Genomic DNA, 454,597 nt, shown 5'->3' with positions numbered 1-454,597 from the left:
GCATGCTCGAAGGGGCCGACGTCACCAGGCGGCCGTGGTTTGCCGGCGCGCGCGAAGGGCGCCACGTGCACGACGTGCACGACGCCAAGCTGCTCGCCAGGCTGCTGCCCCAGGAGGATGGCGCGCCGCACCGTTTCGTCGATGTGGCGTTCCCGGTGCAGGGTACGGATGGGCGGATGGCCGGGGTGGTGGCCGCGCACCTGAACTGGCGCTGGGCCGAGTTGATGCGCCAGCAGATCGATGCGGCCGGCGGTGGCGATGGCGAAACGCTGATCGTTGCGCTCGACGGCAAGGTGCTGGCCGGCCCGGCTTCGGTGACGGGCGCCGTCGTGCAGCCGGCCATGCTCGACGCGCTGCGCAGCGGTACGCGACGCTATGCGGAACAGCGCTGGCCCGACGGGCGCGACTACCTGGTCGGCGGCGCCGTCACCCGCGGCCACGGCAGCTACCCCGGCCTCGGCTGGCTCGTGCTGACCCGGCAGGACACGCGCTCGGCCTATGCCGAGGTAAGGTCGCTGCAGATGCGCGTGTTCATGGTCGGCGTGGCCGTGGCGCTGGCATTCTCGCTGGTCGGCTGGCGCGTTTCGCGCCGCATTACGCGGCCGCTGCAAAAGGCCGCCCTGCTGGCCGCCGACATCGAAAAGGGCGGACACCATTCAATCGAGGTGCCGCAGGGCAGCTTCGCGGAACTGGCGGCCCTGACGGGCGCCGTGAACACCAGCCTGTCGCGGCTGAAGGACAAGGAGCGCCAGCTGACCCAGGTGAACGCCGAGCTCGAGGAAAGGGTGGCGCAGCGCACGCGCGACGTGGCGCAGTCGCTGCAGTCCGTGCGCCACAACGAGGCGCGCACCCGCGCGATCCTGGAAACGGCGCACGATGCCTTCATCGGCATGGGCAGCGACGGCTGCATCACGGACTGGAACCCCCGTGCCGAACAGCTGTTCGGCTGGGCGCGCGCCGAGGTCGCGGGCTTGCCGCTGCACGAGGTGATCGTGCCGGTGGCGCTGCGCGCCGCGCACCAGGCCGGGCTGGCACGCTTCCTGGCCGGCGGTGCCAGCACCGTGCTGGGCCGGCGCATCGAGCTGATGGCGCTGCGCCGCGACGGCAGCGAGGTGCCGGTGGAGATGACGATCGGCCTGATCGAGGTCGACGGCACGCGCTCGTTCGGCGCCTTCCTGGACGACATCACCGAACGGCGCCGCATCGAGCGCGAGCTGGCCGACAGCGAACGCTTCCTGCGCACGATCGCCGACAACAGTCCCGCGCTGATCGCCTACCTCGACCGGGAGCAGGTGTACCGTTTTGCCAACCGCCGTTTCGAGACGCTGCTGGGCATGCCGCCGGAATGCATGCTGGGGCGCCGCCTGGGCGACCTGGTCGGCCCCGCCATGTACGACAGGCTGCGCAGCCATATCGATACGGTGCTGGCCGGGCAGGCCGTCGATTTCGAAGCCGAGTTCGATGTGGCGGGCTGGCCGCGCCACATGATGGCTTCCTATATTCCCAGCATCGGCGCCGATGGCGCCGTGCAGGGCTTCCACGTGATGGCCATGGACATCACCGACCGCAAGATGGCCGAGCTGGCCCAGGCGCGCAACGAGCGCCTGGCCCAGGCCGCCAGCCGAGCGAAGAGCGAATTCGTGGCCAATGTGAGCCACGAGATCCGCACGCCCATGAACGCGGTGCTGGGCCTGGCCCACCTGCTGGAGCAATCCGGGCTGGCGCCGCAGCAGCGCGAGTACGTAAAAATGATCCAGTCGTGCGGCAAGACCCTCGTCGGCATCATCGACGACGTGCTGGACTTTTCCAAGATCGAGGCGGGCCGTGTCGACATCGCCGCGCTGCCGTTCGAACTGGACGAGATCGTGGAAGCCGTGGCCACCGCCATGCGCGCCAGCGGCAAGCCGCTCGAACTGGTCGTGGACGTGGAGCCGGACCTGCCGACCGCCTTCATCGGCGACGCGACGCGCCTGCAGCAGGTGTTGCTGAACCTGGTCGGTAATGCGCTCAAGTTTACGGAGCGCGGCCAGGTGGTGTTCTCCGTGGCGCCCCTGGCGCGGCACGGCAATACCGTGACCTTGCGCTTCGCCGTGCGCGATACCGGCATCGGCATCGGCCCGGAACAACGCTCGCGCCTGTTCACGCCGTTCGAGCAGGCCGATGCCGGCATCTCGCGCCGCTACGGCGGCACCGGCCTGGGGCTGACGATCGCGCGCCAGCTGGCCGAGCTGATGGGTGGCCAGATCGGCGTGACGAGCGTGGCGGGGGAGGGCAGCGAATTTGTCGTCACCCTGCCGCTGACGTGCGCGCCCCCGCCCTTGGCGCAGCCGGGGCCGGCGCCGCTGCGCCTCTTGATCGTGGAACCCCAGCGCGTCAGCCGCGCCAGCCTGGCGCGGGCCGTCGAAACGCTGGGCTGGACGGCCGGCTGGGCCGATTCGGCGGCCCAGGCGCTGGCGGCCGTGGAAATGCCGGTGGACGCCGTGCTGGTCGGCGGCGATGCGGCCACGGTGGCGCAACTGCGCGACGGCCTGGCCGCACGCTGGCCGGGGCATCCGGTCGCGTTCATGCAGCTGGCGGGCGGTGCCGCGCCGGCCAGCCCGGTGCCCGATACGGTGCCGCTGGTGCGCCCGGTCACCGCGCACAGCCTGCGCACGGCATTGGCCGGTGTCGCGGCGGCGGCCCCGCAAGCCTTGCCCGAGCCCGCCGAAGCCGCGCCGGCGCCGCTGGCCGAGCTCGCCGGAGTGCGTGTGCTGCTGGTCGAAGATAACGCGCTCAACCAATTGGTGGCGAAAGGTATACTGGAACCGGCCGGCGCCGTCGTGACGACGGCGGCGGACGGCCAGCAGGCGGTCGACCTGATGACGGCGCAGCAGGGGCAGAACCGCTGCGATTTCGATATCGTGCTGATGGATGTGCAGATGCCGGTGATGGACGGGTACACGGCCACGCGCATCCTGCGCACGCGGCTCGGCTTGCGGCTGCCGATCCTGGCGATGAGTGCCGGCGTGAGCGCGGCCGAGCGCGAGCAATGCCTGGCCGCGGGCATGAACGACTTCATTCCAAAGCCGATCGATGTGGAGCAGATGATGGTGCGTATGCAGGAACACCTGCGGCGGCAGCCGGCCGCCGTGCAACCCGAGGCGCCGCCGGCGCGCCGTTTCGATGTGGACCGCCTGGCGGCGCTGTCGGCGCGCAACCCGGCGCAATTGCAGTCGCTGGTCGCGCTCGTGGCGCGCATGGCGGGCGAGGCGCCCGCCGAACTGGCGCGGGCGCGGCACGCCTGGCAGGGCGGCGACCCGGCGGCGGCGGGCAAGGTGCTGCATGCGCTGCGCGGTTCGGTCGGCAGCCTGGGCGCGCGTACCTTCGCCGGCGTGACCGTGGAACTGGAAGCGGCATTGCGCGACGGCCGTGAGGGCGATGCGGCGCGGCTGTTCGACACCGCAGGCCGCGAGCTGGAGGCCACGACCGAAGCGGCGCGGCGCTGGCTGGCCGGGCAGCGACAGCCCGAAGTGCCGGAGGCCGCGCCGGAGGATGTGCGCCGGTGGATCGCGCTGCTGCGCGAGCGCGACCTCGATGCGGCCACGGTCTACGAGACGCTGCGCGGTTCGCTGGCCGCGCGGCTCGACAAGGAGCAGCAGGCGGCCGTGGCGGCCGGGATGGCGGCGCTCGATTTCGACGGCGTGCTCGCCGTGCTGCCGGCCGCGATGAAGGAGGGTGGATGACCGCGCCCGCGCCGAAGAGCACCATCCTGATCATCGACGACAATGCCGATACGATCCGCCTGCTGTCGGCCATGGTGCGCGAGCAGGGCCGCGTACTGTTCGCCACCAGCGGCGCGGCCGGGCTGGAACTGGCGCGCCTGCAGCGTCCGCAGCTGATCCTGCTCGACGTGGAAATGCAGGGCATGGACGGTTTCGCCGTCAACGAGCAGATCCGCCGCGACCCGGACCTGCGCAGCAGCGCGGTGATCTTCGTAACGGCGCAATCGTCGCCGGAAGCGGAAATCGCCTGCCTCGACGCCGGTGCCGTCGACTTCATCCCGAAGCCGCTGAACGCGCCGGTCGTGCAGGCGCGCGTGCGCACCCACCTGCGCCTGCAGGCGGCCCTGGCAACGCTGGACGATCTGGCGAACCAGGACGGCTTGACGGGCCTGTACAACCGCCGCTACTTCGATCGCCAGCTGGCCACCGAGTTCGCGCGGCATCGCCGCCACCAGCTGCCGCTGGGGGTGGTGCTGATCGACGTCGACGATTTCAAGCTGTTCAACGACCGCTACGGCCACCAGCGCGGCGACGCCTGCCTGCAGGAAGTGGCCGAGGCCCTGATCGACGGTTCACGCCGGCCGGGCGAGCTGGCGGGGCGCTACGGTGGCGAGGAATTCGTGGTGCTGCTGCCCAATACCACGCCGGAAGCGCTGGCGCGCTACGGCGAGTGGCTGTGCCGGCGCATCGCCGCCCTCGGCATCCCGCACCCCGGCGCCTCGGCCGCGCCGCACGTCACCGCCAGCATCGGCCTGTGCTCGCTGATCCCGGCCGATGGCGACACGCCGCAAGCGATGCTGCATGCCGCCGACATGGCCCTGTACCGCGCCAAGCGCGCCGGCCGCAACCGCAGCGTGCTGGCCGACGGCGCGGAGCCCGGCGAGCAGGTGGCCTAGTGTGGAGACCACACTAGCAGCCACCGGTTTTCCCGTAACCGGGCTCAGGCCGCTACTCCCTCCGCATTGCGCTGCTTCGCCCAATACCCTACACACAGCGCCAGCACCCATGCCGGGATCAGGTACACCGAAAGCCTCAACCCCGGCGTCAGATACATCACCACCAGCACGCCGCCCAGGAACGCCAGGCACAGCCAGTTAGCCAGCGGCGCCAGCGGGCTGGGGAAGACGGTCTTCACGCCTTGGGCGCGCTTCGCGGCGCGAAAGCGCAGGTGGATCCAGCTGATCATCGCCCAGTTGATGATGAGCGCCGACACCACGAGGCCCATCAGGAAGCCCAATGCCTTCTCCGGCATGAAGTAGTTCACGCTCACGCAGATGGCGGTGGCGATCGCCGACACGCCCAGCGCCGCCAGCGGCACGCCGCGGCGGTTCACCTTCAGCAGCGAGCGCGGCGCGTTGCCCTGCATGGCCAGGCCGTACAGCATGCGGCTGTTGCAGTACACGCAGCTGTTGTAGACCGACAGCGCGGCCGTCAGCACGACGATGTTGAGCACGTGCGCGACCGCATTGGCGTTCAGGGCATGGAAGATCAGCACGAAGGGCGAACCGCCTTCCACCACTTTCTGCCAGGGGTACAGCGACAGCAGCACGCCCAGCGCGCCGATGTAGAAGATGAGGATGCGGTAGATCGCCTGGTTGGTCGCTTTCGGGATCGTGCGCGACGGATCGTCGGCCTCGGCCGCCGTGATGCCCACCAGTTCCAGGCCGCCGAACGAGAACATGATGACGGCCATGGCCATCACCAGGCCCGTCACGCCGTTCGGGAAGAAGCCGCCGTGCTGCCACAGGTTGGCCACCGTCGCCTCCGGCCCGGCCGTGCCGGACGCGAGCAGCCACACGCCGAAACCGATCATGCCCACGATGGCCAGCACCTTGACGATCGCGAACCAGAATTCCATCTCGCCGAACGCCTTCACGTTCGTCAGGCTGATCGCATTGATGACCACGAAGAAGGCCAGCGCCGACACCCAGGTGGGAATGGCCGGCCACCAGTACTGCACGTAGATGCCGACGGCGGACAGTTCGGCCATGCTGACCAGCACGTACAGCACCCAGTAGTTCCAGCCCGACAGGAAGCCGGCCAGCGGGCCGCAGTACTTGTCGGCGAAGAAGCTGAACGAACCGGCCACCGGCTCGTCGACCACCATCTCGCCCAGCTGGCGCATGATCAGGAAGGCGACCACGCCGGCGATCGCATAGCCCAGCAGTACCGACGGGCCGGCCATGCGGATGGTCTGTGCGATGCCGAGGAACAGGCCGGTACCGATCGCGCCGCCCAGCGCGATCAGCTGGATATGCCGGCTCTTCAGGCCACGCTTGAGGCCTTCCTGCGTGCCATCCTGCCTGCCTTCGTGCTTGTAAACGTCTGTCATGGTTCCTGCCGGTCGTGTTCAAAGAGCACGATTCTATAGCATGGAGTAACGCAGCAGGAGAAAGCGGCATGTCGCCGCCGGGGCGCTTCCCTAATGCAGCAGCGCGGCACGCCAGCGCGACGGCGGCATGCCCACCAGCCGTGTGAAGGCGCGCGTAAACGCGGCTTCCGATTCGTAGCCGACCTCGAAGGCGATGGCGGCCACCGGCGCCTGGCCCTCGCGCAGCAGCGTGGCGGCAACCTCCATGCGCCAGCGCGCCAGGTAGCGCGCGGGCGACACGGCCAGCAGGGCCGAGAAGCGCTCGCAGAAGGCCGAGCGCGACAGCGCGGCAGCGCGCGCCAGCTCGGCCACGCTCCAGGGGTGGCGCGGATTGGCGTGGATCAGCGCCAGCGCGCGGCCTACCTGGCGGTCGCGCACGGCGGCCAGCCAGCCCGTCGCGTGCTCGGGCAGCCGGCTGGCATGGCGGCGCACGGCGTCGATGAACATGGTTTCGCTGATGCGCTCGGCCAGCGCGCCACTGCCGGGCCCGCCGCCCTCGGCGCTGGCGCCGCAGGCCGCCTGCAGCATCGCCTGGCGCAACCATTGGCCGGCGCCGTCGGCCGGCACGTGCAGCAGCCTCGGCAGAGCGGCCAGCAGCGGATTGAACGGGCCATGGTCGCAGCCGAGGAAGCCGCAGACGATGTCGCTGCGCCCGTCGGGACGGCGCGCCGCGTCCCCCCATGCCAGCGTCGCGCCGTCGATGGCCAGCGGCAGGGGCTTCGGCAGGGCATGCGTCGCGTGCATCCAGTCCATCGAGAACGGCAGCGGCGGTACGCCGGGGGCGCTGGCCATCACGTGCGCGTCGCCCTGCGGGAACATGACGATATCGCCGGGAGCGAGGCGCACGGGAGCTTCGCCCGGCAGCGACGCCCACGCCGTGCCTTCGAGCACGACATGGTAGGCGATCACCCGGCCGGCCCCCGGCACGACCATCGCGGCGACCTCGGCCGAGGCGGGCGCCTCGACCGCCCATTCCGGTCCCACGGTGACGGCATAGAAGACGGCACCCCGCAGGCGCACGGTGCGCAGGACCTCGGACAGCGTATCGATGGGCATGGGCCGCCTCCGTGCCGGGACCTATCCCGGACGTTTGGTCAAGGATGGACGACGGCGGAGCAAGCGTCAAGCGCGGGAGGGCCGCAATAATGGCTGGCCATGCGGGAGACAACGCATGTCCACCCAATACTGAAGGAGATCAGCATGACGGAAATGGCAGAGATGAACCAGGTACCCGATTTCACGGCCATCAAGGCGCGCCAGCAGGCGACCTGGGCCAGCGGCGATTTCGCGATTGTCGGCACCACGCTGCAGATCGTGGGCGAGCTGCTGGCCGAGGCGGCGGACGTGCGCGCCGACGATCGCGTGCTCGACGTGGCAGCCGGCAATGGCAACGCCACGCTCGCCGCGGCGCGGCGCTTCGCGCGCGTGACCTCGACAGACTACGTGCCGGCCCTGCTCGACAAGGGCCGGGCCCGCGCGGCGGCCGAGGGCCTCGACGTCGCGTTCCAGGAAGCGGACGCGGAAGCGCTGCCGTTCGCGGACGGTGCCTTCGATTGCGTGCTGTCCACGTTCGGCTCGATGTTCGCGCCGGATCACCGGCGCACCGCCGCCGAGATGCTGCGCGTGACGCGGCCGGGCGGGCGCATCGGGGTGGCGAGCTGGACCCCGGATGGCTTCATCGGGCGCATGTTCAAGGTGGTGGGCGGCTACGTGCCGCCGCCGGCCGGCGTAGCCGGGCCGCCGCTGTGGGGTACCGAGGCGCACCTGCGCGAAATCTTCGGCGCCGGCTTGGAAATCCGCTGCACGCGGCGTGAGTTCAACTTCCGCTACCGCTCGCCGGCGCACATGGTGCAGGTGTTCCGCGACTATTACGGACCCGTGCTGAAGGCGTTCGCGGCGCTCGATATGGATCGGCAGGATGCGTTGCGGCGCGACCTGGAGGCTTTGGCGGCCGAGTTCGACATATCCGGCGGCGCCTCGCTGGTGGCGCCTGCAGCCTATCTGGAAGCGGTCATCCACAAGCGCTGAGTATTCCACCCGGGAGGCGGCCGGGCTATAGTGCTGTTTTTGTACAACAGTCCTCTCGATGCCCGAGTCCGCCGCCGACTGGCGTGCGCGCGCCGTTCCCTGGCTCGTCGCCGCCGCCTTCTTCATGGAAAACCTGGATGCGACGGCGATCACCACGTCGCTGCCGCAAATGGCGGCCAGCTTCGGTACCGGGCCGGAACATCTGTCGGTTGGATTGTCAGCCTACCTGGTGGCGCTGGCCGCGTTCATTCCGGCCAGCGGCTGGCTGGCAGACCGGTTCGGCCCGCGCCGCGTGTTCGGGGCCGCCATCGCCGTCTTCACGCTGGCCTCGGTGCTGTGCGCGCTGTCCGGGTCCCTGGCCGCATTCACGGCCGCGCGCATCCTGCAAGGGATGGGCGGCGCGCTGATGGTGCCGGTCGGCCGGCTCGTCGTGCTGCGCGGCACGCCGAAGGAGGGGCTGGTGCGGGCCATCGCCACCATTACCTGGCCGGGCCTGGCGGCGCCCATCATCGGCCCCGCGCTGGGCGGCCTCATCACGGCCACGTGGAGCTGGCACTGGATCTTCCTCGTCAACGTGCCGCTCGGAGTGCTGCTGCTGGCGGCGGCTTTTATCGTGATTCCCGCCGAGGGGGCTGCACCGCGGCCGTTCGACCTGCCGGGGTTCATCGCCAGCGCGCTGGCGTGCACGCTGCTGATGGTCGGCGTGGAGCTTCCGGGCCACGGCCGGTGGGGCGCGGCCGCCGCGGCCTTGCTGGCGGGCGGCGCGCTGCTGTGGTGGTGCGCGCGGCATTTTCGCCGCAGCGCGGCGCCGCTGATGGACTTGCGGCCGCTCGCGATTCGTACCTTCGCGGTGACCGTGCGCGGTGGTTCGCTGTCGCGCATCGCCATCGGCAGCGCGCCCTTCCTGTTGCCGCTGATGCTGCAGCTCGCGTTCGGCCTGCCTGGCACGACGGCCGGCCTGCTGCTGCTCGCGCTGTTCGCCGGCAACCTCGCCATGAAGCCGGGCACCGGCTGGGTGATGCGCCGCTTCGGCTTGCGCGCGGTGCTCGTGTGGAATGGCGTGCTGCTGGCGGCCGGCTTCGGCGCCTGCGCCCTGCTGCGCGCCGACACGCCGTTGCCGCTCGTCGCGGCCGTGCTGTTCTTTTGCGGCCTGTGCCGCTCGATGCAGTTCACCGCCCTCAATACGCTGGCGTTCGCGAACGTGCCATCGGCGCAGATGAGCGGGGCGTCGACGCTGTTTTCCGTGCTGGCGCAGGTCAACGCGGGACTGGGCATCGCGGCGGCGGCGCTGCTGCTGAAGCTGGGGGAATTGGCAGGGTGGGGCGGTGGCAGCCCGCTCACGTTCCGCGTCGCGTTGCTGGCGATGGGCGCCGTGGCGCTGGCGGGCGTGGCGGACAGCCTGCGCCTGCCGGCCGATGCCGGGGCGCAGGTGAGTGGTCAGGCGGCGACCAGGTGATACGCGGGTGATGCTTCCGCGAGGGCTCAGGCCTGCGCGCCGGATGGCTTGCGAGGCAGGAGCTTCATGGCGGCGAAGGCCGCGCCGGCCACGCCCAGTACCATCGCGGCGGTGCTGCCGGAGAAGCCGATGGCGGTGTCCTTGGCGATCTTGCCGGCCTGCGGCGTGACGAGCTGCATGCGGCGGCGGGTCATCTCGGCCCCCAGCTCGCTCAGGCGGTCGCGGCTCAACTTGCGTTCCGCGTCCGGCAGCAGCACGGTTTCCTCGTCGGCCACGTGGTGCATCACGTCGCGCATCAGTTCGTGCACGAGCTCGTCGTGCTTCGCATCCGTCGGCCGGGTGGCACGCAGTTGCGCAATCAGCCGGCGCATCTCGTTGTGCTCCGGTTCCGCCTTCAGCATCGTGGGGTCGGCGCCCTCGAGCTGGCGCATCACCGGATAGAAGATCTCTTCTTCCAGCGTGGCGTGGATTTCCAGGGCGGTGCAGATGGTCTCCGCGAGCGCCTTCTTCACTTTCGGCTTCTGCGTCGTCGTGTACTGGTGGAACGTCACCAGGGTGTGCGAGTGGTCGAAGCGGATCATGTCGGTAATCGTCGGGCTAAGCTTGTTCAGTGAAAACATCTTCTTCTCCTTGAAGTTCCGGCAACACCTCATCTTAGGCGACGGCGCCGGCGCCTTGCGTAGGAATAGCCCTCAAGCGCGTGTCGGCGTACTGCGCACAAAGCGGACGCGGCGGGTTATAGTTCACTGCAATATCGCCGCCAGGAGCCGATGATGAGATTCCAGCACCGAGCCCCGACGCGCAGCACGCTCCCCATGCAGGGGCGGGGGTGGCGCAGCCGGCGCCCGCTGACGCGCTTCGACGACCTGTTCCAGGACCATCCGCAGCCGATGTGGATCTACGACCTCGTGTCGCTGCGCTTCCTGCGCGTGAATGCCGCCGCGTGCCGCCACTACGGCTATTCCGAGGCGGAATTTTTGCGCATGACGATCCGCGACATCCGGCCGCCGTCGGAACATGCCCGGCTGGCCGCGGACCTTGCCGCCACCGCGCACCTGCACGCGCTGCCGCAGTCCTCGGGAGTGTGGACGCACATGAAGCGCGACGGCCGCCCGATCTCCGTGCGCATTTCGTCGCATGCGCTGATCTACGAAGGGCGCCGCGCCCGCCTCGTGTTCGCGTTCGACGTCACGCAGCAGGTGGCCGCGGAGCGAGCCCTGTACAAGTCCGAGCAGCTGTACCGCCGGCTGATCGACACGATGCCGCTGCAGGTGTTCTGGAAGGACCTCGAGCTGCGCTACGTGGGTTGCAATCTGCTGTTCGCGCGCGCTTCCGGCCTGGGCGATCCGGCCGGTGTGATCGGCAAGCGCGACCGCGATTTTCCCTGGCAGCTCAGCCCCGCCGAGCGCCAGGCCGAGGAGATCGAGGATCGCGGCGTGATCGAGACCGGCCGGCCCGTGCGCGGCCGCGAACAGACGCTGACGGGGCCCGACGGACGGCCGCGCCGCCACCTCGTCAACAAGCTGCCGCTGCACGGCCAGAACGGCGAGATCGCCGGCCTCCTGTGCACCATCGAGGACATCACGGCCAGCCGCGAAGCCGGCGAGAAGCTGCGCCTGCAAAGCCGCGCCCTCGATGCCAGCGTGAACGCGATCTTGATCACGCGGCGCGCCGGCAACGACGACGTGATCGAATACGCCAACCCCGCCTTCGCGCGCATCTCCGGCTACGAGCTGGCCGAGGTGATCGGGCGGGATTGCCGTTTCCTGCAGGGCAGCGACCGCGAACAGGAAGGCATCTATGCGCTGCGCGACGCGCTGGGCGCCTTCCGCGAGGTGACGGTGGTGCTGCGCAATTACCGCAAGGATGGCACGCTGTTCTGGAACCAGCTGCACGTGGCGCCCGTGCTGGACCAGCACGGCGCCACCACGCACTGGGTCGGCGTCATCAACGACATCACGGCGGCCATGCGCTACCAGCAGGAACTGGAACACCAGTCCACGCACGATGCGCTCACCGGCCTGCCGAACCGCAACCTGTTCCAGGACCGGCTGGAGCAGGCCATCGCCTACGCGGCGCGCTACGGGCACCAGCTGTGGGTGGTGGTGCTGGACCTCGACAACTTCAAGCTGATCAACGATACGCTGGGCCACGCGGTGGGCGACAGCCTGCTGCAGACGGTGGCCGGGCGGCTGCGCAGCGCGCTGCGCGATTCGGACACCGTGGCGCGGCTTGGCGGCGACGAGTTCATCCTGCTGCTGCCCGATCAGCCGGGACAGACCGACGGCACGCTGTCGCCGCGCACCGTGCAGGCGGTGCTCGATGCCGTCAGCGCGCCGATGCGCCTGGGCGCGCACGACCTGGCGCTCACCTGCAGCATGGGCGTTTCGGTGTATCCGCGGGACGGCGATACCGCTCCTTCCCTTTTCAAGCACGCCGATATCGCGCTGTACCGCGCCAAGGATGGCGGGCGCAACCAGCTGCAGTTCTACACGAGCGAGATGAATGCCCGCGTGACGGAGCGCACGCTGATCGAAGGGCACCTGCGCAATGCGCTGACGCGCCACGAATTCCTGCTGTACTTCCAGCCGCGCGTGGATTGCGCCACCGGCCGCGTGGCCGGCCTGGAAGCGCTGCTGCGCTGGCGGCAACCGGAACTGGGCCTGGTCCCGCCGGACCGCTTCATCGGCGTTGCCGAGGAGACCGGGCGCATCCTGGAGATCGGCGGGTGGGTGCTGTACGAAGCGTGCCGGCAGGCCAGGGTCTGGCAGGTGGCCGGGCTGCCGAAGGTGCCCGTGGCCGTCAACGTGTCGGTCCGCCAGTTCCGGCAGGCCGGCTTCGTGCAGGAGGTGCTGGGCGCGCTCGAGGCGGCGGGTCTGGCGCCGGAATACCTGGAGCTCGAACTGACGGAGTCGCTGATGATGCAGAACATCGAGAGCGTGATCGTGGCGATGCGCCAGCTGAAGGAGCTGGGGGTGCGGTTGTCGATCGACGATTTCGGCACCGGCTACTCGAGCCTCTCGTACCTGCGCCGCTTCCCGCTCGATTACCTGAAGATCGACCGCAGCTTCGTGCGCGACATGCTGAACGACGCGCCTGGTTCGGCGATCGTGCGCTCGATGATCACGCTGGGCCACAGCCTGGGTTGCCGCATCATCGCCGAAGGCGTCGAAACGCGGGATCAGCTGGGCTACCTGACGCAGGAAGGCTGCGACGAGATCCAGGGCTACCTGTGCAGCCGGCCGGTGCCGGTGGAGCTGGCGGCGGAGTTGCTGCACGCCGAAGCGTGAGGCCCCGTGCGCGGCGCCAGCCGACCCGTGCGCTTGGCTGGAAAGGCGCCCTGGCGCCCGCGTGACGGATCATCGCCGGGCACGTCGAAACGCGGCGCCGGCCGGGCCGGCTGATGCGCGCCGGCCGCGGCAGGCTCCATGGAGACCGGTGCGGCTTGCCGGTGACGGCGGCACGGCCGCCGCTGCCCGTATGGACGTGCCGCTCGCGATCGATCCCTGCACGCCGTTGCGGCCACCGCGCTTGACGGCGTACAGCTGCGCATCGGCGATCGCGATCAAGGCTTCGCACGTGGCAGGCACGTCGGCGTGGCGCGCCGGCACCGCCGCGATGCCGAAGCTGGCGGTGGCGAATACCTTCGTACCGTCATCCATGCTCGCTGCCTGGCCGGCGAAGGCGCGGCGGATGCGTTCGGCGAGGGCCCGGGCCCCGTCCAGCTCCGTGCCGGGCAGCACCACCAGGAATTCCTCGCCGCCGTAGCGGACCACGCTGTCGGCGCCGTCGCGCGTCATCGCGCGCAGCAGGCCGGCAAAGTCGGCCAATATCCTGTCGCCGGCGGCATGGCCGTGTTCGTCGTTGATGCGCTTGAAGTGATCGATGTCGCACAGGATCACGGCCACGGCGGTGCCATGGCGGCGGCTGCGTGCCAGCTCCGCTTCCAGCAAGCCTTTCTGCAGCACGCGGCGGTTGTAGCAGCCCGTCAGGGGGTCGCGATCGGCCAGCTGGTGCAGCAGATACGAGGAACGGAACTGCTCGCGCTGCGCAACCTGGCAGCGGCTGGCGGCGATGCAGCCGAGGGCGTTGCCCATCACGAGCAGCAGGGCCAGGGTCAGCAGGTCGTCCGGCTTCAGCAGGCCCTGCACCCAAAGCATGGCGCTGAACGCCGCGCTCGATCCGATGCCGATCGCCACTGCGTACAGGAAGCGGTTCGGGAAGGTCACGTAAACGGCCATGACGATGAGGGCCAGCGACATGACATTCCATGCCAGCGTGCCCGGCTGGAACCAGCACACCACCATGAACACGCCCATCGCCACGACGAGCAGGCCGGACGAGGCGAGGATCGAGACGGGGACGGAGTCGGGATGGCGGTCGACGGCGCAATAGCCGCCGAGGGCAACCAGCGCCACCAGCACGCGCAGTGCGATGAGGACCCAGGCGATGGCCGTGAACCCCAGCGTGGTGATATCGGTTACGCCGAAAACAATATAGAAGCCGGCTGCGAACAGCAGGCTTCCCTTGAGCTGGGCGTTGCGCAGCGGCAGGAAATGGCGAATGAAACGGTCTTCGAATGCCGGATCGGCGAATTCCGCGCGGCGGCGGTCGATGGCGAACGAGATAGAGGAGTCGGACGGGGACACGATAGGTTTCCGGCAGGGGCGGGATCGCGCGTCCGGGCCTTGCGGCCATGGCGGAGGCATCCCGACAGGTTTCGTTATCGGCGTCGTCCGCCGAGTGCCGGAGATTCTAACCCAAATGCAAACGGATATTTCCCAAAAGAATCTTATTTGCAATGGTTTTTTTCAGGCGAGGCTGGCGGGACACATCGCTCCATAGCGCCGGGACAAAACTCGCCGGGACAAAACAAAGCGGCGGGCCAGGCCCGCCGCTTCGATCACTGCATTATCGAACGATCAACTCCTGATCTCGAGCGCCCGGTTGACCGACAGCGCGGCGAGCGAGCCCACGGCACCGGACAGCAGGTAAAGGCTAACGTAGCCGAGGCCGAAATGGGCGGACAGGCCCAGTGCCACGACCGGCGCGAAGGCGGCGCCGACCAGCCAGGCCATGTCGGACGTGAGCGCGGCGCCCGTGTAGCGGTGGCGCGGCGCGAAGTTCGCCGTCACGGCGCCGGCGGCCTGGCCGTACGACAGGCCCAGCAGGGCGAAGCCGACGAGGATGAAGATGTTCTGCCCCGTTTCGCCGCCCTGCAACAGGGTGGGCACGAAGCCGGAGAACACGGCGATCAGCGCTGCCAGCGTGCCGAGCGTGGTGCGGCGGCCGAAGCGGTCGGCGATCAGGCCCGAGGCAATGGTGGCCAGCAGGCCGAGGCCGGCGCCCCAGAACTGCAGCCACAGGAACGAGTCCAGCGGGCGGGTCGAGTACAGCTGCACCCACGACAGCGGGAATACGGTCACCAGGTGGAACAGCGCATAGCTAGCCAGTGCAGCGAGGGCGCCGATGATCACGTTGCGGCCCTGCGTGTGCGACAGCTCGGACAGGCTCACGGGTTCCAGTTCGCGTTCGTCGAGCAGGCGGGTGTATTCCGGCGTGGAGACGAGGCGCAGGCGGGCGAACAGGGCCACCACGTTGATGGCGAAGGCCACGAAGAACGGGAAGCGCCAGCCCCAGTCGAGGAAGTCGAGCGCCGACAGGTTGGCGACCATGTAGGCGAACATGCCGGCGGCGATCATGAAGCCGGCCGGCGCGCCCAGCTGGCCCAGCATCGCATACCAGCCGCGCTTGTTCTGGGGCGCGTTCAGGGCCAGCAGGGACGGCAGGCCGTCCCACGAGCCGCCCTGGCCGACGCCCTGGGCGATGCGGAACAGGGCCAGCAGCACGATGGCCGTGGTGCCGGCGCTGGCGAACGAGGGCAGGAAGGCAATGCCGACCGTGGAAGTGCCGAGCAGGAAGAGGGCGCCGGTCAGCTTGGCTTCGCGCGAGAAGCGCCGCTGGATCCACATGAAGATCACCGTGCCGAACGGCCGCGCGATGAAGGCGAACGAGAAGATGACAAAGGAATACAGCGTGGCGGTCAGCCGGTCGTCGAACGGGAAGAACAGGGAAGGGAATACGAGCACCGAGGCGATCGCATAGACGAAAAAGTCGAAATATTCGGACGCTCGGCCGATCACCACGCCCACGGCGATTTCGCCGGGGTGTATTTCGCCATCGCGAGCATTAATGTTGCGTGCGCCGCTGCTGGTGGGACTTGGCTGATAATCCGCCGGGATGTTACTTCCGTCATAGGTAGTCGTTGCCATATTCGTCTCTCATGGTTTGTACACAAGTTCTTGCGAACCGAATCACACACGATGAAACCTTACCTCGACTGTTTGGCGCCGACTGTGCGGTCAAGTACAAAACGCCGCAATGGATAAAAAAACAAATCCATTAAAACAGAACCTGCCAGCGGGGTGAGACAAAGTGTCCAATTCCATTTCGCACGCCTGTGACGGTACAGTAGCATGTTCTCAATCCTCTGTAGCGCACATAACTTAATGAAATCCTCAATTGTTCGCAGTGGACTGGGTCTTCTCTCCCTGTTGTGGCTCACCGGCTGCAATACGGTAGTGTTGAATCCGTCCGGTGATATCGCGGCGCAGCAGGCTCATCTGGTGATCGTATCGTTCCTCCTGATGTGTCTGATCGTCGTTCCCGTCATTGTCCTCACCCTGTGGTTCGCCTTCCGTTACCGGAAGAGCAATACCTCCGCCAAATACGATCCCGACTGGGATCACTCGACCAAGCTGGAACTGGTGATCTGGGGCGTGCCCCTGCTGCTGATCATCGTGCTGGGCTTGATCACCTGGATCAGCACCCACCTGCTCGATCCTTACCGTCCGCTGCAGCGCCTGGACGAGAAGCGTCCGCTGCCGGCCGACGTGCGTCCGCTGGAAGTGCAGGTCGTGGCGCTGGACTGGAAATGGCTGTTCATCTACCCGGAGCAGGGCATCGCCACCGTCAATGAACTGGCGACCCCGATCGACCGCCCGATCAAGTTCCGCATGACCGCATCGACCGTCATGAACGCGTTCTACATCCCGGCGATGGCAGGCATGATCTACACGATGCCGGCCATGGAAACCCAGCTGAACGCGGTGATGAACAAGGTGGGCACGTACGACGGCTTCTCGTCGAACTACAGCGGCTCCGGCTTCACCCACATGCGCTTCAAGTACCACGCCATGAACAATGCCGACTTCGACGCCTACGTGGCGAAGGTGAAGGCCGAAGGCGGTGCCCTGCAGCGCGCGGACTACCTGCAGCTGGCCAAGCCGAGCGAAAAGGATCCGGTGCGCCGCTGGGCCTCCGTCGATGGCACGCTGTACAACGCGATCCTCAATATGTGCGTCGAGCCGGGCAAGCCCTGCATGGCGCAGCAGATGCATGAAGACGCGAACCGCAACGCCAAGCACGCCGCCCACCAGGAGGCGCGCCGCCGCGGCGCCAACGAGGTCGCGCGCCTGGCGCGGGCCGACGCGGAAATCTGCACGGCGCCCGCGGACAAGACCACCCTTTCCATGAAGAGCAACAATGCAAGCGTATCCAACTGAAAACGATCCGTTCTTCGGCAGGCTGAGCTGGGAAGCGATTCCCTTCCATGAGCCGATCCTGATCGCCACCTTCGCCGGTGTCGCGCTGGGCGGTATCGCCCTGCTGGCTGCCCTGACGTATTTCCGCGTCTGGGGTTACCTGTGGAAGAACTGGATCACCAGTATCGACCACAAGAAGATCGGCATCATGTACATGATCCTCGGTCTGATCATGCTGCTGCGCGGCTTCGCCGACGCGCTGATGATGCGCGCCCAGCAAGCCATCGCGCTGGGCGACAACGCCGGCTTCCTGCCGCCGCACCACTACGACCAGGTCTTCACCGCCCACGGCGTGATCATGATCTTCTTCGTGGCGATGCCGCTGGTGACAGGCCTGATGAACTACGTGGTGCCGCTGCAGATCGGCGCGCGCGACGTGGCCTTCCCGTTCCTGAACAACTTCTCGTTCTGGATGACCGCGATGGGCGCCGCCCTGGTGATGGCTTCGCTGTTCGTCGGCGAGTTCGCCCGTACCGGCTGGCTGGCCTATCCGCCGCTGTCCGGCATCCTCGCCTCGCCTGACGTCGGGGTGGATTACTACATCTGGTCATTGCAGATAGCGGGCGTCGGTACATTGCTGTCCGGCGTGAACCTGATCGTCACCATCGTCAAGATGCGCGCCCCGGGCATGGACCTGATGAAGATGCCGGTGTTCACGTGGACCGCGCTGTGCACCAACATCCTGATCGTGGCCGCCTTCCCGGTGCTGACCGCCGTGCTGGCGATGCTGGGCATGGACCGCCTGCTGGGCACGCACTTCTTCACGAACGAACTGGGCGGCAACGCCATGATGTACGTGAACCTGATCTGGATCTGGGGCCACCCGGAGGTGTACATCCTGATCCTGCCTTGCTTCGGCATCTTCTCGGAAGTCGTGTCGACGTTCTGCTCCAAGCGCCTGTTCGGCTATACCTCGATGGTGTACGCGACCTGCGTGATCATGATCCTGTCCTACCTCGTGTGGCTGCACCACTTCTTCACGATGGGTTCGGGCGCCTCGGTGAACGCCTTCTTCGGCATCACCACGATGATCATCTCGATCCCGACCGGCGCGAAGCTGTTCAACTGGCTGTTCACGATGTACCGCGGCCGTATCCGCTATGAACTGCCGATGATGTGGACCGTTGCCTTCATGGTCACGTTCACGATCGGCGGCATGACCGGCGTGATGCTGGCGATCCCGCCGGCCGACTTCGTGCTGCACAACTCGCTGTTCCTGATCGCCCACTTCCACAACGTGATCATCGGCGGCGTGCTGTTCGGCCTGTTCGCGGGCATCAACTACTGGTTCCCGAAGGCGTTCGGCTTCAAGCTCGACGTGTTCTGGGGCAAGGTATCGTTCTGGCTGTGGGTGATCGGCTTCTATGTCGCCTGGATGCCGGTGTACGCGCTGGGCTTCATGGGCGTGACGCGTCGCCTGAACATGATCGAAGACCCGGCCCTGCAGCCGTACTTCGTGGCCGCCTTCATCGGCGTGCTCATGATCGCCGGCGGTATCGGCGCGATGCTGATGCAGTTCTTCGTGTCGTTCATGCGCCGCAAGCAGCTGAAGGACGTGACGGGCGACCCGTGGGATGGCCGTACGCTGGAGTGGTCGACGTCGTCGCCGCCGCCTGACTACAACTTCGCGTTCACCCCGGTCGTGCACGACAACGACAGCTGGGCCGACATGAAGAAGAACGGCTACCAGCGTCCGCTGAAGGATTTCGTGAAGATCCACATGCCGGCCAACACCGGCGCGGGCTTCATCATCGCGGCACTGTCGGCCGTGGTGGGCTTCGGCATCATCTGGCACATGTGGCCGCTGGTCATCGCCGCCTTCATCGCCATGATGGTCGCGATCATCGTCCACACGTTCAACTACAAGCGCGATTTCTACATTTCGGCGGAAGAAGTGGCCCGTACCGAAGAGCGCCACACCGCATTGCTGGGAAGCCATGGCTGATACTTACGTAACCTCCGCCGGCGCCGTGGGCGCCGACAATAGCTCGCGCTACCTGGTGCGCGAGCACCACTCGGAAAACGGCACCATGCTCGGTTTCTGGATCTACCTGATGAGCGACTGCCTGATCTTCGCCTGCCTGTTCGCGACCTATGCCGTACTGGGTCGCAACTACGCCGGCGGCCCGGGCGGCGCCGAGCTGTTCGACCTGAAGCTGATCGCCCTGAACACGGCGTTCCTGCTGTTCTCGTCGATCACCTACGGCTTCGCGATGCTGCAGGCCAAGGTGAAGAACAAGGGCGGCACGCTGCTCTGGCTGGGCATCACCGGCATCTTTGGCCTGGCGTTCCTGGCGGTGGAAATCTATGAATTCCACCACCTGATCCACCTGGGCGCGGGCCCGCAGCGCAGCGGTTTCCTGACGGCGTTCTTCGCGCTGGTCGGTACCCACGGCCTGCACGTGACGTTCGGCGCGATCTGGCTCGTGACCCTGATGGTCCAGATCAGCAAGCACGGCCTGATTCCGGAAAACCTGCGCCGCCTGAACTGCCTGTCGCTGTTCTGGCACTTCCTGGACGTGATCTGGATCGGCGTGTTCACCTTTGTCTACCTGATGGGAGTCCTGCCATGAGCGACCATAAACATCACGGTCATGATGATCATGGCCACGGCGATCACCACGACGATCACCATGACGCGCATCACGATGGCTCCGCGGTCCACGGCTCGATGCGCGACTACGTGATCGGCTTCGTGCTGTCCGTGATCCTCACCGCCATTCCGTTCTGGCTGGTGATGAACAAGGTGATCACGGATTCGGCCACCACCGGCTTCGTGATCCTGGGCATCGGCGCCGTGCAGATGATCGTGCACATGGTCTACTTCCTGCACATGAACGCCAAGTCGGAAGGCGGCTGGAACATGCTGGCGCTGATCTTCACCGTCATCATCGTTGTCATCACGCTGGCCGGTTCGCTGTGGGTCATGTACCACATGAACAAGAACATGATGCCGAACATGCCTCATGTCATGACGCCGCAGCAGGCGCACGACATGCCATGACCGACGCGCCACATCGTGGCGCAGGAACGGAAGCGTCACCGGCCGGTGACGTCTCCACGCCGCAGCCGACAGCGCGGGCACGGCTTCCCTCCACGGGGAAGCGCATTGCCCTCGCCGCCGCTGCGGCGTTTTTCTTTTGCGCCTTCGCTTCCCTCGGTATCTGGCAGGTCAAGCGCCTGCAATGGAAACAGGACCTGATCGCCCGCGTGGATGCCCGCGTGCACGCCGCGCCCGTACCGCTGCCGCGCGCCGGCGAGTGGCCGCGCATCACGGCCGACACGCACGAATACCTGCGCGTGAAGGTGCGCGGCACCTTCCTTTACGATTACACGACCCGCGTGCAGACCACCACGGCGCTGGGCATCGGCTTCTGGCTGATGACACCGATGTGCACGGAGGAGGGCATCTTGCTCGTGAACCGGGGCTTCGTGCCCATGCAGTCGGGTGACCTGAAGTTGCCGCCGCCGCCGCGGGCCGGGGCCAACCCATGCGCCGTGGCGGCTGATCCGGTCGAGATCGCGGGCTTGCTGCGCCTGCCCGAGCCAAAAGGCCGCGTGCTGCGCGAAAACGACCCGGTCAACGACCGCTGGTACACGCGCGACGTGGCGCCGATCGCGATCGCCCGCGGCATGCCGCAGGCGGCACCGTTCTTCGTCGATGCCCCGGCAGGGCAGGAGTATCCGCGCGACGCCAGCGAAAAGCCGACCGGCGGCCTGACCGTGATTTCCTTCCCCAACAACCACCTCGTGTATGCGCTGACGTGGTTCGGGCTGGCCGCGATGGTCGCGGGCGGCTATTATCTCGTGCTGCGCTACGATAAGCGGCGCGCCACGAGAGAAACGGATGAAGACAGCGACTGAAGAGCGCCGCGCCGGCGAATGGCGCAAGCCCGACGGCCGGCGCGAGAGCGTGGCGGCCGCCGGCGTGGAGTACGCGGCCGGCCACAAGAACATGATGCAACTGATCCAGCTGCGCTGGATCGCCGTGTTCGGCCAGGTGGCGACCATCACGGCCGCCACCTACATCTACGGCATCGTGCTGCCGCTGGTGCCCATGCTGCAGGTGCTGGCCTGCCTGATCGCCTTCAACGTGGCCAGCCACCTGCGCTGGCACGAGGTGCGCTACGTGCGCAACACCGAGCTGTTCATGGCGCTGCTGGTGGACGTAGCCATCCTCACGTCGCAACTGTACCTGTCCGGCGGCGCCACCAACCCCTTCGCCTTCCTCTACCTGCTGCAGGTGATCCTGTCGGCCGTGCTGCTCGCGCCGCCGTATGCGTGGACCTTCGTGCTGGTCACGGCCGCCTGCCTGGCCGGGCTGTCGCGCAACTACCTGCCGCTGCCGCTGGACGTGGAGCATGCGGGCGGCGTGCTCTCGCTGTACGTGCAGGGCATGCTGATCTGCTTCATGCTCAACGCCGCGCTGCTGGTCTTCTTCATCACCCGCATTACCGCCAACCTGCGCGCCGGGGATGCCCAGCTGGCGCATCTGCGCCAGCGTGCGGCCGAGGAAGAACACGTGGTACGCATGGGCTTGCTGGCGAGCGGGGCCGCGCACGAGCTGGGCACGCCGCTGGCCACGCTGTCCGTCATCCTCGGCGACTGGAAGCGCATGCCCGAGTTCTCCCGCAATCCCGACTTGCTCGAAGAGATCGGCGAAATGGAAACCCAGCTGAAACGCTGCAAGGCCATCGTATCCGGCATCCTGCTGTCGGCTGGCGAGGCGCGCGGCGAATCCTCGGTCAAGACCACACTGGCGACTTTCCTGGACGAGCTGGCCCAGGAATGGCGCGCCACGCGGCCCGTGCAGCACTTCTTCTATTTCAACCGCATCGGCGAAGACCTGCCCGTGGTATTCGACGAGGCGTTGAAGCAAATGATCTGCAATGTCCTCGACAATGCCGTGGAAGCGTCCCCGGCCCGGGTGGAACTGGCCGCCACGCGCGAGGATGGCCACCTGATCCTGTGCGTGACGGACGCGGGGCCCGGTTTCGACCCGGCGGTGCTGGCGCAGATCGGCAAACCGTATAATTCGACGAAGGGCAAGCCCGGCTCCGGCCTGGGCCTGTTCCTCGTGGTGAACGTGGCGCGCAAGCTGGGCGGTACCGTGGGCGCGCGCAACCGCGACGGGGGCGGGGCCGAGGTGGTGATCCGGCTGCCGCTGTCCTCGATCGCCCTGGAAGCCGAAGCCGCCGCGCCCCTGAAATAGAAGCCCGACCAATCAAGCCGGAACAACGAGCTGGAACAATGACGGAAGAACAACGCTGCCTGCTGATCGTCGAAGACGACGAAGCCTTCGCCCGCACGCTGGGCCGCTCCTTCGAACGGCGCGGCTACCGCGTGCTGCACGCCGCCAACGTGGACGAAGCATCCGGCCTGCTGGCCGACCATGCGCCCGGCTATGCCGTGGTGGACCTGAAGCTGAAGGGCAATTCCTCGGGCCTGGCATGCGTGCAGATGCTGCACCAGCACGACCCCGGGATGCTGATCGTGGTGCTGACCGGTTATGCGAGCATCAACACGGCCGTCGAGGCAGTAAAGCTGGGCGCCTGCCAGTACCTCGCCAAGCCGTCCAACACGGACGATATCGAGGCGGCGTTCGCCCATGTGGCGGGCAGCGGGGAAGTGGAACTGACGGGTCGCGCCACGTCGGTGAAGACGCTGGAATGGGAACATATCCATGCCGTGCTGGCCGAAACCGAGTTCAACATCTCGGAAGCGGCGCGCCGGCTGGGCATGCACCGCCGCACGCTGGCCAGGAAGCTGGAAAAGCAACGGGTGAAGTGATGCGCGGCGCGCACTGATGCGCGAGCGCGACAGAAGTACCGCGCACGCCATGCGGGCGCGGCAGGATATCGGCAACCCCTGTACAATAGGTATTGCCGTGTGTTAATGAATTGCACACATGCCTGTACGGTGCCCAAGCCACGCATCGCCGATCAAGCGCCTTCTGGCGCGCAATGCCGACTTGACCGTTCACCGACCGATGATTTGCCACCCCGAAGCGGCGCGCCTGGACGCGCTGCGCAAGCTCGACCTTCTCGATACCCCGCCTTCGGAAGCCTTCGACCGCATCACCCGCATGGCCGCGCAGGTATTCGGCCTGCCCATTGCTGCCGTCTCGCTGACGGATACGGACCGGCAGTGGTTCAAGTCGCGTGTCGGCGTGGAGCACTGGTCGATCCCGCGCGAGCGCGCGCCGTGCGCGACGGTGGCCGAATCGGCATCGTTCCTGGTGATCCCCGACCTGGCCGAGGATCCCGAATTTCGCGACAGCCACCTGGCCCGTTGCGGGATACGCTTCTATGCCGGCGCGCCGCTGACGACGCGCGAAGGCCACGCGTTGGGCGCGATGTGCGTGCTGGGCACGGCGCCGCGGCAGATCACGGACGCGGAGCGCAGCCTGCTCGCGGACCTGGCCGCCATGGTGATGGCGCAGATCGAGCTGCAGCATGCGATGGGTCGGCTCGACCCGATCAGCGGTTTGCCGAACCGTAATCAATACATCGACGATTTCAGCGACCTCGCCAAGGATCGCCCGCGCGGCGAGACCGGCCTGGCCCTGTTCGTGCAATTGGCCGGCCCCGAGCAGCTGGCCAGCGCCGCGCGGGTGATGAATTCATCCTATGTCGACGCTCTGGTCGCCGAAGCCGTGCGATCGTTTCGCGCCGAGTTCGGGTCCGCAAACAAGATGTACCATGTGGCGGCCACCCAGTTCGTGGTGCTGGCGGCGCCCGGCATCACCCAGGACGAATGGCGCGGGCGGCTGCGCGGGTGGCTGCAGGGACATCACGCCTGGTCCACGTCGCGCTTCGTGACGACGCCTGCGGCCGGCATCGCGCCGTTCGCGGTCGGCGCGAGCGATGCGCTGGACGTACTGCGCATCGCCCAGGGCGCGGCGCAGGATGCCTACGCAAGTGGCGCCCTGGTGGCCGTGCACTCGTCGGTGCAGGATGCCGCCTACCGGCGCCGCTTCACGCTGCTGGCCGAATTCGGCAATGCGCTCGAGGCCAGCAACCAGCTGCGCCTGGTGTACCAGCCGCGCATCGACCTGGCGACCGGTGACTGCGTGGGCGCCGAGGCGCTGCTGCGCTGGTGCCACCCCGGACTGGGCGCCGTCCCGCCCGGGGAGTTCATGCCGATCGTCGAGCAGACGTCGATGGCGCGCCCGGCCACCGCATGGGTGATCGATGCCGCCCTGCGCCAGCTGCGCGCCTGGCTCGATGCGGGTATCGACATGACGCTGTCCGTCAACGTGGCTGCCCCGAACCTGCTGGAGGCCGACTTTGCCGCCACGCTGGGCGAGCGCCTGTGCGCGCACGGCGTGGCGCCGCACCGGCTGGAGCTGGAAATCACGGAAAGCGCGGCCATGGGCAACCAGGCCGCGGCGGACGGCACGCTGGCCGCGCTGCATGCGGTGGGCGTGCGCATCGCGATCGACGACTTCGGCACCGGCTACAGCAGCCTGTCCTACCTGCAGAGCATTCCCGCCCACGTCGTCAAGATCGACCAGAGCTTCGTGCGCGGCATCGAGGCGGACGAGCGCAAGCGCGCACTGGTGGGCGCCATGGTCTCGCTGTCGCACGACCTCGGCTACCGCGTCGTCGCCGAGGGCGTGGAAACGGAAGCGGCGGCAGCTGCCGTGCGCGCCGCCGGCTGCGACGAGGCGCAGGGCTGGCTGTACGCCCGGGCGCTGGAGCCGGCCGATTTCGCCGGCTGGCATGCGGCGCGCACGGCAGGGCTGGCGGCGCTGGCGCTGTAGCATCTTCTGGACGATACTGGCGCCAACGCGGCGGCAGCCGCACACCGGAGGGACTATCGCATGAAGACGATCAGGACGATGGCGGCCCTGGTCCTGGCTTGCGCATTGCAGCAGGGGTGGGCCCAGGAAGAGCTCAAGACCGGCGGCAGCGGTTCCGTGACCTATGTCAGCGGCGGTGTCGGCACCGAGGCGCGCGACGCGCTGGCCGCGCGGCGCGGCGAATTCAATCTTTACGTGACGTTCGCCCGGTCAGGCGGCGGGGAATTGATGGCCGGCGTCAGCCTGTCGATCACCGACCGCAAGCGCAACCCGGTGCTCGCGGCCGACGGCGTGGGCCCGCTCGTCTACGTGAAACTGCCGCCCGGCACCTATTGGGTCAACGCCACGGCGGACGGCCAGGAGCAGAGCCGCAGCGTGACCGTCGGCGCCGGTGGCGCACGCGAGGTGACGTTCCACTGGGCGCCGACGGACCAGGCGAACGTCCGATGAGCGCCGCGCCGCTGCGGCTGGCCATGTTTTCCGCCCAGCCCTACGACCGCCGCTTCTTCGAGGAAGCCAGGGCGGCACGCTCGGCCGAGGTGCTGATCGACTACCACGACACGGCGCTCGACATCGGCACGGCGGTACTGGCCCAGGACTGTGCTGGCGTGTGCGTGTTCGTCAACGACGTGCTCGATGCCGCCGTGCTGGAGCGGCTGCACGGCGGGCGTGCGTGCCATCCTGCTGCGCTGCGCCGGCTTCAACAACGTGGACCTGGCGGCGCTGCATCGCCTGGGCATGTTCGCCGCGCGTGTTCCAGCGTATTCGCCGGAAGCGGTTGCCGAGCATGCGCTGGCCATGAAAGCAGCGGACCTTGGTTTTCTGCAAGGAACAGCGGGAGCGACTATGATGGGGCTTCGAACGAACCCTGGAGTAGAGATGACCGATCAATCGCTGCGCGCCGACCTGCGCGACCTGGCACGCAGTGCCCGCCACCTGCACAAGGCCATGCTGGACGTGGAAACCCAGTACTTCGGCGCCGTCGGCGGCGTGCTCGAACACTTGCAACTGGTGACGAACCATCCGCATTTCGCCTGGCTTTTGAAGCTCTCCGGATTGATGGCCGAACTCGACGAGCGCCTCGACGGCGAGGAGGCGCTCGAGGCCTTCGAGGCGACGCAATTTCGCACCGCGTTCGAGGAACTCGTCGGCCCACGCCCGCCGATCGACGAGGAGTTCCGCAAGCGCTATCTGGCGCTGCTGCACGACGCGCCCGAGGTGGCCATGGCGCACGGCGTGCTGCGGCAGGCATTGGGCAAGGTGCCGCAGGCACGGTAAGCCGGCTGGGAGCAAAGGACAGGACCCCATGAAAAAGGCCGGGCAAGCCCGGCCTTCAGGTGCTGCGATGTGGAGCGGCTTACCAGCCGAGATCCTTCAGCAGCGGCAGCGTCAGGTCCTTCGGCGGTTCCAGTTCGTGCGTCAGGTCGCCGTTGATCGACGGTTCCATCAGCTGGTTCGGCGAGGCGGCGGTCGTGTAGTGCGAGACCGAGGAGCCCGGCTGGAACGTGGTCGGCGTGTACATCAGGATGCGGTTGCGGTCGTCGGTGCCAGCCAGCCGGCTCGGGTCGGCGCCCAGCTTGGCGATCACGCCGGAGCTGGTGCGGCTGCGGCGCGCCAGCGCGGCCTTCAGCGCGTCGCCCGCGGCCTGGCTGATGCGTACCGACGGGATCGTGATATCCGGATTGTCGCCGCTCATGCCGGCCGGGTCGCCCGGCTGGTTGTCGGCCACGATCATCGCGATCGCGCCCGCCGCCTGCACGTTCGCGGCCTTGATGACGAAGCTGCAGGTACCGCGGTCGACCAGGGCGATATTGCCCCGCACGGCCTTGGCGTTGGCGCCCGTCAGCGGCGCGCAGGCCAGGCCGGTGTTCGTGGCGCGGTTCTCGACGACCGGCAAGACCTGGCCGGTCACGCCGGCCTCGGTGATGCGCGGACCGAAGCTCGCTTCGCCGAACGCCAGTTCGCCTGCCGCGCCGCCGGCGGCCGGGCCGCTGATCGTGACCACGCCGCGCGGGCCCAGCACGTCGGGCACGGCGGCGTTCACGTGCGGGCCATCCCACGACAGCCCGTCGCCGCTGACGGCATTCGCCACGCGCTCTTCCTCGGACAGCTGGGTCCACTTCCGCTCGGTACGGTTATCCGTCATGAAATGGTCCCAGATCGCCGGCACACCGGCCAGGTATTCGCCGGTTTCCTCGTCCGTGAAGCTCTGGAAGCCCAGGCCGTGGCCCATCTCGTGCAGGAGCACGGCGACGAAGTCGGTGGCGCTGCCGTGGTTGCCGTCCAGGCCCAGGTAGAACGGGGAGCCGGGCAGGCAGTCGTCGGCCAGGCCGAGGCGCGAGTTGAAGCGCGCGCGGATATCGGGCACGTCGGGGCTCTGGTCGACGCCGGACAGCTTGTTGGCCAGCGCGGTCGGGTACCACGTGTCGGCCTTCGGCGCGCCCGGGAAGTCGGAGAACACTTCCAGAGTGCCGGCCGAGCCCAGCGTGGCGCTGTTCGCCGTGCAGTTCAGCGGTTCGAAACTGGCCTGGATGCGGATCGGCTGGGGGCTCTCCAGCTTCGCGCCCCACAGGTTGGCGGCGTACGTAAACGCGATCAGGCGTTGTTCGCCCAGCGTCTTGCCGGTGTTGCCGCCGACCGGTTCGGCCGGCGTCGGGTCGTTGAAGCCCACGCCCGGCGCGTTGCCATTGACGATGACGATTTCGGCCGCCTGCGCGGCGCCGGCCGTGCCAAACCCGGTGCCGAATGCAACGGCCAGGACGGCGGCGATCCGTTTCACGCTGTGCTTCATCTCATTGCGCTTCATAACGTGGTTCCTTTGCTTGCGCGACGCGCGTGTTGTTGACCAGGGCGTTCGCGGCATCCTCGCCGGTGACGCAGGCTTCGGTGACGGTGCCGTCGGCATTGCGGGTCACGACCGAATACACGGCCTTGTCCGCCACGCTCATGGACTTGGCGCCGTTCTTGGCCACCTTCACTTGCGGTGCCGCGGTCACGCCGCGGGCGAAGCTCTTCTGCTTCACGGCGGCCGGCACGAGCTTGCGGTATTCCTCGGCGGTGGGAGCGCGCAGCACGCCGGTCTCGGCATCGCGCACGACGACCAGGCCCTGGTCTTTCTGCACCGGCTGGGCGGTCTCGTGGGCCATCGCGCCCTGCGACATGCCCATGGCGGCCAGTGCCAGGCCGGCACCCGCGGCGGCGCGCCGGCTGCGGCGGGCCATGTAGCCGACGGCGCCCAGGCCCAGGCCCAGCATCAGCCACGTCGACGGTTCAGGAACGGCGGAGATCGCCACGCTGTCGATGCCGATATAGCTTGCCGTTGCATACCCGCCCAGATAGTGGAAGGCGATGCGGCCGGTGCCGGTGGCCGTGAAGTCCGCCGTATAGCGGGTCCAGCCGTCCGGATACGACACGCCGGTAACGGTGACCAGCTGGTCCGTGAATTCCGACGTGTCGGTGCCGGCGCCGGAGCCGAACAGTACGTGCAGCGTATCGGTGAAACCTTCCTCGCCGCTGTCGCGCGTGTAGAACGACAGGCGGGTTTGCCCCGTCAGCGTGAATTCTGGCGTGATCAGCCAGCTGTCGACCGTGTAGCCGCCCGCCACATCGAAGTTGGAGGCGATGTACGACGATGCGGCGCCGGACTGGGCGCCGAAGATGCCGGGATTGCCCTGGAACCAGCCCGTGCCGGGCGACAGTTCCCAGCCGCTCAGCGACGAGATGTCGTCGAACCCTTCGGTCAGGGACGTCGGCGGGGTTTCCGCATGGGCGGCCGCCGATAGTGTCAGCGCCGCTGATGCAAAGAGAGTGAGGAAGGTTTTCATTGATTCACTTTCATTGACTTGTGGAAGAAGGTGCAAAATGTTTTGCAAATTGCAACCTGAGTATAGGACTAACAACTGTCGAGTTGCGCAGTGGGCGATTACAATTTGAGACGTTTTCTTGATTCGTATCGAAATCGCAACGGTGTCAGTATTGAAAGAGCGCAACCCCGAGCATTCATGCGGGTTTGCGGGCAGTGCCGTGAACCGCGCCCGAACGGCCGGCGATGCTCGCTTGACCGCGCGGCCATGATGTGCGTGGCGGCGGGTGCCGAATAAAGTCGCTGCACCGGCAGCGGCCGGCTGCATTTCGCAGGGGCATCGATCGCGGGTACAATGCTGCCTTTATCCTTCGCCCTGCCGTCACGTGTCGAGCCGCCAACTGTATTCCCGCCTGCTGTCGCAGTTCACTCCCTACACCGGCGCCCTGATCGCGACCCTGCTGGCGGTCGGCGTGGCATCGCTGACCGACGTGCTGCTCATTGCCCAGTTACAGAACGTGGTCGACGCGCTGGGCGCACAAGGCACGTCGCAGGCGGCGGCAGCGGGCAGCGGCGTGCTGGCGACCGTGCGGGGCTGGATCAACCACCTGCTGCCGCTGACGACCGAGCAGGCCGGGTTGTGGGCCATTCCCGCGATCATCCTGGCGCTGGCCTTCCTGCGCATGGTGAGCAGTTTCGCCGGCGACTACGGCTCGGCGTGGCTCAGCAACCGGGTGCAGGCCGACCTGCGCGAGAAGATGTTCGCCCGCATCCTGCGCCTGCCGAACGGTTACTTCGACCAGTCCTCGACGGGTACCACGCTGTCGCGCGTGACGTACGACGCCAACCAGGTATCGCAGGCCGGCCTGAATGTCGTGAACGTGGCCGTGCGCGATTCCGTCGCCACCGTCGGATACCTGATCTCGCTGTTCATCCACGACTGGCAGCTGGCGATCTTCTGCCTTGGCCTGCTGCCGCTGGTGGCGGCCGTCGTCACCTTCGCCGGCCGGCGCATGCGGCGGCTGTCGGAAAGCGCGCAGCAGGCGATGGGCGAACTGACCCGCGTGCTCGACGAGAGCATCGGCGGCCAGCGCGTCGTGAAGATCTTCGGCGGCCAGCGCTATGAACAGCGCCGCTTCGACGAGGTCGTGAAACTGAACCGCCAGCTGGCCGTCAAGCACGCCGCCACCGCGGCCATGAACTCGGGCATCATCATGATGCTGATCGGCGCCACGTTGTCGTCCGTCATCTATTTCGCCATGCTGCGTGCGCAGGCCAATGCGCTCACGGCGGGCGACTTCGTGTCGTTCATGGGGGCGCTGCTGGCAATGCAGTCGCCGATCAAGAATCTCACCAAGATCAACGAACCGCTGCAGCGCGGCCTGGCCGCGGCGAAGTCCGTGTTCGGCCTGATCGACGCGCCGGCCGAGATGGACGACGGCACCCGGCCGCTGGCGCGGGCCGCCGGCCACATCGAACTGGCCGCCGTGAGCTTCAAGTACCACGCTGGCGACGCCGAGGCGGCGCCGGCGCTGGCCGATGTGTCGCTCGATATCCCGGCCGGCGAGACGGTCGCGCTGGTGGGCGGGTCGGGCAGCGGCAAGACGACGCTGGCCAGCCTGCTGCCGCGCTTCTACGACGTGACGGGCGGGCGGATCCTGCTCGACGGCGTCGACCTGCGCGACTACCGGCTGGCCGACCTGCGCCGGCAGATCGCGCTGGTGAGCCAGGACGTCGTGCTGTTCAACGACACGCTGGCCGCCAATATCGCCTATGGCGACCCGGCGCCGGACCCGGCGCGCATCGAAGCCGCGGCGAAGGCGGCGTATGCCCATGAATTCATCGTGCGCCAGCCGCAGGGCTATGCCACCGAGGTGGGGGAGAACGGCCTGCGCCTGTCCGGCGGCCAGCGCCAGCGCCTGGCGATCGCCCGCGCGCTGTACAAGGATGCGCCGATCCTGATCCTCGACGAAGCGACGAGCGCGCTGGACACCGAATCCGAGCGCCAGGTGCAGGCTGCGCTGGAACGCCTGATGGAAGGCCGTACCACGGTCGTCATCGCGCACCGGCTCTCAACCATCGAGAACGCCGACCGGATCGTCGTCATGAATGCGGGCACGATCGCCGAGGCAGGCACGCACGACGCGCTGCTGGCCAGGGGCGGCCTGTACGCGCGGCTGTACCAGACGCAGAAGCAGCTGGCGCATTAGTACACGACCGGCCTGGTGACGGACACCAGCGCCGGTGAAGGGCCCGGTGTCGGACACCAGCGCAGATGAAGGGCTCGGTGTCGGACATTTTTTCCGGTCGCCTTTCCGGAAAAAGTGTGCGACACCGGTTTTCCCTCGAGGTCGCGAATGCCTCGTGCGACAACCGGTGTCGCACACCTTTTCCCTGGCGGGAAAAGATGTCCGACACCAGGGGCGAAAGCCTCAATCGTCGTGCTTTTCCGACGGCGTGCGCACCGGGTCCTTCAGCACATCCTGCACGTACAGCATCGACACCAGCACCGCCAGCACGGCGGTCAGCGGCGTGGCCAGCGCCACGCCGGCCATGCCGAACAGGGCGCCGAACAGCAGCTGCATCACGATGGTCAGCGCGGGCGGCAGCGACACCGTGCGTTTTTCGATGAGCGGCGACAGCAGGTAGCCTTCGGCGAGCTGGATCGCGCCGAACAGCAGCACCACGTACAGCGCTTGCTGGGGGCTGTCGGAGAAGGCGATCAACATGGCCGGCACGCCGGCCAGCAGCGGGCCGAGGTAGGGGATGAAATCGAGCAGGCCCGCGATCAGGCCGAGGATCAGGGCCAGCGGCACGCCGAGCAGCGCCAGGCCGCCGGCCGACAGGATCGTCACCAGCAGCATCGAGGCCGCCTTGCCCAGCAGCCAGCGCGACAGCGTGCGGCCCAGTTCATCCATCACCTCGCGGGCGCGCTGGCGCCGGGCGGGCGGGACGAGCGTGATCAGGCCGTTGATATAGACATGCGGCTGGGCGGCGAAATACACGCCGACGAACAGGATGATGACGACGTTGCCGAGCGCGCCCAGCAGCCCGGAGAAGAACAGCCCGGCGTTCGGCACCAGTTTCGCGAGCTGCTTCTGCATCTCCTCGGGTGACGGCACGCTGCCCATCAGGCGCTTGAGGAGCGGTTGCTGCTCCATTGCCTCGCGCAGGCGCTGCAGCGCCTCGGGCACGGCGGCGCCCAGCTTGTCGGCCTGTTCGCCGATCTGCGGAGCCATCAGCCAGCCGCCGGTGCCCAGCACGAGCAGCAGGGCCGTTACCACCAGGGCCAGCGCGGCGTTGCGGCCGACGTGCAGGCGCCGGTGCACGATGCCTGCCAGTTCGTACAGCAGGATCGCGAACAGGATGCAGGCGAACACCAGCAGCAGGGCATCGTAGGCATACCAGATCGCCGCCAGCGCCAGCACGGTGAGGATGCCGATGCCGTTGACGAGCGCCACGCGGCGCGTGAAGCGCCGTTCCCTCGATGGCCCGGCATCGGTCGCCGGCTGGTCCCTGTATTGTTCCAATCGCTACTCCTCCGTCAATAAGTAGGCCGCCATGTCGCGCGCATCGGCCGGCGTGACGCCGAGCGTGGGCATGGTGGTCTGCGGGTCGATCTCGTGCGGCACGCGGATCCAGCGCGCCAGGTTCTCGGCCGTGTTGGGCAGCATGCCGGCCACGTACTTGCGTTGCGCCAGCCCGGCGAGGGGCGGGCCGACGTAGGTGTCCGGTCCCGTCACGCCCGGAATGCGGTGGCACGACTGGCAGGCATACTGGGACAGCGCCATGCGGCCACGCTCGGGGTCCGCGTGCGCGGGAGCGTCGGGCGGGGCGGGCGGCGCGGCGGGAGCCGGGGTCCGCAGCAAGGCCTGGTAGCTGCCGCGCGTCTGCGTCGGGAACTGCCCGAGGAAGGCCACCAGGTCCCACAGCTCGTCCTCGCGCAGGTGGAAGTCCCAGGCCGGCATGCCGGCCATGCGAATGCCGTGCTTCGTGATCCAGTACAGTTCGCGCGGGTGCCAGCGGCGTGCCGCATCCACCAACGGGCCGGGCACCGGCTGCATGCTCTTGCCGACCGGCCCCTGCGCCACGCCGGGCCCGCCGTGGCACTGCACGCAGAACTGGTCGTACAAGCGGGCGCCGCGCAGTATCCGCGCATCGTCATCCAATGGCGGCGGCACGATATCGCGCGCGTGGAAGCGCACCGATTCGCGCATGCCCCGCTCGAGCAGCGTGTGCACCGGCTGGAAGTGCTGCTGCGTGGCGGCCACGTTGTACCAGCCGGCTTCCAGCACGATCCAGCCGCCCAGCGCGCCGGCGGCCGCCAGCGACAGGGTCGTGGCGAGCGCGGTCTTGACGATCAGGCGGAGCCGGTTGGATGGCATGGTCAGGGCGCGGCGCGGGGTGCGCACCGTTGAAAAAAATCCATGATGTGTTTGCTTTATTATATGGATTCCCCCGGTTTCTGCAGGAACAGTGCGTGCGCGAATCGAACCGATCCCACCTCTCCATGGCGGCGATACTCCTCTTTGCGGCCGGCCCGATGGCGGGCTGCGATGGCGAAACGATGCGCGCGCAGCGCGTGGCCGCCGGCGACCCGGCGCGCGGCAAGCAGTTGCTGATGCAGTTCCAGTGCGGCGCCTGTCATTCGATTCCCGGTGTGGAAGCGGCGCGCAGCACGGCCGGCCCGCCGCTCGACACGTTCGGCCGGCAAAGCTACGTGGCCGGCCGGTTGCCGAACCTGCCCGAGCCGCTGGTGCGCTGGATCGTCGATCCGCCCGCCGTCAAGCCCGGCACCCTGATGCCGAACCTGGGCGTATCGCCCGAGGATGCGCGCCACATGGCGGCTTACCTGTACACCTTGCGATGACCGCGGTGGCGACGACCGCGATGGGCGCGGCGCCGTTGCCGCGGCAATCCGCGCTCGCGCCGGCCGGTCCCGACGCGGCCATCATCGACCAGCTGGGCTGGACGATGACCATCGGCTCCCTCGTCATCCTCGCCGGCGTGATGGTGCTCGTGGCGCGCGCGCTGAGTGCCCGCCGCACTCTCCCCACGCGCGCCTGGATCGTCGGCGGCGGCCTGCTGTTCCCGCTCGCCGTGCTGACCGCGCTGCTGGCCTGGAGCCTGGCCAGCACGCGGGCACTGTCGCGCCCCTCGTCGCTGACGGAGCTGCGCGTGGCCGTCACGGCGAAGATGTGGTGGTGGGAAGTGCGCTACACCGATCCGGCCACCGGGCGCGACGTGGTGCTCGCCAACGAGATCCGCTTGCCGGTCGGCCGGCCCGTCTACCTGGCGCTCACCACGAGCGACGTGATCCATTCCTTCTGGGTGCCCGCGCTGGCCGGCAAGGTCGACATGGTGCCGGGGCGGGTGCATGGGCTGACGCTGCTGGCCGATCGCGCCGGTACCTGGCGCGGCCAGTGCGCCGAATTCTGCGGCACGCAGCACGCGAAGATGGCGCTGCACGTGGTGGCCCAGCCGCAGGCCGAGTTCGATGCATGGCTGGCCGCGCAGGCGCGCCAGGCCGCCGCGCCGGCCACCGCCGAGCTCGCGCGCGGCCGCCAGGCTTTCCTGGACCGCAAGTGCGCCGCCTGCCACACGGTGCGCGGCGTGGCCGAAGCGGGCAGCGAAGCGGCAACGGACGGCCCGGACCTCACGCACGTGGGCAGCCGCCTGTACCTCGCGGCCGGCACCCTGCCGACCCGGCAGGGCACGCTCGCGGGCTGGATCGCCGACCCGCACGCGATCAAGCCGGGCGTGCGCATGCCGGCCGCGACGGGACTGGAAGGCGCCGAGCTGCGCGCGCTGGCCGCCTGGCTGGAGTCGCTGAAATGACGCTGCCCAATTCCCTGCCGCGCCCGCCGGACGAATTGCAGCGGCTGGAAGACGTGTGGCGCACGCCGCGCGGCTGGCGCCTCCTCAGCTCCGTCAACAACACGACCATCGGCTTGCTGTACATCGGCACGTCGCTGCTGTTCTTCGTGCTGGCGGGCGTGCTGGGGCTGTTGATCCGCATGCAGCTGGCGGTGCCGGAAAACGACCTGCTGGGGCCGGGCACGTATAACCAGGTCTTCACGATGCATGGCACGGTGATGATGTTCCTGTTCGCGATTCCCGTGGTCGAAGCGGTGGCCGTGTACCTGCTGCCGGGCATGCTGGGCGCGCGCGACCTGCCATTCCCGCGGTTGTCCGCCTATGCCTACTGGGCCTATGCGTTCGGCGGGCTGGGATTCTTCTGCACGCTGTTCGTGGGCCTGGCGCCCGATGGCGGCTGGTTCATGTACCCGCCGCTGACCGGCAAGGCGTATTCGCCGGGCCTGAATGCCGATTTCTGGCTGCTGGGGATCGGCTTCATCGAGATTTCCGCCATCGCCGGCGCGATCGAGCTGATCGTCGGCATCCTGTTCACGCGGGCGCCGGGCATGACGCTGGCGCGCATGCCGGTCTACGCCTGGGCGATGCTGGTGGTGGGTATGATGATCGTGTTCGCCTTCCCGGCCGTCATTGCCGGCACCGCGCTGCTCGAGCTGGAGCGTGCCTGGGACTGGCCGTTCTTCATCGCCGAGCGGGGCGGCGACCCGATCCTGTGGCAGCACCTGTTCTGGTTCTTCGGCCACCCGGAGGTCTACATCATCTTCCTGCCGGCGGCCGGCATGGTGTCGACCATGATCCCCACGATCGCCGGCACGGCGCTGGTGGGCCGCCGCGCCGTCATCGCGGCGATGGTGGCGGTGGGTTTCTTCAGCTTCGGGCTGTGGGCGCACCATATGTTCACCACCGGCCTGGGGCACCTGGAAGCGGGCTTCGCGTCGGCCGCCAGCATGGCCGTGGCCGTGCCGACGGCGATCCAGGTATTCGCCTGGATCGGCACACTGTGGAAAGGCACATCGGAAAGGGGGAGGCTGAAGATCACGCCGCCCGCCCTGTTCATCCTGGGGTTCCTGTTCATCTTCGTGCTGGGCGGGCTGACGGGCGTCATGGTCGCCGTGGTGCCGTACGACTGGCAGGTCCACGACAGCTATTTCATCGTGGCGCATTTCCATTACGTGCTGATCGGCGGCATGGTGTTCCCGCTGTTCGCCGCCCTGTGCTACTGGCAGCCGCTCGTCAACGGCCACGCCGTGTCGGCGCGGGTGGCGCGCTGGTCGTTCGGCCTGATGTTCGGCGGCTTCAACGTCGCGTTCTTCCCCATGCATGTCAGCGGCCTGCTCGGCATGCCGCGCCGCGTGTACACGTATCCTTCCGGCCTGGGCTGGGAAACGCTGAACCTCGTGTCGACGCTGGGCGCCTTCGTGTTCGCCGCCGGCGTCGTGCTGTTCTTCGCCGCCATGGCGCGCGCGCTGACGAAGCCGGAGAAGGACCCCGGCAACCCCTGGAACGCCGGCACGCTGGAATGGCTGCCGTCCGAATGCTATGCCACCCGCAGTATCCCGCAGGTCGATTCGGCCGACCCGCTGTGGACCAACCCGGCGCTGATGCGCGAGGTGGAGGAGGGCGGCCACTGGTTGCCGGGCAGCGCGACGGGCAAGCGCGAAACGATCGTCACCACGCCGGTCAGCGCGCGGCTGCGCTATCTGCTCGTGCTGCCGACGGACGGCTGGATGCCGTTCCTGTCGGCGGCGGGCACGGCGGGCTTCTTCCTGCTGCTGACCGCCAAGCAGACGATGATCGCATGGGCCTGCGGCGTGCTGGCCATCGTCACGCTGCTTGCGTGGCTGTGGGAGCAGGATCGCCCGGCGCCATGCCGCACGGCGGCGGTGGGCGATGCGGTGGCGCTGCCGGTGGGCGCGACCGGCACGGCCAGCCACTCGTGGTGGGCCACCATCATCATGCTGGTCGTCGACGCGGGCGTGTTCCTGTCCTTCCTGTTCACCTACGTGCACGTGTCGATGCGGCTGGACGTTTGCCCGCCGCCCGGCGCGCGGCTGCCCGACGGATGGCTGCCGCTGCTCGCCGTCATCCTGCCTGCCGCCGGCGGCGGGCTGGTGGCCCTGGCCCGACGCCTGCCGTTGGAGCGTGCCCAGCGCCCCCTGCGCTGGCTGTTCGGCGCGGCCATGGTGCTGGCGGCGGGCGGCTTCGGCATGGAGCTGGCGGGCCAGCTGGCCAGCGGCCTGAATCCCAGGGCGCACGCGTGGAGCGCGGCGGTGGCCGCCATGGTGGCTTACCAGGGGATGCACGTGCTGCTGTGCCTGGCCAGCGGCCTCTACGTGATCGCCCGCTCATGGTGCCGGCACCTGACGCCGCGCAGCCGCGGCACGCTCGATAACACGGCGTTGATCTGGTACTACACGGTGGCGCAAGGCGCCGTCATGGCGCTGGCGGTGCATGTCTGGCCGCGGATGATGGGGTGAACATGGGCGACCGCTTCTGGAGCAGATCGTGGCAGGGCAGCGCGCCACTGGTGCTGTGGGCGGCGCATTTCTTCTTTTGCTACCTGGTCGCGGCGGCCGGCTGCCGCCCGTGGACGTGGGCCGTGCTGCTGGGCGCGACGGTCGTGGCGTCGGTGTTGGCCGGCTGGCTTGCGTGGACGGCATGCCACGGCAATGGGGCCCAGGGTGGCCTGCTCGGCGTGGCGCGGCGGTGGGGAGCGGTGCTGGCGTTCATCGCCATCGTCTGGGGTGGCTTGCCGCTGGTGGTGTTCGGGGCGTGCGCGTAGCAGACCAGCCTTCGTTTTGTCGCGCGTCGGCGGCGGATGCACTAACCCAAGTGCAAAGGCCGGGGTCGGACCCGTTGTGTCCGACCCCGGCCTTTGCACTTGGGTTTCGCTCGACGAGCCGGCGCTTTAGAACGAATACACCAGCGTCAGCGACGTCTGCGTATCCGTATTCTTCTTCTCGACCGGCACATTCGAATCGTTGCGCGCGCTGAACGCCGCCTTCATCTGCATCGTGCCGTTGATCTTGGTCGACAGTGCCGTTTCGGCCACGGAGTGCGTATTCGAGGTGCCGCGCTCCACGGCCAGCGTCTGCGTGAACAGGGCGCCGTCGCTGATCTGCCAGCGCATGTTGGCGGCGCCGCGCAGCGTCGGGCCGTTCTCTTCCTCGCCGGTCGCGCGCACGCCGGAGAAGTAGCCCGGGCCCAGCTCGACCTCGACGATCTTGTCCGGCGCCTGGAGCACGCGCTTGGCGCGGCCCACCGATAATGACGAGTAGCGCGAGTAGGCGCCGAAGCGGTCATCCACGTGCGAGCCCAGCACGAACAGGCGTTCGCCTTCATCCATCAGCTTGTAGGCGGCGCGGGCGGACAGGGCGAAGCGCTCGGCCGAGCGCACGTATTTCTTGTTGCCGTCGTTCGTCTGGGCCTGGTCTTCCTTGAAGAAGCCGGACAGGACGTACTGGTTGCTCCAGTCTTCCAGCTCCTGCCGGGCGTCGATCTTGCCGGTGACGGAGGTACCGTTGGTATTGCCGGAGGTGGTGATCGCGCCCAGTTCGGCGGATGTGTTCCAGGTGCGTTCTTCAATCGTATCGGCGCCGAACGCTGCGCCATGCCCGAAGGCCATCGCAAGGATGAGTACAGAGCGTAATGTCATTGGCTGTCTGTGGCTCGATAGGGTGGGTCGATAAGCGGTGGACCCGCATTGTACCCCACATCGCGGCGGGGCTCGACATGTGCAATTGTATTAATGCCATGGATGTTGCCCACCGTACGGAACGCGCCAGGCGAGGCTGCGACACTGGCCACTCCTTGAGGAGCCGTGATGAAACCCGAAGAACTCGTTACCGATCCCCCGCAGGCGGCGCGCGCGGCGGGGCTGCGCTATGTCAGCGACAGCAAGCCCGGCCTGGCCCGCATCGCTGCCGACGGCGGTTTCCGCTATGTCGACGCGGCCGGCGCTCCGGTCGACGACGAGGCAACGCTGGCCCGCATCAAGGCGCTGGCGATTCCGCCGGCATGGACCGATGTGTGGATCTGCCCGCAGCCGAATGGACACCTGCAGGCCACCGGTCGCGATGCGCGCGGGCGCAAGCAATACCGCTACCACGCGCGCTGGCGCAGCGTGCGCGACGAGGTGAAGTACGAGCGCATGATCGCCTTCGGCCAGGCCCTGCCCGGCATCCGCGCGGCGGTGGAGGCGGCCCTGAAACTGCCCGGGTTGCCGCGCGAGAAGGTGCTGGCCACGATCGTCTTCCTGCTCGAGCATACGATGATGCGCATCGGGAACGAGGAATATGCCAAGGAAAACAAGTCGTTCGGTTTGACGACATTGCGCAACCGCCACGTGCGCGTGGATGGCCGCGAGGTGGAATTCCGCTTCCGGGGCAAGAGCGGCGTATTTCACGACGTGAAGGTGGAAGACCGCCGGCTGGCGCGCATCATCGAGCGCATGCGCGACCTGCCGGGCCAGGAACTGTTCCAGTACGTGGACGACGACGGCACCACCCATGCGATCGGCTCGGCCGACGTGAACGAGTACCTGCGCACGATCACGGGCGAGGATTACACGGCGAAGGATTTCCGTACCTGGTCGGGCACCGTGCTCGCGGCGCTGGCGCTGCAGGAGTTCGAGAAATTCGATTCCGAGACGCAGGCCAAGAAAAACGTGGTACGGGCGATCGAGTCGGTCGCCAAGAAGCTGGGCAATACACCATCGGTGTGCCGCAAGTGCTACGTGCACCCGGCAGTGCTGGACGCGTACATGGACGGCGCCGAGCTGGCCGCGCTGCGCGCCCGTGCCGAGGAAGAGTTCACGAAGGACCTGCATGCGCTGCAGCCCGAAGAGGCGGCCGTGCTGGCCCTGCTGCAGGAACGGCTGGCCAAGGCCGAGCAGGCGGTGCGGGCGCCGAAGGGCAAGGGGCGGCGCGGGCCCGCGGGCAAGGGTGCGCGGGTGCTGGCGGCCGCGGCCTGAGCGGCGCCCGCGTCGGCATCACTCGGCCGCGGCGAACGCGCGTTTCAAGCCTTCGACGGCGAACTTGCGGGCATCGACGGCTTTCGGCACCACGGCGCCCATGCCGAAGAATTCGTGCGTCACGCCGTCGAACTGCCGGTAGTCGACCTTCACGCCATCCTTCTTCAGGCGCTCGGCATAGGCCTCGCCCTCGCTGGCCAGCGGATCGATCTCGGCCGTGATCACCGTGGCTGACGGCAAGCCCTGCAAGGTTTGCGCCTTTGCAGGCAGGGCGTACGGGTTCTGCGCGGCGCCGCCGTAGTGCTGGAAGAACCACTGCATCATCGCCTTGTTCAGCGGCTTTGCGTTGGCATTGCGCTGGTACGAAGGCGTGTTCGTGTCATTGTTGACGACCGGGTAGAGCAACAGCTGGTGCACGGGCGCCGGCACGTCCTTGTCGCGCGCCATCAGGGCGACCACCGCGGCCAGGTTGCCGCCGGCGCTTTCGCCGGCCACGGCCACGCGCTCCGCGTCGCCTTGCAGTTCGCCGGCATGTTCCAGCACCCAGCGGTAGGTGGCGAACGCATCCTCCGGCGCCGCCGGGAACCGGTGCTCGGGCGCCCGGCGGTAGTCCGGCGAGACGACCACCGCGCCCGCGCCGGCGGCGAGCGCCCGGATCGACGCTTCATAGGTCTTCGTATCGGCAAGCACGAAGCCGCCGCCATGGAAGTACACGACAACGGGGAACGGTCCCTTGCCGGGTGGCGTATAGACGAAGGCGGGGATGGCGCCCTGGGCGCCGGGCACCTTCACTTCCTTCACCGTCACGCCGTCCTTCGGCACGGCAATTTCCTCATCCTTGGCCAGCCGCGCGACCGCGTCGGCCGCCGTGGGTTGCCTGCGGGCCTCGGCGACGCCGAGCGTCTCGATCGGCTTGCCGTCCAGCGCCGCCAGGGCATCGAGCACCCGCTGCATGCGCGGCTCGGCTTTCGGCGGTTCGGCACTGTCGATGGCCAGGGCGGCGGTGGTGGCGATCAGGCTGGCGCAGGCCAGTGACACACTGTGCAACTTCATCGGTATCCCCCCGTTGTTGTGTTGGCCCGAGGTTCGCACATGCCGCCACGAGCGGTGCGTGCGGCACCTCACCGTGGCGGCGCGGCCGGCCGGGGCGCGTAACATTGTGCGTTCGGTATCTCACAAAGGAGAAGACCATGAACTCATCCTGTGGTGCCGCTTCGTAAGGTGACCCCGCCAAGCTGCGTGCCGCGAATGGGCAAGGACGGTTCCGACCCGCCCGTGCGGCGTACTCCTACGGTCCCGCACGCGCTCGCGTGACACAATCGGCGGACCAGTCATGAAAGGAGAACAGCATGAAGAGGAATCGGATGATGCACGGCGCCCTCGTGGCAGCGGCAATGCTGGCAGCCACGGCCGCGACCGCGCAGACCGTCACCACGCCGGCCGCCCCGGCTGCGGGCGGGCAGGTGAACACGGGCGTTAACACGGGCGTCAATACCGGCGTGAATACGGGTATCAACCCGGGCGCGAATCGCGGTACCGCGGGCGCCACAACGGGCGCCACAACGGGCGCGAACCGGGCGATGGCCCCCGCGCCTGTCAACGGGACGGTGGCGCCCGCGACCGGTACGGTCGGCACGCCCGGCGTCACCACGCCGCTGGGTACGATGAACAACGCGACCAGCGGTGCCACGCAATCGCAGGGGACCAACGGCTCGTCGGCGGCGACGACCGGCGCGCCCGGCACCCTCGGTACCGGCGTGGGCGCAACGGGCTCCGCCACCGGCACGACCGGCACCTATAACAGCGCCGCGCCGGCCGGCACGAACCGTTCCGCCACCACGCGCGGCGCCGCGGGCTCGCAGGCCGGCGGGACCACGTCAGGCGCGTCCGCCAGCGGTGCCACGGGCAGCGGCATGACGTCCGGCACGGGCCTGGGCACGAGCGCGACTGGCACCGGCCGCAGCGGCACGACGAGCGGCACGAGCGGTACCGCGACCGGCACCAGCGGCACGACCACCGGCACGAGCGGCACGAGCGGCACGACCACCGGCACGAGCGGCACCGCGACCGGCACTTCCGGCACTTCCGGCACTTCCGGCGCCAGCGGTACCGGCACGTCGGGTACCGCGACCACCAGCGGCACGACCCGGTGAGCGGTTCACGCGCCTGCGAAGTCCTGGTGATCGGCGGCGGGCCCGGCGGGCTGACGGCCGCCGTCTACCTGCGCCGCTTCCGGCGCGACGTCATGGTGGCCGACAAGGGTCACAGCCGGCTGTCGCTGATTCCGATCAGCCACAACTACCCGGGCTTCCCCGGCGGGGTGCCCGGCCGGGAACTGCTCGGACGCCTGCGCGCGCAGCTCGAGTGCTATGGCGGCGCGGTGGACGACCTCGAGATCACGGCGCTGGACAAGGAGGACGACGTCTTCGTTGCCCGCCACGAGGGCGGGGAAATTCGTACGCCCGTCGTGCTGCTCGCCACCGGAGTCGCCGATGCCGGCCTGCCCGTGGAGGGATGGGTCGATGCCGTGGCCGCCGGGGCGGTGCGCCTGTGCCCGGTGTGCGATGGCTACGACATCCTCGACAAACGGGTCGCCGTCGCCTCGCAGCCGCACAACCGCACCGGCCATGCGCTGTTCATGCGCACGTTTTCCTGCGACGTCACCCTGTTCGAGCGCGAAGCGGACAATCCGCTGACGGACGAGGAAGCGGAAAAGCTGCGCATTGCCGGCGTGCGCTACGTGGGCTCGCCATTGAAAGGGGTCACGCTGACGAACGCCATGGAACCGGTGCTGCACACCGAGGACGGCGAAGACCACTGCTTCGACGTGTTCTACCCGATGCTGGGAGAAAAGGCGCGCTCGGGCCTGGCGCAGGGGCTGGGCGCCAAATGCGGAGAGTGCGACAAGCTGATCGTGGACGACCACCAGCGCACGACGGTGCCCGGCCTGTATGCGATCGGCGACGTGGTGCTGGGCCTGAACCAGATCAGCGTGGCGATCGGGCAGGCGGCCGTGGCGGCGACCGCGATTCATAATGCGTTGCCGTGGCAGTTCAGGAAGCGCTCGTGATCTGAGCGGACAAACCCGGTAGTTGGCATGTGAACATTGGTGTCGCACACCTTTTTTTCAGGGAAAAAAAGGTGTGCGACACCGGTTCTCTCATGCGAGCCTGAAAAAAAACGGCGGCCTCGGCCGCCGTTTCACCGCACGGAACCGCGAACGGTTCCCGCTCCCACTTACTCTGCCTTCGCAGCCGGCTGGGCCGCTGCCGCGGCGACCGCGGGCGCCACCTGGTAGGCGGCGGCGCCGCCAATCACGCTTCCCACCTTCGGCGCGCTCGCCGTGATGGCGGTCGTGCGCAGCGGGTTCACGTTGGGCGCGGTCGGTGGCGTCGCGTCGTATGACATCTGCGAAGCCGTCAGCCGTTCGAACTTGCGGGCCGGCGTGGTGGACTCGATCAGGTCGCGCATGCGAGCGGCCGTGTTTTCCCACGAGGTCTTGGCGACCACGTCGCGCATCTTGCGCACCATCTCGGCGGTCTGCGCCTCGTCCTGGGCCAGCGCTGCTTCCACGTGGGCGACGAATTCCTCGGCCGTGTGGCCGATCGCCACCACGTGCGAGTAGGGCTGTTCCACGTCGCGGATCGGCGTCGAGACGATCGGCAGTTCGGCGGCCATGTATTCGAGCACCTTGGTCGGGCTGATGAACTTCGTGGCCTCGTTGATGGCGAACGGCATCAGGCAGACATCCCAGCCGGCCAGGAATTTCGGCAGGTCGTCGTAGCCGCGCTGGCCCATGTAATGGATGTTCGGGCGCTGCGGCAGGTGTGCCGGGTCGATCTTGACCACCGGGCCCACGAGCACGATCTGCCAGTCGGGATTGGCATCGGCGATCTTGGCCGTCAGTTCGGTATCGAAGCGCTCGTCGATCACGCCGTAGAAGCCCAGGCGCGGATGCGGGATATGGGCCTGGTCCGGGTGGCTGTCCTCGCGCTGCAAGGCGTGCGCGAAGTGCTGCGCGTCGACCGAGCTGGAGAAGCAGTGAGCGTTCGAATGACGGTTCTTCTTCGCCTCGTACAGGCTCGGGCCGCCGGTGAACACGAGGTCGGCGATATTGAGCAGGGCGGTTTCGCGCTGCAGCAGCTGGCGCGGCGGGTTCTTGAACGCCGACAGTTCATCCATGCAGTCGTACACGACGAGGCTGGCGTGCAGCTGCGGCAGCAGCGGCAGGGCCATCGGCGTGTAGAACCACACGATCGGATCCTCGCCTTCCGGCACCAGCTTGGCGACCATCGGCTGCACCAGGGGAATCTGGTCGTCGTGGAAGCCATGCTGCTGCACCGGCGTGTGCGGCTGGCACACGGTGATGTTGGGGGCGGGCTGCCAGGTCTTCATGAAACTCTCACCCTGGTGGTGAATCGGCTCTTCCACCAGCACGATCTTGTAATGTTTGGCCAGGCGGGTCAGCAGGTGCTGGGGACGCTGAAACACGAAGTCCCAACGCAGATGGCAGAACACGATAATGGTCGACATGGTTTCTCCCTTGCCCGTAACGGGTCGTTAATTGTGAGTCGTAAGTACAAAGCTTCAATGCGGCGCTTGCTGCTCGCCCGTCCCGGCGGGGACGGGGCCGCATAATTCAAACTGGTTCAGGCGGATCCTGCGCAACGAGTTGGACACTGCGCGTCGCCGCGCTGATCTTCTCGAACGGAATCTTCGGCGTGCGGTCCGCGTTCAGCAGGCCGTTCGCTTCCTGGTACGTGTCGGCGAACTGCGTGTAGCAGAAGCCGGAAAACATTTGAGTCTCGTTCACGACCTTCAGCAGAGCCGTGTAGTGCTCGTAGAAGGACTCGGCCGTCGTGGCCCGTGAGTAACCCCACGTGTCGATCTCCGGCGCGGACGTGTCGAAGGCGATGCCGCCGAACTCCGTCAACACGATCGGCTGCCCGCGGTGCGGGAACCCATCCAGCGTCAGGATGCGGCCGCCGGGGCGCCGCTGATCGAACAGCGTGCGGGCCGGGTCGCTGACCTCGTAGCGCGCCTTCAGGCGCTGCGGGTCACTGTCGTAATCGTGGATGCCGAGGATGTCGGTTGCGGAGGCTTCCCATCCATCGTTGCCGATCACGGGCCGCGTCGAGTCCATCATCCGCGTCATGTGATACAGCGCTTCCACGGCGTTCCGGTGCGCCTGCATCGACGTCAGATTCGGCACACCCCACGACTCGTTGAACGGCACCCAGACGATCACGCATGGGTGGCTGTAATCGCGCTCGATCGCTTCCTGCCATTCCTTGATCAGGCGCGTCATCGACTTCGGGCTGAACGAGTACGCGGACGGCATTTCTTCCCACACCATCAGCCCGAGCTTGTCCGCCCAGTAAAGATAGCGCGGATCCTCGATCTTCTGGTGCTTGCGCACGCCGTTGAAGCCCATCAGCTTGGCCAGCTCCACGTCGCGCTTCAAAGCCTCGTCGTTGGGAGCGGTAATGCCGCTGTCGGGCCAGTAGCCCTGGTCGAGCACCAGGCGCAGCGGGTAGGGGCGGCCATTCAGCATGAACCGGTCCCGGTTGATCGCCACCGAACGCAGTGCTGTGTATGATCGTACCGTTTCCAGCTCGATCCCGTCGCACCGCAGGGTGAGTTCCACGTCCAGCAGCGTGGGCCGTTCCGGGCTCCACAGCAATTCGTTGCGCGAATCGTCGATGCCGGGGTCGGAAATGGCGATCTTGCGATGCGCTTCCTGACCCATCAGCTTGTATTCGTCGTCGGCCAGCAGCACGTCGCCGTGCCACAGCTTCACTTCCACCGTCAGCTTCTCGCGGCGGTCGCCGGCGGCCTGGATGTCGCAGCCGATCTCGAAACCGTCGAAGTGCGGCGTCCATTTCACCTGCTTGAGGTAGGTGGCGGGCACCTGCTCGAGCCAGACGGTCTGCCAGATACCGGTGGTGCGCGGATACCAGATCGAGTGCGGCTCCAGCTGCCAGTCCTGCTTGCCGCGCGGCTTGGCCAGGTCATGCGGATCGTCCTCGGCGCGCAGCACGATCACCTGGCGCTCGCCTTCGACGAGGGCGTCGGTGATGTCCGCGTAGAACGATGTGTGGCCACCCTGGTGCGTGCACACCAGGCGGTCGTTGACCCATACCCTGGCTTCGTAGTCGACCGCGCCGAAATGCAGGATCGTGCGCTCGCCGCGGTTCTTCATGTCGAATTCCAGGCGGTACCAGACCACGGTATGGAAGCCGGTGTCGTGGATGCCGGACAGTTTCGTCTCGGGAGCGTACGGCACCTGGATCTGGTGCGTCCACTCGATGCCCTGGTCGGGGCGGCAGTAACGCCGCTCGTCGTCGTACGCGAACTGCCAGGTACCGTTCAGGTTCTGCCAGTTGTCCCGTACGAGCTGGGGTCGCGGATATTCGAAGTCACTCATCGGATCCTCTTTTCTTATGGTCTTGTGGCGGGGTGGATGCGGGAATGAGCAGCGTCGCGGCGGCGCCGGCCGCGTTGACCCTGGTGACAGCGCGCCGTCCCGCGGCAGCGGCCGTGCCGGTGCGGCACAGCGCCACGCAGGCCCCGCCGAAGCCGGCGCCCGTCAGGCGGGCGCCGGCTTCGGCGGGGTCCTTGCGCAGCAGTTCGGTCAATTCATCCAGCGCCGGGATCGACACTTCGTGGTCGTCGCGCAGGCTGGCGTGGGAATCGTTCATGGGCGCGCCGAAGCGGGCGGCGTCGATGTCGCCGCAGGCTTCCAGTACGCGGTTGTTTTCGGTGATCACGTGGCACGCGCGCTCCCGCAGGGGCACGGGCAGGGCCTCGGCGGCACGGAAGAATGCCTCGGGCGGGCGTGGATCGGTGGGGTAGTGGGACGACGCCGGCAGGCTCATGCTGCCTCCCGCAAGGCGGTGGACGCACCGCCCACGGGAACGGCGTTCCAGCGGCAAGTTTCTTGGCGGCGATCGTCCGGTGTGGTCATGTGACAGGTCTTCGTTCTCGTGGATCTCGAGTGGTAATCCTATCAAGTATTGACCTCGTTATAACGCAATTCCGCGCGGCAATAAACGAAATTTCCGACTCAGCAGTTCGTAACTTCTGGTCACTCTCCGGGGCAAGCCCGCGCCGCTATGAGGCGACACCGACCAGCGGTTACATTCGTGTAGGAGTAGTCCGGCACATGGCCTAGTGAGTAGCTGACATTACGAAAGCAATTTTTCGCAATGCCAGCCCCATGTGTCGGCAGGGTCAGGCGCCCAGCCAGGTGTACTTGAAGAGGAAGACGAGGGCGATGATCCACACGACCAGCTTGACTTCGCGCACGCGGCCCGTGAGCAGTTTCAGTGCGGCATAGGTGATGAAGCCGAAGGCGATACCGTGGGCGATCGAATAGGTGAACGGGATCATCAGCGCCGTGACGGCGGCGGGGATGCTCTCCGTCGTCTCGCCCCATTCCACGTCGGCAAGGTCGCGCAGCATCAGGCAGGACACGAACAGCAGCGCGGGCGCCGTGGCATACGCCGGCACCACGCCGGCCAGCGGCGAAATGAACAGGGCGGCCAGGAACAGCAGCGCCACCACGACGGCGGTCAGGCCTGTGCGGCCGCCGGCCTGCACGCCCGCCGCGCTCTCGACATAGGCCGTGGTGCTCGAGGTGCCCATCACGGAGCCGACCACGATGGCCGTGCTGTCGGCCATCAGGGCCTTGTTCAGGCGCTCCATCTTCCCTTCGACCAGGAGGCCGGCGCGCGCCGCCACGCCCATCAGCGTGCCGGTGGCGTCGAACAGCTCGACGAGGAAGAACACCAGCACCACGTTGAGGATGCCGGTGCCGAGCGCGCCGCCGATATCGAGCTGGCCGAAGGTGGGCGCCAGCGACGGCGGAGCCGAGAAGATGCCCTGGAAGGTGTTGCCGCCGAAGAAGAACGACAGCACGGTGACGACCACGATGCCGATCAGGATCGCGCCCTTCACGCGCAGCCGGTCCAGCGCCACGATCAGCAGGAAGCCGACGATGGCCATCAGCGCCGGCGCCTTGTGCAGGTCGCCCACGCTGACCATGGTGTCCTTGTTGCCGGTCACGATGCCCGCGCTCTTGAGCGCGATCAGGCCCAGGAACAGGCCGAGGCCCACCGTGATCGCCGTGCGCAGCGAGGCCGGAATGCCTTTCACGATCAATTCGCGCAGGCCGAAGATCGAAATGAGCAGGAACAGGCAGCCCGAAATGAACACGGCGCCCAGCGCGGTCTGCCAGGGCACGCCCATGCCGAGCACGACGGCGTAGGCGAAATACGCATTCAAGCCCATGCCGGGGGCCATGCCGATCGGGTAGTTGGCGTACAGGCCCATGATGAGCGTGCCGAGCGCGGCCGCCAGGCAGGTGGCGACGAACACGGCATCCTTCGGCACGCCGGCATCGCCCAGGATCGCCGGGTTGACGAAGATGATGTAGGCCATCGTCAGGAAGGTCGTCACCCCGGCGACGACCTCGGTGCGCACGTCCGTGCCGGCTTCCCTCAGTTTGAATAGTTTCTCGGCAATCGACACGGCCGTCCCTCCCCAGGTGTTGTGTTCATTGTTGTGCTATCCGCAGGAAGCATACCATTCGCTTCCAATCGTGAAGTCATTTACGAAACGTTATAGCAATAAGTGTTGCGGGAGTATAATCGATCGCGTTTTTGGTGATCTATTTCAACTTCACGCACCCGGCGGCGCTGGCGCGGGTTGAGCGTAGCACGCCGGGCCGTTCTGGCGAGCCCGGCGTGTACCCGCTCTAGTCGAGCCCGAGCGCGCGGGCAATGTCCTCCCACGCCACGAGCTTGAAGTTCTGCGGGCCATCGGGCATGCGCTTGTAGCCATCCTGCACGACCAGCATGCCGCGCGCATAGGGCCCGCCCAGGTCGGCCGACGTCACTTCCAGGCCGTCGGTCTCGGACGCGCCATCGATGCCGGCCGCCGTGTCGACACCGATCCGGAACGCGCCGCGCACGCGGTGGGGCGGGGCGGCGTCGAGCACCACGTAGCTGTCGTCACCCTGGCTGGAGACGACCACATAGCTGCGTGCTGCGCCACGGTACACGGCGACACCCTCGACATCGGCCTTCAGCACGCCGCCGACGGGCAGCGCCATGGCCAGGCGCGGTTCGGCGGCCGCGTCGGTGCTCGTCACCCACAGGCCGCGCTTTTCCTCGCCGACGAACAGTTGGCCGCTGGCTTCGTCCGCCACGCAGCCTTCCGGCTGGCTGGCGGTGCGGAAGCGGCGCACGACCTGCGCCGTGAACTTGCCGCCGGCACGGCCGATGCGGTAGTGCAGGTAGCGGCCATCCTTGTCGTTGACGAAGGCATCGAGGCCGCCGCCCGCCGGCCGGTGGACACACGCGCCGTAGATCTCGGCCAGTTCGGTCGGCAGGCGCGCGGCCTCGGCCACCGTGCCGTCGGGGGCGATGGTGAACAGTACCATCGCGTTCTCGTCGCGCTGCGTGGCCAGCGCCAGGTCGAACCGTTCCGCACCGAACGCCACATCCTGGCGCACATCGACGTTATTCAGGCGGCCAGCCTCCAGCAATTGCTGCTGCCGTCCCCGCAGGTCGTACACCAGCAAGCCCTGCTTCTTGTTCGTGCCCAGTACCCGGGAGGCCGTCGGATCGGTCGGGTGCAGCCAGATGGCCGGGTCATCGGCGGCATCCCCGGCGCGCGCCACCGGTTCGGTCTGGGCACGCGGCACCACGATGGGCAGCGGCGCGGCGCGCGCCGGCGCCTTGAGGGCGAGGGAGACGACGCGCCAGTCCTTGCCGCCGCGCGCCAGCAACCGGCCGCTGCCGTCGGTGGCCAGCTGCCCGACCCCCTCCGCGGCGACCGCGACGGCGCGCCACGTGTCGCCCGACAGGCGCCACGCGTGCAGCGTGTCCTTGCCATCGGCAGCCGCGACGCCGCCCGGCACGACAGCCAGCGCGCCGGCGCCGCCGGACAACTTGCCGAACGGCGGCGCCAGCGCGACCGCCCGGCGTGCCGGCGCGCCTTCGGCATCGGCCCGGTAGGCCCACACACCCATGCCTTCCTCGGCCACGTACAAGGTGCCGGCGGCATCGTCGACGCGGCAGGCTTCCACATGCGGCGGCAAGGCCAGCCGGCGTACGCGGCGCGGCGCCTCGCCGTCGAGCAGCCATTGCTCGGCCTGGCCGTCCTTGCCGACCAGGAAAGCGTAGGTCAGCCGCTGTGCATCGCGATACAGGCAGGCGGCCTCGATGCCGTAGCCCGTGTCCGGCAGCGGGGGCAGGGCGGCGAGGGTGCCGGCGCGGGCATCCACGCGCAGCGGGATCACCCGCTCGGCATTGGCGTCGGTGACGATGGCGAGCGCGCCCGCTTCCGCACCGGCGCGCGCGTCGAGCTGGCGGCCCCGCACGGCCAGCCGCGCCCGTTCGGTACCGGCGGCGTCGACGAGGCGCACGGCGTCCTTGTCCATTGCCAGCCAGCCGTCCGGCAGGGCGGCCAGGCCGCGGGCCTGCGCCAGCGCCGGCGGGAGGGGCTGGGCATGCGCCGCCAGCACGGCGGCCAGCAGCGGAATCGACATCAGGGTCTTCATCGGAACAGGCTCGCTTTCAGGCCGATCTTGTAGGTGCGGCCGTATTGTTCGTACTGGACGTTGTGCGCCTTCACGCCCTGGTACACATAGTATTTTTCGTTATTCAGGTTGCTGGCCTCGAACGACAGCTGCCAGCGGCGGTCGATCTGCCACGACAGCGAGAAGTCGACCTGCGTCTGGCTGTCGACGATGCGGTCGCCGCGTGCGTCGAGCACGTCGTCGCCCAGCTCGAGCAGGTAGGGCGACTTGTGGTTGACGGCCAGGCGCGTGCTGACCGGCCCCACCTCGTAGCCGATCATCGCATTGGCCATGCGGCTCGACTGGCCCGGCAGGCGGATCGAGCGGCCCCGGCGGCTGCCGGCCTCCTCGTCGAAGCTGTCGATCGCGGCGCGCGAGTGCGTGAAGGCCGCGTTGACGCCGACCAGCAGGCCGTTGAACGGCGCGGGCAGCATGCGCAAGGGCTGCTGCCAGGCCAGCTCGATGCCCCGCACCCTGGCCGAATCGCCGTTGGCATACGAGGTCGCGGTCGTATAGCCGGCCCAGCGGCCGCTGCCCGCCAGGTTGGTCGCGTACGTGAAATTGGCGATGTCCTTGTAGAACAGGTAGGCCGACATCGTGCCGTCGCTGCCCAGCACGCGCTCGATGCCCAGGTCGAGGTTATGCGATTTCAGCGGCGCCAGCTCCGGGTTGCCGATGGTGGCCTCGGTGGCGCTGTCCAGGCTGATGCCGGGTGCCAGCTGGCTGAAGTTGGCGCGCACCACCGAATTGGTCCACGCGGCCCGCACGCTGGTGGCGCGATCGAGGTCGTAGCGGGCCTGCAGCGTCGGCAGCCAGTTCGTGTAGGCACGCCCGGCGCGGCGCGCGGTGATCGATTCGCCGTCGTCTTCCAGTACTTCGATCTGCCGGCCGGCCGCCTCGAAGCGGGTGCGCTCGGCGCGCACGCCGGCCAGCAGCGACCAGGCGCCCCGGGCGAGCGTGCCCTGCACGTAGGCGGCGTCGATATCCTCGCTCATCGCGAAATCGTCGAGCGCCGATTCCGCCGCCAGTTGCGCGCCGGCCCGCGGCAGGCCCGCGACCCGCGCGCGCACCAGGGCCGGGTCGAGTGCCGCGCCGATCGACCCGAACGCGTAATCGATCTGCCCAGCGCCGACGAAGGCGTTCATCGACCGCGACCCTGCACCCCACCAGTTGGCGCTGGTGGCACGGTTGCTGTCGTAGGTCCACTGGTTGGTGTCGTTGTCCTTGTCGCGGCGGCTCGCCTTGGCGCCGAATTTCACGGCATAGCCATCGTCGAACTGGCGCGTCAGGTCCAGCCGCAGGGCCTTGGCGCGATCTTCCGCATGACTTTGCTGCAGCGTGATGGCGTTCAGGTTGTAGCTGGCAGGGTCGAATGCGGCTGCCGGTGCGACGAGCCGCGGCGCCATCGTGTTCGTGAAACCGACGCCGGCGAAGCTGGCGCGAAAGCGCGCATCGTTGATCGACTCGGGCGCGTCGTCGGTGGCGCGGCTGGCCGTCGCCTCGGCCTGGACGCGCCACTCGCCCAGCCGCCGGTCGGCGCTGGCCGTCAGCGAGCGGATCTCCTGCGTGTATTTGCGCTGGCGCAGGCGCCGTTCCAGCCGCGCCCTGTCGGTCTCGCCCTCTGCCAGGTCGTCGCCGTCGATATTGCCGACGGTGAGGCGGTCGCGCACTTCGTCATCGGAGAAGCGGCTCACGAAAGCGCGCAGCGCGTAGCTGGAAGAGGCATCGGGCCGCCAGTCCAGGTTGAGGGCGGCCGCACGGCGTTCGCGCACCGGCAGGTAATCGCGCAGCTCGAACCCCTCCAGGCGGTCGCCGCTCCAGGCACCTCCCGTTTCCACATTGTCGGAGCCGAACTTGCGCTTTTCGCCGGACAGGCCGGCCGCCACGCCCAGCGTGCCGCCGGCAATGCGCTGCGCCCACAGCAGATTGCCGTTCGGGCTGTTGCGGCCGGTGTTCGTATCGTGGCTGGCGCCGACGCCGAGCGTGAGCATCGACCCGGGCAGGTCGAAGGCGGACAGCGTCTTGACCGTTACGGTGCCGCCCAGCGAGTTCGCGTCCTGGTCCGGCGTCAGCGTCTTCGAGACTTCCAGCGTGCGGATCAGCCCGGCCGGCAGCACGTCGAGCGCCACGGCGCGCGTGCCCGACTCGGGCGAGGGCACCTGCGCCCCGTTGATCGTCACGGCATTCAATTCCGGGCCCAGGCCGCGCACCGCCACATAGCGGCCTTCGCCCTGGTCGCGCTGCACGGCCACGCCGGGCAGGCGGGCCAGGGCTTCGGCCGCGTTCTTGTCGGGCAGGCCGCCGATGCCATCGCTGGAGACGACGCTGACGATATTGTCGGCCCTTTCCTGCGCCGCGATGGCGTTGGCGAGGCTGACGCGCTGGCCGGCGATGACGACCGTGGGGTCGCCAGCGGCCTGGACTCCCGTGGCGGCCAGCAGGCCGAGGGCGGGGATGGCAAGGTGTCGCATGCTTGTTCTTCGGTTGGTTGACGATGGGGGCGGATTCTAGGCAGCCCATATGACCGATCGGTGACAGCTTTCGCGCCCCGGCGGCGGCGGCATGCCCGATGAGCCGAAATGACCCCTTGCCGCCCCGTGTCGCTCGCAGGACGCCATGGCGACGCGGCCGCATCGCGCCGGAATCGGCACGGCCCGTGAGCCGATCGCACCCCTGGCGATGGCGCCACAAGCGCTCCCCAAGGTCACGGCCCTGTCACAAACCGCCACTAAGCTGGCCGGTCATGAACACGATCCAACGCCACGCCATTGCCGCCGCCTGCCTCGCCTGCGCGGTCCTCGCCCTGCTGTATGCCACCGCCGGCGCCGTCAAGCCGACGGGTACCTGGAAATGGTTCGACATCGCCAGCGAGGGCGGCACGGCCCTGGTGGCGCTCGCCTGGTGCATGATCGTGCTGGCCAGCCGGCCGGACGGCCGCGTGACCCGCCTGCTGTCCCTGGGCCTGGCCGCGATCGGCGCGGGCTCGTGGGCCGACTGCCTGGACGAGATGTTCAGCGTCGACAAGGCCGCGCTGTGGGACAACGCGCTGGAAGCGCTGGTCCCCCTCGGCATGGTCGTGCTGACCGCCGGCATGGTGTACTGGCGCCAGGAACAGGCCACGTTGACGGAACACCTGAAAAAGCGCGAGCGGCTGTTCCGCGACCACCGCGCATTCGACCGCGTGACGCAGCTGGCGGACGCCGGCTACCTGCGCGCCCAGCTGGCGCGCCAGCGGGGCGGCTGCGCGCTGGTGCTGCTCGACATCGACGGCTTCCACCGCATCAATCGGGAACATGGCCAGGCCGAGGGCGACCGGGTGCTGCAGGCCGTGAGCCACATGCTGCTGCTTAACCTGCGCTGCGACGACCTGCTGTGCCGCTATGCGGGCGACCGGTTCGCCGTGCTCATGCCGGGGCTCACGGACGCGGCCGCGCATGACGCGGCCCGCCACCTGTGCGTGATGGTGGCGATGATGCGCCACCATGCGGGCGGCACGCCGGTGCCGCTGACGCTGCGCCACAGCGTGGCCCTGACCGACGGCGCGGCCGCCCGTTCGCCGGACACCGTGCTGGCGGACCTGTGCCGCCAGGTGGACGCGGCGTGATCGCCTGGCGGGGCGCTGCCGAGGCGACGATCCCGGCCCACCAGCAGCCGGCGCTCGTGCTGGCATTCGCCCGGTCGCGCGATGCCGACGCCGGCGCGCTGCTGCGGGGCACCGGGCTCGATGCCGCGCCGGGCGCGCCCGGCCTGGTGGCGCCGGCGCAGTATCTCCAGCTGCTCGCCAATGCGCTGCGCACGCTGGACAGTCCGGACACGAGCTTCATGCTGGGCCAGCAACTGCTGCCGGGCCACGACGGCGCACCCAGCAACGCCCTGGTGCAGGCACCGACCCTGCGCGAGGCGCTGGCGATCCTGTGCCGCTGGCACGCCCGGCTGACGCCCCTGCTGCGCCCCCGCCTGGAAACCTGGGAAGGCATGGCGGCACTGTACTGGATCGACAGCCACGGCGCCCCGGCGCTGAAGGGGGCGCTGGTAGAGATGCACATGACGGCCGTCGTCGCCCTGTGCCGCTGGCTGGGCGGCGAACGCCTGCCGTGGCGCTTCTGCTTCAACCGCGCCGCGCCCCGCCACATCGAGCAGCACCACGTGCACCTGGGCAGCGCACTGCGCTTCGACTGCCATTTCGACGCGATGCTGATCGAGGACGGATGGCTGGACCGCCCTTGGCCGCGCGGCAGCGCGCTGGCCGCCGCCCTGGCGCTGCGCGCCGCCGAGGGCGAGCCGGAGCGCTCGCCAGGCCTGCTGGCGGCGCTGTACGACTATCTGCTGGAACGGGTGCGCACGGCGCCCGCGCTGGAGCGGGCCGCCGCCGACTTCGGCGTCAGCCCGGCCACGTTCAAGCGCCACCTGGCGCGGCACGGCACGCACTACCAGGCCGAGCTGGACCAGGTGCGTACCCATGTCGCGCTGTGGATGTTCCACGCGCAGGGGGCCGATAACGAGGCCGTGGCGGGGTATCTCGGGTTCCACGATGCCGCCAATTTCCGTCGGTCGTTCAAAAGGTGGACCGGGGTGACGCCGTGGTTGTTAAAGATGGGCCTGGCCGGCTGACTTACACGCGACCTCGGAAGCAAACCGGTGTCAGACACCCGTTCTCATCCGCCGCGGACGAGCGGGTAGCGTTGCCACCGGTTTGAGATCACGCGACCTCGGAGGCAAACCGGTGTCAGACACCATTTTCCGCAGGAAAATGGTGTCTGACACTGGTGTTCTTACGCCGCGGACGAGAAATTCGCGCCGCCATCACTTCGATACCTGAGGCTCACGCCCCCGCCAGCGCCGCCTGCTCCGCAATCCTGCGCGCACTATCGGGATCGCTCTCCCGCAGCGCTTCCACGACCTCGCCCAGCGACGACCCGCAGGCAAACACCATCACATCGCCCGGTCGGCACAGCGACAGGCCATGCCGCAGCGCCTCCTGGCCGTTCAGCCGGCTGTGGATGGCCTCGTCCGGCCGCCCGCTGGTGGCGGCGCCGGCGAGCATCAGCCGCGCGCACTCGCCGGGCGCGCGGCCCCGGTTGTTCGATTCGTAGACCACGATCTCGTCGAAGCCGTTCGCGCACGTCGCGCCCACGGCCTGCAGGTCCTGGTCGCGGCGGTCGCCCGGCGCCGTGACCACGCCGACCACCTTGCCCTTCGACAGGCCGCGCGCCATGCCCGAGAGCGCCGTGTAGGCAGCCGGATTGTGCGCGTAGTCGACCACGACGGTCACGCCGCGCACGTCGAACACATTGCTGCGCAGCGGATTGCTGCGCCCGTCGGAAACGAAGCTCGCGAGGCCGGCGGCGATGCGCTCCGGCGTCAGGCCTGAAGCGAGCAGGGCAGCGGCGGCGGCCAGGCCGTTGGCGATGTTGTAGCGCGCATGGCCGCCCAGCGCGGACGGCATCTCGGCGGCGCGCAGCAGCACCATGTGCCGGGTGCCGTCGGCAATGACCAGTTCGCCATCCTGCAGGTAGGCGCCGCGGCCGCCGTTGGCCAGGTGCTTGAGCAGCACGGGATTGTCCGGGTCCAGCGCGAAGTACAGCACCTCGACCTGCTCGCGCAGCCGGGCGCCCATGCGCACGCAGTGGCGGTCCTCGGCATTGAGCACCACGCAGCGCGACGCGGCGCTGGCCACCACGCCTTTCACCCGGGCGAGGTCCTCGACGGTGTTAACGCCGTCCAGGCCCAGGTGGTCGGCGCTGATGTTCAGTACCACCGCGACATCGCAACGGTCGAACGCCAGCCCGCGCTTGAGAATGCCGCCGCGCGCCGTTTCCAGCACCGCGAAGTCCACGGTGGGGTCGGTCAGCACGGTGCGCGCCGACCAGTAGCCGCTGCAATCGCCGCTGACGATGCGGCGCCCGTCGATGTACACACCCTCGGTCGTCGTCACGCCCGTCCGGAAACCGGCCATGCGCACGCAGTGCGCGGCCATCAGCGTGGTCGTGGTCTTGCCGTTCGTTCCGGTGATCGCGATGACGGGGATGCGGCCATTATCGTCGCCATACATCGCCTGCACGATGGCGTCGCCCGCGTCGCGCGGGGTGCCGGCGGCAGGGTACTGGTGCATGCGGATGCCCGGCGCCGCGTTGACCTCGATGATCGCGCCGCCCTGTTCGTCGAGCGGGCGGGCGATGTCGCGGCAGACCAGGTCGATGCCCGCCACGTCGAGCCCGATCTTCTGCGCGGCGCGCACGCAGGTGGCGCGCGTTTCCTCGGGCAGCAGCGCCGTCACGTCCTCGGCCGTGCCGCCCGTGGACAGGTTGGCGTTGCCGCGCAGCGTGACGGGGACGCCCACCGGCGGCACGCTGTCGAAGCCGTAGCCCTGCTTTTGCAGGGCCTGCAGCGCATGCTCGTCCAGCGGGATCTGGGTGAGGATGTTCGTGTGGCCCTTGCCGCGCGCCGGATTGCCGTTCTCGATCTCGACCAGTTCGCGGACCGTGCGGCGGCCGTCGCCAGTCACCGCGGGAGGGCGCCGCAGCGATGCCGCCGCCACCACGTCGCCGGTGACGAGCACGCGGTAGTCATGGCCCTCGATGTAGCGTTCCACGATCACGCTGCGCGAGAATTTACGTGCCGCTTCAAAGGCGGCCGCCACTTCCTCGGGCGTGTTGCACTGTGTGGTCACGCCCTTGCCCTGGTTGGCGTCCAGCGGCTTCACGGTGACCGTGCCGCGCAGCCTGCGGGCGGCGCGCAGCGCCTCGTCGGCGCTCGCCACGACGCTGCCGCCGGGCACCGGCACGCCTGCCTCCTTCAGCAGCGCCTTGGTCAGTTGCTTGTCGCTGGCGATGCGGCAGGCGATGTTGCTGGCGTCACCGGTCATCGTGGCCTGCAGGCGCTTCTGCTTGCTGCCCCAGCCCAGCTGGAACAGGTTGGTGTTCTCCGTCACGCGGAAGTACGGGATGCGCCGGCGGCGCGCCGCCTTCAGTACCGCCGCGGTGCTGGTGCCCACGGCATTGCGCTCGGCCGTGCGGCGCAGCGCCGCGAGCGGCTCTTCCAGGTCGAAGCGCTCGCCCTTGGCCAGCGCGGCCACGATGGCCAAGGCCAGGTCGAAGGCGTCCACGGCCACTTCCTCGACCTTGTAGGCGCACACCACGCGGTAGGCGCCCGGCTGGCCGCGCACGCGGCGCGTGCGGCCGAAGCCGGCCGGGGTGCCGGCCAGGCATTGCAGTTCGAGCGTGAGGTGCTCGATGATGTGGCCCATGTAGGTGCCGTCGCGCAGGCGTTCGGCGAAGCCGCCATAGTGGCCCGGCGAGCAGCGGTGTGCCATCAGGCTCGGCATCAGCGCCAGCAACGCGTCGGTGAAGCCCGGCACGTCGCTGGAGCCGACTTCGTGCAGCTCTTCGAGGTCCAGCACCGTCAGCAGGCACGGGCGCGCGGCATACAGGTTGGGGCCGCGCAGCACGCGTTGATCCAGGATCTTCATGACAGGGGATTCCTCTTGGTGACGTTGCGGACGAAATCGGTAAGCGCGGCCGGCGTGTCGCGGGTTGCATCGGGCCGCAGCTGGTGGGGATGGTGGATCTCTTCCGGCAGGGCGAAGCTGCTGCCGGCCGGCAGCAGGTGCAGGCGTACGTCGATCAGCTGGGGCGTGCCGCCGGACGGGATGTCGGCCACGTTCGAGATCATCGTGCGGCCGTCGACGACGGTCACGCTGCCGGCACCGATCACCTCGATGCCCACGCCACGCTCGACCACGAGCGCCGTGTCCTCGTCGATGCCGATGCCCAGCAGGTAGGGGTTCTGCGCCACCACGGTCAGCAGGCGCGCCAGCCGGTGCCGTTCCGAGAAGTGCTGGTCGATCACCACGCGCTGCACGAAGCCCAGGCCCGCGCCCAGGTTCACCGAGCCCTTCTCGGGCAGCAGGTCGGCCTTGCCGTCGGCCAGCATGTGGCCGCACATGGCCGAGGCGCCGGCACTGGTGCCACCGATGCAGGCGCCCGACTCCTTCAGGGCGCCGTGCATTGCCTCGTCGAGGAGCGTGCCGCCGATCATGGCCAGCAGGCGCTTCTGGTCGCCGCCCGTCATCCAGATGCCGTCGCAGCGGCGCACGCGCGCGGCCAGCTCGGCATCGTTGCCGGTGGCGCGGTCCGGCAGGTCGACGCGGATCACTTCGTGCACGCCGATCTCGCGGAACACGGTGTCGTAGCGCCGCCACATCTCGTCCGGCACGCGGCTGGCCGCGGTGATGACGGCGATCGTTGCCGACTTTCCGCCCGAGAGCTGCACGAAGCGCGACAGGATTTCCTTGCTGTTCTCGCGGTCCTCATGGCCGCCGACGATCACGAGGTGGCCATGCTGGCTGCGGTCGAAGTGTTCAGTCATGCAACACCTGCGCGCAAGGCATTTCCCGGTTGCTGTCCATCGCCGCTTCCGTGCGGTTGACGGCGATCACGCCCACGTCGATTTCCTTCGGCAGCAATGCCACGCCGCGGCGCACGGCTTCCTCGACCGGCATGCCGCCGGCGATCCAGCCGTAGACGGTATAGGCCAGCAGGTGGCGCACGATGTGTTCGCCAATGCCGGTAACGGCCACGGCCCCCTCGGCGCCGGCATAGAAGCCGCTGCCGATGATCGGCGTGTCGCCCACGCGGCCCAGCAGGGAGGGGGCGGAGCCGCCGGTGGAGCAGGCCACCGCGAAATTGCCGGCGGCGTCGCGCGCCACCGCACCCACCGTGTCGCAGGGGGTAAACTCGCGTGGCGTGTCGTAGTTCCAGTAGTCGGCGAACGCGCGGTTGGCCACGCCCGGCGTGGCGGGCTCCTTGCCGCCCAGCGTGGCCATCAGCTTCAGGTGCTTGGCGCGCTGGCGTTCGCTGATCTCGTGGTACAGCGGGAAGCCGGCCGTGCGGGCGAAGCGTTCCGCGCCTTCGCCCGCCAGCAGCCAGTGCGGCGTGCGCGAGACGGCCTGCGCGACCAGCACGGGATTCTTCACCCGCTGGATGCAGGCAACGGCGCCCAGCGTGCCCTGGGAATCCATCACGGCGGCATCCATCTCGACAGTGCGACCGTCCAGGCACAGCACCGAGCCGCTGCCGGCGTTGTAGCGGCCATCGTCTTCCAGCGCCACGCAGGCGGCCACGGCGCCGTCCAGCGCACTGCCGCCGCCGGCCACGCGGTCCAGGCCCGTGCGGGCCGCGAACTGGCAGCCGTCGTCCTGGTCGCGGCTGCCGCCGGCACCGCCGTGCGTGACGACGGTGGCTTTCATTTCTTGGGTCATGGTGTCTTTCAATGCAGGGGTTTCGATGCTTTCAGCCACACGGCCGCGATGCGGTCCGCCTCGGCGTACGCCGGGGTATCGAGTTCTTCGCCGAACACGTCCGGATCGAGCTCCTCGTAGTGCCAGTTCATGCCCGCCTGCGTGAGCATCGGCTCGACGCGGCGCAGGAACGGGTCTTCGTTGCGCACCATCGCCACGCCCGTGTACAGCAGCAGGCTGCCGCCCGGCGCCAGGCGGCCGATGGCCTGTTTCGTGAGCGCGATCGACAGGCCGGCGCCGAGCTCGCCGCCGCCGTGCCGGTAGGCGCGTTCGGACTTGTCCAGCAGGTAGGGCGGGTTCGATACGATCAGGTCGAAGTCGCCCGGCACGTCCTGCAGCAGGTTGCTGTGGCGCACGGCCACGTTCGGCAACTCGGCCAATTGTGCGTTCACGCGGCACAGGTGCATGGCGCGGCCGTTGATGTCCAGGGCCAGCACTTCCGCGCCCGGCTGGCTGCGCGCGATCGTCAGCGCGCCGGGGCCGGCACCGGCTCCCACGTCGGCGGCCCGTTTCACCGGCCGGCCGCCGGCCTCGATCACGGCCAGCTCGGCCCGTAGCGCGCGGGCGAAACGGTAGGTGTCCGGGCCGAAGAACACGGCATCGCTCTCGCTGGTGGGGTAGGCCGAGTGGAAGTACAGCGCGTCGCCCAGCGAAGAGACACGCAGTGTGGAGCGCCAGCCGTCGCGATGCGGCTGGGCGATGCCCGCGCGGATCATCAGCGCGAGCAGCTCGGGGGCAAGGGCGTCGGCGCGGAACGGGCGGCTCCAGCCGAAGACGTCGGCCAGGTCGCGTGCCCACACGTGGTCGCTGCGTCCCTTGACGCGGCTGTGCGTGGCCGGCGTGACGGTGGTGAAGCGGTAGCGGGCCTTGCGCAGGGCGCGGCCCAGCTCCACCAGCGCCGCCGCGTCGGGCAGCGGCAGCGTGCGTGGCGTGGTGGAGGCGGTGGCAGGTGCGGAAAGATCGGCAGGAGCCGCCGCAGCGGCCCCCAGGTCGGCCGGGCCGCCGCTTGCGGTGACATTCATCATCGTATCCCCTCGAGTCGTTATGGTGTAGTGGTTTGCCGCGCCGCCAGTGGTCGCGCTACCGTGCCGGCGGCACGGCGGTGCTTCACTGGTACAAACGGTTGAACACGCGCGTGGCCATCAGGCCGGCGGAGGTGTGGTGCTGGCTCGGCGCCATCAGCCCGATCAACATGGTCATCGCCTCGTCCTTGCTCGACGTGGCGGCCAGCTGGGCTTCGAGCAGGCGCAGTTCGCAGCCGATCGTCTGCCAGGCGTGCTCGTCGGCGGGGAAGGTATGGCGGATGACGCCGCGCGGGGCCGTGTTGCGCGCCGGCGCCTGGTCGAGCGTGTCGAGGCTGCGGCGCAAGGCGCGGTGGCTCGGCACGCGTGCAATGGCCGGCTCGGAGCCGTCGCGCGGGGTCACGATCCAGTCCTGCAGCAGTTGCTGTTCGTAGGGGCTGAACACGCCGAACATCTCGGCCCGCTCGCCGTTGATCAGTTTCCAGAAGCGGCTGTTTTCGGCCGGCTCGCCGCGACGGATCCAGCCCTGCTGCTCGAGCTTTTCGAGAAAAGTCGGGATCTGGCCCGGCTCGGCCAGCCAATCGTTCACGGTGCGGCCGGCAACGCGGCAGTAATCCGAGTGCATGTTCTTGCCGACCACGGCCTTCGAGGCCAGCATGGCCACGGTTTCCCGTTCCAGGTCGAACGAGGCGATGGCCTCGACGGTGCCGATGCCCAGGTCGTTGAGCCGGAAGCCGGCCGCGACGCGGCGCAGGAATGCCGCGCGGTCGCCCACGCGCGGCAGCAGGCGCTTCACGGCCTCCAGGGCGGTATGCGCGTGGCCGGTGTCGGCATTGTCGACGGTGACGTGCAGCGTGAAGTAATAGGGATCGATGCCCAGCTCGTTCAACTCGTACGAGGTGATCAGCAGGTGCAGGGGCAGCTGTTCGTAGCCGAGGTTGTACCCGATCAGTTCCGGCAGGAAATCATCAGCACCCGCGGCCAGGGCCAGCTGAATCGCGCCCTGCACATAGTGCCGGTCCGGCAGGCCCTGCCAGTTCTCGCAGCCGTGCTGTTCCAGCAGCTTCCGGTAGATCGTTACGTGGTTCTTGTCCGGCACGCCGTTACCCAGCTCTTCCAGGTAGATGCGGATGAGCGGGAGGTAATCGGGATCTTGCCAGCGATCAAGCACGCCATACAGCCAGGCGCCATCCACGAGCTTGGTGGGGGCCACGGCCTTCAGGAAATACAGCGCCTGCGAACGGGTCTTGAAGAAGCGGCGCGGTGCGCCGCCCTTGCGCGCGGCAAGATAGGCGCGGTACTCGGCACCGACCGCGTCCGTATGCCGCGTGATCCACGCGGCCATCTCGTCGATCGTGCCGGGCAGGTCGCACGGCAGGGCCGCCGCTTCGGCCAGCCGGGCTTCGAGGTACGCGGCGGCGACGCCGGGATCGGCGCCATCATGCAAGGCGTCGTACACGGCCTTGGCGCTGCCGGTATCGACGGTGGACTGGGGAAGTTGGGCGAGGGCGGTAGTGGGCATTCTTGTCTCTTTATCCAGGCGGCTGTGAAGGTCTCTTAGGCGTTGACTCTTATTAAGAGCGTTGTCATCTGTATAACGAGTATGCTGTGCCATAGCCGGGCTGAGTAGCAGCAGGCATCCCGTGCCCGTGTAAGAGAGGGATTACAGGAACGGGGCGACGCCCCTCGTCATCGTTTGCGCGCGGCGGTTGACGAAGCCTGTCCGGCCAGCTGTGGCAGATGAGAGGGCAGGCAAGCAAAGGGAGGGCGAGGTGAATGCCGGCCCGCTGGTCATAAGTCCCAGGTAGGGATCGTTTCTCGGTGACAATGCGGTGCCGCCGCAGTTCGGGGTGCCCTCAACCTGGGAGGGATCTTTTAAAAGCATAAGCTATTAGTGAGAAACGAGGCTGCCCCGGCAGTCCACGATAGTACGGATTTGCGAGATCTCGGCCGTTGGCCAGAGCATAGTAATCTGCCGAACCGCAAAAAACACAGACTGGCACAACCGGCCGCTTTGCCCAAAGCCAATGTTTGATCCTCGGCATGTATGGGGCAGGAGAACCGTAGGTGGGACAGGAGTCCCCTTCGTGGGGGCGGACTAAACCAGTCCAAAATAGACTGCCGTTCTCTAAGAGCGCCTAACAAAACCCGCTGCTTGTCCTGGTGGCAACAAGCACGTACACTTTGGCAATGCGACCGGCCGCTTTCGGCCAGAAGCGGACGTTCGTTTCAACTCTAGGGTCTATTCAGGATATGCTTCCATCAATCGCCCTTGCGCATGGCATTGAAATGCTTCGAGACGGTGGGTCACTATGTGCCTCGTTTCAGGGAGCAAACGGTTCGTACTACTGGCTTCTCCTTCCAGTTGTCCTAGAGGGAAGCAACGCCATTGCCTACGAAAAGCCTGTTATTGTCGAACGTCCCTACGCTGTTAACCCGATTCAAATCTCATGCGCTCATGCGAAGACTATTCTGCATCAAGTAGACGTTTTACTTCCCGATACGAAGGATCGCAAGTACGTAGAGCGCATGTATGAAGCTATCCGGAACGAGGGACGCATTGTCTAGCTGCTCTCTCATGCCATCATTGTGAAGGTCCGCTTTGGGGCGGTAGCTGCCTGTCGCGACAGGCCGTGACTTTCTGCTTCGGCGACATGCTATCCTGTCGCGAACGGCCGAGTTCGGCCAAGAACTGCCAACAGCGGACCTAGCGCACACCAGAACATCCAAGAATGCAGTCAATCACTCTAAATTTGCCTTATGGCCTTTCTGAGTCCGACTGGGCCAAGGTCACGACCGTATATCGTTCAATGGATGGGTGGCTTGAAGAGCATTCGACCTGGTTCGGGCCGTGGGGCAGCGAGTTTTTCATTGGGGCTTCCGTCGAGCCAAGCGGGTTGCTGGTCGCTGGAAATACCGATCCTCTGCTTTTTAGGGGATGGATCACCAAATTGTGTGCCAAGCTCACTGCAGCGCTCGAGAAAGAAGTCTACGACGCTGAGGTGTGATCGTACACAATGGTCGGTTGCCGCCGTACAATGAACGGCCGAGATGGGCAGTAGCGGACGGTCGTGGACTGCCAGTTAGCCTCGTTTTTTCAAATAGTCGATGCTTCTAAAAGATTCCTCCCAAGTGGAAAAAGAGTTTCGAGCTTTCCTCCGCTCTCGGTCGCTGAAGCTTTCAGCCCTAACTCTGCCAATCGCGTTCGACGCCATGGAAGAGTTTTGGACCACCATCCGGTTTTCTGACGTCCTTGCTGAGAATGGCGATGGGATCGCATGCTATGAGGACGTGACTGACTACGGGCGCGGAACTCGCCTGGAAATTGGCTTGGTCAGACTTCTCCGGCTTCCATCTGGCGACAGTGACTTGCCCTCCCCAGTTCATAGACTACGGCTGCGTCTCTGCTATAGGTGGGACATGGACGTTATTACGCATGTGCTGCCCGCTGGGACTTGGTCGTTCGCCTGCTGGGATTTTCGAGAGTTCGAGTCCTTCAAGCGATCGGTTTGCGGCACCGCCGGCTATTCCGCAATGCAGGACAAAAAGCCTGCCGAGGCAAACGCCTCATTCGACACAGTTTCGTCGGTGGCGGACGATCTCGTGCCAGCCGTCGCGACCCGGCAGATGTGGTGGGGTGTAATTTAGTCCGCATGCCAACGGCAGCTTTGGGGCGGAAGCGGACGCACATGGCCGCAGTTCTGAGCATAAGATGACGGCCGTTTTCACCGGCGGACTGCTGCCATGGCCCAAGCACTTCTCCCCGACGACCTTTGGTCGCTTATAGAAGCTCATCTTCCTGCTTACAGTCGCTCGCCGAAAGGTGGACGACCGCGGATCAACGATCGTGCAGCCCTGACGGGCATTCTGTTTGTTCTCAAAACTGGAATACCTTGGGAATACCTGCCGCGTGAGCTTGGGTGCGGCAGCGGCATGACGTGCTGGCGTCGCCTTCACCAATGGATGCAAGCCGGTGTTTGGCAGCGCGTCCATGAGGCAGTCCTGCGGCGCCTTCGAGGGTATGACCAGATCATGTGGGATCGAGCTTGCATTGATGCAGCGAGCGTACCGGCACCGGCTGGTGGCGTGCATACCGGCCGGAATCCGACCGATCGCGGCAAGCTCGGCTGCAAACACCATTTACTAGTCGATCAGCGTGGCCTGCCTCTGGTAGCTCAAATCACTGGCGCTCAGGTCCATGACTCGCGCCTACTCATCCCTCTCGTAGAATCGATCCCAGCTGTTAAAGGGCTGTCCGGCCGGGCGAGGAAACGGCCAGGTAAGCTACATGCTGATCGAGCGTACGCTTCGAGGGCGCATCGGGCCTGGCTGCGCCGGCGAGGAATCTCAGCTCGGATTGCACGTTACGGCGTCGAGTCACGCGAAAGGCTAGGCCGATGGCGTTGGGTCGTTGAACGCACACTTGGATGGCTGCACCGTTTTCGCAGACTGCGCATCCGTTATGAACGGAGGGCCGACATTCACCAGGCCTTTCTTTCGCTCGCGTGCTCACTCATCTGTTGGAGATACGTTGAGAGGTTTTGTTAGGCGCTCTAAGCCTGGCCAAAATCGCCCGTCTAGAAACTGATTCGGTCATTTTGCCCGCAAAAGTCATGGACTGGTCTAATGCCGGTCACCCGGCAATTTGCTTATGGATCGCGTTAGACGGGATCAGTCTGCGCAGATCTGCCGTTGCGGTGCTCATCGATACGGGCGCGGCAGTCACAGGCGCGTACCCACTGCTCCTTGCCGTGAAATCGCAGCCACACGAAGCGCCAGGCGTTACGCCCGTCGCCGTGGCGATTGGCAAACTGCGACGGTGTCAAGACGAGGCCATCGTGCGAAACGATTCGGTCGCCGCACACCTTGGCAAGCTCGACGGTGTCCCGATATCGGGTCTGCAGATTGGTACCGTCCGGTATAAACAGGTTTTTCCACTGAAAAGCCCGCAAGGCGGGGCCGCTCTTCCGCAAGGCAAGCCGCTCGCTCTCTATCGTAAGCCAACGCTTACCAGTTCTGCGACGAAAACCTCGGGATTGACACCGGGGCGTGTATCCGTCAAATAAAATTCTAGTTCCAGAAAATCGGTGACGGGCAGATTCACCGGCTGGATTGCTTCCTAGTGCATGGTCGGCTCCTCCTCTAAAGGTATCTAAAAGGTTGGGCCGTGGAGTGGAGATAAGGTTGTTTTAGACTTCCATTCATTTGAAATAGAGCAAACGAGATCACGTCGCGATATCGCTAGAGCATATTGGGGAAGTGGTCCTTCTATTTGGATTGAAATAGCACGCTTTTGCTCATTCTAGTAGGTTCTGGACGGTGTGCTTCGGTACGCGAGCTTTCCTCATCATGATTGGGTAGACCGCCGCTAGATGGATGGTCGGTTGCTCACGTGAATGTCCCCTATCGCCTCATTGCGGACGTTCAGTTGCTGGAGAAAGCCTCTATTCTTTCTTCGATAAATGAGCCATGAGACTCCAGACCGTTTTGCCCGCGATTGCACGACTTCACGCCAGGCGGCGCTTTGGCGCTAGGTGATGTTACCGTGCCAGGCCGAGCGTTCGAGGCGCCACCACTGCTTTTCGTCGGCATGGGTACGCACGAATCCGCAGGCTTCGGCCAGCCGGGCGACGGCGTCATTCTCGAATGCCGTGTCGGCCACGAGCGCCGACAGCTGCAAGGTATCGAATGCCCAGTTGATAAGCGCCTCCGAAACCTCTTGCGCATAGCGAAAGCGGCCCCAATAAGACCGTGCCAATTCGATGCCGAACACCGCTTCCCCCTCGGCGCAGCGCTCCTGGCGGATGCCGCAGCTTCCAATCAGGTTGGCAGGACGCTCAAGAGCTGCGATCGCCAGCTGGTAATTGTCGCGCGGCCGCTCGAGCTGCCAGTCGAGGAACAGGCGAAAGACGCGGCGGGCATGGTCTTCTCCTCGCTCGCTGGCGAGGTGAAACATCGCAAAGTCGGGCGCGGTTTGGTAGGCCACGAATAGGTCGGCATCGGGCGGTTCGAATTCGCGCAGGACGAAGCGGCGGGTGGTTGTGATGACATTCATATTATAATGATGATATGCGGACCTTACGATGTTGCCACTGGAACAGCACGAAAGAAGCTTGGTCGGGTGCGCTTGGCCCGGGGCTGTGTAAAGAAGTCCTTATTCAATTGTTTGCCCACGCCCCAGCACCTCCGAAGGATGTCGAGGTAAGCCTGCAGAGCGTTACGAGAAGACCGGATTTGGCCGATTCCGGCCGGTCGAGCTAGCATACCATGTTGCCAAACTGAAAAACTTTGGAGCTGATACGATAGGCGGCTCCCGCCCCAAAGCGGACTTAGCTCAGCGCAGCGGGTTGCCCTTCCTGCCGCTGAGGAACATTTTTACTAATACGTCTCGATGTTCGAAAAACCGCATGTTCTTCATCCCACAGACACCGCCACATCTGGTACATGTGCACGTTTTTGCTTTAGTGAAGGTGTTTTCCTCACTAACTGCCTCGCACAAATCGAAACGCCAAATCCACGGAAATTTTTCAGGTAGAGATGCGGAGCAGAGGGCAATAAATTGCTGAGCGACTATCCGAATGCATTCTTCCGGATCTCCCAGAGCAAGTATCCTGTTAAATTGAATACGCTCGGGATTAGTTCTCCATGCTTCAAGGTCGTCTACAAGATCGATCCAGATCGAATGAATGTATGGTTCGTTGTGATCGTCGGAAATGGTTAGCATTTCTTGCACGCACTCCCACGGCAACATTTCACCTTTAAGCATTTTTGCGCAGATGCTACCAGAATAAGCACACAGAGCGCTGTACCAGTCACTCGGTAGTTCGAGCCCCAGTTCGCATATGCAGGACTGGAATAGCCGTTCCACTTGGTCTGGATCGGCGTCGACGTCCCAACGGCATGAAGCAAGTTCCCAAACGCTCGGTGCGTCGCAACCGCCTTCAAGCAAATCATTTGCCCAATCAATATAGTCGTGGGTTTTAATCCACGACGCATCAATTCGCTTACAAGCAAGTTCTGCAAAATTCAATTGACTTCCTTGCAAGGCCGCACTTTTTGGATACAACTTGTATGACCACTCTTGGCCGAAAGCAGCTGTTGGTATTGCCAAAGTGTACGTGGTTGTTGCCAGTAGGACAAGCACAAGGTTTTGTCAGCCGTTCTTAAGTCGATATAATGACAACGCCGCCCCGCGCGGGCGCTTGGACTCCTACACATGGCACACATACACCTGGCATGGGAAATGGGGGGCGGGATGGGGCACGCCGGCCGGCTGAAGGCACTGGCGCGCGTGCTGCTGGCGCGGGGCCATCGCGTGAGCCTGTCGCTGCGCGACCTGGGCCATACGCAGCGCGTGCTGGCGGACCTGCCCGTGCCGCGCCTGCAGGCGCCCGTCTGGCTGCATCGCACGGAAGGGATGCCAGCCAACGAGGCCAGCCTTGCCGAAATCCTGCTGGCGAAGGGCTACCTGGAGGTACCCGGCCTGGCGGGCCTGGTCGCGGGCTGGCGCGCCCTGTTTGACGCCCTGGAGCCCGACCTCGTGGTGGCCGACTACGCACCCACCGCGCTGCTGGCGGCGCGCACCTTACACCTGCCCACCAGTTCCGTCGGTACCGGGTTTACCAGCCCGCCGGCCGACCGCGCGCTGCCCTGCCTGCGCGACTGGGAAGAGGTGGGGCACCAGCGCCTGGCCCGGGCGGAAGCGCATGTGCTCAATGTCGTCAATGCAGTGCTGGAGATGCACGGTGCGCCGGAACTGCTGCATGCGGCCCGCCTGCTGCTGGGCGACGCGCCGCTGCTGTGCACGTGGCCCGAATTCGACCATTACGGCCGCGCCGCGGGCGAGGCGGAATGGCTGGGCCCCGTCGGCATGCCTCTCGGCGGAGGCGCGCCGGCCTGGCCGCCGGGCAGCGGGCCCCGCGTATTTGCCTACCTGAAGCATGATTATCCACAGCATCGGGCCGTGCTGGAGGCTCTCGCGGACGAAGGTTGCCGCGTGCTGTGCTACCTGCCGGAGGTGGCGGCGGGGCGGCCGGCGCCCGTGAGCTCCGCGCGGATCGCCTATTCGTCCCAGCCGGTGGCGCTGGAAGCCGCCCTGCACGGCGCCGTGCTGTGCGTCTGCCATGCCAGCGAGGCGACCACGGTGCAGGCGCTGTTGTGCGGGGTGCCAGTACTGATGTTGCCGATGCGGCTCGAACACTTCCTCGTCGCCCGGCGGGTCGAGAGCTGGGGCGGCGGCATCAATGGCGCCCGCGTGAAGCCGGATGGCGACTGGCGCGGCCTCGTGCGGCTGCTGCTCGACGACGAGCGCTTTCGCAGCGCCGCCGCCGCATTCGCCCACCGGCGCGGCGACCGCACGGCGCTGGAGCGAGCCGAGCGCGTCGTGGACGCGTTCGAGGACCAGATGCGCCAGGCGTAACCCCAAGTTGCCCGGAAAATGGGGACAGACCCCATTTTCCGGGCAACTTCGGCTGCCGCATCGATCAACCAGGCTGCCCTGGCGCGGTCACTTCGGTCGTGGCCGCCGCAACCGGGCATCCGGCGGCACCAGCTTCCCAGCGCGGATCTGCCGCACCGCCTCGGCCACGGCGCGGGCGCTGTTGCGCACTTCTTCCTGCAAGGCTTCGTCGCGGTCGAGCGTTGCGTGGCTGTCCGCATACGACTCGTAGTAGCCGATATAGCGGTCCATCACGGCCTGGTGGCCGGCGCCGATCAGGCCCATCCAGTCCAGCCAGTCGGCGAGGTTGCGCCGCTGGCTTTCCACACCGGCCACGTCGCCGTGCACGAACACGCCATAGGCGCGGCCCGCGAGGTGTTTCGGATACTGCCAGTCCCTTTCCAGCGCCTTCGCTTCCTCCGCTTCCTTGCCATGCGTGCTCGACGGGTCGGGGTTGCCCCCGTCGGCGCACACGAGCCGGTCGATCATCAGTTTCAGCGGCGAGGGCGACTGGTACCAGTAGGTAGGGGCCACGATCAGCACGCCGTGCGCGAGCACCCAGCGCTCGTAGATTTCGTTCATCCAGTCGTTCACCTGGTTCAGGCTGTGGTTCGGGTAGCAGCTGCACGGCCAGTGGCACAGCGGCATGGCGGTCGACACGCAGCCCTTGCATGGATGGATGTGGTGGCTGTAGGTCGACGTGACGAGCGACAGGTCGAGCAGGTCGGCCTCGATGCCTTCCGTCTCCAGCGCCCTGCAAGCCCACTCCACCATGCGGAAGGTCTTCGACATCTCGCCCGGGCAGGTGCCGTCGTTGCGCGAGGCGCCGCAGATCACCAGCACGCGCGACGGCGTTGCCGGGTCCTTCTGGCGCCGCTCGGCGGCCTGCAGTTTGTCGTGGGCTTCCTTCCATTCCACCGCGAGATCGTACTCCGGGTCCGCATGGCCCGGCCCGGCCTTGACGGTGACAGGCGCCTTGCGGCTGTCGCAGTAATTGCGCCACGCCACTTCCTCCAGCTTGGCGATTTCGCCACGCAGCGGGTCGAAGCGCGGGTCGTAAAACGACTGGGTGAACTTGCGGTGGAACTGGTCCCGGTCCAGCTTGCCCGGCGCCTGGCCCTTGGGTACTTCCGTCATCGTCTCCTCCATTGGTCGGGGCAAGCTTGCCGGCACGGGGGAAACCGGTCTGTACGGTGCCGAACGTCCAGGACAGCCAGCCGTGGCTGTCATGTTTTTTGATAAACCGCAAATCGTTTTTTGCGCAAGCACAATTCTTGCATTTTGATAGCCACGGGGCGTTCATTGCAGCGCAATGCTCATCCATGTACACTCGGCATTAATATTGCAAGCAAAAGCCCACCCGTGTACTCACCAACGCACATCGATCCCGTCGTCAGTTTCTACAATACCCAGGGCGAAGCGGTTCGCGCCACGATCGTCAACCTGCAGCGCCGCTCGCTCGTGATGGAGGTGTATAACCCCTGGTCGATCGTCCAGGTCAGCGAGGTGCTGAGCGAGCTGACGGTGCGCATGGGCGCGCGCAATGTCTACGTGGGCAAGGCGGTCGTGATCAGCATGGTCAACACGGGCCTGACGGCCATGGTTTCCGTCAGCCTCACCGACGAATGGCGCGAGCTCACCGAAGTGGCGCTGGAACCGGGGGTGATCGGCCGCAAGGCGCAAGCCTTCGTGGCCGAGTGGAGCGAACGTTTCCGCATCCGCCGCGACTACCAGATCGTCGTCAACGAAACCCGCGCCTTCCTGGCCGACGCGTCGCGCTGGCTGGAACAGGTGGACCTGGCGGACACGGCCACGGGCGGGCACGCCGCGTCGCGGCTGCCGGACGAGTATTTCCATGAGCTGGCACTGCCGCTGATGGCCAAGATGAAGCTGTGCTTCGACCAGTTCAACCACGAGGCTTCGCTGGTGGACGAGGAGCTGGCGCCGGCCCACCGCGCCTTTGCCCAGGCCGCGCTGCACCCGCTGATCCTGCGCGCGCCGTTCGTGTTCCGCACCTATACCAAGCCGCTGGGCTATGCCGGCGACTACCAGATGGTGAACCAGATCGTGGGCGATCCGCGCGAAGGGCCGAGCACCTACTTCCAGGTGGTCAATACCGCCTTCCTGCAGACGGCGGTCGCCGCCGCGCACCGGCACCGCATCGACATGCTGGTGAAGTACCTCATCGGCCTGGCGCAGCAGGCGCGCGCGGCGGGCCGGCCGTTCCGGGTGCTGAACGTGGGCTGCGGCCCGGCCGAGGAAATCGCGCGGTTCCTGCTCAAGTTCGACCAGCCCGAGCTGCTGTCATTCGAACTGATGGACTTTTCCGGCGAAACGCTGACCTGGACCCGCGAGCGCCTCGAGGCGGTGCAGCGCGCCACCGGTCGCCGCACGTCGATCGAGTACGTGCAAGACTCGGTGCACCAGCTGCTCAAACGGCGCGAGGCCGACGATGCCGGCCGGGGCGAGTTCGACGCCGTGTACTGCGCCGGCCTGTTCGACTACCTGTCGGACAAGGTGTGCGCGCGGCTGAACAATTACTTCGCCTCGCGCACCCGGCCCGGCGGCCGGCTGCTGGTCACCAATGTGCACAGCGCCAATCCCGAGCGGTTCAGCATGGAGCACATCCTCGAGTGGTACCTGATCTATCGCGACGAGGCGAAAATGCAGGCGATCCTCCCGGCCCGGCGCGGCGAGGCCCACGTGTACACCGACCCCACCGGGGTCAACGTGTTCGCCGAAACCACGGTCGCGCCCTGATGGAAGCGGCCGCCACGCCGGTGCGCGGCAGCTACGCCAGGGAGCTCGCCGGATTCCACCTGATGCAAAGCCGGGCGTGCGCCATCACGGTGATCGTGCTGGTGCTGCTGGGCTTCGTGCTCGACTTCGCCGTGTACCCGGAGCAGATGGCGCGCTTCGCCGTGGTGCGGCTCGTCACCAGCGTCGGCGTGCTGGCTGGGCTGGGCGTGCTGTACACGGCGTTCGGCAAGCGCCACGTGCACGCCGTCACCTTCGTGTGGCTGACCTTCCCGCAGGTGATGATCGCCTGGATGATCCACGTGACCCAGGGCGAGGCGTCGCTGTTCTATGCCGGCATCATCCTCACGATCTTCGCGGTCGGCACGCTGTTCCCGGTCGGCTACATGTACACGCTGGGCTTCGGCGTGCTGACGATATTCGCCTACTGGGTCGCCTGCGTGACGCGGCCGGAAGGCGTGATCGACCATGCGCAATTCCTGTTCCACACCACGATCATCCTGTTCTCGGTGGCGGCCAGCACGGTGTACACGTTCTATAACGAGCGCGGGCGCCGGCAGCTGTTCGAACTGAAGGAAGAACTGGCCCAGAAAAACGAGGAACTCGAACGCACCAACCGCAGCCTTGCCGAGATCAAGGGCCAGATGCTGCAACAGGAAAAAATGGCGGCGCTGGGCACCCTGTCGGCCGGCCTGCTGCACGAGGTAAACAACCCGGTCAACTTTTGCATGATGGCGATCGACGTGGCGCTCGAAGACCCGGTCGCGCAGAACAGCCCGATGCTGCGCGAATGCCTCGATGACGCCAAGCAGGGCATGCAGCGCGTGCAGTACATCGTGTCGGACCTGAAGACCTTCGCGTACCGCAAGGAAGACGTGGAGGGCGGCGCCTTCCTGCTGGAACGGGCGGTGGACGCGGCGGTGCGGCTGGTCGGCCATGAAACGAAGGGCATCGCGATCCGGCGCGAGATCGGCGGCGAAACGCTGGTGCGGGGCGACGAGGCGGCCATCGTCGGCGTGCTGATCAACCTGCTCAGCAATGCGGCGCTGGCGCTGCGCAAGGGCCCGACCCCGTCGCCCGAAATCGTGATCGGCGCGCGCGACGACGGTGGCCGCCTGCGCATCAGCGTGTGCGACAACGGCCCCGGCATCGCGCCGGAGAACCTGCGGCGCGTCTTCGACCCGTTCTTCACCACGCGCGAGGTGGGGCAGGGCCTGGGGCTCGGACTGTCGATCTGCTACAGCGTGATCGAGCGCCACGGCGGCCACCTGACGGCCGAGAGCAAGCCTGGAGAATGGACCAGATTCACATTCGACCTGCCGCGGGCGGGCGAGGAGCATTGATGGAGAATATCGCGGAGCGGGCCACGCCGACCGTGCTGTACGTGGACGACGAGGACATGGCGCGCAAGTACTTTGGCCGTGCCTTCGGCAATGAATACCGGGTGCTGACGGCGCCCGGCGTCGATGCGGCGCTGGCGCTTCTCGGCGACCACGAAGTGGATGTGCTGATCACGGACTACCGCATGCCGGGCCGCGTCGGCAGCGAGCTGCTGCGCGAGGTGGAGCGGGCCTGGCCCGGCCTGGTGCGCATCCTCGTCACCGCCTATGCGGACAAGGACGTGCTGCTGGAAACGGTTAACGGCGGCGACGTGTTCCGCGTGCTGGAAAAGCCGATCCGGCAGGAGACACTGCGCGAGGTGCTGCGCCAGGCCAGCGCGGAAGCCATGCGCCGCGCCCGCGACCGCGCCGCGCGCGACCATGGCCTGCTGGCGGTGGAGGAAACGGTGGCCTTCCTGGCGCATGAACTGGGCACGCCGCTGGCATCGATCGCCGACTTCGCGCGCGCGCTGGCGCGGCGGGTGCGCGACGACGACCCGGCCGGCGACCCGGCGGCGCTGCCGCTGAAGGCGCAGATCGGCAACGCGGTGGCCCACATGAACGACAATGCCCGCTATTGCCAGTCGGTACTCGATTCCTTCGTCGCATCGGTCAAGCGCGCGTCGCTGGCGCCGGCGGCGCGGGTGGCCGGCGGCAGTGCGCAGCGGATGGTGGCCGCATTGCTCGACTCCTATCCGATGAGCGCGGGCGAGCGCGCCGCGATCACCGTCGACGTGCAGCGCGATTTCGCGATCCGCGCGTCGCCGAACTGCGTGGCGCTGGTATTGTCGTCGCTGCTCGCCAATGCGCTGCAGGCGCTGCGTGGCCAGCCCGCGCCGCGCCTGTCCATCACGGTGGGGGCGGGCGGCCGGGCCGCGATCGCCGTCGCAGACAACGGGCCCGGCATCGCGCCGGAAATCGTGCATCGCCTGCTGCTCGACCCCGTGCCCATGCACACCGACGGGGGCAGCGGCTGGAGCCTGATCTTCTGCAACCGCGTGATGCAGTCGTTCGGCGGGCACCTGCGCGTGCAATCGCGGCAAACTCCCGCGCGGACCGCGGCACGTGAGCCGGCTCCGGTGCCGGATCAGGTGCCGGATCAGGTGCCGGAACCCGAGCCGGCGCGCGGGCCGGAACAACAGCGGGGAACGACCGTAACAATGAACTTTCCCGAAACGCAAAAGGAACTAGCATGATCGACGCTGCCAAACCATTGCCAGCCATCCTCTACGTCGACGACGAGCCGACAGCCCTGAAGTATTTCCAGCGCGCGCTGGCCGCGCAAGCGAACGTGCTGACGGCGGAATCGGTCGAGGAAGGCAAGCGCATGCTGGACCAGCATGCCGATACCATTTCGGTGCTGGTGTCCGACCAGCGCATGCCCGGCGCGTACGGCAACGAGCTGCTGTTCTACGCGTGGGATCGCTACCCGCACATCGTGCGCATCCTGACCACTGCCTACTCGGAGATCGCCCACACCGTCGAGGCGGTAAACCAGGGCCAGATCCACCGCTACATCCAGAAGCCCTGGGACATCGCCGCGCTGCGCATGGAGATGAAGCAGGCCGTGGACCTGGCGCGCCTGCGGCGCGAGCATGCGCAGCTGCTGCGTGAAAAGCTGCTGATCCGGCAGAAGCAGGCAGTGGCCAACCGTATCGGCACGCTGTACGCGCTGTGCGCGGGCGTGGCGGGCGGCAACGAGGCGGTGCCGATCGACGCTTACCTGTCCGCCGCCCTGTGCGCAGGCCTCACGCCGCCGGAACCGGACTGGCTGATGATGGATTATTCGGACCTGATCGGTTCGGAGGCGTTCCGCGCCGCCGCGTTCGGGCGCGCCGTGCGCTCGCAGCTCGACCGGCTGGCCCTTCGCGCCGCCTTGCCGGGCGACGTGTTCGGGCTGCTGGCCGAGGCCTTCGGCGACGGCTTCGACCGCACGCCCGATGGCGGCACCATCGTGCATACGTCCCGCCTCACGGAATTCCTCGAGACGCCGACGGGCAGCAGCGTGTCGGAACTGCACGCGTTCTGGCTGGCGACCCTCCTGTGGCTGGCCCGGCACGGGCAGACGCTGCAGATGTCCGGCGGGCCGGACGGCGTGCGCATGCGCCTGGTACCGGGCGACGGGGGGCCGACCGCCTCGCAACTGGCCGGCTGGATCGAACAGTTCTGAGCGCGCCGCCCCGCGGCTGACCGTGCGCCGTGGCCTCGGCGGTTTCGCTACCATGGGTCGAAACATCGATCATGGAGGACTATCATGCCACGAGGTGCCAGCCCGAAACGGGAACGCGAATACGAGAAGCTCGAGAAAGAGTTCGAGAAGGAAGGCCGCTACAAGGGCCGCGAGGAGGAAGTGGCCGCGCGCATCGTCAACAAGCAGCGCAAGCAGTTCGGCGAAACGAGGGCCGCGAAGGCGAAGGACAGCGCCGGCGCGTCGCCCGACCGGAGCGTGCCGATCGCGAATTACGAGCACCTCACGGTGCCGCAGGTGAAAAGCGCGCTAGCCGAACTGACGGCCGCACAGCGGCGCAAGGTGCGCACCTACGAGGTCAAGCACAAGAACCGCAAGGGCGTGCTAGCGGCGCTGGATCGCTTGCATTGAGCGGGTCCTTTGTTCGGGGGACAGGCAGTTCGGCATGTAGCACCCAGGTGCAAGCCCTGAGGGAAGGACGGAGCAGGGGCTTGCAAGCCCCTGCCGCTACGCCGGCGAGGAGCTTTGCTTCTTGAAGGCTGCGCCTCGACGGGTCTGACCCCGGCCTCTGCCGTTCGGTGTAAACCTGCCCCCGACGCGCTTGCTCCCATTGAAGAGCGGCCGTTAGAATGCGTCTCCCGCATTCATGCTGACAGCCGCTACCCCGATGTTCATCCGCCCGCTTCAAGCCGCCGCACTCGCGGCGGTACTCCTCGCCCCCGCCGTTCACGCTTCCGAATCCTGCCCCCAGCATTACGTGGAAGGCCAGGCACCGCGCATCCTCAACGACAAGATGGCGCGCGCCACGCGCGAGCTGTGCTACAAGGTGTTCGGGGTCATGCATTCCGGCGTGACGCGCACGCCGCTGTGGTCGGCCGAGCACCTGACCGCGCGCCGCATCGCGCAGGCCGAGGACATGTCGCGCGATAACGCATTCCACGCCGAGCCGCGCCTGCCGAAGGCGCAGCGCGCCGAACTGGCCGACTATGCGCGCAGCGGCTTCGACCGCGGCCACATGGCGCCGAGCGGCAATATGCCGGACGAGACGAGCCAGTACCAGAGCTTCACGCTGGCGAACATGGTGCCGCAGGATGCCGACAACAACCGCCACATCTGGGCCGGCATCGAGAACGCGGTGCGCAAGATGGTCAAGAAGGAGGGCGACCTGTACGTGATCACCGGGCCGGCCTTCCTGGGCGCCGACCTGCGCAAGGTCGGCAATGTGCTGGTGCCCAGCCACCTGTACAAGGTGGTGTACAGCCCGCGCCAGGGGGCCGGCGGGGCATGGTTCGTGGCCAACGAGGCCGATGCGAAGCCGGAGACGATGACGATCGCGCAACTGGAAAGCAGGATCGGCATCGATCTGATACCTTCGCTCACGAAGCGGCAGAAAGAGGTGATGCTGAAGCTGCCGAAGACCACCAAACGTAAAGGCTGACGGCAAGATTAACGGAGGACGACGCACATGAGCAAAAAATTCATCCCCTATGCGAACGAGGCCGACGTGCTGCGGATCGGCGGCCTGACGATCGAGAACCGCCTGGACCGGATCACGATCGACGGCGACATCGACCTGACGATGGATAAAAAGGGTCTGGAAGACACCCGCGCCCTGCACCAGCTGCTGGGCGCCGCCCTGGCCAGGCTGGAAGGCCAGAAGGATTTGCCGGCGGCCTTGCCGGCGCCCGACGTCAAGAAGGTCGCCAACCCGTTCGATTGAGTTCGAGCCGTCAGCCGCGCAGCGACACCACGCCCTCGGCGACGGCAATCAGTTCCGCGACACGGCCGTGCCCCAGCGCGCGGCCGATCCGGTCTTCCGCCTCGGCGCTCGTGCGCGCCATGCCCAGCAGCCGGCACACCGCGCGGGCCAGCCCGGCCTGGGTGGTGCCGCCTTGCTGGCCCAGCACGTACAGCGCGATATTGCCCAGCTCTTCCAGCGCGATCTCGTCGATGGCGCGCCGCGCTTCCGCTTCCCCGCCCGGCAGGCGGAAGCCCGTCCACGCCGCCGGGTCGAGGTGCTCGGGCCAGTAGAACACGCCGCCTTCGGTGGTCATGCGCTGGTTCGCAGGGAGCAGCGCCGCCAGGTGCTTTTCGATGCGCGAGCCGGTGCGCGCCAGGCCCCAGGCGCGGATGATCCGGCGCAGCAGCACGGCCTGCGCGACCGGCCCTTCCTCATGGATGACGCGGCCCAGCTGGTGCCGCTGTTCGGCACTGGACGCCGGTTCGTAAAAACGCTCGGGGTCGCCCTTCGGCAGCGCGACCGGTATGTAGAGGTTCGCATCGTCCGGCCGCGCCGGCGCGGCTTCGGCCCCGGCCCCGGCGTCTGCGGGCATCGGCTCGGCCGGCAGCGCCGTCGGCGCTTCCTCCAGCGTTTCCCCGGCAGGGGGCGGCTCGACCACGGATTCCTCCTGACTCACCAGCGCGTCGAGCCGGGCCAGCAGGCGCCCGAGCGGCTCATCGGGATCGAGCCACCAGTCGGTCGACCAGACGCGGAACAGATTCCAGCCCAGCCCCTCCAGCACGTGCTGGCGCAGGCGGTCGCGGTCGCGCGCCGTGGCGCCGGAGTGGTACGACGGGCCGTCGCACTCGATGCCCAGCAGGTAGCGGCCGGCCGCGCGCGGGTCCACCACGCCCAGGTCCAGCCGATAGCCGGACACGCCGACCTGCTCGTGCACCGTCCAGCCCCGTTCCCGTAGCGCCGCGGCGATCTGGCGCTCGCAGCCGCCGGCGATTTCCCGGGCGGCGCCTTGCGCTTGCCGCGCCAGCGCCGGCGCCCCGCGCAGCGCGAATTCGAGGTAGTTGCGCAGGTCGCGCACCCCGGCGGCGCGCACCCGCGCCAGGTCGATCTGTTCGGGCAACAGCGTGCTGAAGATGACGACGGCTTGCCGCGCGCGGGAAATCGCCACGTTCAGGCGGCGCTGGCCGCCCTCCAGGTTCAGCGGGCCGAAATTCAGGCTCACCTTGCCCTGCGCATCCGGGCCGTAGGTGACGGAGAACAGGATGACGTCCCGCTCGTCGCCCTGCACGTTTTCCAGGTTCTTGACGAACAGGGCTTCCTGTGCCGGCGCGGCGATCGCCGCGTCGAGCGCCGCGTTGGCGCGCCGCCGTTCCTCCAGCAAGCGTTCGATCAGGGCCTGCTGCGCGCTGTTGAAGGTCACCACGCCCAGCGTCTGCCGGCTGCGGGCGGCATCGAGGTAATGCTGCTCGATGGCGGCCACGATCGCTTCGGCCTCGGCGCGGTTCGTCTTCGTGCCGCCCCGGTCGTACACGCCTGGCACGTGCCGGAAGCGCACCGCCGTGTCCTCGGTCACGGGCGAGGGGAACGTCACCAGCTCGTTGCCGTAATAGGTGGCGTTGCTGAACGCGATCAGGCTTTCGTGGCGGCTCCGGTAGTGCCAGTTCAAGGTCAATTCCGGCAGGCCGATGCCGAGACATTCGTCCAGGATGCTTTCCAGGTCCTGCACCTCGGTTTCCCCGGCGCCTTCCTCGCCCTCGTCGGCCCGGTGGAAGAAGCTCGTTGGCGGCAGCTGCTTCGGGTCGCCCACGCAGACGAGCTGCCGGCCGCGGGCGATCGCACCCACCGCGTCCCACACGGGGATCTGCGACGCCTCGTCGAAGATCACGACGTCGAACTGGGCATGGCCAGCGTCGAGATACTGCGCCACGGACAGCGGCGACATCAGCAGGCAGGGCTTCAGGCGCGGCAGCAGGGTCGGCAGGCCGGCGATCAGCTGCCGTATCGGCATGTGCCGGCGCTGCTTCTGCAATTCGCGACGCACGCGGCCCAGCTCCGAGTCCGACCCGGTGGCCAGCGTCGCGGCAGCTGGAATGCGTGCCGCCAGCGCCGCGGCCACGTATTGCTGCGTCAGCTGCTGGAAACGCTCGTCCGCCAGGCGGAATTCGCGGATCTTGCGTTCATGGTCGGCGCTGGAAAACGCGCACAGGACCGGTTCCCTGTCGATGGCCTTGCGGACCCACCAGTTGCGGTAACTGTATTCGAAGAAGTCCGGCACGCGGGCGAGCGGCACTTCGCCCGTTTCCAGCGCCACGACGATGCCTTGCAGGCCGCTGTTCACGGCGCGGGCGCGGGCGCCTTGCCACAGGCACCATGGCCGCAACTGCCGCGCGTTCTGCTGCCAGCCCTGCACGATGGCCGCGACCTGCGCCAGCGCGTCGGCAGCCGCCGCGTGCAGACCGAGGTTGTCGCCACATCCTCCGAGATTCGAGGTCTGCCGCAGCTGCGTGGAAAACTCGCGCCACGCCTCCCGATACCGGGCCAGTTCGTTTGCAACCGGCATGCCCGGCGCCAGCAGCATGCGGTTTTCCGTAACGCAGGGGAGCAGGTTCGCGCGCACCGACCCCGCCAGTTGCGGGTCGCCGCCCGCCAGGCGCGCAATGGCGCCGGCAAAGTCCCTGGCCCAGCGCTCCGCGCGCGCGACGGCCTCCCAGTCCGTGCGGTGGGCCGTGAACTCCGCTTGCAACAAAACAATGGCTTCGGCACCCATCGCGGCCAGCGCCGCATCGTGTTCGTTGATCTGCGCCAGCGCTTCGAGCAGCGCCGCCACGTCGGCGTCGCCGGGCCGCTGGCCATCGGTACGGTAGGTTTGCAGGCGCTTTTGCAAGGCGCGCCCGGCGAGCCAGCTCTTCGGCCACCAGGCTGCCTGGGCGGCCACCCACTCGCGGCGCAGTTCGGCGGCGGACAGGCCGGTGACGGCTTCCGCATAGCACCCGGCCAGGGTCTCCCAAGCCCGGTTGCGCGCCACGCCGTGCTCGCGCAATGCCGCGAGCCGGGCCAGCGCCGCGTCGTCGTGCGCCGCCTTCGCGACCCCGGCCGGAATGCGCGGTGCGGCCAGCAGGAGATCGGCCAGCCGGTCCAGCACCGCCAGGTCGTCCAGCGACAGGCCATCCGCGCCCGCACCCAGCAGCCGCAGCGGGGCCGCGGCGGCGTCGGCCAGTGCCGCGACCCGCGCGGCCAGCGCGCCGGCGCTTTCCAGCAAGTCCTGTTCCCAGGAGGGCGACCAGGCGGCGGTGCCGATCCGGCCCAGAGGATGGTTCGCGAGCGTGGGCAACTGGCTGGCCAGCGCGCCGATCTGGCGGGTCGTCTCGCGCCAGATTTCCAGGTCGGTACGGGTATGTGCGTCGGGATCGGTCCACGCGAAGGGAGCGGCACGCTCGCCGGCGTGCTCGATGCAGGTGCCGATCGCCGCGTGGATCGTCAGGTCGTTCGGGTGCACGCGGTGCAGCGCCACGGCCACGTCGTTGAGATCGGCGCGCAGGGCGGCCAGGCGGGCCGCTTCCAGCTCCCAGTCCTTCACGGTGCGCGCGCCGGCCGCGTCGAGCGCGACGCCGAGCTGGCGGATCACGTCGGCCTTCTTGGCCTTCGACGAATGCAGTTCCAGGCTGAACGGGCCCAGGCCGACGGCGTTCAGCCGGCGGTGCACGACTTCCAGCGCGGCCATCTTTTCCGAGACGAACAGCACCGACTTGCCGGTCGCCAGCAGGTGGGCGATCAGGTTCGTGATCGTCTGGCTCTTGCCGGTGCCGGGCGGGCCTTCGATGACGAGGTTGGTGCCGCCGCCCGCCACGCAGATCGCCCGCAGCTGCGAGGAGTCCGACAGCAGCGGGGCATACAGCTCGTCGGGCCGGTGGCTGGCATCGAGGGTGCGCGGCGCGAAGCCCAGGTCGGCGCTCGCGAACGCTTCGCCGGGATGGTCGATCAGCTGCGCGACCACCGGGTTCGCCCGCAGTTGCGCGTGCCGGTCCTGCAAGTCCTTCCACATCAGGTACTTGGTGAACGAGAAGATGCCCAGGTGGACCTGCTCGTGCACCTCCCACCCTTTCAGTTCGGCCACGTGCAGGCGGAACGCCTGCAGGATGCCGGCCACGTCGATGCCCTTGTCGTCCGTGGGCAGCACGTCGAAGGCGGGCAGCTTCAGCTCGAAATCCTGCGCCAGCTTCTGCACCAGGGTGGGATTGACGAGCGCTTCGTCGTCGTGCCGGGCCAGCCGGAAGCCGCTCCTCACCGACTGGCGCGCGAGCGTGACGGGCACCATCAGGATCGGCGCCAGGTGCGAGCTTTCCGCCCCCGGTTCTTCCTTCCATTCCAGCAGGCCGAACACGAGGAACAGCGTGTTGGCGCCGCCTTCCTCCAGGCTCGTGGCGGCGGCGCGATGGATTTCCAGCAGGCGCGCATTGAGCTGCTCTTCCGGTATGTCGACCAGGATTTCCTGGCGGCCGAGCGCGTCCTCCGCCAGCACGTCGAGCGGTGCCTGGCCGGTGCGTGCCGTGAAGGCGGGCGCCTCGCGCGGATCGGCGCCGGTCATCAGGGGCGGGGCGGCGCGCAGGCGGAAATCCTTGCCTTCGGCCAGCGTGTCCTCGAGGGCGCCGGGGACGGGGCAGATCACGCGCAGGGTCGTCTTCGACGGCTTAAAGTTGAGCAGCCGGTTGCGCAGCGTCAGGTCGAGCAGGCGGCTCTTCCAGCGCGCCAGCCGTCCTTCCGGCGTGTCCACGGCGGTCTCGCCCGTCGGCAGCAGCGCCGGGTCGAGCGGCGGCAGCGCCGGCATGAGCTCGATGGCAGGCGTGTTTTGCTCCACCTCCTGCTCCACCTCCTGCTCCACCTGCGGCGCCGTCGCGGCCAACGGCGCATGCGAAGGCAACGGACGGATATGCAGCTCGCGCGCGCGGCGGATGTCGATCGCACACAGGAATCCGGCATCGTCGGCGAGATGTTCCTCGCCGGCGCGGCAGGCCAGGCGCAGCGATTGCCCGCCGCCCGCCACGCCGGTCGTTTCGAACACCATCAGTTCTCCCGAGCTCACGCGCTTGCGCACCGACTGGGCGTCGTCCACCAGCGCGGTGGGGAAGCAGGTGTCGATCAGCCACACGCCGATCCACGCGTGGCCATCCTTGAGCAGCACGACCGGATGCAGGCCGGCCTGCTCCAGGCAGGAGGCGAACAGCATCACCAGGTCGAGGCAAGTCGCCACCTTGGTATCGAGGATGCGTTCCGGCGTGCGGATCTTCTGGCCGTCCGTGCCGAACGAGGCCGGCGGATTGGCGTAGTGCAGGTCTTGCGCGAGCACCGCGCCGTACATCGCCGACACCTGCTGCCAGACGCGCTCACGATTGCGCGATTGATAACCATCCATCGCCGGACTGCCCGGTACCTCGCGCAGCAGGGTCGAGGCGGCGGCGATCAGGCGATCCACGACACGCGCGTTGGGCATGCAGAACGCCGCCAGCAGTTCGGGCAGCGCGCGCGTGCCGGCCCACTGGTCGTAGGCCAGCACCTCGATCGGGTGCGCCGCTTCGAACGATGCGTGGCCATCGGCTGTCGCGGTGAGCACGATGGCGGCGCGCTCCGCTTCGTCCAGGCTCGCCGGCCAGGCATGGTCGGGCTTCAGCGCGACCGGCGCGATGCTGCGGGTTTCGCCCGCTCCGAGCCGCTCGAAACGCAGCTGCAAGCTGCCCGCGAAAGCGGGCCGGCAGCCGAGCGTCACCTCGACGTTCGTCAGCGCGGTGGTGCCGGCGTTTGTCAATGCAATGCTGCGCACCGCGGGAACGTCGTTCTGCATGGCCGCGTAACCGGTGACCGGGTCGGCGGTGAATATTGCCGTGAGCGGGGCCGGCAAGGGCAGGGGGGCGGCTACGGTGGCGGGAGCGACGGCGTTGTCTGGTGTCATTGGCGGAGGAAGGGGCAGGGACTGGCTGATTTGCCAATGTTATCAGGAAGGGTGTCCCCGCGGAAAGGACGGCAGTGCCCGAATCAGCGCATGCGCGTGACGGCGGCTTCGGGCAACGGACTCCAGCCCAGCCGCGCTTCGATCAGGCGGCGGTAGCGTGTATCGATGTGCGGCGGCGTGCGGCGCACGTAGAACTCGGCAGCCTTGCGCGTGTCGCCTTGCAGGCTGGCGAGGAAATCCACGGCTTCGCTCCCGGAAGGCATGCGCCCGCCGATGCCGTCGAACTTGGGCGGCAATGCCGTCCAGATGGCGGCGTCGATCCGGCTTTCGGCAAGCCAGGCGGCGATGCCGGGCAGCGTGGGAGCGCTATCGACAGCGGCGACGCTGCCGACGAATTCCGGGTGGCCGGCGGCGATCTTTTCCCTTGCGGCGAGCATGGCGCGCGCCGTGGCGAGGTCGGCGGCGTCCACATACGCCCAATAGGTCGGGATGAGCGGCACGCCGGGGCACAGCACCAGCGCGAGCTCGTCGCTGTCGTCGCTGTCGCGGGCGAATTCCAGGGGCAGGTGCGGTCCGCCCGGGTGCCAGCCGGAGGTCAGTTTCAGGGGGCCGGGGTTCCACAGTAGTGAACCCCAGGCAATGCAGGCGATGTTCATGATGGTAATTGTCGTGGACAGGGCTGCATTGTAGGTGGGCCGGTATAAATACAGAGCACGGCAGGACAGAGCACGGCAGGACAGAGCACGGCAGGGCGGAGCACGGCAGTAACGGCCGTGCGCGCTCAGCGGTGTATCACGACCAGCAGTGCCCTGGCCTCCGCCTTGCCGATATTGCGCAGCGCGTGCTGCTGGTCGGCCGGGTAGCGTGCCGTGCCGCCTTGCTTGACCTTTTTCTTGTGCGTCCCCACTTCGACTTCGATGGCGCCGTGCAGCAGCGTGACGTGTTCGGTGGTACCCGGGTCGTGCGCCTGCGACACGAGCTCTCCACCGGGCGCCAGGGTCAATTCATACCATTCGTATTTGCCGGCCAGTTCCATCGGGCCGAGGATGCGCAGCACGTAGCCGGCATGGTTGCCGGGCAGCGTGGGGGTCTCGTGGGCGTCCAGCACGCGGATCGTGTCTGCCGGGCGCTGCTCGTCCGCCAGCAGCTCGCCGATCGGCACACCCAACGCGTTGGCAAGGCGCCAGGTGATGGCGATGGTGGGATTGGCCTTTTCGCGTTCGATCTGGGAGAGCATCGATTTCGACACGCCGGCAATGCGCGACAGGTCTTCCAGCGTGAGGCCGCGAGCGAGGCGCAGGCGTTGCAGGGCGGCGCCCACCTCGGGTGGGGCATTGGACGGCACGGGTGATTTCATCATTGGCGGTTGCAAAGTTCAATATGCTTATGTAGTATTCAGTATATTGAACTGAAGTTCAAGATAGTGAAAACCGGAGAAAATACTGGAATCAGGGGCAAGTTCGATACCCTGTTCTCCGCGATGCACGGTACAACAGGGCTAACATGCGGTCAAGGCGCGGCCCCGCCCACAGACAAACCGAGGAAAACCATGAGCGAACAAGCGAATTTCTATGCCGGCCTGCGGCACAACCTGGAGCAACTGCGCGAGCAGGGGCTGTACAAGCCCGAGCGGGTGCTGGCTTCCCGCCAGGGCGCGGAAGTGACGGGCGACGATGGACGGACGCTGATCAATATGTGCGCCAATAATTACCTCGGCCTGTCCGGCCAGGAATGGGTGGCCCAGGCCTCGATCGCCGCCACCGAGCAGTACGGCTACGGCCTGTCGTCGGTGCGTTTCATCTGCGGCACGCAGACGATCCACAAGCAGCTCGAGCGCGCGATTTCCGATTTCCTGGGCACCGAAGACACCATCCTGTACGCAGCGGCGTTCGACGCCAACGGCGGCGTGTTCGAACCGCTGTTCGACGAGAACGACGCGATCATTTCCGACGCACTGAACCATGCGTCGATCATCGACGGCATCCGGCTGTGCAAGGCCGCGCGCTTGCGCTACGCGCACAACGACATGGCCGACCTGGAAACGCAGCTGAAGGCCGCGGCGGGCAAGCGCCACAAGATCATCGTGACCGACGGCGTGTTCTCGATGGACGGCACGATCGCCCAGCTGGACAGGATCGTGGCACTGGCCGAACAGTACGGTGCGCTGGTGATGATCGACGAATGCCATGCCTCCGGCTTCATGGGCAAGACGGGCCGCGGCACGCACGAACACCATGGGGTGATGGGCAGGATCGACATCATCACGGGCACGCTGGGCAAGGCGCTGGGCGGCGCCATGGGCGGGTTTACCTCCGGTCGCAAGGAAGTGATCGACACGCTGCGCCAGAAATCGCGCCCCTACCTGTTCTCGAACACGCTGGCGCCATCGATCGCCGGCGCCTCGCTGGCGGTACTGAAAAAACTCTCGGAATCGACCGAACTGCGCGACCGCCTGCACGAAAACACCGCTTACTTCCGCCGCGAGATCGAACGGATCGGCTTCACGATCAAGCCGGGCACGCACCCGGTGGTGCCGGTGATGCTGTTCGAGGCGCCGGTGGCGCAGAAATTCGCCGCGCGCATGTATGAACTGGGCGTGCTGCTGTCCGGCTTCTTCTACCCGGTGGTGCCGATGGGGCAGGCGCGCGTGCGCGTGCAGCTCTCCGCCGCCCATACCCGTGAACAGCTGGACAAGGTGCTGGCCGCGTTCGAGCAGGCCGGCAAGGAACTCGGCATCCTGAAAAACTGATTGGAACAATGATGGAACGGATTCTCGTAATCGGCGCCAACGGCCAGATCGGCAGCGAACTGGTCGAAGCGTTGTCGAACAAATATGGCGTGAACAATGTGTTCGCCACCGATATCTCGCCGAAGAACCTGTACGGCGCCGCGCAGTACCAGGTGTTGAACGTGCTCGACGAGGAAGCGCTGGCGCAGCTGATTTCCTCGCAGGACATCACCCAGGTCTACCAGCTTGCCGCCATGCTGTCGGCCACCGGCGAACAGGCGCCGCTGAAAGCATGGAAGCTGAACATGGACGGCTTGCTGAACATCCTGGAAATCGCTCGCGAGCGCAAGGAGCTGGGCAAGCCGCTGAAGGTGTTCTGGCCGTCTTCGATCGCCGCGTTCGGGCCTAACACGCCGCAGGAGGCCACGCCCCAGCTGACGGTGATGGACCCGACGTCGATCTACGGCATCAGCAAGCTGGCCGGCGAGCGGCTGTGCGAGTACTACCACCTGAAATACGGCGTGGACGTGCGCAGCATCCGCTATCCGGGCATCATCAGCTACAAGTCGCCACCGGGCGGAGGCACGACCGACTACGCGATCGCCATCTTCCACGCGGCGCTGCGCGGCGAGCGCTACGAGTGCTTCCTGGGGCCGAAGACCACGCTGCCGATGATCTACATGCCCGATGCGATCCGCGCGACGCTGGAGCTGATGGACGCGCCGGCCGAACAGGTCAAGGTGCGCTCCTCGTACAACGTCGCCGGAGTGTCGTTTTCGCCGGAGGAACTGGCTGCCGCCATCAAGGCGCGCGTGCCGCACTTCGCGATTGCCTACAAGCCGGACAGCCGCCAGGGCATCGCCGACACGTGGCCGAAAAGCCTCGACGATTCGGCCGCCCGTGCCGACTGGGGCTGGCAGGCGCGCATCGGCGTGGACGCGATCGTGGCCGACATGCTGGCCAATATCGACGCCCGCGTCAGCGAAGCGGCCTGACTGCCCGCGCCATCTTCATTACTACTATAAAGAGAGACAAAGATGGACATGAGCGTGTTCGATCTGTTCAAGATCGGCATCGGCCCTTCCAGTTCGCACACGGTCGGGCCGATGGTGGCCGCGCGCCGCTTCCTGCTGGAGCATGGGCCGCTGGATGACGTGACGGGCGTGACGGCCGAGCTGTACGGCTCGCTGGCGCTGACGGGCGTGGGCCACGGCACCGACAAGGCCGTGATCCTCGGCCTGATGGGCGAGACGCCGCAAGGCGTCGACCCCGACCGCGTGGATGCGATGCTGGCCGAGGCGCAGCTGCGCGGCGAGCTGGCACTGCTGGGCGAGAAGACGGTGCCGTTCGTGCGGGCCCGGCACCTCGTCTTCCACAAGACGGAGAACCTGCCCGAGCACCCGAACGGCATGCGCTTCATCCTGCACCGGCCCGGCAGTGACACGAGCCGCGTGTACTACTCGGTCGGCGGGGGCTTTATCCGCGCCGAAGGCGAAAACGCCGCGACCGACGGCGCGCCGGCGGCGCCGGTGCCGTACCCGTTCGACACGATGGCCGACCTGCTCGTGCATGGCCAGCGCACCGGCCTGGCGATTCCACGGATGCTGCGCGCCAACGAGCTGGCGCGGATGGCGCCCGGCGAGCTCGATGCGGGCCTGGACCGGATCTGGCACGTGATGCGCTCCTGCATCGCCCACGGCCTCGAAACCTCGGGCCAGCTGCCGGGTGGCCTGAACGTGAAGCGCCGCGCCGCCAAGCTGTGGCAGCAGCAGCTCGGCGCGGACCGCGCCAACGACTTGCCGCACGACGCGATGAATGGCGTGTCGCTGTATGCCATGGCGGTCAACGAGGAAAACGCGGCCGGCGGCCGCGTCGTCACGGCGCCGACCAACGGGGCGGCAGGCATCATCCCCGCCGTGCTGAAATACTATGCCGAGGATTGCAGGCCGGTCGACCCCGTGAAAGGCGTGCGCGAGTTCCTGCTGACGGCAGCGGCCATCGGCATGCTGTGCAAGCGCAACGCGTCGATTTCCGGAGCGGAGATCGGCTGCCAGGGCGAGGTGGGCGTGGCCTGCGCGATGGCCGCCGCCGGGCTGGTGGCGGCACTGGGCGGCTCGAATGCGCAGATCGAGAACGCCGCGGAGATCGGCATCGAGCACCACCTGGGCATGACGTGCGATCCGATCGGCGGCCTGGTGCAGATTCCCTGCATCGAGCGCAATGGCATGGGCGCCGTGAAGGCGATCACCGCCGCCTCGCTGGCGCTGAAGGGCGACGGCACCCATTTCGTCAGCCTGGACGATGTGATCGAGACGATGCGCCAGACCGGCGCCGACATGCAAGCCAAGTACAAGGAAACCTCGCTGGGCGGGCTGGCCGTGCATGTGGTGACGGTGAACCACGCCGCGTGCTGATGCCGCCGCGCGGCGGCATCATGGAAGGATGCCCCGCCGGTCAGGGCTTCAGCGTTACCTTGTAGATCGCGGTGTCGGTATTGTTCGGGGTGCTGTCCTTGTCTCCCGCGGCATCGCTGGTCGCCATCCACAGGTTGCCGTCGATCGTCGGCTCCACCGTGCGCAGCCGGTCGTAGGTGCCGACCAGGAACTGCCGCGTGTTGACGAGGCTGCTGCCGCTGATCTCGCTGCGATACAGGCGCTTGCCGGCCAGGCAGGCAATGTACAGCGATTGGCGGATGATGGCGATGCCGCTGCACGACGCTTCCGTATTGCGATAGGTGGCTTTCGGCGCGATATAGCCTGTCGTCGAGCAGCCGGTCCCGGACCGGTTGATGACACCTTCGCAGTTGGGCCAGCCATAGTTGCCGCCCTTGACGATCAGGTTCGTTTCGTCCTGGGAGTCGCCGAATTCCTGCGACCACAGGCGGCCGAGCGCGTCGAATGCCAGGCCCTGGGGATTGCGGTGGCCATAGCTCCACACATAATTACCGAATGGATTGTCGGGCGGCGGCGTGCCGTTGGCATTGAGCCGCAGGATCTTGCCGGAGAGATGGCGCACGTCCTGCGCACGGTAGCCGCTCTGGGCATCGCCGGTCGTGGCGTACAGCTTGCCGTCCGGCCCGAAGCGCAGGCGCCCGCCGTTGTGGAACTTGTTGCGCCCAATGCCGGACAGCAGCACCTCGAGCGACGCGGTGTCCAGCATGCCGCCCTGGTAGCGCACGCGCACGATGCGGTTGTCCGTCTGGCTCGTATGATAGATGTACAGCCAGGGATTGCTGCTCGGGAAGCCGGGCGGTATGGCCAGGCCGAGCAGGCCGCCCTCGCCATCGGTGCCTCGCACGTTCGGGATCGTACCGACAGTCCTTTTCGCGCCGGTCGCCGGATTGAGCAGGATGATGTCGTGCGCGTCGCGGCGGCTGTAGAGCACCGTGCCGTCCGGCAGGGCCACCAGGCCCCAGGGGATATCGGTCTCGTCCGCCACCTTCGCCGTCGCGCAGATCACGTCGCTGCATGCGCTGCCCGAGGTCAGCGACAAGACCGCGCTGCGCGGCGAGACATTGCCTTGTGCGTCGCGCGCGGCGAGCGTGTACTGGTACGTGGTGTTGGCGGCGAGCCCCGAGTCGGTGAACCCGAGCGTGGTCGCCGTGCCGACGTGGGCGTTGTTGCGATAGATGACATAGGCCGCGACGCCGACATTGTCGGTGGCGGCATTCCAGTTCAGGCTCACCGTGGTGCCGGCGACAGATCCCCGCAAGTTGGTGGGGACGGAAGGAGGCTGGGTGTCCGCCTCGCACTGCGGCACGTCGACGTGCAGCGAGGTACTCGCCTGCGACACGTTGCCTGCCGCGTCCCGCGCGTTGACGTACAGGCCCCAGCTCGCGCCCGGCGTCAACGTGATCCTGGCCGAGAGCACGCTGCCGTTGACGGTGCCGAGCGCCTGCCCGTCGCGGTAGATATCGTAATAGGCGACACCGACATCGTCGGTCGATGCCTCCCACGCGAGCGTGGCCGAACGGCACGCCAGGGCGCTGATCCGCAGCCCGCCCGGCGCCGTCGGCGCCTGCGTATCGTCCCCAGGCGGCGCTTCACCCCTGGACCATTGCTGGTGCAGGGTACCCTCGCAGTACCAGGTATCGATGCCGGTAGCGTTGTCGGTTTCGCCGCCTCTCACGGTCAGGCAAAGACCCGACGCCGGATTGATGATCGTGCCGTCCGCCCTCGGCGTCCATTTCTGGTTGGCTCCACCATGGCAGGGATAGGATTGCACGATCGCTCGCGGCAGGGTGCTGCCGCCGCGGATGTCGAGGCAGCGCGCGCCGCCGAACGTGCGCAGTTCACCGGCGGCGGAAAATTCCCACTGCTGGTTGGCCAGGCCGTGGCAATCGTAGATGATGGCGGGAGTAGCCGGCACCTGGCTTGCCCTGGTGATGTCCAGGCAGCGGCCCGAATCGGCGCTCACGAGGGTCGACGAGTCGGCCGCCTGGACTGCGCCGGTGCCGAGTGAACCCATGCCGGCGATCGCAAGTACCGCGGCAAGGCGTGCAGGCCGGCGGCCGGCAAGGCGGCGGCGCTGCACAAGATGGGAAAGCCTGGGCGCGCAAGGCGAAAGCAGGCCATTGGGAAGGAATTTCACGCGACTCTCCTGTGGACAGCGAGTACGACATGCCCGGGGATATCGGCGCAGAGCAGGACATAAAGCAGGTCAGAGAGCCGCAGCGGGGCCATTGACCATGCTACCGCGGGCGCTGTTTCCGTGGCGCCCGCTTGTACAACATAAAATTCGAAAAGCTGGCAAATTTCGCAAAGAAACTGCGGCCGCACTATAATAGGGATCCCTCTTCTGTGCACAACCGGATTACCAGAACCATGCAATATGTGTCCACCCGCGCCGCCACCTCGGCCGCCGCAGCGTCTTCCCAGGCAGCTCCCGCACACTTTTCCGACATTCTCCTGGGCGGCCTGGCCCCCGACGGCGGCTTGTACCTGCCCACCGAATATCCGCGGGTGACGCTCTCCGAGCTCGATGCGTGGCGCAAGCTGTCGTATGCCGACCTGGCCTTCGAGATCCTGAAGAAATTCGCGACGGATATTCCGGAAGCCGATCTGAAGGCGCTCACGCAAAAGACCTACACGGCCGACGTATACCGCAATGCGCGCGCGGGCGAAAACGCGGCGGACATCACGCCGCTGCGCGTGCTGGAAGAGCAGGGCGGCAAGAAGCTGATCCTGCAGGCGCTGTCGAACGGCCCCACGCTGGCGTTCAAGGACATGGCGATGCAATTGCTGGGCAACCTGTTCGAATACGCGCTGGCCAGGCAGGATGCACAGCTGAACATCTTCGGGGCCACGTCGGGCGACACCGGCAGCGCCGCCGAATACGCGATGCGCGGCAAGCGCGGCATCCGCGTGTTCATGCTGTCGCCGCACAAGAAGATGAGCGCTTTCCAGACCGCGCAGATGTTCAGCCTGCAGGACCCGAACATCCTGAACATCGCCGTCGAAGGCGTGTTCGACGATTGCCAGGACATGGTGAAGGCCGTGTCGAACGACCTGGAATTCAAGGCGCGCCACAAGATCGGCACCGTCAACTCCATCAACTGGGCCCGTGTCGTGGCGCAGGTGGTGTACTACTTCCGCGGCTATCTGGCCGCTACCACGTCGAACGACCAGAAGGTGTCGTTCACGGTACCGTCCGGGAACTTCGGCAATATCTGCGCGGGCCACATCGCTCGCATGATGGGCCTGCCCATCGACAAGCTGGTGGTCGCCACCAACGAGAACGACGTGCTGGATGAATTCTTCCGCACCGGTATCTACCGCGTGCGCAAGTCCGCCGAAACCTATCACACGAGCAGCCCGTCGATGGACATCAGCAAGGCCTCGAACTTCGAACGCTTCGTGTACGACCTGGTTGGCCGCGACCCGGCCCGCGTGAAAGCGCTGTTCACGAAGGTGGAGAGCGACGGCGGTTTCGACCTGTCCGGCGGCGATGGCAGCGACGGCGACGAATTCGGCAAGGTTTCCCAGTACGGCTTCCTGTCCGGCAAATCCACGCATGCCGACCGGCTGCAGACGATCCGCGACGTGGCCGACGATTACGGCATCGTCATCGACACGCACACGGCCGACGGCATCAAGGTCGCCAAGGAACACCTGGAAGAAGGCGTGCCGATGATCGTGCTCGAAACGGCGCTGGCCGCCAAGTTCAACGAAACGATCCTGGAAGCGCTGGGCGAGGATGCGGAGCGCCCGGCGGGCTTCGAGGATATCGAATCGCTGCCGCAGAAATACACGGTGATGCCGCCGGACGTCGACAAGATGAAGGCGTACATCGCGGCGAACACGGGGCTGTAAATGACGCTCGCGCGCAAGCCGATGCTGTCGCGGCAGGAAGCACTGGACTTCCTGCTGGCCGCGTGCCGCCCCGTGACGGACATCGAACTGGTGCCCACTTTGGCGTCGAACGGCCGCGTGCTGGGCGCCGACTGCGTGTCCGACATCGACGTGCCGGCGCAGGACAATACGCAGATGGATGGCTATGCCGTGCGTGCCGCCGAGTGCACGAGTGGCGCGGCGACTCTGCCAGTCTCGCAGCGCATTCCGGCCGGCCACGTGGGCGAGCCGTTGCAGCCCGGCACCGCCGCGCGCATCTTCACCGGCGCCTTCATCCCCGAAGGCGCCGACGCGGTGGTGATGCAGGAGCAATGCGAGGCCGATGGCGACGCCGTCACGATCCGGCATGGGCCCAAGCCCGGCGAGTGGGTGCGCCGCGCCGGCGAAGATATCCGGAGCGGCAACGTGATCCTGCCCGCCGGCACCCGCCTGCGCAGCCAGGAACTCGGCCTGGCTGCCTCGATCGGCCTGGCCAGCCTGCCGCTCTTGCGCCGCGTGCGCGTGGCCGTGTTCTTCACCGGCGACGAGCTGACGATGCCGGGCGAACCGCTGGAGCCGGGCGGCATCTACAACTCGAACCGTTTTGCCTTGCGTGCGCTGCTGGAAAACCTCGGCTGCGAAGTGGCCGACTTCGGCATCGTGCCGGACAGCCTGGCGGCGACCCGCGCGGTGCTGCGCCAGGCGGCCGAGGGCAGTGACCTGATCATCACGTCCGGCGGGGTATCCGTCGGCGAGGAAGACCACGTGAAGCCGGCCGTGGAAGCCGAAGGCAAGCTCGATATGTGGCAGATCGCCATCAAGCCGGGCAAGCCGCTGGCCTTCGGCGAAGTGGGCAAGGCGTTCTTCATCGGCCTGCCGGGCAACCCCGTGTCGAGCTTCGTGACGTTCCTGCTGTTCGTGCGCCCGTTCCTGCTGAAGTTGCAGGGCGCGTCCACCATACGCGAGCCGCTGGCTTTCCCGCTGCGCGCCGACTTCGACTGGAAGGGCGACCGCCGCAACGAATTTTTACGCGCGCGGATGAACGCGAACGGCGGGCTCGATCTGTTCCCGAATCAGGGTTCGGGGGTGCTGACGTCCACCGTGTGGGGCGACGGGCTGATCGACAATCCCGCGAACCAGCCGATCCGCGCCGGCGACACCGTGCGCTTCATTCCATTCACCGAACTGCTGTACTGATATGCGAATCAACCTGAAATTCTTTGCCAGCGTGCGTGAAAAGCTGGGCACGTCCGGCGAAAGCCTCGACGTCCCGGCCGACGTGCCCACGGTGGGTGCCTTGCGCACACTGCTGGTGGCGCGCGGCGGCGCCTGGGCCGAAGCGCTGGGCGAAGGCCGCGCGCTGCGCATGGCCTGCAATCAGCAGATGTGCGATGCCTCGGCACCGCTTGCCGAGAACGCCGAAGTGGCGTTCTTTCCTCCCGTGACAGGCGGCTGAGCTTTATCGTTTCTTGCCGGGCGTCCGTTTCGGTAACGCCGCGTCGCAGGCGGGGCAGGCGAGGGCCTTGCGATAGCGGTTCCACGCCGCGCCCGTGAAGATCGCCGCGGCCACCGCGGCCCAGATGGCGGCGCTGCCAATGTCGGCCGGCGCCGTCGTGCCTTTCGCCCACTCGACGGCGACCAGGATGGCGAACAGCGGCACGGCCGCGAGCAGGTAGCGTTTGATCCAGAAGAGCGTGCCCATCGTTTCCTCCAGCATGGATTTTCTGCCAGTATGCCGGGGCGCGGCGCGTTTTGCACTACAATCTCGCTCCTCATGATGACCCCAGCTTCTTCCCCCGTCGCCCGCCCGCGCGTCGCGATCGTCGGCGGCGGCCCGGCCGGCCTGATGGCCGCCGAAACGCTCGCCCGCGCCGGCGCCTTCGACATCCACCTGTACGATGCGATGCCTTCGGTCGGCCGCAAGTTCCTGCTGGCCGGCCGCGGCGGCATGAACATCACGCACGCCGAACCCTACGAACAGTTCGTCACGCGCTACGGCTCCCGCGCCGCCGCGCTGCGGCCCATGCTCGACGCATTCGGCCCGGACGCCGTGCGCGCCTGGGTCCACGGGCTGGGTATCGACACGTTCGTCGGCACTTCCGGCCGGGTGTTCCCGACCGAAATGAAGGCCGCGCCGCTGCTGCGCGCCTGGCTGCACCGGCTGCGCGAAGCCGGCGTGCATTTCCACCAGCGGCACCGCTGGACCGGATGGACCGGCGATACCCTGCGGTTCGCGACACCTGAGGGTGAAGTGCTCGTGGAAGCCGAAGCGACCGTCCTTGCCCTGGGCGGCGCGAGCTGGGCACGGCTGGGTTCCGATGGCGCGTGGGTGCCGCTGCTGGCCGGGCGGGGCATCCCGGTGGCGCCGCTCCAGCCGTCCAATTGCGGCTTTGACGTGGCCTGGAGTGCGCTGTTCGCGGGGCGGTACGCGGGGCAACCGCTGACGACCGCGGCCGCGACGTGGATCGACGGCGCGGGCCAGCGGGTACGGCGGCAGGGGCAGTTCGTGGTGACGGCGACCGGGGTCGAGGGCAGCCTGATCTATGCCTTGTCCGCACCGGTGCGCGACCAGATCGCCGCGCACGGCAGCGCCGTCATCGAAATCGACCTGCTGCCCGACCTGACCGCCGAGCGTGTGCTGGCCGAAGTGACACGGCCGCGCGGCTCGCGCTCGCTGTCGAGCCACCTGCAAGGGCGTCTCGGAATCAGGGGCGTGAAAGCAGGGCTGCTGCACGAATGCCTGAGCAAGGAACAGTATGCCGATCCGGCCACGCTGGCCCGTGCCTTGAAGGCTCTGCCGCTGACCTTGCGGGCGCCGCGGCCGATCGACGAAGCGATCAGCAGCGCCGGCGGGGTAATGTTCGAGGCGCTCGAGGGCGCGATGTTGCGTGCCGTGCCCGGCGTGTTCGTGGCGGGCGAGATGGTCGACTGGGAGGCGCCGACCGGCGGATATCTGTTGACGGCTTGCATGGCAAGCGGGGTGATCGCCGGGCGGGACGTCCTGTCCTGGCTTTCCCGGCAACAGGCTACGTGAGGGCAGCACTCGACCAGGAACGGTGAGGCCCCATTCTCCCCCTGCCACAGGGGTGTTCGCCCCGTGCGCGGGCGCGTCCGCCTGCCGGCCCGTCCATGGTACGGTAGCGTGCAGGATGATACGTACCATGGACCGCGTGCTAGACTCCGTCCAACGACCGGGCACGCCATGAAAAGAATCCATCCATTCGGTACGCTCAAGGCGCGGATGACAGTCATTGTCTGCGCGCTGGTATTCTCGTCCGGCATCCTGCTGTCCATCTATGCCGTCAACATCGTCGAGCGCGACATGACCCGGCTGGTCGGCGACCGTGAATATGCGCTGTTGTCCAGCGCGGCAGCACAAATGGAACAGGACCTGCAATCGAAGCGTGCGGTACTGCGCGTGACGGCCGAAGGCATGCGCGCCGCCCAGGTGTTTCGTCCCGAGGCGGTACGCCGCCACCTGGAACAGATGCCGTCGCTGGACCAGCAGTTCTTCAATACCGTGGCGATCGATGCCAAGGGCACGCTGATGACCAGTCTGTCCGGCGGGGCAGCCGCCGGACAGACCACCTTGGCGGCCCGCGAATACTTCCAGCAAACCGTGGCCACGCGCAGGGGATTGTTGTCGCGGCCACTGCGCAGTGCGCTGTCGGGGAAGCCTGTCGTGCTGCTGACTGAGCCCGTCTTCAATGCGGCGGGGACCCTCCAGTGCGTGCTGGCCGCTTCCATCGACCTGTCGCAGGCCGAGTTCTTCCGCCACCTGGACCGCCTCACGCCGGGCCGGCACGGCTACATGTTCGTGGTGACGACGGAGGGTATCATCCTCCACCATCCGAACGCCCGCCGCCTGTTGCGCAATGTCGCCGAGGAAGATGGCGGCATCGTGCCGTCAACCCGGCAGGCGCTCGCGGGAATGAGTGGCTGGGTCATCGCGAAGAACAAGGCAGGCGTGAATTCGCTGATCGGCTACCGCCGGCTGGCCACCGCCGACTGGATCGTCGGCATCGTCTACCCGACAGCGGAAGCATTCGCGCCACTGGTGGCAATGCGGCAGCGCGCGCTGCTGCGCACCGGCATCGCCGCGGCCGTCGCCGGACTGTTGGGACTGCTCGCGATCGTGGTCTTGCTGCATCCCCTGGAGACCTTGCGCCGCCAGGTCGCGAGCATCCGGCGCGGCGATGCCGGCATCGACAGTATCGACCTGACCCGCCGGGACGAGGTGGGCGCCCTGAGCCGGGCCATCCACGCACTGACGGAAGAGCGGGCCAAGGCGGAAGCCGAATCGGCACGACTGGCCAGCACCGACTCGCTGACCGGCCTGTGCAACCGTCGCATGATGGAATGCGAGTTGGACAAGGCGTTGATGCGCCAGGTCCGGTCCCGTACCGGGATAGGGGTGGCGTTTCTCGACATCGACCATTTCAAGCAGATCAACGACACCCACGGCCATGGCGTCGGCGATGCCGTACTGGTCGAATTCGCCAGGAGGCTCAAGCTCGCCGTCCGGGCCACCGACCTGGTGGCGCGTTATGCGGGCGATGAGTTCGTGGTGGTCTTCGAGAGCCTGTATGCCGTGGATGAATTGCCGGCGCTGGGTGGAAAGATCGTCGATGCCATGCATCCGCCATTCGATATCATACCTGGCGGGTTGCGGCTCACCACCAGCGTGGGCCTGGCCTTCGGCAGTGCCGGCAGCACCCGCGAAAGCCTGCTGAAATGCGCAGACCAGGCCCTGTATGTCGCCAAGGCCGCAGGCAGGAATGGCTTTGCCGTCGATGGAATCGTCGCGAAGGCGTGCGGCGTCGATCACTAGGGCGTTAGCGCGATGTGGGACGGTGATGCCCGGTTCCTGGGGCTCTTTCGCACATTGGGCGAGCGACCTTCGTCAATCGGCTTAAGCCGCACTGTGCTGTTGCCCAATCTGACGCAACAGCGCGGCAAGTTCGCCGGCGTCCACCGGCTTGACGAAATAGTAGTCGAATCCGGCGGATCGCGCGGCAGCGCGGTCCGTGTCCTGTCCATACCCGGACATGGCGATGAGGGTGGTATCGCGCGTCAACGGGTCCTTGCGCAGCATGCCCGCCAATGTCAGGCCATCGATGTGGGGCAATCCTATATCGAGCAGGCACACCTGTGGCTCGAAAGCATGCGCCTGTTCCATTGCTTCCGTCGAGTGCGGCGTGCTGGCCACCTCATGGCCCATGGAGGTCAGAAGCATCTCCAGCACATCCAGGGCGTCAATATTATCGTCCACCATGAGCACCCGGAGTCCAACGGCATCTGGCTGCCGGTAGATCGTTTTCGCCTCTCGGACCGGCGAATGGTCGGCTTCAAGCCTGGGCAGGCAGACTGTAAAGCGGGCTCCTTGGTCCGCGCCGTCACTTTCGGCGAAGACGACACCGTCGTGCAGCTCAACAAGACTGCGCACCAATGCCAAGCCGATGCCGAGCCCACCTTGCGAGCGATCGGAAGTACGTTCGGCCTGCGTGAATAGCTCGAATGCCTTGTCGATCAGGCTGCGGGACATTCCCACGCCGTTGTCCTGCACTGTCACGCGCACGTGTTGGCGGTCGATCGCCAGCTCAACCCGGATGATTCCACCTTCCGGGGTAAACTTGGCTGCGTTATTGAGAAGATTGGCGATCACCTGCACCAGCCGCTTCTGGTCCCCTCTGACAAACGCGGACAGTGGCGGCTGGCTGACCTGCAGGGTATGGTTGCGACTTTCGATAATGGGCCGTACTTGCTCCAATGCCTCCGCGACGACTTGCTTGGCGTCGAGCACAGTCTTGTCGAGCTTGATCAAACCTCGGGTTACACGGGCGACATCCAGCAATTCGTCGATCAACGCCGTCATATGCTGCACCTGGCGCCTGATGACGGAACTCGATCGTTTCACGTGATCGATATTGGTCCCATCAAGTGCCAACAGAGCGGCAGCGGAACCGATCGGTGCCAATGGATTGCGTAACTCATGAGCGAGCATCGCCAGGAACTCGTCCTTGCGTTGATCTGCCTCCTTGAGGGCCTGCTCCGCCCGCACGCGCTGCGCGATATCCACCGATACCGCCACGGCGCCCAGGACATCGGTGCCATCGCCGATGGGCGCGGCCGATACCATCATCATCCGCCGCGGTGCTTCCGGGAGAAATGCCTCCACTTCCAGCATACAACGGTCGACGGTTTCGCCGCCACAAGCGCGGTGCAATGGCCACTCATGCGCCATGAGTTTGCAACCCGCCCGATCCCCATCGATAAACCAGCCGTTCCAGCGCTCGAAGTCGATTTTGCCAGATGACCGCGGTATTGCCTCGCCGAACAGTTTCATGTGCGCGGAATTGCGGTGTCGCACGGTCATGGTCTTATCGACAACGATCACACCCATGGGCGCGGCTTGCAACACGCCGGCAAGATACGCCCGTTCCGCCTCTGCGCTGTGCGCATGGCGCACCGCTTCCTCGCGGCTCACCCGCAGCGCCTTTTCTGCCAGCACTTGGGCCGTGATATCGATCGTCGTATGGGAAATGCACAGCAGACCGCCTTCCCTGTCGTACACCGGGGTATTCGTTGCACTCCAGTACATGTCTTCAAACCAGCTTTGGCCGTCCTTGTGCATCTTGATGGGATAGCGCTGCACGGGCATCTTCTGCGACTGCCCAGTTGCGATGGCGGTCCGGATCGAGCGATCGAGGTCACGCACCCCCGTGTTGTCCGGGTCATCCGGATCGCTGCCAAACGCTTCGAACAGCGGGGTGCCTAGCACCTCTTCGCGCCGCCGCGATACTGCATGCAAGAAGGCATCGTTCACCGCCAAGATCTCCAACTTGTCGGTCGGCGCCAGCAGATATTGTCCAATCGGGGACGCGTGGAATGCGGCATTGAATGAAATATCGGGAATCATGATCGCCAGCGCTGAGAAATGTGCATTCTTGATGATTTCGCGACGCTCCGTCGCACAGACGGGAGAGCCGGCCCGGTATCATCGTCGCATTGGCGGCTTCCATCACGGCTCACCATTGGTCGTGCCGCAGCAACGGCAACTTGGGCACGGATGACTGAAGTAACTGAGGAACAAGAGCCCGGCGAGCCTGGGTGCGTTAGCGACAAGTCGCCCTGGTATCGTCCAGGAGACTTTCCTGCATCGCTTCGATGAGATTGACGAAATCATGTGTGCTCGAGCGAGCACTGACGCGGCCAGCGTACACCACGGCTGTTGCCAGGCATGCCGGCCGGAACCCGACTGCTCGGCACGGCGGCTGTTCGAAGGTTGCCTTGATTGGCACGCTCGTGCCCCCGTGCCGTACCGCTGCCTCACTCGAAACTCACATCCCCCGACCCCGTCCGGCTCACGCTGCGCTGATCCGGATTCCCATACACCGTCACATCGCCGCTGCCCGCCACGGCAATGGACGCCGATTCGCGCGCAAACACGTCGGTGGTGCCGGAACCCTTCACGGCCACCGATACGGCATCGGATGCCATGTGCTGCGCGTCGATGGTTCCGGACCCCGTCAATTCGGTGTCCAGTGCCTTGCAGGTGCCGGACGCGTCGATCGACCCCGAGCCGTACAGGGCCAGTTGCACGTCCTCGCCGCTGCCCGATTTGAGATCGAGCCCGCCGCTGCCGTGCACGGCGGCCTTCACGTGCCGGTAGCGGCCGGAGAACGACAGCTCGCCGGAGCCGTTCAGCGTGATCGCCAGGCGTTCGCCGGAAAAGCCGGAAATCGTGCTGTCGCCACTGCCGCGGATCTCCACCGTTTGCAGCGAGGGCAGCACGGCTTCCACCTGCAGCGGGCGCTTGTGGTGGAACAGCATGCCGGTGGTGGCGATCCGCAGCGTGCCGTCTTCCTGCGTCGTTTCCACATTGCCGAGCAGGCGCTGTTCGCCGCGCACCTTCAGCGATGGCGTGTCGCCTTGCCGCAGCGTCAGGTCGATCGGCCCTTGCAGGTCGATGGCCGTGATGCCGTGGCCGATCTCGCGCACTTCGGTGCGCGTGACGCGGCCGGCAGTCGTCGATGGATTGGCCACGCCCTGCGCGCGCAGCATGCTGTACGACACGCCGATCAGCGCCAGCGCCAGGACGAACAGCGACAGGGCGACCTTGACGAGGGTGCGGATACGCATCAGTGCCCCCTCAGCAGGGCGGCATTCATCTGCACGTAGCGGCGCAGGCCGATGGCCGTGTAACGCGTGATCACGAGCGAAAGCAGGAACAGGGCGATGCCGCCCAGGACCAGGCCGAAGCCAATGAGGGTTTGCGTGGCGCGCGAGGCTCCCTCGGGGCCGACGCTGATGCGCACGCGGCCGTCGGCCATCGCCTCGGCATTGTCCAGCAGGCGGCCGGAGCGGCTCGATTCCTCGTCCAGCTCTTCCTGCAGGTCGGCGGGGCGCTGCTGGGTCACTTCGATGCCGCGCTCGCCGATCGACACGCGCGTTTGCAGGCGTTCGCCGCGCGCTTCGTCGTCCCCATCCATCACGTGGTGCAGGGGCCCCGGCAGGATCATTTCGTTGGCGCCGGCCAGCCCGCTGGCCGTTACGGCGATGCCGCTCACGTAGAATGTGAACGAGCACAGGTAGACGGCCAACAGCAGTGCCGCGAATACGGCCGCGGGGACCACCATGAACAGATTGAACACGGCCAGGCCTGCGAACGACAGCAGCATGCGGCCGAAGCTGGCCGGGGTTTTCCTTTGCTCGAACGATTGCAGGTGCACGTTGGCGCGCAGCGTCATCGCGATCTTGCGCGGGTCGTCGAGCTCGGCGGCGATTTCCGCCTCGCCGCGGCCGGCCACCAGCCCGTCGATGAAGCGCTGCTCGTAATAGGCCAGGGTCTTGGCCGCCGTTTCGGGCGGCAGGCCGGTCATGGCCTTCTTCAGCGCGTCCAGGTATTCCTGCTTGCCCATTGGTGTTCCTAGTGCATCGCCAGCTGCAGCGCGACGGGGTGGCCGTCCGCCTCGATCTGAACGATCGCCGCCGCGCTTAGCAGCACGATCGCCAGAACGGCGATGGTTGTCAAAGTGATCTTCATGTCCTGTCCTCCGATGCTGCCACTGTACGGCGTCGGCAAGGAACATGCCAACGTGCTGCGACAGGCTGCAAAAAAGAAGGAGCAGGCGGTAGCCAAGGGAGATGGGTGTCAGCGCAGCAGGGCCGCCGCGGCCATGCCGCTGCGCACCGCCATCTCCAGCGTGGCCGGATATTCGCCGGCCGTGTAGTCGCCGGCCAGCACGAGGCCGGGCAGCGGGGTGGCATTGCCCGGCCGCGCCAGCCCGGCCGTGCAGGCATAGGTGGCGCGTTTCTCCGTGACGACCTTGGCCCATGCCGGTGCGCCCAGGTCGGCGCGGCTGAATGCGTGCGCCAGCTGGGCGGCGATCGCCTGCGCCAGCTCCGGTTGGGGCAGGGCCGCAGCGTCACCCGACGCGCTGGTGATCACGGCCAGCAAGCCCGCCTGCGCCGGGTCGAGCTGACCACGGTCGAACACGAACTGGCCCCATCGGCCGGCAGAGGGCTCATCTTCCAATGCGTAGAACGGCTGCCCCAGGCGCACGCCCTGATCGTACTGGAGGTAGCAGGTGGTGATCGGCTCATAAGTGAGCCCGGCCAGCTGCGCCACGATCGCCGCGGCTTCGGGAAGCGGCGCCAGCAGCGCGGCGGTGGCAACCGGCGACGCCGCCAGCACCAGGGCATCGAAGGCTTCGCCGTCGAGTGTCCAGCCCGCGCCGCGCTGCTCGAGCCGGCTGATTTTTGCACCTAACCGAACGTTTCCGCCCCGGCCCTGCAACCACTGCGCGGCGGCCTCGGGGAACAGGGCCGACAGGTCGTGCCGCGGCAGCAGCATGTCGGAGGCCTTGCGCCGCGCGCCCAGGCTGTCGCGCAGCACGGCCAGGAACACCTGCGCCGAGGCGGTTTCCAGCGGGGTGTTCAGGGCGGCCAGGCACAGCGGGCGCCACATCAGCTTGACGAGCCGCGGCGTCTGGTCGAAGCGCTCCAGCAGCTCGGCCACCGAGCAGTCGTTGTCCAGGCGCCAGCCCATCCAGCGGGCCGTCGTCGAGAACCGTGCCATGGCCAGCTTGTCTTCCCGGTCCAGTCCCGTGGCCCGGAGGAGGGCGAAGGCCAGGTGCAGCGGCGCGGGAAGCCGCGGCGCGACGAAGGCCATGCCGCCGGGCGGGTAGCGCATCTGCAGCGGCACGGACAGCACGGCGTCCTGCGCCGCGATGCCGACGATCCGCATCAGCTTCAGCGTGGAGGCATAGGCGCCCAGCATGATGTGCTGGCCGTTGTCGAGGGTGCGGCCGCCCGCCTCGATGCGGCGGGCCCGGCCCCCGAGCGTGCGAGCGGCTTCGAATAGCGTGACGGTGGCGCCGCGGCGCGCCAGCTCGACGGCGGCCGCGCACCCGGCCCAGCCGCCGCCGACGACTGCAACGCTGCTACGCATGCGTGTCAGCCACGGACCCACGTCTTCCAGGCCAGCCACAGCTTGCGGATCGGCGTCAGCGAGATGCGCTGCGTGAGCACGTGGAAGCCGTCGCGCTCGATCTCGTCGAGCAGCGTGCGATAGATGGCGGCCATGATCAGCCCGGGGCGCTGGGCGCGGCGGTCCGCCTTCGGCAGCAGCGCGAACGCTTCGTCGTAGGCCTTTTGCGCGCGATCGGTCTGGAAAGCCATCAGCTTCGTGAAATTATCCGTATGGCGGGCGTTCAGCAGGTCCGCCGCCGTCACGCCGAACTGCTGCAGTTCGTTGATCGGCAGGTAGATGCGCCCCTTGCGGGCATCCTCGCCCACGTCGCGGATGATGTTCGTGAGCTGGAATGCGTGGCCCAGCTTTTCGGCGTAGCGCAGCGTCTGCGCATCGGTGGCGCCGAAGATGCTGGCGGACAGGATGCCGACCACGCCGGCCACGTGCCAGCAGTACTTGGACAGGCCGGCGTAATCGAGATAGCGGGTCTGGTTCAGGTCCATCTCCATGCCGTCGATGATCGCCTGCATGTGCTCCTGTTCCAGCGCATACGGCGCGACGTGGGGTTGCAGGGCCTTGGTGACGGGGTGCGTCGGCTTGCCCGCGTACATGGCGCCGACTTCGTTGCGCCACCAGGCCAGCTTGATGCGCGCCAGCGATTCGTCGGTACATTCGTCCACCGTGTCGTCCACTTCGCGGCAGAACGCATACAACGCCGTGATCGCGCGGCGGCGTTCCGGAGGCAGGAACAGGAAACTGTAATAAAAACTCGAGCCGCTGGCGGCGGCCTTCTGCTGGCAGTAATCGTCGGGAGACATGTAGTTATTTTGCAATATTGCGCGATCGAAGGCGCTATTCTAACGGCGCGGGCCGCAGAGCGCGCCAGAAAATCTTCAGCCAGTCGGCCCGCCGCAGCACCGGTCGGCGCCGGAACACGTCGTAGTCGACTTCCTCGATCGCTTCGAGAATGCGCAGGCCGCCGTGTACGACGAGGCGCAGTTCCAGGCCGATGCGGCCCGGCAGGCGCCACGCCAGCGGCGCGCCGGACAGCATCAGGGCGCGCGTGCGCTCCACCTCGAAGCGCATCAGCGCGCGCCACTTGCCGTGGCCGGCCGGGTCGTGCAGGTGCGCCGGCGAGACCAGGAACCGCGCCAGGTCTTCCATCGGAATGTAGATGCGCTCCTTGTTCTGGTCGATCGCCACGTCCTGCCAGAAGTTGATCAGCTGGAGCGCGGTGCAGATCGCGTCCGAGTCGCGCACGTTCTCCGGCGTCGCGGCGCCGTACAGGTGCAGCATCAGCACGCCCACCGGGTTCGCCGAGCGCCGGCAATAGTCGAGCAGTTCGTCGTAGGTCGCGTAGCGCGTTACCGTCACGTCCTGCCGGAAGGCCGAGAGCAGGTCGTGGAAGGGGCGCAGCGGCAGCTGGTGCGCGGCGATCGCCGCAGCCAGGCGCTGGAATACCGGATCGGCCGGCGGCGCGCCCAGTTCGATGTGCACCAGCGCGGCCTCGTATTCGCTCAGCGCGGCCAGGCGCTGTTCGGGTGTCGCGTCGCCCTCGTCGGCAACGTCGTCGGCGCCGCGCGCGAACGCATAGATGGCCTGCACGGCGGGTACCAGCCGGCGTGGTAGCAGCAGCGACGCGACGGGAAAGTTTTCATAGTGATCGACTGCCATAGGAGTGCGCGTGGCTAACTGACGCGAAAGTCATTTTCAAAGCGGAGCGCCACGTCTATAATTTTCAGCTTATTCGAATATTAATAATTATCGGAAAGTCATTCCAATTCGCCCGCAATCATAGTGGCTTGGCGTAACCGCCGCAATTGCAGCCGAACCAGAGTAAAGGAATATATCGTGCAAGTCCTGAAGCCTTACCTGATCGCGGCGGCCGCCGTGCTGCTGGCCGCCTGCTCCAAGCCGCCGGAAAAGACGGAGGATATCCGCCCCGTGCGCGCGATCGTGCTGCAAAGTTCCGACGTGGACGTGAACGCGGAGTTTTCCGGCGAGGTGCGGGCCCGATACCAGTCGCAGCTGGGTTTTCGCGTGCCGGGCAAGATCGTGACCCGCAAGGTCGATGTCGGCACGGTGGTACGCAAGGGCCAGGCCCTGATGCAGCTGGACCCGCAGGACCTGAGGCTGGGCCAGGCCCAGGCCCTGGCCACGCTGCGCGCGGCCGAGACGACGCGCGACCTGGCGGCGGCGGACGTGAAGCGCTACCGTGAACTGCGCGCGCAGAACTTCGTCGCCCAGGCCGTGCTGGACGAGAAGGAGTCGAGCCTGCGCGCCGCCCAGGCCCAGGTCGATGCCGCCCAGGCGGGCTATCGCGAACAGTCGAACCAGGCGGGCTACGCGACGCTGGTGTCGGACGTCGATGGCGTCGTTACGCAGGTGGCGGCCGAAGCAGGGCAGGTGGTGGCTGCCGGCGCGCCGGTCGTTACGGTGGCGCGCACGGACGAGAAGGAAGTCGTATTCGGCGTGCCCGAAGACCGGGTCGACGCGCTGCGCAAGGTCAGCGACGTGCACGTCAAGCTGTGGGCGGCGCCGGACGAGGCGGTGCCCGCGAAAATCCGCGAGGTGTCCCCGGTGGCCGACCCCGCCACCCGCACCTATGCGTTCAAAGTAACGCTGCCGCCGACGCTGACCCAGGCCAAGCTGGGCATGACGGCGGTGGTGCAATTCGCATCGAAGGGGGAGCCGAAGATCAAGGTGCCGCTCTCCGCCCTGTTCCATGAACGTAATGCCACCTCCGTGTGGGTGGTGGAAAAGGGCGTCGTGCGGCTGGTGCCCGTGACCGTGGCGGCCGCCGACGGCAACGACCTGGTCCTGGACAGCGGCGTGGCGCCCGGGCAGACGGTCGTGACGGCAGGCGTGCACCTGCTCAAGCCGGGCCAGAAGGTGCGCATCCTGGGAGATGACGTTCCCAAGGCCGCGGCACCCGCCAAGGGGGCATGATGAGGGGCTTCAACCTGTCGCGGTGGGCGCTCGAACACATCCCGCTGACGCGCTACCTGATCGCCGTGATGCTGATCGGCGGCATGCTCAGCTACAAGAACCTGGGGCAGGACGAAGATCCCCCCTTCACGTTCCGGGTGATGGTCGTGCAGGCGTTCTGGCCGGGCGCCACGGCGCTGCAGATGGCGAACCAGGTCACCGACAAGCTGGAAAAGAAGCTGCAGGAAACGCCGTACATCGACGAGATCAGCAGCTATTCGAAGCCGGGCCAGACGCTGATCCTCCTGTCGCTGCGCGAATCGACGCCGCCGAAGGAAACCAGCAATGCCTGGTACCAGGTGCGCAAGAAGGTGGGCGATATCGCCGGCACGTTGCCGCAGGGCGTGATCGGCCCGACCTTCAACGATGAATTCGGCGATACGTACGGCTCCATCTTCGCGCTCTCCGGCGACGGCTTCACCTATGCCGAGATGAAGGATTACGCGGACTTCGTGCGCCAGCAACTGCTGCGCGTGGGCAAGGTATCGAAGGTCGAGCTGTTCGGCGTGCAGGACGAGAAGATCGACATCGAATTCTCGCACCAGAAGTTCGCCCAGCTGGGCATACCGTTCGAGCAGATCGTCAACCAGATCGCCACGCAGAACACCATCGAGGCGACCGGCACGCTGGTCACGCCCACCGACAACCTGCAGGTGCGCGTGACCGGCGCGCTGACGACGGTCGAGGACCTGGAAAACCTGGAACTGCGCGCCAACGGCACCACGTTCCGCCTGGGCGACTTCGCCACCGTGAAGCGCGGCTACCAGGACCCGCCGCGCGACAAGATGCGCTTCAACGGCAAGGAAGTGATCGGCCTGGGCGTGTCCATGGAAAAGGGCGGCAACATCATCGAAATGGGCAAGGCGCTCGAACAGACGGTGTCCGACCTGAAGGGCAAGCTCCCCGTCGGCATCGAGCTGGAACGGGTGTCGGACCAGCCGCAGGCCGTTACCGCGTCCGTGGGCGAATTCGTGCACACGCTGATCGAGGCCGTGCTGATCGTGCTGGCCGTCAGCTTCGTGTCGCTGGGCCTGCACACCAAGCCGAAGCTGCGGCTGGACGTGCGGCCCGGCCTCGTGGTGGCGCTGACCATTCCGCTGGTACTGGCCGTGACGTTCCTGTTCATGCGCATGCTGAACATCGACCTGCACAAGATCTCGCTGGGCGCGCTGATCATCGCCCTGGGTCTCCTGGTCGACGACGCGATCATCGCCGTCGAGATGATGGTGCGGAAGATGGAGGAAGGGCTGTCGCGGCTGGAGGCGGCCACCTACGCGTACACATCCACCGCATTCCCGATGCTGACGGGCACCCTGATCACGGTTGCCGGCTTCCTGCCGATCGGGCTGGCCAAGTCCGCGGCCGGCGAGTACACGTTCTCGCTGTTCTCGGTGAACGCCATTGCGCTGATCACTTCATGGGTGGCGGCCGTCGTCTTCACGCCCTACATCGGCTATGTGCTGCTGAAGGTGCGGCCGCACGCGGAAGGCGAGCATGGCCACGATGTGTTCGACACGCCGGGTTACCGGAAATTCCGCCGCGTGGTGACCTGGTGCGTGGAATGGCGCAAGACGACGATCGGCGCCACCCTGCTGGTCTTCGCGTTGGGCGTGTACGGCTTCAATTTCATCGAGAAGCAGTTCTTCCCGGACTCGTCGCGCCCGGAACTGATGGTGGAAATGTGGTCGCCGGAAGGCACGGCGTTCGCCGCCAACGAGGCGCAGGTCAAGAAGTTCGAAGCCTTCATCCGCCAGCAGCCGGGCGTGGTGTCGGTGACGAGCTATGTCGGTACCGGCAGCCCGCGCTTCTACCTGCCGCTCGACCAGATATTCCCGCAATCGAACGTGTCGCAGATCGTCGTGCTGCCCAAGGACCTGGCGGCGCGCGCCGAGCTGCAAAAGAAGATCACGCAGGTGTTTCATGAGGACTTTCCCGAGGTCCGGGGGCGCGTGAAACTGCTGCCGAACGGACCGCCGGTGCCGTACCCGGTGCAGTTCCGCGTGACCGGCACCGAGGTCGAGAAAGTGCGTGCCATCGCCGACCAGGTGAAGGACATCGTGCGCGCCAACCCGAACACGGTCGGCGTCAACGACAACTGGAACGAGTCGGTGAAAGTACTGCGGCTGGACCTGGACCAGGATCGCATGCGCGCCCTGGGGGTGACGACGCAGACCGTGATGCGGGTCGCGAACACGGTCCTGTCCGGCACCGTCGTCGGCCAGTTCCGCGAGGGCATTCGCCTGATCGATATCCAGGTGCGGCAGCCCCTGGCGGAGCGCCAGACCATCGAGATCCTGAACAACACCAACGTCCCCACGGCAGGCGGCAGGTCGGTGCCGATCTCGCAGCTGGCGCGCGTGCACTTCGTGTGGGAGCCGGGCGTCGTCTGGCGCCTGGGCCGCGAATGGGCCATCACCGTGCAAGCCGACGTCGTGGAAGGCATCCAGGGGCCGACCGTATCGGGCCAGATCAACCCCGATCTGGCCGACCTGCGCTCCCGGCTGCCGGCCGGCTACAAGATCGAGGAGAAGGGCGCCGCGTCGGATTCGGGCGAAGCCGAGCAATCGATCGCCGTGAACCTGCCGTTGGCGCTGTTCCTGATCTTCACGCTGCTGATGCTGCAACTGCACAGCTTTTCGCGTTCGCTGCTGGTGTTCCTTACCGGCCCGCTGGGCGTCGCCGGCGCCGCCTTCGCGCTGCTGCTGCTGGGCCGGCCGCTGGGTTTCGTGGCCAACCTCGGCATCATCGCGCTGTTCGGCATGATCATCCGCAACTCGGTGATCCTCGTCGACCAGATCGAGCAGGACATCCAGGCGGGCGCGGCGCCGTGGGACGCGATCGTGGAATCGGCCGTGCGGCGCTGCCGGCCGATCCTGCTGACGGCCGCCGCCGCGGCGCTGGCGATGATCCCGCTGTCACGCTCGGTGTTCTGGGGGCCGATGGCGGTGGCGATCATGGGTGGATTGGTGCTGGCGACGGCGCTGACCTTGCTGTTCCTGCCGGCGCTGTACGCGGCGTGGTTCCGCGTCCGGAAACCCGTCCGCTGAAAATGAAATGGGGGGTGGGTCGATCTGCAAGCCGGCTTATTAATGGATCAGTTCCAGTTGAGTTGGCTAAAGGTCAAAATTCCATCCCCATTTTTTGGAAAACCCAGTAAAATGCCGTGTTGAAGTTGAAAGCCCCTGTGATCCGCAGGGTAGGGCGACCCGTTTTCACTTAATGGTCGCCCTTTGCTTTTGTGCAAATTGGGGCCTCCGAAAGACGCCGCGCCACGCGCGGCGGTCTTCCGAGGGTCCCAGGCAAGCATCAAGTAGGCATCAATTCATGCGCGAGGATGGCGAAATTGGTAGACGCACCAGGTTTAGGTCCTGACGCCAGCAATGGTGTGGGGGTTCGAGTCCCCCTCCTCGCACCACAGTATTCATAATTTTTTGGACGATTTTTACATGGCAACTGCTGTCGAAAACTTGGGCAAACTCGAACGCCGTATCACGATTTCCTTCCCGCTGTCGGACGTCCGTTCCGAAGTGGAAAAGCGCCTGAAGGTGCAGGCCAAGTCCGCGCGCGCTCCCGGCTTCCGCCCGGGCAAGGTGCCGATGAAGATGGTGGCAGCCCAGTACGGCTACCAGATCGAGACCGAAGTCCTGAACGACAAGGTGGGCCGCGCCTTCAACGACGCCGCCAATGAAAACAACCTGCGCGTTGCCGGCTTCCCGAAGATCGAGCCGAAGGAAGGCTCGCCGGAAGGCCAGCTGACTTTCGATGCCACCTTCGAGGTATACCCGGAAGTGGAAATCGGCGATCTGTCCCAGGTCGAGATCGAGACCGTGAAATCGTCCGTCACCGACGTCGAGATCGACAAGACGATCGACATCCTGCGCAAGCAGCGCGTGCACTTCCACACCAAGGGTGAGGCAGGCGAGCATGGCGACGGCGGCGAAGCCGTGGCCGCCAACGGCGACCGCGTGACCGTGGACTTCGTGGGCAAGATCGACGGTGAAGAGTTCGCTGGCGGCAAGGCCGAAGACTACGTGTTCGTGCTGGGCGAAGGCCGCATGCTGCCGGAATTCGAAGCAGCGACCGTGGGCCTGAAAGTGGGCGAGGCCAAAACCTTCCCGCTGGCCTTCCCCGAGGATTACCACGGCAAGGACGTGGCCGGCAAGACCGCCGAGTTCACCATCACGCTGAAGAAGCTGGAATGGGCACACCTGCCGGAAGTCGACGCCGAATTCGCCAAGTCGCTGGGCGTGGCCGATGGCGACCTGGCCAAGATGCGCGAAGACATCAAGGTCAACCTGGAACGCGAAGTGAACGGCCGCGTCAAGGCGCGCAACAAGGAAGCCGTGATGGACGCCCTGGTGGCGACCGCCAAGCTGGACGTGCCCCAGGCGCTGATCGACCAGGATACCGAACGCCTGGCCGAGATGACCCGCCAGGACATGGCGGCCCGCGGCATGAACGTAAAAGATGTACCATTCCCACCGGAGCTGTTCAAGGACAAGGCCGAGCGCCGCGTGCGCCTGGGCCTGATCCTGTCGAAGCTGGTCGGCGACAACGAACTGCAAGCCACGCCTGACCAGGTGAAGGCGCAGATCGAAGACTTCGCACAAAGCTACGAAGATCCGCGCGAAGTGCTGAAGTACTACTACAGCGACCGCCGCCGCCTGGCTGAAGTGGAAGCCCTTGTATTGGAAGAAAACGTCGTCACTTACGTCCTGGGCCTGTCGAAGACGTCGACCAAGGAAGTCCCGTTCGACGAACTGATGGGAAGCGCAGCACAGGGCTAAGTCGCTAGAGCGCCTGACCAAACCTCCAGGGCGAGCCATGAAGGTTTTGTCGGGTGCGTAGTCCCCTGCTAACATCCGGCACCGGCCGGCTGGCTTTATCCAAGGAGTCAGCCGGCCGGTGCGCTTCACAAGGAAAAGGAATGATCGGAATGAACCGCAATCCGGCACTGGACACGGAAATGCTCGGCCTGGTGCCGATGGTTATCGAACAGAGCGGCCGTGGCGAGCGCTCGTATGACATCTACTCGCGCCTGTTGAAAGAGCGCGTGATTTTCATGGTCGGCCCCGTCAACGACCAGATGGCCAACCTGATCGTGGCACAGCTGCTGTTCCTGGAAAGCGAAAATCCCGACAAGGATATTTCGCTGTACATCAATTCGCCCGGTGGCTCCGTTTCGGCCGGCCTGGCGATCTTCGATACGATGCAGTTCATCAAACCCGACGTATCGACGCTGTGCACCGGCATGGCCGCGTCGATGGGCGCGTTCCTGCTGGCCGCCGGCGCCAAGGGCAAGCGTTTCTCGCTGCCGAATTCGCGCATCATGATCCACCAGCCGTCCGGCGGTTCCCAGGGCCAGGCTTCGGACATCGAAATCCAGGCCAAGGAAATCCTGTACCTGCGCCATCGCCTGAACAGTATCCTGGCCGAGCGCACCGGCCAGACGATCGATCAGATTGCCAAGGATACCGATCGCGACCGTTTCATGTCCGGTGACGAGGCGGCGGAATATGGCTTGATCGACAAGGTGTTGACGACCCGCGCTTGATCGAGCGCAAGCGGGGCTGCTCCGTGGCGAGCGCGTCGCAGCGAAAACGCGAAATATACGCCCGGACGCCACACCGTTCCGGGCGTTTTATTTTTATTTCGGGTAGCATGTGGTTGTGTGCAGGACTTCTTGCCTCATCACATGCGCACCGGTTCGCGCATCGTGTGTCGTAACATCGCTTGCCATAACAGCGGTTCAGTTAGCAACTTGTACTGCAACACCCATTCTTGTAACTAAAGAAAACGTCCCATGTCCGACAAAAAATCTTCCAGCGGCGAAAAACTTCTGTACTGCTCCTTCTGCGGCAAGAGCCAGCACGAGGTCAAGAAGCTGATCGCCGGGCCCTCCGTCTTCATCTGCGACGAGTGCATTGATTTGTGCAATGACATCATCCGCGACGAGACGTCCAGCATCGAATCCGTCACGGGCGCCAAGTCGGACCTGCCGACGCCGCACGAGATCGCCGAGTTGCTGAACCAGTATGTGATCGGCCAGCAGACGGCCAAGCGCATCCTGTCGGTGGCGGTGTACAACCACTACAAACGCCTGAAGCACCTGGGCAAGAAGGACGACGTCGAGCTGGCCAAGAGCAATATCCTGCTCGTGGGCCCGACCGGTTCCGGCAAGACGCTGCTGGCGCAGACGCTCGCGCGCATGCTGAACGTGCCGTTCGTGATCGCCGATGCCACCACGCTGACCGAAGCCGGCTACGTGGGTGAAGACGTCGAGAACATCATCCAGAAGTTGCTGCAGAGCTGCAATTACGATGTGGAGAAGGCCCAGCGCGGCATCGTCTACATCGACGAGATCGACAAGATCTCGCGCAAGTCCGATAACCCGTCGATCACGCGCGACGTATCCGGTGAAGGCGTGCAGCAGGCCCTCCTGAAGCTGATCGAAGGCACGATGGCTTCCGTGCCTCCGCAAGGTGGCCGCAAGCACCCGAACCAGGACTTCGTGCAGATCGACACCACGAACATCATGTTCATCTGCGGCGGCGCCTTCGACGGCCTGGCCAAGATCATCTCGAACCGTTCGGAAAAGAGCGGCATCGGCTTCTCGGCCACGGTGAAGAGCAAGGAACAGCGTTCCAACAGCGACATCCTGATGGAAGCGGAGCCGGAAGACCTGATCAAGTTCGGCCTGATCCCGGAACTGGTGGGCCGCCTGCCGGTGGTCGCCACGCTGTCCGAACTGACGGAAGAGGCGCTGATCCAGATCCTGGTCGAGCCGAAGAACGCGCTGGTCAAGCAGTACAGCAAGCTGCTGGAAATGGAAGGCGCCGAACTGGAAATCCGCCCAGCCGCGCTGCACGCCATTGCCCGCAAGGCGCTGGCCCGCAAGACCGGCGCCCGCGGCCTGCGCTCGATCCTGGAGCACGCGCTGCTCGATATCATGTACGACCTGCCGAATCAGCAGAATGTCACCAAGGTGGTCATCGATGAAAATACGATTACCCAGGGTGCAAAGCCATTGTTGATTTATCAGGAAACGCCAAAAGCCTCCGGCGAGAATTGATTTATCAAGGAATTAAGCACTGCACACCGGGCGAAAAAAGCGTTTTGCATCCTTAGAGCAACGCAGTACAATCGAAACCAATAAGAGAAGCAGGCTTCACTCGGAAAGCCACTCGCGGCGCTCGTCGCGCGTGGCTTTTTTTATTAGCTGCTGTCTTTTAGAGCAACGCTGCCAATATTTTCAACAATGTTGAGAAGAATTATTTCCGGCGGCGGGTCTTGTGATTCGGCTGCGAGTGCCTACATCATAAACATGCTTTTACATAAGGTACGCCATGACAACTTCCAAATTAACTGAGCAGACCCAACTGCCGTTGTTGCCTTTACGGGATGTCGTCGTTTTCCCGCATATGGTGATACCCCTGTTCGTGGGGCGTCCAAAATCGATCAAGGCGCTGGAAGCGGCAATGGAGCAGGGCAAGAGCATCATGCTTGCCGCACAAAAGGCTGCCGCCAAGGACGAACCTTCCCCCTCCGATATTTATGAGATCGGCTGCGTCGCCAATATCCTGCAAATGCTGAAGCTGCCCGACGGGACCGTGAAGGTGCTGGTCGAGGGCGCGCAGCGCGCGCGCATCCGCAAGATTTCCGACACGCCCACGCACTTCGTGGCCGAGCTGCAGCCGCTGGAATCGGAGATCGGCGACGATTCCGAGATCGAAGCGATGCGCCGCGCGATCGTGCAGCAGTTCGACCAGTACGTCAAACTGAACAAGAAAATCCCGCCCGAGATCCTGGCGTCGCTGTCGGGCATCGACGATGCCGGCCGCCTGGCCGACACGGTGGCCGCCCACCTGCCGCTGAAACTCGAGCAGAAGCAGGTGATCCTGGAGATCTTCAACGTCGCCAAGCGCCTCGAGCACCTGCTCGGCCAGCTGGAAGGCGAGCTGGACATTCTCCAGGTGGAAAAGCGCATCCGCGGCCGCGTCAAGCGCCAGATGGAAAAGTCGCAGCGCGAGTACTACCTGAATGAACAGGTGAAAGCCATCCAGAAGGAACTGGGCGAGGGCGAAGAGGGCGCCGATTTCGACGAACTCGAGAAGAAGGTGCAGGCCGCCAAGATGCCGAAGGAGGCACTGGATAAGGCCAACGCCGAGCTGAAGAAGCTCAAGCTGATGTCGCCGATGTCGGCCGAAGCCACCGTCGTGCGCAATTACATCGACACGCTCGTGTCGCTGCCCTGGAAGAAGAAATCCAAGGTCAACAGCGACCTGTCCAATGCCGAGAAGGTGCTGGAAACGGATCACTACGGCCTCGAGAAGGTCAAGGAACGCATCCTGGAATACCTCGCGGTGCAGCAGCGCGTGGACAAGCTGAAGGCGCCGATCCTGTGCTTCGTCGGTCCTCCGGGCGTGGGTAAAACCTCGCTGGGCCAGTCGATCGCCCGCGCCACCAACCGCAAGTATGTGCGGATGGCCCTGGGCGGCGTGCGCGACGAAGCCGAGATCCGCGGCCACCGCCGTACCTATATCGGTTCCATGCCGGGCAAGGTGCTGCAGTCGCTGGCCAAGGTCGGCGTGCGTAACCCGCTGTTCCTGCTCGACGAGATCGACAAGATGGGCGCGGACTTCCGCGGCGACCCGTCGTCGGCCCTGCTCGAGGTGCTGGACCCGGAACAGAACCATACGTTCTCGGACCACTACATCGAGGTGGACTTCGACCTGTCGGACGTGATGTTCGTGGCGACGTCGAACTCGTACAACATCCCGCCGGCGCTGCTGGACCGGATGGAAGTGATCCGCCTGTCGGGCTACACCGAGGATGAGAAGACGAGCATCGCGCTGCGTTACCTGCTGCCGAAGCAGATCAAGAACAACGGCCTGAAGGAAGGCGAGATCTCGGTCTCCGAGGCGGCGATCCGCGACGTGATCCGCTACTACACCCGTGAAGCCGGCGTGCGTTCGCTGGAACGCGAGGTGTCGAAGATCGCCCGCAAGGTCGTCAAGATGCTGCTCCTGAAGAAGTCCGAGAAGAAAGTGATCGTGACGCCGAAGAACCTGGACAAGTTCCTGGGCGTGCGCCGCTACGACTTCGGCGTGGCCGAGAAGGAAAACCAGGTCGGCCAGGTCGTGGGTCTTGCGTGGACCGAGGTGGGCGGCGACCTGCTGACCATCGAATCGGTCATCATGCCGGGCAAGGGCGGCGTGATCCGCACCGGTACGCTGGGCGACGTGATGAAGGAATCGATCGAGGCGGCCCGCACCGTGGTGCGCAGCCGGGCGCAGCGCCTGGGCATCAAGCCGGAAGCGTTCGAGAAGCAGGATATCCACATCCACGTGCCGGAAGGCGCGACGCCGAAGGACGGTCCGTCCGCCGGTATCGCGATGACGACGGCCATGGTGTCGGTGTTCACCGGCATCCCCGTCCGCGCGGACGTGGCGATGACGGGCGAGATCACGCTGCGCGGCGAAGTGCTGCCGATCGGCGGCCTGAAGGAGAAGCTGCTGGCGGCCCATCGCGGCGGCATCAAGACGGTGCTGATCCCCGAGCAGAACGTGAAGGACTTGGCCGAGATCCCGGACAACGTCAAGAACAAGCTCGAGATCGTGCCCGTGCGCTGGATCGACAAGGTGCTGGAAATCGCCCTGGAACGCCAGCCGGAACCGCTCGCCGACGTGCCGGCGGTGGAACCGGTGGCCGCGGCTGCCCAGAAGCCGGACGGCCAGACGGACGTGGTCAAGCACTGACCTGTTTTTCATGGCCGCACAAAACGGACGCCTTCGGGCGTCCGTTTTGCTTTTCAGGGGGTGTTTTTTACAAATTGAAGTCTTGACACAACGCAAGTGTGGCTTGTCTAATACGGCCTGAGATTTTTCTCTGCCTTAACAAGTACCGTGCCGCGTCGCCAATAAACGATGCATACGGTATAAACGATTTAAACCTTTGTGACGGGGAACAAGCTGTGAACAAGACTGAACTGATCGACCATATCGCCACTTCCGCCGACATCTCCAAGGCGGCCGCGGCGCGCGCCCTGGACGCGATGATCGATGGCGTAACCACCACTCTGGCCAAGAACGACAGCGTTACCCTGGTCGGCTTCGGCACCTTCATGGTGAGCGAGCGCGCTGCCCGTACCGGCCGCAACCCGCGCACGAAGGAAGAGATCACGATCGATGCAGCGAAAGTGCCGAAATTTAAGGCTGGTAAAGCGCTGAAGGATGCAGTAAACTAATTGCCTTCGGTGAGCGGCTCTGCCGTTCACCGACCTGGTCGCAAGGCCGGCAATGAAGGTAATAACGGGAATGCAAAAACGGGAAGGCAACAAAGCGGGCGCTTAGCTCAGTTGGTAGAGCGGATCCCTTACAAGGATTAGGTCGGGAGTTCGACCCTCTCAGCGCCCACCAGTTTCCGGACCTGCCAAACCGTGAAATGCAGCAAACAGTATCGAGCGTTATTCTGGAGCGGTAGTTCAGTTGGTTAGAATACCGGCCTGTCACGCCGGGGGTCGCGGGTTCGAGCCCCGTCCGCTCCGCCAGAATTCAGGCTTCGCCAGCAAGCGCGATATACACTACCGGGAGCGGTAGTTCAGTTGGTTAGAATACCGGCCTGTCACGCCGGGGGTCGCGGGTTCGAGCCCCGTCCGCTCCGCCAGAGTCAGAGAAAAAGCCTGCGAAAGCAGGCTTTTTTCGTTTCTGATTCTGCCGCCGTGGAGGGCTGCCCCTGCGGGCAGCCCGGCGGGCCTCGAAGGGATTCGCCTACCAGTGAGTCCGTGGGCCGCAGGACGGGTCTGCCCCCGCTTTTGCCCTTGGGTTCAGCATGCGTTCCGGCGCCTTCGCCTCGCACCGCGTCCACCACAGCCCTTCTTGCCGATATTTCAACCGCTCACCTTGCCACCTCGGAACACCACCCCTATAATCGCGAGAGCAGCGAAAGGGGCGAACGCTATTGTTCGCCTTTTTTTTATGTAGTGCATAACCGATAAATAGGCCATGTTTGAATTCATACGTACGCATCAGAAACTGATGCAGATTTTGCTGGCGATCCTGATCATTCCATCGTTCGTGTTCGTCGGCGTGCAGGGTTACGAAAGCATGGGCGACAGCGCGAACACGCTCGCCAAGGTCGATGGCAAGCCGGTGACCCAGCAGGAGTTCGATAACGCCCTGCGCCGCCAGCTGGACCAGTACCGCCAGCGCTTCGGCGAGCAGTTCGACCAGAAGCTGTTCGACACGCCCGAGTTCAGGCAGGGCGTGCTGGACAACCTGATCGCCCAGCGCGCCGTCGGCGCGGAGCTGGTGCGCAGCCACCTGACCGTGCCGGATGCCACCATCAACCGCACCCTCGGCGAGATCGCCCAGGAAGTCCCCGGCGCCGTGAAGGCTGACGGCAAGCTGGACCAGGAGCGCTTCGCGGCCTACATCGCCAACAATACCGGCCTGACCCCCGAAGGCTTCGTGCAAACGCTGCGTAACGACCTGGCGACCAAGCAGCTCGTCAGCGGCATCCAGGCCAGCGCCTTCGCGCCGCGCACGGTGACGAAGCTGGTGACGGACCTGACCGAGCAGGAGCGCGACGTGCAGGAACTGGCCATGCCGGTCCAGCAATTCATCGCGAACGTGAAGGTCACCGACGAGATGGTGAAGGCGTACTACGACAAGAACGCCAAGCAGTTCGCGATCCCCGAGCAGGCCCGCATCGAATACGTGGTGCTGGACGCGAAGGCGATCGAGAACCAGGTCAGCGTGACCGACGAGGAAGTCGCCGCCTTCTACAAGGCCAACCAGGCCCGCTACACGGCGCCCGAAGAGCGCCGCGCCAGCCATATCCTGGTCGCCGTGAACAAGGACGCGAAGCCGGCCGACAAAGCTGCCGCCAAGGCCAAGGCCGAGGCAATCGTAGCGGACCTGAAGAAGGCTCCCGGCACGTTCGCGCAGGTGGCGAAGGCGAAATCGGAAGACCCGGGTTCGGCCGAGCAGGGCGGTGACCTGGGCGTGATCGAGAAGGGCTCGCTGGTGCCTTCCGTGGAACAGGCGATCTTCGCGCTGAAGCAGGGCGAGATCAGCAATGTCGTCGAATCCGAATTCGGCTACCACGTGATCACCGTGACCTCGCTGAAGAGCGCCGCCGTGAAACCGCTGGACGAAGTGAAGACGGAACTGGCCGCCGACCTGAAGAAGCAGAAGGCCGGCAAGAAATACTCGGAAGTGGTGGAAACCTTCACCAACACCGTCTATGAACAGTCCGACAGCCTGAAGCCGGCAGCCGACAAGCTGGGCCTGAAGATCGAGACCGCCGAAGGCGTCACGCGTACTCCGGGCCAGGCTCCGGCACCGTACAACAACGCGAAGTTCCTGACCGCGCTGTTCTCGGATGACGTGGTGAAGAACAAGCGCAATACGGAAGCCATCGAAGTGGCGCCGAGCACGCTGGTATCGGGCCGCATCGTTGAATTCAAGCCGGCGGCGCAAAAACCGCTGGCCGACGTGGCCGCGGAGATCCGCCAGCGCGTGACGGTGGAGGAGGCGGTGAAGGCCGCCAAGGCCGCCGGCGAAGCCAAGCTGGCCGCGCTGAAGAAAGCCGACGATGTCGCGGGCTTCAGCCCCGTGAAGACCGTGTCGCGCGCCAATGCCCAGAGCCTGCCACCGCCGGTCGCACGCGCCGTGCTGCGCGCCGACGTGTCGAAGCTGCCGGCCTACGTGGGCGTGGAGCTGCCGGGCATGGGCTATGGCATCTACCGCATCGGCAAGGTGCACCAGCCGGCCACCGCTGACGAAGCGCGCCTGGCATCGGCCCGCGAACAGATCGGCAACATCGTCGCCCAGCAAGACATGGTGAACTATGTCGAAGTGCTGAAGGAAAAAGCGAAAGTGAAGATCGTGCACAAGCCGTCCGACGCGAAGGCGCAGGGCGAGCAGTAATTCCGCCAGCCCGGGCGGCCAAGGAAAAAGCCACCCTCGGGTGGCTTTTTCGTTTGGTCGACCGCCATGCGCGGCCGGGCCGCGTCAGGCCTCGTGCAGGGCTCGCGCCGCGGCCAGGAACGCAGCGGGCGAGATGTCGGGCAGTTCGATCGCGCGCGCCTGGTCATACTGGGTGAAATTGCGGTGGATCGAGCGCGTGTACGCCGGGTCGTAATGGTCGACCAGCAGCTCGTCGACCAGCTCCGGCATCTTGCCTTCCAGGGCCATCTGCTGCCACTTGCCGATCTTTTCCTTGCCGTGCAGGTCCGTCAGGTAGGACAACTGCGTGTTCAGCGCCGGCGCATTGCAGGCGAAGTGCTGGTAGTCCTCGATCAGCAGCTGCACACGGTGCTCGCGCCGCACCTGCAAGGCGATGCAGGGCGAGGCGCGCATCCGTTCCATCAGCGCGGCAGGCACGCGCAGCGCGCCGACTTTCTTGCTTTCCGATTCCACGAAGACGGGCAATGCGGGATCGAAGCGGCGCAGCCGGTCCCAGATCGAGGTCTCGAACGCCTTTTGCGTGGGTTGCGGCTGGCACGGCAGGTTGCCCAGCACAGAACCGCGGTGGGCCGCCAGCTGTTCCAGGTCCAGTACCTGCGCGCCGATCGCCTCCAGCGTGTCCAGCAGGCGCGTCTTGCCGCTGCCCGTGGTGCCGCAGATCACGCGGAAATCGAGCTCCGGCGCCTGTTCCAGGTCGGCGTTGACGCGCGTGCGGAAGGCCTTGTAGCCGCCTTCGAGCTGCACCACCGGCCAGCCGATCTTCGCCAGGATGTGCGCCATCGAGCCGCTGCGGTTGCCGCCACGCCAGCAATAGACGAGCGGTTTCCATTCGCGCGGCTTGTCGTGCCACAGCGTGTCGATGTGGTGGGCGATGTTGGCGGCCACCATCGGCGCGCCCACCTTCTTCGCTTCGAACGGGCCGGTCTGCTTGTACAGCGTGCCGACCACCACGCGCTGCTCGTCGTCGAGCACCGGGCAGTTGATCGCATTGGGCAGGTGGTCGAGCGCGAATTCGCCCGGCGTGCGGGCATCGATGATCGTGTCGAACTCGTCCAGGCGGGCCAGCACGTCGTCGATGGAGAGGATTTCGGGATACTTCATTTCGTCCTTATGATGGGCAGCAGGTGCGGCCAGATATTGTTCAGGATGGTCGGATGCGCGCTGGCCAGCGGGTGGATGCGGTCGGCCTGGAACATTTCCATTTTCTCGGCCACGCCATCGAGCATGAAGGGCGCCAGCGCCACTTTTTCATCGCGGCTGATGGCGCCGTACATGGCGAAGAATTTTTCCGAATAATCGCGGCCGTAATTGGGCGGGATGCGGATGCCGACCAGCAGCACGCGCGCGCCGGCCTCGCGCGCCTGCTTCACCATCGCGCGCAGGTTGCTGTCCGCGGCCGGGACAGGCAGGCCGCGCAAGCCGTCGTTGGCGCCCAGCTCGAGCACCACGTAATCGGGCTTGTGCTTCTTCAAGAGGCCGGGCAGCCGCGTGCGGCCGCCGCTGGTGGTTTCGCCGCTGACGCTGGCGTTGACGATGCGGATATCGAATTTCTGCGCTTGCAGCTTGCGCTCGAGCAGCGCCACCCAGCCGGCACCGCGCGCCAGGCCGTATTCCGCAGACAGACTGTCGCCCACCACGAGCAGGGTTTTTGGGGCAGAATAGGCGCTCGTTGCGCCGCCCCAGAGCAGCAGCGTGGCGCCCAGCATCAACCAGAATCGCGAACCGAACCCGGAATCGAACCCCGAATTTAACCCCGAATTTAACCCCGAATTGAACCCTTTAACCAAGCGAAGCAGACCTCGAACCATGCCAGATTTTCCTCACGCGAGCAGCAATTTCATTCCGGACTCGCCTGCATCGCACCATGACGGTGTGCATGCGGCCGGCGCCGCCGGCGCCACCGCGATCGCGGTAACGGGCCTGTCCAAGCGCGTGGCCGATGCGAGTGGCGAGCTGACCATTTTGCACAGCGTGGATTTTACCGTGCAAAAGGGGCAGACGCTGGCAATCGTTGGCGCCTCGGGTTCCGGCAAGTCGACCTTGCTGGGTCTTCTCGCCGGCCTCGATACGCCGAGCGAGGGAAAAGTGCTGATCGACGGTGTCGACATCTTCGCGCTGGACGAGGACGGCCGCGCCGCGCTGCGCAAGGCCAAGCTGGGCTTCGTGTTCCAGTCGTTCCAGCTGCTGCCGCACCTGACGGCCGTCGAGAACGTGATGCTGCCGCTGGAGCTGGCCGGAGATGACGATGCACGGCCGAAGGCCGAGGCGATGCTGGGCCGCGTCGGACTGTCGAGCCGGCTGAAGCATTACCCGAAATACCTGTCCGGCGGCGAACAGCAGCGCGTGGCGCTGGCGCGCGCCTTCGTCACGCAGCCGCCGCTGCTGCTGGCCGACGAACCCACCGGTAGCCTCGATGCGGCGACCGGCGAAGCCGTGATCGCCCTGATGTTCGAGCTGAACCGTGAACACGGCTCGACTCTCGTGCTGGTGACGCACGACCCGGCCATGGCGGCGCGCTGCGCCCGCACGATCACCATCGCGGCAGGGCGCCTCGTGTAAGCTCAGCGGGCGCGCAGCCCCGCGGCCTGGCTCTGCCAGGCCGCGTGCGCCTGCTGCGCCACCAGGCGGTTCAGTGCCACCCGCACGGTGGCAATCAATTCCCCCGCGGTCAGCCCGATGGGGCCCGTGCCCTCGGCCACCAGCACGTCGGCAGCGATGCCGTGCAGCCAGACTGCCGCCAGCGCGCCTTCCCAGACGGGCCAGCCTTGCGCCAGCAGCGCGCCGGCCAGTCCCGCCAGCACGTCGCCGGTGCCGGCCGTGGCCAGGCCCGCGTTCCCGGTGGGGTTGATGGCAAGCCGGCCGTCCGGCGCGGCGATCACGGTGCCCGATCCTTTCAGCACCACGCAGGCACCAAGCCGCGCCGCCAGCTCGCGGGCGGCGGCGAGGCGGTCGGCCTGCACCGCTCCGATCGACGATTCCAGCATGCGCGCCGCTTCCAGCGGGTGCGGGGTGAGCATGGTGCCCGCAGTGCGGGCGGCCACGGCGTCGCGCAATGCCGCGTCGCCGGCCAGCAGGTTCAAGGCATCGGCATCGAGCACCAGCGGCTGTGGCGCCGCGATGGCGGCGCCCAGCAGCCGCGCCGCTTCCGGGCCATTGCCCAGGCCCGGCCCCGCAACGGTGACGGCCGACGCGAAATCCACCTCCTGCGCGGCGCGGCACATCAGTTCGGGCTGGCCTGCGTCCACCGGCAACGGCGGGCCGGCGAAGCACAGGTATACGCGGCCGGCGCCCGCATGCAGCGCGGCGCGGCCGGCCAGCACCGGCGCGCCCGCCATGCCCGGCGCGCCGCCCAGCACGTACACATTGCCGTAGCTGCCCTTGTGGCTGTTGTGCCGCCGCGCGCGCGCGTGGCGCGCGAAAAATGCCGGGTCGTTCAGGTGCATCGCGGCGGGCGGAAACGCCGCCGCTTCCAGCTCCAGGGCGGCGACGATGATGTTGCCGGCATGGTCGCGGCCATCGCAGGTGTGCAGGCCGGGCTTGTCGCCGATGAAGGTCACCGTGTGCGTGGCCCGCACGGCCAGGCCGCCAGGACCGCCGACGATGCAGCCCGTATCGGCATCAAGGCCGCTCGGCACGTCGAGCGCCAGCACCTGGCAGGCGAGGGTGTTCAAGGCGGCCACCAGCGCGGCGGGAGCTCCGTCGAGCGGGCGCCGCAAGCCGATGCCGAACAGGCCGTCGACCACGAGGTTCCAGTCGCCGCCGGCCACTTCCTGCGCCGTCAGGTCGACGAATTGCGCGGCGCTGGCCTGTGCGCGGTGCAGGGCGCGGTCGCGTTCCGGCGCGGTGGCCCCGGTTGGCGCGACGTGCAGGACCGAGACCTGCACACCCGCATGCGCCAGGTGCGCGGCCACTTCGAAGGCATCGCCGCCGTTGTTGCCGGGCCCGGCCAGCACCAGCACCCTGGCCCGCGGCGTCGTGAAGGGCAGCAGGTCGAGCGCCGCGTTGACGGCGGCCTGGCCCGCCCGCTCCATCAGCGTGCCCGCCGGGAGCAGTGCGGCGGCCTGTTGTTCAATGGCGCGGATCTGGGCAACGCTGTAGAGGGGATTCATGGCCGCTGCGTGCAAGATGGACAAGCCGATAGAATAGCGGTTTTCTCGAATGGCGGGAGGCGGCATGGACTGGCAGTTCTGGATCGATCGCGGCGGCACGTTCACGGACATCGTCGCGCGGCGGCCCGACGGCACGCTGGCCACGCACAAGCTGCTGTCCGAACATCCCGGCAGATACCGGGACGCCGCCCTGGCCGGTATCCGCCACCTGCTGGGCCTTGGCGGCGAGGACGCCGTGCCGCCGGGGCTCGTCGGTGCCGTCAAGATGGGGACGACGGTGGCGACCAACGCCCTGCTCGAACGCAAGGGCGAGCCGACCGCGCTGGCGATCACACGAGGCTTCGGCGACGCGCTGCGCATCGCCTACCAGAACCGCCCGCGCCTGTTCGACCGCCACATCGTGCTGCCCGAGCTGCTGCACGGCCACGTGGTCGAAATCGACGAGCGCATGGGCGCCCACGGCGACGTGGTCGCTCCGCTGGACGAAGCGCAGGCGCGCGCCGGCCTGCGGGCGGCATACGACCGGGGCTACCGGGCGCTGGCGATCGTCTTCATGCACGGCTACCGGTTCTCCGCGCACGAACAGGCCGTCGCCCGCATCGCGCGCGAGATCGGCTTTGCGCAGGTCTCGGTGTCCCACGAAGCCACCCCCCTGATGAAGCTCGTGGCGCGCGGCGATACCACGGTCGTGGATGCCTACCTGTCGCCGATCCTGCGCCGCTATGTCGACCAGGTGGCGGCCGAGCTGCCCGGCGTGAACCTGCAATTCATGCAGTCGAACGGCGGCTTGACGGACGCGCGCGCATTCCAGGGCAAGGACAGCATCCTGTCCGGCCCGGCGGGCGGCATCGTCGGCATGGTGCGCGCCAGCCGGCTGGCCGGCTTCGACAAGGTGATCGGCTTCGACATGGGCGGCACCTCCACCGACGTGTCGCATTACGCGGGCGAATTCGAACGCGTGTTCGAGACGCAGGTGGCCGGCGTGCGCATGCGCGCCCCGATGATGAGCATCCACACGGTGGCGGCCGGAGGCGGCTCGATCCTGCACTTCGACGGCAGCCGGCTGCGCGTGGGGCCGGACAGCGCCGGCGCCGATCCGGGACCGGCGAGCTACCGGCGCGGCGGGCCGCTCGCGGTCACCGATTGCAACGTCATGCTCGGCAAGATCCAGCCGGCCGAGTTTCCCCATGTGTTCGGCCCCGACGGCACGCAGGCGCTCGATGCGGACGCGGTGCGCGAGCGCTTCGTCGCACTGGCCGCGGAGATCGCCCGGGCCAGCGGCGCCGCCACCACGCCGGAGAGCGTGGCCGCCGGTTTCATCGAGATCGCCGTCGGCAATATGGCCAATGCCATCAAGCAGATTTCCGTACAGCGCGGCCATGACGTGACCGAATACGCGCTGACGAGCTTTGGCGGCGCGGGCGGCCAGCATGCCTGCCTGGTCGCCGATGCGCTCGGCATGAAGACCGTGTTCATCCACTCGCTCGCCGGCGTGCTGTCGGCGTACGGCATGGGCCTGGCCGACCAGGCCGTGATGCGCGAGCAGGCCGTCGAAAAACGGCTCGATGCCGGCGCCTTGCCGGTGCTGCGCGCGGCCCTCGATGCGCTGGCTGGCGATGCCCGCGGCGAACTGCGCCGCCAGGGTGTCGACGAGGACCTTATCGTGCTCGTACACCGCGTGCATCTGCGCTACGAAGGCACGGATTCCCCCCTCATTGTGCTGCTCGACGACGAGGCCGGGATGCGCCGGCAGTTCGAAGGGGCGTACAGGAAACGGTTCTCCTTCCTGATGCCGGAGCGCGCGCTGGTCGTCGAAGCGGTGTCCGTCGAGGCGATCGGCCGGTCGGGCGCGCCGGCGGAGACGGTGCCGCAACAGGCGCCCCGGCAGGGCCCGCCGCAGGCGCACCGCTCGGTGCCGATGTACAGCGGCGGCCAATGGCGCGATACGGCGCTGTACCGTCGCGGCGGTTTGCGCATCGGCGACGTGCTGGCCGGGCCGGCCATCATCGCCGAGGTGAATGCCACCACGGTCGTGGAGGCGGGCTGGCAGGCGCGCGTGACGCCGCAGGATCACCTGGTGCTCACACGCGTCGAAGCGTTGCCGGAACGCCGCGCAATCGGCACCACGGCCGATCCAGTGATGCTGGAAATCTTCAACAACCTGTTCATGTCCATCGCCGAGCAGATGGGGCTGCGCCTGCAGAACACTGCCCATTCCGTGAACATCAAGGAGCGCCTGGACTTTTCCTGCGCGATCTTCGATGGCGAAGGCAACCTCATTGCCAACGCGCCGCACATGCCGGTGCACCTCGGCTCGATGGGGGAAAGCATCAAGCGGGTGATGCATGCCAACGCGGGCACGATGCGCCCCGGCGACGTGTACATGCTGAACGACCCGTACAACGGCGGCACGCACCTGCCGGACGTCACGGTCATCACGCCGGTGTTCGACGCGGCCGGCGCGCGCATCCTGTTCTACGTCGGCTCGCGCGGCCACCATGCCGACATCGGCGGCACCACCCCCGGCTCGATGCCGCCGGATTCGCGCACGATCGGGGAAGAGGGGGTGTTGATCGATAACTTCAAGCTGGTCGACCGTGGCACGCTTCGCGAGGCCGAAACGCGCGCGCTGCTCGCGGGAGGTCCGTGGCCTGCGCGCAACCCGGACCAGAACCTGGCCGACCTGCGCGCCCAGGTCGCCGCGAACCAGAAGGGCGTGGAAGAGCTGCACCGCATGGTCGCGCACTTCGGCCTCGACGTGGTGCGCGCCTACATGGGCCATGTGCAGGACAATGCCGAGGAAGCCGTGCGCCGCGTGATCAGCGCGCTGCGCGATGGCGCGTTCCCCGTCGATCTCGACAACGGCGCGCGCATCAGCGTGGCGGTGACGGTCGATGCGGCCTCGCGCAGCGCCACGATCGATTTCACCGGCACGTCGCCTCAGCTGGACAACAATTTCAATGCGCCGTCGGCGGTGTGCATGGCAGCCGTGCTGTACGTGTTCCGCACGCTCGTCGACGACGACATTCCACTGAACGCCGGCTGCCTGAAGCCCCTGCGCGTCATCATTCCGCCGGGTTCGATGCTCAATCCGCAGGCCCCGGCTTCGGTCGTCTCGGGCAACGTGGAGACATCCACCTGCATCACCAACGCGCTGTATGGGGCGCTGGGCGTGATGGCGGCCGCGCAGGGCACGATGAACAACTTCACCTTCGGCAGCAGCCGGCACCAGTACTATGAAACGATCAGCGGCGGCTCCGGCGCCGGCGACGGTTTCGACGGCACCGACGTGGTGCAGACCAATATGACGAACTCGCGCCTGACCGACCCCGAGGTGCTGGAATTCCGCTTCCCGGTGCGCCTCGACAGCTATGCGATCCGCCACGGTTCCGGCGGCGCGGGACGCTGGCGCGGCGGAAATGGCGGCATCCGGCGCATTCGCTTCCTGGAGCCGATGACGGCCGCGATCCTGTCCAACAACCGCATCCATGCGCCGTTCGGCATGGCTGGCGGCAGCCCCGGCGCGGTCGGCCGCAACTACGTGGAACGGGTCGACGGCAGCGTCGAGATCCTCGGGCACATCGGCAAGACCGCCATGCAGCCGGGCGACGTGTTCGTCATCGAAACCCCGGGCGGCGGTGGCTACGGCAAGGCCGGGTAGGGTTGGATCCGTGCAGGCCATGGGCGCGACGACGACGGCGCGGGTGCTCGCCACATCGGCCAGCTACCAGGACGTGAACCAGCGCTACCCGCGGCTGGGGCGCTTTATCAGCGAGCCGGACGACGCACGGGCGCGCCGCGTGGCCGTGATCGACGAAGACCTCTTGGCCGAGCTGCACCTGCCGGCCAACCCGCTCGGCAAATTCCTGTTCCATGGCGGCGAATGGTTCAAGATCGTCGGTGTGCTGGAAAAACAGGGCGCCGTGTTCGGCATGTCGCAGGATAACCAGCTGATCATTCTCTTCAACACGGGGCGCAGCATTCTCGGCAACCATCGCCGGCCCAACTTGTCCATCACCGTCGCGGTCAACGATATGGCGACCTGGAGCGTACTACGGCGCAACTGGCAGCCGTGATGCGATCCCATCGAGGCGCTGCGCTACGGGTAAGAACGCCCAACAAAACCCCCATGGCCGAGTTGCAGCGTCTCGCCGTACAGGCGTACTGTCTTCGACGCCGCGCCTTGCCCTGGGCGTTTTGTCAGGCGTTCCAAGCCCCCGGGCTGCCCCTGTGAAGCAGGCATTGAACAAGGTATAATGCCGGCAATTCCATCAGCCCAGTCAGCGCTGAAGCAATATCGTGATGCCCGTTTCGTGATGCCCGCTGTGATACCCGATTCCTTCTCAGTTTCCTTTTCTATAATCCGCAGCCCCGCTGCACCGACTCGCTCCCAACCATGTTGATACTCCCGGGCTCCAACGCCCTGTCCGCATTCCGTAGCCAGCGTCTTCTCTCCCAACTGCAAGCCGTGGTGCCCGCCGTGACGGCGGTGCAAGCCCGGTACGTCCACTTCGTCGATACCCAGTCCGAACTGTCGGCCGACGACCGTGCGCGCCTGGACGGCCTGCTGACCTATGGCGACCCGGCCGCGGCGGACGTGAACGATGGCGCGGTCGAGTCCTTCGTGGTGATCCCGCGCTTCGGCACGATTTCGCCGTGGGCGTCGAAGGCGACCGATATCGTGCACAACTGCGGCATGACGCATATCCACCGCGTGGAACGGGGCGTGGCGTATCGCGTGGTGCTCAAGGGTGGCATCCTGGGCACCAGCCTGGGGGCGACGAAGGGTTTGAATGCAGAGCAGGTGCAGGCCGTGGCCGCACTGCTGCACGACCGCATGACGGAATCGGTGCTGCGCGACGCCAGCCAGGCCGCCGGCCTGTTCAGCAGCCTGGAAGGCAAGGCGCTGGAGACGGTGGACGTGCTGGGCCATGGCCGCGACGCGCTGGTGCGCGCCAACACGGAACTGGGCCTGGCGATGTCCGATGACGAAATCGACTACCTGAATGACGCGTTCACCGCGGCCAAGCGCAACCCGACCGACGTGGAACTGATGATGTTCGCGCAGGCGAACTCGGAGCACTGCCGCCACAAGATCTTCAACGCCGACTGGACCATCGACGGCGTGGCGCAGGACCGCTCGCTATTTAAGATGATCAAGAACACGCACGAGAAGCAGCCGAAAGGCACGATCGTCGCGTATTCGGACAACTCGTCGATCATGGAAGGCGCCACCGTGACGCGCTTCTATCCGCGCGGCGAAGGCCATGAGTACGGCGCGTCGACGGAACTGATCCATACCCTGATGAAGGTGGAGACGCACAACCACCCGACGGCCATCTCGCCGTTCCCGGGCGCCTCCACCGGCGCCGGCGGCGAGATCCGCGACGAGGGCGCGACCGGCCGCGGCGCGAAGCCGAAGGCCGGCCTGTGCGGTTTCACGGTATCGAACCTGATGCTGCCGGACGCCGTGCGGCCCTGGGAAAACGCGTCGAACGTTATCGCCAGGGATGGCGCTACCGAGGCCGCCTACGGCAAGCCCGAGCGCATCGCCTCGCCGCTGCAGATCATGATCGAAGGTCCGCTCGGCGGCGCCGCGTTCTCGAACGAGTTCGGCCGGCCGGTGCTGGGCGGCTACTTCCGCACCTATGAGCAGAACGTGGGCCACGCCGTGTACGGCTACCACAAGCCGATCATGATCGCCGGCGGCATCGGCAATATCTCGGCGCAGCACACGCACAAGAACGATATCCCGGTCGGCAGCCTGCTGATCCAGCTGGGCGGCCCGGGCATGCGCATCGGCATGGGTGGCTCGGCCGCCTCGTCGATGGCGACCGGGACCAACACGGCCGACCTGGACTTCGACTCCGTCCAGCGCGGCAACCCGGAAATGGAACGCCGCGCCCAGGAAGTGATCAACGGCTGCTGGCAGCTCGGTGAAGCGAACCCGATCATCTCGATCCACGACGTGGGCGCCGGCGGCTTGTCGAACGCCTTCCCGGAAATCACCAACGATGCCAAGCGGGGCGCCATCTTCGACCTGCGCAAGGTGCCGCTGGAGGAGTCCGGCATGGCGCCGAAGGAAATCTGGTCGAACGAATCGCAGGAGCGCTACGTGCTCGCGATCGCGCCGGAGGACCTGGAAACGTTCCGCGCCCTGTGCGAGCGGGAGCGCTGCCCGTTCGCCGTGGTCGGCACGGCCACGGAGGAACGGCAACTGAAGCTGATCGATCCGGAAAACGGCAACAACCCCGTGGACATGCCGATGGACGTCCTGCTGGGCAAGCCGCCGAAGATGCACCGCGACGTGCAGCACGTCGAGCGCGACTACCCGGCCCTGGACCTGACGGGCGTGGAGCTGGAAGAGGCCGCTCAACGCGTGCTGCTGCAGCCGACCGTGGGCGACAAGAGCTTCCTGATCACCATCGGCGACCGCACCGTGGGCGGCATGTCCGTGCGCGACCAGATGGTCGGCCCATGGCAGGTGCCGGTGGCCGATTGCGCCGTCACCACGCTTTCCTATGAAGGCTATGTGGGGGAGGCGATGGCGATGGGCGAGCGCACGCCGCTGGCCGTCGTGGGCGCACCCGCTTCCGGCCGCATGGCCGTGGGCGAGACGATCACCAACCTGGCCGCCGCGCCGATCGAGAACATCGACACCATCAAGCTGTCCGCCAACTGGATGGCCGCCTGCGGCCAGCCGGGCCAGGATGCGGCGCTGTTCGACACCGTGAAGGCCGTCGGCATGGAGCTGTGCCCGGCACTGGGCATTTCGATCCCGGTCGGCAAGGATTCGCTGTCGATGCGCACCACGTGGTCGGATAATGGCGAGCAGAAGGCCGTGGTTTCCCCGGTCTCGCTGATCGTCTCCGGTTTCGCACCCGTGTACGACGTGCGCAAATCGCTGACGCCGCAGATCCGCACGGACCAGGGCGAGACGGCGATCATCGTCATCGACCTGGGCCGCGGCAAGAACCGCATGGGCGCCTCGATCCTGGCGCAGGTGCTTGGCCAGCTGGGCAATGAAGTGCCGGACGTCGACAGTGCCGAGGACCTCAAATCGTTCTTCGCCGCCATCCAGCAGCTGAACAGGGAAGGCAAGCTGCTGGCCTACCACGACCGTTCCGACGGCGGCCTGTACGCGACCCTCGTCGAGATGGCGTTCGCCGGCCGCGCCGGCCTGTCGATCAACCTCGACATGCTGACCCTGGAAGGCGAGCACGCCGCGGACTGGGGCGATGCGAAGAACTGGGCCAGCCAGGTCGGTGAGCGCCGCAACGAACTGACGTTGCGCGCGCTGTTCTCCGAAGAGCTGGGCGCCGTGATCCAGGTGCGCGCGGAAGAAAAGTCGGCCGTGATGGACGTGCTGCGTTCGTTCAACCTCGGCGCCTGCAGCCACATCATCGGCAAGCCGAACGACCGCGGCGTGATCGAGTTCACCCGCGACGCCAAGCTGATCTACTCGAAGCCGCGCGCCGAGCTGCATCGCCTGTGGAGCGAAACGAGCTGGCGCATCTCGCGCATGCGCGAGAACCCGGCCACGGCGGACCAGGAATACGACCGCCTGCTGGACGAGCAGGATCCGGGCATGACGCCGAAGATCACCTTCGACCCGGCCGAGAATGTGGCCGCTCCGTTCCTGGCGACGGGCGTGCGCCCGCGCGTGGCCATCCTGCGCGAGCAGGGCGTCAACTCGCATATCGAAACCGCCTGGGTGATGCACCAGGCAGGCTTCGCCGCGATCGACGTGCACATGAGCGACCTGATCGCAGGGCGAGTGAAACTGGCGGATTTCCAGGGCGTGATCGCCGTGGGCGGCTTCTCGTACGGCGACGTGCTGGGTGCCGGCGAAGGCTGGGCCAAGTCGATCCTGTTCAATCCGGCGCTGTCGGACCAGTTCGCGCAGTTCTTCGCCCGCACCGACACCTTCGGCCTGGGCATCTGCAACGGCTGCCAGATGATGAGCAACCTGAAGTCCATCATTCCCGGCGCCCATGCGTGGCCGAAGTTCACGACCAACAAGTCGGAGAAATTCGAAGCCCGCTTCGCGCTGGTGGAAGTGCTGGATTCGCCGTCGATCTTCTTCCAGGGCATGGCCGGAACGCAGACGCCGATCGCGATCGCGCACGGCGAGGGTTACGCGGACTTCAGCCAGACCGGCAACGTCGATGAAGCCATCGCCGCGATGCGCTACGTGGACAACCGCGGCAACGCGACGGAAGCCTACCCGTTCAACCCCAACGGCTCGCCGCGCGGCATCACGTCGGTGACGACGCCCGACGGCCGGTTCACGGTGCTGATGCCGCACGCCGAGCGCGTGTTCCGCACCGTGCAGCATTCGTGGGCACCGGACGGCTGGGCCGAGGACTCGCCGTGGATGCGCATGTTCCGCAACGCGCGCAAGTTCGTCGGCTGATCCACGCTGTCGATACTCGAAAAGCCGGGCTTGCCCGGCTTTTTTCGCTTCCGCGGTGTGTACTGTGCGTCGGCAACAGTGTTAGGATTGCAACGATTGAGCAGCCGCAACGGTGCGGCATTCACCAAGGGAGCAGATAGATGCAGATTTCGATCCGACAAACCATCGTCCTCGCGGCCTTCGCCTTTGCCGCGCAAGCGCAAGCGGCCGAAGTAACAGTGCCCATGCACGCCGTCGACGCCTCCGGTACCGGCAAGGCACTGGGCACGGTGACGATCTCGGAAACGGCCGGCGGCCTGACGTTCACGCCGTCGCTGACTGGCCTGCCACCGGGCGCGCGCGGCTTCCACGTGCATGCGAAGGGCGACTGCGGCACTGCCGAGCAGGATGGCAAGAAGGTCCCGGCCGGTGCCGCGGGCGGCCACCTGGACCCGCACGACACCAAGGCGCACCACGGGCCGGGCAAAGCGGAGAAGGAAGGCCATGCCGGCGACCTGCCGCGCCTGGAAGTGGCGGCCGACGGCTCGGCGAAGACGCCCGTGCAGGCTCCGCAACTGAAGTCGCTGGCGGACGTGAAGGGCCGCGCGCTGATGATCCACGCGGGCGGCGACAACTATGCCGACCAGCCGGCACCGCTGGGCGGTGGCGGGGCGCGCATCGCCTGCGGCGTAATCGGGGGCTGATCCGCCATCGATGCAAAGGCCGGGGTAACCCGGCTTTTTTGTGCTTGCCGCGCGGCTGACGGCTGACGGCTGAGCTAAGCTGGGCGCTCTCATTCGCCTGGAGCCGCCAGGCCCCGTTTCCCCATGCTGGTTGCCGCACTGATCTTTCCACTCCGGCGCTTGCCGGCGCCGCCTGTGTCACGCCCGACCAGCCATCGACGAGCAAGGTTTCGTGCCCGTCAACGGGGTCGAGCACTGGTTGACCATCAAGGGTGAACGGTGCGGCAATCCCGCGGTGAAGACTATTCGTTCATCCATTTCGTCGGCTGGACGGGTGACGGCATGCTGTCCCGTTTCGACCTGTACCACCTGGGCACGCGCTTCGGTTTGCCGATTTACTTCGTGCACGGCGAGGAAGACCTGCTGGGGCCCATCGACGTCGCGCGCCGCTATTACGACGCGATCAGCGCGCCGTCGAAAACGTTCGTGGCCGTGCCGCGCACCGGCCACGACCCGAACGAGGCCATGCTGGGCGCGCAGTACCGCCTGCTGCGGCAGGCCGCCGGCCGCTGACCGGAACGGGCCTCACCGCAGGCGGCAAGCCATGTCCGCGAACATGCGCAGCAGCGTGGCGCGCATGGCTTGCAGCCAGGCGCCTTGCCGTTCAGGCTCTCCCGGCCTGGCGCGGCAGGTTGGGGCAGCGGGCAACTCGTCGATCTGCGTATCCATGGTTTCTTTCCTCTTGTTGTTGGCAGTGGCGAGGTATATTCTCGGCCTGCCGTCCGGTATGGACAAACGAGTAATTTTGTAGGAAAGGCCAAGAAAATCTTATGCAGCAGGGGATGACGAACAAGACGCTGCGCACCCTGTCCGGCCTCATCGATTTCGATTGCGCGGCCCGCTGGGGCAGTTTCACGCTGGCCGCGCAGGAACTGCACAAGACGCCGGCCGCGATCAGCCTGCAGGTGAAGCAGCTCGAGGAAGCCGTGGGCTTCACGCTGTTCGTGCGCCATCCCCGGCACATCACGCTTACGCCGAAGGGCCAGGAACTGGCCGCGACGGTGGCGAAGGTGCTGAGGGAGTTGCGCACGAAGGTCGACGCGCTGCGCGGCGGCGACGAGGAAAACGTGGTGCGCATCTCCACGACGCACACGTTCGCGATCAAGTTCCTGGCGCCGCGGCTGGGCCGTTTCACGCAGTTGCACCCCGAGCTCGACATCCGCCTGGATTCGACCGACCGCAACGTCGACGTCGAACACGAGGACGTCGACCTGGCGATCCGCCATGGCCGCGTCGAGAGTCATCCGACCGCGCTGCACCGCGACGTGCTGGTGGCGGTGTACAGCCCTGCATTGCTGGCCACCGGCGAGGCGGAGTTGGCGCCGGCGGACCTGGGCCGTTTTCCGCTGCTGTACGACGAGACGACCGATTTCTGGATCGAACTGATCCGCACCCATGGCGTGCCGGAAGGGCGCTTCGATTTTTCGCGCGGCTTCACCAATATCGCCGTGGCCGCGCAGGCGGCGATCGTGGGGCACGGTATCGCGCTGGTGCCGTATTCGCTCGTCTGCGACGATATCGACCGCGGCCTGCTGCGCCTGATGCGGGGCGCCAGCGTGCCCTATCCGTACGGGTATTACTGGGTGGTCGCACCGCGCAAGGCGTCGCTGCCCAAGGTGGTGCGCTTCCGCGAGTGGGTTGCGGGAGAGGTGACGCAGATGCAGGCGACGCTGTGTGCGCGCATCGGGCCCTGCACGACCGCGGCGGCCGGGCCGCCAGCCTGACGCCCATCGCGATAAGGCTTGCCAACGGCCTCATGCTTGGGCATGATGGCAGGAATGACAACGCATTCGTTCACCATTGCCCCGCTTCGGGAGGGCGTCGAGCACGCCGGCAGGCGCGCCAAGGCTGTCGCGCCGACGCACCCGTGCGCGTTGTCCTCGCGTGTGTCCCCCACCTCCATTATTCGAATTAGCAAGGGTCGCTGAGCTGCGGCGTGGCCGGTGCTCGGCGCCCCGGAACGCCGCGCGACGCCCGTCGCTCCACCCCGTTCGATATTGGAGATCACCATGCAGTCATCATCCTTCCCCGCGTTTCCCACGCTCCCGCAAATCCGCGCCACCGCCGAGCAGCTTGCCGGCAAGATCGTCAACACGCCCGTATGGCGCTGGGACGGCGGCATCATCGACAAGACGTTCAACGGCGAAGGCGAGGTCTGGCTGAAGCTGGAGCTGCTGCAAAAGACCGGCACGTTCAAGCTGCGCGGTGCGCTCACCTGTATCGAAGCGCTGGGCGACGCGGAACGCGCGCGCGGGGTCGTTGCCGTGAGTGCCGGCAATCATGCGATCGCGGTCGCCTGGACGGCGCGCCTGGCCGGCTGCAGCGCCAAGGTGGTGATGCCCCGACATGCGAGTCCCGCCCGCGTGGCGGCGTGCCGCGACCTGGGCGCCGAGGTGATCCTGGTGCCGGACGTGCACCAGGCCTTCGCGCGCGGGCTCGAGATCGAGCGGGACGAGGGGCGCACCATGCTGCACCCGTTCGAGGGGCCGCTGACCGCCCTGGGCACGGCGACCATCGGGCTGGAACTGATGACCCAGCTGCCGGCGCTGGATGCCGTGGTCGTGCCGATCGGCGGCGGTGGCCTGTGTGCCGGCATCGCGGCGGCCGTCAAGCAGATCGCTCCGGCCTGCGCCGTCTACGGCGTGGAACCTTTCGGTGCCGATGCCATGTTCCGCAGTTTCCGTTCCGGGCGCACCGAGCGGCTGGACCGGGTGGACACCGTTGCCGACAGCCTGGGCGCGCCGCTGACCATGCCCTACAGCATGGCGGTATGCCGCCACTTCGTGGACGAGGTGGTGCGCGTGACGGACGATGAAATGTGCCAGGCCATGGTGCACCTGTTCAGCGATGCGAAGCTCGCCACGGAACCCGCGACGGCGGCGGCGACGGCGGCGCTGCTGGGACCGCTGAGGGAAAGGCTGGCAGGAAAGAGGACGGCGCTGATCGCCTGTGGGGCCAATATCGATCCCGCGCGCTTCGGCGAACTGCTCGCGCGCGGCATGCGCGGCATGGAAGTGGCCGAGGGCGGCGCGCGCGCAGCATAGGCGAAAAAAGGCGCTCCGCGGAGCGCCTTTTCGTGGCTTACGTGTCGATCCGTCTTACTGGACCTTGGCCTTCTTCACCAGCTCGTCGCGGTAGGCGGCGATCTTGCGCTGGGTGAGGCCCTGCTCGATCTGGCCCTTCACTTCTTCCAGCGTGGGGAACTTGGCGGCACGGGAGCCTTCCAGCTTGATCACGTGGTAGCCGTACTGCGATTGGACGGGCTTCTCGGTGATCTGGCCATCCTTCAGGGCCACCATCGCATCGGAGAACGGCTTGACGAAGTTGGCCGGGCTTGCCCAGTCCAGGTCGCCGCCATTGGCCGCGGAACCGGTGTCCTTCGACTGCTTGGCCAGTTCCTCGAACTTGGCGCCGCCTTTCAGCTTGGCGATGATGTCGGTGGCTTCCTTCTCGGTCGCGACCAGGATGTGGCGGGCGTGGTATTCCTTGTCGCCGTTGGCGGCCTTGGCCTTGTCGTACTCGGCCTTGATCTCGGCATCCTTGACCGGGTTCTTCTTCACGTAGTCCGCCAGCATCGCGTTGATGACGATGCTCTGGCGCGTATTCTCCAGGGCTTGCTTGACGTCAGGCTTGTTGCTGTAGCCTTGCTTGTCCGCTTCCTGCACCATCACTTCGCGCGCGATCAGGTCCTTCTTGATGGCGTCGCGCAGCTGGGGGCTGTCCGGCTGCTTGCTCTGTGCGGTCACCTGCTTGACCACGGCATCCAGGCGGGAGGCCGGGATCGCCTTGCCATTCACGGTGGCCACGTTCTGGGCGAACGCGGGCGCGGCGGCAATGGCGATCAGTACGGTCAACAGGCGGGCTGGCTTCGAAATCATTATCACGTCCTATAAAAAAACTCGAGGTTGCCCCACCGTGGGGGCTGCTTGAACGGATGCCGCGTCGCGCGCGGCATCGGCGCAATTTACTGGATCTTGGCCTTCTTGACCAGCTCTTCCTGGTAAGCCTGCAGCTTGCGCTGGGTCAGCGCTTCTTCGATCTGCGGCTTCACTTCGTCCAGCGTCGGCAGCTTGGCCTGGCGGATATCGTCCACCTTGATCACGTGGAAGCCGTTCGGCGTCTGCACCGGCTTTTCCGTGACCTGGCCCTTCTGCAGGCCGACGAAGGCCTTCGAGAATACTTCCGGGAATGCCGACGGGGTAGCCCAGTCCAGGTCGCCGCCATTGTTGGCGCTGCCGGTATCCTTCGATTGCTTGGCCAGGTCCTCGAACTTGGCGCCGCCCTTCAGCTTGGCGATGACGTCGTTGGCGGCCGCTTCCGTGTCGAGCAGGATGTGGCGCACGTGGTATTCCTTGTCGCCCGTTTCCTTCACAAAGCGGTCATACTCGGCCTTGACGTCGGCTTCCTTGACCGGGTTCTTCTTGACATAGTCGGCCACCAGCGCCTGGACCACGATGGCCTGGCGGGCATTTTCCATCTGCTGCCTCACGTCGGCGCTTTTCGCGTAACCCTGCTTCTCCGCTTCCTGCATCAGCACTTCGCGGCTGATCAGCTCCTTCTTGATCGCTTCGCGCAGCTCGGGCGAATCCTTCTGCTGGCCCTGGGCCGCCGCCTGCTTGACGATGGCATCGACGCGCGCGGTGGGAATGCCCTTGCCGTTCACCACGGCGATGTTCTGTGCAAAAACGGGAGCCGACGCAACGGCGATCGATGCGACCAGAATACGGACTGCTGGCTTGAGAGTCATTATTATTTCCTACGGGGAAAAGTTCTTGTCAATCGCGGGAGGAGAAGGGACTTAACGCAAAGAGCTATTCATTCCTACCAAACCGCACATTCAAAGTTCCGACGGCGCCACTGCAGTAATGGCCAATGCATGAATTTCTTTATGCATCATATCGTGCACGGCATCATACACCAGCCGATGACGCGTGACGAGGTTCAAGCCGGCGAATTTCGCTGAGGTGATCCTTAAGCGGTAATGGCCACCGCCGGAGGCCGCGCCGGCATGGCCGGCATGCAGCGCGGATTCGTCTTCCAGCGCGATCTCGGCCGGGCCAAGGTGGGCCAGCAGCCGGTCGCGGATTTTATCGAGGCGCGGGTCGTTCATGCTTCATCCTTGATGTGCTTGGAGAGATAGAAGCCTTGCGCGATGAAGAACACGAGCATCAGGCCGGTCACGCCGAACGCCTTGAAACTGACCCAGGCGCCGGTATCGGTCTTGAACAGCACGAAGGCCACGAACAGGTTCAACAGTCCCAGCGCGATCCAGAACAGGACCCACGCGGTATTCAGGCGCTGCCATACCTCATCCGGCAGGGCGATCTGTTTTTCCATCGCCATGCGGATCAGGTTCTTGCCGAAGAAACGCGAAGCGATCACCATGGCAATGGCGAAGCTCCAGTAAATGATCGTGGGCTTCCACTTGATGAAGTCGTCGTCGTGGAAATAGATCGTCAAGCCGCCGAAGAACAGGAATACCACCATCGACACCCACAGGGCGCCATCGACCTTGCGCCCGCGCAGCAGCAGATAGCCGATCTGGGCCGCGGTGGCGATGATGCCGGTGATCGTGGCGAGGATGATCGGCGCCTGGCTGGCCGTGATAGCGCCGCCGGAAATGATGCCCGACAGGTTGCCGTTGATCAGTTGCTGCGCTACCTCCTCGTTGCTGCCGGCCCATTTATAGCTGCCGAAGAAAACCAGCAACGGGAAGATATCGAACAGGAATTTCATCATGGTAATTACGCTTCCGGAGTAAAACGGAGCGCCGCGGAATTGATGCAATAACGCAGGCCAGTCGGCGGCGGACCGTCCGGAAATACATGACCCAGGTGCGCATCGCAGACGGCGCAAATGATTTCGGTGCGCAGCATACCATGGGAGCGGTCGACTTTCTCGATTACATTCTTCGGGTCGAGCGCTTCGAAATAACTCGGCCAGCCGCAGCCCGAGTCGAATTTGGCATCCGAGCGGAACAACGGGGTATTACAGCACACGCAGGTATAAATGCCGTGCTCGTGGTGATCCCAGTATTTGCCGGTAAAGGCGCGCTCGGTCGCCGCATGGCGCGTGACCTGGTATTGCATCGGGTCGAGTTGGGCCCGCCATTCGGCGTCCGATTTCACTATCTTTTTCGTTTGATCGCTCATGGTTTCGCTCAGTTTCCGTATTTCGACTTATCAGGATGAACAACTCACTTCCAATCCGGTCGCCCAGTCCGGAGGCAGGGCGGCATAGCTTTCGTGCTCGGGCTGTTCGTCGAACGGCCGTTGCAGCACAGTCAAGAGGCGTTGCACTTCTGAAAAGTCCTTGTGCTGCGCTTTCTCGATCGCCACCTGGGCAAGGTAATTACGCAAGACATACTTGGGGTTGACGGCGTTCATGGCTACCTGCCGCGCCGCGTCGTCGCTGTGCTCGGCGCGCAGCCGCTCGCGGTACCTGACGGCCCAGGCGTCGAACGCGGGGCGGTCGATGAACAGGTCGCGCAGCGGTTCGTCGCCCGCGGCCGAGTCCGCGCGCACGCCGGCGAGGCGCCGGAAGAACAGCGTGAAGTCGGCATGGTTCGCCTGCAGGACGCCGAACATCTCGTCGAGCAATCCGCGGTCGTCCTCGCGCTTTTCCCGCAGGCCCAGCTTGGCGTGCAGCAGGTCGTCCACGGTCGCGCCGAACACCCCCTGGTACACGTCGAGCGCCGCCTGCGTCTGTTCGACCGAGCCGATCAGGGGAACCAGCGCCTGCGCCAGCGCATAGCAGTTCCAGTGGCCGATCTGCGGCTGCATGGCATACGAATAGCGTCCGCCCTGGTCCGTGTGATTGCAGATGTGCCGGGCGTCGAACGCTTCCATGAAGCCGAACGGGCCGTAGTCGAGCGTCTGGCCCAGGATCGACATATTGTCGGTATTCATCACGCCATGCATGAAGCCGACCGATTGCCACTGCGCGATCAGCCGCGCGGTGCGCCGCGTGACTTCTTCCAGCAGGGCCGCGTACGGGTTTTCCTCGTCGCGCAGGTCTGGATAGAAGCGCTCGATCACATAGTCGGCCAGGACACGCAGCCGCGCTTCGTCATTACGGTAGAACCAGTGCTCGAAAGAGCCGAAGCGCACGAAGGTGGGCGCCATGCGCACGACCACGGCGGCCGTCTCGATGGTTTCGCGGATCACGCCCTGGTCCGACCCCACCACCGACAACGCGCGCGTGGTGGGAATCCCGAGCGCGTGCATCGCCTCGGAGCACAGGAATTCCCGGATCGACGAGCGCAGCACCGCGCGCCCGTCGCCCATCCGCGAATACGGCGTCAGGCCGGCGCCTTTCAGTTGCAGTTCGATCGGGCCTTCGGCGGTCGGCACGTCGCCGAGCAGGATCGCCCGGCCATCGCCGAGCTGACCGGCCCAGACGCCGAACTGGTGGCCGGAATAGACGGCCGACAGGGGCTTGGCGCGTTCGGGCACGCGATTGCCGATGAGGACATCGAGGGCATCGGCGTCCAGCGCCGCGGGATCGAGGCCGATCAGTCGCGCGGCACTGTCGCTCACGCCGACCAGGTAGGGGGCGGGCAATGGCGTGGGCATCAACCGCGTATAAAACTCGGGTGGCAACGTGGCGAACGAGTTTTCCAGGGGGAGGGTTAGGGCAGCGATGGCGGTTCCTGACGGATAAAGAGGCACATGGAGGAGGTCACTTGGGCGGATTTTACCCCAGGCGGCAAAATCGCAGCGGACAGGGCACCGGCAAATAGCACGGTCGGACGTTTGCGGGTATAGTTGCCGCACCCTACCACCAGAAGAGGAACCGAGACATGAGTGCGGAATACGCCCTGCACGGCAACGTGGCCGTCATCACGTTCAACAACCCTCCCGTGAACGGGCTTGGCCTGGCCACCCGTACCGCGGCCGTCGACGGCCTGCGCCGCGCGCAGGAAGATCCACGGGTCGAGGCGATCGTGATCACCGGCGCGGGCAAGGCGTTCTCCGGCGGCGCCGACATTCGCGAGTTCAATTCGCCGAAGGCGCTGACCGAACCCACGCTGCACACCCTGATCCGCACTGCCGAGGAAGCCGTGAAACCGGTGGTCGCGGCGATCCACAGCGTGTGCATGGGCGGCGGGCTGGAACTGGCGCTGGGTTGCCACTACCGCGTGGCCCTGCCGGGCGCCCAGGTGGCGCTGCCGGAAGTGAAGCTCGGCCTGTTGCCGGGCGCCGGGGGCACGCAGCGCCTGCCGCGCGCGATCGGGCTGGAACCGGCGTTGAACATGATCGTCTCGGGCAACCCGGTGGCGTCGGAAAAGCTGCCCGCGCTGTTCGACGAGGTGTTCGCCGCCGGCACGGACCTGGTGGCCGCGGCGGTGGCGTTCGCCGGGCGCATCGCGCAGGTGCGGCCGCTGCCGAAGGTGCGCGACCGCCAGGCGGCGCATGCCGATCCCGCTGCCTTCCTGGAGGCCGCGCGCGCCCGCGTCGCGGCCGCCGCCGGCCCGTTCCCCGCGCCGCGCGAGTGCGTGGAGACGGTGGCCGCCGCGGTCACGATGCCGTTCGAGCAGGGCCTGGCCTTCGAGCGCGAACGTTTCATGCACCTGATCGGCACCACGGAATCGAAGGCGCTGCGGCACGCGTTCTTCGCCGAACGGGAAGCGGCCAAGGTGCCCGACCTGCCGGCCGGCACGCCGTCGCGCCCGATTGCGCGCGCGGCCGTCGTCGGCGCCGGCACGATGGGTGCCGGGATCGCCATGGCCTTCGCCAACGCCGGCATTCCCGTGACCGTGCTGGAAGCGTCGCAGGAGGCGCTGGACAAGGGGCTCGCCGGGGTCCGCGCGTATTACGAAGGCGCGGCGTCCAAGGGCAAGCTGGCGCCCGAGGCGTTGGCGCAACGCATGGCCCTGATCTCCGGGGCCCTGCAATACCAGGCGATCGCCGATGCCGATATCGTCGTGGAAGCGGTCTTCGAAGACCTGGCGGTCAAGGAAGCCGTGTTCCGGCAGCTCGACGAGGTGATGAAACCCGGGGCGATCCTGGCCACCAACACGTCGACCCTGGACATCGACCGCATCGCGGCGGCGACGAGCCGCCCGCTGGATGTGATCGGCACCCATTTCTTCAGCCCGGCCCATGTGATGAAGCTGCTGGAAATCGTGCGCGGCCGGGCGACGGCGAACGACGTGCTCGCCACCGTGCTGGGGCTGGCAAAGCGGTTGAAGAAGACCGGCGTGGTGGCGCGCGTGTGCGACGGTTTCATCGGCAACCGCATGATCGAGCAATACCTGCGCCAGGCCGGTTTCCTGCTGGAGGAGGGCTGCACGCCGGCCCAGGTTGACGGCGCGCTGGAGCGCTTTGGTTTCGCGATGGGACCGTTCCGCATGAGCGACCTGGCCGGCAACGACATCGGCTGGGCGATCCGCAAGCGGCGCGCGGCCGAGGGCAGGGCGATCACCTATTCGAAGCTGCCCGACCTGCTGTGCGAGATGGGAAGGTTCGGCCAGAAGGCGGGCGCGGGCTGGTACGACTACCGGCCCGGCGAACGTACCGCGTTGCCGAGCGCCCAGGTCGAAGCGATGATCGTCGATCATGCGCGGGAACTGGGCGTGGCCCGGCGCGCCATCGGCGACGACGAGATCGTGGAACGGCTGGTGTACGCGCTGGTGAACGAGGGCGCGCGCATCCTGGAAGAGGGCATCGCGCTGCGCGCCTCGGATATCGACATGGTGTACCTGACCGGCTACGGCTTCCCGTTGTACCGCGGCGGCCCGATGTTCTACGCCGACACGGTCGGCCTGCCGGCAGTGCTGGCGGCAATACGCCGTTTCGCCGCGGGCCGGCATGGGGACGCATGGCAGCCGGCGGCCAGGCTGGAGCAGTTGGCCGCCGAGGGCAAGGGCTTCAACGACCGGTGAAGTCGCCGCTTCAGGCGATCCGCTTGCGCATGCGCGCGAGCGGAACCTTGACGCCGCCGGGAAGGTCGAGCTCGAACTCCTCGACCGTTTCGTAGCCGGCCGACCGGTACAGCGGCACGCCGGGCATCGTGGCCGCCATTTCCAGCGCGTGGAACCCCGCGCGGGCCGCCTCGGCCTCGCAATGGCGGATCAGCATCGTGCCCAGGCCCTGCCGGGGCACGGCAGGATCGACGAAGAAGGCGCGGATGCGGCCGGCCTGCGTGGCCGGGTCGAGCAGCGGGTCCGCCGCCGCTTTCATGCGGTCGGCGCCGAACAGCGTGGCGCGCCTGCTCCAGCCGCCGCAGGCCAGCGGCTGGCCATCCCGCTCGATGACGAAGTACGTGCCATCCTTCACGAGCTGGCTGTCCACGCCGAACACATGGCGCGTGACGGCCTCGGCCTGCGCCTCCGTATAAAAACCCTTGCTGAGCGCGATGCCGGAGCGGGCGATCAGCGCCTCCAGCGCGGGGATGTCCGCGGCGGTGGCGGGGCGCAGGGTGACGTTCATCGGCCCGGCTTCACCGGCGCTGCGGCGTGAGGATCGTCGGCAGGGCCTTCGGCAGCGTTTCCGGATAGTCGCGCGAATAATGCAGCCCGCGGCTCTCGCGCCGCTGCAGCGCGCTGTTGACGATCAGGGCCGCCACGTCGACGAGGTTGCGCAACTCCAGCAGGTCCGCCGTGATGCGAAAGTTGCGGTAGTACTCGTCGATTTCCTCCTTCAGCAGCGCGATGCGGTGCTGGGCGCGTTCCAGTCGCTTGGTGGTGCGCACGATGCCGACATAGTTCCACATGAAGCGGCGCAGTTCGTCCCAGTTGTGCGCGATGACGACTTCCTCGTCGGCGTCCGTGACGCGGCTCTCGTCCCAGTCCGGCAGGTACGGCGTGCCGTTCTTCTCCTGCGCCAGGATGTCCTGGGCGCAGGCGCGTCCGATCACCACGCATTCCAGCAGCGAATTGCTGGCCAGGCGGTTCGCGCCGTGCAGGCCGGTATAGGCGGTCTCGCCCACGGCATACAGCCCGCGCAGGTCGGTGCGGCCCAGCATGTCGGTCACCACGCCGCCGCAGGTGTAATGGGCGGCCGGTACGACGGGGATTGGCTGCTTCGTGATGTCGATGCCCAGCTCCAGGCAGCGCGCGTAAATGGTGGGGAAGTGCTCGATGAGGAAATGCGCCGGCTTGTGCGTCATGTCCAGGTGGACGTAGTCGAGGCCGCGCTTCTTGATCTCGAAGTCGATCGCGCGCGCCACCACGTCGCGCGGGGCCAGTTCGGCGCGCGGATCGTGCGCCAGCATGAAGCGCTGGCCCGCCGCCGCTCCGGCCTCGGGCGGCAGCTTCAGCAGGCCGCCTTCGCCGCGCATGGCTTCGGTGATGAGGAACGATTTCGCGTACGGGTGGTACAGGCAGGTCGGGTGGAACTGGATGAATTCCATGTTGGCGACGCGGCAGCCGGCGCGCCACGCCATCGCGATGCCGTCGCCGCTGGCCGTGTCGGGATTCGTGGTGTACAGGTACACCTTGCCGGCGCCGCCGGTGCACATCACCGTGTGTTCCGCCGCCACCGTATGCACCTCGCCGTTGCGCACGTCCTGCACGTACAGGCCGTGGCACTTCGGCTGGGCGTTGCCGTGCGCCGGCCGCGGGCCCAGCTTGTCGGAGGTGATCAGGTCGATCGCGCAGTGGTGTTCGAACAGGCTGATGTTCGGGTGGGCGCGTACCTTCGATTCCAGCGTGACCTGCACGGCATGGCCTGTCGCGTCGGCCGCGTGGATGATGCGCCGCTGGCTATGGCCGCCTTCGCGCGTGAGGTGGAAGCCCAGTTCCGCCGACGTGTCGCGCGTGAATGGCACGCCCTGGGCGATCAGCCATTCGATCGCCTCGCGGCCGTGTTCGACGATGTAGCGCGTGGCGCCTTCGTCGCATAGGCCGGCCCCGGCGACGAGCGTGTCGGCGATGTGCTCGGCGTGGCTGTCGCCGGAATCGAGCACCGCGGCGATGCCGCCCTGGGCCCAGTTGCTCGCGCCGTCCAGCAGCTCGCGTTTGGAAATGATGGCAACCCGGCGCGTTTCGGCCAGGTGCAAGGCAACCGACAGGCCGGCCAGCCCGCTGCCGACGATGGCTACGTCAAATTTCATGGTGAGGAAGGTCTCGATTTGTTTTTTTGCGGTAAAGATATATGACTATAGACCATTTGGAAACACCCGTCATGCCTCGGGCCGTTTTGCGCCGTCTCAACGCCGCCGAGGCACCAGTCCGGCATCATGGCTGAGCCATCCTCGGCGCGATGGCGGTTGCGCCCACCGGACGGGCGAGGGAGTTTTCATCGTGATCCGGATCTTCAACCACTACGTCTCGCGAACCGGCTTTATCCTGCTGCTGTTCGAAATGCTGGTCCTGCACGCCGCCGCCAGCGCGACGGCGTTGCTGTGGAGCGGCGCGCCGCGCGGCGCCTCCGATGCCTACCTGGCCGGCATGCTGTTCGCCGTGATCAATGTATTCGCCATGAGCGCGCTCGGGCTCTACCAGCAGCTGTTCCGCGAAGACCTGCGCGGCGCGCTGGCCCGCGTGCCGCCCGCCTTCATCGTCGGCTTCGTGCTGTTCTCGGCGCTGATGGAAGTGCTGCCGGCGATGGACCTGGGGCGCGCGGCCGGCCTCGCGTTCGTCCTCGGCGGCGCATGCGTGCTGATGACGCGCGTGCTGCTGTTCACGTCGGCGCAATCCGATATGCTCGTGGAGCGCCTGATCCTGATCGGCGCCGGCGCGCTGGCGCGCGAGTGCCTCGAACTGGCGGCCAAGCGCGGCGGGCCGCGCCGCTTCGAAGTCGTCGGCTGCGTACCGATGCCTGGAGAAGAGCGGTGCGTGCCGGTGGCCAAGGTGTTGAAGCCGGGCGAATCGCTGTTGACGCTGGCGCGACGGCACGGCGCGAGCGAGCTGGTGATCTCCGTCAGCGACCGGCGCAACGGCGCCTATCCGATCCGCGAACTGCTCGATTGCGCCCTGGGCGGCGTGCGCGTGACCGATGCCGCGGCATTCTTCGAGCGCGAGGCGAGCCAGATCCGCGTCGACTCCCTGCAACCGAGTTACCTGATCCATGGCGGCGGTTTCGACCAGAGTTTCCTGCGCGCGTTCGTGAAGCGCTCGTTCGACCTCGTGGCCAGCGCCGCGATCTGCGCGGCCACGCTGCCGGTCATGCTGCTGGCGGCCATCTGCATCGTCATCGAGGATGGCGGGCCGGTGATTTTCCGGCAGGAGCGGGTCGGCAAGAACGGCAGGCCGTTCCAGGTCCTGAAGTTCCGCAGCATGGGCCTTGACGCGGAACGCGACGGCAAGCCGCGCTGGGCCACTGCCGGCGACCCGCGCGTGACCCGGGTCGGTTACTGGCTGCGCAAGCTGCGCATCGACGAGCTGCCGCAGATGTTCAACGTGTTCCGCGGTGAGATGAGTTTTGTCGGCCCGCGCCCGGAACGGGCCTATTTCGTCGAGCAACTCGGTCGGGACATCGCCTATTACGATGTGCGCCACAGCATCAAGCCAGGCATCACGGGCCTGGCCCAGGTGCGTTACCACTACGGCGCGTCGGTCGAAGACGCCGTGCGCAAGCTGCAGTACGACCTGTACTACGTCAAGAACAACAGCCTGTTCCTCGACCTGCTGATCCTGATCGACACGGTGCAGGTGGTCCTCTCCGGCAAGGGCGCGCGGTGATGGAGAACGCGGTGCTGGTGGCATCGACCAGTCATGGCCTCGGCGCCGCGGCGTTCGCGATCCTTGCCCTGCTGCTGTTGATGGGCCGGCGCGTGCGGGGCCAGCACCGCCTGCTCGTCGGCGCCTGCGCCGCCACCGCCCTGTGGTCGGCGGCCACCGCGCTGCACGGCTGGCAGGTGTTCGGCATGGACATCGCGCAGGCCGCACGGGTGCTGGAAACCTTGCGGACGGCGGCCTGGCTGCTGTTCCTGCTGCGGCTGTTGGCGTCCGCCGGCCTGCCGGCAAAGCGCACCCTGGTCGTCGTGGCATTGCTGACAATGGTGCAACTGGCCGCCGGCGAACTGGCCCCCGTATCCGTCGTGCAGGCCAACCCCGCGCAACCGCAACCGGCCCATGCCGCCCTCATCGCCACCATCGGATCGAGCCTGCTGCTCGCCGTCGCGGGCATCTTGCTGATCGAACAGCTGTTTCGCAGCACGCCGGCGCGCGAACGCTGGGGCATCAAGTTCGCCTGCCTGGGGCTGGGCATGCTGTTCGTCTACGACTTTTACCTGTATAGCGATGCACTGCTGTTCCGGCGCGTGCAACCCGACATCTGGGCAGCGCGCGGTTTGGTGGACGCGCTATGCGTACCGCTGCTTGCCGTCTCGGCGGCCCGCAATCCCACCTGGCAACTGGGGCTTGCGCTGTCGCGAAAGATCATGTTGCGCTCTGCGGCGCTGGTCGGCTGTGCCCTGTATTTGCTTGCGATGGCCGCGGGCGGCTGGTATCTGCGCAGCGTGGGAGGCGCCTGGGGGCCGGTCATGCAGCTGATCTGCCTGTGCGGCGCCGGCCTGCTGCTGGCGGGGATCCTGTTCTCCGGGTCCGCGCGCGCCTGGTTGCGGGTCTTCATCAGCAAGCACTTCTACCAGGCGCATTTCGATTACCGCGACGAGTGGCAACGGTTCACCCAGGCCTTGTCGGAAGGTGGAGCTGTGCCGGGCGAGCGCGCGATCCAGGCTGTCGCCGCGCTGGTCGAGAGCCCGGCCGGCGCGCTGTGGATCCGACGCGATGGGTTGTTCCAGCCCGCCGCCTGCTGGAACGTGCCGGCGCAGTACGCCGCCGAACCCGCGGACAGCGCCTTCTCCCGCCTGCTCGAAGAACGGCACTGGATCGTGGAGGTCGCGCGCCGCGTGCCGGGCGAACCACGGGGATTGCTGCCGCAGTGGCTGCATGGCGTCCCGGGTTTGTGGCTGGTCGTTCCATTGATGCTGCACGGCGAGCTGTTCGGGTTCGTCACGCTGTCCACGCCGCGTTCGCCGGTAACGCTCAACTGGGAGATCTTCGACCTGCTGCGCCTCGCGGGCAGCCAGGCCGCGAGCTGCCTGGCGCACAGCGAGCTGGCGCAGCGCCTGGCGGTGGCGCGCCAGTTCGAATCGTTCAACCGCATGTCGACTTTCGTCGTCCATGACCTGAAAAACCTGCTGTCGCAGCACTCGCTGCTGCTCGCCAATGCGGAGCGGCACAAGTCGAACCCGGATTTTCAGGAAGACATGCTGGCGACACTGGCGCACTCCGTCCAGAAGATGACAGCGCTGCTCCAGCGCCTGACGCGGGGCGACCACGCCCTCGACCGCGCGCCGCACGCGCTGGCCGATGTGCTGCGCAACGCGGCCCACGGCTACCAGGCGGCACAGCCCCGGCCCGTCCTGGACATCGCCGACGAGTCACTGCTCGCGCTCGTCGATGGCCAGCGGCTGGAGCGAACCATCGCCCATCTGCTGCAGAACGCGATCGACGCGACGCCACCGGACGGCCGGATCGCTCTGGGTCTGAAACGAGTGGACGAAGCCTGGGCCGCGATCGAAGTGCGCGACACGGGAAGCGGCATGAGCGCGTCGTTCGTGCGCGACCGCCTGTTCCGCCCGTTCGAGACCACGAAGGCGGCGGGGATGGGAATCGGCGTCTATGAAAGCCGTGAGTACATCCGCGAACTCGGCGGGCGGCTCGAAGTGGAAAGTCGTCCGGGTGACGGCAGCACGTTTCGCATCGTGCTCCCGCTTCACCCGGTACTGGGCGATATGCCCGTAACGGCCTGAGCGAGGGGAGATGACATGCCAAGGCGGAAGATTCTGGTGGTGGAGGATGACGCGGGCCTGCAGCGGCAGCTGCGCTGGAGCCTGGACGAATACGACGTGGCGGTGGCCGGCGACCGGGAGAGCGCCTTGTCGCTGCTGCGGCGGCATCAGGCGGCGGTGGTGACGATGGACCTGGGGCTGCCGCCGGACGCGGACGGGGCGAGCGAGGGGCTGGCGCTGCTCCAGCAGATCCTGGCCGTCGCGCCGGACACCAAGGTCGTCGTGCTGTCAGGGAACCGGGACCGGTCCAACGTGCTGAAGGCGATCGCAATGGGCGCCTACGACTTTCACCAGAAGCCGCTCGACGCGGACCTGCTGCGTCTGGTGATCGAGCGCGCATTCTTCCTGCACAGCGTGCAGCAGGACAATCGCCGCATGCTGCAGATCGAAGCCGATTCGCCGCTGGCGGGGATCGTCAGCCGCGATCCGGGCATGCTGAAGGTGTGCCGCAGCGTGGAAAAAGTGGCGCCATCGTCGGCCACGGTCCTGCTGCTGGGCGCGTCGGGCAGCGGCAAGGAGCTGATTGCACGCGGCCTGCATCGGCTGTCGGCGCGGCACGACAAGCGCTTCGTGGCCATCAATTGCGCGGCCATTCCCGAGCACTTGCTGGAAAGCGAGCTGTTCGGCCATGAGAAAGGCGCGTTCACCGGCGCGGTGCGCCAGACGCCCGGCAAGATCGAGCTGGCCCAGGGCGGCACCTTCTTCCTGGACGAGATCGGCGACATGGCATTGGCGCTGCAGGCGAAGCTGTTGCGCTTCCTGCAGGAACGCGTGATCGAGCGGGTCGGCGGGCGCAGCGAGATCGCCGTGGACGTGCGCATCGTCTGCGCCACGCACCGCAACCTCAAGACGCTGGTGGACGAGGGAACGTTTCGCGAGGACCTGTTTTATCGCCTGAGCGAGATCGTGCTGGTGATCCCGCCGCTGCGCGAGCGCGTGGGCGATGCGGTGCTGCTGGCGCAGCATTTCAAGAACCGCTTCTGTGGCAGCGAAGGCAGGTCGACGATGCATTTCAGCCCGGACGCCATCGCGGCCATCGAGGCCTATGCATGGCCGGGCAATGTACGGGAGATGGAGAACTGCATCAAGCGCGCCGTCATCATGGCCGAGGGTTCGCAGATCACGACGGCGGACCTGGGCCTGCCAGAGGCGGGCGCGGCGGACGACAGCATCGACCTGCGCGCCGCGCGCGACGCCGCGGAGTACCGCGTGATGGTCAAGGCGCTGGCCCGCTCGGGCGGCAATATCGCCCGTGCCGCGGAAATGCTCGGGGTCAGCCGCCCGACGCTGTACGACCTGATGGCGCATCACGGCATCAAGTGAGCCGCCCGTCGCGCGCGGGGCAAGGGTTCAATCCCGCCACTGCCCCGCGGCGGCCAGCTTGTTCTTCAGGCCGGGAAGCGGCACCCCCAGCTCATAAGCCAGCCTGGCTGCTTCGCGCGCCTTGTCGAAATCCTTCTTGCGCACGTAGACCAGGCCCAGGTTGTACTGGTTCATCCCGTTGCGCGGCTCCAGCCGCGCCGCTTCCTCGAGCTGGGTAAGCGCGGCATCCTCGTGGCCGAGTGCCAGCAGGTAGCCGCCCAGGATGGCGCGCACCCGCGCGTCATCCGGCCGGAAGCGGATGGCCCGGTCGAAATAGCATTCGATGGAATACTTCGCGCCTTTCGGACGCGACGATTTTTCGCGCAGGGCGAGGCGCGCCAGCGAGGCGAGTGCACGATGGTGGTTGGCGAAATGGTCCAGCGTATAGCCGATGTCGTCGCCGAGATAGCCGGACTGCCCGCGTTCCAGGCGCTCGACCTGCGGCGTGAAATGGAAGCGCTCGACGACATCGAGCTTCTGCCGGTGTTCGGGATTCGTGTAATCGCCGCCGGTGATCGTATTGTTGAAAGGCGGGCAATCGCTGCGTGCGTGGGCGGCGCCGTGCAGCAGGGGAAGGGCAAGCAGCAGGGCGAAGATCAGGGGCGACCGGGGTGGCATAGGGATTCCTGTCGTGGCGCGTGTTCCAGCGCATCGGTGTCGAAACGCAGCTGCGGGATTGACCCCGCGCTGAATGAAACGTGGAAGTAGGGGGCCTGTGTCGCGAACATGCATTGCCAGCGCCCGAGCGTGACGGACGTGGCGCTGCCCAGCCTGACGGCGCCCAGCCGGGCATGCGAGCGCAGGGAGTCGGGGTTGAACGCGGAGATCCGGCTGCAGGTCCAGCGCACGCCGCGTGCGTGCAGCCGGAAGTGCGCCTCTTCCCAGAGCTTGGCGAATGTGGGGCCGAGGCGCAGGTGCGGCTGCACGAAGACGTCGTAGTCCCATGCGGAGTGGGGCGATGCAAGGCAGTACCGCACGCGCACTTCGTCTTCGCGATAAGCGCCGAACTGGTACCACAGGAAGCCCGCCAGTTCGTCGCCGCGCCAGGCGGCAAGGCTGTGGCCGCCCTGGCGAAAGCGCTCGGCCAGCACGTCGCGGGGGCGTGGATAGCCCCATGGGATGTCGGCAAGGACCGAGACGGCGCGCACCCGGATCGCGCGGCCCCAGCCGGCGCGTGAAGGGGTGCTCGCCACGCGCTGCGCGACGAAGTAATAGCGGTGCAGGCGAAGCGGGCTGTTCCGGCAAATGCGCGCCACGCCATACAACACGGCATCGAACCAGCCAAGGTCCGTGACCGTTTTCAGGAAGCGATTGTTCATCGCTTCATTTAACCTCCGGGCCTGCGCTCTTTCCTTGTCGAGACTCAACAGTAGGGCCGAGTCGTGACGCGCGTTGATGCGCGTGCGCGGCGGCCGCCGGCGATACGGCAAGATGTTGCGCGACGACCGCGCGGGTGGCCATCACGGCCACCATCAGGTAGTACGGTACGTCCCAGTACAGCAGGCTGAGGAAAGCCCCGCCGACGGCGAAGCCGATCAGGCTTGCCTGGATCATGGCGGCCAGCGAGGCGGCCCATTGCAGGTCCGCACGGCCACGGCAGTGCCGCACGATCCAGGCCGCGTAGCGCCAGGTCAGGAAGCCAAGCATCAGGTACAGGCCGAGCCCGATCCAGCCATGTTCGCCCAGCGCCTGGAAGTAGATGCTGTGGGCGGCATGCACCGCCGAGGGATCGGGGGCATACATCGCGAATGTCATCGGCTCGTACATCGAGAAGCCGCCGCCGAAGAACCGGTCGCACGCCAGGTTGTACGCGGTCTGCCATGCGTTGATGCGGCCCATCGCCGAGTGATCGGCCTCGTATTCGGAGATGGTGTCCATGCGCGCCGCCCACTGCTCGGGCATGAACAGCAGGGCGAGCGGTACCAGCAGCACCAGCAGCGCGGCGCCGGCCAGCTTGTGGCGGCTCTTCTTCCACATGAACGCCAGCATGGCGATGATCGCGAGGAAGCCGCCGCGCGAGTAACTCCCCAGCGCCGCGAGCGCGCACAAGCCCATGGCGACGAACATGAGTCTGCGCATCCACTGTTTCGGCAGTTCCTGCATCAGGTAGTACATCAGCGGAATGGTCATGATCAGCGCCAGCGCGAGCGCATTGTTGTCGCCGATGAAAGTGCCGATCGGCCCCCACACGCGCTGGTTGCCGCCGCTGCGGACCGTGAAGATGCCGCCCTTGACGCCGTAGTAACCCAGCGATATCACGAGCACCCAGATCAGGTGGCGCACATGTTCGCGCTTCCGGATGACCATCATCACGACGAAGGTCATCAGCATGATCTTCATCACCTTGTTCCACTGGCCCCAGGCGGCATTGGGAATGATCGCGAAGAGGGTCGTGATGTTCATCCACACGACGAACAGGATCAGGGTGATCGTGATCGGCGTCATCGGCAGCCTGTTCTTTTCGCGCGACTTCAGCAGGCTGAGGAGAGTGACGCCGGCGATCAGTTGGGCGAATGGGAACGTGGTGGCGAAGCCCCAGCCCTGCGTATGGGGATTCATGACGCTGATCCACACCCACATCAGGCCGCCGATCACGGGACGTTGCAGGGCAAACGGCAGGCCACCAAGGACCAGGAGGGTGACGAAAATATCGCGCATGGCTTTCTTCTTGACGGACCTCAACGGATCCAAAAGGCCCGCCAGTACACTGGTTCAGCCCGGCAGTCCATCATACGTCGCAGGAGGAGCGCCCTTGTTGACCGTTCTCATGGCAACCTTCAATGGGGCGGCCACGCTGCCGAAGGTCCTGGAAGCCTATTCCCGCCTGATCGCGCCGCCGCGTGGCTGGCGGCTCCTGATCGCCGACAACGGCAGCACCGATGGAACGCGTGCGCTGGTGGACCAGTATGCCGGTCGGCTGCCGCTGCTTTATCTCTGGGTGCCGCGCCGGGGCAAGAACGTGGCGCTCAATGCGGCGCTTGCCGTCGCGCTCCAGGCCCGCGAGCCCGGCGGACTGTTTGTCTTCACGGATGACGATGTCACGCCGGAGGAAGACTGGCTCGTGCGGCTTGCCGAGGCGGCGCACGAGCAGCCGGCCTATGACATCTTTGGCGGGCGCATCGTCGCGGACTGGGGCGCCACGCCGCCGGAGTGGATCGAGCGTCTCGTGCCGCTCGGCCTGACGTTCGGCATCACGCCACCCGAGATCGAGGATGGTCCCGTTTTTCCCGGCCTCGTGTGGGGTGCCAATTTGGCGATCCGGCGCCACCTGTTCGAGCAGGGGCTCCGTTTCGATGAAACGATCGGACCGGCCGCCGGGGCCTACGCGATGGGCAGCGAAACGCAGCTGACGCGCCGCCTCGGCGATGCCGGACACGGTGCATGGTTCTGCCCGCGCGCGCGGGTCGCGCACTATATCCGGCCTCAGCAGATGACCCCGCAGTGGGTGATCGAACGCGCCCGCCGCTTCGGCCGCGGCAAGTACCGGCAGGAGTGCGAAGGGCGGTTCAAGGAATGGTTCGGCGTACCCCGCTGGATGTTCAGCCGGTTCGGGCTGGAACTCCTCGGACTGGCCAAGGCCTGGATTCGCCGCGATGCGGACAGCGCCTTCCGGCACCGCTGGGAAATGGCCTACCTGGACGGCTACATGCGCGAAGCATGGCGGGCCGGCCGTTCGACCGGCCGGGGCCGCATCCTGATCACGAGCTATTCGGGAGAATTGGGCGGCATGGAGTTGCGCATGGCGCAGGAGGCGCAGTTCCTGCGCGCGGGAGGATACGACGGGGTCATCGGCATTCGGCCGTTCCCGCGCAGTGCCGTATGGGCGGGCACCCTCGTCGATCGCCGCGTTCCTGTGCGGCACTTCGCACCACCGCCCGTGCTCGAGCAATGGCGCTGGCGGCGCGTCAACAAGATCCGGGCGCTGCTGGGCAGCGTACGCGCCCTGCGCCGCATCAGGGCCGACCTCGTGCATGTCGCCTTTTGCTGGAATACCTATGGGGCCACGGCCCTGTGGATTGCCGGCAGGTGTGGCCTGCCGGCCGTGATCAGCGTGCACAACACCTTCCCGCCATGCGAGTTCGGCCGCTGGCATCGGCCGTTGTTGCAGGAAGCGTTTGCCGCGGTGCGCGGAATCTATGGCGCGACGGAGGCCGCGCTCCAGCACTTTCTGGCGTTGTACCGGCCCTTCATCCGCGACGACATCCGGCTGGCGGTCATTCCGAACTGCGTCGACACCCAGCGCTTTCGTCCTTCGCCCGAGCTGCGCGCCGCCACGCGCCGGCGATGGCAACTGCCGGCCGATGCCCTCGTGATCGGTTCCGTGGCGCGCCTCTCGCCGCAGAAGCGGCCCGAGGCCCTGGTGGCGCTGCTCGGCGCACTGCGCGCGGCGTTTCCGACCCTGCACCTCGTCCTGGCCGGTACCGGTCCCCTGGAAGCGCAGGTAAGAAGCCTGGTTGCCGCGCGGGGCCTGGAACCGTTCGTGATCTTCACTGGCTACCAGGACCGGATCGAGGAGATCATGCCGGCATTCGACGTGCATCTGCTGCTCAGCAGGCGCGAGGGATTCGGCATCGCCACCATCGAAGCCATGGCGTGCGGCGTTCCGGCCGTCGCCAGCGATGTGCCCGGCAATTCCGATGTGCTGTCAGGCAGCGGGGGCGGCATGCTGGTCCCGCTCGACGACGAGGAAACCGTGGCGCGTGCCGTCGCCGGCCTGCTCGCCGACCCGGACAGGCGTGCACGGATGGGCGCCGAAGGCAGGGACGACGCGGTGCGCCGGTTCAGCACCGCGCGCGTGCAGGCAATGGTTCACGCGTTCTACGAAGGGCTGTTGTAGCATGCCCTCCGCCCGGCGGTCCTTGCTGGTTTCGTTCTCGGAACGCTACACCTTGCTGTTGCTCGGGGTGATCGGCACGATGATCATCGCGCGGCTGCTGCCGCCGGCGGAAATCGGCATTTATGCGATCGGTGCCGTCCTCGTCGGACTGGCGCAGGTCTTGCGGGATTTCGGCGTCGGACAGTATATCGTCACTTCGCCGACCCTGGGCCCCAAGCAGTTGCGGGCGGCATTCGGCGTTTCCACGCTCTCGGCCTGGACCTTGGCCCTGGTGGTGTTGGCGCTGAGCGGCCCCATGTCCGAGTTCTATGACCAGCCGCGGCTGCGGGACGTGATGCGGCTGCTGGCAATTAACTTCGTGCTCGTGCCGTTCACGTCCCTGACGCTGTCCTATCTGCGCCGGCAACTGCGCCTCTTTGCCATCTACGTCATCAACGCCACGCACGGCCTGACGCAATTGCTGTGCACCATCTGGCTGGCCCTCGGGGGGTACGGCTGCCTCAGCCTTGCCTGGGGCACCGTGGCCGCCGCCGCCGGTGCAATCCTGGTCAGCCTGTTCTTTCGTCCCACCGAATTGCCGTGGCTGCCGCGCCTGAAAGGTGCGCGCGAGGTGCTCGCCTTCGGCTTCTACGCGACCGGAGGGAACATTGTCGACGAGGCTGGCGTGGCCGCGCCCGACCTGATCATCGGCAAGTTGCTGGGGTCCGAGGCCGTGGCCGTGTTCGGCAAGGCGCAAGCCCTGCTCAATCTGTTCAGCCAGGCCGTCACCAGCGCCGTGTCCCCCGTCCTGCTCCCCATGTTCGCGGGGCAGGCCAGGGACGGGCGCGATCCCCGGGAAGGCTATCTGCTCACAGTCAGTTGCATGACGGCCGTCGCATGGCCGTTCTTCCTGCTCCTCGGTACGTTCGCGTTGCCGATTGTTAACATCGTCTATGGCACGCAGTGGGACGCGGCTGCCCCGTTGATCCGCGTCATGTGTTGCTCGTCGGCCCTGTATAGCATGTTCAGCATGGCTCGATATTTGTTCGTCGCAACGGGACATGTGCGCGAACAGGCACGGCTGGACACCTTGGCGGTGCTCGTGCGCGTGGCGCTGTTGTTTCCGGCCGGCCTCGCGGGCTTGTACTGGGTCGCCTGCGCGGTCGTCGGCGGCGCCTTGTTCCGCTCGTGGCTGACCTGGCGTTACTTGAACAAGCTCAGCGGCATTCGTTTGCCCCAGCTCCTGCGCGCGGTGAGCCGCAGTGCCGCGGTAACGCTCCTGTCCGCCCTGGGACCGATCGCCGCCGTGTTGCTGGCGCCGGCCGGGAATGTACAACTGGTCGTCGCGTCCATCCTCGTGGTACCGCTCTGGCTTGCGGGACTTGCGCTCTTCCGGCACCCGCTCGCTGCCGAACTGGAGCTCGCATGGCGCAAGGCCCGACGTCGTGATGCTGTTTGAAGGAGTAGTGATCATGCGAGTAGGTATATTGTCGTATCCGATGCTGTTCCAGCGTGACGGCGGCCTGCAGGTGCAAGTCCGCGAGACGATCGCAGCCCTGAACCGGCTTGGCGCGGACAGCGCGCATCCGCTTCAGGCGCAGCTCGTCGATCCGAACCGTGAACGTCTGGACACCTTCGACCTCATCCACGTCTTTTCAGCCATCAACGGCAATTATCGCGTTGTCGAAGCCGCCAGCGAGATGGGTGTGCCCGTCGTGTTGTCCCCGCTGTTGTCGCCAGGCTGGAACCGCGCGTCGGGATTCCGGGCGCGCGTGGCGGACCGGCTCGCCGGCCGCCTCACTGCCTGGAATGTGCAAACCAGTTATGCGCAAACGAAGCGGGCGTTGCAGCTTGCAAAGCTGGTCATCGCGCTGGGCGAGCCGGAGCGGGAAGCCATCATCTCGGGTTTCCTTGTCGAGCCGGGAAAAATCCGGGTTTTCCCGAACGGCATCAGCCGGCACTTCTTCACCTCGCGTCCCGAGCTGTTCCGTCACCGCACCGGGATCACGGGACCGTTCGTCCTGATGGTCGGAGCGATCAGCCCTTACAAGAACCAGCTCGGCCTGGTGCAGGCATTGGCCGACATGCAGGTGCCGGTCGTGCTGATTGGCCGGGCTGCCCGGCAGGACCAGGTCTACCTCGATACGGTGCTGCGCTCGCCGTGGGTGCGCTGGCTGGGCGCCCTCGATCACGCCGATCCATTGCTGGCCAGCGCCTACTGTGCGGCCTCCGTCGTCGCGCTGCCCAGCCACGGCGAAGTATTTCCGCTGGCCGTGCTGGAATCGTTGGCCGCCGGCACCCCGGTCGTGATGACGGATGAAAATGCGCTCGACCTGCCCGAGAGCGCCTTCGCGCTTCGCAAGGTGCCGTGGCACGACGCCGCCGCGCAGCGCACCGCCATCCACAACTTCATCCATGCTCCACCGGCGCGCGAGAGCGTGCGTGCCCTGGTCGAGCAGTATACCTGGCAGCGCGTCGCCTCGGAAATCGCCAGTTGCTATTTCGATCTGGCTGCCAGCTTGCACGGTGATCAGACTCGCGGCCACGCGGGGGCGGTGACAGAACGTTCGTCCGATGCCGCGCAGCCCAAGGCCATCGGAACGCCCGAGGGAACGCTGTCCTAGAAAAGCCGCGCGATCGGCGTCCCCCGCGTCAGTTGGACGATACCGGCGTCCAGGGCCACGGCAAAACACCGCGGGCCCTCCGACCTGTCAGCTCGCCGAAGTTCACTCGATTTCGTGGGACAACGCGCCGCTGGGCGCGCAGGGCTGCGGCTGGCCAGAAAGGCCGGCCGGGCGTTGGAAGCAATGTGCTCGTTCAGCAACGAGAGGGCGGCAACGTGGCCGATGTCACTTCAGGTGGGCCGCAGCGCGGTGCGGAAAGGTCGCCTTCGGCGCGGCAGTCCCGCAGCACGTCGTGCCGGTCCGTCATCGATCGCGGCGGGAGTTTTCGGCGATCTTGCGGGAGCTCAGGCCCGAGGCCGATAGCGCAGGACGGCCGCGCCCTTTTCGCAGCGCAGTTCGCGCTGCTCGATCTCCGGATGCTCATCGGCCCAGCGGCGCAGGATCTGCTGTTCGTCGGGCCGCCGTGCATCATCGAGGAAGACGGCGGCGCCGGCCGAGAGCCGGCCGAACAGGGCGGGACCGGCCGGGTAGCGCGCCAGGGACCGCGTTGCCTGTGGCGGGCCATCGATGACGAGCATGTCGATCTCGAGCTCGCGCGGCAGTCCGTCCGTTGCATACCAGGGCCAGATGGCGCCGGAGAATTCCTGTGGCGCGAGCGGTGCATCCAGCACTTCCGCCCAGGCACTCAGGCCGTGGCGTTCCAGCTGCTGCCGCGTCTGCCGCGCGTAGGCTGCGTCATGCTCCAGGCTGTATACCTTGCCGCTGCCGTTGATCTGCATGCAGCGTGCCAGCACCAGCGTGGAGGTACCGCTGCTGCACTCGACGATGGTGCGGGGTTTCTCGGCCTGGGCATGCCGGGTCAGCTCCAGCAAGAAATCGGGCGACGCCGCCCAGCCCCGCGTGTCGGGCAGGCTGTGCGACAAGCCAAGGTCCGTGTAGAGACCCTGCAGGGCTTCCAGCTGGCGGAACAGGCCGGCATTGTCGCGGTGCGACTGGTCGCGCACATCATGCAGCATCAGGTGAATCAAGCGCACCTTGTGCAGCGTGTAAGCGCACAGCAGCAAGGTCGCGGCAATGAACAGCAAGGACGTCAACGGAAACATGGTTACCCCTGGTCGTAGTACGCGTAGTGGTGGTCGCTGCAACTGAAGGGCTTGCTCTTGTTGTAGACGAGATTGACGTGCCGGCAGGACTCGACAAGCCGCAGCGCTTCGCGCACCGAGCTGTGCGTGGTGCGCTCGGCTTCGACGACCACGACGACCTGTCCCATCTGGGATGCGAGCACGCTTGCCTCGGAGGTGATCAGCAGCGGCGGCGAATCGAAGATGACGATGCGGTCGGGATAGCGATTGGCGATATCGTCCAGCAAGCGGGACATGTTCCGGCTCGCCAGCAGTTCGGTCGCATGCTTGTTGCGTCGCCCGGAAGGCAACAGGCTCAGCGCGGGCACATTGGTCTTCAGGATCACCTCGGACAGGTCCCGCTCATCGTCGAGCAACACGTCCATCAGGCCGGGGCCCGGCTCCAGACCGAGCACATTGAGCACCGCGGGGCGGGCGACATCGGCGTCCACGAGCAGGACCGTGGTGTCGCGCTCCATCGCCATGCTCATCGCCAGATTGATGGCGCAGTAGGTCTTGCCTTCGCCGGGCAGTGCGCTCGTCACGATGATCAGGTTGCCGTGCTGGATGGGCTGGCTGTCGAGACCGCGCGCGCCGCGCAGCAATGGCCGCTTGATGATGCGAAAGTCTTCGGCGACACCGGTGCGCCCGCCCTCGTGCGTCACCATGCCCAGCTGCTGGAGCCTTGCGAGATTGATGTCGGCATGCCTGGCGTCGGGACAGACGAGGAAGGGCTCGGCACGGGAGCCGGGAATCTGGGGAATCATCGTGGGCTCCTGCTAAATCTGAAGCATGGAAAATGCCATGACGCCGCCGTAGGATGCGAGCAGGCAGCCAATGCCGGCGCCGAAGCCGATCTGCCCGCGGCGCCGTTTCTTGCGCTCGGGTTCCGTCCAGTTCATTGCAACGGACCCCAGCACCCGCAGGCCGGTCGCCTCGCGCAGCTCGGCCGAACTCAGGTAGGTTGGACGCACCTGGCTGACCAGCAGGGCGACCGCGGCGCCGGCGAGGACCGCGACGCCCAGCACGACCGTATAGAGGAGGGGACGGTTCGGCCCGGCGGGACGCAGGGGGACCGTTGGCGGGTCGATGATCTTGAAGCTCAGCATGTCGGTGTTGGAGCTGAGGTCGCCCGACAGCTTGGCCGCTTCGCGGCGTTCGATCAGCTTCTCGTAGTTTTCCTTGTTGACCTGGTAGTCACGGTTCAGCTGGGCCAGCTGCGACTCGACTTCCGGCACGGCCTTGCTCTGTTCGACCAGCGATTCGTGCCGTTGCTGCATTTCCGCGACCCTTGCGCGGATCGAGGCCACGCGCGCATCGGCTTCGGCGAGCGCGACCTTCAATTGCTGGAGCATGGGGCTATAGCCCTTGCCCGGATCGGTGGGTGCCACGCGCGTCCTGGCTTCCTGTACCTTGCGCTCTTCGAGCTGGGCGATCAGGCGGCGCGTGGAGATGATGTCCGGATGGGCTTCGGTGTACTGCAACAGCAAGGCGTCGAGCGACTTGGTCAGCGCGGAGATTCGTCCATCGATTTCGGGATTGTCGATCGCCGCCGCGCTGGGCTCGGCGCCGAGAATCGGCTCGTCTCCCTGGATCTGGGAATTGATGGCGGCCCGGGCCTGTTCGGCCTCGACCAGTTCCAGCTTCGCATTGTTCAGCGCGTCGGACGACATGAGGATTTGCGACCCATAGTCGACGCCCTGGCGCGGCAGCAGGAAGTTGTGCTTGAGCTTGAAGTCCTTCACGGAGTTTTCCGCCGCCAGCAACTTGTCCTCATAAGCGCGGATCTGGTCGTCGATGAACCGTACCGCCTTGTCCGATTCGCCTTTCTTGCCTTTGAACCCGCCCTCGACGAAGATCGTCAGCAGGGACTGCACGACGTCGCGCACCAGGCGCGGGTCGCTGTTGCTGTAGCTGATCGTGTAGATATCGTAGGTGCTCGTGCCGCCGATGCGGATTTTCTGCATCAGTTCCTCGACCTGCTTCTCGTGTTCGCGCGGCGTGGAAGCCTTGACATCGAGATCGACCATGCGGATCACCCGCTCGACATTCGGTCTGCTGAGCAGCGTGCGGCTCATGATCGCCACCTGCTGGTTGACGTTCGGCATGGACGTCATGCCCGACAGCAGTGGCTTGAGGATGCTCTGCGTGTCGACGAACACGCGGGCGGTCGTCTGATAGTCGTCCGGCATCAGGTAGACCTTGCTCCAGCCGCCGGTCGCCACGAGCCAGGCCACGATCACTGCGCACCAGCGATATTTCCAGATTCCCTTCAATCCGGATTGCAGCTGGGCGATGATTTCTTCCATGACTGTTTTCTCCGAGTGCACCTTGTCCGAACGATTATATGGCTGGGGTTGCAGCCCCCGATCCGTACCTGCTGAGCTCTTGCGTGGCGTCAAAAAAAAGCGTACCGCCGGGATCTCCGGCGGTACGCGCAGGCGGCGGGCAGGTCCGGCTCAGGACTTGCGCCGGCGGCTGACCAGCGACATGCTGAGCAGGCCACCGGCGAGGATTGCCAGCGTTGCCGGTTCCGGCACTTCTTCCTGCAGCACGTTGGCCAGCGTGTTGTGCTGGATCGTCAGCTGGTACAGCGTACCCGCGGTCAGCGTGCCGGTCGTGGAGTCGGTGTCGAGCGTGGACGTATAGGTGAAGTTGTAGGGCGTGGTGCCCGGATTCTGGTCCGTCGCGCTGCGCAGCGAATTGCTGTTCAACTCTTCCGGCGCGAACGAGTACACGACGGCACCGGTGGTGGTGTCCACGATGTTCACGGACCAGGACAACCGTGCGTTCGCGTTCGAGATCGGGCCACCGTCGATCACTCGTGCATCCGAGTAAGCGTTGGCAGTGAAGTCGAACGTGATGGTGCCGCCGCTTCCCAGCGCGAACTGGAAGGACGTCGAGGTGCCGACGTCCGAGTTGGCGGCGCCGATGCTGTTGTTCGAGATCGATGCCGTGTCCGCGCGGGTCTGCGCCGTCGCGCCGCCACCGATGATCGAGCCGGCCAGGGTCTGGTTGGCATAGGCGAAGTCCGCCGCGATGACGCCGGTCGGAGTGAAGGATGCGCCCACTGCCGCGCACCCGGCGGCGCTACCTGCGCATGACGGACCGGCAATGGCGGGGGCCGGGACCGGCTGGGAAGCGTTGTGTGCGTCCACAAAGCCATTGAACGTCGCAGTCGTATGCGCATCGTTGGTCCCGGTCAGCACCGTGAAATCGGCCGCCGTCAACGCCACGCCGCCCCTCGTCAGCTGCAGGTTGTTAACGGACAGGATCGACGTTGCATACGTATCGGCGTAGGCGCTGCCCATCCCCCCGATGCCCAGCGTCACGGCTGCCGCCGTGGCCAGGAGACCTTTCTTGAACATGTTCATGACGTGCTACTCCTTGTAAGTGATTGCGGCCGCAACGTGCAGTGCCGACGACCAGCTACTCAGCAGCAATCGTGCCACTTCAAAGTGTTCCTTGAAATCAAAGGCTTAGCCAATCCTGCCAGCGTTCGACGGGCAACTTGAAAAAAAGTCCGACGCTTTGCGGAACTCGCGGCCGTGACAGCAGTCTGATGTGCATGGACCTTTCCAGAGCAACCGGGGGCACAATGCAACACGACGATCCAATTATTTCCTTCGAAGCCGCGGCCAAGCTGCGCGACCTGGTCATCCGCGAGCAGGAAGCGAGCATCGCCCATACCCATGCCATCGATATGCAGGTGTTTCATATTCGCATGGCAAGTACCGCCGGTCACCGCGAGGCGGCCAACCTGTTGCTACGAAAGATGTATGGCTGGCGCGGCTATGATGTCGACGCCGGCACGCAGCATGCCCCGAACCGTATCACCCTCTATGCGGAAACGGGCGGCGCCACGGTCGGCACGATGTCGCTGTGTCTCGACGACCCGAAGATCGGTTTGCCGGCGGATGAAAACTTTCGCGACAAGCTCGATGAACTCAGGGCCGCGGGCCGGCGGCTGTGCGAGCCTTCGCGGCTCGCCATCGACAAGAACGTGACGAAACGCGTGTTCGCGTCGCTGATCCACATCTCCTACATCTATGCGCACAATATCCACGGCTATACCGACTATGTCATCGAAGTGAATCCACGCCACGTCATGTTCTACAAGCGCATGCTCGGTTTCCGTGATTTCGGCGGCGAGCGGCCATGCACCCGGGTCGGCGCGCCGGCCGTGCTGCTGCGGCTCGAGCTGGAATACATGGGCGAGCAGATTGGCGCGTTCGCCGGGATGATGGAACAGGCGCCAGGCGAGCGCTCGTTCTACCCGTATTTCTTCCCGCTGCGTGACGAGTCTGGCATCACCTCGCGCCTCATCCAGGGGCGCGACTGATGGCGGCTTCCGGAGACGCGCTGGCGGCGTGGCGCCGCCAGCTGGGCCACGAGCGCGTGCTCGACGACCCCGTGACGCTGGACCGGTATGCCGCCAGTACCTCTTCCTGGAGTACGCGGCCACTCGCGATCCTCCGCCCCCACGATACCGCCGAGGTGGCCCAGCTGGTGCATGTCGCCCGAGCCCATCGGGTGCCGCTCTATCCGATCAGCACGGGCCGCAACTGGGGGTATGGCGACGCCTGCGCGCTGGCCGACGGCCACGCGATCGTGGACCTGTCCGCAATGAACCGCATCCTGGAGGCCAATGCCGAGCTGGCGTACGTGGTGATCGAGCCCGGCGTCACGCAGCGGCAACTGTCGCAATACCTGCGGGAACACGAGCTGCCGCTGTGGATGGACTGTACCGGTGCCGGGCCCGATACGAGCCTGATGGGCAATATCCTCGAACGCGGCTTTGGCCATTCGCCTTACGGCAACCGTTTCCAGAGCGTGGCGGGCATGGAGCTGGTGCTGGCCGACGGGGAGATCGTGCATACCGGCTTCGGTCACTATCCTTCGTCGGTCAACCGGCGCGTGTATCCGTACGGCGTGGGCCCGTACGTCGACGGCCTGTTCACCCAATCGAACATGGGCATCGTCACGAGCCTGGGCCTGTGGCTGATGCCCAGGACGCAGGCACTGAACCACTTCCTGTGCATGGTGCGGGAACACGAGGACATCGCGCCCGTGATCGATGCGCTCCGGCCGCTCCGGCTCGACGGCACCTTGCGCAGCATTCTTCACATCGGCAACGACCTGCGCGTGATCTCCGGCGGCACCACGTTCCCGCGCGAGCTCGCCGGCGGCAGGGTACCGTTGCCGGAAGAGGTCCGCCAGCAATTGCGCACCGCGTCGGGCGTGGGCGCGTGGACCGTCTCGGGCGCGCTGTATGGCAGCGACGCCCAGGTGGCCGCCGCCCGCCGCGCCGTGCGGCGCGCGCTCGCGCCCACCCGTGCGCACGTCCAGCTTCTCGACGAGCGCAAGCTGGACCTGGCGGCCGCGGCCGCCCGCCTGCTGAAGGGTACCGGTTTCGGCAAGCGCCTGGCCGCCAAGGTGGCGCTGGGGCGTTCCCTGTTCGAGATGAACCGCGGGATTCCGAACGGACGGTTCCTGGCCGGGGCCTACTGGCGCAGGCGTGGCGGCTTGCCGCCGGGTTTTCCAGCCGACGCCAATCCGGCGCTGGACCGTTGCGGCATGCTGTGGGTGTCGCCGGTGCCGCCCATGCGCGGCGAGGACCTGCTGCGCGTCCACGCGCTGGCCGAGCCGATCTTCCGCCGGCATGGGTTCGACCTGTTCGTTACCTTCAGCATGATCAACGAGCGTGCGCTCGGCGGGGTGCTGACGGTCGCGTACGACGCGGAAGATGCGGCCGAAGTGCAGCGGGCGCGCACGTGCTACCGCGAGATTTTCGACACGATGATGGCGACCGGGTATATACCGTACCGCGTCGGCCTCCAGTCGATGGCCGACCTGGACAGCGGCAATGACGGCTACTGGCGCATGGTCGGCAAGATCAAGGCGGCGCTCGATCCCGCCAACATCATCGCGCCCGGGCGGTATTCGGCGCGGCAGCATCCTTGCGCGTGATCCGGCGCGCCGAACGCCGGGGAGGAGGGCCGCTGCCCGCGATAGCTCGCCCGTGGCGGGCGCAGGTGCCTACAGCTTCGCCATCAGTGCGCGCACCTCGTCGTGCCGCTGGAAGTCGGTGGCCGCCATCAAGCGTTCGCACTGGGCCCTGGCCCCCTTGCGATCCCCGGCGAGGAGCAGCGCCCGTGCGAGCCGCAGGCGGATATCGTGTGCCGCCGGCGCCTGCTCCGTCGCCGTCTTCAGTAGCGGCAAGGCCCGCGCCGCGTCGCCTTTGTCGAGCAGGACGGCGGCGAGCGTATCCGCGATGGCCGGGCTGTTCGGCGCGAGCTTGTGCGCCTTCTCCGCATATTGCAGTGCCCGTCCATCCTTCAGTTGCAACAGCGCCCAGGCATAGTCGTTGAGCATGACGGGATTCTCCGGCGCCTTGCGCAGAATTTGCTCGTATTGCTGGCTCGCGGCCTTGTGGTTGCCTTCTCCCGCGAGCGTGCTGGCGTAATAGGTGCGCGTTGGCACGTCGGCCGGCTGCTTGTCGAGCCACTGCCGCAGTTGCGCACCGGCTTCCTGCTGCCGGCCCGCCGCCGTCAATGCCTGGTGGAGCGCAATCGCCATCGGGCCCGACGGTGCGACCTGGAGGGCGCGCTCGTAGCGTTGCGCGGCGTCGGCCGGTTTTTGCTGGGCCATCAACGTGTCGCCTTCCAGCTTGAAGCCGAGTGGCCAGTCCGCATGCCGGGCTTGCAGGGATTGTGCCGCGGTCACGGCGTCGCGGAAAGCCTTCTTGTCGATCAGCAGCGCATGCTGGAGCAGCAGGGCTTCCACGCTGTCGGGCGCGATGTTGAGTGCCTTGCGGACCGCCCGCAGGGCTTCGTCGGTGCGTCTGGCTGCCCAGTGCAGGCTGGCGATCCGCACCTGCACGGAAGGCGATTGCGGAAGCAGGCCGGCCAGCCGCTCATAACTTTCCAGCGCGGCTTCATCCTGCCCGTCGAGGGCCTGGGCCTGAGCGAGCAGGCCCAGCGCCGCCGGGTCGGCGGTATCGCTGGCCTGCAGCTTCTGGGCCAGCGTCAAGGCCTTTTTCCTGTCGCCGACCTGCAGATAGTAGGCTGCCAGCTGGCTGGCGGCAGCCTTGTCATCGGGATTTTCCCGGCTGGCCTGTTCGAGCCAGCGCACCGCTTCGGCCTGCTTGCCCAGGCGGGCTTCCAGCCGGGCGAGGGAGGTCATCAGCGCGGCATTCTTCTTGTCCTTCGCGAGTGCGGCTTCATAGCGCTTGCGCGCCTCGTCCGGCTTTTTCTCCGCGATGTCGAGGTTGGCAAGATTGTCCAGCGCGAACAGATAGGCCGGGTCGAGCGCAAGCGCCTTCAGGTAGGCGGCACGCGCGCCGTCGACGTCGCTGCGCGCCAGCAGCACGCTCGCCCGCAGGTTCTGCAGAGTCGGGTTTTATGGGTGAAGTTGAAAAACTGCTGAGGAATCAGGCGCTTAGGCTGCGGCGCTGGGCTCGTCTCTATACTGTATATTTGGCGACTGCCAAATATCAGCATCTATCTTCAGTTGTCGGCTCGCCCCATGGCAGCCGCGCGTCCAGTGCGGAAGCGGTCGGCACCACGCGCTTGATGTAGATCCGGGTGGTCTTCTCGGAAGTGTGGGCAAGCCGCTTTTGAATCTCCGCGCGCTCCTCGCCGTCGGCTGCCGCATCGGTGGCGCCCAGCGCGCGGAGGTCGCGGAACTGGATGAGCGGGCCGAAGTCCTGGCCAGCCGCCGCTGCCGTTGCAATAGCCTTCTCGCGCGCCCGGAGCCACATCTGCACCAGGCTGAACGCCGCATACGGCTTACCGGCATTCCCGTGGCCAGTGGCCGCGAACACGTAGCTGCTCACAACGCCGCGGCGCCGCTTCTCTGCGCGTGCACGCTCGATCACGGCGGCGATGGCTGGCGTGATGGAAATCTCGACCGAAAGGCCACTGGTCTTCATGGTCTTGCTGGGCTTGAACGCCACCTTGCCGCCGACCAGACCGTCCGGACCGGGCCGAACCTGCGATTCCTGCAGCAGCCGGATATCCTGCGCACGTTGCCAGCACAGGTAGGCCATGTCGATGATGCACACGAACATGGCGCCGTTCGGCGTGCGTTTCCCGTTCTCGCTCACGAGCGCCGCTTCGCGGATCGCCGCCACCTGGTCGTGGCTCGCCAGCACGGTGCGCACCTTGGTGCGGTACTTCGACATATCGAGCTGATCGATCGGATTGTCCTGACGCAGCCCCAAGTCGCCGATGATGAAGCGGAACAGTTTGGCGGCGAGCGCGGTCATCTTCTGCGCGGTGTTCGCCTTGTCGGCATACTTCGCCCGAAGGAAGTCCGCCCAATCCTTCGTCGTGACCTGGGCGGCGTGGAATTCCGAGAACACGTCGGCGATTACGTCAAGGTGGCGGCTGTACTCGGTGACCGTCTTCGGCGTGTAGGCGCCCAGCATTCGCGCCTTGAACTCGGCACAGCACCACGGCATCATGCCTTCGGCGTTCACCGGGTTGCCCAGCACTGCAGCCAGGGCCTGGAGCATTGCGGGCTCGCCGTCATCGACGGCGCACAGCTTGATCCACTTCTTCGGCCCGGCCTTCGGGTTGCGCGGGTCGATCGTCGCCTCGGTGGGCACGAAGAAGTAGGCGCCATGGTTCACGTACACGCGGCGCGGCAGGCCGCGGTTCGTCTTGCGTTTCCGGTTCATTTACAGTTTCAGCTTCGGTCGGATCGTAGGGGAGGGCGCTGCCGGCGCAACCAGGTGCATGCGCAGCACGCGCACGGTGTTGTCGCGCATGCGGCGCGCCGGCACGCCCAGCTTGGCCAGCTCGCGCAGTTGCTCGGCAGGGCGCCGGTAGCGGGTAAGCTCAAAAAGCTCGGCGTCAGATAGAATCTCGTGCATTTTGCGCGGCCTTTCTCCGCTCCTGATTCGCTCGCGCCAGTGCTCGAGCCCCGCCTGCGCGTTTGGGGAAAATAGTTTGCGTCATGTTAGGATTTCTCATTTTTGAAGCGTATCTCATGGTTCTGGGATGGTTTGACGCACATAGCGGCTTAGCGGCCTGGGTCGGCAGTATCGGCACGCTAATCGCGGTGGCGGCCGGTGCTTTGACGGTCTACTGGCAACTAAGGCACACCAAAAAGGTTGAAGCAGCGAAGCAAAAAGAGAGTCATGCAACGGTGCTTCTGTCGTGTTGTTATCTTGCTCGCGAGCTGAATCGGATGATGGTGCTGTCGATGTATCAGATCGACTCTTCTGACAGTCCGATTTTCTATCCTTCGATAGCCGACGAATTTGCCGCGATCACAAAATTGTTCGATCAGTTGCCGGTTGAAACCCTTTCGCTGCTGGGTTGCATCGACGAGTGGCTGATGCTTAGGCGGATCGCGATCGAGATGCGATATATCTTCACACCGGAACCGCAGGTAGGTGATGGCTTCATTCGACGTGTGCGAAATCGAGTCCATGAGCTTGAGGCGATGGCTTTGCAATCCTCTCTGGCCATTCTCGAAAAATTGCAACGCCTCGCTCCGGAACTTTACGCGGAGCATGAGACACGCATTAACCGACGGTGAGGCCTTTTCGGGATCACGACGCCGGGCAACTGTCAAGTTCACAGCTTGACCGCAATAGCCCGAGGCGACTAAGGTAGTACGCGTGGGCTTGCTCATGCCGCCACGCCCGTGAGCTGCTGCTCGTGTGCGAAGTTTGCGCGGATCAGCGCTTCAGACAGCGGCGGGCACACGCTGTTGCCGCACATGCGCACTTGGGCTGACTTTGTCAGCGGCACCCTTGGCAGCGCGAGCACGTCGCCGTCCACCTGAACACCATCGGCGAACAGCCGCGCCGGGTCAGGGATTTCCTTGATCACGTAGTGCTCCGGGAAGCCCTGCGCGCGGTACAGCTCGTGGGGCGCGAGCATGCGCAAGCCGATGTCCACGATCTGGTAGTCCTGGCCCTGAATGGTGACCAGACCGTAACGATCCTTCGTCGTCACCGTGTGCAGCGGCTCGGCCAATTGCGGATCCTGATCGGTCCCGTAGTACTTGAGCAGGAACGCCCGCACTTCCGCGTGGTGCTGGCCGCCGGCGCTGACGGTGTGCAGCGGCTCGTCAACCGCGGCGGTGCTGCTGGTGCCGCGCAGCTTCACCAGTGTGCTTGCAACCACTGCCGACTTGCCACCGCCGCCAGCAGTCACCGTGGCGAGCGGCGCGGCGGCGGCGTGGCCAACGCTCTTGCCCATGTCGCGCTGCACGTGGGCGACCACCAAGCTGTGGTGGTCGCAGCTTGTCACCGTGCCGATCGGGTCCACCAAATCGGAACCGACGACGCCGGTGTAGTGCTTCGCGAGGAAGGCCGTGGCCACGGCCCCGTCGGCCTTTGCCGTGATCGTGGCGAATGGCTCGCCCGAGCTGCGCGGCCGGCTCTGTCCGGCTCGGCCACCGACGCCGGTCAGCACTGCAGAGACCAGACTGAAGTGCCCACCCTTCACCTGGGCGCAGATCGTGCGCAGCGGCTCGTCCGCCGGCATGACGCGCTGGTTCGTTGCGTTGGCGTGCTCATTCAGGAACGCTGTCACGAGCGCATGCTTGCCAGAGCCGACGATTGTCCCGACCGGCGAGCCGATGTCCAGGGCGCGCGGCGCCTGGCCAGCGCGCTCGCCGTAGCCGACCTGCACGAGGGTGGCCGATGCGAGCGCCTTCTCGCCGCGCTGGGCGCCAGTCACCGTGCGCAGCGGCTCATCGATCGATTCAATTCGGTCGGAGCCCTGGTGCGTGACGGGCACGATGAATGGCCGGTCCGCGTCGACTACGTAGCGCATGATGCCCTTGGCAATGCGCCGCATCGTTGCCGGTGCAAGCTCTCGGGTGCGTTCGAATATGCTGGGGCAGGGGAGGGACCAGTCGATGCATTCGGCGGCCGTGCGGTACGGCAGCAGCTTCCCGGCCTTCACGCCCGCCGTGTCCGGGGCGCCGTGCGTCGGTGTCGGCCAGCGGATCGGCAGGCCGTCGCGGCGCCCTACCAGGAAGAAGCGCTTGCGAATCGTCGGCGTTCCGAAGTCGCAGGCACGCAGCTCGCGATAGTCGACGGTGTAGCCGTGGCCTTCCAGCTGGCGAACGAAGCTCTTGAACGTCTTGCCGCGGCGCGCTGGGTCCGGCTTTGCCGTGCCGTCAGCGCTGACCAGCAGCGGGCCCCATGTTTGGAACTCCTCGACATTCTCCAGCATGATTACGCGCGGCTTGCACTTTGCCGCCCAACGCAGCGCGACCCAGGCCAAGCCCCGGATGCGCTTCTCTACGGGCTTGCCGCCCTTCGCTTTGCTGAAATGTTTGCAGTCGGGCGATAGCCAGACCAGGCCCACCGGTTGGTTCTTCGTGACCTCGATTGGGTCCACGTCCCACACGCTCTCGCACAGGTGTTTCGTGTGCGGGTGGTTCATGGCATGCATCGCCAGCGCTTCGGGGTCATGGTTGATCGCGAAGTCTACCGGGCGGCCGAATGCAGCTTCCAGGCCTGTGCTCGTGCCGCCGCCGCCGGCGAAGTTGTCGATGATCAGCTCGTTACCCAGGTCGAGTGCCATTGTGAAAAGGTCGCGCTTCAATTTTGTTCTCCAATCAAATCCATCTGTCGCGGGTCTACTGCCGTGGCCACGTAGATGACGACCTCGCCGAATTGGTCGAGTGAGTCGCAATCTCGGAGGCCGCGCTTCACTGCCTCGATTCCCGCCACGTGGCACACGCGGGCCGGCTGGCGGTGGAACAGGCATCCATGGCAGTTCAGGCCCCGGTTATCGTCGTCGTCCAGCAGCTTGCGTTCCAGCTGCGCGAACAGAATCCGGGTCGGGTCCATCATCGCTATGCCGGCTCCAGGGCAGTGCGGGCTTCCGCTGACAGCCGCACCTCGTGCATCGCCGCGAAGGCCAGCGCGTACTCGATCAGGCTCGCGCTGCGCTTCTTCGACATTAGAGCGGTGCTCTCGCGCAGGTTCACGAACTCGCCCTCCAGGCCAGGCACCATTTCGCTGCCTTCGTTCGTCGCCGCAGCGTGCCCAGATACCAGCAGCACTTTCCATTGCGCCGCGGTGCGCGGCTTGCCGCCCCACTTCAGCCCGGACTTGGCGATATCGCTGACGATCGCGTGGAACTTGGCGTTCTGGTCGAGGTTGCGGGTGGGCTCGGAAACTGTGACAACCCAGCCTTCCGGCGCAGCCGTGCAGAACTGCGCGGCGCGCTGGCGGGCCTGCTCGTGGGCGAGGATGAAGGTTCGTTTCATCATGCTGGTTGCCCCTGGCGCACGTGGTCGATGTGGTCGATCAGCGCGGCACATATCGCCGGGAAGTCGGCGTCGTGATACAGCACGGCGGCCTTGTCGCGGCCCGCCGGCTCGAAGCCCAGCGTGCGCAGGAAGTCGGCCGTCAGGTTGAAGCCCAGGCGCGTACCGATCTGGCCCAGGCGCAGGGCGGGCGGCGTGCCGCTCGCTGCGGCCGGCGCTGGGCGCGGGGTCGGGGCAGGGGATGCCACCGGCGGCGTCGCGACCGCCGCCTCGGTCGGCTGCACCTGGGGTGCCGGTGCTTCCTGCTGCGTGCGGGCCGCCGCTTCCTGCCGTGCCTGCTCGGCGGCAGCTTCGCGCACCTTCGCTGCCTCCTGGTCCTGGCGCGCACGCTCGGCCGCCTCGGCCTGGATTCGATTGTGGTTGTCGATGCGCGAGGCCACCAGCAGCTTGAAATCCTCGTCTACCTTCTGGATGATGTTTTGCAGATCGGCGAACAGGAACTCGTGTTCGGCAGCTTGTTCGCGGAACCAGGCCAGCCGGCCGCGCACGGCGGCGGCGATCGCGTCGACGGCGATCTTGCCGTTCGCAAGCTCGGTGTCGACGGCGTTCTGCAGCGTGGCCAGCGTGCGCTTGTTCTTCATGGCGCCGGCAAAGTCGCGGGCTTGGAAGGCCAGTCGAAGCGGGGCGATTTCACGCTCGAGCGCGGCCACGTGCTGCTGGAAGGCGCTCTTCGCCTGAGCCAGGATCGTGGCCTTGATCAGTTCCTTTTTGTCCTTCACGGTGCGGGCCAGCGTCAGGCGCTTCGAGCGCAATTGCTCGCTGATGTGGTCGATCGTGCGCATCAGCTCGGCGATGTCGGCGGTCTGCTCCAGCGCGGCGCGCTTCGCCTGCTCCAGGTCGTCTTCCGCCTGCTCGCAGAATTTCACCGTGGCTTCCGCGTTGGCGAAATCCTCGTCCGTCAGCAGATCGGTCTTGATGCTGGCGATGAACTGCTCGGCCTGCGCCTGGAATGCCGGCAGGTTGCTGGTGGCCACCTCGCCGCGGATCTGGATCACCAGGGCGGGCAGGGCCATGATTGCTGCCGCTGCGGGCTTCGGCGCGTATTCGCGCGGCACGTACACGGCCAGGTCGGCGGCGAACTGCTCCCAGCCAGCGCGGATGCGCTCTTGCCATTCCACGTCGGGCCGCACATCCATGGATTCGAAGCGGTCGGGCGTACCGTCCGAGCAGACGAACACCACGCGGTCGGCGCCGGTCACCATCATGATCTGCTGGCACTGCGGCATGTATTCATCCGGCAGGAAGCCTTCGCTGATCGACGTGGCCAGCGCCTCGTTCCATTGCTTGTGCTCGAAGGCGATGTTCTCACCCATGGTCAGGCCGTCGCACGAGGCGGACAGGCGGCCATCGGAGCACGTGACCGGGTACAGCTCTTCGCCGATCATGTCTTCGACCAGCGGCCGGGCCAGGGCTTCCACTTCGTGGCCGTGGTCGAGGATGTTCTCCTGCACCCAGTTGCTGAACTCCTGGGCGGTGCCGGTATGCTTCATGTGCAGCAGCTCGTTGCGCGTCACGCGGGTGGACAGGCCCAGCATGGCCGCCGCCTCACTGGCGCCGAAGTGTTCCTGGCGGAAGGCGGCCCACTCGGGACTGCCCTGAACGAGGTCATGGATTTGCATGTATTCTTCCTTGGTGAGGGTAGGTAGGCCCCGCCAGCGCGGGGCTGCTGGATCAGTCGTTCTCGTGCGCCCACGAATCGATCGTGAGCTTCTGTTCTTCGGTGAGCCGTTGGCGGGTTTCGATCATGGCCACCAGTTGGGCGACGGTCTTCTTGCCGCTGATGACCTGCTCGCGCCAGCCCGCCTTGCTGGCGTCGAACTTCTCGGGCGTGCACAGCGGCAGCTCCGGCCGGGCCTGCGACGCCGTGCCGGCGCTGCTGCTGGCGGCCGCTTCGTCCGTGCCGGCACCGGCTTGCTCGTCGTCGCGTTCGTCGATCGTCACCATGTCCTGGTCGATGGTGAAGTTCTTGCCGGCGTCCACTGCCTGGGCCACGTCAACGGCGCGCTGCACCTCGATCGATTTCGGCATGTACTTCAACACTTGGAGCAGCACGACCTTGCGTGCGTACATTTCCATGTTCTGGCCGTCCTTCTCCAGGGCGTAATGCCGGGCCCCGACCTTGTTGAATTTGTTCAGGTGGCGTACCACGCGATCCATCGTCCACACTTCGATCACCGGGTATTCGCTGCCGTTGACGCGGCCCACGGCGTACACGTGGGAGATATCGCGCCAGGTGTCGCCGCCGTCGCCTGGGCGGTGTTTGATAAACGGGCGGTCGCCCAGCGCCCAATCGAAGTCATCGCCTCGGTAGACGGCGCCGGTCCACACGGTGGCGCGGCCGGCGCGTGACACCAGATCGACCAGACCTTGCCAGCCCGGCACGAACGTCGCCTTCCCGCCGTACGGCACGAGGTAGCCCTGGCCGCCGACTCCGATTTCCAAACCCAACTGGGCGGCCACGACGACGGAGCCGAAGATGCTGTGCAGGTCGCAGTTTTGCAGCGCCTTGTTCTGGCTGAACGCCGTCATCGTCAGGCGCACCATGCGGTCGGCGCTGATGTGCTTCGGCAAGGCATTGGCGATCTGGCCCTTGTAGCGGTCCAGGAAGGTGCTCAGCGTCTTGGCTGGGCTGGTGGCGACTTGATTCATGGGGTGTTTCCTCTGGTGTTAGAAGCCGTTGAAGAAGCTGTGCACGGTGCGGCGGATGGCATGCCGCGGCGTCAGGCCGGCGCGCAGGTACAGCCGGTACTGCGTGCGGAAGAAGCGCAGCGCGCTCATGCGAGGCCTCGCTCGATCGCCATTCGCTTCGCCGCCAGCTGGACCGTCAGCCGATGCATGCGCACGATGTCCTTCGGGATGGCCTCGTGCATCGCCTGGAGATCAGTGATGTGATCCTCGGCGTGCTGCGTCTGCACCTCCAGCCAGTACAGGCGAGCGGGCTTTGCCAGGCGGCGCCCGATGCGGCGCGCCGCGCGCAGGATCGTGATGGGAATTGCCGCCACGGCCTTCATGCCAATCGAGTTCATCGTTGTGCTCCCTGTGTTGGGCCGGCGCCGCCGGCGGATGTTGGTGTTGGGTGCCGTCTGTTCCGGCTGCCAGGGCATTCGAGCTCCCACTCCCTCTATTTCCTCACCCGAGTTCAGGGCAATCCGCGCGTTGTATGTCGGGGCGCGGCGCTCCGCTACTTCTTCCTGATGGACCGCCCGAGAGCGGCCCTGGTCCTTCATGCAAACTGGCGTTCCCAGGTGGCGCGGTCGCGGCGGGCTTCCTCGTCAGCAGAGCGGCCTTCGCGCTCCCGGCGTGCCATTTCGGCTTCTGCGCGGCGCTCGGCCTCGGCCCAAGCCAGATCGTTGATCACTTGCTGCAGGGGATTGCCGCCGCGTGCCGTTTCGACCAGCAGTTGTTCCAGCGCGTTGTCGTCGGCGACGTATTCGCCCAGGGCGTTGAAGATCAGCTTCGTGATGTTCGGCGCGCCGGCTTTCAGCGAAGCCATGATTACGGCGTGCTGGCCGCGTGCTTCGGCGGTGATGGCTTGCTCGTGCTGCTCGGTGGTGTCGGTGCGGGACATTTCGGCCTCCAGTCGGTGCGCTGCGGTGCGCGTTTCGATAGAGTCAAGTATCGGTGTTCCGATACGCATTGTCAATAGGGATACCGATATTTGTTTGCGAATATTGGCGATGGGCTATCGGCGTAAAAAAGCCCCGACTGGCGGGGCTTTCACTGGGCTAGGGTGTTTATTTGGCCGCTGGCGGGGCAGGCTGCTTCTGGTACTGCGTCCACGGGCCTTCTTGGCTCGCCGGTGTCGCAGTGCTTTGCGTGGCTGCTGGTGCGGGGTCGGCGGGCTTGATGAAATCCTTAAGCAGCGGCAGTAGCTGCGCAAGAAAGATGGCGACAACCACCCACATGATGATCTTGGCCTGGCTGTCTGCTATCGCGACCTTTAACTCGGCAATGTCGGTCTTCGTTGTGGACTTCAGTTCAGCGATGTCGGCTTTCGTTGCAGCCTTCAGTTCAGCGATATCGCTCTTCGCTGCTCCATTGGCCTTGATCACCGCCACATCGAGTTTGATGGCGGTGAGGTCTGCTTCCAGTTTGGCCACGCGAGCTTCCATGTCCGGATCATGCGGCCCGCCGCCTCCGCTGTCAACAGGGCGCCGAAGTTGCGCGAACCTCTCGCCTAAATGATGAACGTCACCCATCGCTTTTCACAATCTTTTCCATGAGGTCAGCAGCTTCATTCATACGGTTGAACGCCTTATCCAAGTCGATATCGATCCGCTTCCGCGCTTCATCATTCGGTATCGCATCTCGTAACTCTGCAATGGCGTCCATAACGTGAATGATGCCCTGACTTATCGCAATGATCACATCGCGCTCGTCGGGAGTTAACCTGCTGTTGGCCATATGCCTCCAATGAGAAAATCTATGGAATTCGTGCGTCGGTCACGGGTCAATTGCGCTCCGACTTGAGGAAGGCAAGCAATTCTCTCGCCAGGCTTGCGTGAACTTAGGCAGGCTCCCATCGTCTACAAGCAGGGTACGGCCGTTAGTGATGAAACGCTTGAAGCCCGTGTAGCCGCCGAAGCTGTTCTTCCCGTTCACCTCGCCGCAATGCATGCCGGCCCGCGCCGTGAACTCGTTGCGGAACTGCAGGCTGTCCGGATCCTTGCTGTTGGCGCGCACGCGGGCCCTCGCTTCCGTCGAAATCTCGTGACGCGGGTAAGTCGGTGCCGCTGCTGCGGCGGCGGCCTCGACCGCTGCAGGGGAGGGGCGCTCGGCGAAAACCGTCATGCCGACGCCTATTGCGCCGAAGCCGATGATCGCGAGTTTGAGCCGGGACATCGGCTTTTTCGGCGGCTCGCCGCAGTTCGGGCAAGCCTTCGCATTGGCGCTCACGCCATTGCCACACGCTGCGCATTTCTGCAATTCCATGGGGCTACCCTTCCGTTACACGCAAGTGGAGTTGAGCTCCGCCGAAGTCATGCGCGCGAGCGGGATGGCGTTCTTGGCATCGCAATTGTGGGCGACGTGGCCGCTCGATGAGCAGGCTGATAACAACAGCAGCGCGGCCGCTACACATGGGGACTTTTTCATTGTCATTCTCGTAGGTTCGCTCGACTCATCGACGTATTGCGTGCGAGTATAGCCCGTTGGCCTCAGGAAAAATCTCACACATTGTCACGACGCCAAATTTGCATCACAGCTCATCATTTAGCAGTTGCTAAAGATCACTGTATGGATGTACAGTAGTAACACTGTATAAGTTGTTCAACAGGTATGGATATGGAGCCAAGGAAAGAACTCAACATGATGTTTGACGCAATCGACGAGGACAGCAGGCGCTACGTTCTAGCCGTGCTGCGCAACGAGTTCGATCGCGCGCAGAAGTCATCGCGTCCGCGACTTCGGCTTGTGCATCAGGCCGCTCCGGATCTCTCGAATCACAAAGTCGATCCGCTCTCGGTCGGTGGGGCTGGCTGATCGATACGTTTCGACAATCTCAGATATTTTCTGCCAGACGCCATCCTCCGCTTGGGCTATCTGAGTCGCAATCTTCTCCGACATAAGGTCGCCCAGGCCAGTCGCCTGCGAGGGCGGGGCTGGCGGGCGCTCCTCAATACCCTCAGTTAGGAGCATCGCGCCCTTGCCGGTCTCCAGCCACAGCGCGTTGACGCCCAGCGCAGACGCAAACGACGCCACCATAGTCGTACCCTGCGACTCGCCAGTTTCAAGTTCCGACAGGGATGCCTGGGCCATCCCCACTTTTTGAGCAAGCTCCTTCTGGGTCAGCTTCGCCGCTCGGCGCGCTTCCCTAATTCTTGATCCTATAGACATACCTATATTGTCTGCGCTCACAGGATAGGTATTCCGATTGACTTTATAAATCGGAGTTCCTATACTTGGTGGTATGGACATCAAATACACCCTTTCCGAGCTCCAGCGAGCTGGGCTCACCCAGTCCCAAATTGGTGACGCGATTGGCGTGAAGCAGCCGACCGTCAGCGATATGGCCGCCGGCAAAGCCGGAACCAAGCGCCCCTCATTCCAAGTGATCACCGGCCTTACACGCCTTGCAAAAAAGCACCGCGTGCAAACGGAACCACCCGGCTAAGCGGCTGCGACCTGATTTCCCAAACCCCGAAGTCCTGAAGCACCGAACCACAAGGAGAACCACATGAAATCCCCTCGCAACATCGCAGTAAAAGCCCTGTTGAGCGCAGACGAGTTCGTCGAGTTTGAAAAAGAGCGCGCTGCGGCCGACGTCAAGGTCAGCCCGCTGCTCCGCGACTACCTCAAGCGCTGGACCAATGAGCAGAAGCATAAGCGCGCGCAGGCCACGAGGGAATGGCCAGCGTATGGCCAGAACATGGCCATGTTACTTCCGAGCCGTATCGCACGCCCGCCGATGCGCATGCGTCTTTGAGGAGGGTCAGCCATGGCAGATCGAAGCACCGACGTAATCACAAGGACCACACATGGAGCACGAACAGAAATGGGTAACGCCAGCCACGCCGGCCGAGAAGATCGTTCACCACGTGGTGAACGTCTGGCGGCCTGCCGACAAGGAGGCGGTCGCCGACAAGCAGGACCCGCAAAAGCAGCGCACCTGCTACCGCGCCATCCAGAAGCTGCGCGCGCTGGCGGACGAAGCTGGAAAGGAGCGCTGATGGAACAGATCGTCTCCCGCGAAGTCATGTTCAACCGCGGCGCCGAAGCAGCGCGCCACGGCTTGTCGCGTGATGGCCACAACATGAACTGGTTCTCGCCGGCCATCCCCGACTGGCAGGCAGGCCACGACTACGTGACGAAGGCTCGCCAGCAGCATGCGCGCGGCCAGGCGCGGAGGGCCGAGCCATGACGAAGTCCAAGAAGACTCGCAACAAGAAGTACACCCCCAAGCCGGTCGCCCAGCACGGCGGCCTGGTCGCCATCGCCATGTGTCACGCCCGCGGCGAGAACGCATCGACCCTCACTTCCGACCAGACGACCGATCTCGGCGTGGCCTACTGGCTCTCGTTCGAGAACCTGCGCGCCGGTGACGCGAACGAAGAATCGTGGTCGTGCGTCGCCTGCGCGCTCAACATCAGCATGGTGCTGTGCGAGCAGGGCATCGGCGCCGAATTCGAGCCCCTGATCGTCCGCGCCCTGGACGGCACCTTCCGCGCCAAGGTCCGCAGCAAGCGCTCCGGCAATTTCCGCCTGGACGGCGAGGCGCTGCGCGATATCGAAGAAGCGCTGCAGGTGCACGACCAGCAGATGTCGATCGCCAAGCGCTGGGAGGTCAAGCGCGCGCTTCTGATCGTGCGCGCTCGTGAGGCGGCCGGCAACGTGTATCAGGAAGCGGCATAGCCATGGCACGCGCACGCAACATCAAACCGGGCTTCTTCACCAACGAAGAGTTGGTGGAGCTGCCTTTCTCCACGCGCCTGCTGTTCATCGGCCTGTGGACCGTGGCCGATAGGGAAGGCCGCCTGGAGGACAAGCCGAAGCGGATCAAAATGCACCTGTTCCCGGCTGACGACATTGACGTCGACGCGGCACTGTGCCAACTCGAGGCTTCGGGCTTCCTTGCACGGTATGAAGTCAATGGTGCACGGTATATCCAGGTGCTCGCATTCAGGAAACACCAGAATCCACACAGGGATGAAAAGGCTAGCCTCATCCCTGCACCAGTGGGGCACGGTGCAAGCACGGTGCAAGCACCCGACTCCAATGATGGCAATCGGGCTGATTCTCCGATTCCTGATTCCCTCAACCTGATACCGGAAACCACCACCGGCGCGAGCGCACCGGCGGAAGGCGGCGAAGGTGGTCTGGCTTCGCCCGAAGTCGAGAGCCCGAAAGCAGCCCCGCTTCCTGCCCGCCAAGAACTCCCCGAGATCGCCAACCCGGCGCTGGCCCTGACCGTTGCACTGCGCCCGCTCGGCGTTTCGGCTCTGTCGACGCATCCGACCGTGATCGCCTGGGCGCAAAAAGGCGTGTCGCTCGACGTGCTGACCGAAGCCGTGCGCATCGCTCGGGAGCACAAGGGCGAGGCGACCATCGCGCCGAACTACCTCGCCCCGATCGTTGATCGCCTGCTTAACCCGCCTCTCGGGGCGAAGCCCGGCGTCCGCGCGGCGCCTGCCCACTCGCAAAAGTTCAACTTCGCCGACGTGGACCGCACGGGCGACCGCGCAGCGATGGAAGCGAGCATGGCCCGCCACGGCATCGCGGCCGGCGATATCGACGACGACGAACCCCTGTGACGGAGACCACCATGGAACACATCGAGAACATCATGCCCGGCCTGGCTGGCCGTCTGGCGATGCTGGCGGGCGAGTGCGCGCAGCATGGCGCCGCGGAAATCCTGGCCCGCGCCGGCGCTGCATGGCACTGCCCGCGCTGTCTGGAAGCGCAGTTGCTGGCCGAGCGCACCACCGGTTGGATGGCCGAACGTGCCGTCGCGCTGCTGTCGGGCGCCACGATCCCGGCCAAATACGTCGACCAGCAGTTCGTCGCGAGCACGCCGGAGCAGAAGGAAGCCCGCCGCACCGTACGCATGTTCCGCGACTTCATCCTCAAGGAACAGGCCTGGGCGTCGCTCGTCATGATCGGCACCACCGGCACCGGCAAGACGCTACTGGCGTGCGAGATGGCGCAATCGCTCATTAAGAACGCCTCGCGTTCGGTCCGCTACATCACCGCCACCGGCATGATTGGCGAAATTCAGGCCAGCTATGGCCGCGAAGGGAAAAGCGAGGAAGGGGAAATTCTGCGCTTCGTGCAGTACGACGTACTGATCCTCGACGAGATCGACGCGATCCGCGCGACCGGCAACGCGGCGCTGCTGCTGACGGAGATCGTCAACCGCCGCTACAACGAGAACAAGCCGATGATCGCGATCAGCAACCAGCCGTTCGCCGACCTGGCGCGCTTCGTTGGCGACCGCGTGTATAGCCGGCTGCACGAAAACGCCTTCGTGGCCGCATTCAACTGGGCGGACGCTCGGCGCGGCGGCATCCAGCAGAGCGCGGACGTGCACCACCTGGCCGATGCGTGGCGCGCATGAATGCCCCGGCTCATAACGGCGCTGCCAGCCCGGCCGCCACGCCCGTAGGCGTCGACAACAAGGAGTGGGCGCGGAAGATCCTGGCGCGGCACGAGCGCGGCGACAGGCGCCTGCTGCCCATCCAGCTGAAGTTCGCCCGGGAAGCGCTGGACGTGAAAGCGGAGGTGGCGGCGTGATCGACCCGTTCATCATCACCGATCGCACGGCGATCAGCCTTTCCGGCGGCCGCACGAGCGCCTACATGCTGCATCGCGTGTTGGAGGCGAATGGCGGCTTGCCGGACGACGTGATCGTCATGTTCGCCAACACAGGGAAAGAGGACGAGGCAACGTTGCGCTTTGTCCGCGATATCGGCCAGCACTGGCACGTTCCGATTACGTGGGTCGAATACCGGGCCGACGCGCCAGGCTACGCCCTGGTCGACTTCGATATGGCTAGCCGCAATGGCGAGCCATTCGAGGCCCTCATTGGCAAGCGGCAATACCTGCCGAACCCTGTAACGCGCTTCTGCACCGTCGAGCTGAAGATCCGCGCCATGCACAAGCACCTGACCGCACTGGGCTGGAAGGCTGACGGCGAAGGCTGGGACCAGATGGTCGGCATCCGTGCCGATGAGCCGCGCCGCGTGGCCAAGATCCGCGCCAGGCCGTCGCCAGAGACGGTACACGAAACGATGGTGATGCCCCTGAACAGTGCGGGCGTGACGAAAGCAGACGTCGGCGCCTTCTGGCGCGCGCAGCCGTTCGACCTAGAGCTGCCGAACCACAACGGCGTGACCTATGAGGGGAATTGCGACCTGTGCTTCCTGAAGGGCCGGAACATTGTCCAGACCCTAATCGTCAAGAAACCTGGCCGGGCTATCTGGTGGGCAGCCCAAGAGGGGCGCTCCCTGAATAGCAAGGAGAGCGGAGCGCGCTTTCGCAACGACAGGCCGAGCTACCAAACCATGCTTGAGCGCGCCGATCGGCAGCAGGAGCTGTTCCCAGGCGCCGATCTCGATGCGGACGAGACGATCGATTGCCTTTGTGGCGACGACGCATGACCACCACCCACCACGAAAGGAACCCCATGACCGACCACCAGACCGCCCAGCAAGTAGACCCCGAGCGCGTCAGCGAGCTCGTCGCCAGCCTGACGTACGAGACCGCCCGCGTGCCGAACACCAGCAGCACGATCGCCACGGCCAGGCTGCCGAATGGCTTCGTGGTTGCGATCGGCCATTCCTCGTGCGTGAGCCCGGCCGCCTATCACGCCGAGACGCAGCGGAAGCTGGCCATCGGCGCCGCGGCCGGGAAGGCGCGCGACGCGCTGTTCGAGTTCGAGGCGTACCGCCTGGCGCACGACTTGGCGAACGGAGTGGCCAACCCATGACGCTAACCACGCGCAAGGTAGCGCGCCACCAAACAGTCAGCGGTTCAGGCGTCGTCCCCAGCCACCTTGTCGATTTCTGCACGCGCGAATCTGATCGCTTCGTTCTTAGCGTCAGCACGGGTCTCCAGGGGCAGAGCAGTCATCATGCCCAGCGTTGCCTTGCCATCCTTCCGCGCGCGGAAATTGCCAAAGAACCTTTGTGGATTGTCGCCATCAGGTTCTGTCGCCCAGTCGATCAGATAGCCCTTGTACTCCTCGTACTCCGTGGTATAGGCCAGTTCGCTGTAACCCGCGGAATTGTGCATTGAGTGTCTCCTTGATAAGAAAAGTGAATCGTAGCATGCCACTGTCAACGCTAAATCGCAGCAAGCCGATGCGCCGGACGGGCTTCAAGTCGGCCACGTCCGCCCAGGCCGCCCGCCGGCCAATGAAGTCGAAGGGCATGAAGGGCAGGGCGCCCACTGCCGAGGAAGCGCGCCTCATGCACGCGATCGGTGGCCTGGGCTGCATCGCCTGCCTGAAGGACGGCATTGTGAACCCGTGGATCAGCCTGCACCACATCGACGGCCGCACGAAGCCGGGCGCGCACCTGCTCGTGCTGCCGCTGTGCGCGCCGCACCACCAGCAGGACGACAGCGACCCGCTGCAGCGGCCCAGCGTGCATGGCCGGAAGGCCACGTTCACCGCGCGCTACGGCACGGAACTGGAGCTGCACGCCGAATGCCTGGAGCGCGTGAAGGGGCGAGCATGATCACGCTGACCTTGCCTCTGCCGCCCACCATCAACCACGCCTACGGCCACCGCCGCAACGGAACGAAATTCATCCGGCCCGCGCTACTGAAGTTCCGCAAGGCCGTGGCGGATATCGTCGCCGAGGCCGGGCACCGGCCGCTCGCCGGCCGCCTGTCGCTGTTCGTCGCCGTGCACCCGGCCACCCGGGCCCGGCAAGACCTGGACAACCGCAGTAAGACGCTGCAAGACGCCCTGACGCACGCCGGCGTGTGGCTGGACGACGAGCAAATCGACGACTTGCACCTGGTGCGTCGGGAAGTCATCAAGGGCGGCCGCGTGCGCGTGGTGATCACCGAGCTCGGAGACGCGCAATGACGGGCGGCCTCTCGAACATCGACGCCCGGCTGGAGAACTGGGGCGAATGGTGCCAGGCCCGCACGAGCCACCGCGTGAACGCCGCTGACGCGTGGGTGATCGAGCAGCGCATGTGCGCGCTGCCCGCGCCGCAGCGGGAGCTGCTGACGTGGTGTTACGTGAAGCGGGCAGTGCCGGAAGTGATCTGCCGGAAGGTGGGGATCCCGCACCGGCCGATCGGGGAGTTCTTAAAGCGACTGGAGCACGCAAAGGCTGCAATAAAGGCAATTGTTGAGTAACTAGTGTGAAAAGCGTATCAGGTAAAATCTTGCTTCTCAGGAGGAAAGATGCAAAATATTGTTGAGTACGTGGTTCTATATGACTTCCCTGCTGGAAGCCTTACGAAAAAGGTAATGAAATGGATTGAGGCTGGATACCAGCCCCTTGGCGGGGTGTCTGCGGCATACAATGGAAAGGTAGTTGAGTATCAGCAGGCCATGGTGAAATACGGAAAAGAGACAGTGGAATAAAACAGGTTGACAGTCGAGTTAACTCGGCGGTAAATTCCAAGGGACAACTAATTTCCGTCCCTCAACGACGTGCGCAGCCTCCCAGCCGGGAGCCGCGGCACGTCTAGGCGGCCCGAGAAGCCCTGCGAACACCGCGGGGCTTTTTCTTTGGAGCCGACCATGGGCCGCGCGCTCGACGCCTACCAGACCATCGCCACGTGTGTGGCAGTCCTGAAATCGAATCCGCCAATGACGGCCGGCGACCTGGCTGAGGTGGTTGGCATTTCCCGCTCCGCCAGCGGGTGGCTCGCGCCGCGGCTGCGCTCCCAGCCCGAGCTTTCCTCGCGCCGCCGGACCATCCGCAAGCCGGGTGCCGGGCTGGCGAAAGCCGAGTTCTTCGCTTTTGGCGAGTTCCCGCGCGAGCAGCCGGCAATTCCTGACCTGTGGCGCGGCTGGCGGAACCCGTCAACCGGATATCAGCCCGCGGGCCTGGGCCTCGCCAGTGTGGGAGCGTGACATGCGCCTCCACATCTCATCTCCCGACTTTCACGCCGCGCTGCTGCATTGCCCAGCGGGCGCGGGCTGGCAAACCCTGCACGTGCTACTGAACGACGTAGAGCAAGAGCACGTTATCATGGCCGACGAGGAACAGGGCCGCATCGTCCAGTACGTGCCCAACGGCGCCGGCAAGTTCGCCCCCGAGCCCGGCACCAGGCACCCGCCTACGCGCGTCCTGCACGGCGACGTGCAGATCATCCTGCCGGAGTGGTGGCCGCAATGATCATCCACGGGGACGCCGTGCCGCGCTTCGCCAAGGCGGCCAACGAGGGCACGACGGTAGAGGTGCTGGGCCTGCCCTGCAGGGTGATCCTGCGCAGCACCAGCACGTGGACCGAGAACGGCGAGACCGCCCAGGTGGCGCAGGTCGAGCTGATCCCTCAGGCATGGCCGTACATCGCCGAATGATGGGGCCGACCGACCACGACCGCCGCCCCACCAAGGCGATCTTCCGCCGCGCCGTGCTGGTGGTGATGCGCGACCGCCTGGGGAACCCGGAGGAGCGCCACGCGCAGTTCATGAACGGCGGCGCCGTCGCCAAGTCATCCACCCTCCACGCATGGCAAGAGCGCGACCCGTTCACCGGGCGCCGCAGGCCGTAGAGCCGCCCGAGCAATTCCCGAGCAAAAATTGCTCGGATTTGCTCGAATTGCTCCGGACGGCTCCGGATTGCTGCCCGGAAAGCAATTCTGCCTATCATCCGGCCCATGCCAACCATCAGCCGCAAGCACCAGCAAGTATGCGATTTGATCCTCGCAGGCCAGAGCGAAGGGAAGGCGTACGCGCAGGTGTACGGGAAAGACAACTACGGTGCCGCGAAGGCCAGCGTGAACAAGATGCTGCGTCGGCCCGAAGTCGTCGAGTACATGGAACGAGCCCGCGCCCAGGTCACCGAAGCCGTGGTTGCCGCTGCCGTGAAGACGGCCACCGACGTGCTGGCCGACCTTGAAGCGATCGCCGACGCCGACAGCCGCGAGTTGATGGAATATCGGCGTGGATGCTGCCGCCACTGCTGGGGGAAAGAGTTCCTGTATCAGCGCACGCCCCAAGAGCTCCGCGACTACATAAAGAAGCAGAACGAGACGAACGAGAAGCGCCTCAAGGACAACCTGCCGCCCGAGCCTCTGGATGAGGGCGGGGGCATCGGCTACAACCGCACGCGCCAGCCGAACCCCGAATGCCCCGAATGCTTCGGCGAGGGCCAGGGCTACGAGTTCTTCAAGGACACGCGCACGGTCAGCCCGGCGGCGGCCAAGCTGTTCGCGGGCGTGAAGGTGAAAAACAACGGCCTGGAGTTCGTGACGCACAGCCAGGAGCGGGCGCGCGAGCTGCTGGCCCGCCATCACGGCCTACTGGACAAGAAGGGCGACACGGGCGACACGCCGGAAGCGCTGGCCGCTGAAGTGCGTAGGCTGGTGGATGCTGCTGCAGCGGTGGAGGGGGCGCCGGATGGCAGCGCCTAACGCTCGCCTCTACCCGCTGCGGTATCACCCGGTACAGGCCGCCTACGAACGCAGCACGGCGAAATACAACGTGGTGCCGGCCGGCCGCCGATCGGGCAAGACCGAGAAGGCAAAGCGCAAGGTCATCAAACACCTGTTCACGCCGACCCGCTGGACTGACCCGCGCTATTTCTGCGCCGCGCCAACGCGCGATCAGGCCCGGCAAATCTACTGGGACGACCTGAAGAAGATGATCCCCCAGCGCCTGCGCACGGAAACCTCGGAAACCTACATGATGATCCGCACCATCATGGGCTCGGAAGTGTTCGTGATCGGCATGGACAAGCCCCAGCGTATCGAGGGCCGGCCGTGGAATGGCGGCATTCTGGACGAGTACGCCGATATGAAGAAGGGCGCATGGGGCGAGAACGTGCAGCCGGCGCTGGCCGACCGTGACGGCTGGTGCGACCTGATCGGCGTTCCGGAAGGGCGTAACCACTACTACGACACGTACCAGTACGCCCGCGATAGCGGAGATCCGGAATGGGCCGCCTTTACCTGGCTGTCGTCGGACATTCTGCCGGCGAAGGTGATCGAGCGCGCGAAGCGGTCGCTTGACCCGCTCGTGTACCAGCAGGAATACGAGGCCAGTTTCGTCAACTTCCTGGGCCGCATCTATTACCCGTTCCTGGCCGCCACGCATACGAGCCCGAAGCTGACCTACGATCCGCGCCGACCGCTCATTTTCTGCTTTGACTTCAACGTGGAGCCGGGCATCGCGTGCGTCTGCCAGGAGCAACCCTTGCCGGGCCAGTACGAGCGCGACCAGAACGGCGTGCAACTGCTCAACCGCCCGCTATGGGGCACGGGCGTGATTGGCGAGGTGTGGATTCCGCAGAACAGCAACACGCCGGCCGTGTGCCGCAAGCTGCTCACGGACTGGGGCAAGCACGAGGGCGCTGTATTGGTCTACGGCGATGCGGCCGGCGGCGCTCGCGGCACGGCACAGACCGAGGGTAGCGACTGGGACTTGATTAAGCGATACCTGCAAGGCGGCATGCGCGATGGCGCCGAGCTGCTATCCGGCTTCAGTGATCGCGTGCATTTCAACGTGCCATCGGCAAACCCTGCTGTGCGCGCTCGCGTGAACGCCATGAATTCCCGCCTGCAAACGGTTGACGGATCGATCCGCCTCATGGTCAACCCCGTGACCGCTCCTCACGTGGTCCGCGACCTGGAGGGCGTCACCGCGCTGGCCGGCGGCGCAGGCGAAATCGACAAGAAGGGCAACCCCGAGCTGACCCACATTTCCGACGCGCTCGGCTACTACATCGCACGCGAGTTCCCGATTTACAACAACGAAATGGGCCTCGCTGCCCTGGAAGGATATTGATAATGCCGTGCTACACCAAACATCCCGAGGCCGAGAGCGCCGCCCCAACCTGGCAGCGCTGCCGCGACGTGATCGCCGGGCAGGACGCCATCCACGCACCCGCCCGCCGGGAAACCTACCTGCCCAAGTTCCGCGGCGAGAGCAAGGAGGACTACAACGCCCGTGTGGCCCGTAGCGAATTCTTCAACGCCACGTACCGCACCATCGAGGGCATGGTGGGCATGCTATTCCGCAAGAATCCTGCCGTGGCCGTGAGCCCGGCCACCGAGGGCATGCTGTCCGACGTGACGCAAGCGGGCCGCTCGCTGGTCGACCTGGCAAAGGACGTGGCGCGCGAGGCGCTGGGCGTCGGCCGCGTAGGCCTGCTGGTCGACTACCCGCAGGGCAGCACGGAGGGCATGACCGTCCAGCAGGCCGAGGCGAGCGGCATGCGTCCGAAGATGGCCCTGTACAAGGCCGAGAACATCATCAACTGGCAAACGGGATGGGTGGCCGGCCGCACGCTGGTAACGCGCCTGGTGCTGGAGGAGCTGGCCGAGCTGGTGGACCCGAATGACCGCTTCGTGACCGAGAGCGTGCAGCAGTGGCGCGTGCTCGAACTGGTCGACGTGGACGGCGGCAAGGCGGTGGCCGTGACGGTCTACCGCAAACCCAAGAACGGCGGCCCCGAGTACGCGCACGTGCCGACGTTCCTCCCGCTGCGCAACGGCCGCACGCTGGGCGAAATCCCGTTCGTATTCATCGGCGCCGACAACACGCAGCCAGGCGTGCAACTGCCGCCGCTGATCGACCTGGTGCACATGAACGTGTCGCACTACCAGAGCACGAGCGACGTGGAGCACGGCGCGCACAAAACGGCCATGCCGCAGCCGTACGTGTCGGGCGTGCCGACCGGCGTCGATCCGACCACGGGCGCGCAAAAGGCCATGACGTTCTACATGGGCAGCGGCGCGGTGTGGATGCTGCCGACCGGCGCCACCGCCGGCATGGTCGAGTACAGCGGTACCGGCTTGAACGCGATCGAGACGCGCATCGACAAGAAGGAAAAGCAGATGGCCGTGCTTGGTGCCCGCATGCTTGAGCAGCAGAAGGCGCAGGCCGAGACGGCGGAAACGGCCGGCATTCACCGCTCCGGCGAGCAATCGGCGCTGGCCACCGTGGCCGACACCATCGGCGAGGCGATCGGCCGCGCGCTGGCGTGGTTCGACGAATGGGCCGGCGGCACGGGCAAGGTGGAATTCGCCATCAACAAAGACTTTATCCCGCGCGTGCTCGACGCCCAGCAGCTCGCCGCCCTGGTGGCCGCATGGCAGGCTGGCGGCCTGTCCGATCGCGAGTTGTTCGCCGTGCTCCAGGTTGGCGGCATCATCAACGAGGCGCAGGACTTCGAGACGCACGACGCCGAGGTGCGCGAATCCCGGCCCGCGTCCGCGCTGCCAGCGCCGATCCCGGCCTCCACTGGCGCGGAGGCATAACGCATGGGCGGCATCGATCAGGCGATCATCGACGCGCTGATTGCCCAGCACATCTTCCTGCTGCGATTCGCCGCGGGCGAGCGCGAGGCCGTGCTGGCGATCCTCGAAAAGATGGAAGAGGAGCTGCTGGAGCGCCTGCAGTTCAAGGGCAAGGAGCTGAGCGAGGCGACGAAGGCCGATATATCCACGCTGCTGCGCCAGTGCCAGACCGTCATCGGCGACTACTACAAGCACGTGCAGGAGCGGGCGCTGGGTGGGCTGGCCGACCTAGGCCAGGTCGAGGCCCAAGCAACGGCCTCTGCCTTCAGCACGGCTTTCGCGGTGCAAATCGCGCCGGCCCTTCCAACGGAGGCATATTTTCGTTCGCTGGTGAAGAACACCCTCATCGAGGGCGCGCCGTCCGCCGACTGGTGGCGCGGGCAGGACCAGGCCATGCAGACGAAGTTCGCCAACGCTGTGCGCCAAGGTCTAGCCGCCAGCGAGACGAACGCCCGCATCATTCAGCGGATCCGCCGGGACGTGATGCCGGTGGCGCGCAACCACGCCGCCGCCCTGGTGCAGACATGCGTCAGCACGGTGGGCGGCGCAGCGCGCATGGAGACGTACCGGCAGAACGACGACCTGGTTACCGGGTACCGCCAGGTGTCCACGCTCGACAGCCACACGTCGCACGCCTGCGTGGCCTATAGCGGCAAGGCGTGGGACAAGGACATGAAGCCGATCGGGCACAGCCTGCCTTTCGTCAGTCCGAAGGGCGCCGCCACCGGCACGCCGCGGCACTTCAACTGCCGGTCCGTCATGGTGCCCACCACGAAGAGCTACAAGGAGCTGGGTATCGACGCGCCCGAGTTCCGTGCCGAGACGAAAGCGGCCACCGGCGGGCCGGTGTCTGCCGCGATGTCGTTCGACGACTTCCTCAAGCGGAAAGGCGACAAGTTTGCCGACGACCTGCTGGGCAAGGGCCGGGCTGACCTCTGGCGCGATGGAACTATCACGCTGAGCCAGCTTCTCGACTTGACTGGCCGGCCACTGACGCTGGCACAACTTCGCGCGAAATACCAGTAATTTCCACAAAACAATTTGACTTACGATCCGCGACAACGGCTCGCCTAAGGTGGGCTACCGAATTGCGGCCAGGCCGCCAACCATCCCAAGGGGAAGAAATGCTGTCCAACGTCACTCGTTTGCAACTCTCGCTGCTGATCATCGCCGCGCAAATTCAACTGCTGGGCCTTAAGGTCTGGCTGCGGGAGCGCGCCTATCACGCACTGACCCGCTACACGTTCCGCACCGGCCTGGTGCTGCGCGCTGGCGACGACGGCGGCGACGATATCGAGGCCAAGATCGCCGCTGCCGTTGAGGCTGCAACGTCCGGCCTCAAGGCAAAGAACAGCGAGTTGCTGGCGAAGGTCCGCAAGCTGCAAGCCGGCGACACGATCGACCCGGCCGAGTACGAGCGACTGGAGGCCGAGCGCGACTCATTGAAAGCGGAACTGGGCAAAGCTCAGAAGGCCGCGAAGGACGCGACCACGACCGCCGAGAAGCTGACGAAGGAACTCGACACCGAACGCGCCTACGCATCGGCGCAACTGATCGACGGCGGTCTGGTGTCGGCGCTGACCGAAGCGGGCGTGAAAAACCCGGCATTGCTCAAGGCGGCGCAAGCGCTGCTCAAGGGCTCAGCCAAGGTGGAGGTAACGACCGGCGAGAACGGTGCCCGCGTGGCGACCGTCGACGGTAAGCCGTTGGGCGACTTCGTGAAGGGCTGGGCGGGCAGTGACGAGGGCAAGGCCTTCGTGGCAGCAGCGCCCAACGCTGGCGGCGGTGCTGCTGGCGGCATGCACTCGGGTGGCGGTGGCATCAAGGGCGACATGGGCGGCGATGCAGCCGCGCGCCATGCTCGCATCAACGAAATGAAAGCCCAAGCGGGCATCACTGAATAAGGAATCACATTATGTCCCTGTCCCTCATGCAGGTTTTCCAGCAGTTCATCATGCCGGCCGCGATGGAGCGCCTGTCGCAGCAGCTCGGCAAGTTCAACGCAGCGTCGGGCGGCGCCCTGGTCATGACGACCGAAGGCTTCGCCGGCGACTTCCTGCAACGATCCCTGTGGTCGAGCCTGGCCGGCGCGCAACGCCGCGTCGATCGCTACAAGACGAATTCGCCCGTGACGCCGACCGAGCTCCAGCAGATCAAGGAATCGGCGGTGAAGGTCGCCGGCGGCTTCGGCCCGGTTATCTTCGAACCGTCGCAGATGACCTATATCCAGAAGGCCACGACCGAGGGTATCGACCTGGCCGCCGTGGCGTTCTCCGACGCCGTGCTGTCCGATATGCTGAATACGGCCATTGCTGCCCTGGTGGCCGCGATCGGCAACAACCCCAACACCGTCAACGACGTGTCGGGCTCGGCCGGCATTTCCCGCGTCGCGTTCAACGACGCTCACGCGAAGTTCGGCGACGCCTCGGGCAACCTGGTGGCGCAAATCATGAACGGTGTCGCCGCGCATAAGCTGATCGGTCAAAACCTGACCAACAGCAATCAACTGTTCACCGCCGGCAATGTGACCGTGCTGGACGTGCTGGGCAAGCCGATCGTCGTGACCGACGCCCCGGCCCTGTACACCGCTGGCTCGCCTAACAAGCTGCGCGTGCTGTCGCTGGCCTCGTCCGCCGCTGTCGTGATGAACGACGGCGACGTGGTTCAGAACGTGCAGACCACGAACGGCAAAGAGCGCATCGAAACCACGTGGCAGGCCGACTACACGTTTGGCCTCGCGCTCAAGGGCTACACGTGGGACGAGGTGAACGGCGGCAAGTCGCCGACCGATGCCGAGTTGGCCACCGGCACCAACTGGGACCAGACCGCCGTGAGCATCAAGAACACGGCCGGCGTGATGACCATCGGTAACGCCGCGCTGTAATCGGTAACAGCCCATGAAGCACGGCGCCCAAGCGGCGCCGGCTTTTTATCCAATCCAAGAAGAGGAACCGCACCCCATGGCAAGCAATCCCAACGCAAAAAAGCAGGTCTGGTATCTGCCCGGCCCGTTCTATCAGTACGTCGAGAACGTCAAGGAGCTAGCCGACCGCGCCGGCCTGCGCATCATCGACGCCAACGTGACCGAGGACCGCTCCAACGAGGCGCCCAAGACGCCGAAAGTCACGATCCGCGACGAGTTCAAGCCGAAGGCCGAGGCGAAGGCCAAGCGCGCTGACCAAGCCGACGAACAGCCGAAGGAGTAAGCCCCATGCCGTCCACCTCCAGTTCCGTGGTAGTGAGCCTGCCCGCCGGGCAGCAAATGACCCTGACCACGACCGGCGAAGCATATGCCGACGTGCTGGCCGGCGTGATCGGTGCCGGCTTTGATTCCATCCGCGCGCTGCCGAACCGCCCGCGCGTCATCGGCCCGTATGGCGCTGACGCATCGCTGCGCATCCGTGCGACCGGTGGCACCGCGACGTATGAGACGCGCGACCCGAACCCGACCGCCGCCGCCGCCGTTGCCGGTGCGTTCGCGCAGGGCAGTACGATTATCGGCGGCCTGGGCGATTCGATCACCGCGCAATTCACCACGACCAACGGCAACGGCGCGCAGACCGAATACCGCAGCAAGGGCTTCCTGACCTGGCTCATGATCCTGTCGGACGGCGCCCTGTTCACTAGTCGCGCCCTGAATCACGGCGTGAGCGGCCAAACGTCCAAGCAGATCGCCGACCGCTCGGCCGCTGCCGCTGCCGATATGAAATCGCGCGGCGCCCGGTATTGCACCGTCCACATGGGCACGAACGACCTGAACGACGCGACCGTGGACGAGGCGCAGATTGTCACGAACCTGTCGACCGCGTGCGAAAACCTGATGAAGGAAGGCATTACGCCGATCGTGATCCCGATCCTGCCGCGCTTCTACGATTCCGGCGTGGTCGGCACGGCGCTGACGACCGAGCGCCGCCTGACCCTGCAACGTTGGGCACGTGCGCAGCGCAACTACACGCGCAGCACGCCGGGGGCCCTGCTGTGCGATCCGACGATCCCCTTTACAGACCAATCGGACGCCCTGGGCTACCCGATCGGCCGCGAGGGCTCGACCAACGCCACCATGGGCAAGCTGGCCTACACGAACGACGGTTTGCACCCATCGCCGCGTGGCGCGTTCCTGATCGCGCGCATGCTGCTGGACCTGCTCAAGCCGCGCTTGTCCGTGATCGCGCCGCGTGTCGTCTCGCAGGCGGACGTGTATGACGCCACCTACAACCCCGGCGGCAACCGCTTTACCAACGGCTTCATGAAAGGCACCGTCGCGCAATCGGGCACCGCCGCGGGCACCGGCGCCACGGGCGTGACGAACCTGCGGCAAAGCGCCGGCACGGGCACTGTGACCGTCTCCAAGGGCACGCGCACCGTGCAGGGCGTGGCCATGGAAACGCAGACGTGCACTACGACGGGCACGGGCGCGGCGATCGAGCTGTACCGCAGCTATATCACCATCAACGTGACGGCGGGGCAGCTTGTCGAAATCGATTGGGCGCTTGCCGTGTCGAACGTGACGCCGGGCAGCTTGACGAAGCTGGAAATGTTCGCCGCATGCGGCACGAACTGGTACGCCAAGCGCGACGAAACTGGCCTGTACCAGCCCGATGACGCATGGGCCGGCACGCTGACCGTTCCGTCGTTCATCGCTCCCGTGTCGGGGCAGATGTACGTGATCCTCGAATGGGGTATCGACGGCACCGTGACCAACGCTGGTGCGCAGATCGATACCTTGCGCATCAATGTGCGCGTGACCGACGTGGCATGAAGCGAGCGCTGATCGCTGCGGCCCTGCTGGCGGCCTCGCCAGCGTGGGCCATCGATCCGCCGACCGAGGCCGAGATAGCAGAACAGCGGCGCATCGTGCCGCATCTGCTGGACCGGATCAACGGTCGGCGCGACCTGGTGCCGAACCTGGCCGCATGGTTCGGGCGCGAATTCCAGCTGGAATGCGAGCGCCGCGAGCCCTGCGCCGTGTACGTTATCCACCGCGGCGCAGGGCGTGAAATCTCTTACTTCCGGCTGGTGATCCAGCTACCCGAGGAATAGCAACCATGCCTCTAATTGTTGAAACCGGCGCCGGCCTGCCCGACGCCGAGAGCTACGCCAGCGTGAGCGAGGCGGATGCGTACCACGCGGCCCGCGGCAGCAATGCGCAGTGGGCCGCGCTGGCCGTGGAGCGCCGCGAGCAACTGTTGCGCGAGGCGACGGAATACATGGCGTGCTATGGCTCGTCGCTGTCCGGACGCCGCCGGTTCGCCGCGCAGGCGCTCGACTGGCCGCGCGAGGGCGCCATGGCGCACGGCTTCGACGTGCCGCCCGAGACGGTGCCGCCGTCCATCAAGCGCGCCTGTGCCGTGCTGGCCATGAAGGCGGCCACCGGTTCGCTGCGCCCGGCTGCTGGCCAGGTGAAGAAGCGCCAGAAGGTCGGCCCGCTCGAGGTTGAATATCAGGACAGCAGCACGGCGGGCGCCCTGCACCCGGCCGCCGATGCGCTGGTGTCGCCGTACTTTGACGACCTGGCCGGCAATCCGTTCATGGCGCGCCTGGAGCGGAACTGATGGACTTCGACTACAACGCCACCGCGGCGGACGCCCGGCAAACCCTGATCGACTTCGGCGGCGCCGAGCCCGGCCTGGTGTTCACGCGCACCATGGCTGGCGCATTTGACCCGAGCGGCGAGCCGGCCAGCGGCACGACGACCTGGGCGGCGATCGGCCTGACGTTCGCATATGGCCTCGGCGCCACCACGGCGCCCGGCTCGCTGATTCAGGCGGGCGACCTGCAAGCCTTCGTTGCCGCGCTCGACCTGTCCGGCGCGCCGCTGCTGGTGCCGGCAAAGCCCGATCGCTGCCTTGCCCCTGACGGCCACACGTACACGGTGGAGAGCGTCAAGGCCACCGCGCCGGCCGGCGTGCCGGTGCTGTACGAAATCCAGCTGAGCCGCTGACGTGGGGCGCTTTGTTGTGGACCTGACGCGATTCGCCCAGCGTGCCGGAGGCAACGCCCGGACGGTCGTCCGCAAGACGATGCTCGACCTGGGCACGGCCATGGTCGAGCGCACGCCCGTTGGCGACCCGCTCACGTGGCAGCAGCCGGCGCCGGCGGGCTATGCCGGCGGCCGGGCGCGCGGCTCCTGGGCCTACGGCTACGGCAACACGGCACAGGCCGACGAGGTGGACGCATCCGGTGCCGCCTCGCTGGCGCGCATTGCCGGCGGCGTGGAGGCGCACGACCCGCTGGGCGTGCACTACATCACGTCGACGCTTCCCTACATGCGCCGCCTCGAATACGACGGCTGGAGCAGCCAGGCGCCCGCCGGCATGGTGCGCGTGACCATCCGCGAGTTTCAAGAATTTGTGCGGCGCAATGCCGCCGAGGTGAACCGATGAGCATCGACAAAATCCGCTGCGCGCTCGAGTCGCACGCGGCCAGCATGCCGGGCGCGCTGCCGATCGCCGGCCAGAATTTCGCGTTTCCGGCCGAGGGCCAGCAGCTTCCCGATCGCTACATGGAATTTCGTCTCTTGCCCGCGCGAAATTATTCACCCGGCCTTCGCCAGGCGTCTACCTTGCATCGAGGAATTTTTCAAATCAATTTGGCTTACCCTGCCGCAATTGGCACAAGGCAAATCGAGCAGATGGCCGCGCAAATTCAGGCGCGTTTCTGGTCGCCGCGCGTTGAGCCCGAGTTTGATGGGGTGGCCGTTCGAATCACCGAGAAACCCGACGTCGGCGCTCCGCTGGATCACCGGCCCGGCTACTACGTGATACCCGTTTCAATCTCCTACGAATCATATTTCTGAAAGGGCAATCAAAATGCCAGGAAGTAAAAAAGCAATCAATTCGGCAGGTTCGGGCCTTCTGGTGTGCCTGTCGCTGCCGGCCTCCAACAACGCCGCCGGCTACGAGGCGTTGAACTGGATCGAGGTCGGCGAAATCACCGGCATTGCCGGCGATATCGGCCGCGTGTACGACGAAATCGAGGTCAAGAACTTGCGCCAGCGCCTCAAGGAAAAGCGCAAGGGTGCCTACACCGAGGGCGCCCCGTCGATCACGACCAACTATGCCCCGGGCGATGATGGCCAGATCGCCATGGAAACCGCGCTCATGCAGGACGGCAACGTGTCGTTCTGTATCGAGCTGTCGGACGGCACCAGCAAGTACGCGCAGGGAATCGTCCTGTCGTCGCCGTTCTCGATTGGCGACGTGGGCAGCCTGGTAAGCGGCACCTACAACATCGCTTTCAACACGAACATCGTGACCGTGCTGCCGGCCTAAGTTTTCTCCGTGCTTTGGTGGCCGCCTGTACGGGGCCATCCTTTTTTCGTTTCACCATAACAACATTTCCTTTATTGGAGCACAACGAATATGAATTCCACAATCGCCCGTTTCGCCATGGCCGCCACCGCATTTATCCCTTTCCATGACTGGGAAGGACAGCCGGCCTATGTCCAGAAGAAAGTGCCCAAGCTGGACGACGGCGGCAAGCCCGTGCTGGACGATGCCGGCGAGCCCGTGCTGGTGGAGGTGGATGACCTGGACAAGCCCATTGGCGTGCGCATGGTCGCGCCGGGCACGAAAGAGCATCGGGCGGCAGAGGATGCCGTAACCAAGCTGGCCCGCCAACGCGCCGAGAAGATGAGCAAGAAGGAGCGCGAGGAGGCGAGCGGCCCATCCATGTTCCTGTGGCTGGGCACCGAGAAGGCCGCCCGCATGGTGACGGAATTCGTCAACTTCGACTATCAGGGCAAGGGCGCCAGCCTGGAAAACACGCTGGCATTCCTGAGCGATCCCGAATGGCACTTCCTGGCCAATCAGGTGCGCGGCGCAACCGGGAGTGATGAGCGTTTTTTGAAGAAGGGATCCGCCAACTCGTAACACGGGTTCGGTGGATGGCGTGGCTACATGCCACGCCAGAGAAAGAGAAGGTGCCGCGCGGGGCCCGGCTGGAGATTAAGCGGCGCAGAGGCGAAGAGGTGCCCGAGCTGGAGCCGCCCGAGCTGGAGCCGACGCTGGAATACCTCGTCGGCTACTTCCTCAAGGTCGGGCCGGGCGTGGGCGATCACGAATTGACGTTCGCCGAGCTGGATGCCTGGTGCCGGCGTAGCGGGCGCGATCTTGATGATTTCGAGTCCGACGCGCTCAAGCAGATGAGCCGGGCCTACCTGGGGATGTTGCACAAGGCGAAAGCGCCCGAGTGCCCAAGCCCGGCGATCGAGTTTGATGAGACGGACCCGGAGCAAGTTGCAGCGCGACGCGCTCAAGTAGATCAGGGCTTGCGGAAGATGTTTGCAGGATTGGAAGAGGCGAAGAGCGGCATGCGTAAAGGAGCCCGGAACTAATGGCACAAGATATTGCAGAATTGGGCATCCGGGTTGATGCGCGCCAGGTCCGGCAGGGCGAAAGCGCGCTCGATAACCTAGTGCGCACCGGCCGCCGGGCCGAAAACCAGATGGACAGCATTGGCGGCGTGGTCAAGTCGCTGGGCGCTGGCCTCGCTGGTCTGGCACTGATCGCCAAGGCGATCGACTTCGGCTCGGCCATGGTCAACGCACAGCGCGATTTCGACAAGCTCAACGCTTCGCTGATCACCGCCACCGGCTCGGCGGGCGCCGCCGGGCAGGCGTTCGCCGCGCTCCAGCGCTTCGCCGCCAACACGCCGTACGGCCTCCAAGAAACCACGAAAGCGTTTATCCAACTGCGCAACCTGGGCTTGACACCTTCGGAGCGCGCATTGACCGCCTACGGGAACACGGCCGCGGCGATGGGCAAAGACCTGTCGCAGCTCGTGGAGGCCGTTGCCGACGCCACCACGGGCGAATTCGAACGCCTGAAAGAATTCGGCATCAAGGCCAAGCAGGAAGGCGATCGCGTCGCGCTGACGTTCCAGGGCACGACGACGACGGTCGCCAACAACGCGCAGGCGATCGAGCAATATTTGATGCGCCTGGGCGAAATCAATTTCGCGGGCGGTATGGAGCTGCGCGCGAAAACGCTCGACGGCGCAATCTCCGGCCTGGCCGACACGTGGGATGCTACCCTGCTGGCGTTCTCGCAATCGGGCTTCGGCGAGGCGGCCTTATCGTCTGTGCTGGCCCTGTCCGGCGCCCTGACCGACTTGCAGGCCATCGTGCGTTCGTTCTCGGGCGAGCTGGACGCCGGCGGCAAGAAGGTGGAGGAGTATGGCCTGCTGCACGACACGTTGACCGAGATTTTCACGGTGGGCGCTGTGGTGGCAGCCAATACGGCCTACGTGTTCAAGGCCGTGGGCAAGGATATTGGCGCGTTTGCCGCGACCATTGTTGCGCTGGCGCGCGGCGATTGGGACGAGGCCAAGCGCATTGCCGGCATGCGCAAGGCGGACGCCGAAGAAGAGCGCCAGATGATCGACGCGCAGACCGAGAAAATCCGCTGGGCCGCGGCGGTGGCGCGCAAGGTGCGCGAGAACGAGTCCGAGGAAAAGCAGCGCGAGCAGCGCGACGACCTGGCGCGCTTCGGCATCGCCCGCGAGGCGGTCACGCAGAAGTCGGCCGCGCAGAAGAAGGCGGCCGACGATGCGGCGAAATGGTACGCGCAGACCGTGCGCGCCGGCGCCGACGAGCTGGCCATGCTGCGCGCCGAGCGCGACGCCGTGGAGGCGCTCACGCCGGCCCAGCGCGACGCGCTCAAGGTGCGCCAGGACATGGCCCGCATCGCGGCGCTGCTGACGCCGAAACAGCGCGAAATGGTCGAGGCCCAGCTTGCCGAGAAAATCGCCATCGAGCAGGTGACGCAAGAGCGCGAGCACTATGTCGAGCTGCTGCAAAAGGGCTTTGCCGCCTCCTCGTCCGAGGTGTCGGCGGCCGAGGCGCGCGTCGAGGCGCTGAAACAGGAAGTCGAGCATTACGGCCTGGCCGAGGATGCCGTACTGCGCCTGACGCTGGCCGAGCTGAATCGCAAGATGGCCGCCACCGATGACGCGGCCGAGCAAGATCGCCTGTTCCGCCTGATCGCCGCAACCGAGGATCAGCTGGAACTGCAAACGAAGCTGACCAAACTCAAGGCGAACACGGATTTCTGGAAAGACCTGGACGACACGGCCCGGCAGACGTTCCGCAGCATCGAGGACGGCGGCAAGGGCATCTGGCAGCGCATCAAGGAGAGCGCGAAAAACGTGTTCTTCGACTGGCTGTACCAGATGACGGCCAAGAAATGGATTGTCAACTTGCAAGCGAACGCCAGCGCGAGCGGCGGCGGCGATATGCTTTCCTCGCTGGCGTCCATCTTCGGCGGCTTCGGTGGCGGCAGCAGCGGTAGCGGCGGCTCGCTGGGCATCATGGATATGGTGTCCATGGGCAAGAACCTGTATTCGGCCTTTACGGGCGGCCTCGCCTCGTCCATGGGCGGCGTGATTGCCGACCTGGGCGTTACGTTCGGCTCCTCGGCGCTGCAAGGCTTCGGCATGGGCATGGGCATGACGACCGCGCAGGCGAGCGCAGGCGCGGCCGTTGCCTCGGGCGCCGGCAATGCCGCGGGCGCGGCGGGCGTGTCGGCGGGCGCGGGCTTCGCCAACGCCATCCCCGTGATTGGCTGGATTATCAGCGGCATGATGGCCTCCAATTCCCTGTACAAGCAGGGCTGGGACTTCAATAACGGCAGCGTCAACAAGCTGGGCCAGAACCTCGGAAGCGGTATCAACCTGGTAGACCAGTTGGCCCGCAAGCTGGGCTTCAGCAACAGCACGGCCAATATCATTTCCGGCCTGGCGCCGGTGTCGAAACTGTTCGGCCGCAAGAATCCCGAAATCACCGAGCAGGGCTTGACCGGCTCGCTGTCGGCGGGCGGCTTTACGGGCGAGATGTACGCGAACATTCTGGAAAAGGGCGGCGTGTTCCGCTCCGACAAGCGCTACACGCGGAAAGCCGGCCTGACGACCGAGCAAGAAGCCGGCTTCGACAATTCCATGTTGGCGATCGCCGCCAGCGTCAAGGGCTTCGGCGAAATGCTGGGCCTGCAAACGTCGGTGATCGACGGCTACAGCAAGCAGATCAAGCTGGTGTTGTCGAACGATGAGGCCAAGAATCAGGAGGCGATTGCTGCGATGTTCTCGGGCGTGGCCGACGATCTGGCGGGCATGGTGTTGCCGGGCCTGTCGCGCCTGTCGGCCGAGGGCGAGACGCTGGCGACGACGCTGCAACGGGTGGCCGGCGACGTGGTGAACGTCAACGCCATCATGCAGGCGCTCGGCGTGGACGCGAGCAAGGCATTCGGGGCAATCGGCCTCGCCTCGATCGAGGCGCGCGAGCGGCTGATTGCGCTGGCCGGCGGCGTCGATGCCCTGGCCACGATGTCGAATTTCTTCCAGCAGAATTTCCTGACCGAGGCCGAGCGCATGGCGCCGGTACAGAAGGCCGTGGCCGAGCAGATGGCCGCGCTGGGCTATGCCAGCGTCAAGACCAACGACCAGTTTAAGGCGCTGGTGCTGGGCCTGGCCAACTCGGGCACGCTGGCCACCGAGGCCGGCAGCAAGACCTATGCGCAACTGCTCGCGCTGGCGCCGCAGTTTAAGGCGGTGGCCGACTACGTGAAGCAGATCGAGGACACGCGCGCCGCCGAGGAGCTTGCCAAGCTGACGGCCGCGCAGCAGGCCGCGCAGGAGTCGGCGCGTAGCAGCCTGTCGGATTTCATCGGCAAGATGCAGGACTTCGCGACCAGCGTAGCCAGCATCAATGACTCGCTCGTGCTGGGCGACCTGTCGAACCTGACGCCCGAGCAACAGTATGCCGAGGCGCGGCGCCAGTTCGAACAGACGCGCCAGCTCGCCTATGCTGGCGACGAGACGGCCCGCAGCAACCTCGAATCGGTAGAGCAGGCGTTCTTGCAAATCTCGCAGCGCATCAACGGCGGCGACGCGCAATACTCGTCGGACCTGGCTACTGTCATGCAGACCAACGACTACTTGGCGCAGTGGGCGACCGATTCGGTCGACGTGGCGCAAGCGAGCCTGGATGCCCTGCTGGGCAACTCGGCCACGCTGGAGAGTATCAACGGTATCTTGCAGGCGATCGCCACCGGCACGCCGGTAGCGGGCACCACGCGCCCGACCACGACGGCGCAGGCGTTCGCGCCGGTCGAGTTCTCCTCGTCCAGCGCGTTCAGCTATGCCGAGGTGGTGGCCGAGCTGCGCGCCGTGCACGAAGAGCTGGCGAAGCTGCGCGCGGATGCCGAGCGGCAGACAGGCGCCCAGATCACGGCGACCGTGGTCGCAGCCGATCAGGCAGCCGACAAGATCAACGCCGGCACGCGCTCGGCGATGGTGGACGGCGCATGGCAGGCCGAGAACGCAACGCGGGTGCCGGTATGATGACCGACCCTCAATTCGCCGCCTGGCTGGCCTCCAGCGACGCCATTCGGTGCATGCTGTTCGAGGTCGGCTCCTCGGCCGGCACGCGCTACCTGTCGACGCTCGCCTACCGCAACGCCCCGCCCGAGACGCCTTATCAGGCGGTGGTGGCCGGCGGCCTGCGCATCACCGAATCGATCGCCATGGATGCTGATGCCTCGCTGTCGGCGGGCGATATCGAAATCCACAATGCGGACGGCGCGCGCGATGCGTGGCTGGACGACGTGTGGACGAATCAGCCGGTCGCGGCGTTCCTGGGCGACATTCGTTGGCCGCGCGAGGATTTCCGCCAGGTGTTCGCTGGCGTGGTCATCGATATCGGATGCAAATCCCGGGATCGGCTGAATCTGCGGCTGGCGAACCAGATGGAGCGCCTGAATAGCCCGGTGACGGATACGAAGATCGGCGGCAACGCGCCGAGCCCGGATAGCCTGGTGCCGGTGCTGCTGGGCGAAGGCCACAACATCGAGCCGGTGCTGACCAACCCGAACACGCTCGAATATGCGTTCGGCCTGCCTGGAGCCGAGGAACTGAAGGAGGTCCGCGTAGACGGCAAACCGCGCGCCGTGACGACCAGCCTTGCCGCCGGCCGCTTCACGTTCAGCGCCAATGTGATGGACGGCGCGCAGGTCACGTGCAGCGCGCAGGGCGTCAAGCTGGGCGGCGCCTACGTGAACACGGTCGCGAAGCTGGTCGAGTACCTGGTGACGCAATGCGGCAAGGCCGCCACGCGGTTTACTGCAGCGGACCTGGACGCGGCGCAGCTCGCCGCGTTCAACACGGCCAACCCGCAGCCGGTGGGCCTGTACCTGCGCGAGCGCACCAATGTGCTCGTGGCCGCCCAGCAGCTCGCCGCCAGCGTGGGCGCGCAGCTCGTGCCGTCCATGGCCGGTAAGCTGCGCCTGATCCAGTTCGCCATGCCGAGCTCGGCCGGGATCGAGATTCCGCCGGCGCAGCAGATCGACCGCAGCATTCAGATCGTCAAGCGCTCCGAGGTGGCCGCCGCCGTGAAAATCGGCTACTGCCGTAACTGGACGGTACAGGAGAATATGCAAACGAGCGTGTGGCCCGCGCACAAGGCGCTGTACGCGCAGGAGTGGCTGACGGTCACGGCCGAAGATGCCGCCGTGAAGGCGGCCTACAAGCTGGACGCCGAGCCGGTGCAGGTTGATACCTGCCTGCTGCGCAAGACGGACGCCGAGGCCGAGGCCGCGCGCCGCCTGGCCATCGTCAAGCAGCCGCGCACCACGTACCGATTCGAAGCCGCTCCGGCGCAACTGCTCACGGAGCTGGGCGCCGCGGTGCGCCTGTACAGCAATCGCTTTGGCCTGGCCGCCAGCAAGGTCGGGCTCGTCACTTCCCGGTCGGTGGATTGGGGAACCCTGCGCATCACTATGGAGGTAACGGTCTAATGGCCGATTTCGTCAACGACCGCGACGTATTGATCATGGCCACGGTGCCGCGCTTCGCACCGCCGACCGATCGCGCGATGATCGTAACGCCCTCGGCTGCCATTTTCAAGGTGGCCGGCAACGGCACCGGCTCGCCCGGTTCGATCACGTTCCGCGCGACGCTGCTCAATATGACGGGTTCCGTCGCCTGGTCCTGGCCGGCTGGGGAGTTCACGCCGATTGTAGACGGCAACGAGCTGACGATTCCATACGGCGCGATGGCCGCCCTGTCCAGCACGGTAACGGCGACGCTCACGGTCGACGGCGTGCAATACACGCAGGTCGCCACGGTGGCGAAGGTGGCGGACGGCACGCAGGGCATCGACGGCGTGCGGGGCAACATCAACATCTCAGCGCCGACTGGCGCCGTGGTCTGGTCGGACAGCGAGGCCGTGGCGGCCATCGCCGCCTTCGGCTACGGCACGCCCCGTAAGCTTGACGCGGTGACGCTGTTCAACAACGCGGCCGGATTCGCTAAAACGAAACTATGGGACGGCGATAGCTGGGAGAACGTCGCGCAGGTGATCGACGGCAATCAGCTGGTACGCGGCACCGTGTACGCCGAAGCGCTGGCGACCGAGGCAATCACCGCCAGCAGCATCCGCGTCTCGGGCAACGGCGACAACCTGATCCCTGACCCCAAATTCCGCGACCTGGCCTGGTGGCGCCGCGTCGGCCATCAAGTGAACGACGAGGCGGGTGCCAATTCGCCCTGGAAGGGTGGCGCCACGCTGATTCTCGGGCCGACCGGCGGCGCAGAGGTCAACAGCGATAGCATGCTGTTCCCGATGACTCCGGGCGCGACCTATCACGTCGAGTTTCAAATCGCCCTGAGTGGGGATTTTGGCGGCGTGGCCAGCGTGTTCTGGTATCAGCCGTTCCAGGCGTTCGATAGCATGGGCGCCCCCACGGTGGGCAACTGGGAAAGCGACGGCCTGCCGGTGCAGTTCAACCATACGACGCCACGAAACGGGGTGCTGACATTTAGCAAAACCGTGACGCTCAACGAGGACAGTCGCGTGTCGGTGGGTATGATCCGCATCCGCAACGCCATCACCACGGGCTATATGCAGCTCGCCAGCTTGAGCATCACGCGTGTTTCCGACGGCGTGCTGATCAAGGACGACGCCGTAACGGCGAGGAAGATCAAGGTCAATTCCCTGGAGGCGTTGAGCGCGACGATTGGCCTGCTGCGCACGTCGGCGACCGGTGCTCGCACGGAAATTGCCGATAACGTCATCAAAATGTACGCGGCCAATAACGTGAAGGTCTTGCACCTGGGGGATAGTTCATTGTGAGCATGGTATTGCGGCTATGGGATGCCAATACCGGGCAACTCACGTTTGATTCGGAATTGGCCGTTGGCGGCGTGTGCCTGGGGTTTTATACGCCGCCAACGGGCGGCGGTTCGATCACGTTTCCCGATATTGTCGGCGCCACCGGGTTTGCATTATCCGCAGGCGGTCGCGGCACGCTGTACACGACCGATAACGATTTAGGTTATCTTCGTTTCAATTTCAATGAGTTGACCGCCGGCTCCAGCTACGCATTATTTGCAAAATGAGCACGATTTTAAAAATTACCAATCCGGCGAATGAGCTGGTAATCAGTAGCGACGGCCAGGGCTTGCACTGTATCGGCCGCGCCGGCCTGGTCGAGCTGGTGCAGGCCAGCGGCAGCGCCACCGCCCGCTCGCCAGGCCGGCGCGCGGGCTATTCCCGATACCGCATCAACTGGCCCGGCCCGGTGCTGTTCGCTGTCGACCTGCCGCTGGGCAAGCGGGTTGGCATTCTCGGGGCGTTCCAGGTGTCGCCGGGCGTGTGGGAAGTGCGCTGCCATTGCGGCACGGATGCGGACGCCAACCAATTTGACATCACGCAATACGCGCTCGACGTGTGGGCCTATGGCGTGCCGCAGACGCCGCAGACGGGCATGGTGTTTCAAATATTCAAGCCCGACGGGACGCTTGCCTATGACCTGACACGTCCGAATATCCTGTTTCCTCGCGCGTTCGCACTCGCCCGCGCCCGCAGCAGCGGCATCACCATCCCCGCGCTCACGCGCCCGGTAATCATCGGCACGCCGGCATCGACATTTAGCGCAGAAGGCGCAGTTGGCGTGCATACCTACGATTATGTTTCGCAGCGATCTATGTGGCGCCGCGAATCGGCCACGGTGGTAAAAGAGGATGTTGTTACATTGCAGCGGTATCAATATTTTTCCGAAGAGCCGCTCGGTTTGGGCGAGGGGCTGGAATTATTTAACACGCCATGTTTTTTAATCGAGGGCGCCACGCTGCCATAATTAAAAAGGAAACGTCATGCCCATTATTAAAGAAATCGAAGCGCCGAGCGGCACGCCGATTGCGTATCACAAGGTTATTTCCATTCGCATCGAATGCGAGGCCGGCTATGCGTATTTGCTGGTGCGCTCGTATGTGAGCGAAACGGCCTACCGCAATCATCGCCCGATCGCCTGGCAATGGGAGAATATTCCAGTGCCGCTGGAGAGCCTGGCGGGCGTCGACCTGACGAGCCTGCCGGCTGTCGAATCGGCGCTGGTGGTACTTGAGCAATTCATGCTCGCCGAGGGCGAGGCCGTCGCGCTGCCGATCGAGCCGCCGAGCGAGGACGCATGAGTAACCTGCGCATCGTCTACGACAACGCGGCGCCGCGCGCCACGCTCACGGCGTCCAGCACGGCCGGCGCCCTGGTGGTGGGCAACCTGCAAGACGAGAACAAGTCGACGCTGTGGCGCGCGACCGGCACCACGGCCCGCCTGACGGCGAAATGGGCCACGCCCGAGCCGGTGCGTTGCATCGCGCTGCCGGTGTGCAACCTCTCGCCGACTGCCACCATGCGCGTGCGCCTGTCGACCAACCCGGCCACCACGGACCCGTGGGCGGCGCCAACGTCCGATAGCGGGGTGGTGACCTGTTGCCCGGCACCGGCGCGGCGCGTGCGCGGGTTCACGGCGGCGCAGGCGGCCACCGCCTACGCGCACGGCGGCGGAGCCTGCGCGGTGGTGTGGTTGCCAGCGGTGGTCAACGCGGCCAGCCTGACGGTGGAGATTGCCGACGCTGCCAACGCGGCCGGCGCGATCGAGGCTGCGGCGCTGGTGATCGGCGACTACTGGAGCCCGGACGAGAACGCCGGCTATGACGTGGCCATGACGCCGGTCGACACCGGGCGCCATGAGCGCACGGCGGCGGGCGGCCTGCTCACCGAGGCGGGTACGCGCTACCGCACCTTGTCTTTCAGCCTCGAGCACATGACGCCGGCCGACCGCGCGGCGATGCTCGACATTGCTGCCGGCAACGGCGTGACACACGCCATGCTGGTGAGCCTGTTGCCGGGCATTGAGGACGCGGCGGCCGAGCGCGACCATACGCTGTTCGGGCGCTTGTCGAAAACGACGGCCCAGCGCATCGTGCGCTACCGTACGTACGCGACCACACTGGAGCTGGAAGAAGTGTAAGCAACACTGCGGGACAACGGCAGTTCCCCGAGCCAATTTACGCAAAGCAATTCGGGCTACGATCGGCGCATCAAAACCGATTGGAGCCTGTCCAATGGACAACCCTATCCCCGAGCATGTCGGCGGGATCAAAACTGTGCTGCTGGGCCTGTCCGCCCTCGGTACTGCCTACGCGCTGAGTCGCGCAGAGCCAGTACACCCGGTGCGTGCCGGCATCAATGCCATCGTCGCATTCGCCTGCGGCGTGCTGGCCGGCTATGCCTGTCTCGACAACTTCCCCGAACAGAAAGCGCTGTCCATGGCCGGCGCAATTCTCGTGGCCGCAATCTGCGTTCCGCTGATCCCGGTCATCCAGGAAACGGCCGCAGAGAATATTCGCAAGCTGCGCTTTCCATGGTCGAAGGAGTGAGCCATGACCATCGTGCTCGTAATCCTGCAAGCGGCCCTCTGCATTGGGCTGCTGTCGCTGACCGTCTGGCGCCTGAACCACATGACCGACGCTGAACGCTTCGTGGTTCGCTGGTATTACCTGGGCGCGCTGTCGCTGGCTGTGCTTGGCGTGGCTGCCTGCGCGCATCCTCACCCGCTATTCATCATCTTGCCGGCGTTGATGCTGGCCGCGTACGGAGCCCGCCGCTATGCAATCCGATAAAGCCAAGGCCGTGCGGCGAATCCTGTCCGCGGACATCCTCATGGAAATTATGCCGACCGCGCGCCGCGAAAAGGCCGAGCTGTACGCCGAGCCGTTGCGCCGCGCGATGCTCGAATGCGGCATTTCCACGGTGCCGCGCGCCACGATGTTCCTGGCGCAGATCGCTCACGAGTCCGGCTCGCTCAACTTCGTCCGTGAGCTGTGGGGACCGACCGAACAGCAACGCGGCTATGAGGGGCGCAAGGACCTGGGCAACACCCAGACCGGCGACGGCTTCAAGTACCGCGGGCGGGGCCTGATCCAGGTCACAGGACGCGCGAATTACGCCGAATGCGGCAAGGCGCTGGTCCTGGACCTGATCAAGTACCCGGAGCTCCTGGAGACGCCGGACGGCGCCGCGCGGTCCGCCTGCTGGTTCTGGCTCACGCGGGGACTCAATACCCTGGCCGATGCGGGGGACTTCATCAAGGTGACGAAGCGGATCAACGGGGGCACGACCGGGCTTGCCGCCCGCGTGGGCTTCCGCCAGCGCGCCGAAAAGGCGTTCGAGGCCTGGCTGTGATCGCTCTCGAACGGCTGGCCATCAAGGCCGGCGCCTGCGCACTGGTTGCCGTCGCCGCCTGTGCCTGGCACGCGCACAAGGTCTCGGCCGCGCGGCAGGCCGGATACGACGCCGCCGTCATGGCGGGCGAGAAGCAGCGCGCGGCCGATGCTGCCGTCGCGCTGGCGAACGAACGCGCCCTGCGTGCCCGCCTTGCCGCCGCTGATGCCGCGGCCCAATCGAAGGAGCAAACCTATGCCGAAAATCTCGCTGCTGCTCAGCGCCGTGTGCGCGCTGGCACTGACGTCCTGCGCTGCCCAGCAGCCGCCCCCGTACCGCCCGCCGCCGCGGCCCCAGATGGATCCGCTGCCGGCGGACCTGCGCCTGACTGGTCTGGAGCTGCAGTTGTGCCAGAGGTGGCTGGCGATATTCTCCGCCTCGCCGCAGATACAGGGCGAGTCGTGCGGAACTACCAGCGTGTGGTCGAACGACTCGACGCCTGCATCGCCCTGAACAACGGGCCCGCGGCTGACGAAACGAAGGTCGAGTAGCGCCGGCTGTTATACTGTACGCGCATACAGTATTTGCCAGAGGTCCGCATGTCCGGCGCAAGTCATCTCATGAGCGGGGCAGCCCGCCCCGAACGCCCGCAAGGGCTCCCCGTGTCTGTAATCCTGCTCCGCCGTGACGGCCAGCGCATCACCGGCGACGAGTTCCGCGCCGCTGAGCCATTCGTCGGCCGCCTGAAGCTCGGCGCGACGGAGCGCCATCGCAGCGGCGGCGGCGCCAGTCACATGGCCGAGGTATTGCGTCCTGGCGCGGCAGCCACGGGAGCCGTGTGCAAGCCGCTGTTCAACCCGACGATCGAGAAGGCTGACGAGCGTGGCTTCATCCTGAGCGGGTATGAGGTAGAGCTTCGCGAGGGCCGCCTGGTGCACTTCGAGCAGGTGTGGCTGGTGCGGCCGCTCACTGCGGCTGACCCGTTTTCAGGCTGACCGGCGCTCCCATTTTCGAACCTGCTCGGCCTTTGACGCGGATCAACCGCGCGCGGGCAGGGGCGTTCTAACCTTCGGCAACGGAGGTATGTCATGGACGATTACCGACTGCCCGGCGGCGCGCCGGACGCGAACCTGCTACTGCAGCGGCTCACCGATGAGCTTGAGGCGCGCCACGCCGCGCCGTTCACAGCCTGCTTTTTCGACGACCATTGGCTGGTGCTTGAACGGCTGCTTTCAAGGCTGCGCGAGCCGAATCCGCTGCCAAATATCGACGAAGAAACAGGCTCGTAGGCCGCATTTTTTCGTGGGTTCCAAACTACTGTATATTTGGCAGGGCAGGGCGGACACCCAATAACCTGTAGGGCTACTTCAAGTTTGTACCCCGCAGGTTCTGCAGCATCGCGCTGTCGCCCTTGCCGATCGCCTCGTCCACCACGGCCAGGGCCTTGTCGAACTGCTTTTCGCGCAAATGGCTCATGACGAGGAGCATGACGGCCCGCTGGGCGCCCTGGCCGTCCGCCGTCGCGTGCTCGAGCTCCTCGATTGCCTTGGCGCTGTCTCCCATATGCAGTCGGCTCAGACCGTGCCCGAGCCGCAGGTCGGCACGCTCCGGCTTGATCGCACTGGCCTTCTGGAAGTAGGCCGCCGACTGGCCGAAGTTCCGGGCGCGCATTTCCGCCTCTCCGGCCAGGGCGAGCAGGTCGGCATCGTCGGGTGCTTCCTTCAAGGCTGCCTGCGTCCGTTTCGCGGCATCCTGGCGCTTGCCGTTGCGCAGTTCGACGGTGGCCAACAGCTTTGTCGCATAAGCCTGGTTGGGATGGGCCTGCAGGTACTGGCCCAGATACTGTTCGGCCTGCGTATCCATCCCCAGCGCGACGGAGACGGCGCCGGCGAGCAGGACCGCGGGCAGGTGATCCGGCACGGTGCGCAGCACGAGTTGCACCTGCTCGAGCGCGGACTTGAAGCGTTTTTCACGGAAGTCGAGCAAGGCTTGCGAGTAGGAGATCAGCAGATTGTTCGGCTGGGCCTTGCGGGCCAGCTTGATCTGCTCGCGCGCCTCATCGAGGCGATTCTCTTCGATCGCCAGGTTTGCCAGCTCGATGTGGGCCTGCACGTTGTCCGGCTTGATCTCGAGGATGCGCTCATACGTCTTTTTCGCGGCCGCCCTGTCATCGCCGAAGCGCTGCATGTCGCCCTTGAGTCGCAGTGAATCGATGCTGTCGGGGTTTTGTGCGATCGCCTGTTCCACCAGCCGGTTGGCCTGGTCGGATTGTTCACCGAGCAATGCCACCTTGGCCAGGCCTAGCGTCGCGTCCGCCAAGCCGGGCTTGAGCTTCAGCGCACGCTCGAAGTGGGTGCGCGCCTCGTCGCGCCGCTCGAGGCCGAGCAAGGCCTGGCCACGCAGTGTCAAGGCTTCGGCATTGCGCGGATCCTCGCCGATTTCGTTGAGCAGTCGCTGGAACTGCCCCTGGAACAGGATAGCCTTGCCCAGCGAGGGCAGCACTTCCTCCGCCTTCACGCCCAGGTCGCGGGCGCGCCGCAACTCCTTTTCGGCCGACGCGGTGTCGCCGGTCTCGAGGTAGATCTGCCCCAGCATGAGCCGCGCCGCAGCGTGATCCGGCTGCTGCTGCACCACATTCTTGAGCTGGATGATGGCCGCCTTCGGATCCTTGTGTTCGCGATAGCGGCGCGCGTCGGCAATCAGCTCGTCCGGCGGCAACGATCGGTCGCAGGCACCGAGGGCCAGCAACAGGGGCAGGGCAGTGACTGCGGCAAGCAGGCGGGGGAAAGTGAACGGGCGGCGGACAAAGTGGTTGGGCATGGCGGTCTCCATTGCAGGCTGAACTGCCAGCGTAGGAAATCGCCAGACAGGCTCATTGATCGCTCTCAACGATGCCTGTCGTGCTGTTTGCCGCTACTGCATCGCCCCGCTGCCGCGCCCCGGGCGGCCGGGCACCGGGGCCGGCAAGCGCACTCCGGTCCCGATCAGGCCCCGTTGGGCCGCCACCACGACCGCATGGGTGCGGGCGGTGGCTTCGAGCTTGCTCATCAAGCCCTTCACATGTGTCTTCACGGTGCCCACGCCGATGCCCAGTTCACGCGCAATCGATTTGTTGCAGCAGCCCTTGGCCAACAATTGCAGCACATCGGTCTCGCGGCCGGTCAGCGTTTCCCGGCTGAGGCTGTCGGCAACACAGCGGGTCACGGCTTCCGCCAGATAACGCATGCCCTGGCTCAGTTGTTGTACCGCGCGCAGCAATTCCTCCGCGCTGCAACCCTGGAGCAGGTAGCCGTGCACACCGCTGTCCATCGCCGTGCGCACTTGCCACTCCTTGTCGAGCTGGGTGACGATCAGTACCCGTGGCGCCGCGCCGAAGCGGTCCGCCGACAACTGCCGGGCCAATGTGATACCGCTATCGTAATCGGCCACGATGACGCGCGCGTGGGCCTGGCCGTGGGGCTGGCGCTCCTGCAAGGTCAGGTGAAACTCGCCGCGCTCGGCGAGCAGGGCATGGATGCCGGCCGCCATCACGGCGTCCGCATGCATGATATGGACGGAAGGCTGGTTTGCTTGCATGGTCGTTCTCCTGTTCCGCAACAGTGGATGCTGTTGCTTCTCATGCATTCATGATGGAACTGCAACGAGGAGAAGGCAAGTTAAGCGATGTTAATCGCGTTAACAACAGGCGTCGATCCGGATTCCGGGGCAAGGGGCGGGAAGCCGGGAAAGCCCTGGTATTTCTTGCGCGCGCATCCGCGCCGCGCAGGATGTGTCAGTGAACTTTAGTGCAAGCGGGTGGCGGTGTCCTCTGCCGTCGGCAGGAGACCGGATTGACTACTTGAGCCCCGTGGCCGCGAGCCAGCGCGCGGCTTCCTCGCTGCCGTCCCGGGCCAGCGATGCGAGCCGCGATGCCGCCTGGGGATGCCGGTGTTCGGCCGCCTGGGCGTACAGCGGCCACGCCTTTTCCAGACCGCGGCCGGTCCCGGCGGCCGCGCGATGATACATCTCCGCCAGCTGGAACGCCGCTTCCGCATCGCCCGCGCGCGCGGCTTCTTCGAACAGGCGCATCGCCTCGCCGCGGCGCGGCGTCTTGCTCTGGTAGAGCATGCCGAGCTCCCGCTTGGCAACGATCGAGCCCTGGTCGGCCCATTCACGCAGCCGCCGTTCGGCCGCCGCCCCGCCGTGTGCGCTCAAGCGCTGGGCCACGGCTTCGACGACGGGAGCGGGGGGAAGAGTGTCTTCCTTGGCCTGGCAGGCTATCAGGGAGCCGACCAGGACCAGCAAAGAGGAAACGAGCGCGCCCGACTTGTTGAATAATTCCATGTTCTTGTTTTTGCCTATCAAGTCCTGAACTGCGAAGTCTGAACTGCGGGGTCTGCACTGCCAGGTTTTGACGCCCAGCTCGTACTGCCGGCAAAGTTGCCTGGCGGATATGCCATGATACCGGATACTGTCGAGCGGAGGCGTACAACTGCTTCCCTGGGGGTGCCGGTTCGCCATGGGAAGAACGGTCAACAGCGCAGCAACGTTGTCGATCTTAGCATGTCGAATTTGCCGGGGAACGCGGGCTACCGCCCCGCGGGGGTAACAATTGTAACGAGACGTTAGCAAAGTCGAGCCGAGCAGAAACAGGGGCCCGGCCTTTGCAAAGCATGTGGCGGGGCGACCGCAGTGACGAGCCGCCGCGGCGGGACGGCCGGGACGGCATCAGGCTCGCTGTGTCGCGCGGCCCGCGTGCTGGTCGAGCCATGCGCCCGCGTGCTCCATCACGAGCCGCAGTTCCGTTTCCGCCGCCGTGAACAGCAGGGGGATTTCGACGACCCTGCCTTCCGCGAGCGCCAGCTCGAGCGCCAGGCATGCGCCGACGAACCGGCTGGCGCCGAGGTCGCTCACGTCGTGCCGCAGATTATGGAGGATGCGCCGCGCCTCCATGAAACGCGCCTGCTGCACCGCTTCGCCGGCAAGGTTGAGCGGCTCGATGCCGTTGCCGATGCAGTCCCGTACGCGGCGCACCACCTTTGCCACGGCGCGGGCGTCGCCTCCCATGCGGTCGACCAGTTCGTCGACCGAGAACACCGCGTCGTCCGAGGCAGTTGCATATGCCACCATATCACTCTCCTAGGGGTTCGATTTCCGGTGCAGCCCCGTACTCGTGTCGGCGGCCTGCAGTCCGGGGCGTTCGGCAGGCGGGATCGCGGAAACCAGCAGCAGGCGGATGTCGGCCAGCACCGACGGCCCGTTCGTCGTCCCGACGAGGCTCGTATCGGCACCGCTCGCATCGATCGTTTCGATGCCGGGCAAGGCGATCGGTTCGGCACTGCCGTCGCCGGCGCGGGGGCCGCCGCGCGCGCCATGCGCGACCCGCAGCGCCTCGTCGCCCGGCGAGGTGTACATCGTGACGCGCGCGCCGCCGGCCGCGAGCGCCGGCACCGTATCGCGGCAAAATGCTTCCGCACCGATGTCGGGGACCACCAGGATGACCTGCTTCAGCTGGCCGCGCACTTCCGGCCGATCCACGAGTGCGCCGCATAGCGCCCGTGCGCCCATGCCGTGCGCCAGGGCGACAAGCGGCGTCGCGCCCGCCTGCCCGGCCAGGTCGGCCAGAAAGCGCCCGAGCGCCGCCTGGGTCCACTCCACGTTCGTCTCGTCGACGGCATACCCCGACAGCCGGCCTTGCGAGGGCCAGCTGTACAGCACCGGGACGCCGGAGAAGCCCAGTTCGTAAGCGATGCCCGCCGCGCGTCGCGCCGCATCCTCGAAGCTCGTGCGGAAGCCGTGCACGAACAGGAGCGGCCCCGCGCCGCCCGCCTTGGCAGCCGCCTCGGCCAGCGTGGCGAAATAACGCTCGCGCGGTGCCACGTCGCAGCGCAGCAGCACGGCATGCCCGTCGGGATCGGGGCGCTCTTGCAGGCGCAGCAGCGTGGGCAGCGCGGCCTCGCGATCCGGCGCGCCGCGCGGCACGCTCACTTCACAACTGCCGTAGCACAGTTCACCGCGCCCGGCCCCGAACTGGCGGGCGGGGTGGCGGTCGCCGGTCGGCTGCCGGTCGGTCGCGAAGAATACCTGCACGACCGCGTGATTGGGCTGGTTGGCGGCGAGGGCGGAGGCACGCAGTGCGCGGCGCCGGTCCACCTCGTCGACCAGGTTGCGCGCCGCCGCGCGCAGGTAGCGGTCGCCGGCCAGGCCGGCGGCGGCCAGCGCATCGGATACCGCGAACTGCCGGGAGAGCGAACCCGGATCGTCCTCCAGGTCCGCGATGGCTTCATCCACCCGGGGCGACTTGCCTGCCAGGCGGGCCTTCAACACCTGGTAGGCGGCGCCGGCGCTTCCATCGGCGCTCGCGGCGGTCAATGCGGTGGTGATGACGTCCATGCGGTCTGGCTCCGGGGTGCTATTAGCATGTATCTCACCACAGCCCGCATTGCAAGTCCAGTCGGAAGTCAAGCGTGCCGGATACCGGCGCCATGCGCGTTTTGACCCCGAATGCATAGTAAATGAGAACGGTTTGCATTATCATTCACTCCTTCAATATTTCTCGTCATTTGCCACCGCCATGACTCCCGTCGCCATCCGCCGCTGGGCCTGGATCCACAAGTGGAGCAGCCTGGTCTGCACCGTCTTCATGCTGCTGCTGTGCATTACCGGCTTGCCGCTGATTTATCACCACGAAATCGGCCACCTGCTGGGCACCGAAGTGGAGGCGAAGCCGATGCCTGCCGATACGCCGAAAGCCAGCATGGACAAGATCGTGGCCGCCGGCATGGCCGCTTATCCCGGCAAGAAGATGATGTATGCGTTCCAGGAAGCGGATGAGCCGAACCTCTGGCACCTGACCCTGGGCGACCATGGCACGGACGAGAACTACAAGGCCACGGCGGTCGACGCCCGCACGGCCGAGGTGCTGCCCACGCCGCAATTCGAGGGCAGCTTCATGTCGGTGATGTTTCACCTGCACGTGGACCTGTATGCGGGGCTGTGGGGCACGCTGTTCCTCGGCCTGATGGGTTTGCTGCTGCTGGTCGCCATCGTCTCCGGCGTGGTGCTGTATGCCCCCTTCATGCGCAAGCTGGAATTCGGCACCGTCCGGCGGGCCCGCACCGGCCGCACCAAGTGGCTGGACCTGCACAACCTGCTGGGCATCGTCACGCTGACCTGGCTGTTCGTGGTGGGCGCCACGGGCATGATCAATACCTGGGCCGACCTGATGTTCAAGCACTGGCAGAAAACGGAAATGGCGGACATGGTGGCGCCGTACAAGAACGCGCCGCCGATCAGCAAGTTCGGCTCGCTGGAAGCTTCCATGCAGCGCGCCCAGGCGCTGGAACCGGGCATGAAGGCGGGCTTCATCGCCTTCCCGGGCACGCCGTACACGAGCGAGCACCACTACGGCGTGTTCATGCGCGGCGACTCGCCGCTGACGTCGCGCCTGTACAAGCCCGTGCTGGTCGATGCGCAGACCGCCGAGGTGACGGACAGCCGCGACCTGCCGTGGTACCTGACGGCCCTCCTGGTATCGCAGCCGCTGCACTTCGGCGACTATGGCGGGCCGGTGCTGCAATTGCTGTGGGCGGCGCTCGACGTGCTGTCGATCATCGTGCTGGGCAGCGGGCTGTACCTGTGGCTCAAGCGCGGCGTGCCGGTACCGGCGCGCGCCACCGATGAAGAGGGCGCGGCGGCCGAGGTGGCGGGCGTGCCGGCGCTGGCGCGGGAAGAGGCGCGATGAGCCCGGCTTTCCTGCGGCTGTGGGGCGTGCCGATCATGCTGGCGATCCTCACGGCGATCGGCCTGGTGGCGGCGCTGCTGGGCGATGGCGTCTGGGATGCCGTTTCCGGCGTCGCGCTCGGCTTGCCCGTGCTCGTCGGGATCTGGCACAGCCTGCGCAAGCAGGACCGCTGAGCCTACCCCTGGGGCAGCGGCGGCAGTTCGGCGATGATCCTGCCGTATTCCGCGGTGGCCTCCGCCAGCGGCACCTTCTGGAACGCGACCTGTAGTTCGAGCGCCTCGAGGCGGGCGGCGCCGGCCTGGCAGCGGGCCAGCCTGCCCGTTACGTCCTGCTGCCGGTGCAGGTTGGTGGCGATAGCCGCCAGCAGCGAACAGATGCTGGCCACCCCGCACAGGATGCGCCAGCTCGGCGTATCCGGCCCGGCCGAGCCGAGGGCGCGGGTCAGTTCCGGCCCGCCCATCGCCGGGGCGGCCGTCAGCACCGTGGCGATGGCGCTGGCGATCACGCTCAGCCACGTCAGGCCGTTGTCGCGGCGGCGCAATCCGTCCACCGCGCGCGCGACGGCCTGTCGTCGACCGCGTACGATGTCCAGGAACGCCGCGCGTTCGTCCGCCGGTACTGCCGCGCGTTCCGTCCCCCTCTGTTCGATTCCCCTCGGTTCCGATTCCCGCTGCACCATGCCCCTCCCGCCGGTCCGCCATCTTCTCCAGCATAGTCGCTGGAAAGGGCAAGTCCAACGGCATTACTGTTGCGGGTCGCCGAACTGCTGTGCCAGAGACTGCAGTGCCGCCGGCGCGGCCACCGGTGCCACCGCTTCCGGCAAGGGCATGCGCACCGGCTGTGCCGTCGCGCCCTGTGCCGACTGCCAGCGCGGTGCCTCGATGCCTTCGAAGACTTGCCGCAGCTGCGCGCCCCAGGTGCCGCGCAGCATCTGGAAATACTCGTTCCTTTCATCGATGGTGACGAAGCGGGTCACGGCCAGGCTGTCCTTTTCGTACACCAGCATGTCGAGCGGCAGGCCGACCGAGATGTTCGACCGCAGCGTCGAATCCATCGAGATCAGCGCGCACTTGGCAGCCTCGTCGAGCGAGGAGCGGGGCGTGATCACGCGGTCGATGATCGGCTTGCCGTACTTCGCCTCGCCGATCTGGAAGTAGGTGTTCTCGTCGTGCGCCTCGATGAAGTTGCCGGCCGAGTAGATCTGGAACAGCCGGCAAGCCTCGCCGCGGATCTGGCCGCCGAACAGGATCGCCACGTTGAATTCGATATTGCACTGGGCCAGCGCCTGCGCTTCGCGCAAGTGGACGGCGCGCACGGCTTCGCCGACGATGCGCGTGGCCTCGTAGAGGTTCGGCGCCGTCCAGATCGTGAAGCCGTTCGTGCCGACGTAGTCGTTCACCAGCTGCAGCACCGACTGCGAAATGGACAGGTTGCCGGCCGTCATCAACACCATCAGGCGGTCGCCCGGGTTCTCGAACACGTTCAGCTTGCGAAAAGTGCCGATCTGGTCGACGCCGGCATTGGTACGCGAGTCGGAAAGAAATACGAGCCCGGCATCCAGGCGCATGCCAACACAATAGGTCATGGGGTGCTTTCAATCATGGACGTCGTCGTCATCGTCGCAGGTGTGCCGCCTCATTGTTGCACGATCCGGACGTCGACAGCGAGCGCCTCGTCGCCGCCGCCGTGGCGCATGCCGCGCACCGGCGCCGCCGCCTCGTAGTCGCGGCCGACGGCGATGCGGCAGTAGGCGTCCGTCATCAGGCGCGCATGGGTGACGTCGATGCTGATCCACCCTTCGTGGCCCGGATCGGCGGCCCATGCGTCGACCCAGGCGTGGCTGGCGGCATGCCCGGTGTCTTCCGGATCGACGTAGCCGGACACATAGCGCGCCGGAATGCCGTGCGCGTGGCAGCAGGCCAGGAAGATGTGCGCGTGGTCCTGGCACACGCCGCTGCCCAGCTGCAGCGCGTCGCCGGCCGGCGTAGTCACGGCGGTCGCACCGCTTTGATACCGGACCGCACCAAATATGTGCTCGGCCAGCTTCATCAGGTGGCGGCTGCCCGCGCTACCGTCCGGCAGGCAGGCGGCCGCCAGCTCGATGATGCCCGGCGTGGGCGCCGTCAGCCGGGTCGGCATCGTGTAGATCAGCGGGGACAGCGAATCATTCGCGGCGATACGGCCCTGCCAGGGGGAGCTCGTTTCGACGACGCCCTCGGCCACGATGGCCAGGTTGCCGTGGGCGCGGTCCATGGTCAGCATGTGCGACAGGTTGCCATAGGCATCCGTATAGGCGTTCAGGTGCCCTGGCGCCAGCAGCTTCCAGTGCACGGCGTGCTGCTGCGGTTCGATGCGCGGCGTCAGGTGCAGTTGCTGGATCGTATAAGCCAGCGGTTCGGAGTACGTGTAGCGGGTTTCATGGCGGATCGACAGTTGCATGATTTCTCCTCAGGCGGCCAGGGGCAGGAGGAAGTCGCGGCTGACGCGGTTCCCCAGTTCGTAGATGCGGCGCAGGAAGGCGGTCAGGTAATCGTGCAGGCCGCCGGCCAGGATGTCGTCGATGCGGGCGAAGCGCAGTTCGGCGTGCAGCTGCCCCGCCAGCCGCTCGGTCTCGGCCGACGCGGCATTGCTCACCTCGCGCAGGTTCGTCACCACCGCCTCCATGCAGGCCAGCAGCGAGCGCGGCATGTCGGCCCGCAGCATCAGCATCTCGGCCACGCGTTCCGGCGTGATCACGTCCCGGTAGATCTTGCGGTACACCTCGAACCCGGAGACGGAGCGCAACAGCGCCGCCCAGTAGTAGAAATCGCGCCGCCCGCTGTCCTCGCCGCCGCCGAGGTATTTCACGTCCAGGATGCGCGCCGTGTTGTCGGCCCGTTCCAGAAAGGTGCCGAGCCGGATGAAGTGCACGGCCTCGTCCTGCAGCATGGTGCCGATCGTCACGCCGCGCGACAGGTGGGAGCGGTACTTCACCCATTCGAAGAACTGGCCGGGATCGCGCTCGTGGAGGCGCTGGCGCAGCTTCACCTGCAGGTCGAGCCAGGTCTGGTTCTGCACCTCCCACACCTCGGTCGTGAGGGTGCCGCGCACGGCGCGGGCGTTCTCGCGGGCGCCGTTCAGGCACGCCGCGATCGACGATGGATTGGCCGGATCGCGCACCATGAAATCGATCACGTCGCGCGGCATCAGCGCGCGATGGCGGCTGTCATAGACCTGCTGCAACTCGGAGATGCCCAGCATGGCCCGCCAGGCCTGCTGCGCATCGGTATCGGACTGCGGCAGCAGCGCAGTCTGCACGTTCACGTCGAGCATGCGCGCGGTGTTTTCCGCCCGCTCGGTGTAGCGGGCCATCCAGTACAGGTGGTCGGCGGTGCGGCTCAGCATGTTTCCTCCTTTTCCAGGACCCAGGTATCCTTCGTGCCGCCGCCCTGCGACGAGTTGACGACCAGCGAACCCTCCTTCAGCGCCACGCGCGTCAGGCCGCCCGGCACGATCGACGTCGTCTTGCCGGACAGGACGAAGGGGCGCAGGTCGATGTGGCGCGGCGCCACGCCGGACTCGACGAAGGTGGGACAGTTCGACAGGGCCAGGGTCGGCTGGGCGATATAGCCGTCCGGGCGCGCCAGCAGCCGCGCCCGGAACTGCTCGATCTGCGCGCGCGTCGAGGCCGGGCCGACCAGCATCCCGTAGCCACCGGCGCCGTGCACCTCCTTCACCACCAGGTCGGGCAGGTTGGCCAGCGTGTATTCGAGCTCGTCCTTCTTCCGGCACTGGTACGTCGGCACGTTGTTCAGCACCGGCTGCTCGGACAGGTAGAATCGGATCATGTCCGGCACGTATGGGTAGATCGACTTGTCGTCCGCCACGCCGGTGCCGATGGCATTGGCGAGCGTCACGCGGCCGGCGCGGTAGACCGACAGCAGGCCCGGCACGCCCAGCGAGGAATCGGCGCGGAAGGACAGCGGATCGAGGAAATCGTCGTCCAGCCGTCGGTAGATCACGTCGACCCGGCGCGGGCCGCGTGTGGTGCGCATGTACACCGCGTTGTCGTTGACGAACAGGTCCTTCCCTTCGACGAGCTCGACACCCATTTGCTGGGCCAGGAATGCATGCTCGAAGTAGGCCGAGTTGTACATGCCCGGGGTCATCACCACCACCGTCGGATCGGGGGCGCCGACCGGGGCGACCGAACGCAGGTTGTCCAGCAACAGGTCGGGGTAATGGTCGACCGGCGCGACACGGTGGCGCGCGAACAGTTCGGGGAACAGCCGCATCATCATCTTGCGGTCCTCCAGCATGTAGGAGACGCCGGACGGGACCCGCAGATTGTCTTCCAGTACATAGAATTCGCCGGCGCCGGCGCGCACGATATCGACCCCGGCAATGTGGGCATAGATGTCCGACGCCACGCCGATGCCCTGCATCTCGGGGCGGTACTGGGCGTTCCGGTAGATCTGCTCGGCCGGCACCACGCCGGCCCGGATGATCTCCTGGTCGTGGTAGATGTCGTGGATGAACATGTTCAGCGCTTTCACGCGTTGCACCAGCCCGCGTTCCAGTTGCGCCCACTCGCCGGCCGGGATGATGCGGGGAATCGCATCGAACGGGATCAGCCGTTCCGTGCCGGCGTCGTCGCCATACACGGCGAACGTGATGCCCACCCGGCGGAACGTCAGGTCCGCTTCGAGGCGCTTGCGCTCCAGCGATTCCGGTGTCTGTTCGGCAAGCCAGGCGGCGAACTCGCGGTAGTGCTGCCGTACGCCGTCTGGCGCCGACATTTCGTTGTAGAAGTACACGTTGGTTTTCCTCCCATGACCGCATACGATATGCAATTGCTGTGCCATCTGCGCGCACGATTGAAAATCCTTTACAGTTGAGTTTCCTCGCGGCATCATTACGTGCCGACCCAATCAATGTCCGGCGCCCGTATTTCCCTGACAACTCTCCCGATTGGGCCCGCATGCCTGTAAGCTTTCCGCAGTTTCCGCAACCGGGGCCGCCCGGCATTGTCGCTCGCCCGCCACAGGCCGACGTCCGGCACGTGTGGGCCGGCGCCATGGCGGTCGGAACCGGCGACATGGTGCTGACCGCACTGCTGGGCTCCTGCGTGGGGATCGGCATCATCTGGCGGCGCAAGAAGCGTTGCGCGCTGGCGCATTGCCTGCTCGCGGAAGCGCCGGCGGGCGATTCCGGCATCGACGTCCGCTACGTCAGCAATGCCGTTCCCGCCTTGCTGCGCGGGCTCGGCGCGCGGCCGGAGGATTACGCCGAACTGGAAGTGGTGGCCGCCGGCGGCGCCAGCCTGTTCGACCGCGTGCAGTCGCCGCTGCGCGTCGGCGAACGCAATATCGTCGCGTTCGAGCGCGCCATGCAGTCGTACGGCCTACGCGTGGTCCACCAATTGACGGGCGGCAGCCTCGGCTCCCGCATCACGCTGCACTGCGCCACGCTGGTCTACGAAACGAAGCGGCTGCAATCCAGCTGACGGGCGCGGCGCCGATGCCGCGCTCCCACTACAATGCGCTTTTTGCCAGTGGAGGACGGATGAAGGCCATCGTGACGGGACACAGCCGGGGATTGGGCGAGGGTATCGCGCGCGCCTTGCTGGCGCGCGGCGCCGAGGTGATGGGCATTGCCAGGCACGGCAATCCCGGCTTGCCAGGCGTGCGCGAGGTGGCGCTCGACCTCGGCGATCCGGCGGCGCTGTCCGCCTGGCTGGATGGCGGCGAGCTGGCCGCTTTCCTGGCCGGCGCCGAGCGCGCAATCCTTATCAATAATGCCGGGGTCGTGCAACCGGTCGGCCCTCCGGGCGGGCAGGGAGCAGGCCGGCTGGCGCTGGCGGTTACCGTGAATGTCACCGCCGCGCTGGTGCTCACCGATGCGTTCGTGGCCGCGACGGCCGGCTGCGCCGGGCGGCGCGTGGCGCACGTATCGAGCGGGGCGGGCAGGGCGCCGTACAGCGGCTGGAGCCTGTATTGCGCGACCAAGGCGGCGCTGGACATGCATGCCCGCGCGGTGGCGCTCGATGGCCTGCCGAACCTGTCCATCGCCAGCGTCGCGCCGGGCGTGATCGATACGGCCATGCAGGCAGAAATCCGCGCGACAGCACAAACCGATTTTCCCGCCATCGAACGCTTCATGGCGTTGAAGCGCGACGGCGCGCTGGCCGATCCCGGCGATGCCGGTGCGGCGCTGGTCGATTATGTGCTGGATGCGCGCTTCGGCAACGCGCCGGTCGCCGACTTGCGCGACCTGGGTTAGCACAGGGGCCGTTCAGGGCACGCCGGCGGCCAGCCGGGTCACCAGGGACAGGTCGCCGCCGGCGCCGGGCCAGGCGAAGCGGGCGCCGTCGATCGTGGCGCCGGCGAAGTCGCCGCGGCGGCAGGCGCAGCGGGCGAAGTCCGCGCCATTGGCCTGCGCGCGCTGCAGCCGGGCGCCGATCAGCGTGGCGAACGGAAACTGGGCGTTGTCGAGCAGCGCGCCGGTGAGGTCGCTGGTACCGAAGTCCGACCGCAGGAAGCGTCCGCCCGTCAGGTCGGCGTTCGCCAGCCGGGCGCCGTGAAAATTGCAATCGGCGGCCCGTACGCCGCGCAGCACGGCGCCTTGCCAGTCCGTGCCGGCAGCCCCTTGCAAGCCGTCCAGCTCGGCATATTGCCAGGTGCTGCCGGCCAGGTCGGCACCGCTGAGGGCGCAGCCGGACAGGCGCGTCTGGCGGAAGTCTGCGCGTGGAAACTGTGCCCGCAAGGCCAGCACCTTGTCCCAGCGGGCGCCGCGCCAGCGGCTGGCGCCGGCGTGCGCGTCCAGCAGCACGGCTGCCGTGGCGCGGCTGCGGTCGAGCACCGCGTGCGACAGGGTGATGCCGACGGCAACGAACTCATCGAGGTTGGCATCGGACAGGTCGGCGCCTTGCCAGTTGGCCTCGTTGGCGCGCACCCCGCGCAGCGATGCGCCGCGGAGCCGCGCGTGTTCGGCGCCGCTGCCGTCGAGGCGGGCGCCGTCGAACTGGGCCCCGCAGGCATCGGCATCATCGAGCAGCGCGCCGGTCAGCAGCGCATGGCGCAGCAGCGTGCCGCGCAGGCTGGCGCCACGCAGGTCGGCGCCTTCCAGCACGGCGCCGGACAGGTCCGCCCCATCGAGCACCATCCCGCGCAGGTCGCTGCCGGACAGGTCGCGCCCGGCCATCGGCGCGCCGCTGCGCACCCACTCGCGCAGCTGGGCGGCGGCGTCCTGGCTTACCGCCGCCGGCTTGACGGGAGCGCAGCCTCGCAGCCTGCCCCACAGCACTGACGGAAAGATGTTCATGACCGGCCTCCATGGTCGGGCACGTTATCGTACCCTCTGGGCCGATTATGGGCCCGTCGTGCCGATTCATTAAGCCTTCGGTTCAGCCAGTTGCAATAGTTTTGATAAAACGCAAACGATTTTAGGGAACTTTGCCGCGTTGCAGACTAGAAGCTGCGTGTATAGCTGATGGAATACGTGCGGCCCCGGCCAGCGAAGTAGGTCAAGGGGTCCTTGAACCGGACCGATTGCGGGTAGTAGCCGATGTAATGGCGGTCCGTCAGGTTCTCGATGCCCAGGCCAAAGCGGCCCCAGCGGGTATCCCACGTGCCGGCCAGGTCCGCCAGGGTATAGCCGCGGAAGTGCTCCTCGAGCACGATCGGCCCGGCAGCGCGGCCGATATTGATGTCGCGGTCGGACAGGCGCGTCGCCTGCAGCCGTAGCTGGGTGCGCGGCAGCGGCTGCCAGTTGGCACCGATCACCAGCTTGTGCGGACCTTGCGCGCGGGCCCCCAGCGCGAGGTCCATGGGCGCGCCGGCCGCCGCGGCGGTCTTGCCCATCGTTTTCGCATACGTGCCAAACAGGGAATACGCCTTCGTCGGCCGCAGTTCGGCCGATACTTCCCAGCCGCGCACGGTCGTGGGCACGCGGTCCAGCACGCCCAGCCCTTCGGCATTGATGCGCATGACGGTGCCGAGCTTGGAACGCGAATCGTAGAACGAGGCGCCGGCGCTGCCGCGCACGCCGCGCCAGTTGACGCCGATTTCCTGATTGCGCGTGATGACGGGCTGCAGTTCGAACAGCGTACCGACGGACTGGCCTGGCCGGTTCACGCCGCGCAGCACCACGCCCACGTCGGGCAGGCCGAAACCTTCGGAAGAGGAGACGAACGCCGACCAATGGGAGGCGAAACGCCACACGGCGCCGACGTTCTTCACGGCCTTGTCGAACGAACGGGTGCCGCCGCCGACGGCGTGCCCGCCATAGGACCACAGGGTGGTATACGGATCGACTTCCAGGCGTGCCGATTCGCGCCGCACACCGCCCCGTATCGTCAAGGAGCCGGCCTCGTACTCGAGCTGCAGGAAGGGTGCGGTGGACGTGAAGTCCAGCGTCGGCACCCAGGTGCGGTTCGTCAGCGCCATGCGCTGGCCGCTGCGGTCGCGCAGGTGGTCGATCCCCACTGTCCACTCGAGGCCGGGCAGCAGCAGGTCGGGGCGCACATAGGTCAGCTTCGCACCGTATTTGTCGGCATTGATTTCCGACTGGTCGAACAGCCTGCCGGGGCGCGCCAGGCGCGCATCCTGGAAGGTGAACGTATTGCTGCCGCCGTACAGCGCCTTGAAGTCCTGGCTGAACAGCTGGGCGCTGAAGACGCCGCCCAGCAGCGCACCGTGGCGGTAATCCAGGCTGGCGGTGCGCACGTCATTGCGCGCGGGGTTGCCGGGCGGGCGTCCCGGCGTTGCGGAAGTGGGGATGTCGTGCACGAAGTCGGCGGGCACCGTAACGTAGTCGAGGTCGCCACGGAAGTTGAAGCGGTTGACCGTCAACTGCACCCGCTGGTCGCCGAAATTGCGGCCCAGCTTGAGGAAAACGTCGTGCCCCCCGGCATCGAGGGTGTCGCCCTGCAGCGCGTCGATGCCGACCAGGCGGCCGTCGCCATCGTAGGCCATGCCGCGCCGCTGTACGCTGGCATAGCCGAACAGGTCGAACGCGCCGGACTTGTGCGCGACCGAGAAGCCCGTCTTCCAGTCGAGGTTGTCGTGCCGGAAGCCCGTGGCCGCGCGGGCATGGACGGCATAGCTGGTCCCTTCCTGGCGCGGCGTCTTCGTGATGTAGTTGATGATGCCGCCGGTCGCGCCCATTCCCTGAATGGCGGACGCTCCAGCGATGACCTCGATCCGCTCGATGATTGCCGTGTCGGCGAAGTAGCCTTCCCGCATGCCGGCCCGCAGCGGATTCGATTGCGGCACACCGTCGAGCAGGATCAGCGGCGTGCGCCCGCGCAGCGACTCGCCGGTGGACGAGAGCTTCTGCCGGCTCGGCGAATAGCCGGGAATGTACGTGGCCAGCGCCGCCGACGGGTCGTCGGCCAGCAGGTACTGCGTTTCCAGGTCGCGCTGGCCCACCACCGTGACCGCGCCCGGAATCTTGTCGACGGACTTTGCCTGGCGGGTGGCAGTCACCACCACTTCGGCTATCGGTACGTCCTCCTGGGCCTGGGCCGACGCCTGGCCCAGCGCCAGGCATGCCAGCGCCACGGCGTGGGGAATCGGATGCGGTCGGACCATTGTGGCTCCTGCAGGTGTCGTGAAAAAAGCCGGTGATGATAACCGTTCTGAAATGCAACAGCAAATGCAAAATTTGCCTCTTAATGTATCAAATGATCACTTTTCCTGTCTCACCGCAGCGATCGACGCGGTTAAACCGTCTTCGTTGCCTGAAACCAGGGTCAGACCCCGATTTCAGGCAACTTTTTATTCCGAAGCCCTTCGCGGTCTGGAAACGCTACATATAGCGTTGTATTATTACTGAACAATGACAGGAGCTCCCATGGAAACCGCGCTGACCGCCGAAACCCAGTTGTTGAACGATGTGGAGGCGTTGCGTGCGCGCCATCCGAATACGCAGGAGCTGTACCGCGAGGTCTGCGCGGTGATGTTCTTCCGCTATGGATTGACGCCCACGGCGAACCGGTTGTACCAGCTGGTTCGCAAGGGCAGCATGTCGGCGCCGGCCGAGGCGTTGGCCAAGTTCTGGAGCCAGTTGCGCGAACGCAGCCGGGTGACGATCGAGGGGCCGGACCTGCCCGAATCCTTGCGGACGGGTGCCGGCGAGCTGCTGTCGGCGCTGTGGAAACAGGCACAGGACGCCGCGGCCGCGTCGCTGGCGGTCCTGCGCGAGGAAGCGGAGGCGCGGGTCGCCGCGGCGGCCCGGGCGGAGGAGGAGGCGGCCGCGCGCGCCGCGGCACTCGCGGCCGAGCTGGAAGCCGGACGGGCAGCGCTGGCGGCCGCGCGGGACGAGGTGACGGCATTGCGTCACCAGCTCGGCGCGAGCGAGGCGCTGAATACGCGCTTGCGCGAGCGCGCCGACGAAGCGCGCAAGGAGCTCAACGAGCAGCACGCGTGGTTCAAGACCGTGGAGCGCGACCATGCCGCGGCCCTCGACAAGCTGCGCACGCAGCTGCAATCGGAACGGGATGCCGCCGAAGCGAGGCAACGGCAGGCAATGCAGGACATCGAGCGCCTCCAAAGGGCGCTGGACGCCGGGCGGGAGGCGGCCGAGGCGGCCACGGAACGCCATCGCGCCGAGCTGCGCGAGTCGCTGTCGCAGGCGGCCGCGCTGCACCAGCGCATCGGTGCGCTCGAAGGCAGCGCCGCCGCCGCCGCGGCCGCCCGCGATGGCGCGTTCAGCGAGCTGGCGGGCGCGCGCCGCGAGCTGGCCGCGGCCCGCGCCGAGGCAGCCGCGGCGACCGGCCGTGCCGCCGCGCTGGAAACAGCGCTGCGCCACGCCGCGGAACGGGCCGAGCCCGCACGGCCGCGCAAGCGGGCGCCGGCGGACTGACACCCGCTCACGGCGTACGCGGCGGGGCGGCTGCCACGGGGCGCGCGGCCGAAGGCAAGCCGGCGGGCGCAACGTCCGCCTCATCGAGCAATTCCAGCAGGGCCGCCACCACCTGTTCCGGCTTCACCTGCGCCAGACAAGCATGGTGCCCCTCGCGGCACACGCTGCTGTAGCAATTCCGGCATGGCACGTCGTGGAACAGCACTCGGTTCGGCACCTGCCATGGCGTGTGCTGCGGATTCGTCAGCGCGTACAGGTCGACGACCGGCGTGCCCAGCGCGGCGCTGATATGCGCCGGCCTGGAATTGTTCGAGGCCACCGCCGGCCAGCGCGATCGCCGCCCCCGGTTCGCCCAGCGATAACTGGCCGGCCAGTGCCAGCACGGCTCCCGGCGCGCCATCGGCCGCGGCGACAATGTAACGCACCAGCGCCACTTCGTCCGGCCCGCCGGTGAGCACCACCTGCAGGCCAGCCCGGCGCGTGACCTGTTCGATGACGCGCGACCAGTGCGCCGCCGGGTAGCGGCGCGACGGCGCCGTGGCACCCGGATGCATCGGTACCCACGGCGCGCCCGGCATGATGCCTCTTCTGGTACACCAATGTGGCAGGCAGTGTCGCGTTGCGCCTGCAACTGCTCAGCCCCGCCGTGTCGGCGTGCGTGCATTGCCCCCGTGTGTGCGGGCACGACAACCGGTACGAGCGCTGCGCGCACGACGTGTCGTTCGTCGATGACGTGGACGCCGATGACGTCGCCGCGCGGGCCATGGAAGTCTACGAGCGCTGACCCGCGGGCGGCGCGCCGGCCAGCAGCGCGTCGGCATGGGCGATCACGTCGGCGGCGCGGGCGCCTTCCGGGTCCCACAGGCAGCGGTGCAGCGCCGCGTCGGCCGGGGCCCAGCGGCGGATATCGGCCTTGCTGAACACGACCACGCTGGGCAGGCGCAGGCCGGCCGCGATGTGCGAAACCCCCGTATCGTTACACACCAGCAGTCGCGCGCCCGCCATCAGCGCCGCCATCGCGCCGATCGAGATCGGGCCGGCGGCGATGCGCGCGGGCACCGCCATGCGCCGCGCCACGGCGTTCGCCAGGTCGGCCTCGTTGGCCGCGCCGGTAAATACGGGAGTCAGCGCCCAGGCCTGCGCGACGTGATCCGCCACTTCGGCGAAGCGTTCCACGGACCAGCACTTGTCGCGGCTGCGCGCGCCCGGGTGGATGCAGAAGTAGGCGCCCGGCACGAGGCCTTCGGCGAGGCCGGACGAGCGCAGTTCCGCCGTGTCGCCGGCCGTCAGGGGAAACTCCAGCTGGTCGCCGCGGCGCGGTGCGCCCAGGCTGTCCGTCAGCCGCAGCAGCCGTTCCGGTTCGGTCCCCGCGGCGGGCCAGGGTATGCCGGCCCAGCCCGGCGGCGCGGTCGCGCCTTCCGGGTAAAAGCCGGCACAGGCGGCGCTGCCGAAGCCGGCCACGATTGCGTTGGTGCGCGTGCCGTCGCCATGCATCTGTATCGCCAGTGCCGGCCTGCGCCGCGCCAGCGCCGTGTGAAAGGCCGGCATGTCGGCGTGCCGCACCGGCTGCTCGGGCAGGGCGGGGTGGCCGGGAAAGGGCAGGAAATCGTCGAGGTAGGCGGCGAAGCGCTGCGCGAACTGGGCTGCCCACGGCAGGCCGACGAGCGTGATGTGGGCGTGCGGCGCGGCCGCCCGCAGGGCGCGCAGGGCCGGCACCGCGCACAGCATGTCGCCCAGCTGCAGCGCACGGAAGACGACGATGCCGCCGGCGTGCGGCAGGGGCAACGCCTTCATGCCGTGCCCTCCAGCAGATGCGACATCACGTTGCGGGTGATCGCGGCGACGGGCCCGCCATCGCCCGAGACCACCGCTTGCGGCCAGTCGGTGCTGCCGGCATCGCGCAGCGGCGCATGTTCGCCGGGCAGCCAGGCCGTGGCGGCCAGCGGTTCGAGCCGCCCGGTCCAGCGCAGGGAGTGCATGCGAAAGCGGCGGCGGCCGGTGCTGACGTGAAGCATCAATGTGCCGCCGCGCGGCACGCTGGCGTGGGCTGGGTAGGCCTGGATCATGGCGCCTTGCCGCCGCCCTCGTTGCCTTCGCCGGGAAAGATCGCGTCCGCCAGCAGGAAGTAGAACATGCCAAGGCCGACGGGGTTGTCGTCGTCGCGGTCCCACAGCTGCTTGGCCACGCATTCGACCCCGTGGCGCGTGGCCATGTAGAACGGGGACTGGCCGCGCATCAGGCAGGCACTGGCGTCCTGCGTGCGATTGATTCCCAACACCGTCGGCATCATGGTCACCTCCCGATTCAGGGAGGCTCAGTGTAGCGGGACCGTTCCAACTGGTGGCGCGGAAATGTCGCGATCTGCGGCATCCATGCAACAACCCGCTAACCGGTCATGGGACGTGGTCGGGCGGCGGCGCCGCCGGCGCCCGGTGCCAGTCCGCAGGGGCGAGCACGTGCGCCGCGGCCGGCTGCTCGGTGGAGTGCGGCGACATGATCTGCACGCCCCGCAGGTTGAATTCGTCGACGATGTTCTGGTGCAGGTGGGTCAGGACTTCGGCGCGGTCGCGCGGCGACGCGTATTCCACATAGGCGATCAGCTTGTACCCGATGTAGAAGTCCGACAGCCCGGTCTGGGCCACGATCGGCGCGGGATCGGCGGCGAGGCCGGGCGTCGCCGCAGCCGCGGCGGCGAGCATGGCGTGCACCTGCCGCCACGGCGTGTCGTAGCCGATGGTGACGCCCGTGTCCAGCATGCAGCCGGTGCCCGGCCGGGCGCGCGAGAAGTTGCGCACCGTGTTCCCAAGGATAAAGGCATCGGGCAGGGCGATCTCCTCGCCGAAGCGGGTGCGCAGCCGGGTGGCGAACATGCCCCCTTGCGCCACCGTGCCCTCGGGATGCCCGATGCGCACGAATTCTCCCTTGCGCAGCGACTTCGTATAGATGAGGATCAGGCCCGAACCGCCTCGGTCGTGTCGCCGGCCAGCGCGTCGATGTCGCCCGGTGTGACGAGCAGGACTTGCGTGCCTTCGTCGAGCGTGCGGATGGCGGGACGCTGCGCGCCGGCGCGGCTCGTCGCCTTGTCGGGGCGCCGCTCGGCCGCTTCGGCCCGCTCGCGTGGCGTGTAGCCGGCCAGCGGTGCGCGGAACACCCTTTTCGATGACATTCATGCATCGCCGGGCCATTGCCGGATGGCGCGCAAGGGTGCCGGTACCATGTTGCGCAATTCATACAATGCAACCGGATTCGATGCCCGTCCCGGGCGGCCTGTCTTCGATCGGCATGGCCGCGCAGCATGCGGTGCAATCACGTTCTTGCGCGAATCCGAGCGCTTACGCTCCCGCCGCGGCGGGTTGAAAGCCTTTGTAATCAAAGCGCAAGCAGCATCCCGAGCATCGCGTTGGATCTCATGAGGAACGGGTGTTGCTGCTGCGAACCGCTGAGGTGCCGGTAGCAATATCAAATATGACATCGGATTCCGCAAAAAAATGATTGGATCGATCTCACTCCGATCACTACCATCGCCTTGCAGTATTGAGTTGACAGTGGTAGCACACGTCTTTTCACAAAAACTATAACGATCAGGAGATCCTCGATGACATCGAATTCGTTCGGTCACACTCCCCCATCGCATCAGATGAAAATGAAACTGTCGGTCGCCGTCCTGGCGGGTGCCGGCATCCTCAGCAGCGCATCGGTCTGGGCACAAAACGCCCAGGCCGTGGCCGAGCAGGCGCAGGCATCGACCGAACCGGTCGCAGTCGTCGTGACCGGTGTGCGGCGCGCCGCACAGAGCGCGCAAACGATCAAGCGCAACTCCGACGAGGTGATCGATTCGATCGTCGCGGAAGACGCCGGCAAGTTCCCGGACAAGAACGTGGCCGAGATCCTCGGCCGCGTGACCGGCGTGCAGGTGCGCCGCCAGGGCGGCGAAGCGAATGAAGTGATCATTCGCGGCCTGCCGGGCCTGACCACGCTGCTGAACGGCCGGGAGGTCTACACCTCGACCGGCCGTAACCTGTACCTGTCGGACATTCCGACCACCATGCTCCAGCGTATCGATGTCTACAAGACGCAGGGCGCGGAAATGGTCGAAGGCGGCACCGCCGGCGTGATCGACGTGCGCACGGCCCGCCCGTTCGACTTCAAGGGCTTTTCGGCCAGCATGACGGGCCGCCTGGAAAGCCGCGACAAGGTCGGCAAGACCGACCCGCAAGTGTCCGGCATGATCTCGAACCGCTGGAACACGGGCTTCGGCGAACTCGGCGCGCTGTTCGGCGTGTCGTACCAGAAAGGCCGCTACTTCGACGAAGTCACGTGGAATTCGCCGCCGGACAATACCGTCACGAACAACACCAGCAAGCCGAACCCGGCCGTCACGGGCCCCGTCGACCTGGGCCATTCGAGCGTGGTCGGCGTGCGCGAGCGCTATGCCGCCAACTGGGCTGTCCAGTTTAAGCCGTCGAAGGACGTGGAACTGTACGCCGAAGGCTGGTCGACCCGCATCGACCACGACCGCGAAAGCCAGTTCTTCCTGGCCAACCTGGGCTGGGGCCCGACCACGCAGTACACGCTGTTCCCTGGCACGAACCAGGTGGACACGGTCACGTCGTCCAGCAGTCCGACGGCATTGAGCTCCAACCAGGCGCCGCGCGACGATTCCGAAACGCACCAGGGCGCGATCGGGGCCAAGTGGCGCGTGACCCCGGACCTGCGCGTCTCGACCGAGTTCGTGCGCACCACCAGCCGCTGGAAGCAGGAAATGCCGATCATGGAGATGCTGGCGCATCCGACCACGATTGTCGGCCAGACCTATGTGAACGGCGGCGCGCGTTTCGACTATCCCGGCTACAACATGCTGGACCCGAACAACTACACGCTGCACAACTTCATCGACAACTGGCAGGCGTCCGGCGGCCAGTCGAAGGACTGGCGTGCCGACGCCACGTACAGCAATGGAGAGGAAAGCTTCTTCCGCGAGTTCTCGATGGGCGTCCGGCTGGCCAAGCGCACCGCGCGCTACCAGCATGAAAGCCTGAACTTCCTGCCGGCGGTGCCGGGCCTGCCGGCAGTGAGCTCGCTGCCAGGCCTGACCTGCCCGTCGAAAGCGTTCTCGAACGACTACGGCATGGCGCAGTGGCTGGTGATCTGCGGCGATTACCAGCATCGCAACATCGACGCCTGGCGCAAGCTGTACGGCCGCGATGGCCGCACGGCGCCCGACCCGTACTCCCTGTACACGAACAGCGAAGACACGAGCGCGTTGTACGGCAAGACCCGTTTCGGCTTCAACGCGGGGCCGGTCCCGGTCGAAGGCACGCTGGGCGTGCGTGTCGTGAAGACCAAGCTGGACGTGAACGGCTTCTCGAACATCGCTGGCCAGCCGGTGGCGGTCAACCGCAAGGTTTCCGATACCGACGTGCTGCCGAACCTGACGGTGAAGGCCAACCTGACCGACTCGCTGATCGGCCGCATCAATGCGGGCAAGACGATTCAGCGTCCGGCTTTCGGCGACTTCAACCCGGGCGTATCGCTGGGTGCGACGCCCGATGGCCTGGGCATCTATGGCGGCAACGGCGGCAACCCGGACCTGAAGCCGGTCGTCGGCAAGAATGCCGACGTGGCGCTCGAATGGTACTTCGCACCGACCGGCAGCGTGACCGCCACGGTGTTCAAGCACAAGTTCGAGAACTACATCATCCGTTCGCTGGCACTGGAAACGATCGATGGCAAGCAGTACCGCATGGACCGCCCGCGCAACGTCAACGATGGCCAGCTGGAAGGCATCGAGATCGGCTACCGCCAGTTCTACGACTTCCTGCCGGGCTGGCTCAGTGGTTTCGGCCTGGAAGCGAACTACACGTACATGAAGGGTCACTTCATCGACAACGGCAAGGAAGCGCCATTTCAGGGCATGTCCAAGAACGCCGCCAATATCGTCGGCCTGTACGAGCGCGGCCCGTGGTCCGGCCGCCTGGCTTACAACTACCGCAGCCGCTTCGTGGACACGTTCAACTACCGCGCCATTGCGGCGCCGATCGGCCCGATCGACCTGATCGTCGATCCGATCGAGACCGTGGATGCATCGATCTCGTACAAGATCAGCGACACCCTCGGCGTGACCCTGGACGTGGAAAACCTGACCGACCGGAAGTACAAGGACTACCACGGCATCGAGAGCAATCCGCGCGATATCCGTCGCTACGATCGCGTGATCGGCCTGACGCTGCGCTGGAAGCTGTGATCCGGGCATAGGCCACGACGCGCCGCCCTTGCCGGCGGTGCGGCGGACGCGTTGCGCGGCTCCGGCCGGCAACGCGTTTTTCCGTTTACGGGACAGGTCGACAGCCGTCTCTTGCGCGCGTCCTCCGCGCCGCAGCCTGTCAAGCGGCAATCTCCGGTTGAAACATGGATAAGCCCGTTATACAATGAGAATGCTTCTCATTTGCTTTGGTGCCATGCGGCTTGCGGCGCCATTTCCGTGTTCAATCCCTGAAAGCCAACCATGGCCGCACTGACCTCCAGTCCTTTCCACATCGTCCACCGTACCGCCGCCGCCGTGCTCGGCGGCTATGCCTTCAGCTGGGGCGTGATCGCCTTCGGTACCGCCGCGCTGTTCGCCGCCGGCATGGAATTCCACGATGCCGAACACCTGTCCTACCTCGTCGGCCTGCTGGTGTTCCTGGTCGCCTTCCTGCTGGCCTTCGCGGCGCGCAGTCTGGGACGGGTCTGGCTGGTGATGCTTGGAGGCGGGGCCGTGCTGGCCGCCGCCGCATCGCTGCTGCAACAGCAACTGGTCTGAAGGAGCGCACATGCTGTCCAATTTCCGCCTGTCGATGGCCTGGCTGCACACCTGGTTCGGCCTGTTCCTGGGGTTCGTGCTGATGGTCGTGTTCTTCTTCGGCGCGCTGTCAGTGTTCGACCGCGAGATCGACCGCTGGGCCATGCCGGCCACGCGCTTCGCGCCGCAGCCGATGCCGTCGTTCGACAAGCTGCTGCGCCCCGTGTTCGAGGACATGCAGCCGCTCGAGGATGCCCGTGCCGCGATGAGCAGCCTGGTCGATGGGCCGCTGCCCGAGCGCTTCGACACCGTGAACCGCATGGGGGCGTACACCACGCACCGCGACCCGGTGCTGAGCCTGTTCGTGGGGTACGACGTGCCGAACGCGAAGGACAAGGGAACCGATATCTTCGCGCTGCGCACGATCGACCCGCGCGACGGCAAGGCGCTGCCGGACGACCGCCTGAAGGTCGGCAGCGGCTTCTTCTACCCGCTGCACTACAGCCTCACGCTGGAATGGAAGCAGGTGGGCTACTGGATCGTCGGCTTCGCCGCCCTGATGATGCTCGTGGCGCTCGTCACCGGCGTGATCATGCACCGCAAGCTGTTCCGCGAACTGTTCACGTTCCGGCCAAACAAGAGCACCCAGCGCAGCCTGCTGGACTTGCACAACCTGACCGGCGTGGTCGCGCTGCCATTCCACTTCTTCTTCGCGTTCACCGGCCTGGTGATCTTTGCCTACATCTACTTTCCGGTCACGCACACGCAGCTGGAACGGCTGCACGACGAGCATGAACGCATCGAAGCACTGGAGACCGGCTTGCCGCACGAGCGGGCCGGTGTCGCCGCGCCGCTCGCCTCGGTGGACGCGATGGTGGCCGAAGCGCAGCGCCGCTGGGCCGCGAAGGGCATGGCGGGCGACGTCGGTTTCCTTTCCGTGCAGTTCCCGGGCGACGCCAACGGCTATGTCTCGGTGTACCGGGCGGGCACCGACCGCATCGCGCTGACCGGCGAAGGCATCCACTTCAAGGCATCGACCGGCGCGCTGCTGCGCGAGGACCCGGCACCGACCGTCGTCGCGCGGATCAACGAATTCCTGACCGGCCTGCACCTGCAGCACTTCCGCCACTGGCTGCTGCGCTGGCTGTACGTGCTGGGCGGCCTGGCCGGCTGCGCCTGCATCGCCACCGGCTTCCTGTTCTTCGTCGAGAAACGCAAGCGCCAGCACGCGAAGCAGGGCAGCATGGGCGCACGCGTCGTCGATGCGCTGGCCGTCACCACGGTCACCGGCATGGTCATCGCGGCGCTCGGCATGCTGGTCGCGAACCGGCTGTTGCCGGACACCTTGCCCGCCGGTTGGCCATGGCGAGGCGACCTGGAGAAGTACTGCTTCTGGGGCGCGTGGGCGCTGGCCATGGCGCACGCCGTGTGGCGCACCGCGCCGGTGGCCGCGGGCAAGCTGGCGCCGGCCTGGCGTGAACAGTGCCTGGCGATCGCCGTGCTCGGCGTGCTGGCGCCGGCGCTGAACTGGATCACCACGGGCGATCACCTGTTGCGTACGGTCGCCGAAGGATATTGGCCCGTCGCCGGCGCGGACCTGTTCATGCTGGCCGGTGCGGGTGTCGCCGCGGTGGCGGCACTGCGGCTGCGGCGGCGCGATGCCGTGCCGGCCGCCGCCAAGGCCGCAGTGCTGGAGGCTGGCCATGCGTGATGCGTTGATGCTGCTGGCCGCGCTGGCGGCGTGTATGGCGGGCATGGGCTGGTTCGCCCTGTCGCTGGATGTGCATTGGGCACAGGTGCGCGGGGCAGTGCCGCAACCGGCCGGGCTCGCCGCCGCGCTGCGCACCCTGGGAACCGCGGCGCTGGGTGCCGCCCTGGCGCTGTGCCTGAGCGTGGATTCCGCCTCGATCGCGGTGCTGGTCTGGCTGATGTCGCTGGCCTCCGCCGCGCTGGCGATCGCGTTCACGCTGACGTGGCGGGCGCGCGCGCTGGCCTGCCTCGTGTTCTGGGCCCGCTGAGCTTCACTTTCCGCGGCGTCGGCCTGCCCGCGCCGCCACCAAGGCGAGTCCGCCGAGCAGCATCGCCCACGTGGAAGGTTCGGGGATCGGTGCCAGGGGAACCGGCATGCCGACCTCGCGGCCGGGCCCGGGGTAACCGAGCCGGGGCGGCGGCGCCAGTGGCGCGACAGGGGCGGCCCATGGCGGCAAGGCTTCGCTGCCCGATGGCACCGCTGGATACACGGGTGCCGGCTGTGGGGGCGATTCGGGAGGCTGGGCCGGCAGCGGCGGAGCGCCGCCGGTCGTGCCGGGCGCGCTGCCACCGGACGTGACGATGCGCCGTACCCGGCTGACGTTGCCGCACACCTCCGGCACCAGCACGCACGCCTCGCCAACGCAATACACGGCTGCCGTTTCGCGATGTGCTGGCTGCCATTGCGAACGGGTCACGGTACGGCACAGCCGGGTCTTGTCGAAGTGCATGTCCGAAATCGTGCCGGCATACGTGTAGTGCCCGGTGACGGATGTCCTGCTGATCTCTACCTTATCGTCGGGAATGCCGGCGTCGATGCGCCTTGCCAGGGTGGCGCGCTCCGCTTCGGAAATGTCGCGGTAATGCGCCAGCGCGGCAGCCGGCGTGCCGCGGTAGCGGTCGACACCTGGCCGGTCCCATGAACAGACTGGTTGCACGAGAAATGCGGCAGCGGCCGCGGCAAGTACGAACGCCATGCGGGTCTCCATGAAAACTGTCTTGGAAGGACTGTAAGCCGTTCACATTGCTGAGTAGGTGCGTGTCCTAACGCACAACAATGTGTCGCGGCATGCAAGCCGCGTCGTTACAATGGAGGGCCGCTCAGGCGGCCAGCGAGTCGTCCGCGAGGGAATCCGCGGTGGGTGGCGCGAGTCGGGCCGTGGCGCCCTCGACCAGTTGCGGCGCAAACATGCGCTTCTCGGCGGTGTGGGCGCCGTGCGCTTCGATCATCGACGTGAGCAGGTCGGCCGCCGCCAGTGCCATGCTGTGCATCGGCTGGCGCAGCGTGGTCACGTCCGCGCTGAGCCAGCCGGCCGGTTCGATCGCATCCAGGCCGGCAACCGACATCGTGCCAGGCACGTCGATGCCCAGCTCGTGGCGTGCCGTGTCGAGGCAGCCCTGCGCCATCACGTCGTTACCGCAGATGACCACGTCGGGTGTCCTGCCGAGGCAGGCGATGATCTCCCGCAGGCCCTGGGCGCCGCCGGCATAATCGAACCGGCCCGGCACGACGACGGGGCGGGGCAGCCCCAGTTCATGCAGGCGCTCGCAGGCTCCCGCGCGGCGCTCCGTTGCCAGGGCCGACGCTTCCGGCCCCGCCACGATGCCGAACTGGCGGTGGCCGGCGCGGGCCAGCCGGGTGGCCAGCATGCGGCCCGCTTCGTACTGGTCGCACAGCACGCTGTTTACCGTGCGGCCGCGCAGGTTGCGGTTGAAGACCACGAGCGGCAGGGCGCGGCGCTCGAATTCCTGCACCTGTTCCTCGCTCAGGGAAGCGGCGATGATGGCCCCGTCGACCTGGTACTGCCAGATGTCGGCCAGGATGTGGCCGACGTCGGACTCGTGCTGCATCGTGAACAGCAGCACGCGCTTGCCGCGGCGGGCCAGTTGCTGCGAGAGGTCGGCGAGCGCTTCCGGGTAATACAGGTTGGCCACGTGGGACATCACGACGGCGACCATGTTCGAGCGCCGCGTGATCAGGCTGCGTGCCGCCGCGTTGGGGATGTAGTCGAGGCCGGCGGCGGCCTTCATCACGCGCGCATAGGTTGCCGCCGATACGCTCGCGCCGGGCTTGAAACAGCGCGACACGGCCGACTGCGATACTCCGGCGACCAGCGCCACGTCATAGGACGTGACGCGCCGGTTCTCGCGCAGGGCGGCAGCCTTGTATTCGGCCACCCTGGCGGCGGCCACGCTGTCTACCGGAGGGGGTGTCTTCGTTTTTCTCATCGTTCGTGTCGGCCCGGTTCGACCGTTTCGGTTGAGGATAAAGGCAAACTTACCTTGTGGCAACAATTCCCATGTGGAAATTTCTGCTTTGTCGCGTCGGCGCTACCCGGCCATGGCCAGCGTTACCGCGATAACGGCCAACAGCACGCCGGTTGCTCCCGCGCGCCGGCGCCAGTTGCCGCGGATGTATTCCAGCGCCTGGCCGCGTCGTGCATGCGCCCGGCCCGGTCCCGCCGAGCCGGCCGTGCGCATGTCTTCTCCCATCTTGTAGCGCACTTGCCGCGAACCTCTGCAGTGATGTTCCATATCCGTCTCCCTTGGTGTCGAATTTCCTAGCGTAACTATCTGCGGCATGCGGGATTTGATTCAGCTCAAGCCAACTCTGGTAAAATTTCGCCCCTTTCAGATGAGGTAGCGATGGCAGCAGCGTGCGGTGTCGATTTCGGCACGTCCAATTCCACGGTCGGGTGGGTCGAGCCGGGCCGGCCGGTGATGTTGCCACTCGAGGATGGCAAGGTCACCCTGCCGTCGGTCGTGTTCTTCAATGCCGACGACGACGAGGTCACGTTCGGCCGCGCCGCGCTGGCCGACTACCTGGCCGGCTACGAGGGCCGCCTGATGCGTTCACTGAAGAGCCTGCTCGGGACGCCGCTGATGGATGGCCAGACCGAGGTGGCGGGCCGGGCGCTGTCGTTCCGGTCGCTGCTGGGGCAGTTCATCGGCGAACTGAAGCGCCGTGGCGAGCAGGCCGCCGGGCGCCGTTTCGATGCGGCGGTGCTGGGCCGCCCGGTCCACTTCGTGGACGACGACCCGGCCGCGGACCGGCTGGCCGAAGATACGCTGGCCGCCATCGCGCGCGACGCCGGTTTCCGCGATCTCGCCTTCCAGTTCGAGCCGATCGCTGCCGCCTTCGACTACGAGTCGCAGATCGCCCGCGAGGAACTCGTGCTGATCGCCGACATCGGCGGCGGCACGTCGGACTTTTCGCTGGTGCGGCTGGCACCGGCGCGGGCCGCGAAGCCGGATCGCCGCGACGACATCCTGGCGAACGCCGGCGTGCATATCGGCGGTACCGACTTCGATAAATACCTGAGCCTGGCCGCCGTGATGCCCCAGCTGGGTCACGGCAGCACGCTGAAGAACGGCAGCGCCGTGCCTTCCAGCTATTACTTCAACCTGGCGACGTGGCACACGATCAACCAGGCCTACACGAAGAAGATGTCGCAGCAGTTGGGCGAACTGGTGCGCGATGCGCGCGAGCCGGAAAAGCTGCAGCGGCTGCGCAATCTCATCGAGGACCGCGCCGGCCACTGGCTGGCGATGCGTGTCGAGGAAACGAAGATCGCGCTGTCCGCCCAGGCGCGGGTGACGCCGGACCTGGACCGACTCACGCCGCCCGTGGCGCTCGACGTCGATCGGGAATGCTTCGTCGCGGCCATCGGCGCACTCGTGGATACGGTCGGCGGCACGGTCGAGCGCCTGCTGGGGGAAGCCGGCGTGCGGCCGGAGCAGGTCGATACCGTGTTCTTCACGGGCGGCTCGTCCGGCGTGGCGGCGCTGCGCGAGCGCATCGGCGCCGCCGTGCCGTCCGCGCGCAGGGTCGAGGGCGACCTGTTCGGCAGTATCGGCGCGGGCCTGGCGCTCGACGCGGTACGGAAATTCGGTTGAGGCCCCCATGCTGACCAAGCAGATCGTCATGCTCGACTTCGAGACCACCGGATTGTCGCCGGAGATGGGCGACCGCATCACGGAAGTGGCTGCGCTGCGCATCGCCGACGGCGCGATCGTCGAGCGCTATGTCTCCCTCGTCAATTGTGGCGTGCGCATTCCCGCCTTCATCACGAGCCTGACCGGCATCACGCAACGCATGGTCGACACTGCGCCGCCGGCGCACGAGGTCGTGCCGCGCCTGCTCGAGTTCATCGGCGCCGACACGCTGTCGGCGCATAACGCCAGCTTCGATGAAAAATTCCTGCGCGCCGAGAGCTCGCGCCTCGGGTTGGCGCCCGCGCATGGCGGCACGGTTTGCTCGCTGAAGCTGTCGCGGCGCGTCTACCCGGCGTTGCACAGCTATAAGCTGGGCAGCCTGGGCAGCCAGCTCGGCATCCCGTTCCGCGGCACCGCGCACCGCGCGGAGGCCGATGCCGAGGTGGCTGCGCAAGTGCTGATGCACATCGGCCGCCACCTGGCATCAAACTATGGCATCGCCGCGGTCGAGCCCGCATTGCTGATGTCGGTCAACAAGCTCGCCGCGGCGAAGGTCCCGGCGTTCCTGCGCAAGCATTCCGCCGCTGCGGCCTGAGCAGTGCCGCGGGCGCGGCTAGCCTGCCTGCCCGCATGCCGCGTCGCGTCGCGTCAAGCTTTCTTTTTGCATGCCGGACCATGAGCAACCGGGCAACCGATTGAGGTCGCTCAAACGGCGTGCGCAATCGTTTATTAAGCTTTATGCAACATAGCGACGTGCTGGATGGGGGAGCTGGCATGAACAACCGTTTCAACAACCGTTTCAATCACCAATCCAACGACCATCACTCGGGAAAGGATGTGAACGTCTACGCGTGGTTTCGCGAAGCTTCGGAAAAAGGCGACCCGTATGCGCAGTTCAACCTGGCACTGATGTACAAGCGCGGCAAGGGCGTGCGGCGCGACGACGACGCGGCATTCATCTGGATGCGCCTGTCCGCCTTGCAGGGCATCGCCTTCGCGCAGAACCACCTGGGCGCCATGTACTACAAGGGTGCCGGCACGAAGCCGGACGACACCGAGGCCGTGTTCTGGTTCCGCATGGCGGCCAAGCAGGGCGACGCCTCGGCGCAGCAGAACCTGGGGCTCATGTACCGCAAGGGGCGCGGCGTGCCGCAGAACCACGCGACCGCGCTCACGTGGTTCTGCCGCGCCGCCGAGCAGGGCGTGGCGAGCGCCCAGGCGCTGCTCGGCGAAGCCTATGCGCAGGGGCTGGGCACGAAGCGCAATTTCCAGCTCGCGCTGGCGTGGTTCCGCAAGGCCGCGCTGCAGGGCGACGCGACCGCGCAACTGAACCTGGGCCTGATGTACCGGCGCGGCCACGGCGTGTTGCAGAGCGACACGCAGGCAGTCGCGTGGTACCGCCAGGCGGCGGCGCAAGGCATGACGGCCGCCCAGCGGCATCTCGGGGTGGCGTACGCGGAAGGCCGCGGCGTGCCGGCCGACCTGGAGCGGGCCTGCTCCTGGCTGCGCCGTGCCGCCGAGCAGGGCGACGTGGATGCGCAGTTCAACCTGGGCGTGATGCTGTCGAACGGTTATGGCACGCACAAGGACGAGGCGCTGGCCTTCGACTGGTACCACCGCGCGGCCACCGCCGGCCACATGCTCGCCCAGTACAACCTGGGCGGCATGTATGCGCAGGGGCGCGGCGTGGCCCGCGACCCGGCCGCGGCGCTCGCGTGGTACCGCAAGGCTGCCGATCAGGGCGCCGCGAATGCGCAGTTCAATGTGGGCGTCATCTATGCCAATGGCCACGGCGTGCCGAAGGACGAAGCGCGCGCGGTGGCCTGGTACCGCCATGCGGCCGAGCAGGGCGACGCCAGCGCGCAGAACAACCTGGGCGTGATGTACGCGAACGGGCAGGGCGTACCGCAGGACGATGCCGAGGCCGTGCGCTGGTACCGCAAGGCGGCCGAACAGGGCCATCCGCTGGCGCAGTACAACCTGGGGGGCATGTACGCGGGCGGGCGCGGCGTGGAGCGGGATCCGGTGCTTTCCTATATGTGGATCTCGCTGGCGGCCGAGGCCGGCGATGAAACGGCCTGCAACAACCGCAAGCTGATCGAGCGCAAGCTCACGCGCGAGGAAATCGGTTCCGCCGAACTGATGACGCGCCGCTGGCGCGACGCCCATCGCGCCTGAGTGGTTGCCGCGCCCGCATCACCGGTAGCGATGCGCCGGGCCGCCACCTCCCTTGCCGCGCGCGCCCGGCAACGCGTCGGCGCGGTCGGCAGGCCGCCGCAAGGGTGACAATGCGTCCCGGCGTGCCGCGAGGAGGGCGCCACGAGTCGATTCCTGCATGAAATCATTCATGCACCGCCGGCTGCCGAATAAAGTGCGCCGCCGACGCTGGTAGAACCTTTCTTATTTGCCATGGTTGACGCTATGATCGGGAGTCCGCCGTGCCGAGGCGGACTTCACATCACAAGGACATCCATGCAACTGAAACGCGCTACCCTCGCTACCATCGTCTGCGCGCTGCTGGCCGGTACCACCGGCCAGGCGCTGGCGCAAAGCTGCCCGGCCCGCACCGACCAGCAGCCGCTGGCCTATCCCGTCACCAAGAAGGTCGACCAGCGGGACGACTATCACGGCACCACGATCGCCGATCCCTACCGCTGGCTGGAAGACGCCAACAGTGCCGAAACGAAGGCATGGGTCGACGAACAGAACCGCCTCACGCAAAGCTTCCTCGGCCAGATTCCCGAGCGCGCGGCGATCCGCCAGCGCCTCACGCAGTTATGGAACTTCGAACGGTATTCGGTGCCGTTCAAGGAGGGCGGGCGCTATTTCTACAGCCGCAACGACGGCTTGCAGAACCAGGCCGTGCTGTACACCCTGAAGTCGCTGGACGACGAACCGCGCGTGCTGCTCGATCCGAATACGCTGGCAGCCGACGGCACGGTGGCACTGGCGGGGGTGGCGGTAAGCCCGCAGGGCAGGTACCTGGCCTACAGCACGGCGGCCTCGGGCTCGGACTGGAACGAGATCCGCGTGCGCGACATCGACACGGGCAAGGACACGGCGGACCATATCAAATGGGTGAAATTCTCGGACACGGCCTGGGCGCACGACGGGTCGGGCTTCTACTACAGCCGCTACGACGAACCGGCCGAAGGCACCAGGCTTGCCGGCGTCAACTACTTCCAGAAGCTGTACTTCCACAAGCTGGGCACGCCGCAGGAGCAGGACGTGCTGGTCTATCACCGGCCGGACCAGAAGGAATGGGGATTCCAGGCCGAGGTGACCGATGACGGCCGCTACCTCGTCATCAACTCTACCCAGGGCACCGATCCCAGGAACCGCGTGTTCATCAAGGACCTGAAGGAAAAGGGTGGCAAGGTGAAGGGCTTGCTGGAAGCATTCGACGCGTCCTACACCTTCATCGACAACGACGGCCCGCGCTTCTACTTCGTCACCGACAAGAACGCGCCGAAGTCGCGCATTGCCGCCATCGACGTGCGCACCGGCAAGTGGACGGAAATCGTGCCGGAAGCGAAGCAGACGCTCAAGGGCGCCAACATCGTCAACGGCCAGCTGGTGGCCGAATACCTGGCCGATGCCTACAGTGCCGTCAAGGTGTTCGACCTGAAGGGCAAGCCGCTGCACGACGTGACCTTGCCGGGCATCGGATCGGCCAGCGGCTTCGCCGGCAAGCGCAGCGACACGGAAACGTTCTACGCCTATACGAGCTTCACCACCCCGTCGACGATCTACCGCTACGACCTGAAGACCGGCAAGAGCGCCGTGTATCGCCAGCCAAAGGTGGACTTCGACCCCGCGGCGTACGAGACGCGCCAGGAATTCTTCACCAGCAAGGACGGCACCCGCGTGCCGATGTTCATCGTTGCCAGGAAGGGTACCAAGCTCGATGGCGGCAACCCGACCTACCTGTACGGCTACGGCGGCTTCAATGTGCCGCTGACGCCGGCATTCTCGGTGGCCAACCTGGCCTGGGTGGAAATGGGCGGCGTGTATGTGATGGCCAACCTGCGCGGCGGCGGCGAATACGGCGAGGAATGGCACCAGGCCGGCACCAGGCTGCGCAAGCAGAATGTCTTCGACGACTTCATCGGTGCCGCCGAATGGCTGATCGCGAACAAGGTCACGTCGCCATCGAAGCTGGCAATCGGCGGCGGCAGCAACGGCGGCCTGCTGGTCGGTGCGGCGATGACGCAGCGGCCGGACCTGTTCGGCGCCGCGCTGCCTGCCGTGGGTGTGATGGACATGCTGCGCTTCCACAAGTTCACGATCGGCTGGGCATGGACTTCCGACTATGGCTCGGCCGACGACCCCGAGGAATTCCAGGCACTCGTCAAGTACTCGCCGCTGCACAACCTGAAGCCCGGCACATGCTATCCGGCCACGATGGTCACGACGGCCGACCACGACGACCGCGTCGTGCCGGCGCACAGCTTCAAGTTCGCGGCGGCCGCGCAGGCAGCGCAAGGCGGCGCGGCGCCGGTGCTGATCCGCATCGAGACGAAGGCCGGCCACGGAGCAGGCAAGCCCACGTCGAAGCAGATCGAGGAAGTGGCCGATCGCTGGGGCTTCCTGTCTCGCACGCTGGGCATGCAAGCGCCCGCCGTGTCCGCCTCGCTGGCGGGCGGAGACGCGCGGTAAACGTGCCCTGTTGCAACAAAGAAGGCGCTTCGGCGCCTTTTTTGCTTTCCGCAAGGAAATTGCCGGCCAAAATGCTACAATTCCTCACCCCCGGTGCATCCTGCCGGGCCCCCGAATCACTTCGCACGCATTATGGTCACCAATACCGGAAACATCGCAATCGATGCGCTCGTCTACAGCAGCTGGAAAACCACGGCCAATACGCCGGTCACACTGACATATGGATTCCTGACTCGCGCGCCGGTCGGTGCCTCGGCCGAAGACCAGTACGGCTTCCTGGCCATGACGGCCACCCAGCAGGCCGCGGTGCGCGTCGCACTGGCGCAATGGTCGGCCGTGGCGAATGTCACGTTCGTGGAAGTGGCGGCAAATGGGGGGCAGCTGCAGTTCGGTACCAATGCGCAAACGGGCAGCAGCGCGTATGCGTACCTGCCGAACGGCTACAGTTCCGTGCAGATGTACCTGAACAACAAGGTGTCGTACACGTCGAACTTCACGACGGGCTCCTATGGCCCCTCCGTGCTGATCCATGAGATCGGCCACATGCTTGGCCTGAAGCACCCGGGCGATTACGATGCGGCGGGCTCCAGCATCGGCGGCCCATTCCTGCCTGCCGAGACCGACAACGGCGACTATACGCAGATGTCGTACCAGGACCCGAGCAGCTACGCGATCAACCGCACGTTTGCGACGTCGGCAATGCTTTACGACATCCAGGCCATCCAGTACCTGTACGGCGCCAACACGACGTACAGGGTCGGCAATGATGTCTATCAGTTTTCCAGTGGCACCGCGCCGCAGTGCATCTGGGATGCGGGCGGCAGCGACACGCTCGATTTCTCCGCCTGCGCCGGCGCCTCGGTGATCAACCTGAACGCTGGGGCTTTCAGCGAAACCGCGCGCGGCATGAACAATGTGTCGATCGCCTACAACGTGACGATCGAAAACGCGATCGGCGGCAGCGGCGGGACCGCCTTCTACGGCAATGGCATCGGCAACCGGCTGACCGGCGGCGCGGGCGCGGACGTGTTCTACCAGGGTGTCGGCAGCGACACGATCGCCGGCGGGGCGGGCCAGGACACGGTGGTGTTTTCCCGGTCTTCCGATGACTATATCGTGTTGCGCGAAGGCGGCACGCTGACGGTAAGCGGCGAGGGTACCGATATCCTGACCGGGATCGAGTACCTTCGCTTCGCCGACGGCACGCTGGGCATGGACGCATTCGGGGCGGCGACCACGCAACTGGGCAGCGGGAACAATGACATCCTCACCGTTCCCGCGGGGGCCGCGCACATCGACGGCGGCGCGGGCCTCGATGTCGCCGTGTTCTCCGGCGCGCGCGCCGGTTACCAGATCGTCCGCACGGCCGAAGGCTATTCGGTCACGTCGAACACCACCGGCGTTGCCGATGTGCTGGTCAACGTGGAGCGGCTCGATTTCGGCGACGGCAATGTCGCACTCGATATCGATGCCGGCGCCGGCCAGCTGTATCGCGTGTACGCGGCGGCATTCGACAGGGCGCCCGATGACGGCGGCTTCGGTTACTGGCTGAAAGCGCTGGATGCGGGCGTGCGACTGGGTGTCGTGGCCGAGGAATTCGCGCGCAGCCCGGAATTCATGCACACCTATGGTGCGCTCGATAATGCGGGCTTCGTCACCCAGCTGTATGCGAACGTGCTGGACCGCAGTTATGACCAGGGCGGCTTCGACTACTGGCTTGCCGTGCTGAACGCCGGTGCCGCGCGCGGCGATGTCTTGACGGGGTTCTCCGAATCGGCGGAACTCCAGGCCAACCTCATCGGCACGATCATCAACGGCGTGAACTACACTCCTTACGCCTGATCACGCCGAGCCTTCGGTCTCCCGCGTCAGGCTGATGCGGTTGCGGCCCATGTGCTTGGCCCGATACAGCGCCGCGTCAGCCGTTGCCACCAGCTGCGACGGATCATTCTCGGGCGCCGCCAGGGCCGTCGCGGCCCCGATGCTCACCGTGACGAAGCGCTTTGCCGCGCCCAGATTCGGCAAATGGAGTTGCTCGACCCGGCAGCGGATCCGTTCGGCCACGATGGCCGCCCCCTTCAGCGACTGGTTCGGCAGGATCACGGCAAATTCCTCGCCGCCATAGCGCGCCACCAGGTCGTTGGCCCGCATCTCCTTTGCCACGGCGCCGGCGATGCGCTGCAGGCATTCGTCGCCGCCCACATGGCCGTAGGCGTCGTTGTACTGCTTGAAATTGTCCACGTCCACCATCAACAGTGACAGCGGTTGTTGCTGGCGCAGTGCGCGCTGCCATTCGGCGTGCAATGTGTCGTCGAAGCAACGGCGGTTCGCCAGGCCCGTCAGGCCGTCGCGGGTGGCCAACTGTTCGAGCGCGATCTGGGCCTGCTTTTCGTCCGTCATGTCGCGCAGCGTTTCCACCACGGCCGCGAGCCGGCCGTGTTCATCGCAGATCGGGCTCACATCGACCGCCAGGTAGCGGCGCTTGCCGGCGCGGGGCATGTCGCACCAGCCTTCCGCGCTCACGTGCCCCGATTGTTCGCCCGCGGTGTCATGCGCGTCGTACAGCGCCGCCACCTCCCGCGTGCGCTGCTCGACCACCAGGTCGGCCAGCGTGGGGCGCGGGTCCCGGTGGAAGCAGCGCCATGCATCGCGCGTCCCCAGCACTTCGTAGCCGGGAACGCCGGTCAGGCCTTCGCAGGCGCGATTCCAGACGATGACGCGGCCGCGCGCATCGAGCACGAAAGCGGGGATGGCGAGGAGTTCCAGCAGCCTGAATGCATAACCATGCGACTGGTCGGCGTGCGGGAAATCCATCATGTGCTGCACTTTTTGCGAACTGTTCATTGAGGTGCCTGCGAGGTAGCGACTGCGGTTGACTCGTTCAAAGGTTGGGTACGCGGCTCTTTTTCTTTCCTTATTGCTCTTTTATTTGCGTTTTTCTTGCGCTGAGTCTTAATTGTGCATCCCGGTATCGGCCCTTCATTTGATCGACAACAAAGGTGCGCGGAACGGACTGATCCTTGAAGCAGATGCGCCGCGTTTCGTTGTATTGCCACTGGTCATCGCATCCAATGACATTACCGCACTGACCTAGGCCTCTTCTTGCTTGTAGTCAACTTTCGGCGGGGAGCCCGGCATGCGTCGCTTTGGCTTATAATCGAGGGTTCGCCATTCACCGTGGCCGCCAGCTCGGCTGGCGTGAGCCCGGCCGCACAGGATTCATCGTGACATACAGCATCAAAGAGATCTTCTATACTTTGCAGGGCGAGGGCGCCCACGCGGGCCGGCCCGCCGTCTTTTGCCGCTTCGCCGGCTGCAACCTGTGGACGGGCCGCGAAAGCGATCGCGCCAGCGCCGTTTGCCAATTCTGCGACACCGACTTCGTGGGCACCGACGGGGAACGCGGCGGCAAGTTCGCTACGCCACAGGCCTTGGCCGAGGTGATACACAGCCTCTGGCCGGATACCTACGCCGCGAGCAAATACGTCGTCTTCACCGGCGGCGAGCCTTTGCTGCAGCTCGACGCGCCGCTGATCGACGCCATGCACGCGGCCGGCTTTACCATCGCCATCGAGACCAATGGCACGGTGCCCGTGCCGGCCGGCATCGACTGGGTGTGCGTCAGCCCGAAGGTGGGCTCGCAGCTCGTGGTCGCGAAGGGCAACGAACTGAAGGTGGTGATCCCGCAAGCGAACCAGGACCTGGCGGATTACGAGCACCTGGACTTCGACAACTTCTTCGTGCAGCCGATGGATGGCCCGCTGGCCGCTTTCAACACGACGCTGGCGATCGAGACGTGCAAGCGCAATCCGAAATGGAAGCTTTCGCTGCAGACCCATAAACTCCTGAACATACCCTGATATTTTTCTCTTATGTTGACGATTACCCGCAAGCTGGAATTCGACGCCGGCCACCGCATTCCCGACCACAAGAGCCAGTGCCGCAACCTGCACGGGCACCGTTATACGCTGGAGATCACGCTGACCGGCGAGGTGATTTCCGCCGAAGGCAATTCCGACAACGGCATGATCATGGACTTTTCCGACGTGAAGGCGCTCGCCAAGGAGCACCTGGTCGACGTCTGGGATCACGCGTTCCTCGTCTATGACAAGGACAATGCCGTGATGGAATTCCTGGCGTCGCTGCCGAACCACAAGACCGTGGTGATCGACCGCATCCCCACCGTGGAAAACCTGGCCGCCGTCGCGTTCGGGATCCTGAAGGCCGCCTACAAGGACCGTTATGGCACCGGCCTGAAGCTGCACAAGCTGGTGCTGCACGAAACGCCGAACTGCTGGGCCGAGATCACCGATGCCTGACGCGGTCGGCCCCGGCCAGGATGCTTTCATGCGCGAAGCCCTCGCCGAGGCGCAGCGGGCCTGGGACCTGGGCGAGGTGCCGGTCGGCGCCGTGGTGGTGAAGGATGGCGTGGTGATCGCGCGCGGCTTCAACCAGCCCATTGCCGGCCACGACCCCACGGCGCATGCCGAGATCGTCGCGCTGCGGGCGGCCGCGCGGGCGCTGGGCAACTACCGGCTGCCCGGCTGCGAGCTCTATGTGACGCTGGAGCCGTGCGTGATGTGTTCCGGTGCGATGATGCATGCGCGCCTGGCGAAAGTGGTGTACGGCGCGCGCGACCCGAAAACGGGCGCCGCCGGCTCCGTCGTCGACCTGTATGCGTCGGCGCAGCTGAATCACCACACGCGGGCCGAGGGGGGCGTGCTGGAGGAGGAGTGCGGCAACCTGCTCAAGACTTTCTTCGCCAGCCGGCGCGCCGCGTCCCGCGCGGCCAGGGCGGAGCGCGAAATCGAGAAAGAGCGAGAAGCGATCGTCGCGGAGCGTCTTGCTGGCGGCGGCACCGGCGGGTAAGATGGCCGCGCCTCTTGTCTCCCTGGAGCTCGTTTGAAGAATATCGGTATCGCGATCGCCGCCCCGGGCGGCTTTGCGCTGGATGAAGCGGCGCTCGCGCGCGGCATCGCCCGCCTCGAAGCACTGGGCTGCACCGTCCACAATTACTATGACCCGGCCGGCAGATTCCAGCGCTTCGGCGGCACCGATGCGGGCCGGCTCGCGCAGCTGGAGGCGGCCAGCCGCGATCCGGACGTGCAGGTGGTCATCGCCCTGCGCGGCGCCTATGGCATCTCGCGCATCCTGCCGCGCATCGATTTCCGGGCCATGGCCGACAGCGGCAAGCTGTTCACCGGCTACAGCGATTTCACGGCCTTCCACATGGGCATGTACGCGGCCACGGGGCGCAAGAGTTTCGCCGGCCCGATGATCTGCGACGATTTCATCCGCGACGAACCGGTCGACTACACGCTCGACCAGTTCTGGAACTGCCTGCGCGGCCCCACGCACGCCGTGCGCGGCACGGCAGCCGGCAACCCGGTCGTCGACGTGGAAGGGCCGCTGTGGGGCGGCAACCTGGCGATGCTGAATCACCTGGTCGGCACGCCGTACTTTCCGCGCATCGCCGGCGGTATCCTGTTCATCGAGGACATCAACGAGCACCCGTACCGCGTCGAGCGGATGATCCTGCAATTGCTGTACGCCGGCGCGCTCGACGGCCAGCGCGCGCTGGTGCTGGGCGACTTTTCCGGCTACCGGCTGGCGGCCTTCGACAACGGCTACGACTTCGACGCCATGCTCGCCTACCTGCGCGAGACGCTGCCGATCCCGGTGTTGACCGGCTTGCCGTTCGGCCACGTGAAACAGCGCTGCACGCTGCCGTTCGGCGGCCTGGCGCACCTGACATCCGATGCGGAAGGCTTCGACCTGACGGTCACGGACTACCCGACCCTGGCCGATCCGTACCGCTGAAGGGTGGGCGAGGGCCGCGGCCGGCTGCCCCGTGCCGGGAAGACAAGGGAAATGATAAAATGCGCGGTTCATTGAAACATTCCAACGCAAGGGCTCATCAGTGCTATCCACCGCAAACATCACCATGCAATTCGGCGCCAAGCCGCTGTTCGAGAATATCTCCGTCAAGTTCGGCGACGGCAACCGCTACGGCCTGATCGGCGCCAACGGCTGCGGCAAGTCCACCTTCATGAAGATCCTCGGCGGCGATCTGGAGCCGTCGGCCGGCAACGTCATGCTGGACGTGAACGAACGCCTGGGCAAGCTGCGCCAGGACCAGTTCGCGTACGAGGAGATGCGCGTGCTGGACGTGGTCATGATGGGGCACACGGAGATGTGGGCCGCCATGCAGGAACGCGACGCGATCTACGCGAACCCGGAAGCGACGGACGACGACTACATGAAGGCCGCCGAGCTGGAAGGCAAAGTGGCCGAGTACGACGGCTACACGGCCGAGGCACGCGCCGGCGAACTGCTGTTGGGCGCGGGCGTCGCGATCGACCTGCACCAGGGACCGATGAGCGCCGTGGCGCCGGGCTGGAAGCTGCGCGTGCTGCTGGCGCAGGCGCTGTTCTCGAACCCGGACATCCTGCTGCTCGACGAACCGACCAACAACCTGGACATCCACACGATCCGCTGGCTCGAGGACGTGCTGAACCAGCGCGACTCGACGATGATCATCATCTCGCACGACCGCCACTTCCTGAACCAGGTGTGCACGCACATCGCCGACATGGACTACGGCACGCTGAAGATCTATCCGGGCAACTACGACGACTACATGCTGGCCTCCACGCAGGCGCGCAACCAGCAGCTGGCCAACAACGCCAAGGCGAAGGAAAAGGTTGCGGAGCTGCAGGACTTCGTGCGCCGCTTCTCGGCCAACAAGTCCAAGGCGCGCCAGGCCACCTCGCGCGCAAAGATGATCGAAAAAATCAAGGTCGAGGACATCAAGCCGTCCTCGCGCGCCTATCCGTTCGTGCGCTTCGAGGGCGAGAAGAAGCTGCACCGCCTGGCCGTCGAGGTGGATTCGATCTCGAAGACCTACGACAAGACCCTGTTCAAGAACTTCAGCATCCTCGTCGAGGCGGGTGAGCGCATCGCCATCATCGGCGCCAACGGCGCCGGCAAGACGACCATGCTGCGTTGCATCGCCGGCGACATCGCCAGGCTGCAGCCGGATACCGGCTTCGTGAAGTGGGCCGAGAACGCCAACGTGGGCTACATGCCGCAGGACCCTACCGAGGACTTCGCCACCGACGCCAACCTGACCGACTGGATGGGCCAGTGGACGAAGGAGGGCGACGACGACCAGGCCGTGCGCTCGATCCTGGGTCGCCTGCTGTTCGGCGGCGACGAGGTGAAGAAGTCCGTGCGCGTGCTGTCAGGCGGCGAGAAGGGCCGCATGATGTACGGCAAGCTGATGCTGGGCCGCCATAACGTGCTGCTGCTGGACGAACCGACGAACCACATGGACATGGAATCGATCGAGTCGCTGAACATCGCGCTGGAAAAATACGCCGGTACGCTGATCTTCGTGTCGCACGACCGCGAGTTCGTGTCGTCGCTGGCGAATCGCATCATCGAGATCAAGGAAAACGAGGTGGTCGACTTCCGCGGCAATTACGAGGAATACCTGACCAGCCAGGGTATCAATTAATCGATAAAAGCGATGAATACCGTAGCCAATTCCGTAGCAATGAAGAAGGGCGAATTCGCGGTCGAATTCGAGAAACCGCTGCTGGAGGAGAACGAGCAGGGCGGCAGCTGCGTGGCCCACGCGTGGGCGCGCACGCCGGCACCGGTGCCGGCCGACGAGAAAATCCTGTTGAAGGAGCGCATTCGCACCCTGCTGCGCGAGCGCGACGCGGTGCTGGTGGCCCACTACTACGTGGATGCCGACCTGCAGGACCTGGCCGAGGAAACGGGCGGCTGCGTGTCCGATTCGCTCGAGATGGCGCGCTTCGGGCGCGACCATCCGGCCAGGACGCTCGTGGTGGCGGGGGTGAAGTTCATGGGCGAGACGGCGAAGATCCTGTCGCCGGAAAAGACGATCCTGATGCCGGACCTGGACGCGACCTGCTCGCTGGACCTCGGTTGCGATCCGGACGAATTCAAGGCGTTCTGCGACCAGCACCCGGACCGCACCGTGGTCGTGTATGCGAACACCAGCGCGGCCGTGAAGGCGCGGGCCGACTGGATGGTCACCTCGTCGATCGGCCTGGACATCGTCCAGCACCTGCATGCCGAGGGCAAGAAGATCCTGTGGGCGCCCGATAAACATCTGGGTTCCTATATCCAGAAGCAGACCGGTGCCGACATGCTGCTGTGGCAGGGCTCCTGCCTCGTGCACGACGAGTTCAAGGGCATCGAACTCGACCTGCTGAAGGCCGAGCACCCGGATGCGAAGGTGCTGGTGCACCCCGAGTCGCCGGCCAATGTGGTGGAACAGGCCGACGTCATCGGCTCGACTTCGCAGCTGATCGCCGCCGCCGTCAGCCTGCCCGCGACGAAATTCATCGTCGCCACCGACAACGGCATCCTGCACAAGATGCGCCTGGCCGCGCCAAACAAGACCTTCATCGAAGCGCCGACCGCCGGCAACAGCGCCACCTGCAAGAGCTGCGCGCACTGCCCATGGATGGCGATGAACGGCTTGCGCAACCTGGCCGACGTGCTGGAAAACCTCTCCAACGAGATCCATGTCGATCCGGCGGTGGGTGAACAGGCCAAGGTGTCGATCAACCGCATGCTCGATTTCGCGGCCGCGAAAAAAGCCAAGGTGGCGCCGGGCGCCGACCTGGCAAAAGAAGCCAAGCTGTTCAGTGGAATTGGCCCCGCATAAGGATTGGAGTTGAGTACCGGGTTATGAGCACATTAATTAACCGATTTGCACCGTTCGACGAGGCGCTGTCGCGCGCCTTCGAAGCCAACCTGCTGGCCGCGTTGCTGGAAGACGTGGGCACCGGCGACTTGACCGGCAACCTCGTTCCCGAGGCCAGCCGCGCCGTTGCCCGCGTGATCGTTCGTGAAAATGCCGTGCTGTGCGGCGCGCCCTGGTTCGAAGGCATCATGCATGCGCTCGACCCGGCGATCGGCATCGAGTGGCATTACGCCGAGGGCGAGGCGATGAAGGCCGATACGCCGGTCTGCACGCTGGTCGGCCCGTCGCGCGCGATCCTCACGGCCGAGCGTTCGGCGCTGAACTTCCTGCAATTGCTGTCCGGCGTGGCCACGGCCACGCGGCGCTACGTCGACGCGATCGCCGGCACGAACGCGGCCATCCTCGACACCCGCAAGACGCTGCCGGGCCTGCGCCTGGCGCAGAAATACGCGGTGCGCGTGGGCGGCGGGCAGAACCAGCGCCTGGCCCTGTACGACGGCATCCTGATCAAGGAAAACCATATCGCGGCGGCGGGCGGCATCACGGCCGCGCTGGTGGCCGCCAAGCACGTGGGCGGCAAGGTGTCGATCCAGGTCGAGGTGGAAAACCTCGTCGAGCTCGAGGAAGCGCTGGCCGCCGGCGCCACGTCGATCCTGCTGGATAACTTCGACCTGGCCATGATGCGCGAGGCCGTGCAGGTCAACCGCGGGCGCGCCTTGCTGGAAGCATCCGGCGGCGTCAACTTCGACACCGTGCGGGCGATCGCCGAAACGGGCGTGCACCGCATCTCGATCGGCGCGCTGACGAAGGACGTGAAGGCCACCGACTACTCGCTGCGCATCGTCGACGGCGCCGCGCTGTAACGCCCAGCGCCGGGCGCCTGCGATTGCCGTCGCGGGCGAACTTCGTCTTCGCCCGGCACCCCGGGCATGACGCGGCCGCGTTGGCGGCGGCGCTGCGGGAGCGGGCCATTCTGGTACGGCATTTCAAACTGCCGCGCATCGACCAGTTCCTGCGCATCTCGATCGGCACGGACGAGGAGTGCGGCAAGCTCGTTGCCGCGCTGCGCGAAGTGCTTGCCTGACGCCGCCTGTCGGAAGCGGTTGCGCTTCGCGGGCGTGACTGTCAGTCCATGACCAGCCGCATGGGTTGCTCATGGAGCCCGTTTCGGTTGGGCATCGGGATGGGCGCTCCCATGGCTTCGAAGCCCAGGCGGCGGTACAGGCGCACTGCCGGCGTGTCGCCCGCCGTCACGCCCAGCTCCATGACCGTCGCACCCCGGTCGCGGGCCCAGCCGATCGCGCGTTCGAGCAGCGCCCGCGCGATGCCGCGGCCGCGGTAGTCCGGTGCCACCCACACCTGGTACACCACGGCGTTTCCGCCCTCGACCTGTGCCCACGTCAAGCCGGCCGACTCGCCCGCCACTTCGGCCAGCAGCGGCAGCTGTTCGGGCGCCGCCACCGCCTGCGCCAGCAAGGCCTGCCAGGTCGCGTCCGCGCGCGCTTGCGCGTCCGCCAGCGTGCTGCCAAACGCGTCGGGGGAATCGGCCAGCGCCGCCAGGCGCAGCGCGCGCCAGGTGGTCCATTCGCCGGCAGTGAAGGGGCGGATCGTGAAGTCGGTCATTGAAATAGTGTTGAGTTGCCGAGAGTACATTGTAGCGGCCAAACGAAACATATTGCCAAGAATCGGGGGCTGTCCCTGTTGTAAAAACTCGGGGACTGTCCCCGGTTGGTCATGTGTTGTTTTGAGACCAGCCCGACAGCAAAAAAGGCCACCCGAAGGTGGCCTTGGAAATGCGGCGCCGGCACGCCGCCTCACGAAAATCAGTCGGCCGCGTAGATGTCGCGGTCCTTGGTCTCGCGCACGAACAGGGCACCGATGATGAAGGTGATCAGGGCCACCACGATCGGATACCACAGGCCGTAGTAGATATCGCCCTTGAACGCCACCAGCGCGAACACGGTGGTGGGGAGCAGGCCGCCGAACCAGCCATTGCCGATGTGGTAGGGCAGCGACATCGAGGTATAGCGGATCTTGGTCGGGAACATCTCGACGAGCATGGCGGCGATCGGGCCATAGACCATCGTCACGTAGAGCACCAGGATAAACAGCAGCAGCACCACCATCGGCTTGTTGATGCGCTCGGGATCGGCCTTGGCGGGGTAGCCGGCCGCGCGGATGGCGGAAGTGACCTCGGCCTTGAAGGCCGTTTCGCGCGCCTTGCTGGCCGCATCGAAGTTCAGGTTGTCCGGCGTCATCACGGCATTGAACGAGCTCAGCTCCTTGTCGCCCACCTTGATCTTGGCGACGGTACCCGGAGGCGCATCCTGGCGCGTGTAGTTCACCGCCGAGGCGGACAGCGTGCTGGTGGCGATATCGCAGGACGATGGGAATTTGCGCTGGCCCGTCGGGTTGAACAGGAAGTGGCAGGATGCCGGATCGGCCACCACCACCACCGGGGCGCTGATCTGGGCCGCTTCCAGTTGCGGGTTGCCGTAGTGGGTCAATGCCTTGAAGATCGGGAAGTAGGTCAGGGCGGCGATCAGGCACCCGCCCAGGATGATCCACTTGCGGCCAACCTTGTCCGAGAGCACGCCGAAGATCACGAAGAACGGCGTGGCCAGCAACAGGGCGATGGCGATCAGGATGTTCGCCGTGGCGGACTCGATCATCAGAGTCTTTTCCATGAAGAACAGGGCATAGAATTGGCCCGTGTACCACACCACGGCCTGGCCCATCGTGAGGCCGACCAGCGCCAGGACCACGATCTTCAGGTTCTTCCATTCGCCGAAGGCTTCGGACAGCGGCGCCTTCGAGGTCTTGCCCTCGGCCTTCATCTTGGCGAAGGCGGGCGATTCCTGCATCGCCATTCGGATCCACACCGAAATCCCCAGCAGCAGCACGGACACCAGGAAGGGAATGCGCCAGCCCCAGGCCTGGAATTCGTCCTCGCCCACGGCGGTGCGCGTGGCCAGGATCACCAGCAGCGACAGGAACAGGCCCATCGTGGCGGTGGTCTGGATCCAGGAGGTGAACAGGCCGCGCCTGCCGTGAGGCGCGTGCTCGGCCACGTAGGTGGCAGCTCCGCCATACTCGCCACCCAGCGCCAGCCCCTGCAGGATGCGCAGGGTGACGAGGATGATCGGCGCGGCGATGCCGATCGACGCATGCCCCGGCAGCAGGCCCACGATGAAGGTGGACAGGCCCATGATCAGGATCGTGATCAGGAAGGTGTATTTACGGCCGATCATGTCGCCCAGCCGCCCGAACACGATGGCGCCGAACGGCCGCACGATGAAGCCGGCGGCGAAGGCAAGGAGGGCGAAGATGAAGGTGGTGGTGGGGTCGCCGATGAAGAATTGCTTGGCGATGATCGTTGCGAGGGAGCCGTACAGGTAGAAGTCGTACCACTCGAACACGGTGCCGAGGGAAGAAGCGAAGATGACCTTCTTTTCCTCCTTCGTCATCGGTGTGGCCTTGCCCCCCATGTTCCGCGGATCCGCGGTCCCAGATGTGATAGCCATGATAGTAGTCTCCAGTTTATCGGTGTGCCTATCGTTGCAGTCCGGTGCCGTCCGGGTCGGGCCCGGTTATTGTGTTGGCCGATCGAGTGTGGGCGCCGAACCTTACGCGATTCTTTCATGAAACTTACACGAAACTTACGCAAGAGGAGGCGCCGGCGGCGGCCCGGCGGCGCTGTGGTATCCTCGCGCGCTTGTACAATTAAGCAAACAGCAAGGATGCCCGAATGATCAAGCACATCGTGATGTGGAAGCTGAAGGACGAGGCCGAAGGCGCCGACCGCGCCACCAATGCGCGCAAGGTGAAGGAGTTGCTGGACGCGTGCATCGGCCTCGTACCGGGCATGGGCAAGTTCGAAGTGGCGCTGGCCCAGCCGGGCCTGGAGGCAACGTATGACGTGGTGCTGTATTCCGAGTTCGCCGACAAGGCCGCGCTGGACGCCTACCTCGACCATCCGCAGCACGTGGCGCTGAAACCCTTCATCGCCACCGTGCGCGAAGGGCGCCAGTGCATGGACTACGAGGTCTAGCATGAGAGGTGCGGCGTGACCTCGGTGCGCGAGCTGTTCAGCCTGGAGGGCAAGACCGCCCTGGTCACGGGCGGCTCGCGCGGGCTCGGCCTGCAACTGGCCATGGCGCTGGGCGAGCAGGGCGCCACGGTACTCATCAGCGCCCGCAAGCAGGCGGGGCTCGACGAAGCCGTGGCGGCACTGCGGGCGCAAGGCATCGCCGCGCACGCCGCGGTAGCCGACCTGGCCGACCCGGCCGCGGCCGATGCGCTCGCGCAGGCGGCCATGGACAGGCTCGGTCAGGTCGACATCCTGGTCAACAACGCTGGCGCGGGTTGGGCGGCACCAGCCGAGGATACTCCACTGGAAGCGTGGGACAAGGTGATGAACCTGAACGTGCGCGGCGTCTTCCTGCTCACGCAAGCGGTCGGCCGGCGCTCGATGATCCCGCGCCGCGCGGGCAGCATCGTCAACGTCGCCTCGATCGCCGGCCTGGCCGGCAACCCGCCGGGCACGATGAAGACGCTGGCCTACAACACGTCCAAGGGCGCGATCGTGAATTTCACGCGCACGCTGGCCGGCGAGTGGGGTGCCTACGGCATCAACGTGAACGCCATCGCGCCGGGCTTTTTCCCGTCGAAGATGACGCACGGCCTGTTGAATGAAATGGGCGAGCGGCTGGCAGCCGATGCGCCGCTGGGCCGCCTGGGCGGCGACGACGACCTGAAGGGCGCCGTCGTGCTGTTCGCCTCGCGCGCCGGGCGGCACATCACCGGCCAGATCCTCGCCATCGACGGCGGTGTCTCCGCCGTCTGAAAGTGTGGAAACAATGAACAATACGTACCAGAGAATCGTGCTGGCCGCACGGCCCCAGGGCGAAGTGACGCCAGACTTGTTCCGGCTCGAGACCGTGCCGCTACCCGAACTGGCCGACGGCCAGCTCCTGATCCGCAACCACTACCTGTCGCTGGACCCCTATATGCGCGGGCGGATGGACGACGCGCGCAGTTATGCGGCGCCGCAGCCGCTCGATGAGACCATGATCGGCGGCACGGTGGGCGAAGTCGTCGCCTCCCGGCACCCGTCGTTCCGCGAAGGCGACTTCGTGGCGGCGATGGGAGGCTGGGCGGAAATGGCCGTGTCCGACGGCGCCGGGCTGCGCAAGCTGGACACCTCGGCCGTGCCGCTGTCGGCCTATCTCGGCGTCGTGGGCATGCCGGGCATGACGGCCTGGTATGGGCTGAACCGTATCCTGGAATTGCAGCCGGGCCAGACGGTCTGCGTGTCGGCTGCCAGCGGCGCGGTCGGCAGCGTGGTCGGGCAACTGGCGAAACTGCGCGGCTGCCGCGCCGTCGGCATTGCCGGCGGGCCGGAAAAGTGCGACTACGTGGTGCGCGAACTGGGCTTCGATGCCTGCGTCGATTATCGGGGCGGCGACCTGCGTGGCGACCTGAAGGCGGCGGCGCCCGACGGCATCGACGGCATCTTCGAGAACGTGGGCGGCCCCGTGTTCGACACGGCCCTGGCGCGCACCAATCCGTTCGCCCGCGTGGCGCTGTGCGGCATGATCGCCGGGTACAACGGCGAGGACATCCCGCTGCGCAGCGTGCGCGTGCTGCTGAAGAACCGCATCACGCTGCGCGGCTTCATCGTCACCGAGCACCTCGACTGCTGGCCGCAGGGCCTGGCGGAGCTGGGCTCGCTCGTCGCGGCGGGCCAGCTCAAGTACCGCGAGACGGTATCGCAAGGGCTGGCCTCGGCGCCGGAGGCCTTCATCGGCCTCCTGAAAGGCCGCAATGTCGGCAAGCAGCTGGTGAAACTGGTGTGAGCGAGGCAAGCATGAAGTCCCATCAAATCCGTTACGGCGACTGGGCCACGCTCAGCGCCGATGCGCAGGTGATCCGCATCGCCGTCTTCGTGCGGGAGCAGAATGTGCCGCCCGAGATCGAAATGGACGAGAAGGACGCCGTCTGCCTGCACGCCGTCGCCTATGACGCGGCCGGCACTCCCGTCGGCACCGGGCGGCTGCTGCCCGACGGGCATATCGGCCGGATGGCGGTCATGAAAGACGCGCGCGGCACCGGCATCGGCAGCGCGCTGCTGCGGGGCCTGATGGCGCATGCGCGCGAACGGGGCCACCCTGAAGTGGTGCTGTCCGCGCAAACGCATGCGGCGCCGTTCTACCTCGCGCACGGCTTCGAGCAGGTCGGCGGGCAATTTCACGAAGCGGGCATACCGCATATCGAGATGCGGCACGTGTTCTGAGCGCTGCCCGTCAGCCGGCGCCGACCTCCGCGTGCGCGGAGAGCGCCTGCGTTTCCACTTCGGCGGCCACTGGGACGCCGACGGCACCGCGATGGCACTGGCGATCCAGCGCGTGGCGGCCGGCCATGGACAGAAAGCCGCCATTACCGCCTTCCCCTGGTGGCTGGTACGGCTGGCGGCACCCTTCCATGAGACCATGCGCGAGCTGCTGGAGATGCGTTACCTGTGGCGCGTGCCGCTGCGGCTGGACAATGCGCGGCTCGTCGCCGAGCTGGGCGCCGAACCGCATACCCCGCTCGACGTGGCGGTGGAGCGCACGCTCATGGGGCTGGACTGCATTCCGGCCACCAGGGCCGATGCACGGGCCGTTGCACCCGTCACGCGCTGAGCCATCGGCCGACATCGAGGATCGCCTGCGCGAAGTCCCCCGGCGCCTCCTGCGGCAGGTTGTGCCCGATGCCGCCGCCGAGCTGGCGATGTTCGTATCTGCCGGTGAACTTCTTGCAATCGCATGTGTGCGCTTGCCGGGCCGATACGCTTGGATACGGATCCAGCCGTGCGCCGATCGTGGCACGGCGCCGCCAAGATACCCCCTCCAGGAGGAGGTGGACCGATGGATGAGCTACAGGAGAGAGTGCTGGCCGAGTTGCGCCGCTACGGCGCGAACCGGCTGAAGGACGTGGCGCGCGGCGCCGAGACCCGCGAACTGGCGGGCCTGCTCACGGAGAAATACGGCTACGGCCTGGCAAAGGCCCTGGCCATCGCCAGGGAACTGGCCGGCGAGCCGGTGCCGGATCTGGCGCGCGAGATCGAAAGCGTGGTGCTCGAAGTGGATCCCGACGCCGTGGAGCACCGGCGCAACCGGTGGGATGCGATGCCCGCCGGGCTGTCGCTGCCGCGCCGGGACAGATGAGGTATGCTGCGTGCATGGAGACACGCACATGACCGTACGCCCCTTCACGGCTGCCGACTTCCCGGCGGTCTGCCGCATCTACCGGGATGCCAGGCTTGCGGAACTGGCCTTCGAGCCGGGCAACTTCACGATCACCCCGCTGGAGGAAGACCCTACGCTGCGCCAGGCCTTCGACGAGTCCGACGTGCTCGTGTTCGACGATGGCGGGGTGCTAGGCTTCGCCGCGACATGGGGCGGCCACTTGCGGGCCCTGTTCGTGGCCGACGGGGCGCGCGGCAACGGTGTGGGCGCGAAACTGCTCGATGCGGTGCGCACGCCCGGCATGTCGTTGCACGTTGCGCATTCGAATGCCGGCGCCCGACGCTTCTACGCGCGCCATGGCTTCGTCGTGGCAGGCCAGACCGTGCGCCCGTATGGCGGCCATGAGGTGACCTACGACAGGATGACGCTTGCCGCCGCGGCGGCGGAAGGAAGCGGGCAGTGAAGACCTACCACGGCAGCTGCCACTGCGGCGCGGTCCGGTTCGAGGCCGACATCGACCTGTCGCGCGGCACGCTGCGCTGCAATTGCTCGATTTGCGTGAAGGTGCGCTTCTGGCCGGCCATCGTCGACCCGGCGGCGTTCCGGCTGCTGGCCGGAGAGGAGGCGCTGACCCTGTACCAGTTCGCCACGAAAACCGACCGGCACCTGTTCTGCCGTCATTGCGGTGTGCGTTCGTTCGGCATCGGCCGTTCGCCCCGCTGGGGCGAATTTTATGCGGTCAATGTCACCTGCCTCGATGACGCGACGGCGGAAGAACTGGCTGCGGCGCCGATCACCTACCTGGACGGCAAGAACGATAACTGGGACACGCCGCCGGCCGAAGTCCGGCACTTGTGAGGCGGCGCGGGCGCGCGCGTCACGGTGGCGGCGGGCCGCCGAGCTGCGCGCAGCGCTCCGTCAACAGCCCGTGCAACTGCCGCACCGCCGGTGAGAACTGGCGCCGGTGCGGGCAGATCAGCTGCAGGGGCGCCGCTTCGCCCGGCTGCGCCGGCAGCACGACGGCGAGCCGCCCGGCACGCACGTCGCCGTGCACGTCCAGCCACGATTTGTAGGCGATCCCATCGCCCGCAATGGCCCAGCGCCGTACCACGTCGGCATCGTTGCTGGCGAGCACGCCTTTCACCTGCACGGTGCGGCGGCCCTTCTCGGCCGGAAAACCCCACTTGTCGTACAGCCGTCCATCCATATGCCACAGCAGGCAGGAATGCCGCGGCAGCTCGTCCAGGGAGCGTGGCTCGCCGCATTGCTCGAGGTAAGCCGGCGAGGCCACCAGCACGCGCCGGTTCTGCGGGGCGACGGGCAGTGCCACGAAACTGGCATCATCGACGCTTCCGTAACGCAGGGCGATATCGACGGGGTCGCGGAACACGTCCGTCAGCTGGTCGGCAAACTGCACGCGCAGCTCGAGCTTCGGATGCCGGCGGCGGAAGTCCGTCAGCCAGGGCAGCAGCACGTTGCGGCCGAAGTCCGATGGCGCCGCGATCTGCAGGGTGCCCGACAGCACGTCGTCATGGCGGCGCAGTTCATCGCGCCCGCTGTGCAGCAGGTCGAGCGCTTCCTTCGCATACGGCAGGTAGCGCTCGCCCTCGTCGGTCAGCCGCAGGCTGCGCGTGGACCGGGCGAACAGGCGGATCTCGAGGTCCCGTTCCAGCCGCATGATGGCGGCGCTGACCTGGCCTGGCAGCAGGTTGGCCTCGCGCGCGGCCTTGGTGAAACTGCCGCAGGCGGCGGTGCGGACGAACAGGGACAAGTCTTCGAAGCGGACCATTTTCATTCGAGGAGTGAAAGTGCTTCCCGATTATATGGGTTTTTCCATTGCCGGCGCAGCCATATGATGAGTGCAACTTAACCCAACCGGAGAACAACAGTGAAAGCAATCGTCTACACCCGGCATGGCCTGCCGATCGAGAACCCGGAATCGCTGGTCGACATGGAGTTGCCCGATCCCACGCCTGGTCCGCGCGACGTGCTGGTGCGCGTGCACGCCGTATCCGTGAACCCGGTCGACACCAAGGTGCGCCGCGGCGCGGCCGTTACCGGGCCGCGCGTGCTGGGCTGGGATGCGGCCGGCATCGTGGAAGCCGTGGGTGCGGAAGTCACCGCCTTCCAGCCGGGCGACGAAGTGTATTACGCCGGCTCGCTGACGCGCCCGGGCTCCTACAGCGAATTGCACCTGGTCGACGAGCGCATCGTCGGCCACAAGCCGAAGACGCTGGCCTTCTCCGACGCCGCCGCGCTGCCCCTGACGTCGCTGACGGCCTGGGAACTGCTGTTCGACCGCCTGAAGGTGCCCGAGCAAGGTGGCCATGGCCGCGTGATGGTCGTCATCGGCGCTGCCGGCGGGGTGGGCTCGATCCTCACGCAGCTGGCGCGCAAGCTGACCGGAGTGACCGTGATCGGCACCGCCTCCCGGCCCGAGACCGCCGAGTGGGTGCGTGCGGCGGGGGCCCATGAAGTGATCGATCACTCGAAGGCGATGAAGCCGCAGCTGCAGGCACTGGGCCACGAATTCGCGGACATCGTCATCAGCCTGACCCATACCGACCACCATTACCCGGACATCGTCGAGATGCTTGCGCCGCAGGGCCAGTTCGCGCTGATCGACGACCCCGCCACGCTCGACGCGATGCCGCTCAAGCGCAAGAGCATCTCGCTGCACTGGGAACTGATGTTCACCCGCTCGATGTACGAGACGGCCGACATGGTGCGCCAGCGCGAGATCCTCGACCGCGTGGCGTCGCTGGTCGACATGGGCGCGCTGAAGACGACGGTGGGCGAGCACCTCGGCAAGATCGATGCGGCGAACCTGCGCCGTGCCCACGCGATCATCGAAGGCGGCAGGGCGCGCGGCAAGATCGTGCTGGCCGGTTTCTGAGCGAGGCAGTCATGAAGGCTTTGACTCTCATCGCTTCCGCCGTGCTCGCGCTGGCCGGCAACGCCGGCGCGGCTGAAAAGATTCCGACCGTGGGCAAGCTCGAACGCGTGGCACGCTTCGATGGCGCGATGCCCACCGGCGTGACCGTTGCCGAGAACGGCCGCATCTTCGTCAACTTCCCGCGTTGGGGCGACGACGTGAAGTTCACGGTGGCCGAACTGCGCAACGGCAAAGCGGTACCGTATCCGCAGGCGGATGCCGATCCCTTCATCAGCGTGCAGAGCGTGGTGGCCGACGGGCGCGGCCGCGTGTGGATCCTGGACACGGCGGCGCCGGAGTTTTCGGCACCCCGGCAGGGCGGCGCGAAACTGGTCGCGGTGGACCTGGCGACCAACAAGATCGTGAAGACGGTCGTGTTCACGCCGGATGCCGTGCTGCCGACCACGTACGTGAACGACGTGCGCTTCGACTTCCGCGTGGGCGCGGAAGGCGTTGCCTATATCACCGACTCGTCGCTGTCGGGCCCCGGCGCGATCATCGTGCTGGACCTGGCCAGCGGCAAGGCCGTGCGACGCCTGGAGGGGCACGCATCCGTGTCGCCCGAGCCGGGTTTCGTTCCCAGCGTCGACGGCAAGCCGATGCCGGCTTCGTTCAAGGTGGCGTCCGACGGCATCGCGTTGTCGCCGGATGGGGAAACGCTGTACTATTGCGCGCTGTCGAGCCGGCGCCTGTATGCCGTGCCGACCAAACTGCTGCGCGATCCATCCGTATCGGAGGCGGACCTGGCCAAGGCCGTGCGCGACCTGGGCATCAAGGGCGCATCCGACGGCCTGGAAGCCGATGCCAAGGGCGCCGTCTATGCCGGCGACTACGAGCACAACGCGATCCGCAAGCTCGATGCCGGCGCGACGACGTGGCGCACGATCGCCCAGGCGCCCCGGCTGTCGTGGCCGGACACGTTCTCGATCGGGCCGGACGGCTACCTGTACGTGATCGCCAACCAGTTGCACCGTCAGGCCGGCTTCAACGAAGGCAAGGACCTGCGCCGCAAACCGTATGAGCTGCTCCGCGTGAAAGTGAACGCGGGGCCGGCACCCACCAAGTGAACGAAGGAGCATTAGCATGGATATCGTTGCCAAGGCGCGCCAGCGCTACACCGTCAAGTCCTACGACCGCGAGCGCAAGGTTCCGGCCGGGATCATCGAACAGCTGCGCGAAGTGCTGCGCCTCGCGCCGTCGTCGGTCAATTCGCAACCGTGGCACTTCGTCGTCGCCGCCACGCAGGAGGGCAAGGAACGCATCGCCAAGGCCGCCGAAGCGGGCTACCAGTACAACGCGGCCAAGATCCGCGACGCCTCGCACGTGATCGTGCTGGCCACCAAGGTGGCACCGGACGACGCGCAACTGGCCGCCGTGCTGGAACAGGAAGAGAAGGATGGCCGCTTCGTGAACGAAGCGGCGAAGAACGCCCAGCACGCCGGCCGCATGTCGTACACGAACCTGCACCGCTTCACGCAGAAGGACGTGCCGTTCTGGTACGAGAAGCAGACCTATATCGCGCTGGGCAACCTGCTGCAGGCGGCCGCCCTGCTGGACGTGGGCGCCACGCCGATGGAAGGTTTCAACGCCGAGGTGCTGGACAAGGAACTCGGCCTGCGCGACAAGGGCTTCTCGGCCACCGTCATCGTCTCCCTCGGCTACAGCAGCGGCGAAGACTTCAATGCCAGGCTGTCGAAGTCGCGGCTGCCGGCGGAGCAGGTGTTCACCGACATCTGAGCGCCATGGTACGCCGTGTCGCCGCCTGCTTCGACAATTGCTGCCGACAGCCAGGCATCGGTGACGCACATCGATGACAGGCACCCGGAATGTGTTGCCTGAAAAATGGGGTCTGTCCCCATTTTTCAGGAAATATTGCCGAGAAAATGGGGACAGACCCCATTTTCGTGGCAACTTCTAGCGGATCAGCTGCTCGTGCAGCACCGCAGGCGCCTCCGCATACAGCTTCACCACGGTCGACGTGCGCGTGCCGTAGTCGGGCGACTCGATCTTCACGGCCGACAGCTGCCGCTCCCGTTCCAGCGACACCCCCGTTTCCGGAAGCCGCTGGTCCGGCGCGCGGGTGGTATCGGACAGCATCTCGAAATACGCCTCCTCGGGCGCGCCCAGGCACAGCAGGCTGGCGAACTGCGCCTTCGTGCGCACGACCTTCGGCCAGGGCGAGTCGAGCAGGGCATTCGACAGCCCGTACACGCCCGGCGCCAGCGCCTGGCCGTTGCGCGGGTCTTCGTCGCCACGGTTCGAGAACCACACCAGTTCCTCGCCGTCGCACAGCACGAGGTTGAAGCCGTTATAGACCCTGGCGCCCGGCCGGATCTGCTCGACGTATTCGCGCGCGCTCATCGTCGCCGACAGGAAGTTCGAAACCAGCATCCCGCGCGACGGGGCGTGCGGGTCGTAGTCATGCGGCGCGCGGATATTGGTGATGGCGGCGAAGCGCGAGGGTGCCTTGCCGGTGTTGTCGATGGTGGCGAATGCATTGCCGTCGCAGCGCGCCCGCAAGGGGGAGACGTGCGCGGGCCACTGGCAATCCGGCCCTTCCGGCCGCGTGATGCCCATCCAGCTGCCGCCGGCCTTCAGGTCGCGGCCGGCGATCACCTGCGGGTTTTCCTCCCAGGGCCCGGCCGCCGCGCTGGCCCGGTCGAAGTATTCGTCGCGGTTGGCGGCGGCGATCAGCGGCACGCCCGGCACGACACGCCAGGCAAAAACGATCAGGCACATGAGGGAATATCCTGGAATACTTCGGTATGACGGGGGCCCGCGATCAGCGTGCCCAGATCGGCGGCGCCGACGGCTTGTGCCAGCGCCTCCGTGAAACCGGACGGGGTGGCGGGGTAAACCTCCATCCACGTCTGCACGCCATCCGCACCCTGCGGGCGGCGCTTCAATTGCGGGGCCACGCCGTGCGCGGCCCCCAGCTGCTCCTGCAGCGCGCGCACGCGCGGCAGCAGGGCACCCGCATCCTCGTCGCGGACGCGGTAGTAGACGTACAGGTCCATCAGACGTCCAGCTTGTCCAGCACGTAGGGCAGGCTCTGGAATTGCAGCGCCGGACCGTCCGCGGCGCGGGCGCGCACGTCCGCCGCCTCCAGGGCGTCGAGCTTCATCTCGACGAGGGCATCGACCCCGCCGGCACCGTTCGGCGCCGCGTTGACGACCATCCCGCAAGGCTGGCCCGGGTCCGCCGGGGCGAAGACCTCGGTCCCTGCCGTGACAACAGCATCGTCGATCGTGACGAGCGCGGTACGCCGCTTCAGCTTGCCCAGGTACTGGCTGCGCGCCACGATCTCCTGGCCGGGATAGCAGCCCTTCTTGAAATTCACGCCGCCCAGCAGTTCGAAGTTGACCATCTGCGGCACGAACTGTTCCTGCGTGGCGGCGGCAATCAGCGGCACGCCGGCGTGGATCTCCGACAGGCGCCACGCTTCATTGCCGCCGACGACGAGTCGGTCGGCCAGCTCCGGCGCGGCCGTGGCGGCCGTCTCCGGCGTCGTCAGCCACAGGTAGCGGGGCGCGCCGAACGCATCGGCCACGCGCAGCAGCGTGCCGAGCGGGTGGTCCAGCTTCGTGTACGGCGCGGCGGGGAGCGCGTCGAACCAGGTTTGCAGCACGGCTTCGGCCAAGCCACCGCCCAGGCCAAGGACGACGCGGCCTTCCGTCGCGTCCGTGGCCTTCGCCTTGGCGCGCAGCACGAACATCTGCAGCCGTTTCTGGATCGCCGGCTGGATGTCGCGCGCCAGTTGCAGGTAGATGGATTGCGCGTCCTTCCACATCAGGAAACTGGCCAGCAGGCGGCCCTTCGGCGAGCAGTAGCCGGCCAGGCGCACCTCGTTCGCGCCTAGGTGCTCGACGTCGTTGGTCAGTTGGCCGTGCAGGAACGCGGCCGAGTCCTCGCCCGTGAAGGCGATGAGACCGAGGTCGGTGATGGGAGCCACGAAACCGGTGGCGAGGGCCGCGCGGGCGGGCGCTTCGGCCGGGGCCGCGAGGATTTGATTCCAGTTGTTCATATAATTTTTACGTTGGCTATGGTTTGGCCATGATTTGCCCAGGATTTGCAACTAAGTTGCCTGAGTAGGCATTATCATTACGGGCTCATTATAAAGATCCCGCGCCAAACGCGCCGGCCACCCGCAAAACGGGTGGCGCGGCCTCGAAGCGCGGTCAGGATACGACATGGCATTCATAAGAAAAACGATACTGCTGGGTGTGCTCGTGGCAGCAGCCGCCACGGGCGGCTTCGCCTGGTGGGCCAAGCAGCCGATCATCGGCGAAGGAGACACCATTGCCTTCACGATCACCAAGGGCAGCGGCGCCCACGCGGCCGGCCAGCAGATCGCCGAAGCGGGCGTGCCGATCCAGCCGCTGCTGTTCAACCTGCTGGCGCGCTTCACGGGCAAGAGCGGCAAGCTGAAGGCCGGTTCGTATGAACTGAAGCCCGGCACGACACCCACCCGGCTGATCGACCAGCTGGTGCGCGGCGAATTCGCGCAGGAGTCGCTGACGATCATCGAAGGCTGGACGTTCAGGCAGATGCGCCAGGCCATCGCCGCGCACAAGGGCTTGAAGCACGATACGGTGGGCCTTTCCGATGCGCAGATCATGGAGAAGATCGGCTCGGGCTACAAGCAGCCGGAAGGCCTGTTCTTCCCCGACACCTACCTGTTCGCCAAGGGCTCTTCGGAGCTGCAGATCTACAAGCAGGCCCACACGGCGCTGTTGCAGCACCTGGACGCGGCGTGGGAACGGCGCGCGCCCGACCTGCCGTATGCGGACAAGTACCAGGCCTTGACCATGGCGTCGATCATCGAGAAGGAGACGGGCCAGAAGTCCGAACGGAACATGATCGCCGCCGTGTTCGTCAACCGCCTGAGAATCGGCATGATGCTGCAGACCGATCCCACCGTGATCTACGGGCTGGGCGAGAAATTCGACGGCAACATCCGCAAAAAGGACCTGGAAACGGACACCCCGTACAATACCTATATGCGCAACGGCCTGCCGCCGACGCCGATCGCTCTGCCGGGCCTGCAATCGCTGGGTGCCGCGCTGGCGCCGGCGAAGACGGGAGCATTGTATTTCGTTGCGCGCGGCAATGGCACGAGCCATTTTTCCGATAACCTGACCGACCATAACCGGGCGGTCAACCAGTTCCAGCGCAGGCAATGACCCAGAGTACCCCAGCAGCACGCGGCAAGTTCATCACGTTCGAAGGCATCGACGGTGCCGGCAAGTCCACGCACATCCAGTACGTGGGCGAGCTGATCCGCGAGAAAGGCGTGGAACTGGTGAGCTCGCGCGAGCCGGGCGGCACACCGCTTGGCGAGAAGCTGCGCGAACTGGTGCTGCACGAAGCGATGCACCTGGAAACCGAGGCGCTGCTGGTGTTCGCCAGCCGCCGCGAGCACATCGCCCAGGTGATCGAACCGGCGCTGGCGCGCGGCGCCTGGGTGATATCCGACCGGTTCACCGATGCCAGCTTCGCCTACCAGGGCGGCGGGCGCGGCCTGGACCTGGTCAAGCTCGACACACTGGCCAATTGGGTGCACCCCAAGCTGTGGCCGGACTTGACGATCCTGTTCGACGTGCCGCTGGAAGTGGCGCGCGCCCGCCTCGATGCCACCCGCCAGCTCGACAAGTTCGAGCAGGAGAAGGCCGACTTCTTCCTCGCCGCGCGCAACGAATACCTGCGCCGCGCGGCGCAGGATCCGCGCCGCTTCCGCGTGATCGACTCCACGCAGTCGATCGAAGCGATCCGCGTGAAGTTGAAACAGATCGTGGACGCACTGGAATGACGATGGAAACCACTTCATCCATTTATCCGTGGCAGGAGCAGGCATGGCTGGCCTTGCAGCAGATCCGCGTGCGTCTTCCGCATGCCGTGCTGTTCCACGGCCCGGCCGGCATCGGCAAGGCCGACTTCATCGAGCACTTCGCACAGGCGCTGCTGTGCGAAGACGTGCGGCCGGACGGTCACCCATGCAACGCCTGCGCCTCGTGCGGCTGGTTCGTCCAGCAAAGCCATCCGGACTTCCGGCGCATCCGCCCCGAATCCTTCGAGGAGGACGGCGCGGCCGAGGGTGAGGAGGGCGAGGAGAAAAAGAAGAGCAAGGCGCCCTCGAAGGAAATCAAGATCGAGCAGGTGCGGCAGCTGGCCGACTTCATGAACATCTCCACGCACCGGCAAGGCTTGCGCGTGGTGGTGCTGTACCCGGCAGAGACGCTGAACATGCCGGCCTCGAATGCGCTGCTGAAGACGCTGGAAGAACCGCCGCCGGGCACGGTGTTCCTGCTGTCCTCGAACAGCCTGGACCGGCTGCTGCCCACGATCCTGTCGCGCTGCCGCAAGTTCGCGCTGACGATGCCGCCGCATGCCGACGCGCTGGCGTGGCTGCAGGCGCAGGGCGTGCCCGATGCCGACGGCTGGCTGCGCGAGCAGGGCGGCGCGCCGCTGGCCGCGCTGGCGCAGGCGGAAACGGGCAACCGCGAGGACATGGACACGCTGCTGCAATACCTGGCCCATCCCTCCGTGGAAGGGGCGTTGCGCACGGCGGACAAGATGCAGAAGGTGCCGCTCACCTCGGTGGTGGCGTGGCAGCAGCGCTGGCTGTACGACCTGTTCTCGCTGAAGCTTTCCGGCCGCATCCGCTACTATCCCCGCTACCAGCGCGAGCTGAAGGTGCTGGCGGACCGGGTGCCCGTATCGAGCCTGCTGGCCGCGATCAAGGGGACCGCGGAGCGGCGCGCCACGTCGGACCACCCGCTGTCGCCCAAGCTGTTCCTGGAAGACATGCTGCTCGACTATACGTCGTGCTGCCACTGACCGGATGCGACGATGAGCACACGCCCGCCCGACCCTGGCGACCATCCTTCCGGCCCCGTGACGCGGCCGGCGGTGCTGTCGCTGGCGATCCGCGAGAAGGCGGCGCTGTACGCGGCCTACATGCCCTTCCTGAAGAACGGCGGCATTTTCGTGCCCACCACGCGCACCTATCGCATCGGCGACGAGATCTACCTGATCCTCACGCTGATGGATGACCAGACCAAGTACCCGATCGCCGGCAAGGTCGTGTGGATCACGCCGGCCGGGGCGAACAATAACAAGGCGCAGGGCGTCGGCGTTCATTTTCCGGACGACGAGGCGGGACGGCGCACCCGCGCGCGCATCGAGGAAATCCTCGGCGCGGCCCTGCGTTCTTCCCGCGCCACCCATACTCTGTAATGTCCGACTTCATGTCCTTCCGCCACCGCATTGCCACGCTCGACGACTTGCCGACCATCGTCGCCATCTACAACAGCACCATCGCCTCGCGCGAAGTCACCGCCGACACGGAGCCGGTCTCCGTCGAATCGCGGCTGAACTGGTTCCACGAACACCAGCCCGGGCGCCGGCCGCTGTGGGTGATCGAGCGCGCCGACGACACGTCGGACACGCCCGAGATTCTCGGCTGGATCTCGTACTCGAATTTCTACGGCCGCCCGGCCTACTCGGGCACGGCCGAGGTGTCGATCTATATCCACGAGGCGTGGCGCGGCAAGGGCATCGGCCGCTACGCGCTGGCCGAAGCCATCGCCTACGCACCGACCATCGCCGTGCACACGGTCCTCGGCTTCATCTTCGGCCACAACAACGCCAGCCTGGCGCTGTTCCGCAAGTTCGGCTTCGAGGAATGGGCCCACTTCCCGCGCGTGGCGAACCTGGACGGTGTCGAACGCGACCTGATCATCCTCGGCAAGCGGGTGGCATAACACCGTTACCTGACGAAAATGTTACAGGCCCCCCAAGACCGGTGACAGGCACCGGCCTTTCCGGAACATTTCCAGCAACCGGTGACAGGCACCGGATTTTTTGCAATATTTCCCAAAGCCCGGTGCCTGTGAACTGACCCCCAAAAGTTGGACACCAACTTTTGGGGGTTTTTCATGGCGAAGTACAGTGTGCAGTTCAAGCAGCAGGTGGTCGACCGGTATCGAGCCGGGCCGCTAGGCTGCGTCCGTTTGGGCAGAGAGTTGGGCGTGGACCCTAGTCTGGTCCATCTGTGGGTCAGGCTATACGAGACCCATGGCAAGGCAGGCTTGGAGAAGAAGCACTACAGCCACACCGCCGAGGGCAAGCTGGCGATATTGCGGCACATGTGGAAACATGAGCTGTCGTACTTCGAGACGGCGGTGGCCTTCAATGTACGTCATCCCTCCAGCATCGGCCAGTGGGAGCGCTGTTATCATGGCGGGGGTATAGAGGCGCTACGTCCTCGACCGCGCCAGAGACCGAAGAAAATGCCCACATCCAAGCCCCCCGCACCGCTGACGCCTGTCAGCGAAGAAACCAAGACCCTTGAAGAGCTTCTCGAGGAAGTGAACTACTTGCGGATGGAGAATGCCTACTTAAAAAAGCTGGGGGCCTTGGTTCAGGAGCAGCGGACGCAGCGTGCGACAGTGCGCAAAAAGCGAAAGTAGTCACTGAACTGAGGCAGCAATTCCCCTTGGCTGGCTTGCTGAAAGTGGCAGGCCTGGCACGTAGCACCTACTATTATCAGCAGCAAGTGGCAGAGCAAGGCGATAGGGATGAGGCCTTGAAAACGCGTGTCCAGGACGTCTTTGACGCCCATTCCGGGCGCTACGGCTATCGCCGCGTGACCGCCGAGAACCGCAAGGCTGGGCAGAAGGTCAACCACAAATGCGTACAGCGCTTGATGAGCGATCTCGGCTTGAAGTCCTTGGTACGACCAAAGAAGTTTCGCACTTACAAGGGCGAAGTGGGCGAAGTAGCAGATAACCGCTTGGAGCGTAATTTCGAAGCTGCAGCCATGCACGAGAAGTGGGTAACCGATGTCACTGAATTCAAGGTCGGTGGCGAAAAACTGTACCTCTCGCCGGTCATGGACCTGTGCAACGGCGAGATCATCGCCTTCGAGATGAACACCCGACCAGTGCTGAGCTTGGTTACCAATATGCTGAGAAAAGCACTGCGAAAGCTCGGCAAGGACGACAAGCCAGTGCTGCATTCAGACCAGGGATGGCACTATCAAAAGTCAGCTTACCGACAGGCGCTGAAGAGGAGCAATGTCGTGCAGAGCATGTCGCGTAAGGGCAATTGCCTCGACAACGCTGCGATGGAGAGCTTCTTTGCCGTACTCAAGACCGAGTACTTCTATCTGCAGAAATTTGCCAGTATCAAAGAGCTGAAGAAGGGCTTGGCGAAGTACATCCATTACTACAATCACAAGCGCATCAAGCTCAGGTTGAATGGGCTGAGTCCTGTGCAGTACAGAACTCAGCTCCAAGCAGCCTAGCTACAGACCGTCCAACTTTTTGGGGTCACTTCACTGTCACCGGTTTTTGGGCAACATTTTTGCTCTGCGCCCCTTAAGCCACCGGCTTTCCCGGCTTGGGCTACAATCGAGGCATGTTTATCGATTCACATTGCCATATCGACTTCCCGGAGCTGGCAGCCCGGATGCCGGAGATCCGCGAGAAGATGGCGGCCAACAAGGTGACCCACGCGCTGTGCGTCTCGGTCGATCTGCCGGACTTTCCCCGCGTGCTCGCATTGGCCGAGCAATATCCGAATATCTACGCATCGGTGGGCGTGCACCCCGACTACGAAGACACGCCCGAGCCCACCGTGGCCCAGCTCGTCGAGCTGGCGCGGCACCCGAAGATCGTCGCCATCGGCGAGACGGGCCTCGATTACTATCGGCTGGAGGGCGATCTCGAGTGGCAGCGCGAGCGCTTCCGCACGCATATCCGCGCCTCGCGCGAGTCGCGCAAGCCGCTGATCATCCATACCCGATCGGCCAGTGAAGACACCATCCGCATCATGCGCGAAGAGGGCGCCGGTACGGACAAGGGCGGCGTCGCGGGCGTGATGCACTGCTTCACCGAATCGCTGGAAGTGGCACGGGCCTCGATGGAGATGGGTTTCTACATCTCGTTTTCCGGCATCGTCACGTTCAAGAGCGCGAAGGAATTGCAGGCGGTGGCGCTGGAAGTGCCGCTCGAGCAGATGCTGATCGAAACCGATTCCCCCTACCTGGCCCCGGTGCCTTACCGTGGCAAGATGAACGAACCGGGCTACGTGGCGCACGTGGCCGAGTTCATCGCCAAGTTGAAGGGTGTGTCCGTGGAGGAGGTGGCGGCGGCGACCAGCGCCAACTTCTTCAAGCTGTTTTCCGCGGCGGTGCCGGCGTGATGGCAGCCCTGCTGCGCCGCGTCGCCAAACGCCTGCGTAAATTGCGCGCCCGGCTGCGCTCGCGCATTGCGCTGCGGCTGGGGATCGCCACCGTGGCCGTTGCCTCGGCCCTGGCGGCCGCGCCGGGCCTGGCGCAGGGCGACGACGCCGTGTCGTTCTTCCGCGCCGCCCAGGTCAACGACGCCGGCCGGATCAAGCCCTTGCTGGCGCGCGGCCTCGACCCGAACCTGCGCGAGCCTGAGCGGGGCGAGACGGGCATGATCGTCGCCCTGCGCAACGATGCGATGGACGTGTTCCGGCTGCTGCTGGCGCAGCCGAAGATCGACCTGGAAGTGCAGGCCGCCAACGGCAATACGGCGCTGATGATGGCAGCGTTCAAGAACAATATGCCGGCAGTGAAGGCGTTGCTGGCCAAGGGCGCGCAGGTGAACCGCCCCGGCTGGACAGCGCTGCACTACGCCGCGGCGGCCGGTGCCCTCGACATCATGCGCGTTCTGCTCGACCAGCATGCCTATATCGACGCCGAATCTCCCACGAAATTGACGCCGCTGATGCTCGCCGCCCGCGAGGGGCAGGAAGATGCCGTCAAGCTGCTGCTGCAGGAAGGCGCCGACGCCACGCTGCGCGACAGCGCCTTCAAGATCGACGCCGCCGAATTCGCCGAGCGCGCCGACAAGCCCTGGATCGCCAAGGCGATCCGCCAGCACCTCGCCGAACAGATAATGCGCCGTTGAGCTCGTGTCATGGTGCCTCGTATGATGATCCCGTCGGATCTTTGGCAAAATTACCGCTGAAGGAAACGGCCAGGCAGAGTGATGTCGATGGTGTCTAAGGCCAAGAGCCTGTGGGTCAGATTGGCGCCTCTGCCTGTTTTTCATTGTTAAGTCCGGACGGTATCTTAGGCTTCGAGCCTGCATACGAGGGTGGTCACCAAATGAATTTCGTAGGCACGCCAGTAGTAGGAATTGATGTCAGCAAAAGCAAACTGGATATAGCGTTGCTGAAGAATGGGAAGCTCAAGAGCAAAGTGCTTCCGAACAACAGGGACGGTTACGCAGAGCTGATAAAGTGGTTGAAGAATCAGGATGTTACGCTCGATGCGGTCCATATTTGCATGGAATCGACAGGCGTGTACAGCGAGCCTGTTGCCCTGGCATTGAGCGACATGGGCATGAAGGTGAGCGTCGTCAATCCTGCCAGCATCAAAGGATTTGGCCAGAGTCTAATCATCCGAAACAAAAACGACAAAGCTGATGCAGCTCTCATTGCGCGATACTGCGCAGCGATGAGCCCAGCGCTTTGGCAGGCCCCTTCGCACGAGCAGCGGCAATTGAGGGCTTGGAACGAGCATCTGGCATCGTTGAAAGACATTCGACAGCAACAGGCCAATCGTATCGAAGCACTTGAGTTTGCAAACCAGACCGAGGTGGCAGCTCACGCCAAGACGCACTTGGATTGGCTGGACAAACAAATCAAGCAGCTGGAGAACGATATCGATGATCACATCGATCGGCATCCGGATCTCCGGCACGATGCTGAGCTGATTGAGTCGATCCCAGGCCTTGGCCGCGGGACCGCGGCCAAGGTACTTGGTCGTGTGGGGAACCTGCGGCGCTTCGGCAGCGCCAAGGAACTGGCGGCCTACATTGGGGTGACGCCACGCCAGAGGCAATCAGGCAGCTCGGTGAGGGGTAGGACTACCATTACCAGAATGGGCTGTCGCGACCTGCGGGCAGCCCTATACATGCCAGCACTTACAGCGATCAGAAAGAACCCGCTGTTAAGGGAATTTGCAAACCGGCTGCAGTCAACAGGCATGGCTAAGATGGCTGTCATCGCTGCCGTCATGCGCAAGCTCGTGCACCAGATGTACGGCGTCGTCCGCTCAGGAAAGCCATTTGACCCGAATCACATGGGCAAAAGGCTTGCGGGTGAACACGGTATCTGACCCCGTGACACGAGCTCAACGGTAATGCGCACGGTCCGCGTTGTCCCGGTGCCAGGCCCCCTGCCAACAATTGCCCGGGGGGTAGCTGGATTTGCGGGTACTTGGCGCCTGCCCATCGTTATCGTACGCATGAGCTCGTGTCCCGCTGCCTGACCCCATGATACGTGACCCCATGATACGTGACCCCATGACACGGGCTCTTCCATAGCGCTTGTCGCCATCCTGGAGCTGAACCGTCGAACTGGACCTTTTTCCCCGCCAATCTCCGCGTTTTGCCGGCCCGCGTCGTTGCCCATAATGTCGCTGTCGCCACGAGAAGGAAAAACCATGCTGTCGGAACGCGAACTCGAAAGCTGCTACCTGGGCCAGTTCATCCCCGTCCATTACCATCACAACCTGCTGATGGATACCAACCGCATGCACAACTTCCGCGCGGCGATCACCCATGTCGTGAAGCCGGGCATGAAGGTACTGGAGCTGGGCGGTGGTACGGGAGCGCTGTCGTTCTTCGCCGCGCAACGGGCGGACAAGGTGTATTGCGTCGACTTCAATCCCGACATGGTGGCCGAGGCGCGCCGTTTCCTGGCCATGAACCGCTGCGGCGAGAAGGTCGAGGTGATCCATGCCGATGCCTTCGAATACCTGCCGCCCGAGCCGGTCGATGTCGTCATCTGCGAGATGATCCATGTGGGCATGCTGCGCGAGAAGCAGGTCGAGGTCATCGAGAACTTCAAGCGCCGCTACGCGCAGAAGTTCGGCGGACCGCTGCCCGTCTTCCTGCCGGAGGCCGTGCTGATGGCGGCCCAGCCGCTGCAGCAGGAATACGACTTCGAAGGGTTTCATGCGCCCATCGTGCAGTTCCAGCAGCCGGGCATCGCGCAGCCGGGCACGGTGGAGATGGCCCAGCCGGCCGTCTATTCCGTGATCGACTTCACGCAGCCCAACGACACCAGCTACAGCTGGGAAGGCAAGTTCGTCATCGACCGGGACGGCACCGTGAACGCGATCCGCTTCATCACGAAGAACATCCTGTCGGTCGTGCAGGAACGGGCGACGACGATCGACTGGCTGAACCACTACATGGCGCTGCCCCTGGAGCGTCCCGTCGAAGTGAAGGCGGGCGATGTGCTGCAGGTGGCGTTCGCCTACCGCGCGGGCGGCTCGATCCCGTCGCTGCAGGCGCGCCTGTCGGCCAGCGTGATGTACCACGCCGCGCTGCAGCCGCAGGTCGTCGCCTACGCCTGACCGAGCCCCGTTTTTGGACGGCGGTGGCGCCATCCTGCATCCCGTCGCGGGTCGTCGTCTGCGCCTGACCGTTCAGCTCCACTTTTCGACAGCGGTGGCGCCGTGCGTAATCCCATCGTGGATCGTTGCCTGCGCCCGACCGTCTGGCCCTGCTTTTCGACGGTCGGTCGCGCCGTGCGGCAACCCGTCGCGCGGTCATTGCCGCGCAGTCCCGCCGGCGGCACCATGTGCACTCCATATATCCTTGCGCGAGTACGCCATGCCGAGCTTCATCCTGTGGTTGGTCCTGCTGTTCCTTTGCTGGCCGCTGGCCCTGCTGGCCTTGCTGCTGTACCCGGTCGCCTGGCTGCTGCTGTTGCCGTTCCGGCTGATCGGCATCGGTGTCGATGCCGTGTTGGAACTGTTGCGCGCAGTGGTCATGCTGCCCGCCCGCGTGCTGGGCGGCGGGCGCAGATGAATCAGAAGCCCACCAGGAACCCGGCGCCCAGCGACATCTGCGAGTAATTGTAGTCGATCAGGCTCTGGCCATACCCCGAGAAGAACTGCACATAGCCCTTCAGGTTGGCGCGCAGAGGGAAGGCCCAGCCGAGCTGCAACGAACCGTGATCCGTGTGCAGGTTCCGCCGCGCCAGCAGCGAATATTCGCTGCCGCCATCGCGGTAGACGAGCCGCAGGTCGCCATGGCCCATGAAGTCGGTGATGTCGAGGTTGTCGTTGTCCGACTTCGAATTGTCCAGCCGCTTCCAGATGCGCGCCGTCACGCCCAGTTTGCCGTATTCGCCGCCCACCTCCGCGTACAGCCGGTTCCAGCTGCGCGACAGCGTGGCCGCCTGGCCATTCGACTGGTGCACGAAGCCCAGCCCCGCGTAGCGCAAGTCGAAGCCGCCGAGCCGCTTGCCGATCGGCGCGATTGCCATGATCTCCGGCTGGTAGTTCGTTTCCCGGAACGGGCTCGATTCATCGCGGTTGTACGCTTGCCAGAAGCTTTGCTGCGTGTAGCCGAACCACAGGTCGACGGGCGAGCCGGCGATCGTCTCCATCAGTTTCAGCTTGAACGACAGCTGGTAGGCCAGTTCCACGTGCTTCGAATCGATGCCGGACGGCGTCACTTCCTCGAAGGGCGCCTCGTTGGTGCTGTTGCTGTAGTTCGCCAGCAGCAGGTAATTGTCGCGGTGCGGGCGGAAATTGAATACGCCGCGCTTGCTGTCCCCGTCCAGTTCCCAGAGCGGCACCTGCACGGACACGATCGGCTCGACGGCGGCCGGCGCGGCCGGTTCCACGGTCTTCGCCAACGGCCCGCCCGGGAATGCGCCTTGCTGCTGGTCGGTGCCGTTCGCCGCCAGGGCGGGCGGCGCGTCCGCCGGCCGGTTCGCCACCAAGTCGTAGCAACCCAGCCGCTCGGTCGGGTCGGCCAGCAGCGCGCAGCGTGCCAGGTCCTTGTCCAGTTCCGGCCTTGCCTCCTGGGCGGAGACGGCGAAAGGGAAGAGGGCCAGCATGGCCGAAAGGCAGGGGGCAAAGTGTTTTTTCATTGTCATCATCTTGTTTTTTGGCATCACGCGAGTATAAGCACGGACGGCGCGGAATAGTCGCACGGCTGCGCTTGAAAAAGGGAAGCCCTCCCAAGCCTGGGCAAGCCGATGCTGCTACAATTTTTCGACGCGACCCGCGCGGCCGCGTCCTCCAAGGAGAATGTCATGAGCCGCAAGACCCCAATCGAGCGTTACCGGAATATCGGCATCAGCGCCCACATCGATGCCGGCAAGACCACGACCACCGAGCGTATCCTGTTCTATACCGGCGTGAACCACAAGATCGGCGAGGTGCACGACGGCGCGGCCACCATGGACTGGATGGAGCAAGAACAGGAGCGCGGCATCACGATCACGTCCGCAGCCACCACGGCATTCTGGCGCGGCATGGCGGGCAATTTCCCCGAGCACCGCATCAACATCATCGACACGCCGGGCCACGTGGACTTCACGATCGAGGTGGAGCGCTCGATGCGCGTGCTGGACGGCGCCGTGATGGTGTACGACGCCGTCGGCGGCGTGCAGCCGCAATCCGAGACCGTGTGGCGGCAGGCGAACAAGTACAAGGTGCCGCGCATCGCCTTCGTCAACAAGATGGACCGCGTTGGGGCCGACTTCTTCCGCGTGCGGCAGCAGATCCACGACCGTCTGAAGGGCAATGCCGTGCCGATCCAGATTCCGGTCGGCGCGGAGGACCATTACCAGGGCGTCATCGACCTGGTCAAAATGCAGGCGATCATCTGGGACGACGCGAGCCAGGGCGTGAAGTTCAGCTACGGCGACATCCCGCCCGAACTGCGCGAGCTGGCGCAGAAATGGCACGACAACCTGGTGGAAGCGGCCGCCGAGGCGACGCCCGAGCTGACCGAGCGTTACCTGGACGGCGAGACGCTGACGGAAGCCGAGATCAAGGCGGCGCTGCGCCAGCGCACGATCCGCGGCGAGATCGTGCCCATGCTGGCAGGCAGCGCGTTCAAGAACAAGGGCGTGCAGGCGATGCTAGACGCCGTGGTGGAATACCTGCCGTCGCCGGTGGACGTGCCGGCCATCGCCGGCCACGACGAGCACGACCGCGAGATCGAACGGCACCCGACCGACGCCGACCCGTTCGCCGCCCTGGCGTTCAAGATCATGACGGACCCGTTCGTGGGCCAGTTGGCCTTCTTCCGCGTGTATTCCGGCGTCGTCAATTCCGGCGACACCGTCTACAACCCTACCAAGGGTCAGCGCGAGCGGCTCGGCCGCATCCTGCAGATGCATGCCAACGAGCGCAAGGAGATCAAGGAAGTGTTCGCGGGCGATATCGCGGCGGCCGTCGGCCTGAAGGCGGTGACCACCGGCGACACGCTGAGCGACCCGGCGCACGTGATCATCCTGGAAAAGATGGTGTTCCCGGAACCGGTGATCTCGCAGGCGGTGGAGCCGAAGACGAAGGCCGATCAGGAAAAGATGGGCATCGCCCTGTCGCGCCTGGCTCAGGAAGACCCGTCGTTCCGCGTGCATACGGACGAGGAATCGGGCCAGACGATCATTTCCGGCATGGGCGAGCTGCACCTGGAAATCCTGGTTGACCGCATGAAGCGCGAGTTCGGCGTCGAGGCCTCGGTCGGCAAGCCGCAGGTGGCCTATCGAGAAACGATCCGCAAACCGGTGACCGACGTCGAGGGCAAGTTCATCAAGCAGTCCGGCGGCAAGGGCCAGTATGGCCACGTGGTGCTGGCGCTGGAACCCCTGGAGCACGGCAAGGGCTATGAATTCGTCGACGCCATCAAGGGTGGCGTGGTGCCGCGCGAATTCATTCCCGCCGTCGACAAGGGCATCCAGGAAACGCTGCGCTCGGGCGTGCTGGCCGGCTATCCGGTGGTGGATGTGCGGGCGACCCTCACGTTCGGCTCCTATCACGACGTCGACTCGAACGAGAACGCGTTCCGCATGGCTGGCTCGATGGCGTTCAAGGATGGCATGCGGCGCGCCGACCCCGAGCTGCTGGAACCGATCGTGGACGTGGAAGTGGAAACGCCCGAGGAATTCATGGGCAATGTGATGGGCGACCTTACGTCGCGGCGCGGCATGGTGCAGGGCATGGACGAGATCCCCGGCGGCGGCGGCAAGCTGGTGCGGGCGCTTGTGCCGCTGGCCGAGATGTTCGGCTATTCCACCACGCTGCGTTCGCTGACGCAGGGGAGGGCAACGTACACCATGGAATTCAAGCACTATGCGGGCGTGCCAAAGCATATCCTGGACCAGATCGCGACGGCGAAGGTGAAGGGGTGATGCACTGGCGCGGCCGATGATGCGTACGCCGGTCAGCCGGCATGCGGACCGCGCCCGATCTTGGGCGCTGGCAGGCGAACACCGGTGTCGCGCACCTTTTCCGGAAGAATCACCCGGAAAAGATGCACGACACCATGCGGCGCCAACAGTGTCGGCCGGCGAACCATGCGGCGGCCCCTGCGCCAACAGTGCCGGCCGCCTCACGCCTGCAGCGTTGCCGCGAACACCCGCAGCGTGTACTCCACCTTCACCTTCTGCGCAGTTCAAGCCGTTACGTTAACCCTGCAACGCGCCAAGGGGCGAGTTGCCGCCTGATCGCGATCGGCGCAAGGCATCGGGCGTGCCGCCGTGCACAAAAACTTGCACATCGTGCCGGATCGGACCTACATGGAAACCGGAAGAACACCTATAGGCCCGCCGACGGGACGGGGCTACATTCGTGTTTCGGCCCCCGCGGCGCCGCGGCGCGGCATCGCCCGGGCGATCCCATCCAATGGCAACTGATGCAAGAACCAAAGGAGAAAACCATGAAACGACTACTCACGCTGGCGGCAGTGGCCGTCGGCAGCGCCTATCTCGCCAAATACCTGAAGGGCAAGGCTGCAGGCCAGGACAATTCCACGGCCAGGGAAGAAATCACGGTCGACGTGCCGGTGCGCACGGCTTATGACCAGTGGACGCAATTCGAGGAATTCCCGAAATTCATGGACAGCGTCCATGAAATCCGCCAGCTGGACGACAAGCGCCTGCACTGGAAGGCGGACGTGCTCGGCAAGCCGATCGAATGGGATGCCGAGATCACCGAACAGATCCCGGACAAGCGCATCGCCTGGCGCAGCACCACCGGCACGCCGAACAGCGGCGTGGTGCGCTTCGAACCGCAGGGCGCCTCCCGCACGAAGATCGTGCTGGAGCTGACCTATACGCCGACCGACCCGGTGGAGGCAGCCGGCGACCTGGTGGGCGCCGTGGGCATGCAGGCGCGCGGTAACCTGAAGAAGTTCAAGGAAATGATCGAGGCGCGTGGCAAGGAAACGGGCGCCTGGCGCGGCACCATCCACAGCCCGGACAGCCCGCGGGTAACGCATTGATTGTTGGCCACACCCTGGTGTCGGACATGGTTTCCCAAGGGGAAACCGTGTCCGACACCGGTTTTCCGGGGATGTATTTGATCCCTCATGAGAACACCGGTGTCGGACACCTTTTCCCGCATGGGAAAAGGTGTCCGACACCAAACGGGTGTCAGCGCCCCAGCAGCTTCCCGAACTCCTCGGCCGGCAGTGGCCGGCCATAGAGGTAGCCTTGCCCCTGCTCGCACCGCAACAGCTTGAGCAGCTTGGCTTCCTCGTCCGTTTCCACCCCTTCGGCCACCACCTTCAGCTCCAACGTGTGCGCCAGCGTGACGATGGTCGACACCAGCCCCATGTAGTTGGCATCCTGCGTCATCTTCACGACAAACGACCGGTCGATCTTGAGCACGTCCACCGGCAGCGTGACGAGGTAGGCCAGCGATGAATAGCCGGTGCCGAAGTCATCGATGGCCACGGGAACTTCGAGCTCGCGCACGCGGTTGAGGATGTCGACCACGCGGCGGTGGTCCGAGACCAGGCTGCTTTCCGTGACTTCGATGGACAGGGGCTTCAGGTGCGCCTCGGCCGTGTTCAGCGCGCGCTCGATGTCGTCGAACAGCGAATCGCAGCGGAACTGCGCCGGCGCCACGTTGACGGCGATCTGGGGCGGCTTGAGCCCGGCGTCATACCATGCCCGCCAATCCTCCATCGCCCGTTGCATCACGTTGCGCCCCACCTGGGTGACGAGCCCGCTGCGTTCCAGCACGGGCACGAATTCCGTGGGCTGGACCAGGCCGCGCTCGGGGTGCCGCCAGCGCACCAGCGCTTCGGCGCCCGCCAGCTTGCCTGTCTTCAGGTCGATCTTCGGCTGGTAGAAGTTGACGAACTCGCCCCGTTCGACTGCCTCGCGCAGCTCCGCCTCCATGCTGATCTGGCGCGCCAGCGCATGGTCCGCGTCGCGGTCGTAGAAGCCGATCTGCTCTTCCTGCATGCGCGCGCCGGCCAGCGCGCCCCAGGCCTTGACGAGCAGCTCGTCGGCGCTGGTGCCGTCCTCGGGCAGCATGGCGGCGCCCACGTTCACCGTGCACCAGATCTTCTGCTGGTCCACCTGGTAGGAGCCCTCCAGCATCGGGATGATCGTGTCGCGCGCATAGCCGCGTGGCGAACGCTCCTCGTCGGCAGGGTAGAACAGCGCGAAGCGCCCGATGCCCACGTGGGACAGCACCATGCGCTCCGCCACTTCGTCCCTGAGGCGTTGCGCCACCTGCCGCATCAGGCCGATCGCCGCCGTGTTGCCGTACGCGGAGCTGATCTCGTCGAAGCGGTTGATGTTGATGAGCAAGACAGTGCCGCTGGCGTTCACGCTCGCCAGCGCGGCAATTTCCTCGTCGAAATGCAGGCGGCTGGGCAGTCCGGACAGCGCATTCGTGCGGGCCAGCCGGAACAGTTCCTGGGCATTGATCAGCCGCTCCAGGCCGAAACTGAGCTCATTGCCGATATCGCCGGCCCGTTCGCGGTAGAAGTGATCGAAGAATTCCGGGCGGTATGAGTAAAACGAAGCCACGCCCCAGCACTTGTTGTTGACGAACAGCGGAATCGCCATGCACGAGGCCACGCGCGGGTGCGGGCTCGCCAGGTGGTTCGCGCATTGCAGGCAGCCGGTGGCGACGGCGGCGCCAGCCAGCTCGGGCAGGAACCAGCCGGCGACCGTGCTGGCATCCGCGCCGCCGTCCTGGTCTTGCCACTGATGCTCGGTACCGTCGCGCGCGGCGGAGGTGAACGGCTCCAGCGCCCCCGTGGCTTCGTCGACCCGGCTGATGACCACCACCTCCAGGCCGGGCTGTTGGGCGGCCACGCGGCACGTATCAAGGCACAAGGCCTCCAGCGTCTTGGCGCGCGAGATGATGGCGGAAAGGCGCGACAGCAGCACGTAGAAATTGTCGTGGCGGATCAGCGCGCGTTCCTTTTCCACCTCGGTGGTCATGTCGATCGCGCTGCCGCCCAGGAACGGCTCGCCGTCGACGTCGATCGGGAACTTGTGCACCAGCCAGTGTCGCGTGCCGTCGTGCGACGTTTCCATCGTCTTGATCGTTTCGCCGTTCTCGAGCACGGCGCGGTCCTGTTCTTCCAGGCTGTGGCGGATGTCTTCCGGCCAGAAATGGCTGTCGTCCTTGCCGACCACGGTCGGCACGCCGAAGAAGCCGTGCAGCGCGGCGTTACCCATCACATAGCTGCCATGGCGGTCCTTGATCCACAGGGGGGAGGGCGAATGTTCGGCGAAGCCGGACAAGAAACTCTCGGCGCGCGCCAGCTTGCGCCGGAGCTCCTCGTTCGCCGCTGCCACGGCCGCCAGGTCCGCCAGCGCCTGGCGTTGCTCGGCGCTCATCGCCGCCGGCGCGCAAGCCAGCAGCGACCGCTCATCGGCCAGCGCCTCGGGCGGTACCTTGCTGCCGCACAGATAACCGGCGAGGCGGACGAGTTCCGGCGCAATGTCGGACGCCACTTCCGACGCAACTTCCGACGCAACTTCCGACGCAACTTCGTCCTGCGCGCTGGCGACCTGGGGTAACTGGTGTTCCTGGGGGACGATATTGTTCATGAGTGGAATGAAAACGACGCTCTAGTCCATCAACTTGAACTTGAGCTGGATGGTCAGCGCGCCATGCAGCCGATCCTTGTACTTCGGTACGATAGCAAAGTTCACCCCCACCCGTTCGTACTCTACGCTCACGACGGGCAGCAGTGCGGGGAACCAGCCGCCGTCCTTGTGCTTCGGGTAACCGTCGAAGGCGCCGATGACGGCGCCGAGCCGCAGGGGGCCCAGCGAGAAAGGCTGGTAATAAATGCCGGCATAGTTCGACATTGCCCGGTCGCTGTTGTGAAAACGCCCCGCCGTGACGGACGCGACCGTGGAAAAACGGTACTCGGCGCCGATGCCCGGATTGGTGTCGTCCAGGCCCTTGTCGCGGTCGAAATGGTAGGAATAAAAGCCCGGATTGACCCACAGCTCGCTGCGCGGCTGCGATTCGATGACGCCGAAAGGGTTGGCGTGGGCGGCCTGGGCGGCAAACGCCAGCGACGCCAGCATGGCGCCCCGCAATGCATGGTTCATGGGCTTTCCCCGATTTGTTGATGGCGCGGCAATTATAGCGATTGCTCAAGCATTTCGCGCTCCTTGATGAAGACAAAACAATTGCTGGGTTGAAATTGACTGCCTTTCAGCAATCGTTGACAGTGGGAATCCCACATCTCAGCGAGGTAGCAATGAAAAAGCACACGATCATGATCGCCGCCGCCATCTCGGTCCTGGCGGCCTGCGCATCCACCACGAAGCCGGGCGTGGTCGGCGTCCAGCGGCAGCAATTGCTGCTGGTGTCCGCCGAAAAGGTGGAGCAGATGGCGCTGGTGAACTACACGCAGCAAAACCGCGAAGCGCAGTCGAAGGGCCGCCTGGTGACGAAGGGCGCCGACTACGAACGCCTGAAGAAGATCGCCGCGCGCCTGCAGGCCCACGTCGGCACGTTCCGCGACGATGCGGCGAAATGGAACTGGCAACTGGCGCTGATCGATGCGCCGGTGATCAATGCCACCTGTGCGCCGGGCGGCAAGATCACGTTCTACACGGGCCTGATCCGCCAGTTGAAGCTGAACGACGACGAGATCGCCATCGTGATGGGCCACGAAATCGCCCACGCGCTGCGCGAGCATGGCCGCGAACGCGTGTCGCGCGCGTACGCGCAGAACGCGCTGACGACGACGGCGCTGGCGGCGGCGCCGAACAGCCAGGCCCAGATCGAGGCGGCCAACGCCGTGGCGCACTACCTCTACATGCTGCCGAACTCGCGCCAGAACGAATCGGAAGCGGACGCGATGGGCCTGGAACTGGCCGCCCGTGCCGGCTACAAGCCGGAAGCGTCGGTGGCCGTGTGGCGCAAGATGCAGGCGCTGGACAAGAAGTCGGGGGAGAAGCGGTCGGCCGAATTCACGTCCACCCACCCGTCGAACGAGACGCGCATCGGCGACCTGACGGCCATGCTGCCGAAAGTAACGCCGCTGTACCAGGCCGCGCTGCCCGCCAGGACGAACGTGAAGTAAGCCGGGGCACGCAACGTCAAAGCCGCAATTCCCAGTAGCCCACATCGAGCCAGCGGCCGAACTTGAAGCCCACTTCGCCGAAGTGGGCCACCTTCACGAATCCCAGCTTTTCATGCAGTGCCACGCTTGCCGGGTTCAGCTGGGCGATGCCGGCAATGGCGAGATGGCAGCCGGCATCGCGCAGGCGCCGGAGCAATTCCAGATAGAGCGCGGTGCCGTGCCCCTTGCCGGAGGCGCCGCTTGCGAGGTACACCGAGGTCTCGACGGAGTAGCGGTAGGCGTGTCGCACACGCCACTTCGTTGCATAGGCATAGCCGGCAATCGGACCGTCCGCGTTTTCCAGCACCAGCCACGGCAGGCCGCCATCCTGCACGCCGGCGATCCGGGAGCGCATGTCGTCCGGGGACACGGCCGTTTCCTCGAAGCTGATCGTCGTCTCGAGGATGTAGGGGTTGTAGATGGCAGCGATGGCGGCCGCATCGCCGGCGGTGGCGTCGCGGATCACGCCTGTTCCACGCGCGACGTCGAATAGTTGTCCTTGACCCGCACATAGTGCTCGGCCGAGTAGCGCAGGTAGGCGATTTCGGCCTCCGTCAACGGCCGCACGCGCATGGCGGGCCTGCCCACGTAGAGATAGCCGCTCTCCAGCGTGCTGCGCGGCGACACCAGGCTGCCCGCGCCGACCATCACGCGGTCCGGGATCACCACGTCATCCATGATGATGCTGCCCATGCCGATGAGGCACTCGTTGCCGATGCGGCAGCCGTGCAGGAGCGCCGAGTGCCCGATCGTCACGTAATCGCCGATGACGAGGGGAGAGCCCTGCGGCTTCTGCGGCGTCCTGTGGGACACGTGGCACATCGCGAAGTCCTGGATGTTCGTGCACCGGCCGATCTCGATATCGTTGACGTCGCCCCGCAGCACCGTATTGCACCATACCGAAGCGTCGGCGCCGAGGCGGACATTGCCGATCACCTGGGCCGACGCATGGACATACACGCGTTCGGCGAGGACGGGGGCGGCATCGAGGTAAGTTGCGAGGGGCATCAAGGTTCCTTTGTCGGACTGGGGGGCGCGACCTGGACGGCGCATGGATGAGACTTTTTGTCCAGATATCGACATTGTGCCGAACCGCGGCCCCCTGCACAAGCGTTGCGGGAAGGGATCGCCGACGTCGCGCCGCGCGTCGGCCACCGCGGCGATGGCGCTATGATTGCCGCACGAACGAAAATCAACGCGCAAGTGCAGGCGGGAGCGAGGCGATGAAGCGAACGATCAGGCGATATCTGGCGGTCTTGCCGATGGTGGCGGCCGGGCTGGGGGCGGCGAGGGGGCAGGCGATGGGCAACCCGGGTGGGGAGGTTGGCATGCTGCTGGTGCTCGATGCGCCAGCCAGCCAGGGGCAGGTGAAATTGCGGGTGGAACTGGAAAACCGCGGCAAGCGTACCGTGCTGGTGCCGCGGGCGGTCGCGTCGATGGAACGGCTGCTCGGCAACGTCTTCACGGTGACGGATGCCGTCACGGGCGAGGCCGTGACGTATGTCGGCCCGATGGTCAAGCGCGGCCCGCTCACGGCCGCTGATTACCTGGCCCTGAAACCCGGGCAACGGCACCGGCACGTGATCGATATCGGCCCGGCCTACGATTTCAAGCCGGGCCGGCATGACTACAGGGTGTCCTATGCCGGCCACTACGTGGCCGATGCCCGGGCGCTGGCGGGCACCGGCGCGCCCGGCATGCCGCTGGAAGCGCCGCCCGTGACGTTCAGCGTGGCGCGGTGACGCTTACTGCAGCGCCGGCGTGTTCTCGCCGAAGTATTCGTGCGAGTCGGCGTTGTCGACGGCGCGCGCCGGGTTGTTCTTGGCCAGCGATGCCGCCGCGCTTTGGCCATAGGCCCAATCGTCCGTGCCGGCCACCACGTTGAAGTGGCTCAGTTCATGCACGAGCGTGCCGCCCTTCGAATCGGTGCCCGACAGCGGCGCGCTCCAGAAGGCGTTGCACACATAGATCTTGTACGGCTGCGTCGGATACACATAGGCGTAGTAGCTCTCCTTGCAGCTGCAATCGACGGTGACCGGCTTGTTGTCCAGCGCATCCTTGATGGCCGTGAAGTGCGATTTGACCGTGGCGTAGCGCGAGGCGTCGTACGTGCCGAACCACTTCGTGTAGCGGGTCCCCGCGGTGCCTGCGGCCAGGTAGGTGTTCGCGCCGTTGGCCATCGTCTTCGCCGCGCTGAACGCGGAGGCGATGGTGGACTGCTGCGACGCGCTGCACTGGCTGTACGCGAGGCTGGCTTCGCCGATCGGCACGGGCTGCGCCCGCTTCTGGTTGGTGCCTTCGATCCACACCTGCACGGCTTCCGATTGCACGAAGTCCTCGGCGTCGTCCACCGCGACGCCCTTTGCACCATCCTTCGCGGCGTCGGCGCGTGCCTTGTACGGCACGTCCGGCGCATGCGTGCGGAAGCGGATCGCGTAGTCGCCGGTGGTGGAGAGGTCATACAGCGACGTGAGTTCCACCGTGGCCGAATACGACTTGCCGGGCTGGAGCACCACGTAGTCGGCGGCCGTCGGCGCCGCGCGCTTCACGTGCCGGCCTTCATAGGCGACCGGAATGCCATCGCGGCTGACCTCGAACAGCGATTCCTCGATCGCGCCGAACGGGGTGTGCCACTTCAGCATGCGCTGCGGCTTGTCGCCCGTGTTGGTGAGCGTGACGCGCACCACCAGGTCGTCGCCCGGGCCCAGCGATTGCTTCGCCGCGCTCACGCTCGCCACGACGCCCGGCGCCGCAAATGCCGACATGCTCCATGCCGCCGCCAATACCGCACCGCCGATCAACACGATTTTCCTCATCGCCGACTCCTCTAGTGAAAGTGAATGAAGCACCGGATGGGCCCGGTGAGAATTCATCGTCACATGGCGATTAGCGCCGAGTCAACATTGTTAAATCGTGTGTGCTCACTGCTGCGGCTCAGCCGCAACAGCTGCGTTAAGAATCAAACAAATACGCTCGAATGTTAAATTTTGGACATTCGCAGGGCGCCGATCAGGCCCGCGGCCGCTGCTTGTGGAACACCAGCGGGCTGTACGGCACGGCGGACGGTGGCGGGGAGTTCAGGATGCCCGGCTTCATCGCGCCCACGACGTGCATCTCGCACGGCTTGCAGTCGAAGCGCAGCGTGTATTGCTCGTTGCCGGAAACGAGCGTCATCGGTTCGGCCTTCACCTGGCCCTGCACGCCCTGCACGCCCTTGGCCTGCTTCGGGCACAGGTTGAACGAGAAGCGCAGGCAGTGCTTGGTGATCATCAGCGGCACTTCGCCCGGTTCCTCATGGGCTTCGTAGGCGGCATCGATCATCTGCACGCCATGCTTGTGGTAGAACGCGCGGGCTTTTTCGTTGTAGACGTTGGCCAGGTACGTCAGCTGGGTATCCGGGTAGATTGCCGGCGGTTCGGCCGGCGCCTTGCGGGGCGGGCGCTCCCAGGCCGCCAGGCGGGCCGCTTCATGGGCGGCGATCGCGTCGCGCCGCAGCGCGTTGACGGCGCCGTTCGGCACGAACCAGGGCTGCGCCAGTTTCAGCTCGACCGACGTGGCCTCGAACATCGTGTTGCCCAGCTTGCCGAGGCTGGTGCGCAGCGACGCTTCCGCCTGCGCCGCCTGCTGGGCCGGTTGCAGCGCCAGATGGGCGGAGGTGGCCGTCGTGATGCCATCCTCGTCGGTCACGGTCAGCGTCAGCCCATCCGCCCCGTCGGACAGTGCCAGGTGCACGCCCACCCTGCGTTCGGAAGACTTCTTGGTCAGCGCCGCTTCCCACTGGTGGTCGCGGTTGCGGTGCACTTCCGTGCCCACCTTCAGCGCCGTCAGGCTCGCCATCGGCTCGTTGGGGAATACGCGCCAGCGCTGGCCTTCCTCGCTCTCGCCGAGCTTTTCCACCTTGTTGGCCTGGATGCCGGCCGGGGTGCGCTTGACCATGTAGTTCAAGCCGTCGCCATTGGCCATCGGCGCGTCGGTCAACAGGTCGAAGTGGTCGCCGCCGAGCCGGGTCACGGTGCCCAGCTTCACGCCCAGGTATTTTGGCGAGTCGAACGCGCCGATATCGTCCTGGCGGCCGCCGGCGAAGTAATCGGTATGGCCGCGGTGGAAGTTCTTGTCCACGTCCGGCGTGAACAGCACCTCGGTGCGGCCGCTGGAAGCGCGCGCGAATTCGGGACGGCGCTCCAGGATCTCGTCCAGCAGCAGCCGGTAGTGGGCCGTGATGTTCTTCACATACCCCATGTCCTTGTAGCGGCCCTCGATCTTGAACGAGCGGATGCCGGCATCGACCAGCGCTTCCAGGTTGCGGCTCTGGTCGTTGTCCTTCATCGACAGCAAGTGCTTTTCGTAGGCCACCACGCGGCCCTGGCTGTCCGACAGCGTGTACGGCAGCCGGCAAGCCTGCGAGCAATCGCCGCGGTTGGCGCTGCGCCCCGTGTCCGCGTGCGAGATATAGCACTGGCCGGAGAAGGCGACGCACAGCGCGCCGTGGATGAAGTACTCGAGCGGCGTATCGACTTCCGCGCGGATCTTCCTGATCTGCTCGATCGTCAGCTCGCGCGCCAGGACCAGCTGCGAAAAGCCGACATTGCCGAGGAACTTCGCCTTCTCGACGGTGCGGATGTCGCACTGCGTGCTGGCGTGCACCTGGATGGGGGGCAGATCCATCTCCAGCAGACCCATGTCCTGGATGATCAGCGCATCCACGCCGGCCTCGTAGAGCTGCCAGATCTGCTTGCGGGCCAGGTCCAGTTCGCTGTCGTGCATGATCGTGTTCATCGTCACGAAGATACGCGCGCGGTAGCGGTGCGCGAATTGCGTGAGCGCCGCGATGTCTGCCAAAGGGTTGCTCGCATTGTGGCGCGCGCCGAAGGCCGGACCGCCGATGTACACGGCATCGGCGCCGTGCAGGATGGCTTCGCGGCCGATCTCCGCGGTTTTGGCGGGGGACAGCAGTTCGAGTTGATGGTCGAGGAGGGACATGGCGGGCATTCCTGGCTGGCGAAGGCGGAGATTATAGCCTTGCGCGCCCCCGCTGTCATGGTGGCGGGGCTCCGTGCTACCGGGCGGCCCGGCAGCGGCCATTGTCCTACAATTGACTAGCCGACAACTTGCGGAGGCCAGGCATGGAATGGTTTGCTGACCCGAACATCTGGATTGGTTTGCTGACGCTGATCGTGCTGGAGATCGTGCTCGGCATCGACAACCTGATCTTCATCGCCATCGTGGCCGAAAAGGTGCCGCCGCACCAGCGCGACAAGGCCAGGCTATTGGGCTTGTCGCTGGCCTTGCTGATGCGCCTCGGCCTGCTTAGCGTGATTTCCTGGATCGTGACGCTCACCGAGCCGTTGTTTACGGTCGGCACGATGGCATTTTCCGGCCGCGACCTGATCCTGCTGCTGGGCGGCATCTTTCTCCTGTTCAAGGCCACCATCGAATTGCACGAGCGGGTCGAGGGGCAGGTACATGCCAGGAGCGGCCCGGTGACCTATGCCAGCTTTGCCGCCGTGGTCGGCCAGATCATCGTGCTCGACGCCGTGTTCTCGCTCGATTCCGTCATCACGGCGGTCGGCATGGTCGACGAACTGGCCGTGATGATCACCGCCGTCATCGTCTCGATGGCCGTGATGATGTTTTCCTCTAAGCCGCTGACGAGCTTCGTCAACGCCCACCCGACCGTGGTGGTGCTGTGCCTGTCGTTTCTGCTGATGATCGGCCTGTCGCTGATCGCGGAGGGCTTCGGCTTCCATATCCCGAAGGGTTACCTGTACGCGGCAATCGGCTTCTCGGTCGTGATCGAGGCGCTGAACCAGCTGGCGCGGCGCAATTTCCTGCGGCAGCAGGAACACCTGCCGCTGCGCGAGCGCACGGCCAATGCCGTGTTGCGGCTGATGGGCGAAAAGACCGATGATGCCGGCCCCGCGCCGGCGGCGGCGGCGCGCGAGAATGCGGACCCGCCCACGTTCGAGTCGGCGGAACGGCACATGGTCAGCGGTGTGCTCAGCCTGTCGCAGCGGCCCGTGCGCTCGATCATGACACCGCGCTCCGACATCTCCTGGGTCGACCTGGACGACGACGCCGCCTCGATCCGTGCCCAGCTGCTCGATGCCCCGCACAGCTTTTACCCGGCCGGGCGGGGGCAGCTGGACAATATTGTTGGCGTTGCGCGCGCGAAGGACGTGATCGCGGACCTTGCGGAAGACGGCCACATCGACCCGGCGCGCAGCATCCGCCCGCCCATCGTGATGCCCGATACGGCCGGCGTACTGCAAGTGATGGAGACGCTGAAGCGCTCGCACGGCCAGCTGGTGCTGATCGCCGACGAATACGGCACCATCCAGGGGCTGGTGACGCCGATCGACATCCTGGAAGCGATCGCCGGCGAATTCCCCGACGAGGATGAGCAGCCGGTGGTACAGCACCTGGGCGACGGCCGCTGGCGCGTGGATGGCGGCGCCGACCTGCATTACCTGCAGCAGGTGCTGGAATCGGACGCGCTGGGCGTTGCCACCGACGAATACACGTCGCTCGCCGGCTTCATGCTGGAACGCCTGGGCAGCATGCCCGAAGTGGGCCAGGTGCTGGCGCTGGACGATCTGCGGCTGGAGGTGGCCGAGGTGCGGGAGCGGCGCATCGCCATGGTGCTGGTCAGCCGCGTCGATGCCACCGCCGCCGCGAAAGCGCCGGCGACGAGGGTCTAGAAACGACCGCTTCGCCCCGGGCCGCTCAGGGAATCTTGCGCCGTAGCGGCATCGGCACCGGCATCTCGCGCGTTGGCATCGGCGCCCGGTCCGGCGGCGCGAGGCCGGTAACGAGATCGGCGATCTTGACGGACTGGCCGGTCTCGAAGCACTGGTTGGCGGCCACGCCGATCAGGATCGAATAGGCGCCGGAGCGTTCGTCGGCCATGCGCTTGTACTTGTCCGCCGGGGCGGTGCCGAAGATTTCCTCCAGCATCACCGCATCGCCGCCGCCATGGCCGCCGGTGCCCGTCCAGGGCTCGATGTCGCGCGCAGCGCCGCGCAGCGGAATCACGCGCGTCTGCACCTGGTCGCTGCGGCTCTGCACCTCGGCCGCGCCGGCCGCGCCCACCTGTTCCACGATGCGGTGTTCCAGCCGGCCCTTGGTGCCGTTGAAGGCCACGTGGTAACCCTCCCACGCATCGTAGGCGGACAGCGCATAGGTCAGCTGCGTGCCGTTGTCGTAGCGGACCATCACGTTCATCGTGTCCTCGATATTGATCTCGGGGCGCCACACGCACTGGTCGCGGTAGTAGCCGTCGTGCTTCTCGTTGTCGAGGTACAGGGCCTTCAGGCCGGGATCGACCGCGAGGTCGAAGTAGAACGTGCATTTCTGCTTTTCCGGGCAGGTAAGGCAGCGCTCGTGGGCGCCGGCCAGGCCCATGCGCTTGGCCGTGGCGGGCGTGTAGAACTGGCGCGAACCGAACGCGTGCACCAGTTCGGGCTGGGCGCCCAGCCACCAGTTCACCAGGTCGAAATGGTGGGTCGACTTGTGGATCATCAGCCCGCCGGACATCGCCTTGTTGCTGTGCCAGCGGCGGAAATAGTCGGCGCCGTGCACGGTATTGAGCAACCAGGTGAAATCGACCGACAGCACGTCGCCGATCTCGCCGCTCATGAGGATATCCTTCACCTGCGAGCGCGGCGGCGTGTAGCGGTAGTTGAAGGTGACGCGGATATGGCGGCCGGTGCGCTGCACGGCGTCGAGGATGCGCTGGGCTTTCGCGGCCGTCGTCGTCATCGGTTTTTCCGTGATCACGTCGCAGCCGGCTTCCAGCGCCCGCACGATGTAGTCGTCGTGGTTCGCATCGGGTGTCGTGACGATCACGTATTGCGGCTTCGTCTCCCGGATCATCTGGTCGAAGTCGGCAGCCTTGTAGGCGCGCGGCTGGCTGGCGCCGGTGGCGCCGATCGTGCGCACGGCCAGCGCGGCCCGGCCGGGATTGCTGTCGCAGACCGCCACGATCTCGTTGCCGTCGCGGTACTTCCCGGTGATGGCGCCGGTGAACATCCGGGCCCGCGAGCCCACGCCGACCACGGCGTAGCGCTTGCGGGGTACGGCGGCAAAGGCGCTGGTCGCCAGCATGATCGCGGCCGCGCCGGCGGCCTTCAGTACGGTGCGGCGGTCGATCGGGCCGGCATTGTTTTCGCTCATCGAAGTGTCTCCATTGTAGATAGGTAGGCTACGCCGGCACTCGTCTGTCGCGAGTTCTAGTTCTGTTTGGCGGCGGCTATGCCGATGGTAGGTCCAATTGATCAGGGTGGCAAGACCGGTTGCGCGAACTGGACGGACCAATCACGGTGATGATCGAAGCCGGGCGCGGGTGGCAACGAACGGCGTGGATATAATTTTTTCAAGCCTTGCGGTCAAATAGCGCTATCATCCTGGTAGTCGTAGAAATGAACCAGCAGCATCCCAGCCATCAGATGGAGGCGTTCATGACGATGCACTCTTACCTGCGGATCGACGGCGCCCCGGGCAGCTGCGCGGAGAGCGGGTACGAACACTGGATCGATTGCGATTCGGTCAGCTGGTCGCTGCGCGGGCCCAGCGTGCCGGGCGGTGTATCGGAAATCCGTTTCGTGAAGTCCCGCGATGCCGCATCGACAGCGCTGGCGCGGCTATGCATTGGCGCCAGCCGCCTGGCGGGAGCGCGCTTCGATTTCGTGCGGACCGGGGCGCGCGGCGAACGGACCCGGTGCTACGAGATCGTCCTGGAAGACGTGCTGGTTGCGCACGTGGCGACCGGCCCGCGGCGCGGCACGGAAATGATGGAAACCGTGGTGCTGACGTTCGCCCATGCCCGGCTGACGCAGCTGACGGACATGGGTGAGCCGGACGAGACGTTCGCCTGGCAGGGCGGAATGCGGGCTGACGGGCCCGCTCAGGGCGCCAGCCGATAGCGCTGCTCGCGGTACAGCAGCGACGGCAGCATCACGTGCGCCATCGCACGATCGACGAGCGGTTGGGCCGGTGGTGCCTGCGTGAGTGCCAGCGCCCCCGTGGCAGCGTCGTACCGGCCGGCCAGCGGCGCCTGGTCCGGGCGCAGGATCGTCACGGAATCGTCCTCCAGCCAGGCGAAATAGTTATCGAACTGCAGCATGGCGCGGCCCGGGGTGGCGCTGTCCCGTGCCAGGTCGCGACCGATCATCGGGTGTTCGCTCGACACGCCGATCAGCGACAGCAGCGTGGGTGCCAGGTCGATCTGGCTGGCCAGCGTGCGGATGCGCTTCGGTTGCACGTCAGCGCCGAGGATCAGGCCGGGAATATGGAACTTATTGACCGGTACGAGGCTGTCGCCATAGACGCGGGTGTCGTGGTCGGCCACGATCAGGAACACCGTATCGCGCCAGTAATCCTCCCGTTGCGCCGCGCGGATGAACTTGCCGAGCGCGAAATCGGCATACTTCACCGCGTTGTTCACGCTGGCCTTCACGGGATCGTGCAGGGCGATCTTGCCGTCCGGGAACTCGAACGGTTCATGGTTCGACGACGTGAAGATCAGGCTGAAGAACGGCTTGCCCTGGGCGTGCAGGGCCTTCAGCCGTTCGAGCGACTTGTCGAACAGGTCTTCGTCGGAGGCGCCCCAGCTGCCCTCGAAGCGGGGCTGCATGGCGCGGCGGTCCACGACGTTCTGGAAGCCGTTGCCGGTGAAGAAACCGCGCATATTGTCGAAATGCGCTTCGCCGCCATACACGAACTCGGTCGCATACCCCTCTTTGCCCAGCCCCAGCGCGAGCGTATAGAAATCGCGCTGCGCCAGCGACAGCTTCACGACGCTGCGTGCCGGCGTGGGCGCGTAGCCGGACACCACCGCCTCGATGCCCCGCACCGAGCGCGTGCCCGTGGCATACAGCCGCTCGAACCACCAGCCTTGCTCCTTGAGCTTGTCCAGCTCCGGCGTCACCGGCAGGCCGCCCAGCGACGGCACGAAGGTGGCACCCAGGCTTTCTTCCAGGACGATGACGAGGTTGAGGGGCCTGGCACGCTGGTAGGCGGCCTGCTGGCGGTGCAGCGTGGGCAGTTCCGCCGACGGATAGCGATAGTCGCGCAGCCACGGCGCCGCTTTCACTTCCGCCAGTACTTTCTCCCTTGGAAACTTGCCGTAGATTTCCGACGACCTGGCTTCCTTGCGCATGGAGCCGATGGCATCGAGCACCGACCAGGCGGAATTGATGACGAGCGAGTTGACCAGCGCGTCTCCCGAGAGCGCGAAGAAGGCCGGATTGGCCGGGCGGTGCGCCGTCGTCGAACGGATCTGCAGCACCACGAGCAGCATCAGCAGCGGCCAGGTGAGGAGCAGCTTCTTCGCCGGCCACAGCCTCATGTGCACGGAACCGCGCCGCACGGCGCGGTGCACCAGCATGCCGAGCGCGATCGTCGCGGCGACCGTGGCGATCAGCACGAAGCGGTAGCCTTGCCACAGCGTGCCGAACACTTCGGCCGGGTAGCCCAGGTACTCGATGAACAGCCGGTTCGGCCGCGTATCGTATTGCAGGATGAATTGCGGCGAGGCCAGCTCCATGAAGCCGATGAACACCAGTGCGGCGGTGGTCCACCATGCCGTGAGGCGCGTCCAGAGCCGCGCGGTGCGCCGGTGCGCCAGCAAGGGTGCGAGCGCTACCGGCACGGCGATGAAGTAGCCCAGCACGATCAGGTCGGCGCGCACGCCCTGCACGAAGATCTCGCCGAGGAGCCTGGCCGCCGACACGCGCTGGTGCTGCCAGGCGACGAGGGCGGCGCGCGACAGCGACAGGATCGCGAGGCCGGCGGCGAGCAGGTAGAACAGGTTCAGGTATGGACCGATGTAGTCCCGCCAGCGCGCCGGGGCTGCGGCTGGGGGGAGTGATGGCAGGTCCGTTCGTGCGTGGCTAGCGGTTTGGCGCATGGGCGATATTGGTGGGTCCGTGGCGCGGCCCTGGGGCATGTCGAAACGACGCACGTTAACGGAAGGGGTGTCGCGGATGAGTTAAGCGGCCGTTAAGGTACCGTTAAAGCTAGCGATCCGCAAGCCGCGTCCAGGCGAGCGCCGGCCGGCCGGAGGGATGTGTTACCGCCCGCGGCACCGCGATCATGTTGTTTTCGTTGCAATCCGAACACGATTACAATGCCGGACCGGCGATATCGGGCTATAAAGAGGTTTCCCAGCCCCCATGCCGCGCAACCGCCGATGAAGGAAAGACTGCCATGCCTGAACGCCGTTATGCCGCCTACCCGACCGCCACGCTGTACGAGTTCGGCAAGGAACCGGACAAGCAGCCGCCTGCGGAACCGAATCCGCTCAAGCAACTGCTGTGGGGCGACGAACTGGACGTGCTGGGTGCCAGCGCCGACGGCCGCTACCTGCTGGTATTCGCCCGCAAGGCACGTGGCTGGATGCGCGTGGAGGACACCGTGCCCGACCGGCTGCTGGAAGTGGTGTTCGTCGATATCGGCCAGGGCGACGGCGCGCTGGTCATCACGCCCGAAGGCAAGCGCTATGTGGTCGACGCGGGCAAGGGGGACAATATGGCCCGCTTCCTGCGCTGGCGCTTCGGCTTCAAGCAGCCGACGACCTTCGACGCGGCCGTGGTATCGCATTCGGACCTGGACCATTACGGCGGCTTCGAGGACCTGTTCAAGCAACGCAACCTGCGCTTCGCGCGCATCTATACGAACGGATTGATGGAGAGGGCGGCCGAGAAGCCTTCCCAGGCCCTCGGCGTGCCGGTGGAGTGGCAAGGAAAAAAATACATCACCGACCTCGTGACGAACCTGGAACAATTCCAGGCCTTTCTTGCCGCACCCGAGCGGGCCGAAGGCAAGCGCTATCCGACCATGTTGCGCGAAGCCTTCGAGGACGGCAAGTTCGACGACTTGCGCATGCTCGATGCGTCGGCCACGTACATGCCCGGGCACGAACCGGGCGAGCCATTGCTGATCAAGGTGCTGGGCCCGGTGGCCGACATGGCGGACGGCCGCAAGGCCCTGCGCTGGTTCGGCGACGTGGGCAAGACGAAGAACGGCCACTCGGTGGCGCTGCACCTCAAATATCGCAACGTGCGCATTTTCCTTGGCGGCGACCTGAACATCGAATCGAGCCGCCACCTGCTGGGCGCCCATACCGGCCTGCCGGGGAAGCCGGCGAATGCCGCGGAGGAAAACGCGCTGGTCGAGGCGGCCCGGCCGTGGTTCGAGAGCGATATCGCCAAGGCTTGTCACCATGGCAGCGCCGACACGCTGCTGCCGCTGATCCGCTCGATCAATCCGATCGCCACGATCATCTCCAGCGGCGACGACGAACCCTACGCCCATCCGCGCGCCGACGCACTGGGCGCCATCGCCAGGTGGAGCCGCGGTATCCGGCCGCTGCTGCTCAGCACCGAGCTGGCCCGCTCGTCGAAGGAAACCATCAAGTGGCCCGAAGCGTTGCGCGCCCAGCTGCGCGACCTGGCGGCAAAGATCGCACAGGCCGACACCGACGAGGAGCGCGATCGCGCGCAGGCGAAGTTCGAAGACAAGATCGCCGAACTGGACCGAAGCGTGGCCGTGTATGGCGCGATTAACCTGCGCAGCGACGGCGAGAAAGTGCTGCTGGCCTACAAGCTGGAACGGTCGACGCCCACCCGGGGCTGGGATTACTACCTGCTCGAGCCGGATGCCGATGGGCAGCTGGTTTACCGGAGCAAGTACGATTGACCTGGCAGCCAACGATCTTCCTGGCGAGTGGCCGTGATCGTATACAATCGGAGGATGCGTTTCTTCCTGATCTTCCTGTTCGCCCTGTCGATGTCGGTCAGCGCCCTGGCAGCTTACCGCATGCCGGAGCATTGCTGCCCGGAGGCGGCCTGCGCGACGCTGTGCCCGGCGATGCAGTGCGGCACGGCCAGCCCGGCGATCGCGCCGCCGCCTGCGGCGATGGCGTTTTCGACGGTGGAACTGGCCGCTGGGGCAGCGCGGGAACGGCCTGTCGTGATGCCGTCGACGGTTGAAGAAATCTGGATTCCGCCGGATTGACGGGGCGTGATCCCATCCGGACTTTTTTCAACAATTTTGGAGTGTCACATGAAACGCAAACTGATCAAACTGAGCGCCGCCGTTGCACTGCTGGGCGCATCCGCCGCCGCCTTCGCCTCGGCCAATGGCTGCTGCGGGAGCATCGAGTGCTGCCTGCAAATGCTGGCCTGCTGCTTCTAAGCGGTAAGTAGTTAGCCGGGAAGGGCGGCCGCGGCCGCCCTTTCGGCGAGCAGATCGGGGCCGAACACTTCGTAGTGGATGCAACCCTCGGCGGTGCCGCGCCCCAGCCTCTCGCAGGCCGTTCTCGCGCTGAATCAGCGTGTCGGCCAGGCTGCCGTACGCTTCCGCCCAGGCCGAGAGGATATCGTCCGTGGCCGCTTCGCCCAGCACTGCCTTGATCGCGCCAAGGAGGTGGCGCCCGACGATCGAATACTGCTCCGGCAGTACGCCCAGGCTCACATGCTTGTTGGCGATGCCTTCCAGGACGGCGTGCAGGGAAGAGGGGTCGATATTGGCCGCGTAGGCATATACGGCGCGCGCCAGCGCTTCCTGCTGCTGGCCGCGCTCCTGGTGGCGCATATTGAAGATGTGCTTCAATTCCGGGTGCGTGCCCGGCATGTCGCGGTAGAAGTGCTTGATGATGTCGTAGCCGTGCTCGGCGAGGACGGGCGCGGTGGCTTTCACGGTGGCGCGCGTGGCGGGAGACAGCATGGCGTGCTCCTTGAAGTGGCAAGGGAGAGGTAACGAAAGGTAGCAGTCCCGCGCGCCCGCGGCGCCGACCTCGAGTGCCATGACGACCGAGGTCTATACAATTAATGTGCAACTAACCGAAAAGGTTTCCCATACCCAGCAACCTCAAACGTCAACACGGCGCGGCCAATAGCATCCAGAAACCGGCAAAGGAGCGCGACGACCAGTGAAAAACCAGAAGGGGAAGGGAAGCACAGGAACAACAGACGGGATGGGACCTACCTTCCGGCGATCATTTTGACGCTACGGCAGGGAAGGTAACCACTGTATCAATAGTTGGGATGGGACCTTCGATCCGTCGATCGGTTCCGTGCCAGGGACACCGAAGCTAAAAAAAGCGCAACAGAGTGGTTGCCACCCTTGATTGGCCGATCGTTGAAACGCCAACGGAGTCACTCAAGTAATACAACGAAATATGTTGTTTTTCCAGAGTCTCGGCGCGGGGCACTAATTTGCCGGAAACCGGCTGCTCCGCGATCCCCTGTCGCACCAAGCGGGCAGGCGGCCGCGCCTCTCGCGCACCGCCGGCAAAATTCCACCCCGATCCGCCGTCAGAAACGGTATGTCAAGTTGGCGAGGATGTTCAGCGCGCGGTCGCGGTCCTCCGACTGCGGCGCTCCGCCCCTGGTGCGCCATGCCAGCGTCACGCCGCCAGTCCATTTCTCACCGCCATAACGCACGCCAAGACCGGCCCCCGCCAGCGCGCGGTCATTGTCGATACCGCCCCAGGCCGACTTGTTCAACTTGACCTTGCCCGCGTCATAGAACAGGTAGGGCGTCGCCTGGCCCACCGTGTAGCGCAGTTCCGCCTGGGCCACCCAGCCGTTGTCGCCGAACACTTCACCATTGGGATAGGCGCGCACGCCGTTGACGCCGCCCAGGCCGAGTTTTTCCGACGAATCGAGATTCTGCGCGGCGCGCTGGAGCGACAGCCGGCCGAACAGGTTCAGGCGGCTGGTGAAGGACTGGATGCGCGCGATGTCGAGGTTCAGCTTCGAAAAGCTGCCGGCCGTGCGCGCGCTCGCGCTGTCGTTCGCCAGCGAGGCGCCGTCGAGGTCCAGGTTGCCCTTCACCCATGACAGGGCGCCGTACGTGATGCCCGCGTAGAGGAACTGGTCGCGCACGTCGAACGCCAGGTTGACGGGGAGGACGACACTCGACTTGTCGCTTTGCGTCGCCGTCGCGGCCTGGCTGTCGCGCAGCTTCTTCCGGTCGATCCCCACGGACAGCGTCAGGTTGCGCTGCTGCGACCGTACCAGCGGATAGCTCAGCCCCACGCTGGCCACGTCGGCCGTGCCGCGCGCGCCCAGTGCCGCGAAACTGCCGGACAGCTCGTAGAACGAATGCGTATAACTGACGCGCCCGCGCAAGCCGCTGTGGCCGAGCGGCAGCGCATAGGCAAGCGCGCCGAACCACATGTTCTCTTCCGTGTACAGCGCTTGCACCGAGATCTGGTCGCCGAACATGAAGGGGCTGTCGAGATCCACGCTGGCATGCAGGCGATGGCGGCCGGTGGCGCGCGAGCCGAAATTGTCGATCCCGACCTCGCCCTTGTAGCGCCGGTCGCGTTGCACCTCCACCAGCAGGTCGCCGGTACCGACCGTGTCGCCCGGCCGCATCGTCGGAATGCTGATGACGCCCGGCTGGTCGTTCAGCAGCAGCGTCACGCGCTCCAGCCCACCGCTTTCGATCAATCCCCCCTTCGGCAGCTCGTCGAGGAAGCCCTGGGCGCTAGCCACGAAACCGGGTTCGCCATGCGCCACGACCCTGCCATAGCGTCCTTCGAGCACCTGGATATGCAGTTCGCCGGTAGAGAGGTCCTGTTGCGGAAGGTAGGCGCGCGCGAACGGATACCCCGCCTGCTGGTAATGGCTGGTGACGCGCGCGGCGAGCGCGCTCAGGCGCGCGAAATCATACGTGTTTCCGCTGATGGGGCCGAGCGCCGCCAGCAGCACATCGCTGGCGATCCGCGTGTTCCCGGAGATGACGATGCGCTGCAAGGTAACCTGTTGCCCGCCAGGCTGCTGCGCCGGTGCTGGCGGCGCAAGCTGCAGCGGAGCGGCCGACTGCGGGAGCGGCTGCGGCAGCTTGCGGGCATTCTCCTGCAGCAGCTGGCCGGCATCCGGCGCCTGTTGTGCCAGCGCCGGCAGGCAGGCAGAGACCAGCATCGCCATCGGCAGCAGCGAAAGTTGTCGTTTCATGGATGTGAACCTGGATTGGTTGTTCGGTTTGGCGGCCATCTTACTGATCCGCTCCGTCGGCGGCCGTCCCGTTGGTGACGGATGCCGGTGTCCGGATGCCGCCTCCCACGACCAGCACGTTCAGGTATTTGACATCGCGGCCGGCGCCCAGCGCCTGCGCCGAGGTCTGGCGCCGCTCGGTCGCGCTGACGGCCTGCGACGGGTCGGACGATGCGCCGTCCACCGTGGCCTGGCCGGCGGCTCCCGTTGCCACGCCGCCGGTACCTTGCTCCGGAACGGCGACGTACGCCAGGCCGCCGAGCGACGGCGTCGGCAGCGTCGAGACGAGGCCCGCGGCCTGCGGTGTGATCACGGTCGCCACGACGTTGATAGGCGCGGGCGCCGGCGCGGCCGGGATGACGGCCGGCGGGGGTGGCACCGCCGGTGCTGGGGACACCGCCGGAGCCGGAGCAATCGCCGGAGCTTGGACCACCTGCGGAGCCGGGACCATCACCGGAGCGGGGGCCACTACCGGAGCGGGGACGACCTCCGGAGCCGGAACCGGCGCCGGGGTCGCGGCGGCAAGAATATTGCCCGCGGCGGCCAGCGTCTCGGCCAGGAAGTAGTTGCCGGCGTCGGCGCCCGACAGCAGCTGGCCGCCGATGCTGACTGGAATTGCCGAGCCCGCGGCGGCCTGCGCGAACTGCGCCGTCATGCCGGCGGCGTTCACGGCCACGCTGTCATTGGCCAGCACGCCGGACAGCACACCCGTCGCCGTAAGGGCTGCCGTGGTGGTGCCGTCGGCAACCTTGTCGGCCACCGTGATGCCGCCAAGCGTCAAGGCCCTGCGGGTGATGGCCGCCGTGGCCGTGCGCTGGCCGGCCAGGGCGTAGTTGCCCGAATCGCCACCGGACAGCGTGGTGGCGAGGTCGACCTGCTTGCCGGAACCGGCGTTCCGGTCGACGAAGCTGCCGCTGGTGCCCAAGGTTACCGCGTCGCCGGCGACCAGGCCGTCCAGCGTGGCACCCGCCGTGCCGACCGTGGCGGCGGTGGTGCCGTCATAGGTCTTGTCCGCAGCCGTCAATCCGGCCACCAGCAGGGCCTTCGGCGTAATGCTGGCCGTCAGTCCGGTTGGCTGGGCAAGGGTGTAGTTCGAGGCCAGGCCCGTGCCGTCCAGGAGGCCGAGCGCGGTGACGGTGACGGATTTCCCGGTACCGGCGTTCTTGTCCCCGAAGGTGCCGGCGAGGTTGGCCAGATCCAGGCTCTCGCCCGCGACCAGGCCGACCAGGCTGCCGCCCGTCAGGGCCGCCGCCGTCGTGCCGTCATAGACCTTGTCGGCCGCCGCGAGTCCGGAAACCGTCAGCGCCCTGCGCGTGATCGTGGCCGTCGTGCCGGCCTGGCCCGTGATCGCATAATTGGCCACGTCAGTCCCGCCGTACGTGCTGGCCAGCGCCACCGCCTTGCCGTTGCCGGCGTTGCGGTCGGCGAAGCTGCCCGTGCTGGACACGGTGACGCTGTCGCCATCGATCAGGCCCGACAGGGCGGCGCCGGATGTATCGACGGCTGCCGCCGTGCTGCCGTCGTACACCTTGTCGGCGGCCGTGATGCCGGTCACCGACAGCGCCCTGCGCGTGATGTCGGCCGCCAGGCCGGCCGGGTTGGCAACCGTGTAGTTGCTTGCCAGGCCCGTGCCGTCGGTCAGCGTGGCGCCCGTGACGGTTACCGCCTTTGTGGCGCCGGCGTTCTTGTCCGCGAAGGTCGCGGCCAGCCCGGCGAGGCCGACGGTCTCGCCGGCCACCAGGCCGTCGAGGGTGCCGCCGGTCAGCGCTGCCGCCACGGTGCCGTCGTAGGTCTTCGAGACGGCATTCAAGCCGGTGACGGTCAGGGCCTTGCGCGCGATGCTGGCGGCCGTGGCGGCCTGGCCGGCGATGGCGTAGTTGCCCGCGTCGGCCCCGCCGTAGGTGCTGTTCAGGGCGACCGTCTTGCCGTTGCCGGCGTTCCGGTCGGCGAATGCACCGGTGGCCGATACGGTGACGGTGTCGTTCCCGACCAGGCCGGCCAGCACGGCGTTCGACGCGTCGACGCCGGCGGCGGTCGTGCCGTCGTAGGTCTTGTCGGCGGCGGTGATGCCGGACACGGTCAGCGCCTTGGGCGCGATGCTGGCCACCGTCGCTGCCTGGCCGCTGATGGTGTAGTTGCCGGCGTCGCTGCCGCCGTAGGTGCTGTTCAGGGCAACAGTCTTGCCGTTGCCCGCGTTCTTGTCGGCGAACGAGCCGCTGGACGACACGGCGACGGTGTCGCCAGCCACCAGGCCCGCGAGCACGGCATGCGTCGCGTCGACGGCCGCGGCGGTGCCGCCGTCGTAGACCTTGTCGGCTGCCGTGATACCCGACACCGCGAGGTCCTTCCGGGTGATGGTGCCGTGCGTCGTCGCCGGCAGCACGAGGCTGTAATTGGCGGCCAGGCCCGTGCCATCGGCCAGGGTGCCGCCGGTGATCGACACGGTCTTGCCGATACCGGCGTGCTTGTCGGCGAACACCCCCGCGAGACCCTGCAGGCCGAGCGTCTCGGTGCCCACCATGCCGGTCAGCGCGCCGGTCAGCATGGCGGTCGCGGTACCATCGTAGGTCCGCGTGATGGCGCCCACCCCGGTGAGGGTGACTGCCTTACGCAGGATGTCCGCCACGGTGCTGGCCTGGCCGATGATCGCATAGTTCGCGGCATCGGCGCCGCTGAACGTGCTCGCCAGCGTGACGGTCTTGCCGGCGCCCGCATTGGCGTCCGCGAACGTGCCGGCCGCGGTGACGGCGACGCTGTCGCCGGCGACCAGGCCACCGAACACGGCGCCCGCCGTGCTGACGGTTGCGCCGGTCGTCCCGTCATAGGTCTTGTTCGAAGCCACCAGGCCCGTCACCGACAGGGCTTTCGGGGTGATGCTGGCCGTCAGCCCGGCCGGTTGCGCCAGCGCGTAGTTCGAGGCCAGGCCGCTACCGTCGCTCAGGGTGACGCCGGAGAGGGTCACTGCCTTGCCGCTGCCCACGTGCTTGTCCGCGAACAGGCCGCCGATGGCGGAGATGCCCAGCGTTTCGTTGCCGACGAGGCCACCCAGGGTGCCGCCGGTCACAGTGGCGCCCAGCAGGCCGTCGTAGACCTTGTCGGCCGCGGTCAGGCCGGTGATGGTCAGTGCCTTCGCCGTGATGGCCGCACCGTTGGCGAAGCTGGCCGCCGCGAGGCTGGGCAGCTGGTAGTTGCTGGCCAGGCCGGCGCTGCCGTCCGCCAGGGTGATGGCATCGATATAGCTTGCCGACGCGACGTTGGCACTGTTCGCGGTCGCGCCGCTGGCCGCCAGGTCTTCGCCGGCCACCAGGTTGCCGATGACGACGTTCGAGAGCGACGTCGAGCCGTCGTACGTCTTGCCGCCGTGGATCGTCACCGTGCGCGGCGTGATGCTGGCGGTGGCACTCGCCGAGGTGCCGGCCAGGGTGTAGTTGCCTGCGTCCGCGCCAGAGAGTGCGATATTGCTGATGTTCACCGAATAGGTGCCGACGTTCCTGCTGGCGAAGTTGCCGGTGCCGCTGGCCGTGACCAGGTCGCCAGCGATCGCGCCGGACATCGAGACCGCCGCTGCGGTGGTCCCGTCGTACACCTTGTTGGCCGCGCTGGGCGTCAGCGCCTTCGGCGTGATCGTGTAGCTGCCCGTGCCGTAGTAGGCGACGGCATAGGTCATGCCGTTCGTCGTGTAATTGACCGGGTTGTTCGGACTCGCCTTGAGCTTGTTGTAGAACCCGGCATTCTTGCTGGCCGTGTAGTAAGCCGGAGCAGGGGAGAGCGACGAGACGGAAAAGTTCGACAGGTTGCTGAGCGTGTTGAGCGTCACGCCGGTAGCCGCCGTGGTGCCGTCATACACCTTCGTGCCGGTGCCCGACTGGATCACGTACAGCGGCTGCGTGGCCATGTCCACGGCCTGGTAGGTGGCGTACAGGTAGCTGTTGTTCGACCCTGGCACCACCATGGTGCCGCAGTTGGGATAGGGCGTCGCGCAGCTCGACAGCTGCGGCGACTGCGTGTAGGCCGACAGGCGCGCCGCACCGTTGACGTAGACGAGCCAGGAGGCGACGGACGGCCCCTGGAAGGCGATGCGTGCCCGGTTGCCGTAGGAAACGAGACCGATCGCGCCTTCCGCCAGGTCGTCCGCCGAGTAGTTGCCGGGCGTGGCGTTGACCGCGTTCAGCAGCGTCGTGCCGCCGCCGGTGGCACTGCCCACGGTCGTCAGCGTGTTCGAATTGCCCTCGAATGCGAGGCCGAACGTGTTCTTGCCGCCCTTGCTCTCGCCATTGATGAGGAGGTTGCCGGTGCCCGACAAGATAGTCGCGCCCGACTTGATGTACACGCCCGCGGTGTCGCCGCCATAGCTGCCGCTGTTCGAACCGACCAGCGAGCGGCCGTTGATGGTGATGTCGCCGCCGCTCGACAGGATGGACTTCGCCTGCTCGACGCTGACCGCCGCGGTACTGCCGCTGGAGTTGAGCGCATAGCCGATGCCGCTGCTCGCGCTGCCGTTGGCACCGCCGATGAGGATGTCGCCGCCATTGGACTTGAGGTTGCCGTTCACCGTCACGCCGCCGGTCGTCGCGCCCGCGGCATTGGCGGCGGACAGGGTGACGTCCAGCTTGCCGGCCGTGGAGGTGATGTCGGCGTTGACCACGATATTGCGGTCGGCACGCAGCGTCAGGCTGGCATTGCCGCCGCCGGTCTTCGTGATCGGACTGGCAACGGTGATGTCGCCGCTGCCCGTGACCGTCGCGCCGCCGTGACCGGGCACGCTGGACTGCGTGGTGACCGTCACGCTGGTGTCGCCGTTCAGCGCATTCGCGAGCGTTGCCGCGGCCGGGGCATTGATGGTGTAATCGTACGGGTCGATCAGCCAGTTGCCGCCGGTACCGCGGGCGGAACCGGCTTCCACGGACAGGCCGGGCCCGGTCTGGACATGGGCCGCCGAGGTCTCGATGAACCCGCCATTGCCGCCGTCCGGCGCACTGGCGTCGAGCTTGCCGCCGGCGTACAGGGTGCCGTTGACCATGTCGCCCAGCAGCAGGATCTGGCCCGGAGCGCCGGATGCCAGCGTGCGCGCCTGGACGATGCCGGAATTGTTGATCGCGGATGCGGTGATTTCGCTGGCCGACCGGGCCGTCATCAGCACGGTGCCGCCATCGGCGCGGATGGCGCCGCCGTTCTCGACAAGCGCGTCGAGCGCGCCTTCCTGGAGGCGCAGCTTGACGGGGCCGCCGAAATCGACGATCACGTCCTTGCCCGCGCCGAGCAGCACATTGCCGCTCGCGGCGTCGATCGTTCCCGCGTTCGAGACTTTCGCGGCGACGAGTGCGACATTGCCGCCGGCTGCCACCCGGATATTGCCCTGGTTGATCACCGCATTGGTGCTGGCCCCGGCCAGCCGGTAATTCCCGGCCATGAAGTCATCGGTCGCCATGTTCAACGTCGACGCCAGCAGCCCGCCGACATTCACCTGGGCCGTGGGACTGAAGAGCACACCATTCGGATTGACCAGGAACACATGGCCGTTCGCGTTGAGCGCGCCCTGGATCAGCGAGGGATCGGTTCCGACGACGCGGTTCAGGGCCACCGAGGAGGAGGAGGGCTGGACAAAGTTGACCGTATGGTTCTGGCCGATGGAAAAATTGCTCCAGTCGATGGCCGCCTTCGCGCTGGACTGCTGGACGGTCATCGTCTGGCCGCTGTAGCCGACGGATGCCTGGCCGGCGACCACCTGCGCGCCGGTCGGCAACGGAACTGCCGCCTGCGCCGCGGCGGTTGCCACCGCCAACGCCAGCAAGGTTGCCTGCCGGCGCCGGCGCGCACGGGACGTCGAAGACTTAACCCGGCCGGAACCGAGTTCGGAAACCACTTGCCAGCAACCAGTGCACGCGTTCCAGATCACGCGATAAATGCGATTCATTCCTGCTCCAAAGATCAGCGGCAATACCCAGCCCGCTCGTATTGTTGAGATTGTCGATTTTGAATTGCGCGGCTGCGGCGGGTGACGGCTGGCTTGGCGATCGACGAAGCGATCCGCCAGCGGCGGCACGGCACTGCCTGGCTCGCCCATGCGTGGCGTGGCATGGCGGGGGTGTGCTTGCGCACGAGCGACGAGGGCCTGGTCGCGGAGGAATTGCTCAATCGGCGTTCGCGCCGGTACAACTGGAGATTGGTTGCACTAGGGAACTAAGAATTGGAGGCAGGATCGCACAATCTCTGATCTGGCGCAAAGTTTTTGCCCGTGGGGAACCCTGGATTCACTATAAAACAACGAAGTGCTAGGGATCGGCTAATACAGTCGCGCTTGCTTGGTGTCCCGCAGGATGCGCAGGCGGGATGGCGTCGGGTCGGAGATCTGCTCTTAAAAGTTCCTGGATGCCGTGCAAGAGCTGAACTGACAGGGTGCACAGTCGCGGGAGCGGGAGTCGCAAATACCAGGGTCGCAAAATGCTTTCTGAAAGGCCCGGCGCCAGCTTCGGGAGCTGAACAAATATGGCGCACAATCACGCACATATGGACACTATGCGAACTTCGCATAATCTATATTATGTCAAATGCGATGTAGAGCCACTCGGCTCGTCTGCTTCCGTCACGGCCCGAACCCCGTCCCCGTCGCTGTCGGGATCGAAAATCCGCTGGCTGACAATTCACGGCCGCAGGCCCGACACCAACTCCGACGGCGCCTTCATCCATCCTTCATGTTTGCTTGAGGCTCCCTTCATGTCGCCTTCCCATACTCGATGAAGACCGGCATTGCCGGTACCACCATCATCGACAAGGAGAAGCAATGCTGACGGCAAATTCATCCGACAACACCAGCTCATTCAACCGCACCGGATCATCCAACTACCTGACGGCAAGGCCATGCGCCGTAGCGAGCGCCTGCGTGATGGTCATCGCCAGCGGTTGCGGAGGCGACCACCGTGACAGCAACCATCCGCCGCCTCCGCCGGCCTCCACCACGGTCGCGGTCGTGGACGGGGCGCGCTACGCGCCGCAATTGACGGGCACATGGCGCGTGCTGGGCCAGGGGCGCTATCTTGCGTTTGGCGCGGAAGGCCTGCGTCAGTATTTCGAAACCGCGTCGGATTGCTATGCGACCGCCGACACTGTCGACCCAGCGGAGCTGGCCGGCGCCACCGCCACCGGGCAGTTGACCCAACCCGGCGGACAGGTCGAGCTCTTCAGCGTGCCGGGAACGCCGGTAGAGATGCGCCTGCAGCGGGTGGACGCATTGCCTGCCAGGTGCACGGCCGCCGCGCCATCTGGCGCGGTCGCCACCGCGCGCGTCCTGTGCGAGACCCTTCAGGAGCGCTATCCATTCTTCAGCGAGCGCCGTATCGACTGGGCGGGACGCTGTGCCGCTTTGCAAGCGGCAGCGGCGCAGCGTCCCAGCGAGGCCGCGCTGGAAACGGCGCTGATCGAAGCCCTCGACGGCTTCGACGATGAGCATGTCAGCCTGCACCACGTCGAGCGCGGCCAGCTGCTGTGGGCGGCGGCCGCGCCCACCACAGTTCTGCTCAAGCAGGCGTTCGGCGCGCAGGACGAAGTCGGGGACTTCGACGACTTCTACACCGCCTGGCTGGCCCGCAACCAGCAGGCGGCGGCTGCCCGCCTGACGGAGCGCCACGAAGCGCTGGGCGGAGCGGTCGTCTGGGGCCGCTTGCCCGGCAATATCGGCTACCTGTCGATTACCCGCATGGCGGGCTACGAGGAAGGCGCCGGCCCGGCCCGCGAGATGCAGCTGGCTGGCGAAGAGATGGACCGCGTCGTGGCGGCGCTGGCCGATACGCGCGCCATGATCGTCGATGTGGCGCTCAACCAGGGCGGGCTCGATCTGGTCAGCGGCGTGCTGGCGTCGCGCTTTGCCGATCGGCGCCGGCTGGCCTTCGTGACGACCATGAAACAACCCGAGGGCAGCCCGGCCCGCGACTGGCATATCGAACCGGGCGGCCCGCGGCAGTACCTCAAGCCAATCTACCTGTTCACCAGCGAGCAGACGATCAGCGCCGGCGAAACCTTCGTGCTGATGATGCGCACGCTGCCGCACGTGCGGCAGGCAGGACAAAACACCGCCGGCGCCCTGTCCGACGTGATGGGCAAGCTGCTGCCGGGCCCCTACGTCGTCGGCTTCCCGTACCAGATCAATCGCGACCCGAACGGCGTGCTGTTCGAAGGGCCAGGCATCGTCCCGCATTTGCCGATCACGGTGTTCGACCCGGCCGACCCGGCGATGCTGGAGTCGGGTCACCGTAAGGCGCTGTCGGCGCTGCTTGCCCGGATCGGCAATTGAACCGACCGAGGGCTGTACGCTTGACTACGCGGAGGCGCGCCGGCCGCGCGGATGAGCCGAGCAACCGCAGCCTGTCCCGGCGAAGAATGGGCGATCCGGCGGACCATGTGTCCAGTGGCCCCCCTATTCCTGGAGAACGCGGGTCGAGGAAAAAGCCCGGTCGCCGCTGCAAAACCTCGGGGGCGGGCTGCGGCAAGGAGTGCCATCGATACGGCGTGCATCTTTTGTACTCGACATTACAGGATGTAATGTCGAGTTGGCGAAGTCACGGAATTGATGCGCAGCCTTCATACGCCGCCGCACCCGCAGGTCTGCGCTGTCCCATCGCCTGGTCGTTGTCGTGCTGGGGACCCGTATCGGCAGCGTTGCCGGCGATCCCGGCGGCGCGAGGGGCGCCCTGCCATGTCCCTGTCGCCAGCCGATCAAGAGTGACGCAAATCCGCCGATCGAGTTTCTTTTCTAATCATAGAAATCCACAAGCTTGCACCTGTGCGCAGGCAAGGCGCCCTCGCCTTTCTATTCCTGCGTTCCAGTGTCGTACCCGCACCTGGCCTGACTGATGCGTCCAGTTGCCGTCTGGACCATGGTTCCAGGGGAAGCGACCCGCTCCGCCGTTCCGATATTTCGCCGCTCCCGCGTCGCTTTTTGGATCGGGACAGTCATGGTCGCAATGAAACCCCACCGGGCGCCACGCCCCCGCTCGCCCGTTCGCCCGTTCGCCGTGCTATTCAGCGAGGCATTCGCGGTACAGCGCCAGATAGGCTGCCGCGGCCTTCTCCCAGGTGAACATCCCTGCCCTCGCACGTGCCCGCCGGGCGCCGTCTTCCGTTTCGAAGCGTCGCATGCCGCTCACGAACACCTCGGCCATCCGGTCCGGATCGAAATCGTCGAAATAGAAAGCCGCGTCGCCCCCTACTTCGGGCAAGCTTGTCAGGTTCGACAGGAATACTGGCCGGCCATGGTGCATCGCCTCGAGCGGCGGCAAGCCGAAACCTTCGGCCAGCGACGGGAACAGGAATGCGGCGCAGTGCGTGTAATACCAGTCCTTGTCGGCCTGGCTGACGGGCCCGGTGATGGCCACGCGGTCGGCAACGCCGAAGCGCGCCGCTTCGTCCAGGATTTTTTGCCGGTACTCGTCCTTGACCGGTCCAGCGACGACGAGTGTGTAGTCCGTCCCGCGCAGCAGGGGCACCAGCACGTGAAAATTCTTCTTCGGGCACACCATGCCGACGGTGAACAAGAAGCGGCCGGGCGGCATGAAGCGCGGCTGGTGGCCTTCGGGGGCGACGCTGAAGTCGACGCCATTGTGGATGACGGAAATCTTGTCGCGCGCGGCGGGGAAAAAGCGCACGATGTCCGCCTTGACGAATTCGGAAATCGCGACCACGCGGTCGACACCGTCGATCTTGCGCGCCATCCTGGCCATGTGTTTCCGCAGCCTGGGGCTGCCCGGGCGCTGTTCGTGGACCTGGTTCAGGTCATGCACGGTCATGACCGTCCGGGCGCGGACGCGTTCGGGGCCGAAGCGGCAATACTGGTCGGTGAAGTGCACGATGTCGTATCGGCCGCCCTGGGGGAAGAGCCAGCCGTGATAGCGGCGGCGTGCGATGTAGGAAGCGTCAGCGCCGAGAAAGCCGCGCTGCGGCTGTGCAACGTATGCGCTCAGGTCGAAGCTTCCCTTGCCCTGGAGCGCCAGTTGCCGCCCCAGTGAATTGCCGAACGTATGCAGGCCCGTATTCTCGAAACGCATCGAATCGAGGGTGATCAACAACTTTGGTGTCATGCATTCCTTGCTTTGATGCGATCGTCGCCATGAAGCGCCGCCGTGCTGGTGCGCCAGCGAACTACCACGTCCGCCACCTGGCCGGCGCTGATCGCTTCCATGCACGTGCAGGCCTGGGCACCGGTGCAGGTGCCGCATTGCCGTTCGCCGCTGAGCGACATGGCATGGCTGCCGAGCGCCCCCCAGCGGGCAATGTCGATCGGCTGGATCGGCGGGAACAGGCCGAGGGTGTTGCGCCCCAGCGCGGCGGCGACGTGCAGCGGGCCGGTGCCGCTGGCGATCAGGCCATCGGCCAGGCCGATCAGCGCCACGAGGCCGCGCAGGTCCACGCGGCCACACAGGTTGTGCACGTTCGGACTGGCCAGCAGCGGCCCCGCCTCGCGGGCCAGCAGCTCGCCCTCGGCGCGGCTCCCCGTGATCCAGATCGCGATGCCCGGGTCCACGGCCAGTGTCGCCGCCAGCTCGGCGTAGCGCCGCAGCGGCCATTCGCGTCCGTTCCCGTTCGACTTGGGGTGCAGGATCAGGTTGAACGGCGCGGGGTCGAACAAGGCGCTGGCTTCGGCCGAGCGCGGGGCTTGCAAACCGTACAGCGCGGGGATGTCGGCCAGCGCGGGCACATGGTCGATCGCGAGCGGCTTCAATAAGGCGAAGTTGAGCTGCGCTTCGTGCAGGCGGGAACGCACGCGGCTGAAGTGCGCGAGGCGATTGCACGTCAGCCAATGGTGCAGGCGGTGGCTGCTGCCCACGCGATTGGGCACCCCGGCGCGCCTGGCGGCGCGGCCCAGCGCACGGTGCGGGAACGCAAAGATGACGGTATCGTAAGCCTCGTCCTCGAACAGCCGGTCGACATCGACTTCCTCCAGCGCGAGGGTACGGTCGACGAACGCGCAGCAATTCACCACCGGCGCCGCATAGGCGCGGCACAGCAGGTCGACCTTCACGCCAGGAATCAGCTGCTTGAGGTACCCGGCCAGCGGCAGGGTGAGCACGACGTCACCGATATTATCGGTGCGGCAGATGAGGATGCGCGAAAGGACTGGTGGCATTACCGGGATGTGAAAGTTCTCTTGGGATGTCGATCGGGCATCGTCGCATGGTGCGGGCCGGCGACACGAAGACACGAAATCGGGCGCATCTTCCCATCAATTTCGGCATAGCGCAAGGCTGTGATTGAGATTGCCCTACTCTCCACCGGGCGGCAATGCAAGCATTGACATAAATTTTCACAACTTTTCACGTCCGGTGTGGGTCGTGGCGAGTGAGCCGGGTCCTCGAGCCACGCTGCGCCGCGCGGCGTCACCGCCAATGGCGGTACAGCCAGTAACTCTCATCGTCATCCACCCGGGCGAGCAGCTCCGCCGGGCTGGCGCCCGCGAACCTGCGGCACTCCCTGCCGAGATGCGGCTGGTCCGAATAAGCGTTCTCGCACGCCAGTCCGGCCCAGTCCACCCGGCCGCCGGCGGCCGCCGCGCGCGCGCCGAGGATGGCGGCCTCGAAGCGTTCCGCGCAGCGCAGCGTCCGCAACGTCTGCCCGGTCGCCCGGCGAATATTGCGCTCCACTTGCCGCTCGCCGAGGCGGCCGACGCCGGCCGCGTCGCACAAGCGGCTAAGCCAGCCCCGCGTGCCCCCCGCGTCGGCGACATGGCGAGCGAGGAATGTCTCGACGCACGCGATCCGGTTTCGGTCGTCCGTGGCGCCGGCGACCTCGCGCAACAGCGGGTGCCATGCATCCGGCAGCACGGCATCGGCCGGGACGAGGCGGTCGGCCAGCGCCGCCGGGTCCACGCCTGCCAGCCGCGCGAACGCATCGGGATAGAAGACGATGGTAAATGCATGCACCCGGCCGGCGCTGAAGGTGGTGGCAGGCCGCGTGAACGGGCCGCCGACCACCACGGCCGGCAGCACGCGGGCCGCCGCGGACACGCCGTCGTGCACGGTGCCGGACAGGAACCAGGTCAACGTGCAGAACGGTGCGGCCGGGAACCGGTTCGGGTGCGGTGCCGAGCCCGCGCCGCTGTCGCGCCAGAGATAGGCCCGCACTGCCGCGCCGCTCCGCCGGCCTGGAAACGAGACCCCGGTGCGGCCATGTCGGAATCGTTCAAGACCGGCGATGAGCCCCTTCATACTATCCTCCTGTCCGAACCGCCGCGAGCCACGCCATGTTCCAACACCCCGCCTTTCGCAAGCTGCATCGTTGTTCCGGCCTCGTGCTGGCCGTCTTCGTTCTCGTCCACCTGCTCAATCATGTCCTGCTGGCCGTCGACCACGCGGCCGCCTTCGCGTTCATGGACGCCTTCCGGCACGTCTACCGCCAGGGCGCCGTCGAGCCGGTCATCCTCGTGGCCGTACTGGTGCAACTGGCGACCGGACCGGCGCTCGCCAGAGGGGCCGGCAGCGCAGTGGCGGCGCGGATCAGCGGCTATTATCTGTTGTTTTTCCTGCTCGTGCATGTGTCGGCGGTGCTGTGGGGCCGCCTGGGCCTGGGCCTGGATACCGATATCGGCTTCGCGGCGTCCGGCATGCGCGGCTGGCCCGGCATCGCGTTCTTCGCGCCTTATTACTTTCTGGCAGTCGTGGCCGTATGCCTGCACGTCGGCCTTGGCCTGTCGCGCCTCTTCGGCGCGCCTTCCCGTGCCGCTTTGCTCGCCTCGTCCGCGACAGGACTGATTGGCGGCGCCGCCATCGTCGGCGGCCTGCTCGCAGTCGCGGGCGGCACGCCGGCGCCATAGCCGGGTTCCGCATAAGCAGTCACATTAATCTTCGTTTCCAGCAGAGCGCCCCTTCCATATACTTTTTTCAGCGGTGGCGAACACGCCATCATGGCAAACAAGCATAAGGGAGACCGATGCAACATCTGCTGGGTCATCGAACGCTGGCCGCGCTGTGCGCCGTGGCCCTGCCGGCCGTGGCGGCCGAACCGCCGACCACGGACAAGGTCGAAACGGTCGAGGTGCCGGCCACCCGCACGGGTGCCGTCGACGTGCAGCAGGTGCCCGCCGCGATCACCGTGATCAAACCGGAAAGCCTGTCGAAATACGGGCTCGGCAACCTTGCCGACATCGCCGACCTCGTGCCGGCCATGACCGTGCAGCAGCAGGGAACGGGCGTAAACAACATCACCATGCGGGGCCTAGTGGTGCGCGGCATCGTGCCTTCGGAAGTGCAGGATGCCGCGCTGGTGGCCGTCTACATCGACGAGATGCCCGTCACGCTGAAGTCCGCCAACCCGGACCTGAAGGTGCTGGACCTGGAAAGGGTCGAAGTCCTGCAAGGCCCGCAGGGCACGCTGTTCGACGCCGGTTCGATGGCCGGCACGGTGCGCCAGATCACCCGCAAGCCGGAATTCAACGACCTGTTCGGCTCCGTCGAGGCGGTCGGCTCTCATACGAGCGGGTTCGGCGCTGGCAATCACAACCTGCGCGGCACGGTCAACCTGCCGCTCAGGGACGATACGCTGGCGTTGCGGCTGACCGGCTACACGGGCAAGGATTCCGGCTACATCCGCAACCAGCTGACGGGGCGCACCACCAACGGCGTCTCCACCAACCAGGGCCGCGCGGCGCTGCGCCTGCAAGCCACGCGCGACTTGCTGATCGACGCCAGCGTGACCGCTTCCAATATCAAGGGCGGCATCAACGATGCCTACGCCGACCTGCCCGCCTACACGACGATCGCCTTGCTACCCGAGGTGGGCAACGACAAGCTGCAACTGTATAACGTGACCGTCAACTACGACCTGGGCCGCGCGAAGCTCGTCTCGTCCACCTCCTACCTGCACCGCGACACGCTCTACGTAACCTCGGCCCAGTATCCGGCCACCGCCTTCATCTTCGGCGGCCAGGCGCCGCTCATGCAGTCGGCGTACACCATCGCCAACAAGCTGGCCGATTTCGCCCAGGAGTTCCGCTTGCAATCGAACGGTACCGGCCCGCTGAAATGGACGGCCGGGGCCTTCTTCGAGAAGGGTTCGCGCGACACCTTGCAAGACCAGCCCACCACGGGCTTCGACGCCCGCTATGGCGCCACGCGCAATTTCCCGGGCTACGATTCGCGGGTCAACGACCTCGCCTCGACGCCGGACAATTATTTCACGGGGCGGCAGTACATCGATTCGCGCCAGGTGGCCCTGTTCGCCGAGGCGACCTACACCTTGTGGGACCGCCTGGACCTGACGGCCGGCCTGCGCCTGTTCCGCGGCACCCAGGACTTCGACCTGGCGTTTTCCGGCCTGTTTGGCAACCTGGCCACCGCCACGCCGGCCGCGCCGACCGGTGTGCCCGCACTGGCCAGCAGCAGCGCCACCGCGCGCGGCGCCAATCCGCGCTTCGCCGCCGCCTGGCGGATCGACGCGAACCACACGCTGTACGCCTCCGCTGGAAAGGGCTTCCGCTATGGCGGCAACAACCAGCCCGTGCCGTTCAACTTCTGCGGCATCCATGCGCCCGCCACCTTCGAACCGGACACGCTGTGGAACTTCGAGGTGGGGTCCAAGAACACACTGTTCGATCGCCGCATGACATTCAATGCCAGCGCCTACCGCATCGACTGGGACGACGTGCAGGTGTTCAACCGCCTGCCCTGCACCTATTACTTCACCCAGAATGCCGGCAAGATCCGCAGCCTGGGCCTGGAGCTGGAAACGCTGTGGAAGATCACCCGCCGGGCGTCGGTCGGCGTCAATGCTGCGCTGAACCACGCGAAGGCGACCGACACGGTGCAGACGGGGATCGCCGCGCAAAACATCCCGGCCGGCGCACGGGTGCCCTACGCGCCGAAGTTCGCCGCCAGCGCGACGGCCAGCTACAGCATTCCGCTGCCGAACAACGACGAGCTGGGCCTGTCGGCCACCTATGCGCACCGCGGCGAGGCGTACACGAATTTCGCCCGCGAACAGGGCAACTACGCGCAAATCCCCTCCTCGAACACCGTGAACGCCACGCTCACCTGGCGCAGGGGCGCCTACGAGGTCGGCCTGTTCGGCACCAATCTCACCAATGGCGCCAGGGTCAGCGACGTGGCGCCGAACACGATCGCCATCCAGCCCGGCAATACCCTGTACCTCGTGCGGCCGCGTACCGTGGGCTTGCGCGTGGCGGCGCGTTTCTGATCCGCGGGTGCAGACATGGCGCGCGCGGAATATTTGGACGACGCCCACCGGCGACAGGTCGCGGCCGAGCGGGCGCGCGCCCTGTGGCGCGGCGAATGGCCGACCTGGCTGCTGATCGCCGTCATCCACGGCGGCTGGTATGGCACCCTCGTCTTCTGGAAGGAGCTCGGACCCTGGCTCGGCACAGCGGCGATGATCTGGTGGTGCACGTGGTTCATGTCGCTGCAACATGAGCTGATCCACGGCCACCCCACGCGCCTGCCCTGGCTCAACGGCCTGTTCGGCCAGGCGCCGCTGGCGATCTGGTACCCGTACCAGCTGTACCGCGACAGTCACCTGCGGCACCATGTCGATGCCCACCTGACCCTGCCGGCGCTCGACACCGAGAGTTATTACGTGGCCCCGGCCGCGTGGGCCGGCATGAGTGCGCCGCTGCGCGCGCTGCACTGGTTCAACAAGACCTTTGCCGGGCGCCTGCTCGTCGGGCCGGCGATTTCGATCGCCGCAATGCTGGTCGAGGCGGTGCGGCAACCGCTGCGGGGGGACTGGCGCTGCGTGCCGATGTGGCTTGGCCACCTCGCCATGGTGGCGGGGCTGCTGTGGTGGGTCGAGCGCCAGTCTGGCGTGCCGCCCTGGTATTACCTGCTGGCGATCGCCTACCCGGCACAATCGCTGGCGATGGTGCGCTCCTACTACGAGCACCGGCCCGCCGCCGAACACAAGCAGCGGATCGTGCTGAACGAGGCAGGCCCGGTCTTCCGGCTGCTGTTCCTGAACAATAACCTGCACCTGGTGCACCACGACCTGCCCTCGCTGCCCTGGTATCTGCTGCCCCGCGTGTACCGCGCCCGGTGCAGCGCCTATCAGGCCCGCAGCGGCGGCTTCCATGTGCAGGGCTACGCCGTACTGATGCGCAGGTACGCCTTCCGCCCCGTCGATGCCCCCGTCCACCCTCACCTGCCCGAACAAGCCCATGAAGTGGATCGCCGCACTGCCCATGTATGACCTGTCGCCCCGGCTGCGGCAGGAACACTGCGCCTTGCAGGGTGCGCTGTTCGAACAGGCCGATATCACCGCGCCGGTCGAACACGTGGACGATACCGGGCCGCTGGCCGAGTTCTGGCGCCGCCCTGACCTGCTGCTCTCGCAGACCTGCGGCTACCCGTACTGGCGGACGCTGCGCCAGCACGTGGCGCTGCTGGCCACGCCCTGCTTCGACGTGCCGGGCTGCATGAACGGCGATTACTCCAGCGTGCTCGTGGCGCGCAACGGCAGCGGCATCCGCACGCTGGCCGACGCCCGCGGCCGCGTGGCCGCCGTGAACGAGCGGCACTCGAACAGCGGCATGAACGCGCTGCGCCATGCCGTGGCCCCGCTGGCGCGCGGAGGGCGCTTCTTCCGGGACGTGGCCTGGACCGGCAGCCACGCCGCCAGCCTGCGCGCGGTGCGCAGCGGCGCGGCGGACGTGGCCGCGATCGATTGCGTGACGTACGCCTACCTGCGGCGCGAAGATCCGATCAGTGTCAACGGCATTGCCATCCTGGGGTTCACCGCGTCGTCGCCGGGTTTGCCGCTGATCGCCGCCAACGGCGTACCGGACGCGCTGTTGCGGCGTTTGCGCGAGGCGCTGCTGGCGCCCGGCGCGCGCCTGAAGGAAGCCATGGCGGCGCTGCGCATCCGGCGCTTCGCCGGCGTGGACGAGCGGGACTACGAGCGCATTGACGACCTGGAACAGCTGGCCGTGAACCTCGGCTATCCCGAGCTGCGCTGATCAGACCACGTTCTTGGCGGCCACCGAGGCCATGATCTCGTCGTGCCGCTCGTTGTCGGTCTTGTGCAGATAGGCGGCCGTGGTGGAGATGTTCGCGTGGCCCGCCGTTTCCTGCAGCGTCTTCAACTGCACGCCGTTATTGGCATGGTTCGTCAGCATGCTGTGGCGCAGCCAGTGCGTCGAGGCTTGCCGCAGTTGGGCCGCGGTATCGCTGTCGCCGAGCGCCGCGGCGGCGTCGGCCGCGGCCGTGAACACGGCCTTCAAGGCTTCGGACGCGGCTTCGTCCGTGATGCGCGCCAGGCCGCGGCTGCGGCTCGACAGCACGAGCGGCGTGCTGTCGCCGCGCCCCGTCTGCGGCAACAGGCCGAAGGCGGTGCGATAGCGGCGGAAGGCATCGAGCATGTCCGGCGGTACCGGCAGGCGGCGCGGCTTGCTGCCCTTGCCGACCACGTCGATCCACCAGCGGCCATTCCCTTCCGTATAAATGGCGCCCATGTTCGCGCCCACGATCTCGTTCAGCCGCGCCCCCGTGTGCGCATACGCAATCAGCAGGAAACGGTCGCGCTCGCGGCGGCGCTGCGCGGCCGGCGTTTCCGCTTCGCGCCCTTCCACGGTGGCGAGCGCCAGGCCGATCGCATCCTGCGTCAGGTAGCGGGTGATGCGCGCGGCGGCGGGAATCCTCACCTGCTTGACGAGCGCGCCCGGGTCGCGGCGCAGGTAGCCGGTCTGCTCGGCGAATGCCAGCAAGCCTTTCACGGCGATCATCGCCTGCCGGCGGCTCGCATCGGACAACGGGCCCGAAAACGGCCGGTAGCGTTCGTCGGTGCGCGGCCACTTGGTGGTCGAGATCCAGTCGGCCGGAGGCGCTTTCAGGAATTCCTTGTAAGCGTTCAAGTCGGCCACCGTGAGCTGGCGGAGAGATTTACCTGCCTCCTCCCGGCACCACGTAAGAAACCGGTACAGCTCCTTCTGGGTATTGGCGACGGACTTGGGGCGCAGCTCGCCGTGGCTGATGTACTCGCGGGCGATTTCGCTGTCGGTCCGCGCATCGGTCATCGCATCGTCGGGAATGTCGCGCCAGGCGTCTGGGTCGACGTCGCGCCGGGCCAGGCCGCCGGCGCTGCGCGGTGAGAATGGTTGCAGGTCGATCGGTGCGAATTTGCCCATGAAGCTTGCGGTTCTGGTCCGAAATGTACTGGTTGGATAGACAGTATTGTACAGTACTCCATACAGTATTTTTAGTGCCTCGGGGTGCGGAAGACCCAGAGGTAGACGAGCAGATTGAAGGCGATGACGGCGCCGGCCAGCACGAACTGCATATTGCGGGTCATGCCTTCCGGGTAGATGAGCCAGAGCAGCCAGCGCTCGATAAAGTCGCCTTCGTAGCGCGCCATGCCTGCGCTTGCGCGCAACGTGTTTTCCAGGCCAGTAAGAGGGCAACCGATGCCCAGCGCCTCGACGAGGAAGCCCCATGCCGCGGCGGGCAGGTGGACGGCGGCGAACCAGCGGCGCCAGGCCGCCAGCAGGCCGCCGAACAGCACGAACACGATAAAGGCCAGGTGAACGATCAGTACCGCCGTGGCGGCCAGTCCGTAGAACACGATGGGCGCCCTCCTCCCAGCGCCTTGTGGGACTCTAGTGTGGTGAATCAGAAATTCGTTGACGAATAAACTTGACGAAATCGTCTCAAGACAAGGCGGAAATGCGCGGTAAGGCCGGGGCCTTTCCGTGCATTTTCAACGCAGTATTGAGGCGATTTTCGTCGAGTTTATTCAACGAATTTCTGATTCAGCACACTAACACCTTCGGCTGGCGATCAGCGCCTGCCCGCGTGCTTCAGGATCCACTGCTGCTGCGTGGCCTGGTGCGCGCTGGAGGTCGAGTGCACCTGTTCGGGCTCGATCACGAACTGGCGCGGCGCAGTGATCACGTTGTAGACGGCGAAGGTCGACGTGGGCGGTGTCACCATGTCGTTGTAGCCGGCGTAGAACAACACCGGGGCGCGCAGCCGCCTGGCGAAGTTCACCGTGTCGTAGTACCCGGTGGTCTTCACTTTCGGCCCGATGGGCTGGTCCTTCACGTTGCCCGCGTCATCCTTGCGGAACAGCCCGGGCCAGCCGCCGGCGCGGCCGCTCAGGTAGCCCGTCACGTCGGCATAGGCGGGATAAGAGGCCACCGTGGCCGTCACGCGCGGGTCGAGCGCCGCCGTCACGATGGCCAGCTGGCCACCCTGGCTGCCGCCTTGCGTGATGAGCGTCTTCCCGTCCCATTTCGCGTGGGCGACGAGGTAATCGAGGCCGCGCAAGGCGCCCAGGTACACGCGCCGGTAGTAATAGCTGTCGCGGTCGTCGAGGTTATAGCGGTTGTAGCTTTCCAGCGCGCCGTAGCGCAACTGCTCGTAGACCTCGTCGGGCAGGTTGACGGGAATACCGTGGATGCCGATCTGCAGCGTGATCACGCCCTTCGCCGCGAGGTCGGCGGTCCCCTTGTAGCCGCGCACGCCGGCGCCGGGCACCTGCAGGACCGCCGGGTACTTCCCTTCGGCGCGCGGCACCGACAGGACGCCGTAGATGCGGGTCGGGCGGCCACCTTGCCCGACGTTCTGGTAGTGCAGGTAGCTGACTTCCACGTCGGCCGTGGAGAGGTCCGGCGCGGGCGTCACGGTCCATTGCGGATCGATCTTCGCCAGCTGTTCCTTTTGCGCGGCCCAGAACGCATCGAAGTCGGCCGGCTCGGCCTGCACCGGGCGGATGTCGAAGGGATTGAAGGCGGCGGTGGCCGTGGCTTTCACCGGCTTGCCTTCCACGGTCGCCTCCACGATGGCCCGCACGAAGCCGGGCTGCGCCTGTGGCGGGACCGGCAGCGTCAGGCCCGCTTTCGGCACGACGGCCGTGCGGGCCGGCCCTTCCAGCATGTCGGGACCGATGCGGTAGCGGATCGGAATGCCTCCGGCAGGATACGGTTCCACGTCGAGGCGGATGCGTACCGTGGCGCCCTGGCCGGTCTTGTACGTCCAGTCGGGGCGATCGAGCGTGACCGTCAGCGGGCTTGCCGCCGGGGCGGCGTCCAGCAGGCGGACTTCGGAGGATGCGGCGGCGGCGGAAACGTGGAGCTGGGCGGTGGCCAGCACGGCGGCGAGCGTGAGGAGGCGCAGGGAGTTCAGGGTCATGGGAGCGGATGAGTGGGCATGATGGGACATGCTAGGAGCGACTGGAGTAGTCGTCAATGCCGGGCTGCGAAAAACTCACCCCCTTGCGTGGCGGAGCGCCCGATTCGCGTGTCGGCATGAAAAAACCGGTGACAGGCACCATTTTCGAAGAAAAATGGTGCCTGTCACCGGTGTTCCGCGGCCGGCGGCTGCCCGCTTACGCCGGCAAACCGCAAGCGTAGAGGTTCAGCCTGCCGCGACGCGCTTGGCGATGTACGCCAGCGCCTCCTCGACCTGGTCGATCAGGATCAGGCACAGGTCGCCTTCCTGCAGGCGATCCATGGCCAGGTCGATGGCGACGAATTCGCCGTTGATCTCGTCCACGTTGCGGGTGCGCGGGGCGCCTTGCAGGCCCTGGCGCAGCAGCGCGATCACTTCGCCGTCGGCGCGGCCGCGCTGGCACTGGTCTTCGTACAGCACAACGTCGTCGAACGCCTTGCCGAGGATTTCGGTCTGCTGGGTGATGTCCTCGTCGCGGCGGTCGCCCGCGCCGCTGATCACCACGGAGCGGCGCTTGGCCGGCATCGATTCCACGGCACGCACCAGGGCCAGCATCGCGTCGGGGTTGTGGCCGTAGTCGGCGATCACGGTGGCGCCGCGGTAGTCGAACACATTGAAGCGGCCGGGCGCGTTGTGGCTGTCCGTCGTGAACGTGCTCAGGCCCAGGCGGATCGATTGCCAGTCGATGCCGGCACCCCAGGCGGCGGCCACCGCCGCCATGGCGTTCTCGACCTGGAAGCCGATCGTGCCGTTGCGCGTCAGCGGCACGTCCGCCAGCGCGATGCGCTGCTGGGACTTGCCTTCGACGGCGACCAGGTCGCCCTTGTCGACGTACACGGTACGGCGGCCCTGCGCGATGTGCGTGGCAACCACCGGGTGATAACGGTCGGCACCGAAGAAGATCACCTTGCCCTTCGATACGGAGGCCATGGCAGCGACGATCGGGTCGGTGGCGTTCAGCACGGCCCAGCCGTTTTCATCCACGTTCTGCACGATCACGCGCTTGAGCACCGCTAGGTCTTCGACCGTGGTGATGTAGTTCAGGCCCAGGTGGTCGCCCGCGCCGATATTGGTGACGACGGCCACCTTGCAGCGGTCGAAGGCCAGGCCCTCGCGCAGGATGCCGCCGCGCGCCGTCTCGAACACGGCCGCGTCCACGTCCGGGTGCTGCAGCACGTTGCGCGCGCTGCGCGGGCCCGAGCAGTCGCCCGAGTCGATCTGGCGACCGTTGACGTACACGCCGTCGGTATTGGTCATGCCGACGCGCAGGCCGGACGAAGCGATCAGGTGGGCGATCAGGCGCACCGTGGTGGTCTTGCCGTTCGTGCCGGTCACGGCGACGACGGGAATGCGGCCATCCTCGCCCTCGGCGAACAGGGTACCCACGATTGCCTCGCCGATCGGGCGGCCCTTGCCGTACGACGGCGACAGGTGCATGCGCAGGCCCGGCGCGGCGTTCACTTCCACCACGCCGCCGTTCTGTTCCTCGATCGGACGCAGCACGGAATCGACGACCACGTCCACGCCGCAGATATCGAGGCCGATCATCTGCGCCGCTTCCACGGCGCGCGCCGCCACTTCGGGGTGCACGTCATCGGTCACGTCGGTGGCCGTGCCGCCGGTGGACAGGTTGGCGTTGTTGCGCAGGATGACGCGCTGGCCCTGGGCCGGCACCGAGTCCGCCTCCAGGTCTTGCAGCTTCAGGCGCGCGAGCGCGATATCGTCGAAGCGGATCTTGGTCAGCGACGTGGAATGCCCGCTGCCGCGGCGCGGGTCGGCATTGACCATGTCGACCAGCTCGCGCACCGAATGCTTGCCATCGCCGACGACGTGCGGCGGATCGCGGCGCGCGGCGGCGATCAGCTTGTTGCCGATCACCAGCAGGCGGTAGTCGTGGCCGGGCAGGAAGCGTTCGACCATGATGTCGTCGCGGAACTCGCGCGCCGTGTTGAATGCGGCATGCGTCTGTTCCTCGGTGGTGATGTTGACGGTCACGCCCTTGCCCTGGTTGCCGTCCTTCGGCTTGATCACCACGGGCAGGCCGATCAGCTGGGCCACTTCCCAGGCCTCGGCGGCGCTGTCGACGGTGCGGCCGACGGGCACCGGTACACCGGCGGCGTCCAGCAGCTTCTTCGTCAATTCCTTGTCCTGCGCGATGTTCTCGGCGATCGCGCTGGTCGAGTCGATCTCGGCGGCCTGGATGCGGCGTTGCTTGCTGCCCCAGCCAAAGGCTACCATCGAGCCTTGCGTCATGCGGCGGTAAGGGATCTTGCGGGCCACGGCGGCCTGCACGATGGCACCCGTGCTCGGACCCAGGCGCACGTCCTCGTCGAGGTCGCGCAGTTCCGTCAGCGCGGCGTTCAGGTCGAACGGCGTGTCCAGCAGCGCCGAGTTGACCAGCTTTTCCGCCAGCTCCACGGCCAGCTTGCCCACTTCTTCCTCGGTGTATTCGACGACCATCTGGAAGATGCCCTGTTCCACCGTCGGCGTGGTGCGGCTGAACGTGACGGGGCACCCGGCCTCGGCCTGCAATGCCAGCGCCGTCAGCTCCAGCACGTGCGCCAGTGGTACCGCGTCGCTATGGCCATGCGGCTGGAACTGGCCGATGCGGGGAAAGCGCGCGCGCAGCCTTACTTCGAAGCCGGGCAGCTTGTCGGCCGCCAGTTCTTCCGGCGTGCAGGACACGATGGCTTCGATCGCCGTATGGTGGCTCCAGAGGTTAGGGCCGCGCAACGCGCGGGTGCGGATCACTTCCATGTACTGATTCCTGTTTGGTTTTATTCTCTGCCGCCGGCTTACGCCCGGCGGTTTTTCCATTCGAACGTGCGCAGGGCGGCGGCCACCAGGTCCGGCGACAGGCCCAGCGCCCAGCCCGTGCCGATCGCGGCCAGCACGGCTTCGCGGCACTCGTCCTCGTCGTTCGGCAGGCAGTTGGCCGGCAGTTCGGCGACTTCATCGGCACCGATGGCCATCACGAACGAGCCGCCGCGGCCGAACACGACCCGGCCGCCTTCCTTGCGGTGCGCGGCCAGCGCCGGCGCGCTTTCCTCGACCGCGTAGAACAGCACTTCGCCATCGCACAGCCGGGCCATGTCGGCCACCTGTTCGTCCGCGGCGTTGAGCACCGCGACGCCGTCGGACAGCACCACGTCGACCTGCGTGCGCAGCACGCGGTACATCTGGTCCGGCGCATCGATATAGAACTCGCCCAGGCGGTCATGGCCGCGCGTGTCGGTGACGACGCCGACCGTGCAGCGGTCGTAGGGCAGGCCCTCGGTGAGGATCATGCGGTTGCCGTTGGCGAAGACGGCCGATTCCACGTTCTTGTTCAGCAGCAGGCGCTGGCCCGATTCCCATTCGGTCAGCGGGCCGCGCGCGATCTTGCGCCCGTTCAGGTAGACGCCTTCCTCGCAGGCCACGCCCACATAGCGGCCCGAGACCTGCAATTGCCAGGCGGTCAGGCGCGCGATCAGCGCGGTATGGCAGGTGCCGGCCACGCCCACGATGGGAATGCGGCCGTTCTCGCCCGGCGCGAACAGCTGGTCGACGATGGCCTCGCCCACCGGCCGCGGCGTGCCGCCCGGCGCGGGCTTCAGGTGGGCCAGCAGGCCCGGGCTCGCGTTGACCTCGATGATGGCGCCGCCCTGTTCTTCCAGCGGGCGCGAGATATCCTGCGCGACCAGGTCGATGCCGGCAATGTCCAGGCCTACGGCGCGTGCCGCCAGGGCCGCCATCTCGGCCACGGCCGGATGCACGAGATCGGTCACGTCGTTGGCGACATTGCCGTTGATGGCGATGAGTACCTTGCGGCCGGCTTCCGGCACGGAATCGTGCGCCAGGCCCTGGCCCTGCAGTACCAGCTGCACTTCGGGCGACTTCTCCGGTTCCACCGGGTTCAGCGGATGTTCCTCGTTCGGCCCGCGGCGCGGGTCGGAATTGATCTGCGCGTCGACCAGCTGCGTGATGGTCGACTTGCCGTCGGCCGTGATCCACACGGACTCGCCGCGCGACGCGGCGACGACCTTGCGGCCGACCACGAGCAGGCGGTGCTCGTCGCCGAGGATGTAGCGCTCGACGATCACCGACGAGCTGTCGCCCCGTTCGAGCGCGATATGGAAGGCCTTCCGTACGTCGGCCTCGTTCGTCAGGTTCAGCGTCACGCCGCGGCCATGGTTCGCGTCGGAAGGTTTCACGACCACCGGCAGGCCGATATCCTGCGCTTCTTCCCAGGCTTCATCCTCGGTCTTGACCAGCGCGCCTTCGGGCACGGGCACGCCGCAGGATGCGAGGATGCTCTTGGTCATGTCCTTGTCGCTGGCGATGCCTTCGGCGATCGCGCTCGTGTTGTCCGTCTCCGCCGTCCAGATGCGGCGCTGGCGGGCACCGTGGCCCAGCTGCACCAGGTTGCCGTCGGTCAGGCGGATATGCGGGATGGCGCGGTCGACCGCCGCATCCACGATACTGTTCGTGGATGGGCCTAGGCACAGGCGCTCGACCATGTCAGTCAGCTTGTCCACCGTGGCCTTGAGGTCGTAGGGCCGGTCTTCGATGCAGGCCATCAGCAGGTCGCGGCCGGCCGCCAGGGCGGCGCGCCCCACGTTTTCCTGCCGGGTGCGGAAGGCCATCTTGTAGATGCCGCTGCCCTCGGCCGTCTGGCGGGTCTGGCCGAAGCCCGTGCGCATGCCGGCCAGGTTCTGCAACTCCAGTACCACGTGTTCGAGGATGTGCCCGGCATAGGTGCCGTCGCGCAGGCGCTCGAAGAATCCGCCGTGTTCGCCCACGCCGCAGCGGTGCTCGATCATGCCGGGCAGCAGCGCGGTGAGGCGTTCATACAGGCCAGGAATCTTATTGGAAGGGAAGTTTTCCAGGTCGCCGATATCGAGCCAGGCTTCGATGACGGGGCGGTAGGTCCAGATGTTCGGTCCGCGCAGGTAGTTAACGCGGAGAACGTCGATATCTTTCTTTTTGGTCATGTTTTTGCTCTAGTACCTCTTACGCTATACTTCGCCCGCCCTGCGGCCCGGCGGTGTGCCAGGCCGTCCGGGAGGCAGCTTCCTCTTCCGAATCGTCCCCGAAGAATACAATAAATAAAATTAGGCCCTGTTCTTCCGTGCGCTAATCGTGTCAGCGCACTGATAGCCTGAACCGTTGTTAGCTGATGCACAGGCTGTGATTCAGGCTGATATTTTCCCATCTATTTTACTTTCTTGCCCGTTGGCAAAGTCCACGGTACAGAATAATGGAGCTTTCCAGACAATGACAAGAACCGATCTTCCCCCGGGGCCGCCGCGCATCGAACTACCTGAGATATGGCGTTCGGACACGCAACTGCAGCTTGCTCCTGGGGAAAACGTCCAAAGTGCGCTGGAGGTTGACCTCGATTCCAAATTGCATTTCGCGAAAGGTATCGTGCTGCTGACGGACCGGCGCATCCTGGCGCACGCGCCGGGCGAAAGCTGGCTTTCGTGGCCGTACCGTGCGGGCATGGCGCTGAAACTGCATGACCACGCGGGCGTGGGCCACCTGGAACTCGTCGACGAACTGGGCCGCCTGGCGGCCTGGCGCTTCACGCTGGGCCAGAACCTGCACGCCATCAAGCTCACCGAGCAGTTTGGGCCCCTGCTGGAATCGGCGTTGACGGGCGTTCCCGTCGTGCCCCCGGAGGAACATGCCTGCCCCACCTGCAAGGCCCCGCTGGAGCCGGACCAGGACGAATGCCCGATCTGCACCAAGGTCGTGCACACCCCGCCATCGACCTGGACGCTGTTCCGCCTGTGGCGCTTCGCCCACCCGTACCGCTGGCCCCTGCTGGGCGGCTTCACCCTGATGCTGCTCTCGACCGGCGCGCACATGATCCCGCCCTACATCAGCATGCCGCTGATGGACAATGTGCTGATCCCCTACCAGAACGGCCAGCCGGTCGACACGAGCCTCGTGTACAAGTACATGGGCGGCCTGCTGGCCGCCGCCATCCTGGCCTGGGTGCTGGGCTGGGGCAAGACCTATGTGCTGGCGCTGGTCTCCGAGCGCATCGGCGCGGACCTGCGTACGGCCACCTACGAACACCTGCTCCGCCTGTCGCTGGAATACTTCGGCGGCAAACGTACCGGCGACCTGATGGCGCGCATCGGCAGCGAGAGCGACCGCATCTGCGTGTTCCTGTCGCTGCACCTGCTCGACTTCGCGTCCGACTGCCTGATGATCATCATGACCGGCGTGATCCTGTTCACGATCGATCCGTGGCTGGCGATGGTCACGCTGGTACCGCTCCCCTTCATCGCCTGGCTGATCCACCTCGTGCGCGACCGCCTGCGCACCGGCTTCGAGAAGATCGACCGCGTGTGGGGCGAGGTGACCAATGTGCTGGCCGATACGATTCCCGGCATCCGCGTGGTGAAGGCCTTCGCGCAGGAAACGCGCGAGGCGCAGCGCTTCCGCGTGGCCAACAAGCACAACCTTGCCGTCAACGACAAGCTCAACAAGGTCTGGTCGCTGTTCTCGCCGACCGTGTCGTTCCTGACCGAGATCGGCCTGCTGGTGATCTATGTGTTCGGCATCTGGCAGGTGTCGCAATCGCACGTGACGGTGGGCGTGCTGACCGCCTTCCTCACGTATTCGACGCGCTTCTACAGCCGCCTCGATTCGATGAGCCGCATCGTGTCCGTCACGCAGAAATCCGCGTCCGCCGCCAAGCGCATCTTCGACATCCTCGACCACGTGTCGTCGGTGCCGGAACCCGCCAACCCCGTGAAGCTCGACAAGGTCGAGGGCAATATCACGCTGCGCGAAGTCGGCTTCCGCTATGGCAACCGGGCCGTCAACCGCGGCGTGAACCTGGAGATCAAGGCCGGCGAGATGATCGGCCTGGTCGGGCATTCGGGTTCCGGCAAGTCCACGCTCGTGAACCTGATCTGCCGCTTCTACGACGTGGCCGAGGGCGCGATCCTGCTCGATGGCGTCGACATCCGCTCGCTGGCCGTGTCTGACTACCGCCGCAACATCGGTCTGGTGCTGCAGGAACCCTTCCTGTTCTTCGGCACCATCGCCGAGAACATCGCCTACGGCAAGCCGAACGCCACGCGCGCCGAAATCATGGCCGCGGCCCGCGCCGCGCACGCGCACGACTTCATCCTGCGCCTGCCGCAGGGCTACGATTCGATGGTGGGTGAGCGGGGCCAGGGCCTGTCCGGCGGCGAACGCCAGCGCATTTCCATTGCCCGTGCCCTGCTGATCGATCCGCGCATCCTGATCCTCGACGAAGCCACGGCCTCCGTCGACTCCGAAACCGAGAAGGAAATCCAGAAGGCGCTGGACAACCTGGTGGCCGGCCGCACCACCATCGCCATCGCGCACCGCCTGTCCACGCTGCAGCGCGCCAACCGCCTGGTGGTGATGGACCGCGGCAAGGTGGTCGAGGAAGGCCCGCATGAAGAACTGATGGCGAAGGAAGGTGCCTACTACCGCCTGTACCAGGCGCAGGCCCGCAACGTCGATACCGACCTGGATGACAAAGGCACGCAACGCGATGACGACAATTGACTTTACCCTGCGGCGGGATGCCTTCGGCCGCCTGTCCCTGCAAGATGCCAACGGCGTGGTGCACGAGGGCGTGTCCCCGGTACGCGCCTTCCCGATCCAGGCGCCCGACGAGGGCCTGGCCCTCGTCAACACGGATGGCAAGGAGATCGTGTGGATCGAGCGGCTCGACGACCTGCCGCCGCAATCAGCTGCACTGATACGCGAGGAACTGGCGGGCCGCGAATTCATGCCGGAGATCCGGCGCATCGTGGATGTCACGAGTTTCGCGACCCCGTGCACGTGGACGGTCGAGACCGACCGCGGCACCGCCGACTTCGTGCTGCGCGGCGAGGAAGATATCCGGCGCATCGGCACCGAAGCGCTGCTCGTCTCGGATTCCCACGGCATCCACTTCCTGATCCGCAACCAGTACACGCTGGACAAGCACAGCAAGAAGATCCTGGACCGCTTCCTGTGACTCGCCGCGGCGCGAACGACCGTTCGCGCCGACCCGGCTTATTTCAAGTTATTTCAGCTTATTTCAGCTTATTTCAAATATGGCGCGCAGGCCGCCGCCTTGCGCGCGGCCCCGTCGCACACCGCCCGCCGGCATTCGACGGCGCCGGACTGGCCCGGCCCCGGGCAGCGCGCAAAGATCGCGCCATAGCCATTCGCCCGGGCAGGCGCTTCGGTGCGCCGGCGCGGCGCCGGCTGTTCGCGGGGGACAGCCGATTCGTCTCCCGACGCACCGGAAGTGACCGCCGTGGCAGCCGGAGGTGTGGCCGGCAGTACGGCCGACTCTTGCGTCCGTGCCGCACGGGAGCCCTGTGATGGCGCCACCTCGGCCGTCACCCATTCCGGCAAGTCGCGCAGCACGGCAGCCGGCACCGGCTGGCCGGGGAGCACCAGCGGTGGCAGGCGGTCGGTTGCCGGCGGCGAAGCGCGCACCGTTTCCTCGGCCGATGCCGGGCCGGTCGGCGGGCTCGTCGCACCCGGCGCGGCACTCCGGGCGCCCCCTGCGGGCAGCGTGAGCCCCTGCCCGGCGATGGAGCTCTCCACGCTCGCCATGGCCCGGTCGGTCCGCCAGGCGCTGACAGCCCATGCCCCCGCCACGCCTATCGCGACGAGCAGCAGCACGCCGCCGGCAAGGGCGAGCTTGCGGGAAGCGCGGGGCGACAGGGTCGGGGCGCCAAGCGCCGGCTCCGGCGCACTGTTGCCGGCATAGTCGCCGGCCGACTCTTGAGGGTCCGATTGCATCCCGCGAGGATACCCCATCTTTAGGGCGCCCGGCGCACCGGTAGAGGCTTGCATTGTGCGGCCGCGCACTGACCACCGGGCAATGCCGGGTTACCGTCGGTCATTACCAAGGAGATACCATGAGCGACAAGTTGAGGGTCGAGTCCGCCGACATGCCGGCGGGCGGCTGGGGATCCGTCAAGGAAGTGACCAGCATCCTGCTGCACGAGCATGTGCCATTGAAGGACAGCCGCCTGCTGCTCAAGCAGAACAAAACGGACGGGTATGCCTGCGTGAGCTGCGCCTGGGCCAAGCCGGCCAACCCGCATCCGTTCGAATTCTGTGAAAGCGGCGCCAAGGCCACAGCCTGGGAAACCACCAGCAAGACGATCGGCGCCGACTTCTTCGAGCGGCACACGGTCACCGAACTGGAGAGCTGGAGCGACCATGCGCTGGAAGACCAGGGCCGGCTGACGGTGCCGCTGCGCTGGGATGCGGCGAGCGACCGCTACCGCCCGATCGACTGGGAAACCGCGTTCCGCGAGATCGGCGCGGCGCTGCGGGCCTGCGAACGGGAACACGTCGTGTTCTATTCCTCCGGCCGGGCGTCGCTGGAAACCTCGTACATGTACCAGCTGTTCGCGCGCATGTACGGCAACAACAACCTGCCCGACAGTTCGAACATGTGCCACGAAAGCACGTCCGTCGGTTTGCAGAAGTCGATCGGGGTGGCCGTCGGCACCGTCGAACTGAACGACTTCCAGCACACGGACTGCATCTTCTTTTTCGGGCAGAACGTGGGCGTGAACAGCCCGCGCATGCTGCACCAGCTGCAGGAAGCGCGACGGCGCGGCGTGCAGGTCATCACGTTCAACCCGTTGCGCGAGCGCGGGCTCGTGAGCTTCACGAATCCGCAATCGCCGCTCGAGATGCTGGCCGGCCAGGAAACCGCGATCAGCACGCAGTACCACCAGCTCAAGCCCGGTGGCGACACGGCCGCGCTGATGGGCTTGTGCAAGGCCGTGCTGGCGCGCGACGACGAAGCGCGCGCGCCTGGTGCGCAGCGCGTGCTGGACATGCCCTTCCTGCAGGAGCACACGCACGGCTTCGACGCCTTCGAGGGCGCGCTGCGCGCCTGCGCGTGGCACGATATCGAGGCCGCATCCGGCCTGTCGCGCGCGGCCCTGGAATCCGCGGCGGACGTCTACTGCCGCTCCGCCGCGGTAATGGGGGTGTACGGCATGGGCCTCACGCAGCACCGCCACGGCGTGCAGAATGTGACGATGCTGGTCAATTTCCTGCTCATGCGCGGCAATATCGGCAAGCCCGGCGCCGGCGTCTGCCCCGTGCGGGGCCACTCGAACGTGCAGGGACAGCGCACGGTGGGCATCACCGAAAAGCCGGAACTGGCACCGCTCGACCGGCTGAAGGAGCAATACGGGTTCGAGCCGCCGCGAAAACCGGGCATGAACACGGTGGAAGCCTGCGAGGCGATCCTGGCGGGCAAGGTGCCGGCATTCATCGGCCTCGGCGGCAACTTCGTGCGCGCGGTCCCCGACACGGTGCGCATGGAGGCGGCCTGGCGCGAGCTGCCGCTGACGGTGCAGGTTTCGACCAAGCTCAATCGCAACCACGTCATCCATGGCAAGGCCTCGTATATCCTGCCCTGCCTGGGCCGCATCGAGATCGACCGGCAAAGAGGGATTCCCCAGGCCGTTACGGTGGAGGACAGCACGGCCTGCATGCACGGCTCGCGCGGCATGGCCGAGCCGGCAGCCGCCACGCTGCTGTCCGAGCCTGCCATCGTCGCGGGGCTGGCCAAGGCAACGCTGGCGCCCAATCCAAAGGTGGACTGGGATGCCTGGGTGGCCGACTACGCACGCATCCGCGATGCGATCGAAGCGACGTATCCGGCGATCTTCCGCGACTTCAACCGCCGGATGTGGACGCCCGGCGGCTTCCGCAAGCCGCTGGGGGCGGCCGCGCGCGTGTGGAACACACCCAGCAAGCGCGCCGAGTTCTCGGTGCCGCAATCGCTGGAGGCCGATCCCGATTCCGACAGCCGCGACCCGGCAGCGCTGCGCCTCTTCACGGTGCGCAGCGACGGCCAGTTCAATACCACGATCTACAGCCACGACGACCGTTTCCGCGGCGTGTACGGCAGCCGCAAGGTGCTGTTCATGGCCCGGTCCGAGATGGACCGGCTGCACCTCGCGGACGGCGACGAAGTCGAGCTGGCCACGGCCGTGAGCGCAGATGCGCCACGCCATGTGCGCGGCTTGCGCGTGGTGGCATACGATGTGCCGCCCGGCACGGTCGCCGGCTACTACCCGGAATGCAATCCCCTGATTCCGCTGTGGCACCATGCCCTCGAGAGCAAGGTGCCGGCGGCGAAATCGATCGACGTGCTGGTGCGGCGCGTGGCCTTGCATTGATCCGGCTCGCACGCCGTCGAGGGCCGGTTTGCGACAGGTTGAGTAAAAATCATGTTTGCAAGGTTGACAAAGCATGGTGGGCGTCTAGGCTGGAGTTAGCGCCGCCTGGCGCCACTGCGCGGTTCCTCAACCAATTGACATGGAGTGATCATGCCCTCATCTGTACTGACCAGATGGGCTGGGGCCGCTGCGCTTGCCGCGCTGGTGGCTGGGCCCGCACAAGCCGATACCCGATTCGTCTACTACGGAAACCTGGACGACAGCGCGACGGTGGAGACACCGATCGACCCCGGGGACAACCTGTTCGTCGACACCTTTGCCGCAGACCAGGGCGCCCTGAGCCAGGTGACGACCTTCACGCTGAGCAGCACGGTGGATTTCACGGGCCTTGCCGGCTGGATCGTCGACACCGCCGATGGCCAGGGTCCGCGCCTGGTCGGGGTGAACATCGATATTCTCGACACCTGGTCGAACGTGGTGGCGAGCGATGAATTCACCGGCGTTCTTGGAGGCTTTGCCCACTCGAGCCTCGCGGGCAGCCTGGGCCCGGGGATCTATACCCTGGTTGCCACCGGCAACGCCGTGCGCGACGCCTCGCTCGACATCTCTCTATCGTTCACTACGCCGATTCCGGAACCGGCCACGTACGGCATGCTGATCGCCGGCCTCGGGGTCCTGGCGACGTTTGCGCGGCGCCGGCGCTAAATTGCCGGCTGCGGCGCTTCAGGGCGACCGTTCCAGGTAGGGACGGCAGGCCCGCTCTTTTCCCGCGCCGCCATTGCAGATATGCACGCGGCAGGTCACGGCACCCTTCCTGCCAAGGGGCGGGCAGCGCTTGAAGGTCTCGTCGCGCGCGAAGCGCCGTGCCGACCGGCGCTCTGCCGCAGCTCTAGCGCGCTTGACCGATGACTTGCCAGACTGCTTTGCCGCGCCTTTCGCGGGCTGCACCGCCGAGCCCTTCGCTGCTTGCTTCGCTGCTTGCTCCATGGCGCGCGCCGTGGTGTGACGCCCCTCTTCAAACGAGCCACCCTCACGCGCCAGCCTGGTGCCGGCGGTATCCGCGCGCGCGTCGGCGCCGTCACGCTCCGGCATGGGGGCGCCGGCACGGCCGGGATTGACGGCTGCCGCAACCGCCGCTCCGCTGCCGACCGCCATTGCCGCAGCCGCAGGCGCCAAGCTCTGCGCAGCCGCGGCCATGTCCTGGCCGGGCGGCACGGTGGCGACCGGGGGTATTGCTTGCGCAGGCGCCCCATCGCCCGTACTCGCCGTACTCGCCGTACTCGCAACCGGCACGGCATCCGCCCGCATCGATGCATCGCCCCCCTGCCCGCCTGCCAGCACATTGGCGGGCGCCGTCGGCGGCACGGCCGCCGCGCGTGCAACCTCATGCAGGGTCCGCTCCGCCTCGAACTGACGCACCAAGGCGAACGCCGCGAAGACGAGAAGCAGGATCACGGTGCCGAAAAGCAAGCTTAGCGCGAGTCCGCGGCGACGCGCCGCCGCGGGCTCGAGGGCTGGTGCAATGAAGTCATCCGCCTTGCCTTCGCCGAGATGGGTGGCATCGAAGGGGGCGGATGCGGATGTCGAGTGCGGTGCCGGCGTGTCGCCGGCGCCGCGATCCACGGCCGGGTCCGACGGGCCGGACTGTTCGGAAGAAGGAGAATGTTCGCGCATACGGAAGAGTACGATGTTTGGACAAAGCATGTCGCAGAAAAAGCAATTTTATCGTCCTGACAGCATTTTCCTCCCTCTCGGCCGCGCGCGGCTTGTCACCGGTCGAGCAAGTCGACTACGGCTGCGCCCTGCGCGGGGGCACCGGTGCCTCCCGAGGCAGGAGTCCTTCGGCCAGCAGATCCTGCCAGAATGCCTCCGGTATCTCGACGTTCATCAGGGCGGCGTTGCGGCGCAGGTGTTCCGGGCTGCTGGCGCCAGGTATCGTTGCCACGACGACCGGGTGCGCGAGGCCGAACTGCAGCGCCGCGGCGGGCAGGTCGACGTTGTAACGGGCCGCGACCTGGCGCAGACGGTCGCGGTGCTGGTGGTGTTCCGGCTTTGCAGGGCCGTAATCGTAATTGTTGCCGCCCGCCAGGAAACCGGAGTTGAACGGCCCGCCGATCACCACGTTCGCGCCACGCTCGGCGCATAGCGGAAACAGCGCCTCGAGCGGCGTGGTTTCCATCAGCGTGTAGCGGCCGGCCAGCAGGAAAATATCGGGGTCGGATTGCTGGAGCGCGCGCAGGCACGGTTCCACCGTGTTCACGCCCAGGCCCCAGCCCTTGATGATGCCTTCCTCGCGCAACTTGACCAGGCCCTCGAACGCGCCACCGGGGCCGGCGGCGATGCGGAAGTAGTGATCGAACTCGTTGCCGAAGAAATCCGGCGACAGGTCATGCACATACACGATGTCGATACTGCCGATGGCCAGGCGTTGCAGGCTGTCCTCGACGGCGCGGCGCGCGCCGTCCGCCGTGTAGTCGATCACGCGCCGGAACGGCAGCGACGATACGAAAGGCGCCTGGATATCCCCCGCGACGTCCGGCACCAGGACCCGGCCCACCTTGGTCGACAGCGTGTACTCGGCGCGATTGCGCCGGCGCAGCGCGTGGCCGAAGCGCAGTTCGGACAGGCCGGTGCCGTAGTGCGGCGCGGTGTCGAAGTAGCGGATGCCCGCCTCCCAGGCGGCATCGACGGTGGCATTGGCCGCTTCGTCGCTGGTGGCGTGGTACATGTCACCCAGCCCGGTGCCTCCAAGGCCCAGGCGCGTGATCGGTCGGTAGCGCTGGTTCACGATCGGTCCTCTCTTCCCGTTGGTCGAGGGCTTATGCTACACCGCGACCACGGCGCGCACGGTTGCGAACGGCCGGCACGGTGCGCACGATTGCGAACGGCCGGCACGGTGCGCAGGATTGCAAACAGCCGGCAAGGTGCGCCTCAGGCCGGCTTGGCCTTCTGCTTGCGGGCGGCGCTCAGGTAGGATTCCAGCGCCAGCGGACGCACCAGGCCGAGGCGCTTGCGCATCGCCTCCTCGGGCGTGCCGGCATTGAGTTCCACGACGGCGAAACCGTTGCGCAAGGTTCGCCCGCCCGCGTGGGGCAGCGCGACGCCGGCTTCCTTCAGGGCGTTGCGCGCCTGGCGGTACACGGTGCTCTTGTGCAGCGGATGCCCTTCTTCGTCTGCCGGAAACGCCAGCCGGCCAGGGATGCCGAGCCGGCGGCGCGTTTCCAGCCAGTCGAGCACCTCGCCCACGGCGTGCGCTTGCAGGAAGGTTTCATGCGGCCGGCTGGTCGGCTGCTTGCCCGCCGGGGTCAGGCGAATCCGCAAGGTGCCATCCTCCTCCGGCCCCGCCGCCACTTCGCTGGTCTGCAAGCCGATCGCTTCCGACACGCGCAGCCCCGCGCACAGCATCACCAGCTGCATCGCCCGGTCGCGGCGCCGCTTCCAGGACGTCAGCTCGGGCTTGTGGGCAACGACCTGGTTGGCCTGGGTGGGCGACAGCGCCACCATTTCGCGGTCGCGCGCCGGCCGGTCGGCCGCCAGCAAGGCGATGGCGACACTTGCCGGATTCGGCGCCGCGGCGAGGTGCTCGTAGCAGCGCTCGAGCAGCCGCAGGTAACGGTAGGCGATCTTGCTGTGCAGCGGGCGCCCCCGAGCATCCCGCGTGGACAGGAACTCGCGCAGGTCGCCCGGCTGCACCCCGCTCATCTTCAGCCCACGCTCGTGGAGCCACTTGACGAAGCGGCCGAACATGAAGCCATAGACCTCGGCGGACGCCTCGGACAGCGGCGGCGCGGCTCTCTTCGCCGTTTGCGCGAATGCCGGACTTTGCAGGAAACGTTCGAATTCGATGAGGGGATTGCGGTCCCAGGCGGTAGTGTTCATGGTGAGTCGATCTTATCACCCTTGGCAACTAACCTGCGCACTCGTGCGCGATCGGCTCCCGCACCTTTTCCCTGGTGGCGGGCCGGATATCCGTCGTATGCTTAGAGGTCGCGGGTTTGAAAGATTCTTTCGGTTAGTTGCATTAAATGACGAACGTGAAACGCCGGGGCGCGACTGCGATGCGTTGTCGTGTTGGACGATTGATCGGCTTTGTCAGCAGCCGGGGCCGCAAGAAACTAGGATTGCACCCACGCCGCGATACGCCGCGCGAGTTCTGGTGAGGCGCTGAGGGCGATTTCCTTGCATTCCGCCTCCCCGTCGAGCGCGATGTGGTAGACCGGCCATGCGGATATCGCACAAAACATCAACTGGCCGTGCCTGGTCCTGAACCATCCCGACAGGTAGCCGAAGGCGGCAATGCCATTGGCGCGGGTGCGAAGGCCGAGCTCCTCCACGGTCGCCACCTCCTTCACTGCGGCCGAGGCAATGCGGGAGCGGTCCAGCGCCAGCGTGTAGACGCTGTGGCGGATCACCAGTACATCGGCATCGAGCTCGACCGCGCGCCGATGTGCGGCGGCCGCAACAATGGCCCCGAGGCCGATCGCCATCACTGCGAGCACGGCCGCTGCCCGCGCCTGGTCGGACTCGGCGTCCCCCGCTGTCGACGGCCTCCACCAGATGACCGCGACGGCGAACAGCAATGGAACGAACACGGCCAGGGCCAGGTAAAGAATCTGTTTGCGCGAAACTGGAAGTTCGTTCTTGCTCACTGCCCCTCCTCCTGCCGATGGTCACGGTTAAGAGCGCCTAACAAAACCCGCATGGCAAGGCGCGGCGTCGAAGACAGTACACCTGTACGGCGAGACGCTGCAACGCAGCGATGGGGGTTTTGTTAGGCGCTCTAAAGCGCGCGGCCCGGCTGGCCAGGCTGCGCAAGCCATTATCTCATCGATAAAGGTGCGTAAATCTATCGAAGATTCACACATGACTGGCGTTGGACGGCGCCTCGCTCCTTTACTGACGGGGCATCTGGCCACAGCACAGCGCGGTGAGCCATCGGCCGGCGGATACCTGCACCCCAAAGCAAAAAAGGCCCGCAACGAACGTTGCGGGCCTTTCGAATCCTGGTGGGAAGTGCAAGTTTCGAACTTGCGACCCCTGCAGTGTGAATGCAGTGCTCTACCCCTGAGCTAACCTCCCGAAGAAGCACTATTATAGGGAGGCACTTGAGCTGCGTCAAGCGCCTGTCGGGCTACGCGGGGACCGCGCGCCAGACGCACGTGCCCTTCACGGCCTTGTCCAGGCCGTTGAGCAAGTCCTCGTGCGCGGCCGCTTCCTCGTCCGTGGCGCGCACCACGAGGATCTCGGCCAATGCCACGTTCGCAAGATCGACGCCGGTGGCTACTTCCTCGACTTCGATATCCATGCCCAGGCTGTTCTGGCCGCGCGTCATCGCCAGGTAGACATCGGCCAGCAATTCCGCGTCGAGCAATGCGCCGTGCAGCTTGCGGTGGGCATTCGAGATGCCGTAGTGATCGCACAGCGCATCGAGCGAGTTCCGCTTGCCGGGGCGCAGCTCCTTGGCTTGCACGAGGGTGTCGATGACGCCGCCGATATGCTCGTCGAACGACGGCAGGTTCAGCATCTTGAACTCGTGGTTCAGGAAACCCAGGTCGAACGGCGCGTTATGGATGATGACTTCGGCACCGCGGATGTACTCGCGCAATTCCTCGACGATTTCATGGAAACGCGGCTTATCGGACAGGAACTCCGTCGTCAGGCCGTGCACGGCCAGCGCGCCCTCTTCCGAGTCGCGGTCGGGATTGATGTAGCGGTGGAAGTTGTTGCCGGTGAGCTTGCGGTTGACCAGCTCCACGCAACCGATCTCGATGACGCGGTTGCCGAGCTTGGGGTTGATACCGGTGGTTTCGGTATCGAGGACGATCTGGCGCATGTTAAGGTGCTTTATGACAGTGCTTTATGACGGTGCTTTATGACGGTGCGATAGGCAGCGGCCGCGCAGTATACAGCACCCGGTGCGGGCAACAGGCTGGCGTGGCCGGGTGACCCTGGTTTACTTGCGGCGCACGGCGTCGACGCCGCGGTTGGCCAGCATGTCGGCCCGCTCGTTGCCGGGGTGGCCGTTATGGCCGCGCACCCAGCGCCAGTCGACCTTGTGCACGGACTGGGCGATATCGAGCGCCTGCCACAGGTCGGCATTCTTCACGGGCTCCTTCGTGGACGTCTTCCAGCCGCGCACCTTCCAGCCGTGGATCCATTCGCTGATGCCCTTCTGCACGTACTGGCTGTCGGTGTGCAGGATCACCTCGCACGGCCGCTTCAAGGCGTTGAGCGACTCGATCACGGCTTTCAGTTCCATGCGGTTGTTCGTGGTGTTCAGCTCGCCGCCGAACAGTTCCTTCTGCGCTTCGCCCGCCACCATCAGCGCGCCCCAGCCGCCGGTGCCGGGATTGCCCTTGCACGCACCGTCCGTAAAAATCTCGACTTTATCCATGTTCCTTGTGTTTGTTCGTTGCTGGCACCGCCACCGGCGACGCGGCCTTCTTCCTGCTCCACGCCGGCCCGATCAGCCGCATGCCCTTGACCCGCTTGATCGCCTGGACGAGATAGACGGCGCCGAAATACGGCCACCAGCGCTCGCCCGCGCGATCCATGAACGCATAGCGCGCCAGCCAGTGCTCGGTGCGGCAGGCCGGCGCGTAACAGCCGAAATGGCTGTGGCTGACGCCCATGTTCAGCAATTTTAACCAGTCTTTGATGCGCGGCATCGAAATCAGTTCGCCGCGTGGCAGATAGCGGGTGCCCGTCACCCTCCCCCGCATCTGCCGCAAGCCCCACAGGCTGGCCGGATTGAAGCCGCAGATGATGAGCTGCCCTTCCGGGATCAGCACACGCTCCACCTCCCGCAGCACCTGGTGCGGTTCCGCCGCGAACTCCAGCACGTGGGGCAGCACCACCAGGTCCAGGCTTTGCGAGGCGAACGGCAATTCGATCGTATCGAATGTCAGGACCACCGGCGGGCCCGCCGTCTCGACGGTACGCTGCGGCAGCGTGTCGGCCAGCCATTTGTGCGGCATGCGGCTGGCCGCCAGCGCATCGATCTGGGGCATGCCGATCTGCAGTGCGTTGTAGCCGAAGATGTCGGCCGTCAGCGCGTCCAGGCGGCTTTGCTCCCAGGCGCGCACATACCGGCCAGCCGGGGTTTGAAGCCAGCTGTCCAGCGCTATAATGGATTTTTCGGATGCTGCGCTATCCATGCGTTCCCTTGGCAATTACCGCCGACGAATTTGATGTTCAATGACCTGATGACCCCGTTTTCGACCGATATGTCGACAGCCTCGCCGACAAGGATGCCAACAAGCATGTCAGCAACTGAGCCAACAACTGAGCCAACAACTGAGCCAACCGGGTCGACAAGCACGGCGTTGCGCGTGATGCCGGTGCCGGCATTCAACGACAACTACCTGTGGCTGATCCATGACGATCAGCACGCGGCCGTCGTCGACCCTGGCGATGCCGGGCCGATCCTGGCCGCGCTGCGCGAGCGCGAGCTGACGCTTACTGCCATTTTACTCACCCACCACCACGGTGACCACATCGGCGGTGTGCCGGCCTTGCTGGAACGCTACGAGGTGCCCGTGTTCGGGCCGGCCGGCGACGGCATCGCCGCCGTCACGCATCCGCTGGGCGAAGGCGACCGGATCACGGTGCCGGGCATCGGCCTCGAACTGGCGGTGCTGGATGTACCGGGCCATACGCGCGGCCACATCGCCTACGTTGGCGATGGCGCCGGCAATGGGGGCCGGCGCTGGCTGTTCTGCGGCGACACACTGTTCGCGGGGGGCTGCGGGCGCCTGTTCGAGGGCACGCCGGCGCAGATGGCGGCCTCGCTGGACAAGCTGGCGGCCTTGCCGCCCGATACCGAAGTGTATTGCGCGCACGAGTACACGTTGTCGAACCTGCGCTTTGCCCTCGCGGTCGACGCAGGGAACGAAGCATTGCGTGCGCGCATGGAATTGGAGGCGGCGAAGCGGCAGCGCGGTGTGCCAACCGTGCCCAGCACGATTGCCGTCGAACGAGCAACGAATCCTTTCCTGCGCTACCGCGACGAACACATCGCCGCGCGCCTGGCGGTCGACGGCAAGGTGGCCGCCGGCGCGCCGCCGCTGGCCGTGTTCGCCGCGCTGCGCGAGTTCAAGAACCATTTTTGACGGGAACATCATGGAGAAAGTCAGGTTCTACTACGACCCGATCAGCCCCTATGCGTGGCTGGCCACGAAGCAGATCGCCCGCATCGAAGCGGCGGGCGTGCACCTGGAAATGGAACCCGTGCTGCTGGCGGGCCTGTTGAAGGCGCACGGCACGAAAGGGCCGGCCGAGGTGCCGGCCAAGCGCGAATTCCTGTTCCGCGACGTGATGCGCATCGCCGATGCGCACGGCCTCGCGTTCAAGGGCCCGCCCGGGCATCCGTTCAATCCGCTGCTGGCCTTGCGCATGTGCCTGGCGATACCGTCGCTGACGAGCCGCCGGCGCTTCACGTTCATGCTGTCGCAGGCGTGCTGGGAACGGGGGCTCGATATTTCCAGCCCGGCCGTGCTCAAGCAGCTGGCCGCCGAGTGCGACCTGAACGGCGAGGCGCTGGAAGCGGCGGCTACCACGCCCGACATCAAGGCGGCGCTCATCGCCGCGACGGAACAGGCGGCCGCTGCCGGCGTGTTCGGCGTGCCGACGTTCAGCTACATGGGGGAATTGTTCTGGGGCGGCGACCGCATCGACCTGCTGCTGCGCCGGATTGCCGGGCACCGGATCGACGAGGCGCGCCTGAAGGAATTCCTGGCGCGCCCCGCGCTGGCCGTGCGCGGAGCGTGACGCCAGGGGACTGCGTCAGATTTCCTCGTACAGCGGCAGCGTGAGGAATTCCGCGAACGATTCGGACGTCGACATCTCTTCGAAGATCTGCGCGGCGCGCTCGTAGTTCGGGCTGGCGCCGTCCGGTGCCGCTTCCTTCACCTTCGGCAGTTCCTCGGCGATCATCGTGCGCACGATGTCGGCCGTGACCTTGCGGCCGTCGTCGAGCACGCCCTTCGGCGAGCGGATCCATTGCCAGACCTGCGAGCGGGAAATTTCCGCCGTGGCCGCGTCTTCCATCAGGTTGTGGATCGGCACGCAGCCGTTGCCGCCGAGCCAGCTGCCCAGGTAATGGATGCCCACATTGATGTTGTAGCGCAGGCCCGCTTCCGTGATCGGCGCTTCGGGCTGGAAGTTCAGCAGGTCGGCCGCGGTCACTTCCACGTCCGGGCGCTGCTTGTCGATCTGGTTCGGCTTGTCGCCCAGCACTTTGACGAACTCCGCCATCGCCGGCTGGACCAGGCCCGGGTGCGCGACCCAGCCACCGTCGTAGCCATCGGTCGCATCGCGGGACTTGTCGCCGATCACGCCGGCCATGGCCACCGCATTCTTTTCAGGATCGTTCTTGATCGGAATCAGGGCCGACATGCCGCCGATCGCCGGCGCATTGCGCTTGTGGCAGGTCTTCAGCAGCAGCAGCGCGTAGGAACGCATGAACGGCGCCGTCATCGTGACCTTCGGGCGGTCGGCCAGGCAGAAGTCCCTGTCGACCTTGAACTTCTTGATGCAGCTGAAGATGTAGTCCCAGCGGCCCGCGTTCAGGCCGGCGCTGTGTTCGCGCAGTTCGTACAGGATCTCGTCCATCTCGAAGGCGGCGACGATCGTCTCGATCAGCACGGTCGCCTTGATCGTGCCCTGCGGCAGGCCCAGCTCGTTCTGGGTCATGACGAAAATGTCGTTCCACAGGCGCGCTTCCAGGTGCGATTCCATCTTCGGCAGGTAGAAATAGGGGCCGGCGCCGCGGGCCAGCTGTTCCTTGGCGTTATGGAACATGAACAGGGCGAAATCGAAGATGCCGCCGGAGATGCGCTTGCCGTCGACCAGCACGTGCTTCTCGTCCAGGTGCCAGCCGCGCGGGCGCACGACCAGCGTCGCCACTTTGTCGTTGAGCTTGTAGGATTTGCCGTTCTGTTCCAGCGCGATGGTCTTGCGGACGGCGTCGATCATGTTGATCTGGCCGGTGATCTGGTTGTTCCAGTTCGGGGTATTGGAATCCTCGAAGTCGGTCATGTAGCTGTCCGCGCCCGAGTTCAGCGCATTGATGACCATCTTGCGGTCGACCGGGCCGGTGATTTCCACGCGGCGGCATTGCAATGCCTGCGGCAGCGGAGCGATCTTCCAGTCGCCGGCGCGGATATGGGCCGTCTCGGCCAGGAAGTCCGGGCGCTCGCCGGCGTCCAGGCGCTTCGCGCGTTCCACGCGGGCAGCCAGCAGTTCCTGGCGGCGCGGCTCGAAGGCGCGCGACAGTTTTGCCACCAGGGCCAACGCTTCCGGCGTCAAAACGGTTTCGTAACCGGGCTTGATGTCGCCCGTGATTTCCATACCTGCCGGTAACGCGATGCTCATGTCGATCTCCTTGTGCTCTGGTGAAATTGGATGCCTTGCAGTATATTGACTGCAAACTTACCTAAACGAGACAAATAATCACTTCATCTGTGCAAATTTGTCATAACTGATTTCTGGCGAACAGGCATGGCACAGTTCAAACAGATCTCCACTTTCGTGGAGGTGGTGGCACGCGGCAGCCTGTCGGCCGCGGCGCGCGCCGAAGGGATCGCTCCGGCCGTGATCGGCCGCCGGCTGGACGCGCTGGAACAGCGCCTGGGCGTCAAGCTGCTACAGCGTACCACGCGCAAACTGGCGTTGACTGACGAAGGCGCGGCCTTCCTCGAGGATTGCCAGCGCATCCTGGCCGACCTGGAAAGTGCGGAGGCGGCAGCGGCCGAGCGCAGCGCCCGTGCCACCGGCCACCTGCTGATCTCGGCACCGGCCGGCTTCGGGCGGCGCCACGTCGCGCCACTGATTCCCTCGTTCGTGGCCGAACACCGCGACGTGACGGTCACGCTGAACCTGAACGACCGTGTCGTCGACCTGATCGGCGAAGGCGTGGATGTGGCGATCCGTATCGCTACATTGGAGGATTCCAACCTTGTCAGCGTGAAGCTGGCCGACAATCACCGCGTGGTCGTCGGCGCCCCGGCCTACTTCCAGCGCCACGGCGTGCCGCGCACGCTGGACGACCTCACGCGCCACAACTGCCTGGCGATCAGCAGCGCCGGCAGCCAGCGCGGCTGGACGTTTCGGGACGGGAGCAAGAACGTGACCTTGCGTGTCACGGGGAAGATGAGCTGCAACGATGGTGCCGTCCTACATGACTGGGTATTGGCCGGCAAGGGACTCGGCTGGCGGTCGATCTGGGAAGTGGGGGCCGACATCGAGGCGGGCCGGCTGGTCACCGTGCTGGACGATTACACGGCGCCGGGCAATGACGATATTTATGCCGTGTTCGCGCAGCGGCGGCACCTGCCCCTGCGCATTCGCGCCTTCGTGGATTTCCTGCGGCGCACGTATGCGGCGCCTGGTTACTGGCCCAAAAGCTAGCGGGTAATCCCGGCCCGCGGGAAACGGCAGGCTGGCATGACAGGCCGGAACAGCGCACTGACGCACCGACCCTTTGGCGCATTGACGCATTGGCGCGCGAGCGCGCCAACCCGCCTGGAATGCGGCTCGCAGGCCCATTTTCGGAAGCGGCGAATGCGCCGTCACCAACGTTTTCGTGCCTGGGCGCCCGATGCGCAAATGCTCCGGGCAAAAAAAAATCCCCGGTAACCGAGGATTTTTTGATCGTTAGATCCAGCGTATTACAGCGGCTGAATGTTCGATGCCTGCTTGCCTTTCGGGCCGGCCGTCACATCGAAGGATACGCGCTGGTTCTCTTGCAGCGATTTGAAGCCGGTCGATTGGATCGCCGAGAAGTGAGCGAACAGATCTTCGCCGCCTTCGTCAGGGGTGATGAAGCCAAAACCCTTCGAATCATTGAACCATTTTACGATACCAGTTGCCATTACAATTCCTATTACAGTTAAATGAGCTTGCGCCCGTGATATCGTTTGAAGCAAGTATGCAATGGCAGACAAACTGCACTACCCTTGAATCTAAACGATCCCGCATTATACCGAATACAGCGCCAAAAGCACGTCGTGAGGCACGATTTTTCGAAATTTATCGCTCGTGTCAGGCGAAAAGTGACAGAAATCACAGAAATCCCAGCGCGGCGCTCAAAATTTGAGCTAATTAATGCTGGGCATCAATGATTTACGGCACGTTTCACGCTCGGGAGACGGCAATTCGATCGGTTTTCACATCGAACACCGAAATTGCCCGCCTCGCGAGTATGCCCTCGCGTCGTCGGCATATGTGTAACTATAGACAATATCGGCAGCGGCTGTTTGATTAATGTCAATCGTGTGTGGGATAAGTCACAGATTTCGGATCATGGCTGGCCCACGCGAGGTAAGCCTGGATGCGCGGAACCAGCTCGGGCCAGCCGGGCTCCCCTGCCAGCAAGGGGCGCACCGCCTGTTCCAGGCGCCGGGCCTCCTCGCCCAGGACGGTGAAACCGAACGACCCTGCGGACCCCGCGACCGTATGCAGCGCCTGCTGCACGGCCTCCAGCTGTTCGCGGCCGGGCGCCATGCCGGCGGCAGCGAGCGCGCCGGCGATCGCTTCCATGCGCGCGGGCACACTGGCGCCGAACCGGTCGGCCAGCGCCTGGAGGTGGTCGCGGTAGTCGGGATCGCGCGGCGCCGCCACGATTACTTCGTACCGAAGATGCGGTCGCCCGCGTCGCCCAGGCCGGGCACGATGTAGGCGTGATCGTTCAGATGCGAGTCGAGCGACGCGCAATAGATCTTCACGTTCGGGTGCTTCTTCTGCACCACCTCGATGCCTTCCGGTGCCGCTACCAGGGCCAGGAAGATGATCTGGTCATCGCCGACGCCGCGGTTCTTCAGCACGTCGATGGCGTGCACGGCCGAATTGCCGGTGGCGACCATCGGGTCGCACAGGATGAACGTGCGGTCGACCAGGTCCGGCAGGCGCACCAGGTACTCGACCGGGTGGTGGGTTTCCGGGTCGCGGAAGACGCCGATATGCCCCACGCGGGCCGATGGCACCAGGTTCAGCAAACCGTCGCTCATGCCGATGCCCGCGCGCAGGATGGGCACCACGGCCAGCTTCTTGCCGGCGATGACAGGCGCGTCGATCGTCATCAAGGGGGTTTCGATCTCGCGCGTGGTGAGCGGCAAGTCACGGGTGATTTCGTACCCCATCAGCAGCGTGATCTCCTTGAGCAGCTCGCGAAAGGTACGGGTCGACGTCGCCTTGTCGCGCATATGGCTCAGCTTGTGCTGGATCAGCGGATGATCGGTGATGAAAAGGTTCGGAAAGCGCGGATCTTGTTTCATTTTTACTCAGGACAAACGGTTTGTGTGCCGCATTATCCCAGCCCCCCGTGCGGGCTGTCCATGCCGCGGCTGAAAAAACTCAGCCCGCGACCATGGCTCGCTCCAGGATCGCCGCGCAGTCTGTCCCGGCCGGCAGGCGGCCGTAGGCTCCGCCCGGCTCGCGCGCCAGCCGCGACGCCACGAAGGCGGAGGCCACGAAGGCCGGGGCATGGCGCAGCAGCAGGCTGGCCTGCACGGCCAGCACGATGCGTTCCGCCACCACGCGGGCACCGAACTCGTCGGCGGTGCCGGCCGCCAGGTCCCGGTTGAGCTGGCCCGTGAAGCGCATGTAGTCGGCGTTAGCACTGCCCGCGCTGGCCAGTTCCGCGGCCAGCGCCTCGCCGGCCGCGGGCGAGCGGCCGAGCGCGCGCAGCACGTCCAGACACATCACGTTGCCGGACCCTTCCCAGATCGAATTGACGGGCAGTTCACGGTACAGCCGCGCCAGTTCCCCCTCTTCCACGTAGCCGCCGCCGCCCAGCACTTCCATGGCCTCGGCGCCGAAACCGGGCCCGCGCTTGCAGATCCAGTATTTGCCGGCCGGGGTCAGGATGCGCGCCAGCAGGGCCTCGGCCGGATCGGCGGGGTGGTCGAAGCAGCGCGCCAGGCGCAGGGCAAACGCGGTGGCCGCTTCCGACTCCAGCGCCAGGTCGGCCAGCACATTGCGCATCAGCGGCTGCTGCGCCAGCGGCTTGCCGAACGCGTGCCGGTGCCGCGCATGGTGCAGCGCGCGCGTGAGCGCCGCGCGCATGATGCCGGCCGAGCCGAGAATGCAGTCGAGCCGGGTGTGGCTGCCCATCTCGAGAATCGTGGCGATGCCCCGGCCGGGCGCACCCAGCAGGTGGCCGCAGGCGCCGGTGAATTCCACCTCGGACGATGCGTTCGAGCGGTTGCCCAGCTTGTCCTTCAGCCGCTGCACGCGCACCTGGTTGTGCGAACCGTCGGGCAGGAAGCGCGGCACGAGGAAGCACGACAGCCCCGCTCCGTCGGCCCTGGCCGTTTGCGCCAGCACCAGGTGGGCGTCCGCCTGCGGCGCCGAGAAGAACCACTTGTGGCCGACCAGCCGATAGACGCCTTCTGCATCCTCGCCGAAGATCGCGCGCGCTTCGCCCGGCGCCAGCGGCTCGGCGCGCGTGGTATTGCTGCGCACGTCGGAACCGCCCTGCTTTTCCGTCATTCCCATGCCGATCAGGACGCCCGCCTTGTGCTCGATCGGCAGCGGCCGGGGATCGTACTCGCGGGCGAGGATCTTCGGCACCCAGCGTGCCGCCAGCGCCGGCGATTGCCGCAGGGCCGGCACGCTCGCATACGTCATCGTGACCGGGCATTGCGAGCCATTCTCGACCTGGCCGAACAGGATGTACCGCGCGGCCCGGGCCACCTGCCCGGCCGGCTCGCTGCCATCCCAAGGCGAGGCATGGGCGCCGGCCTTGACCAGCAGCTCCATCAGCGCATGCCAGGCGGGGTGGAATTCCACCTCGTCGATCCGCCGGCCGGTGCGGTCGAAGGTATGGAGCACGGGTGCATGCAGGTTGGCCAGTCTGGCGAGGTCGAGCGTCTCATCGCGGCCCAGCTCCGCCCCCAGCTCCAGCAAACCGGGTACGGCGGCCGCGCCGCCTTCGCGCTCGACGGCTTCGCGCAGCGCCGGGTCGCAGGCAAACAGGTTGACGTTGCCGAACGGCGGCACCGCGTTGAAGACCTCGTGCGTGTCGAAACCCTGCATCCCTGCCTCCCTGGGTATCCCAGCCGGAATTGTGTTTTTAGCCAGCCTAGCGGAAAGGGGTGGGTATCGCAAGAACAACGGACAGCCGGTACGGCGAGATGGCTGCAAGGAGTAATGAGAATCACTCATCTCAACAACATTTTTTACGCCTCCATCGTAAATGTTGCTCGATTTCATGTAATTTCCGCGCGTAAAATGATACATTCACGCAAACGTGACCCGCCCTTCTCGACTCGGTTCGCAGGTTGCGGCAGTTTACCGACGAGATTTCCATACCTGAGCACGCGCCCCATGCTTTCCAGTCCCACCACGCCATTGCCGGAGAATGCCCGGCACGCCGTCGACGGCCTGCTCGAAGAAGCCGGCGACATCGTGTTCAGGCTCGATGCCCCCGGGCGCGTGCTGTTCGCCAGCCGCCGTGCGCTGGCGCTGCTCGGCCCCGGGCGCATGGTGCTCGGCCAGCCGCTGGCCGCCTTCGTCTCGGAACTGGACCAGGCGGCCCTGAAGGCCACGCTGGCGGGTTTGTCGAAAAAGGGCGTGGCGCGCCTGGAATTGCGCGTGCAGCAGCCGGACAGCGACGTGTGGTTCGACCTGCGCTTTTCCACCCATGCGAATGCCGATGGCTCGACCGGCATGCTGGTGGTGGGCCGCAACCTGTCGGCCCAGCAAGCCACGGAGGAGCGCTTGCGGCACATGGCCACGCACGACGCGCTGACCGAATTGCCGAACCGCCTGCTGCTGGCGGACCGGATCCGCATGACCATCGCCCAGGCGCGGCGCTCGGGCCAGGGCTTTGCCGTGGCCGCCATCGGGCTCGACGGCTTCAAGAAAGTCAACGACGGCCTCGGCCACCCGACCGGCGACGCCGTGCTGCGCATGGCCGCCGCGCGCCTGCGCAAGACCTTGCGCGACAGCGATACGCTGGCGCGCGTGGGCGGCGACGAATTCGTGGCGGTGCTGCCGGGCACGTTCAACGAACAGCAGATCCGCCTCGTCACGGGGCGCCTGCTGGCGACGCTGCAATCGCCCTTCGAAGTCGGCGCGCACACGATCTACGTCGGCGCCTCGCTCGGCGTGGCCGTCTACCCGCAGCACGCGGAAGATGACGTGCGGCTCGTCGCGCTGGCCGATGCCGCCCTGTCGCGGGCCAAGGAAACGGGCAAGGCGCGCTGCGTCGTCTACAGCCCCCGGCACAACAGCCCGACGGAGCACGACATATCGCTGGAGGCGGCCATGTTCCAGGCCGTGCGCGAGGGCGAGTTCGTGCTGCACTACCAGCCGATCGTCGACGCCCAAACGCGCGAGATCGAGGGCTTCGAGACGCTGATGCGATGGAAGCACCCCACGCTGGGCATGGTATCGCCGGCCCAGTTCATTCCCATCGCCGAAACGAATGGCCTCATCAGCCTGCTGGGAGCGTGGGCGCTGAAGGCGGCCTGCGTGCAGCTCAGGCAATTCCAGGAGGCGGCGAAACGACCCTTGTATATCTCTGTTAATATCAGCCCCCGCCAATTTCGCAGCGACAAGTTTCTCGACGTGCTAGACGATGCCATCTCCTTTTCCGGCCTGTCCGGCGAACAGCTCGTGCTCGAAATCACCGAGGGCACGCTGATGATCGACCCGGCCCATGCCGAAACCATCCTCGGCAAGATGGCCGAACGCCGCGCCCGCATCGCCATCGACGATTTCGGCACCGGTTACTCCTCGCTGGCTTACCTGAAGCGCTTTCCGATCTCGGTACTGAAGATCGACCGCGCCTTCATCCGCGACCTGCCCGGCTCGGAAAAGGATGGCGCGATCTGCAACGCCGTGCTGGATCTGGCGCGCCACCTGTCGCTGTCGGTGGTGGCCGAGGGCGTCGAGACCGAAGGCCAGCTTGCCTATATGCGCGAGCGCGGCTGCCGCTATGTGCAGGGCTACCTGACGGGCAAACCGATGGCCGCCAACGTGGCCATCGCGGCGCTCACCGAGCGCCACTACGAAGACGTGTCGCGTGGCGGCGCGCAGCAGGCGCTCCAATGACGATCGATGCAATGACCACCAGTGCCCACGGCGAGCAGACGCTTGCCCTGCTGTGGGAACGCACCCGCCGCCAGGGCGACATGCCCGCCTTCGCGAAGGCCATCGGCGCCGTGCTCGGTGCCATGCGCGGCGAGGAGGACGGCGAATTCTCGATGACCGAGACCGTGCTGTCGGACCCGGTGCTGACCAACAAGGTACTGCGCCTGGCTAACAGCAGCATGTATTCGGCCTTCGGCCAGCATGTCGCCACCGTCAGCAAGGCCGTGCTGGTGCTGGGCACGGAGGCCATCGGCCACCTGGCGTTGGGCCTGAAACTGGTCGAGGAACTGGCCTCCGCCAGCACCGACTCCAGGCAGGCGCATATCGAGATGGAAAAGGCCGTGTTGGCCGGGCTGGTGGCGCGCGAGCTCGCGGCCACCGTGCGCAGTCCGCACACGGAACAGGCCGTGGTGTGCTCGATGCTGCATACGCTGGGCCGCATGATGGTGACCTTCTACCTGCCCGAGCTGTGGATGAAGATCCAACAGCGCGGCGGCCCAGGCAACGAAGATGCAGTGGCGCCGGAACTGCTCGGCATCTCGCTGGCCGACATCGGGATGGCCGCCGCCCAGCGCTGGAACCTGCCGAGCAATCTCGTCTCCGGCATGCGCACCGTCGAGGCGGCCAAAGACGAAGGCCAGGCACCGCTGCCGGCCGCCGACTGGGTGGCCGGCATCGCCACGCTGGCGCGCCGCTGCGCGTCCTCGCTATGGCACGACGATGCGGCCGGCGCCGCGGAAGTACTGCGCATGACGGCAGCCTACGCGCCGCTGCTGGGCCTCGAACCCGAGCGGATGCAGGAAGCGATCGCCCAGGCCCGCGAGGCAGCCACCGAGGAGCTGGCCATCGCGCCGCTGTCCAAGCCGCTGGAGCGCCGCGCCAAGGCCATGGCGCAAACGCGCCAGCGCGCGGCCGGCAATCGCATCCTGCAAAGCGGGCTCGCCGACATGCGCGACATGCTGGACGGCGCCAGCCCTGGCCAGATGGTGTCCGCGGCACTGGAAACGGTGTACAAGGCCCTCGATTTCTCGCGCGCAGTCGCCTTCGTGCGCAACCGCCGCGAGGGCCGCTACGCGGCGCGCATGTGCTTCGGCAGCCTGGCCAAGGAGGCCCTGGCCGGCATGTCCTTCGAGGACACCTATCAGCCGAACGTGTTCCACGCCGCGCTGGGCAGCGACCGGGTGATCTTCATCGAGAACGCACGCGATCCGGCATTCGCCGCCAAGCTGCCGCAGTGGTGGAAGACCGGGCTGGCCGAGGCCCGCAGCTTCGTGATCCTGCCGCTGTCGGCCAACGGGCAGCCGGCCGGTTTCCTGTATGGAGACTGGGACGAGACGTTCCCGCCGATCCAGCTGTCGCAGGCAGAGTTCACGCTGCTCAACGAGCTGCGCGCGCTGGTGGTGAGGACCATCGAGCGGCGCCACCAGGCCGAGATATTGAGCAGCCGCGCGGCCTGAGGGCGGAGCGGGCAGTCACCGCGGGGGACCCGGTATCTTCGGCGGAAAACCGGTATCTTCGGCGGAAAACCGGTGTCGCACACCTGAAGGTGTCCGACACCAGCCATTCAGGCGCTGCGGGCCAGGCCAGGCTTCTGTTTTCCGATCAAGACTGGCGCGCGATATCCGGCGTGCCCACCTGCACGTCGCCGCACTGGGCGCGGTGCATCAGCGCATGGTCCATCAGCACCAGCGCCAGCATCGCCTCGGCGATCGGCGTGGCGCGGATGCCCACGCATGGATCGTGGCGGCCGAAGGTTTCCACCATCACCGGATTGCCGGCCTTGTCGATGGACTGGCGCGGCGTGCGGATCGACGAGGTGGGCTTGATGGCGATCGAGACGGTGATGTCCTGCCCCGTCGAGATGCCACCCAGCACGCCGCCGGCATGGTTGCTGCCGAAACCCCGCGGCGTCAGTTCGTCGCCGTGCTCGGAGCCGCGCTGGGCGACCGACGCGAAGCCGGCGCCGATTTCCACGCCCTTCACGGCGTTGATGCCCATCATTGCATAGGCGATGTCGGCATCGAGCTTGTCGTAGATCGGCTGGCCCAGGCCCACCGGCACGTTGCGCGCCACCACGTCGATGCGCGCGCCGATCGAATCGCCGGCCTTGCGCAGGTCGTCCATATAGCTTTCCATCCGTGCGATCAGCGCGGCGTCCGCCGTGGCCGCGAAAAACGGATTATTGGCCACATGGCTGAAATCCTGGAACGGCACGTCGATGTCGCCCAGCTGGCGCATGCAGCCGGCGAATTCGGTGCCGTATTTTTCCTTCAGCCATTTCTTGGCGATCGCCGCGGCACCCACCACGGGCGCCGTGAGGCGTGCCGACGAGCGGCCGCCGCCGCGCGGATCGCGCACGCCGTACTTGTGCCAGTACGTGTAATCGGCATGGCCGGGGCGGAAACTCTCGGCGATATTGCCGTAATCCTTGCTGCGCTGGTCTTCGTTGCGGATCAGCAGCGCGATCGGCGTGCCCGTGGTCACGCCTTCGTAGACGCCGGAGAGGATCTGCACCGCGTCCGGCTCCTGGCGCTGCGTCACGTGGCGCGACGTGCCGGGCTTGCGGCGGTCCAGCTCGGGCTGGATGTCGGCCTCGCTCAAGGCCAGGCCCGGCGGGCAGCCATCGATGACGCAACCGATCGCCGGTCCATGGGATTCGCCAAAAGTCGTTACGGTGAACAGCTTGCCAAAGGAATTGCCGGACATGTGATCAATCTGAAAGAGCGAAGGAACTGGCAATTTTACCGCTTTAGCATCGGCTGATCCAGCCAATTGGGGTTGTTGCGGGAACATGCGACAAATGTAACTATTTCTGCGCAGCAATTCCATTCCGTGCTTATAATGTGGGAGTTGCGCCGGTATCCTGTTCAATCCGCTATAAAGGGCCGGGAAGACACCATCTGGAGAAGGACGCATGCCCCCATCGAGCACTCCCATCGGCGGCCAGGATGAGCTGGTCTTCCTGGACGAGCCGCCGCCGCAACCCGCCGCCGCGCGCCGCGCCGCATGGCGGGTAATGATCGTCGACGACGACGAGGACGTGCATTCGACTACCACCTTCGCGCTCGGCAACCTGGACATGCAGGGCCGGCCGCTGGAATTCGTGCACGCCTACTCGGCCGCGCAGGCGCGCGAACTGCTCGCCCACGAACAGGACATCGCCGTGGTCCTCCTCGACGTGGTCATGGAGCAGGACGACGCCGGCCTCCATCTGGTGCGGCACATCCGCGAGACGCTGAAGCTGGCGGACGTGCGCATCATCCTGCGCACCGGCCAGCCCGGCTATGCGCCCGAGATCGACGCGATCCGCGACTTCGACATCAACGACTACAAGACCAAGTCCGAGCTCACCCGCATCAAGCTGTACACGACGGTGACGGCGGCCATCCGCTCCTACGAGCAGATCCGGCGCATCGACGACAGCCGGCGCGGCCTGAACCGCATCGTCGAGGCGGGCACGGCGCTGATGGCCCTGCACGGCGTGCGCGACTTCGCCGGTGGCGCCCTGCTGCAGGCTGCGGCGCTGCTGGGGCAGCCGGCCAGCGGCATGCTGTGCGCGCGCGGCGACGGCGCTGCGGCCCATGTGGTGGCCGCCTGCGGGGCCTGGCGTGCGATCGAGGGCGGGCAGCTGGGCACCGATACGGAACCCGCGCTGCCACCGCTACTGGCGCGCGCATTGGCGGAACGGCGCAACGTCCATGCAAACGATGCCGTGGCCCTGTACCTGGCCGGCAAGACCGGCCGCAGCTTCGCCGCCCTGCTCGATCTCGTGCGCCCGGCCACCGAGCTGGAAGAACGGTTGCTCGAAGTGTTTGCGGCCAACGTGGCGGTGGGCCTGGACAATGTCGAACTGCTGTCCCACCTTCACGAGGCGGCCTTCTACGACACGCTGTCGAAGCTGCCGAACCGCACCCGGCTGATCGAGATCCTGGACGCCACGCTGGCCGGTCCGGCGCGCGACGAGGCCACGCTGTGCCTCGTCGACCTGGACCATTTCGCCGAAACCAACGATGCGCTGGGCCACGCCTTCGGCGACCAGCTGCTGGCGGCAGTGGCGGTGCGCCTGCAGAACTGCCTGGCGCGGCAGCTGACGGTGGCCCGCATCGGCGGCGACATCTTCTGCGTGCTGGGAGACTCGTCGCAGGTGCACCCGGCCGGCATCCTGCCGCTGTTCCAGGAACCGTTCGTGATCGAAGGCCAGACGGTGCAGGTCAGCGCCACGCTTGGGCTGGTGCGGCTGGCCGAGCACGACGGCAGCGGTACCGATGCGTTGAAGGATGCCGACATCGCCCTGAAGCGCGCCAAGTCGCAGCAGCGGGCCGGCCACTTCTATTTCACGCGCAATATGGGCGTCGAGATCCGCGAGCGGGTGCGCATGATGCATGCGCTGCGCTCGGCGTTCGGCAGCCATGAGCTGTTCCTGGCCTACCAGCCGCAGATGGACCTCGCCACCCGCCGCCCGGTCGGCGCGGAAGCGCTGCTGCGCTGGCGCACCGCCGACGGCAAGTTCGTGCCGCCCGACCGCTTCATTCCCATCGCCGAGTATTCCGGGCTGATCGTCGATATCGGCGAATGGGTGCTGCGCACGGCCTGCGCCGAGCTGGTGCGCCTGCGCGCCGCCGGTCACCATGATTTCACGATGTCGATCAATGTCTCGCAGGTGCAGTTCCGCCACCCGCAATTCCTGCAGGTGCTGCGGCGCGCGCTGGCCGACACGGGCGCCCCGCCCCGCTACGTGGAACTGGAGATCACGGAATCGATGGCCATGGAAGAGCCGGAAACCTTCATCGCCATGCTGGCCCAGGTGAAGGAAACGGGCGTGCACATCGCCATCGACGATTTCGGCACCGGCTTCTCGTCGCTGTCGCACCTGCAGCGGCTGCGGCTCGACCGGCTGAAGATCGACCGCGCGTTCGTGACCGAGATCACCGGGTCGTCGCGCGGCAGCAGCATCGCCGAGATGGTCATCCAGCTCGGGCGCAACCTGGGCTTGTCCGTCGTCGCGGAGGGCGTCGAGGACGAGATGCAGGCGCGCGTGCTGCACAACCTCGGCTGCCCGCTGGCTCAGGGGTATCTGTTTGCCCGGCCGATGGGGGCGGGAGAGTTGTCGGACTGGCTGTCCGGCCAGGCCCGGCTGCGCGCCTAACCGGGCAAATATTGCTCCAAAAATGGGGACGTACCCCATTTAACGGGAAACATTGCCTGGAAAATGGGGGTCTGTCCCCATTTTTCAGGCAACAAAAAACGCTGCCGGGGCAGCGTTTCGTTGGCGGACGCGAGCCGGTCAGCTCGTCGTCTCGTCCTGCTCGGCCGGCCAATCCCGGATATACGCCTTCAGCATGCGGTTCTCGAAGCTCTGCGCTTCCAGCACGGCGCGGGCCACGTCATAGAACGAGATCACGCCCAGCAGCGTCTTGGCATTCATCACGGGCAGGTAGCGCGCGTGCTTTTCCAGCATGATGCGGCGCACTTCGTTGACCTCCGTGTCGGGGGTCACCGTGATCGGGTGGTCGTCCATGTGCTTGCGGACCGTGCCGCCGCCCACGGAACCGGCGTTCTCCTGCAGCGCCTTGAGCACTTCGCGGAACGTCAGCATGCCCACCAGGTCGCCATATTCCATCACGACGAGCGAACCGATATCCTTCTCGGCCATCGTGGTGGCGGCTTCCACCAGCGGCTGGTCCGGCGTGATCGTGTAGAGGATGTTACCCTTGACTTGAAGGATTTCTGAGACTTTCATGGTGCCCGTCCTGTCCGTGTATGAGGTGTTTTTTATTCTATGCCTTCTGGGGCAATGTAGCGTATGCGGGTGAAAAAATCCAGCGCGCGAGGCATGCATGCCGGTATCGACACCCGAACTGTTCCGTTTCAGCAGGGGATCGGGTCCTCCTCGCGCCCGACCGCCGGGCCGAAATGGTCGGCCAGCGTGAGCCCGAGGCCCGCTTCCACCGCGTCCTCGACATTGCGTGCCAGCCGCGCCGCATCGCGGCGCGCGGCCACGTCGCGCGGGTCGCTGGACTCCTGCGCCACGCCCGCGTTGACGAGCATGCCGCCGAACACGAACAGCCGGTAGACTTCGGCCAGGGTCAGCGTCTCGGGGTTGGCCAGCAATACCCAATTGTCGCCCGTGTCGTTCACGTGCTTGCCGAACTGCACGCGCGGCACGGGCTCGCCGCGAACCCGGCCCACCCAGCCCTTCTCGGCCATGCGGTCCAGCAGGCTGTCGAGCTCGTCGAAACCCAGCCGCGTGCGCGCCCGGATCGTCGTGGACGACACCAGCGCCGTGTCGGCATAGCGGCTGGCGCCGTGCAACACCTTCAGCACGGCCATCGCATCGACGAACGCCCCGCCCGGCACGGGCTCGTACCACCAGCGCTCGTACTTGACGACCGGCAGCGCCGCCACCAGCAGCGCGCCCACCAGCGTGATCAGCCATGACAGATAGACCCACAGCAGGAACAGCGGCAGCGCCGCCAGCGCCCCGTAGATGCGCGAATAGGTGGGAAATTCCGTGATGAACACGGCGAAGCCGCGCTTGGCCAGCTCGAACGCGAGCCCGGCCAGCACGCCGCCGGCCAGCGCATCGCGCCAGTCCACCACCTTGTTGGGGACGGCGATGTAGAGAAACGTGAAACCGGCCGAGGTGAGGAGCAGCGACAGGATCGAATACGCCAGCGCGCCGAACACATTGCCCACCAGGCTCGAGGTCGCGGAAAAGAAGTCCGTGGACAGCGAGATCGACACGCCGATGACCAGCGGCCCCAGCGTGATCAGCGCCCAGTAGACGAGGATGCGGCGCGTCCAGCGCCGCTCGGCCTTCACGCGCCAGATGCGGTTGAACACGCGCTCGATCATGCCCATCATCGCGACCGACGTCGCCACCAGCGTGACCGCACCCACGGCTGACAGCCGGGTGGCCTGCGAAGCGAACGTGGTCAGATAGGACAGGATCGTGTTCGAGATCGCCTTCGGCATCACGCTCTGGATGAAATACGCTTCCAGCGCCGTGCGGAAAGTCTTGAACATCGGGAACGTGGTGAACACGGCCAGCGCGATCGTGAGCACCGGCACCAGCGCGAACACGGTGGTGAAGGTGAGCCCGCCGGCAACCTGGGGCAGGCTTTCCTCGCGCAAGCGGCGCCGCGCGAACAGGCACAGGTCGCGCACTTCGGCCCACGACAGGGACCGCAGTTCGGCCACGCCGTCGTTGCAACGGCGCGCCATGTATTGGTATAGGGTGACGATACGCTGGTTCAAATGGTTCCGGCCCCTGGCCATGGTGTAAAGCGTTCTATAATACCAACGATGAACGCGCCCAACCTGATTATCCTTGTTTTGTTCTATTCCCGGCATGGCGCCACGCGCCGCCTGGCCGAGCTGATCGCCCAGGGCATCGAGAGCGTGCCAGGGTGCGACGCGCGGCTGCGCACGGTGCCCGCCGTCTCCACGGTCACGGAAGCCACGCAGCCCGACGTGCCCGCCGACGGCGCGCCCTATGTGGAACTGGCGGACCTGGAAGAATGCGCCGGCATCGCCGTCGGCTCCCCCACCCGCTTCGGCAACATGGCGTCGGCCATGAAGTATTTCTGGGATGGCACGTCGAGCCAGTGGCTGTCCGGCAGCCTGGCCGGCAAGCCCGCCTGCGTGTTCACATCCACCGGCAGCCTGCATGGCGGCCAGGAATCGACCTTGCTGTCGATGATGATTCCGTTGCTGCACCACGGCCTGATGGTGATCGGCCTGCCCTACACCCACCCCGACCTGATGACGACGTCGTCCGGCGGCACCCCGTACGGCGCCAGCCACTGGGCCGGCGTCGATGGCCGCAAGCCAGTGACGGACGAGGAAAAGCGCATCGCCGTCGCCCTCGGCAAGCGCCTGGCCGAAACGGCCGTGAAATTGCGGGAGCGGTAATGAACGGCACCCGGCAAAAGGTGTTGTGGTGGGGAGCGCTGGCCAGCGTGGCCGCGCTGATCGCCTGGTGCCTGCTGTGGGAAACCTGGCTGGCGCCCCTGAAGCCGGGCGGCTCATGGCTGGTGCTGAAGGCCGTGCCGCTGCTGTTCCCCCTGGTAGGCGTACTCAAGCGCGACCTGTACACGCTGCAATGGTCGTCGATGATGATCCTCGCCTACCTGGCCGAGGGCGTGGTGCGCGGCTACAGCGACCAGACGATGCCCTGGCTTGGCTGGGGCGAAGCGGCCCTCGTTCTCGTATTCTTCTGCTGCGCGCTGCTGTACGTGCACCCATATAAACGAGCTGCCAGGAAGGCCGCGCAGGAACTGCTGGACAAGGTGGCGCGCAGCCGCAACGGGCACAGCAAATAGATGGCTGTCTAACGAATGAGCGCCTTCCTGGACCGCTGCCGCGCCATCGCCGGCGCCGCCTTCGTGCTCGACGCGCCCGCCGACATGGCACCCTTCCTGCGCGACTGGCGCGGCCGCTTCACGGGCAGCGCGCGCGCCGTGCTGCGGCCGGGCAGCGTCGACGAAGTCGCGCAACTGGTGCGCCTGTGCGCGCTTGATGCCGTGCCGGTCGTGCCGCAAGGCGGCAATACCGGCCTGGTGCTGGGCAGCGTGCCCGATGCGAGCGGCAGCGCCGTCGTCCTGTCGCTGGCGCGCCTGAACCGCATCCGCGCGCTGGATCCCGTCAACCGCACGGCCACCGTCGATGCCGGCGTCATCCTGCAACAGTTGCAGGAAGCGGCCGCCGCGCAAGGCTGCCTGTTCCCGCTGTCGCTGGCCGCCGAAGGCAGTTGCACGATCGGCGGCAACCTGTCCACGAATGCCGGCGGCACGGGCGTTCTACGCTACGGCAACACCCGGGAACTGTGCCTGGGCCTCGAGGTCGTCACGCCGCAGGGCGAGATCTGGTCGGGCCTGCGCGGCCTGCGCAAGGATAATACCGGCTATGACCTGCGCGACCTGTACATCGGCGCGGAAGGCACGCTGGGCATCATCACCGGCGCCGTGATGAAGCTGTTCCCCGCGCCGAAGGCGTCGATCACGGCGCTGGCCGCCCTGGCTTCCCCGGCGGATGCGCTGCGGCTGCTCTCCCTGGTCCAGGACCGTGCCGGCGCCAGCCTGACCGGCTTCGAGCTGATGTCGGCGTTCAGCCTGGAGCTCGTGGCCAGGCATTTCCCGCAGCTGCCGCGCCCGTTCGCCGGGCCGCATCCCGAATACGCGTTGCTGGAGATATCCAGCAGCGAATCGGAAGCGCATGCGGTCGCCCTGCTCGAAGGCGCGATCGGCGCGGCCTACGAGGCAGGCATCGTGCGCGACGCGGCGGTCGCGACCTCCGTCGCGCAATCGCGCGGGCTTTGGCAACTGCGCGAACACATTCCGCTGGCCCAGGCGGCGGACGGCAAGAACATCAAGCACGATATCTCGCTGCCGGTCTCGCGCATCGCCGATTTCATCGCCCATGCGGAACCGCTGCTGCAACAGGCCTTCCCGGGCTGCCGGCTGGTCTGCTTCGGCCACCTGGGCGACGGCAACCTGCACTTCAACGTGGCGCCGCCGGCGGGCATCGGCAACGAAGCCTTCCTCGTCAACCAGGAGAGCGTCAATCGCGTGGTGCATGACGCCGTCGTGGCCTTCGGCGGCTCGATCTCGGCCGAACACGGCATCGGCGCGCTCAAGCGCGACGAACTGGCGCGCTACAAGTCGCCAGTGGAATTGAACCTGATGCGGGCCATCAAGGCCGCGCTGGACCCATCCAACATCATGAACCCCGGGAAGATCCTGTGAGGGTTCTCCTGGCCATTGCTTCCCTCGCGGCCGCCCTGCCCGCCCACGCGCAGATGTACAAGTGCGTCGACGGCGGGAAAGTCACGTACAGCGAGGCGCCATGCGCGCGCGGCACGCAGACCGTCATGAAGGCGCAGGACGCTCCGGCAATGCAGCCCGAACCGGGCGAACTGGAACGCATGCAGGTGGAGGCGGCCAGGCTGCAACAGGAACGCAAGCTCCGCGAAGCGCGGGAAGACCGCCTCGATGCGGCCCGTGAGCGCCAGGCCGCACGGCGGCGCGAGCAGTGCGCCAGATTGCAGCGCGCGAGCAAATGGGCGGCCGACGACGCGCGCCGCGCCACCGCGCAAGGCGCCGACGCGGCCCGGCTGAAAGCGGCCCGCGCCGCCGAGCGCCATGCGGCGGAGTGCCAGTGACGTCGTTCCGTGTTCTCTCCCGCTGGCTGCTGCTGGGCGAATGGCGGGCGCACCCGGTCCGCGCCCTCACCGCCATCGCCGCGATCGCCGTCGGCGTCGCGCTCGGTTTCGCCATCCACCTCATCAACGCCGCGGCGTTCAATGAATTTTCGGCGGCCGTGCAAAGCCTGTCCGGCCAGGCCGACGTGCAGGTGTCCGGCGCCGAACCCCTGTTCGACGAAGACATCTACCCCCGCCTGGCCGCGCGGCCCGAAGTGGCGGTCGCCTCGCCGGTGCTCGAGATCAACGCCTCGCTGCCGGGCGGGCGCGAGCCCTTGAAAATACTCGGCCTGGACGTGTTCCGGGTCGGCTACATCGCGCCCGACCTGATCGGCGCGCCGGAGAGCGGCGTCGCAATCGACACGCTGGCCAGCGACGCGCTGTTCCTGTCGCCGGCTGCGCAGCAATGGCTCGATGCGAAAGCCGGCGGTTCGATCGTCTTCATGGCGGGCACCGGCACGATCACGCTGCGCGTGGCCGGCTCGCTGCAGCGCGCGCGCGTGGGCCAGCGCCTGGCCGTGATGGACATCGGCGCGGCGCAGTGGCGCTTCGACCGCCTCGGCAAGCTCTCGCGCGTGGACCTGAAATTGCGCGACGGCGTCGACCGCAATGCCTTCCAGCGCACGCTGGCGCAGGAACTGGCGCGCGACTATCCGGGCCGTTTCCGCGTGGGACAGCCGAACGACGCCGACCAGGAAAGCCGCACCAGCAATATGAGCCGCGCCTACCGGGTGAACCTCAGCGTGCTGGCCCTCGTCGCGCTGTTCACCGGCGCCTTCCTCGTGTTTTCCACGCAGGCCCTGTCCGTGATGCGCCGCCGCAGCCAGTTCGCGCTGCTGCGCGTGCTGGGCCTGGAGCGACGCCAGCTGCTGCGCCAGGTGCTGGTCGAAGGGGCCACGCTGGGCGTGATCGGCGCATCGGCGGGTATCGCCGGCGGCTATGCGATCGCGGCCGTGGCGCTGCGCTTCTTCGGCGGCGACCTCGGGGCCGGCTACTTCGCTGGCGTACGGCCGGAAGTGCAGTTCACGCCCATCGCCGCCCTCGTGTATTTCGGCCTCGGCATCGGCGTGGCCCTCCTCGGCTGTGCGGCGCCGGCCTGGGAAGCGGCGCGCGCCGCCCCGGCCATCGCGCTGAAGTCCGGCGCGGACGAAGTGGCGCTGCGCCGCCTGTCCCGCCCCTGGCCCGCGCTGGCCTGCCTGGCACTTGCGGCCCTGCTGTCGCAGTTGCCGCCCGTGATGGAATTGCCCATCTTCGGCTACCTGTCCATCGCCCTGATGCTGATCGGCGGCATCGCCCTGATGCCGCGCATCGCCGCCACGGCATTCCGCTTCGCGCACGCGCGCTGGACGGCGGCCACCGCCGGGCGCGCAGCGATTCCCACGGTGCCGACGTTGACGCTGGCGCGCCTCTCCAACGCATCCGGCCAGGCCGGCATCGCGCTGGGCGGCGTGCTGTCGAGCTTTTCGCTGATGGTGGCCATGGCGATCATGGTGGCCAGCTTCCGCGTGTCGGTCGACAACTGGATCCTGCAGGTGCTGCCGGCCGACCTGTATGCGCGCATCGCCAGCGCCGGCGCCACCGCCGGCCTCGCGCCACGCGAACAGGAAGCGATCCGTGCCGCTCCCGGCATCGCGCGGGCCGAATTCCTGCGCCTGCGCTCCGTGTCGCTGGCACCCGACCGGCCCAACGTGGCGCTACTCGCCCGCGACATCGATCCCGCGCAGCCGGAAAAAGCGATGGTCCTCGTAGGCGACGGGGCGGCGCAGCGCGGCAATGCGCTGCCGCGCGCCTGGGTGTCCGAAGCGATGGCGGACCTGTACCGCATCCGCCCCGGCGACACGCTGCCGCTGCCCCTGGCCGGTCGCGCCGTGCCCTTCTTCGTGGCCGGCATCTGGCGCGATTACGCGCGCGTTTCCGGCGCCGTGCTGATCGAACGCGCCGACTACATGCGCCTGACGGGCGACCGCGACGCCAGCGACGCCGCGCTGTGGCTGGACCGCGGCGTGAGCACGGCCGACGCCACCGAAGCCTTGCGGCGGCTGCCCTTCGGCGGCACGCTGGAAGTCGAGGCGCCGTCGGCGATCCGCGCCCTGTCGCTGCGCATCTTCGACCGCAGCTTCGCCGTCACGTACCTGCTGGAAGCAATCGCCATCGTCATCGGCCTGTTCGGCGTGGCGGCCACGTTCTCGGCGCAGACGCTGGCCCGCGCGCGTGAATTCGGCATGCTGCGTCACATCGGCGTCACGCGCGGGCAGATCCTCGGCATCCTCGCCTTCGAAGGCGGCGCGCTGACGGCGCTGGGCATCGCCACCGGCTTCGTGCTCGGCTGGGCGATCAGCCTGATCCTCGTCCACGTCGTGAACCCGCAATCATTCCACTGGACGATGCAGATGCATTATCCGTGGCCGCTGCTGGGTGCCGTGGCCGGCGCGCTGCTGGTGGCCAGCATGCTCACGGCCCTGGCATCGGGCAGGCAGGCCCTGTCCGGCGGCCCGATCCGCGCCGTGCGGGAGGACTGGTGATGCGCCTTATTCTCATCCTGCTGCTGGCCCTTGCCGCCCCGCTGCTCGCGGCGCCGCCCGTGTTTTCGCCGGTGCTGCCGCTGGAGAACGGCAAGCGACTCGCGTTCCCGCGCGACTTCGGCGCGCATCCGTCGTTCCGTACCGAATGGTGGTATGCGACCGGGTGGCTGACGACGGCCGAGGGCAAGTCGGTCGGCTACCAGGTGACGTTCTTCAGGAGCCGCACGGAGACCGACGACGCCAACCCCAGCAAGTTCGCGCCCAAGCAGCTCATCATCGGCCACGCGGCGCTGTCCGACGCGGCGCAAGGCAAGCTGCTGCACGACGAACGCAGCGCCCGCGCCGGCCTCGGCCTGGCCTATGCCGCCGAAGCGGATACCGACGTGAAGCTGGACGACTGGCGCATGAAGCGCGGCGCAGACGGGCGCTATCGGGTGACCCTTCCCGCGGCGGGCTTCGCGCTCGAACTCGTGCTGGAACCCACCCAGCCGGTGCTGCTGCAGGGGCGCGGCGGCTATTCGCAGAAAGGCGCGCGCCCGGAGCAGGCCAGCTATTACTACAGCGAACCGCACCTGAAGACTTCCGGTACGATCGTCGGCGCCGACGGCAAGCGCACGAGCGTGACGGGCGTGACTTGGCTCGACCACGAATGGTCCAGCCAGGTGCTCGACCCGCAGGCCGCCGGCTGGGACTGGGTGGGCGCGAATCTCGACGATGGCGGCGCGCTGATGGCCTTCCGCATCCGGAACAAGGCCGGTGGTAAGATGTGGGCCCACGCGACGTGGCGCGACGCATCCGGTAAGATCACGCATTTCGGCCCCGACGATGTGACGTTCACGCCGCGCACGCGCTGGCGTTCGCCCCGGACCGGGGCCGAATACCCGGTCGCCGTCACCGTCGACACGGGCGGCACCGCCTGGCAGCTCGACCCGCTGCAGCCCGACCAGGAACTCGATTCGCGCCGCTCGACGGGCGCCGTGTACTGGGAAGGCGCGGTCACCGTCAGCCGCGACGGCAAGCGCGTGGGCCGCGCCTACCTCGAGCTGACGGGCTATGTCCGCGCGATGAAACTCTAGAAAAACCAATAGCTACCCAGATGAGCAACAGCACCACCACCACCGCCCGCGACACCGTGGCGCCCAATGCCCCCCGCGAACTGAAGAAAGGCAGCCTGGCCGCCTTTCGCGGCCTCGTGCCCTTCCTGAAACCGTACCGCTCGCGCTTCGCGATGGCCGGCATCGCCCTGGTCGTCGCGGCCGGCGCCACGCTGGCAATCCCGTACGCGTTCAAGCAGATGATCGACCTGGGCTTCGGCGCCAAGGCCGGCGTGCACAGCGCCGAGCACGTGAACGCCGTGTTCCTCGCCCTGTTCGCCGTGGCCGTGGTGCTCGCGCTGGCGACCGCGGCACGTTTCTACAGCGTGTCCTGGCTGGGCGAACGTGTCACGGCCGATATCCGCAGCGCCGTCTACAGCCACGTGGTGCGCCAGAGCCCTGCGTTTTTCGAGACCACCCAGACCGGTGAAGTCCTGTCGCGCATCACGACGGATACGACGCTGATCCAGGCAGTCGTCGGCACGAGCATCTCGATGGCCCTGCGCAATATGCTGCTGTTCATCGGCGGCCTGGTCATGCTGTTCGTGACGAGCCCGAAGCTGACCGGCATCATCATCGGTCTGCTGGTGCTGACCGTGCTGCCGATCGTGATGTTCGGCCGGCGCGTGCGCAAGCTGTCGCGCGATTCGCAGGACCGCATTGCCGACGCCTCGGCGGTCGCGGGCGAGATCCTGAACGCCATGCCGACCGTGCAGGCATTCACGCACGAAGACATCGAAACGCGGCGCTTCGGGTCCACCATCGAAAGCGCTTTCGGCACGGCGATGCGGCGCATCCGCGCGCGCGCCCTGCTCACCATGCTGGCCATCGTGCTGGTGTTCGGCACCATCGTGTTCGTGCTGTGGCTGGGCGCCCATGCCGTTCTCTCCGGCACCATGTCGGGCGGCGACCTGGGGCAATTCATCCTGTACGCATCGATTACCGCGGGCGCCATCGGCGCCCTGTCCGAAGTGATGGGCGAGGCGCAGCGCGCCGCCGGCGCCACCGAGCGCCTGCTCGAACTGCTGGCCACGCAATCGGATATCCGCGAGCCGGAACAGGCGCTGGCCCTGCCGCCGCGCGCCGCCAACGGCGCGGCGCTGACCTTGGCGGACGTGACGTTCTCGTATCCGTCGCGCCCGGAGTCGGCGGCCCTCGACCACCTGAACCTCGATATCCGCCCCGGCGAGACGGTGGCCATCGTCGGGCCGTCCGGCGCCGGCAAGACCACGCTGTTCCAGCTGTTCCTGCGCTACTACGACCCGCAGCAGGGCACGATCCGCCTCGATGGCGTGGACATCCGCCACCTGGCGCTGCACGACCTGCGCGGCGCGATCGGCATCGTGCCGCAGGATACGGTGATCTTCTCGGCGGACGCGATGGAGAACATCCGCTACGGCCGCGCCGACGCGACGGACGAGGAAGTGATCCGCGCCGCCAAGCTGGCGGCCGCCCACGAATTCATCGAACGCCTGCCGAACGGCTACCAGTCGTTCCTGGGCGAGCGCGGCGTGCGCCTCTCCGGCGGCCAGCGCCAGCGCATCGCCATCGCCCGCGCCTTGCTGAAGAATCCGCCGCTGCTGCTGCTCGACGAGGCGACCAGCGCGCTCGATGCCGAATCCGAGCGCCTCGTACAATCGGCGCTGGAAGCGGCGATGGTGGGCCGCACCACCGTCATCATTGCCCACCGCCTGGCCACCGTGCAGCGCGCCGACCGCATCATCGTGATGGAAGACGGCCGCATCGTCGAAACCGGCACGCACAAGAGCCTGGTGGCGCTGGGCGGCATCTATGCCAACCTGGCAGCACTACAATTCCATAATGTCCATGTCGAGCACGCCCATGACTGAAGCCGAACTGCGCCAGCAATGCACGGTCGTGCTGCCGGGCCACCGCCAACAGACGCCCGCGCAAGCCTTCGCCGCCATGGCCGCATGGTGCGGGGAACACGGCGTCGCGCATGACCTGTATGGCGAGGGTGAACTGATCCAGGCACTGGAGCGCAAAACCGCCGCGCTGCTGGGCAAGGAAGCGGCCACGTTCTGCATCACGGGCACGATGGCCCAGGCTACGGCGTTGCGGCTGGCGTGCGGCGACCGCGGCAGCCGCCTCGTCGGGCTGCACACGACGGCGCACATCCTCAAGCATGAACGGGGCAACCACCAGTTGCTGGATCACTTCCACGCGTTGCAGGTGGGCAGCCCTTACCGGCCCTTCACGGTGGACGACCTGAAGGCCATCCCCGACCACCTGGGCGCCGTGTCGGTGGAATTGCCGGCGCGCGAGATCGGCGGCATGTCGCCGGCCTGGCACGAGCTGGAAGCGATCAAGGCGCATTGCCGCGACACGAATACGCACCTGCACATGGATGGCGCCCGGCTGTGGGAAGCGGCCGCCGGCTACGGCCGCGCGCCCGCGGAGGTCGCCGCCGGCTTCGATACCGTGTACACCTCGCTGTACAAGGGCATCGGCGGCATCGGCGGCGCCATGCTGGCCGGCAGCGCCGGCTTCGTCGCGCGGGCGCAGGAATGGTACCGCCGCCAGGGTGGCAGCGTCATCCACCGCACGCCGTACGTCGTGGCCGCCGCCATGCAGATCGATGCCCGGCTGGCCGCCATGCCGGCGCTGTTCCGCCGCACGCAATGGCTGTTCGAAGCGCTGCGCGCCTATCCGATGCTGCGCGTGAATCCGGCCCGGCCGCATGCCAACCTGTTCCACCTGCATATCCCGGTGGAACGCGAGCGCGCACTGGAAATCCGCAACGACATCGCCCGCGAACACCGCATCTGGCTGCACAATGCCGTCCACCATGCGCAGCTGGACGGCAGCTGCTACACGGAATGGTATGTGGGCGACAACCTGCTGGACCTGCCCGACGAAGCAGTGCATGCCGCGCTAGTCGCGTGGAACGGGGCACTGGAGGCGGCGCTGTGACCTTCCGTTCCCTGAAACTGATCGACCCGCTGCTGCGCGCCCTGGACGAGCTGGGCTACGACGAACCGACGCCGGTGCAGCGCCAGGCCATTCCCGCCGTGCTGGCCGGGCGCGACCTGATGGCCGCCGCGCAGACCGGCACCGGCAAGACGGCCGGCTTCGCGCTGCCGCTGCTCAATCGCCTCACGCTGGAAGGCGCCGTCGAACCGTTGGGCGTGCGCTGCCTCGTGCTGGCGCCCACGCGCGAACTGGCCGAACAGGTGTACGGCAGCTTCCGCAAGTACGGCGCGCACGTGCCGCTGCGCTTCGGCGTCGCCTACGGCGGCGTGCCGATCGAACCGCAGGTGAACAAGCTTCGCAAAGGGCTGGACGTGCTGGTGGCGACACCGGGGCGCCTGCTCGACCTGCAGCGCCAGGGCGCCCTCACCTTCGCCCAGCTGCAAACCCTGGTGCTGGACGAGGCGGACCGCATGCTCGACCTGGGCTTCGCCGCCGACCTCGATGCCGTGTTCGCCGCGTTGCCGGCCGAACGCCAGACCTTGCTGTTCTCGGCCACGTTCCCGGAAGCGATTCGCGCGCTGGCCGGGAAACTGCTGCGCGACCCCGTGTCGGTGCAGGCGAGCCCCGCCAACGCGGCGGCAAAGACGGTGCGCCAGCTCGTCATCACCACCGACAAGAAGTCCAAGCCGGATCTGTTCCTGCACCTGCTGCGCGAACGGGGCTGGAGCCAGGTGCTGGTGTTCGCCAAGACCCGTAAAGGCGTGGACCAGTTGGTCGGCCTGTTGCAGGAGGAAGGCATCCGCGCCGACGCCATCCACGGCGACAAGCCGCAGCCGGCGCGCCTGAAGGCGCTGGCCCGTTTCAAGGAGCAGGATGTGCAGGTCCTCGTCGCCACCGACGTCGCCGCGCGCGGCCTCGATATCGCCGGCCTGCCGCTGGTGGTCAACCACGACCTCCCCACCGTGGCCGAGGACTATGTGCACCGCATCGGCCGCACCGGCCGCGCCGGCGCCACGGGCGAGGCGATCTCGCTGGTGGCGGCCGATGAAGTGGAGCTGCTGCGGGCCATCGAGGTGTTGATCAAGCAGGTGCTGCCGCGCGAGGAAGTACCGGGGTTCGAAGCGGATCACCGGGTTCCGTCGACCGGTACGCCGAGCAAACCAGCCCAGGCCGCGACGCGCAAGCCTGCGGGCAAGCCTCGCACGGGCGGGCCGGCGCCCATGAACTCCGCTGCCGGCAAGCCCGCCGCGCCCGGGGCGAAGACGCCGGCCGCGCCGCGTCCCGCCGGCGGCTTTGGCCAGGCGCCGCGCGAGGCGGCCAAGCCCGCCAGGCGCATTCCGCAGGGCACCGTCGTGGTCGCGGCGGGCCGCGGCGCGAAGTCGGCGGCCAAGGCTGCCGCCAAGGCAGTCGCACGGCCAGCGAAGAAGCGCTGACCTGATAAAATCGACCATTTATTTTCCGGAGCACCGCACATGCAGCAGTACCAGCAACTGATCGAAACCGTCCTCGCCCAGGGCACGTGGCAGGACAACCGCACGGGCATCCGCACGCTCTCCGTGCCGGGCGCCATGATGCGCTTCGATCTGGCGCAGGGCTTCCCGGCCGTAACGACGAAGCGGCTGGCCTTCAAGTCGGTCGTCGGCGAACTGTGCGCCTTCCTGCGCGCCTCGCGCAGCGCGGCCGACTTCCGCGCGCTGGGCTGCAAGGTATGGGACCAGAATGCCAACGAGAACGCCCAATGGCTGGCCAACCCGTACCGCGAAGGCGTCGACGACCTCGGCCCTGTCTACGGCGTGCAGTGGCGCCAGTGGCCCGGCTACAAGGTGATCGAGGCGGCCGCCACCGCGCAGCGCGAAGACGCGCGCCGCAACGGTTTCACGGAAGTCGCGCCCATCGTCGAGAACGGTGTGGAAAAAGTCCTGCTGTACAAGGCCATCGACCAGCTGCGCGAATGCCTGGACACCATCGTCAACAACCCGTCCAGCCGGCGTATCCTGTTCCACGGCTGGAACCCTGCCGTGCTGGACCAGGTCGCCCTGCCCGCCTGCCACCTGCTGTACCAGTTCATCCCGAACGCCACGACGAAAGAGATTTCGCTGTGCCTGTACGTGCGCAGCAACGACATCGGGCTGGGCACGCCATTCAATATCGCCGAAGGCGCGGCGCTGCTGCACCTCGTCGGGCGCCTGACGGGCTACACACCGCGCTGGTTCACCTATTTCATCGGCGATGCGCACATCTATGAGAATCACATGGAGATGGTGCAGGAGCAGCTGAAGCGCGAGCCGTACGAATCGCCGCGCCTGGTGATCGCCGATCGCGTGCCCGAGTTTGCCAAGACGGGCAAGTACGAGCCGGAATGGCTGGAGAAGATCGAGCCGTCGGACTTCAGCCTGGAGGGGTATCGGCATCATCCGCCGTTGACGGCGCCGATGGCGGTGTGACATCGTCATGCCGGAGCTGACCCGAGATTCAAGTCACTGTCGTGGCCAGCAGGGCCGTAAATCGCGGAATACCAGTGCATGCTCGGGGAACACCAAAAGCGCCTTGGGCGGGCGTCTGTCGACGCGTGGGAATACCAATCTGACGTTGACAAGAGCAACGCGCCGATCGTCAGGTGCGAGCTTGTCCTTAAGCGCCGGCTCCCCCGGTTCGTCTTCGCGCCCGTCCTTGTAGGGCGGCGCGCTAAAATTCGACGAAGCTAGCAAGGCAGCAAAGGGAATGCACGCCTTGCGACACGCCCACCACTGAAGGCCGCGCTTGGCCCTCTACACGTACACGGGTTGCACTCGGTGAGAGGTTCCAGAGAATAGTCTGAAATACCCGCGCGACCCTGAAGCTAGCAGACCGCCAAGCCCCGGCACATGCCTAGGGGTTGCAAACCATCCGCGGGGGCTTGCTACGCCTTTGCGCCCTGCTGGGCCTAAGGGACCATCGTTCTCGCTGTCTCCATCGCAGTCAAGAACACGGCGACAATCCCGAGCTCGACGGACAGCAGTACAAAGGCCGCTTCGAAAAAAATGCCCTTCTTCCTCCATGCGTAGCGAACTTTTACTGGTAATTTCCTGTGGAGTCGCGGATCGAATCGCTTGAAAGCACGGCGCACCTGAAACATCGGTGCGAATCGACCGATGAACAACGACGCGTTGGCAATGCCGGATAGCAGGGCGAGAGCCACGAACATGAGAAATATAAATGTCTGTGCCCAGTTTGATAAATCCCATTCGTTAAGGTCCAGACGCGATCCGGTCACGAATGCAAGGGACAGTAGCAACGCCTGCGGTGTTAAATTTCGCAGAAACTCCAGAAATATCGTCCGTCCATCGGTCAGCAGATACATAACTCTTCCTTATATCGATACGTCGATCGCCCCCAGAGGCAGGCTCTAGTGACAACATTGCCTACAGTTTCCCCTACCTCAGGCGCAATTCGACCTACTTGCGCAATGCATGGAACAAAAAGCAACACTATGTGTTGTCCAGCAGCGGCTGTACTTGATACACCCCAGCGGTTGAAAATTGATATGCCAGTCTAAGACCATGGCCCCATTTTGCGAGGCAGCCTTGATACCCAACGAGGGTACGTGGAAATGGAAATACTGAAGAGGCAGAGATTGAGTCTGCAGCGAATCGCCGCCGAGGTCGGATGTGCGGTGAACGCGTACTGCATAGTACTCTGCGATGCTAACCCAAAGTAGATAGCGGCCTCATCAACGCGCTGCGGCTTGAACCGACGGCCACGCCAGCGATTAGGACGGATGTACGTAAGGTAAATGCGGTTTAGCACCGTCTCATCAATCGGAACGTGCGCAACCCCACGCCTGCAGTGCAACTGAGCGATCTTGCACCGTTGCACCAACGCAACTGCTACGCGCGTCTGTCCGCGATGTGTGCTGAGTAGCACCGTGACATGCGAGGGTTATGAAGATGCCTCAACACTAGTCTGAACGGCCGCCGCCACTGTCAGTCTTTGAGAGGATTGGTGACTGCGTAATCCCGCGCGCTACAGCTCACGCTGGCAGCGGCGCACCAGCCCGATACTTCTTCGCCAGCCGGCTCAGCGTCGCCCGTTCCATCTTGCACAACCGTGCCGCCTCGCTGATATTCCCGTTCGCCTGCGCCAACGCGCGCTCGACGAAGCGCCGCTCCACCTCGCGCACGGCAAACTGCTTCTCTCGCCGCAACACCCCGATATCGACCGGCGCCCCGCCGTCCGGCGCGCTGCCCAGTGCGGCACAGCAGCGGCGCAGGTCGTCCGCTTCGATGCGCGGGCCGGTGCTCAGCAGGTGGGCGCGCAACAGCACGTGCTCCAGCTCGCGCACATTGCCGGGCCAGGGGTGGCTGGGCAGCAGGTCGCTGGCCGCCTGCGCCAGCCGCTTCGGCTTGCCTCCCTCGCGCTGCGCCGCCTTGGCGAGCAGGTGGGCGGCCAGCGGACCCAGGTCGTCCGGACGCTCGCGCAATGGCGGCATGCGGATCGACAGCACGTCGAGCCGGAACAGCAGGTCGGCACGGAATACGCCGCGGTCGGCCAGCTCGCGGAGATCCACGTTCGAGGCCGCCACCACGCGCGCATTGCCGTGACGCCGCTGTTCCTCGCCCAGCGAGCGGAACGAGGCATCCTGCAGGAAGCGCAGCAGGCTGACCTGGCCGCGCGGCGACAGGGCCTCGATCTCGTCCAGGAACAGCGTGCCGCCTTCGGAATCGCGCACCAGGCCCTGCCGGGCGCGAATCGCATCGGTGAAGGCGCCCTTGGCGTGGCCGAAGAACTCGCTTTCGACCAGTGTGTCGGGCAGCGCGCCGCAATTGACGGGGATGAACGGTCCGCCGCGGCGCTCGCTCAGCGCGTGCGCGGCAAGCGCGGCCAGTTCCTTGCCGGTGCCGCTCTCGCCGGTGATCAGGAGCGGCGCGCGCGAGGGGGCAAAGCGGCGGATCAAGGCGAGCGCCTCCAGGAACACGGGCGAAGAACCGACGAAGTCGCGGGGCAGTTCCGGCTGCGGATACGGTTCGGACAGCAGCATGGCGATTCTCCTTGCCCGAAGATCGGGCGCCGCACGGGTACGGCGGAAACCGCCCAGCGCGCGAACGCCGTCAGGCCAGTATAGGGAGGTGGCTCAGGCAGATCAAGCGCTGTGCATTCCCGCCACAACCGTGCGATTTTCGACACAGGCCAGGGCGATGCCCGGACGCGGGCTGGCCGTCACGCCCCGTGGCCGGCGACGCACACTCGCCCGTCCTTCCGCCCCTGCCGCAATTGGCATGGCGATTGCAGCGCCACGGGTGCGCCCAGGCGCATGCCGGATCGCCATGCCAGTGAGTCATGGCATTGAGTCTTGCCACTGAGTCTTGCCACTGAGTCTTGCCAGTAAGTCTTGCCAGTGAGCCTTGCCACCGAGCGATGCCGGCCGCCCATGCAGCTCCAGTCGGTTGCCATGAAAGGACCAGCCATGCCCAGCACCCTCACCTACCCCGGCGTCTACATCGAGGAACGGCCCAGCGGCGTTCGCACCATCACGGGCGTGGCCACGTCGATCGCCGGCTTCGTCGACAACTTCTCGCGCGGCCCGCTGAACGAGGCCGTCCAGTGCCTCGGCTATGCCGACTTCGAACGCGAGTTCGGCGGGATCGACCGCCAGAGCGCGGCCAGCTACGGCATCAAGCAGTTCTTCCAGAACGGCGGCGCCGAGTGCTGGGTGGTGCGGGTCGCCACGCTGGACGACGCCGCGCCGGCGAACAATGCCATCGAGGCGCGCGCCCTGATCAACGACGAACCCGCCGGGGCGGGCGACGACATGTTCCGCGTGCTTGCCGGGCGCCGGCTGCGTGGCCAGCCCGCCGCGGATCCCGGCACCTGGGGCAACAACGTGCGGCTCGACGTCGACTACGACACGGCCGCGCCGACCGAGACATTCAACCTGACCGTCAGCGAGGTGGTGGTCGAGAACGGGCGGCCGCGCGTGGCGCGCACCGAGACTTTCCGCAACCTGACGATGGACGCGGCGGCGCCCAACTACGCGATCCCCACCGTCAACGAAACGTCGCGCATCGTCCAGCTGGACCGGCGCAATCTGGCCGGCACGGCCGACCTGCCGGCCCTGCCCGTTGTCGCGCCCTTCCCCCGCCCGGCCGTGACCGGCACGCTGGGCGACCTGCTGCCGCTGCCGCCCGTGATCCCCGCCAGCGGCGCGACCTTCGACGTTACCGTGGCCGACGATACCGATCCGCCCGTCGCGCGGCCGACCCGCACCGCGACCCTGACCTATCCCGGCCCCGCGCCCACCACGTATGCCGCGCTACGGCCCTTCATCGAAGCCGCGATCCGCGGGCTCGCCGATCCGGGCGTCGTCACCGCCGAGCCGGAACGCTCGGCGCTGGCCGGCGCCACCGTGCGCCTGCTCGGCAACGGTACCGCCGCCAGCCCGTTCCGCTACGTCGTTCAAGGCGGCCGCGGCAGCCCGGCCTGGCTGCCCGGCACCACCATCGACGTCGAGGGCCCGGCGGCTGCCGACATGGGCTTTCCCGCCGCGGTGGCGCCGAACGTGCAACAGTACCAGCTCGAAGGGGGGCTCGACGGCATCCTTCCGGTGGACGACGCGGCGCTGATCGGCAGCAGCGCGGCCAAGACCGGCTTCCATGCGCTGGACGACGTGGACCTCGTCAACATCCTGTGCATTCCGCGCGCCGCCGAGCTGGCCGGCACCGCGATGCGCGCCGTGTACGACCAGGCCGCCGCCTACATGGCCAGCCGGCGCGGATTCCTGCTCATCGACATTCCCGAGACCACCGCCACGCTCGATGCGATGCAGACGTGGATGATGGAGAACGATTCCTTGCGCAGCCGCGACGCGGCCGTGTACTTCCCGCGCACCTTCGTGCCCGACCCGGCGAACGGCAACCGGCTGCGCAGCATCGGCGCCAGCGGCACCATCGCCGGGCTGTATGCGCGCACCGACGCCACGCGCGGCGTGTGGAAGGCACCGGCCGGCACCGATGCGCGGCTGGAGAACGTGCAGGCACTGGCCTACGTGCTCACCGACCTGCAGAACGGCGCGCTCAATCCGCTGGGCGTGAACTGCCTGCGCACCTTCCCCGGCTACAGCCACATCTCGTGGGGCGCGCGCACGCTCGACGGCGCCGACTCCCTGGCCAGCGAATGGAAGTACATCCCGATCCGCCGCCTGGCGCTGTTCATCGAGGAGAGCCTGTTCCGCGGCACGAAATGGGTGGTGTTCGAACCGAACGACGAACCGCTGTGGGCGCAGGTCCGCCTGAACGTGGGCGTGTTCATGAACAACCTGTTCCGCCAGGGCGCTTTCCAGGGCCTCACGCCGCAGCAGGCCTACTTCGTCAAGTGCGACAAGGAGACCACCACGCAGGCCGACCGCAACCTCGGCATCGTCAACATCGTGGTCGGGTTCGCGCCGCTGAAGCCGGCCGAATTCGTCGTCATCACCATCCAGCAGATCGCCGGCGATCTGCAGTAAGGAGTCGGCCATGGCCCAGTTCGCAGTCAACACGCACCGCTTCGATCCGTACAAGAACTTCAAGTTCCGCGTCAAATGGGATGGCCGCTACGTGGCCGGCGTCAGCAAGGTCGGCGCGCTCAAGCGCAGCACCGAGGTGGTGGAACACCGCGAAGGCGGCGACCCGTCCACCTCGCGCAAGTCGCCGGGGCGCACCAAGTACGAGGCGATCACCCTGGAGCGCGGCGTCACGCACGATCCCGAATTCGAGGATTGGGCCAACAAGGTGTGGCACGTGGGCGCCGGCCTGGGCGCCGAGATCAGCCTGAAGGACTTCCGCAAGGACCTGATCCTGGAGGTGTACAACGAAACGGGCCAGGTGGTGCTGGCCTACAGGATCTACCGCTGCTGGGTGTCCGAATTCCAGGCCATGCCGGATCTGGACGCCAACGCCAATGCCATCGCCATCCAGACGCTGAAGCTGGAAAACGAGGGCTGGGAACGCGACCTCGCCGTCGTCGAACCGGCCGAACCGACGCTGTCGTGAGGGGGCGCGCGCCATGCATGCCGCCACGGTACCCGTCCGGCCGTTCGGCCAGCCACCCGACCTGGACCTGGACTTCGGCCGGCCCGACCGGCCAGCGCTCGTGACGGAGCTACTGGCCGGCTGCTGCGCGCCCGCCGATGCAAACTTCTGGTGGGACCAGTCGGTGAGCCTGCGGACTGCAACCCTGTTGAGGCTCGCCGCGTTGACGGACGGGCGCGATACGCTGCCGCTGCATGCGCGCTGCACCGCTTGCGGCGAGATGTTCGGCTTCGACCTGCCGCTGCGCCAGCTGGCGGATTACGCGGCCGGGGATGAGCCGCTGCGCGTGGCGCTCGGCACCGGCCGCGCCGCCACCCTGCGCCGGCCCACCGGTACGGACCTGCGCCGCTGGCGCGAGGCGCGCCCCGCCACGCGCGAGGCAGCCGTGACGCTGATGATCGGCACGCTGCTGGTGGAAGGCGACGGCAGCCCCGATGACGAGGCAGCCCTGGCGCCGGCCCTGGCGGCGCTCGACCCCCTGGTCGACTTCACTGTGGCCTGTGCCTGCCCCGCCTGCGGCGCCGGCAACGACGTGGCGCTCGACCTGGAAGCACTGGCGCTGGGCCGCCTGGCGGCCAGCCAGCGCACGCTCCTCGAGCAGATCCACATCTGCGCCACGCACTACGGCTGGACCGAAGCGCAGGTGCTGGCCGTGCCGCCGGCTCGCCGCGCCCGCTACCTGGCCATGATCGGGGAAGAACGATGAGCGGCTACTTCGACGCGCTGCTGCGCTCCGGCGGCATGGCGGCAGCCCCGCAGATCCAGCCAACTGCACCAGAATCCGGGCTCGAAGCGGTCGGCGGCATGGCGGCGGCCCCGCCGATCCAGCCAACCGCACCCGAATCCGGGCTCGAAGCGGTCGGCGAAGAGCCCGCCATGCCGGTGCCCGCCGGGGAGCGGCAGCCGCCTGCACTGGCGGCTGGGTTGACCGAGCGTACGCAGCCGGCAACGCCAACACAAACGCCGGCGGCGCCGCTCGCTCCGCCGATCCGGCTCCCATCCGCGCCGCATCCTGCACCGGCTTCCATAGCCGCGTCGACTTCGGCCGTGGGTGAACCGCCGCACGAGGCAGGTGCGCCGCGTCCCGCGCCCGAACAATCGCCAGCGCCGCCCGCCGTGCGGGCGGCGGCCGCTGCCGAACCCGGGCGCGCGCTGATCCAGGCGGCGCTGGACTGGGTCGCGGCCGGACCGCAAGACGCCTCCGACACGGGCCCGGCACACCCCGCGCCATTGCGGGCCGGGCAGGAGCAGCCCGCGCCGGTGCCGGCCGGGCCGCGCCGTGCCGAAGGGATTTCTCCTCCCGCGGCAGCATCCGCCGATGTCCTGCAGGGCGCGCTGCACGACGAAACGGTGGAAATCTCGATCGGCACGATCCAGGTCCGCGTCGACGCGCCCGCCGTGCAGGCAGCGGCAGCGCCGGCAGTCCCGGCGCCCCCGGCCGGCATTTCCGGTCCCACCCGAGGCGCGCTGGCGCGCCGCAGCCTGCGCAGGTTCTGACATGGCGCTCGCCGACTCCCTCCGAGCGATCGGCGCCGTCACCCGGCTGCTCCAGGAGCACCTGGCCGCGGCCGGCTTCCTCGTCTCGGTCGGCAAGCCGGAGGATGCCGCCAGCCGCAACACCAGCGCGAAGCTGAACCTGTTCCTGTACGAGACGGCGGCCGATCCCCACCTGCGCAACATCCCGCTGCACGAAGGCGAACCGCCGCCGCTGTGGCTGGTGCTGCGCTTCCTGCTCACCGCCTTCGATGCCGACGAGAGCAGCGACACGGCCGCCGCCCACGAGCTGCTCGGCAGCGGCATGGCCACGCTGTACCGCCTCAACTACCTGAGCCTGGCGCCGCCGGTGGACGTGGCGATCCGCAGCGCGCTGGAATACAACCCCGAACCGCTGAAGCTGACGTTCGACGAGTCGGGCCCCGACCTGCTGTCGAAGCTCATGCAGGGCAACGAGGAACGCTACCGCCTGTCGGCCGCGTTCCAGGTGCGGCCCGTGATGATCGTGCCGGGCACGCCGCCGCGCGCCTCCCTGCTGGTCGGGGTCGACTACACGACCACGCCGGAAACCATCATCGGCCGGGACGGCGTGAACATCGACGTGCTGCCGTCGCTGGGCACGGTGCTCGAACGCGTGGAGCCCGACCGCTTCGAGGCCGGCACCGTGATCCGGCTGTTCGGCCGCGACTTCGGCGGCGACCTGGAAGTCATGCTGGGCAATGTGATGCTGACCCTGGACGAACGCCGCCTCGACCACCTGGTGGTCACCGTCGAGGGCAGTCCCGGCGCGCCGATCGCGGACGGCACTGCGCTGTCGGCCGGCGAAACGCCCCTGCTGGTGCGCCGCCGCCTGGACGCCACCCACACGCGCTCCAGCAACCTGCTGCCGGTCCGGCTGCTGCCTCTTGTTACTGGCGCACTGCTGGCAGCCGGCGACCTGGAATTGCAGGGCGTGTTGCTCGGCACGGCGACGGACGACGTGATCGTCGTCATGCTGCGCGCCGCCGACGGCGTACCGGTGCACCGCTTCGATACGTTCGATTTCGCCGCGGACCAGCAAACGCTGACCGTCCAGAACGCGACGGCGGCGCTGCCGGCCGGCAGCTACCGCGCCATCCTGCTGGTCAACGGCCAGCAGGCCAAGGCCAGTCCCCTGGTGGTGGTGCCATGACGACCCCGCCGCCGGCCGCCGTGCCGTTTCCCGATCGGCTCGCCGATCCGGCCGGTTTCCTTCCCGGCGTCGCCGGAGGCGACCCGCTGGCGGCCTACTGGCTGGCACAGGTCACGCTGCGGCTGCGCCGCGAAGTCTGCTGGCTGTGGCGCGAGCGCGCGCAACAGGGTGCCGGCGACGCGTCCGGCGCGCTGCCGCCGCCGGTCGACCGCGCGCTACCTTCGCTCGACCTGTTGCGCTACGAACACGAGCGGCAAGCCTTCCAGCGCGACGATGCCACGGCCAGGCACCTCGGCGAGCGTATTGCCGCCCTGCCGCCGGCCGCATCGGACGACCCGCCGCGCGGCTCCTTTGGCTGGGTGGCGCGCACGCTGGCGCTGGAACCGGTCGAATGCTTCGTGCTGGCCGTCGCCCTCTTGCCCGCCGTGGACAGCGCCGCCGGCCCGGTGATCGCCAGCTGCCTGAACGAACCCGCCCGCACCGCACCCACGCTCGGCCTGGCGCAGCGCCTGTGGGATGCCCCCGATGCGCTGGTCCGCTGCTTCGACCCGGCCCACAGCCTGCTGCGCCACGGCCTGCTGGCATGGGCGCCGGCAGGCATCGTCGACTGGCAGGCGCCGCTGGCGGTGCCGCCGCTCGTGGCGCGCGAGCTGCTCTTCCCCGGCGGCCCGCTGCCGGGCGCGCTCGAAGCAATCTGCGCCGGCCCCTTGCCCGCTGCGCTCGACCCTGCCGCGATCGCGCGGGCGGCCGCCACGGTGCGCCAGCAGACCCGGGGCATGCGCCTGCTGCCCATCATCGGCGCGGCCGATGCCCCACTGGCCGAGGTGGCCGCCGCTTGCGCGCGGGAAGCTGGCGTCCACGCCGTACAGCCGAGCGCCGCGCTGCCGCCCGAACAATTGCCGCAGGCACTGGCGGCAGCCTGGCTGCGCGGCCACGCCGTCTACCTGCCGGCGGCCACCCTGTCCACGCTGCCGATGGAGCACGGCGGCCCGGAAGGGATGCTGCGCCCGCCACCGCTGCCCGGCCTGCCGTTGGCGGTCTTCGTGGGCGCTGCCAGCCGGGGCGCGCTGCGCGGCCTCGGCACGACCCTGCCGGCGCTGGTGGTGCCGCCGCTTTCCTATCCGGAGCGGCTGGCCGCCTGGCGGCAGGCCCTGCCCGACGGCGATGCGATGCTGCCCGAGCTGGCGCGCCGCTTCCGCTACGAGCGCTCGGCCATCGGCCGGGTCGGCGCCGAGCTGGCGAACCTGGGCCGCCCGCCCGAACCGGCCGAGATGCTGGCCGCGGCGCGGGCCGACCTCGATCTCGGCACGCTGGCGCAACCCGTGCTGCCCCGCTTCCGGCTCGCCGACCTGATGCTGCCCGCCCCGCAGGCGCGCCAGGTCGAGGAAATCATCGCCGCGATGCGCGCGCTCACCCGCGTGCACTACGACTGGGGCACGGCCCGCGCCTGGAACGAGGCGGGCCTGGCGGCGCTGTTCGCCGGGCCGCCGGGCACCGGCAAGACGATGGCGGCCGAAGCGATCGCGGCGGAACTCGCGCTGCCGCTGTACCGCATCGACCTGTCGCAGGTGGTGGACAAGTACATCGGCGAAACCGAGAAAAACCTGCGCCGGCTGTTCGACGCGGCCGACGCGGCGGACGTGATCCTGTTCTTCGACGAGGCCGATGCGCTGTTCGGCAAGCGCACCGAGGTGCGCGACGCGCACGACCGCTACGCCAACCTCGAGATCAGCTACCTGCTGGAGCGGATGGAGCGCTTCAAGGGCATGGCCCTGCTGGCCACCAACCGCAAGAAGGACGTCGACGAAGCCTTCCTGCGCCGGCTGCGCTTCGTGGTCGAATTCCCGCTGCCGGAAGCGCCGGTGCGCGAACGCATCTGGCGCGGGGTCATTCCGCCCAATGTCGATGCGAGCGGCCTCGATTTCCCCTTCCTCGCCGAGCGCTTCCCGCTGGCGGGCGGCCATATCCGCGCCATCGTCTTCCAGGCTTGCCTGCAGAGCGCCGGCGCGCAGTACGCGCAGTGTGGCGTGCCGCGGCTGGGCATGGACGCGGTCGTCCTGGCGGTCCAGCGCGAATACGAGAAACTGGACCGTGCCAACAGCCTGAACCAATTCGGGCCCTATGCCGCCCTGGTGGCGGCGCAAAGGAGCGTGCGATGACCAAACAGCGCAAGCAAGTAAAGATCGGCCGGCTCGAACTGGACTTGCGCGGCATCCCGCCCGGCATCGCTGCCGCCGCGGCGCACGCCCTCGGTCCGGCACTGGGCCGCGCACTCGACGCATCGCATCTTGCCACCGCCGCGCCCGACCGGCCGGTGGAGCGGCTGGATACCGGGCGCCTCGCCACTGCAGCGGCGCCCGCGCCCGGAACGCTGGCCACCGCCATCGCCGGGCACGTCGCCGCGTACCTTGCAAGCGCACCGAAGCGGGGGCAATCATGACCCTGCTGCGCGGCGCCCTGATCGAGTATGGCACGGCGCTGGCCGGGCCGATCCCGAACGTGGTGATCTTCCAGTTCAACCCCGAATCGCTGTCGCGCACCCTGCAGATCCCGCCGCGCCCCAGCGGCGCCACCCAGCGCGAAACGTCGCAGGCCGGCGAAAAGACGTTCGAGCGCATCTCCTTCAAAGCCCACTTCAGCGCGGCCGACGCGCTGGCCGAGGACAAGGAACTGGCCAGACTGTTCGGCATCGGCCCGCAACTGGCGGCGCTGGAAAAGATGGTGCTGCCGAGCGCCATCCTGTCCGGCGCCGTGGGCGCCGTCATCGACGCGATCGGCGCCGTGCTCTCCGGCACGCGCGCCGAGCCTGCCCTGCCGATCCCGCGCGAGACTTACCCGCGCATCCTGTTCATCTGGGGCCCGACCCGCATCCTGCCGGTCACCATCGACTCGATGGGCATCTCGGAGCTCGAGTACGACACGGCGCTGAACCCGCTGCGCGCCGAAGTCGACATCGCCCTCACCGTGATCGGTGTCGACGACTGTTCCGACGACCTGCTGGCCAAGGGCGCGCTCGGCTATTCGACCATCGCCAAGGAAGCGCAGGCGATCGCCAACCTGGCCAATACCGCCGAGCAGGTCGTGGACCTGATCCCATTCTAGGAGCCGCCATGTTCCTGCCCAATTCCCGGTATGCGAAAGTGGCTACCGTCACGACCGGCACCACCGCGACCGGCGAGCCGGTACTCGCGTTGAAGCTGCGCCGCCTGACGCCCGTGGCCGGGCTGCCGGCCACCGTGCAGGCCGGCGACCGGCTCGACCTGTATGCGCAGGAGCGCAGCGGCGACGCCACGCAGTTCTGGCACATGGCCGACGCCAACACGGCGCTGGACAGCCGCACGCTCACCGAACGCGCCGGCGCCACCATCCTCTTGCCGGAGACCTGAGATGCCCACCCCGCGCTTCCGTGTCTGGTTCGGCAGCCGCGCCGCGAGCGAGGAGGAGTTGCGCCGCATCGAAGAGATCGAGGTGACGCAGGAAATGGACGCGTTCTGGGAAGCGCGGCTGCGCATGGCGCTGTGCCTCGACCCGCGCGGCAGCTGGATGCACTGGCCGGGCGATGCCGCCGGGCCGTTCTCGCGCGTGCGCGTCGAACTCGACATCGGCACCGGCCGCTTCGTGCCCTTGATCGACGGGCCACTGGCCGCGGTCGATGCCGGCCTCGATTCCCAGCCGGGCCGCAGCAACGCCACGATGGTGGTGCGCGACGACAGCGCCTTCCTCGACCGCGACGAGGGCGTCGACCCGCCGTTCGAGGGGCGCACGGCCAGCCAGATCGCCGAAGAGCTGTTCGGCCGTTTCGACGACGTCATCAGGAGTACGCGCATCCTGGCCACACGGCGCCGCCCCGAGATGACGGCGCGGCGGGGCACGGTGCTCCAGTTCCTGCGCGAACTGGGCCGCGCCAGCGACCGCCATGCGTATGTGCTGCCCGGCGAGAACCGCGGCGAGAGCATCGGCTGCTTCCTGCCCGATCCGGAAGGCCCGGCCGGCCTGCCGGCGCTGGTGCTGGTCGGCGCCGGACGCAACCTCGTCTCCGCGACCGTCACGCAAGACCCGCAGGGCGGCGAGCTGACGCAGGCACGGGTGCTGCGCGTCGATGACCAGGGCGTGACCACGTTCGAGACCAGCGCCGCCGACCTCGGGCTGATGCGCAACCTGCCGGCACGACCCGCCGACCTCACGCCGCGGCGCCTGCTGCACCCGGCCGACACGCCGCGCGACGATCCGGACGAAGCGGCCACCGCCCAGGCACGGCGCGGCGGCTATGTGTACACCTTGAGCAGCAAGGTCGTGCCCGGCTGCTACCCGGCCGTGCTCACGCCCTACCAGAAGGTGCGGGTCGATGCCGGCGCCACGCCGTACAGCGGCTATTACCTGATCACGCAGGTCGTGCACCGCATCACGCCGTCGCTCTACGTGCAGGAAGTCGAAGCCAAGGCGGATTCGGTGACCGAGCTTTCCGGCGCGGCCGTGGCCGAAGCACTGGGCGGGGGCCTGCGTCTCGCCGTCTCCACCGGTGGAGGGATCTTCTGATGCCTGACCTGACCGAACGCATCGTCGAGAGCCTGGTCGAACGGGCCGGTACCAGCTACTTCGGCAAATACCGCGGCGTCGTCACGAACGTGGACGACCCGGAAAACCAGTGCCGCATCCGCGCCACGGTGCCGGCCGTGCTGGCCGACAAGGAAACCGGCTGGGCGCTACCCGCCGTGCCGTTCGCCGGCGACGGGCACGGCATGGTGATGCTGCCCGAGGTCGGCGCCGGCGTGTGGATCGAATTCGAGGCGGGCCAGCTGGACAGCCCGATCTGGTCCGGCACCTGGTGGGCCAGCGGCCAGCGCCCCGACCCGCAGGGCGCGGCCGTGCGCGTGCTGGTGTCCGTGCACGGCCACAAGGTGGTGCTGGACGACGCGGCCGACGAACTGGTGATCACGCACGGCGGCGGCCCGGAGATCAAGCTCACGTCCAGCGCCGTCGAGATCACCTGCGGCGCCTGCAAGCTCGTGATCGGCCAGCAGGACATCTCGCTGAACAATGGCCTGATCAAGGTGGGGCTGGCGGGCGTGAGCCTCGTCAACGGCGCGATGTCGTTTGGAGTGCCGCCATGATCCCCATCCTCACCACCGCGAGCACCGTGATGTGCCCCCACGGCGGCGTCGCCCACCTCGTCACGACGAACACGGAGGCGCTGGTCGATGGCGCGCCGATGCTGTTGCAGACGGATGTGCACCCGATCGTCGGCTGCCCGTTCGCGCCGGTCGCGTATTCGCCATGCCTGACGATCCGCTGGGTCACCGGCGCCACGCAGACGTCGCTGCGCAACGTGCCGGTCCTGTTGCAGACGAGCGTGGGCCTGTGCCTGAATGCCGCCCAGGTCCCGCAGGGCCCGGCCATCGTCGTGCAGGTCCAGCAGAAAGCGAAAGGAACCTGACATGGCCACCACGCTCTCCAGCGGCCGCCACCTCGCCTTCCCGTTCCACATCGGTACGGACGGGCGTACCGCCGCGCCGCCGCACGACGATGCGCACGTGCGCGAGGAAGTGCTGCAACTGCTGCTCACCAGCCCGGCCGAACGGCTGTTCCTGCCCGAGTTCGGCGGCGGCGTGCGGCGGCTGGTATTCGAGCCGGCCTCCGAGACGCTGCGCGGCGTGGTCAAGGCGCGCATCACCGATGCGCTGACGCGCTGGCTGGGCCACCGGCTGACCGTGGAACTGGTGGAGGTGGCATGGAACGATGCCGGCGCCACCCTCGAGGTCACCGTCAAGTACGTGCCGGCCGGCGGTGCCGACGCGCGCATCCTGCGCTTCCAGCGCACTTCCACCTAGGTGCACCATGGCCGCCATCGTCCACCCCGACCATGCCGCCGACCGCGCGGACGTGCTGGCCAGCCATGGGCTGGACGGCATGCAACTGGTGCTGGTGGCGCTGCCGCCGGGGCCGAACCCGCCGCATGCCGACCTGGAGCTGCGGTTCTACAACGGCGTGCATGTCGCCGCGATCCTGGCCGACATCGGCGGCGATCCGGCGCGGGCGCGGCAGGTGTTCCGCATCCGTGGCGGCAGCCGCATCGTGGCCGGCAGCGCCCAGGGCCAGGTGCAAGTGACCGCCGTGGCCGCGCTCGACGCCACGCGGCTGGCGCTGCGCGTGGCCCCCGTGGGCGACTATTCGACCTACACGCTGGAACTGGTGTGGGATGCCAGCCGCATCGATCCCTTCTTCAGCACGATAGGATTCCGCTTCCGGCCTGGCTGCTTCACCAACGATTGCGCCCCCGGCCCGACGGGCCGCCCGCAGGTGCCGAGCCCCGCGATCGATTACCTCGCCAAGGACTACGATTCCTTCCGCCACACGCTGATGGTCGCGATGGCCGCGCGCGTGCCCGGCTGGGGCAGCACGAGCGAGGCGGACCACGACCAGGTCCTGATCGACCTGTTCGCCGCCGCGGCCGACGAGCTGTCCGATTTCCAGGACCGCGTGATGAACGAGGCCTACCTCGGCACGGCGCGCAAGCGCGTGTCGCTGGCCCGGCATGCGCGGCTGATGGATTACCACCTGCACGAAGGGAACCAGGCCAGTACCTGGCTGGCGCTCGACATCGCCGCCGGCCAGGCGCCGTTTACGCTGGCCGGCCAGGAAGTGGTGGCCTGGACCGGCGGCACGGCGGCCCACGAGGGCAGCGTGTTCTTCGCCACGCGCCAGCGCCGCCTGGCCGCCGGAGAGCGCCGGCGCCTCGACCCGCTGCTGAACCGGCTGCGCCTGCACACCTGGCGCGACGCCCGGCCGGCGCTGGCCGCCGGCAGCACGAGCGCCGACATCGTGCCGCTGGCCGGCCTGGCCGCGCAGGCCGACGCCGATGCGCTGCGCGACCTGGTACGGAACGGCCTGTGGCGCGAAATGCTGGTGGCCGAGGTGCTCAACCCCTGGACCGGCCGGATTCCCGGCCATCGGCGCGATCATCGCCAGTTGCTGCGCCTGATGCCCGGCGTCGACGTGGCGCGCGGCGCCGCGGAATCGGTGTTCGACCCGGTCACCAGCACATGGCTGGTACGGGTGCACTGGCGGCCCGAGGATGCGCTGCGCTTCGACTACAGCTTCACCACGTTCTGCCCCGGCCCGCCGCCGGCCACCGTCGCCGACGTGTCGCTGTTCTACGGGAACCTCGTCATGGCGTACGAAGGCCGGCGCATGGAAGCGCACTTTCACGAAGCCGGTACGGTACTGCCCACCGACGGCGACACGGTGCGGCACCGCCATTACGCCCGCATGGACCGCTTCGGCACCGGCCTGGACTGGACGCTGGCCGCCCTGCCCGACACCGAACCCCTCGCTTACCTGGCGCCGCCACCCGCGCAGGTACCCGATCGCGCGCCGGACGGCGAAGTCCCCGCCCGCTCCACGCTATGGGTCGAGGTGGAAACGCCGGACGGCGTGCGCGACCCGTGGGACGAGGTGGAAAGCCTCGTGCACAGCGACGACTCGGCCGAGAACGGCGATCACTACATGGTGGAGACCGACGAAGCGCGGCGCAGCGTGCTGCGCTTCGGGAACGGCAGCAACGGCCGCGCCCTGCCGGCCGGTGCGGTCATACACGCCGAATACCAGGCCGGCGGGGGCCACGCCGGCAATATCGGCGCCGACCAGCTGGTGCACGTGGGCGCGCTCACCGGGCCCTTGACCGGCGCCGTGGAAGCGGCCACCAATCCATTCGACGTGACAGACGGCCGCGATCCCGAGCCGTTCGAGCGCATCCGCCGCAACGCGCCCGAAGCGTTCCGGGCGCGCCAGCTGCGCGCCGTGACGCTGGCCGACTATGTGCGCCGTGCCGAGGAAGCGACCGGCGTGGCCCGCGCGGTGGCGCGCTACGCGTGGACCGGCAGCTGGCGCACCGTGCGCATCGCCATCGACCCGGCCGGCTTCACGGTGGCGGGCGATGCCCTGTCCGGCGCGCTGTGGGAAGAGCTGTACCCGCGCGTCGCCAGCCACCTGGAGGCGGTGCGGCTGATCGGCGAAGACCTGGAACTGCGCCCACCCCGCTATGTCGCGCTGGACATCGTGATCGCACTGTGGGTGGATGACGCCTACTGGCGCGAAGACCTGCGGCTCGTGCTGGAACAGGAATTCTCCGACGGCTGGGCGACCGATGGGCGGCGCGGCTTCTTCCACCCCGACGAATGGACGTTCGGCCAGGCCCTGCACCGCAGCGCCATCGCCGGGCGCATCGACCGCATCGCCGGCATCCGCCACATCAAGGGCATCGCCATGAAACGCTTTGCCGCGCCCGCTTTGTCCAACTCGGCGCCGCCCAACATCGAACTGCTCGAGATGGCATTCGATGAAGTCGTTCTGCTGGCGAACGATCCGGACCACCTGGAGCGCGGCCGCCTGCGCTTCGAACTCGATGGCGGGAGGGCATGATGGCCTGCGATCCTCTGATCACCGATCCCGCGGCCTTCCCGCTGCGGCCCGCATATCGGTCCGAAAATCGGCCCGGCCTGCCGCGCATCGCCTACCGGATCGGCCGCTACGGCGACTTCGTGGCGGCAATGACGCGCGCCATCGACAGTGCGCCGGAACTGGCCGGCTGGACCCATCGCGGCGCCGACGATCCCGGCATCGCCCTGCTGGAAGGCGCCGCCATCCTGGGCGACATCCTCACCTTCTACCAGGAGCACTATGCCAACGAGGCCTACCTGCGTACGGCGGCGTGGCGCGACAGCGTGGCCGAACTGGTACGGCTGACCGGCTACCGGCTCGCGCCCGCAATCGGCGGACGCGCCACGCTGGCCTTCGAGGCGCGCGGCGACAAGCCGGTGACGATCCCACGGGGCTTCGCCGTCAAGGCCGACCTGGAGGAGCGCCCGCAGCCGGCGGAGTTCCAGACCGACGCCGAACTCGACGCCTGGCCGCACCTCGGCCGCTTCCACCTGTACCGCCCGCGCCGCTACCCGTTGCTGCTGGAGGCGGGCACGCCCGCGTTCGATGTCGTCGCCGTGGGCGGCGCCGCCAACTCGGCCGCGCTGGCCGCCTTCGATGTGAAGGCCGGCGACCGCCTGATGCTGCTGCCGCCGGAGCCGCCATGGACCACCACGGGCGGCACCGTCACCGCCCAGCCGGCGCCACAGATGGTCAAGGTGAAGGCCGTGACGCGGCCGCTGGGCCGCCTGCGCATCGAACTCGACGCACCGGTGCTGCGCAACTGGATCGGCGCCGTCGCGGCGCGCCGCATCGGCCGCACCTTGCGCCACCTGGGCCACAATGCGCCACCCAAGACGATGGAGAGCACGCTGAACGGCACCACCGTCACCGGCACGACGGAACGCAACACGTCCTTCGTGCGCCACCTCGGCTGGGAATGCAACCACACGGATGCATCGATCGGCCTTGCCCCCACGGTGCTGCCGCTGGACGTCGAGATGCCGGACCTGGTTCCGGGCACGGAAGTGGTGCTGCAGACAAAGGTCAGCCGTGACGGCGCCGCGGCCCTGCCCGCGACCGTGCTGCGCACCATCACCGGCACCGAAGCGCGCACGGTCGGCTTCGGCAATCTCACCGCGCCCGCCACCCTCCTGTCGCTCGACCTGCCCCTGGTCGTCGATACCAGCCCGGTCGAGTTCAAGAGCGACGTGCGGGATTACCGGCTGCACGAGGTCACCAGCCCGGCCCTGGCCCTGCGCGCCGTGCCCACGGCGCGCAGCGGCCCGTTCACGCCGCTGGCGGACCGGCTGTGCTTCCACGGCACCGCCGCCCAGGCCCGGCTGCTGGCCGGCCGCCGCCTGTACCTGGCGCACGAGGACGGGCGCGAGGCGGAACTGGTGTGCACCAGCGCGCCGGAGGATTTCGCGGCGTCCCCAGGCGATCCGCCGGCCATGTGGCCGCTGCGCTTCGACCGCCTGCCGGCGCCGTTCCGCCACGCCGATTTCGACGAAGCCGCCCCCACCGTCACGGTGCTCGGCAACCTCGTCGACGCATCGCAGGGCAAGGCCGAGCGCGAGGCCGTGCTGGGCAACGGCGACAGCCGGCAGAGCTGGCAGACCTTCGCGCTGCCGAAGTCGCCCCTCACGTATCTCCTCGATCCCGCCGGCACGCCGCCGCACGCGCCGGAACTCTCGATCTGGGTGAACGGCCGGCTGTGGACGCGCGTCGATGCATTCTTCGGCCGCGGGCCCACGGAAACCGTGTACATCGTCCGCGAAGATGCCGAAGGGCGCAGCTTAGTGCAATTCGGCGACGGTATCACGGGTGCGCGGCTGCCTTCGGGCCTCGACAACGTGGCGGCGCAGTACCGCAGCGGCGCCGGTGCGCGCGGCCCGGTGAAGCCCGGCACCACGCCGACCGCCAGCGAACGCCCGCCCGGCTTCGACAAGGTAACGCTGGCCGGCATCGTGTCCGGCGGCGCCGACGCCGAGGATGGCGAAAAGGCCCGGCTGGCGGCGCCCGGCAAGGTGCAGAGCCTGGGGCGGCTCGTCAGCATCCGCGACTACGAGACCGAAACGCTGGGCGTGCCCGGCGTGGTCACCGCCGCGGCCGCGTGGGACCTGTTCGCCGGCGTGCCGGCGCTGATCCTGCGCGTGCTGCTGGAGGCGGGCCGCGAGGCCGAGTTCGCCGACGTGCGGGCGATCCTGGCCCATGCGCAGCGCTGCCGCGGGCCGGACCGCTTCCCGCTCGTCGTCCAGCAGGCGCTGCTGCGCTATGCGTTCGCCGATATCGCCTATGCCCTCGACCCCACGTACCGGCAGGAAGATGTCGAGGCCGGCCTGCGCGCCGCGCTCGGCCTCGCGGACGCGCATTCCGAACCTGCCGCCGAGCGCACCGGGCTGTTCGGCTTGCGTGCCCGACGGCTGGGCGAACGCGAATACGCCAGCCGCATCGAAGGGCGGCTGCAGAACGTGCCCGGCATCCTGTGGTGCAAGGTGACCGCGCTGGGCCTGCTATCGGCCGGCATCACGAAGCCGGACGAGGTGCCGCTGCTGCCGGCGCCGCGCCCCATGGCGCAGGCGGTGCCGTGCAGCCCGCACGAATTGCTGCAACTGGCGGCAGCGCACCTGGTGCTGAGCAGTGTCGCCGAACCCGCCGCGGGAGAATGCGCATGAACCTGCCCGCCGTCCCCCTGTTCGACCGGCTGCCCGAGATCTACCGCACGCGGGACGCCGAGCAGCAGCCCGCAAACCAGCTGCGCGCCTATCTCGCCGCCGTCGAGGGCCCGTATGGCGCGCTGCATGCGCACATCGCCCAGCTTTATGAAGACCTGTTCATCGACACGTGCGACGACTGGGTGATTCCCTACCTGGCGGACCTGCTGGGCACCACGCACCTGCAGGGCGAGCCGCGCACATTGCGCGCCGACGTGGCCGACACGATCGCGCTGCGCCGCCGCAAGGGCACGCTGGGCGCCATCGAACGGCTGGCCGTCAATCTCACGGGCTGGGCGTGCCGCTGCGTGGAACTGCGCGAAAACCTGGGCTGGACCCAGCACCTGAACCACCAGCGCCCCGACGCCGGGGGCAGTCCGCCGTACGGCGACCCACGGCTCACGCGCTTCAACGTGCCGCGCGGCGGCACCGCGCCGCTGCGCGATCCGGCCGCGCTGTCCCTGCTCGGCACGCAGTTCGACACCTTCGCCCACACGGCGGACGTGAAGCCGGCCCTCGATGGCGTGCGCCACGTCAACCTGCCGAACCTGGCGATCTTCCTGTGGCGGCTGGCGGCCTACCGGCTCCCGCGCATCCTGCCGCTGGCGCGCGGCAGCATCGACCTGGGGGCCCAGCCGCCGGGCCTGGCCCGCTTCGCGCTGCGCTTCGACCTGCACCCGCTGGACTTGCCCGTGGCCCTGTTCAACACGAGCCGGCCGGGCTTCCTGCGCCCCGGCACCTCGGGCGGGGTGGTGTCGCCGCTCACCGAGCCCGATGCCGTGCCAGGTCCCGTGCTCGCGCCGCGGCTGGACAGCGACACGCCGGCCGGCCATCCGGAAGCGTATGTCGCCGTCGACTTCTACGACGCCGCGGCCACGCCGCCCACGGGCTTCGACCTGGGCGATGCCGGCCTGCACCTGTTCATGCCCGAGACGCTCGCGCCCCTGCTGGTACCCGCGCCGCCGGCCACCGACTGGCGCTGGCTGTTCCGCGGCGCCAACCTGTGCGCCTGGGAGACCGGCTTGCGGCGCCCGCTGCGCAGCGGCGAGATCGTCATCGATCCCCGGATCGGCCGCGTGCTGGTCGGCCTGGATGCGCCGGCGCAGGCGGCGGAACTGATCGGCGCGGACGGCACCTCGCGCATGTTCGCCAGTCTCACGTACGGTGCGGCCGGGCCGGTGGGCGCCCATCCGGTGGCGCGCGGCACCGCGGCCGTGCCGGTGGGCACGGAGCTGCGCATCGTCGGCGCCGTCGCCGGCGGCATCGCGTTGCAGGATGCGCTGAGCGGTCTCGATACGGTCGCGACGCCCGTCATCATCGAGATCGCGGACAGCCTGGTGCACGATGTGGACCTGGCCCTGGTGCCCGGCACGTCGGTCGACGGCACGCTGTCGCTGCGCCTCGCGCAACCTTTGACCCTGCGCGCCGCCGGCGGCCAGCGGCCGATCGTGCGGCTGGCGCAGCCGCTGTCGCTGCGGCCTGTGGTGGTGGCGGACGCCACGCCGGAACAGCCGGCGGTGCGCCTGGACGGACTGTATATCGACGCGGCAGCCGGCTTCCCGGCCGGTACCGCGCTGATCGACCGGGCCGCCGTGGCGCGGCTGGAAATCGTCAGCTGCACGCTGGCGCCGGGCGGGCACAGCCTGCGCGACGGCACGCGCGCCCCGCTGCGTCCGGCGCTGCGCCTGGCCGATGGCTATGGGTTCACGAATCCGGCCGACATCGACGCCTTCGTGCCCACGCCCGACATCATCGTTGCGCGCTCGATCACCGGCAGCATCGGCATCGACGAACGCTACCGGCTCGACATCGCCGACAGCATCGTCGACGCCGGCCTCGGCCTGCGCGATGCGCCAACAGGCGTGTTCGCGATCGGCGCCGCCACCAGCCCCGCCACAAATTGGGGGGCGAGGCTGGACTTTGCCGGCCTCACCTGCTTCGGCCCCGTGCGCGTGGCCGCCACCGGGGGCCTCGGCGGGATCTTCACCCAGCGTTTCGAGGTGCTGGACAACCAGCACGGCTGCATCCGCTGGAGCGCATTCGCGGGAAATATCGGGGCCGACGCCGACCGGCTGCCCCCGAACCATTTCTGCGTGCACGGCGCGCGCATCGTCTTCACGTCCGAACGCTTCAACGATCCGGGTTACGGCCAGCTGGCGCGCGCCACCGACCGCCGGGTACGCGAGGAAGGGCCGGGGGACGACGCGATGGGCGCCTTCGGCTTCGCGCTCGAGGCGCACAAGTGGGCCAACCTGGGCTTCCGCCTGCGCGAATTCATGCCGGTCGGTGTGCGGCCGCTGATTCTGCCGGTGACATGACCATTGACATGAGCTTGCCCAGACAAGCCAGGAGACCTGAACGGGGGATGCTATGCAAGGCGATTTCTCGGTATTGAACTTCGATCCCCACGAGCATGCGCGTGGCGTGGCGGCGCCGGCCGACGGCGTGCTGCGCAACGTCAGCGGCGTGCTGCACCAGCAGGGCCGCGTGACGACCGACGCGGACATGACGGAAGGGGAATTGCTCGAGCTAAGCTGGAATGGCCAGGCCGGGCGCGACATCATCGGCGCCGGCATCTGCGCCGTGCCGGCCGCGGAACCGAATGGCTTCCGGGTCGCGTCGGCGCTGGTCAGCGGCACCGACGTGCTGGTGGAACTGCACCCCGGCCGCGCCTGGGCGGACGGCATCCTGACCCGGCTGCCGGGCGAGCTGCCCGATCCGGCCGCCACGGTGACGCGGGTAGCCACGTACTTCGGCCCGCCGCTCACGACGCCGCAACCCACCCCGGATACGGTCGACGACGGCGTGCGCGATGCCGTGATCCTGGAAGTGTCGGAACAAGCGCTGCACGGCTTCCAGTACCCGCAGCGCCTCGTCGAGCCCGCACTGGGCGGGCCCGACACGTCGGAACGGGCCTATGTCAATTACCGCATCCGCCTGTTGCGGCTGGGCGAGAACGACGATTGCGTGTCGATCCGCGACCGGCTGCGCGACGATCCGGCCGCGAAGGGGCGGCTGACGGTGTCGCTGGCCCCCGTGGTCGCCATCCCCGGCGACTGCCCGGTGGCCGGCGGCGGCGGCTACACGGGCTTCGAGCATTACCTGTACCGCATCGAAGTGGCGGACGTGCCGCCGGCCGCGCCCGCGCGCTTCAAGTGGAGCCAGTGGAACGGCGGCCTGGTCGGCCGCGGCCGCTTCGACGCCTCCACCGCCCCCGACCGCGTGATCATCGATGCCGGCCGCGCGCCCATCGTGCATTCGGGGCTGACGGAGTTTTACCTGGAGGCGCTGCAATACGATGCGCTGGCCGGCGCCTGGACCGTGGTGTACGCCACCATGGCCACGTTGAATACCGACCATGACCTGGAACTGGCGGCGCCGGCCAGCTTCGGCACGCTGCCCGCCACCACCGATCCGGTGTTCTTCCGCCTGTGGAACGGCATCGCCGACATCGCCGATTTCACCAATGTCGCCAACCCGGTCGAGCTGCGCGACGGCATCCGTCTCGCCTTTGACGCGCCGGCAGCCGGCAACTACCGCCCCGGCGATTACTGGACCTTCACCGTGCGGGCCGGCGACATCGCCAACGAGCAGGTGCTCGTCGACGATGCGCCGCCAATCGGCATCGTCTACCACCGCGTGCCGCTGGCCGAGATCAACTGGACCGGCCGGCAGGACACCACGGTTTCCGGTTCGATCGAGGATTGCCGTGTGCCGTTCGGCCCGCTGACGGCGCGCCGCGGCTGCTGCACCTTCGTGATCGGCGACGGGGTGACCTCGTTCGGCCATTTCAACTCGCTGGAAGTGGCCGCGGCGCACCTGCCGGCCGCCGGCGGCGAACTGTGCCTGCTGCCCGGCCTGCACCGCGCCAACCTGCGCCTGGAGGGACGCCGCAACATCACGATCCACGGCTGCGCGCGGCGCACGCTGGTCCTTCCGCGCACGCAGACGCGCTTCGATCCGATCTTCCACTTCGTCGACTGCATCGGCATCCGCGTGCACACGCTCGACCTGCTGACCTACGACGGCATCGCCGTGCTGGCCGACGGCAGCGAGAATGGGCTGTGCCGCGATATCCGCATCGATGCCACCCGCATGATCGCGCGCATCCACTGCATCCGCGCCAACGCGGCCGCCGGCCTGCACATCGCCCATAACCGCCTGCACGTGCTGGATACGGCGGCGGGCCTGCCGGCCATCTCGCTGGCGGCGGACGACAGCCTGGTGGAGCGCAACACGCTCGTGCTGCTGCCCTTCGTCGACCGCACGCCGGAGCCGGAAGAGCCGGACGACGATCCGACCCGCGACCCGGCCGATCCGTGTGCGCGGCCGGAAGTACTGTACCGCTTTCCGCACCTCGTCCTGGCCTATGCCAACATGGCATGGACCCATGTGCTTGCGCTGCTGGTGCCGCTGCAGCCCTACCGCGCGATCGGCGGCATCCACCTGCGCGCCGGCTGCGAGCGGGTGCGGCTGCTGGAAAACGAGATCGTGGGCGGCGCCGGCAACGGCGTCACCCTGGGCGGCGACCTCGATCCGCCGCCGCCGACACCTCCCGATGAACCGCCGCCGGAGGACGTGCCGCAAGTGTCGGTGGACATCGACGACAACGCCACCTTCCGCGCCGTGGTGCGCGACGAGTCGGGCGCGCCGCGGGCCGATATCGCCGTCTACCTGCAAGGCCCGAACGGCACGCTGGCCTCGGAAACGGGCGACGATCAGGGCCGCGTGATCGTGAAGACCGCGCCGGGCCTGAACCTGCTCAGCGCGGACCCGGCCTGGCGCATCGTGCGGCTGGGGCGGATCAATGAACGCGTGTATGAAGTCGTCATCGCGCGCCGTGCGCAGCGGCGGCCCGAGCCTGGCTTCCTGCACGAAATCACCATCGAGGCCAACCGGGTCTCGATGATGGGCCTGTCCGGCATCGGGTTCGGGCTGCGCGCCGGCGCCGTGCTCGCCGGCCCGAACGTCGCCGCACCGGGAGACAATGCGAAGGACAACCTGCTTGCCGCCATCGATACGGCGCTGTGCAACCTGGCGCTGACGCCGCTGCTGCGGGCCACCCACCCGGTACGCGACCTGGTGATCCTGAACAATCGCCTGCTGTACAACCTGCGCAACCCGTTCACGGAAGCGATGCTGGCGCAGGCGCAGGTGATCGGGCGCGGCGGCGTGTCGCTGGCCGTCGTCGATGCCTTGATCGTGCGGGGCAACCACATCAACGAGAACGGGCCCACCGCGGCCGACCCGGTATGCGGGGTATTCGTCGGCTGGGGCAACGACGTGGAGATCGTCGACAATACGCTGGCCGGTAACGGCACCGTCACGGCCGGCTACGAGGACAACCGGCGCGCCGGCCTGCGCGGCGGCCTGTACATCCGCTTCGCCGGCGCGCTCAGCGAGCGGCTGTCGCAGTCGACCGGCCGCACCCCGGCGCTGCGCGTGCACGACAACCGGGTCGACCAGCCGGCCGGCCGCGCGCTCACCGCCTTCGCCTTCGGCCCCGTGTCGGTGGCGAACAACCACTTCAGCAGTGCCCACACGGGCCGCTTCGGCTTCCTCGATGCGGCCTTCGGCGGCGTGCTGCTGCTCAATTTCGGCGGGATCCACCGGCTGGTGGCGCGCATGACCGATAACGCGAACAACGCCGGCGCGGTGGCCGAGGCGGGCCTGCCGGGCGGCGAAACGCTGTTCGACGACAATTTCGCCCGGCTGGACGCCGTGAACCGTTCGCTGATCGCCTGTGCCGTGCTCGTGATGGACGACCTGGGCTACGCCGGCAATACCAGCTCGGTGTTCCGCGGCGATCCCTTCTTCTGCAACACGGTGCTGATCGGCGACACGGTGCGCGCCACCGGCGGCCGCTTGCGCGAGGGTGCCACGCGCACGCTATCGATGCTGACCCTGGCCCTGCGCGCCAATCTCACGCTGCTCAACCAGGCCGACCATTGCATCTTCGCCTTCCCGGCCGCGAGCGGGCCGCACGTGCCGCGTACGGTCGACGAACCGAACCACGTTCTCGATTCCACCTTCTGCCGCGATGCGGCGGGCACGCCGGCGCCGGTCGGCACCTTCGCCGCGCCGGCCCTGTCGGCCTATGCCGCGGAGCTCGGGGGCACGTTCGAACCCGATGCGTTCAACGCGACCGAACTGGCCCCGCTGGCGCGCCGCTACATGGGCACCGCCGTGAAGCACGTCGCCACCACGCAGGTGGCGCTGACCCGGGCCTTGCAGGCGGAGGCCGTGCACCTCGCCGCCAAGCATGGGGCGGAGCATCCGCGCGCCGCGGCCGTTGCCGCCCAGGCGCGCTCGGCGGTGCAAACACGCCGCCTGCTGTCGATCGCCGCCGAGGCGGTCGAATTTGCGCCGCCGGAGGTGCCGGAGCGCGGCGCCGCCGTCAGCGGCCGGCTCGTCGACGGCAAGGGCCAGGGCGTGGCCAACCATGCAATCGAACTGGTGACGGAGCGCGGGGCCGCTGGCGCGCCGCTCGGCCGCAGCGACGCCAACGGCCACTTCAAGGCCGCCTTCGATGCGCAGGAAACCGCCCGCTTGATGAAGCTGGGCAAACTGCTGCCGCGCGTGCTGGACCCGGCCGGCAAGGAAGTGCTGCTGAGCCAGGAGGCGATCGCCGTCGACCACGGCGCGAGCGTCGTCGTCACGCTGGTACTGCCGTGGCAGCAAGGCGGCGACCCGTGCACGGCGCGCACGCCGCTCGACCGGCTGGACCTGGATGCGACAATGCGCCAGCAGCTGATCAAGGGCGGCATCGAGGATGTGGAAGACATCGTGGCCATCGACCCGCAGGTGCTGGCCGAACTGCTGGGCAGTGAGGATGCGGCCAGGCAGTTGATCGCGCTGGCGCGCCGGGTGCTGGGCTGACGGAGGTTCACGTGGAGCACGCCGCCGCCAAGGCTCCCGCCAAGCCGCGCACCGCCGCCACCATGGCGGCGCGGCCAGGCCAGCCGGCCGCACAGTCATTGCATCAACCGCGCGAGGCCGCCCGGCCACCGCCGGCCCACTGCGCCTGCGGCGGGACCTGCCCGCGCTGCCGCGCGAAGTCGCGCCTTGGCGTCGGTCCGGCGGGCGACTCGTTCGAGCGGGAGGCGGACGCCGTGGCCGACCGCGTGATGCGCATGCCGGCCGGCGCCCGGGCGCCCACCGTCGCGGCCGGCGGCGCCGGGGTACAACGCAAATGTTCGGCATGCGAGAGCGAAGACGAAAAGCTGGTCGTGCGCGCCAAGGCCGCGCCCGGCGGCGCCGCGCCGGCCGTGGTGGACAGTGTGCTCGGCGGACCCGGTCAGGCGCTGGACGGTGCGACCCGGCGCTTCTTCGACAGCCGCTTCGGCTACGATTTTTCCGCCGTGCGGGTGCACACCGGCGGCGCGGCCGCGCAGTCCGCCCGCGCCATCAATGCGCTGGCCTACACGGCCGGGCACGATATCGTGTTCGGCGCCGGCCAGTACGCGCCCGACACGGACGCCGGCCGCCACTTGCTGGCGCACGAGCTGACCCACGTCATCCAGCAATCCGGCGGGGCCGTGCCGGGCGCGCGGCTGCAACGCCAGGAGGGCGCCACCGATGACGAAGAGCCCGAGATCGACTTCGGCGAAGTGGAGCCTTCCACCGGCGTCGGCCGCCCGCCGCCCGAGTTCGGAGAGCGGCCGGCGGAACCGGGCTGCCCGGCCGTGCCCACCAACCTGGGCGACCTGCGCCCCGATCCCCCCTGCCCGACCGAGGCGGTCGGCTCGATCGTCGGCTCGCGCTTCCAGTTCTGCATGGATTCGGACGCGTTCATCGACCAGCGGCAGGTCGACCTGCTGCGCGATTTCGCGCGGCGCCAGCGCGCCGACTCGCTGTTCAAGGTGCACGGTTTCGCCAGCACCGACGGCGCCGCGGCCTACAACCTGCGCCTTTCCTGCCACCGCGCCAAGCGCGCCGCGCGCGAGCTGCAGAACGCCGGCGTGCCCTCGCAGCAGATCCGCATCGCGGCAATGGGCGAAACCTCCAGTTTCGGCGCCACGCAGGCGGAAAACCGCATCGTCATCGTCGGCGCGGACGCGCCGGCCGGCCAGGTGACGCCGGACGCCACCCGCCGCGCCACCACGCTGCGCGAGGCGGCCGACCTGGCGATCGGGCGCATCATCGCGCGCGACTACCGGCTGGCGGCGGACGCCTATGTGTCGCGCTGGACCTGCGGCACCATCCCCAGCGTGGCCGAGATGGTGCGCCGGACCACGGTGCTGGTGGAGGGCGAGAACGGCAACGCGACGATCCCGAGGCCGCCGGCGAATCCGCTCGACAATCCGCGCCTGGGTCATCCGAACGTGACCGGCCTGCGCGAGATCGTGCTGGCCCGCGAAACGTTCAGCGAGGCGGACAACCCGGTGCTGTGCGCCGCCGCGCGCATCATCGACATGGCCTTCCACCACTTCCTGGCACCGCGCCTGAACACCGGGCCGAACGACGCGGCCGTGCACCCGGCTGCCATCTTCCTGGTGGAGCTGGCCGGTTTCCCGCCCTGCATGACGCCGGCGGGCACCGATCCGGCCACGGGGCTGGTCCTGGTGCCGGCACAACGGTGGTGGCGCGCGCCCACGGCCGACCCGCTGGCCAGCACGCCGCCACCCTGCCCCAGCCGCCAGCTGCCGGGCGCGATCGACCCGCAGCAGCAGGGCCCCGCTCCGCCCACGCCGCTCACGTTCAGCAGCGTGGCCTTCGACGCGACCGGGAGTTCCACCGTGGTGACGCCACGCATCTCCGAACCGGGTAACGCGGTGCGTATCGCCGCGCCGCGCGGGGCCTTCCGCTTCCGCGCCACCGTGCAAGCGGCCGGCGACGCTGCGCAGTTCCCGCGCTACGAAGTCGGCTTCCTGCAGACGATCGTGGCCGACCAGCGGGTGGCCAGCTACGTCAGCGGCCATGCGATCAACGAAGCCGTGCCGGTGCCGATGCGCGACGGGCCGCCGGCGCACCTCGACGGCCCGCCGTGGTTCATGCCGCCAGTCGTGCAGCGGCTCGACGCCACCGGCAGGGCGACCGCGGAACTCTCCGATTCGCCTTCGGCGGCCATGCCGCTGGTGTTCACGGACCTGACGCGGCTGGACCCGTCCCAGCCGCTTTCCCGCACGGTGCAGGCCGGAAATGACCTGAACCGCGCGACGGTCAGGGTCACCTTCAATACGTGGGTGGCAGCGCGGCGCGACGACGCGCCGATGGACCGCTTCTCCACCCATTTCGTCGAAGGCCGCCAGACCACGTTCTCGATGGACCTGGAAATGTTCGGCCACAGTGGCGAAGCGAAGCAACGCAGCGTGATCGATCCCGCACCGCTGACCGACAGCACGCCGATGCAGGTGAATGGGCCGACGGCGGCGGACGTGAACCCCTTGGAGCGCATCACCCACATTTCGCCACCGACGCCGCGCGGCCAGGTGCAGGGCGCCGCCGATGCCGCCGAGATCCGCCGCCAGGTGCGCAGCGTGGCCGCCGAGCTGGTGCCGCTGCGCCAGGCGCTGCACCTGGACGGGCCGCTGATGGTCAGGGTGCGCTTCGACCCCACGTCCGGCCGCCTGATCCTCGACACACCGGAACGGCCGGCCACGACGGTAGAGGAAACCGGCCCGGATGACGAGCGCGAAGGCGTGGGGGAAAGTGGCCGCAAGCAGCTCGGCCGCGAGTTTACGCTGCGGCTGCGCAAGGACCTGGTGGCGGCACCGGGCGTGCCGGACCTGTCGCAGGGCTTTCCGACCGCGCTCGCGGCCCTGCCCTCGTTCGCGGCCAGGCGCCGGCGCGCCGCCGCGCAGGACCCGAATCCCTTCGCCGCCGAGCACGGCATCGGCCTCCTGGCGCAAATCCGCGAAGAGCAGGAGCTGGCGCGCTCGGACGAAGGGCTGCGCAACAATCCCAATGTCTACGATCCGTCGATGTTCCCGCGCGTGAATGTCCGCTTCGAGGAAGAACGCTACTGCTTCAACTTCGCGGTGTCCGGCGTGGATCTCGACGGGCCATGCAACGACCCCACCATGCGAACGGATGGTTGCGTGCGGCCGTTCACGGACGAAAAGTTCACGTTGCGTACCAATCCCCTCTTCGTGCCGCAGCAACTGGGCGGAGAGACCTTCAACTCGCCGGTGACCGTGAACGTGACGACGTTCCCGATGCGTTTCGTGCTGTTTACACCGCGCGAGAACCCGGGCGGCAGCACGTTCAATCATGAGATGCACCACATGATCGACTCCCGCAACATCCTGCAGGCGATGAAGGACCGCCTGGCACGCCGCATCCGCGCCCGCGTGATGGAGATCCGCCGGATGGCCGCCGACAATCCGGAATTGAAGGAAGGCCTGCTGACGATGGCCACGATCGAGGAAATCGTGCGGCAGGAGCACCAGCCCTTCCTCGACTTCTTCCAGCGCGAATTCCTCGCCCGCGGCAACGCCTTGCACGCGCGCGAGAACCGCGGGGCGCTACCGCCCTACCGCAGCGCGCTGCCGCCCGACTGGACGACCTTCCGCGAGCCGCCGTTTACCGGGGGCACGCGCGGCAGCCTGGACGACGGCTCCTGCTGACGGGAACGAGATCTGCTCAGCGCACGAACCAGCGATTCCTGGACAGCATGATCTCGTGATGGCCGTGCCCCGCCGGTATCATGGGGAAGCAGTTCTCCGCCTGTTCGACCACCACGTCGAGCAGGAACGCGCCCGGCGACGCGAGGCATTGCGCAACGGCGTCGTCGAGCTCCGCCGCATCGGTCACGCGCCGGGCATCCCAGCCGAACGCCCGTGCCAGCGCCACGAAATCGGGCATCGCTTCGGAATAACTGTGACTGTACCGTTTTTCATGGTGCAGTTCCTGCCATTGCCGCACCATGCCCATGCAGCCGTTATTGGACAGGACCAGCTTGACCGGGCAGCGATGCTGGATGGCCGTCGACAGCTCCTGGATGTTCATCATGACGGACGCGTCGCCCGACACGCAGACGACCAGCGCATCCGGATGGGCCACCTGGGCACCGATCGCCGCCGGCAGGCCGTAGCCCATCGTTCCCGCTCCGCCCGAGGTCAGCCAGCGCCGCGGACGGTCGAAGCGCATGTACTGGGCAGCCCACATCTGGTGCTGCCCGACGTCGGTGGAAACGATGCCGTCGTGCTTCGCCACGTGGCTGGCGAGGGTCGACATCAGTTGCTGGGGCAGGATGGCCGCCGCCGGTGCCGGAACATCGAGGCAGCGCTGCGCGCGCCAGCCGTCGATGCGCTGCCACCAGTCCATGGTCAGGGCGTGATCGGCGCTGTCCTCTTCAAGCACGTACGCCAGCGCGGCGAGCACGGTGCCGCAATCGCCGACCAGTCCGACATCGGTGCGCACGACCTTGCCGATGGACCGCGCATCGATATCGATGTGCACGATCCGCGCGCCGGGGCAGAAATGGGCGAGCTTGCCCGTCACCCGGTCGTCGAAGCGGGCGCCGACGCATACGACGAGGTCCGCTTCATGCATGGCCAGGTTGGCCTCCAGCGTGCCGTGCATGCCGAGCATGCCCAGCCAGCGAGGATCGCTGGCGGGAAAGGCGCCCAGCCCCATCAGGGTCAGGGTACAGGGCGCATTCTTCCACCGCACCAGCTTGCCGAAGGCGGCACAGGCTTCCTCGCCGGCGTTGATCAGGCCCCCTCCGCCATAGAACACGGGCCGGCGCGCCTGCCGTATCAGTTGCGCGGCCGATGCGAGCGCGGCCCGATGAGCACCGTCCCGCGGCGAATCCGGCGGCGGCTGCGGCGCGGGCAACGATCCATCGTGCGCGACGCGCTGCGCCTGGATATCCTTCGGCACATCCACCAGCACGGGTCCCGGCCTGCCACCAAGCGCCGTCGCCACCGCTTGGCGAATGGTCGGCACGATGGCTTGCCCTTCGCGGAGCTGCGCATTCCACTTCGTCACGGTACGGGAAATCCCGAGGGCATCGCATTCCTGGAAGGCATCCGTGCCGATGGCGCTCGTGGCCACTTGCCCGCTGATGCACAGCACCGGAATCGAGTCGCTCAATGCATCGAGCAAGCCGGAGACGGTGTTGGCCATGCCGGGCCCCGAGGTGACGAAGACGACGCCGAGCTTGCCGGTCGAGCGCGCGTAACCCTGCGCTGCGTGCACCGCGGCCTGTTCGTGCCGGACGAGGATATGGCGTATCCGCCCATCGAGGGCGAGCGCGTCGTAAAGCGGCAGTACCGCGCCGCCCGGATAGCCGAACACGGTGTCCACGCCGCAGTGGACCAGCGTATCGAGCAGCAGGCCCGCACCGGTCGGTGCGCCCGCTGCCACGCCGTTCCGCGCGGCGGAAAGTTCGTCGGGAGAAGGTTTCATGCCCTGAATTTTATCGACGCAGCCGGTGAAAGTGCTTCATAATTTCACGCGATAACAGTACAACTCATGAAAGATTTTCTCCCGGTATGGAAGAGCAAGGAAAAACGTTCGATGCGACCGATCTGCGCATCCTGGCAATCCTGCTGAAGGATTCGCGCACGCCGCTGCAGGAGATCAGCGCGGCCATCAAGCTCTCGACGACGTCGTGCTGGAACCGGATCAAGCGGATGACCGACAGCGGCGTGATCGAGGCTTATACGGTCAAGCTCGACCTGGCACGCCTGGGCTATCACGACACCGTGATCGTGCAGGTCACGCTCGACAGCCACAGCGACGAGACGCTGTATGAATTCGGCCGGGCGCTCGAATCGATGCCCGAGGTGCTGGAAGCCCTCTTGATTTCGGGCGATTACGATTATTTCCTGCGCATCGCCGTGAAGGACACGCGCGACTATGAACGCCTGCTGAGGGAGAGGCTCTACAAGATTCCGGGCATCCGGCACAGCAAGTCGAGCTTTGTGCTGCGCACGCTGAAGAAGGCCGAAACGCCGCTGACTTGACCGGGAGCGCCGGCCAGCCTGCCTAGCGCGCGCCGCGCGCGCGCACCAGCTTCAATAACTGCCGGCAGGCGGGCGACATGGCCCCATCGGCCGCCTTCAGCGCCACTTCGCGGCCATCGAGTTCGACCTTCATCCGGTAGGTACGGCCGTCACGCATCAGTGGTGGCGGCTGGGCAAAGCTGGTATCGGCGTCGGCCACCACCTCGCGGACCAGCTGTTCGCACGCGGCCGCTTCGTCCGGCGGCAGGGTCGCCGTATCCAGCACGACGGGCTTCGCCAGGCCGGGGGCGGCCACGAAGCCGCCTTCGGTCGCTACTTCGATGCGCATGCATCCTCCCTGCAAGACGAATTGGTTCCCGGCGCGCCAACGATCGCGGGCCGAAGCGCGTGTTCCAACCCCAGCTGTTACAGTGGGGTTGAATCGAAGCGCCGGCGACAGATTACTTGATCACCCCGACATCCTTCCACGCCTGAATGACCGCCTTGGCCTCGGCGCTGTCCACGCCGTACAGCTTCTCGGCATTCGAGCGCGTCAGCTTCGCGAAGGCCTGGAACGTCGACTTCGGCTTCAGGCGCGCATCGAGCAGGCTATCGTACCAAATCCTGCCGGCCTTCTCCCACGCGAAGCCGCCGATGGCGACGGCGGCCAGGTAGAACGCGCGGTTCGGAATGCCCGAATTGATGTGCACGCCGCCGTTGTCTTCCACCGTGCGCACGAAATCCTTCATGTGCCCCGGTTGCGGGTCCTTGCCCAGAACACTGTCATCGTAGGCCGTGCCCGGTTCCTTCATCGACCGGATCGCCTGGCGTTTCGGTCCCGGTTCGAGGAACAGTTGCGCACCGATCAGCCAGTCCGCTTCGTCGGCCTTCTGCTTCAGGCCATATTGCTTGACGAGCGATCCGAACACGTCGGAGATCGATTCGTTCAGCGCGCCGGATTGCCCTTCGTAGACCAGGCCCGCCTCGACTTCCGTCACGCCATGCGTCAGCTCGTGGCCGATGACATCGATCGACGCGGTGAAACGCGTGAACAGCTCGCCGTCGCCATCGCCGAACACCATCTGGCTACCGTTCCAGAATGCGTTGGCATAGTCTTCGTCGTAGTGCACCGTCGCGTCCAGCGGCAGGCCGGCGTCGTCGATCGAGTTGCGCTGGAACTGGTCGAAAAACAGCTCATACGTGGCGCCCAGGTAATCGTAGGCTTCGTCGACGCTGACGTCGCCCGTCGCGTCCGAACCTTCGGTACGCACCACGGTGCCCGGCAGCGACTGGTCGTTCTTCGCATCGTAGATCGTGCGCTTCAAGGCCGCGGCCGTGCCGGGCATGGCGCCGCGCATCGCTTTCGGCGCGCCGCTCGCCACCGCGGTGGCGCGGAACTGGCGGAACGAGACGTCGACCGACAGGGTGTCGACGGCGAACCGCCGCTGCGGATCATTGCCGTTCTTGGCGATCTGGCTCAGGATATAGGGCGGCAGGATGCAATGGATGGAATGGCGGTGCGGCTTCTTCGTACACATAAGAACTCCTGGCTTCATTAAGCAAAACTGGTGAAACAGACGTTCCCGGAGGGGAAAGGGAGCTGCGGTACTACGCCTTCTCTCCCTCCTCGCCGTCTTCTTCCTCGTCCTCTTCATCGGGTTCCCGGAACGCTTTCACCGCTTTCACGATCGCCCTGGCATTGCCCGACAGGATCGCTCCGCCGAGCGCGATGACGTTGGTGACGAGGCCGATCACATCACGTACCTTGTCCAGCTTGTCCAGCGTCTTGCGCGCCGCGTCCAGCGCGGCATGCAGGGCTTCGGCCTTCAGGCTCGCGTCCGTTACCACCAGTGCGATGGCCTGGCCGCGCAGCACATTGGCCAGCGCATCGAGCTTTTGCTCGCATTCGACCCGCACGAGGTGCTCTTCCTCGGGTGTCAGCGCATGGGTGACGCGGTATTCGAACAGTTTCGTGGAAATGCCCGTATAGCGGTTGGCCAGCTCCGCCAGCTCATCGGCCGTCAATTCCTTCAGGGTCGTGCTCATCCCGGTATCCTCCGCTTGTCGATCTGCTTGTCGAGCCCTCAGTGGCTTTTACCTCGTTGCCCTGCCTCGCTGCTCCACCCCGCGCGCCGTCCGGCCGGATCAGTCGCGCCGCTTGTCGAACTGGTCACGCAAGGCGTTGGTCGCCTCGCGGTGCCTTGCCAGCGATGCGATCAGCGCGTCGTTCTGCGTCGCCAGCTGTTTCGCCCGTTCCTGCTCGCGGACGAGGTTGACGGCGTACATGCGCACGGCCAGCGGCTCGGTCTTCTCGAAGCGCGGCAGGGAGTCCATGGCGATGCGGCTACGCTCCTGGTACGTCTTTAGCTGCTCTCCGGTGATTGACCGCGCGTACCACGCGAGGGCATCGGTGGTGGCGTTCACGGCCTCGCTCTGCTCGAGCAACTGCTTCATTTCGCTGCGCGCCACGCGCTCGGTCGCAAGCCGCGACACCAGCTTGCCCAGCGAGATCACGGCTTTCGCCTTATCCTCCGACACCACCGGTTCGCCGGAGCGGTCCTTCAGGCCCGTGACCGCCGCGCCCAGCCCTTTCAGCTCCGCCGAATAGCTGGGCAGCTTCTCGTCCGCCAGCGCGGCCAGCGTGGCCGAATAGCCGTCCAGCAGGGCGACCAGGTTGAGGATGTGGGTGTTGTTCTGCGCAAGCGGCGCACAGTTGGCCGCGGCGCTGGCCTGCACGTCGGCGATGCGGAAGGCCACGAAACCTTCGCTCACCTGCTCCTGCATCAGGAACTGGGATTGGCAGATCTGCACCGGCGTATCGGCGATCGCGGCAAACGATGCCCCCAGCTTCTTCGTATCATCGGCGTACGTGCGCACGGCGGAAAAATCGGCACAACCGGCGATCGCCAGTGCGATCGTGACCCCGGCGGCCAGCCGGGTCATAGTCAACAGCGAGGTGCGGCGCAAGGTCTTCACGTTCTGCTCTCCTCCATCGTTGCGGCGCAACGGCGGGGCCGGCACTGCGGCATCCCGTCGAATGGCCATCATTTGTCTATATGATAATACCATTTCGGGGTTGCGGGCTGAGCTGAATTTTTAGCGGCGGCGCAGCGCGGCCCAGTTCACTGCGGTGGCGGCGTCATCGACGCGACCAGCGCGTGATACCAGCGCTCCTTGCGCGTCTTGTGCAACTGGTACCAGGCGCGGATCGTCTCCGGCCGCCACACCTTCAGCATTTTCAGGACCTCGGCGGAAAACTCCAGCGGTGCCAGGCCGGTGGCCGTCAGCAGGTTGTCGCCGCGCACGGCCGGCTCGTTGCGGTACAGCTTTTCGCCGCGGTATGCCGGGCAGGTCTGCTTCAGGAAGCCGAGGTCGTTGCTGGTGTGCCGGCGCTCGTCCAGCGCCCCCACGCTGGCCAGGCCGTTGGTGGCGCCGCAGATCGCCGCCACGTTGTGGCCCGCATCCAGCGCATCGCGCGCGAAGTCCAGGATGGGCCGCAGCTCCGGCTGGTCCCACCGTTCGCCGCCGGGCAGGATCAGCACATCGCCGGCCTCCAGCACCAGATCCGCCAGCGCCAGGTCGGGCACATGCGTCACGCCGCCCATGCTCGTCGCCTCGGCCGTGCTCAGCCCCACCTTGCGGAAGCCGAAGTCCACCAGCGGGTTGGCGAAGAAGCGGCGGCTGTGCAGCTCCGCCGTCAGGTATCCGATCTCCCAATCGGCCAGCGTATCGACCACTACCAGGTAGGCATTCATGGATTCTCCTTGTCGGTTTGGCATGCCAGTATAGCTTCACGCCGCCAACGGCAATAGCGCATTGGCCCATAGCCGCGGGGCCCGCTCTTCCTTCGTGCGGCTCCAAAAGTTCCGGGAACATGGGGGCCCAGGGAAGCACCCGCGAACAGCGCAAAAAAAACGACCCTTGGAGAACTCTCCAAGGGTCGCAAGGTCCGACGCATTTTTGTGCCGGTCAGCGCGGCGGCACGTTTTCCAGCACGCCGATCGGCGCATTGACGAGTTTTCCGTCGACCTTCTTCACCTCGCGGATATACATGTTCTGCACGATGTCGCGCGTGGCCGGATCGATCGCGATCGGGCCGCGCGGGCTGTTCCACTTCATGCCCGCCAGGGTCTTGATGGCCGCCTCGCCGGTCACCTTGCCGTTCAGCCGGCGCACGGTCTCGGCGATCATGCCCATCGTGTCATAGGCAGCCACCGTCACGAACGTCGGTGCCGGGCGCTGCGGGTTAGCCGCCGCATACGCCTTCAGGAACGTCTTGTTGGCCGGGTTGTCCAGGGCGGTCGAGTAGTTCAGCACCGTCACGGCGCCCAGCGCGCGCTCGCCCAGCGCTTCCAGCGTCGGCGAGTCGCTCGTCATGTCGCCCACGCCGAGGAACCGGATGCCGGCCTTGTCCAGCCCCTTGTCCGTGAACGCCTTCAGGAGCGCGGTGCCGTCCTCGGCGCCGGGAGCGAAGAAGAACAGCGCGTCGGGCTTCTGGTCCTTGGCGCGCTGCACGAAGGGCGAGTAGTCGGGATTGGCCAGCGGCACGCGCGCCGAGCCCACCACCTTGCCGCCCGCTTCATTGAAGCCCTTGACGAACTTCGCCTCCGCGTCGGCGCCGGTACTGTAGTCGCTGACCAGCGTGTAAACGGTGCCGATGCGCTTGCCGCCCCCGCTCTTGCCGGTCCAGGTGCCGAACGGTTCCGTCATCTGGTGCATCGTCATCGACGTGCGCACCATGTAGGGCGACTTGTCCGTGATGCCGGTGGTGACGGCGTTCATCACGATCATCGGGGTCTTCGCACGCGTGGCCAGCGGCGCCACGGCCAGCGCGCTGGGCGTGAGCGAGAAGCCGATCAGGAAGTCCACTTTCTCGCGGGCGATCAGTTCCTGGGCCGCCCGCTTCGAATGGTCGGCATTCGAACCGCCGTCGTCGCGATAGATCACCTCGATCTTCCTGCCAGCCACGGTGTCGCCGTGTTGCTGGAAATAGGTGCGGATGCCATCCTCGAACGGCTTGCCGATATTGGCGAACGGGCCGGTCAACGCGGCGATCACGCCGACCTTGATCGGGTCCTGGGCGTGCGCCGCGGGGGCCAGCGCCGTTGCCAGCGCGGTGGCGATGACGATGGTGCGAATCTTCATGCGCGTGTTCATGGTGTCTCCTCCATTATTGTCTAGTTGGCGCGAATGGTGCCTTCGTCGCGGCACTCGTACATCGCTTCCACTTGCGCCGCGCGCCGTGCCAGCACGGCGGCCTGGTTCACGGACCCCTTGTCCGTCAATTCGCGGTGGTCGATCGAGGGCGGCTCTTCCTGCAGCCGCAGCATCGCCACCGCGGTCGAGGAACCGGTCGCCTCGGCATTCAGCCGCCGCAGCAGGCCGGCAAAGAACTCGCGGACCGGCCCGCTGGCCAGTACCTCGGCCGGCGTTGCGTCCGCACCCAGCCCGGCCAGCGCCTGGCACGTTTCCATGCGAGGGAACACGAGCAATCCCACGGCGTGGCGATCGATCCCGGTCACGACGGCGTCCAGCACGTACGGCGCGCCCATGCTGATCACCCTGGCCCTCAGCGGTCCCACGCTCACGAAGGTGCCGGTGGCCAGCTTGAAATCCTCGGCGATGCGGCCGTCGAACATGAAGCCCAGCTCGGGCTGCGCGGGGTCGGCGAAGCGCAGCGCGTCGCCGGTGCAGTAATACCCCTCGTCGTCGAACGCTTCCGCGGTCAGCGACGGCATGCGCCAGTACCCCGGCATCACGTGCGGCCCCTTGAAACGCGCCTCGAGCTTGCCGCCGACGGGTACCAGCTTGACGCGGCAGCCCGGCGCCGGCACGCCCACATAGCCGGCGCGCACGATGGGCCCGGTGCCGAAGGTGCACGAGGGCGACGTTTCCGTCATGCCCAGCCCCGTCATGATGCGGATCGATTCGCCGCAGTGGCGCACCGCGATGCCGTCGAGCCGGTCCCACGCCGCCTGCGACAGGCCCGCCCCCGCGCAAAAGAACAGTTTTACGCGCGAAAAGAAGGTGGCGCGCAGCTGGGCATCCGTTTCCAGCGCATCGGCCAGCATTTCCCAGCCCTTCGGGATGTTGAAGTAGACCGTGGGCGCGATTTCCTTCAGGTTGGCCAGCGTGCGCGGAAACTCCTGCGGCGTCGGCCGGCCATCGTCCAGGTACAGCGTGCCGCCGTTGTAAAGCGCGATGCCGATATTATGGCTGCCGCCGAAGGTGTGGTTCCACGGCAGCCAGTCCACCAGCACGGGCGGCGCCTCGCCGAAGAACGGGAAGGTTTGCAGCAGCATCTGCTGGTTGCTGGTCCACATGCCGTGCGTGGTGACGACGGCCTTCGGCTTCTTCGTGGAGCCGGAAGTGAACAGGAACTTGGCGATCGTCTCCGGCCCCACCCCGGCATTGGCCGCGTCCACGGACGACGGCACCGTCTCGAGCAGGGCCGAAAAGCGCGTCACGTCGCGATCCCCCACCTCGCCGGCATCGAGGATCAATTCTGTCCCCGCGGGCAGCACTGCGGCGATCGCCCGGCTGAAGGCGATGCCATCGGAAGCGTAGACGGCGCCCGGGGTCAGGTGCGCCACCAGCTCATGCAGCCGGCCGAAGTCGGTCGCTACCAGCGAGTAGGCCGGCGACACGGGCACGTAGGGCACGCCGGCATACATGGCGCCCATGGCCAGCTGGTAGTGCTGCAGGTCGTTGCCGGACAGGATGACGAGCGGCCGTTCGGCGGAGATGCCGCGGTCGAGCAAGGCCTGGCCGATGTGGCGCGCACGTTCCAGCATGTCCGCATACGTGATCCTTATCCATTCGCCATCCGCCCCGCGGCGCGCGACCAGCGTGCGCTCCGGCCAGTCGCGGGCGCCGCGTACCAGGCAATCGGTGAAGCGGCGCGGCACCTCGCCCAGCGGCGTCTCGGCATCCACGTACCAGTTGTCCCCTTGCCGGCGCACGGTAACCTGCGGGCAGCCGATGGCCACGGCACGGCACCGTCCCGGCATCTGCGATGCAGTCATGGGTCCTCCTCAGATCGGGTAGTGGCGCGGCGTGGTCTGCACCGTGATCCAGCGCAGGTCCGTGAATTCGGCGATGGCGGCCTTGCCGCCGAAGCGGCCGTAGCCGCTCGCCTTCACGCCGCCGAACGGCATCTGCGCCTCGTCGTGCACGGTCGGGCCATTGATGTGGCAGATGCCCGATTCGATGCGGCGCGCCACGGCCATGGCACGGCCGATATCGCGGCTGAACACGGCGGCGGACAGGCCGTACTCGCTGTCGTTGGCCAGCCGGATCGCCTCCTCGTCGCCGTCGAAGCGGATGATCGAAACCACCGGCCCGAACGCTTCCTCGCGGTAGGCCGCCATCTCGGGCGTGACGCCATCGATGATGGCCGGCTGCAGCAGGTTACCGTCGGCGCTCGGCACGGCCGGCAGCACCGTGGCGCCGCGCTCCACTGCATCGCGCACCAGCGCCTCCACGCGCTGGGCCGCGGCCGGGTCGACCATGCCCGCCAGCGGCGCGTCCGCGTGGGCCGCCTTGAGGCTGGCGGTCTTGGCGGCGAATTTTTCGAGGAAAGCCGGGGCGATCTTCCGGTCGACGAGGATGCGGTCGGCCGACATGCAGATCTGGCCCTGGTTGAAGAACGACGAGAAGGCCGCCGCTTCCACGGCCGCGTCGAGATCGGCATCGTCCAGCACCACGACCGGGTTCTTGCCGCCCAGTTCCAGCAGCACGGGTTTCAGGTGTTTCGCGGCCTGCTGGGCGATGATGCGCCCGACATGCGTGGAGCCGGTGAAATTGATGCGCTTGACGGCCGGGTGGGCGATCAGCGCCTCGACCACGGCCGGCGCATCCTGCGGCGCGTTCGTGATCACGTTCACCACGCCGGCCGGGAAGCCCGCTTCCTCGAACACGGTGCCGAGCAGGCGATGCAGCGCCGGGCATTGCTCGGAGGCCTTCAGGATCACCGTGTTCCCGCACGCCAGCGGCATCGCCACGGCGCGCGTCGCCAGGATCACGGGCGCGTTCCAGGGCGCGATGCCGAGCACCACGCCGCAGGGCTGGCGCACGCCCATCGCCAGCGAGCCGGGCACGTCGGAAGGAATCACCTCGCCGGCCACCTGGGTCGTCATGCCCGCCGCCTCGCGCAGCATGTTGGCCGCCAGCGTCACGTTGAACCCGTACCAGATCGGGCTGCCGCCGGCTTCGAGCGTGCCGCGCGCAACGAACTCGGCACGGTGTTTTTCCAGCGTGTCGGCAGCCTTCAGCAGCAGGCCGCGGCGCTCGGTGGGCAGCATGGCGGCCCAGGCAGGGAAGGCGCGCTGCGCGGCGTCGGCCGCGCGCCGGGCATCTTCCACCGTGGCAGCGGCGGCGCGGGTGGCGGTGTCGCCGTTGGCGGGGTTGCGGCGCTCGAAGGTTGCGCCATTCGAGGCGGCGGCCGGGCGGCCGTCCACCAGCAAATCGGTGTCGAACATGGTGTCTCCTCTGTTACTCGGTGGGCCGGCAGGTTGTGCCCTGCTCTGTGGCCCGTCACTATATAGGATGAGGTGTCAGGTGCGTTTGTACGCCTGCAGGCCCGGCTTGATCGTCTTATCGTCCAGGAACTGCTTCAAGCCTTCCTTGCGGCCCTTTTCCGGGTCGCGGTAGTTCGACTGGTCGGTCTTCGCGTACAGGTAATCCTCGCCCTGCTCCCACGTCAGCTCGCGGGCGCGCTTGAAGCCCTGCTTGGCGTAGCGCAGCACCACCGGGTTCTTCTCCAGCAGGTTGCGCGCCAGCGCCACGACCGCGTCGCGCAATTCTTCCCTGGGTACGCTGCGGTTGACCAGCCCCATCTCGGCCGCCTGCTTGCCGGTGAAGGTCTCGCCCGTCATGATGTAGTGCAGTGCCTGGCGATGGCCCATCGTGTCCGCCACGGCCTTGCTGACCAGGTTCCCCGGCGGGATGCCCCAGTTCACCTCGGAGAGGCCGAACACGGCGTCATCGGCGGCGATCGCCAGGTCGCAGGCCACCAGCGGCGAGAACGCGCCGCCGAAGCACCAGCCGTTCACCATGGCGATGGTGGACTTGCTGTACATGCGCAGCAGCTTCCACTGCCATTGCGAGCAATCGCGGCGGATGCGTTCCTGCATGATCTCCGGCTTGCCGTCCGTCTCGCGGAAGTACTCCTTCAAGTCCATGCCGGCCGACCAGGACTCGCCGGCGCCGGTCAGCACGATCACCTGGGCCGCGTCGTCCAGCTCGAGCGTTTCCAGCACGTCGATCATCTCGCGGTTCAGCGTCGGGCTCATGGCGTTACGTTTTTCCGGCCGGTTCAGCGTGATCCAGCCGATGCCTTCCGCGACGTCGACCTTCACGGTTTGCCAGCGCCCTTCGTACTTGTTCATGCGTGTCTCCTCTGTCATTTGATGTATCAGGCTACCTGATATGAAATGCATACTAGTCCTAATCAGGCAGCCTGACAAGTACTTTTTTAGCGGCAGGTGAAGCTGGCCGCGTCGTCCACGTTGCCACCGGCATAGGTGGCCACTTTCGGCCAGCTGCACAGCGGCCGGGTGCGGCCGGCGGGGATGGTGCCGAGGCCCGGATTGGCGCTGGCCGTGCGGGCGGTGGCGCGGATCGCCTCGGGTTCGATGCCCTTCTCCACCCAGTCCACCAGGGCGCTCATCATGTCGAACTGGTCGGTCGCCGGGCCGCCGGAGCAGTGGTTCATGCCGGGCACGGAGAACACGCGGGCGAACGCGCCGGTGTCGCTGTAGTTGGCCTTCAATGCGTTCAGCCACTTCACCGTGTCGTCGAACGAAAACACCGGGTCGCTCACGCCGTGGAAGACGAGGACCTTGCCGCCGCGCGCGCGCAGCGTGTCGAGCCGGCCGGGATTCGGCGGCGTCATGAACGACATCGACGATTCCGTGAAGCGGTCGGTGGTGGCAAAAATCTTCGCGGCATTCGCGTCGAAGTTGAAGTTGAGCGCGTAGTCGAGCAGCGACGTGCCCGTGCCCGTCAGCACGGCCGGATCGGCCGGCGGCGTGGAGAAAATAAACGCCATCGACGGTGCCCCCAGCGTGGCCGTCAGGCCGGGGCTTGTGGCGGTGCCCAGCTTCCAGCTGCGCCAGCCTGGACCGGCGATGCCCGGGTCCCACGACCAGCGCGCGTACAGCGCATTGCCGGCCGAGTTCTTCGGCCCGTCGTACACCTTCTGCAGGGCCGCCTTTTGCGTGGCCGTCAGGCAGGCACCGTCCGGCGCGCCGGCGCACGTGGGCACGTCGCGCGCCAGCGAGAACGCGGCCTGGCACTGCGCCGTGTCGCTCACCATCCCGTCGGCCAGGCCATCGAGCTTGTCGCAGCGCTCGAGGATCTTGCCGGCCACCAGCCGCAAGTCGGCGTCCGAGTAGCCGGCGCCGATGTTCGGCCGGCCGTTGGCCCCGGCCGGCGCGGCGGCGGCGAAGGCTTGCGCATCCCACATCTGCGTCACCGCCGCCTGCGGCAGGTTGTAGCCCGGCGCGCCGGCCAGCACGCCGTCGTACTGGTCGCCGTAGCGGCTCGCCGCCACCAGGCCGTGCCGCCCGCCATTCGAGCAGCCGACGATGTACGACCGGTCCGGCCCCTTGCCGTAGGCGGCGCGGATGACGTTCTTCGCCATCGGCGTGAGCTGCCCGACCGCGTTGTAGCCATAATCGAGCCGGGCTTGCGGGTCCAGGCCGTAGACCTGGCCGGCGATGGCGCCGTTGGCCGTGGCGTCCGGCACGTGACCGGCATCGGAGCTGATCACCGCATAGCCCTGCAGCAGCGCGTTGCTGACCGGGCCGCCGCCCAGCAGGTTGCCGAACGCCGCGTTGCCGCCGCTGATGCTGCCATCGTTGCCGCCATTGGCCTGGTAGAAGAAGCGGCCGTTCCAGTCGCGCGGCAGGCGCATCTCGAAGCCGATCGCGTACGGCCGGCCGTCCACGCCGGTCCGCTCGTTCATTTTTCCCAGCACGACGCAGTGCTCGGGCATCGGCGTCGCCACGCCGTTCAGCGTTTGCGTCACGCTGCCGGCCGGCGCCAGGGTGGCGGATGTGATGGTGGTGCCGGCGAAGGCCGCCTTCGCGGCAAGGTCGGTGCAGCTGGTCAGCTTGGCGCCCGTGGCAACGGCAAGGTGGGTGGTGGCGGTGGCCGTGGTGCCGCTGCCGCCGCAGCCCGGCAGCATGGCGGCGAGCGCCAGCGCCGCCAGCGCCGGGCGGATGGAATGGTCGTGCATGGTTGTCTCCGGGTTGTTATGGAAGTCAATATCAGGTCTCCTGATATTGACTTCATACTAACGCCGCAGGCAGCCGCTTGCAAGCACTGCCTGCGCACCGACGCGTCTGCCGATCGCCAGTTACTTTTGGAGAGCTTTGATGGTTGAGAGGCGTGCTAGGATCCCCCATCACCACACAACAAGGCCCGTGTCATGAGACTTGCGCGGCTCGACTCAGGCATGTTGTCGGCCGCCTTGTCCGGCGTGTCCGGCAACCTGATCCTTGGCTTTTCCTCGCTCTACTGGAAAGCGCTCGCGCAGGTGCCGCCCACTGTCCTGCTGGGCTTGCGCATCGTGTTCTCGCTGGCCACGCTCCTCCTCGTGATGGCGGTACTTGGCCGCTTTCGAGGCCTGAGGCAACGATTGACGCCGCGCGCGCTGGCCATTCACACGGCGGCCGCCCTCCTTGTCGTGGTTAACTGGGGCACCTTCATCTGGGCATCCATCCACGGGCACGTGGTCGAGAGCGGGCTCGGTTACCTGATCGCTCCCTTCGTGGCAATCGGCGTTGGCGTCATCGCGCCCGGCGACCGGATGAGTTGGCTGCGCAAGGGTGCCCTGGCCCTCATCGCGGCCGCCGTGCTGGCCATGGTACAGCGCAGCGGCGAGCTCGCGCACTGGGTCTACCTCCTCATTGGCGGGACATGGGGCGCTTACGCATGCCTGAAAAAACTCACGACACTGGATGCATTCAGCGGATTGCTATGCGAAACGGCGGTGCTGTGCGTACTGCTGGCGCTGTCGCTTGCAACGCCCTACATGTCCCTACGCCTGCCGCACGGTCTTTCAGCCGGCGCCATGCTGGCCTTGGGCCTGTGCGGCGTGGTCTCGGTCCTGCCGCTATGGCTGTTCTCGCTGGCGGCGGCCCGGCTGCCATTGTCGGTGATGGGATTCTTCCAGTTCGTCCTGCCCACCACGCAACTGGTCGTCGCGCTGGTCTTCTACCGCCAGGAAGTGTCGCTGAACACCCTCCTCTCGTTTGCCGTCATCTGGTGCGCGCTCGGCATCCTCGTCGCCGAACCGTTCCTGAGGCGCGCCAGACCCGCGCCGGAGGCGTCGTCCTGAGGCGGCCGCGGGTGGCGCCGTGAGCGGCGGCGATTGTCTTACAATACCGCCCACCATGACTTTCGCATCCAGCATGCCGCACCAGACCGACAACCCCGGCCGCCCGTCCGGCCTTGCCTATCTCGTGGGCCGCCTCGACCACGTTCTGAGCCGCCACCTGCGCGATCGCCTGGCCCCGCTGGGCCTGACCGTGACCCAGTACACGGCGCTGTCCGTATTCCGCGCCCAGGGTTCGCTGTCGAACGCCCAGCTGGCCGAGCGCACGATGGTTTCGCCGCAATCGGCCAACGAGATGGTCAAGGCCATGGAGGCGCAGGGCTGGATCGAACGGCGGCCCGACCCTTCGCATGGCCGCATCATCCAGATCAGCCTCACGATTGCGGGCCACGCCGTGATGGAGCGCTGCGATGCCGAGGTGGTTCAGGTGGAGGCGATGATGTTCGCCGACCTGGCGCCCGCGCAGCGCGCCGCCCTGCACGCGGCGTTGCGCGGGGCGGTGAAGGCGCTGAGCGGGGCATGAGCGGCACATGAGCGCGCGGCGGTCACACGGCTGAAGCAAAAATCGCCGATAATGCGGCACTTTCGACCATTGCACACCATGACGCAACTTTCCATCATCGTCGCCATCGACCGCCAGCGCGGCATCGGCGTGCGCAACCAGCTGCCCTGGCACCTGCCGGAAGACCTGGCCCATTTCAAGCGCCTGACGACGGGCCACCCGATCATCATGGGCCGCAAGACCTTCGATTCGATCGGCCGCCCGCTGCCGAACCGGCGCAGCATCGTCATCACGCGCGACACGGCATGGCAGCGCGACGGCGTGGAAGCGGTGCATTCGCTCGACGAAGCGGTGGCGCTGGTCGGCGACGCGCCCGCCTTCGTCATCGGCGGCGCCCAGGTGTTCGACGCGGCGCTGGCCGTGGCGGACCAGCTGATCGTGACGGAGATCGACGGACAGTTCGAATGCGACACGTTCTTCCCGCCCATCGAGCCGGCCATGTGGCGCGAAGCCGAGCGGACCCGTCACCAGTCCGCGAACGGCACCGCGTTCGACATCGTCATCTACCGCCGCCACGCCGGATGAGCCGCCGCCTTGGGCGCGCCCGTCGGTGGCGCCGCCGCCGGTGAACAATGAGTAATATTTTTTTACCTGAGCGGTGCGAATTCTGCGAAAATCGCGGTCCTTTGAATTGCGGTATGTTGATTTATTGCACCCAGCCCGCCCCCGTCGCATGAGACCAGGGCGGTTCTTCTTTTTGGAGACATCATGAAATTTCGTTTCCCCATCGTCATCATCGACGAGGACTTCCGTTCCGAGAATTCGTCCGGCCTGGGCATTCGCGCCCTGGCCGCCGCGATGGAAAAGGAAGGCATGGAAGTGCTGGGTGTGACCAGCTACGGGGACCTGTCGCAGTTCGCCCAGCAGCAATCGCGCGCCTCGGCCTTCATCCTGTCGATCGACGACGAGGAATTCGGCGCCGGCTCGAAGGAAGAGACCGACCACGCGCTGAAGTCGCTGCGCGCCTTCGTGGAAGAGATCCGTTATAAAAACGCGGACATCCCGATCTACCTGTACGGCGAAACGCGCACCTCGCGCCACATCCCCAACGACATCCTGCGCGAGCTGCACGGCTTCATCCACATGTTCGAGGATACGCCGGAATTCGTGGCACGCCACATCATCCGCGAGGCGAAGAGCTACCTGGACGGCCTGTCGCCGCCCTTCTTCCGCGCCCTGGTGCACTACGCGAACGACGGCTCCTACTCCTGGCACTGCCCCGGCCACTCGGGCGGCGTGGCCTTCCTGAAGTCGCCGATCGGCCAGATGTTCCACCAGTTCTTCGGCGAGAACATGCTGCGCGCCGACGTGTGCAACGCCGTGGAGGAGCTGGGCCAGCTGCTGGACCACACGGGTCCCGTGGCCGCTTCCGAGCGCAACGCGGCGCGCATCTACAACGCCGACCACTGCTACTTCGTGACCAACGGCACCTCGACGTCGAACAAGATGGTGTGGCACTCGACGGTCGCGCCGGGCGACATCGTGGTGGTGGACCGCAACTGCCACAAGTCGATCCTGCACTCGATCATCATGTGCGGCGCGATCCCCGTGTTCCTGATGCCGACGCGTAACCACCTCGGCATCATCGGCCCGATCCCGCTCGAAGAATTCACGATGGAGTCGATCCAGAAGAAGATCGAGAGCAATCCGTTCGCGCGCGACGCCGTGAACAAGAAGCCGCGCATCCTGACGATCACCCAATCGACCTACGACGGCGTGGTGTACAACGTGGAAGTGCTGCGCGAAATGCTGGACGGGAAGATCGACACCCTGCACTTCGACGAAGCGTGGCTGCCGCACGCCACCTTCCACGACTTCTACAAGGACATGCACGCGATCGGCAAGGACCGCCCGCGCGCCAAGGAGTCGCTGATCTTCTCCACCCAGTCGACCCACAAGCTGCTGGCCGGCCTGTCGCAGGCTTCGCAGGTGCTGGTGCGCGACTCCGAAACGGTCAAGCTGGACAAGGACACGTTCAACGAGGCGTACCTGATGCACACCTCGACCTCGCCGCAATACTCGATCATCGCCTCGTGCGACGTGGCCGCGGCCATGATGGAAGCGCCGGGCGGCACCGCCCTCGTCGAGGAATCGATCCTCGAAGCGCTGGACTTCCGCCGCGCCATGAAGAAGGTGGACGAGGAATGGGGCAGCGACTGGTGGTTCAAGGTGTGGGGCCCGGAAAACTTCGCCGAGGAAGGCATCGGCACGCGCGAGGACTGGATCTTCAAGGCCGAGAGCGAGGAATGGCACGGCTTCGGCAAGCTGGCGCCGGGCTTCAACATGCTCGACCCGATCAAGGCCACCATCGTCAACCCGGGCCTGTCGCTGGACGGCCAGTTCTCCGACACCGGCATTCCCGCCTCGATCGTGACCAAGTACCTGGCCGAGCACGGCGTGATCGTGGAGAAGTGCGGGCTGTACTCGTTCTTCATCATGTTCACGATCGGCATCACGAAGGGCCGCTGGAACACGCTGCTGACCGCGCTGCAGCAGTTCAAGGACGACTACGACAAGAACGCTCCGCTGTGGCGCATCCTGCCGGAATTCTCCGCGAACAATCCGCGCTATGAGAAGATGGGCCTGCGCGACCTGTGCCAGCAGATCCACGATTTCTACAAGGCCTACGACGTGGCCCGCCTGACGACGGAAATGTACACCTCGAGCATGATCCCGGCCATGAAGCCGTCCGACGCGTTCGCCAAGATGGCGCACCGCGAGATCGAGCGCGTGGCCATCGACGAACTGGAAGGCCGCATCACGTCGATCCTGCTGACGCCTTACCCGCCGGGCATTCCGCTGCTGATCCCGGGCGAGCGCTTCAACAAGACCATCGTCGACTACCTTCGCTTCGCACGCGACTTCAACGAGCGCTTCCCCGGCTTCGAGACGGACGTGCACGGGCTGGTCAAGCGCGAGGTCAACGGCAAGCGCGATTACTTCGTCGATTGCGTGAAGCAGTAAATTCGCTTCAACCCGGCAAACAAGCGGCCCGCGTGGCCGCTTTTTCTTTGTTGGCCCCAGCCTTGGTGTCGCACACCATTTCCGGACGCTCCATCCGGAAGTGGTGTGCGACACCGGTGTTCTCATGAGGCATTGGGTGCCTCTGCGGAAAACCAGTGTCGGACACGGTTTCCCCAAAGGGAAACCATGTCCGACACCAGGCCATCGCCGACGGTTCGCACAGCAATCGCCATCGATACACCCCGCGACCGACAGCCGCTCGTCAAGGTCTTATTTAGTTAAACCGAGGCACAGCCAGCGCTGCTATATTCATTCTGCGCCGCACCGTTGCTCGCGGCTACGATCTTGCGCGAGGTGGCCATGGCGCTGTCGATCTGGATGCAGGTATTGGACGGGGGCGCCGCAACGGCGGCCTCTGCGCTGCGCGCGGCGTTGGGCACTGCCGGCGTATCGGTCCGGGATGCCGCCCACGAAAGCGCGCCGAAGGGCTTCGGCGTCGTGCTCTGCGGTGCCAGCGATACCGCCCTGCCCCAGACGGTCCAGGCCCTCGCGCTGAACGCCGCCGTGCTGGCGATCGACTGCGCGGGCGAGCCCCTGCGGGCCGATACGATGTGGGCCCTGCTCGAGGCTGGCGCGATCGACCTGCTGCCATGGAGCTCCGCCGAGCTGTGCGCCCAGCAGGTCGCCGCCCGCCTGCAACGCTGGGATGCCCTGCAAAAGCTGATGGCCTCGTCCACCGTGCGCAACTGGCTCGTCGGCGACAGCGGCGCCTGGCGCGCGCTGGTGCAAAGCGTGGTCGAGGTGGCCGCTTTCACGCAGTCGCCGGTGCTGATCACCGGCGAGACGGGTACCGGCAAGGACCTCATCGCCCAGCTGATCCACCGCCTGTCCGGCGCACCGGGCGAGCTCACGGTGCTCGACTGCACCACGCTCTCGCCCGAACTGGCCGGCTCCGAACTGTTCGGCCACGAGCGCGGTGCCTTCACGGGCGCCCTCAACGCGCGCGACGGCGCCTTCGCGATGGCCGATGGCGGCACCCTGTTCCTCGACGAGGTGGGTGAGCTGCCGCTGCCGCTGCAAGCCCAGCTGCTGCGCGTGATCCAGGAACAGAAATACAAGCGCGTGGGCAGCAACGGGTGGCAGCCGAGCCGCTTTCGCCTCGTGTGCGCGACGAACCGCGACCTGGAGGCGGACATCGCCACCGGAGCCTTCCGGGCGGATCTCTTCTATCGTATCGCCGGCTGGCGCTGCCGCCCGCCGCCGCTGCGCGAGCGCCAGGGCGACATCCTGCCGCTGGTCGAGCATTTCCTGCGCCAGCTGGACCCGCAGGGCCAGGGCCGGCCGCTGGAACCGGCGGTGCGCGAATACCTGCTGTCGCGCGAATACAAGGGCAATGTGCGCGACCTGCGCCAGACCGTGTCGCGCATCTGGTACCGGCATACGGGGCCCGGCCCCATCACGATCGGCGACGTGCCGCCAGACGAACGGCTGCACCGCGCCCCCGCCTGGCCGGACGCGCCGTTCCGCGACGCGATCCGCCACGCCGTCGACCGCGGCATGTCGCTGGCCCGCATCGGCCAGGCGGCATCGGACACGGCGATCCGGCTCGTGCTCGAACAGGAGGGCGACAACAACCAGCGCGCCGCGCAGCGGCTGGGAGTGACGGATCGGGCGTTACAGATCCGCAGGAAAGCGGCGCGCGAGGGCGAGGTCGAGAGCCGGCAATGATGCCGGCCCGCGCGGCCCCGGCCATGTCACCACATCATGACCGCCGTCTGCCCCTGCCGCTCGCTATGATAAAGCCGCACGCGCAGCACGTATTCACGTCCCTTCATGAGCTTGACCTGGAAGGCGGCGTTGGTATCCTCGCCGCTGTCGTCGTCCGCCGTCACGTAACGGTAGTCGCCATCCACGTTCTCGAACAGCACCATCACCGAGTCCGAGGCCCCGAAGGTGCGGAAGTCGTACTTGCGCGTTTCCTGGGGCGCGACGCGGAAGTTGCGCTGTTCGCCCGGTGTCAGCTCCAGCGGAATCGACTGCGCGGGCTTGAGCAGCACCATTTCGTCGCCCTCGGGCGGATACAAGGCGAGCACCCAGCTGATATCGCGGGCCGACAGGCCGCCGTGCGGCCGCAGGCCCTCCTCGAAGAAGCGCACCGGTTCCTTGATCAGCCCCGGCTCGAACGGATAGTGCATGATCGAGTCCGGGTCCCATGCGGAACCCTTCACTTCCGTGGGGTCGAGCTTGCGGATGATGTTCCAGAACGTCTTGTCCCGGTTCCATTCGTTGGGAGGCTTGGCCAGCGCGGCATAAACGGCTTCTTCGTCCCATACGATTCCCGCGTTGGGGTTCTGGTGTTCATGGGGGAAGCCCAGCGTATGGCCGATCTCGTGCACCGCCGTGTCGACCTCGCCCGGCCGGGTGAGATCCCAGCCGAAGTTCATGGTGCGCTCATTGGGCCCATGATCGAGTATGCCGCGCCCGAGGAACGACCAGGCGCCGTCGCCTTTCATGAAACCGATGCGTATCTCCGCGTCCTCGCGATCGTGCACTTCCTGGAATCGGACGCCGATACCGACATCGCTCCAGATCTTGAACGCTTGCCGGACGACGGCAAGCTGTTCCTCGGCGCCCACCCAGCTGACGAAGCGCTCTTCTCCGTCCGTGAACAGTACTTTCTCCCCATCGGTATCGCGGTCGAAGAAGTAATACCGCAACGTGGTACCGCTGACCCATTTGTTCCCGAACAGGATGATGAGGTTCTCGCGCCTGGCGCTCACGCCCGGCTTGAACACCCTGCGCGGCTCCGGCGGTATGGCGCAGAAGTGCGGCTTGCCGGCATGGTCCGGCTCCTTGTCTTCCGACGCCCGCAGGCTCGTCGGCACGGTATCGTATTTGTCTGACATGGCTTCCCCTGGTAGGACGCGTCGCTGTGGCGCACGCCCCCGGGGCGACGCGGGCCCGGGGCTGGACAGCGCAATGACCGCGCGTGGCGGCAATGAAGGGGCATCTCCGGCGGCTGCCGGGTGCGGCGACGCTGCGCAGCGGTTGCGCGCGGCCTTATGTGTGCGGGAAGCTGGAAGAAGTCTACGCTTGCGGCGGCGGCCTGGGCGACTTTCATCGCCACAGTTGCGAAAGCGCCACGCAGCGCTACGAAGCGCTACGGGGCGCCCCACGCACCCATCGCACCGGGCAGCTCGTTGAGGACGTTGCTCAGCACGACGCGCGGCCCGAGCCGCCCGTGCAATTCGCGCTCGCACGCGCGCCGCTGGTCCGGCGTCAGGTGCGGCGTCACCCAGATGAACACCGGATAGTTCGCCAGGGGCAGGCCGAACGCGTTGCCGCAGCGGCGATGCTGCATGAGCCGGGTGCGCAGGTTACCCGTCTGGCCGCTATAGCCCCGCATCGGCGACCCGGCGGGGAACTGGATGATGTACAGGCCACAGTAAGGGCCCAGGTGCGGTGCCGAGTACAGCAAGCGGTCCATCCGGTCGAGCCTGCCGATGTACACATACGACGCCCTCATGCCGCACAGTGGCGCGCGCAGGGCCGCGGCGATGGCTGGATCGAGCGGCGGGCCGCCCGGCTCGCCGCTCAGGTAACGTCCACCGATGGTCGAAAGCTGCCGGCACGCCGGCGCCGTGGCCGCACCGCGGGTCCGCCCGCCTTCATCTTCCTGCTCCAACTCGAGCGCCGGGAAGCCGAGCGTTTCAAAGTATGTATTCATAATGCTCCCATCCTTTCGATCGTGCGTTCGCTTGCGGGTGGGTCGAGCCGGAATGCACCGCGGCTGCCGCCCGCGCGGCGGCGGGCGTCGTGCCGATCAGCCGCAGAAAGTTCTCGCCCAGGATCAATGCCTCGTCGGCCTTCGGCAAGCCGAGCAGCCGGACCTTGTGCAGCTCGAGCCCCGGATGCAGCCAGGGTCCGTCCGAGCCGAACAGCACCTTGTGCGGCCCGGCGCGCCGCACGGCTTCCACCAGCAGGTCGAAGCGGCGCACGCCCGACGTATCCGTGTAGATGTTCGGATGCCGCGCCAGGTGGTCGATCAGCGCCAGCTGGCCACTCCACTGGTCGGCGAAGCTGCCCAGGTGCGGGATGATGAAATCCACGTCCGGGTATTGCGCGGCGAGCAGCTCGGCCACGTGCGTCTCGCCCATCGGGTCGTACAGCACGGGGATGCCGAAGCGCCGCGCCGCGTCGCAGATCTCGCCGCTGATCGGCGCGTCGCCCCGGTGCACCTTGATGCCGATGAAGCCATAGCGCTCGACGGCCGTGCGCACCATGTCGCAGATCCGCCCGCGATCGCGGCGCGCGTGAACAAAGGCATAGCCGAAGAAGCGGTCCGGCTGCCCGGCCACGATCCGGGCGACGGCGGCGTTGGCACGGGCATAGTCGGAGTGGAACGCGGCCAGCAGCGCGATGCGGCCGATGCCGGCCGCCTGTGCCCGGCGCAGGTAGCGGTCCAGGGCCAGGTCGCTGTCCCAGGGCCCCGTCAGGCCGTCGCCGGGGCCGGCGTGGCAATGGCAGTCGATGATCATGGCGCTTCACATCCCGCGCTTCACAGCTGCGCCGAGGGCACGTGCTGGCGCAGCGCCCGGTTGATGGCTTCGCGCAATGCGGCCGGGCTGCCGTCGCCCTCGGCCGCCTGCTGCGCGGCGCTGCCGGCGATGCGCACGAAGCGGCGCGCCATCTCCAGCTCGGCCTGTTCCGGGTCCATGCCCTCGGCCTCCATCTCAAGCGCCTTCGCCAGGGCCGAGCCGGCCGCCTTGCCGATCATCGTGCCCACGCCGGGGATCGGGATCATCGAGCCCAGCGCGCCGCCCACGAAGGGCAGCGCCGTCTTGGCGATACCCTTCAGCACGCCGCCCAGCGGCTTGACGACCTTGCCGATCGTCGAGCCGACCTTCTTGATCCCCTTCCACGCCTTCTTGAACAAGCCGCCGAGGAATTGCTCCAGTTCCTCCTCGCTGGCGACGGACAGCAATTCCATCGCCAGTTCCAGTTCCTCCACTTCGGAGAAAGGCATGTCCAGTTCGCCGAACCCGCCGAACTCACCGAGGAATTCCCCGTCGAACGCGCCTTGCCTGCCGCCGCCGATGCTGCCGTGGATCTCAGCATGGAAAGGCAGCACCTCGAATTCGCCCTGCCCGCGGCAAGCGCCGCAGGTACCGCAACTGCATTGTGACCCGCTCATGATCGTCTCCTTCATGTCCATCCAAGTAATTCCATTTCCAGTTCCGCGTTCTGGTTCGTCAGCACGCCCGGGTGGTTGCGCAGCATGGCCCGGTTGATCGACATCTCGATCGTGCGCCGGGCCGGCTCGGGCCGCCCGCTCTCCGCGATATAGACGTGGTGCCCCGACACCGGCAAGCCCAGCACCGTGGCGCCCAGCCGGTGCTTGACCAGCCGTTCGTGCAGGTTGCCGGTCTGGCCGTTGTAGGCCTTCCAGGCATTGCCTTGCCTGAACGTGATCAGGTAATGGCCTGGCCGGCGTGGCAGGTTCAGGTTGCGCACATCGTTCAGCCGGCCCACGTAGCGGAACCTGGGCGCCGCCTCGGCCATCGACGCAAGCACGCTGCGCAAGCTGCCCGGCATCTCCTCCTGCGGCGGGGCGTCGTCGCCGTCATCCGTGGCGGCCAGCTCGATCGGCTCGAACGCCGGCGCGCCGCCCCCGCCGCCATCCCGCACGGGCAGCGGATAGCCCATCGGTTCGGCCACCATCACCCCGCCCGGCCAGCCATAGACAGGCCCCCAGTACGGCCCGCGCGGCCAGCGGCCAGGCCGCGGCCCCGGCTTCGGCCGGCCCGGCGGTGCTGGGCGCCCCATCGGCGCACGGCCGGGGCGCCCGCCGCCACGGTAAGCCGGGCGCGCGCCGCTCCTTCCTCCCATGCCTCCCATGCGCCCACCCGACCTGCCGCGCTCTTCCTCGAACTCGCCGTCGCCCTCCTGCTCGCCGCTCCACTCGCCTTCCGCTTCCCACTCGCCCGCCATCCCTCCGGCGGAGAAAGGCAGTGCCTCGAATTCCCCGCTCATCGATTGCCCGTTCATGCCAGCTCCTTCACGTGATGCCGCAGGGCGCGTGCCGCCCTTGCGATGTCGTCCCCCGTGTGGTCGGCGCGCAGCAGGAAGGCCAGCAGCGCCGTGCGCCCCCTGCATTGCGGTACCGCCAGCACACCGTCGCGACGCAGTGCCGCGTGCGCCGCCGCCAGGTCCATCCCGGGCGGCAGTTGCACGGCCTGCACCGGAAACACGCCGCCCCCGCAGCCGATACCCTGGTCAGCCAGCGCGGCGCGGAACTGAACGATCCGCCGCAGCAGCACACGCCGCAGCGCATTGCCGCACGCCGCGTTCAGGCGCAGCGCGTGGCGTGCCGCGATCACCGTGGCCACCGGCGGCGGGCTGGCGTGCAGCCGCGTGTCGCTGCAGGCCTCGAAGCGCCGCACCAGCTCCGCGCTGCCGGCCAGCACCGCGAGCGGCACGCCGAACCCCTTGGCCAGCGAGGCCCCGACGATGACAGGCGCCCCGGCCAGCCCATGCGCCACGACGGAGCCGCCACCACGCCGGCCCAGCACGCCCAGCGGCTGGGTGTCGTCGAGCAGCAGCACGCCGCCCGCACGGGCCGCCAGCGCCGCGTAGCGGGCCAGCGGCGGCGCCCGGCCCAGGCCAGGGCAATAACCGTCCGCCAGGATCAGCGGGCGGCGCCCCATCCCCGCCGCCAGGCCCGCCAGGCGTTCCAGCTCCCGCATCTCGCCAGCGCGGAAGGCGCGCAACGGCAGCCCCAGGGCCGCGGCCCGCTCGGCGCCCCAGCGCGCCACCGGATACGCGGCGTCGTCCACCAGCACCAGGTACCGGTCCCTGGCCAGCATGCCGAACAGGTCCCAGAACAGGTGCAAGGTCGAGGGCAGCAGCGTGGCCGCCGCGCAGCCCTGCAGTGCCGCCAGCTCGCGCGCCACCGTGCGCGCGCCGGGTACCTCGGCCAGCGCCGCCGGCTTGCCCAGCGTCAGGGCGGGCCAGTCGTCCAGCGCGGCCCGCCCGTGACGCATGCCCAGGTAGAGCGCACTCGTGAAATCGGCTTCCCGGTTCACACGATGCTCAGGTGGCGGTCCTCTGCTGCCGCGCCAGCCTCTGGCGCAGCAGGACCGAGGGCAGCGTGGCGTCGCCCACCGGGTTGCCGGCATCGACCGACAGGTCGACCCCGGTCGCCGCCCGGTACGCGTGGATATAGCCCTGGGCCTGCGGCCGCCAGAAGCGCGCCCAGTTGAACGCCTGCGTCGCCTCGTACACATCGCTCCAGTGGCCGAAGCGGATCGACAGCAGCAACTGCTCGCCGAAGATCGCCAGGTTCCGGAAGTGCATCACGCTCGTGTCGCTCCACATCTGCAGCTTCTTCATCGCTTCGACGCGGTCCATCCACGGCTCGGGATAGGCGACCATCACGCGGGTGGGCAGGAATTCGCGGAACTCCGGCCGCGCCAGCAGCCATTGCTGCATCAGCATCTCGATCCGGGCGGTCGACGGCAGGTCGCCATACTGGTTGTGCATGCCCTGCGACAGGATCAGGTGCACTTCCTTCAGCGCGTTCAGGATCGGGAACGCGTCGGCCTTCACCGTCGTGTCGTCGTCCTGCCGGTAGAACGTCGTCAACAGGCGCAGCAGGTGGTGGAAGGCCTCCAGGAATTTGGAACGGCTGTCGGCAGGGCGCATATTGCGCACGGCCTTGCCGTCCAGCCGCATGCCGTAGTGGTGGTCGTACTCGTAGTTGCGCCGCACCACCGTGAGCCGGTGCTGTTCATCCTGCGTATAGCCCCACAGCAGGTTGTTCAGCGGGCGCAGCATGTCGATTTCCGTGTTCGCCAGCGGGTCGGTGACGAGTGGCGAGCGCAGGTTCTGGAAGCGCTGCGTGATCACGTTCATCGTCTGCACCAGCATGCCTTCTTCCTGCCAGTAGCTCCAGATCAGTTCGATCAGGCACGGATTCGTCAGGCGGTCCTGGATGATGCCGAAGCACAGTTCCGCCTCCTCGCCGTGGGCATTGGGCACGATGATGGGCACGTCGGGCAGCTTGCGCCGGATCACCGCCAGGTAGGGCAGCATTTCCGTGCCGCCCACCGATTCCAGGTAATCCTGCACCAGCGTGTCGCGCAGGTCGCCGCCGGCCGGGATGTCCCGGCGGTCCAGGTAGGCGTTGTCGTTGACCGGATCGAAGGCGAACGGCTCGCGCAGCACGCCGCAATTGACCATCACGAACGCCTCGGTTGCCGCCTTCAGCACGCGGTACGATTCCGAGTCCGTGAACGGCAATGCGCGCCGGTTCCTCAGTGACTGGAACGCGGCCGTCTTCCGGCCGAAGCGCGAGCGCTCGAACGGCGCGCTGGCCGGGTCGCCGGAGGGCACGCAGAACAGCTGGTCGAGAAAGTCCATGTAGTTGTTGAACGACAGCGCCTCGGTGCTGTTGCGTATCAGCGTCCACAGCGCCAGGTCGGGCGTGGCCTCGGTTTCGGTGCGCGACAGCGCCACGCCGATATTGCCGGTGATCGGCTGCGCGGGCTTTTCTTCCGCGTCGAAGCCGCCCTCCACGGCCAGGCGGGCGCCGTTCGGAATGGCAAACGGCAGCATGCGCGGCGTGGTGACCACCGATCCGGCGCGGCGCGCGAACACCAGCCGGCCCCGGAAGTCGTACCTGCCCGGCTTCCTGATGTATTGGGCGGCCGACCAGGCGCTGCCCTCCGCCGCCTGCCAGCGCCCATCCACCTCCAGGCCCACCCGGTCGCTGACCGCGTTCGGACCGTTGCTGCCTTCGAAGTCGACGACGGCGATGGCGCGGTTGCCGACGATGGCATCCCTGGTGCGCGTGCCCCCCGACGAGGGTTCGAATTCGAACTTCACGACCGGGCTGATCGGCAACGCGATCGTCATCTGCAGCACTTCGTCGGCGCCCAGCACGCCGCCCTCGAAGCGGTACACGTCCGCTCCGTCGGCCGGCGTCACATGGTCGTACAGCACGAAGTACGCACCCGGTTCCAGTTCCTCGAACCTGACGATGCCCTGCGGCCCGGTCGGCCGTTCGATCAGCCGGTCGTGATCCTGCGGCCGCCAGTTCTCCCACTCGTTCGCCCGGAACGCAGGGAATGTGCCCGGGTCGAGGTCGCGGGCCCTGAACAGCACCAGTGCCGCGCCCACCAGCGGGCGGCCGGTCGTCTCGTCCGTCACCTTCGCTTCGATCGTGCCCCTGCCCTCCACCACCGTCACCACCGTCACGGCGGCCACCGCGGCAGGGGCGCCCTTCGCCACTTTTCTCGTACTCATGTCGCTCTCCTAAAAGGTCATTCACCTGTCGTCAGTGCCAGGCCGGTGCCGCTCGCCGAGCCCCGCACCGTGCGGGCACGCCCTTGGCCATCCTCCAGCGCCGTGCGCATCGCCCAGTGCGTGAGCAGGCGCGCCAGCAGCACGCTCTCGTCTTCCGGCGCCAGCAAGCCGTCCGCGCGCGCCTGGCCGATCACGGCCAGCACCAGCGAAGGCGGGCTGTCGTACATGCGCTGCGGCGCCGCGTGCCACCATCGGTACAGCCGCGCCAGCCGGGCCGGTTGCCGGGCACCGGTGTCCATCGCCTCCACCAGCGAAGCGCCGCGCAGCGCACGCGGCCGGTGGTGGGCCAGCAGGCCGGCCATCGAGGGCAGGCTTGCCGTCAGCTGTTCCAGCAGCAGCCGGTCGCGCGGCGCCAGGCCGTCGAGCGGGTAAAAGCCGTCCCACAGCCGCTCGATGCGGGTCCATTGCGGGTGCGGATACAGCAGGCGCCCCACCGCGCAACTGAGCTTGACGCGCAGCCACGGCACCGGGTGCGGATCGTCGGCATTCAACCTGAATACGAACACGCGCGGCAGCGACAGGACGCCGATCAAGCCCAGCGTGGCAACCACGCCCACCCGCGCCAGCGACCAGAAATCGGCCACCACCTCGGAAATCCAGCGCTCCCACAGTTGCCACACGACGGGCGGTCCACTGCCGCCGTGCTGCAGCGATTGCAGCACGGGCCGCAGCGATCCCACCAGATCCAGCAGCGCGGCACCCTGGTGTCCCACCTCGTGCACGAGGGACGAGGCGATGCTGCTGCCGATCATCCGCTCGCGCGGCACGCGGATGATCGCGACCGGGTTCTCGCCGCCGCCCGGCAACCGGGTACGCGCCCGGCGGATCGCCGCGCCCGGGCCGCGGTCCAGGTAGCACACCAGCGGCGGCGCCTCGAAGTAGCCGCCCGGCAGCCGCAACGCGTCGCGCGAGACCGCGTCCAGCCCGGCGAGCCACACCCCGTTGCCGTGTTCGCTGCGCTGCGTGACGACGTCGATGAACAGGTCGAACTGCGTCAGTGCGGCATTGAATTTCAGGCGCAGGAAGGTGAAGCGCCGTTGCGCGTCGGCCACCGTAACCCGTCGCGCCGCCGGCCCGCGCAGCCAGCCGAGGAAGCGGCGCACCATGGTTCGCAGTTCGCGGCGCACCAGCGTGAGGTGCCGCTCGATCGCCGCCTGCGCCGCGGTGGGCAGCGCGGCCGCCGGCACCATCGGTTCGATCAGCACGAACGGTTGCATGCGGTCGACCCGGTTCAGGAGCGAGCGCGCTTCCTGCGCCAGCATCCAGGCCGCATAGGCATCCATGGCCGTCAGGCGCCGTACAGGATGATCTTGCGGCCCTGCCGCATCCACCGTCCGCTGCTGGCGCCGCGCCCGCCGGCGGCCCCGGAACGGCCCTGGCCCTGGCTCATCTGGCCGCCCTGCATGCCCTGGCCACCCTGCGTCGCCAGCGCGCCCTGCCCGGCGCGCGACTGGCCCTGGCCCAGCAAACCCGGCGCGAACTGCTTGGCGGCCGCGGTGGCGGCCTGCTGGGCGATCTGGCGCGGGTCGCCGCCCCTGGCCTGGGCAGCGCGGTTCACGGTATCCGCCGCGATCTTCACGAAGGTCTTGGCGCCTTCGAATTCACGGTCTTCGCCGGAGAGCTCGCCTTCGGCCTCCAGCCCCAGCGCACTGCCGGCCGCCGAGGCCAGGCCGCTGCCGATCTTGGCGCCCAGCGGGCCGCCGAAGTAGCCGCCGATCGCGCCGCCGGCCATCGGCAGCGCCTTCTTGGCCACGCCCTTCAGCACGCCGCCCACGGCCTGCCCGACGGGCGACTTGATCACATTGCCGGCGACGGAAGCGGCCTTCTTCAGGAAGCTGCCCAGGAACTGGTCCAGCTCCTGTTCGTTGGTGACGGAGAGCAGCTCGTTGGCCAGCTCCATCTCGTCCGCCTCGGACAGCAGGCCGCCGCCCTCGCCCGTCCATTCGCCCTGGCCGAATTCGTACTGTTCCATTTCATAGCCGCTGCCGCCGCCAAATTCCTGGCCGAATTCCAGGGTCGTGCGATCGATGTCATGCATGATGAGCTCCTGTTGATAGTCAAACACCAAAATTGGAACGGCCGCACCGCCCCGCCTAAATATCGATGACCTGTATGCGTGATGTGTCCCGCGCCGGCGCCGCGCCGTGCCGCAGCAGGCCCGGCGCATTGCGGCGGGCGGCCTGCCGCAGGGCGCGCTGTACCGCCGCGCCGGCCGGCTGCCCGCCCGCGCGGCTCATGGCCTGCCGGGCGGCGTCCGCCGCCAGGCGAACGAAGCGCCGCGCCACTTCGAATTCCTTGTCCTCCGGTGACAGCCCCTCCAGCTCCAGGCCGAACACGGCGGCCGCCTTGCGCTTGAGGTCCGCCGGTGCCCGGCTGGCGTCGATCGGAAAGACCATGCGCGCCGCGTGCTCCAGCACGCGCAGCATGGGAGTGCGCAGCGCCGGCTGGCGTCCGTCGCCGGCCGCCGCCACGATGTCGGCAAGGACCGGCTTCAGCTCGTCGGCATCAGCCGCTTCCAGCAGGCGCGCGGCGAAGTCCATTTCGCCGTATTCGTCGCGCCAGGGCTTGCCGGCCTCCGAGGCGGCCGGCAATTCCAGTTCCGGCTTGAAGTCGAGCAGGCGGCGGTCGATGGTGGAACGGTCCATGGCACTCTCCGTTGGAAGTGCGGCCGATCTGCCGCACGCACTCGGGTAGGTGCAAAGGCCATGCCAGGGTTTTTGAGGGAGGAATGCCGCGTGGCGGCGAAACGGCATTCGCCCCGCCGGGATGGCGGGGCGAAAACGGCGAAACGGAATTCGCCGGGGCGGGATTTACGCGGCGACGGCGACCGTCAGCGTGGCCACGTACCCATCGGTGGCGTTGCCGGTCACCGTGGCCAGCTGGAGCGAGTAGCCGTCACTGAAGATGTTGTCGGTCGCGAAGCTGATCTGTGCGAGGTTGCGCACGCTGGCGCTGTAGCCGGTGGTGGCGTAGACGGCGTTGCAGATATCGGTGGGGAACGCGAACTGCGACGTCTTCACGCGGTTCGACGCGCTCGACGCCTTCGCCAGGCTGGAATAGACCTCGAAGTGCACGTGCGGCATGCGGCCCGAATAACAGCCGGGGAAAATGGTGGTGAACGTGATGTCGCCGTTCGCATCGGCTTCCTGCACGCCGCGCAGGTAGTTCTGGTTCGTCACGCCGCCCGAGTACAGCGAGTAATTGCCGTCGCGGTCGCAGTGCCACAGGTAGACGGCGAAGCCGCCCGCCGCCGCGCAGCTGCTGTTGGCGTTCACGATGTGCAGCTTGATCGTCAGCGGCACGCCGGCGGCGGTGCCGCTCATGGTGCCGAAGCTGCTCCGGATGTCGCTGCGCACCACGCCCGTCTGGGTGAGCACGTTGACCACGCCGCTGCTGTTGCTGTTGGTGCCGTCGGCCGGGTACGGGCCGCCCGTCTCCTCGGGGATCACTGAACAGCTACCGGTGGCGGTGGTCGTGGTGCCCGTACTGCCCGTCGTGGTGGTGGTGCCGGTCGTGCCGGTCGTGCCGGTTGCCACACCGTCCGTCGTGCTGGCTGCGCTGTCGGACGAGCCGCCGCAGCCGATGATGGGCAGCGAGGCCGCGCCGGCGAGCAGCCAGCGCAGCGACCGGCGCCGTCCGGCCGTCGCGTTCAACATCGTTTGCAGGTCTTCCTCCAGGCTGTGGCCGTGTTGTGCCATGGCTTGCTCCTTTTATCGTGGGTGGAATTACGCGGTGCTGCTGGCCAGGTCGCCGTCAGCGGCCCGGACGAGCCGGGCCGCCATCGCGGTCGACGCCGGGGCGCGGCGCCCGCCCATTCCCGCGCTCGTCGAGCTGCTTGCGCTGCTCGGCCGTCAGCACTGCCAGCACCTTCTGTTCGGTGCGCAGGTGCGACAGCGTGATGTTGGCATCGGCCTGCGCGGCGGCCTGCGCCAGCTTCACGGCGGCCGCATCGTCGTACTTCCCGGCGCCGTGCAGTGCCAACAACGCGCGGTCGGCCTTGTCGCGCGCCCTGGCCTGCTCGCGCAGGTACGGCACCTGCCCATGGACGATGGCGAAGATCTTGTCCTGCTGCGCCTCGGTCAGCTCGATGCCGCGCAGGTAGGGCTGCGCGCCATCGAAGCCGTGGCCGAAGCCGGGGCCTTCGCCACGGGGGCCGCGCGGGCCGTCCTCCTCGCGCATGGCCGGGCCGTGGCCGCGCGGGCCCTGGCCAGGGCCCTCGCCGGGCGCCTCGTCGAGCGGGTTGTCAGCCATCGCCCCGAGCGGCAGGGCCAGCACGGCGGCGAGCAGGAGTCGTTGCAGGTTTTGTGTTGTGTTTTTCATCAGCGGTCCTTCGGTGACAGTGGAGCCGCCATTCTGTGGCGCCGCCGTGTAAAGCGCGGTAGCCACATGTAAATCGGTGTAAATGGAGATGCTGTAAATCCGGGTAAAAGCGCCGTATCCCCGCGCGCGTGACTGCTATCATGGTTCCCTTTGTAGCCCGAAGAAGAAGTGATGAGCAAGGTCCTGCTGATAGACGACGATGTCGAATTGATAAGCATGTTCCAGGAATACCTGGAGCAGGAAGGTTTCGAAGTGAAGACGGCCCACGACGGCGAAGCGGGCACCGCGGCCGCACTGACGGGCCAGCACGCGATCGCGATCCTCGACGTGATGATGCCCCGCATGAACGGCCTGGAAACGCTGCGCCGCATCCGCGCCGCGAGCCGCATGCCGATCCTCATGCTGACCGCGCGCGGCGACGATACCGACCGCATCGTGGGCCTGGAACTGGGCGCGGACGATTACGTGACCAAGCCGTGCACGCCACGCGAGCTCACGGCGCGCATCCGCGCCATCCTGCGCCGCACCGCGGGCACGCCGATGGACCAGCTGGCTTCCGCGCCCCTGGTGGTGGGCCAGTTGACGATGTGGCCGGAACAGCGCCGCGCCACCTGGGCCGGCGCCACGGTGGAGTTGACGAGCACGGAGTTCAACCTGCTCGAAGTACTGGCCCGCAACGCGGGCAAGCCGGTCAGCAAGAACACGCTGTCGGAACAGGGCCTGGGCCGGCCGATGGCGCGCTTCGACCGCAATATCGACGTGCACCTGTCGAGCCTGCGGCACAAGCTGGGCACGCTGGCCGATGGCCGCTCCTGCCTGCAGACGGTCTACCGCATGGGTTACCAGCTGATCAAGGATTGACGTGGGCCGCCTGTTCTGGAAGTTCTTCCTGTCGATCCTGCTGGCGCAGATCGCGGCGACCGTGGGCATCGGCGGCGCCCTATGGCTGAAGAACCGTGCCGCGGAACAGGAAGCCCGTCCCGTCATCGACACCAGCCCGCCCGCCGCGATGGCGATCGAGTCGGCCGCCGCCACATTGGAATTCGGCGGCGCGGCGGCCCTCTCGCGCCTGCTGGAAAACATGGACCGCCACCGCGTATTCGCGGTGGACGACCTGGGCCGCGAACTGCTGGGCCGCATCGTGAAGCCCGAGCAGGTGGCCGCCGCCCGCGCCATGCTCGACAAGGGCGACACCCGCGTGGTGCGCCGGCTCACCCTGCCCAACGGCCGGCGCTACCTGCTGTTCCTGCCGCCGCACGAGCGCGATACCGCGATGCGCGGGGCGGACGCGCGCCCGCTGCTGGCCGGTGCGGGCATGCCGATGCCGGGCGCCGGGCCACGTGTTGATTGGCTACCGGCGCAACCCGGCGCGGACGGCCCAGGGGCCGGCGCTCCACCGCCGCGCTTCGAAGGCGCGGCGCCGCCCCGCCCGGACCCTGGGCCGATGGGCCCCGACGGCCCGCGCGGCCGCTTCCAGCCTCTGACACCCTTCATTCCGCTGGCCGCCGCCCTGGTGGCCAGCTCCCTGTTCGCGGCCCTGCTGGCCTGGTACTTCGCGCGACCGATCCGCGCACTGCGCCAGGCATTCGAGGCGGCTTCGCACGGTGACCTGGCGCCCCGCTTCACCGATGCCGCCAGGGGCCGCGGCGACGAGCTCACGGACCTGGGCCGCGACTTCGACCGCATGACGGCCCGGCTGCGCAACCTGATGGATGGCCAGCGCCGCCTGCTGCACGACGTGTCGCATGAAATGCGTTCGCCGCTGGCGCGCCTGCAGGCGGCCATCGGCCTGGCGCACCAGAACCCGGCCCGCATGGCCGCCTCGCTGGAACGCATCGACCGCGAGAGCGTGCGGATGGACAAGCTGGTCGACGAACTGCTGACGCTCTCGCGCCTGGAGGCGGGCGCGCTGTCCGGCGCGCGCGAAGAGATCGACGTGGCCGAACTGCTGCACGCCATCGTCGCCGACGCGCAGTTCGAGGCGGCCACGCAGGGCCGCACCGTCACCGCCCGCGGCACGGCCGATGTCGTGCTGCTTGGACAGCCGGACCTGCTGGCGCGCGCGATCGAAAACGTGGTCCGCAACGCGATCAAGCACAGCCCCGAAGGCGAAACGATCGACGTGGAATCGGTGATCGATGAGCGCATGCTGCGCGTGCGCGTGCTCGACCGGGGCCCCGGCGTGGCGCCGCAGGACTTGAAGACGATCTTCGAACCGTTCTTCCGCAGCAGCGGCACGGAAAAGGATGTGGAGGGGCACGGCCTGGGCCTCGCGATCGCCCGGCAGGTGGTGCAGCAGCACGGCGGCACCATCGGCGCCGTCAACCGCGACGGCGGCGGCCTGCACGTCGAAATCGCCCTGCCGCTGGACTAGCCCACCGGTGACAACACCGGTGACAGGCACCGGTCTTTTTGCAATATTTCCTCAGCACCGGTGACAGGCACCGGTTTTTTTGCAACATTTTCTCAAGGGCCGCTGCCGGATGCGACGCAATCAGGCACGCGTGTCCCCCGACGCAGGGCCATCGGCCCGTTCGGGCTCCTGTTCTTCGGAAATGTTTCCTGAAGTTCGGTGCCTGGAAGGAGTGATGGCATGCATGCCATCACCGCTTGGCAGGCGCGGAGCATGCTCCGCGAAACCCCTGCCAAGCCACCGGTCTTCTGCAGTGGCGCTCAAGCCTTCGGCAGCGTTACGCCCCGCTGGCCCTGGTACTTGCCGTTGCGGTCCTTGTACGAGGTTTCGCACACTTCGTCGCTCTCGAAGAACAGCACCTGCGCGCAGCCTTCGCCGGCGTAGATCTTGGCCGGCAGCGGCGTGGTGTTCGAGAATTCCAGCGTCACGTAACCTTCCCATTCCGGTTCGAACGGCGTGACGTTGACGATGATGCCGCAGCGCGCGTACGTGGACTTGCCCAGGCAGACCGTCAGCACATTGCGCGGAATGCGGAAGTATTCGATGGTGCGGGCCAGCGCGAAGGAGTTCGGCGGGATGATGCAGACGTCGCTTTTCACGTCCACGAAGGAATTCGAATCGAAATTCTTCGGATCGACGATCGTGCTGTTGATGTTGGTGAAGACCTTGAACTCGTCCGCGCAGCGGATATCGTAGCCGTACGACGACGTGCCGAACGAGATCACCTTGCGGCCGTCCACTGCCCGTACCTGGCCCGGCTCGTAGGGCTCGATCATTCCATGTTGTTCCGCCATCTTGCGGATCCATTTGTCGCTTTTAATCGTCATCGTTCGTGCTTGAAACTGTTGGAGGAGAGTGCGGCGCCGCCGCGTGGCAGCGATTCTACGCGATCGACCCTGCCTCTGAAAGCTTTTGCAATGTTTTACGCCTGCCTCGCCCCGGCGCACAGCGGCATTTCGGTGCCAATGAGGTCACAGACCATGTCGCGGATTGCCTGCGCCGTGAGCAAGGGGAACTCCATCGGGAACAGGTGCCCGCCCGGCATCAGCCGGAAGTTGCGCCCTACCAGCGCCTTGGTGGCCGTCAGGCCGGCCTGCCGGTTCTCCATCGAAATCCGGCCGGCCAGGTAGCCGACCGGCACGGGAAACTGGCCCGCCACCAGCCTGCTGATGTGGTGCGGCAAGGTGCGGTACACGGCCGTTTCGACCTCGCGCGAGAAGCGCAGCTGCACCCCGTCCGGATGCGGTACCAGCCCGGCATCGAGATAATCCTGCAGCACGCCCGGCGCCCAGGCCGCGAACAGTTCCTTGCTGGCGAAGTGGCGCATCGCGTCGGCCTGGCTCGGCCACACCATCCGCCGCCGTACCGACAGGCGCGACGGCGAATAACGGTCCTCGGCATTGAAGCGCTTGATCAGGCGCCACGCAACGGCGCGCCAGCCGGCCAGTACGGGCGAATCGAGCAGTACCACGCAGCGGACCAGCTCCGGCCGCCGCGCCGCCGCCATCAGGCTCAGCATCCCACCCAGCGAATGCCCGACGAGGATCACGCGCTCGCCGTGGTAGCGCGACACCAGCTCGGCGATCAGCTCGTCCGCCAGCTCGCGCCAGCCGTCCCGCACCAGGTAGCGCGGGTCGTGGGCATGCATGTCGAGCGCCTGGACATCGAAATCGTGGGCAAGGTGCTCGAACATCTGTCGATACGTGCCGGCTGGGTAACTGTTCGCGTGGGAAAAATGCAGGATCGGTTTCATGAAACAACAGGGCGGCACCCGCACATTCGGGCGGCGCGAGCCTAGCGGATGAGTCTTAGATTTGCCTTATTTCAAGTATATTAGCATACCGTCATGGCTTGTCCTTCCGGGCCGGGCCGGCGATGCAAATACAGGCAATTGCACGACAATTTGACGAAAGCCATCGCATCGCGGCCGGAATAAGATCGGCTCCCCCTATTCTCGTGGAGCCGACGATGACACCGACGATCAGATCCCTCGCCAACGCGTTCCGCCTGGGCGCGCTGGCTGCCCTGCTGGCCGCATGCACCACCGCGGGCGTGCCTGCCGGCGCCCCGGAGGAGCTCGCCGACCAGGGTGCCTGCCTCGGCAAGAATCCGAGCGCCCTGGCAGCGGCAACCCAGGGCATGCCACCCTACGTCGGCAGGGACAGCTACGCCAACGTGGCCCTCGACGCAGGCACGGTCCTCTACTCGCTCACACCCGGTATCGCGCCGGGCTTCGCCGTCAGCGAAGCGACGCTGCGCGACACCGGCGGCAGCTGGCAGGAATACTATGCCCTCGTGCAGGTCACGACCGATCCCGGCAGGGATGCCGATGGCCGGCCCCGCAAGCTGCGCGAGGCGGTGCGGGCCTTCCACGTGACCGAACCGGTCTGCGTGGCGCGCGGCACCGCCATGGCCAACCCGCAATTCGGCGCGGGCGGCGGTACGCAGTACTATGTGCCGCCGGCCGACGCGCACAAGCTCAGGCCCGGCGACATCATGCCGATTTCCCAATGGCGCATCGCGATCAGCGCAGAGTGATGCGGCGCGAATCGGCCTGGAGGGATCATGGCGGCGGCGCCATGCTGCAATACGATTTCGTGCCGCCTGCGCAGTGGAGCGGCGCGCGGGTCGCTGAAGAACAGCTGGCGATCGCCGACGCGATCGCCGGTGATGCCGAAGCCGGGGACGAGGGCTGGTTGCAGCTGGCGCGCCGCCTCCCGCCGGCATTGCGAAAAGCCCTGGTGGCCGAGCTGCGCGCGGGGAATCGCCTGGCCGGCATCGGCGCCGTCGGCTGGCCGGACGAGGGCAGCATCGTCGTCAACCTGCGCGACCGCTTCGTCACAGCCCGGCACACGCTGCCTCCCGGTGTTCGATGGCGGCAGCTCGACGATCCGCGTTATGCCCGCGAGGAAATGAGCCTGACAGTAGGGCCAACGGCATACCTGATCATCAGCTGAGACGCGGGAAGCATGGAAAAGGGCGCTGCCTGCATTTCCGACCTCGCCGTCCGGCTTGCGGCATGCGCCAGCCACGGCAAGCACCGTTGATTCACCGGCGGCACCGGATACTCGATACGTCGGCATCGTCGCCCGGGCTGTAGGACGAACTCCACCATTCGCCGTGTCAGGCCGCGCCCTTCCCGAACATCCGCGACTCCGCCGCCAGCGCCAGCAGGTTCGGATCCCGCTCGCGCGACTTCGGCAACAGCAAGGTGATCACCTGGTGCGACGCATACGGCTGCGCCAGCGGGATGAGCTCGATGCGGGCACTGTACTCGGCCACGCGCGCCGGCAGCAGGCTGTAGCCCATGCCGCTGCCGACGAGATTGATCAGCGAAAAGATGTCCGGCACCTGCAGCGTCGTTTCCGGCGTGAAGCCGGCCTCCCGGAACGCGTGGTTGAAACTGTCGGACGTGACGAAGCCGCTGCCCAGCGTGATGAACTGCTCGTTGCGCAGGTCCTTCAGGTCGACCCGGGCCATGCCCGCATACGGCGAGCCCAGCGGGGCGGCCAGCCGCACCTCGTCCTCGAACAGCGGCACGGACAACAGGTTGCCATTGTCGTTCGGCGTTTGCAGGCCGATGACCACGGCATCGAGCCGGCCTTCGGCCAGGCCCTGCAACAGGTCCTTGTTCGACCCCAGCGTGAGATCCACGTGCAGCTCGGGCCGGCGCAGCTTCAAGCCCATCAGCAGGTGCGGTATGCAGCGCAGCGTGAGCGAATAAAGGGACCCGATGCGCAGCCGGTGGCTGTTGAAGCCGGCCAGCTCGCGCACCTTGCGGATTCCCTCCTCCGTTTCCGCCACCGCCCGCTGCGCATGGCTGGCGAACGCAAAGGCAGCCGGCAGGGCCGTCAGCTTGCGGCCCTCGCGCTGGAACAGCTGGCAACGCAGCCCTTCTTCCAGCGAATGCAGCGCACGGTGGACGCTGACGATGCTCTGGCCAACTTCTTCGGAGACGCGGGCAAGGCTCGACAGCCGCATGAAGGCCAGGAATATTTCCAGTTTCTTGAGGGTGATTTCTTCGTCGATCATGGGGCAAGCTTACCTCAAACGCGCATCCAATCGTTAACGCCGGAGTAAACATCGATACGCCTGGGTTGATTGAATGGCCACGCTGGCGCGCCTATGCTCGCCTTACCCAACCAGTCAACGACGGGAGAATGCATGAACAGCACACCCCCACGCCAGTGGGATACGCGGCGGCAGGAAAAGCGCCGCCGCCTGGAATCAGTGCGGCACCTGTGCGATGGCCGCGTGCTCGGCACCGATGCGATCGTCGACGCGCTGCAACTGCTGGTGGCCAGCGGCGACCGCGTTGTCCTCGAAGGGAACAACCAGAAACAGGCCGATTTCCTGGCCCGCGCGCTGGTGCAGCTGGACGCCGGCAAGGTCAACGGGCTGCACCTGATCATGCCCAGCGTGAGCCTGCCCCAGCACCTCGACCTGTTCGAGCGCGGCATCGCCAACAAGCTCGATTTCGCCTTCGCCGGGGCGCAAAGCCTGCGCATCTCGCAATTGCTGCAGGATGGCGTGCTGCAGGTGGGCGCCCTGCACACCTACGTGGAACTGTATGCCCGGCTGTACGTGGACCTGGTGCCGAACGTGGTGCTGGTCGCCGGCTACAAGGCCGACCGCGACGGCAACCTGTACACGGGCCCCAGCACGGAAGACACGCCGGCGCTGGTGGAGGCCGCGGCCTTCCGCGACGGCATCGTGATCGCCCAGGTGAACGAGATCGTCGACGATCCGGTCGGCCTGCCCCGCGTGGACATTCCCGGCTCGTGGATCGACTTCGTCGTGCAGGCCGACAAACCCTTCTATATCGAACCGCTGTTCACGCGCGACCCGCGCCTGATCAAGCCGGTGCACGTGCTGATGGCGATGATGGCGATCCGCGGCGTGTACGAGCGCCACAACGTGCAGTCGCTGAACCACGGCATCGGCTTCAACACGGCGGCCATCGAGCTGCTGCTGCCGACCTACGGCGAGCAGCTGGGCCTGAAGGGCAAGATCTGCCGCAACTGGACCCTGAATCCCCACCCCACCCTGATCCCGGCCATCGAAAGCGGCTGGGTCGACAGCGTGCACTGCTTCGGCGCCGAACTGGGCATGGAAGCCTACACGGCGGCCCGGCCGGACATCTTCTTCACGGGCCGCGACGGCTCGATGCGCTCGAACCGCCTGCTGTGCCAGATGGCGGGGCAATATGCGGTGGACCTGTTCATCGGCGCGACGCTGCAGATGGATGGCGCGGGTAATTCCTCCACCGTCACGCACGGCCGGCTGACGGGCTTTGGCGGCGCGCCGAACATGGGCCACGACCCGCACGGCCGCCGCCACGCCACGCCGGCCTGGCTCGACCTCGTCGAAGGCGACGACCCGCTGGCGCGCGGCCGCAAGCTGGTGGTGCAGATGGTCGAGACGTTCCAGGACGGCAGCCAGCCGACGATCGTCGAATCGCTCGATGCCGTGGAAGTGGGCAAGGCATCCGGCATGCCGCTGGCTCCCGTGATGATCTATGGGGACGACGTTACGCACGTGCTGACGGAGGAAGGCATCGCCTACCTGTACAAGGCCCGCTCGCTGGAAGAGCGCAAGGCGATGCTGGCGGCAGTGGCGGGCGTCACGCCGGTCGGCCTCACCCACGATCCGAAGCAGACGGCGCGCATGCGGCAGCAAGGCTTGATCGCGCTGCCGGAAGATATCGGCGTGCAGCGCTCGCAAGCGACCCGCTCCCTGCTGGCGGCGAAGAGCATCGCCGACCTGGTGGACTGGTCCGGCGGCCTGTACGAGCCGCCCGCCAAGTTCAGGAGCTGGTGATGACCGCCCTGCACCCATTGCAAGCACATTCCGGGCGCGGGACCCGTGCCGCCTGGCTGGCGGACCTCGCCGTGGCCGCCCTCGTCGACGAAGCCATGCTGACGCCCAAGCCCGGCCTGGTGGACATGCGCGGCAGCGGCGCCCACCGCGACCTGAGCTGGCTGCTGATGTGCCACTCCGCCCACGCCCTGCATCCCGGCTTCGCGGCGATGGCCCACGCCGGCGCGACGATCGGCGACCTGCCCTCGCTGCGCCGGCGCATCGGCGCCATCGGCCGCGCGGCCGAGGCCACGATGATGGCGGCCACCGGCGGCGTCAACACGCACCGCGGCGCCATCTGGGCGCTCGGGCTGCTGGTGACCGCCGCCGCGCGGGGCCCCGCCCCCCCTGCGGCCATCGCCGAACGTGCCGGCACCCTCGCCTGCCTGGCCGACCCCGGCGCGCCCGCCTGTACCGGCAACAAGGGCGAGCAGGCCCGCAAGGCGTACGGCGTGGGCGGCGCGCGCAGCCAGGCCGAGGCGGGATTCCCGCACGTGATCGGGATGGCGCTGCCCATGCTGCGCGCCTCGCGACGCCGGGGCGACGGCGAAAGCGCGGCGCGCCTGAATGCCCTGCTCGCGATCGTGGCCGACCTGGACGACACCTGCCTGCTGGCCCGCGGCGGCCCACCGGCGCTGGCAGCGGCCCAGTCGGGAGCGCAAGCGGTGCTCGACGCCGGCGGCGTGGCCAATCCGGCCGGCCAGGCGGCGCTGCGCGACCTGGAGGCGGACATGCTGGCCCGCCGCATCTCGCCCGGCGGCGCCGCCGACCTGCTGGCGGCGACGCTGCTGCTCGACGCGCTGGCGAACGAACAACCACAAGCGATGGAGGGACACGATGGAGCGATTGCAGTTTGAATTCGCGGCCGGCCAGCCTGCCGCGTCCCGCACGGTGACGGGCGTGGTGGCATCGGGCGACCTGGAAGTGCTGCTGGAACCGCAGGCTGGCGGCACCACGAGCGTGGCCGTGCAGACCTCGGTCGACGGGTATGGCGCCACCTGGACGGCGCTGCTGGCGCGCGTGTTCGCCGACCCGGCCCTGCCGGCGGCGAAGATCGAGATCAACGACAACGGCGCCACGCCCGGCGTGGTGCGCATGCGCATCGAGCAGGCGTTCGAGGAAGCGGCACTGGGAGGGCAACGGGCATGAACATCGAGGCACTGTTACGGCGCGACAGCTTCATCGAGCGCAATGCCCGCGGCCGCGCCCGCGCCCTGCTGGACGCCGGCTCGATGCGCGAGCTGGTGGGCCCGTTCGACCGCGTCACGTCGCCCTGGCTGGCGCAGCAGAAACTGGTCACGCAGGCCGACGACGGGGTGGTAGTGGCGAAAGGCACGCTGGACGGCATGGCGACAGTGGTGCTGGCCATCGAAGGCGCCTTCCAGGGCGGCAGCATGGGCGAAGTGGGCGGCGCGAAGATCGCCGGCGCCCTCGAACTGGCGGCGCGCGACAACCGCGCCGGCAAGCCGACGCAAGCCGTGATCCTGTTCGAGACGGGCGGCGTGCGGCTGCAGGAAGCGAACCTGGGCCTGGCCGCCATCGCGGAAATCCAGGCCGCCATCGTGGACCTGCGGCGCTACCGGCCCGTCATCGGCGTGAGTGCCGGCACGGTGGGCTGCTACGGAGGGATGTCGATCGCCGCCGGCCTGTGTTCCTATCTCGTGCTCACGCGCGAGGCCCGCCTGGGCCTGAACGGCCCGCAGGTGATCGAACAGGAGGCCGGGCTGGCCGAATTCGATTCGCGCAACCGGGCGCTCATCTGGGCGCTGACCGGCGGCGAACAGCGCGTGGCGACGCGCCTGGCCGACGTGCTCGTCGACGACGACACCGCGCAGGTGCGCGCCGCGCTAACCGATCTGTTCCGGGCCGGCCCGCCGGCAATGCACCGCAGCGACCGCTACGCCGACTTCCTGGCCAGCCTGGCGCATGTCGATACCGCCCGGCAGCCGGAAGCCGCCGATGTCCGCACCGTCTATGAAAAGGGACTCACATGAGCATTCGATCGAATGGGGCCACGTGGCTCGGGGAGCTGACGGGCGGCGCCCCGGCACTGCATGCCTGGTCCGCCGTCCGCGTGGCCAACGGCGAACTGGCGGGCGCGCCGGCCCGCTTCATCGCCGTGGTGCAGGACCCCGGCAACCAATTCCCGCGCGCCCGCAACGGCGAGGTCGGCCTGGTCGAGGGCTGGCAACTGGCGCAGGCAGTGCACGAAACCATGCACGAGGATCGGGATGCCCGAACCAGGCGCCCGATCGTCGCCGTGATCGACGTGACCAGCCAGGCCTACGGGCGCCGCGAGGAAGCCTTCGGCATCCACCAGGCGCTGGCCGGCGCGGCCGGCGCCTATGCCGAAGCCCGGCTGGCCGGCCATCCCGTCATCGGCCTGATCGTCGGTCTCGCCATGTCCGGCGCCTTCCTGGCGCACGGCTACCAGGCCAACCGCTTGATCGCCCTGGCCGATCCCGGCGTGATGGTGCATGCGATGGGCAAGGCCTCGGCCGCGCGCATCACGCTGCGCTCCGTCGAGGCACTCGAAGCGCTGGCGCAAAGCGTGCCGCCGATGGCTTACGACATCCACAGCTACGCCTCGCTCGGGCTGCTGTGGAAAGTGCTGGCGCCGTCGAGCGCGGCCGAACCGACACGCGATGACGTGGCGCTGGTACGGGCCACCCTCGAGGAAGCGCTGGCCGATATCGCCCCGAACGAGGCGCGCGACCTGTCCAGCCGCTTCGGCGGCGAGCACCGCGCCGCGTCGCGCCGCGTGCGGGAACTGCTGCGCGAACAGTGGAACGCGTGATGGTTTTTCGTCCCCACGACCTGCTGTTCCCGCGGGTGCCGGGCCGCTTCGATGCCGGGGGCCCGTGGCCGGACTGGCTCGACGCCGGTTGGCTGGCCAAGGCGCCGCTGGTGGTGCGGCGCGAAGCGGCGCCGGGCGGCGTGGTGCCCGTGGGTGCGCGCGGCATGCACCGCAGCCAGCGCTGCAAGGGGTATATCCGGGCCGATGCCGTCGCCCGCTGCATCACACCGGAAATGCTGGCCCACCCACCGGCGCCGGCGCCCGGCGCCCTGCCCCCGCTGGCGGCCCTGGCCATGCTGGCGCCCCGGCTCGACGCCTTGCGGCTCGCGTGGGGGCCGGCCGGCGGCACGGGCTTCCACCTGGCCACCGGCCTGCCCGTGCTGCGGCAGGATAGCGACCTCGATCTGCTGGTGCGCGCGCCGGCGCCGCTGCCGGCACGCACCGTCGAGCGCCTGCTGGCCCTCGCCGACGGTGCCCCCTGCCGCGTCGATATCCAGGTGGACACGGGCACGGCCGGCTTCGCCTTGGCCGAGTACGCGCGCGGCGGCCGCGTCCTGCTCAAGACAGCGCACGGGCCGCTGCTGGTTCGCGATCCGTGGCAGCATGCGGTGGCGGCATGAGCGTGCTGTTCACCTTCCCCGGCCAGGGGGCGCAAAAGCCCGGCATGCTGCACGCCTTGCCGTCGCATGAGGAAACCGCCCGCACGCTCGAGGAAGCCGCGGCCGCGCTGGGCGCCGACCCGCTCGGCCTGGACACGCCCGACGCGCTGCGCTCCACGGTGGCGGTGCAGCTTTGCCTGCTGATCGCCGGCGTGGCCACCGCGCGGCACCTGGCCGCGCTGGACGCCCGCCCCGCCATGGTGGCCGGCCTGTCGATCGGCGCCTGGCCGGCGGCCGTGGCGGCCGGGGTGCTGGCCTTCCCGGATGTCATTCGGTTAGTTGCATTTCGGGCCCGCTCGATGGAGGAGGCCTATCCTTCCGGCCATGGCATGACGGCCGTCACCGGCCTGGCGGCCACCGAACTCGAACCGCTGGTCGCGCGGGTGCGTGCCGCCGGCGAGCCGGTCTACCTGGCGAACCTGAACGGTCCGCGCCAGCTGGTCATCGCGGGCAGCGACGCGGGGATGGCGCACGTCGCGGCGCTGGTCCATGCGGGCGGCGCCGGCGCGAAGGCCGAGCGGCTGGCCGTCGCCGTGCCCTCCCACTGCGAGCTGCTGGCCCGCCAGGCGGACGAGCTGGCGGCGGCCGTGGCGGCCGTGCCCCTGTGCCGCCCCCGCATCACCTATATCAGCAGCAGCGTGGCCCGCGCGCTGTTCGATCCGGCCGCCATCGGCGCCGACCTGGCCCGCAACATGGCGCGGCAGGTGCAATGGCACGACACGCTGCGGCACGCCTGGGAACGCGGCGCCCGGCTCGCCGTGGAGATGCCCAGCGGAAGCGTGCTGACGAAACTGACGCAGCCCGTCTTCGACGGCGGGGTGGCCGTGAGCTGCGACGGCGCCTCCATCGGCGATATCGCGACGCTGATCCGCGCCGCCGGAGAATAGCCGCGCCACTTCGCGGTGCATCCGGCGCCCGTTTTGGGGCAAGGAACGCTGACGGATTGTCGACAATCCGTGCGACGCCATCGGCACAGGCGCCGAGGTCCGGTCCGGCCGCGAACCCAGCCGTCATGCGGCCCCGCACGCCCCGCCGTGGGCCAATGCCGACATTTGCCGATATTTTCCGGCAGTGGCACGGCGCTTGCTAAGTAGCGGATGAGCCAACTATTCCCTCCTTCGCATGCCCACCGCACCGCCCAGTACCGCCCGTTCGCCGGACCCCGCACCGGAAGAACGCATGTACCTCGACGTCTACGACGCCATCATGTCCCACCGCCTCACGGCCGGCACCAAGCTTACCGAAGGGGCGCTGGGCGACATCTACGGCATGGCGCGCCACCATGTGCGGCAGGTGCTGGCCCGGCTGGCCGCGGACGGCCTGGTGGACCTGGAGCGCAATCGTGGCGCCCACATCGCCAGCCCTGGCCCGCGCGAGGCCGAGGAAATGTTCGAGCTGCGCCAGCTGCTGGAAGCGAAGGTGGTGGACAAGCTGGCCGGCCGCCTCACCGATGCCCATCGCCAGGCACTGCGCGAGCTGATCGAGCGCGAGCGCAACGCCTGGATGCGCGGCGACCGCCCGCTGTGGATCCGCCTGTCGGCGGAATTCCATATCGAGCTCGCCAAGCTGGCCGGCAACGGCCTGCTGGTCGATGCGCTGCGCCGCCTCGTTTCCCGCACCACGCTGCTGATCTCGAACCTGGACACGACCGGCCAGCAACCCTGCTCGTTCGACGAGCATGCCGCCGTCGTCGAAGCCTTGGGCGACCAGGACAGCACCCGCGCCCAGGCGCAGATGGCGCGCCACCTGGACCAGTGCGCGTGCCGCCTGCTGGCACCGGCGCCGCCGCGCTTCGACCTGCGCAGCGCCCTCGGCAAGGACGCCGGCACCCGCAAGCAAGCCTGACCATTCACCGCAGCTTTCACCACTGAAGAGGAATCCCATGCGTTCTACCACCCGTTCCAACCCGTTCGCACGCCTGGCTGCCGGCGTCGCCGTCTGCCTGCTGGCCCTGCCCGCCCTGGCGCAGGACACCAGGATCAAGTTCCAGCTCGACTGGCGCTTCGAAGGCCCGTCCGCCCTCTTCCTCGTGGCGAAGAGCCGCGGCTACTTCGCCCAGGAAAAGCTGGACGTGACGATCGACGCCGGCAGCGGCTCGGGCAATGCGGTCAACCGCGTGGCGTCCGGCGCCTACGACATGGGCTTCGCGGACCTGGCCGCGCTGATGGAATTCACCGCCAACAATCCCACCGCCCCGGGCAAGCCGGTGGGCGTGATGATGGTGTATAACGACACGCCGGCCGCCATCGTGGCACTGAAAAAATCGGGCATCCGGTCCCCGGCCGACCTGAAGGGCAAGAAGCTGGGCGCTCCCGTGTTCGACGCCGGCCGCCGCGCCTGGCCGCTGCTGGCCAAGGCCAACGGCCTGCCGGCCAACAGCGCCAGCTGGACCAGCATGGAGCCGGCACTGCGCGAAACGATGCTGGTCAAGGGGGACGTGGACGCCATCGCCGGCTTTTCGTTCACCTCGCTGCTGAACCTGAACGCGCGCGGCGTGAAGGACCAGGACGTGGTGATCATGCCGTATCCGCAGTACGGCGTGCGGCTGTACGGCAACGCCATCATCGCCTCGGACACGCTGGTCAAGGAAAAGCCGGAAGCCGTGAAAGGCTTCCTGCGCGCCTTCGCGAAAGCGGCGCGCGACGTGATGGCGAACCCTGAGGCGGCCATCAAGGCCGTCAAGGAACGCGATGGCCTGATCGACGAAAAGCTCGAACTGCGCCGCCTGAAGCTGGCGATCGCCAGCGCCATCGCCACGCCGGGCGCGAAGGCGGAAGGCTTCGGCCGGGTGTCCCCGCCGCGCCTGTCGCTGATGGCGTCGCAGGTGTCGGACGTGTATGCGACCAAGACGCGCGTCGACCCGAACGCGGTATGGGTATCGTCCTTCCTGCCCTCGGCGGCCGAACTGAACGTGTTCCCGAAATGAGCGCCCTGTTGAAAATGCCGGAAGCGGCCGAAGGCGACACGTTCGTCGATTTCAGGAACGTCTGGCTGGCATATGACAATACCGGCGAGTTCGCGGTGGAAGACATCACGCTGCAAACGCGGCCGGGCGAATTCATCGCCATCGTCGGCCCGTCCGGCTGCGGCAAGTCCACGTTCATGAAGCTGGCCACCGGCCTGAAGGCACCGACCCGCGGCAGCGTGCGGATCGGCGGCGAGGCGGTGACGGGGCCGTTGAAATTCGTCGGCATGGCCTTCCAGGCCCCCACCCTGCTGCCCTGGCGCACCACGCTGGACAATGTGCTGCTGCCGCTGGAGATCGTGGAACCCTACCGCCGCACCTGGAAGAAGGACCGCGCGCAGTACGAGGAACGGGCCCGCAAGCTCCTCAAGACCGTAGGGCTGGACGGCTATGCCGACAAGTACCCATGGCAGCTTTCGGGTGGCATGCAGCAGCGCGCCTCGATCTGCCGCGCGCTGATCCACGAACCGAAGATGCTGCTGCTGGACGAACCGTTCGGCGCCCTGGATGCCTTTACGCGCGAAGAGCTGTGGTGCGTGCTGCGCGACCTGTGGACCGAGCGCCGCTTCAACGTCATCCTCGTCACGCACGACCTGCGCGAAGCGGCCTTCCTGGCCGACACGATCTACGTGATGAGCAGGCGGCCGGGCCGCATCGTGGCGCGCCGCGAGAACCCGCTGCCCCAGCCGCGCGACCTGGAAACCACCTACGGCGAACCGTTCGGCGCGCTCGTGCACGAGTTGCGCGAGCACATCGGCCGCGTGCGCAGCACCTGAAGGAAGCGCCATGAAATCCTCCACGATCAAGACCTTCGCGCCATGGCTGCTGCTGGCGGCCATCCTGCTGCTGTGGCAAGCCATCTGCGCCGGCTTCGCGGTCTCCGAGTTCATCTTCCCCAGCCCGCTCGCCATCGTCGATGCGCTCGGCGAGTACGCCGGGCCGATCGCCACCCATGCCTGGCGCACGTTCTGGGTCACGATGGCGGGCTTCGGCATCGCGGTCGCCGTCGGCGTGGCGCTCGGCGTGGCCATCGGTTCCTCGCCGGTGCTGTATGCCGCCGCCTACCCCTTGATGACGGCCTTCAATGCGCTGCCGAAGGCCGCCTTCGTGCCGATCCTCGTCGTGTGGTTCGGCATCGGCGCCGGCCCCGCCATCCTGACCGCCTTCCTGATCTCGTTCTTCCCTATCATGGTCAATATCGCCACCGGCCTGGCCACGCTGGAACCGGAGCTGGAAGACGTGCTGCGCGTGCTCGGCGCGCGCCGGCTGGACGTGCTGATGAAAGTCGGCCTGCCGCGCGCCATGCCCTACTTCTTCGCCTCGCTGAAGGTGGCGATCACGCTGGCCTTCGTCGGTTCCACCGTTTCGGAAATGAACGCGGCCAACGAAGGCATCGGCTACCTGCTGGTGTCGGCCGGATCGTCGATGAAGATGCCGCTGGCCTTCGCCGGCCTGGGCGTGATCGGCGCGATGGCCATGGCGATGTACGAGCTGTTCGCCATCGTCGAACGGCGCTCGACAGGCTGGGCGCACCGGGGCGCGCGCTAGCGCGTATCGCTCACGCGATTGATCGGATCCGCCTTGACATGCGCTGCCATGCCGGTCTCTACTGGCCGGTAACACTGACAAGACGGAGACGACGATGGACCTGCGACATGCCCTGGCCGGGCTGCTGGGCGGCTGCTGCGTGGCCCTTGCCGCCGCGGCACCGCACGGTACCGCGATACAGCACTACCGCAACCCGGTCATCCACGCCGATTACTCGGATCCCGACGTGATACGGGTCGGTGAAGACTATTATCTCGTCGCCTCCAGCTTCCATTTCTCGCCCGGCCTGCCGGTCCTGCAATCGAAGGACCTCGTGCACTGGAAGATCGTCGGGCACGTGCTGCCGAAGCTCGATTTCCACCCCTCCTACGACCTGGCCGCGCCCTACACGCTGACGGACAGCACTTCCAAGCCCGTCGGCCCCGGCCTGCGCTACGCCGGCGGCGTGTGGGCGCCCGCGATCCGGCACCACGCCGGCCGCTTCCACGTCTACTGGGCCACGCCGGACGAAGGCATCTTCATGAGCACGGCCGAACACCCGGCAGGACCATGGTCGGCTCCGGTCACCGTGCTGGCCGGGGCGGGCTACGAAGACCCCTGCCCGTTCTGGGACGACGACGGCAAGGCCTGGCTGGTGCATTCGAAAGTGGGCGCCGGCCCCATCATCCTGCACGCGATGAGCCCGGACGGCACGCGGCTCCTCGACGGCGGCCGCACCATCGTCGAGGACAAGGAAAAGCTGCCCGTGCTGGAAGGACCGAAGGTCTACAAGCGCAACGGCTACTACTACATCTTCGCGCCCATCGGCGGGGTCGGCACGGGGCCGCAAGCGGTAATGCGGGCCCGCTCGATACAGGGGCCTTTCGAGCACCGCACCGTGCTCCACCCCGGCAACGGCCTGGCCGGCCCGCACCAGGGCGGCTATGTGGAAACGCCGTCGGGCGAAGGCTGGTTCGTTCATTTCAACAGCACGGGGGCGTTCGGCCGCATCACGCACCTGCAACCGGTGACCTGGCGCGATGATTGGCCGGTGATGGGGAACGAAGGCTTGCCGGTGCTCGAACATGCCGCCCCGAGGACGGCGGCGCAGTCGCCCGGCTGGCGCCTGCAGGATTCCGACGAATTCTCGGGCAGCACGCTCGGGCTGCAATGGTCGTGGAACCATAACCCCGATCCCGGCCGCTGGAGCCTGGCGCAGCGGCCGGGCTTCCTGCGCATCGAAGCGGGCAAGGCCCGCCATTTGGTCGGCGCGCGCAACACGCTCACCCAGATCCTGCAAGGCCCGGCCTCCGAGATCACCACCCGCATCGAGCTGGCCGGAATGGGCGACGGCCAGCGCGCCGGGCTCACGCTGTTCGGCGTGAAGGTGCCCTGGATCGGCGTCGCGCGCGCCGGCGCAACGACCTACCTGACCTATGCGAACGGCGGCGAAGAAACACGCGGTCCCCGGATCGACGGCGGCAGCATCGTGCTGCGCGCCACCGTGCGGGCCGATCAGACCGTGCAGTTCTCGTATGCCCTCGACGGGACGAGCGGCTTCACGGACTTCGGCCCCGTCACGCCGCTGGCGAAGTTCTCATGGTGGAAAGGCAGCCGGCCCGGCGTATTCACCTATGTCCGCGCGAGCGAGGACGAGCCGCGATCGAACGCCACCCCGGACCAGATCCGCCGCAACTACATCGACATCGACTGGTTCCGGGTGGCGCGCCAGCACGGGGCCTACATGCGGATGTTCAGGGTGGCAAAGAACGTCCTGCCCAGCGGATCGTAGGTAGCCGAGACGGAATTGTTCGACGGCAGCTGGGTCGATCCCAGCACCGGCGGATCCTTGTCCGTCACGTTGCGCACGCCCGCCGTCAGGTTCACCGACTTGCTGAAGTCATAACCGGCCGTCAGGTCGAGATACGTGTAGGCCTTGATCTTCGGGTTGGTCAGCGAGTCGTAGGCGGGCGGCGTGGCGCCCCGGCGCAGGGGAATCGCATAGGCGTCCGTCACCACGCTGCTGCTGTAGCGCGCCCGGGCCGAGAGCATCAGCTTGCCCGTGTTCAGCGTCACGCGCGCCGTGCCCTTCCACCGCGAGACGGGCTGGCCGCAAGTGCCGCCCCAGGTGCCCGCGCATTCGTTCGTCACGTCGGGGATATCCTGGATCGGCGTAAACGTCAGCTCGTCCACATACGTCCAGTTGGTGTCCAGGTTCCAGCGCGACGGGGCGCCGGACAGGCCCCACGCCGTGTTGAAACCGTAATGCGCCGCCAGGTCCACGCCGCGCGTGTCGATGCCGCCGATATTGGCGGCCGTCGTCATCACGTAGGTTGGCGCGGCGATCTGGCCGGTGACGGGGTCGCGGTTGATCGCCCGGCAGTATACGCTGTCCACGTCCTGGATCGTGTAGTAGCACAGGTCCAGCACGGACTGGATGCCGCCGCCGCCCAAGGTGGAAATGGCCTTGTCCAGCGTGATGCGGTAGAAGTCGAGCGACAGTTGCAGGCCGCGCACCGTGCCCGGGGCGAACACCGCGCCCACCGTGGTCGTGTGGGAAGTTTCCGCCTCCAGGTTCGGGTTGCCGCCCAGTATCTGCGTGAGGAATTGCGTGGGTTGCACCGATGCGTCGAACACGAGGTTGCCCGGCACGCCGGTCGCCTGGCACAGTGCGCGCACGGCTGCCGTCTGCTGGCCCGCGGCCGCGCGGCTCGAGCACGGGTCGATCGCCGTCGGACCGTTGCGGCCCTGGCCGCCGAACAGCTCGCCCACGTTCGGCGCGCGGATCGACTTCTGCCGCTGCACCCGGAACGTCAGGCTGTCCGTGGGCGCCCACTCGGTGCCGATGGAGCTGGTCCACACCTTGCCGACCGACTCCACGTCGTAGTCCGAACGGCGGAAGGCGCCGCTCACGGACAGGCTCTTCGCGAACGCCCGGTCCTTCAGCAGCGGCACGCGCGCCTCGCCGTAGAATTCCTTCACGGTCGACTCACCCTCGGTGGGCCGCGCTGCGTTCCAGCCCGACACGTCGCCCGAGGCCAGGAACGCATCCGGCGTGTACTTGCTGTACGCGTGGCGCCGCTCGAAGCCGGCCGAGAAATCCACGGGCCCGGCCGGCAGCTCGGCCAGCTTGCCGGTGACGTTGGCGGCGACCACCTGCTGCTCGGCCACGATATCGGAGTTGGACGAGATCATGATCGCCTCGCGCGCCGCACCGCTCATGTTCTGCCCGAACGGATTCAATACGGGCGCGGCGCCATTCTGCGCCAGCATGGCGTTCTGGAAGCGCGACAGCGAAATGGAGCCGGCCTGGTACTGCGATTCCGTGGTGCGGGCGTTCGTGTAGTACACGTCGTATTTCAGGTCGCTCAGGTAATTCTCCGACACCGATGGCAGCTCGCCCTTCAGGCCGATGGCGAAGCGATACACGGAATGGTCGGTTTCGGCCAGCCGCGTGCCCAGGTCGGACAGCCGGCGGTTCAGGTTGACGAGCGCGAGGCCGTCGCCTGCCACCGTGGTCAAGGTCTGCGAGCCGTTCGTCGCGCGCAAGGTGCCCGACTCGCGCAGGTCGAGCTGGCGCATCACTTCCTGCATCTGCGGGCTCAGATAAGGGTTGTTCGTATCGACGAGGAAGTTCCCGCTGGCGCTCGTGGGGCCGATCTGCACCTTCGCCGTGTTGCTGCTGTAGTGCAGTTCGAGGTAGCCCGTGGTGCGTTCGTTGAAATCGTAGTGGGCGAAGGCATTGCCCATCCACCGCTTCTGCGGCGTGACGACATAGGACAGCGGTCCCAGGTCGTAGCCGTCGTCGGGCGCGACATATGGCCGCACGGCCCGGCCGCCGGCATCGAAGATCGCGCCCAGCGTGCCCATGCCCTGCAAGCCGGCCGCACGCAGGGCGGCATCCAGCGCTGGATTGGACGCGGCCGAACCGATGACCGGCAAGTTGCCGATGCGGCCATTCGGGACGGTGGAGGAGCCGCTGTAGATCAGTCCCGGCCGGCCGCCGGCGGACAGGCAGGTCTGTCCCGCGGGCACCGCCAGCGGCGTGCCGGGGCGCGTGGCCGACCATGATGCCGCCGTCACGCAGCCATCGCCCAGCGACGGCAGCGAATAGCCGCCCAGTTCGCCGCGCGTCATGCCTTCGCGGTCCATGTAGTTCAGGGACAGCACGGCATTGCCGCGGTTGTTGGCGAAATTGCCGCCCACCGTCAGGTCGACGCTGGTCGTCGGCGTCTTCGTCGGCTGGTCCCAGCTGCGCTGCGTGTTCAGTTCCACGCCTTCGAAATTATCGCGCAGGATGAAGTTTACGACACCGGAGATCGCGTCCGAGCCATACACGGCCGACGACCCGCCCGTGACCGTTTCGATGCGGCGCACCAGCGCGGCGGGAATTGCGTTGATGTCGGTGGTGAAACCCGGCCCCGTGATGGCGAAGCGGCGGCCATTCACGAGGACCAGGTTGCGCGTCGGCCCCAGGTTGCGCAGGTTCAGCGTGGCGGTACCGGATGGCTGGCCCGCCTGCATCGTGTTGGCCGTGGGGCTGCTCAACTGGCTGGCGGTGAATTGCGGGGTGTCGGTGAGCAGTACCTCGAGGTTCTGCGTGCCCGTCACCTTCAGCTCCTGGGCATCGAGCACCGTCACCGGTGTCGGCGCCAGGAAACCCCGGTTCACCAGGCGCGTGCCGGTGACGACGACCTTGTTTTCTGGCGCCACGGTCGCGGGGGCTTCCTGCACCTCCTGCGCGGCCGCGTGGCCCGGCACGATTGCCGCCATGCAGGTAGCGACCAATACGGCCGATATGGATTGCTGTTGCCGGGTGTTCGTGTTACCGCTTTGCCTTTGCCGCATGCTGGAATCCCCCAATCGAATCGTTATCGGTTTCCATCCTCCGCACGTCCAGCGGGCTGCCTTGCAGCCGTGAACGGAATCGATGGTAGGGAGCGGGAATCGGGCGCGTCAATCGGGCAAACGCTCACGAAGATGATTAATGAGACGGCGCTCATGCCTTTGCGCGCCAGGGCAACTTTTCTCTCATTGCGCGCCGATGTCGTCAACGGACCTGCGTCGTGGCGAAGGCGTCTTGCGCATTTTTGCCCCGCCAGCGGTCACGGCGTGATCGAACGCAGTGGCTCACTCCACCGCCAGCTTTTCCACGACCGCCTTGCGATAGCGCCGGCTCATGCGCAGGCGGTGCGGACCGTCGAGCACCACCTCGTACTCGCCGTCCGCGCGGATTTCCAGGGAGCGCACGCGCTCCATGTTGACGATCGCCGAGCGGTGGATGCGCTGGAAACCGTGCGGTGCCAGCAGGCTTTCCAGCTCGGCCAGGCTGCGGCGCAGCATGTGCGCTCGGCCGCCGGCATGCAGGGTGGCGTAATAGTCGCTCGCTTCGATCCAGTCGATGTCCGCGTACCGCACCACGTCCAGCGAACCGGCGTTCTTCACGATGAAGCGCCGCGTTTCGCCGGGTACGCGCAGCCGCGCCTTGACGCGCTCCAGCACGCGCGCGAAGCGGGCGTCGTCGTAGGGCTTGAGCAGGTAGTCGAGTGCCCCCACCTCGAAGGCGCGCAGCGCGAACTGATGGTGGGCGGTGACGAAGACGATGGCGAAAGGCGGCGCGGGGCCAACCCGCTCGAGCAGTTCGAAGCCGTCGCACTCAGGCATCTCGATATCGAGGAATACCAGGTCCGGCTGCAGCGCCGCCAGCGCGGGCAGCGCCTCCTCCCCGGAGCCGTACTGGCCCACCACCTGCACCGTCGCGTCGCGCGCCAGCAGCAAGGCCACGTTGCTGCGTGCCAGCGGTTCGTCGTCGACGATCACCGCACGCAGGGGTGCGGGGTGTCCGCTCACGGCTCCTCCCGTCATGGCTCCTCCCGATAAGGCAGCACCAGCATGGCCAGCACTCCATCGCCCTCGTTGCGCAGCGTGAGCGCCTGCGCCTCGCCATACAGCGCGTGCAGGCGCTGGCGCGAATTGGACAGCCCCACGCCCTCCCCGGCGCCCACCGACAGCGGCGGACCGTCGTTGTAGACCTGGATCGCCAGCCGCGCACCATCGGCAGCCGCGCTCACGCGCAGTTCGCCGCCCCTGGCGCGCCGCGCGATGCCGTGCTTGATGGCGTTTTCCACCAGCGGCTGCACGATAAACTCCGGAACCTGAGCGCGCAACAGCGCGGCGGGAACGTCGATCCGGCAGCGCAGCCGTTCGGCAAAGCGCGTCTGCTGGATCGCGAGGTATTTTTCGATGAAGGACAGCTCGTCGGCCAGCGTCACGAATTGCCGGTCCGGGTCGTCGGTCACCCGCCGCAGCAGGTCGCCCAAGCCCGCCGTGATGGCGATCGCTTCGTCGCCGCGCTGTTCGCGCACCAGGGCCGTGATGGCATTCAAGGCGTTGAAGATGAAGTGCGGCTCGAGCTGCCGCCTGAGTGCGGTCAGGCGGGTTTGCGCGAGGAGCTCCGCGAGCCGCGCGCTGGCCGCCTGCTGCTGCAACAGCCGCGAACGCGCCTCGAAGGTGATGGAAAGCGCCACGATCGCGCCATAGATGATGACGTCCCCCACCAGGTTGCCCATGAATTTCGCTTGGAACAGCGGCAGGAAAGGATCCGGGCCGCGCGGATAGGCAAAGGGATCGGTGGTGTGCTCGAGGAAGGCGCTCCAGGCAGCCCATGCCGCACCGGCCGCGAGGCAGGCTACGCCATGCAGGCACCAGGACCGCGCATCGCGCGCGGGTAGCGGAAAGCGCCGTAGCAGGCGCAGCACCACCGGCGTCCACAGGGCCCAGACGAGCCAGGAGGCCACCGTCACAAGGAACAGCGTCACCCATGCATGCTCCATGCCCATGGCGTGCATCGATACCACCGTCTGCGTGGCATCGAACAGGCCGAGGGCCAGCCAGGCGAGCGCCACGCCGCGCCACATCCGCCCATCTTGTGAAGTCGTTCCGATCATGGCCGCCATGATAAGGGATAGCTCGCCGCGGTGGAGGATGCGGCCGGCCGCGCGAGGGCGCTTTGCAGCGAATGCACGGCTGCCTGCAGCCGGGCGCCTCGCGCGGGGCCGGCCAGGACGGGACAATGGCGCCATTGCCTCGAGCGAGGTGCAACCAGGAACCGAACATGCAGCGACGTGACCTCTTCCGCATTTCCACCGCAACGGCGCTCGCCGCGGCGTTGCCCGGCCCGGCCGCTGCCGGCCGGCCCGCGCCGGCCGAGCCGTTGCGCCCACCTGCCGAAGGGCCGATCCCGGTAGCCTTCGTGCTCTCCGCGGGCGCCGTGGTGATCGATTTCGCGGGGCCGTGGGAAGTATTCGATAACGCCAGCGTGCCGGGCCGCGGCGAGGGGCCGGCGTTCCAGCTGTACACCGTGGCCGAAACGCTGGCGCCGATCAGGGCCAGCGGCGGCATGACGGTCGTGCCGGACTTCACGTTCGACACCGCCCCGGCGGCGCGCGTGGTCGTGATCCCGGCCCAGGGCCCGCCGACCGAGGCGCTGCTCGGCTGGATCAGGAAGGCCGCGCGCACGGCCGACCTCACGATGTCGGTCTGCACCGGCGCTTTCGTGCTGGCGAAGACGGGCCTGCTGGCCGGCAGGTCGGCCACTACCCACCACGGTTCATATAGCACGTTCGCGATGCAATTCCCGGACATCAGCCTGCGGCGCGGCGCGCGCTTCGTGGAAACGGGGAACCTCGCCAGTTCCGGCGGCCTGTCCTCGGGCATCGATCTCGCGCTGCGCGTGGTGGAACGCTACTTCGGCCGCGCCGTCGCCCTGAACACGGCCGATGCGCTGGAATACCAGGGCCAGGGCTGGCTGGACCCGGATGCCAACCGCGCGTACGCGAAACCGCGGCGTCTCGCGGCGGCGCAAGCACTGTGCCCCGTCTGCGAGATGGTGGTCGACAAGGCGGGGGCGCCGGCCAGCGCGTGGCGGGGCCGAACGTATCACTTCTGCATGACCGATCACAAGAAGGTGTTCGACGCAAATCCCGGTGCGTTTTCAGGCAGATGAACCGGGTTCGAACCGGCTGGCGCGCGACGCGCCGTGGTACCCACCGCACCGCTGGAACGCCGTCCTGCCACCGTTAGCCTGCTGGCCGGGTACTGACGTTGCAACTGCGCCGTTCCATCGATCCGCGCCCGTTTTCAATGCCAGTAGCGTGGGCGCAAGCGCCGGTATTGCTGAAGCGAGACGCCATCCGCGACGGTGATCAGCACGGCGCCGGCTTCGTCGGTACGCACGACATGGACACGGCGCTCGTCGTAGCGCTCCATGACTTCGCGCTTTGGATGCCGGTAGCGATTGCGGTAGCCGACTTGTAAAATGGCCACTCGGGGGCGTACCGCGTCGAGGAACCCGGCCGTGGACGACGTGCCGCTGCCGTGGTGCGGCACCAGCAGCACGTCTGCACGCAAGCCATCTCCCGATCTTGCGACCAGTTCCGCTTCCTGCCTTGCTTCGATGTCACCGGGCAGCAGTACCGTGCCCCCGGGAGCCACGATCCGCAGCGTGCAACTGCGTCCATTGGTCTTCAGCGCGGCATCGGCATAGCTCGCAGCCGTCGGATGCAGCATCTCGAAACGGATGCCATCCCATTCCCAGCGCTGGCCCGCTTCGCAAGGCCGGTGCCGCGCCGCGGCCAGCGCCACCGCATGGCTGCCCGCCAGCGAGGACAGCATCCAGCCCGCCTTCACTTCCTTGAGCACCGCCAGGGCGCCGCCCGCGTGATCGGCGTCGCCATGGCTGACGACAATGCCGTCGAGCCAACCAATGCCCCGTGCCCGCAGGTAGGGCACGATTACGCGGCTGCCGGCATTCGCCTCCGGTCCATACGATGGCCCGGTGTCGTACAGCAGCCGGTGGCCCGCCGTTTCGACCAGCACGGCCATCCCCTGCCCCACGTCGAACGCCACGATGCGGACCGTGCCGGGCGCGGGCGCGTCCGGCTGGGCGGCGAGCAGCGGCACCCAGCAGGCGGCGCCCAGCCAGCGCACCGGCCAGCCGCGCGGCGCCAGCAGCCAGAGCGTGCCGGCCAGCGCAATGGCGAACAGCCACCAGGGCGGCACCGGCGCACTGTACACGGCGAGCGGCGCGGCGCTGAACCATTGCAGCAGGCCGGCCAGCTGCCGCATCAGTTCGTGCGCCAGCACCAGCAGCGGCGTGGCCAGCGGTTCCGGCAGCAAGCCGCCGGCCAGGGCGAGCGGCGTGACAAGCAGGCTGACGACGGGGATCGCGATCGCATTGGCGAAGGGACTGACGATCGACACCTGCGCGAACAGCAGCATCGTCAACGGCACCAGGCCGAGGGTGACGGCATACTGCGTCGTCGCCGCGGCGCGCAGTGACGCGGCCAGGCGCTGGCGGCGGGTGAGCGGCGTACCGCGCCGCGCGCCGGGATCGATGGCGGCCGGGTCGCCGGCATTCTTGTACACCGCGGTACGCCCGACGGTGGCAAACAGGATGACGGCGACGGCGCCGAAAGAGAGCCAGAAACCAGGCCACATCACGGCCCAGGGATCGATCAGCACCACCAGGCCGGCCGCAAGCGCCAGCACGTGCGACACACAGGCGATCCGGTCCGTCCACAGCGCCAGCGCGACCACGCACAGCATGGTCAGCGTGCGCTGGGCGGGAACGCCGAAGCCGGCAAGCGCCACGTACACGAGTGCCGCCAACATGCCGGCCAGCGCCCCCACCTTCTGTGCCGGCAACAGCAGCGGCCACTGCGCATGGCGGACGAACAACGAGCGGCGCCAACATGCGGACGCCGCCCAGGCCACCAGGCCGGCGATCATCGTGATGTGCAGCCCGGAGATCGACACCAGGTGGCTGACGCCGGTGCGGGCGAATGCCTGCCAGTCTTCCTGGTCGATGCCGCGCTGGTCGCCGATCACCAGCGCAACGATCACGGCGGCATATTCGCGCCCGTCGAGCGCGCGCCCTATCTTGCCGCGCAGGCTGTCGCGCATGCGCTCGACGGCATTGCGCGGCGTGAACACGAACTCGTCCAGCCGCTCGTGCGGTCCTTCGAGCCGCACATAGCCGGTGGCGCGGATGCCCTGTTCCAGCAGCCACAGCTCGTACTCGAACCCGTGCGGATTCGCATTGCCGTGCGGCCGTTGCAGCCGCATCTTCAGCCGCCAGCGCTCGCCGGGGCGCAGCTCGGGCACCGCTTGTACATCGCCACGAAACCCGGCATACCACGACAGCGCGATGCGCGGCGGCACGCGCAGACCCTCCGCGCGTTCGACGTCGAAGACGAACCGCGTGAAATGGCTGGTACGGTTCGGTAACATGGCAATCGTGCCGGTGACGAACACATCGCGGCCCTCGTCGGCCTTGGCCAGCTCGGGCGCCAGCGCGTGCGATGCCAGCAGCGCGGCCCAGTAAAAACCCAGGGCACATGCGCATGCCGTGCCTGCCGCCACCCTCGCCCACCCGTGCGCGAGCCGGGCGATCGACGCGGCGAGCACCAGCAGCGCCACGAGTGCATACAGGGGGTGAGCCGGCAGCGCGGCCTGCGATTGCAGGAACGCCGCACCGGCGACAAAGCCGAGGATCGCGCTGCGCATGGCACCTCACGGAATGGGTCGCGCGGCGGGCGCGGCGGAGGCATTACGATAGGCGGTGGCGCCGCCACCGCGCCTTGCGTTCCGTCAAGCCGGGATGCATTGTCCTTATTCCGGCATGATATATCCAAGGCCGGATTTATTCATTGACTTCGCCGTGGCGAGCC

The 454,597-nt window shown here is 66.8% G+C and carries 399 protein-coding genes, 5 tRNA genes and 6 pseudogenes (1 of these 410 cut by a window edge); 240 read left to right on the top strand and 170 right to left on the bottom strand.

The genetic code is table 11. From position 1 onward, the window contains the following. Positions 1–3,722, top strand: partial view of a PAS domain S-box protein gene (locus V6Z91_RS24575; RefSeq protein WP_338762432.1) — the 3' portion only. It extends 400 nt beyond the left edge of the window; only the last 3,722 of its 4,122 coding nucleotides appear in the window; its start codon lies beyond the left edge, outside the window; it ends in the stop codon at positions 3,720–3,722. Further along, positions 3,719–4,657, top strand: a complete 939-nt coding sequence (locus V6Z91_RS24570) for a diguanylate cyclase (protein WP_338762430.1) — start codon at positions 3,719–3,721, stop codon at positions 4,655–4,657. Before V6Z91_RS24575 ends, V6Z91_RS24570 begins: the two co-directional genes overlap by 4 nt. 44 nt (positions 4,658–4,701) lie before the next feature. Here V6Z91_RS24570 and V6Z91_RS24565 read toward each other — a convergent pair whose 3' ends face one another. Together V6Z91_RS24565 and V6Z91_RS24560 are read right to left on the bottom strand one after the other, a co-directional pair. Next, entirely contained in the window at positions 4,702–6,093 is a 1,392-nt protein-coding gene (locus tag V6Z91_RS24565) for an amino acid permease (protein WP_338762428.1), read from the bottom strand. Between the two features lie 90 nt (positions 6,094–6,183). Continuing rightward, complete coding sequence (locus tag V6Z91_RS24560) at positions 6,184–7,188, bottom strand: AraC family transcriptional regulator (RefSeq protein ID WP_338762426.1); 1,005 nt, start codon at positions 7,186–7,188, stop codon at positions 6,184–6,186. Positions 7,189–7,332: 144 nt separating this feature from the next. Here V6Z91_RS24560 and V6Z91_RS24555 point away from each other — a divergent pair, with 144 nt between their 5' ends. Continuing rightward, a complete protein-coding gene (locus tag V6Z91_RS24555; RefSeq protein ID WP_338762424.1) occupies positions 7,333–8,160 on the top strand; it encodes a class I SAM-dependent methyltransferase in 828 nt (275 codons plus the stop codon). A 58-nt stretch (positions 8,161–8,218) separates the two neighbouring features. After that, complete coding sequence (locus V6Z91_RS24550; protein ID WP_338762422.1) at positions 8,219–9,616, top strand: MFS transporter; 1,398 nt, start codon at positions 8,219–8,221, stop codon at positions 9,614–9,616. A 26-nt stretch (positions 9,617–9,642) separates the two neighbouring features. Here the strand turns inward: V6Z91_RS24550 and V6Z91_RS24545 are convergent, their stop codons facing one another. Continuing rightward, a complete protein-coding gene (locus V6Z91_RS24545) occupies positions 9,643–10,236 on the bottom strand; it encodes a hemerythrin domain-containing protein (protein WP_338762419.1) in 594 nt (197 codons plus the stop codon). A 150-nt stretch (positions 10,237–10,386) separates the two neighbouring features. Between V6Z91_RS24545 and V6Z91_RS24540 the strand changes: the two genes are divergently transcribed. Beyond that, the gene (locus tag V6Z91_RS24540) at positions 10,387–12,906 is read left to right on the top strand and encodes an EAL domain-containing protein (RefSeq protein ID WP_338762416.1); all 2,520 of its coding nucleotides are present in this window, start codon (positions 10,387–10,389) and stop codon (positions 12,904–12,906) included. Positions 12,907–12,975: 69 nt separating this feature from the next. On the opposite strand, the gene V6Z91_RS24535 is transcribed toward V6Z91_RS24540, so the two are convergent. Together V6Z91_RS24535 and V6Z91_RS24530 are read right to left on the bottom strand one after the other, a co-directional pair. Then, a complete protein-coding gene (locus V6Z91_RS24535; RefSeq protein ID WP_338762413.1) occupies positions 12,976–14,265 on the bottom strand; it encodes a GGDEF domain-containing protein in 1,290 nt (429 codons plus the stop codon). A gap of 273 nt (positions 14,266–14,538) precedes the next feature. Beyond that, positions 14,539–15,888 carry an MFS transporter gene (locus tag V6Z91_RS24530; RefSeq protein WP_338762411.1) on the bottom strand — a complete coding sequence of 450 codons (1,350 nt, stop codon included), beginning with the start codon at positions 15,886–15,888 and terminating at the stop codon, positions 14,539–14,541. Positions 15,889–16,200: 312 nt separating this feature from the next. On the opposite strand from V6Z91_RS24530, the gene cyoA reads away from it, so the two are divergent. The 10 genes and pseudogenes from cyoA (at position 16,201) to V6Z91_RS24480 (ending at position 26,302) form a co-directional block, all read left to right on the top strand. After that, positions 16,201–17,181, top strand: coding sequence for a ubiquinol oxidase subunit II (gene cyoA, locus V6Z91_RS24525; protein ID WP_338772037.1), 981 nt, complete (start codon positions 16,201–16,203; stop codon positions 17,179–17,181). Next, positions 17,162–19,165, top strand: a complete 2,004-nt coding sequence (gene cyoB, locus V6Z91_RS24520; protein ID WP_338762408.1) for a cytochrome o ubiquinol oxidase subunit I — start codon at positions 17,162–17,164, stop codon at positions 19,163–19,165. Before cyoA ends, cyoB begins: the two co-directional genes overlap by 20 nt. Then, positions 19,158–19,793, top strand: a complete 636-nt coding sequence (gene cyoC, locus V6Z91_RS24515) for a cytochrome o ubiquinol oxidase subunit III (protein WP_338762406.1) — start codon at positions 19,158–19,160, stop codon at positions 19,791–19,793. The genes cyoB and cyoC overlap by 8 nt, the downstream gene beginning before the upstream one ends. Further along, complete coding sequence (cyoD, locus tag V6Z91_RS24510) at positions 19,790–20,224, top strand: cytochrome o ubiquinol oxidase subunit IV (RefSeq protein ID WP_338762404.1); 435 nt, start codon at positions 19,790–19,792, stop codon at positions 20,222–20,224. The genes cyoC and cyoD overlap by 4 nt, the downstream gene beginning before the upstream one ends. Next, complete coding sequence (locus V6Z91_RS24505) at positions 20,221–21,084, top strand: SURF1 family protein (RefSeq protein ID WP_338762401.1); 864 nt, start codon at positions 20,221–20,223, stop codon at positions 21,082–21,084. Before cyoD ends, V6Z91_RS24505 begins: the two co-directional genes overlap by 4 nt. Beyond that, the gene (locus V6Z91_RS24500; protein WP_338762398.1) at positions 21,068–22,432 is read left to right on the top strand and encodes an ATP-binding protein; all 1,365 of its coding nucleotides are present in this window, start codon (positions 21,068–21,070) and stop codon (positions 22,430–22,432) included. Before V6Z91_RS24505 ends, V6Z91_RS24500 begins: the two co-directional genes overlap by 17 nt. 38 nt (positions 22,433–22,470) lie before the next feature. After that, positions 22,471–23,010: a response regulator transcription factor gene (locus V6Z91_RS24495; RefSeq protein WP_338762395.1), complete on the top strand. Its 540-nt coding sequence runs from the start codon at positions 22,471–22,473 to the stop codon at positions 23,008–23,010. Between the two features lie 181 nt (positions 23,011–23,191). Next, positions 23,192–24,985 carry a GGDEF and EAL domain-containing protein gene (locus V6Z91_RS24490; protein WP_338762392.1) on the top strand — a complete coding sequence of 598 codons (1,794 nt, stop codon included), beginning with the start codon at positions 23,192–23,194 and terminating at the stop codon, positions 24,983–24,985. A gap of 60 nt (positions 24,986–25,045) precedes the next feature. Next, entirely contained in the window at positions 25,046–25,474 is a 429-nt protein-coding gene (locus tag V6Z91_RS24485; RefSeq protein WP_338762389.1) for a hypothetical protein, read from the top strand. A gap of 11 nt (positions 25,475–25,485) precedes the next feature. After that, positions 25,486–26,302 (top strand): annotated as a pseudogene (locus V6Z91_RS24480) (hypothetical protein). 79 nt (positions 26,303–26,381) lie between these two features. On the opposite strand, the gene V6Z91_RS24475 reads toward V6Z91_RS24480, so the two are convergent. Together V6Z91_RS24475 and V6Z91_RS24470 are read right to left on the bottom strand one after the other, a co-directional pair. Then, on the bottom strand, positions 26,382–27,830 hold the full coding sequence (locus V6Z91_RS24475; protein ID WP_338762386.1) for a PA domain-containing protein: 1,449 nt from the start codon (positions 27,828–27,830) through the stop codon (positions 26,382–26,384). Continuing rightward, complete coding sequence (locus tag V6Z91_RS24470) at positions 27,817–28,848, bottom strand: choice-of-anchor J domain-containing protein (RefSeq protein WP_338762384.1); 1,032 nt, start codon at positions 28,846–28,848, stop codon at positions 27,817–27,819. Before V6Z91_RS24470 ends, V6Z91_RS24475 begins: the two co-directional genes overlap by 14 nt. 364 nt (positions 28,849–29,212) lie before the next feature. Here V6Z91_RS24470 and msbA point away from each other — a divergent pair, with 364 nt between their 5' ends. Continuing rightward, a complete protein-coding gene (gene msbA / locus V6Z91_RS24465) occupies positions 29,213–31,036 on the top strand; it encodes a lipid A export permease/ATP-binding protein MsbA (RefSeq protein WP_338762381.1) in 1,824 nt (607 codons plus the stop codon). A 222-nt stretch (positions 31,037–31,258) separates the two neighbouring features. Here the strand turns inward: msbA and V6Z91_RS24460 are convergent, their stop codons facing one another. Beyond that, complete coding sequence (locus tag V6Z91_RS24460) at positions 31,259–32,356, bottom strand: AI-2E family transporter (protein WP_338762379.1); 1,098 nt, start codon at positions 32,354–32,356, stop codon at positions 31,259–31,261. A 3-nt stretch (positions 32,357–32,359) separates the two neighbouring features. Beyond that, on the bottom strand, positions 32,360–33,211 hold the full coding sequence (locus tag V6Z91_RS24455) for a c-type cytochrome (protein WP_338762377.1): 852 nt from the start codon (positions 33,209–33,211) through the stop codon (positions 32,360–32,362). Positions 33,212–33,306: 95 nt separating this feature from the next. On the opposite strand from V6Z91_RS24455, the gene V6Z91_RS24450 reads away from it, so the two are divergent. Genes V6Z91_RS24450 through V6Z91_RS24435 form a run of 4 tightly spaced genes read left to right on the top strand, consistent with a single transcriptional unit; the run spans position 33,307 to position 37,485 of the window. Then, on the top strand, positions 33,307–33,696 hold the full coding sequence (locus V6Z91_RS24450) for a c-type cytochrome (protein ID WP_338762374.1): 390 nt from the start codon (positions 33,307–33,309) through the stop codon (positions 33,694–33,696). Between the two features lie 5 nt (positions 33,697–33,701). Continuing rightward, complete coding sequence (locus tag V6Z91_RS24445) at positions 33,702–34,664, top strand: c-type cytochrome (protein ID WP_338762371.1); 963 nt, start codon at positions 33,702–33,704, stop codon at positions 34,662–34,664. After that, positions 34,661–37,180 (top strand): cbb3-type cytochrome c oxidase subunit I, encoded by a 2,520-nt coding sequence (locus tag V6Z91_RS24440; RefSeq protein ID WP_338762369.1) that lies wholly within the window; start codon positions 34,661–34,663, stop codon positions 37,178–37,180. The genes V6Z91_RS24445 and V6Z91_RS24440 overlap by 4 nt, the downstream gene beginning before the upstream one ends. Before the next feature lie 2 nt (positions 37,181–37,182). Continuing rightward, positions 37,183–37,485 (top strand): hypothetical protein, encoded by a 303-nt coding sequence (locus V6Z91_RS24435; protein ID WP_338762367.1) that lies wholly within the window; start codon positions 37,183–37,185, stop codon positions 37,483–37,485. A 126-nt stretch (positions 37,486–37,611) separates the two neighbouring features. Here V6Z91_RS24435 and V6Z91_RS24430 read toward each other — a convergent pair whose 3' ends face one another. Further along, positions 37,612–38,358, bottom strand: a complete 747-nt coding sequence (locus V6Z91_RS24430; protein WP_338762365.1) for a DUF481 domain-containing protein — start codon at positions 38,356–38,358, stop codon at positions 37,612–37,614. Positions 38,359–38,526: 168 nt separating this feature from the next. Between V6Z91_RS24430 and V6Z91_RS24425 the strand changes: the two genes are divergently transcribed. Continuing rightward, positions 38,527–39,675: a DNA topoisomerase IB gene (locus V6Z91_RS24425; protein WP_338762364.1), complete on the top strand. Its 1,149-nt coding sequence runs from the start codon at positions 38,527–38,529 to the stop codon at positions 39,673–39,675. 18 nt (positions 39,676–39,693) lie between these two features. Here V6Z91_RS24425 and V6Z91_RS24420 read toward each other — a convergent pair whose 3' ends face one another. Continuing rightward, positions 39,694–40,728 carry an alpha/beta hydrolase gene (locus tag V6Z91_RS24420; RefSeq protein ID WP_338762361.1) on the bottom strand — a complete coding sequence of 345 codons (1,035 nt, stop codon included), beginning with the start codon at positions 40,726–40,728 and terminating at the stop codon, positions 39,694–39,696. 296 nt (positions 40,729–41,024) lie between these two features. Here V6Z91_RS24420 and V6Z91_RS24415 point away from each other — a divergent pair, with 296 nt between their 5' ends. Together V6Z91_RS24415 and V6Z91_RS24410 are read left to right on the top strand one after the other, a co-directional pair. Continuing rightward, positions 41,025–41,828 (top strand): hypothetical protein, encoded by an 804-nt coding sequence (locus tag V6Z91_RS24415; RefSeq protein WP_338762358.1) that lies wholly within the window; start codon positions 41,025–41,027, stop codon positions 41,826–41,828. Then, a complete protein-coding gene (locus V6Z91_RS24410; RefSeq protein ID WP_338762355.1) occupies positions 41,825–42,745 on the top strand; it encodes an NAD(P)/FAD-dependent oxidoreductase in 921 nt (306 codons plus the stop codon). The genes V6Z91_RS24415 and V6Z91_RS24410 overlap by 4 nt, the downstream gene beginning before the upstream one ends. Before the next feature lie 167 nt (positions 42,746–42,912). Here V6Z91_RS24410 and V6Z91_RS24405 read toward each other — a convergent pair whose 3' ends face one another. The 6 genes from V6Z91_RS24405 to V6Z91_RS24380 all read right to left on the bottom strand — a co-directional run bounded on the left by V6Z91_RS24405 (position 42,913) and on the right by V6Z91_RS24380 (position 52,731). Next, positions 42,913–44,208, bottom strand: a complete 1,296-nt coding sequence (locus V6Z91_RS24405; protein WP_338762352.1) for a glycosyltransferase — start codon at positions 44,206–44,208, stop codon at positions 42,913–42,915. A 106-nt stretch (positions 44,209–44,314) separates the two neighbouring features. Further along, positions 44,315–46,102 carry a glycoside hydrolase family 2 TIM barrel-domain containing protein gene (locus V6Z91_RS24400; protein WP_338762349.1) on the bottom strand — a complete coding sequence of 596 codons (1,788 nt, stop codon included), beginning with the start codon at positions 46,100–46,102 and terminating at the stop codon, positions 44,315–44,317. Beyond that, a complete protein-coding gene (locus V6Z91_RS24395) occupies positions 46,095–46,553 on the bottom strand; it encodes a hypothetical protein (protein WP_338762347.1) in 459 nt (152 codons plus the stop codon). Before V6Z91_RS24395 ends, V6Z91_RS24400 begins: the two co-directional genes overlap by 8 nt. 355 nt (positions 46,554–46,908) lie before the next feature. Beyond that, the gene (locus V6Z91_RS24390; protein ID WP_338762345.1) at positions 46,909–48,207 is read right to left on the bottom strand and encodes an NCS2 family permease; all 1,299 of its coding nucleotides are present in this window, start codon (positions 48,205–48,207) and stop codon (positions 46,909–46,911) included. A 226-nt stretch (positions 48,208–48,433) separates the two neighbouring features. Then, positions 48,434–50,242 (bottom strand): phytase, encoded by a 1,809-nt coding sequence (locus tag V6Z91_RS24385; RefSeq protein WP_338762342.1) that lies wholly within the window; start codon positions 50,240–50,242, stop codon positions 48,434–48,436. Next, positions 50,239–52,731 carry a TonB-dependent receptor gene (locus V6Z91_RS24380; protein ID WP_338762339.1) on the bottom strand — a complete coding sequence of 831 codons (2,493 nt, stop codon included), beginning with the start codon at positions 52,729–52,731 and terminating at the stop codon, positions 50,239–50,241. The genes V6Z91_RS24385 and V6Z91_RS24380 overlap by 4 nt, the downstream gene beginning before the upstream one ends. 272 nt (positions 52,732–53,003) lie before the next feature. Here V6Z91_RS24380 and V6Z91_RS24375 point away from each other — a divergent pair, with 272 nt between their 5' ends. Together V6Z91_RS24375 and V6Z91_RS24370 are read left to right on the top strand one after the other, a co-directional pair. Next, positions 53,004–53,864, top strand: a complete 861-nt coding sequence (locus V6Z91_RS24375) for a diguanylate cyclase (RefSeq protein ID WP_338762336.1) — start codon at positions 53,004–53,006, stop codon at positions 53,862–53,864. Beyond that, a complete protein-coding gene (locus V6Z91_RS24370; RefSeq protein ID WP_338762333.1) occupies positions 53,861–54,871 on the top strand; it encodes an AraC family transcriptional regulator ligand-binding domain-containing protein in 1,011 nt (336 codons plus the stop codon). The genes V6Z91_RS24375 and V6Z91_RS24370 overlap by 4 nt, the downstream gene beginning before the upstream one ends. Positions 54,872–55,082: 211 nt before the next feature. Here V6Z91_RS24370 and cphA (V6Z91_RS24365) read toward each other — a convergent pair whose 3' ends face one another. The 5 genes from cphA (V6Z91_RS24365) to V6Z91_RS24345 form a co-directional block, all read right to left on the bottom strand. Then, a complete protein-coding gene (gene cphA / locus V6Z91_RS24365) occupies positions 55,083–57,728 on the bottom strand; it encodes a cyanophycin synthetase (protein ID WP_338762328.1) in 2,646 nt (881 codons plus the stop codon). Then, the gene (locus V6Z91_RS24360) at positions 57,725–58,627 is read right to left on the bottom strand and encodes a cyanophycinase (RefSeq protein WP_338762325.1); all 903 of its coding nucleotides are present in this window, start codon (positions 58,625–58,627) and stop codon (positions 57,725–57,727) included. Before V6Z91_RS24360 ends, cphA (V6Z91_RS24365) begins: the two co-directional genes overlap by 4 nt. After that, the gene (locus V6Z91_RS24355) at positions 58,620–59,519 is read right to left on the bottom strand and encodes an isoaspartyl peptidase/L-asparaginase (protein ID WP_338762323.1); all 900 of its coding nucleotides are present in this window, start codon (positions 59,517–59,519) and stop codon (positions 58,620–58,622) included. The genes V6Z91_RS24360 and V6Z91_RS24355 overlap by 8 nt, the downstream gene beginning before the upstream one ends. Positions 59,520–59,527: 8 nt before the next feature. Continuing rightward, positions 59,528–60,583, bottom strand: coding sequence for a class I SAM-dependent methyltransferase (locus tag V6Z91_RS24350; RefSeq protein ID WP_338762321.1), 1,056 nt, complete (start codon positions 60,581–60,583; stop codon positions 59,528–59,530). Positions 60,584–60,665: 82 nt separating this feature from the next. Further along, positions 60,666–62,102, bottom strand: a complete 1,437-nt coding sequence (locus V6Z91_RS24345) for an iron-containing redox enzyme family protein (protein ID WP_338762318.1) — start codon at positions 62,100–62,102, stop codon at positions 60,666–60,668. A gap of 1,210 nt (positions 62,103–63,312) precedes the next feature. Between V6Z91_RS24345 and V6Z91_RS24340 the strand changes: the two genes are divergently transcribed. From V6Z91_RS24340 to V6Z91_RS24330, 3 genes are all read left to right on the top strand, one after another. Continuing rightward, positions 63,313–63,588, top strand: a complete 276-nt coding sequence (locus tag V6Z91_RS24340; protein ID WP_338762316.1) for a hypothetical protein — start codon at positions 63,313–63,315, stop codon at positions 63,586–63,588. Between the two features lie 412 nt (positions 63,589–64,000). Next, positions 64,001–64,228, top strand: coding sequence for a hypothetical protein (locus V6Z91_RS24335; protein ID WP_338762313.1), 228 nt, complete (start codon positions 64,001–64,003; stop codon positions 64,226–64,228). 96 nt (positions 64,229–64,324) lie between these two features. Beyond that, entirely contained in the window at positions 64,325–65,128 is an 804-nt protein-coding gene (locus V6Z91_RS24330) for an IS5 family transposase (protein ID WP_338762310.1), read from the top strand. Between the two features lie 982 nt (positions 65,129–66,110). Here V6Z91_RS24330 and V6Z91_RS24325 read toward each other — a convergent pair. Together V6Z91_RS24325 and V6Z91_RS24320 are read right to left on the bottom strand one after the other, a co-directional pair. After that, positions 66,111–66,635 carry a GNAT family N-acetyltransferase gene (locus V6Z91_RS24325; RefSeq protein ID WP_338762308.1) on the bottom strand — a complete coding sequence of 175 codons (525 nt, stop codon included), beginning with the start codon at positions 66,633–66,635 and terminating at the stop codon, positions 66,111–66,113. 279 nt (positions 66,636–66,914) lie between these two features. After that, positions 66,915–67,610, bottom strand: a complete 696-nt coding sequence (locus tag V6Z91_RS24320; protein WP_338762305.1) for a hypothetical protein — start codon at positions 67,608–67,610, stop codon at positions 66,915–66,917. A 186-nt stretch (positions 67,611–67,796) separates the two neighbouring features. Between V6Z91_RS24320 and V6Z91_RS24315 the strand changes: the two genes are divergently transcribed. Next, entirely contained in the window at positions 67,797–68,999 is a 1,203-nt protein-coding gene (locus V6Z91_RS24315) for a hypothetical protein (RefSeq protein ID WP_338762302.1), read from the top strand. Positions 69,000–69,086: 87 nt separating this feature from the next. Here V6Z91_RS24315 and V6Z91_RS24310 read toward each other — a convergent pair whose 3' ends face one another. Then, entirely contained in the window at positions 69,087–70,154 is a 1,068-nt protein-coding gene (locus tag V6Z91_RS24310) for a flavodoxin family protein (RefSeq protein ID WP_338762299.1), read from the bottom strand. A gap of 225 nt (positions 70,155–70,379) precedes the next feature. On the opposite strand from V6Z91_RS24310, the gene V6Z91_RS24305 reads away from it, so the two are divergent. From V6Z91_RS24305 to V6Z91_RS24275, 7 genes are all read left to right on the top strand, one after another. Further along, positions 70,380–71,777 carry a class I SAM-dependent methyltransferase gene (locus tag V6Z91_RS24305; protein ID WP_338762296.1) on the top strand — a complete coding sequence of 466 codons (1,398 nt, stop codon included), beginning with the start codon at positions 70,380–70,382 and terminating at the stop codon, positions 71,775–71,777. After that, positions 71,777–73,117 (top strand): HAMP domain-containing sensor histidine kinase, encoded by a 1,341-nt coding sequence (locus V6Z91_RS24300; RefSeq protein WP_338762293.1) that lies wholly within the window; start codon positions 71,777–71,779, stop codon positions 73,115–73,117. Before V6Z91_RS24305 ends, V6Z91_RS24300 begins: the two co-directional genes overlap by 1 nt. Further along, positions 73,117–74,349, top strand: coding sequence for a hybrid sensor histidine kinase/response regulator (locus V6Z91_RS24295; RefSeq protein ID WP_338762290.1), 1,233 nt, complete (start codon positions 73,117–73,119; stop codon positions 74,347–74,349). Before V6Z91_RS24300 ends, V6Z91_RS24295 begins: the two co-directional genes overlap by 1 nt. Further along, complete coding sequence (locus tag V6Z91_RS24290; protein ID WP_338762287.1) at positions 74,346–75,323, top strand: response regulator; 978 nt, start codon at positions 74,346–74,348, stop codon at positions 75,321–75,323. Before V6Z91_RS24295 ends, V6Z91_RS24290 begins: the two co-directional genes overlap by 4 nt. A gap of 84 nt (positions 75,324–75,407) precedes the next feature. After that, positions 75,408–75,752, top strand: a complete 345-nt coding sequence (locus V6Z91_RS24285) for a hypothetical protein (RefSeq protein ID WP_338762284.1) — start codon at positions 75,408–75,410, stop codon at positions 75,750–75,752. A 235-nt stretch (positions 75,753–75,987) separates the two neighbouring features. Further along, a complete protein-coding gene (locus V6Z91_RS24280) occupies positions 75,988–76,779 on the top strand; it encodes a DNA/RNA non-specific endonuclease (protein ID WP_338762281.1) in 792 nt (263 codons plus the stop codon). Positions 76,780–76,806: 27 nt separating this feature from the next. Next, on the top strand, positions 76,807–77,061 hold the full coding sequence (locus tag V6Z91_RS24275) for a hypothetical protein (protein ID WP_338762279.1): 255 nt from the start codon (positions 76,807–76,809) through the stop codon (positions 77,059–77,061). 10 nt (positions 77,062–77,071) lie between these two features. On the opposite strand, the gene V6Z91_RS24270 is transcribed toward V6Z91_RS24275, so the two are convergent. The 3 genes from V6Z91_RS24270 to V6Z91_RS24260 all read right to left on the bottom strand — a co-directional run bounded on the left by V6Z91_RS24270 (position 77,072) and on the right by V6Z91_RS24260 (position 84,380). Beyond that, on the bottom strand, positions 77,072–83,023 hold the full coding sequence (locus V6Z91_RS24270; protein WP_338762276.1) for a DUF3320 domain-containing protein: 5,952 nt from the start codon (positions 83,021–83,023) through the stop codon (positions 77,072–77,074). Between the two features lie 83 nt (positions 83,024–83,106). After that, positions 83,107–83,679: a hypothetical protein gene (locus tag V6Z91_RS24265; RefSeq protein ID WP_338762274.1), complete on the bottom strand. Its 573-nt coding sequence runs from the start codon at positions 83,677–83,679 to the stop codon at positions 83,107–83,109. 125 nt (positions 83,680–83,804) lie between these two features. Further along, entirely contained in the window at positions 83,805–84,380 is a 576-nt protein-coding gene (locus V6Z91_RS24260; protein ID WP_338772034.1) for an XRE family transcriptional regulator, read from the bottom strand. A 192-nt stretch (positions 84,381–84,572) separates the two neighbouring features. On the opposite strand from V6Z91_RS24260, the gene kbl reads away from it, so the two are divergent. From kbl to V6Z91_RS24245, 3 genes are read left to right on the top strand one after another with little or no spacing between them, the layout of a single operon-like run. Continuing rightward, on the top strand, positions 84,573–85,772 hold the full coding sequence (kbl, locus tag V6Z91_RS24255) for a glycine C-acetyltransferase (RefSeq protein ID WP_338762272.1): 1,200 nt from the start codon (positions 84,573–84,575) through the stop codon (positions 85,770–85,772). An 11-nt stretch (positions 85,773–85,783) separates the two neighbouring features. Next, positions 85,784–86,746: an NAD-dependent epimerase/dehydratase family protein gene (locus V6Z91_RS24250; RefSeq protein ID WP_338772031.1), complete on the top strand. Its 963-nt coding sequence runs from the start codon at positions 85,784–85,786 to the stop codon at positions 86,744–86,746. A gap of 42 nt (positions 86,747–86,788) precedes the next feature. Further along, the gene (locus V6Z91_RS24245; protein WP_338762269.1) at positions 86,789–88,165 is read left to right on the top strand and encodes an L-serine ammonia-lyase; all 1,377 of its coding nucleotides are present in this window, start codon (positions 86,789–86,791) and stop codon (positions 88,163–88,165) included. A gap of 40 nt (positions 88,166–88,205) precedes the next feature. Here V6Z91_RS24245 and V6Z91_RS24240 read toward each other — a convergent pair whose 3' ends face one another. Next, complete coding sequence (locus tag V6Z91_RS24240) at positions 88,206–90,341, bottom strand: PQQ-dependent sugar dehydrogenase (RefSeq protein ID WP_338762266.1); 2,136 nt, start codon at positions 90,339–90,341, stop codon at positions 88,206–88,208. 233 nt (positions 90,342–90,574) lie between these two features. Here V6Z91_RS24240 and thrC point away from each other — a divergent pair, with 233 nt between their 5' ends. The 3 genes from thrC to moaD are packed head-to-tail and all read left to right on the top strand — an operon-like array spanning position 90,575 to position 93,536. Next, positions 90,575–92,062 (top strand): threonine synthase, encoded by a 1,488-nt coding sequence (gene thrC / locus V6Z91_RS24235; protein ID WP_338762263.1) that lies wholly within the window; start codon positions 90,575–90,577, stop codon positions 92,060–92,062. Next, entirely contained in the window at positions 92,063–93,277 is a 1,215-nt protein-coding gene (gene glp / locus V6Z91_RS24230; protein ID WP_338762260.1) for a gephyrin-like molybdotransferase Glp, read from the top strand. A gap of 1 nt (position 93,278) precedes the next feature. Beyond that, on the top strand, positions 93,279–93,536 hold the full coding sequence (gene moaD / locus V6Z91_RS24225; protein ID WP_338762257.1) for a molybdopterin converting factor subunit 1: 258 nt from the start codon (positions 93,279–93,281) through the stop codon (positions 93,534–93,536). A 3-nt stretch (positions 93,537–93,539) separates the two neighbouring features. Here the strand turns inward: moaD and V6Z91_RS24220 are convergent, their stop codons facing one another. Further along, positions 93,540–93,797 (bottom strand): hypothetical protein, encoded by a 258-nt coding sequence (locus V6Z91_RS24220; RefSeq protein ID WP_338762255.1) that lies wholly within the window; start codon positions 93,795–93,797, stop codon positions 93,540–93,542. A gap of 57 nt (positions 93,798–93,854) precedes the next feature. Here V6Z91_RS24220 and V6Z91_RS24215 point away from each other — a divergent pair, with 57 nt between their 5' ends. Further along, positions 93,855–95,114 carry a TIGR03862 family flavoprotein gene (locus tag V6Z91_RS24215; protein ID WP_338762252.1) on the top strand — a complete coding sequence of 420 codons (1,260 nt, stop codon included), beginning with the start codon at positions 93,855–93,857 and terminating at the stop codon, positions 95,112–95,114. A 207-nt stretch (positions 95,115–95,321) separates the two neighbouring features. Beyond that, positions 95,322–96,911, top strand: coding sequence for a sensor domain-containing diguanylate cyclase (locus V6Z91_RS24210; RefSeq protein WP_338762251.1), 1,590 nt, complete (start codon positions 95,322–95,324; stop codon positions 96,909–96,911). A gap of 81 nt (positions 96,912–96,992) precedes the next feature. Here V6Z91_RS24210 and V6Z91_RS24205 read toward each other — a convergent pair whose 3' ends face one another. The 6 genes from V6Z91_RS24205 to hpnC all read right to left on the bottom strand — a co-directional run bounded on the left by V6Z91_RS24205 (position 96,993) and on the right by hpnC (position 104,228). Continuing rightward, a complete protein-coding gene (locus tag V6Z91_RS24205; RefSeq protein ID WP_338762248.1) occupies positions 96,993–98,999 on the bottom strand; it encodes an ATP-binding protein in 2,007 nt (668 codons plus the stop codon). A gap of 410 nt (positions 99,000–99,409) precedes the next feature. Continuing rightward, the gene (locus V6Z91_RS24200) at positions 99,410–100,222 is read right to left on the bottom strand and encodes a head GIN domain-containing protein (protein ID WP_338762245.1); all 813 of its coding nucleotides are present in this window, start codon (positions 100,220–100,222) and stop codon (positions 99,410–99,412) included. Beyond that, the gene (locus V6Z91_RS24195) at positions 100,222–101,001 is read right to left on the bottom strand and encodes a DUF1700 domain-containing protein (RefSeq protein ID WP_338762242.1); all 780 of its coding nucleotides are present in this window, start codon (positions 100,999–101,001) and stop codon (positions 100,222–100,224) included. Before V6Z91_RS24195 ends, V6Z91_RS24200 begins: the two co-directional genes overlap by 1 nt. A 233-nt stretch (positions 101,002–101,234) precedes the next feature. After that, positions 101,235–102,533, bottom strand: a complete 1,299-nt coding sequence (gene hpnE / locus V6Z91_RS24190; RefSeq protein WP_338762239.1) for a hydroxysqualene dehydroxylase HpnE — start codon at positions 102,531–102,533, stop codon at positions 101,235–101,237. Between the two features lie 5 nt (positions 102,534–102,538). After that, the gene (gene hpnD / locus V6Z91_RS24185; protein ID WP_338762237.1) at positions 102,539–103,372 is read right to left on the bottom strand and encodes a presqualene diphosphate synthase HpnD; all 834 of its coding nucleotides are present in this window, start codon (positions 103,370–103,372) and stop codon (positions 102,539–102,541) included. Between the two features lie 34 nt (positions 103,373–103,406). Next, on the bottom strand, positions 103,407–104,228 hold the full coding sequence (gene hpnC / locus V6Z91_RS24180) for a squalene synthase HpnC (RefSeq protein WP_338762235.1): 822 nt from the start codon (positions 104,226–104,228) through the stop codon (positions 103,407–103,409). A 177-nt stretch (positions 104,229–104,405) separates the two neighbouring features. Here hpnC and V6Z91_RS24175 point away from each other — a divergent pair, with 177 nt between their 5' ends. From V6Z91_RS24175 to V6Z91_RS24120, 12 genes are all read left to right on the top strand, one after another. After that, on the top strand, positions 104,406–105,503 hold the full coding sequence (locus tag V6Z91_RS24175; RefSeq protein ID WP_338762232.1) for an efflux RND transporter periplasmic adaptor subunit: 1,098 nt from the start codon (positions 104,406–104,408) through the stop codon (positions 105,501–105,503). After that, on the top strand, positions 105,500–108,589 hold the full coding sequence (locus tag V6Z91_RS24170; protein ID WP_338762229.1) for an efflux RND transporter permease subunit: 3,090 nt from the start codon (positions 105,500–105,502) through the stop codon (positions 108,587–108,589). The genes V6Z91_RS24175 and V6Z91_RS24170 overlap by 4 nt, the downstream gene beginning before the upstream one ends. Positions 108,590–108,870: 281 nt before the next feature. Then, positions 108,871–108,957, top strand: a tRNA-Leu gene (locus V6Z91_RS24165). A gap of 31 nt (positions 108,958–108,988) precedes the next feature. Then, positions 108,989–110,329 carry a trigger factor gene (gene tig, locus V6Z91_RS24160; protein WP_338762226.1) on the top strand — a complete coding sequence of 447 codons (1,341 nt, stop codon included), beginning with the start codon at positions 108,989–108,991 and terminating at the stop codon, positions 110,327–110,329. Between the two features lie 140 nt (positions 110,330–110,469). Then, a complete protein-coding gene (gene clpP / locus V6Z91_RS24155) occupies positions 110,470–111,096 on the top strand; it encodes an ATP-dependent Clp endopeptidase proteolytic subunit ClpP (protein ID WP_130189322.1) in 627 nt (208 codons plus the stop codon). 249 nt (positions 111,097–111,345) lie between these two features. Further along, positions 111,346–112,614: an ATP-dependent Clp protease ATP-binding subunit ClpX gene (gene clpX, locus V6Z91_RS24150; protein ID WP_338762214.1), complete on the top strand. Its 1,269-nt coding sequence runs from the start codon at positions 111,346–111,348 to the stop codon at positions 112,612–112,614. A gap of 274 nt (positions 112,615–112,888) precedes the next feature. After that, positions 112,889–115,300, top strand: coding sequence for an endopeptidase La (lon, locus tag V6Z91_RS24145; protein ID WP_338762212.1), 2,412 nt, complete (start codon positions 112,889–112,891; stop codon positions 115,298–115,300). Positions 115,301–115,515: 215 nt separating this feature from the next. Continuing rightward, entirely contained in the window at positions 115,516–115,788 is a 273-nt protein-coding gene (locus V6Z91_RS24140) for an HU family DNA-binding protein (protein ID WP_107142294.1), read from the top strand. Positions 115,789–115,884: 96 nt separating this feature from the next. After that, positions 115,885–115,960 (top strand) — tRNA-Val (locus tag V6Z91_RS24135). 54 nt (positions 115,961–116,014) lie between these two features. Then, positions 116,015–116,091 (top strand) — tRNA-Asp (locus tag V6Z91_RS24130). Between the two features lie 39 nt (positions 116,092–116,130). Continuing rightward, a tRNA-Asp gene (locus V6Z91_RS24125) sits at positions 116,131–116,207 on the top strand. 371 nt (positions 116,208–116,578) lie between these two features. Beyond that, positions 116,579–118,474 (top strand): SurA N-terminal domain-containing protein, encoded by a 1,896-nt coding sequence (locus V6Z91_RS24120; protein WP_338762192.1) that lies wholly within the window; start codon positions 116,579–116,581, stop codon positions 118,472–118,474. 84 nt (positions 118,475–118,558) lie between these two features. On the opposite strand, the gene mnmH is transcribed toward V6Z91_RS24120, so the two are convergent. Then, positions 118,559–119,614, bottom strand: coding sequence for a tRNA 2-selenouridine(34) synthase MnmH (gene mnmH, locus V6Z91_RS24115; protein WP_338762190.1), 1,056 nt, complete (start codon positions 119,612–119,614; stop codon positions 118,559–118,561). Then, positions 119,611–120,219, bottom strand: coding sequence for an arylesterase (locus V6Z91_RS24110; RefSeq protein ID WP_338762187.1), 609 nt, complete (start codon positions 120,217–120,219; stop codon positions 119,611–119,613). The genes mnmH and V6Z91_RS24110 overlap by 4 nt, the downstream gene beginning before the upstream one ends. A gap of 100 nt (positions 120,220–120,319) precedes the next feature. Here V6Z91_RS24110 and V6Z91_RS24105 point away from each other — a divergent pair, with 100 nt between their 5' ends. Further along, positions 120,320–121,072 (top strand): ABC transporter ATP-binding protein, encoded by a 753-nt coding sequence (locus tag V6Z91_RS24105; RefSeq protein ID WP_338762184.1) that lies wholly within the window; start codon positions 120,320–120,322, stop codon positions 121,070–121,072. Positions 121,073–121,074: 2 nt separating this feature from the next. On the opposite strand, the gene V6Z91_RS24100 is transcribed toward V6Z91_RS24105, so the two are convergent. Further along, positions 121,075–122,622, bottom strand: a complete 1,548-nt coding sequence (locus V6Z91_RS24100; protein ID WP_338762182.1) for an NAD(P)H-hydrate dehydratase — start codon at positions 122,620–122,622, stop codon at positions 121,075–121,077. A 64-nt stretch (positions 122,623–122,686) separates the two neighbouring features. Here V6Z91_RS24100 and V6Z91_RS24095 point away from each other — a divergent pair, with 64 nt between their 5' ends. The 5 genes from V6Z91_RS24095 (at position 122,687) to V6Z91_RS24075 (ending at position 132,273) form a co-directional block, all read left to right on the top strand. Next, positions 122,687–126,283 (top strand): hydantoinase B/oxoprolinase family protein, encoded by a 3,597-nt coding sequence (locus V6Z91_RS24095; protein WP_338762180.1) that lies wholly within the window; start codon positions 122,687–122,689, stop codon positions 126,281–126,283. A gap of 19 nt (positions 126,284–126,302) precedes the next feature. Further along, on the top strand, positions 126,303–126,698 hold the full coding sequence (locus V6Z91_RS24090; RefSeq protein ID WP_338762177.1) for an ABC transporter permease: 396 nt from the start codon (positions 126,303–126,305) through the stop codon (positions 126,696–126,698). Positions 126,699–127,018: 320 nt separating this feature from the next. Next, on the top strand, positions 127,019–131,038 hold the full coding sequence (gene purL, locus V6Z91_RS24085; protein ID WP_338762175.1) for a phosphoribosylformylglycinamidine synthase: 4,020 nt from the start codon (positions 127,019–127,021) through the stop codon (positions 131,036–131,038). 140 nt (positions 131,039–131,178) lie between these two features. Further along, positions 131,179–131,721, top strand: coding sequence for a superoxide dismutase [Cu-Zn] SodC (gene sodC / locus V6Z91_RS24080; RefSeq protein WP_338762173.1), 543 nt, complete (start codon positions 131,179–131,181; stop codon positions 131,719–131,721). A 258-nt stretch (positions 131,722–131,979) separates the two neighbouring features. Further along, positions 131,980–132,273 (top strand): alpha/beta hydrolase, encoded by a 294-nt coding sequence (locus tag V6Z91_RS24075; RefSeq protein WP_338762171.1) that lies wholly within the window; start codon positions 131,980–131,982, stop codon positions 132,271–132,273. A 12-nt stretch (positions 132,274–132,285) separates the two neighbouring features. Here V6Z91_RS24075 and V6Z91_RS24070 read toward each other — a convergent pair whose 3' ends face one another. After that, on the bottom strand, positions 132,286–132,429 hold the full coding sequence (locus V6Z91_RS24070) for a hypothetical protein (RefSeq protein ID WP_338762169.1): 144 nt from the start codon (positions 132,427–132,429) through the stop codon (positions 132,286–132,288). A gap of 113 nt (positions 132,430–132,542) precedes the next feature. Between V6Z91_RS24070 and V6Z91_RS24065 the strand changes: the two genes are divergently transcribed. Together V6Z91_RS24065 and V6Z91_RS24060 are read left to right on the top strand one after the other, a co-directional pair. Continuing rightward, complete coding sequence (locus V6Z91_RS24065) at positions 132,543–133,484, top strand: LysR substrate-binding domain-containing protein (protein ID WP_338762167.1); 942 nt, start codon at positions 132,543–132,545, stop codon at positions 133,482–133,484. A 285-nt stretch (positions 133,485–133,769) separates the two neighbouring features. Then, positions 133,770–134,804 carry a threonine/serine dehydratase gene (locus V6Z91_RS24060; RefSeq protein ID WP_338762164.1) on the top strand — a complete coding sequence of 345 codons (1,035 nt, stop codon included), beginning with the start codon at positions 133,770–133,772 and terminating at the stop codon, positions 134,802–134,804. 54 nt (positions 134,805–134,858) lie between these two features. Here V6Z91_RS24060 and V6Z91_RS24055 read toward each other — a convergent pair whose 3' ends face one another. The 6 genes from V6Z91_RS24055 to V6Z91_RS24030 form a co-directional block, all read right to left on the bottom strand. Beyond that, on the bottom strand, positions 134,859–135,638 hold the full coding sequence (locus V6Z91_RS24055) for a peptidylprolyl isomerase (protein WP_338762161.1): 780 nt from the start codon (positions 135,636–135,638) through the stop codon (positions 134,859–134,861). A gap of 86 nt (positions 135,639–135,724) precedes the next feature. Continuing rightward, complete coding sequence (locus V6Z91_RS24050; protein ID WP_338762158.1) at positions 135,725–136,507, bottom strand: peptidyl-prolyl cis-trans isomerase; 783 nt, start codon at positions 136,505–136,507, stop codon at positions 135,725–135,727. 90 nt (positions 136,508–136,597) lie between these two features. After that, positions 136,598–136,870, bottom strand: coding sequence for a BolA family protein (locus V6Z91_RS24045; protein ID WP_338762155.1), 273 nt, complete (start codon positions 136,868–136,870; stop codon positions 136,598–136,600). Further along, on the bottom strand, positions 136,867–137,496 hold the full coding sequence (locus V6Z91_RS24040) for a septation protein A (protein WP_338772029.1): 630 nt from the start codon (positions 137,494–137,496) through the stop codon (positions 136,867–136,869). Before V6Z91_RS24040 ends, V6Z91_RS24045 begins: the two co-directional genes overlap by 4 nt. Positions 137,497–137,504: 8 nt before the next feature. Then, a complete protein-coding gene (gene msrB, locus V6Z91_RS24035) occupies positions 137,505–137,912 on the bottom strand; it encodes a peptide-methionine (R)-S-oxide reductase MsrB (RefSeq protein WP_338762152.1) in 408 nt (135 codons plus the stop codon). A gap of 30 nt (positions 137,913–137,942) precedes the next feature. Beyond that, a complete protein-coding gene (locus tag V6Z91_RS24030) occupies positions 137,943–139,334 on the bottom strand; it encodes a YdiU family protein (RefSeq protein WP_338762150.1) in 1,392 nt (463 codons plus the stop codon). Between the two features lie 227 nt (positions 139,335–139,561). Here V6Z91_RS24030 and V6Z91_RS24025 point away from each other — a divergent pair, with 227 nt between their 5' ends. Further along, positions 139,562–141,646: a 3-hydroxyacyl-CoA dehydrogenase NAD-binding domain-containing protein gene (locus V6Z91_RS24025; protein WP_338762148.1), complete on the top strand. Its 2,085-nt coding sequence runs from the start codon at positions 139,562–139,564 to the stop codon at positions 141,644–141,646. A 10-nt stretch (positions 141,647–141,656) separates the two neighbouring features. On the opposite strand, the gene V6Z91_RS24020 is transcribed toward V6Z91_RS24025, so the two are convergent. Then, positions 141,657–142,193, bottom strand: coding sequence for a GNAT family N-acetyltransferase (locus V6Z91_RS24020; RefSeq protein ID WP_338762146.1), 537 nt, complete (start codon positions 142,191–142,193; stop codon positions 141,657–141,659). A 10-nt stretch (positions 142,194–142,203) separates the two neighbouring features. Next, positions 142,204–143,817, bottom strand: coding sequence for an L-aspartate oxidase (gene nadB, locus V6Z91_RS24015; RefSeq protein ID WP_338762144.1), 1,614 nt, complete (start codon positions 143,815–143,817; stop codon positions 142,204–142,206). Between the two features lie 190 nt (positions 143,818–144,007). Between nadB and V6Z91_RS24010 the strand changes: the two genes are divergently transcribed. From V6Z91_RS24010 to prsR, 3 genes are read left to right on the top strand one after another with little or no spacing between them, the layout of a single operon-like run. Continuing rightward, the gene (locus V6Z91_RS24010) at positions 144,008–145,387 is read left to right on the top strand and encodes a TIGR03013 family XrtA/PEP-CTERM system glycosyltransferase (protein ID WP_338762142.1); all 1,380 of its coding nucleotides are present in this window, start codon (positions 144,008–144,010) and stop codon (positions 145,385–145,387) included. After that, positions 145,387–147,465 (top strand): XrtA/PEP-CTERM system histidine kinase PrsK, encoded by a 2,079-nt coding sequence (gene prsK / locus V6Z91_RS24005; protein WP_338772027.1) that lies wholly within the window; start codon positions 145,387–145,389, stop codon positions 147,463–147,465. Before V6Z91_RS24010 ends, prsK begins: the two co-directional genes overlap by 1 nt. Before the next feature lie 15 nt (positions 147,466–147,480). Beyond that, entirely contained in the window at positions 147,481–148,827 is a 1,347-nt protein-coding gene (gene prsR / locus V6Z91_RS24000; protein WP_338762140.1) for a PEP-CTERM-box response regulator transcription factor, read from the top strand. A 27-nt stretch (positions 148,828–148,854) separates the two neighbouring features. On the opposite strand, the gene V6Z91_RS23995 is transcribed toward prsR, so the two are convergent. From V6Z91_RS23995 to V6Z91_RS23985, 3 genes are read right to left on the bottom strand one after another with little or no spacing between them, the layout of a single operon-like run. Then, complete coding sequence (locus tag V6Z91_RS23995; RefSeq protein ID WP_338762137.1) at positions 148,855–149,484, bottom strand: ABC transporter permease; 630 nt, start codon at positions 149,482–149,484, stop codon at positions 148,855–148,857. Continuing rightward, positions 149,463–150,185 carry a hypothetical protein gene (locus V6Z91_RS23990; RefSeq protein WP_338762134.1) on the bottom strand — a complete coding sequence of 241 codons (723 nt, stop codon included), beginning with the start codon at positions 150,183–150,185 and terminating at the stop codon, positions 149,463–149,465. The genes V6Z91_RS23995 and V6Z91_RS23990 overlap by 22 nt, the downstream gene beginning before the upstream one ends. A 4-nt stretch (positions 150,186–150,189) precedes the next feature. Beyond that, on the bottom strand, positions 150,190–151,524 hold the full coding sequence (locus V6Z91_RS23985) for a putative O-glycosylation ligase, exosortase A system-associated (RefSeq protein WP_338762132.1): 1,335 nt from the start codon (positions 151,522–151,524) through the stop codon (positions 150,190–150,192). Positions 151,525–151,618: 94 nt separating this feature from the next. On the opposite strand from V6Z91_RS23985, the gene V6Z91_RS23980 reads away from it, so the two are divergent. Genes V6Z91_RS23980 through V6Z91_RS23970 form a run of 3 tightly spaced genes read left to right on the top strand, consistent with a single transcriptional unit; the run spans position 151,619 to position 156,306 of the window. Further along, on the top strand, positions 151,619–153,703 hold the full coding sequence (locus V6Z91_RS23980; protein WP_338762130.1) for a glycosyltransferase: 2,085 nt from the start codon (positions 151,619–151,621) through the stop codon (positions 153,701–153,703). A 22-nt stretch (positions 153,704–153,725) separates the two neighbouring features. Beyond that, positions 153,726–155,141 (top strand): lipopolysaccharide biosynthesis protein, encoded by a 1,416-nt coding sequence (locus V6Z91_RS23975; protein ID WP_338762128.1) that lies wholly within the window; start codon positions 153,726–153,728, stop codon positions 155,139–155,141. A gap of 13 nt (positions 155,142–155,154) precedes the next feature. Beyond that, positions 155,155–156,306 carry a glycosyltransferase family 4 protein gene (locus V6Z91_RS23970; protein ID WP_338762125.1) on the top strand — a complete coding sequence of 384 codons (1,152 nt, stop codon included), beginning with the start codon at positions 155,155–155,157 and terminating at the stop codon, positions 156,304–156,306. Between the two features lie 344 nt (positions 156,307–156,650). Here the strand turns inward: V6Z91_RS23970 and V6Z91_RS23965 are convergent, their stop codons facing one another. The 4 genes from V6Z91_RS23965 to V6Z91_RS23950 form a co-directional block, all read right to left on the bottom strand. Then, positions 156,651–157,409 carry a class I SAM-dependent methyltransferase gene (locus tag V6Z91_RS23965; protein ID WP_338762122.1) on the bottom strand — a complete coding sequence of 253 codons (759 nt, stop codon included), beginning with the start codon at positions 157,407–157,409 and terminating at the stop codon, positions 156,651–156,653. Positions 157,410–157,411: 2 nt separating this feature from the next. After that, on the bottom strand, positions 157,412–158,194 hold the full coding sequence (locus V6Z91_RS23960; RefSeq protein ID WP_338762120.1) for an XrtA-associated tyrosine autokinase: 783 nt from the start codon (positions 158,192–158,194) through the stop codon (positions 157,412–157,414). Between the two features lie 12 nt (positions 158,195–158,206). Then, positions 158,207–159,736 carry an XrtA system polysaccharide chain length determinant gene (locus tag V6Z91_RS23955; RefSeq protein WP_338762118.1) on the bottom strand — a complete coding sequence of 510 codons (1,530 nt, stop codon included), beginning with the start codon at positions 159,734–159,736 and terminating at the stop codon, positions 158,207–158,209. Positions 159,737–159,886: 150 nt separating this feature from the next. Further along, positions 159,887–160,801: a PEP-CTERM sorting domain-containing protein gene (locus V6Z91_RS23950; RefSeq protein ID WP_338762116.1), complete on the bottom strand. Its 915-nt coding sequence runs from the start codon at positions 160,799–160,801 to the stop codon at positions 159,887–159,889. A 137-nt stretch (positions 160,802–160,938) separates the two neighbouring features. On the opposite strand from V6Z91_RS23950, the gene V6Z91_RS23945 reads away from it, so the two are divergent. Both V6Z91_RS23945 and V6Z91_RS23940 read left to right on the top strand, forming a co-directional pair. Continuing rightward, entirely contained in the window at positions 160,939–161,769 is an 831-nt protein-coding gene (locus V6Z91_RS23945) for a long-chain N-acyl amino acid synthase (protein ID WP_338762114.1), read from the top strand. Then, on the top strand, positions 161,769–163,397 hold the full coding sequence (locus tag V6Z91_RS23940) for an FAD-binding oxidoreductase (RefSeq protein ID WP_338762111.1): 1,629 nt from the start codon (positions 161,769–161,771) through the stop codon (positions 163,395–163,397). The genes V6Z91_RS23945 and V6Z91_RS23940 overlap by 1 nt, the downstream gene beginning before the upstream one ends. 69 nt (positions 163,398–163,466) lie before the next feature. On the opposite strand, the gene prsT (V6Z91_RS23935) is transcribed toward V6Z91_RS23940, so the two are convergent. The 3 genes from prsT (V6Z91_RS23935) to V6Z91_RS23925 form a co-directional block, all read right to left on the bottom strand. Further along, complete coding sequence (gene prsT, locus V6Z91_RS23935; protein ID WP_338762108.1) at positions 163,467–164,798, bottom strand: XrtA/PEP-CTERM system TPR-repeat protein PrsT; 1,332 nt, start codon at positions 164,796–164,798, stop codon at positions 163,467–163,469. A gap of 124 nt (positions 164,799–164,922) precedes the next feature. Then, positions 164,923–166,110, bottom strand: a complete 1,188-nt coding sequence (locus tag V6Z91_RS23930; protein WP_338762105.1) for a site-specific integrase — start codon at positions 166,108–166,110, stop codon at positions 164,923–164,925. Beyond that, positions 166,111–166,305, bottom strand: coding sequence for a DUF4224 domain-containing protein (locus tag V6Z91_RS23925; RefSeq protein ID WP_338762102.1), 195 nt, complete (start codon positions 166,303–166,305; stop codon positions 166,111–166,113). Between the two features lie 83 nt (positions 166,306–166,388). On the opposite strand from V6Z91_RS23925, the gene V6Z91_RS23920 reads away from it, so the two are divergent. Next, complete coding sequence (locus V6Z91_RS23920) at positions 166,389–166,976, top strand: hypothetical protein (RefSeq protein WP_338762099.1); 588 nt, start codon at positions 166,389–166,391, stop codon at positions 166,974–166,976. Positions 166,977–167,068: 92 nt separating this feature from the next. On the opposite strand, the gene V6Z91_RS23915 is transcribed toward V6Z91_RS23920, so the two are convergent. From V6Z91_RS23915 to V6Z91_RS23865, 11 genes are all read right to left on the bottom strand, one after another. Then, a complete protein-coding gene (locus tag V6Z91_RS23915) occupies positions 167,069–169,003 on the bottom strand; it encodes a DNA cytosine methyltransferase (RefSeq protein WP_338762097.1) in 1,935 nt (644 codons plus the stop codon). After that, a complete protein-coding gene (locus V6Z91_RS23910; protein WP_338762095.1) occupies positions 169,000–169,254 on the bottom strand; it encodes a hypothetical protein in 255 nt (84 codons plus the stop codon). Before V6Z91_RS23910 ends, V6Z91_RS23915 begins: the two co-directional genes overlap by 4 nt. Before the next feature lie 2 nt (positions 169,255–169,256). After that, complete coding sequence (locus V6Z91_RS23905) at positions 169,257–169,676, bottom strand: recombination protein NinB (RefSeq protein WP_338762093.1); 420 nt, start codon at positions 169,674–169,676, stop codon at positions 169,257–169,259. After that, positions 169,673–171,352 (bottom strand): YqaJ viral recombinase family protein, encoded by a 1,680-nt coding sequence (locus tag V6Z91_RS23900; RefSeq protein ID WP_338762091.1) that lies wholly within the window; start codon positions 171,350–171,352, stop codon positions 169,673–169,675. The genes V6Z91_RS23905 and V6Z91_RS23900 overlap by 4 nt, the downstream gene beginning before the upstream one ends. Positions 171,353–171,404: 52 nt before the next feature. After that, positions 171,405–172,382, bottom strand: a complete 978-nt coding sequence (locus V6Z91_RS23895) for a recombinase RecT (protein ID WP_338762089.1) — start codon at positions 172,380–172,382, stop codon at positions 171,405–171,407. A 125-nt stretch (positions 172,383–172,507) separates the two neighbouring features. Continuing rightward, positions 172,508–172,759 carry a hypothetical protein gene (locus tag V6Z91_RS23890; RefSeq protein WP_338762086.1) on the bottom strand — a complete coding sequence of 84 codons (252 nt, stop codon included), beginning with the start codon at positions 172,757–172,759 and terminating at the stop codon, positions 172,508–172,510. Positions 172,760–172,956: 197 nt separating this feature from the next. Further along, the gene (locus tag V6Z91_RS23885) at positions 172,957–173,301 is read right to left on the bottom strand and encodes a hypothetical protein (protein ID WP_338762083.1); all 345 of its coding nucleotides are present in this window, start codon (positions 173,299–173,301) and stop codon (positions 172,957–172,959) included. Positions 173,302–173,467: 166 nt separating this feature from the next. Next, positions 173,468–173,833: a hypothetical protein gene (locus V6Z91_RS23880; RefSeq protein ID WP_338762080.1), complete on the bottom strand. Its 366-nt coding sequence runs from the start codon at positions 173,831–173,833 to the stop codon at positions 173,468–173,470. A 91-nt stretch (positions 173,834–173,924) separates the two neighbouring features. Beyond that, a complete protein-coding gene (locus V6Z91_RS23875; protein WP_338762078.1) occupies positions 173,925–174,137 on the bottom strand; it encodes a hypothetical protein in 213 nt (70 codons plus the stop codon). A 39-nt stretch (positions 174,138–174,176) separates the two neighbouring features. After that, entirely contained in the window at positions 174,177–174,665 is a 489-nt protein-coding gene (locus tag V6Z91_RS23870; protein WP_338762076.1) for a hypothetical protein, read from the bottom strand. A gap of 456 nt (positions 174,666–175,121) precedes the next feature. Next, positions 175,122–175,568, bottom strand: coding sequence for a helix-turn-helix transcriptional regulator (locus V6Z91_RS23865; protein WP_338772024.1), 447 nt, complete (start codon positions 175,566–175,568; stop codon positions 175,122–175,124). Positions 175,569–175,641: 73 nt separating this feature from the next. Between V6Z91_RS23865 and V6Z91_RS23860 the strand changes: the two genes are divergently transcribed. The 10 genes from V6Z91_RS23860 (at position 175,642) to V6Z91_RS23815 (ending at position 180,156) form a co-directional block, all read left to right on the top strand. Further along, the gene (locus tag V6Z91_RS23860; protein ID WP_338762073.1) at positions 175,642–175,845 is read left to right on the top strand and encodes a helix-turn-helix transcriptional regulator; all 204 of its coding nucleotides are present in this window, start codon (positions 175,642–175,644) and stop codon (positions 175,843–175,845) included. 63 nt (positions 175,846–175,908) lie between these two features. Beyond that, complete coding sequence (locus tag V6Z91_RS23855) at positions 175,909–176,157, top strand: hypothetical protein (RefSeq protein ID WP_338762071.1); 249 nt, start codon at positions 175,909–175,911, stop codon at positions 176,155–176,157. 52 nt (positions 176,158–176,209) lie between these two features. Beyond that, a complete protein-coding gene (locus tag V6Z91_RS23850; protein WP_338762069.1) occupies positions 176,210–176,401 on the top strand; it encodes a hypothetical protein in 192 nt (63 codons plus the stop codon). Beyond that, the gene (locus tag V6Z91_RS23845) at positions 176,401–176,592 is read left to right on the top strand and encodes a hypothetical protein (protein ID WP_338762067.1); all 192 of its coding nucleotides are present in this window, start codon (positions 176,401–176,403) and stop codon (positions 176,590–176,592) included. The genes V6Z91_RS23850 and V6Z91_RS23845 overlap by 1 nt, the downstream gene beginning before the upstream one ends. Beyond that, on the top strand, positions 176,589–177,083 hold the full coding sequence (locus V6Z91_RS23840; protein ID WP_338762065.1) for a hypothetical protein: 495 nt from the start codon (positions 176,589–176,591) through the stop codon (positions 177,081–177,083). The genes V6Z91_RS23845 and V6Z91_RS23840 overlap by 4 nt, the downstream gene beginning before the upstream one ends. Positions 177,084–177,085: 2 nt before the next feature. Continuing rightward, positions 177,086–177,982 carry a hypothetical protein gene (locus tag V6Z91_RS23835; protein WP_338762063.1) on the top strand — a complete coding sequence of 299 codons (897 nt, stop codon included), beginning with the start codon at positions 177,086–177,088 and terminating at the stop codon, positions 177,980–177,982. Positions 177,983–177,993: 11 nt separating this feature from the next. Further along, positions 177,994–178,785 (top strand): ATP-binding protein, encoded by a 792-nt coding sequence (locus V6Z91_RS23830; protein WP_338762061.1) that lies wholly within the window; start codon positions 177,994–177,996, stop codon positions 178,783–178,785. Then, positions 178,782–178,961, top strand: coding sequence for a hypothetical protein (locus V6Z91_RS23825; protein ID WP_338762058.1), 180 nt, complete (start codon positions 178,782–178,784; stop codon positions 178,959–178,961). Before V6Z91_RS23830 ends, V6Z91_RS23825 begins: the two co-directional genes overlap by 4 nt. Further along, a complete protein-coding gene (locus tag V6Z91_RS23820) occupies positions 178,958–179,827 on the top strand; it encodes a phosphoadenosine phosphosulfate reductase family protein (protein ID WP_338762055.1) in 870 nt (289 codons plus the stop codon). The genes V6Z91_RS23825 and V6Z91_RS23820 overlap by 4 nt, the downstream gene beginning before the upstream one ends. Continuing rightward, entirely contained in the window at positions 179,824–180,156 is a 333-nt protein-coding gene (locus V6Z91_RS23815) for a Gp49 family protein (RefSeq protein ID WP_338762052.1), read from the top strand. Before V6Z91_RS23820 ends, V6Z91_RS23815 begins: the two co-directional genes overlap by 4 nt. Positions 180,157–180,200: 44 nt before the next feature. Here V6Z91_RS23815 and V6Z91_RS23810 read toward each other — a convergent pair whose 3' ends face one another. Then, the gene (locus tag V6Z91_RS23810; protein ID WP_338762049.1) at positions 180,201–180,461 is read right to left on the bottom strand and encodes a hypothetical protein; all 261 of its coding nucleotides are present in this window, start codon (positions 180,459–180,461) and stop codon (positions 180,201–180,203) included. 35 nt (positions 180,462–180,496) lie between these two features. Between V6Z91_RS23810 and V6Z91_RS23805 the strand changes: the two genes are divergently transcribed. The 37 genes from V6Z91_RS23805 to V6Z91_RS23625 all read left to right on the top strand — a co-directional run bounded on the left by V6Z91_RS23805 (position 180,497) and on the right by V6Z91_RS23625 (position 206,443). Beyond that, a complete protein-coding gene (locus V6Z91_RS23805; RefSeq protein WP_338762048.1) occupies positions 180,497–180,907 on the top strand; it encodes a Ref family recombination enhancement nuclease in 411 nt (136 codons plus the stop codon). After that, positions 180,904–181,263, top strand: a complete 360-nt coding sequence (locus V6Z91_RS23800; protein ID WP_338762046.1) for a RusA family crossover junction endodeoxyribonuclease — start codon at positions 180,904–180,906, stop codon at positions 181,261–181,263. The genes V6Z91_RS23805 and V6Z91_RS23800 overlap by 4 nt, the downstream gene beginning before the upstream one ends. Beyond that, the gene (locus V6Z91_RS23795; protein ID WP_338762044.1) at positions 181,260–181,541 is read left to right on the top strand and encodes a hypothetical protein; all 282 of its coding nucleotides are present in this window, start codon (positions 181,260–181,262) and stop codon (positions 181,539–181,541) included. The genes V6Z91_RS23800 and V6Z91_RS23795 overlap by 4 nt, the downstream gene beginning before the upstream one ends. Positions 181,542–181,589: 48 nt before the next feature. Further along, the gene (locus tag V6Z91_RS23790) at positions 181,590–181,772 is read left to right on the top strand and encodes a DUF1737 domain-containing protein (RefSeq protein ID WP_338762042.1); all 183 of its coding nucleotides are present in this window, start codon (positions 181,590–181,592) and stop codon (positions 181,770–181,772) included. Between the two features lie 159 nt (positions 181,773–181,931). Continuing rightward, positions 181,932–182,267 carry a hypothetical protein gene (locus V6Z91_RS23785; RefSeq protein WP_338762039.1) on the top strand — a complete coding sequence of 112 codons (336 nt, stop codon included), beginning with the start codon at positions 181,932–181,934 and terminating at the stop codon, positions 182,265–182,267. Between the two features lies 1 nt (position 182,268). Then, positions 182,269–182,532, top strand: a complete 264-nt coding sequence (locus V6Z91_RS23780) for a hypothetical protein (RefSeq protein WP_338762036.1) — start codon at positions 182,269–182,271, stop codon at positions 182,530–182,532. Continuing rightward, positions 182,529–182,717 carry a hypothetical protein gene (locus V6Z91_RS23775; protein ID WP_338762034.1) on the top strand — a complete coding sequence of 63 codons (189 nt, stop codon included), beginning with the start codon at positions 182,529–182,531 and terminating at the stop codon, positions 182,715–182,717. Before V6Z91_RS23780 ends, V6Z91_RS23775 begins: the two co-directional genes overlap by 4 nt. After that, positions 182,714–182,911, top strand: coding sequence for a hypothetical protein (locus V6Z91_RS23770; protein ID WP_338762033.1), 198 nt, complete (start codon positions 182,714–182,716; stop codon positions 182,909–182,911). The genes V6Z91_RS23775 and V6Z91_RS23770 overlap by 4 nt, the downstream gene beginning before the upstream one ends. 105 nt (positions 182,912–183,016) lie before the next feature. Next, positions 183,017–183,772 carry a terminase small subunit gene (locus tag V6Z91_RS23765; protein ID WP_338762031.1) on the top strand — a complete coding sequence of 252 codons (756 nt, stop codon included), beginning with the start codon at positions 183,017–183,019 and terminating at the stop codon, positions 183,770–183,772. Continuing rightward, positions 183,729–185,144 carry a terminase family protein gene (locus V6Z91_RS23760; protein ID WP_338762028.1) on the top strand — a complete coding sequence of 472 codons (1,416 nt, stop codon included), beginning with the start codon at positions 183,729–183,731 and terminating at the stop codon, positions 185,142–185,144. Before V6Z91_RS23765 ends, V6Z91_RS23760 begins: the two co-directional genes overlap by 44 nt. 2 nt (positions 185,145–185,146) lie before the next feature. After that, positions 185,147–186,619: a DUF4055 domain-containing protein gene (locus tag V6Z91_RS23755; RefSeq protein ID WP_338762025.1), complete on the top strand. Its 1,473-nt coding sequence runs from the start codon at positions 185,147–185,149 to the stop codon at positions 186,617–186,619. Between the two features lie 3 nt (positions 186,620–186,622). Further along, the gene (locus tag V6Z91_RS23750; RefSeq protein WP_338762023.1) at positions 186,623–187,684 is read left to right on the top strand and encodes a phage minor head protein; all 1,062 of its coding nucleotides are present in this window, start codon (positions 186,623–186,625) and stop codon (positions 187,682–187,684) included. Positions 187,685–187,782: 98 nt separating this feature from the next. Continuing rightward, positions 187,783–188,562, top strand: coding sequence for a hypothetical protein (locus V6Z91_RS23745; protein WP_338762021.1), 780 nt, complete (start codon positions 187,783–187,785; stop codon positions 188,560–188,562). 11 nt (positions 188,563–188,573) lie between these two features. Next, a complete protein-coding gene (locus V6Z91_RS23740) occupies positions 188,574–189,542 on the top strand; it encodes a major capsid protein (RefSeq protein ID WP_338762019.1) in 969 nt (322 codons plus the stop codon). A 76-nt stretch (positions 189,543–189,618) separates the two neighbouring features. Continuing rightward, positions 189,619–189,864, top strand: coding sequence for a hypothetical protein (locus V6Z91_RS23735; RefSeq protein ID WP_338762017.1), 246 nt, complete (start codon positions 189,619–189,621; stop codon positions 189,862–189,864). Positions 189,865–189,869: 5 nt separating this feature from the next. Continuing rightward, positions 189,870–191,417, top strand: a complete 1,548-nt coding sequence (locus V6Z91_RS23730; RefSeq protein ID WP_338762015.1) for an SGNH/GDSL hydrolase family protein — start codon at positions 189,870–189,872, stop codon at positions 191,415–191,417. Beyond that, complete coding sequence (locus V6Z91_RS23725; RefSeq protein WP_338762013.1) at positions 191,414–191,698, top strand: hypothetical protein; 285 nt, start codon at positions 191,414–191,416, stop codon at positions 191,696–191,698. The genes V6Z91_RS23730 and V6Z91_RS23725 overlap by 4 nt, the downstream gene beginning before the upstream one ends. Before the next feature lie 5 nt (positions 191,699–191,703). Beyond that, a complete protein-coding gene (locus tag V6Z91_RS23720; RefSeq protein WP_338762010.1) occupies positions 191,704–192,210 on the top strand; it encodes a DnaT-like ssDNA-binding protein in 507 nt (168 codons plus the stop codon). Continuing rightward, positions 192,210–192,599, top strand: coding sequence for a hypothetical protein (locus V6Z91_RS23715; protein WP_338762007.1), 390 nt, complete (start codon positions 192,210–192,212; stop codon positions 192,597–192,599). Before V6Z91_RS23720 ends, V6Z91_RS23715 begins: the two co-directional genes overlap by 1 nt. Before the next feature lie 16 nt (positions 192,600–192,615). After that, entirely contained in the window at positions 192,616–193,041 is a 426-nt protein-coding gene (locus tag V6Z91_RS23710; protein ID WP_338762004.1) for a hypothetical protein, read from the top strand. Continuing rightward, on the top strand, positions 193,038–193,454 hold the full coding sequence (locus V6Z91_RS23705; protein WP_338762001.1) for a phage tail terminator-like protein: 417 nt from the start codon (positions 193,038–193,040) through the stop codon (positions 193,452–193,454). Before V6Z91_RS23710 ends, V6Z91_RS23705 begins: the two co-directional genes overlap by 4 nt. 13 nt (positions 193,455–193,467) lie before the next feature. After that, positions 193,468–193,929, top strand: a complete 462-nt coding sequence (locus tag V6Z91_RS23700) for a hypothetical protein (protein ID WP_338762000.1) — start codon at positions 193,468–193,470, stop codon at positions 193,927–193,929. A gap of 117 nt (positions 193,930–194,046) precedes the next feature. Beyond that, complete coding sequence (locus V6Z91_RS23695) at positions 194,047–194,529, top strand: hypothetical protein (protein WP_338761997.1); 483 nt, start codon at positions 194,047–194,049, stop codon at positions 194,527–194,529. A 14-nt stretch (positions 194,530–194,543) separates the two neighbouring features. Then, entirely contained in the window at positions 194,544–194,993 is a 450-nt protein-coding gene (locus V6Z91_RS23690) for a hypothetical protein (protein ID WP_338761994.1), read from the top strand. Then, positions 194,993–198,994 carry a hypothetical protein gene (locus V6Z91_RS23685; RefSeq protein ID WP_338761992.1) on the top strand — a complete coding sequence of 1,334 codons (4,002 nt, stop codon included), beginning with the start codon at positions 194,993–194,995 and terminating at the stop codon, positions 198,992–198,994. The genes V6Z91_RS23690 and V6Z91_RS23685 overlap by 1 nt, the downstream gene beginning before the upstream one ends. Then, entirely contained in the window at positions 198,991–200,445 is a 1,455-nt protein-coding gene (locus V6Z91_RS23680) for a hypothetical protein (RefSeq protein WP_338761990.1), read from the top strand. Before V6Z91_RS23685 ends, V6Z91_RS23680 begins: the two co-directional genes overlap by 4 nt. Then, complete coding sequence (locus tag V6Z91_RS23675; protein ID WP_338761988.1) at positions 200,445–201,782, top strand: hypothetical protein; 1,338 nt, start codon at positions 200,445–200,447, stop codon at positions 201,780–201,782. Before V6Z91_RS23680 ends, V6Z91_RS23675 begins: the two co-directional genes overlap by 1 nt. Further along, a complete protein-coding gene (locus tag V6Z91_RS23670) occupies positions 201,779–202,048 on the top strand; it encodes a hypothetical protein (RefSeq protein WP_338761986.1) in 270 nt (89 codons plus the stop codon). Before V6Z91_RS23675 ends, V6Z91_RS23670 begins: the two co-directional genes overlap by 4 nt. Next, entirely contained in the window at positions 202,045–202,788 is a 744-nt protein-coding gene (locus V6Z91_RS23665; RefSeq protein WP_338761984.1) for a hypothetical protein, read from the top strand. Before V6Z91_RS23670 ends, V6Z91_RS23665 begins: the two co-directional genes overlap by 4 nt. A 16-nt stretch (positions 202,789–202,804) precedes the next feature. Beyond that, positions 202,805–203,122 (top strand): hypothetical protein, encoded by a 318-nt coding sequence (locus V6Z91_RS23660; RefSeq protein ID WP_338761982.1) that lies wholly within the window; start codon positions 202,805–202,807, stop codon positions 203,120–203,122. Continuing rightward, a complete protein-coding gene (locus V6Z91_RS23655) occupies positions 203,119–203,961 on the top strand; it encodes a hypothetical protein (protein ID WP_338761979.1) in 843 nt (280 codons plus the stop codon). The genes V6Z91_RS23660 and V6Z91_RS23655 overlap by 4 nt, the downstream gene beginning before the upstream one ends. Positions 203,962–204,055: 94 nt before the next feature. Further along, positions 204,056–204,370 carry a hypothetical protein gene (locus V6Z91_RS23650; protein ID WP_338761976.1) on the top strand — a complete coding sequence of 105 codons (315 nt, stop codon included), beginning with the start codon at positions 204,056–204,058 and terminating at the stop codon, positions 204,368–204,370. Between the two features lie 3 nt (positions 204,371–204,373). Beyond that, positions 204,374–204,613 carry a hypothetical protein gene (locus V6Z91_RS23645; RefSeq protein WP_338761973.1) on the top strand — a complete coding sequence of 80 codons (240 nt, stop codon included), beginning with the start codon at positions 204,374–204,376 and terminating at the stop codon, positions 204,611–204,613. Further along, positions 204,600–205,175: a glycoside hydrolase family 19 protein gene (locus V6Z91_RS23640; RefSeq protein ID WP_338761971.1), complete on the top strand. Its 576-nt coding sequence runs from the start codon at positions 204,600–204,602 to the stop codon at positions 205,173–205,175. The genes V6Z91_RS23645 and V6Z91_RS23640 overlap by 14 nt, the downstream gene beginning before the upstream one ends. Continuing rightward, complete coding sequence (locus tag V6Z91_RS23635; RefSeq protein WP_338761968.1) at positions 205,172–205,705, top strand: hypothetical protein; 534 nt, start codon at positions 205,172–205,174, stop codon at positions 205,703–205,705. Before V6Z91_RS23640 ends, V6Z91_RS23635 begins: the two co-directional genes overlap by 4 nt. Before the next feature lie 111 nt (positions 205,706–205,816). After that, the gene (locus tag V6Z91_RS23630) at positions 205,817–206,149 is read left to right on the top strand and encodes a hypothetical protein (protein ID WP_338761966.1); all 333 of its coding nucleotides are present in this window, start codon (positions 205,817–205,819) and stop codon (positions 206,147–206,149) included. 93 nt (positions 206,150–206,242) lie between these two features. Then, on the top strand, positions 206,243–206,443 hold the full coding sequence (locus V6Z91_RS23625) for a hypothetical protein (protein ID WP_338761963.1): 201 nt from the start codon (positions 206,243–206,245) through the stop codon (positions 206,441–206,443). A 73-nt stretch (positions 206,444–206,516) separates the two neighbouring features. Here V6Z91_RS23625 and prsT (V6Z91_RS23620) read toward each other — a convergent pair whose 3' ends face one another. The 5 genes from prsT (V6Z91_RS23620) to V6Z91_RS23600 form a co-directional block, all read right to left on the bottom strand. Further along, positions 206,517–207,986 carry an XrtA/PEP-CTERM system TPR-repeat protein PrsT gene (gene prsT / locus V6Z91_RS23620; RefSeq protein ID WP_338761960.1) on the bottom strand — a complete coding sequence of 490 codons (1,470 nt, stop codon included), beginning with the start codon at positions 207,984–207,986 and terminating at the stop codon, positions 206,517–206,519. Positions 207,987–208,067: 81 nt separating this feature from the next. Next, positions 208,068–208,730, bottom strand: coding sequence for a response regulator transcription factor (locus V6Z91_RS23615; RefSeq protein ID WP_338761958.1), 663 nt, complete (start codon positions 208,728–208,730; stop codon positions 208,068–208,070). 258 nt (positions 208,731–208,988) lie between these two features. Continuing rightward, on the bottom strand, positions 208,989–209,477 hold the full coding sequence (locus V6Z91_RS23610) for a hypothetical protein (protein WP_338761956.1): 489 nt from the start codon (positions 209,475–209,477) through the stop codon (positions 208,989–208,991). A gap of 384 nt (positions 209,478–209,861) precedes the next feature. Next, on the bottom strand, positions 209,862–210,263 hold the full coding sequence (locus tag V6Z91_RS23605) for an Hpt domain-containing protein (RefSeq protein ID WP_338761954.1): 402 nt from the start codon (positions 210,261–210,263) through the stop codon (positions 209,862–209,864). Positions 210,264–210,272: 9 nt separating this feature from the next. Then, complete coding sequence (locus V6Z91_RS23600) at positions 210,273–211,526, bottom strand: alpha/beta hydrolase (RefSeq protein ID WP_338761951.1); 1,254 nt, start codon at positions 211,524–211,526, stop codon at positions 210,273–210,275. A gap of 181 nt (positions 211,527–211,707) precedes the next feature. Between V6Z91_RS23600 and V6Z91_RS23595 the strand changes: the two genes are divergently transcribed. After that, positions 211,708–212,877, top strand: a complete 1,170-nt coding sequence (locus V6Z91_RS23595) for a PepSY-associated TM helix domain-containing protein (RefSeq protein WP_338761948.1) — start codon at positions 211,708–211,710, stop codon at positions 212,875–212,877. After that, entirely contained in the window at positions 212,874–213,050 is a 177-nt protein-coding gene (locus V6Z91_RS23590) for a hypothetical protein (protein ID WP_338761946.1), read from the top strand. Before V6Z91_RS23595 ends, V6Z91_RS23590 begins: the two co-directional genes overlap by 4 nt. Positions 213,051–213,052: 2 nt before the next feature. Here the strand turns inward: V6Z91_RS23590 and V6Z91_RS23585 are convergent, their stop codons facing one another. The 5 genes from V6Z91_RS23585 to V6Z91_RS23565 all read right to left on the bottom strand — a co-directional run bounded on the left by V6Z91_RS23585 (position 213,053) and on the right by V6Z91_RS23565 (position 217,655). Further along, a complete protein-coding gene (locus V6Z91_RS23585; protein WP_338761944.1) occupies positions 213,053–213,427 on the bottom strand; it encodes a hypothetical protein in 375 nt (124 codons plus the stop codon). A 192-nt stretch (positions 213,428–213,619) separates the two neighbouring features. After that, positions 213,620–214,462, bottom strand: coding sequence for a peptidase (locus V6Z91_RS23580; RefSeq protein ID WP_338761941.1), 843 nt, complete (start codon positions 214,460–214,462; stop codon positions 213,620–213,622). A 50-nt stretch (positions 214,463–214,512) separates the two neighbouring features. Next, positions 214,513–215,316 carry a transglutaminase family protein gene (locus V6Z91_RS23575; protein ID WP_338761938.1) on the bottom strand — a complete coding sequence of 268 codons (804 nt, stop codon included), beginning with the start codon at positions 215,314–215,316 and terminating at the stop codon, positions 214,513–214,515. Between the two features lie 9 nt (positions 215,317–215,325). After that, the gene (locus tag V6Z91_RS23570) at positions 215,326–216,261 is read right to left on the bottom strand and encodes an alpha-E domain-containing protein (protein ID WP_338761935.1); all 936 of its coding nucleotides are present in this window, start codon (positions 216,259–216,261) and stop codon (positions 215,326–215,328) included. Continuing rightward, complete coding sequence (locus tag V6Z91_RS23565) at positions 216,255–217,655, bottom strand: circularly permuted type 2 ATP-grasp protein (protein WP_338772022.1); 1,401 nt, start codon at positions 217,653–217,655, stop codon at positions 216,255–216,257. The genes V6Z91_RS23570 and V6Z91_RS23565 overlap by 7 nt, the downstream gene beginning before the upstream one ends. A 278-nt stretch (positions 217,656–217,933) precedes the next feature. On the opposite strand from V6Z91_RS23565, the gene V6Z91_RS23560 reads away from it, so the two are divergent. After that, the gene (locus tag V6Z91_RS23560; protein WP_338761933.1) at positions 217,934–218,362 is read left to right on the top strand and encodes a chemotaxis protein CheD; all 429 of its coding nucleotides are present in this window, start codon (positions 217,934–217,936) and stop codon (positions 218,360–218,362) included. Positions 218,363–218,421: 59 nt separating this feature from the next. Further along, positions 218,422–219,138, top strand: coding sequence for an SDR family oxidoreductase (locus tag V6Z91_RS23555; RefSeq protein WP_338761931.1), 717 nt, complete (start codon positions 218,422–218,424; stop codon positions 219,136–219,138). Positions 219,139–219,150: 12 nt separating this feature from the next. On the opposite strand, the gene V6Z91_RS23550 is transcribed toward V6Z91_RS23555, so the two are convergent. Together V6Z91_RS23550 and V6Z91_RS23545 are read right to left on the bottom strand one after the other, a co-directional pair. Beyond that, on the bottom strand, positions 219,151–220,179 hold the full coding sequence (locus V6Z91_RS23550) for a pentapeptide repeat-containing protein (protein WP_338761929.1): 1,029 nt from the start codon (positions 220,177–220,179) through the stop codon (positions 219,151–219,153). A 146-nt stretch (positions 220,180–220,325) separates the two neighbouring features. Further along, a complete protein-coding gene (locus tag V6Z91_RS23545; protein WP_338761926.1) occupies positions 220,326–222,449 on the bottom strand; it encodes a TonB-dependent receptor in 2,124 nt (707 codons plus the stop codon). A 262-nt stretch (positions 222,450–222,711) separates the two neighbouring features. Here V6Z91_RS23545 and V6Z91_RS23540 point away from each other — a divergent pair, with 262 nt between their 5' ends. Continuing rightward, entirely contained in the window at positions 222,712–223,722 is a 1,011-nt protein-coding gene (locus V6Z91_RS23540; RefSeq protein WP_338761924.1) for a DNA-binding protein, read from the top strand. A 7-nt stretch (positions 223,723–223,729) separates the two neighbouring features. Here the strand turns inward: V6Z91_RS23540 and V6Z91_RS23535 are convergent, their stop codons facing one another. Beyond that, complete coding sequence (locus V6Z91_RS23535) at positions 223,730–224,122, bottom strand: glycosyltransferase family 9 protein (protein WP_338761922.1); 393 nt, start codon at positions 224,120–224,122, stop codon at positions 223,730–223,732. Further along, positions 224,106–224,276: pseudogene (locus V6Z91_RS23530) on the bottom strand (glycosyltransferase family 9 protein); the annotation flags it as partial. The gene V6Z91_RS23535 and the pseudogene V6Z91_RS23530, both read right to left, overlap by 17 nt. A 65-nt stretch (positions 224,277–224,341) precedes the next feature. Here V6Z91_RS23530 and V6Z91_RS23525 point away from each other — a divergent pair. Further along, positions 224,342–224,506: a hypothetical protein gene (locus V6Z91_RS23525; protein WP_338761919.1), complete on the top strand. Its 165-nt coding sequence runs from the start codon at positions 224,342–224,344 to the stop codon at positions 224,504–224,506. Here the strand turns inward: V6Z91_RS23525 and V6Z91_RS23520 are convergent. The 5 genes from V6Z91_RS23520 to V6Z91_RS23500 form a co-directional block, all read right to left on the bottom strand. After that, positions 224,494–225,516: a glycosyltransferase family 9 protein gene (locus V6Z91_RS23520; RefSeq protein WP_338761917.1), complete on the bottom strand. Its 1,023-nt coding sequence runs from the start codon at positions 225,514–225,516 to the stop codon at positions 224,494–224,496. The two genes, V6Z91_RS23525 and V6Z91_RS23520, sit on opposite strands and share 13 nt — an antisense overlap. Next, on the bottom strand, positions 225,513–225,788 hold the full coding sequence (locus tag V6Z91_RS23515; RefSeq protein WP_338761915.1) for a hypothetical protein: 276 nt from the start codon (positions 225,786–225,788) through the stop codon (positions 225,513–225,515). The genes V6Z91_RS23520 and V6Z91_RS23515 overlap by 4 nt, the downstream gene beginning before the upstream one ends. Beyond that, positions 225,785–226,012 (bottom strand): hypothetical protein, encoded by a 228-nt coding sequence (locus V6Z91_RS23510; protein ID WP_338761912.1) that lies wholly within the window; start codon positions 226,010–226,012, stop codon positions 225,785–225,787. Before V6Z91_RS23510 ends, V6Z91_RS23515 begins: the two co-directional genes overlap by 4 nt. Before the next feature lie 103 nt (positions 226,013–226,115). After that, positions 226,116–226,634, bottom strand: a complete 519-nt coding sequence (locus V6Z91_RS23505; protein WP_338761910.1) for a mechanosensitive ion channel domain-containing protein — start codon at positions 226,632–226,634, stop codon at positions 226,116–226,118. Positions 226,635–226,672: 38 nt separating this feature from the next. Continuing rightward, entirely contained in the window at positions 226,673–226,888 is a 216-nt protein-coding gene (locus V6Z91_RS23500) for a hypothetical protein (protein ID WP_338761908.1), read from the bottom strand. A 477-nt stretch (positions 226,889–227,365) separates the two neighbouring features. Between V6Z91_RS23500 and V6Z91_RS23495 the strand changes: the two genes are divergently transcribed. The 4 genes from V6Z91_RS23495 (at position 227,366) to V6Z91_RS23480 (ending at position 232,521) form a co-directional block, all read left to right on the top strand. Continuing rightward, the gene (locus tag V6Z91_RS23495) at positions 227,366–229,966 is read left to right on the top strand and encodes a TonB-dependent receptor (protein WP_338761906.1); all 2,601 of its coding nucleotides are present in this window, start codon (positions 227,366–227,368) and stop codon (positions 229,964–229,966) included. A gap of 261 nt (positions 229,967–230,227) precedes the next feature. Then, complete coding sequence (locus tag V6Z91_RS23490) at positions 230,228–230,524, top strand: iron uptake protein (protein WP_338761904.1); 297 nt, start codon at positions 230,228–230,230, stop codon at positions 230,522–230,524. 10 nt (positions 230,525–230,534) lie between these two features. Further along, positions 230,535–232,214 carry a PepSY-associated TM helix domain-containing protein gene (locus tag V6Z91_RS23485; RefSeq protein ID WP_338761902.1) on the top strand — a complete coding sequence of 560 codons (1,680 nt, stop codon included), beginning with the start codon at positions 230,535–230,537 and terminating at the stop codon, positions 232,212–232,214. Beyond that, positions 232,207–232,521: a DUF3325 family protein gene (locus V6Z91_RS23480; protein WP_338761900.1), complete on the top strand. Its 315-nt coding sequence runs from the start codon at positions 232,207–232,209 to the stop codon at positions 232,519–232,521. The genes V6Z91_RS23485 and V6Z91_RS23480 overlap by 8 nt, the downstream gene beginning before the upstream one ends. 3 nt (positions 232,522–232,524) lie before the next feature. Here the strand turns inward: V6Z91_RS23480 and V6Z91_RS23475 are convergent, their stop codons facing one another. The 3 genes from V6Z91_RS23475 to V6Z91_RS23465 form a co-directional block, all read right to left on the bottom strand. After that, positions 232,525–233,229 (bottom strand): MHFG family PEP-CTERM protein, encoded by a 705-nt coding sequence (locus tag V6Z91_RS23475; protein WP_338761897.1) that lies wholly within the window; start codon positions 233,227–233,229, stop codon positions 232,525–232,527. Positions 233,230–233,353: 124 nt separating this feature from the next. Next, positions 233,354–234,481 (bottom strand): LacI family DNA-binding transcriptional regulator, encoded by a 1,128-nt coding sequence (locus V6Z91_RS23470; protein WP_338761895.1) that lies wholly within the window; start codon positions 234,479–234,481, stop codon positions 233,354–233,356. Positions 234,482–234,583: 102 nt separating this feature from the next. Further along, entirely contained in the window at positions 234,584–234,787 is a 204-nt protein-coding gene (locus V6Z91_RS23465; RefSeq protein WP_338761893.1) for a hypothetical protein, read from the bottom strand. A gap of 111 nt (positions 234,788–234,898) precedes the next feature. On the opposite strand from V6Z91_RS23465, the gene V6Z91_RS23460 reads away from it, so the two are divergent. From V6Z91_RS23460 to V6Z91_RS23450, 3 genes are all read left to right on the top strand, one after another. Further along, positions 234,899–236,149: an Hsp70 family protein gene (locus V6Z91_RS23460; protein WP_338761891.1), complete on the top strand. Its 1,251-nt coding sequence runs from the start codon at positions 234,899–234,901 to the stop codon at positions 236,147–236,149. Between the two features lie 7 nt (positions 236,150–236,156). Then, a complete protein-coding gene (locus V6Z91_RS23455; RefSeq protein ID WP_338761888.1) occupies positions 236,157–236,783 on the top strand; it encodes a 3'-5' exonuclease in 627 nt (208 codons plus the stop codon). 179 nt (positions 236,784–236,962) lie between these two features. Next, a complete protein-coding gene (locus tag V6Z91_RS23450; protein WP_338761885.1) occupies positions 236,963–238,366 on the top strand; it encodes a tetratricopeptide repeat protein in 1,404 nt (467 codons plus the stop codon). An 18-nt stretch (positions 238,367–238,384) separates the two neighbouring features. On the opposite strand, the gene V6Z91_RS23445 is transcribed toward V6Z91_RS23450, so the two are convergent. Then, on the bottom strand, positions 238,385–238,525 hold the full coding sequence (locus tag V6Z91_RS23445) for a hypothetical protein (protein ID WP_338761882.1): 141 nt from the start codon (positions 238,523–238,525) through the stop codon (positions 238,385–238,387). Positions 238,526–238,660: 135 nt separating this feature from the next. Here V6Z91_RS23445 and V6Z91_RS23440 point away from each other — a divergent pair, with 135 nt between their 5' ends. Both V6Z91_RS23440 and V6Z91_RS23435 read left to right on the top strand, forming a co-directional pair. Then, positions 238,661–240,847 (top strand): prolyl oligopeptidase family serine peptidase, encoded by a 2,187-nt coding sequence (locus V6Z91_RS23440; protein ID WP_338761880.1) that lies wholly within the window; start codon positions 238,661–238,663, stop codon positions 240,845–240,847. A gap of 132 nt (positions 240,848–240,979) precedes the next feature. Continuing rightward, positions 240,980–242,689: a DUF4214 domain-containing protein gene (locus V6Z91_RS23435; protein WP_338761877.1), complete on the top strand. Its 1,710-nt coding sequence runs from the start codon at positions 240,980–240,982 to the stop codon at positions 242,687–242,689. Here the strand turns inward: V6Z91_RS23435 and V6Z91_RS23430 are convergent, their stop codons facing one another. Beyond that, complete coding sequence (locus V6Z91_RS23430) at positions 242,690–243,691, bottom strand: diguanylate cyclase (protein WP_338761875.1); 1,002 nt, start codon at positions 243,689–243,691, stop codon at positions 242,690–242,692. It abuts the gene before it with no gap. A 380-nt stretch (positions 243,692–244,071) separates the two neighbouring features. Between V6Z91_RS23430 and queE the strand changes: the two genes are divergently transcribed. The 8 genes and pseudogenes from queE to V6Z91_RS23390 all read left to right on the top strand — a co-directional run. Next, entirely contained in the window at positions 244,072–244,707 is a 636-nt protein-coding gene (gene queE, locus V6Z91_RS23425) for a 7-carboxy-7-deazaguanine synthase (RefSeq protein WP_338761872.1), read from the top strand. Between the two features lie 12 nt (positions 244,708–244,719). Next, on the top strand, positions 244,720–245,166 hold the full coding sequence (gene queD / locus V6Z91_RS23420) for a 6-carboxytetrahydropterin synthase QueD (protein ID WP_338761870.1): 447 nt from the start codon (positions 244,720–244,722) through the stop codon (positions 245,164–245,166). 28 nt (positions 245,167–245,194) lie between these two features. Continuing rightward, positions 245,195–245,716, top strand: a complete 522-nt coding sequence (gene tadA / locus V6Z91_RS23415; protein WP_338761868.1) for a tRNA adenosine(34) deaminase TadA — start codon at positions 245,195–245,197, stop codon at positions 245,714–245,716. A 33-nt stretch (positions 245,717–245,749) separates the two neighbouring features. Further along, complete coding sequence (gene ldcA / locus V6Z91_RS23410; RefSeq protein WP_338761865.1) at positions 245,750–246,667, top strand: muramoyltetrapeptide carboxypeptidase; 918 nt, start codon at positions 245,750–245,752, stop codon at positions 246,665–246,667. 124 nt (positions 246,668–246,791) lie between these two features. Next, a complete protein-coding gene (locus V6Z91_RS23405; protein WP_338761863.1) occupies positions 246,792–248,366 on the top strand; it encodes an ABC-F family ATPase in 1,575 nt (524 codons plus the stop codon). Positions 248,367–248,405: 39 nt separating this feature from the next. Continuing rightward, complete coding sequence (nadA, locus tag V6Z91_RS23400; protein ID WP_338772020.1) at positions 248,406–249,551, top strand: quinolinate synthase NadA; 1,146 nt, start codon at positions 248,406–248,408, stop codon at positions 249,549–249,551. Positions 249,552–249,574: 23 nt separating this feature from the next. After that, positions 249,575–250,453, top strand: coding sequence for a carboxylating nicotinate-nucleotide diphosphorylase (gene nadC, locus V6Z91_RS23395; protein ID WP_338761861.1), 879 nt, complete (start codon positions 249,575–249,577; stop codon positions 250,451–250,453). 17 nt (positions 250,454–250,470) lie between these two features. Continuing rightward, positions 250,471–250,674: pseudogene (locus tag V6Z91_RS23390) on the top strand (aminotransferase class I/II-fold pyridoxal phosphate-dependent enzyme); the annotation flags it as partial. Positions 250,675–250,715: 41 nt separating this feature from the next. On the opposite strand, the gene V6Z91_RS23385 reads toward V6Z91_RS23390, so the two are convergent. Continuing rightward, positions 250,716–251,213, bottom strand: coding sequence for a GNAT family N-acetyltransferase (locus V6Z91_RS23385; protein WP_338761858.1), 498 nt, complete (start codon positions 251,211–251,213; stop codon positions 250,716–250,718). 200 nt (positions 251,214–251,413) lie between these two features. Beyond that, positions 251,414–253,114, bottom strand: a complete 1,701-nt coding sequence (locus V6Z91_RS23380) for an MFS transporter (RefSeq protein ID WP_338761854.1) — start codon at positions 253,112–253,114, stop codon at positions 251,414–251,416. Positions 253,115–253,338: 224 nt separating this feature from the next. Here V6Z91_RS23380 and V6Z91_RS23375 point away from each other — a divergent pair, with 224 nt between their 5' ends. The 5 genes and pseudogenes from V6Z91_RS23375 to V6Z91_RS23355 all read left to right on the top strand — a co-directional run. Then, the gene (locus V6Z91_RS23375; RefSeq protein WP_338761852.1) at positions 253,339–253,641 is read left to right on the top strand and encodes a Dabb family protein; all 303 of its coding nucleotides are present in this window, start codon (positions 253,339–253,341) and stop codon (positions 253,639–253,641) included. A gap of 15 nt (positions 253,642–253,656) precedes the next feature. Next, complete coding sequence (locus V6Z91_RS23370; protein WP_338761850.1) at positions 253,657–254,436, top strand: SDR family oxidoreductase; 780 nt, start codon at positions 253,657–253,659, stop codon at positions 254,434–254,436. Between the two features lie 13 nt (positions 254,437–254,449). After that, a complete protein-coding gene (locus tag V6Z91_RS23365; protein ID WP_338761848.1) occupies positions 254,450–255,448 on the top strand; it encodes an NADP-dependent oxidoreductase in 999 nt (332 codons plus the stop codon). 11 nt (positions 255,449–255,459) lie between these two features. Further along, positions 255,460–255,885 carry a GNAT family N-acetyltransferase gene (locus V6Z91_RS23360; protein WP_338761845.1) on the top strand — a complete coding sequence of 142 codons (426 nt, stop codon included), beginning with the start codon at positions 255,460–255,462 and terminating at the stop codon, positions 255,883–255,885. 49 nt (positions 255,886–255,934) lie between these two features. Next, a pseudogene (locus V6Z91_RS23355) lies at positions 255,935–256,273 on the top strand (hypothetical protein); the annotation flags it as partial. Here V6Z91_RS23355 and V6Z91_RS23350 read toward each other — a convergent pair. After that, positions 256,263–256,385: pseudogene (locus V6Z91_RS23350) on the bottom strand (alpha/beta hydrolase); the annotation flags it as partial. The pseudogenes V6Z91_RS23355 and V6Z91_RS23350 sit on opposite strands and share 11 nt — an antisense overlap. A gap of 113 nt (positions 256,386–256,498) precedes the next feature. Here V6Z91_RS23350 and V6Z91_RS23345 point away from each other — a divergent pair. From V6Z91_RS23345 to V6Z91_RS23335, 3 genes are read left to right on the top strand one after another with little or no spacing between them, the layout of a single operon-like run. Next, on the top strand, positions 256,499–256,798 hold the full coding sequence (locus V6Z91_RS23345) for a hypothetical protein (RefSeq protein WP_338761843.1): 300 nt from the start codon (positions 256,499–256,501) through the stop codon (positions 256,796–256,798). A gap of 28 nt (positions 256,799–256,826) precedes the next feature. Beyond that, positions 256,827–257,282 (top strand): GNAT family N-acetyltransferase, encoded by a 456-nt coding sequence (locus tag V6Z91_RS23340; protein WP_338761841.1) that lies wholly within the window; start codon positions 256,827–256,829, stop codon positions 257,280–257,282. Continuing rightward, positions 257,279–257,677, top strand: a complete 399-nt coding sequence (locus V6Z91_RS23335) for a GFA family protein (protein WP_338761839.1) — start codon at positions 257,279–257,281, stop codon at positions 257,675–257,677. The genes V6Z91_RS23340 and V6Z91_RS23335 overlap by 4 nt, the downstream gene beginning before the upstream one ends. Before the next feature lie 19 nt (positions 257,678–257,696). Here V6Z91_RS23335 and V6Z91_RS23330 read toward each other — a convergent pair whose 3' ends face one another. Continuing rightward, positions 257,697–258,608: a LysR family transcriptional regulator gene (locus V6Z91_RS23330; RefSeq protein WP_338761837.1), complete on the bottom strand. Its 912-nt coding sequence runs from the start codon at positions 258,606–258,608 to the stop codon at positions 257,697–257,699. A gap of 99 nt (positions 258,609–258,707) precedes the next feature. On the opposite strand from V6Z91_RS23330, the gene V6Z91_RS23325 reads away from it, so the two are divergent. The 3 genes from V6Z91_RS23325 to nfsB are packed head-to-tail and all read left to right on the top strand — an operon-like array spanning position 258,708 to position 261,491. Next, positions 258,708–259,715, top strand: a complete 1,008-nt coding sequence (locus tag V6Z91_RS23325) for a zinc-binding alcohol dehydrogenase family protein (protein ID WP_338761835.1) — start codon at positions 258,708–258,710, stop codon at positions 259,713–259,715. An 11-nt stretch (positions 259,716–259,726) separates the two neighbouring features. After that, on the top strand, positions 259,727–260,821 hold the full coding sequence (locus tag V6Z91_RS23320; RefSeq protein WP_338761832.1) for an L-dopachrome tautomerase-related protein: 1,095 nt from the start codon (positions 259,727–259,729) through the stop codon (positions 260,819–260,821). A 16-nt stretch (positions 260,822–260,837) separates the two neighbouring features. Then, positions 260,838–261,491 (top strand): oxygen-insensitive NAD(P)H nitroreductase, encoded by a 654-nt coding sequence (nfsB, locus tag V6Z91_RS23315; protein ID WP_338761830.1) that lies wholly within the window; start codon positions 260,838–260,840, stop codon positions 261,489–261,491. 177 nt (positions 261,492–261,668) lie between these two features. Here nfsB and V6Z91_RS23310 read toward each other — a convergent pair whose 3' ends face one another. Genes V6Z91_RS23310 through V6Z91_RS23300 form a run of 3 tightly spaced genes read right to left on the bottom strand, consistent with a single transcriptional unit; the run spans position 261,669 to position 263,778 of the window. Continuing rightward, on the bottom strand, positions 261,669–262,493 hold the full coding sequence (locus tag V6Z91_RS23310) for an NRDE family protein (RefSeq protein WP_338761827.1): 825 nt from the start codon (positions 262,491–262,493) through the stop codon (positions 261,669–261,671). After that, positions 262,484–262,771, bottom strand: a complete 288-nt coding sequence (locus V6Z91_RS23305; protein WP_338761824.1) for a DUF4936 family protein — start codon at positions 262,769–262,771, stop codon at positions 262,484–262,486. The genes V6Z91_RS23310 and V6Z91_RS23305 overlap by 10 nt, the downstream gene beginning before the upstream one ends. Further along, entirely contained in the window at positions 262,771–263,778 is a 1,008-nt protein-coding gene (locus tag V6Z91_RS23300; RefSeq protein WP_338761821.1) for a folate-binding protein, read from the bottom strand. Before V6Z91_RS23300 ends, V6Z91_RS23305 begins: the two co-directional genes overlap by 1 nt. A 166-nt stretch (positions 263,779–263,944) precedes the next feature. Between V6Z91_RS23300 and mltG the strand changes: the two genes are divergently transcribed. The 11 genes from mltG (at position 263,945) to V6Z91_RS23245 (ending at position 273,610) form a co-directional block, all read left to right on the top strand. After that, on the top strand, positions 263,945–264,937 hold the full coding sequence (mltG, locus tag V6Z91_RS23295) for an endolytic transglycosylase MltG (RefSeq protein WP_338761818.1): 993 nt from the start codon (positions 263,945–263,947) through the stop codon (positions 264,935–264,937). Then, positions 264,934–265,563, top strand: a complete 630-nt coding sequence (gene tmk, locus V6Z91_RS23290; protein WP_338761816.1) for a dTMP kinase — start codon at positions 264,934–264,936, stop codon at positions 265,561–265,563. The genes mltG and tmk overlap by 4 nt, the downstream gene beginning before the upstream one ends. Before the next feature lie 2 nt (positions 265,564–265,565). Next, entirely contained in the window at positions 265,566–266,591 is a 1,026-nt protein-coding gene (locus V6Z91_RS23285; protein ID WP_338761814.1) for a DNA polymerase III subunit delta', read from the top strand. A gap of 12 nt (positions 266,592–266,603) precedes the next feature. Beyond that, positions 266,604–266,990: a PilZ domain-containing protein gene (locus V6Z91_RS23280; protein WP_338761812.1), complete on the top strand. Its 387-nt coding sequence runs from the start codon at positions 266,604–266,606 to the stop codon at positions 266,988–266,990. Beyond that, positions 266,990–267,517 (top strand): N-acetyltransferase family protein, encoded by a 528-nt coding sequence (locus tag V6Z91_RS23275; RefSeq protein ID WP_338761810.1) that lies wholly within the window; start codon positions 266,990–266,992, stop codon positions 267,515–267,517. The genes V6Z91_RS23280 and V6Z91_RS23275 overlap by 1 nt, the downstream gene beginning before the upstream one ends. Positions 267,518–267,691: 174 nt before the next feature. Continuing rightward, positions 267,692–269,061 (top strand): IS3 family transposase gene (locus V6Z91_RS23270; RefSeq protein WP_338761807.1). Its coding sequence is split into 2 segments (ribosomal slippage): positions 267,692–268,175 and positions 268,175–269,061, totalling 1,371 coding nucleotides; the frame shifts between segments, so codons are not numbered across the junction. 113 nt (positions 269,062–269,174) lie between these two features. Next, on the top strand, positions 269,175–269,960 hold the full coding sequence (locus tag V6Z91_RS23265; protein ID WP_338761805.1) for a TatD family hydrolase: 786 nt from the start codon (positions 269,175–269,177) through the stop codon (positions 269,958–269,960). Next, positions 269,960–270,694 (top strand): ankyrin repeat domain-containing protein, encoded by a 735-nt coding sequence (locus tag V6Z91_RS23260; protein WP_338761803.1) that lies wholly within the window; start codon positions 269,960–269,962, stop codon positions 270,692–270,694. The genes V6Z91_RS23265 and V6Z91_RS23260 overlap by 1 nt, the downstream gene beginning before the upstream one ends. A 200-nt stretch (positions 270,695–270,894) precedes the next feature. Continuing rightward, on the top strand, positions 270,895–271,908 hold the full coding sequence (locus tag V6Z91_RS23255; protein ID WP_338761801.1) for an IS110 family transposase: 1,014 nt from the start codon (positions 270,895–270,897) through the stop codon (positions 271,906–271,908). Positions 271,909–272,235: 327 nt separating this feature from the next. Next, positions 272,236–273,153 (top strand): methyltransferase domain-containing protein, encoded by a 918-nt coding sequence (locus V6Z91_RS23250; protein WP_338761799.1) that lies wholly within the window; start codon positions 272,236–272,238, stop codon positions 273,151–273,153. A gap of 259 nt (positions 273,154–273,412) precedes the next feature. Continuing rightward, positions 273,413–273,610 carry a hypothetical protein gene (locus tag V6Z91_RS23245; RefSeq protein WP_338761797.1) on the top strand — a complete coding sequence of 66 codons (198 nt, stop codon included), beginning with the start codon at positions 273,413–273,415 and terminating at the stop codon, positions 273,608–273,610. 1 nt (position 273,611) lies between these two features. Here the strand turns inward: V6Z91_RS23245 and V6Z91_RS23240 are convergent, their stop codons facing one another. After that, a complete protein-coding gene (locus tag V6Z91_RS23240; protein ID WP_338761794.1) occupies positions 273,612–274,682 on the bottom strand; it encodes a phospholipase A in 1,071 nt (356 codons plus the stop codon). Between the two features lie 165 nt (positions 274,683–274,847). On the opposite strand from V6Z91_RS23240, the gene fusA reads away from it, so the two are divergent. Together fusA and V6Z91_RS23230 are read left to right on the top strand one after the other, a co-directional pair. Further along, complete coding sequence (gene fusA, locus V6Z91_RS23235; RefSeq protein WP_338761791.1) at positions 274,848–276,956, top strand: elongation factor G; 2,109 nt, start codon at positions 274,848–274,850, stop codon at positions 276,954–276,956. Between the two features lie 527 nt (positions 276,957–277,483). Next, on the top strand, positions 277,484–278,047 hold the full coding sequence (locus V6Z91_RS23230) for an SRPBCC family protein (protein WP_338761788.1): 564 nt from the start codon (positions 277,484–277,486) through the stop codon (positions 278,045–278,047). A gap of 151 nt (positions 278,048–278,198) precedes the next feature. Here the strand turns inward: V6Z91_RS23230 and V6Z91_RS23225 are convergent, their stop codons facing one another. Together V6Z91_RS23225 and V6Z91_RS23220 are read right to left on the bottom strand one after the other, a co-directional pair. Next, positions 278,199–280,625, bottom strand: coding sequence for an EAL domain-containing protein (locus tag V6Z91_RS23225; protein ID WP_338761785.1), 2,427 nt, complete (start codon positions 280,623–280,625; stop codon positions 278,199–278,201). 21 nt (positions 280,626–280,646) lie between these two features. Next, on the bottom strand, positions 280,647–281,138 hold the full coding sequence (locus V6Z91_RS23220) for a hypothetical protein (RefSeq protein WP_338761782.1): 492 nt from the start codon (positions 281,136–281,138) through the stop codon (positions 280,647–280,649). A gap of 152 nt (positions 281,139–281,290) precedes the next feature. Here V6Z91_RS23220 and V6Z91_RS23215 point away from each other — a divergent pair, with 152 nt between their 5' ends. Further along, positions 281,291–282,121: a M48 family metallopeptidase gene (locus tag V6Z91_RS23215; RefSeq protein ID WP_338761779.1), complete on the top strand. Its 831-nt coding sequence runs from the start codon at positions 281,291–281,293 to the stop codon at positions 282,119–282,121. Positions 282,122–282,137: 16 nt separating this feature from the next. On the opposite strand, the gene V6Z91_RS23210 is transcribed toward V6Z91_RS23215, so the two are convergent. Together V6Z91_RS23210 and V6Z91_RS23205 are read right to left on the bottom strand one after the other, a co-directional pair. Then, positions 282,138–282,626: an arsinothricin resistance N-acetyltransferase ArsN1 family B gene (locus V6Z91_RS23210; protein ID WP_338761777.1), complete on the bottom strand. Its 489-nt coding sequence runs from the start codon at positions 282,624–282,626 to the stop codon at positions 282,138–282,140. Next, positions 282,623–283,168: a gamma carbonic anhydrase family protein gene (locus tag V6Z91_RS23205; RefSeq protein ID WP_338761775.1), complete on the bottom strand. Its 546-nt coding sequence runs from the start codon at positions 283,166–283,168 to the stop codon at positions 282,623–282,625. Before V6Z91_RS23205 ends, V6Z91_RS23210 begins: the two co-directional genes overlap by 4 nt. Before the next feature lie 215 nt (positions 283,169–283,383). On the opposite strand from V6Z91_RS23205, the gene V6Z91_RS23200 reads away from it, so the two are divergent. Then, entirely contained in the window at positions 283,384–283,902 is a 519-nt protein-coding gene (locus V6Z91_RS23200) for a hypothetical protein (RefSeq protein ID WP_338761773.1), read from the top strand. A gap of 3 nt (positions 283,903–283,905) precedes the next feature. Here the strand turns inward: V6Z91_RS23200 and V6Z91_RS23195 are convergent, their stop codons facing one another. Both V6Z91_RS23195 and V6Z91_RS23190 read right to left on the bottom strand, forming a co-directional pair. Further along, on the bottom strand, positions 283,906–284,976 hold the full coding sequence (locus V6Z91_RS23195) for a M35 family metallo-endopeptidase (protein ID WP_338761771.1): 1,071 nt from the start codon (positions 284,974–284,976) through the stop codon (positions 283,906–283,908). 193 nt (positions 284,977–285,169) lie between these two features. After that, a complete protein-coding gene (locus V6Z91_RS23190; RefSeq protein ID WP_338761769.1) occupies positions 285,170–287,140 on the bottom strand; it encodes a U32 family peptidase in 1,971 nt (656 codons plus the stop codon). A gap of 143 nt (positions 287,141–287,283) precedes the next feature. Here V6Z91_RS23190 and V6Z91_RS23185 point away from each other — a divergent pair, with 143 nt between their 5' ends. After that, positions 287,284–288,858, top strand: coding sequence for a TerC family protein (locus V6Z91_RS23185; RefSeq protein ID WP_338761767.1), 1,575 nt, complete (start codon positions 287,284–287,286; stop codon positions 288,856–288,858). 25 nt (positions 288,859–288,883) lie between these two features. On the opposite strand, the gene V6Z91_RS23180 is transcribed toward V6Z91_RS23185, so the two are convergent. After that, a complete protein-coding gene (locus V6Z91_RS23180) occupies positions 288,884–290,332 on the bottom strand; it encodes a Gfo/Idh/MocA family oxidoreductase (protein ID WP_338761765.1) in 1,449 nt (482 codons plus the stop codon). A 284-nt stretch (positions 290,333–290,616) separates the two neighbouring features. Between V6Z91_RS23180 and V6Z91_RS23175 the strand changes: the two genes are divergently transcribed. Beyond that, positions 290,617–291,081 carry a type VI secretion system tube protein Hcp gene (locus V6Z91_RS23175; protein WP_338761762.1) on the top strand — a complete coding sequence of 155 codons (465 nt, stop codon included), beginning with the start codon at positions 290,617–290,619 and terminating at the stop codon, positions 291,079–291,081. Here V6Z91_RS23175 and V6Z91_RS23170 read toward each other — a convergent pair. Further along, positions 291,063–293,066 carry an LTA synthase family protein gene (locus V6Z91_RS23170; protein WP_338761760.1) on the bottom strand — a complete coding sequence of 668 codons (2,004 nt, stop codon included), beginning with the start codon at positions 293,064–293,066 and terminating at the stop codon, positions 291,063–291,065. The two genes, V6Z91_RS23175 and V6Z91_RS23170, sit on opposite strands and share 19 nt — an antisense overlap. A gap of 299 nt (positions 293,067–293,365) precedes the next feature. Here V6Z91_RS23170 and V6Z91_RS23165 point away from each other — a divergent pair, with 299 nt between their 5' ends. Beyond that, positions 293,366–294,856: an MBL fold metallo-hydrolase gene (locus V6Z91_RS23165; RefSeq protein WP_338761758.1), complete on the top strand. Its 1,491-nt coding sequence runs from the start codon at positions 293,366–293,368 to the stop codon at positions 294,854–294,856. Positions 294,857–294,910: 54 nt separating this feature from the next. Beyond that, complete coding sequence (locus tag V6Z91_RS23160) at positions 294,911–295,174, top strand: hypothetical protein (protein WP_338761756.1); 264 nt, start codon at positions 294,911–294,913, stop codon at positions 295,172–295,174. Between the two features lie 288 nt (positions 295,175–295,462). Here the strand turns inward: V6Z91_RS23160 and V6Z91_RS23155 are convergent. The 3 genes and pseudogenes from V6Z91_RS23155 to V6Z91_RS23145 all read right to left on the bottom strand — a co-directional run. Further along, positions 295,463–295,885: pseudogene (locus V6Z91_RS23155) on the bottom strand (globin domain-containing protein); the annotation flags it as partial. Positions 295,886–296,475: 590 nt separating this feature from the next. Then, the gene (locus tag V6Z91_RS23150) at positions 296,476–298,125 is read right to left on the bottom strand and encodes a ShlB/FhaC/HecB family hemolysin secretion/activation protein (protein WP_338761754.1); all 1,650 of its coding nucleotides are present in this window, start codon (positions 298,123–298,125) and stop codon (positions 296,476–296,478) included. A gap of 40 nt (positions 298,126–298,165) precedes the next feature. Continuing rightward, complete coding sequence (locus tag V6Z91_RS23145; protein ID WP_338761751.1) at positions 298,166–304,078, bottom strand: YDG domain-containing protein; 5,913 nt, start codon at positions 304,076–304,078, stop codon at positions 298,166–298,168. 867 nt (positions 304,079–304,945) lie between these two features. Between V6Z91_RS23145 and V6Z91_RS23140 the strand changes: the two genes are divergently transcribed. Then, positions 304,946–306,451, top strand: coding sequence for a S41 family peptidase (locus tag V6Z91_RS23140; protein ID WP_338761748.1), 1,506 nt, complete (start codon positions 304,946–304,948; stop codon positions 306,449–306,451). Positions 306,452–307,175: 724 nt separating this feature from the next. Here the strand turns inward: V6Z91_RS23140 and V6Z91_RS23135 are convergent. The 3 genes from V6Z91_RS23135 to V6Z91_RS23125 form a co-directional block, all read right to left on the bottom strand. After that, the gene (locus V6Z91_RS23135) at positions 307,176–308,234 is read right to left on the bottom strand and encodes a glycosyltransferase family 1 protein (RefSeq protein WP_338761745.1); all 1,059 of its coding nucleotides are present in this window, start codon (positions 308,232–308,234) and stop codon (positions 307,176–307,178) included. Next, positions 308,231–309,280 carry a glycosyltransferase family 9 protein gene (locus V6Z91_RS23130; protein ID WP_338761743.1) on the bottom strand — a complete coding sequence of 350 codons (1,050 nt, stop codon included), beginning with the start codon at positions 309,278–309,280 and terminating at the stop codon, positions 308,231–308,233. The genes V6Z91_RS23135 and V6Z91_RS23130 overlap by 4 nt, the downstream gene beginning before the upstream one ends. A 250-nt stretch (positions 309,281–309,530) precedes the next feature. Further along, positions 309,531–310,358 (bottom strand): DUF6597 domain-containing transcriptional factor, encoded by an 828-nt coding sequence (locus V6Z91_RS23125; RefSeq protein ID WP_338761741.1) that lies wholly within the window; start codon positions 310,356–310,358, stop codon positions 309,531–309,533. Between the two features lie 35 nt (positions 310,359–310,393). Here V6Z91_RS23125 and V6Z91_RS23120 point away from each other — a divergent pair, with 35 nt between their 5' ends. The 4 genes from V6Z91_RS23120 to V6Z91_RS23105 all read left to right on the top strand — a co-directional run bounded on the left by V6Z91_RS23120 (position 310,394) and on the right by V6Z91_RS23105 (position 315,112). Beyond that, on the top strand, positions 310,394–310,963 hold the full coding sequence (locus V6Z91_RS23120; protein ID WP_338761739.1) for a hypothetical protein: 570 nt from the start codon (positions 310,394–310,396) through the stop codon (positions 310,961–310,963). A 116-nt stretch (positions 310,964–311,079) separates the two neighbouring features. After that, on the top strand, positions 311,080–313,341 hold the full coding sequence (locus tag V6Z91_RS23115; protein WP_338761737.1) for a TonB-dependent receptor: 2,262 nt from the start codon (positions 311,080–311,082) through the stop codon (positions 313,339–313,341). Positions 313,342–313,374: 33 nt separating this feature from the next. Continuing rightward, positions 313,375–314,346 carry a fatty acid desaturase gene (locus V6Z91_RS23110; protein ID WP_338761734.1) on the top strand — a complete coding sequence of 324 codons (972 nt, stop codon included), beginning with the start codon at positions 313,375–313,377 and terminating at the stop codon, positions 314,344–314,346. Beyond that, complete coding sequence (locus V6Z91_RS23105) at positions 314,315–315,112, top strand: PhnD/SsuA/transferrin family substrate-binding protein (protein WP_338761731.1); 798 nt, start codon at positions 314,315–314,317, stop codon at positions 315,110–315,112. Before V6Z91_RS23110 ends, V6Z91_RS23105 begins: the two co-directional genes overlap by 32 nt. Here V6Z91_RS23105 and V6Z91_RS23100 read toward each other — a convergent pair whose 3' ends face one another. The 5 genes from V6Z91_RS23100 to cphA (V6Z91_RS23080) all read right to left on the bottom strand — a co-directional run bounded on the left by V6Z91_RS23100 (position 315,113) and on the right by cphA (V6Z91_RS23080) (position 323,293). After that, positions 315,113–316,279 (bottom strand): tyrosine-type recombinase/integrase, encoded by a 1,167-nt coding sequence (locus V6Z91_RS23100; RefSeq protein WP_338761729.1) that lies wholly within the window; start codon positions 316,277–316,279, stop codon positions 315,113–315,115. A gap of 71 nt (positions 316,280–316,350) precedes the next feature. After that, entirely contained in the window at positions 316,351–316,713 is a 363-nt protein-coding gene (locus V6Z91_RS23095) for a DUF2784 domain-containing protein (protein ID WP_338761727.1), read from the bottom strand. A 215-nt stretch (positions 316,714–316,928) separates the two neighbouring features. Next, complete coding sequence (locus tag V6Z91_RS23090) at positions 316,929–318,281, bottom strand: acetylxylan esterase (protein WP_338761721.1); 1,353 nt, start codon at positions 318,279–318,281, stop codon at positions 316,929–316,931. Between the two features lie 225 nt (positions 318,282–318,506). Beyond that, positions 318,507–321,077 (bottom strand): cyanophycin synthetase, encoded by a 2,571-nt coding sequence (cphA, locus tag V6Z91_RS23085; RefSeq protein ID WP_338761719.1) that lies wholly within the window; start codon positions 321,075–321,077, stop codon positions 318,507–318,509. A 38-nt stretch (positions 321,078–321,115) separates the two neighbouring features. After that, complete coding sequence (cphA, locus tag V6Z91_RS23080) at positions 321,116–323,293, bottom strand: cyanophycin synthetase (RefSeq protein ID WP_338761717.1); 2,178 nt, start codon at positions 323,291–323,293, stop codon at positions 321,116–321,118. Between the two features lie 283 nt (positions 323,294–323,576). On the opposite strand from cphA (V6Z91_RS23080), the gene V6Z91_RS23075 reads away from it, so the two are divergent. After that, positions 323,577–325,859 (top strand): ABC transporter ATP-binding protein, encoded by a 2,283-nt coding sequence (locus tag V6Z91_RS23075; RefSeq protein WP_338761715.1) that lies wholly within the window; start codon positions 323,577–323,579, stop codon positions 325,857–325,859. Further along, a complete protein-coding gene (locus V6Z91_RS23070) occupies positions 325,846–326,316 on the top strand; it encodes a DUF1854 domain-containing protein (RefSeq protein WP_338761713.1) in 471 nt (156 codons plus the stop codon). Before V6Z91_RS23075 ends, V6Z91_RS23070 begins: the two co-directional genes overlap by 14 nt. A 68-nt stretch (positions 326,317–326,384) precedes the next feature. On the opposite strand, the gene V6Z91_RS23065 is transcribed toward V6Z91_RS23070, so the two are convergent. Further along, positions 326,385–327,095 carry a hypothetical protein gene (locus V6Z91_RS23065; protein WP_338761711.1) on the bottom strand — a complete coding sequence of 237 codons (711 nt, stop codon included), beginning with the start codon at positions 327,093–327,095 and terminating at the stop codon, positions 326,385–326,387. Between the two features lie 119 nt (positions 327,096–327,214). On the opposite strand from V6Z91_RS23065, the gene V6Z91_RS23060 reads away from it, so the two are divergent. Beyond that, the gene (locus tag V6Z91_RS23060) at positions 327,215–329,509 is read left to right on the top strand and encodes an FdhF/YdeP family oxidoreductase (protein WP_338761709.1); all 2,295 of its coding nucleotides are present in this window, start codon (positions 327,215–327,217) and stop codon (positions 329,507–329,509) included. Positions 329,510–329,713: 204 nt separating this feature from the next. Then, positions 329,714–330,214 (top strand): FxDxF family PEP-CTERM protein, encoded by a 501-nt coding sequence (locus tag V6Z91_RS23055; RefSeq protein ID WP_338761707.1) that lies wholly within the window; start codon positions 329,714–329,716, stop codon positions 330,212–330,214. A gap of 18 nt (positions 330,215–330,232) precedes the next feature. Here the strand turns inward: V6Z91_RS23055 and V6Z91_RS23050 are convergent, their stop codons facing one another. The 8 genes from V6Z91_RS23050 to V6Z91_RS23015 all read right to left on the bottom strand — a co-directional run bounded on the left by V6Z91_RS23050 (position 330,233) and on the right by V6Z91_RS23015 (position 336,666). Further along, a complete protein-coding gene (locus V6Z91_RS23050) occupies positions 330,233–331,132 on the bottom strand; it encodes a hypothetical protein (protein ID WP_338761704.1) in 900 nt (299 codons plus the stop codon). Between the two features lie 166 nt (positions 331,133–331,298). Continuing rightward, entirely contained in the window at positions 331,299–332,297 is a 999-nt protein-coding gene (locus V6Z91_RS23045; protein WP_338761702.1) for an aldo/keto reductase, read from the bottom strand. A 143-nt stretch (positions 332,298–332,440) separates the two neighbouring features. Further along, a complete protein-coding gene (locus V6Z91_RS23040) occupies positions 332,441–333,388 on the bottom strand; it encodes a tyrosine-type recombinase/integrase (RefSeq protein WP_338761700.1) in 948 nt (315 codons plus the stop codon). 236 nt (positions 333,389–333,624) lie between these two features. After that, positions 333,625–334,158 (bottom strand): hypothetical protein, encoded by a 534-nt coding sequence (locus V6Z91_RS23035; RefSeq protein WP_338761698.1) that lies wholly within the window; start codon positions 334,156–334,158, stop codon positions 333,625–333,627. A gap of 355 nt (positions 334,159–334,513) precedes the next feature. Next, a tRNA-Val gene (locus V6Z91_RS23030) sits at positions 334,514–334,588 on the bottom strand. Between the two features lie 52 nt (positions 334,589–334,640). Beyond that, positions 334,641–335,342 carry a DNA polymerase III subunit epsilon gene (gene dnaQ, locus V6Z91_RS23025; RefSeq protein WP_338761695.1) on the bottom strand — a complete coding sequence of 234 codons (702 nt, stop codon included), beginning with the start codon at positions 335,340–335,342 and terminating at the stop codon, positions 334,641–334,643. Between the two features lie 120 nt (positions 335,343–335,462). Then, the gene (rnhA, locus tag V6Z91_RS23020) at positions 335,463–335,903 is read right to left on the bottom strand and encodes a ribonuclease HI (RefSeq protein ID WP_338761693.1); all 441 of its coding nucleotides are present in this window, start codon (positions 335,901–335,903) and stop codon (positions 335,463–335,465) included. Further along, positions 335,896–336,666, bottom strand: a complete 771-nt coding sequence (locus V6Z91_RS23015; RefSeq protein WP_338761690.1) for a class I SAM-dependent methyltransferase — start codon at positions 336,664–336,666, stop codon at positions 335,896–335,898. Before V6Z91_RS23015 ends, rnhA begins: the two co-directional genes overlap by 8 nt. Positions 336,667–336,843: 177 nt before the next feature. On the opposite strand from V6Z91_RS23015, the gene gloB reads away from it, so the two are divergent. Then, positions 336,844–337,620, top strand: coding sequence for a hydroxyacylglutathione hydrolase (gene gloB / locus V6Z91_RS23010; protein WP_338772018.1), 777 nt, complete (start codon positions 336,844–336,846; stop codon positions 337,618–337,620). 10 nt (positions 337,621–337,630) lie between these two features. After that, the gene (locus tag V6Z91_RS23005; protein WP_338761687.1) at positions 337,631–338,278 is read left to right on the top strand and encodes a 2-hydroxychromene-2-carboxylate isomerase; all 648 of its coding nucleotides are present in this window, start codon (positions 337,631–337,633) and stop codon (positions 338,276–338,278) included. Between the two features lie 15 nt (positions 338,279–338,293). Here V6Z91_RS23005 and aceB read toward each other — a convergent pair whose 3' ends face one another. Further along, complete coding sequence (gene aceB, locus V6Z91_RS23000; protein WP_338761684.1) at positions 338,294–339,883, bottom strand: malate synthase A; 1,590 nt, start codon at positions 339,881–339,883, stop codon at positions 338,294–338,296. Positions 339,884–340,009: 126 nt separating this feature from the next. Here aceB and V6Z91_RS22995 point away from each other — a divergent pair, with 126 nt between their 5' ends. Then, complete coding sequence (locus tag V6Z91_RS22995; RefSeq protein WP_338761681.1) at positions 340,010–340,918, top strand: LysR family transcriptional regulator; 909 nt, start codon at positions 340,010–340,012, stop codon at positions 340,916–340,918. Between the two features lie 260 nt (positions 340,919–341,178). Here the strand turns inward: V6Z91_RS22995 and V6Z91_RS22990 are convergent, their stop codons facing one another. The 4 genes from V6Z91_RS22990 to V6Z91_RS22975 form a co-directional block, all read right to left on the bottom strand. Continuing rightward, positions 341,179–341,382, bottom strand: coding sequence for a cold-shock protein (locus tag V6Z91_RS22990; RefSeq protein ID WP_338761678.1), 204 nt, complete (start codon positions 341,380–341,382; stop codon positions 341,179–341,181). A gap of 394 nt (positions 341,383–341,776) precedes the next feature. After that, complete coding sequence (locus tag V6Z91_RS22985; protein ID WP_338761675.1) at positions 341,777–342,130, bottom strand: Hpt domain-containing protein; 354 nt, start codon at positions 342,128–342,130, stop codon at positions 341,777–341,779. A gap of 2 nt (positions 342,131–342,132) precedes the next feature. Further along, positions 342,133–342,783, bottom strand: a complete 651-nt coding sequence (upp, locus tag V6Z91_RS22980; protein WP_338761672.1) for a uracil phosphoribosyltransferase — start codon at positions 342,781–342,783, stop codon at positions 342,133–342,135. A 79-nt stretch (positions 342,784–342,862) separates the two neighbouring features. Then, complete coding sequence (locus V6Z91_RS22975; RefSeq protein WP_338761670.1) at positions 342,863–344,545, bottom strand: isovaleryl-CoA dehydrogenase; 1,683 nt, start codon at positions 344,543–344,545, stop codon at positions 342,863–342,865. 291 nt (positions 344,546–344,836) lie between these two features. Between V6Z91_RS22975 and V6Z91_RS22970 the strand changes: the two genes are divergently transcribed. Continuing rightward, positions 344,837–346,567 (top strand): GGDEF domain-containing protein, encoded by a 1,731-nt coding sequence (locus tag V6Z91_RS22970; RefSeq protein ID WP_338761668.1) that lies wholly within the window; start codon positions 344,837–344,839, stop codon positions 346,565–346,567. Then, positions 346,564–348,063, top strand: coding sequence for an HDOD domain-containing protein (locus V6Z91_RS22965; protein WP_338761665.1), 1,500 nt, complete (start codon positions 346,564–346,566; stop codon positions 348,061–348,063). Before V6Z91_RS22970 ends, V6Z91_RS22965 begins: the two co-directional genes overlap by 4 nt. Before the next feature lie 145 nt (positions 348,064–348,208). Here V6Z91_RS22965 and aroC read toward each other — a convergent pair whose 3' ends face one another. Next, entirely contained in the window at positions 348,209–349,312 is a 1,104-nt protein-coding gene (gene aroC, locus V6Z91_RS22960) for a chorismate synthase (protein WP_338761662.1), read from the bottom strand. Positions 349,313–349,520: 208 nt separating this feature from the next. Here aroC and V6Z91_RS22955 point away from each other — a divergent pair, with 208 nt between their 5' ends. Continuing rightward, positions 349,521–351,752: an EAL domain-containing protein gene (locus tag V6Z91_RS22955; RefSeq protein ID WP_338761659.1), complete on the top strand. Its 2,232-nt coding sequence runs from the start codon at positions 349,521–349,523 to the stop codon at positions 351,750–351,752. Positions 351,753–351,890: 138 nt separating this feature from the next. Here V6Z91_RS22955 and V6Z91_RS22950 read toward each other — a convergent pair whose 3' ends face one another. Both V6Z91_RS22950 and V6Z91_RS22945 read right to left on the bottom strand, forming a co-directional pair. Then, entirely contained in the window at positions 351,891–352,346 is a 456-nt protein-coding gene (locus tag V6Z91_RS22950) for a CBS domain-containing protein (RefSeq protein ID WP_338761656.1), read from the bottom strand. Between the two features lie 128 nt (positions 352,347–352,474). Further along, the gene (locus tag V6Z91_RS22945; RefSeq protein ID WP_338772015.1) at positions 352,475–353,830 is read right to left on the bottom strand and encodes a YihY family inner membrane protein; all 1,356 of its coding nucleotides are present in this window, start codon (positions 353,828–353,830) and stop codon (positions 352,475–352,477) included. 81 nt (positions 353,831–353,911) lie between these two features. On the opposite strand from V6Z91_RS22945, the gene wrbA reads away from it, so the two are divergent. The 10 genes from wrbA to V6Z91_RS22895 are packed head-to-tail and all read left to right on the top strand — an operon-like array spanning position 353,912 to position 365,801. Then, positions 353,912–354,520, top strand: coding sequence for an NAD(P)H:quinone oxidoreductase (gene wrbA, locus V6Z91_RS22940; protein ID WP_338761653.1), 609 nt, complete (start codon positions 353,912–353,914; stop codon positions 354,518–354,520). Beyond that, a complete protein-coding gene (locus tag V6Z91_RS22935; protein WP_338761650.1) occupies positions 354,520–354,930 on the top strand; it encodes a DUF2069 domain-containing protein in 411 nt (136 codons plus the stop codon). The genes wrbA and V6Z91_RS22935 overlap by 1 nt, the downstream gene beginning before the upstream one ends. A gap of 15 nt (positions 354,931–354,945) precedes the next feature. Further along, positions 354,946–356,352, top strand: coding sequence for an FAD-binding oxidoreductase (locus tag V6Z91_RS22930; RefSeq protein ID WP_338761647.1), 1,407 nt, complete (start codon positions 354,946–354,948; stop codon positions 356,350–356,352). Next, a complete protein-coding gene (locus tag V6Z91_RS22925) occupies positions 356,349–356,768 on the top strand; it encodes a DUF4124 domain-containing protein (RefSeq protein ID WP_338761645.1) in 420 nt (139 codons plus the stop codon). Before V6Z91_RS22930 ends, V6Z91_RS22925 begins: the two co-directional genes overlap by 4 nt. Further along, positions 356,765–359,329: an FtsX-like permease family protein gene (locus V6Z91_RS22920; RefSeq protein WP_338761642.1), complete on the top strand. Its 2,565-nt coding sequence runs from the start codon at positions 356,765–356,767 to the stop codon at positions 359,327–359,329. The genes V6Z91_RS22925 and V6Z91_RS22920 overlap by 4 nt, the downstream gene beginning before the upstream one ends. Continuing rightward, complete coding sequence (locus tag V6Z91_RS22915; RefSeq protein WP_338761639.1) at positions 359,329–360,405, top strand: carotenoid 1,2-hydratase; 1,077 nt, start codon at positions 359,329–359,331, stop codon at positions 360,403–360,405. Before V6Z91_RS22920 ends, V6Z91_RS22915 begins: the two co-directional genes overlap by 1 nt. A gap of 20 nt (positions 360,406–360,425) precedes the next feature. Next, the gene (locus V6Z91_RS22910) at positions 360,426–362,273 is read left to right on the top strand and encodes an ABC transporter transmembrane domain-containing protein (RefSeq protein WP_338761637.1); all 1,848 of its coding nucleotides are present in this window, start codon (positions 360,426–360,428) and stop codon (positions 362,271–362,273) included. Then, on the top strand, positions 362,266–363,357 hold the full coding sequence (locus V6Z91_RS22905; RefSeq protein ID WP_338761635.1) for a beta-eliminating lyase-related protein: 1,092 nt from the start codon (positions 362,266–362,268) through the stop codon (positions 363,355–363,357). Before V6Z91_RS22910 ends, V6Z91_RS22905 begins: the two co-directional genes overlap by 8 nt. Then, the gene (locus V6Z91_RS22900) at positions 363,354–364,790 is read left to right on the top strand and encodes a DEAD/DEAH box helicase (RefSeq protein WP_338761632.1); all 1,437 of its coding nucleotides are present in this window, start codon (positions 363,354–363,356) and stop codon (positions 364,788–364,790) included. Before V6Z91_RS22905 ends, V6Z91_RS22900 begins: the two co-directional genes overlap by 4 nt. A 39-nt stretch (positions 364,791–364,829) precedes the next feature. After that, complete coding sequence (locus tag V6Z91_RS22895; RefSeq protein WP_338761629.1) at positions 364,830–365,801, top strand: thymidylate synthase; 972 nt, start codon at positions 364,830–364,832, stop codon at positions 365,799–365,801. A gap of 479 nt (positions 365,802–366,280) precedes the next feature. On the opposite strand, the gene V6Z91_RS22890 is transcribed toward V6Z91_RS22895, so the two are convergent. After that, on the bottom strand, positions 366,281–366,697 hold the full coding sequence (locus V6Z91_RS22890; RefSeq protein WP_338761626.1) for a hypothetical protein: 417 nt from the start codon (positions 366,695–366,697) through the stop codon (positions 366,281–366,283). A gap of 669 nt (positions 366,698–367,366) precedes the next feature. After that, positions 367,367–368,374 carry a sigma-54 dependent transcriptional regulator gene (locus V6Z91_RS22885; protein ID WP_338761623.1) on the bottom strand — a complete coding sequence of 336 codons (1,008 nt, stop codon included), beginning with the start codon at positions 368,372–368,374 and terminating at the stop codon, positions 367,367–367,369. A gap of 426 nt (positions 368,375–368,800) precedes the next feature. On the opposite strand from V6Z91_RS22885, the gene V6Z91_RS22880 reads away from it, so the two are divergent. From V6Z91_RS22880 to V6Z91_RS22795, 18 genes are all read left to right on the top strand, one after another. Then, positions 368,801–370,837 (top strand): phage tail sheath C-terminal domain-containing protein, encoded by a 2,037-nt coding sequence (locus tag V6Z91_RS22880; protein WP_338761620.1) that lies wholly within the window; start codon positions 368,801–368,803, stop codon positions 370,835–370,837. A 10-nt stretch (positions 370,838–370,847) separates the two neighbouring features. Continuing rightward, positions 370,848–371,363, top strand: a complete 516-nt coding sequence (locus tag V6Z91_RS22875) for a phage tail protein (protein ID WP_338761617.1) — start codon at positions 370,848–370,850, stop codon at positions 371,361–371,363. Between the two features lie 13 nt (positions 371,364–371,376). Next, positions 371,377–372,108, top strand: a complete 732-nt coding sequence (locus V6Z91_RS22870) for a hypothetical protein (RefSeq protein ID WP_338761615.1) — start codon at positions 371,377–371,379, stop codon at positions 372,106–372,108. Then, positions 372,105–372,899: a hypothetical protein gene (locus tag V6Z91_RS22865; RefSeq protein ID WP_338761612.1), complete on the top strand. Its 795-nt coding sequence runs from the start codon at positions 372,105–372,107 to the stop codon at positions 372,897–372,899. The genes V6Z91_RS22870 and V6Z91_RS22865 overlap by 4 nt, the downstream gene beginning before the upstream one ends. Before the next feature lies 1 nt (position 372,900). After that, positions 372,901–374,067 carry a Pvc16 family protein gene (locus tag V6Z91_RS22860; RefSeq protein ID WP_338761610.1) on the top strand — a complete coding sequence of 389 codons (1,167 nt, stop codon included), beginning with the start codon at positions 372,901–372,903 and terminating at the stop codon, positions 374,065–374,067. Beyond that, the gene (locus V6Z91_RS22855) at positions 374,064–376,226 is read left to right on the top strand and encodes an ATP-binding protein (protein WP_338761608.1); all 2,163 of its coding nucleotides are present in this window, start codon (positions 374,064–374,066) and stop codon (positions 376,224–376,226) included. Before V6Z91_RS22860 ends, V6Z91_RS22855 begins: the two co-directional genes overlap by 4 nt. Then, positions 376,223–376,507, top strand: a complete 285-nt coding sequence (locus tag V6Z91_RS22850; protein WP_338761605.1) for a hypothetical protein — start codon at positions 376,223–376,225, stop codon at positions 376,505–376,507. Before V6Z91_RS22855 ends, V6Z91_RS22850 begins: the two co-directional genes overlap by 4 nt. Further along, entirely contained in the window at positions 376,504–377,169 is a 666-nt protein-coding gene (locus V6Z91_RS22845) for a hypothetical protein (protein ID WP_338761603.1), read from the top strand. Before V6Z91_RS22850 ends, V6Z91_RS22845 begins: the two co-directional genes overlap by 4 nt. Before the next feature lie 8 nt (positions 377,170–377,177). Then, on the top strand, positions 377,178–377,453 hold the full coding sequence (locus tag V6Z91_RS22840; protein WP_338761601.1) for a hypothetical protein: 276 nt from the start codon (positions 377,178–377,180) through the stop codon (positions 377,451–377,453). 1 nt (position 377,454) lies between these two features. After that, positions 377,455–378,603 (top strand): hypothetical protein, encoded by a 1,149-nt coding sequence (locus V6Z91_RS22835; protein WP_338761599.1) that lies wholly within the window; start codon positions 377,455–377,457, stop codon positions 378,601–378,603. Beyond that, a complete protein-coding gene (locus V6Z91_RS22830) occupies positions 378,603–379,178 on the top strand; it encodes a phage baseplate assembly protein V (RefSeq protein WP_338761597.1) in 576 nt (191 codons plus the stop codon). Before V6Z91_RS22835 ends, V6Z91_RS22830 begins: the two co-directional genes overlap by 1 nt. Continuing rightward, positions 379,175–379,501: a hypothetical protein gene (locus V6Z91_RS22825; protein ID WP_338761593.1), complete on the top strand. Its 327-nt coding sequence runs from the start codon at positions 379,175–379,177 to the stop codon at positions 379,499–379,501. The genes V6Z91_RS22830 and V6Z91_RS22825 overlap by 4 nt, the downstream gene beginning before the upstream one ends. A 1-nt stretch (position 379,502) precedes the next feature. Beyond that, positions 379,503–379,895: a GPW/gp25 family protein gene (locus V6Z91_RS22820; RefSeq protein ID WP_338761590.1), complete on the top strand. Its 393-nt coding sequence runs from the start codon at positions 379,503–379,505 to the stop codon at positions 379,893–379,895. Positions 379,896–379,902: 7 nt separating this feature from the next. After that, positions 379,903–382,485, top strand: a complete 2,583-nt coding sequence (locus tag V6Z91_RS22815) for a baseplate J/gp47 family protein (protein ID WP_338761588.1) — start codon at positions 379,903–379,905, stop codon at positions 382,483–382,485. Beyond that, positions 382,482–385,160, top strand: coding sequence for a hypothetical protein (locus V6Z91_RS22810; RefSeq protein WP_338761585.1), 2,679 nt, complete (start codon positions 382,482–382,484; stop codon positions 385,158–385,160). The genes V6Z91_RS22815 and V6Z91_RS22810 overlap by 4 nt, the downstream gene beginning before the upstream one ends. Then, positions 385,157–387,517: a phage tail protein gene (locus V6Z91_RS22805; RefSeq protein ID WP_338761582.1), complete on the top strand. Its 2,361-nt coding sequence runs from the start codon at positions 385,157–385,159 to the stop codon at positions 387,515–387,517. Before V6Z91_RS22810 ends, V6Z91_RS22805 begins: the two co-directional genes overlap by 4 nt. A 73-nt stretch (positions 387,518–387,590) precedes the next feature. Further along, positions 387,591–392,078 carry a hypothetical protein gene (locus V6Z91_RS22800; protein WP_338761579.1) on the top strand — a complete coding sequence of 1,496 codons (4,488 nt, stop codon included), beginning with the start codon at positions 387,591–387,593 and terminating at the stop codon, positions 392,076–392,078. A gap of 11 nt (positions 392,079–392,089) precedes the next feature. Further along, on the top strand, positions 392,090–395,767 hold the full coding sequence (locus V6Z91_RS22795; RefSeq protein ID WP_338761576.1) for a DUF4157 domain-containing protein: 3,678 nt from the start codon (positions 392,090–392,092) through the stop codon (positions 395,765–395,767). Positions 395,768–395,783: 16 nt separating this feature from the next. Here the strand turns inward: V6Z91_RS22795 and ilvB are convergent, their stop codons facing one another. Continuing rightward, on the bottom strand, positions 395,784–397,553 hold the full coding sequence (gene ilvB / locus V6Z91_RS22790; RefSeq protein WP_338761573.1) for a biosynthetic-type acetolactate synthase large subunit: 1,770 nt from the start codon (positions 397,551–397,553) through the stop codon (positions 395,784–395,786). Positions 397,554–397,639: 86 nt separating this feature from the next. Between ilvB and V6Z91_RS22785 the strand changes: the two genes are divergently transcribed. Then, on the top strand, positions 397,640–398,113 hold the full coding sequence (locus V6Z91_RS22785) for an Lrp/AsnC family transcriptional regulator (protein ID WP_338761571.1): 474 nt from the start codon (positions 397,640–397,642) through the stop codon (positions 398,111–398,113). Positions 398,114–398,135: 22 nt separating this feature from the next. Here the strand turns inward: V6Z91_RS22785 and V6Z91_RS22780 are convergent, their stop codons facing one another. The 10 genes from V6Z91_RS22780 to V6Z91_RS22735 form a co-directional block, all read right to left on the bottom strand. Further along, positions 398,136–398,441, bottom strand: a complete 306-nt coding sequence (locus tag V6Z91_RS22780) for a protealysin inhibitor emfourin (protein WP_338761568.1) — start codon at positions 398,439–398,441, stop codon at positions 398,136–398,138. Between the two features lie 112 nt (positions 398,442–398,553). Then, positions 398,554–399,630 carry a M4 family metallopeptidase gene (locus V6Z91_RS22775; protein ID WP_338761565.1) on the bottom strand — a complete coding sequence of 359 codons (1,077 nt, stop codon included), beginning with the start codon at positions 399,628–399,630 and terminating at the stop codon, positions 398,554–398,556. 70 nt (positions 399,631–399,700) lie between these two features. Then, positions 399,701–400,138: a hypothetical protein gene (locus V6Z91_RS22770; protein ID WP_338761562.1), complete on the bottom strand. Its 438-nt coding sequence runs from the start codon at positions 400,136–400,138 to the stop codon at positions 399,701–399,703. Positions 400,139–400,237: 99 nt separating this feature from the next. Further along, positions 400,238–401,068 (bottom strand): hypothetical protein, encoded by an 831-nt coding sequence (locus tag V6Z91_RS22765; RefSeq protein ID WP_338761559.1) that lies wholly within the window; start codon positions 401,066–401,068, stop codon positions 400,238–400,240. A 146-nt stretch (positions 401,069–401,214) separates the two neighbouring features. Next, positions 401,215–401,847: a DJ-1/PfpI family protein gene (locus tag V6Z91_RS22760; protein WP_338761556.1), complete on the bottom strand. Its 633-nt coding sequence runs from the start codon at positions 401,845–401,847 to the stop codon at positions 401,215–401,217. 214 nt (positions 401,848–402,061) lie between these two features. Further along, positions 402,062–403,249, bottom strand: a complete 1,188-nt coding sequence (locus V6Z91_RS22755) for an ABC transporter substrate-binding protein (RefSeq protein ID WP_338761553.1) — start codon at positions 403,247–403,249, stop codon at positions 402,062–402,064. Positions 403,250–403,269: 20 nt separating this feature from the next. Beyond that, positions 403,270–405,117, bottom strand: a complete 1,848-nt coding sequence (locus tag V6Z91_RS22750; RefSeq protein WP_338761551.1) for a feruloyl-CoA synthase — start codon at positions 405,115–405,117, stop codon at positions 403,270–403,272. Positions 405,118–405,126: 9 nt separating this feature from the next. Beyond that, positions 405,127–406,572, bottom strand: coding sequence for an aldehyde dehydrogenase (locus V6Z91_RS22745; protein ID WP_338761548.1), 1,446 nt, complete (start codon positions 406,570–406,572; stop codon positions 405,127–405,129). A gap of 75 nt (positions 406,573–406,647) precedes the next feature. Beyond that, positions 406,648–407,481, bottom strand: coding sequence for a p-hydroxycinnamoyl CoA hydratase/lyase (locus V6Z91_RS22740; protein WP_338761545.1), 834 nt, complete (start codon positions 407,479–407,481; stop codon positions 406,648–406,650). A gap of 86 nt (positions 407,482–407,567) precedes the next feature. Then, positions 407,568–409,334, bottom strand: a complete 1,767-nt coding sequence (locus tag V6Z91_RS22735) for a tannase/feruloyl esterase family alpha/beta hydrolase (protein ID WP_338761542.1) — start codon at positions 409,332–409,334, stop codon at positions 407,568–407,570. A 219-nt stretch (positions 409,335–409,553) separates the two neighbouring features. On the opposite strand from V6Z91_RS22735, the gene V6Z91_RS22730 reads away from it, so the two are divergent. The 5 genes from V6Z91_RS22730 to V6Z91_RS22710 all read left to right on the top strand — a co-directional run bounded on the left by V6Z91_RS22730 (position 409,554) and on the right by V6Z91_RS22710 (position 415,689). Further along, positions 409,554–410,438, top strand: a complete 885-nt coding sequence (locus V6Z91_RS22730) for a rarD protein (protein WP_338761539.1) — start codon at positions 409,554–409,556, stop codon at positions 410,436–410,438. 55 nt (positions 410,439–410,493) lie between these two features. Further along, the gene (locus V6Z91_RS22725; RefSeq protein ID WP_338761537.1) at positions 410,494–410,958 is read left to right on the top strand and encodes a MarR family transcriptional regulator; all 465 of its coding nucleotides are present in this window, start codon (positions 410,494–410,496) and stop codon (positions 410,956–410,958) included. 78 nt (positions 410,959–411,036) lie between these two features. After that, positions 411,037–411,522, top strand: coding sequence for a dihydrofolate reductase (locus V6Z91_RS22720; RefSeq protein ID WP_338761535.1), 486 nt, complete (start codon positions 411,037–411,039; stop codon positions 411,520–411,522). A 183-nt stretch (positions 411,523–411,705) separates the two neighbouring features. Continuing rightward, positions 411,706–413,961, top strand: coding sequence for an arginine/lysine/ornithine decarboxylase (locus V6Z91_RS22715; protein ID WP_338761534.1), 2,256 nt, complete (start codon positions 411,706–411,708; stop codon positions 413,959–413,961). Positions 413,962–414,321: 360 nt separating this feature from the next. Further along, on the top strand, positions 414,322–415,689 hold the full coding sequence (locus V6Z91_RS22710; RefSeq protein WP_338761533.1) for a sigma 54-interacting transcriptional regulator: 1,368 nt from the start codon (positions 414,322–414,324) through the stop codon (positions 415,687–415,689). Between the two features lie 26 nt (positions 415,690–415,715). Here the strand turns inward: V6Z91_RS22710 and V6Z91_RS22705 are convergent, their stop codons facing one another. The 12 genes from V6Z91_RS22705 to V6Z91_RS22650 all read right to left on the bottom strand — a co-directional run bounded on the left by V6Z91_RS22705 (position 415,716) and on the right by V6Z91_RS22650 (position 427,647). Further along, on the bottom strand, positions 415,716–416,867 hold the full coding sequence (locus V6Z91_RS22705; RefSeq protein WP_338761531.1) for a M12 family metallopeptidase: 1,152 nt from the start codon (positions 416,865–416,867) through the stop codon (positions 415,716–415,718). A gap of 254 nt (positions 416,868–417,121) precedes the next feature. Then, positions 417,122–417,688, bottom strand: a complete 567-nt coding sequence (locus V6Z91_RS22700; protein ID WP_338761529.1) for a hypothetical protein — start codon at positions 417,686–417,688, stop codon at positions 417,122–417,124. Further along, a complete protein-coding gene (locus V6Z91_RS22695; protein WP_338761527.1) occupies positions 417,672–418,499 on the bottom strand; it encodes an amidohydrolase family protein in 828 nt (275 codons plus the stop codon). Before V6Z91_RS22695 ends, V6Z91_RS22700 begins: the two co-directional genes overlap by 17 nt. A gap of 20 nt (positions 418,500–418,519) precedes the next feature. Then, positions 418,520–419,155 (bottom strand): hypothetical protein, encoded by a 636-nt coding sequence (locus V6Z91_RS22690; RefSeq protein WP_338761525.1) that lies wholly within the window; start codon positions 419,153–419,155, stop codon positions 418,520–418,522. 11 nt (positions 419,156–419,166) lie between these two features. Continuing rightward, entirely contained in the window at positions 419,167–420,009 is an 843-nt protein-coding gene (locus V6Z91_RS22685) for a hypothetical protein (protein WP_338761523.1), read from the bottom strand. Next, entirely contained in the window at positions 420,006–421,046 is a 1,041-nt protein-coding gene (locus V6Z91_RS22680; RefSeq protein WP_338761521.1) for an aminotransferase class I/II-fold pyridoxal phosphate-dependent enzyme, read from the bottom strand. Before V6Z91_RS22680 ends, V6Z91_RS22685 begins: the two co-directional genes overlap by 4 nt. Positions 421,047–421,053: 7 nt before the next feature. Further along, on the bottom strand, positions 421,054–423,267 hold the full coding sequence (locus V6Z91_RS22675) for a hypothetical protein (RefSeq protein ID WP_338761518.1): 2,214 nt from the start codon (positions 423,265–423,267) through the stop codon (positions 421,054–421,056). Positions 423,268–423,284: 17 nt separating this feature from the next. Continuing rightward, on the bottom strand, positions 423,285–424,610 hold the full coding sequence (locus V6Z91_RS22670) for a hypothetical protein (protein WP_338761516.1): 1,326 nt from the start codon (positions 424,608–424,610) through the stop codon (positions 423,285–423,287). A gap of 5 nt (positions 424,611–424,615) precedes the next feature. Further along, a complete protein-coding gene (locus V6Z91_RS22665) occupies positions 424,616–425,365 on the bottom strand; it encodes a hypothetical protein (protein WP_338761514.1) in 750 nt (249 codons plus the stop codon). A 55-nt stretch (positions 425,366–425,420) separates the two neighbouring features. After that, positions 425,421–425,972 carry a hypothetical protein gene (locus V6Z91_RS22660; protein ID WP_338761511.1) on the bottom strand — a complete coding sequence of 184 codons (552 nt, stop codon included), beginning with the start codon at positions 425,970–425,972 and terminating at the stop codon, positions 425,421–425,423. 165 nt (positions 425,973–426,137) lie between these two features. Further along, positions 426,138–427,025: an intradiol ring-cleavage dioxygenase gene (locus V6Z91_RS22655; RefSeq protein ID WP_338761509.1), complete on the bottom strand. Its 888-nt coding sequence runs from the start codon at positions 427,023–427,025 to the stop codon at positions 426,138–426,140. A 55-nt stretch (positions 427,026–427,080) separates the two neighbouring features. After that, positions 427,081–427,647 (bottom strand): Spy/CpxP family protein refolding chaperone, encoded by a 567-nt coding sequence (locus V6Z91_RS22650; protein ID WP_338761507.1) that lies wholly within the window; start codon positions 427,645–427,647, stop codon positions 427,081–427,083. Between the two features lie 171 nt (positions 427,648–427,818). Here V6Z91_RS22650 and V6Z91_RS22645 point away from each other — a divergent pair, with 171 nt between their 5' ends. Together V6Z91_RS22645 and V6Z91_RS22640 are read left to right on the top strand one after the other, a co-directional pair. Then, positions 427,819–428,508, top strand: a complete 690-nt coding sequence (locus tag V6Z91_RS22645) for a response regulator transcription factor (protein WP_338761505.1) — start codon at positions 427,819–427,821, stop codon at positions 428,506–428,508. A gap of 1 nt (position 428,509) precedes the next feature. Beyond that, positions 428,510–430,021 (top strand): ATP-binding protein, encoded by a 1,512-nt coding sequence (locus V6Z91_RS22640; RefSeq protein ID WP_338761503.1) that lies wholly within the window; start codon positions 428,510–428,512, stop codon positions 430,019–430,021. Between the two features lie 299 nt (positions 430,022–430,320). Here V6Z91_RS22640 and dcd read toward each other — a convergent pair whose 3' ends face one another. After that, the gene (gene dcd / locus V6Z91_RS22635; protein WP_338761501.1) at positions 430,321–430,887 is read right to left on the bottom strand and encodes a dCTP deaminase; all 567 of its coding nucleotides are present in this window, start codon (positions 430,885–430,887) and stop codon (positions 430,321–430,323) included. 95 nt (positions 430,888–430,982) lie between these two features. Next, positions 430,983–431,813 (bottom strand): alpha/beta hydrolase, encoded by an 831-nt coding sequence (locus V6Z91_RS22630; protein WP_338761498.1) that lies wholly within the window; start codon positions 431,811–431,813, stop codon positions 430,983–430,985. 215 nt (positions 431,814–432,028) lie between these two features. Here V6Z91_RS22630 and V6Z91_RS22625 point away from each other — a divergent pair, with 215 nt between their 5' ends. Then, on the top strand, positions 432,029–432,598 hold the full coding sequence (locus V6Z91_RS22625) for a hypothetical protein (RefSeq protein ID WP_338761495.1): 570 nt from the start codon (positions 432,029–432,031) through the stop codon (positions 432,596–432,598). Further along, the gene (locus V6Z91_RS22620) at positions 432,571–433,017 is read left to right on the top strand and encodes a hypothetical protein (protein ID WP_338761492.1); all 447 of its coding nucleotides are present in this window, start codon (positions 432,571–432,573) and stop codon (positions 433,015–433,017) included. Before V6Z91_RS22625 ends, V6Z91_RS22620 begins: the two co-directional genes overlap by 28 nt. A gap of 166 nt (positions 433,018–433,183) precedes the next feature. On the opposite strand, the gene V6Z91_RS22615 is transcribed toward V6Z91_RS22620, so the two are convergent. After that, positions 433,184–434,092 (bottom strand): LysR family transcriptional regulator, encoded by a 909-nt coding sequence (locus V6Z91_RS22615; RefSeq protein ID WP_338761489.1) that lies wholly within the window; start codon positions 434,090–434,092, stop codon positions 433,184–433,186. Between the two features lie 132 nt (positions 434,093–434,224). Here V6Z91_RS22615 and mdcA point away from each other — a divergent pair, with 132 nt between their 5' ends. The 12 genes from mdcA to V6Z91_RS22555 all read left to right on the top strand — a co-directional run bounded on the left by mdcA (position 434,225) and on the right by V6Z91_RS22555 (position 445,659). Further along, entirely contained in the window at positions 434,225–435,880 is a 1,656-nt protein-coding gene (gene mdcA / locus V6Z91_RS22610) for a malonate decarboxylase subunit alpha (protein WP_338761486.1), read from the top strand. Further along, positions 435,880–436,776, top strand: a complete 897-nt coding sequence (locus V6Z91_RS22605) for a triphosphoribosyl-dephospho-CoA synthase (protein ID WP_338761484.1) — start codon at positions 435,880–435,882, stop codon at positions 436,774–436,776. Before mdcA ends, V6Z91_RS22605 begins: the two co-directional genes overlap by 1 nt. Further along, positions 436,757–437,068, top strand: coding sequence for a malonate decarboxylase subunit delta (locus tag V6Z91_RS22600; protein WP_338761482.1), 312 nt, complete (start codon positions 436,757–436,759; stop codon positions 437,066–437,068). Before V6Z91_RS22605 ends, V6Z91_RS22600 begins: the two co-directional genes overlap by 20 nt. Continuing rightward, entirely contained in the window at positions 437,065–437,913 is an 849-nt protein-coding gene (locus tag V6Z91_RS22595) for a biotin-independent malonate decarboxylase subunit beta (protein WP_338761479.1), read from the top strand. Before V6Z91_RS22600 ends, V6Z91_RS22595 begins: the two co-directional genes overlap by 4 nt. Next, entirely contained in the window at positions 437,910–438,716 is an 807-nt protein-coding gene (mdcE, locus tag V6Z91_RS22590; RefSeq protein ID WP_338761476.1) for a biotin-independent malonate decarboxylase subunit gamma, read from the top strand. The genes V6Z91_RS22595 and mdcE overlap by 4 nt, the downstream gene beginning before the upstream one ends. Further along, positions 438,716–439,336, top strand: coding sequence for a malonate decarboxylase holo-ACP synthase (locus V6Z91_RS22585; protein WP_338761473.1), 621 nt, complete (start codon positions 438,716–438,718; stop codon positions 439,334–439,336). The genes mdcE and V6Z91_RS22585 overlap by 1 nt, the downstream gene beginning before the upstream one ends. Further along, a complete protein-coding gene (mdcH, locus tag V6Z91_RS22580) occupies positions 439,333–440,262 on the top strand; it encodes a malonate decarboxylase subunit epsilon (RefSeq protein ID WP_338761470.1) in 930 nt (309 codons plus the stop codon). Before V6Z91_RS22585 ends, mdcH begins: the two co-directional genes overlap by 4 nt. 292 nt (positions 440,263–440,554) lie before the next feature. After that, positions 440,555–441,220 carry a GntR family transcriptional regulator gene (locus V6Z91_RS22575; RefSeq protein WP_338761466.1) on the top strand — a complete coding sequence of 222 codons (666 nt, stop codon included), beginning with the start codon at positions 440,555–440,557 and terminating at the stop codon, positions 441,218–441,220. Between the two features lie 37 nt (positions 441,221–441,257). Further along, positions 441,258–442,301 carry an ABC transporter substrate-binding protein gene (locus tag V6Z91_RS22570; RefSeq protein ID WP_338761464.1) on the top strand — a complete coding sequence of 348 codons (1,044 nt, stop codon included), beginning with the start codon at positions 441,258–441,260 and terminating at the stop codon, positions 442,299–442,301. After that, a complete protein-coding gene (locus V6Z91_RS22565; protein ID WP_338761461.1) occupies positions 442,298–443,116 on the top strand; it encodes an ABC transporter ATP-binding protein in 819 nt (272 codons plus the stop codon). The genes V6Z91_RS22570 and V6Z91_RS22565 overlap by 4 nt, the downstream gene beginning before the upstream one ends. Positions 443,117–443,126: 10 nt before the next feature. Then, positions 443,127–443,888, top strand: coding sequence for an ABC transporter permease (locus V6Z91_RS22560; RefSeq protein ID WP_338761458.1), 762 nt, complete (start codon positions 443,127–443,129; stop codon positions 443,886–443,888). A 94-nt stretch (positions 443,889–443,982) separates the two neighbouring features. Further along, complete coding sequence (locus V6Z91_RS22555; protein WP_338761456.1) at positions 443,983–445,659, top strand: glycoside hydrolase 43 family protein; 1,677 nt, start codon at positions 443,983–443,985, stop codon at positions 445,657–445,659. On the opposite strand, the gene V6Z91_RS22550 is transcribed toward V6Z91_RS22555, so the two are convergent. The 3 genes from V6Z91_RS22550 to V6Z91_RS22540 form a co-directional block, all read right to left on the bottom strand. Then, entirely contained in the window at positions 445,608–448,640 is a 3,033-nt protein-coding gene (locus V6Z91_RS22550) for a TonB-dependent receptor (RefSeq protein ID WP_338761453.1), read from the bottom strand. The genes V6Z91_RS22555 and V6Z91_RS22550 overlap by 52 nt on opposite strands. Before the next feature lie 357 nt (positions 448,641–448,997). Further along, on the bottom strand, positions 448,998–449,717 hold the full coding sequence (locus tag V6Z91_RS22545; RefSeq protein WP_338761450.1) for a LytTR family DNA-binding domain-containing protein: 720 nt from the start codon (positions 449,715–449,717) through the stop codon (positions 448,998–449,000). An 11-nt stretch (positions 449,718–449,728) separates the two neighbouring features. Next, positions 449,729–450,814, bottom strand: a complete 1,086-nt coding sequence (locus tag V6Z91_RS22540; protein ID WP_338761447.1) for a histidine kinase — start codon at positions 450,812–450,814, stop codon at positions 449,729–449,731. A 167-nt stretch (positions 450,815–450,981) separates the two neighbouring features. On the opposite strand from V6Z91_RS22540, the gene V6Z91_RS22535 reads away from it, so the two are divergent. Further along, a complete protein-coding gene (locus tag V6Z91_RS22535) occupies positions 450,982–451,872 on the top strand; it encodes a DJ-1/PfpI family protein (RefSeq protein ID WP_338761445.1) in 891 nt (296 codons plus the stop codon). A gap of 134 nt (positions 451,873–452,006) precedes the next feature. Here the strand turns inward: V6Z91_RS22535 and V6Z91_RS22530 are convergent, their stop codons facing one another. Beyond that, complete coding sequence (locus V6Z91_RS22530) at positions 452,007–454,433, bottom strand: DNA internalization-related competence protein ComEC/Rec2 (protein ID WP_338761443.1); 2,427 nt, start codon at positions 454,431–454,433, stop codon at positions 452,007–452,009. Positions 454,434–454,597 lie beyond the last annotated feature (164 nt).

The sequence above is a fragment of the Massilia sp. METH4 genome (assembly GCF_037094685.1).
In the GTDB taxonomy this organism is placed as follows: Bacteria; Pseudomonadota; Gammaproteobacteria; order Burkholderiales; family Burkholderiaceae_D; genus Rugamonas.
The sequence above is the reverse complement of the archived record's forward strand: the minus strand, read 5'-3'. Positions and strand labels throughout refer to the sequence as shown.

What these genes read in the sequence shown, in the direction of transcription:
- V6Z91_RS24570 (WP_338762430.1), top strand. Translation starts at nt 3,719, where the DNA reads ATGACCGCGCCCGCGCCGAAGAGCACCATCCTGATCATCGACGACAAT.
- V6Z91_RS24565 (WP_338762428.1), bottom strand. Translation starts at nt 6,093, where the DNA reads ATGACAGACGTTTACAAGCACGAAGGCAGGCAGGATGGCACGCAGGAA.
- V6Z91_RS24560 (WP_338762426.1), bottom strand. Translation starts at nt 7,188, where the DNA reads ATGCCCATCGATACGCTGTCCGAGGTCCTGCGCACCGTGCGCCTGCGG.
- V6Z91_RS24555 (WP_338762424.1), top strand. Translation starts at nt 7,333, where the DNA reads ATGACGGAAATGGCAGAGATGAACCAGGTACCCGATTTCACGGCCATC.
- V6Z91_RS24550 (WP_338762422.1), top strand. Translation starts at nt 8,219, where the DNA reads ATGCCCGAGTCCGCCGCCGACTGGCGTGCGCGCGCCGTTCCCTGGCTC.
- V6Z91_RS24545 (WP_338762419.1), bottom strand. Translation starts at nt 10,236, where the DNA reads ATGTTTTCACTGAACAAGCTTAGCCCGACGATTACCGACATGATCCGC.
- V6Z91_RS24540 (WP_338762416.1), top strand. Translation starts at nt 10,387, where the DNA reads ATGATGAGATTCCAGCACCGAGCCCCGACGCGCAGCACGCTCCCCATG.
- V6Z91_RS24530 (WP_338762411.1), bottom strand. Translation starts at nt 15,888, where the DNA reads ATGGCAACGACTACCTATGACGGAAGTAACATCCCGGCGGATTATCAG.
- cyoB (WP_338762408.1), top strand. Translation starts at nt 17,162, where the DNA reads ATGCAAGCGTATCCAACTGAAAACGATCCGTTCTTCGGCAGGCTGAGC.
- cyoC (WP_338762406.1), top strand. Translation starts at nt 19,158, where the DNA reads ATGGCTGATACTTACGTAACCTCCGCCGGCGCCGTGGGCGCCGACAAT.
- cyoD (WP_338762404.1), top strand. Translation starts at nt 19,790, where the DNA reads ATGAGCGACCATAAACATCACGGTCATGATGATCATGGCCACGGCGAT.
- V6Z91_RS24505 (WP_338762401.1), top strand. Translation starts at nt 20,221, where the DNA reads ATGACCGACGCGCCACATCGTGGCGCAGGAACGGAAGCGTCACCGGCC.
- V6Z91_RS24500 (WP_338762398.1), top strand. Translation starts at nt 21,068, where the DNA reads ATGAAGACAGCGACTGAAGAGCGCCGCGCCGGCGAATGGCGCAAGCCC.
- V6Z91_RS24495 (WP_338762395.1), top strand. Translation starts at nt 22,471, where the DNA reads ATGACGGAAGAACAACGCTGCCTGCTGATCGTCGAAGACGACGAAGCC.
- V6Z91_RS24485 (WP_338762389.1), top strand. Translation starts at nt 25,046, where the DNA reads ATGAAGACGATCAGGACGATGGCGGCCCTGGTCCTGGCTTGCGCATTG.
- V6Z91_RS24475 (WP_338762386.1), bottom strand. Translation starts at nt 27,830, where the DNA reads ATGAAGCGCAATGAGATGAAGCACAGCGTGAAACGGATCGCCGCCGTC.
- V6Z91_RS24470 (WP_338762384.1), bottom strand. Translation starts at nt 28,848, where the DNA reads ATGAAAACCTTCCTCACTCTCTTTGCATCAGCGGCGCTGACACTATCG.
- V6Z91_RS24455 (WP_338762377.1), bottom strand. Translation starts at nt 33,211, where the DNA reads ATGCCATCCAACCGGCTCCGCCTGATCGTCAAGACCGCGCTCGCCACG.
- V6Z91_RS24440 (WP_338762369.1), top strand. Translation starts at nt 34,661, where the DNA reads ATGACGCTGCCCAATTCCCTGCCGCGCCCGCCGGACGAATTGCAGCGG.
- V6Z91_RS24435 (WP_338762367.1), top strand. Translation starts at nt 37,183, where the DNA reads ATGGGCGACCGCTTCTGGAGCAGATCGTGGCAGGGCAGCGCGCCACTG.
- V6Z91_RS24430 (WP_338762365.1), bottom strand. Translation starts at nt 38,358, where the DNA reads ATGACATTACGCTCTGTACTCATCCTTGCGATGGCCTTCGGGCATGGC.
- V6Z91_RS24425 (WP_338762364.1), top strand. Translation starts at nt 38,527, where the DNA reads ATGAAACCCGAAGAACTCGTTACCGATCCCCCGCAGGCGGCGCGCGCG.
- V6Z91_RS24420 (WP_338762361.1), bottom strand. Translation starts at nt 40,728, where the DNA reads ATGAAGTTGCACAGTGTGTCACTGGCCTGCGCCAGCCTGATCGCCACC.
- V6Z91_RS24415 (WP_338762358.1), top strand. Translation starts at nt 41,025, where the DNA reads ATGAAGAGGAATCGGATGATGCACGGCGCCCTCGTGGCAGCGGCAATG.
- V6Z91_RS24405 (WP_338762352.1), bottom strand. Translation starts at nt 44,208, where the DNA reads ATGTCGACCATTATCGTGTTCTGCCATCTGCGTTGGGACTTCGTGTTT.
- V6Z91_RS24400 (WP_338762349.1), bottom strand. Translation starts at nt 46,102, where the DNA reads ATGAGTGACTTCGAATATCCGCGACCCCAGCTCGTACGGGACAACTGG.
- V6Z91_RS24395 (WP_338762347.1), bottom strand. Translation starts at nt 46,553, where the DNA reads ATGAGCCTGCCGGCGTCGTCCCACTACCCCACCGATCCACGCCCGCCC.
- V6Z91_RS24385 (WP_338762342.1), bottom strand. Translation starts at nt 50,242, where the DNA reads ATGAAGACCCTGATGTCGATTCCGCTGCTGGCCGCCGTGCTGGCGGCG.
- V6Z91_RS24380 (WP_338762339.1), bottom strand. Translation starts at nt 52,731, where the DNA reads ATGCGACACCTTGCCATCCCCGCCCTCGGCCTGCTGGCCGCCACGGGA.
- V6Z91_RS24375 (WP_338762336.1), top strand. Translation starts at nt 53,004, where the DNA reads ATGAACACGATCCAACGCCACGCCATTGCCGCCGCCTGCCTCGCCTGC.
- cphA (WP_338762328.1), bottom strand. Translation starts at nt 57,728, where the DNA reads ATGAAGATCCTGGATCAACGCGTGCTGCGCGGCCCCAACCTGTATGCC.
- V6Z91_RS24360 (WP_338762325.1), bottom strand. Translation starts at nt 58,627, where the DNA reads ATGACTGAACACTTCGACCGCAGCCAGCATGGCCACCTCGTGATCGTC.
- V6Z91_RS24355 (WP_338762323.1), bottom strand. Translation starts at nt 59,519, where the DNA reads ATGACCCAAGAAATGAAAGCCACCGTCGTCACGCACGGCGGTGCCGGC.
- V6Z91_RS24350 (WP_338762321.1), bottom strand. Translation starts at nt 60,583, where the DNA reads ATGATGAATGTCACCGCAAGCGGCGGCCCGGCCGACCTGGGGGCCGCT.
- V6Z91_RS24345 (WP_338762318.1), bottom strand. Translation starts at nt 62,102, where the DNA reads ATGCCCACTACCGCCCTCGCCCAACTTCCCCAGTCCACCGTCGATACC.
- V6Z91_RS24340 (WP_338762316.1), top strand. Translation starts at nt 63,313, where the DNA reads ATGCAGTCAATCACTCTAAATTTGCCTTATGGCCTTTCTGAGTCCGAC.
- V6Z91_RS24335 (WP_338762313.1), top strand. Translation starts at nt 64,001, where the DNA reads ATGGACGTTATTACGCATGTGCTGCCCGCTGGGACTTGGTCGTTCGCC.
- V6Z91_RS24330 (WP_338762310.1), top strand. Translation starts at nt 64,325, where the DNA reads ATGGCCCAAGCACTTCTCCCCGACGACCTTTGGTCGCTTATAGAAGCT.
- V6Z91_RS24325 (WP_338762308.1), bottom strand. Translation starts at nt 66,635, where the DNA reads ATGAATGTCATCACAACCACCCGCCGCTTCGTCCTGCGCGAATTCGAA.
- V6Z91_RS24315 (WP_338762302.1), top strand. Translation starts at nt 67,797, where the DNA reads ATGGCACACATACACCTGGCATGGGAAATGGGGGGCGGGATGGGGCAC.
- V6Z91_RS24310 (WP_338762299.1), bottom strand. Translation starts at nt 70,154, where the DNA reads ATGACGGAAGTACCCAAGGGCCAGGCGCCGGGCAAGCTGGACCGGGAC.
- V6Z91_RS24300 (WP_338762293.1), top strand. Translation starts at nt 71,777, where the DNA reads ATGGAAGCGGCCGCCACGCCGGTGCGCGGCAGCTACGCCAGGGAGCTC.
- V6Z91_RS24295 (WP_338762290.1), top strand. Translation starts at nt 73,117, where the DNA reads ATGGAGAATATCGCGGAGCGGGCCACGCCGACCGTGCTGTACGTGGAC.
- V6Z91_RS24290 (WP_338762287.1), top strand. Translation starts at nt 74,346, where the DNA reads ATGATCGACGCTGCCAAACCATTGCCAGCCATCCTCTACGTCGACGAC.
- V6Z91_RS24285 (WP_338762284.1), top strand. Translation starts at nt 75,408, where the DNA reads ATGCCACGAGGTGCCAGCCCGAAACGGGAACGCGAATACGAGAAGCTC.
- V6Z91_RS24280 (WP_338762281.1), top strand. Translation starts at nt 75,988, where the DNA reads ATGCTGACAGCCGCTACCCCGATGTTCATCCGCCCGCTTCAAGCCGCC.
- V6Z91_RS24275 (WP_338762279.1), top strand. Translation starts at nt 76,807, where the DNA reads ATGAGCAAAAAATTCATCCCCTATGCGAACGAGGCCGACGTGCTGCGG.
- V6Z91_RS24270 (WP_338762276.1), bottom strand. Translation starts at nt 83,023, where the DNA reads ATGACACCAGACAACGCCGTCGCTCCCGCCACCGTAGCCGCCCCCCTG.
- V6Z91_RS24265 (WP_338762274.1), bottom strand. Translation starts at nt 83,679, where the DNA reads ATGAACATCGCCTGCATTGCCTGGGGTTCACTACTGTGGAACCCCGGC.
- V6Z91_RS24260 (WP_338772034.1), bottom strand. Translation starts at nt 84,380, where the DNA reads ATGAAATCACCCGTGCCGTCCAATGCCCCACCCGAGGTGGGCGCCGCC.
- kbl (WP_338762272.1), top strand. Translation starts at nt 84,573, where the DNA reads ATGAGCGAACAAGCGAATTTCTATGCCGGCCTGCGGCACAACCTGGAG.
- V6Z91_RS24250 (WP_338772031.1), top strand. Translation starts at nt 85,784, where the DNA reads ATGGAACGGATTCTCGTAATCGGCGCCAACGGCCAGATCGGCAGCGAA.
- V6Z91_RS24245 (WP_338762269.1), top strand. Translation starts at nt 86,789, where the DNA reads ATGGACATGAGCGTGTTCGATCTGTTCAAGATCGGCATCGGCCCTTCC.
- thrC (WP_338762263.1), top strand. Translation starts at nt 90,575, where the DNA reads ATGCAATATGTGTCCACCCGCGCCGCCACCTCGGCCGCCGCAGCGTCT.
- glp (WP_338762260.1), top strand. Translation starts at nt 92,063, where the DNA reads ATGACGCTCGCGCGCAAGCCGATGCTGTCGCGGCAGGAAGCACTGGAC.
- moaD (WP_338762257.1), top strand. Translation starts at nt 93,279, where the DNA reads ATGCGAATCAACCTGAAATTCTTTGCCAGCGTGCGTGAAAAGCTGGGC.
- V6Z91_RS24220 (WP_338762255.1), bottom strand. Translation starts at nt 93,797, where the DNA reads ATGCTGGAGGAAACGATGGGCACGCTCTTCTGGATCAAACGCTACCTG.
- V6Z91_RS24215 (WP_338762252.1), top strand. Translation starts at nt 93,855, where the DNA reads ATGATGACCCCAGCTTCTTCCCCCGTCGCCCGCCCGCGCGTCGCGATC.
- V6Z91_RS24210 (WP_338762251.1), top strand. Translation starts at nt 95,322, where the DNA reads ATGACAGTCATTGTCTGCGCGCTGGTATTCTCGTCCGGCATCCTGCTG.
- V6Z91_RS24205 (WP_338762248.1), bottom strand. Translation starts at nt 98,999, where the DNA reads ATGATTCCCGATATTTCATTCAATGCCGCATTCCACGCGTCCCCGATT.
- V6Z91_RS24200 (WP_338762245.1), bottom strand. Translation starts at nt 100,222, where the DNA reads ATGCGTATCCGCACCCTCGTCAAGGTCGCCCTGTCGCTGTTCGTCCTG.
- V6Z91_RS24195 (WP_338762242.1), bottom strand. Translation starts at nt 101,001, where the DNA reads ATGGGCAAGCAGGAATACCTGGACGCGCTGAAGAAGGCCATGACCGGC.
- hpnE (WP_338762239.1), bottom strand. Translation starts at nt 102,533, where the DNA reads ATGCGTAGCAGCGTTGCAGTCGTCGGCGGCGGCTGGGCCGGGTGCGCG.
- hpnD (WP_338762237.1), bottom strand. Translation starts at nt 103,372, where the DNA reads ATGTCTCCCGACGATTACTGCCAGCAGAAGGCCGCCGCCAGCGGCTCG.
- hpnC (WP_338762235.1), bottom strand. Translation starts at nt 104,228, where the DNA reads ATGGCAGTCGATCACTATGAAAACTTTCCCGTCGCGTCGCTGCTGCTA.
- V6Z91_RS24170 (WP_338762229.1), top strand. Translation starts at nt 105,500, where the DNA reads ATGATGAGGGGCTTCAACCTGTCGCGGTGGGCGCTCGAACACATCCCG.
- tig (WP_338762226.1), top strand. Translation starts at nt 108,989, where the DNA reads ATGGCAACTGCTGTCGAAAACTTGGGCAAACTCGAACGCCGTATCACG.
- clpP (WP_130189322.1), top strand. Translation starts at nt 110,470, where the DNA reads ATGATCGGAATGAACCGCAATCCGGCACTGGACACGGAAATGCTCGGC.
- clpX (WP_338762214.1), top strand. Translation starts at nt 111,346, where the DNA reads ATGTCCGACAAAAAATCTTCCAGCGGCGAAAAACTTCTGTACTGCTCC.
- lon (WP_338762212.1), top strand. Translation starts at nt 112,889, where the DNA reads ATGACAACTTCCAAATTAACTGAGCAGACCCAACTGCCGTTGTTGCCT.
- V6Z91_RS24120 (WP_338762192.1), top strand. Translation starts at nt 116,579, where the DNA reads ATGCAGATTTTGCTGGCGATCCTGATCATTCCATCGTTCGTGTTCGTC.
- mnmH (WP_338762190.1), bottom strand. Translation starts at nt 119,614, where the DNA reads ATGAAGTATCCCGAAATCCTCTCCATCGACGACGTGCTGGCCCGCCTG.
- V6Z91_RS24110 (WP_338762187.1), bottom strand. Translation starts at nt 120,219, where the DNA reads ATGCTGGGCGCCACGCTGCTGCTCTGGGGCGGCGCAACGAGCGCCTAT.
- V6Z91_RS24105 (WP_338762184.1), top strand. Translation starts at nt 120,320, where the DNA reads ATGCCAGATTTTCCTCACGCGAGCAGCAATTTCATTCCGGACTCGCCT.
- V6Z91_RS24100 (WP_338762182.1), bottom strand. Translation starts at nt 122,622, where the DNA reads ATGAATCCCCTCTACAGCGTTGCCCAGATCCGCGCCATTGAACAACAG.
- V6Z91_RS24095 (WP_338762180.1), top strand. Translation starts at nt 122,687, where the DNA reads ATGGACTGGCAGTTCTGGATCGATCGCGGCGGCACGTTCACGGACATC.
- V6Z91_RS24090 (WP_338762177.1), top strand. Translation starts at nt 126,303, where the DNA reads ATGGGCGCGACGACGACGGCGCGGGTGCTCGCCACATCGGCCAGCTAC.
- purL (WP_338762175.1), top strand. Translation starts at nt 127,019, where the DNA reads ATGTTGATACTCCCGGGCTCCAACGCCCTGTCCGCATTCCGTAGCCAG.
- sodC (WP_338762173.1), top strand. Translation starts at nt 131,179, where the DNA reads ATGCAGATTTCGATCCGACAAACCATCGTCCTCGCGGCCTTCGCCTTT.
- V6Z91_RS24070 (WP_338762169.1), bottom strand. Translation starts at nt 132,429, where the DNA reads ATGGATACGCAGATCGACGAGTTGCCCGCTGCCCCAACCTGCCGCGCC.
- V6Z91_RS24065 (WP_338762167.1), top strand. Translation starts at nt 132,543, where the DNA reads ATGACGAACAAGACGCTGCGCACCCTGTCCGGCCTCATCGATTTCGAT.
- V6Z91_RS24060 (WP_338762164.1), top strand. Translation starts at nt 133,770, where the DNA reads ATGCAGTCATCATCCTTCCCCGCGTTTCCCACGCTCCCGCAAATCCGC.
- V6Z91_RS24055 (WP_338762161.1), bottom strand. Translation starts at nt 135,638, where the DNA reads ATGATTTCGAAGCCAGCCCGCCTGTTGACCGTACTGATCGCCATTGCC.
- V6Z91_RS24050 (WP_338762158.1), bottom strand. Translation starts at nt 136,507, where the DNA reads ATGACTCTCAAGCCAGCAGTCCGTATTCTGGTCGCATCGATCGCCGTT.
- V6Z91_RS24045 (WP_338762155.1), bottom strand. Translation starts at nt 136,870, where the DNA reads ATGAACGACCCGCGCCTCGATAAAATCCGCGACCGGCTGCTGGCCCAC.
- V6Z91_RS24040 (WP_338772029.1), bottom strand. Translation starts at nt 137,496, where the DNA reads ATGAAATTCCTGTTCGATATCTTCCCGTTGCTGGTTTTCTTCGGCAGC.
- msrB (WP_338762152.1), bottom strand. Translation starts at nt 137,912, where the DNA reads ATGAGCGATCAAACGAAAAAGATAGTGAAATCGGACGCCGAATGGCGG.
- V6Z91_RS24030 (WP_338762150.1), bottom strand. Translation starts at nt 139,334, where the DNA reads ATGCCCACGCCATTGCCCGCCCCCTACCTGGTCGGCGTGAGCGACAGT.
- V6Z91_RS24025 (WP_338762148.1), top strand. Translation starts at nt 139,562, where the DNA reads ATGAGTGCGGAATACGCCCTGCACGGCAACGTGGCCGTCATCACGTTC.
- V6Z91_RS24020 (WP_338762146.1), bottom strand. Translation starts at nt 142,193, where the DNA reads ATGAACGTCACCCTGCGCCCCGCCACCGCCGCGGACATCCCCGCGCTG.
- nadB (WP_338762144.1), bottom strand. Translation starts at nt 143,817, where the DNA reads ATGAAATTTGACGTAGCCATCGTCGGCAGCGGGCTGGCCGGCCTGTCG.
- prsK (WP_338772027.1), top strand. Translation starts at nt 145,387, where the DNA reads ATGGAGAACGCGGTGCTGGTGGCATCGACCAGTCATGGCCTCGGCGCC.
- prsR (WP_338762140.1), top strand. Translation starts at nt 147,481, where the DNA reads ATGCCAAGGCGGAAGATTCTGGTGGTGGAGGATGACGCGGGCCTGCAG.
- V6Z91_RS23995 (WP_338762137.1), bottom strand. Translation starts at nt 149,484, where the DNA reads ATGCCACCCCGGTCGCCCCTGATCTTCGCCCTGCTGCTTGCCCTTCCC.
- V6Z91_RS23990 (WP_338762134.1), bottom strand. Translation starts at nt 150,185, where the DNA reads ATGAACAATCGCTTCCTGAAAACGGTCACGGACCTTGGCTGGTTCGAT.
- V6Z91_RS23985 (WP_338762132.1), bottom strand. Translation starts at nt 151,524, where the DNA reads ATGCGCGATATTTTCGTCACCCTCCTGGTCCTTGGTGGCCTGCCGTTT.
- V6Z91_RS23970 (WP_338762125.1), top strand. Translation starts at nt 155,155, where the DNA reads ATGCGAGTAGGTATATTGTCGTATCCGATGCTGTTCCAGCGTGACGGC.
- V6Z91_RS23965 (WP_338762122.1), bottom strand. Translation starts at nt 157,409, where the DNA reads ATGTTTCCGTTGACGTCCTTGCTGTTCATTGCCGCGACCTTGCTGCTG.
- V6Z91_RS23960 (WP_338762120.1), bottom strand. Translation starts at nt 158,194, where the DNA reads ATGATTCCCCAGATTCCCGGCTCCCGTGCCGAGCCCTTCCTCGTCTGT.
- V6Z91_RS23955 (WP_338762118.1), bottom strand. Translation starts at nt 159,736, where the DNA reads ATGGAAGAAATCATCGCCCAGCTGCAATCCGGATTGAAGGGAATCTGG.
- V6Z91_RS23950 (WP_338762116.1), bottom strand. Translation starts at nt 160,801, where the DNA reads ATGAACATGTTCAAGAAAGGTCTCCTGGCCACGGCGGCAGCCGTGACG.
- V6Z91_RS23940 (WP_338762111.1), top strand. Translation starts at nt 161,769, where the DNA reads ATGGCGGCTTCCGGAGACGCGCTGGCGGCGTGGCGCCGCCAGCTGGGC.
- V6Z91_RS23930 (WP_338762105.1), bottom strand. Translation starts at nt 166,110, where the DNA reads ATGAACCGGAAACGCAAGACGAACCGCGGCCTGCCGCGCCGCGTGTAC.
- V6Z91_RS23925 (WP_338762102.1), bottom strand. Translation starts at nt 166,305, where the DNA reads ATGCACGAGATTCTATCTGACGCCGAGCTTTTTGAGCTTACCCGCTAC.
- V6Z91_RS23920 (WP_338762099.1), top strand. Translation starts at nt 166,389, where the DNA reads ATGTTAGGATTTCTCATTTTTGAAGCGTATCTCATGGTTCTGGGATGG.
- V6Z91_RS23910 (WP_338762095.1), bottom strand. Translation starts at nt 169,254, where the DNA reads ATGATGGACCCGACCCGGATTCTGTTCGCGCAGCTGGAACGCAAGCTG.
- V6Z91_RS23905 (WP_338762093.1), bottom strand. Translation starts at nt 169,676, where the DNA reads ATGATGAAACGAACCTTCATCCTCGCCCACGAGCAGGCCCGCCAGCGC.
- V6Z91_RS23900 (WP_338762091.1), bottom strand. Translation starts at nt 171,352, where the DNA reads ATGCAAATCCATGACCTCGTTCAGGGCAGTCCCGAGTGGGCCGCCTTC.
- V6Z91_RS23895 (WP_338762089.1), bottom strand. Translation starts at nt 172,382, where the DNA reads ATGAATCAAGTCGCCACCAGCCCAGCCAAGACGCTGAGCACCTTCCTG.
- V6Z91_RS23890 (WP_338762086.1), bottom strand. Translation starts at nt 172,759, where the DNA reads ATGAACTCGATTGGCATGAAGGCCGTGGCGGCAATTCCCATCACGATC.
- V6Z91_RS23885 (WP_338762083.1), bottom strand. Translation starts at nt 173,301, where the DNA reads ATGTCCCGCACCGACACCACCGAGCAGCACGAGCAAGCCATCACCGCC.
- V6Z91_RS23875 (WP_338762078.1), bottom strand. Translation starts at nt 174,137, where the DNA reads ATGGCCAACAGCAGGTTAACTCCCGACGAGCGCGATGTGATCATTGCG.
- V6Z91_RS23870 (WP_338762076.1), bottom strand. Translation starts at nt 174,665, where the DNA reads ATGGAATTGCAGAAATGCGCAGCGTGTGGCAATGGCGTGAGCGCCAAT.
- V6Z91_RS23865 (WP_338772024.1), bottom strand. Translation starts at nt 175,568, where the DNA reads ATGTCTATAGGATCAAGAATTAGGGAAGCGCGCCGAGCGGCGAAGCTG.
- V6Z91_RS23860 (WP_338762073.1), top strand. Translation starts at nt 175,642, where the DNA reads ATGGACATCAAATACACCCTTTCCGAGCTCCAGCGAGCTGGGCTCACC.
- V6Z91_RS23855 (WP_338762071.1), top strand. Translation starts at nt 175,909, where the DNA reads ATGAAATCCCCTCGCAACATCGCAGTAAAAGCCCTGTTGAGCGCAGAC.
- V6Z91_RS23850 (WP_338762069.1), top strand. Translation starts at nt 176,210, where the DNA reads ATGGAGCACGAACAGAAATGGGTAACGCCAGCCACGCCGGCCGAGAAG.
- V6Z91_RS23845 (WP_338762067.1), top strand. Translation starts at nt 176,401, where the DNA reads ATGGAACAGATCGTCTCCCGCGAAGTCATGTTCAACCGCGGCGCCGAA.
- V6Z91_RS23840 (WP_338762065.1), top strand. Translation starts at nt 176,589, where the DNA reads ATGACGAAGTCCAAGAAGACTCGCAACAAGAAGTACACCCCCAAGCCG.
- V6Z91_RS23835 (WP_338762063.1), top strand. Translation starts at nt 177,086, where the DNA reads ATGGCACGCGCACGCAACATCAAACCGGGCTTCTTCACCAACGAAGAG.
- V6Z91_RS23830 (WP_338762061.1), top strand. Translation starts at nt 177,994, where the DNA reads ATGGAACACATCGAGAACATCATGCCCGGCCTGGCTGGCCGTCTGGCG.
- V6Z91_RS23825 (WP_338762058.1), top strand. Translation starts at nt 178,782, where the DNA reads ATGAATGCCCCGGCTCATAACGGCGCTGCCAGCCCGGCCGCCACGCCC.
- V6Z91_RS23815 (WP_338762052.1), top strand. Translation starts at nt 179,824, where the DNA reads ATGACCACCACCCACCACGAAAGGAACCCCATGACCGACCACCAGACC.
- V6Z91_RS23810 (WP_338762049.1), bottom strand. Translation starts at nt 180,461, where the DNA reads ATGCACAATTCCGCGGGTTACAGCGAACTGGCCTATACCACGGAGTAC.
- V6Z91_RS23805 (WP_338762048.1), top strand. Translation starts at nt 180,497, where the DNA reads ATGCCACTGTCAACGCTAAATCGCAGCAAGCCGATGCGCCGGACGGGC.
- V6Z91_RS23800 (WP_338762046.1), top strand. Translation starts at nt 180,904, where the DNA reads ATGATCACGCTGACCTTGCCTCTGCCGCCCACCATCAACCACGCCTAC.
- V6Z91_RS23795 (WP_338762044.1), top strand. Translation starts at nt 181,260, where the DNA reads ATGACGGGCGGCCTCTCGAACATCGACGCCCGGCTGGAGAACTGGGGC.
- V6Z91_RS23790 (WP_338762042.1), top strand. Translation starts at nt 181,590, where the DNA reads ATGCAAAATATTGTTGAGTACGTGGTTCTATATGACTTCCCTGCTGGA.
- V6Z91_RS23785 (WP_338762039.1), top strand. Translation starts at nt 181,932, where the DNA reads ATGGGCCGCGCGCTCGACGCCTACCAGACCATCGCCACGTGTGTGGCA.
- V6Z91_RS23780 (WP_338762036.1), top strand. Translation starts at nt 182,269, where the DNA reads ATGCGCCTCCACATCTCATCTCCCGACTTTCACGCCGCGCTGCTGCAT.
- V6Z91_RS23775 (WP_338762034.1), top strand. Translation starts at nt 182,529, where the DNA reads ATGATCATCCACGGGGACGCCGTGCCGCGCTTCGCCAAGGCGGCCAAC.
- V6Z91_RS23770 (WP_338762033.1), top strand. Translation starts at nt 182,714, where the DNA reads ATGATGGGGCCGACCGACCACGACCGCCGCCCCACCAAGGCGATCTTC.
- V6Z91_RS23765 (WP_338762031.1), top strand. Translation starts at nt 183,017, where the DNA reads ATGCCAACCATCAGCCGCAAGCACCAGCAAGTATGCGATTTGATCCTC.
- V6Z91_RS23760 (WP_338762028.1), top strand. Translation starts at nt 183,729, where the DNA reads ATGCTGCTGCAGCGGTGGAGGGGGCGCCGGATGGCAGCGCCTAACGCT.
- V6Z91_RS23755 (WP_338762025.1), top strand. Translation starts at nt 185,147, where the DNA reads ATGCCGTGCTACACCAAACATCCCGAGGCCGAGAGCGCCGCCCCAACC.
- V6Z91_RS23750 (WP_338762023.1), top strand. Translation starts at nt 186,623, where the DNA reads ATGGGCGGCATCGATCAGGCGATCATCGACGCGCTGATTGCCCAGCAC.
- V6Z91_RS23745 (WP_338762021.1), top strand. Translation starts at nt 187,783, where the DNA reads ATGCTGTCCAACGTCACTCGTTTGCAACTCTCGCTGCTGATCATCGCC.
- V6Z91_RS23740 (WP_338762019.1), top strand. Translation starts at nt 188,574, where the DNA reads ATGTCCCTGTCCCTCATGCAGGTTTTCCAGCAGTTCATCATGCCGGCC.
- V6Z91_RS23735 (WP_338762017.1), top strand. Translation starts at nt 189,619, where the DNA reads ATGGCAAGCAATCCCAACGCAAAAAAGCAGGTCTGGTATCTGCCCGGC.
- V6Z91_RS23730 (WP_338762015.1), top strand. Translation starts at nt 189,870, where the DNA reads ATGCCGTCCACCTCCAGTTCCGTGGTAGTGAGCCTGCCCGCCGGGCAG.
- V6Z91_RS23725 (WP_338762013.1), top strand. Translation starts at nt 191,414, where the DNA reads ATGAAGCGAGCGCTGATCGCTGCGGCCCTGCTGGCGGCCTCGCCAGCG.
- V6Z91_RS23720 (WP_338762010.1), top strand. Translation starts at nt 191,704, where the DNA reads ATGCCTCTAATTGTTGAAACCGGCGCCGGCCTGCCCGACGCCGAGAGC.
- V6Z91_RS23715 (WP_338762007.1), top strand. Translation starts at nt 192,210, where the DNA reads ATGGACTTCGACTACAACGCCACCGCGGCGGACGCCCGGCAAACCCTG.
- V6Z91_RS23705 (WP_338762001.1), top strand. Translation starts at nt 193,038, where the DNA reads ATGAGCATCGACAAAATCCGCTGCGCGCTCGAGTCGCACGCGGCCAGC.
- V6Z91_RS23700 (WP_338762000.1), top strand. Translation starts at nt 193,468, where the DNA reads ATGCCAGGAAGTAAAAAAGCAATCAATTCGGCAGGTTCGGGCCTTCTG.
- V6Z91_RS23695 (WP_338761997.1), top strand. Translation starts at nt 194,047, where the DNA reads ATGGCCGCCACCGCATTTATCCCTTTCCATGACTGGGAAGGACAGCCG.
- V6Z91_RS23690 (WP_338761994.1), top strand. Translation starts at nt 194,544, where the DNA reads ATGGCGTGGCTACATGCCACGCCAGAGAAAGAGAAGGTGCCGCGCGGG.
- V6Z91_RS23685 (WP_338761992.1), top strand. Translation starts at nt 194,993, where the DNA reads ATGGCACAAGATATTGCAGAATTGGGCATCCGGGTTGATGCGCGCCAG.
- V6Z91_RS23680 (WP_338761990.1), top strand. Translation starts at nt 198,991, where the DNA reads ATGATGACCGACCCTCAATTCGCCGCCTGGCTGGCCTCCAGCGACGCC.
- V6Z91_RS23675 (WP_338761988.1), top strand. Translation starts at nt 200,445, where the DNA reads ATGGCCGATTTCGTCAACGACCGCGACGTATTGATCATGGCCACGGTG.
- V6Z91_RS23665 (WP_338761984.1), top strand. Translation starts at nt 202,045, where the DNA reads ATGAGCACGATTTTAAAAATTACCAATCCGGCGAATGAGCTGGTAATC.
- V6Z91_RS23660 (WP_338761982.1), top strand. Translation starts at nt 202,805, where the DNA reads ATGCCCATTATTAAAGAAATCGAAGCGCCGAGCGGCACGCCGATTGCG.
- V6Z91_RS23655 (WP_338761979.1), top strand. Translation starts at nt 203,119, where the DNA reads ATGAGTAACCTGCGCATCGTCTACGACAACGCGGCGCCGCGCGCCACG.
- V6Z91_RS23650 (WP_338761976.1), top strand. Translation starts at nt 204,056, where the DNA reads ATGGACAACCCTATCCCCGAGCATGTCGGCGGGATCAAAACTGTGCTG.
- V6Z91_RS23645 (WP_338761973.1), top strand. Translation starts at nt 204,374, where the DNA reads ATGACCATCGTGCTCGTAATCCTGCAAGCGGCCCTCTGCATTGGGCTG.
- V6Z91_RS23640 (WP_338761971.1), top strand. Translation starts at nt 204,600, where the DNA reads ATGCAATCCGATAAAGCCAAGGCCGTGCGGCGAATCCTGTCCGCGGAC.
- V6Z91_RS23625 (WP_338761963.1), top strand. Translation starts at nt 206,243, where the DNA reads ATGGACGATTACCGACTGCCCGGCGGCGCGCCGGACGCGAACCTGCTA.
- prsT (WP_338761960.1), bottom strand. Translation starts at nt 207,986, where the DNA reads ATGGAGACCGCCATGCCCAACCACTTTGTCCGCCGCCCGTTCACTTTC.
- V6Z91_RS23615 (WP_338761958.1), bottom strand. Translation starts at nt 208,730, where the DNA reads ATGCAAGCAAACCAGCCTTCCGTCCATATCATGCATGCGGACGCCGTG.
- V6Z91_RS23610 (WP_338761956.1), bottom strand. Translation starts at nt 209,477, where the DNA reads ATGGAATTATTCAACAAGTCGGGCGCGCTCGTTTCCTCTTTGCTGGTC.
- V6Z91_RS23605 (WP_338761954.1), bottom strand. Translation starts at nt 210,263, where the DNA reads ATGGTGGCATATGCAACTGCCTCGGACGACGCGGTGTTCTCGGTCGAC.
- V6Z91_RS23600 (WP_338761951.1), bottom strand. Translation starts at nt 211,526, where the DNA reads ATGGACGTCATCACCACCGCATTGACCGCCGCGAGCGCCGATGGAAGC.
- V6Z91_RS23595 (WP_338761948.1), top strand. Translation starts at nt 211,708, where the DNA reads ATGACTCCCGTCGCCATCCGCCGCTGGGCCTGGATCCACAAGTGGAGC.
- V6Z91_RS23590 (WP_338761946.1), top strand. Translation starts at nt 212,874, where the DNA reads ATGAGCCCGGCTTTCCTGCGGCTGTGGGGCGTGCCGATCATGCTGGCG.
- V6Z91_RS23580 (WP_338761941.1), bottom strand. Translation starts at nt 214,462, where the DNA reads ATGACCTATTGTGTTGGCATGCGCCTGGATGCCGGGCTCGTATTTCTT.
- V6Z91_RS23575 (WP_338761938.1), bottom strand. Translation starts at nt 215,316, where the DNA reads ATGCAACTGTCGATCCGCCATGAAACCCGCTACACGTACTCCGAACCG.
- V6Z91_RS23570 (WP_338761935.1), bottom strand. Translation starts at nt 216,261, where the DNA reads ATGCTGAGCCGCACCGCCGACCACCTGTACTGGATGGCCCGCTACACC.
- V6Z91_RS23565 (WP_338772022.1), bottom strand. Translation starts at nt 217,655, where the DNA reads ATGTCGGCGCCAGACGGCGTACGGCAGCACTACCGCGAGTTCGCCGCC.
- V6Z91_RS23560 (WP_338761933.1), top strand. Translation starts at nt 217,934, where the DNA reads ATGGCGGTCGGAACCGGCGACATGGTGCTGACCGCACTGCTGGGCTCC.
- V6Z91_RS23555 (WP_338761931.1), top strand. Translation starts at nt 218,422, where the DNA reads ATGAAGGCCATCGTGACGGGACACAGCCGGGGATTGGGCGAGGGTATC.
- V6Z91_RS23550 (WP_338761929.1), bottom strand. Translation starts at nt 220,179, where the DNA reads ATGAACATCTTTCCGTCAGTGCTGTGGGGCAGGCTGCGAGGCTGCGCT.
- V6Z91_RS23545 (WP_338761926.1), bottom strand. Translation starts at nt 222,449, where the DNA reads ATGGTCCGACCGCATCCGATTCCCCACGCCGTGGCGCTGGCATGCCTG.
- V6Z91_RS23540 (WP_338761924.1), top strand. Translation starts at nt 222,712, where the DNA reads ATGGAAACCGCGCTGACCGCCGAAACCCAGTTGTTGAACGATGTGGAG.
- V6Z91_RS23535 (WP_338761922.1), bottom strand. Translation starts at nt 224,122, where the DNA reads ATGGCGCGCCGGGAGCCGTGCTGGCACTGGCCGGCCAGTTATCGCTGG.
- V6Z91_RS23520 (WP_338761917.1), bottom strand. Translation starts at nt 225,516, where the DNA reads ATGAAGGCGTTGCCCCTGCCGCACGCCGGCGGCATCGTCGTCTTCCGT.
- V6Z91_RS23515 (WP_338761915.1), bottom strand. Translation starts at nt 225,788, where the DNA reads ATGATCCAGGCCTACCCAGCCCACGCCAGCGTGCCGCGCGGCGGCACA.
- V6Z91_RS23510 (WP_338761912.1), bottom strand. Translation starts at nt 226,012, where the DNA reads ATGATGCCGACGGTGTTGGGAATCAATCGCACGCAGGACGCCAGTGCC.
- V6Z91_RS23500 (WP_338761908.1), bottom strand. Translation starts at nt 226,888, where the DNA reads ATGTCATCGAAAAGGGTGTTCCGCGCACCGCTGGCCGGCTACACGCCA.
- V6Z91_RS23495 (WP_338761906.1), top strand. Translation starts at nt 227,366, where the DNA reads ATGAAACTGTCGGTCGCCGTCCTGGCGGGTGCCGGCATCCTCAGCAGC.
- V6Z91_RS23490 (WP_338761904.1), top strand. Translation starts at nt 230,228, where the DNA reads ATGGCCGCACTGACCTCCAGTCCTTTCCACATCGTCCACCGTACCGCC.
- V6Z91_RS23485 (WP_338761902.1), top strand. Translation starts at nt 230,535, where the DNA reads ATGCTGTCCAATTTCCGCCTGTCGATGGCCTGGCTGCACACCTGGTTC.
- V6Z91_RS23480 (WP_338761900.1), top strand. Translation starts at nt 232,207, where the DNA reads ATGCGTGATGCGTTGATGCTGCTGGCCGCGCTGGCGGCGTGTATGGCG.
- V6Z91_RS23475 (WP_338761897.1), bottom strand. Translation starts at nt 233,229, where the DNA reads ATGGCGTTCGTACTTGCCGCGGCCGCTGCCGCATTTCTCGTGCAACCA.
- V6Z91_RS23470 (WP_338761895.1), bottom strand. Translation starts at nt 234,481, where the DNA reads ATGAGAAAAACGAAGACACCCCCTCCGGTAGACAGCGTGGCCGCCGCC.
- V6Z91_RS23465 (WP_338761893.1), bottom strand. Translation starts at nt 234,787, where the DNA reads ATGGAACATCACTGCAGAGGTTCGCGGCAAGTGCGCTACAAGATGGGA.
- V6Z91_RS23460 (WP_338761891.1), top strand. Translation starts at nt 234,899, where the DNA reads ATGGCAGCAGCGTGCGGTGTCGATTTCGGCACGTCCAATTCCACGGTC.
- V6Z91_RS23455 (WP_338761888.1), top strand. Translation starts at nt 236,157, where the DNA reads ATGCTGACCAAGCAGATCGTCATGCTCGACTTCGAGACCACCGGATTG.
- V6Z91_RS23450 (WP_338761885.1), top strand. Translation starts at nt 236,963, where the DNA reads ATGAACAACCGTTTCAACAACCGTTTCAATCACCAATCCAACGACCAT.
- V6Z91_RS23445 (WP_338761882.1), bottom strand. Translation starts at nt 238,525, where the DNA reads ATGCAGGAATCGACTCGTGGCGCCCTCCTCGCGGCACGCCGGGACGCA.
- V6Z91_RS23440 (WP_338761880.1), top strand. Translation starts at nt 238,661, where the DNA reads ATGCAACTGAAACGCGCTACCCTCGCTACCATCGTCTGCGCGCTGCTG.
- V6Z91_RS23435 (WP_338761877.1), top strand. Translation starts at nt 240,980, where the DNA reads ATGGTCACCAATACCGGAAACATCGCAATCGATGCGCTCGTCTACAGC.
- V6Z91_RS23430 (WP_338761875.1), bottom strand. Translation starts at nt 243,691, where the DNA reads ATGAACAGTTCGCAAAAAGTGCAGCACATGATGGATTTCCCGCACGCC.
- queD (WP_338761870.1), top strand. Translation starts at nt 244,720, where the DNA reads ATGTTGACGATTACCCGCAAGCTGGAATTCGACGCCGGCCACCGCATT.
- tadA (WP_338761868.1), top strand. Translation starts at nt 245,195, where the DNA reads ATGCGCGAAGCCCTCGCCGAGGCGCAGCGGGCCTGGGACCTGGGCGAG.
- V6Z91_RS23405 (WP_338761863.1), top strand. Translation starts at nt 246,792, where the DNA reads ATGCAATTCGGCGCCAAGCCGCTGTTCGAGAATATCTCCGTCAAGTTC.
- nadA (WP_338772020.1), top strand. Translation starts at nt 248,406, where the DNA reads ATGAAGAAGGGCGAATTCGCGGTCGAATTCGAGAAACCGCTGCTGGAG.
- nadC (WP_338761861.1), top strand. Translation starts at nt 249,575, where the DNA reads ATGAGCACATTAATTAACCGATTTGCACCGTTCGACGAGGCGCTGTCG.
- V6Z91_RS23385 (WP_338761858.1), bottom strand. Translation starts at nt 251,213, where the DNA reads ATGACCGACTTCACGATCCGCCCCTTCACTGCCGGCGAATGGACCACC.
- V6Z91_RS23380 (WP_338761854.1), bottom strand. Translation starts at nt 253,114, where the DNA reads ATGGCTATCACATCTGGGACCGCGGATCCGCGGAACATGGGGGGCAAG.
- V6Z91_RS23375 (WP_338761852.1), top strand. Translation starts at nt 253,339, where the DNA reads ATGATCAAGCACATCGTGATGTGGAAGCTGAAGGACGAGGCCGAAGGC.
- V6Z91_RS23365 (WP_338761848.1), top strand. Translation starts at nt 254,450, where the DNA reads ATGAACAATACGTACCAGAGAATCGTGCTGGCCGCACGGCCCCAGGGC.
- V6Z91_RS23360 (WP_338761845.1), top strand. Translation starts at nt 255,460, where the DNA reads ATGAAGTCCCATCAAATCCGTTACGGCGACTGGGCCACGCTCAGCGCC.
- V6Z91_RS23345 (WP_338761843.1), top strand. Translation starts at nt 256,499, where the DNA reads ATGGATGAGCTACAGGAGAGAGTGCTGGCCGAGTTGCGCCGCTACGGC.
- V6Z91_RS23340 (WP_338761841.1), top strand. Translation starts at nt 256,827, where the DNA reads ATGACCGTACGCCCCTTCACGGCTGCCGACTTCCCGGCGGTCTGCCGC.
- V6Z91_RS23330 (WP_338761837.1), bottom strand. Translation starts at nt 258,608, where the DNA reads ATGGTCCGCTTCGAAGACTTGTCCCTGTTCGTCCGCACCGCCGCCTGC.
- V6Z91_RS23320 (WP_338761832.1), top strand. Translation starts at nt 259,727, where the DNA reads ATGAAGGCTTTGACTCTCATCGCTTCCGCCGTGCTCGCGCTGGCCGGC.
- nfsB (WP_338761830.1), top strand. Translation starts at nt 260,838, where the DNA reads ATGGATATCGTTGCCAAGGCGCGCCAGCGCTACACCGTCAAGTCCTAC.
- V6Z91_RS23310 (WP_338761827.1), bottom strand. Translation starts at nt 262,493, where the DNA reads ATGTGCCTGATCGTTTTTGCCTGGCGTGTCGTGCCGGGCGTGCCGCTG.
- V6Z91_RS23305 (WP_338761824.1), bottom strand. Translation starts at nt 262,771, where the DNA reads ATGGACCTGTACGTCTACTACCGCGTCCGCGACGAGGATGCGGGTGCC.
- V6Z91_RS23300 (WP_338761821.1), bottom strand. Translation starts at nt 263,778, where the DNA reads ATGAACAACTGGAATCAAATCCTCGCGGCCCCGGCCGAAGCGCCCGCC.
- mltG (WP_338761818.1), top strand. Translation starts at nt 263,945, where the DNA reads ATGGCATTCATAAGAAAAACGATACTGCTGGGTGTGCTCGTGGCAGCA.
- tmk (WP_338761816.1), top strand. Translation starts at nt 264,934, where the DNA reads ATGACCCAGAGTACCCCAGCAGCACGCGGCAAGTTCATCACGTTCGAA.
- V6Z91_RS23285 (WP_338761814.1), top strand. Translation starts at nt 265,566, where the DNA reads ATGGAAACCACTTCATCCATTTATCCGTGGCAGGAGCAGGCATGGCTG.
- V6Z91_RS23280 (WP_338761812.1), top strand. Translation starts at nt 266,604, where the DNA reads ATGAGCACACGCCCGCCCGACCCTGGCGACCATCCTTCCGGCCCCGTG.
- V6Z91_RS23275 (WP_338761810.1), top strand. Translation starts at nt 266,990, where the DNA reads ATGTCCGACTTCATGTCCTTCCGCCACCGCATTGCCACGCTCGACGAC.
- V6Z91_RS23265 (WP_338761805.1), top strand. Translation starts at nt 269,175, where the DNA reads ATGTTTATCGATTCACATTGCCATATCGACTTCCCGGAGCTGGCAGCC.
- V6Z91_RS23260 (WP_338761803.1), top strand. Translation starts at nt 269,960, where the DNA reads ATGGCAGCCCTGCTGCGCCGCGTCGCCAAACGCCTGCGTAAATTGCGC.
- V6Z91_RS23255 (WP_338761801.1), top strand. Translation starts at nt 270,895, where the DNA reads ATGAATTTCGTAGGCACGCCAGTAGTAGGAATTGATGTCAGCAAAAGC.
- V6Z91_RS23250 (WP_338761799.1), top strand. Translation starts at nt 272,236, where the DNA reads ATGCTGTCGGAACGCGAACTCGAAAGCTGCTACCTGGGCCAGTTCATC.
- V6Z91_RS23245 (WP_338761797.1), top strand. Translation starts at nt 273,413, where the DNA reads ATGCCGAGCTTCATCCTGTGGTTGGTCCTGCTGTTCCTTTGCTGGCCG.
- V6Z91_RS23240 (WP_338761794.1), bottom strand. Translation starts at nt 274,682, where the DNA reads ATGAAAAAACACTTTGCCCCCTGCCTTTCGGCCATGCTGGCCCTCTTC.
- fusA (WP_338761791.1), top strand. Translation starts at nt 274,848, where the DNA reads ATGAGCCGCAAGACCCCAATCGAGCGTTACCGGAATATCGGCATCAGC.
- V6Z91_RS23230 (WP_338761788.1), top strand. Translation starts at nt 277,484, where the DNA reads ATGAAACGACTACTCACGCTGGCGGCAGTGGCCGTCGGCAGCGCCTAT.
- V6Z91_RS23225 (WP_338761785.1), bottom strand. Translation starts at nt 280,625, where the DNA reads ATGAACAATATCGTCCCCCAGGAACACCAGTTACCCCAGGTCGCCAGC.
- V6Z91_RS23220 (WP_338761782.1), bottom strand. Translation starts at nt 281,138, where the DNA reads ATGAACCATGCATTGCGGGGCGCCATGCTGGCGTCGCTGGCGTTTGCC.
- V6Z91_RS23215 (WP_338761779.1), top strand. Translation starts at nt 281,291, where the DNA reads ATGAAAAAGCACACGATCATGATCGCCGCCGCCATCTCGGTCCTGGCG.
- V6Z91_RS23205 (WP_338761775.1), bottom strand. Translation starts at nt 283,168, where the DNA reads ATGCCCCTCGCAACTTACCTCGATGCCGCCCCCGTCCTCGCCGAACGC.
- V6Z91_RS23200 (WP_338761773.1), top strand. Translation starts at nt 283,384, where the DNA reads ATGAAGCGAACGATCAGGCGATATCTGGCGGTCTTGCCGATGGTGGCG.
- V6Z91_RS23195 (WP_338761771.1), bottom strand. Translation starts at nt 284,976, where the DNA reads ATGAGGAAAATCGTGTTGATCGGCGGTGCGGTATTGGCGGCGGCATGG.
- V6Z91_RS23190 (WP_338761769.1), bottom strand. Translation starts at nt 287,140, where the DNA reads ATGTCCCTCCTCGACCATCAACTCGAACTGCTGTCCCCCGCCAAAACC.
- V6Z91_RS23185 (WP_338761767.1), top strand. Translation starts at nt 287,284, where the DNA reads ATGGAATGGTTTGCTGACCCGAACATCTGGATTGGTTTGCTGACGCTG.
- V6Z91_RS23180 (WP_338761765.1), bottom strand. Translation starts at nt 290,332, where the DNA reads ATGAGCGAAAACAATGCCGGCCCGATCGACCGCCGCACCGTACTGAAG.
- V6Z91_RS23175 (WP_338761762.1), top strand. Translation starts at nt 290,617, where the DNA reads ATGACGATGCACTCTTACCTGCGGATCGACGGCGCCCCGGGCAGCTGC.
- V6Z91_RS23170 (WP_338761760.1), bottom strand. Translation starts at nt 293,066, where the DNA reads ATGCGCCAAACCGCTAGCCACGCACGAACGGACCTGCCATCACTCCCC.
- V6Z91_RS23165 (WP_338761758.1), top strand. Translation starts at nt 293,366, where the DNA reads ATGCCTGAACGCCGTTATGCCGCCTACCCGACCGCCACGCTGTACGAG.
- V6Z91_RS23160 (WP_338761756.1), top strand. Translation starts at nt 294,911, where the DNA reads ATGCGTTTCTTCCTGATCTTCCTGTTCGCCCTGTCGATGTCGGTCAGC.
- V6Z91_RS23150 (WP_338761754.1), bottom strand. Translation starts at nt 298,125, where the DNA reads ATGAAACGACAACTTTCGCTGCTGCCGATGGCGATGCTGGTCTCTGCC.
- V6Z91_RS23145 (WP_338761751.1), bottom strand. Translation starts at nt 304,078, where the DNA reads ATGAATCGCATTTATCGCGTGATCTGGAACGCGTGCACTGGTTGCTGG.
- V6Z91_RS23140 (WP_338761748.1), top strand. Translation starts at nt 304,946, where the DNA reads ATGCTGACGGCAAATTCATCCGACAACACCAGCTCATTCAACCGCACC.
- V6Z91_RS23135 (WP_338761745.1), bottom strand. Translation starts at nt 308,234, where the DNA reads ATGACACCAAAGTTGTTGATCACCCTCGATTCGATGCGTTTCGAGAAT.
- V6Z91_RS23130 (WP_338761743.1), bottom strand. Translation starts at nt 309,280, where the DNA reads ATGCCACCAGTCCTTTCGCGCATCCTCATCTGCCGCACCGATAATATC.
- V6Z91_RS23125 (WP_338761741.1), bottom strand. Translation starts at nt 310,358, where the DNA reads ATGAAGGGGCTCATCGCCGGTCTTGAACGATTCCGACATGGCCGCACC.
- V6Z91_RS23120 (WP_338761739.1), top strand. Translation starts at nt 310,394, where the DNA reads ATGTTCCAACACCCCGCCTTTCGCAAGCTGCATCGTTGTTCCGGCCTC.
- V6Z91_RS23115 (WP_338761737.1), top strand. Translation starts at nt 311,080, where the DNA reads ATGCAACATCTGCTGGGTCATCGAACGCTGGCCGCGCTGTGCGCCGTG.
- V6Z91_RS23105 (WP_338761731.1), top strand. Translation starts at nt 314,315, where the DNA reads ATGAAGTGGATCGCCGCACTGCCCATGTATGACCTGTCGCCCCGGCTG.
- V6Z91_RS23100 (WP_338761729.1), bottom strand. Translation starts at nt 316,279, where the DNA reads ATGGGCAAATTCGCACCGATCGACCTGCAACCATTCTCACCGCGCAGC.
- V6Z91_RS23090 (WP_338761721.1), bottom strand. Translation starts at nt 318,281, where the DNA reads ATGACCCTGAACTCCCTGCGCCTCCTCACGCTCGCCGCCGTGCTGGCC.
- cphA (WP_338761719.1), bottom strand. Translation starts at nt 321,077, where the DNA reads ATGGAAGTGATCCGCACCCGCGCGTTGCGCGGCCCTAACCTCTGGAGC.
- cphA (WP_338761717.1), bottom strand. Translation starts at nt 323,293, where the DNA reads ATGACCAAAAAGAAAGATATCGACGTTCTCCGCGTTAACTACCTGCGC.
- V6Z91_RS23075 (WP_338761715.1), top strand. Translation starts at nt 323,577, where the DNA reads ATGACAAGAACCGATCTTCCCCCGGGGCCGCCGCGCATCGAACTACCT.
- V6Z91_RS23070 (WP_338761713.1), top strand. Translation starts at nt 325,846, where the DNA reads ATGACGACAATTGACTTTACCCTGCGGCGGGATGCCTTCGGCCGCCTG.
- V6Z91_RS23065 (WP_338761711.1), bottom strand. Translation starts at nt 327,095, where the DNA reads ATGCAATCGGACCCTCAAGAGTCGGCCGGCGACTATGCCGGCAACAGT.
- V6Z91_RS23060 (WP_338761709.1), top strand. Translation starts at nt 327,215, where the DNA reads ATGAGCGACAAGTTGAGGGTCGAGTCCGCCGACATGCCGGCGGGCGGC.
- V6Z91_RS23040 (WP_338761700.1), bottom strand. Translation starts at nt 333,388, where the DNA reads ATGAACACTACCGCCTGGGACCGCAATCCCCTCATCGAATTCGAACGT.
- dnaQ (WP_338761695.1), bottom strand. Translation starts at nt 335,342, where the DNA reads ATGCGCCAGATCGTCCTCGATACCGAAACCACCGGTATCAACCCCAAG.
- rnhA (WP_338761693.1), bottom strand. Translation starts at nt 335,903, where the DNA reads ATGGATAAAGTCGAGATTTTTACGGACGGTGCGTGCAAGGGCAATCCC.
- V6Z91_RS23015 (WP_338761690.1), bottom strand. Translation starts at nt 336,666, where the DNA reads ATGGATAGCGCAGCATCCGAAAAATCCATTATAGCGCTGGACAGCTGG.
- gloB (WP_338772018.1), top strand. Translation starts at nt 336,844, where the DNA reads ATGCCGGTGCCGGCATTCAACGACAACTACCTGTGGCTGATCCATGAC.
- V6Z91_RS23005 (WP_338761687.1), top strand. Translation starts at nt 337,631, where the DNA reads ATGGAGAAAGTCAGGTTCTACTACGACCCGATCAGCCCCTATGCGTGG.
- aceB (WP_338761684.1), bottom strand. Translation starts at nt 339,883, where the DNA reads ATGAGCATCGCGTTACCGGCAGGTATGGAAATCACGGGCGACATCAAG.
- V6Z91_RS22995 (WP_338761681.1), top strand. Translation starts at nt 340,010, where the DNA reads ATGGCACAGTTCAAACAGATCTCCACTTTCGTGGAGGTGGTGGCACGC.
- V6Z91_RS22990 (WP_338761678.1), bottom strand. Translation starts at nt 341,382, where the DNA reads ATGGCAACTGGTATCGTAAAATGGTTCAATGATTCGAAGGGTTTTGGC.
- upp (WP_338761672.1), bottom strand. Translation starts at nt 342,783, where the DNA reads ATGAAACAAGATCCGCGCTTTCCGAACCTTTTCATCACCGATCATCCG.
- V6Z91_RS22975 (WP_338761670.1), bottom strand. Translation starts at nt 344,545, where the DNA reads ATGCAGGGTTTCGACACGCACGAGGTCTTCAACGCGGTGCCGCCGTTC.
- V6Z91_RS22970 (WP_338761668.1), top strand. Translation starts at nt 344,837, where the DNA reads ATGCTTTCCAGTCCCACCACGCCATTGCCGGAGAATGCCCGGCACGCC.
- V6Z91_RS22965 (WP_338761665.1), top strand. Translation starts at nt 346,564, where the DNA reads ATGACGATCGATGCAATGACCACCAGTGCCCACGGCGAGCAGACGCTT.
- aroC (WP_338761662.1), bottom strand. Translation starts at nt 349,312, where the DNA reads ATGTCCGGCAATTCCTTTGGCAAGCTGTTCACCGTAACGACTTTTGGC.
- V6Z91_RS22955 (WP_338761659.1), top strand. Translation starts at nt 349,521, where the DNA reads ATGCCCCCATCGAGCACTCCCATCGGCGGCCAGGATGAGCTGGTCTTC.
- V6Z91_RS22950 (WP_338761656.1), bottom strand. Translation starts at nt 352,346, where the DNA reads ATGAAAGTCTCAGAAATCCTTCAAGTCAAGGGTAACATCCTCTACACG.
- V6Z91_RS22945 (WP_338772015.1), bottom strand. Translation starts at nt 353,830, where the DNA reads ATGGCGCGCCGTTGCAACGACGGCGTGGCCGAACTGCGGTCCCTGTCG.
- wrbA (WP_338761653.1), top strand. Translation starts at nt 353,912, where the DNA reads ATGAACGCGCCCAACCTGATTATCCTTGTTTTGTTCTATTCCCGGCAT.
- V6Z91_RS22935 (WP_338761650.1), top strand. Translation starts at nt 354,520, where the DNA reads ATGAACGGCACCCGGCAAAAGGTGTTGTGGTGGGGAGCGCTGGCCAGC.
- V6Z91_RS22930 (WP_338761647.1), top strand. Translation starts at nt 354,946, where the DNA reads ATGAGCGCCTTCCTGGACCGCTGCCGCGCCATCGCCGGCGCCGCCTTC.
- V6Z91_RS22915 (WP_338761639.1), top strand. Translation starts at nt 359,329, where the DNA reads ATGCGCCTTATTCTCATCCTGCTGCTGGCCCTTGCCGCCCCGCTGCTC.
- V6Z91_RS22910 (WP_338761637.1), top strand. Translation starts at nt 360,426, where the DNA reads ATGAGCAACAGCACCACCACCACCGCCCGCGACACCGTGGCGCCCAAT.
- V6Z91_RS22905 (WP_338761635.1), top strand. Translation starts at nt 362,266, where the DNA reads ATGACTGAAGCCGAACTGCGCCAGCAATGCACGGTCGTGCTGCCGGGC.
- V6Z91_RS22895 (WP_338761629.1), top strand. Translation starts at nt 364,830, where the DNA reads ATGCAGCAGTACCAGCAACTGATCGAAACCGTCCTCGCCCAGGGCACG.
- V6Z91_RS22890 (WP_338761626.1), bottom strand. Translation starts at nt 366,697, where the DNA reads ATGTATCTGCTGACCGATGGACGGACGATATTTCTGGAGTTTCTGCGA.
- V6Z91_RS22885 (WP_338761623.1), bottom strand. Translation starts at nt 368,374, where the DNA reads ATGCTGCTGTCCGAACCGTATCCGCAGCCGGAACTGCCCCGCGACTTC.
- V6Z91_RS22880 (WP_338761620.1), top strand. Translation starts at nt 368,801, where the DNA reads ATGCCCAGCACCCTCACCTACCCCGGCGTCTACATCGAGGAACGGCCC.
- V6Z91_RS22875 (WP_338761617.1), top strand. Translation starts at nt 370,848, where the DNA reads ATGGCCCAGTTCGCAGTCAACACGCACCGCTTCGATCCGTACAAGAAC.
- V6Z91_RS22870 (WP_338761615.1), top strand. Translation starts at nt 371,377, where the DNA reads ATGCATGCCGCCACGGTACCCGTCCGGCCGTTCGGCCAGCCACCCGAC.
- V6Z91_RS22865 (WP_338761612.1), top strand. Translation starts at nt 372,105, where the DNA reads ATGAGCGGCTACTTCGACGCGCTGCTGCGCTCCGGCGGCATGGCGGCA.
- V6Z91_RS22860 (WP_338761610.1), top strand. Translation starts at nt 372,901, where the DNA reads ATGGCGCTCGCCGACTCCCTCCGAGCGATCGGCGCCGTCACCCGGCTG.
- V6Z91_RS22855 (WP_338761608.1), top strand. Translation starts at nt 374,064, where the DNA reads ATGACGACCCCGCCGCCGGCCGCCGTGCCGTTTCCCGATCGGCTCGCC.
- V6Z91_RS22850 (WP_338761605.1), top strand. Translation starts at nt 376,223, where the DNA reads ATGACCAAACAGCGCAAGCAAGTAAAGATCGGCCGGCTCGAACTGGAC.
- V6Z91_RS22845 (WP_338761603.1), top strand. Translation starts at nt 376,504, where the DNA reads ATGACCCTGCTGCGCGGCGCCCTGATCGAGTATGGCACGGCGCTGGCC.
- V6Z91_RS22840 (WP_338761601.1), top strand. Translation starts at nt 377,178, where the DNA reads ATGTTCCTGCCCAATTCCCGGTATGCGAAAGTGGCTACCGTCACGACC.
- V6Z91_RS22835 (WP_338761599.1), top strand. Translation starts at nt 377,455, where the DNA reads ATGCCCACCCCGCGCTTCCGTGTCTGGTTCGGCAGCCGCGCCGCGAGC.
- V6Z91_RS22830 (WP_338761597.1), top strand. Translation starts at nt 378,603, where the DNA reads ATGCCTGACCTGACCGAACGCATCGTCGAGAGCCTGGTCGAACGGGCC.
- V6Z91_RS22825 (WP_338761593.1), top strand. Translation starts at nt 379,175, where the DNA reads ATGATCCCCATCCTCACCACCGCGAGCACCGTGATGTGCCCCCACGGC.
- V6Z91_RS22820 (WP_338761590.1), top strand. Translation starts at nt 379,503, where the DNA reads ATGGCCACCACGCTCTCCAGCGGCCGCCACCTCGCCTTCCCGTTCCAC.
- V6Z91_RS22815 (WP_338761588.1), top strand. Translation starts at nt 379,903, where the DNA reads ATGGCCGCCATCGTCCACCCCGACCATGCCGCCGACCGCGCGGACGTG.
- V6Z91_RS22810 (WP_338761585.1), top strand. Translation starts at nt 382,482, where the DNA reads ATGATGGCCTGCGATCCTCTGATCACCGATCCCGCGGCCTTCCCGCTG.
- V6Z91_RS22805 (WP_338761582.1), top strand. Translation starts at nt 385,157, where the DNA reads ATGAACCTGCCCGCCGTCCCCCTGTTCGACCGGCTGCCCGAGATCTAC.
- ilvB (WP_338761573.1), bottom strand. Translation starts at nt 397,553, where the DNA reads ATGAAACCTTCTCCCGACGAACTTTCCGCCGCGCGGAACGGCGTGGCA.
- V6Z91_RS22785 (WP_338761571.1), top strand. Translation starts at nt 397,640, where the DNA reads ATGGAAGAGCAAGGAAAAACGTTCGATGCGACCGATCTGCGCATCCTG.
- V6Z91_RS22780 (WP_338761568.1), bottom strand. Translation starts at nt 398,441, where the DNA reads ATGCGCATCGAAGTAGCGACCGAAGGCGGCTTCGTGGCCGCCCCCGGC.
- V6Z91_RS22775 (WP_338761565.1), bottom strand. Translation starts at nt 399,630, where the DNA reads ATGTGTACGAAGAAGCCGCACCGCCATTCCATCCATTGCATCCTGCCG.
- V6Z91_RS22770 (WP_338761562.1), bottom strand. Translation starts at nt 400,138, where the DNA reads ATGAGCACGACCCTGAAGGAATTGACGGCCGATGAGCTGGCGGAGCTG.
- V6Z91_RS22760 (WP_338761556.1), bottom strand. Translation starts at nt 401,847, where the DNA reads ATGAATGCCTACCTGGTAGTGGTCGATACGCTGGCCGATTGGGAGATC.
- V6Z91_RS22755 (WP_338761553.1), bottom strand. Translation starts at nt 403,249, where the DNA reads ATGAACACGCGCATGAAGATTCGCACCATCGTCATCGCCACCGCGCTG.
- V6Z91_RS22750 (WP_338761551.1), bottom strand. Translation starts at nt 405,117, where the DNA reads ATGACTGCATCGCAGATGCCGGGACGGTGCCGTGCCGTGGCCATCGGC.
- V6Z91_RS22745 (WP_338761548.1), bottom strand. Translation starts at nt 406,572, where the DNA reads ATGTTCGACACCGATTTGCTGGTGGACGGCCGCCCGGCCGCCGCCTCG.
- V6Z91_RS22740 (WP_338761545.1), bottom strand. Translation starts at nt 407,481, where the DNA reads ATGAACAAGTACGAAGGGCGCTGGCAAACCGTGAAGGTCGACGTCGCG.
- V6Z91_RS22735 (WP_338761542.1), bottom strand. Translation starts at nt 409,334, where the DNA reads ATGCACGACCATTCCATCCGCCCGGCGCTGGCGGCGCTGGCGCTCGCC.
- V6Z91_RS22730 (WP_338761539.1), top strand. Translation starts at nt 409,554, where the DNA reads ATGTTGTCGGCCGCCTTGTCCGGCGTGTCCGGCAACCTGATCCTTGGC.
- V6Z91_RS22725 (WP_338761537.1), top strand. Translation starts at nt 410,494, where the DNA reads ATGACTTTCGCATCCAGCATGCCGCACCAGACCGACAACCCCGGCCGC.
- V6Z91_RS22720 (WP_338761535.1), top strand. Translation starts at nt 411,037, where the DNA reads ATGACGCAACTTTCCATCATCGTCGCCATCGACCGCCAGCGCGGCATC.
- V6Z91_RS22715 (WP_338761534.1), top strand. Translation starts at nt 411,706, where the DNA reads ATGAAATTTCGTTTCCCCATCGTCATCATCGACGAGGACTTCCGTTCC.
- V6Z91_RS22710 (WP_338761533.1), top strand. Translation starts at nt 414,322, where the DNA reads ATGGCGCTGTCGATCTGGATGCAGGTATTGGACGGGGGCGCCGCAACG.
- V6Z91_RS22705 (WP_338761531.1), bottom strand. Translation starts at nt 416,867, where the DNA reads ATGTCAGACAAATACGATACCGTGCCGACGAGCCTGCGGGCGTCGGAA.
- V6Z91_RS22700 (WP_338761529.1), bottom strand. Translation starts at nt 417,688, where the DNA reads ATGAATACATACTTTGAAACGCTCGGCTTCCCGGCGCTCGAGTTGGAG.
- V6Z91_RS22695 (WP_338761527.1), bottom strand. Translation starts at nt 418,499, where the DNA reads ATGATCATCGACTGCCATTGCCACGCCGGCCCCGGCGACGGCCTGACG.
- V6Z91_RS22690 (WP_338761525.1), bottom strand. Translation starts at nt 419,155, where the DNA reads ATGAGCGGGTCACAATGCAGTTGCGGTACCTGCGGCGCTTGCCGCGGG.
- V6Z91_RS22685 (WP_338761523.1), bottom strand. Translation starts at nt 420,009, where the DNA reads ATGAACGGGCAATCGATGAGCGGGGAATTCGAGGCACTGCCTTTCTCC.
- V6Z91_RS22675 (WP_338761518.1), bottom strand. Translation starts at nt 423,267, where the DNA reads ATGAGTACGAGAAAAGTGGCGAAGGGCGCCCCTGCCGCGGTGGCCGCC.
- V6Z91_RS22670 (WP_338761516.1), bottom strand. Translation starts at nt 424,610, where the DNA reads ATGGATGCCTATGCGGCCTGGATGCTGGCGCAGGAAGCGCGCTCGCTC.
- V6Z91_RS22665 (WP_338761514.1), bottom strand. Translation starts at nt 425,365, where the DNA reads ATGCATGACATCGATCGCACGACCCTGGAATTCGGCCAGGAATTTGGC.
- V6Z91_RS22660 (WP_338761511.1), bottom strand. Translation starts at nt 425,972, where the DNA reads ATGGACCGTTCCACCATCGACCGCCGCCTGCTCGACTTCAAGCCGGAA.
- V6Z91_RS22655 (WP_338761509.1), bottom strand. Translation starts at nt 427,025, where the DNA reads ATGGCACAACACGGCCACAGCCTGGAGGAAGACCTGCAAACGATGTTG.
- V6Z91_RS22650 (WP_338761507.1), bottom strand. Translation starts at nt 427,647, where the DNA reads ATGAAAAACACAACACAAAACCTGCAACGACTCCTGCTCGCCGCCGTG.
- V6Z91_RS22645 (WP_338761505.1), top strand. Translation starts at nt 427,819, where the DNA reads ATGAGCAAGGTCCTGCTGATAGACGACGATGTCGAATTGATAAGCATG.
- dcd (WP_338761501.1), bottom strand. Translation starts at nt 430,887, where the DNA reads ATGACGATTAAAAGCGACAAATGGATCCGCAAGATGGCGGAACAACAT.
- V6Z91_RS22630 (WP_338761498.1), bottom strand. Translation starts at nt 431,813, where the DNA reads ATGAAACCGATCCTGCATTTTTCCCACGCGAACAGTTACCCAGCCGGC.
- V6Z91_RS22625 (WP_338761495.1), top strand. Translation starts at nt 432,029, where the DNA reads ATGACACCGACGATCAGATCCCTCGCCAACGCGTTCCGCCTGGGCGCG.
- V6Z91_RS22620 (WP_338761492.1), top strand. Translation starts at nt 432,571, where the DNA reads ATGGCGCATCGCGATCAGCGCAGAGTGATGCGGCGCGAATCGGCCTGG.
- V6Z91_RS22615 (WP_338761489.1), bottom strand. Translation starts at nt 434,092, where the DNA reads ATGATCGACGAAGAAATCACCCTCAAGAAACTGGAAATATTCCTGGCC.
- mdcA (WP_338761486.1), top strand. Translation starts at nt 434,225, where the DNA reads ATGAACAGCACACCCCCACGCCAGTGGGATACGCGGCGGCAGGAAAAG.
- V6Z91_RS22605 (WP_338761484.1), top strand. Translation starts at nt 435,880, where the DNA reads ATGACCGCCCTGCACCCATTGCAAGCACATTCCGGGCGCGGGACCCGT.
- V6Z91_RS22600 (WP_338761482.1), top strand. Translation starts at nt 436,757, where the DNA reads ATGGAGCGATTGCAGTTTGAATTCGCGGCCGGCCAGCCTGCCGCGTCC.
- V6Z91_RS22595 (WP_338761479.1), top strand. Translation starts at nt 437,065, where the DNA reads ATGAACATCGAGGCACTGTTACGGCGCGACAGCTTCATCGAGCGCAAT.
- mdcE (WP_338761476.1), top strand. Translation starts at nt 437,910, where the DNA reads ATGAGCATTCGATCGAATGGGGCCACGTGGCTCGGGGAGCTGACGGGC.
- V6Z91_RS22585 (WP_338761473.1), top strand. Translation starts at nt 438,716, where the DNA reads ATGGTTTTTCGTCCCCACGACCTGCTGTTCCCGCGGGTGCCGGGCCGC.
- mdcH (WP_338761470.1), top strand. Translation starts at nt 439,333, where the DNA reads ATGAGCGTGCTGTTCACCTTCCCCGGCCAGGGGGCGCAAAAGCCCGGC.
- V6Z91_RS22575 (WP_338761466.1), top strand. Translation starts at nt 440,555, where the DNA reads ATGTACCTCGACGTCTACGACGCCATCATGTCCCACCGCCTCACGGCC.
- V6Z91_RS22570 (WP_338761464.1), top strand. Translation starts at nt 441,258, where the DNA reads ATGCGTTCTACCACCCGTTCCAACCCGTTCGCACGCCTGGCTGCCGGC.
- V6Z91_RS22565 (WP_338761461.1), top strand. Translation starts at nt 442,298, where the DNA reads ATGAGCGCCCTGTTGAAAATGCCGGAAGCGGCCGAAGGCGACACGTTC.
- V6Z91_RS22560 (WP_338761458.1), top strand. Translation starts at nt 443,127, where the DNA reads ATGAAATCCTCCACGATCAAGACCTTCGCGCCATGGCTGCTGCTGGCG.
- V6Z91_RS22555 (WP_338761456.1), top strand. Translation starts at nt 443,983, where the DNA reads ATGGACCTGCGACATGCCCTGGCCGGGCTGCTGGGCGGCTGCTGCGTG.
- V6Z91_RS22550 (WP_338761453.1), bottom strand. Translation starts at nt 448,640, where the DNA reads ATGGCGGCAATCGTGCCGGGCCACGCGGCCGCGCAGGAGGTGCAGGAA.
- V6Z91_RS22540 (WP_338761447.1), bottom strand. Translation starts at nt 450,814, where the DNA reads ATGATCGGAACGACTTCACAAGATGGGCGGATGTGGCGCGGCGTGGCG.
- V6Z91_RS22535 (WP_338761445.1), top strand. Translation starts at nt 450,982, where the DNA reads ATGCAGCGACGTGACCTCTTCCGCATTTCCACCGCAACGGCGCTCGCC.
- V6Z91_RS22530 (WP_338761443.1), bottom strand. Translation starts at nt 454,433, where the DNA reads ATGCGCAGCGCGATCCTCGGCTTTGTCGCCGGTGCGGCGTTCCTGCAA.